Annotated in this window: 292 protein-coding genes, 4 tRNA genes, 1 other RNA gene and 3 pseudogenes (1 of these 300 only partly in view); 224 read left to right on the top strand and 76 right to left on the bottom strand. The window is 35.6% G+C overall.

Annotated elements, in window-relative coordinates; translation table 11 throughout:
• The 16 genes from K5R64_RS12355 to K5R64_RS12280 all read left to right on the top strand — a co-directional run.
• Positions 1 to 450: the final stretch of a sulfatase gene (locus K5R64_RS12355; RefSeq protein ID WP_220763831.1), read on the top strand. It extends 1,008 nt beyond the left edge of the window; the window shows 450 of its 1,458 coding nt (coding positions 1,009-1,458); its start codon lies beyond the left edge, outside the window; the stop codon is at positions 448 to 450.
• Between the two features lie 5 nt (positions 451 to 455).
• Positions 456 to 1,943 carry a sulfatase-like hydrolase/transferase gene (locus K5R64_RS12350; RefSeq protein ID WP_220763829.1) on the top strand — a complete coding sequence of 496 codons (1,488 nt, stop codon included), beginning with the start codon at positions 456 to 458 and terminating at the stop codon, positions 1,941 to 1,943.
• Positions 1,944 to 2,037: 94 nt separating this feature from the next.
• A complete protein-coding gene (locus tag K5R64_RS12345; RefSeq protein ID WP_220763827.1) occupies positions 2,038 to 3,576 on the top strand; it encodes an arylsulfatase in 1,539 nt (512 codons plus the stop codon).
• 26 nt (positions 3,577 to 3,602) lie between these two features.
• Positions 3,603 to 5,984, top strand: coding sequence for a PDZ domain-containing protein (locus tag K5R64_RS12340; protein ID WP_220763825.1), 2,382 nt, complete (start codon positions 3,603 to 3,605; stop codon positions 5,982 to 5,984).
• Positions 5,985 to 5,991: 7 nt separating this feature from the next.
• A complete protein-coding gene (locus tag K5R64_RS12335; protein ID WP_220763823.1) occupies positions 5,992 to 6,981 on the top strand; it encodes a family 43 glycosylhydrolase in 990 nt (329 codons plus the stop codon).
• A 51-nt stretch (positions 6,982 to 7,032) separates the two neighbouring features.
• Positions 7,033 to 8,322 (top strand): DUF6786 family protein, encoded by a 1,290-nt coding sequence (locus K5R64_RS12330; RefSeq protein ID WP_220763821.1) that lies wholly within the window; start codon positions 7,033 to 7,035, stop codon positions 8,320 to 8,322.
• A gap of 52 nt (positions 8,323 to 8,374) precedes the next feature.
• Complete coding sequence (locus K5R64_RS12325; protein WP_220763819.1) at positions 8,375 to 10,555, top strand: alpha-galactosidase; 2,181 nt, start codon at positions 8,375 to 8,377, stop codon at positions 10,553 to 10,555.
• Between the two features lie 15 nt (positions 10,556 to 10,570).
• Positions 10,571 to 12,118 carry an arylsulfatase gene (locus tag K5R64_RS12320; RefSeq protein ID WP_220763817.1) on the top strand — a complete coding sequence of 516 codons (1,548 nt, stop codon included), beginning with the start codon at positions 10,571 to 10,573 and terminating at the stop codon, positions 12,116 to 12,118.
• Positions 12,119 to 12,174: 56 nt separating this feature from the next.
• Complete coding sequence (locus K5R64_RS12315) at positions 12,175 to 13,668, top strand: sulfatase (RefSeq protein WP_220763815.1); 1,494 nt, start codon at positions 12,175 to 12,177, stop codon at positions 13,666 to 13,668.
• Between the two features lie 429 nt (positions 13,669 to 14,097).
• Positions 14,098 to 14,475, top strand: a complete 378-nt coding sequence (locus K5R64_RS12310; protein ID WP_220763813.1) for a c-type cytochrome — start codon at positions 14,098 to 14,100, stop codon at positions 14,473 to 14,475.
• A 17-nt stretch (positions 14,476 to 14,492) separates the two neighbouring features.
• Entirely contained in the window at positions 14,493 to 16,847 is a 2,355-nt protein-coding gene (locus tag K5R64_RS12305; RefSeq protein ID WP_220763812.1) for a TonB-dependent receptor, read from the top strand.
• An 11-nt stretch (positions 16,848 to 16,858) separates the two neighbouring features.
• Positions 16,859 to 17,614 carry a ThuA domain-containing protein gene (locus tag K5R64_RS12300; protein ID WP_255580372.1) on the top strand — a complete coding sequence of 252 codons (756 nt, stop codon included), beginning with the start codon at positions 16,859 to 16,861 and terminating at the stop codon, positions 17,612 to 17,614.
• Between the two features lie 10 nt (positions 17,615 to 17,624).
• A complete protein-coding gene (locus tag K5R64_RS12295) occupies positions 17,625 to 19,850 on the top strand; it encodes a c-type cytochrome (protein ID WP_220763810.1) in 2,226 nt (741 codons plus the stop codon).
• A gap of 76 nt (positions 19,851 to 19,926) precedes the next feature.
• Positions 19,927 to 21,084 carry a Gfo/Idh/MocA family protein gene (locus tag K5R64_RS12290; RefSeq protein WP_255580371.1) on the top strand — a complete coding sequence of 386 codons (1,158 nt, stop codon included), beginning with the start codon at positions 19,927 to 19,929 and terminating at the stop codon, positions 21,082 to 21,084.
• Between the two features lie 38 nt (positions 21,085 to 21,122).
• Positions 21,123 to 22,175, top strand: a complete 1,053-nt coding sequence (locus K5R64_RS12285; RefSeq protein WP_220763808.1) for a sugar phosphate isomerase/epimerase — start codon at positions 21,123 to 21,125, stop codon at positions 22,173 to 22,175.
• A 203-nt stretch (positions 22,176 to 22,378) separates the two neighbouring features.
• Entirely contained in the window at positions 22,379 to 23,629 is a 1,251-nt protein-coding gene (locus tag K5R64_RS12280; RefSeq protein ID WP_220763806.1) for a sugar MFS transporter, read from the top strand.
• Positions 23,630 to 24,034: 405 nt separating this feature from the next.
• Here the strand turns inward: K5R64_RS12280 and K5R64_RS12275 are convergent, their stop codons facing one another.
• The 3 genes from K5R64_RS12275 to K5R64_RS12265 are packed head-to-tail and all read right to left on the bottom strand — an operon-like array spanning position 24,035 to position 28,903.
• A complete protein-coding gene (locus K5R64_RS12275) occupies positions 24,035 to 24,913 on the bottom strand; it encodes a hypothetical protein (protein ID WP_220763804.1) in 879 nt (292 codons plus the stop codon).
• Positions 24,914 to 24,923: 10 nt separating this feature from the next.
• A complete protein-coding gene (locus tag K5R64_RS12270) occupies positions 24,924 to 26,339 on the bottom strand; it encodes a glycoside hydrolase family 30 beta sandwich domain-containing protein (protein ID WP_220763802.1) in 1,416 nt (471 codons plus the stop codon).
• Between the two features lie 5 nt (positions 26,340 to 26,344).
• The gene (locus K5R64_RS12265; protein ID WP_220763801.1) at positions 26,345 to 28,903 is read right to left on the bottom strand and encodes a glycoside hydrolase family 3 C-terminal domain-containing protein; all 2,559 of its coding nucleotides are present in this window, start codon (positions 28,901 to 28,903) and stop codon (positions 26,345 to 26,347) included.
• 388 nt (positions 28,904 to 29,291) lie between these two features.
• Between K5R64_RS12265 and K5R64_RS12260 the strand changes: the two genes are divergently transcribed.
• From K5R64_RS12260 to K5R64_RS12250, 3 genes are all read left to right on the top strand, one after another.
• The gene (locus K5R64_RS12260; protein ID WP_220763800.1) at positions 29,292 to 30,464 is read left to right on the top strand and encodes a helix-turn-helix domain-containing protein; all 1,173 of its coding nucleotides are present in this window, start codon (positions 29,292 to 29,294) and stop codon (positions 30,462 to 30,464) included.
• Positions 30,465 to 30,995: 531 nt separating this feature from the next.
• A complete protein-coding gene (locus tag K5R64_RS12255) occupies positions 30,996 to 31,697 on the top strand; it encodes a hypothetical protein (RefSeq protein ID WP_220763799.1) in 702 nt (233 codons plus the stop codon).
• A gap of 149 nt (positions 31,698 to 31,846) precedes the next feature.
• Positions 31,847 to 34,279: a T9SS type A sorting domain-containing protein gene (locus K5R64_RS12250; RefSeq protein WP_220763798.1), complete on the top strand. Its 2,433-nt coding sequence runs from the start codon at positions 31,847 to 31,849 to the stop codon at positions 34,277 to 34,279.
• A 115-nt stretch (positions 34,280 to 34,394) separates the two neighbouring features.
• Here the strand turns inward: K5R64_RS12250 and K5R64_RS12245 are convergent, their stop codons facing one another.
• The gene (locus K5R64_RS12245) at positions 34,395 to 35,408 is read right to left on the bottom strand and encodes a LacI family DNA-binding transcriptional regulator (RefSeq protein ID WP_220763797.1); all 1,014 of its coding nucleotides are present in this window, start codon (positions 35,406 to 35,408) and stop codon (positions 34,395 to 34,397) included.
• 284 nt (positions 35,409 to 35,692) lie between these two features.
• Between K5R64_RS12245 and K5R64_RS12240 the strand changes: the two genes are divergently transcribed.
• The 16 genes from K5R64_RS12240 to K5R64_RS12165 all read left to right on the top strand — a co-directional run bounded on the left by K5R64_RS12240 (position 35,693) and on the right by K5R64_RS12165 (position 61,531).
• Positions 35,693 to 37,339, top strand: a complete 1,647-nt coding sequence (locus K5R64_RS12240; RefSeq protein WP_220763796.1) for a sodium:solute symporter family protein — start codon at positions 35,693 to 35,695, stop codon at positions 37,337 to 37,339.
• Positions 37,340 to 37,365: 26 nt separating this feature from the next.
• Positions 37,366 to 39,645, top strand: a complete 2,280-nt coding sequence (locus K5R64_RS12235) for an FAD-dependent oxidoreductase (RefSeq protein ID WP_220763795.1) — start codon at positions 37,366 to 37,368, stop codon at positions 39,643 to 39,645.
• 10 nt (positions 39,646 to 39,655) lie between these two features.
• Positions 39,656 to 42,676 carry a glycoside hydrolase family 2 TIM barrel-domain containing protein gene (locus K5R64_RS12230; RefSeq protein WP_220763793.1) on the top strand — a complete coding sequence of 1,007 codons (3,021 nt, stop codon included), beginning with the start codon at positions 39,656 to 39,658 and terminating at the stop codon, positions 42,674 to 42,676.
• A 24-nt stretch (positions 42,677 to 42,700) separates the two neighbouring features.
• The gene (locus K5R64_RS12225) at positions 42,701 to 44,029 is read left to right on the top strand and encodes a family 16 glycosylhydrolase (protein ID WP_220763791.1); all 1,329 of its coding nucleotides are present in this window, start codon (positions 42,701 to 42,703) and stop codon (positions 44,027 to 44,029) included.
• A 7-nt stretch (positions 44,030 to 44,036) separates the two neighbouring features.
• Positions 44,037 to 44,906 (top strand): hypothetical protein, encoded by an 870-nt coding sequence (locus tag K5R64_RS12220; protein ID WP_220763789.1) that lies wholly within the window; start codon positions 44,037 to 44,039, stop codon positions 44,904 to 44,906.
• Between the two features lie 2 nt (positions 44,907 to 44,908).
• Positions 44,909 to 46,159 (top strand): family 16 glycosylhydrolase, encoded by a 1,251-nt coding sequence (locus K5R64_RS12215; protein ID WP_220763788.1) that lies wholly within the window; start codon positions 44,909 to 44,911, stop codon positions 46,157 to 46,159.
• Between the two features lie 3 nt (positions 46,160 to 46,162).
• Positions 46,163 to 47,860: a glycoside hydrolase family 2 protein gene (locus tag K5R64_RS12210; RefSeq protein WP_220763786.1), complete on the top strand. Its 1,698-nt coding sequence runs from the start codon at positions 46,163 to 46,165 to the stop codon at positions 47,858 to 47,860.
• Positions 47,861 to 47,925: 65 nt separating this feature from the next.
• A complete protein-coding gene (locus tag K5R64_RS12205; RefSeq protein ID WP_220763785.1) occupies positions 47,926 to 49,206 on the top strand; it encodes a family 43 glycosylhydrolase in 1,281 nt (426 codons plus the stop codon).
• 214 nt (positions 49,207 to 49,420) lie between these two features.
• Positions 49,421 to 50,665: a family 43 glycosylhydrolase gene (locus tag K5R64_RS12200; protein ID WP_220763784.1), complete on the top strand. Its 1,245-nt coding sequence runs from the start codon at positions 49,421 to 49,423 to the stop codon at positions 50,663 to 50,665.
• Positions 50,655 to 52,952, top strand: coding sequence for a hypothetical protein (locus K5R64_RS17225; protein ID WP_255580370.1), 2,298 nt, complete (start codon positions 50,655 to 50,657; stop codon positions 52,950 to 52,952). The genes K5R64_RS12200 and K5R64_RS17225 overlap by 11 nt, the downstream gene beginning before the upstream one ends.
• Positions 52,945 to 54,504 carry a sulfatase gene (locus K5R64_RS12190; protein WP_220763783.1) on the top strand — a complete coding sequence of 520 codons (1,560 nt, stop codon included), beginning with the start codon at positions 52,945 to 52,947 and terminating at the stop codon, positions 54,502 to 54,504. Before K5R64_RS17225 ends, K5R64_RS12190 begins: the two co-directional genes overlap by 8 nt.
• A 10-nt stretch (positions 54,505 to 54,514) precedes the next feature.
• Positions 54,515 to 55,792, top strand: coding sequence for a glycoside hydrolase (locus K5R64_RS12185; protein ID WP_220763782.1), 1,278 nt, complete (start codon positions 54,515 to 54,517; stop codon positions 55,790 to 55,792).
• Positions 55,793 to 55,850: 58 nt separating this feature from the next.
• A complete protein-coding gene (locus tag K5R64_RS12180) occupies positions 55,851 to 56,966 on the top strand; it encodes a glycoside hydrolase family protein (protein ID WP_220763781.1) in 1,116 nt (371 codons plus the stop codon).
• On the top strand, positions 56,966 to 58,414 hold the full coding sequence (locus K5R64_RS12175) for a sulfatase (RefSeq protein ID WP_255580369.1): 1,449 nt from the start codon (positions 56,966 to 56,968) through the stop codon (positions 58,412 to 58,414). Before K5R64_RS12180 ends, K5R64_RS12175 begins: the two co-directional genes overlap by 1 nt.
• 190 nt (positions 58,415 to 58,604) lie before the next feature.
• The gene (locus K5R64_RS12170) at positions 58,605 to 60,479 is read left to right on the top strand and encodes a sulfatase-like hydrolase/transferase (RefSeq protein WP_220763780.1); all 1,875 of its coding nucleotides are present in this window, start codon (positions 58,605 to 58,607) and stop codon (positions 60,477 to 60,479) included.
• 59 nt (positions 60,480 to 60,538) lie between these two features.
• Positions 60,539 to 61,531, top strand: a complete 993-nt coding sequence (locus K5R64_RS12165) for a glycoside hydrolase family protein (RefSeq protein WP_220763779.1) — start codon at positions 60,539 to 60,541, stop codon at positions 61,529 to 61,531.
• A 105-nt stretch (positions 61,532 to 61,636) separates the two neighbouring features.
• Here the strand turns inward: K5R64_RS12165 and K5R64_RS12160 are convergent, their stop codons facing one another.
• The gene (locus tag K5R64_RS12160; RefSeq protein ID WP_220763777.1) at positions 61,637 to 62,782 is read right to left on the bottom strand and encodes a hypothetical protein; all 1,146 of its coding nucleotides are present in this window, start codon (positions 62,780 to 62,782) and stop codon (positions 61,637 to 61,639) included.
• A 194-nt stretch (positions 62,783 to 62,976) separates the two neighbouring features.
• Here K5R64_RS12160 and K5R64_RS12155 point away from each other — a divergent pair, with 194 nt between their 5' ends.
• The 21 genes from K5R64_RS12155 (at position 62,977) to K5R64_RS12055 (ending at position 106,536) form a co-directional block, all read left to right on the top strand.
• Positions 62,977 to 65,829, top strand: a complete 2,853-nt coding sequence (locus K5R64_RS12155; RefSeq protein WP_220763775.1) for a glycoside hydrolase family 2 TIM barrel-domain containing protein — start codon at positions 62,977 to 62,979, stop codon at positions 65,827 to 65,829.
• A gap of 37 nt (positions 65,830 to 65,866) precedes the next feature.
• Entirely contained in the window at positions 65,867 to 67,852 is a 1,986-nt protein-coding gene (locus tag K5R64_RS12150; protein ID WP_220763773.1) for a right-handed parallel beta-helix repeat-containing protein, read from the top strand.
• An 8-nt stretch (positions 67,853 to 67,860) separates the two neighbouring features.
• A complete protein-coding gene (locus tag K5R64_RS12145) occupies positions 67,861 to 69,150 on the top strand; it encodes a family 43 glycosylhydrolase (protein ID WP_220763771.1) in 1,290 nt (429 codons plus the stop codon).
• Positions 69,151 to 69,179: 29 nt separating this feature from the next.
• Positions 69,180 to 71,684 carry a sugar-binding domain-containing protein gene (locus K5R64_RS12140; RefSeq protein ID WP_220763769.1) on the top strand — a complete coding sequence of 835 codons (2,505 nt, stop codon included), beginning with the start codon at positions 69,180 to 69,182 and terminating at the stop codon, positions 71,682 to 71,684.
• A 30-nt stretch (positions 71,685 to 71,714) separates the two neighbouring features.
• Positions 71,715 to 73,739 carry a hypothetical protein gene (locus tag K5R64_RS12135; protein ID WP_220763767.1) on the top strand — a complete coding sequence of 675 codons (2,025 nt, stop codon included), beginning with the start codon at positions 71,715 to 71,717 and terminating at the stop codon, positions 73,737 to 73,739.
• Positions 73,740 to 73,890: 151 nt separating this feature from the next.
• A complete protein-coding gene (locus tag K5R64_RS12130) occupies positions 73,891 to 75,411 on the top strand; it encodes an alpha-L-fucosidase (protein ID WP_220763765.1) in 1,521 nt (506 codons plus the stop codon).
• Between the two features lie 471 nt (positions 75,412 to 75,882).
• Positions 75,883 to 77,325, top strand: coding sequence for a sulfatase-like hydrolase/transferase (locus tag K5R64_RS12125; protein ID WP_255580368.1), 1,443 nt, complete (start codon positions 75,883 to 75,885; stop codon positions 77,323 to 77,325).
• Positions 77,326 to 77,354: 29 nt separating this feature from the next.
• Positions 77,355 to 80,576, top strand: coding sequence for a glycoside hydrolase family 2 TIM barrel-domain containing protein (locus K5R64_RS12120; protein ID WP_220763763.1), 3,222 nt, complete (start codon positions 77,355 to 77,357; stop codon positions 80,574 to 80,576).
• A 2-nt stretch (positions 80,577 to 80,578) separates the two neighbouring features.
• The gene (locus K5R64_RS12115; RefSeq protein ID WP_220763761.1) at positions 80,579 to 81,979 is read left to right on the top strand and encodes a sulfatase-like hydrolase/transferase; all 1,401 of its coding nucleotides are present in this window, start codon (positions 80,579 to 80,581) and stop codon (positions 81,977 to 81,979) included.
• A gap of 25 nt (positions 81,980 to 82,004) precedes the next feature.
• The gene (locus tag K5R64_RS12110) at positions 82,005 to 83,696 is read left to right on the top strand and encodes a hypothetical protein (RefSeq protein ID WP_255580367.1); all 1,692 of its coding nucleotides are present in this window, start codon (positions 82,005 to 82,007) and stop codon (positions 83,694 to 83,696) included.
• Between the two features lie 112 nt (positions 83,697 to 83,808).
• Complete coding sequence (locus K5R64_RS12105; protein ID WP_220763760.1) at positions 83,809 to 86,985, top strand: glycoside hydrolase family 2 TIM barrel-domain containing protein; 3,177 nt, start codon at positions 83,809 to 83,811, stop codon at positions 86,983 to 86,985.
• A 50-nt stretch (positions 86,986 to 87,035) separates the two neighbouring features.
• Entirely contained in the window at positions 87,036 to 88,874 is a 1,839-nt protein-coding gene (locus tag K5R64_RS12100) for a sulfatase-like hydrolase/transferase (protein WP_220763759.1), read from the top strand.
• A gap of 399 nt (positions 88,875 to 89,273) precedes the next feature.
• Positions 89,274 to 91,031 (top strand): arylsulfatase, encoded by a 1,758-nt coding sequence (locus tag K5R64_RS12095; protein WP_220763758.1) that lies wholly within the window; start codon positions 89,274 to 89,276, stop codon positions 91,029 to 91,031.
• Between the two features lie 218 nt (positions 91,032 to 91,249).
• A complete protein-coding gene (locus tag K5R64_RS12090) occupies positions 91,250 to 93,454 on the top strand; it encodes a glycoside hydrolase family 3 C-terminal domain-containing protein (RefSeq protein WP_255580366.1) in 2,205 nt (734 codons plus the stop codon).
• Positions 93,455 to 93,517: 63 nt separating this feature from the next.
• A complete protein-coding gene (locus K5R64_RS12085; protein WP_255580365.1) occupies positions 93,518 to 96,064 on the top strand; it encodes a glycoside hydrolase family 2 TIM barrel-domain containing protein in 2,547 nt (848 codons plus the stop codon).
• Positions 96,065 to 96,187: 123 nt separating this feature from the next.
• The gene (locus K5R64_RS12080) at positions 96,188 to 97,984 is read left to right on the top strand and encodes an alkaline phosphatase D family protein (RefSeq protein WP_220763757.1); all 1,797 of its coding nucleotides are present in this window, start codon (positions 96,188 to 96,190) and stop codon (positions 97,982 to 97,984) included.
• Between the two features lie 22 nt (positions 97,985 to 98,006).
• A complete protein-coding gene (locus tag K5R64_RS12075) occupies positions 98,007 to 99,293 on the top strand; it encodes a beta-porphyranase D (protein ID WP_220763756.1) in 1,287 nt (428 codons plus the stop codon).
• Between the two features lie 39 nt (positions 99,294 to 99,332).
• Positions 99,333 to 100,820 carry an arylsulfatase gene (locus tag K5R64_RS12070; protein WP_255580379.1) on the top strand — a complete coding sequence of 496 codons (1,488 nt, stop codon included), beginning with the start codon at positions 99,333 to 99,335 and terminating at the stop codon, positions 100,818 to 100,820.
• Positions 100,821 to 100,824: 4 nt separating this feature from the next.
• Positions 100,825 to 103,191: a glycoside hydrolase family 3 N-terminal domain-containing protein gene (locus K5R64_RS12065; RefSeq protein WP_220763754.1), complete on the top strand. Its 2,367-nt coding sequence runs from the start codon at positions 100,825 to 100,827 to the stop codon at positions 103,189 to 103,191.
• Positions 103,192 to 103,515: 324 nt separating this feature from the next.
• Positions 103,516 to 104,934, top strand: coding sequence for a sulfatase-like hydrolase/transferase (locus tag K5R64_RS12060; RefSeq protein ID WP_220763752.1), 1,419 nt, complete (start codon positions 103,516 to 103,518; stop codon positions 104,932 to 104,934).
• A 213-nt stretch (positions 104,935 to 105,147) separates the two neighbouring features.
• Positions 105,148 to 106,536, top strand: coding sequence for a family 43 glycosylhydrolase (locus K5R64_RS12055; RefSeq protein WP_220763750.1), 1,389 nt, complete (start codon positions 105,148 to 105,150; stop codon positions 106,534 to 106,536).
• 181 nt (positions 106,537 to 106,717) lie between these two features.
• Here K5R64_RS12055 and K5R64_RS12050 read toward each other — a convergent pair whose 3' ends face one another.
• Together K5R64_RS12050 and K5R64_RS12045 are read right to left on the bottom strand one after the other, a co-directional pair.
• On the bottom strand, positions 106,718 to 111,010 hold the full coding sequence (locus K5R64_RS12050) for a two-component regulator propeller domain-containing protein (RefSeq protein ID WP_220763748.1): 4,293 nt from the start codon (positions 111,008 to 111,010) through the stop codon (positions 106,718 to 106,720).
• A 24-nt stretch (positions 111,011 to 111,034) separates the two neighbouring features.
• Positions 111,035 to 112,069, bottom strand: coding sequence for a LacI family DNA-binding transcriptional regulator (locus tag K5R64_RS12045; RefSeq protein ID WP_220763746.1), 1,035 nt, complete (start codon positions 112,067 to 112,069; stop codon positions 111,035 to 111,037).
• A gap of 208 nt (positions 112,070 to 112,277) precedes the next feature.
• Between K5R64_RS12045 and K5R64_RS12040 the strand changes: the two genes are divergently transcribed.
• The 23 genes from K5R64_RS12040 to K5R64_RS11930 all read left to right on the top strand — a co-directional run bounded on the left by K5R64_RS12040 (position 112,278) and on the right by K5R64_RS11930 (position 150,084).
• Positions 112,278 to 113,291 (top strand): zinc-binding alcohol dehydrogenase family protein, encoded by a 1,014-nt coding sequence (locus tag K5R64_RS12040; protein ID WP_220763744.1) that lies wholly within the window; start codon positions 112,278 to 112,280, stop codon positions 113,289 to 113,291.
• 11 nt (positions 113,292 to 113,302) lie between these two features.
• Entirely contained in the window at positions 113,303 to 114,952 is a 1,650-nt protein-coding gene (locus K5R64_RS12035; RefSeq protein ID WP_220763742.1) for a UxaA family hydrolase, read from the top strand.
• An 84-nt stretch (positions 114,953 to 115,036) separates the two neighbouring features.
• The gene (locus K5R64_RS12030) at positions 115,037 to 116,512 is read left to right on the top strand and encodes a tagaturonate reductase (protein WP_220763740.1); all 1,476 of its coding nucleotides are present in this window, start codon (positions 115,037 to 115,039) and stop codon (positions 116,510 to 116,512) included.
• A complete protein-coding gene (locus tag K5R64_RS12025) occupies positions 116,503 to 117,330 on the top strand; it encodes an amidohydrolase (RefSeq protein WP_220763738.1) in 828 nt (275 codons plus the stop codon). Before K5R64_RS12030 ends, K5R64_RS12025 begins: the two co-directional genes overlap by 10 nt.
• A 5-nt stretch (positions 117,331 to 117,335) precedes the next feature.
• On the top strand, positions 117,336 to 118,286 hold the full coding sequence (locus K5R64_RS12020) for an aldo/keto reductase (protein WP_220763736.1): 951 nt from the start codon (positions 117,336 to 117,338) through the stop codon (positions 118,284 to 118,286).
• Positions 118,287 to 118,384: 98 nt separating this feature from the next.
• A complete protein-coding gene (gene fucP, locus K5R64_RS12015) occupies positions 118,385 to 119,707 on the top strand; it encodes an L-fucose:H+ symporter permease (protein WP_220763735.1) in 1,323 nt (440 codons plus the stop codon).
• A gap of 5 nt (positions 119,708 to 119,712) precedes the next feature.
• On the top strand, positions 119,713 to 120,057 hold the full coding sequence (locus K5R64_RS12010; RefSeq protein WP_220763733.1) for an L-rhamnose mutarotase: 345 nt from the start codon (positions 119,713 to 119,715) through the stop codon (positions 120,055 to 120,057).
• Positions 120,058 to 120,515: 458 nt separating this feature from the next.
• Complete coding sequence (locus tag K5R64_RS12005; RefSeq protein WP_255580364.1) at positions 120,516 to 123,560, top strand: TonB-dependent receptor; 3,045 nt, start codon at positions 120,516 to 120,518, stop codon at positions 123,558 to 123,560.
• A 37-nt stretch (positions 123,561 to 123,597) separates the two neighbouring features.
• The gene (locus K5R64_RS12000) at positions 123,598 to 125,388 is read left to right on the top strand and encodes a RagB/SusD family nutrient uptake outer membrane protein (RefSeq protein ID WP_220763730.1); all 1,791 of its coding nucleotides are present in this window, start codon (positions 123,598 to 123,600) and stop codon (positions 125,386 to 125,388) included.
• Positions 125,389 to 125,437: 49 nt separating this feature from the next.
• Positions 125,438 to 127,036, top strand: a complete 1,599-nt coding sequence (locus tag K5R64_RS11995) for a SwmB domain-containing protein (protein WP_220763729.1) — start codon at positions 125,438 to 125,440, stop codon at positions 127,034 to 127,036.
• 324 nt (positions 127,037 to 127,360) lie between these two features.
• Positions 127,361 to 130,507, top strand: a complete 3,147-nt coding sequence (locus tag K5R64_RS11990; RefSeq protein ID WP_220763728.1) for a TonB-dependent receptor — start codon at positions 127,361 to 127,363, stop codon at positions 130,505 to 130,507.
• Positions 130,508 to 130,554: 47 nt separating this feature from the next.
• On the top strand, positions 130,555 to 132,327 hold the full coding sequence (locus tag K5R64_RS11985; protein WP_220763727.1) for a RagB/SusD family nutrient uptake outer membrane protein: 1,773 nt from the start codon (positions 130,555 to 130,557) through the stop codon (positions 132,325 to 132,327).
• 32 nt (positions 132,328 to 132,359) lie between these two features.
• Positions 132,360 to 133,970, top strand: a complete 1,611-nt coding sequence (locus K5R64_RS11980) for a hypothetical protein (RefSeq protein ID WP_220763726.1) — start codon at positions 132,360 to 132,362, stop codon at positions 133,968 to 133,970.
• 217 nt (positions 133,971 to 134,187) lie between these two features.
• The gene (locus tag K5R64_RS11975; protein ID WP_220763725.1) at positions 134,188 to 134,862 is read left to right on the top strand and encodes a T9SS type A sorting domain-containing protein; all 675 of its coding nucleotides are present in this window, start codon (positions 134,188 to 134,190) and stop codon (positions 134,860 to 134,862) included.
• 146 nt (positions 134,863 to 135,008) lie between these two features.
• Positions 135,009 to 136,691: a sulfatase gene (locus K5R64_RS11970; protein ID WP_220763723.1), complete on the top strand. Its 1,683-nt coding sequence runs from the start codon at positions 135,009 to 135,011 to the stop codon at positions 136,689 to 136,691.
• Between the two features lie 171 nt (positions 136,692 to 136,862).
• On the top strand, positions 136,863 to 138,491 hold the full coding sequence (locus K5R64_RS11965) for a DUF5060 domain-containing protein (RefSeq protein WP_220763721.1): 1,629 nt from the start codon (positions 136,863 to 136,865) through the stop codon (positions 138,489 to 138,491).
• 112 nt (positions 138,492 to 138,603) lie between these two features.
• Positions 138,604 to 140,151 carry an alpha-L-fucosidase gene (locus K5R64_RS11960; protein WP_220763719.1) on the top strand — a complete coding sequence of 516 codons (1,548 nt, stop codon included), beginning with the start codon at positions 138,604 to 138,606 and terminating at the stop codon, positions 140,149 to 140,151.
• Positions 140,152 to 140,332: 181 nt separating this feature from the next.
• Positions 140,333 to 143,020, top strand: a complete 2,688-nt coding sequence (locus K5R64_RS11955; RefSeq protein ID WP_220763717.1) for a right-handed parallel beta-helix repeat-containing protein — start codon at positions 140,333 to 140,335, stop codon at positions 143,018 to 143,020.
• Positions 143,017 to 143,703 (top strand): fibronectin type III domain-containing protein, encoded by a 687-nt coding sequence (locus tag K5R64_RS11950; protein ID WP_220763715.1) that lies wholly within the window; start codon positions 143,017 to 143,019, stop codon positions 143,701 to 143,703. The genes K5R64_RS11955 and K5R64_RS11950 overlap by 4 nt, the downstream gene beginning before the upstream one ends.
• 64 nt (positions 143,704 to 143,767) lie before the next feature.
• The gene (locus tag K5R64_RS11945) at positions 143,768 to 146,326 is read left to right on the top strand and encodes a hypothetical protein (protein WP_220763713.1); all 2,559 of its coding nucleotides are present in this window, start codon (positions 143,768 to 143,770) and stop codon (positions 146,324 to 146,326) included.
• Between the two features lie 117 nt (positions 146,327 to 146,443).
• Complete coding sequence (locus K5R64_RS11940) at positions 146,444 to 147,955, top strand: arylsulfatase (protein WP_220763711.1); 1,512 nt, start codon at positions 146,444 to 146,446, stop codon at positions 147,953 to 147,955.
• A 247-nt stretch (positions 147,956 to 148,202) separates the two neighbouring features.
• On the top strand, positions 148,203 to 148,502 hold the full coding sequence (locus K5R64_RS11935; protein WP_220763709.1) for a hypothetical protein: 300 nt from the start codon (positions 148,203 to 148,205) through the stop codon (positions 148,500 to 148,502).
• Positions 148,503 to 148,812: 310 nt separating this feature from the next.
• A complete protein-coding gene (locus K5R64_RS11930) occupies positions 148,813 to 150,084 on the top strand; it encodes an Ig-like domain-containing protein (RefSeq protein ID WP_255580363.1) in 1,272 nt (423 codons plus the stop codon).
• A gap of 280 nt (positions 150,085 to 150,364) precedes the next feature.
• Here K5R64_RS11930 and K5R64_RS11925 read toward each other — a convergent pair whose 3' ends face one another.
• Positions 150,365 to 151,228, bottom strand: a complete 864-nt coding sequence (locus K5R64_RS11925; RefSeq protein ID WP_220763707.1) for a family 16 glycosylhydrolase — start codon at positions 151,226 to 151,228, stop codon at positions 150,365 to 150,367.
• A 360-nt stretch (positions 151,229 to 151,588) separates the two neighbouring features.
• On the opposite strand from K5R64_RS11925, the gene K5R64_RS11920 reads away from it, so the two are divergent.
• A complete protein-coding gene (locus K5R64_RS11920; RefSeq protein ID WP_220763706.1) occupies positions 151,589 to 153,076 on the top strand; it encodes an alpha-L-fucosidase in 1,488 nt (495 codons plus the stop codon).
• A 741-nt stretch (positions 153,077 to 153,817) separates the two neighbouring features.
• On the opposite strand, the gene K5R64_RS11915 is transcribed toward K5R64_RS11920, so the two are convergent.
• From K5R64_RS11915 to K5R64_RS11900, 4 genes are read right to left on the bottom strand one after another with little or no spacing between them, the layout of a single operon-like run.
• Positions 153,818 to 155,878 carry a glycoside hydrolase family 2 protein gene (locus tag K5R64_RS11915; RefSeq protein ID WP_220763704.1) on the bottom strand — a complete coding sequence of 687 codons (2,061 nt, stop codon included), beginning with the start codon at positions 155,876 to 155,878 and terminating at the stop codon, positions 153,818 to 153,820.
• A 25-nt stretch (positions 155,879 to 155,903) separates the two neighbouring features.
• Positions 155,904 to 157,112 (bottom strand): mannonate dehydratase, encoded by a 1,209-nt coding sequence (gene uxuA / locus K5R64_RS11910; protein ID WP_220763702.1) that lies wholly within the window; start codon positions 157,110 to 157,112, stop codon positions 155,904 to 155,906.
• A gap of 18 nt (positions 157,113 to 157,130) precedes the next feature.
• Positions 157,131 to 157,961, bottom strand: a complete 831-nt coding sequence (locus K5R64_RS11905) for an SDR family oxidoreductase (protein ID WP_220763700.1) — start codon at positions 157,959 to 157,961, stop codon at positions 157,131 to 157,133.
• Between the two features lie 6 nt (positions 157,962 to 157,967).
• Complete coding sequence (locus tag K5R64_RS11900; RefSeq protein WP_220763698.1) at positions 157,968 to 159,179, bottom strand: hypothetical protein; 1,212 nt, start codon at positions 159,177 to 159,179, stop codon at positions 157,968 to 157,970.
• A gap of 153 nt (positions 159,180 to 159,332) precedes the next feature.
• Between K5R64_RS11900 and K5R64_RS11895 the strand changes: the two genes are divergently transcribed.
• The 8 genes from K5R64_RS11895 to K5R64_RS11860 all read left to right on the top strand — a co-directional run bounded on the left by K5R64_RS11895 (position 159,333) and on the right by K5R64_RS11860 (position 173,003).
• Positions 159,333 to 160,628 carry a hypothetical protein gene (locus K5R64_RS11895; RefSeq protein WP_220763696.1) on the top strand — a complete coding sequence of 432 codons (1,296 nt, stop codon included), beginning with the start codon at positions 159,333 to 159,335 and terminating at the stop codon, positions 160,626 to 160,628.
• A gap of 348 nt (positions 160,629 to 160,976) precedes the next feature.
• Positions 160,977 to 163,406, top strand: a complete 2,430-nt coding sequence (gene galB / locus K5R64_RS11890) for a beta-galactosidase GalB (protein WP_220763694.1) — start codon at positions 160,977 to 160,979, stop codon at positions 163,404 to 163,406.
• A 136-nt stretch (positions 163,407 to 163,542) separates the two neighbouring features.
• On the top strand, positions 163,543 to 165,318 hold the full coding sequence (locus K5R64_RS11885) for a hypothetical protein (RefSeq protein ID WP_220763692.1): 1,776 nt from the start codon (positions 163,543 to 163,545) through the stop codon (positions 165,316 to 165,318).
• A gap of 53 nt (positions 165,319 to 165,371) precedes the next feature.
• Positions 165,372 to 166,583: a glycoside hydrolase family 117 protein gene (locus K5R64_RS11880; RefSeq protein ID WP_374758133.1), complete on the top strand. Its 1,212-nt coding sequence runs from the start codon at positions 165,372 to 165,374 to the stop codon at positions 166,581 to 166,583.
• Between the two features lie 1,070 nt (positions 166,584 to 167,653).
• Positions 167,654 to 168,772 carry a Zn-dependent alcohol dehydrogenase gene (locus K5R64_RS11875; RefSeq protein ID WP_220763690.1) on the top strand — a complete coding sequence of 373 codons (1,119 nt, stop codon included), beginning with the start codon at positions 167,654 to 167,656 and terminating at the stop codon, positions 168,770 to 168,772.
• A 24-nt stretch (positions 168,773 to 168,796) separates the two neighbouring features.
• A complete protein-coding gene (locus K5R64_RS11870; RefSeq protein ID WP_220763689.1) occupies positions 168,797 to 169,666 on the top strand; it encodes a family 16 glycosylhydrolase in 870 nt (289 codons plus the stop codon).
• 30 nt (positions 169,667 to 169,696) lie between these two features.
• Positions 169,697 to 172,198: a glycoside hydrolase family 2 TIM barrel-domain containing protein gene (locus K5R64_RS11865; RefSeq protein WP_220763688.1), complete on the top strand. Its 2,502-nt coding sequence runs from the start codon at positions 169,697 to 169,699 to the stop codon at positions 172,196 to 172,198.
• A gap of 7 nt (positions 172,199 to 172,205) precedes the next feature.
• Positions 172,206 to 173,003 (top strand): alpha/beta hydrolase family protein, encoded by a 798-nt coding sequence (locus K5R64_RS11860; protein WP_220763687.1) that lies wholly within the window; start codon positions 172,206 to 172,208, stop codon positions 173,001 to 173,003.
• 384 nt (positions 173,004 to 173,387) lie between these two features.
• On the opposite strand, the gene K5R64_RS11855 is transcribed toward K5R64_RS11860, so the two are convergent.
• Entirely contained in the window at positions 173,388 to 174,224 is an 837-nt protein-coding gene (locus tag K5R64_RS11855) for an AraC family transcriptional regulator (RefSeq protein WP_220763686.1), read from the bottom strand.
• Between the two features lie 500 nt (positions 174,225 to 174,724).
• Here K5R64_RS11855 and K5R64_RS11850 point away from each other — a divergent pair, with 500 nt between their 5' ends.
• The 4 genes from K5R64_RS11850 (at position 174,725) to K5R64_RS11835 (ending at position 180,096) form a co-directional block, all read left to right on the top strand.
• Positions 174,725 to 175,876 carry a cytochrome P450 gene (locus K5R64_RS11850; RefSeq protein WP_220763685.1) on the top strand — a complete coding sequence of 384 codons (1,152 nt, stop codon included), beginning with the start codon at positions 174,725 to 174,727 and terminating at the stop codon, positions 175,874 to 175,876.
• 13 nt (positions 175,877 to 175,889) lie between these two features.
• Positions 175,890 to 176,198 (top strand): 2Fe-2S iron-sulfur cluster-binding protein, encoded by a 309-nt coding sequence (locus K5R64_RS11845; RefSeq protein ID WP_220763684.1) that lies wholly within the window; start codon positions 175,890 to 175,892, stop codon positions 176,196 to 176,198.
• A 6-nt stretch (positions 176,199 to 176,204) separates the two neighbouring features.
• Entirely contained in the window at positions 176,205 to 177,455 is a 1,251-nt protein-coding gene (locus tag K5R64_RS11840; RefSeq protein WP_220763682.1) for an NAD(P)/FAD-dependent oxidoreductase, read from the top strand.
• A 508-nt stretch (positions 177,456 to 177,963) separates the two neighbouring features.
• The gene (locus tag K5R64_RS11835; protein ID WP_220763680.1) at positions 177,964 to 180,096 is read left to right on the top strand and encodes a T9SS type A sorting domain-containing protein; all 2,133 of its coding nucleotides are present in this window, start codon (positions 177,964 to 177,966) and stop codon (positions 180,094 to 180,096) included.
• Between the two features lie 170 nt (positions 180,097 to 180,266).
• Here K5R64_RS11835 and K5R64_RS11830 read toward each other — a convergent pair whose 3' ends face one another.
• The 10 genes from K5R64_RS11830 to K5R64_RS11785 form a co-directional block, all read right to left on the bottom strand.
• Positions 180,267 to 180,623 carry a type II toxin-antitoxin system HigA family antitoxin gene (locus K5R64_RS11830; protein WP_220763678.1) on the bottom strand — a complete coding sequence of 119 codons (357 nt, stop codon included), beginning with the start codon at positions 180,621 to 180,623 and terminating at the stop codon, positions 180,267 to 180,269.
• A 5-nt stretch (positions 180,624 to 180,628) separates the two neighbouring features.
• The gene (locus tag K5R64_RS11825) at positions 180,629 to 180,922 is read right to left on the bottom strand and encodes a type II toxin-antitoxin system HigB family toxin (protein ID WP_220763676.1); all 294 of its coding nucleotides are present in this window, start codon (positions 180,920 to 180,922) and stop codon (positions 180,629 to 180,631) included.
• 558 nt (positions 180,923 to 181,480) lie between these two features.
• On the bottom strand, positions 181,481 to 181,816 hold the full coding sequence (locus K5R64_RS11820; RefSeq protein WP_220763674.1) for a helix-turn-helix domain-containing protein: 336 nt from the start codon (positions 181,814 to 181,816) through the stop codon (positions 181,481 to 181,483).
• The gene (locus K5R64_RS11815) at positions 181,806 to 182,156 is read right to left on the bottom strand and encodes a type II toxin-antitoxin system RelE/ParE family toxin (protein ID WP_220763672.1); all 351 of its coding nucleotides are present in this window, start codon (positions 182,154 to 182,156) and stop codon (positions 181,806 to 181,808) included. The genes K5R64_RS11820 and K5R64_RS11815 overlap by 11 nt, the downstream gene beginning before the upstream one ends.
• A gap of 591 nt (positions 182,157 to 182,747) precedes the next feature.
• A complete protein-coding gene (locus K5R64_RS11810; protein WP_220763670.1) occupies positions 182,748 to 183,152 on the bottom strand; it encodes a type II toxin-antitoxin system VapC family toxin in 405 nt (134 codons plus the stop codon).
• A complete protein-coding gene (locus K5R64_RS11805) occupies positions 183,152 to 183,328 on the bottom strand; it encodes a hypothetical protein (protein ID WP_255580362.1) in 177 nt (58 codons plus the stop codon). Before K5R64_RS11805 ends, K5R64_RS11810 begins: the two co-directional genes overlap by 1 nt.
• Before the next feature lie 517 nt (positions 183,329 to 183,845).
• Entirely contained in the window at positions 183,846 to 184,622 is a 777-nt protein-coding gene (locus tag K5R64_RS11800) for a hypothetical protein (protein WP_220763667.1), read from the bottom strand.
• Between the two features lie 2 nt (positions 184,623 to 184,624).
• On the bottom strand, positions 184,625 to 185,266 hold the full coding sequence (locus tag K5R64_RS11795; RefSeq protein ID WP_220763665.1) for a hypothetical protein: 642 nt from the start codon (positions 185,264 to 185,266) through the stop codon (positions 184,625 to 184,627).
• A 4-nt stretch (positions 185,267 to 185,270) separates the two neighbouring features.
• On the bottom strand, positions 185,271 to 186,887 hold the full coding sequence (locus tag K5R64_RS11790) for a bifunctional DNA primase/polymerase (RefSeq protein WP_220763663.1): 1,617 nt from the start codon (positions 186,885 to 186,887) through the stop codon (positions 185,271 to 185,273).
• A gap of 489 nt (positions 186,888 to 187,376) precedes the next feature.
• Positions 187,377 to 188,147, bottom strand: coding sequence for an IclR family transcriptional regulator (locus tag K5R64_RS11785; protein ID WP_220763662.1), 771 nt, complete (start codon positions 188,145 to 188,147; stop codon positions 187,377 to 187,379).
• 115 nt (positions 188,148 to 188,262) lie between these two features.
• On the opposite strand from K5R64_RS11785, the gene K5R64_RS11780 reads away from it, so the two are divergent.
• The 20 genes from K5R64_RS11780 to K5R64_RS11685 all read left to right on the top strand — a co-directional run bounded on the left by K5R64_RS11780 (position 188,263) and on the right by K5R64_RS11685 (position 216,656).
• Positions 188,263 to 189,315: an L-rhamnose/proton symporter RhaT gene (locus tag K5R64_RS11780; RefSeq protein WP_220763661.1), complete on the top strand. Its 1,053-nt coding sequence runs from the start codon at positions 188,263 to 188,265 to the stop codon at positions 189,313 to 189,315.
• Between the two features lie 73 nt (positions 189,316 to 189,388).
• Positions 189,389 to 190,531: a CaiB/BaiF CoA-transferase family protein gene (locus K5R64_RS11775; RefSeq protein ID WP_220763660.1), complete on the top strand. Its 1,143-nt coding sequence runs from the start codon at positions 189,389 to 189,391 to the stop codon at positions 190,529 to 190,531.
• Between the two features lie 18 nt (positions 190,532 to 190,549).
• The gene (locus K5R64_RS11770) at positions 190,550 to 191,692 is read left to right on the top strand and encodes a CaiB/BaiF CoA-transferase family protein (RefSeq protein WP_220763659.1); all 1,143 of its coding nucleotides are present in this window, start codon (positions 190,550 to 190,552) and stop codon (positions 191,690 to 191,692) included.
• Entirely contained in the window at positions 191,692 to 192,924 is a 1,233-nt protein-coding gene (locus tag K5R64_RS11765) for a sugar ABC transporter substrate-binding protein (RefSeq protein ID WP_220763658.1), read from the top strand. Before K5R64_RS11770 ends, K5R64_RS11765 begins: the two co-directional genes overlap by 1 nt.
• Positions 192,925 to 193,373: 449 nt before the next feature.
• Positions 193,374 to 194,444 (top strand): Gfo/Idh/MocA family protein, encoded by a 1,071-nt coding sequence (locus tag K5R64_RS11760; protein ID WP_220763656.1) that lies wholly within the window; start codon positions 193,374 to 193,376, stop codon positions 194,442 to 194,444.
• Between the two features lie 10 nt (positions 194,445 to 194,454).
• On the top strand, positions 194,455 to 194,898 hold the full coding sequence (locus tag K5R64_RS11755) for a MaoC/PaaZ C-terminal domain-containing protein (RefSeq protein ID WP_220763654.1): 444 nt from the start codon (positions 194,455 to 194,457) through the stop codon (positions 194,896 to 194,898).
• 3 nt (positions 194,899 to 194,901) lie between these two features.
• Entirely contained in the window at positions 194,902 to 196,467 is a 1,566-nt protein-coding gene (locus K5R64_RS11750) for an alpha-L-fucosidase (RefSeq protein WP_220763652.1), read from the top strand.
• Positions 196,468 to 196,671: 204 nt separating this feature from the next.
• Positions 196,672 to 198,255, top strand: a complete 1,584-nt coding sequence (locus K5R64_RS11745; protein ID WP_220763651.1) for a sulfatase — start codon at positions 196,672 to 196,674, stop codon at positions 198,253 to 198,255.
• Positions 198,256 to 198,501: 246 nt separating this feature from the next.
• Positions 198,502 to 199,683: a beta-agarase gene (locus tag K5R64_RS11740; protein WP_220763649.1), complete on the top strand. Its 1,182-nt coding sequence runs from the start codon at positions 198,502 to 198,504 to the stop codon at positions 199,681 to 199,683.
• Between the two features lie 390 nt (positions 199,684 to 200,073).
• Positions 200,074 to 202,626: a sugar-binding domain-containing protein gene (locus tag K5R64_RS11735; RefSeq protein WP_220763647.1), complete on the top strand. Its 2,553-nt coding sequence runs from the start codon at positions 200,074 to 200,076 to the stop codon at positions 202,624 to 202,626.
• A gap of 44 nt (positions 202,627 to 202,670) precedes the next feature.
• Positions 202,671 to 203,828 (top strand): ABC transporter substrate-binding protein, encoded by a 1,158-nt coding sequence (locus K5R64_RS11730; RefSeq protein WP_220763646.1) that lies wholly within the window; start codon positions 202,671 to 202,673, stop codon positions 203,826 to 203,828.
• Between the two features lie 165 nt (positions 203,829 to 203,993).
• Entirely contained in the window at positions 203,994 to 204,776 is a 783-nt protein-coding gene (locus K5R64_RS11725) for an enoyl-CoA hydratase/isomerase family protein (protein ID WP_220763645.1), read from the top strand.
• Between the two features lie 24 nt (positions 204,777 to 204,800).
• Positions 204,801 to 206,252 carry an aldehyde dehydrogenase family protein gene (locus tag K5R64_RS11720; protein WP_220763644.1) on the top strand — a complete coding sequence of 484 codons (1,452 nt, stop codon included), beginning with the start codon at positions 204,801 to 204,803 and terminating at the stop codon, positions 206,250 to 206,252.
• Positions 206,253 to 206,269: 17 nt separating this feature from the next.
• Entirely contained in the window at positions 206,270 to 207,295 is a 1,026-nt protein-coding gene (locus K5R64_RS11715) for an L-rhamnose/proton symporter RhaT (RefSeq protein ID WP_220763643.1), read from the top strand.
• 556 nt (positions 207,296 to 207,851) lie between these two features.
• Positions 207,852 to 209,414: an alpha-L-fucosidase gene (locus K5R64_RS11710; RefSeq protein ID WP_220763642.1), complete on the top strand. Its 1,563-nt coding sequence runs from the start codon at positions 207,852 to 207,854 to the stop codon at positions 209,412 to 209,414.
• Between the two features lie 27 nt (positions 209,415 to 209,441).
• Positions 209,442 to 211,094, top strand: coding sequence for a sulfatase-like hydrolase/transferase (locus K5R64_RS11705; RefSeq protein WP_220763641.1), 1,653 nt, complete (start codon positions 209,442 to 209,444; stop codon positions 211,092 to 211,094).
• Positions 211,095 to 211,103: 9 nt separating this feature from the next.
• A complete protein-coding gene (locus K5R64_RS11700) occupies positions 211,104 to 212,483 on the top strand; it encodes a glycoside hydrolase family 28 protein (protein ID WP_220763640.1) in 1,380 nt (459 codons plus the stop codon).
• 3 nt (positions 212,484 to 212,486) lie between these two features.
• Positions 212,487 to 214,331, top strand: coding sequence for a sulfatase (locus tag K5R64_RS11695; RefSeq protein ID WP_220763638.1), 1,845 nt, complete (start codon positions 212,487 to 212,489; stop codon positions 214,329 to 214,331).
• A gap of 26 nt (positions 214,332 to 214,357) precedes the next feature.
• Positions 214,358 to 215,242: a family 16 glycosylhydrolase gene (locus tag K5R64_RS11690; RefSeq protein WP_220763636.1), complete on the top strand. Its 885-nt coding sequence runs from the start codon at positions 214,358 to 214,360 to the stop codon at positions 215,240 to 215,242.
• A gap of 208 nt (positions 215,243 to 215,450) precedes the next feature.
• Positions 215,451 to 216,656, top strand: coding sequence for a glycoside hydrolase family 117 protein (locus K5R64_RS11685; RefSeq protein ID WP_374758132.1), 1,206 nt, complete (start codon positions 215,451 to 215,453; stop codon positions 216,654 to 216,656).
• Positions 216,657 to 217,028: 372 nt separating this feature from the next.
• Here the strand turns inward: K5R64_RS11685 and K5R64_RS11680 are convergent, their stop codons facing one another.
• The 4 genes from K5R64_RS11680 to K5R64_RS11665 form a co-directional block, all read right to left on the bottom strand.
• Positions 217,029 to 218,615 carry a hypothetical protein gene (locus tag K5R64_RS11680; protein ID WP_220763634.1) on the bottom strand — a complete coding sequence of 529 codons (1,587 nt, stop codon included), beginning with the start codon at positions 218,613 to 218,615 and terminating at the stop codon, positions 217,029 to 217,031.
• Between the two features lie 81 nt (positions 218,616 to 218,696).
• Positions 218,697 to 220,427 (bottom strand): RagB/SusD family nutrient uptake outer membrane protein, encoded by a 1,731-nt coding sequence (locus K5R64_RS11675; protein WP_220763633.1) that lies wholly within the window; start codon positions 220,425 to 220,427, stop codon positions 218,697 to 218,699.
• Between the two features lie 22 nt (positions 220,428 to 220,449).
• The gene (locus tag K5R64_RS11670; RefSeq protein ID WP_220763632.1) at positions 220,450 to 223,545 is read right to left on the bottom strand and encodes a TonB-dependent receptor; all 3,096 of its coding nucleotides are present in this window, start codon (positions 223,543 to 223,545) and stop codon (positions 220,450 to 220,452) included.
• 386 nt (positions 223,546 to 223,931) lie between these two features.
• Complete coding sequence (locus K5R64_RS11665; RefSeq protein WP_220763631.1) at positions 223,932 to 225,617, bottom strand: tetratricopeptide repeat protein; 1,686 nt, start codon at positions 225,615 to 225,617, stop codon at positions 223,932 to 223,934.
• A 461-nt stretch (positions 225,618 to 226,078) separates the two neighbouring features.
• On the opposite strand from K5R64_RS11665, the gene K5R64_RS11660 reads away from it, so the two are divergent.
• From K5R64_RS11660 to tnpA, 16 genes and pseudogenes are all read left to right on the top strand, one after another.
• Positions 226,079 to 228,610: a glycoside hydrolase family 2 TIM barrel-domain containing protein gene (locus tag K5R64_RS11660; protein WP_255580361.1), complete on the top strand. Its 2,532-nt coding sequence runs from the start codon at positions 226,079 to 226,081 to the stop codon at positions 228,608 to 228,610.
• A gap of 144 nt (positions 228,611 to 228,754) precedes the next feature.
• Positions 228,755 to 229,867, top strand: coding sequence for a glycoside hydrolase family 117 protein (locus K5R64_RS11655; RefSeq protein WP_374758131.1), 1,113 nt, complete (start codon positions 228,755 to 228,757; stop codon positions 229,865 to 229,867).
• Between the two features lie 536 nt (positions 229,868 to 230,403).
• Entirely contained in the window at positions 230,404 to 231,195 is a 792-nt protein-coding gene (locus K5R64_RS11650) for an IclR family transcriptional regulator (RefSeq protein ID WP_220763630.1), read from the top strand.
• 200 nt (positions 231,196 to 231,395) lie between these two features.
• Positions 231,396 to 232,412: a zinc-binding dehydrogenase gene (locus tag K5R64_RS11645; RefSeq protein ID WP_220763629.1), complete on the top strand. Its 1,017-nt coding sequence runs from the start codon at positions 231,396 to 231,398 to the stop codon at positions 232,410 to 232,412.
• A gap of 25 nt (positions 232,413 to 232,437) precedes the next feature.
• Positions 232,438 to 233,208: an SDR family NAD(P)-dependent oxidoreductase gene (locus tag K5R64_RS11640; RefSeq protein WP_220763628.1), complete on the top strand. Its 771-nt coding sequence runs from the start codon at positions 232,438 to 232,440 to the stop codon at positions 233,206 to 233,208.
• Positions 233,209 to 233,235: 27 nt separating this feature from the next.
• Positions 233,236 to 234,690 carry an aldehyde dehydrogenase gene (gene aldA, locus K5R64_RS11635; RefSeq protein WP_305038839.1) on the top strand — a complete coding sequence of 485 codons (1,455 nt, stop codon included), beginning with the start codon at positions 233,236 to 233,238 and terminating at the stop codon, positions 234,688 to 234,690.
• 201 nt (positions 234,691 to 234,891) lie between these two features.
• The gene (locus K5R64_RS11630) at positions 234,892 to 235,986 is read left to right on the top strand and encodes a mandelate racemase/muconate lactonizing enzyme family protein (RefSeq protein WP_220763627.1); all 1,095 of its coding nucleotides are present in this window, start codon (positions 234,892 to 234,894) and stop codon (positions 235,984 to 235,986) included.
• A gap of 31 nt (positions 235,987 to 236,017) precedes the next feature.
• Complete coding sequence (locus K5R64_RS11625; protein WP_220763626.1) at positions 236,018 to 237,061, top strand: aldose epimerase family protein; 1,044 nt, start codon at positions 236,018 to 236,020, stop codon at positions 237,059 to 237,061.
• A 34-nt stretch (positions 237,062 to 237,095) separates the two neighbouring features.
• Entirely contained in the window at positions 237,096 to 238,106 is a 1,011-nt protein-coding gene (locus K5R64_RS11620; RefSeq protein WP_220763625.1) for an L-rhamnose/proton symporter RhaT, read from the top strand.
• 387 nt (positions 238,107 to 238,493) lie between these two features.
• Entirely contained in the window at positions 238,494 to 239,021 is a 528-nt protein-coding gene (locus tag K5R64_RS11615) for a sigma-70 family RNA polymerase sigma factor (RefSeq protein WP_220763624.1), read from the top strand.
• 188 nt (positions 239,022 to 239,209) lie between these two features.
• A complete protein-coding gene (locus K5R64_RS11610; RefSeq protein ID WP_220763623.1) occupies positions 239,210 to 240,364 on the top strand; it encodes a FecR family protein in 1,155 nt (384 codons plus the stop codon).
• A 78-nt stretch (positions 240,365 to 240,442) separates the two neighbouring features.
• A complete protein-coding gene (locus K5R64_RS11605) occupies positions 240,443 to 243,799 on the top strand; it encodes a TonB-dependent receptor (RefSeq protein WP_220763622.1) in 3,357 nt (1,118 codons plus the stop codon).
• 10 nt (positions 243,800 to 243,809) lie between these two features.
• A complete protein-coding gene (locus tag K5R64_RS11600) occupies positions 243,810 to 245,282 on the top strand; it encodes a RagB/SusD family nutrient uptake outer membrane protein (protein WP_220763621.1) in 1,473 nt (490 codons plus the stop codon).
• 570 nt (positions 245,283 to 245,852) lie between these two features.
• Positions 245,853 to 246,152 carry an HYR domain-containing protein gene (locus tag K5R64_RS11595; RefSeq protein ID WP_220763619.1) on the top strand — a complete coding sequence of 100 codons (300 nt, stop codon included), beginning with the start codon at positions 245,853 to 245,855 and terminating at the stop codon, positions 246,150 to 246,152.
• 63 nt (positions 246,153 to 246,215) lie between these two features.
• Positions 246,216 to 246,509 carry a hypothetical protein gene (locus tag K5R64_RS11590; RefSeq protein ID WP_220763617.1) on the top strand — a complete coding sequence of 98 codons (294 nt, stop codon included), beginning with the start codon at positions 246,216 to 246,218 and terminating at the stop codon, positions 246,507 to 246,509.
• A gap of 402 nt (positions 246,510 to 246,911) precedes the next feature.
• Positions 246,912 to 247,349, top strand: a pseudogene (tnpA, locus tag K5R64_RS11585) (IS200/IS605 family transposase).
• Positions 247,350 to 247,533: 184 nt separating this feature from the next.
• Here tnpA and K5R64_RS11580 read toward each other — a convergent pair.
• The 4 genes and pseudogenes from K5R64_RS11580 to K5R64_RS17315 all read right to left on the bottom strand — a co-directional run.
• Positions 247,534 to 248,142, bottom strand: coding sequence for a PP2C family serine/threonine-protein phosphatase (locus tag K5R64_RS11580; RefSeq protein ID WP_220763615.1), 609 nt, complete (start codon positions 248,140 to 248,142; stop codon positions 247,534 to 247,536).
• Between the two features lie 7 nt (positions 248,143 to 248,149).
• Positions 248,150 to 248,512 carry a hypothetical protein gene (locus K5R64_RS11575; RefSeq protein ID WP_220763613.1) on the bottom strand — a complete coding sequence of 121 codons (363 nt, stop codon included), beginning with the start codon at positions 248,510 to 248,512 and terminating at the stop codon, positions 248,150 to 248,152.
• 14 nt (positions 248,513 to 248,526) lie between these two features.
• Positions 248,527 to 248,859, bottom strand: coding sequence for a hypothetical protein (locus K5R64_RS11570; RefSeq protein ID WP_220763611.1), 333 nt, complete (start codon positions 248,857 to 248,859; stop codon positions 248,527 to 248,529).
• Positions 248,860 to 248,979: 120 nt separating this feature from the next.
• Positions 248,980 to 249,078, bottom strand: a pseudogene (locus K5R64_RS17315) (type IV toxin-antitoxin system AbiEi family antitoxin); the annotation flags it as partial.
• Positions 249,079 to 249,763: 685 nt separating this feature from the next.
• On the opposite strand from K5R64_RS17315, the gene K5R64_RS11560 reads away from it, so the two are divergent.
• The 22 genes from K5R64_RS11560 (at position 249,764) to K5R64_RS11455 (ending at position 300,369) form a co-directional block, all read left to right on the top strand.
• On the top strand, positions 249,764 to 251,509 hold the full coding sequence (locus K5R64_RS11560; RefSeq protein ID WP_255580360.1) for a sulfatase-like hydrolase/transferase: 1,746 nt from the start codon (positions 249,764 to 249,766) through the stop codon (positions 251,507 to 251,509).
• 51 nt (positions 251,510 to 251,560) lie between these two features.
• Positions 251,561 to 252,940 (top strand): cellulase family glycosylhydrolase, encoded by a 1,380-nt coding sequence (locus K5R64_RS11555; protein WP_255580359.1) that lies wholly within the window; start codon positions 251,561 to 251,563, stop codon positions 252,938 to 252,940.
• Positions 252,941 to 253,064: 124 nt separating this feature from the next.
• Positions 253,065 to 255,212, top strand: coding sequence for a glycoside hydrolase family 3 N-terminal domain-containing protein (locus K5R64_RS11550; protein WP_220763609.1), 2,148 nt, complete (start codon positions 253,065 to 253,067; stop codon positions 255,210 to 255,212).
• 283 nt (positions 255,213 to 255,495) lie between these two features.
• Positions 255,496 to 258,261, top strand: coding sequence for an alpha-L-rhamnosidase (locus K5R64_RS11545; protein WP_220763608.1), 2,766 nt, complete (start codon positions 255,496 to 255,498; stop codon positions 258,259 to 258,261).
• A gap of 93 nt (positions 258,262 to 258,354) precedes the next feature.
• Positions 258,355 to 260,442, top strand: coding sequence for a polysaccharide lyase family 8 super-sandwich domain-containing protein (locus tag K5R64_RS11540; protein ID WP_220763607.1), 2,088 nt, complete (start codon positions 258,355 to 258,357; stop codon positions 260,440 to 260,442).
• Between the two features lie 146 nt (positions 260,443 to 260,588).
• Positions 260,589 to 263,579: a sugar-binding domain-containing protein gene (locus tag K5R64_RS11535; RefSeq protein WP_220763606.1), complete on the top strand. Its 2,991-nt coding sequence runs from the start codon at positions 260,589 to 260,591 to the stop codon at positions 263,577 to 263,579.
• 360 nt (positions 263,580 to 263,939) lie between these two features.
• Positions 263,940 to 264,992: a GntR family transcriptional regulator gene (locus K5R64_RS11530; protein ID WP_220763605.1), complete on the top strand. Its 1,053-nt coding sequence runs from the start codon at positions 263,940 to 263,942 to the stop codon at positions 264,990 to 264,992.
• A gap of 138 nt (positions 264,993 to 265,130) precedes the next feature.
• Positions 265,131 to 269,171, top strand: coding sequence for a two-component regulator propeller domain-containing protein (locus tag K5R64_RS11525; protein ID WP_220763604.1), 4,041 nt, complete (start codon positions 265,131 to 265,133; stop codon positions 269,169 to 269,171).
• A 567-nt stretch (positions 269,172 to 269,738) separates the two neighbouring features.
• Positions 269,739 to 272,903, top strand: coding sequence for a SusC/RagA family TonB-linked outer membrane protein (locus K5R64_RS11520; protein WP_220763603.1), 3,165 nt, complete (start codon positions 269,739 to 269,741; stop codon positions 272,901 to 272,903).
• Between the two features lie 10 nt (positions 272,904 to 272,913).
• A complete protein-coding gene (locus K5R64_RS11515) occupies positions 272,914 to 274,473 on the top strand; it encodes a RagB/SusD family nutrient uptake outer membrane protein (RefSeq protein ID WP_220763602.1) in 1,560 nt (519 codons plus the stop codon).
• Positions 274,474 to 274,493: 20 nt separating this feature from the next.
• Positions 274,494 to 275,321, top strand: a complete 828-nt coding sequence (locus K5R64_RS11510; RefSeq protein ID WP_220763600.1) for a hypothetical protein — start codon at positions 274,494 to 274,496, stop codon at positions 275,319 to 275,321.
• A gap of 23 nt (positions 275,322 to 275,344) precedes the next feature.
• Positions 275,345 to 276,415 (top strand): fasciclin domain-containing protein, encoded by a 1,071-nt coding sequence (locus K5R64_RS11505; protein WP_220763598.1) that lies wholly within the window; start codon positions 275,345 to 275,347, stop codon positions 276,413 to 276,415.
• A gap of 210 nt (positions 276,416 to 276,625) precedes the next feature.
• On the top strand, positions 276,626 to 280,147 hold the full coding sequence (locus tag K5R64_RS11500) for a sulfatase-like hydrolase/transferase (protein WP_220763596.1): 3,522 nt from the start codon (positions 276,626 to 276,628) through the stop codon (positions 280,145 to 280,147).
• Position 280,148: 1 nt separating this feature from the next.
• Positions 280,149 to 282,710 carry a heparinase II/III family protein gene (locus K5R64_RS11495; RefSeq protein ID WP_220763595.1) on the top strand — a complete coding sequence of 854 codons (2,562 nt, stop codon included), beginning with the start codon at positions 280,149 to 280,151 and terminating at the stop codon, positions 282,708 to 282,710.
• A gap of 60 nt (positions 282,711 to 282,770) precedes the next feature.
• A complete protein-coding gene (locus K5R64_RS11490) occupies positions 282,771 to 285,038 on the top strand; it encodes a glycoside hydrolase family 3 N-terminal domain-containing protein (protein ID WP_220763593.1) in 2,268 nt (755 codons plus the stop codon).
• Positions 285,039 to 285,041: 3 nt separating this feature from the next.
• Positions 285,042 to 286,175 (top strand): glycoside hydrolase family 105 protein, encoded by a 1,134-nt coding sequence (locus tag K5R64_RS11485; RefSeq protein WP_255580358.1) that lies wholly within the window; start codon positions 285,042 to 285,044, stop codon positions 286,173 to 286,175.
• 413 nt (positions 286,176 to 286,588) lie between these two features.
• A complete protein-coding gene (locus K5R64_RS11480; protein WP_220763591.1) occupies positions 286,589 to 288,145 on the top strand; it encodes an RICIN domain-containing protein in 1,557 nt (518 codons plus the stop codon).
• Between the two features lie 257 nt (positions 288,146 to 288,402).
• Complete coding sequence (locus K5R64_RS11475; RefSeq protein WP_220763589.1) at positions 288,403 to 291,615, top strand: BNR-4 repeat-containing protein; 3,213 nt, start codon at positions 288,403 to 288,405, stop codon at positions 291,613 to 291,615.
• A gap of 403 nt (positions 291,616 to 292,018) precedes the next feature.
• Positions 292,019 to 293,347 carry a T9SS type A sorting domain-containing protein gene (locus K5R64_RS11470; protein WP_220763587.1) on the top strand — a complete coding sequence of 443 codons (1,329 nt, stop codon included), beginning with the start codon at positions 292,019 to 292,021 and terminating at the stop codon, positions 293,345 to 293,347.
• Positions 293,348 to 293,558: 211 nt separating this feature from the next.
• A complete protein-coding gene (locus tag K5R64_RS11465) occupies positions 293,559 to 296,423 on the top strand; it encodes a carbohydrate-binding protein (protein ID WP_220763585.1) in 2,865 nt (954 codons plus the stop codon).
• A 111-nt stretch (positions 296,424 to 296,534) separates the two neighbouring features.
• Positions 296,535 to 299,246 (top strand): reprolysin-like metallopeptidase, encoded by a 2,712-nt coding sequence (locus tag K5R64_RS11460; RefSeq protein ID WP_220763583.1) that lies wholly within the window; start codon positions 296,535 to 296,537, stop codon positions 299,244 to 299,246.
• Between the two features lie 190 nt (positions 299,247 to 299,436).
• The gene (locus tag K5R64_RS11455) at positions 299,437 to 300,369 is read left to right on the top strand and encodes a hypothetical protein (RefSeq protein ID WP_220763581.1); all 933 of its coding nucleotides are present in this window, start codon (positions 299,437 to 299,439) and stop codon (positions 300,367 to 300,369) included.
• Positions 300,370 to 300,500: 131 nt separating this feature from the next.
• On the opposite strand, the gene K5R64_RS11450 is transcribed toward K5R64_RS11455, so the two are convergent.
• Positions 300,501 to 301,376 carry an AraC family transcriptional regulator gene (locus K5R64_RS11450; protein WP_220763579.1) on the bottom strand — a complete coding sequence of 292 codons (876 nt, stop codon included), beginning with the start codon at positions 301,374 to 301,376 and terminating at the stop codon, positions 300,501 to 300,503.
• Between the two features lie 220 nt (positions 301,377 to 301,596).
• Between K5R64_RS11450 and K5R64_RS11445 the strand changes: the two genes are divergently transcribed.
• The 18 genes from K5R64_RS11445 to K5R64_RS11360 all read left to right on the top strand — a co-directional run bounded on the left by K5R64_RS11445 (position 301,597) and on the right by K5R64_RS11360 (position 346,681).
• The gene (locus K5R64_RS11445; protein WP_220763577.1) at positions 301,597 to 304,866 is read left to right on the top strand and encodes a family 78 glycoside hydrolase catalytic domain; all 3,270 of its coding nucleotides are present in this window, start codon (positions 301,597 to 301,599) and stop codon (positions 304,864 to 304,866) included.
• A gap of 449 nt (positions 304,867 to 305,315) precedes the next feature.
• Positions 305,316 to 306,728, top strand: a complete 1,413-nt coding sequence (locus tag K5R64_RS11440; protein ID WP_220763575.1) for an L-fucose/L-arabinose isomerase family protein — start codon at positions 305,316 to 305,318, stop codon at positions 306,726 to 306,728.
• 204 nt (positions 306,729 to 306,932) lie between these two features.
• Positions 306,933 to 310,412 (top strand): glycosyl hydrolase, encoded by a 3,480-nt coding sequence (locus tag K5R64_RS11435; RefSeq protein ID WP_255580357.1) that lies wholly within the window; start codon positions 306,933 to 306,935, stop codon positions 310,410 to 310,412.
• Positions 310,413 to 310,537: 125 nt separating this feature from the next.
• Positions 310,538 to 312,913 (top strand): alpha-L-rhamnosidase C-terminal domain-containing protein, encoded by a 2,376-nt coding sequence (locus K5R64_RS11430; protein WP_220763573.1) that lies wholly within the window; start codon positions 310,538 to 310,540, stop codon positions 312,911 to 312,913.
• A gap of 164 nt (positions 312,914 to 313,077) precedes the next feature.
• Positions 313,078 to 316,260, top strand: a complete 3,183-nt coding sequence (locus K5R64_RS11425) for a glycosyl hydrolase (RefSeq protein ID WP_255580356.1) — start codon at positions 313,078 to 313,080, stop codon at positions 316,258 to 316,260.
• A 124-nt stretch (positions 316,261 to 316,384) separates the two neighbouring features.
• Entirely contained in the window at positions 316,385 to 318,769 is a 2,385-nt protein-coding gene (locus K5R64_RS11420; RefSeq protein ID WP_220763571.1) for an alpha-L-rhamnosidase C-terminal domain-containing protein, read from the top strand.
• A gap of 107 nt (positions 318,770 to 318,876) precedes the next feature.
• Positions 318,877 to 321,186: a hypothetical protein gene (locus K5R64_RS11415; RefSeq protein ID WP_220763569.1), complete on the top strand. Its 2,310-nt coding sequence runs from the start codon at positions 318,877 to 318,879 to the stop codon at positions 321,184 to 321,186.
• A 94-nt stretch (positions 321,187 to 321,280) separates the two neighbouring features.
• Complete coding sequence (locus tag K5R64_RS11410; protein ID WP_220763567.1) at positions 321,281 to 324,799, top strand: glycosyl hydrolase; 3,519 nt, start codon at positions 321,281 to 321,283, stop codon at positions 324,797 to 324,799.
• Positions 324,800 to 324,968: 169 nt separating this feature from the next.
• Positions 324,969 to 326,375, top strand: a complete 1,407-nt coding sequence (locus K5R64_RS11405) for a sulfatase (RefSeq protein WP_220763565.1) — start codon at positions 324,969 to 324,971, stop codon at positions 326,373 to 326,375.
• Between the two features lie 89 nt (positions 326,376 to 326,464).
• Positions 326,465 to 328,099: a sulfatase-like hydrolase/transferase gene (locus tag K5R64_RS11400; protein ID WP_220763564.1), complete on the top strand. Its 1,635-nt coding sequence runs from the start codon at positions 326,465 to 326,467 to the stop codon at positions 328,097 to 328,099.
• A gap of 13 nt (positions 328,100 to 328,112) precedes the next feature.
• Positions 328,113 to 329,579 (top strand): sulfatase, encoded by a 1,467-nt coding sequence (locus K5R64_RS11395; RefSeq protein WP_220763563.1) that lies wholly within the window; start codon positions 328,113 to 328,115, stop codon positions 329,577 to 329,579.
• A gap of 261 nt (positions 329,580 to 329,840) precedes the next feature.
• Positions 329,841 to 332,681 (top strand): glycoside hydrolase family 2 protein, encoded by a 2,841-nt coding sequence (locus K5R64_RS11390; RefSeq protein WP_220763562.1) that lies wholly within the window; start codon positions 329,841 to 329,843, stop codon positions 332,679 to 332,681.
• A gap of 207 nt (positions 332,682 to 332,888) precedes the next feature.
• Entirely contained in the window at positions 332,889 to 335,750 is a 2,862-nt protein-coding gene (locus K5R64_RS11385; RefSeq protein ID WP_220763561.1) for an alpha-L-rhamnosidase, read from the top strand.
• Positions 335,751 to 336,235: 485 nt separating this feature from the next.
• Positions 336,236 to 339,286, top strand: a complete 3,051-nt coding sequence (locus tag K5R64_RS11380; protein ID WP_255580355.1) for a TonB-dependent receptor — start codon at positions 336,236 to 336,238, stop codon at positions 339,284 to 339,286.
• Positions 339,287 to 339,298: 12 nt separating this feature from the next.
• The gene (locus K5R64_RS11375; RefSeq protein WP_220763560.1) at positions 339,299 to 340,897 is read left to right on the top strand and encodes a RagB/SusD family nutrient uptake outer membrane protein; all 1,599 of its coding nucleotides are present in this window, start codon (positions 339,299 to 339,301) and stop codon (positions 340,895 to 340,897) included.
• A 560-nt stretch (positions 340,898 to 341,457) separates the two neighbouring features.
• A complete protein-coding gene (locus K5R64_RS11370) occupies positions 341,458 to 342,921 on the top strand; it encodes a sulfatase (RefSeq protein ID WP_220763559.1) in 1,464 nt (487 codons plus the stop codon).
• A gap of 126 nt (positions 342,922 to 343,047) precedes the next feature.
• The gene (locus K5R64_RS11365) at positions 343,048 to 344,817 is read left to right on the top strand and encodes a glycoside hydrolase 43 family protein (protein ID WP_220763558.1); all 1,770 of its coding nucleotides are present in this window, start codon (positions 343,048 to 343,050) and stop codon (positions 344,815 to 344,817) included.
• Between the two features lie 76 nt (positions 344,818 to 344,893).
• Positions 344,894 to 346,681: a sulfatase gene (locus K5R64_RS11360; protein WP_220763556.1), complete on the top strand. Its 1,788-nt coding sequence runs from the start codon at positions 344,894 to 344,896 to the stop codon at positions 346,679 to 346,681.
• Positions 346,682 to 346,779: 98 nt separating this feature from the next.
• On the opposite strand, the gene K5R64_RS11355 is transcribed toward K5R64_RS11360, so the two are convergent.
• The 4 genes from K5R64_RS11355 to K5R64_RS11340 form a co-directional block, all read right to left on the bottom strand.
• Complete coding sequence (locus tag K5R64_RS11355; protein WP_220763554.1) at positions 346,780 to 346,965, bottom strand: hypothetical protein; 186 nt, start codon at positions 346,963 to 346,965, stop codon at positions 346,780 to 346,782.
• Between the two features lie 77 nt (positions 346,966 to 347,042).
• Complete coding sequence (locus K5R64_RS11350; protein WP_220763552.1) at positions 347,043 to 347,591, bottom strand: hypothetical protein; 549 nt, start codon at positions 347,589 to 347,591, stop codon at positions 347,043 to 347,045.
• A gap of 180 nt (positions 347,592 to 347,771) precedes the next feature.
• The gene (locus K5R64_RS11345) at positions 347,772 to 348,281 is read right to left on the bottom strand and encodes a hypothetical protein (RefSeq protein ID WP_220763551.1); all 510 of its coding nucleotides are present in this window, start codon (positions 348,279 to 348,281) and stop codon (positions 347,772 to 347,774) included.
• 247 nt (positions 348,282 to 348,528) lie between these two features.
• Positions 348,529 to 349,110: a hypothetical protein gene (locus K5R64_RS11340; protein ID WP_220763550.1), complete on the bottom strand. Its 582-nt coding sequence runs from the start codon at positions 349,108 to 349,110 to the stop codon at positions 348,529 to 348,531.
• 674 nt (positions 349,111 to 349,784) lie between these two features.
• Here K5R64_RS11340 and K5R64_RS11335 point away from each other — a divergent pair.
• The 15 genes from K5R64_RS11335 (at position 349,785) to K5R64_RS11265 (ending at position 378,033) form a co-directional block, all read left to right on the top strand.
• On the top strand, positions 349,785 to 350,486 hold the full coding sequence (locus K5R64_RS11335; RefSeq protein ID WP_220763549.1) for a hypothetical protein: 702 nt from the start codon (positions 349,785 to 349,787) through the stop codon (positions 350,484 to 350,486).
• Positions 350,487 to 350,543: 57 nt separating this feature from the next.
• Entirely contained in the window at positions 350,544 to 351,395 is an 852-nt protein-coding gene (locus tag K5R64_RS11330; RefSeq protein ID WP_220763548.1) for a hypothetical protein, read from the top strand.
• Positions 351,396 to 351,399: 4 nt separating this feature from the next.
• Entirely contained in the window at positions 351,400 to 352,881 is a 1,482-nt protein-coding gene (locus K5R64_RS11325; RefSeq protein WP_220763547.1) for a sulfatase, read from the top strand.
• 569 nt (positions 352,882 to 353,450) lie between these two features.
• A complete protein-coding gene (locus K5R64_RS11320) occupies positions 353,451 to 356,186 on the top strand; it encodes a T9SS type A sorting domain-containing protein (protein ID WP_220763546.1) in 2,736 nt (911 codons plus the stop codon).
• 230 nt (positions 356,187 to 356,416) lie between these two features.
• Positions 356,417 to 357,040 (top strand): hypothetical protein, encoded by a 624-nt coding sequence (locus K5R64_RS11315; protein WP_220763545.1) that lies wholly within the window; start codon positions 356,417 to 356,419, stop codon positions 357,038 to 357,040.
• A 206-nt stretch (positions 357,041 to 357,246) separates the two neighbouring features.
• Positions 357,247 to 359,589 (top strand): hypothetical protein, encoded by a 2,343-nt coding sequence (locus K5R64_RS11310; RefSeq protein ID WP_220763544.1) that lies wholly within the window; start codon positions 357,247 to 357,249, stop codon positions 359,587 to 359,589.
• A 424-nt stretch (positions 359,590 to 360,013) separates the two neighbouring features.
• On the top strand, positions 360,014 to 361,234 hold the full coding sequence (locus tag K5R64_RS11305) for an alginate lyase family protein (protein ID WP_220763543.1): 1,221 nt from the start codon (positions 360,014 to 360,016) through the stop codon (positions 361,232 to 361,234).
• A 20-nt stretch (positions 361,235 to 361,254) separates the two neighbouring features.
• On the top strand, positions 361,255 to 361,569 hold the full coding sequence (gene rhaM, locus K5R64_RS11300) for an L-rhamnose mutarotase (protein ID WP_220763542.1): 315 nt from the start codon (positions 361,255 to 361,257) through the stop codon (positions 361,567 to 361,569).
• A gap of 201 nt (positions 361,570 to 361,770) precedes the next feature.
• A complete protein-coding gene (locus K5R64_RS11295) occupies positions 361,771 to 363,681 on the top strand; it encodes a glycoside hydrolase family 76 protein (RefSeq protein WP_220763541.1) in 1,911 nt (636 codons plus the stop codon).
• A 202-nt stretch (positions 363,682 to 363,883) separates the two neighbouring features.
• Positions 363,884 to 365,359, top strand: coding sequence for a sulfatase (locus K5R64_RS11290; RefSeq protein WP_220763540.1), 1,476 nt, complete (start codon positions 363,884 to 363,886; stop codon positions 365,357 to 365,359).
• Positions 365,360 to 365,454: 95 nt separating this feature from the next.
• Entirely contained in the window at positions 365,455 to 368,232 is a 2,778-nt protein-coding gene (locus tag K5R64_RS11285; protein ID WP_255580354.1) for a family 78 glycoside hydrolase catalytic domain, read from the top strand.
• Positions 368,233 to 368,241: 9 nt separating this feature from the next.
• Positions 368,242 to 370,923, top strand: a complete 2,682-nt coding sequence (locus K5R64_RS11280) for a glycoside hydrolase family 2 TIM barrel-domain containing protein (RefSeq protein WP_220763539.1) — start codon at positions 368,242 to 368,244, stop codon at positions 370,921 to 370,923.
• 21 nt (positions 370,924 to 370,944) lie between these two features.
• On the top strand, positions 370,945 to 373,986 hold the full coding sequence (locus K5R64_RS11275) for a sugar-binding domain-containing protein (RefSeq protein ID WP_220763538.1): 3,042 nt from the start codon (positions 370,945 to 370,947) through the stop codon (positions 373,984 to 373,986).
• A 13-nt stretch (positions 373,987 to 373,999) separates the two neighbouring features.
• Complete coding sequence (locus K5R64_RS11270) at positions 374,000 to 375,517, top strand: sulfatase (RefSeq protein ID WP_220763537.1); 1,518 nt, start codon at positions 374,000 to 374,002, stop codon at positions 375,515 to 375,517.
• Between the two features lie 53 nt (positions 375,518 to 375,570).
• Positions 375,571 to 378,033, top strand: a complete 2,463-nt coding sequence (locus tag K5R64_RS11265; RefSeq protein WP_220763536.1) for a hypothetical protein — start codon at positions 375,571 to 375,573, stop codon at positions 378,031 to 378,033.
• 60 nt (positions 378,034 to 378,093) lie between these two features.
• Here K5R64_RS11265 and K5R64_RS11260 read toward each other — a convergent pair.
• A tRNA-Met gene (locus K5R64_RS11260) sits at positions 378,094 to 378,167 on the bottom strand.
• Between the two features lie 151 nt (positions 378,168 to 378,318).
• On the opposite strand from K5R64_RS11260, the gene K5R64_RS11255 reads away from it, so the two are divergent.
• Positions 378,319 to 378,711 (top strand): START-like domain-containing protein, encoded by a 393-nt coding sequence (locus K5R64_RS11255; protein WP_220763535.1) that lies wholly within the window; start codon positions 378,319 to 378,321, stop codon positions 378,709 to 378,711.
• Between the two features lie 55 nt (positions 378,712 to 378,766).
• Positions 378,767 to 379,603 carry an aminotransferase class IV gene (locus tag K5R64_RS11250; protein WP_220763534.1) on the top strand — a complete coding sequence of 279 codons (837 nt, stop codon included), beginning with the start codon at positions 378,767 to 378,769 and terminating at the stop codon, positions 379,601 to 379,603.
• A gap of 154 nt (positions 379,604 to 379,757) precedes the next feature.
• Here the strand turns inward: K5R64_RS11250 and K5R64_RS11245 are convergent, their stop codons facing one another.
• The 5 genes from K5R64_RS11245 to K5R64_RS11225 all read right to left on the bottom strand — a co-directional run bounded on the left by K5R64_RS11245 (position 379,758) and on the right by K5R64_RS11225 (position 384,501).
• A complete protein-coding gene (locus tag K5R64_RS11245) occupies positions 379,758 to 380,318 on the bottom strand; it encodes a YqgE/AlgH family protein (protein ID WP_220763533.1) in 561 nt (186 codons plus the stop codon).
• Between the two features lie 124 nt (positions 380,319 to 380,442).
• Complete coding sequence (locus K5R64_RS11240) at positions 380,443 to 380,715, bottom strand: HU family DNA-binding protein (RefSeq protein ID WP_108740556.1); 273 nt, start codon at positions 380,713 to 380,715, stop codon at positions 380,443 to 380,445.
• A 175-nt stretch (positions 380,716 to 380,890) separates the two neighbouring features.
• The gene (fmt, locus tag K5R64_RS11235) at positions 380,891 to 381,838 is read right to left on the bottom strand and encodes a methionyl-tRNA formyltransferase (RefSeq protein ID WP_220763532.1); all 948 of its coding nucleotides are present in this window, start codon (positions 381,836 to 381,838) and stop codon (positions 380,891 to 380,893) included.
• A gap of 196 nt (positions 381,839 to 382,034) precedes the next feature.
• Entirely contained in the window at positions 382,035 to 383,939 is a 1,905-nt protein-coding gene (locus tag K5R64_RS11230) for an ATP-dependent DNA helicase RecQ (RefSeq protein WP_220763531.1), read from the bottom strand.
• A 16-nt stretch (positions 383,940 to 383,955) separates the two neighbouring features.
• Positions 383,956 to 384,501: an AAA family ATPase gene (locus K5R64_RS11225; RefSeq protein WP_220763529.1), complete on the bottom strand. Its 546-nt coding sequence runs from the start codon at positions 384,499 to 384,501 to the stop codon at positions 383,956 to 383,958.
• Positions 384,502 to 384,655: 154 nt separating this feature from the next.
• On the opposite strand from K5R64_RS11225, the gene K5R64_RS11220 reads away from it, so the two are divergent.
• The 4 genes from K5R64_RS11220 (at position 384,656) to K5R64_RS11205 (ending at position 388,088) form a co-directional block, all read left to right on the top strand.
• The gene (locus K5R64_RS11220) at positions 384,656 to 384,940 is read left to right on the top strand and encodes a DUF493 family protein (RefSeq protein WP_220763527.1); all 285 of its coding nucleotides are present in this window, start codon (positions 384,656 to 384,658) and stop codon (positions 384,938 to 384,940) included.
• 78 nt (positions 384,941 to 385,018) lie between these two features.
• On the top strand, positions 385,019 to 385,735 hold the full coding sequence (locus K5R64_RS11215) for a DUF4290 domain-containing protein (RefSeq protein WP_220763525.1): 717 nt from the start codon (positions 385,019 to 385,021) through the stop codon (positions 385,733 to 385,735).
• Between the two features lie 78 nt (positions 385,736 to 385,813).
• The gene (murA, locus tag K5R64_RS11210) at positions 385,814 to 387,127 is read left to right on the top strand and encodes a UDP-N-acetylglucosamine 1-carboxyvinyltransferase (RefSeq protein WP_220763523.1); all 1,314 of its coding nucleotides are present in this window, start codon (positions 385,814 to 385,816) and stop codon (positions 387,125 to 387,127) included.
• Between the two features lie 88 nt (positions 387,128 to 387,215).
• A complete protein-coding gene (locus K5R64_RS11205; protein ID WP_220764013.1) occupies positions 387,216 to 388,088 on the top strand; it encodes a cation diffusion facilitator family transporter in 873 nt (290 codons plus the stop codon).
• 67 nt (positions 388,089 to 388,155) lie between these two features.
• Here K5R64_RS11205 and K5R64_RS11200 read toward each other — a convergent pair whose 3' ends face one another.
• Together K5R64_RS11200 and K5R64_RS11195 are read right to left on the bottom strand one after the other, a co-directional pair.
• Positions 388,156 to 388,569 (bottom strand): type II 3-dehydroquinate dehydratase, encoded by a 414-nt coding sequence (locus K5R64_RS11200; protein ID WP_220763521.1) that lies wholly within the window; start codon positions 388,567 to 388,569, stop codon positions 388,156 to 388,158.
• Between the two features lie 76 nt (positions 388,570 to 388,645).
• Complete coding sequence (locus K5R64_RS11195) at positions 388,646 to 389,209, bottom strand: porin family protein (RefSeq protein ID WP_220763519.1); 564 nt, start codon at positions 389,207 to 389,209, stop codon at positions 388,646 to 388,648.
• Positions 389,210 to 389,523: 314 nt separating this feature from the next.
• On the opposite strand from K5R64_RS11195, the gene K5R64_RS11190 reads away from it, so the two are divergent.
• From K5R64_RS11190 to xerD, 4 genes are all read left to right on the top strand, one after another.
• The gene (locus K5R64_RS11190; RefSeq protein WP_220763518.1) at positions 389,524 to 390,141 is read left to right on the top strand and encodes an OmpW family outer membrane protein; all 618 of its coding nucleotides are present in this window, start codon (positions 389,524 to 389,526) and stop codon (positions 390,139 to 390,141) included.
• 163 nt (positions 390,142 to 390,304) lie between these two features.
• Positions 390,305 to 390,769, top strand: coding sequence for a hypothetical protein (locus tag K5R64_RS11185; RefSeq protein ID WP_220763517.1), 465 nt, complete (start codon positions 390,305 to 390,307; stop codon positions 390,767 to 390,769).
• Between the two features lie 128 nt (positions 390,770 to 390,897).
• On the top strand, positions 390,898 to 391,491 hold the full coding sequence (locus K5R64_RS11180; protein WP_220763516.1) for a porin family protein: 594 nt from the start codon (positions 390,898 to 390,900) through the stop codon (positions 391,489 to 391,491).
• 27 nt (positions 391,492 to 391,518) lie between these two features.
• Positions 391,519 to 392,421, top strand: a complete 903-nt coding sequence (gene xerD, locus K5R64_RS11175) for a site-specific tyrosine recombinase XerD (protein WP_220763515.1) — start codon at positions 391,519 to 391,521, stop codon at positions 392,419 to 392,421.
• Between the two features lie 111 nt (positions 392,422 to 392,532).
• On the opposite strand, the gene rny is transcribed toward xerD, so the two are convergent.
• The 4 genes from rny to K5R64_RS11155 form a co-directional block, all read right to left on the bottom strand.
• Entirely contained in the window at positions 392,533 to 394,095 is a 1,563-nt protein-coding gene (rny, locus tag K5R64_RS11170) for a ribonuclease Y (RefSeq protein WP_220763514.1), read from the bottom strand.
• 49 nt (positions 394,096 to 394,144) lie between these two features.
• Positions 394,145 to 394,253: non-coding RNA, 6S RNA (gene ssrS, locus K5R64_RS11165), on the bottom strand.
• A 51-nt stretch (positions 394,254 to 394,304) separates the two neighbouring features.
• Positions 394,305 to 394,598, bottom strand: a complete 294-nt coding sequence (locus K5R64_RS11160) for a cell division protein ZapA (protein ID WP_220763513.1) — start codon at positions 394,596 to 394,598, stop codon at positions 394,305 to 394,307.
• A 10-nt stretch (positions 394,599 to 394,608) separates the two neighbouring features.
• Positions 394,609 to 394,899 (bottom strand): hypothetical protein, encoded by a 291-nt coding sequence (locus K5R64_RS11155; RefSeq protein WP_220763511.1) that lies wholly within the window; start codon positions 394,897 to 394,899, stop codon positions 394,609 to 394,611.
• 580 nt (positions 394,900 to 395,479) lie between these two features.
• Between K5R64_RS11155 and K5R64_RS11150 the strand changes: the two genes are divergently transcribed.
• From K5R64_RS11150 to K5R64_RS11140, 3 genes are all read left to right on the top strand, one after another.
• Entirely contained in the window at positions 395,480 to 397,171 is a 1,692-nt protein-coding gene (locus K5R64_RS11150) for a M23 family metallopeptidase (protein ID WP_220763509.1), read from the top strand.
• A gap of 11 nt (positions 397,172 to 397,182) precedes the next feature.
• Positions 397,183 to 399,651 carry a carboxypeptidase-like regulatory domain-containing protein gene (locus K5R64_RS11145; protein ID WP_220763507.1) on the top strand — a complete coding sequence of 823 codons (2,469 nt, stop codon included), beginning with the start codon at positions 397,183 to 397,185 and terminating at the stop codon, positions 399,649 to 399,651.
• 150 nt (positions 399,652 to 399,801) lie between these two features.
• Positions 399,802 to 400,524, top strand: a complete 723-nt coding sequence (locus K5R64_RS11140) for a hypothetical protein (RefSeq protein ID WP_220763505.1) — start codon at positions 399,802 to 399,804, stop codon at positions 400,522 to 400,524.
• Here the strand turns inward: K5R64_RS11140 and K5R64_RS11135 are convergent.
• The 5 genes from K5R64_RS11135 to K5R64_RS11115 all read right to left on the bottom strand — a co-directional run bounded on the left by K5R64_RS11135 (position 400,521) and on the right by K5R64_RS11115 (position 406,453).
• Positions 400,521 to 401,222, bottom strand: coding sequence for a hypothetical protein (locus K5R64_RS11135; protein ID WP_220763503.1), 702 nt, complete (start codon positions 401,220 to 401,222; stop codon positions 400,521 to 400,523). The genes K5R64_RS11140 and K5R64_RS11135 overlap by 4 nt on opposite strands.
• 53 nt (positions 401,223 to 401,275) lie before the next feature.
• Complete coding sequence (locus K5R64_RS11130; protein WP_220763501.1) at positions 401,276 to 403,108, bottom strand: ABC transporter ATP-binding protein; 1,833 nt, start codon at positions 403,106 to 403,108, stop codon at positions 401,276 to 401,278.
• Complete coding sequence (locus K5R64_RS11125; RefSeq protein ID WP_220763499.1) at positions 403,108 to 404,835, bottom strand: phospho-sugar mutase; 1,728 nt, start codon at positions 404,833 to 404,835, stop codon at positions 403,108 to 403,110. The genes K5R64_RS11130 and K5R64_RS11125 overlap by 1 nt, the downstream gene beginning before the upstream one ends.
• Positions 404,836 to 404,963: 128 nt before the next feature.
• Positions 404,964 to 405,920 carry a glycosyltransferase family 2 protein gene (locus tag K5R64_RS11120; RefSeq protein WP_220763497.1) on the bottom strand — a complete coding sequence of 319 codons (957 nt, stop codon included), beginning with the start codon at positions 405,918 to 405,920 and terminating at the stop codon, positions 404,964 to 404,966.
• Positions 405,920 to 406,453: a DUF4199 domain-containing protein gene (locus K5R64_RS11115; protein WP_220763495.1), complete on the bottom strand. Its 534-nt coding sequence runs from the start codon at positions 406,451 to 406,453 to the stop codon at positions 405,920 to 405,922. Before K5R64_RS11115 ends, K5R64_RS11120 begins: the two co-directional genes overlap by 1 nt.
• 242 nt (positions 406,454 to 406,695) lie before the next feature.
• Here K5R64_RS11115 and K5R64_RS11110 point away from each other — a divergent pair, with 242 nt between their 5' ends.
• Complete coding sequence (locus K5R64_RS11110; protein WP_220763494.1) at positions 406,696 to 406,947, top strand: type B 50S ribosomal protein L31; 252 nt, start codon at positions 406,696 to 406,698, stop codon at positions 406,945 to 406,947.
• A 120-nt stretch (positions 406,948 to 407,067) separates the two neighbouring features.
• Here the strand turns inward: K5R64_RS11110 and K5R64_RS11105 are convergent, their stop codons facing one another.
• The 4 genes from K5R64_RS11105 to K5R64_RS11090 form a co-directional block, all read right to left on the bottom strand.
• A complete protein-coding gene (locus K5R64_RS11105) occupies positions 407,068 to 407,628 on the bottom strand; it encodes a DUF6642 family protein (protein WP_220763493.1) in 561 nt (186 codons plus the stop codon).
• Between the two features lie 205 nt (positions 407,629 to 407,833).
• A tRNA-Leu gene (locus tag K5R64_RS11100) sits at positions 407,834 to 407,916 on the bottom strand.
• Between the two features lie 41 nt (positions 407,917 to 407,957).
• A tRNA-Lys gene (locus tag K5R64_RS11095) sits at positions 407,958 to 408,030 on the bottom strand.
• Between the two features lie 37 nt (positions 408,031 to 408,067).
• Positions 408,068 to 408,140, bottom strand: a tRNA-Lys gene (locus K5R64_RS11090).
• Positions 408,141 to 408,266: 126 nt separating this feature from the next.
• Between K5R64_RS11090 and K5R64_RS11085 the strand changes: the two genes are divergently transcribed.
• A complete protein-coding gene (locus K5R64_RS11085) occupies positions 408,267 to 408,782 on the top strand; it encodes a shikimate kinase (RefSeq protein ID WP_220763492.1) in 516 nt (171 codons plus the stop codon).
• A 90-nt stretch (positions 408,783 to 408,872) separates the two neighbouring features.
• Here K5R64_RS11085 and K5R64_RS11080 read toward each other — a convergent pair whose 3' ends face one another.
• Together K5R64_RS11080 and K5R64_RS11075 are read right to left on the bottom strand one after the other, a co-directional pair.
• Positions 408,873 to 409,370: a phosphoribosyltransferase family protein gene (locus K5R64_RS11080; protein WP_220763491.1), complete on the bottom strand. Its 498-nt coding sequence runs from the start codon at positions 409,368 to 409,370 to the stop codon at positions 408,873 to 408,875.
• Between the two features lie 45 nt (positions 409,371 to 409,415).
• The gene (locus tag K5R64_RS11075; RefSeq protein WP_220763490.1) at positions 409,416 to 409,805 is read right to left on the bottom strand and encodes an RNA-binding S4 domain-containing protein; all 390 of its coding nucleotides are present in this window, start codon (positions 409,803 to 409,805) and stop codon (positions 409,416 to 409,418) included.
• A gap of 78 nt (positions 409,806 to 409,883) precedes the next feature.
• Between K5R64_RS11075 and K5R64_RS11070 the strand changes: the two genes are divergently transcribed.
• Positions 409,884 to 410,819, top strand: coding sequence for an FKBP-type peptidyl-prolyl cis-trans isomerase (locus K5R64_RS11070; protein WP_220763489.1), 936 nt, complete (start codon positions 409,884 to 409,886; stop codon positions 410,817 to 410,819).
• Between the two features lie 225 nt (positions 410,820 to 411,044).
• Here K5R64_RS11070 and K5R64_RS11065 read toward each other — a convergent pair whose 3' ends face one another.
• The 8 genes and pseudogenes from K5R64_RS11065 to K5R64_RS11030 form a co-directional block, all read right to left on the bottom strand.
• Positions 411,045 to 411,998, bottom strand: a complete 954-nt coding sequence (locus K5R64_RS11065; RefSeq protein WP_220763487.1) for a transketolase family protein — start codon at positions 411,996 to 411,998, stop codon at positions 411,045 to 411,047.
• An 82-nt stretch (positions 411,999 to 412,080) separates the two neighbouring features.
• Entirely contained in the window at positions 412,081 to 412,935 is an 855-nt protein-coding gene (locus K5R64_RS11060; RefSeq protein ID WP_220763485.1) for a transketolase, read from the bottom strand.
• A 152-nt stretch (positions 412,936 to 413,087) separates the two neighbouring features.
• Positions 413,088 to 414,608: pseudogene (locus tag K5R64_RS11055) on the bottom strand (flotillin family protein).
• Between the two features lie 14 nt (positions 414,609 to 414,622).
• A complete protein-coding gene (locus K5R64_RS11050; protein ID WP_220763483.1) occupies positions 414,623 to 415,189 on the bottom strand; it encodes an NfeD family protein in 567 nt (188 codons plus the stop codon).
• Positions 415,190 to 415,419: 230 nt separating this feature from the next.
• Positions 415,420 to 415,983 carry a ferritin-like domain-containing protein gene (locus K5R64_RS11045; protein WP_220763481.1) on the bottom strand — a complete coding sequence of 188 codons (564 nt, stop codon included), beginning with the start codon at positions 415,981 to 415,983 and terminating at the stop codon, positions 415,420 to 415,422.
• A 213-nt stretch (positions 415,984 to 416,196) separates the two neighbouring features.
• Positions 416,197 to 416,451 (bottom strand): hypothetical protein, encoded by a 255-nt coding sequence (locus K5R64_RS11040; protein ID WP_220763479.1) that lies wholly within the window; start codon positions 416,449 to 416,451, stop codon positions 416,197 to 416,199.
• A gap of 201 nt (positions 416,452 to 416,652) precedes the next feature.
• Positions 416,653 to 417,288 (bottom strand): HAD family phosphatase, encoded by a 636-nt coding sequence (locus K5R64_RS11035; RefSeq protein ID WP_220763478.1) that lies wholly within the window; start codon positions 417,286 to 417,288, stop codon positions 416,653 to 416,655.
• 108 nt (positions 417,289 to 417,396) lie between these two features.
• Complete coding sequence (locus tag K5R64_RS11030; RefSeq protein WP_220763477.1) at positions 417,397 to 418,959, bottom strand: YdiU family protein; 1,563 nt, start codon at positions 418,957 to 418,959, stop codon at positions 417,397 to 417,399.
• Between the two features lie 383 nt (positions 418,960 to 419,342).
• Between K5R64_RS11030 and tgt the strand changes: the two genes are divergently transcribed.
• The 6 genes from tgt (at position 419,343) to K5R64_RS11000 (ending at position 426,855) form a co-directional block, all read left to right on the top strand.
• A complete protein-coding gene (gene tgt / locus K5R64_RS11025) occupies positions 419,343 to 420,473 on the top strand; it encodes a tRNA guanosine(34) transglycosylase Tgt (RefSeq protein WP_220763476.1) in 1,131 nt (376 codons plus the stop codon).
• A gap of 77 nt (positions 420,474 to 420,550) precedes the next feature.
• On the top strand, positions 420,551 to 421,639 hold the full coding sequence (locus K5R64_RS11020; protein WP_220763475.1) for an LptF/LptG family permease: 1,089 nt from the start codon (positions 420,551 to 420,553) through the stop codon (positions 421,637 to 421,639).
• Complete coding sequence (locus tag K5R64_RS11015; protein WP_220763474.1) at positions 421,626 to 422,516, top strand: DMT family transporter; 891 nt, start codon at positions 421,626 to 421,628, stop codon at positions 422,514 to 422,516. Before K5R64_RS11020 ends, K5R64_RS11015 begins: the two co-directional genes overlap by 14 nt.
• 172 nt (positions 422,517 to 422,688) lie before the next feature.
• On the top strand, positions 422,689 to 423,642 hold the full coding sequence (locus tag K5R64_RS11010) for an acetyl-CoA carboxylase carboxyltransferase subunit alpha (protein ID WP_220763473.1): 954 nt from the start codon (positions 422,689 to 422,691) through the stop codon (positions 423,640 to 423,642).
• A gap of 140 nt (positions 423,643 to 423,782) precedes the next feature.
• The gene (dnaB, locus tag K5R64_RS11005) at positions 423,783 to 425,327 is read left to right on the top strand and encodes a replicative DNA helicase (RefSeq protein WP_220763472.1); all 1,545 of its coding nucleotides are present in this window, start codon (positions 423,783 to 423,785) and stop codon (positions 425,325 to 425,327) included.
• A gap of 265 nt (positions 425,328 to 425,592) precedes the next feature.
• Entirely contained in the window at positions 425,593 to 426,855 is a 1,263-nt protein-coding gene (locus K5R64_RS11000) for an asparagine synthetase B (protein WP_220763470.1), read from the top strand.
• Between the two features lie 123 nt (positions 426,856 to 426,978).
• On the opposite strand, the gene K5R64_RS10995 is transcribed toward K5R64_RS11000, so the two are convergent.
• The gene (locus K5R64_RS10995; RefSeq protein WP_220763468.1) at positions 426,979 to 428,049 is read right to left on the bottom strand and encodes a DUF3810 domain-containing protein; all 1,071 of its coding nucleotides are present in this window, start codon (positions 428,047 to 428,049) and stop codon (positions 426,979 to 426,981) included.
• 298 nt (positions 428,050 to 428,347) lie between these two features.
• Between K5R64_RS10995 and K5R64_RS10990 the strand changes: the two genes are divergently transcribed.
• Entirely contained in the window at positions 428,348 to 429,694 is a 1,347-nt protein-coding gene (locus K5R64_RS10990; RefSeq protein WP_220763466.1) for a DEAD/DEAH box helicase, read from the top strand.
• Positions 429,695 to 429,733: 39 nt separating this feature from the next.
• Here K5R64_RS10990 and K5R64_RS10985 read toward each other — a convergent pair whose 3' ends face one another.
• Together K5R64_RS10985 and K5R64_RS10980 are read right to left on the bottom strand one after the other, a co-directional pair.
• Positions 429,734 to 430,027, bottom strand: a complete 294-nt coding sequence (locus K5R64_RS10985) for a chaperone modulator CbpM (protein ID WP_220763464.1) — start codon at positions 430,025 to 430,027, stop codon at positions 429,734 to 429,736.
• 5 nt (positions 430,028 to 430,032) lie between these two features.
• Entirely contained in the window at positions 430,033 to 430,926 is an 894-nt protein-coding gene (locus K5R64_RS10980; protein ID WP_220763462.1) for a DnaJ C-terminal domain-containing protein, read from the bottom strand.
• Between the two features lie 185 nt (positions 430,927 to 431,111).
• Between K5R64_RS10980 and K5R64_RS10975 the strand changes: the two genes are divergently transcribed.
• The 3 genes from K5R64_RS10975 (at position 431,112) to K5R64_RS10965 (ending at position 434,050) form a co-directional block, all read left to right on the top strand.
• Positions 431,112 to 432,644, top strand: coding sequence for a SulP family inorganic anion transporter (locus K5R64_RS10975; protein ID WP_220763460.1), 1,533 nt, complete (start codon positions 431,112 to 431,114; stop codon positions 432,642 to 432,644).
• Between the two features lie 111 nt (positions 432,645 to 432,755).
• Complete coding sequence (locus K5R64_RS10970; RefSeq protein ID WP_220763459.1) at positions 432,756 to 433,184, top strand: hypothetical protein; 429 nt, start codon at positions 432,756 to 432,758, stop codon at positions 433,182 to 433,184.
• A 14-nt stretch (positions 433,185 to 433,198) separates the two neighbouring features.
• Positions 433,199 to 434,050: an IS3 family transposase gene (locus K5R64_RS10965; RefSeq protein WP_220763456.1), complete on the top strand. Its 852-nt coding sequence runs from the start codon at positions 433,199 to 433,201 to the stop codon at positions 434,048 to 434,050.
• 64 nt (positions 434,051 to 434,114) lie between these two features.
• Here K5R64_RS10965 and K5R64_RS10960 read toward each other — a convergent pair whose 3' ends face one another.
• Positions 434,115 to 434,630 (bottom strand): DUF2892 domain-containing protein, encoded by a 516-nt coding sequence (locus K5R64_RS10960; RefSeq protein ID WP_220763454.1) that lies wholly within the window; start codon positions 434,628 to 434,630, stop codon positions 434,115 to 434,117.
• Between the two features lie 300 nt (positions 434,631 to 434,930).
• On the opposite strand from K5R64_RS10960, the gene rpmH reads away from it, so the two are divergent.
• The 3 genes from rpmH (at position 434,931) to K5R64_RS10945 (ending at position 439,503) form a co-directional block, all read left to right on the top strand.
• The gene (gene rpmH / locus K5R64_RS10955; protein ID WP_026706823.1) at positions 434,931 to 435,092 is read left to right on the top strand and encodes a 50S ribosomal protein L34; all 162 of its coding nucleotides are present in this window, start codon (positions 434,931 to 434,933) and stop codon (positions 435,090 to 435,092) included.
• Positions 435,093 to 435,236: 144 nt separating this feature from the next.
• On the top strand, positions 435,237 to 438,089 hold the full coding sequence (gene carB, locus K5R64_RS10950) for a carbamoyl-phosphate synthase large subunit (RefSeq protein WP_220763452.1): 2,853 nt from the start codon (positions 435,237 to 435,239) through the stop codon (positions 438,087 to 438,089).
• 247 nt (positions 438,090 to 438,336) lie between these two features.
• Positions 438,337 to 439,503 carry an alginate lyase family protein gene (locus K5R64_RS10945; RefSeq protein ID WP_220763450.1) on the top strand — a complete coding sequence of 389 codons (1,167 nt, stop codon included), beginning with the start codon at positions 438,337 to 438,339 and terminating at the stop codon, positions 439,501 to 439,503.
• A 92-nt stretch (positions 439,504 to 439,595) separates the two neighbouring features.
• On the opposite strand, the gene K5R64_RS10940 is transcribed toward K5R64_RS10945, so the two are convergent.
• Positions 439,596 to 440,417 carry a hypothetical protein gene (locus tag K5R64_RS10940; RefSeq protein ID WP_220763448.1) on the bottom strand — a complete coding sequence of 274 codons (822 nt, stop codon included), beginning with the start codon at positions 440,415 to 440,417 and terminating at the stop codon, positions 439,596 to 439,598.
• 311 nt (positions 440,418 to 440,728) lie between these two features.
• Here K5R64_RS10940 and pgmB point away from each other — a divergent pair, with 311 nt between their 5' ends.
• The 3 genes from pgmB (at position 440,729) to K5R64_RS10925 (ending at position 445,741) form a co-directional block, all read left to right on the top strand.
• Entirely contained in the window at positions 440,729 to 441,397 is a 669-nt protein-coding gene (gene pgmB, locus K5R64_RS10935; RefSeq protein ID WP_220763446.1) for a beta-phosphoglucomutase, read from the top strand.
• Positions 441,398 to 441,453: 56 nt separating this feature from the next.
• On the top strand, positions 441,454 to 443,763 hold the full coding sequence (locus K5R64_RS10930; protein ID WP_220763444.1) for a glycoside hydrolase family 65 protein: 2,310 nt from the start codon (positions 441,454 to 441,456) through the stop codon (positions 443,761 to 443,763).
• A gap of 172 nt (positions 443,764 to 443,935) precedes the next feature.
• Positions 443,936 to 445,741, top strand: coding sequence for a hypothetical protein (locus tag K5R64_RS10925; RefSeq protein ID WP_255580352.1), 1,806 nt, complete (start codon positions 443,936 to 443,938; stop codon positions 445,739 to 445,741).
• A gap of 108 nt (positions 445,742 to 445,849) precedes the next feature.
• Here K5R64_RS10925 and K5R64_RS10920 read toward each other — a convergent pair whose 3' ends face one another.
• On the bottom strand, positions 445,850 to 446,530 hold the full coding sequence (locus tag K5R64_RS10920) for a Crp/Fnr family transcriptional regulator (RefSeq protein ID WP_220763441.1): 681 nt from the start codon (positions 446,528 to 446,530) through the stop codon (positions 445,850 to 445,852).
• A gap of 106 nt (positions 446,531 to 446,636) precedes the next feature.
• Between K5R64_RS10920 and K5R64_RS10915 the strand changes: the two genes are divergently transcribed.
• From K5R64_RS10915 to K5R64_RS10880, 8 genes are all read left to right on the top strand, one after another.
• Positions 446,637 to 449,081, top strand: a complete 2,445-nt coding sequence (locus K5R64_RS10915; RefSeq protein WP_220763439.1) for a heavy metal translocating P-type ATPase metal-binding domain-containing protein — start codon at positions 446,637 to 446,639, stop codon at positions 449,079 to 449,081.
• A gap of 58 nt (positions 449,082 to 449,139) precedes the next feature.
• A complete protein-coding gene (ccoS, locus tag K5R64_RS10910; protein ID WP_220763437.1) occupies positions 449,140 to 449,346 on the top strand; it encodes a cbb3-type cytochrome oxidase assembly protein CcoS in 207 nt (68 codons plus the stop codon).
• Between the two features lie 61 nt (positions 449,347 to 449,407).
• Entirely contained in the window at positions 449,408 to 451,585 is a 2,178-nt protein-coding gene (gene ccoN, locus K5R64_RS10905; protein WP_220763435.1) for a cytochrome-c oxidase, cbb3-type subunit I, read from the top strand.
• 144 nt (positions 451,586 to 451,729) lie between these two features.
• A complete protein-coding gene (locus K5R64_RS10900) occupies positions 451,730 to 451,903 on the top strand; it encodes a CcoQ/FixQ family Cbb3-type cytochrome c oxidase assembly chaperone (protein ID WP_220763433.1) in 174 nt (57 codons plus the stop codon).
• A gap of 18 nt (positions 451,904 to 451,921) precedes the next feature.
• Positions 451,922 to 452,821, top strand: coding sequence for a cbb3-type cytochrome c oxidase N-terminal domain-containing protein (locus tag K5R64_RS10895; protein WP_220763431.1), 900 nt, complete (start codon positions 451,922 to 451,924; stop codon positions 452,819 to 452,821).
• 98 nt (positions 452,822 to 452,919) lie between these two features.
• Positions 452,920 to 454,338, top strand: coding sequence for a cytochrome c oxidase accessory protein CcoG (gene ccoG, locus K5R64_RS10890; RefSeq protein ID WP_220763429.1), 1,419 nt, complete (start codon positions 452,920 to 452,922; stop codon positions 454,336 to 454,338).
• Positions 454,339 to 454,480: 142 nt separating this feature from the next.
• Entirely contained in the window at positions 454,481 to 454,936 is a 456-nt protein-coding gene (locus tag K5R64_RS10885; RefSeq protein WP_220764011.1) for a FixH family protein, read from the top strand.
• Positions 454,937 to 455,032: 96 nt separating this feature from the next.
• Positions 455,033 to 455,734: a sulfite exporter TauE/SafE family protein gene (locus tag K5R64_RS10880; RefSeq protein WP_220763427.1), complete on the top strand. Its 702-nt coding sequence runs from the start codon at positions 455,033 to 455,035 to the stop codon at positions 455,732 to 455,734.
• A 111-nt stretch (positions 455,735 to 455,845) separates the two neighbouring features.
• Here the strand turns inward: K5R64_RS10880 and K5R64_RS10875 are convergent, their stop codons facing one another.
• The 3 genes from K5R64_RS10875 to K5R64_RS10865 all read right to left on the bottom strand — a co-directional run bounded on the left by K5R64_RS10875 (position 455,846) and on the right by K5R64_RS10865 (position 459,768).
• On the bottom strand, positions 455,846 to 456,100 hold the full coding sequence (locus K5R64_RS10875) for a hypothetical protein (protein ID WP_220763425.1): 255 nt from the start codon (positions 456,098 to 456,100) through the stop codon (positions 455,846 to 455,848).
• Positions 456,101 to 456,323: 223 nt separating this feature from the next.
• The gene (hemN, locus tag K5R64_RS10870; protein WP_220763423.1) at positions 456,324 to 457,688 is read right to left on the bottom strand and encodes an oxygen-independent coproporphyrinogen III oxidase; all 1,365 of its coding nucleotides are present in this window, start codon (positions 457,686 to 457,688) and stop codon (positions 456,324 to 456,326) included.
• A gap of 145 nt (positions 457,689 to 457,833) precedes the next feature.
• Positions 457,834 to 459,768: a DUF349 domain-containing protein gene (locus tag K5R64_RS10865; protein ID WP_220763421.1), complete on the bottom strand. Its 1,935-nt coding sequence runs from the start codon at positions 459,766 to 459,768 to the stop codon at positions 457,834 to 457,836.
• A 349-nt stretch (positions 459,769 to 460,117) separates the two neighbouring features.
• Between K5R64_RS10865 and K5R64_RS10860 the strand changes: the two genes are divergently transcribed.
• Positions 460,118 to 461,260, top strand: coding sequence for a formylglycine-generating enzyme family protein (locus tag K5R64_RS10860; RefSeq protein ID WP_255580351.1), 1,143 nt, complete (start codon positions 460,118 to 460,120; stop codon positions 461,258 to 461,260).
• Positions 461,261 to 461,373: the final 113 nt, after the last annotated feature.

Raw genomic sequence — 461,373 nt, 5'->3', positions numbered from 1 at the left:
ACGGGTGCTAAATTGCCAAAAGATAGAGTGATTGATGGGAAAGATATTACCTCTATTTTAAAAACAGGAAAAGGAACTTCGCCGCATCAAGTGGTCTATTATTACAATGGAACCAATCTTCAGGCGGTTAGAAAAGGAAAGTGGAAATTGCATTTACCACGAACATCAGAAGACCAACCTTTTTGGTCTAAAGGGGAAAATGAAAAACCTTTTAATGGGACAAACCTAAAAAATATTTCATGCAGAGGATTGATCGTATTAAAGCGCCCGTTATTGTTTAATTTGGATAAAGACATGGGTGAGTTAACAGACATATCAAAAGAAAATCCGGAAGTGGTTAAGGACTTACTCCAAGAAGCCGAAAAAGCCAGAAAAGAATTGGGGGATGTTAATACCATTGGAACTGACCAAAGAGTACCTCCCTTTAAAAACATTCAAGAGAAAATTTGATGGTTATGATCTTAAAGAAAATCGATATTATAAAATTTGCATGGGCATTAGTGTTTTTCTTGCTTCTACATGTTAGTAGTAATGCTCAAAATACTAAACAACCTAATATTGTTGTGATTATGGCAGACGATTTGGGTTATGCTGATGTAGGTTACAACGGTTGTAAAGACATTCCAACCCCAAATATTGATAAGTTGGCTAAAAGTGGAGCTATACTTACTTCTGGCTATGTTTCAGGGCCTATGTGCGGTCCGTCGCGTGCTGGATTCATTACAGGTAGAATGCAGTCTTCCTTTGGTTGGTATGGCAATCCGGGTACTCCTTTAGATACTAAACAGGGACTTCCCGAAAACGTAAAAACCGTTGCACACTATATGCAGCAGCAAGGTTATGTAACAGGTGGTGTTGGAAAATGGCACATGGGAACCGCTCCTCATCAACACCCTAACAACATGGGATATGATGATTGGTACGGTTTTCTAAGTGGTGGTCACTTGTATTACCCTATGGATCATCCTTCTTATGATGGAAAATATACTAGCACACCAAAGCCATGGATTATGAGGGAAATGCATCATACATTACCAATTATCCATAACAATGAGCCTGTAGCATGGGATCAATATTTGACACATGAATTGACAGATCAAGGCGTCCAATTCATTGAAAAAAACAAGGAAAAGCCGTTTTTCTTATTCATGTCGTACAATGCACCTCATGAGTATTTGGAAGCCCCCGAAGAAACCGTAGCTAAATTTCCAGCCAATAAAATGACGCCAATTCCAGGAGTAAAACCTGAAAACCGTTCTGTTTATGCGGCCATGACTTACGAATTTGATAAAGGTGTAGGGAAATTGATGGAAACCTTAGACCGATTGAATCTTGCAGAAAACACCATCATCTGGTTTTTAAGTGATAATGGTGGTATGAAGCGTACCAGCGATAACAGACCTTTAAGAGGTGCAAAGTGGGATAGTTATGAAGGAGGGTTACGCGTGCCTTTTGTAGTAAATTGGAAAGGAAAAATAAAACCGGGTGGTATTTTAAACGCCCCAATTACTACATTGGATATTGGGGCGACTTCTGTAGCATTGGCTGGAGGAGATGTTTCAAAATCTGAATTAGATGGAAAAAATATAACCCAATATATAACAGGTGAAACAAATAAAGAGCCTCATGATGAATTGTTTTGGCGAATAGGAAGAAATTATAAAGAGAATAGCGGCGTACTTCGTGTTGGTGATTATAAATTGATTATTAATAACGATAAACTAGAGTTGTTTAACTTAAAAGAAGATCTTTCTGAAACTACAGATTTATCTGAAAAACATCCTACAATAGCTCAAAAAATGCTAACAAGGTGGAAAACATTGAATCAATCGAGTCAACCACCCCTATGGCAACCTCTTAGTGATAAAGAGGAATTGTCAGATGAATACCAATACAAAGATTACGAATGGTTGAAGGGAAGCCCACATTACAGAGTCAAGTAGAAATTCAAAATAGATTAAATTATAAGATATGACTATGAAAAACAATCTTTTTTTTACACTAAAACTAAGTGTCTTTTTAACGTTATTGTGCTCTATGGGTACATTAGACATTCAAGCGCAAACCAAACCCAATGTCGTTTATATTTTAGTAGATGATTTAGGCTATGGCGATATTGGTTGTTATGGTGCGACCAAAGTCAAAACACCCAATATCGATAAATTAGCAACTGAAGGAAAAATTTTTACTGACGCCCATTCGGCTTCGGCGGTTTGTACCCCTTCTCGTTATGCGACCATTACGGGGCAATATCCTTTTCGCGGAGACAATGGAAAAGGCATTTGGGGACCTGCACCTCCTACTTCAGAATTGTTGATTCAACCGAACCAATTAACCATTGCCGATGTGTTTAAAAACAGTGGTTATGCTACAGCTGCTTTAGGAAAATGGCATTTAGGTTTTGGTGTGGGGGAAAATCTTTTTAACAAACCGTTGCGCCCTGGTCCCAATGATTTAGGTTTTGACTACTACTATGGAGTGCCAGTGGTAAACAGTGCCCCACCTTATGTATATGTTGAGAATGACCGTGTAGTAGGAAGTGATCCAAAAGATCCTTTGGTGTATGTAGGAAAAGGCAAAGACAAAGAGGTGACTCCCATTACGCCTATTCCAGAGGAAGCTTCTCAACGAACACCTAATATGTTCAAAGGCGCTGTGGCTGCGCATAAATTGTACAATGATTATACGGTAGGAACGGTATTAGCTGGAAAAGCAGTAGATTGGATTACAGAAAAGACCACCAAAAAATCAAAGAATGACAAACTGAATCCCTTCTTTTTATACTTTGCTACAACCCATATTCACCATCCTTTTACACCAGGAAGCAATTTTCAAGGAAAAAGTGATGCAGAATTGTATGGTGATTTTATTCAGGAGTTGGATTGGATGGTGGGTCAAGTTATGACTACCTTAGAAAAACAAGGAGTTGCTGAAAATACCTTAGTGATTTTTACCAGCGATAATGGCGCGATGCTGAACTTAGGAGGGCGTAATGCCATCAAAGCTGGTCACAAAATCAATGGCGATTTGTTAGGATTTAAATTTGGCGTTTGGGAGGGCGGTCATCGTGTACCGTTTATCGCCAAATGGCCGGGTAAAATAAAAGCAGGAACCGTATCCAATCAATTGATTTGTAATGTAGATATGTTGGCTACTTTTATGGCGCTTACAGGACAAAACACCAAAAGTTTAGAAAATTCGGATAGTGTGAATGTGTTGCCCGCTTTGTTAGGAGATCCTAAAACACCTGTTCGTAACGAATTGGTTTTGGCAGCGCATAAATCCTCTCATTTGTCAGTTCGAAAAGGAAAATGGATGTACATTCCAGCACAAGGAAGTGGAGGTTTTACTGGTTCACAACCGAATCATCATGCTTGGGGTGGAGCACCAGCCACAGCTTTTGTAGGAAGTGTAAACAGTGACATAGAAAACGGAAAAATCAAAGCCGATGCGCCACCAGCACAGTTATACAATTTAGAAGATGATAAATACCAAACGATCAATGTTTACAAAAAATATCCTGAAATTGTAAAAGAGATGCAAGCCACTTTAGATAGTTATAGAACTAAAAAATAAATAGTTAACTGTAGAAAATTATTGGAATGAGTAAATATTTAAAATTTGTTATTTGTTATTTGTTTGTATGTCAGCTCAGTGAAGTTAAGGCACAGGAAATTTTTGTGAGTCCTAACGGTTCTGATAAGCAAACGGGGGACAAAGAACATCCCTTGGCAACTTTTAAAGCTGCTCAAACAAAGGCAAGAGCCTATGCGGCTAAAAAAGCAGTTACCGTTTACTTTGCAGATGGTATTTATTACCTTCCAGAAACCGTTGTGTTTACGGCAGATGATTCAGGCTCTGAAAAATACCCTATTGTGTATAAGGCTCAAAACGAAGGAGCGGCCGTTTTAAGTGGAGGTACTGAATTGAATTTGAAATGGGATTTATATCGTGATGGTATTTTTAAAGCCAAAACCCCCAAAGGTTTGGTGATTGACCAAGTTTTTATCAATGGTAAAAACCAACGAATGGCGCGCTATCCAAATTATGATGCTAGCAAAACAGCAGAACCCTATCAAGGTTATGCAGCAGATGCCTTTTCAAACGAACGCGTCTCTCATTGGGAAAACCCAGAAGGAGGCTATATTCATGCGATGCACCCTTCGAGATGGGGTGGGTATCATTATCGTATTACGGGAAAAGAAGGAGGCGAATTGCAATATGAAGGAGGCTGGCAAAATAATCGCCAAATGGGAATGCATAAGGAATACCGAATGGTAGAAAATATTTTTGAAGAATTAGATGCCGAAGGAGAATGGTATCATAATGCCAAAACCAATACACTTTATTACAAACCTAAATCGGGATTGGATGTAAATAAAGCCAAAGTTGAAGTGGTGCGTTTACGTCATTTGATTGAATTTAACGGCACTGAAAAAAATCCTGTAAAAAACATTAGTTTGCAAGGTTTTGTAGTCCGTCATGCCTCTCGTACGTTTATGGATACCAAAGAACCACTTTTGCGTTCCGATTGGGCTATGTATCGAGGTGGGGCTTTCTTTTTAACAGGTACAGAAAACATTAAAATTTTAGATACGGAGTTTGATCAAGTAGGAGGAAACGCCATTTTTGTAAATAATTATAACCGTAATACCTTAATCAAAGGATGTCATATTCATGATACAGGAGCCAGTGGTGTCTGTTTTGTGGGAGACCCCAATGCGGTACGAAATCCCTTGTTTGAATATCAGCAGACCAATGATTTGTCAAAAATCGATCGTACGCCAGGCCCTAAAACAAATAATTACCCTGCAGATGCTGTTGTTGAGGATTGTTTGATTCATGGTATTGGGCGCGTAGAGCGTCAGCCAGCAGGGGTGCAAATTTCGATGTCACAATCCATAACCGTTCGTGATGTTTCCATTTACGATTGTGCCCGAGCCGGAATAAATATTAGCGAAGGGACTTGGGGAGGACATATCATTGAAAGATGTGATGTTTTTGATACTGTTTTAGAAACCCACGATCATGGTTCTTTTAATTCTTGGGGTAGGGATCGTTTTTGGCACAAAGACCGTCAAATTTCTCAGGAATTTATTGATAAAGACCCTAATTTACCTTTCTTAGATGTGGTAAAAAAGAATATTATCCGTAACAGTCGCTGGCGTTGTGACCATGGATGGGATATTGACTTAGATGATGGTTCTAGCAATTACGATATTTATAACAATTTGATGTTGAATCATGGCTTGAAATTACGGGAAGGTTTCCGTCGTCATGCGTGGAATAACATCACGGTAAACAATGGTTTTCATCCTCATGTTTGGTACAATGGAAGCAAAGACCAAGTCTATAGTAACATATTCATGACTGCACACAAACCTGCGCGTATGAAAGAACCTTATACGACGGAAACCAGTGTCGATCGCAATTTTTTTGCAGCCGATAAAGCTCAGGTGATGAAAGTTTCTAATACCTTAGGTTGGGATCAAAATTCTGCCTTTGGTGACCCTATGTTTGTTAATCCTGAAAAAGGGGATTTTCGGGTTAAAGAAAACTCACCGGCTTTGAAAATAGGCTTCAAAAATTTCCCAATGGATCAATTTGGTGTAAAAAAGCCTTCTTTAAAAGCGATTGCTCGCACACCAGAAATACCTGTTTTAAAAGCTTTTGGAACAAAAACTGAAACGGAAGCCAGCCCAAAGGTTAAATGGCAAGGAGCTACTTTTAGTAATTTATCAGGCGAAGAATTTTCAGCCTTTGGAGTGAGTAAAAATGAAGGGGGTGTTGTGCTTTCAGATCTTCTAAATACGAGTCCTTTAGCAAAAGCTGGACTTTTAGAAGGGGATTTGATTCAGGCTGTAAACGGCATTCAAACGGCTGATGTTAATCAATTTACACAAGTTACGGCAAATGCCAAAGGAAAACTGAATTTAAAAGTAGTACGTAACCAGCAAGTACTCCATATGAATATAAAAATATAAACATACTATGCTTAAAAAGAGAAAAACATCAAATTACAGTTTAAGAATAGTATTTTTAATTTTCCTTCTTGTAGTTTTTAAAACTGAGGCTCAAAAAAATGAAAAAGTTACAATTACCTATTCAGCAGTTACAGGCATTGGAGAAGAAAAAGGGGTAATGCGCAGAGACCCTAGTGATGTTATTAAAGTAAACGATTTGTATTATGTGTGGTATTCCAAAGGACCTTTAAAAACGGGTTATGATGCCACGGTTTGGTATGCCACCTCTCCTGATGGACACGAATGGACGGAGCGAGGGATGGCATTGGCTAAAGGCAAACAAGGCTCTTGGGAAGCAGGAAGTGTTTTTACACCCAACATCATGTTGGCAGAAGGAAAATATTGGCTTTTTTATACGGGAACTTCTAAAAATCATGGAAAAGGATTTTATGGAGATTCAAAAATTGGATTAGCGGTTTCTGATTCCCCTAATGGACCTTGGGAGCGCCTTCCAACAAATCCTATACTTACGAATAGTACTAATCCAGAGGATTTTGATAGTCATCTGATTGATGATGCCTGTCTTATTGCGAGAAACAATCAATATTGGTTGTATTATAAAGGAAGAAAAGTAGGGGAAAGTCCGCATCAAACCAAAATGGGGGTAGCCATTGCTGAAAAACCAGAAGGCCCTTATGTAAAATACAAAGGAAATCCGGTTATTCAAGGAAATCATGCTGTATTGGCTTGGCCACAAGCTAAAGGCGTAGCTGCGATGATTGGAGTTACCGGGCCACCAGAATTAGTACGTTCGGTTTTGTATTCAGAAGATGGATACCATTTTAAAAAGACCCATGATGTTGAAAATGGCCCAGATGCAGGGGGTGCTTACAGAGCAAATAATTTTTTAGATGATGGAAAAGCTGAACGAATTAAATGGGGACTTGAAATAGAAAGTACAAAAACTTCTTTGCCGTTTTTACATCGTTACGATGTAAATTGGCCAAAAAAGGAATAAATTATAAAAGTAAAATAACAAGAAAAAAAACAACTATTAACACTATTAAAAATGCCAAAACAAACATTTACCACCCCAAAACTAGGAATTCTAATGCTATCCTTAGGATTGATGATTTCCTGTAATGATAAAAAGAAATCGGAACAAGAGAATACTGTTTCCGACACAGAGCAACATCAAACGGAAAATACCGCAGGCACTTACGGTGATGATGTGAATTTCATGAAAAAACACATCGAATTAATCGAACTTACCGATGATTCCAATCAATCTAAAGTAGCTGTTGCAGCTAGCTTGCAAGCTAGGGTAATGACCAGTAGCGCCCATGGTGACCAAGGAAGAAGCTATGGTTGGATTAACAAAGAATTATTTGAATCCAAAGAAACCCAAGAACACATTAATGTTTACGGTGGAGAAGAGCGTTTTTGGTTAGGACCAGAAGGTGGTCAATTTTCTATTTTCTTTAAAAAAGGGTCACGCTTTATTTTGGAAGATTGGTACACCCCAAAATTGATTGATTTAGAGCCTTTTGATGTAAAATCAGTTTCAAAAAATAAAGCGGTTTTTACCAAAAAAGCCTCTTTGGTTAATTATTCTGGTTTTCAATTTGACATGGGTATTGAGCGTGAAGTAGCGGTACTTTCGAAACAAGAAATCCAAAAAGAATTAGGCTTAGGTACAATTGCGGACGAAATTAAAACGGTGGCTTACCAAACGACCAATACGATTACCAATGTTGGAAAAACCAATTGGGAAAAAGAAACAGGCTTATTGTCTATTTGGTTGTTGGGTATGTTCAATCATTCTCCTACTACAACCATTGTACTTCCATATGTTCAAGGTAGTGAAGCAGAATTAGGAGCGGTTGTCAATGACGCTTATTTTGGAAAAGTACCAGCTGACCGTTTGAAAGTAGCGGATAAAGTAGTTTATTTCAAAGGAGATGGCGAATACCGCAGTAAAATAGGATTGTCACCAGCAAGAGCAAAAAATCTCGTGGGTTCTTATGATTCTAAAAAAGGAATTTTAACGCTAATTAAATACAAAAAACCAGCTAACGTTACCGATTATGTAAACTCGATGTGGGAAATTCAGAAAAATCCTTTTGGTGGCGATGTGGTCAATGCCTACAACGATGGCGCGCCTAAAGAAGGAGAAAAACCATTAGGACCTTTTTACGAATTGGAATCGTCATCACCTGCCTTGGCTTTAAAACCAGGTCAAAGCGGCACTCACGTTCAATTAACCTGCCATATCGAAGGCAACGAAGCGAGTTTAAATCCGATTGTTCAAAAATTATTTGGAGTGAGTATTGATGAAATCAAAAAGGCTTTTAATTAAAGTCATAAAAAAATCCTCAAATAATCTTAGTTGATAGACTAAACCAGAAAAAATGATTCAATCCAAAGCTGTTTTTATATTTCTGATGGCCTGCTTTTTTGCAAATAACAAGCTATTGGCACAACTCATTCATATAAAAACGCACCACAATTCCTTGATTTTTCAGGTGGATTCGAATAAAAAACTCTACCAAACACACTATGGGAAGTATTTAAAACAAACCCAAGGTCTTGAAAAAATGACTGTGGTGTTTAACGAAGCTTACCCTAGTTTTGGTAACGGAGCATCTGATGAGGTGGCTTTGCTGGCAACCCATGCTGATGGCACTATGGCAACGGATTTATTCTATGTTTCGCACGAGCAAAATAACCAAGGAAACTTACAATCGACCGTCATTCATTTGAAAGACGAGAAAAAAGATTTTTATGTGGATTTGCATTTTAATGCCTATACAGAAGAAGATGTCATAGAGCAATGGACCACGATTTCGCACCGAGAAAGCAAAGAGGTCGTTTTGTCGCAGTATGCTTCTTCAGCCATTGGATTTTTGGCTACCAACTATTATTTGTCCCATTTTTACGGAAGTCATTCGAAAGAAATGATGTTTGCCGAAGAGCGCTTAACCAATGGTGTTAAAACCATCGAAACCAAGCGTGGCGTGCGAACTACGGAATACGAGAATCCTTCGTTTATGCTTTCGCTCAACAGTAAAGCTCAGGAAAATGATGGAGAAGTGATAGCAGGAGCCTTGGCTTGGACGGGCAATTTCAAATTTGCCTTCCAATTAGATGACAAAAACCGTTGCCAGTTGATTTCAGGAATTAACCCATTTGCTTCAGCTTATCACTTGAAAGCCAAAGAAAAATTAGAAACCCCAAGAATGGTTTTGACATATAGCAGCGAAGGGAAAAACAAGGCATCGATCAATTTACACCGATGGATTAAAAAATACAATTTGAGAGCGGGTGACCAAGAGCGTTCGATTGTGCTGAATAGTTGGGAAGGTGCTTATTTTTCTTTTGATGCAACCCGATTAAAGGCGATGATGGATGGTGCTGCCGAGATGGGCGTGGAGACTTTTGTGTTGGATGACGGCTGGTTTGGGAATAAATACCCTCGCAATAATGCCCAAGCAGGTTTGGGTGACTGGCAGGTGAATCAGAAAAAATTACCCGCAGGAATTGAAGATTTGATTCAATATGCGGAGTCGAAGGGGATGCGTTTTGGTATTTGGGTAGAACCCGAAATGGTAAACCCTAAGAGTGAATTGGCCGAAAAACATCCCGAATGGATTATCCAACGCAAAAATGACAGAACCGCATTGTTAGAACGCAATCAGTTGTTATTGGATTTATCCAATCCTAAGGTACAGGAATTTGTGTTTACTGTAGTCGATGAGCTGTTAACGGCGCATCCTCGAATAGCCTATGTCAAATGGGATGCTAACCGTCATTTGCAGAATTTTGGTTCTACGTATTTGGAACAAGATAAGCAATCCCATCTTTTTGTGGATTATAATAAAGGACTCGAAAAAGTGCTGGAACGATTGGTTAAAAAATACCCTTCAACTATTTTCCAAGCCTGTGCTTCGGGGGGAGGCCGTGTTGATTTGGCTTCGATGCGCTATACACACGAGTTTTGGGCCAGCGACAACACCGACCCGTATGAGCGTTTGTTTACGCAATGGGGAACCAATCATTTTTACCCACCCATAGCAACAGCGGCACATGTAACCAAATCACCCAATCACCAAACAGGAAGACAAACCTCGTTGAAATTCCGTTTTGATGTGGCTATAGGTGGTCGTTTGGGAATGGAATTGCGCCCTGATGATTTGGACGAAAAAGAGCAGAAATTTGCCAAAGAAGCCATTGCGACCTACAAAAACATTCGTCCGATTATTCAGTTTGGAGATTTGTACCGTTTGTTATCGCCTTATGATGAAAATGGTTTTATAGCGCTGAATTATGTTTCAGAAAATAAAAAAGAAGCTATTTTGATGACTTACAGTTTGAATCACCATCGCCGTTACGAACGTTGTTTTGTGAAAATGGCGGGATTGAATCCTGATGCGGTTTATGAAATTAAAGAAATCAATAAAGAAGGAAATAAATCGGTGATTAGTTTTGACAAGCAATTGCTTTCAGGTGAAATATTGATGAATCGAGGGATATGGGTTGATTTAAGAAAACCACTCCAAAGTGCCGTTTTTCAATTAACAGAAACAAAATAATTAATAGAATACGAAATGAAAAATTGGATTAAAATATTGATGTTTAGTATGCTTTGTTTGGGAGCAACAGTTTCTTTTTCTCAACAAAAAAAGCCTAATATTATTTTTATTATGACAGACGATCAAGGGTATCCAGTTGTGGGTGCGCATGGACATCCTTGGATTAATACCCCAAATCTGGATAAAATGCATGCCCAGTCTGTTCGTTTTGACCGTTTTATGATGGGATCTACCTGTGCGCCAAGTCGTGCTGGAATTATGACAGGGGTTCATTCTATCAAAAACGGTGTAACCCATACCATATACGAAAGAGAACGGCTGAATTTGAAAGCAACGACCCTATCAGAAGTATTGAAACCTTCAGGTTATACATCTGGTTATTTTGGGAAATGGCATCTGGGAGATGAAGCAGCCTACCAACCCGAAAATAGAGGATTTGATGAAACCTTTATTCATGGTGCTGGAGGTATTGGACAAGCGTATCCAGGCTCTTGTGCGGATGTTCCTGAGAACACTTATTTCAACCCCGTTTTTAAACATAATGGTACGTTTGTTAAAACCCAAGGGTATTGTACTGATATTCTATTCAAGTCCACGCTGGGTTGGATTCAATCTGTGAAGGATTCAGGGAAACCTTTTTTTGCTTATTTGTCAACCAATGCGCCCCACAGTCCATTTGTATCGCCACCTGAATATCAGAAACATTTTGAAGATTTGGGTTTTGATAGTAAAGTTGCTGGTTTTTACGGAATGGTAGAACATATTGATGACTGTATGGGACAGTTGTTTGAACAGTTAGAGCAATGGGGGCTGATGGAAAATACCATCATTATTTTTACTTCTGATAACGGTATGACCACTGCTGGTTGTGGATTAAAAGGGAATGCGGGTCGTCCTCAGGTGCAACTTGGAACAGATAAAAATGGAAAACCGATGATGTCATACAATGCAGGTATGAAAGGTTTAAAAAGCACGGTAGATGAAGGCGGTGTTCGAGTTCCGTTTTTTGTACGCTGGGATGGGGTAATAAAAGAAGGAAAAACCGTGAAAACGGTAGCCAGCTATCTGGATATTTTACCAACACTCGCTGATTTTGCTGGTGCAAAGTTGCCCAATACGCAGGCGTTTGAAGGCCGAAGTTTAAAACCTTTGATGTTGGATAAAAACCCAAAATGGGAAGATCGTTACCTTTTTCAGCATCTAACACGCTGGAAACATAAGGCCAATCCTGATGATTTTAAATGGGGCGAATATTCCGTACGCAATCAACGCTTTAGATTAGTTAAAGGAGTACTTTATGATATGGAAAATGACCCAGAGCAGCATATTGATGTAACGGCAAAACATCCTGAACTTGTTGATTCGATGAAGAAGGCATATGAAAAATTCTGGGATGAAGCTCGTCCGTTGATGATTAACGAGGAAGTACCTCTGGCTGAGGAAAAACCTTTTCATGTTGATTATAAGGCTCAGATGCTCAGTAAAGGTATTCCTGATTGGAAAGCACCCAATATCAAATGGAAAGAATCCTATACAGGAGGACCAACTGGTCTTAATAAATAAGATTCTTATAAATTAATGATAATAAAACCTTAGAGGAACTAAGAAAATAAATGGAGATGAGCAACATTAAAAAAGTAATACGTGTATGTTTTTGCTGTTGGTTTATTAGTACTTGTGCTCAACAAAAAAAGCCCAACATCATTTTTATAATGGCTGACGATTTGGGTTGGCAGGATGTCGGTTTTATGGGAAGCCAATGGTTTGAAACGCCCAATTTAGACAAGCTGGCGGCCGAAAGCCTCGTGTTTACCAATGCCTATATGTATCCTACCTGTTCGCCTTCGAGAGCGGCTTTGATGACGGGGCAACAGTCCTTTAGAACAGGAATTTATACGGTGCCCGTTTTGGAAAAAGGCGATAGTCAACACAATATATTTTCACGCTGGACGGTAACTTCAGAGCATACCATGTACGCAGCTCCTTTAAAAGAGGCGGGATATAAGTCAACACATATTGGGAAATGGCATTTGGTAGGGCCTTTTCCAGAAGAAGAAGTCAATTATCCCTATAAAAAACCTTTGAAACAACCGGCTAACGGAAATTTGGATTGGCTAGAAAATCATTTGACTCCCGAAATTCAGAAATACTATCCTATAGCCAAAGGATTTGATGAGAATGTGGGAGGAACTTGGTGGGGCGATCCTTCGAGAGGGTATAAGGAAGGTTACAATTCGGAAAGTGGTGGTTACAAAGCCCCTTTCAAAAATCCGTTTATCAAGGACAAAGAAAATGACGAATGGCTAACCGACCGATTAACCGATGAGGCGATTGATTTTATAAAACGAAATAAAAGCGAGGCATTTTTTGTCAACCTGCATTTATACACGCCACACCGTCCTACCGTACCCAGAAATAAGGAATGGCTCGAAAAATTCAAAAAGAAAGCACCGGATGCTATCACTGGGCAAGGAACAAAAAATCTGGAAGAAATTGCAGGTTATGCCACGATGGTGGCTTCGATTGACGAAAATGTGAAGCGTATTTTTGATTATTTGGATCAAGAAGGATTGCGAGAAAATACCATCGTCATTTTTACCTCAGACAACGGATTTAACGGTTTGCAAAGCAATACCAACAGACTTCGTGGCGAGAAAGGTTCGATTTATGAAGGCGGTATTCGAGTGCCTGCTTTTGTCAATTGGAAAGGGAATATTACAGCTGGAAAATCGGATGCGCCTATTTGTGGGATGGATTACTTTCCTACTTTTTTAGAGTTGGCTCAAATCAAAAATTACAAAGGAATATTGGATGGGAACAGTTTGGTTCCTTTGTTTAAAAACAAGAAAACTAAAGAACAGGCTCTTTTTTGGCATGTTGCTAGTACGTACAAAGATCCGCCTTGTTCAGTGATTCGAAAAGGAAATTACAAACTAATCCAGTTTTTAAATGATGGCAAAATTGAATTGTACAATCTGGCAACTGACCTGAAAGAATCGCACAATTTAGTTAATAAAAACCCGAAAGTGGTGGCATCCTTACTCCAAGAACTGGTTCAGTGGCGAAAAAAGAATAAAGTACCCTTGCCACCAGAATCGAAATTGTCTTTTTAAAATTAAAATCAATCATGCTACGTTTGGGAATAGCAATGAAAATTTTAAAAGATGTATTGAGTTTCTTTTGGAAAGAAACGATAATAAGAATTTGAGTGTTTTATTCATAGATTTTAAATTAAAAGTAGCCTATGTAAATGGGACTCTTAAAGAGATTGCTTAAAAGAATAAGAATAAAAATGACGTTTTCTTTTTGATGGTATAGTAGGAGTATCAACCAAGGGAAAAGCCATACTATTGGTTAAAATTGATGCCAGTAGCACTATTTTAAGTTAAAAAGGGTGATATGTGGTAGTGTTTGAATCATTAGAACAAATGAAAACTAAATATTTTTGATATTTTTGGTTTATGCATTTTATAACATTAAACTATTAGACAAATAAAAAGTCTTATAACCTTAAAACAAAACCTTAAACTTGAATTAAAATTATGAAAAAAATCTTAGTTTCATTAGTAGTTGTTTGCATTTACCTAAATATGCCATCCACTAAAATGAATGCACAAACCGCTCCTAAAAAAAACACTGTAGCAGCTAAAGCGACACCAAAAGAAATAGAAGAGGGTAAAATGTTAATCACCAAATCAGATTGTTTGGCTTGTCATAAAGTAGATGCAAAACTAGTGGGCCCTAATTATAAAGAAGTAGCTAAAAAATATGTGGCTTCTGAAGCCAATTACAATTTATTAAGTCAAAAAATTATCAAAGGAGGTTCAGGATCTTGGGGGCCAGTTCCGATGTCGGCTCATTCAACATTGAAACCTGAAGATGCTAAAAAAATGGTTAAATATATTTTATCACTTAATTAAAAATTGAATTAGTTAAGATGAAAAAAAAAGTACTAGCATTACTAATGCTAACCTACAGTATATTAACAATTGCACAAAATAACATCACATTTAAAGGAAAGCTTTTGAACCCCGAACAACAAGGGGTTTCAAAAGCTTTTATCCAAATTTTAAATACCAATTTAAGTACCTTATCTAATAACGATGGGGATTTTAGTTTTGAAAATGCGCCATCTGGTGTGTTTGTGGTTAAAATTACTGCATCAGGTTATGCTACCATTTCTCAAAATATAAACCTATCAGCAACTTCTGGTTCAAAAGTTGTTTTCCAACTTAAAAAAGAAGGGAATGAATTAGATGAGGTGATTATTACCGCTCAAAAAAGGGAAGAAAACCAGCAAAAAACGCCTTTGAGTATTTCGACCTTATCAGACAAGCAAATAAAAAAATATAAAATTTGGGACACTAAAGATATCACAGCTATTGTCCCGAATTTATATGCTTCAAACCCAGGAGACAACCGAAACATCACTTCAATCCGAGGGATTACGAGTACCTCTTATGATCCAGCTGTCGCGACTTATATTGATGGTGTAAATCAATTTGGTTTGGATACTTACATCTCGCAATTGCAGGATGTAGAGCGTATCGAAGTATTGCGTGGCCCTCAGGGTACATTGTACGGACGAAATGCCATGGGGGGAGTAATTAATATCATTACCAAACAACCCAATAATTTCACCAGCGGTTTTGCCGAAATTGGTTTGGGTAACTACAATCAACAACGCTTGAGTGCGGGAGTGAAATTTCCATTAGTTAAGGACAAACTCTTTTTTGGTGCCTCTGGATTAGTATCAAAAAGAGACGGTTATTATACCAATACCTTCAATGATTCTAATTTTGATAAGCAAGAAAGCTATATGGGGAATTACTATCTAAAGTTTTTGCCCAATGCTAAATTAGCCATTACTTTAAATGCGAAACATATTAGTAATACTAACGATGGAGCCTTTCCTTTGGCCTCAAGCAGTAGTGCAGCATTAGAAAATCCGTTTCAATTGAACCAAAACAGTATCGCAACAATGCTTGACAAAACTTTCAATACAAGTTTGTCCGTAAATTATAATGCGAACCATTTTGATTTGGTTTCACAAACTGCTTATCAGTCTAATTACCGCTATTACAAAAGCCCCATCGATGGCGATTTTTCTCCGTTAGATGGTTATGCTATTGTAAACAATTATGGTAGAGATTGGAATAATGTAAAGGTTCTAAGCCAAGAAATTCGATTGAGTTCTAAAGCAAATTCCACTTCAAAGTTGAAATGGTTAGCAGGAACGTATTTGTTTCATCAGGACAATCCTGTCAAGCAAGGAACTCACATTGGTGACGATGGTAATTTGTTAGGAGCGCCTGAAAGCAATGTTACCTATATTAATACTAATGTTGGAAAAGGGAGCGGATTGGCTTTCTTTGGACAAGGAACTTATGCAATTACTGAGAAATTGGATATGATTTTTGGATTGCGCTATGATTTAGAAAATCGAAAATTAAAAGCCCAAGGCGAACGCCAACCAGATGGAGATGAGGTAGGAACTATTTTTCCAGAAACAGCAGCTTCGGCTACTTTTGATGCTTTTAGTCCAAAAGCGGGGTTGAATTATAAATTAAATCCAAATGCAACCTTATTCGCTACTTACAATAGAGGATTCAGAACAGGCGGCATTAGCCAGCTATCTGGTGATCCAAGAGAAGCCTTGTTGACCTATGAACCAGAAATGAGTTCTAACTTTGAAATAGGGTCGAAAAACAGATTTTTAAATAATCGTTTGCAACTTAACCTAGCGGCTTTTTATACCCTTGTCAATAACGCTCAAGTGCCTACTTTGCTTTTGCCTGATGCCATCACGGTGACTCAAAACGTAGGGGAATTGCATAGCAAAGGAATAGAATTTCAAACAGAATTTATTCCATTTAGAAATCTTGAATTCTCTTATAATTTTGGATTAACTGATGCCAAATACAGCGAATTGAATTTACCAGATGACGGAAGTACACAAACATTTAAGGATAATAAGCAATTATTTACGCCAAATGTTACGTCGATGTTGGCAACGCAATACAATCAGGATTTGACAGCGAATTCCAAAACTTTTGCTAGAATCGAATGGCGTTATTTGGGCCAACAATATTATGATTTAGCGAACCAAGTGGGACAAGGTTCTTTCCATACGCTGAATCTTAGAGCGGGATTCACTTATAAAAAAATTGAATTAACGCTTTGGGCTGAAAACATTACGAATAAAGAATATGTAGATTATGCCTATAGTTTTGGAGCAGCGCATTTAGGCACGCCCCGAACCTATGGTGTGCTATTAACCACCACTTTTTAAAACCAAAAAAAATGAAATTTAATATCAAATTCGGGCAAATTAAACCTTCTTATTGGCTTGTTATGGCGCTCTTTTTTGTGATGCCAATGGCCTTTGCAAAGAAGTCGGACAAAATTTTAATCTTTAGCAAAACAGCTAAATACCATCATCAATCAATTGCTGCGGGTATTCAGGCTATTATCAAATTAGCTGAAGAAAATGGTTTTGTTGCCGATACTACAACCAACAGTAAAAAATTCACCACCGAAAATTTAAAGCACTATAGCGCGGTTATTTTTTTGAGTACAACTGGCGATGTGCTTAATAACGAACAGCAACAAGTTTTTGAAAACTATATCAAAGCAGGCGGTGGTTTTGTGGGCGTTCATGCCGCTACCGATTGCGAATACGATTGGGCTTGGTACGGAAACTTAGTAGGGGCCTATTTTAGCAACCATCCCAAACAGCAAGAGGCGGTTTTAAAAGTTACCAATAAAAAACACCTTTCGACCAAGCACCTGCCTGAAGAATGGAAAAGAAAAGACGAATGGTACAATTATAAATGGATGGCACCTGATTTGAATGTGCTTATTACCATTGATGAAACTTCGTATGATGCTGGAAAAGGAAAAATGGGAGCGAATCACCCGATGGCATGGTACCATGATTTTGATGGTGGAAGAGCGTTTTATACAGCTTTAGGACATACAGATGAATCCTTTAAAGAAGAGGCATTTTTAAAGCATTTATTAGGTGGAATTAAATACGCAATGGGTAAAAAAAAATAAGATGAAAATCATGAAAAAAAGAATTAAGTATATTTTAGGTTTTAGCGTAATACTGACTTTGATAGTTACTTGTAAAACGTACATACCCACTTTTGAACGAGATGCAACGGGGAAAATAAAAGTGATTCCAAATCCATCTCCATTGCCTGTTTCTCCAGAAGAAAGCATGAAATTAATGGCTATGCAAAAGGGTTACCGTTTAGAATTAGTTGCTAGCGAACCTATGGTAAGTGAACCTGTAGCCATTGTTTGGGACGGTAATGGTAGAATGTATGTTGCCGAAATGAATACCTATATGCAAGATGTTGATGGTTCTGGGCAAAAAATGAATACATGTAAAATAAAATTATTAGAAGATACCAATGCCGACGGAAAAATGGATAAGGCTACGGTTTATTTAGATAGTTTGGTTTTGCCTCGAATGATATTGTGTTTAGACGATCGCTTGTTAGTAAATGAAACGTTTACGAATAACATCTACAGTTATAGAGATACTAATAATGATGGACATGCAGATGAAAAAGTAATTGTATACGAAAACAATGATGGTGATACCAAAAATCTTGAACATCAAAAAAGTGGTTTGATGTGGAATCTGGATAACCGAATTTATGTAACCGTTAATAAAGTAAGATATACATTCGAAAACGGAAAATTGATTCCTGAACAATTACATGGAAATCCACAAGGACAATGGGGACTAGGTATTGACGATTATGGACGTTTGTACCAATCTTCGGCAGGTGGAGAAAATCCTGCTTTTGGATTCCAACACAGTAATTTTTATGGAAATCTAGAATTCAAAGACCAATTGGTTGGAGATTTCAAGCAACCTTGGCCAATTATTGCTGCTGACGACGTGCAAGGTGGAGCTAAAAGGTTAAGACCTGATGGGACTTTGAATCATTTTACAGCTTCTACAGGGCAAACTATTTACAGAGGTGATGCATTGCCTGCAGAGTTGAAAAACAACTACTTTATTTGCGAACCTGTAGGACGCTTGATAAGAAGAGGTGTGGTAAAAAATACAGAAGGAAAATTAACCATGGAAAATGCCTATAATCAACAAGAATTTATAGCTTCTGCCGATATGAATTTTAGACCTGTTAACATGGCTACTGGTCCTGATGGTTGTTTGTATATTGTCGATATGTACCGTGGAATCATTCAAGAAAGTAACTGGACTAGAGAAGGTAGTTATCTAAGACCTAAAATTTTAAATAAAGGATTAGAGAAAAATGTAGGTCGTGGTCGTATCTATCGCGTGGTGTATGACAAAATAAAGCCTTCAAAAGTGAAGCCTGATATGTTAGATGCAAGTAGTGCCAAATTGGTGGGTTATTTAAATCATCCTAATGGTTGGTGGAGAGAAAATGCTCAAAAATTATTGGTTTTGCGCAATGATAAATCTGTAGTTCCACAATTGGAAAAAATGCTAAAAACTTCAACAAACCATTTAGCTCGAATTCATGCTTTATGGACGTTAAGCGGAATGCATTCTTTGTCAAAAGAATTATTAGTGGCTACTTTTAAAGATGCTGATCCTCAGGTGCGAAAAACAGCTGTTTGGGCCAGTGAAAATTTCATGAATGCTAAAACGAATGATTATATCATACAAAATTTAGATGCTCTTAAAACTGATTCTAGTGCTGATGTGCGATTGCAATTGGCTTTGTCATTGCGTTTTAATGAGAACCCAAAAGCGCAAGGGATTATCCAATTTATGTTGCAAAAATATCCTACGAATGAGGTGATGGTTGCTTCTGTTAAAGCCTATAAAGATGCGATTGAGGCAGAGAAAAAACGTATAGAAGCTGAAAAATTGATGAATTTGCAAGAGCAAAAACTCATTAGTGAAGGTGCCAATATATACAATACGTTGTGTGCAGCCTGTCATGGAAATGATGGGAAAGGTATTTTGTTAGGCGAAAGCGAATTATTAGCTCCTATGTTAGCCAAAAACAAAACGGTAAGCGAAAAAAATCCTAAAAACGTTATCAAAATATTGTTGCATGGTTTGACTGGGCCAATTGATGGTAAAAGTTATACGGCGAATTTAATGCCATCATTGATTGAAAATGATGATACTTATATCGCTTCGGTATTGAGTTATGTGAGAAATAACTTTGGTAACAAAGCCAAAATTATCACCCCTGAAGAGGTAGCAAAAATAAGAAAAGCTACTGCTAGCAGAACCCAACCTTACACTAAGGAAGAGTTAGCAAAAGAAAACTAACCCATATAAGTAACAATCGGCAGGAAAGCATTTTCTTGTCGATTGTTTTATTTACAACCATTTAAAAAAATAAATCATGTCTCAAAAATTAAGACTCGGAATGATAGGTGGGGGCAAAGGAGCTTTTATTGGCGCTATCCACCGCATCGCTGCTCAAATTGATAGTGAATACGAATTGGTTTGTGGGGCTTTCAGTTCTAATCCGGAGCTTTCTATCGAAAGTGGAAAAGACTTAGGACTGCATCCCAACCGATGCTATGCTTCGTATGTGGAACTTTTTGAAAAGGAAAAACAATTGCCTGAAGACCAACGCGTGCAAGTAATTAGCATCGTTACGCCCAATCACGTGCATTTTGAACCCGCTAAATTAGCGATGCAAAGCGGTTTTCATGTTATTTTAGACAAGCCCATCGCTTTTTCATTGGCGGAAGCCAAAACATTAAAAACTATAGCCGAAGAAACAGGCCAGCGTTTTTGTTTAACACATACCTATACTGGTTACCCGATGGTGAAAGAAGCCAAACAACAAATTGCAAATGGCAATTTAGGGGTTATCAAAAAAATTTATGTGGAATACCCACAAGGTTGGTTGAGTAAAAAAGAAGAAAGTGGTGATAATAAACAAGCCGCTTGGCGTACTGACCCTACCAAAAGTGGAAAAGGGGGCGCTTTAGGGGATATTGGAACGCATGCTTTTAATTTGGCCGAATACATCACAGGATTACAGGTGACAAAAATTAATGCCGATATTAATACAGTAGTCGAAGGAAGAAAATTAGATGACGATGCGAATGTTCTTTTAAAATTTGACAATGGTGCTTCGGGTATTTTATTTGCCACACAGGTTGCCGCTGGTGAAGAAAACAATATAAAGATTAGAGTGTACGGAGAAAAAGGCGGACTCGAATGGCAACAAAATGATGCCAATTCGCTGTACTTAAAATGGGCGGATCAACCCTACCAAATTTTAAGAACAGGAGCTTCTTATTTAGGGAGTTTTGCCAAACACAATACCCGTACTCCAGGTGGACATCCGGAAGGTTATTTAGAAGCGTTTGCTAATTTATATCGAAATTTTGCCTTAACGCTTAAAGCCGAGTTAAACCAAGAAACTCCAACTCCCGAAATGCTTGATTTTACAGGTATCGAAGAAGGAATCAGAGGGATGGCTTTTATTGAATTAGCGCTAGCTTCTGGAGAATCCAATCAAAAATGGACGGATTTTATTGTTTAAAAACTATTTTATACTATTAATATCAAACCCAAAAAACGATGACAAATATTAAAGGCCCTGCTATTTTTTTAGCACAATTTCTTGGTCCCAACGCACCATTTAATAGTTTAGCTTCTATTTGCCAATGGGCAAACGAATTAGGTTTCAAAGGCGTACAACTTCCTACTTGGGATAGCAATTATTTTGATTTACAAAAGGCAGCTGAAAGCAAAACCTATGCCGATGAAATCAAAGGAATCGTAAACGAAGCTGGTTTAGAAATCACCGAACTTTCTACGCATTTACAAGGACAATTGGTGGCTGTAAATCCAGCCTATAATCAATTGTTTGATGGATTTGCACCCAAAGAAGTACACAACAATCCAAAAGAACGTACGAAATGGGCAGTGCAACAATTAAAATACGCTGCTACCGCTTCTCAAAATTTGGGTTTAACAGCACATGCCACTTTTAGTGGCTCATTGTTATGGCATACGGTTTATCCTTGGCCACAACGCCCTGCGGGTTTGGTTGACGATGGTTTTACCGAATTGGCAAACCGCTGGTTGCCTATTTTGAATGCTTTTGATGAAGCAGGAGTCGATGTATGTTATGAAATTCATCCAGGTGAAGATTTGCATGATGGGGTTTCGTACGAACTATTTTTGGATAAGGTGAACCAACACCCAAGAGCGTGCTTGTTATACGATCCGTCGCATTTTGTTTTGCAATGCTTGGATTATATCAGCTACATCGATCATTACCACGAACGCATCAAAATGTTCCATGTAAAAGATGCCGAGTTCAACCCAACAGGCAAACAAGGAGTGTATGGCGGCTACCAAAACTGGGTAGATCGAGCAGGTAGATTTAGATCCTTAGGAGACGGACAAGTTGATTTTAAACAAATTTTTAGCCAATTAGCGACCTACGGTTTTGACGGTTGGGCGGTTATGGAATGGGAATGCGCTATCAAGCATCCTGAAGATGGTGCCAGAGAAGGAGCCAAATTTATCAGCGATAACATCATACGAGTGACTGAGAAAGCCTTTGATGATTTTGCGGCCTCTGGCGTGGACAGAGAGCTGAATCGAAAAATATTAGGTCTTTAGCTTAAAGCTAACTGATACGGTTATTTATTATGATGCTAATTACCCAATCTAATAAAATGAAAAGAAAATGTAATTTTTAATACCAAATCCGCATTCGAATTTGTAACGAAATCAATGCGGATTTTCTTGTTCTTAAAACTAGTGAAAATTCCAAACCACCTTGATTACACTAGAAACTATTAACCATTTAAACCAAAAAAAATATGCAATCATTTGAAAAAAACAAACTCTTTTGGGCTAGTTGTCTGGCCTTATTGGTAACCTCCCTTTCTTTCGGGATTCGGGCAGGTATTTTAGGAAAACTAGGAACTGATTTTCAACTCACCGCCAGCGAATTAGGAACAATAACGGCAACGGCCTTTTGGGGCTTTCCATTAGCGGTAGTAATTGGCGGATTTATTGTGGATGCTGTTGGGATGAAAAAACTGCTGGTCATGGCTTTTCTTTTTCATTTGTTAGGTATTGTACTAACAGTATTTGCTCAGGGCTATTGGACGCTTTTTATTTCGACACTTTTGGTTGGTATTGCAAATGGTACTGTGGAAGCCGCTTGTAATCCATTGGTTGCTACCTTATATCCTGACAATAAAACAACTAAATTAAACCATTTTCATTTATGGTTTCCCGGTGGAATTTTCATTGGAACGCTTGTAGTGCTGTTGTTTAATTATTTAGGTTTCAACTGGCAAATTCAAGTAGCCATCATGTTAGTCCCTACTTTTATCTATGGGTATTTATTCTCAAAATTAGATTTTCCAGTTACCGAGAGAGTTGCCTCAGGAGTTTCGGTAAGTACTATGTATAAATCGGTAGTGTCTCCGTTGTTTCTTTTTATGTTCGTATGTATGTTTGGTACCGCCATCACCGAATTATTCACAGGTCAATGGATCGATATTTTGCTTAAAAATGTAACAGACAATTCCATCCTTATTTTGACGCTAACCACTGGCGTAATGATTATAGGAAGAGGAGTTGCAGAGCCCATAGTACATCGTTTTTCGCCACAAGGAGTATTGTTTTTATCCTCGGTTTTTGCGGCTTTGGGACTTTATTTATTGGCTACCTTAAGCGGAAATTCTATTTTTATAGGTGCTTTTATTTTTGGACTAGGCGTTTGTTATTTTTGGCCAACCATGTTAGGTTTTGTTTCTGAAAATATTCCAGAATCAGGAGCCTTAGGGTTAAATTTAATGGGAGGTGCGGGTATGTTTGCTGTGTCGGTCTATACGATTTTTATGGGTAATTTTTATGACCAATTGATTGCTGCTAATTTAGCGGCTGATATCCAAAATAGACCCGCTGAAGAAATGGATAATTTACTTGAATTAGCCAAAAATGCTGCAGGACCCGAAGTTTTAAAAGTGACCATGTTGATACCTATTGCTTTAACCATTGCTTTTGCAGGTTTAACAATTTATATGAAAAGTAGAAAGAAAGTGCTACTAGTCGAATAATAGTAAGTTTTAATTTCAGCTCTAATCCGACTACTCTGTCGGCTAGTTAGGAGAATTGTTACGGGACTTTTCTATTAAATTCTTAAGTGTAATTTAATTTTAGGAATAGCACAGCGTTTAGAAGTAAAAAAAAGTCCGTTTTCGAAAGAAAACGGACTTTTTTGCTAGTAGCCTCAATCGAACAAATTTCGAATCATTTTATAGAGGATTTAGAGCGATTATCAGGAATTGGGATGTACATTTAATATAATCAGGTTAAATTTCATTTTCTAATAGAAGAAATTCTGGTATTCAATCCCAATTTGTTTAGCGAATTGTGTTACCGATATAAATGGTGGTTCTAGGATAGTGGTCATTTAGGATTCATAAAACCCTACCAAAACAATGTCCTTTCGAATAGACTAGTTATTTTTTATTTCTTTTTGTTGGAATACCATCCCCAATAAAAGCTTTAAACTTTTCAGGATTTCCTTTTTCGTCTCCTATAAGAAGGTAATACAACAAACCACAATCAGAGATATCAGCTACACCATGACTATGCGCTTGCATGCGGGTGTACAACCACTGAATGTTTGGGTCAGCATGATCACGCATCCAGTACCAAACCGAAAAATCTTTACCTGAATTCCATAAGTCATTGGGATTGTTTTTGTTGTTTTGATCTATGATTTTTTTGTATTGCAATTTATTCCCGGATAGTTTTTGAATGTCACTCCAAGTGTGGTGGTAGGGACGTCTTTTTTCGTTTTCATTAAAACCACTATGAGACAGTACATAGACATGCTTTAAAGCCGTTGAATCCTTTGATTTCGCTACAAGCTCAACTGCTTGGTACACAAATTCAGATAGCCCAGCGTGCATAAAATACAGCGGATCTTTAGCGGTTGATTTAGCCATTTCAGCCGCCAAATGTTTTTTGGCTTTTACTAATTGCGTAGTGACATCAAAGAGAACGGATTTATTAAAATTCCAACGCTCGGCTCCTCCTTCTAGGCTGATTTTGAGTTGGTTTTCACTATCTGGACCTGCGGGTGCATCAATGAAATTATTATACGAACAATGAACCAGTTGCTTTTGGAGGTTTAATTTGGCTAAAATAGCAAGACTTGCCGCCGAAGCACCCCAATCATCGGGGTCGCCTATAGGCCATTTATACTGATTGTCTGCCGCACTATTGCCATCGAAACTAATGGCAATACGATTCTTGTTGTACTGCCAATTTTGAGCAAATCCACAAAAGGAAATGAACAACAATACTAGTAGAGTAGGAGTGGTTTTCATCATAAAAATAGACTTAATAGTTAGTGATTTCAAGTGCTGTAATGGCATTGGCAGCTAATTTCAATTTGAACGGCTTTTTGTTGACAGTAACTTCAAAAGTTTTGTCTTGTGGATTCGTATTCTGAATCAATAACTTGATGGTTCCGTCAGGAGATTTTACGGTAATCATAGGATATTTTCCTTTATTCATAGAAGCAATTCTAATATCTCCTGGTTGAATAAATTTACTAATGATATACACGGCATTGTAATCAGGATTGTATTGTATTTCTGCTGTTTTCCTGTTAATATTGATAAGCGAATTTTGAGTCCAGTCCCAACCGCTTTTGGTGGTTTCGTTCAAAATCATATTCCAGTAAGTAAAAGTCGTACTACCGCTATTGATATAACTAGCTACTTCTTCCAAACGATTTTTAGCTTGTTCTATCGAATTTTCTCCGTTGTAGCAATTGCCCTCGGTATGAAATAGTTTAAGATTAGGCATAAAGGTTTTAGCGTCTGTCAATAAGCGGGAATCGGTGTATTGAATCCCTACACCTGCCAGTTTTTTGGTGTTTTTGCATTGTGTAAAATCCAATACATCCATTCCGAGAGCGGCTCTAAAAGTACCCGCATAAATGGCTGTTTTTACCCTGTTTTTTTTAAAAGCGGGAATTAAATAATCATTGGCAAATGCCACCATCTCTTTGGCGGGGAATACACAGCTAGGATATTTTGTATTGGCATCGTTTTCGTTCTGAATACAAATGCGGTCAATTTTCACACCGTTTTTTTCATATTCTTCTAAATATTTGACAAAATACAAGGCATAAGCTTTATATATTTTGGAGTCATCTATCAGTTGATTAGGCTTTTGTTTCAAACCTTCCATTTCGCCACTTAGTTTCATCCACCCTGGAGGACTCCAAGGAGAGGCGAATAAAGTTAGAGACGGATTTTCTTGTAAAGCACTTTTGAGGTAGGGTAAAACGTATTTTTGGTCTCTTTCGATAGAAAAATGCTCCATTTTAAAATCATTAGGAACCATGGAATAACTATAAGCATCAATACCAAAATCACTAGCTCCAATGGCAGTTCGACAAAAACTAAAGCCCGCTCGGTCAGCTGCAAATAAATTTCGCATGAGTTCCTGTTGTTGTTCTTTTTTTAAACTCAACAACGCTTCTCCACCTATTTCGTTAAAAGCACCTCCAATACCTTCCATTTTTTGAAAAGTAATTTCTGGCTGAATAAAAATTTGATTTTTCCATTCCACTTTTTCCTCACTGTATTGGGTTTTAATTTCCTTAAGAGGCATTGCTTGCCCTTGTGCAAGGGGAACTTCCCACAGTTTTACAGTGCTAGTTTGTTGGGCAAAAAGGGAGGCCGTAAACAAGAATGTGGCTATTATTTTTTTGTTGGATGAGCTAATCATCGTTTTCTTTGTCATGATTCTTATTGGTTTTTTGGGTATATAAGATAAGGTTTTACATTCCCCGGAGGTATGATTTTGATAGACTCAATAGCTATTTTTCCTTTTAACGGAATCGCTTTTAGAATCACCTCTTTACCATATTCAGGTGGAATAGGAATTTTTACTGATAAAGTTTGTACTTCATCATTTCCTTTACTGACTTTATAAGTATCAATTTCATTGTCAAGCATGGACAGTTTAAAAATAGCTTCGTCAGTTTTGAGTTTTAAATTAACTACAGCATCCCAAGTATTTACATAAAAACCAGGGTCAGTAAAAGTGGTTTTGAACTCGATTCCTTTTTCTTCTTTGGTTGTCGCTTCGTTGTTTCCTAAAAATGATTTGTCTTCATAAATTGCATCCCAATTTTTAGAACGATTCGGGTCGTTTGGATTAAAATAAGCCGATTTGTTTTTGACATTAATAACAGGAATTGTCCCTGATTTGAGTTGGATTGTTTCTTTTACCAGTAGGTTGTCTGAAGAATTACCAACCAAGATTTCAAAGCTACCATTTTTTACTTCAAAACGCTGATGCGCTACATTATAATAGCTAAAGGCTTGATAAGGAACGCTAAGTTGGACTGTTTTTGTTTCTCCCTTTTTTAAATGAATACGCTCAAATCCTTTTAAAGCTTTTGCAGGAGCCTCATTAGCTGTGTTTAAATCTCGTATGTACAATTGCACTACTTCGTCGCCATCCACTTTTCCGGTATTAGTCACTTGTACGGAAACAGATAGATTTTCGGCACTTTTTAAGGCTTTTTTATCTAATTTTAAATTTTTGAATTGGAAGCTAGTATAGCTCAAACCATAGCCAAAAGGATACAATGGTTTGCCTTTAAAATACATATAGGTTCGACCATTTTTGATATTGTAATCATGCATATCAGGTAAGTCATTGTCAGAGGCATACCAAGTAGAATTTAGTTTCCCACCTGGGTTGTATTCTCCCCAAAGTACGTGAGCAATAGCATTTCCTTGTTCTTGTCCGTTAGGCCAAGCACAAATAATTCCAGGTAGTTCTTTTTGTGCATTTCCAAGGGTAGTTGCACCGCTCGGAATCATAATTACTACCGTATTTTTGTTAACTTTTAAAACCTCTTCAATCAATTTTTGTTGTGCTCCAGGTAAACTTAACGATTGACGGTCTTTATTTTCAGTAGCTGTTTTTTCATCGTTTCCAACAAAAAGTAAGGCTACTTCTGATTTTTTGGCCGCTTCTACAGCTTCTTTGATTTTTTGTTCGTCCAAAGGCGCAATTACATCGCAACCTTCAGCATAGTTGACAGTTGCCTGAGTATATTTCTTGATTCCCTGTAACGGACTTACTTTACTCTGAGGGAAGCCTGAATAAATTCCCATCCAGCAACGATTAGCAAATGGTCCTAGAACTGCGATTGATTTTAAATCTTTTTTTAGCGGCAGAATACCCTCATTTTTTAATAATACAATGGATTGTTCAGCTGCTTTCAATGCTAGTTTTTTGTGGGCATCACTTTCAAGAACGGCTTGTGGTATTTTATGCCATGGATTGGCTTCGGGTTTATCAAAATCGCCTGTCAAGAAACGCAAACGTAACAATCGTGCCACAGACTGATCTAATTCGGCTTCCGTTAGTAATCCTTGCTCAATGGCTGGTTTAAGGTTTTTGACCATTGGCGAAGCTTTAGGACGGAAACATTCTTGGTCACAGGTCGCTTTGATGGCTAGTGCGGCCGCTTCAGGATACGATTTGGCATATTTTTGATTTTTATACATACCTGAGGCCGCATTCCAATCGGCTACTACATAACCTTCAAAGCCCCATTCTTTGCGTAAAACATCATTGAGTAGCCAGTTATGCCCTGAACTAGGAATCCCGTTTAATCCATTGAGTGCCGACATGATACCACCTGCTTCTTCATCAGCCACACAGGTGCGATACGCTGGCATATAATATTCGCGTAAATCTTTTTCGTTTATATTCGATTGGATGGATTCTCTACGATTTTCGACATTATTTGCAATATAATGCTTTACAGTACAAACAGTTTTTAGGTATTTTTTATCATTTCCTTGCATGCCTCGGACATACATTCGTGCCATTTCAGACATCATAAAAGGGTCCTCACTATAACATTCTTCGTTACGTCCCCAGCGTGGATCACGAGCCATATTAATCGTAGGGGAGAACATCATCACTTCTTTTTGACCACTATTTTTTAAAGCACGTGCCTCATTTGAAATGGCTGTTGCCACATCAAACATTAAGTTAGGATTCCAAGTAGCTCCCATGGCAATATTTTGTGGAAACGAGGTGCATTTCCAAGCTATAACACCGTGTAAGGCTTCGGCGTACCACATATAAGAAGGGATTCCTAAACGTTCTATGGCAGGAATATCTGAGCTACATTGACTAATTTTTTCTTCAAGAGTCATTTTTGACAATAAGTCTTTTACACGATCATTTACTGGCGCATTGGGATTTTTCCAAGTTTGCGCATTCAAACAATGAACGAACAGGAAGGCTGTAAGGGCAATTTTATTTAATTGTTTCATATTGCTTTATAAAAATTATTTAAGTTGTTGAGTTTTTAAGCTGTTGGAATAAGGGACTTTTCGATTTTAATCTATTTCAAAAGAAAAGCGATGCAGTCCATTTATTTTTTGGTACTAAAAAGGAAGCGGGTTGATTTACACGAATTGTGGTGTATCCCAAACAGAGAGAAGTTAGGCATATGTTTTTTTGGTTTATTTGGTTGGTTTTATTTTCACAGAACAAGTTTAGCGTTTTTAGTCGCCTTTAAGTGTCAAATTAGCCTAAAAACGGTTGCTATCACTGTAGCTTTAACGGTTAAAATAGGTATTAAGTTGTTGTTATTTAATCATTTGTATTTGTTATTTTGCTTTTCTTTGTTTTCTGTAAAAAAGCTTTAATTTTGGTTACATGAGTAAAGGTATAGATCCAATTGTAGTACAAGAAGCCCTTCAGCGAATGAGTAAACATCCATTGTTTATTAATTCGTCTGTGTATAGTAGATTGTTGGCCTACTTGGTTGAAAAGGCTTTAAAAAACGAAGAAGTTAAGGAGTTTACTATTGGTGCCGACCTTTTTCAAAAAAACTACAACTACGATAAAAATGATGGTACAGTACGTTCTCATATGTACAACTTGCGGAAAAAATTAGCCGAGTACTATCAAAAAGAAGGAGCCTCTGAACTTCTTATATTTACGATTAGTAAAGGACAGTATAATCTGGATTTTATTTGGAGAGAAACAGTCGCAAAAGAGCAGTTGTCTCGGGAGCGGGTGATTCGTGTTCCTATTTCATATATCCGTTGGGGCGTGTTGGTGACAATAATTCTTTTGGTAGTATTTTGGGGCGTAAAGCAATATTGTAATCAACCACCACCTTTTTGGGAAGTTTTTTTTAAACCAAATCAGAAGAATTTAGTAGTGATTTCAGACCAATATGTAGTTCACGAAAAACTTGCCGATGGTAACTGGCATACGGTTCTTTATGGCGACATCAACAATAATGAAGATTTGATTGATTATACTACTAAAACGGCTCGAGACCTAAAGATTACGGATTATACGTTAATGTCCAAAATGGCGCCTTATTGTGTTAAAAACATATCCGAATGGTTTTTAGAACATCAACAAACATTTGATTTAAAATTAGAGAGCAATCTTAATTACGAAGATATTCGTGATGTCAATCTTATATTTATTGGACAATTTAAAACAATGAATATATCAAAAAACTTTTTTTTAAAGGATAGCCGTGATTTTAGACTGTACCAAGATGGATTTCAACACACTAAAAATGGAATCCAAAAAATATATGATACCCAATTCAATCAGAGTAACAGAATAGAATATGCGATGGTTTCTTATACTTCATTAAGTCATGGAAAATCTGCTTTTTATTTTGTGTCTAACAATGATATTGGGGTGATGGCTACCTTGAGCAAATTCACCGATAAGGAATGGTTGAAAAACTTTCAAAAACAATTAAATAACCAAGAAGGGCATTTTAACGCATTGTTTGAAGTGAGTGGTTTACAGCGTACGGAAGTCAGTTGTAAGTTAGTTGCTTTAGAAGAGGTTAAGTAGTGAGAGCACTTGTACTCAAAACAAAAATATAGCCAGAAATAGGTGATGAGTTTTGATAATAGTACTTGACAGCATCGTACTTATTGTTTTTATAATCGCTACAATAGATAAAAGGAAAAGTCAAGGCTTTGGTTGTATAACCGAAGCCTTTTTTGATTTATAGCTAGCGAAGATGAGGTTGTTGCTTTTTTAAGTAAAACCAAAAAATGCGGTTTCTTTTTTTACTTCAAACAGTCTTCATATTTGATACTATTCAAAATAATAAGTTTTAGTATCTGTAACTTTTTAATAATCAATGTAGTATGTTTTATTGGGGAGACCTAAAGGAATAAAACTTAATAAGAATAGAAAGTTGTTTTCTTTATAAAGTAGAGGAAAAATCAAAAAAATCATATGGTGCTTCTTTTTAAACATATGCTTTACTAATAAAAATGGCAGGATTAGATTTACGGATTAAATTTACAAAAGTTAAAATGCATCCTAAGATGCAAGTTAATCAACCAAAAAATAACCAACCAAATTTTTAAAATTATGAAAATCAATTTTTATTTAATGGCAGCACTTTCAGTCTTGATGTTGTCGTGTAGCGATGCATCAAATGATGATTTACCAGAAGTAAAAGAAGTTGTAAAGGAAGACGAAGTAGTTGTTGTTCCTGAAAAAAAATGTCAAATAGTGAACAAGGATGGCCTTTTAATTATTGAAGGTGAGAGTTTTGCTTTAAAAGGGCAGTGGAGAATAAAAGAAGATGCAAAAGCTTCTGCTGGAAAATATATTGAGTATTACGGAAGCAACAGTTACAATGCACCTAATTCAGCTAGTGAAATTTCAGTGAAATTTTATGTGGATAAAGCGGCTACCTATTTGGTTCGTTGGTATATGAGACAACCCGATGAAGCGGCAGGGGATTTATCAAATGATGTTTGGATTTATTTTCCAGGAGATATTGGTTTAGCCAAAAGAGATGGAATTGATGTGACACTAACCAAATTTGAAAAATTTGTAAGTAGAGGAAAAGTTGATTTTACATATGGTGGAGCTTTAGATCTTCACAACCCCACAACAAGTTCTTGGATGAGAGTTAAGTTTCCTGCAGCTGGTGAATATACTCTTAAAATATCAGGAAGGTCTTCTTTGTTTCAACTTGATAAACTTGTTTTATCATCGGGTATTTCAGATACTGATGCACAAACAAATTCGAAAGAACGCACCGAAGCCCTTAAATGTGAATAATCCATTTTTCTTTCTGAATATTGAGTTTTATGTGTTAAATTTCTTAAGAAAATTAAGGAATTGTTTTGTGTCAAAATTCAAATGATGAACAACCCAAATAAATTATAAAAAGAGACATTTTATTTCTAACCTTAAAAACCAAACTTATTATGAGAAAAAAAATTACGCAAAAAAAACAATACTTATGTTGTTTTGCTTTATCCTTATTGTCCTTATTTACCTACGCAAAAGATATTCATGTGGCGAAAAATGGTGCAAATGCTTTAACAGGCAGAGGTACTTCATCAGCACCTTATTTAACCATTAGTTATTTATTCACAAACAATTTGGTTAGCCCTAATGATGTTATTATACTGCATGCAGGAGTGTATAGAGAAACAGTTGTTGTCAATGTTAGTGGTGTTACCATAAAAGCTAATGCAGGGGAGGATGTTACCATTTCGGGGGCCAATTGGTATGGCGATTCAAGTTGGTCGGATCCGGATGGTGATGGGATTTTTGAATTGGCCTTGAGTACTAGTCAGGTAGAAACCCCGTTTACACAATTATTTGTGAATGGTCAAGACATGCAAATAGCTCGTTTTCCAAACAATACGTCTCCGTATAAAAACTATATTTCGGGTTCCAATCGTGAAATGATGGAACCGAGAGAGCAACAAACGGGATTTGCAGTATTATTAAACGCAAGTAAACCAGCAGGTGCCAATCAAACGGGGAATGTAACTTTTTCATGGTTTGGAGGAACTCCTAAACTTCCCGAAGTTACTTTTACAAACGAAGCAATTGTACGTGGATTTATTGGTAAATTACGAAATAATATTTTCTCTTACTCCGGAGATTTAGGTGAGGTAACTCGAGCTGGCGATAGACTCGTAACCTTTAAGTCCGTCAATACACAAGGAAATATTTGGGGAGAAACCGATGCAGTAAGCCAGCCAGAAGGTTTTGGCTATATTATGGATTTTTCGGTTTTAGATTATGAAGGCGAATGGTTTTGGCGTAAAAATCTAAATAAAATATATTATAAGCCTGAAGGAGGTACTGTTACGGGGAAAAATTTTGAAATTCAAAGAAGAAAATTTACACTCAAAGTTCAAGCAAATAATGTAAAGGTAGAAAACATTGATTTTAAAGTTGGTGAAGTAGAGTTGACCAATGCCAATGGAACGAATTTTAACTTTTGTACTTTTACTTATTTGTCTCCTTATCAATATCGAAGAGAGTATGGTGTTTTTGAACAAGGAATTAAATTAACCAATGCTGATAATACCAGCTTTGAAAGTTGCTATATAGGTCATACTTGGGGAAGTGGAGTTATTATCGCACCAGGATCAGATAACACTATTATAAACAACTGTTATATTGAAGATATCGGTTGGATGGGACAGTTTACAGTGGCTGTTTTAAACAATGGTAACAATACGCAAATTACTAAAAACACCTTTGGTAAAGCCTCTCGTTTTCATATTAGAACCACCGAGTCGGTATTTATGAATGTTACCGATAATGATTTTTTTGGGGCTATGGCGATGGGAGAAGATGCTGGTTCTATTATGTTTACCAGTACAGGTAAAACAGCTGCTTTGGATATGAATGAAACAGTAATTGCATGGAATAAAATTCACGATCAGAAAGGGATTCCAGCTTTCGAACCCATAGAAAGTAGCCGAAAATATATGGTAGCTTTGTATTTAGAAGATGTTGAAAATTACACTGTGCATCATAATCTGATTTATAATATTGATGATGAATATACCAGTGTAAGATTAAAAAGTGATGGTACACCTGAAACCTTACAAAACATTAATTTGGTTGGGTATTTTGGGCCTAGAGACCGAAATATTACGAAGAAAATGGACCTTTTTAACAATACATGTTTTGGATATAATAAACTTATAAGTTTTTGGCACCGAACATCCACAGCCGATATTAACGATATGAATCTTAAAAACAATCTTTTTATGACGGGTAAAGAATGCTCAGTAGGCACTGTTAAAGATACTGATCTTTATAATTTTACTGTTAAAGCTGCAGCTACCTATGGCTATGATATTTCTCTTCAAACGAATGGTTTTGTTACCAATGCTGCTGATCATTATGTGGATGCGACCAACTGGAATTTAAGATTAAAACCTGCATCTAACTTTAATTCTGGAGGAACCATTATTCCAGGCATAACTACACAAACTAGCCCCGCAATTGGAGCTTGGGAGGGGTCGACAACAGCATTAAAAGAAAGGGTTTTTAATGCAGGCTCTACTCTTACGAATGCCACATTTTTGGGTACTAGTGTGCTTTCAAAGGCAGCTTTTAAATCTGTTATTAAAAATAATCAGGAAGTAGTACTTTACCCAAACCCATTTACAAATTATATTAAAGTTGTTTTAAGTCCTGAACTATTATTAAGTCAAAACATCTCAGTAAAAATAACCGACAGTTTGGGAAAAGTAGTTTCGAAATCAACCGAAAAGCTAGAAAAAAGCAATGAGTTAGTATTGAATACAGAGCACTTAAATGCGGGAGTTTACATTTTGGATATCAGTTATGACGGAGGTAGTATTGTTAAAAAAATAGTAAAATAAATTGTAAAAGCTTTTAATTCCTTTCAGCAGTCGATAAGTTGTTGAAAGTAAGGGTTCACAGTATTTATTTTATCTAATAGAAAAGCAGTTATTTTTGTAAAAGAAATAACTGCTTTTATTTTCTAACCGATGAAGATCTAATATTTAATTCCCCATTTAAGGTGATGGTTTTGGGTTTAAATTCTTCGGCGTTTTCAATTTGTTCCAAAAGAATTTTAGCGGCTTCAATCCCAATTTGTTTAGCAGGTTGTGCTACCGATGTTAATTGTGGTTCGATAATCGTAGCCATTTGGGATTCTGTAAAACCTACAAAGGCAATATCCTTTGGAATAGCATAACCATTTTTTTTGAAAATTTGCATCGCACCTATAGCTACTGGATCGTTCGCAGCAAAAATAGCATCAGGAATGTTTCCAGAGTCAATGATTTTTTGTGCGGCTTGTTGGCCATCTGCTAACGTAAATCCTGTTGGAATAATTTGATTTTTATCAAAATGTATTTTGTGCTTTTGATGCGCATCTATAAAACCTCTCATGCGTTCGTTGGTTAATGAAATACTTTCGTTTCCTTTTAAATGTACAATTCGGGTATAACCTTGTTGGATTAGATGTTCTGTAGCAAAAAGAGCCCATTTATAATCATTGAATACAATTTTAGAACAATTAAGTTGGTTATTCACTCGGTTAAATAAAACGATTGGAAAACCAGAATCGATTAAATTCTGATAATACTCCATGTTTTTGGTCTCACTAGAAATGGATACAATTAAACCATCGACCATGCTGTCTTCAAGCGTTTTACAATTTTTTAATTCGGTTTCATAGCATTCACTGGATTGGGTTATGAGCAACTGATAGCCTTTTTCAAATAAAATTTCTTGCACACCTATAATTACTTCTGGGAAAAAAGCATTGATAAACTCAGGAACAATGATGCCGATAGTAAAAGAACGTTGTTGCATTAACTTTTTAGCAATAGGATTAGGACGGTATCCTAATGCTTTGGCCGTTTTTAATACTAATGCTTTGGTTTCAGGATTAATATCGGCTTTGTCGTTGAAAGCTCTTGAAACCGTAGAAACTGAAGTGTTCAATTGTTTAGCAATGTCTTTGATGGTAATGTATTTCATGCGAATTAAACTAGTTGAAAAGATTATTTTACAAATGAAAATGATAAATAGGTTATAAAAATACAATAATTTTCGGTAACGTTCTCGAAAGATTTAATAAGCTTCGGTAACGTTCTCGGTAGGGTTTGTAAAAAATATAATTTAATCCCATTTATTCAATTCTTACTTTTAATAAAAATTAAAAAAAGGTTATGAAATCGCTTTTAAAGAAAGCTTTGCGTATGCAAATAAAATTGGTTAAAAAGCGATTCTATCAATGACCACTAAAAAACAAATTTACTTATATGAAAAACATTGATATTTGGGTGATTCTGATTTTTTCTGCACTCATTTTTGTTTGCGGTTTGGCGTTTTCTAAAACCGGAAAAAACATGAAATCCTATTTTGCTGCTGGAGGCGCCTTGCCTTGGTGGATGAGTGGTTTATCCTTATTCATGAGTTTTTTCTCGGCAGGAACCTTTGTGGTTTGGGGTTCTATAGCTTATAAAAGTGGTTGGGTCGCAGTGAGTATTCAATGGACTATGGCTATTGCAGGTATCCTAATTGGTTTTTTTATTGCTCCCAAATGGCGTAAAACAAATTCACTAACCGTAGCCGAATACATAACCAATCGTTATGGTTTTAAAATTCAAAAAACATATACCTATTTATTTCTACTGATTTCTTTATTTACCACAGGAGCATTTTTATACCCTGTGGCCAAGATTGTCGAGGTTTCTACAGGGATTCCTATTATATCTAGTATCATAGGTTTGGGTATTCTTATTTTGATTTATACCGCAGTTGGAGGACTTTGGGCAGTTATCGTTACCGATGTGTTGCAGTTTGTGGTTTTAACAGCTGTTGTTATACTCATAGTTCCATTGGCTTTTGATAAAATTGGAGGTGTTGACCAATTTATAAAACTTTCACCTGATACTTTTTTCAATTTGGTAAACGAAGAATATTCCATTGCTTTTATAATTGCTTTTGGACTTTATAATTTATTCTTTTTGGCGGGTAACTGGGCTTATGTACAACGTTACACCTCTGTGGCTACACCCAAAGATGCTCAAAAAGTGGGCTGGTTGTTTGGAGCTTTGTATGTGATAAGTCCGTTATTTTGGATGTTACCACCTATGATTTACCGCATTCTAAACCCAAATCTTGTTGGAGTAGAGTCAGAAGGTGCTTATTTATTAATGTGTAAAGAAGTATTGCCAGCAGGAATGCTTGGTTTAATGCTTGTTGGGATGATATTTGCCACTTCTAGTTCGGTAAATACTACATTAAATATTGCTGCAGGAGTTTTCACTAATGATCTTTTCAAACATTTCAAACCACAAGCAAGTGACGCTCAATTGATGCGAGTTGGAAAAATGGCCACCGTTGTTTTAGGCTTGATTACCATTGGGGTAGCTTTGGTTGTACCACTTTTAGGAGGTGTTGTCAATTTTGTTTTGAGTTTGGCAGCGGTAACTGGAGGAGCCATGTTTTTACCACCATTATGGACTATTTTTTCTAAAAAACAAACAGGAACTAGCATGTTATCGGTTACCTTAATCACCTTATTAATTACTGGTTTTTTCAAATTTTTAGCCCCACAATTACTAGATATAACCCTAAGTCGTAGTGCCGAAATGATTCTAGGTGTTGCTGTTCCGATGGTTTTAATGTTGGTGTCAGAATTGTATTTAATCCAAACCAATACATCCCAAAATACTTATGAAGCTTATGCACAAAAAACAGCTATTGGTGAAAATGTATATGAAGACGATTCGGACGGAAGTAATAAAAAAGGGGGAAGAGTCATTGGAATTGGAGTTGCCTTAACAGGAGCTTTAATACTTTCATTAGAATTTATTTCTACTAGTTTAATTCCTATCGTGGTAGGAGTGGGCGCAGCCGTTTGCTTATTAGGCATCTTCATAGTTTATAAAAATAAAGAATAAATACATACGATTTAATTAAGAAAAAAATGCAAGTAGAAAGCTTTAGTTCAAAAGTAAGATCCAATAAAATTACTACAATTCAATCTGATTTAGTCGTTGTTGGCGGAGGATTAGCAGGAGTTTGTGCAGCAATCGCAGCCGCTCGCGAAGGGGTAACTGTAACCCTAGTTCAGGATAGACCTGTTTTAGGTGGTAACGCTTCGAGTGAAGTTCGTTTGTGGACATTGGGCGCAACCTCACATATGGGAAACAACAACCGTTGGGCACGTGAGGGCGGAATCATCGATGAGATTTTAGTCGAAAATTTATATCGAAATAAAGAAGGAAATGCACTTATATTTGATACGGTTTTGTTAGAAAAAGTTTCGAATGAGAAAAATATAACGCTGTTATTAAACACCGCAGTTTATGAGGTAGAAAAAGCGGATACCAAAAACATTAGTCAAGTTACTGCCTTTTGTAGCCAAAATTCAACTACCTATATCCTTAAATCCAATTTATTTTGTGACGCTTCGGGAGATGGAATTGTAGGTTTTCAGGCAGGAGCTGCGTTTAGAATGGGTGCTGAAACGGTGGAAGAATTTGGAGAGAAATTTGCTCCTGACCAATCCTATGGTGAATTACTAGGGCATACCATTTATTTTTACAGTAAAGATACGGGAGCACCAGTAAAATATGTCGCTCCAGAATTTGCCTTAAAAGACATTACCGAAATTCCACGATATAAAAGCTTGAGTGATAAAGATTCGGGTTGTCGTCTATGGTGGTTAGAATACGGCGGACGAAAAGATACCATTCACGAATCCGAAGACATCAAATGGGAACTATGGAAAGTAGTTTATGGGGTTTGGGATTACATCAAAAACTCGGGCGAATTTCCAGATGCAGCCAATCTCACGTTGGAGTGGGTAGGAACAATTCCTGGTAAGCGTGAAAGCCGCCGTTTTGAGGGGCATTATATGATTAAACAACAAGATCTAATCGAACAAAATACGTTTGAGGATGCTGTGTCTTTTGGAGGCTGGGCAGTCGATTTACATCCTTCGGATGGGGTTTATGACAGCCGTCCGGGGTGTACCCAATACCATTCTAAAGGGGTGTATCAAATTCCGTTACGCACCATGATAAGTCAAAATATTGACAATTTATTCCTTGCCGGACGAATCATCAGTGCCACTCACGTAGCTTTTGGTTCGACTCGTGTCATGGCAACTTGTGCTCATGCCGCACAGGCTGTAGGGTACGGAGCCGCACAATGTGTGAAAAATAATTTGAAACCAGCCCAATTGTTAATTTCTGATAATTTAAAAGAATTACAACAAACCTTGAGCATCAACGGACAAAGTATTCCAGGAATAGCCATTGATAAAACTCAAAATTTATCGAACCAAGCAACTATCCAAGCTTCCTCTACTTTAAAATTAAACCAAATAGATTTTGATGGAGAATATACTTCTCTAGATGTAGCAGTTGCCCAATTATTGCCTTTCAAAGCCCATCAAAACTATGGCTTTAAAGTAAAAGTAAAAGCCCAAGAAACAACTACGCTAACAGTACAATTGCGTACTTCGGCCAAAGCCAAAAATTACACGCCCGATGTTATTCTAGAAATGATAGAAATAAAAATAAACCCAGGCGAACAAGAAGTGGCTTTTGAATTTAAAACAGCCACGACTGAAAATCAGTATGCTTTTGTTACTTTTTTGGCAAATGACAAACTGAGTATTCAAAGCAGTACAAAACGATATACAGGTGTTCTATCGGTCTTTAACGGACAAAATAAAGCGGTAAATAATAACGGAAAACAAACACCTCCTGACAACATCGGAATTGATGCTTTTGAATTTTGGATTCCGTTTCGCAGACCCAAAGGACAGAATATTGCCATGCAAATCGAACCAGCCATAGCGTGTTTTGGAACAGAAAATCTAACCAATGGTTTTGTACGTCCTTATGGCAGTGCTAATGCTTGGTTGGCTGATATTATTGATATCAAACCATCACTAAAAGTGGAATGGGAAACCGAAGTAGAGCTTTCTGAAATAAAACTATTCTTAGACCCTGATTACGATCACCCCATGGAATCGACCTTAATGGGACATCCCGAAGAAGTGGTTCCGTTTTGTGTGCAGGATTACACCATCAAAGACATGAGCGGAAAAGTTTTATTCGAAAAAAAGAACAATTGTCAAGCAATTAATACTTGGACTTTCGATTCAAAAATAAAAACTAAAGGATTTACCATCGAATTAGAACAAAGCCATCCAAATGTTCCTGTAGCTGTTTTTGAAATTTTTTGCCAATAAAATTGTTAAAATGAAATATATAGCCCTCTTAATTTTTTGTCTCTCCTGTTTCTTTTGTAATGCTCAAAAGCAAACGGATTATGTTATTTCTTTAAACGGAGATTGGAAATTTCATGTAATTGATGGTCAAGGCTCTAATCCTTTGAATGTAGTTGAGGAAAGTTCAGATATTATCATCGATAATAGGAATACCAATCAAGTTGAAATAAAAGGAAATTGGAAGCTGAAAACCGAGGGAGCAAGAGGGTCTGCAGTATATCAAAAGGATTTTATTGAACGTAATTTTTCGGGTAAGGAAACAGAAGCTAATTATGTTCGGTTTTTTCCAAAGTTTAAAAAATCAGGTTATTACGAAGCTTTTGTAATGATGCCTTTTGGCACACATTTAACGGCTCAAGTTAACGTAAAACAAGGAAATCTAAAGGAAACAGCTTACTTAAATCAGCGTGTCAGATGTGGGCAATGGATCAGTTTAGGGATTTTTAATTTTGATAGCACGCAAGAAAACTATGTAGAATTGACGGCTATTACCGAAGGTTCAGTAACGGCAGATGCAGTGCTTTTTAAATGTATTTCTGAGACAGCTTATTTGAAAGCCAAAAATGAACCCAAACAAGTTTTTTTAACGAATTATAATGATTCCAATTGGTTCAACTTAAAAGTGCCAGGACATTGGGGAATGCTTAATTCCTATTCTAATTATGTAGGCAAAGCATGGTACCGCAAAACATTTGATTTGCCTAAAGATTGGAAAAAGAACGCTAACGACAAAATCCGACTACAGTTTGCAGCTGTGTATCATCTTTCAAATGTATATGTCAACGGGCAGTTTGTAGGCAAAAACCAAGGAGGATTTACTCCTTTTGAATTTGATATTACTGATAAATTGTATTTTGATAAACCCAATCTCATTGCGGTTGAGGTAGATAATAACTTTTTGGTGGGTGCGACTTGGAACTGGGGCGGCATCATTCGGGAGGTACAATTGGTCAAAAATCAATCGGTTCGCATTCAAAATCAATACATGAATGCTAGTCCAGATTTAAAAACAGGCACAGCCGATTTGAATTTGAAAGTTTTTGTAGAAAACAACAGTTCCATATCAAAATCGGTTGCTATTCAGTCTGTTATTAGTTATAAAAAAAAATTGATTACCCTAACTGCAAAAGCAACTATTGCTCCAAATGTAACCCAAGAAGTTGTCTTAAACGGGAAACTAAATGCAAAACAAGTTCAACTATGGCATTTTGATAATCCTGTTTTGTACCATTTAAACACCAACTTGTCTATTGATAAAATGGTTGTGGATACCAAAACAAATCCATTTGGAATCCGAAAAATAGAAATCAATGCCTCACAAATGCTGTTGAATGGTGAGCCAGTACGTTTAGGCGGCTTTAATCGTGTCAGTGAACACCGCTATTGGGGAAGTTCTGAACCTATAGAATTATTAGTAAAAGACATTCATTTGATGAAAGAAGCGGGAGCCAATTTCATGCGCATCATGCACGGCACACAAAACGAAAAGTTAATCCAATTGTGTGATGAAAAAGGGATTTTGATTTTTGAAGAAGTAAATGTGCGTGATTTAACCAATCCTGAGTTTGATGCTCCAAAATATACCTTGCCTAGACAATGGATCAAAGGCATGATTGAGCGTGACTGGAACCATCCATCGATTATTGGTTGGAGTGTGGGGAACGAACTCTCAGACCACAATCAATACGCACGTGACATGATGAAACTAGTACGTGAATTAGACCCTAACAGATTGGTTACTTGCGTGAGTAATACGGGACAAAAAGCGAGTTATACACCCGAAAATGATCCAAATTCAGACGTGGACATGATTATGCACAATATGTATGCCTGGCAAGGCAAGCCCTTGGAAATATTGGCTACTTTGAGGAAAAAATGGCCCAACAAACCTATTTTTCTATCCGAATATGGTTTTGACCCTTTTCCAACCGCTTCCTTAGATAACGACAGAGCTGAAGTTACCGACTGGCACAACAATTTTAGAGGAAAAAATGATTTTGTTATTGGAGCTTCGTTATGGACATTTAACGATTATCGCAGTGGGTATGCCGCTACATCGGCTGAGGAAAATAGGGTTTGGGGTGTTGTTAATGTATGGCGACAAAAACGCCGACTTTTTGACCGTTTAAAACATGAAAATAGTCCGTTAAATACTATTGAAGTCACCGATATTGATTTTGATAAAAAATCAGCCCAAGTTAAATTGGTGGTTAAAGGCCCTAAAGACTATCCAAGTTTTAGTTTAAGAAACTATCAATTAGTCTGGCGTTTTAAAGACAATCTAGGAAGAATACTTTTCGAAAATAGAAAATCATTGCCATTAATTACACCTAGTCAAGGGGAATGGAAAGGAACAATTAAATGGAAAGGAAATCTAACTAACGCACAAAATGTTACGATAGAAGTGGTTAATTCATTAGGCTATTCTCGTGCCGATAAAGTATTTGATTTTACTGTTCCAAATAGTCCAGTAATAAAACAAATCATTTCAGGTGACGGGAAGGCTAGAATCCTTTTTGATAGTGTTTCTGGAGCTACAGAATATGGAGCTAGTTATGAAAACGAAAAAGGAGAAGTAGTGGTGCTTCCTACCAAAACCATTGCCAATTATATTGATTTGGAAGGTTTAGAAAACAACAAGTCGTATTTGGTTAGTGTTTTTTCTTTCAACCAAAAAGGCAAAAGTTTCGATTCTAAAAAAGAAAGAGTAACACCCAATGGCAAGTTACTACCTCCTGTAATTTGGGATGCTTTTATTAGAGATAAAAAAATAGTCATAGGTTATTCCTCAGAAAATGAAGATAATTTATATGAGGTACACTATGGAAGAACACCCACAAATCTCGACAAAAATTTCACAACGAATGTACGTGGCATGTTGTCAATTGAAATTGATGATAACTCAATTATGTATTTTAAAATAAGAAGAAAAACAAAGGATAGAGAAAGCAATTGGTCAGAACTGAAACTTGTAAATTCTAAAACCTATTAAAACTAGTCAAAAAACCAAAAAATTATGAAAAAGATTGTGACATATTCAAAAAACAGATTTGCTACCTTACTGGGAGTTGTTCTGATAAGTAGTTGTAGTGCTGGGGATCAAGCAGTTGTTGCACAGCCTAAAGCTGAAGAAAAAATAGTAGCTGACTGCCTTGCAGCCTATCAATACGAATTTGAAAAACCAACGGAATTACACGATAGTTCCAAATGGAAATTAATTTGGGAGGACGATTTTAATTATCCAGATTCTCAGTTAGAAACCAATTGGACTTCTCAAAATAGTTCAAGTAGTCATATACTTTGTAGCCGTTGGAGAGAAAATGCAGTGGTCAAAGACGGGGTTTTAGAATTACAAGCTCGTAAAGAACAACGTGGAAATCTAGATTGGACTTGTGGTAATATTTGGACCAAAAAAACTTTTGGATACGGTTATTATGAAGCTAGATATAAATATGCTGGTGCTAGTGGTACCAATAATTCGTTTTGGTTATTTAATAGCATCAAAGGTACAGGAAATAATAGTAGTGGTGTTACCTGTGAGTTAGATGTTAATGAAGGCCATTTTCCAAACGAGGTGAATACTAATAGACACCACTGGGAAGGAGGAAAAAGTATTGAGAATAACCAACAACCCTATGCTGAGGGATTATCTCCTGCTTATGCGCATTCTTTTAAAACAGCTGTAAAAACTAAAAGGATTCGGTTTTCTTCAAAAAATGCTTCCCATTTTCATATCAGAGAATTTCGTATTTATGAACCCAATTTAAAATGTTATCCTACGAATATCCTTTCTGCTTCAGCAGATGCGAGTATTTCAGGTTTGGTTAATATCGCTAAAGGGAGTGATACGTCGATAACAGCAAGTGGAGTTTATAATAGTGACTCAAAAGCTGCTGCTGTTGCAGATGGAACAACAACTACGAGTTGGGTATCTCAAAAAAGTGGCGAAAAATGGTTAGAATTTAATTGGCCTAGCGAAAAAAGCATTGGACATATTCAATTTATAAATGGATGGCAAAGTGGTACAACTTGGAATGCCTTAATTTCAGATTATAAAATAGAAGCTTATGTTAATGGAAAATGGGTTGAAATTGCAAGTTATGATGTGAAAACAAATTATAACTATTCACAAGACTATCATGTATATGGTATGGATTGGTCTGCAACTGCTATTAAATTTTACTACGATAACAAGCTCATCCGAACCATTCCAAACACGCTTTGTAATGAAGATTTAAATATTTATTTGAGTTTGGCTATTTTAGAACATGCTGGGGAGGTAACCGATGCTATTAATGGAACCAGTATGAAGATTGATTGGGTGAGGTATTATCAAAAAAATTAAAATAGAAATGAAAAAAGTAAAAATATTACTAGCAAGTTTAGTATTCATCGTTTCCTGTAGTTCTCAAAATTCTTTGAATGATGATTTAAAAAAATTGGAGAATTCAAGTAAAATAGCTCCTCCAAAGGAACTCTCAAAAGTATATGAAAATACAATTGATACTAATATATCCGATGATTTTTCAAGCCTAGACAAAACAAAATGGACGTATAGAAAGCCAGATAAATTGACAGGTGATAGTGAAAAATACGTGAGTATTGTTGATAATTCTTATCTATCCATAAAATGTGATGTCAAGGATAAAAAAGGAGGAGGAATTTCAGGATTGAATTATTGCCGTTTTGGTTTTTTTATAACCAAGTTCAGAATCCGAGGAATTCAGGAAAATGGTCCTAAATCCCATACTCATCCTGCAATTTGGGGCAACAGATACAATATGGGTGTTGATGGCCGAAGAGCACCTGTAGAGGGCAATGATTATATGGAGTTAGACTGGGTAGAATATTATGCATGGAGTAAAAAAAATTGTTGGGATATTGATGCTCCACCTGATTTAGATGGTGTTAGACATAAGGAGTTGATTAGTGTGATGCTGGAGCATGATGTGAAAACAAAGTTTGGGGATTGGGAAACAGTTGGTTTAGAATTTAATCCTGACTATATGCAAGCCTGGGAATATGTAAATGGACAATGGCAAAAATTAGGCAGAAAAGTTCCTGCAGGTGACGTACAAACAAGAGATACAATGAAACGTACTTGTTTTCAAAACATGCATTGGATACTTTCTAATGGGTATTTTGGGCACGCTAAAGGGAGCGATCAAGATTCATGGTTAGATGTGGATTATTTTTATTATTTCCCATTAAAAAATAAGTAAAAATGAATATTAAAAATGGGTTTGCATTAATGCTAGTAGGTATGAGTTTCTTTACGAGCTATTCCCAAAAAGAAATTAATAATTTCGATTTAAAAAATTGGAAGTTAGTATGGCAGGATGAATTTGAATATGAAAACAAAGACCTCGATACCGAATGGATTTCTGCGAATCATCCGAGTAAAAACCTGTACTGTAGTCGTTGGCGTGAAAATGCCGATGTGAAAAACGGTCTTTTATATTTGGAAAACAGAAAAGAAAATCGTGGCGGTCAAGAATGGACATCGGGGAGTATTTGGACCAAGAAAAAATTCAAATACGGATATTTTGAATGCAGATATAAATATGCTGCTGCCGAGGCTACTAACAATTCATTTTGGTTGATGACTCAAGGTCCTGAGCCTACTGAAGGAAAAAGATTTGAAATTGATATCAATGAAGGACATTTTCCTAACGAAGTGAACACCAATATTCACCAATGGTCGGATTTTACCATTGATGAAAAAGGAAATAAAAAGCATGCTACCAGCCACAAAGGATTTGCTTTTGGTGCAAAACCAGATTATATGATTCAATTAGAAACACCTATTGAAACGACTAAAATTCGATTTGTTTCTAACAATAAAGCAAAGTTCAATTTAGGTGAATTTAGAATTTATGGCGTGAACAAAGATGGGAATTATCCAACAGTACTATCCCAATCGGCTGATACGGATGTTCCAAATTTAGTAAATTATGCCCGAAGCAAAGAGGTTACCATTACTACTAGTGGTTCTTTTAACGGAAAGGATACTTCTCATTTCTTAACAGATGCTAACCCATTCACCTCTTGGACTACTCAAAATGAAGGGCAAAAATGGGTAGAATTTGAATGGAAGAACAAAATTACCGTGGGAGCTATTCAGTTTGTAAATGGGTGGAAAGATGCTAGAGGAAATTGGAGAAATTTAATTTCTGATTATAAAGTTCAGTATTTACATAAAGGTGAGTGGAAGGACATTTCGGTGTTAGATGTAGCTAAAAATTACAATTTTGCTGATGAATTTCATACCTACGGATTAGAATGGAATGAAAAAGAATTGATTTTTTATTTTGATGGAAAGGAAATCAGGAGAGAAGCAAATACTTTTTGCCATAGCGAAACCCCTATTTGGTTGAGTCTAGCCATCATAAAATGGCATGGTACAGTAACCGATGCTATTCACGGAACATCAATGAAAGTAGATTATGTACGATATTATCAACCTAAGAAATAAACGATGAGAAAACTGTTATTTACAATTTTATTATTCGCTGTTTTAATTTCTAATGCCCAAACGATTTCATTAAATGGAAAATGGAAGTTTAAGGCTTCGAATACTCTTTCTGAATCAGAATTGTTGCAATCGGATTCTTCAACTTGGGACCAAATGCAAGTGCCAGGGAATTGGGATAGCCACGAAAAATATGCAACTTATGTTGGCAAAGGCTATTATCAAAAAAACTTTACTGTTCCTCAAAAATGGCAAGGAAAACAAATTCGCATCCAGTTTGAAGCCGTTTATGAAACCGCTAAGGTTTGGGTGAACGGAAAATTAATGGGAGAACATGTTGGAGGCTATTTGCCTTTTGAATTTAACATTACCCAAGAGGTAAAATTAGGTGAAACCAATTCGATTGTTGTAATGGCTGATAATAGCTACAAACGTGGCGCTTGGTGGGCTTGGGGCGGTATTAGCCGTGAGGTGCGATTAGTCGCTAATAATGATTTGCGTTTGGTTTACCAACATATTGCATCCATACCTGATTTTGAAAAAGGAGAAATCAATTTTTCTATAAAATACAAGGTCGAAAACAATAGTGCTAATACAGCTACGGCTCAAATTTTTCCAAAAATTAAAGGAATTGATATAGCTCCAGTTTCGGTGAAAATAAACGGAAATACAACGAATATTTCTGAAATTGAATTTAAACACAAACTAGCTGATTTTAAATTGTGGCATTTTGATAATCCTAATTTGTATCAATTGACGAGTGAACTGCTAGTAGAGGGTAAAAAAATGGATGTTGCCGAAGATAATTTTGGAATTCGAAAATTTGAAGTTCGTGGCGAACAATTTTATTTGAACAATCAAGCCGTACGGATGAATGGAGTCAATCGCGTACATGACCATCCTAAATACGGGAATACCGAACCTGACTGCTTGATTAAAAAAGACATGAAAGACATTCAGTCTTTAGGCTGTACGTTCTCTAGATTGATGCATGCGCCCTTGTCTAAAAACCTTTTGGATTATTGTGATAAAAACGGTTTTTTATTAGTCGAAGAAATTCCAGTTTGGGGTGATGATGACCCTCAATCGTTTCCAAATAATCCAGTAGCTAAAAAATGGATGGCCGATATGATTGAAAGAGATTTTAATCATCCTTCTGTAGTGGCTTGGAGTGTGGGGAACGAATTGCGTGATGCCGTTGCACCTTGGGAAAACAAGGCGTTGACCAAAGACCAATACGGCTATGTGAATGAAATGTTAGATTATGTGGGTAGTTTAGATGCCACCCGCCTCAAAACCTATGTTACCATTACGTCTTATCGCAAGGGAGAAATTGGCACAGAACCTTATGAAAAAGTCGATTTTATTTCGATGAATAGTTACGGAAACGCTCCTGTATTAGCACAAAAAACACATCAAAAATTCCCAGGCAAACCCATTTTTGTTTCCGAGATAGGGCTAAGCCAAATAGGAGCAGGGTCAGACGCAGAGTTAAGTAAAGATTTGGTAGGATATATAAAAGAGTTGAAAAAATTTCCATGGATTTCGGGTGTATCTCTTTGGAGTTACAATGATTATAGAAGCAATTACAAAGGCACGCCCAAATCAGGTTATAGAGAATGGGGAATTGTAGATGCTTTTCGAAAAAAGAAAAAGAAAGCTTACCAACAATTGAAAACGCTTTATAAAGAATGTGAAGAATAATTTCTACAAAAAAACACATCCTAATACACTAATTGAGCAACCATAAAATAAACACACACGAAACGATGAAATTAGATATTTTAAAAAAGAACCGATTTACCACCACATTTTCTATCGGTTTAGCGGCCTTAATTTTAGCCACTTCTTGTGGAAGTTCGAAACAAAAAGAAATTGGCGGTTATCCATGGGATATTCCACAAACAAAACCTAACCGACCTTTGAGCGCGGCTATGGAGCGTTTGTATGACAATTATTTAACCCCAAGACCAGAGGATAACGAACTCTTTTCGAGTTTTAAATATACACAATTAAAGGGATTTGATTATCATAATGGAGACGGAACAATCTCAAGACGAGACCCTTCGAAAATTATTTTCGAAAATGGGAAATACTATGTTTGGTACACCAAACGAGATACTAAAGTACCCCCTATTGGTGCGCATAGAGCCAGTGAAAGTACAGATGTTATTCCGTCCACCGATTGGGATTTATGTGAAATATGGTACGCTACAAGCAAAGATGGATTGACTTGGGAAGAACAGGGTGTAGCGGTCAAAAGACCACCGATGCCAGAAGTGGGTTGGCGGTCTGTGGCTACTCCGGATATCTTAAAATGGAAAGGGAAATATTATTTGTATTACCAAGGTTTTATGGAAGCTAGTGGGAAAAAAGGAGATCATTGTCCAGTAGCGGCTTCTTATGCGGATTCGCCCGACGGTCCATGGACACCAGCCAATAAAGTTATTGTAGAAAATGGCCCAGCAGGAACTTGGGATCAATTTTCGATTCACGACCCGTATCCGTTAGTCTATAAAGGTAAAATCTATTTGTACTTCAAAGCGGCTTATGGTGACCGACCAGATTATTTGGTAGGCAACGGCTTGGCAATGGCAGATAATCCGCTGGGACCTTTTACCAAACATCCATTGAATCCTTTGTTTAATTCGGGACATGAAACGGCTTTATTTCCTTTTAAAGAAGGAATAGCTGCCTTAATTACCAGCAACGGAAACGAAAACAATACCATTCAGTATGCAAAAGATGGTATTAACTTTAATATAGCTTCAGTTTCGTCACTTTTTCCTGCTGCTGCAGGTGCTTATGTACCAGATGCATTTACCAGCAACGGAAACGGAAGAGGGATTAGTTGGGGATTGAGCCATTTTGTAAATGCAGGAACACCAAATAAAGGGTATAGTATTCTAGCCCGTTTTGATTGTGATTTGAGTTTGGATGTCAATGATCCAGAATTGAAAAAAACGCATTTATTTTTAAAACCAGAAGTGTACTTTTCACAAGGGCTTTCAGGAAAACAGTTGGAAAGAATAAAAAACGACAAAAAATAATCTATACTAAATTACCAATAACAACAAGTTGGTTAAACTAAGACACTATATAACTACCACCAAACTATTTATATGAAATCGCCATTAACTAGAAGTTTGCGTAAGCAAATGAAATTCGCTGAACACATATAAAAAATATTGTCTTAGTGAAGCAAACACCAATGAGTAAAAGGGCGATAACATATGTGACCACTTAAAATAAAAATTTACACATATGAAAACTAAAAAAACTAAAATTATAGCAATGCTTGGACTAGGGCTCGGATTGTCAGCAAATGCGCAAATTTTCCCGCATAAAATGCCAACCGAAAAACCGAAGTACCCCATGAGCGCGGCTACTGAACGTATGTTTGATTATCCAGCACCACGGGTGCAGGATAATGAGCTATATTCGATGTTTAAATACACGGAATTAAAAGGTTTTGATTATAATAATGGCGACGGAACGATTTCTAGAAGAGACCCTTCAAGACCTATTTTAGTGGATGGGAAGTTCTATATTTGGTACACCAAAAGACATACAAAAGTACCACCCATTGGTTCACATCGCGCCATGGAAGCTACAGATGAAATTCCTTCTACCGATTGGGATTTATGTGACCTTTGGTACGCTACAAGTAAAGACGGTTTTAGTTGGGAAGAACAAGGTGTAGCCGTTAAAAGACCTAAAAAAGGTGAGTTAGGCTGGCGTTCTGTTGCCACACCCGAAATATTGGTTTGGAAAGGAAAATATTATTTGTATTACCAAGCCTTTAATGAACCTAGTGGGTTAAAAGGAGACTGGTGTCCCATTTCGGTTTCCTATGCTGATTCCCCTAATGGACCTTGGAAAAACTTAGGTAAACCCGTGATTCCTTTTGGAAAAAAAGGAGAATGGGATCAAGATCAAAGTCAAGACCCACATTTGATAGTGCGTGACGGAAAAATTTATTTGTATTACAAAGCGGCTTTTAATAAATGGCCAGATAACAGAGAACATTATGCGGTAGCACATGGTTTGGCTATTGCCGAAGATCCGTTAGGCCCTTTTATAAAACACCCTTTGAATCCAGTGTTGAATTCGGGACATGAAACTACCTATTTCCCTTTTAAAGAAGGAATTGCAGCATTGGCCATTAAAGATGGAAACGAACGTGAATCCATGCAATATGCAGCTGATGGGGTAAATTTTAAGGTGGCGGCCAATGTTACGCTGACGCCTACCGCTGCGGGTGCTTACACACCAGATGCATTTACCAATACCAAATATGGAAGAGGGGTAACTTGGGGAATGTGTCATTTTACCAATGCAGGAACAGCTCCTAAAAGTTATTCGATTATGGCACGCTTTGACTGTGATTTGAGTTTAGATGTCAATGATCCAGAATTAAAGCATACTCATATGTTTTTAAAGCCTGATGTTTATTTTTTGCAAGGATTATCAAAAAAACAATTAGAAAGAATCAAAAATGAAAAATAATAATCTAAAGTTTTATTTAGTCCTTTTTGCTGTTTTAATTACAGGAATTTGTATGGCTCAATTCGTTCAAAATGATAGTCCTATCACCCTTCCTGAAAAATTTGATAAAGCCAATATTATTCAAGAAAAGGACTATAATGTTTGGGGGACCAATATTTTAAAAGGAAAAGACGGTAAATACCATGCTATTTATTCCCGTTGGCTAAAATCGAGAGGACATTTGGGATGGGTGACACATTCTGAAATTGCACATGCCGTTTCGGATAAGCTCACAGGTCCTTATGTCTTTAAAAACTTGGTACTTCCTCCAAGAGGAAACAAATATTGGGATGGTGATTGTACCCATAATCCTCATGTTTTGGAGTACAAAGGGAAATATTATTTATACCATATGGGAAACCGTGGAAGTGGATATTGGAATACAACTACCGATGGTGTAATGCCTAAATATACTGATGCTGAATGGTGGGTAAACCGTAATAACCAACGAATTGGTTTGGCTGTTACTGATGATTTGAATGGGCAGTGGACACGTTATGATAAACCTTTAATTGATGTCAAAGGCAATCAAATGATGACTTCAACCCCTACAGTTTCTATACGTCCTGATGGTAAATTTTTAATGGCTTATAAATATGTAGAACCCAATAATAACTTTAAAAATGGAAAAGTGGTACATGTTACTGCATTAGGAGATAGTCCCGAAGGTCCTTTTGTTGACACAGAAGTTCCTTTCATTACACACCCAACTGCAAGTTTTGCCCTTGACGATCATCTGGAATGGGTTTTTAATGGAAATTACTATTGTATAGCAAAAGATTCTCGTGGGGTATGGAGTGATTTTCCTGATGGCTCTACAATGCTATTTGAATCGGATGATTTGGGACTGGATTGGAAGCCTTCTAAAAACTTTTTAGTATTGAAAGCAGGTGAAATAAAATGGACGGATGGCACTATTACAAAAACAGAGCGTACGGCTGATATGCCTAAATTTTACATGGAAAATGGTTTGCCCAAAGCATTGATTGTAGCTGTTTTACCCAAAGATACTGAAATATCGTACTCTCTCGTTATTCCTTTAAAAACTCCTAAACCGCAAACTACGGCTTTTCCTTATCAAGTAACACAATATTCAAAAGAGCGAAAACTTAGTGCTGCTTTAGAAAGAAGTTTTAATCAATATCCGTCCTATGTAAATGCTGAAAATGAATTGTATAGTCAATTTAAGTACACAAAACTAACTGGTTTTGATTATCATGATGGCGATGGAACAATTACACGTAGAGACCCCTCTAAAATAATTAAGGAAAACGGAAAATATTATGTTTGGTACACTAAGCGTGATACAAAAGTCCCTCCAATAGGAGCAAACAGAGCCAACGAAAGTACGGATGTTATTCCATCAACAGATTGGGATTTGGCTGAGATATGGTATGCTACAAGTCAAGATGGCTTTCATTGGGAAGAACAAGGGGTTGCTGTTAAACGTCCAGCTTATCCTATTCCAGGATGGCGAGCCGTAGCTACCCCCGATATTTTAAAGTTTAAAGGAAAATATTATATTTATTACCAAGCTTTTATAGAAGCTAGCGGTAAACGAGGTGATTATTGTCCCGTAAGTGTAGCTTTTTCTAGCTCACCCGATGGACCGTGGACTCATGTGGATAAAGTTGTAATTCCAACAGGAGCCAAAGGAGAATGGGATCAATTTGCTATTCAAGCTCCGACACCTTTGGTTCACGATGGTAAAATATACGTGTACTATAAAGCTGCGTTTAATCGTCCACAAACTGTTTGGAGTGGTATAGGTTTAGCGATTGCTGATAATCCATTAGGACCATTTAAAAAGCATGAGTTGAACCCTGTTCAAAATTCAGGTCATGAAATTTGTTTTTTCCCATGGAAAGAAGGTTTAGCCTCAATGACTATCCGAGATGGATCGGAACATTTTACGATTCAATACGCTAAAGATTGGGTTAATTTTGAAGTAATGGCAATCACCGAAATGATGCCAGTTGGTCCCAACGCATATATTCCTGATGCTTTTTTAGATAATAAAAATGGTAGGGGAATCACATGGGGGATTGGTCATTTTATAAACTTTAAAGGTAAGAATAACAAATCACACTCTGAATTATACCGTTTTGATTGTGATTTAAGTTTGGATGTTAATGATCCTGAAATGAAACACCATAACAATTTATGGAATCCTGAAGATTATTTTAGATGGGGATTGAGTAAAAAACAACTGGAACGAATTAAAGAAGTTAAAAATAATAATGATTAACAGTGTATTAAAATACTCCTATTCTATTTTTTTTGGGACCATTTCTCTATTGAGTTTGGCACAAAATAAAACGCCCAAAAATATCATTCTAATACTTTCAGACGATCATGCCTATCAAGCTATTAGTGCATATAATGATAGATTAGCCACTATTGCCCCAACACCTAATATAGACAAATTAGCCAATGAAGGGATTCGTTTTGACCGTAGTTATGTTGGGAATTCTATTTGTGCACCCTCACGTGCCACAATTTTGACAGGTAAACACAGTCATAAGAATGGAGTACTTACACTCAAAGAAAGCTTTGATGGCAGCCAACCTACGATAGCGAGTATCTTGCAAAAAGCTGGCTATCAAACTTCAATTATTGGCAAATGGCATTTAAAAAGTGAGCCAGTTGGCTTTTCGTATTGGGATGTTTTAATCGATCAGGGAGATTATTATAATTCTGATTTTAAAACAGCCAAAGGGACTGAAATTCATAAAGGCTATGTTACTGATGTGATTACTGATAAAGCAATCAATTGGCTTGAAAAAGGAAGGGACAAAAAACAACCTTTTATGATGATTGTTGGGAATAAAGCACCTCATGCCAATTGGATTCCGCCTTTGCAATATTTGAACACTTTTGATAATGTAAGTATTCCTGAACCTAAAAATTTATTTGATACACATGATGGTCACATTAGCGAAGCCAAGCAAATCGATATGACTTTAGACGAAATGCCTATGGGATGGTACTGTCAAATTTGGTCAGAACCCAAAAATGTTCCTAATATCTACGAAGATTATGGCGGGAAATTATGGCAAAGAGCTTATGGAAGACTTTCAAAGGAAGAAAAACAAACTTTTGATAGTGCTTTTAAAGATAAAAATGAGGCTTTCGCCAAAGCAAATTTAAAAGGAAACGACCTAATCCGATGGAAGTACCAACGCATCATGCAAAATTATTTGGGTTGCATAAAATCAGTAGATGATAATGTGGGACGTTTGATGGCGTATTTGAAGGAAAATAAATTAGATGAAAACACCTTAGTGATTTATACTTCTGACCAAGGATTGTTTTTAGGCGAACATGGATTTTATGATAAAAGACTGATGTATGAAGAAGCGTTTAGAACGCCATTGATTGCTTATTGTCCATCAATAATAAAAGGTGGAAAAGTGAGTAATGATTTGGTTCAAAACATCGATTATGCTCCCACTATTTTAGACTATGCAGGAGTTCAAATTCCGAAAGAAATTCAAGGAAAAAGTTTGTTGCCCGTGATGACTCAAAAAAAAGTTAAAAATTGGAGAAAGAGTTTGTATTACCAATATTATGATTTTCCAGGTGGTCACAACATTGCTAAACACGAAGGAGTGCGCACAGAACGTTATAAACTAATTCATTACTATCATTTGAATAAATGGGAATTTTTTGATTTAAAAAAAGACCCTGCTGAAATGAAAAGTCAATACAACAGTCCAGAGTATGCTAAAGATATTGCTTTACTCAAAATAGAATTAGCTACACTGAGAAAACAATATCAAGTTCCATCATTAAAATAAAAATGAAGAAATGAAAAGTAAAATTATTATTGCATTAATAGGAAGTGTTTTAGTGTCCTGTTCTGCAAAACTAGATACTTCTTTCAAAAAGAAATCAATTAGTGTTTTTCCATTCAAAATGCCTACTGAGAAACCTAACATTCCATTAAGCACATCCTCTGAGCGTATGTTTGAATATTCAACCCCTAGGGTTCAGGATAATGAATTGTTTTCACAATTTAAGTACACCAGATTAAAAGGATTTGATTACAACAACGGGGATGGAACCATTTCTCGTCGTGACCCTTCAAGACCTATCTTGGTGAATGGTAAGTATTATATTTGGTACACAAAACGACATACAACTGTTCCTCCAATAGGTTGGGATCGTGCTGCTGAGGCTACGGATGTAATCCCATCAACAGACTGGGACTTATGTGATATTTGGTATGCAACAAGTACCGATGGTATTACTTGGGAAGAAAAAGGAGTTGCAGTGTCAAGACCTGCGAAACCACAATCGGGCTGGCGTTCTGTAGCTACTCCTGATATATTAGTTTGGAAAGGGAAGTATTATTTATACTACCAAGCCTTTGATGAACCTAGCGGACTTAGAGGTGATTTATGTCCTGTTTCCGTTTCTTACTCTGATTCGCCTGATGGACCATGGATACACGGAGGTGATAAAGTAATTCCTTTTGGAAAAGAAGGCGAGTGGGATCAAAACGCAACACATGATCCACATCCTATAGTTTACAAGGGTAAAATTTATATTTATTACAAAGCCGCTTATAACAAATGGCCAAACGATAGGTCACATTATGCCGTAGGTCATGGAGTAGTAATTGGAGAAGATCCTTTAGGTCCTTTCAAAAAACATCCATTAAATCCTGTTATGCAGTCAGGTCATGAAACTACCTATTTTCCATTTAAGGGAGGGGTTGCTGCTTTGGCAATTAAAGATGGTAACGAACGTGAAACGATGCAGTATTCAGAGGATGGAGTAAATTTCAAAATTGCAGCAGGATTGTCATTAACCCCTACTGCGGCAGCTCCTTTTTGTCCAGACGCTTTTACTAATTCAGGTAATGGAAGAGGATTTACTTGGGGATTGTGTCATTTTGTTAATGCTGGAACACCTCAAAAAAGTTATTCCATTATGGCTCGTTTCGATTGTGATTTAAGTTTGGACTATAATGAACCCGCCTTCAAAGACACTGGTGTTTGGCATAGGCCCGAAGTTTATTTTGCACAAGGTGTAGAATCTATGTATGAGCATCCAGAAGGCCGTGGCGTGAAAAAAAAGTAGTCTTTTTTATATTGGATTATTAAAGAAATAAATACCATCATTAATATAAAACAAAGGAATGAATAAATCAACTTTATGGTCACTTGTAATCACTTCAATGGTGTTGATTTCTTGTGGTAAAAAAAACACCAAAACCAGTTCGACTATCAGTCCCGATTTCAAAATAGAATTTGGAAAAGTGGCCTCAAAATCGGTTTTTAGCGAAAAAGGAATGAGCGTTTGGGGAGGTTCATTAATCAAAGGAGATGATAATTTGTATCATTTGTTTTATTCCCGATGGCCAGAAGCTCCAGGCTGGATTTGGGTTTCACATTCAGAGATTGCTCATGCGGTTTCTACTTCTCCTTTTGGTCCTTTTAAATTTAAAAATGTAGCGCTTCCCGCAAGAGGAGCACATTATTGGGACGGTTTAGTGACGCACAACCCTACAATTATAAAAGCCAAAGGCAAATATTATTTGTATTATATGGGAAATACAGGTGACGGCAAAATTCTAGGAGTTCCTGGTAAAGAAGAATTGAACTGGGTACATCGTAACAACCAACGGATTGGAGTTGCGGTAGCTGATGATCCCAATGGTACATTTAAAAGATTTGACAAACCCTTAATCGATATAAGCAGTGATGATAATGCTTCAGATGCATTGATGACTTCTAATCCTTCCATTTGTCAACGACCTGATGGCGGTTTTACTTTAATCTATAAAGGAGTGGGTAAAAAATTTCCGTTGCCTAGTGGAGGCCCTGTGGTACATATGGTTGCCACATCCGACAGCCCAACAGGCCCTTTTGTTAAATCAGAAAAATTAGTTTTTCATTTTGAAGGCGAACGATTTCCAGCCGAGGATCCTTATATCTGGTATCAAGACGGTAGGTACAGAGCCATCGTCAAACGAATTAAGGATACAGGTAAAAGTCGAATATTCTCACTGGTGCAATTTGATTCTGAAAACGGAATCGACTGGCAACCTTCTAAACATCACGAAATTTCGGAACGTGTTGTACAATGGGAAAACGGAAAGGTACAACAGTTTACTCACCTGGAACGTCCTCAAGTATATATCGAAAACGGAAAACCAATTGCCTTACTTTGCGCTGCAGATACCTTGGATGCGAATAAAGTAAGACACTCATTTAATATCCAAATTCCACTAATTATCAAAAAAGTTAAATAATGAAGTATTTTATAAGTAGTATTTTTTCAATGGTGTTCCTGTTGATGTTAGGAAGCAATGGTTTGGCTCAAAACCGCCCTAATGTTTTATGGATAAATGCCGATGATTTAGGGATAGAATTAGGTTGCTACGGCAATCCAGATGTAAAAACACCTAATATTGACCGCTTGGCCAAACAAGGAATTTTATATAAAAGAGCCTATGCCAATGCTCCCATTTGCTCGCCAAGTCGCTCTTCGATGATTACAGGTATGTATCCGCCAAGTGCAAACAGTCATGACCATAGAACCATAAACATGACTCGTTTGCCTCAGGGAATTGCACCCATAACCACTTATTTTAAAGCGCAAGGTTATTTTTGTACCAATGGGAATTCACATAATATGGCAAAGGGAGGAAAAGAGGATTTTAATTTTTTGTCAGAGAACCTTTTTGATGGAACCGATTGGAAACAACGAGCCAAAGACCAACCCTTTTTTGCTCAGGTTCAAATTCATGAACCCCACCGCGATTTTGTCCGTGACAAAGAAAATCCTGTGGCAGCTGATAAAGTGCATTTGCCCGAATGTTATCCTGATTACCCCATTATACGAGCCGACTGGGCTTTGTATCTAGAAAGTGTTCAAGAATGCGACAAACAAGTAGGGCTTATTTTAGATCGATTGGAAAAAGAAGGATTGGCGGATAATACCATTGTATTTTTCTTTGGCGACAATGGGCGTCCGCATTTGCGCGACAAACAGTTTTTGTATGAAGGCGGTTTGAGAGTCCCTCTGATAGTGCGTTACCCCAATCATTTTAAACCAAAAGTAGAGAAAGAAAAATTGGTTAGTTTAGTCGATGTCACCGCTACTTCTTTGTCATTAGCAGGAATAGCATCCCCAACTCATTTACAAGGAACCGTATTTTTAGGACAAAAAGCTCAACAAATAAAATACGTTTACGGTTTCAGAGACCGTGCTGGTGATGCAGTTGAAAATATGCGTAGCATTTGCAATGGACGATACAAACTCATCTGGAATCGAACAGCTGACCGTCCTTGGATGCAATTGAGTAGTTACAAAAAAGCCCAATATCCTGCTTTTTCTTTGTATAACGTATTGTATAAAAAAGGAGCCTTAGCAGCACCATTCAATCAGTTTATGGCAGCTACCAAGCCTGTGATTGAATTGTATGATCTTAAAAAAGATTCAATGGAGTTCAATAATCTAGCCGAGTTAAAAAAACATCAAAAGATAAAAGACCAATTGTTTCAGCAACTTTCGACCCAAATGGTAGCTTTCGAAAAAAATAGGATTCCAGAGGATGAAAAAACAATTGAAAAAGCCAAAGCCTCTTCTTTAAAATATTATGAGCAACAAATAAAGACACATAATCCTGCCTTTACAGCTGATACTTCAGATGAAAAATTGTTGCAAGATTGGGAAAATCGATTGTTGAAAAAATAAAATTAGGATGAGTCTAGCTGGGAAAAATATACTGATTTTTTTAAATCAAAAAGTGAAACTGAGATATAGTTGTGTCATTTTTTTAATAATTTTTCGCATCAGTTCAATTTTAATTAAAGTTTCGAATTGCTATCATAAATAAAAATCATTGTAAATAGCTGATCTTATGTACTAAAATAACAAATATAATATGTGTCAAAAAAATCAAGTTAATTATTTAAAAGCTATAGTATTTGTTTTATTCATTTTTGGTATCACATCGAATATACATGCACAAAAAACGCCCAATATATTGTGGATTATTACTGATGATCACAGGGCGGATGCTTTAGAATGTTTTAATGAAGCCACTACTGGAAAAACAGAAAGTTCATTAGGATTTGTACTGTCTCCTCATATAAACAAATTGGCAAAAGAAGGGGTTTTGTTTACCAAAGCTTTTTGTAATTCACCTATGTGTACACCATCAAGAGCATCGATGCAATCGGGGAGGTATCCTTTTCGTTCAGGGCATTACAAATTTAGTTCTCACCAACAAGCTGATTTTGTAAAACCAACTATTTCTCAAATATTGAAAACTAAGGGGTACAATACTGCCGTTTTTGGAAAATTAGGAATGAATATTCGAAAGAATTTTGATAATAAAATGAATTCCGCCACTGATTTTTATGACCTTGTTATTCAATTTGAAACAGATTTACAAAGAAATGGTTTAGGGGATATTTTTAACAGTAGTGGTAAGTATGAGTTTCCAGACGGAATTTTAAGTCCAATAAAAACAGAAGAAACTATTATCTATCCTAATGGAATCTCAAAAACATATATCACCCAATTGCGTGACGGTTCAATTCCAGCTGAAGACTTAAAGCAAAAACTTGCCGTTGAAAAAGAATTTGACATTTTGAGAGCTTATACACGCATCAATAAGGGATTGATTTTAGGAGGTGTAAATCCTTATCCTGCAGGTAAAACCGTAGATGGCAATATTGTAAAAGAATTTAGAAATTATCTCGAAAATAGTAACCAACAATATACGACTCTTTTTGGCAAAAAAGTGGATGGTGCTGATAGTCAAAAACCTGTTTTTATTAATCTAGGATTTCATTTACCCCATTCACCAGTACTCCCTCCTAAAGAATATAGAGACCTCTTTAAAAATAAAAAATACAAACTTCCTGAATTTTCAACTGATGAACTTTCTAATTTTCCACCGCAGTTAGTGACTTTGTATAATGAATGTAAAACCGATCAATTTACCGATAAAGAAAAACTACAAGCTATAAGAGACTACTATGCTTTTTGCGCTTACGGTGACGCTTTGATAGGAGAGTCTGTACAAGCGTTTAAAGATTATTGCAAAAAAAATGACCAAGAATATCTTATTGTATTTACTGTGGGTGATCACGGTTGGCATTTAGGGGAGCAAGGTATTATGGCTAAATTTGGTCCGTGGAAGCAATCCGTTCACAATGCAGCCATTGTAGTTTCAAGTGATAAAACAAAATATCCACAGGGGAAAGTAATTCATGATATTGTAGAGTTCGTTGATTTTGCCCCCACTATTTTAGCTGGTGCCAATATTGCACTTCATACTAAAGATTACGACTATCTTGATGGCTATAATTTGGCCGATGTAATTACAAATAAAACTGTAAAACGGGATTATGCTATTGGGGAGTTAAATGTTGTATGCGGTCACCGTGCCTATATACGCACGAATGATTTTGTTTTTTCAATGCGATCTAGAGACAAATGGGATGACTCTAAAGCGCCATTTCTAAATGATGATATTACTTGGGCATTAACTTGTGACCGTCCAAAAGCAGATATGGCATTATATGATTTGCGCAACGATCCTGATGAGAAAAATAATTTAGCCAATAGCCCACAATATATAAAACTCGCCGATTGGTTTCGAAATAAATTGGGTACTATTGTCCTAGGTGACGGAAGAGTAGAATGTGATTGGACGAAACCTAACAGTTATAATATTAGCAATTTTGCTAGTGGTTCCGATGACAAAAAACTTAATATACCCCCTACCATTATTCCTGAAATTAAATAGACTTGATTTAGATGGAGTATCGCCTAAAAATCGGAAAAGCTGTTTGTAAAAAAAAAGATATGAAAAAAATTAGTGTGTTTGTTCTACTAGTAATCTTTGGTTGTAAAACAACAAAAATAGACGATGATTTCAAACTAAATTTTAAAAAAGTACCAATATCTGCTAAGTTCGAAAACGAAAGTAAGAGTATATGGGGGGCTTCTATTGTTAAAGGAGACGATAAACTGTACCATATGTATTATTCTAGATGGGATAAAAAGTTAGGTTGGGCTTGGGTCACTCATTCTGAAATCGCCCATGCGGTTTCCAAAAGTCCGTTGGGGCCGTGGAAACATAAAGATGTAGCGTTATCCATTCGAGGGGCTAATTATTGGGATGGCTTATGTACTCACAATCCGACAGTTCACAAATACAATGGGAAATACTACTTGTATTATATGGGGAATACAGGAGATGGAAAAGCGATGGGGAACAAATTAAACCCCATTCATCGAAACAACCAACGCATTGGTGTAGCCATTGCCGATAATCCAAACGGACCTTGGCAACGATTAGACAACCCTATTATTGATGTGAGCCCAAACCCAGAAGCAATGGATGCTTTAATGGTAAGTAATCCTTCAATAACTCAAAAACCAGACGGAACTTACTTGATGGTTTATAAGGCTGTTGGAAAAAAGAAGCCAGGTATTATGGGTGGTCCCGTAGTGCATTGTGTAGCCACATCGAATAATCCATCAGGGCCATTCAAAAAGTATGATAAACCAGTTTTCTTGGCAGAAGGATATGATTTCCCTGCCGAAGATCCTTTTATATGGTACCAAAAAGGGAAATACAGAGCCATTCTGAAAGATATGCATGGTGCTTTTACCAAAGAAGGGAAAGCATTGGTATTATTTGAATCGAATGATGGTTATGATTGGAAATTATCCAAAAATGCTTTGGTTTCTAAATTAGAAATTCATTGGGCAGATGGGAATCTTCAAAAAGTAGAACATTTGGAAAGACCGCAATTGTATATTGAAAATGGTGTGCCAAAAGTATTGCTTTGAGCTTCAGATAGTCTTGACGAAAATGATGTTTTACAGTCTTTTAATGTTCAAATTCCGTTGAAATAAGGACTTTAAGAAAAAGCGGTTTTTAAATTTTATAAAAAATTAAAAACGAACAACCTTCTCTAGTTTTATATTCGTGTTGGTTCTACTTTGTCCTTTGACCTTGAAAATAGCGGTAAAATATTTTTTGTTCTTCAAATGTTGTTTGGTAAACTTTTCAATGCTATCCTGATTAGTAAAGAACTCCACAGTGGCACTAACCCCAATGTCATGCTGAGAAAAAAAGACAAAGTGTTCGGTGTCGTTGTTATTGGGGTATTTTGAGACAATAGCATATTCAAGAGTGTCTTTTGGAGAACTTAGATCAAAGGTTTCGTTTTTAAACTGCGGATGATTGGTTAAGTAAAGGACATTTTCTTTTAATTTAAAATAAGGATTCGCTTCGTTAAAGAAAGGAATGAATTGACTATTATTTTTACTAGGTCCCACATAAATAGCATTTCCTTCTTTGATTTCAACAATCGAACTTTGAGTTGAAAAACGAATGGTAAAATCGTGCTGGTAGTTTTGATAAAATCGTTCCAATTGCTGGGTAGCTAATATTCCCATTTTGGTGCTATATGAAAAATCAGAAGGTTTAATTTGTTTTTTAAGCTCTGGGTATTGGTCTAATAGTTTATAAAAGTCGGTATAGTTGTTAATACTAAAATCTCTGGTCCAGCCTTTTCCATGGGTTATTGTATTGCCGATGATTCCAAAATGATCACCTATAAACAAATTAGTGATTTTATCTTGGTTAAGAAAATTGCTCCATAGTTCTGGTTTTTGAGCTGGTATTTGGTTGAAAATAAGGATTATTATTGCGATGCCTAATCCTATATAAGGCACAGCAATTTTTTTGTCAATTTTCCTTTTAATCTTTTTTTCTTTTTTAAAAAAGCGAATGTGATATTGTCCTTTGTCAATGGTTAGTTGCCAAGGGTCATCTTGTCCTTCTTCTTCATAGTAAGAAGCAATTTTTTTTCTCAAATTATAAACATTCACACGAACTCTGGGATTGGTTTTGTCCGAGTTTTGAGAGCCTCCAAAAAAATCAATATCAATGGTAGCTTCCTTAATTGCGCTTTTGTTTTGAGTGGCCTCAAAAAGGTATTGAAGTAGCGCACTACTTGTAGGTGCATTCTTAAAAGTATTGCTTTTTTTTAGTTTTGATATGATTTCGAGCTTCTCACTTTCTGATAAAGTCATCTTGGTTATGTTGTTGGTTGGTAGTCGGTTAGGTTTTGGTTTAACCGTTATAAGTACAGTTAAAGCTGGGTTAAAGTTATAAAAAGATAATGAATTAGATAGCTTTGACTAATTGATTTTAAAAATCTACTGAAATCCTATTGGATGATAGTAGTTCTACTATACTTATTAATTTTTAATACTATTACAACTTTATGAAAAAGCTGGCTTTAGCACTGGTGTTTTTAGGAATGAGCTTTGTGTCATTAAAAGCACAATCTCTTAAAAATACCTCAAATAACAAAACCGAAATTCAGTATTTATCTGGAATCGATAAAGACCATATGGTGGACTGGGATTTCTTTTGTTCTGAAGGAAATAATAGCGGGAAATGGACCACAATTGGCGTGCCTTCTTGTTGGGAATTACAGGGATTTGGTGGTTATAACTACGGACACGATGGACGAGATAAGACCAAAAAAATACACAAAGAATATGGTTTGTACAAGCGTTCTTTTTTTGCTCCTTTACAATGGAAAAACAATGAAGTTAAGATTGTTTTTGAAGGCGTAATGACGGATGCCGAGGTAAAAATCAACGGAAAACTAGCAGGAGAAATTCACCAAGGCGCTTTTTATGAATTCAAATATACGATTAGCGAACTTTTAAAATACGGTAAAGAAAATTTACTAGAAGTAAAAGTAAATAAGGTGTCGTCCAATACTTCCATTAATTTTGCCGAGCGTGATGCTGATTTTTGGATTTTTGGCGGAATTTATCGTCCCGTTTATCTTGAAATTGTACCAAAAGACTTTATGGATCGTATAGCAGTTAATGCTAAAGCGGATGGTACTATTGAAATGGATGTTTTTTCTGCTTCTAAAAAAGCAACTGGAGTGCAACTGTTTTTATCCGACCTAAAAGGGAATAAAATTCAGGATTTACCGCTCGATAGCATGAATTTTAAAAATGGTAAATGGTCTATTGCTACTAAGGCAAAGAACGTAAAAACCTGGAATCCTGAAAAACCGAATCTTTACTTATTAAACGTAGCCCTTGTAGATAAAAGTAAAAAAGTATTGCACAGCCTTACCGAACGCATTGGTTTTAGAACGGTTGAAATCAAAGCTGGCGATGGCATCTATGTTAATGGACAGCGAATCAAATTCAAAGGAGTGAATCGTCATTCTTTTTATCCATCATCAGGAAGAACCACCTCTAAAGCATTAAGTATAGCTCATGTAAAAATGATGAAAGATATGAATATGAATGCAGTTCGTATGTCACATTATCCGCCTGATGTTCATTTTTTAGAAGTTTGTGATTCCTTAGGTTTATTTGTTATTGATGAAGTATGTACTTGGCATTCTCCTCATTTGGATACTAAAGTAGGCGAAAAAATTGTAAAAGAAACCGTTGTTAGAGATGTTAACCATCCTTCGATTTTATTATGGGCAAATGGAAATGAAACGGGTTGGAATACAGAATTGGATGATGATTATGCCATCTGGGATATTCAAAAAAGAGAGGTTTTGCATCCGTGGAATATTTTTAATAAAACCAATACCATGCATTATCCAAGTTATCATGTGTTTGCTTATGATGGGTACGCCAAAGACAAAATATATTTCCCAACTGAATTTCTGCACGGATTATACGATGGGGGGCATGGAGCAGGTTTAGAAGATTATTGGAAACAAATGTGGAATATGCCTTTATCGGCTGGAGGATTTTTATGGGATTTTGCAGATGAAGCGGTAGTTCGTACCGATAAAAACGGATTTTTGGATGCCGATGGAAACCACGCCGCTGATGGGATTGTAGGCCCTTATGGCGAGAAAGAAGCGAGTTATTTTACCATCAAACAGATTTGGTCTCCCATATACCTAGAAGATCGTTTTATTAAAAATGATTTCAATGGTGTTTTTAGGGTAGAAAATCGTTATCATTTTACAAATTTAGAGGAGTGCAAAATCACGGCTAAGTGGGTTCAATTTGAAGGACCTAAAGGTTCTAGTAAATTAAATGTTTTAGCACAATCGAACGTAGTTTTACCTAGTTTGAAACCGAGCGAAAAAGGAACATTCACTGTAGCCTTACCAACGAATTGGCAAACAGCTGATGCATTGTACTTAACAGCAATAGATGCCACTGGAATGGAAATTTTTACTTGGAGTTACCCAGTAAAGACACCACAACAACTGAATACAAGGATTATAGCTAAGTCTAACAATGGAGCTATTAAAATGGTTAAAGACAACGGTCAAATAATCGTAGAGGCTGCTGGCATACGCTATGTTTTTTCAGATAAAACAAGTTTGTTGCAAGAGGTGAAAAAAGAAGGGAAACTAATTCCGTTTCATAATGGGCCTATCATTTTAGGACATAAGGATAAAATCATTTCACTAACAACCAACACTCAAAAGGATAAGATTGAGATTCTTACGGTTTTCGAATTAAAAGACAAATCTCCTGATTGGGCTTCGCATAAAGAGTTGAGTTCTGATCAAATAAAATGGACAATTCATTCTAATGGTTTGTTGGATTTAGAAGTTCAAATAAAAGGAAAAAAGCAAGTAACCGATTATAAAGGAATTACATTTTCATTTCCTGAATCAGAAGTCAGCGGTATGAAATGGCTAGGTGATGGTCCGTACAGAGTGTGGCGAAATAGGATGAAAGGAACGCAGTTTAAAGTTTGGGAGAATGATTATAACAATACCGTGACTGGAGAGTCTGGATTTGTTTATCCTGAATTTAAAGGTTTTTTCTCAAGTTTGTATTGGGCGACTGTAAAAGGGAAAAACAATAATGGCTTTACCATTTATTGTCATTCACCACATACGTTCTTGCGAATGCTTACCCCACAAAACCCTACACCAAAAGAGGATCCTAAAGGACGATTGTCGCCTAAATTTCCTCAAGGAGATATTTCCTTTGTGAAAAACATACCTGCTATTGGAACTAAATTTCAAGAAGGGGACAAAATGGGGCCTCAAGGCAATTCTGAAAATTATTTTGGAAATGATGATGAGCCTATTGTCCTTCATTTAACATTTGAATTTTAACAACAATCTATTAACTAAACCAAAAAAAACAGAAATAATGAAAAAAAACAGTCTAGTATTTTTTCTATTCTTGATAGCTATAAATGCTTTCTCCAAAGAATATCATGTTGATGGACGTAATACATCAGCTGGTGATGGTTCGGTTGCAAATCCGTTCCAAACCATCACACAGGCGGCTAACATAATGGTCAAAGGAGATGTATGTTATATTCACCAAGGAACCTATCGTGAAAACATTGTTCCTAAAAATTCGGGTACGGCCTCAAAACCAATACTGTTTACTTGTTTTGAAAAGGATATTGTAATAATATCGGCTACTGAGCAAATGAAGGATTGGAAGAAATACTCGGGAAATATTTATAAAAAATCGGATGTGAATTTGGTTTTAGGAGATGGGAATAATGTGTATCACAATCAAAAAAAGATGCAAATTGCCCGTTGGCCTAATGACTCAGACCAGAATGAATACACACTCGATGCCAAATATATTGATATTACTAAGGGCAATTACTCGATGTCTTTTATTAGCAATAACGAAATCCCAAATATCGACTGGACAGGTGGAAGTATTCATTATTTAGGAGCGCATAGTGGGTGTAGTTGGGAACGTACTATTACTCAGTATGACAAGGATTCACACCGAGTTTATTTTGAGGAATTGCCTAACAATTGGCCTTTTGGAGAAACCCACAGTCCCAAACGTTTAGAAAACGGTCATCGAGGAATTTTCTATCTCATGAATAAATTAGAAGCGCTTGATGCACCACGGGAATGGTATTATGATGAAAAAAACAAAGCGCTTTATTTCTATGCTCCGGAGGGAAAAAATCCTAATGAAGACTTGGTTGAGGCTGCTGCTCGTGTTCATACCGCCATCCTTGACAAAGATTATATTCAGTTGAAAGGCCTTAATTTTTTTGGTGGAATGATTACCATTACGGGAAATCATAATAAAATCAGTAATTGTATGGTAAAACATGGGGCAGAACGTTTGATAACCAATTTAAAAGGGGCTGCTTTACCAGATGCCGCTATTCAAGTCTTAAAAGGAAGTCACAACCTAATCGAGAAATCAGTTTTAGAAAATGGAACTTTAAATGGCATTTACTTAGGTAGTCAAGCTGAAGATAGCAGGGTCGAAAATTGTATTGTTCAATATTTTAATACCATAGGCTTACACGCGCAATTGTTGAATAGTGGAGGAGCTCGCGCTAAGATTTTCAAAAATTCATTTTATGGTTCGGCAAGAGATGGTGTAAAAGTTACGGGTGATGATAGTGAGTTTGCTTACAATCACGTTCAAAAAAGTTTAATTTCAGGAGCCGATGGAGGCTTGTTTTATGTAACAGGTAACAGTATTCCCAAAAATATTAGTTTACATCACAACTGGTTTCATGATGCTTATGCTGCACCACATGCAGGGAAAAAAGCAACGGGTATTTACCTTGACAATAATGCGGCTGGCTATATCGTCCATCACAATGTCGTTTGGGATGTGGAATGGGGTGGTTTGCATTTTAACTGGACAGCAGTCAAAAATGAAATATACAACAATACTTTTTGGAATACTGGGGTTGCTGAACAATCGCTGATTGATAGCTGGGTACCTAAAAGAGATGGAGTTCAGACCAATGTTAAAGACAATACACTCTACAATAATATTTCAGATGTTCGCCCTTGGTGGCATTCTGGTGATGGGGGGAAATACAGAGTGGATGAAAAAGAATACGAAGGTCCTGAAGCCGACAATGATTTTAAAAACAACCAGCAATATGCAACGCTTCCTTTTAGTGTTGAAAAAGGTAAGATGTTTGCTCCTTTGGCCAATTCACCGCTAATTGATAAAGGACTTAAAATTAAAAAAGTAACCGATGGTTACAAAGGGAATGCCCCTGACATGGGTGCTTATGAGTATGGAGAAGCCATTTGGATTCCTGGAGTCGATTGGACACCTACTGGTTTTGCGTGGATTCCTGGAACCGATTACAAGAAAGTGGAATTTATAAATAAAGCTAAAAAATAAATTGAAAAATGAAAAAAGCCTATATACTATTGTTTGGATTGGTTCTTTTTACGGGTTTGATTAATGCTCAAAAGAAGGATAAATCTACTAAAAAAGCAGATACTGAAGCATTTCCTTTTTTTATAACAAAAACAAAGCCTAATCGTCCATTAAGTGCAGCTGTAGCACGTAATTATGATGCTTATGAAGCCGTTCGACCGGAGCAAAATGAGTTGTACACCCAATTCAAATATACCAAGCTCAAAGGATTTGATTACAACAATGGCGATGGAACCATTACACGACGTGATCCTTCCAAAGTGATATTCGAAAACGGAAAATACTATCTATGGTACACCTATAGAAATACGCCCGTGAAGCCCGTGGGGATGGCGAGAGCCAAAGAAGCTACGGAAACCATTCCGTCTTCTGATTGGGATTTGTCTGAAATTTGGTATGCAACTTCAGATGATGGTTTTACTTGGAAAGAAGAAGGAGTTGCAGTGCCGCGTCCTCCAAAACCACAACCCGGCTGGCGCTCTGTAACAACTACCGATATTTTGAAATGGAAAGGGAAATATTATTTGTATTATCAAGCGTTTATGGAAGCAAGCGGTTTACGTGGCGACTTTTGTCCTGTGGCGGTTTCCTATGCTGATTCTCCTGACGGACCATGGACAGCAGCTAACCAAGTGGTAATACCAAATGGACCTGAGGGAGCTTGGGATCAATATTCAATTCACGACCCCTACCCATTAGTACATGATGGAAAAATTTACCTCTATTACAAAGCTGATTTTGATAAACGCCCCGAGTTAAATCCTTCTAAAATAAGAATGCAAGGCGTGGCCATTGCAGACAATCCACTAGGACCCTTTATCAAACATCCATTGAACCCTGTGCTTAATTCGGGACATGAAACCACTTTGTTCCCTTTTAGAGAAGGTGTTGCGGCCATTGTTCAGCGTGATGGAATGGAGCATAATACCATTCAATATGCCAAAGATTGGATCAATTTTGAAATAGCATCAATAACAGAATTATTACCCGTTGCTGCAGGTCCTTTTGTGCCAGATGCTTTTACAGATACGAAAAACGGTCAAGGAATCACTTGGGGAATTTCGCATTTTATTAATGCCGGTGGAAACTGGAATCATACAGAGTTGGCGCGTTTTGATTGTGATTTAAGTCTTGAAGTGGATGACCAAGGAATGAAAGAGCATTATTACCAATACAGTCCTGAGTTTCACTACACGCACAAATTGAGTGCTAAACAATTGGAACGCATCAAACAACAAACTGAAAAATTAAAAAAATAATTATTCACTTAACTAACCAAACAACCAAAATGAATTTTTTACGTACCCTAACCATAATAGTATTGTTGCTGTTTACTAGTGTTTCTATAGCACAACAGCAAAATGCTCAACGATTGATTCATGATTTGAGTGGTCATTTATGGAAACTACAAGGAACCTTGCCAGGACGTGGTATGGAAGAAAAGTTTCCAGAGATAAGCTACGATCATATGGGAGATGCTTTAAACTGGGCACCTGCTCAGGTTCCTGGTGATGTTTTTACTGATTTATGGCGAATTGGTCGTATTGAAGATCCACATTTTGGTCGAAATAGTGTCAAAGCTAAATGGGTTAATGAATATGAATGGTGGTATTTGCGCATTTTCAATGTACCCAAAGAAATGGAAGGCAAAAATATTGAACTAAATTTCGAGGGAGTTGATTATGCTTGTGATGTGTATTTAAACGGTATTTTACTAGGCTCTCATGAAGGAATGTTTACGCCCTTTTCGTTTGATATTACAAAACTCATAAGTTTAGAACAATACAAAAGAGGTCGTAATGTTTTGGCGGTTCGTTTACATCCAGCACCCCGAAGATATAGTCAGGTAGCTGGTAAAAAACCAGCATGGCATGGAGATTATTGGGTGGACTTAGTACCTACAGGAATATGGAAACCCGTAAAGTTAATGGCTTATGATAAAGCAAAAATTGATCAGGTTTATGTAGAAACTAAGGTAAATCTAAAAAAGCAATCGGCTGATTTGGATATTCATCTAGAAATTGAACATTCCGGGACTGTGGCCTCCAATGTGGAGCTTGAGATTGAAGTACAGGGAGAGAATTTCAAATCCAAAGTGTACAAAACGACAAAAACCACTAGTTTAAAACCTGGTAAAAATGAACTTAAAATTCCCCTTACCATTGCTGATGCAAAACTTTGGTATCCATGGGATTTAGGAGATCAAAACCTATATATCGCAAAAATCACGGTCAAAAATGACAACAAAGTACTTGATGCGAATGATAAACTCTTTGGAATTAGAGAACTAAAAATGGAGATGAATCTAGGATTTACCAAACAAGAAGTTGAAAATCCTTGGACTGTAATGATTAATGGGAAACGTCATTTTATTCGTTCGGGTACTTGGGGCGGACCACCAGATATTTTCTTCGGTCGTGCTACTAAGGAAAAATACCAAGAATTTATTCGCTTGGCCAAATCGGCTAATTTTAATAATCTCAGAATATTTGGATGGCATCCTACTGAAATTGAATATTTCTATGAATTATGTAACCGCGAAGGAATCACTGTTTGGCAAGATATTTTGCCCATTGCAAGTTTGTCGTTACCCAAGGGAGAAGCCTATAAAAAATCGCTATTCGCTGATGCTATTTCAGTAGTAAAACAATTGCGTAACCATCCTTGTATGGTGATTATTGAGGGAGGAGAGGAAATCCTAATGACCGCCTCTGACCCTGTTTATAATCTTAATTTTATGAAAGAATTAGGAGAGGTTGTCAAACCGTATTCGAATCTTCATTATGTGCCCGTTTCTCCTTTGAGTGACCATGTAGGAATCAAATTAGGTTTTAAACCAAACGAAAGTGTACATGCTAATGGCTTGTTTTACAGCGAAGGTAGGATTAATACAGAGAAGTTTTTTAACAAACAAAATTTTGCTGTGGTACCAGAATTAGCTATTTCTTCGTGCCCAAATGTATCGAGTATTAAAAAATTTATTCCAGAAAATGAATTGTGGCCTCCTGGACCGAGTTGGGGGCACCATTGGACAGATTTTGATGTGTTTAGAACGCTTAATTTTGATGCTTTAAACACTGAAGCTACGGGAAGTATGCAAGAATTTGTAGATGCAACTCAAATTGCCCAAGGGGTTATTTTTCAGTATGGATTAGAATATTATAGACGAAGAAAACCAAAGTCTAGTGCCATCAGTATCTGTCATTTTATCACTTTTGCACCTGATATGAAATGGGGAATTGTTGATTATTACCAGCAACCTAAATTATCCTATGATTATGTAAAAAGAGCTTATCAGCCAGTCTTAGTTAGTTTAGAACACGAACGTAGAAGATGGTTGCCAGCGGAGCAGTTTGAAGGGAAAATATGGGTGGTTAATGATTTGTACCAAGATTTTAAAAACTGTAAAGCCGAAATCATTTTTATGGATAATAACCATAAAGAAGTGAAGCGAGAAACATTCAGTTTTGGTGACATTAAAGGGGATAGCGCAACTAAATTTGTTACTGTAAATTGTAAAGTTCCCGGGAAATTGGGTGATAAATTTTATGTTAATTTGAGTTTAAAAGACGTCACAGGTAAAGCTATTTCAGAAAATAAATACCTTCTATTAGTGGGAGACGAAAAAGTTGATTTGCCTAAGTTAAGAGCAATAGGACAAGAAGCTATTTCTAAAAAAGAAAAATATGGTTCTCATAATTATTTACGTTATTTCGAAAGCTTAAATGGGGCAGCAGGTGTCAAACAAGCCGATGAGAAACAGCCATTTGTGAAAGAATTTGATAATAAATAACGGACTGAAAACGTCTAAAAATTAGTTATGATGAAAAAAAACAAGATCCTTTTGAAGCAAATAACCCAAATCCAATTGTTGTTTTTACTACTTACTACCAGTATTTGTGTCGCACAAAAAACAATGGTTGATGTTAATATAGACACACGAAGAGAGGTAGAGGGTATCGATAGTTTTGACAGGCAAAAGTATATCACCATACATGCAAGTATTACCAATGACTGGGAAGGCGATCATGTAAGTCCTGATATACGAAAAGATTTTTTGGATAAATACGATGTGTATTTAGGGAGAGAAACGGGCGGACTGAAAGGAGCACTAAATGCGGTAAGACAAGATCCCGCTCGCCCAGGTTATGCTGATGTTTCCCAACTTAAAAAAATGGGAGAAAATAACCGCAATAGTTACAGTAAAAAATCACATTTGCATCCGTATGAAGACCGACTGAAAAACATGATTATTGGAGCACAGTTTGAGCCTTTTTGGCCACATGGTACCAAAACAAAGCAAGGATGGGCGCTATCCCAAAAAGATACTGCAGAGGAATCCTTTGGGACTGCTACAGGAGAATTTATGGCTCATTTTATTAAAGAATATTATGGCGGAAATGGCGAGCCAAGACCTCGATTCATTGAGGTGATTAATGAACCACTCTGGGAATTGATTCCCAAAAAAGAAGAGGGAAATCCTGAAAAAGAAAATAAAGCAGTACAGCAATTGGCCAAATTTCATTCCACAGTTGCTCGTGAAATTAAAAAATTGAACCCTGATGTGCTCGTGGGTGGTTACACCTGTGCGTTTCCTGATTTTGAATTATATGATTTTAAAAGATGGACGTACCGATGGAAACAGTTTATTGATTTAACGGGCAATGATATGGATTTTTGGTCTTTGCATTTTTATGATTTTCCTTGTAAACAAGATTACCGTACAGGTAAATTAGAATATGTAAAAAAGTACCGTAAAGGAAGCAATATTGAGGCCTCACTCGATATGTTAGAACAGTATAGTATGATGCGTTTTGGAAAATTAAAACCTATGGTTATTTCAGAGTATAGTGTACAAGCACATCAGTACCGTGATTTGCCATGGACTCCTTGGCGCGATTATTTGTATGTTAAAAGTGCCAATGCCTTGATGATGTCTTTTATGGATCATCCGCAGTCTATAGCTGTGGCGATTCCTTTTTTTATGCTCAAAAGCGAATGGGGGCGAACCAAAGAAGGATATCCTTATCGTAGCCGATTATTTAGACAACAATTTGAAAAAGAAGGAGAAACTGGCGATAAATGGGTTTTTACTGATTTGGTAAAGTTTTACCAACTTTGGTCTGATGTAAAAGGGAAACGAATAGATACCAAATCTAATTTGGTGGATATTCAAACAGATGCTTATGTTGATGGAAAAAAGGTTTATCTGATTGTAAATAATTTGAATGAAACAAAACAGGCTATTCAACTGAATGTTTTGGGTCAAAAAAACAATACACTAGAGAATATAAAAATGAAACACTATTATTCACCTTATAAGCCTGAAGAAGCCAAAAGAGAAGGGATAATTGAAGAGAAAAAACTAGCTGCCACGACCAAAGAAGTACTGCTAGAGAGTGAGGGAACAATGGTTTTAGAATACCATTTCAAACGTCCTGTTGTAATTGCCGAAACAGCCGAAGAAAAAAAGTATTATGCTACCGAAAACTACAAGCCAATTGAGGCTAACAAACCGATGGAGTTTATTTTTGAAAAGATTCAAAAAGCTCAAAATGGTGAAGTAGTTTTACGATTAGGACTAGGACGTGACCACGGCAGTGTTCTAAAACCTACCGTTTTTATCAATGATGTTCAGATTGAAGTCCCCGAAAATTATGCTGGCGATCCACAAACCATGCGTGACCGTTTTTATGGTGTCATCGAAATTCCTTTGGACTATAAATTACTATCCGAAAAAAATACAGTTAAAGTAAGTTTCCCTGATTCAGGCGGACATGTCGCTTCGGCTACTTTGAGAGTTTTTAATTTTAGTAAAGCAATAAAACGAACTTTTGTTCCCAATTAATTTATGACCAGTTCTATTACGAAGGTACAAGGGAAGTGTCTGATAAAATGGGACAGGCTTGGGAATATTTTCCAGCTAACTTTTTACCGATTTTAATGGTTTTTTAGAGGAAAACAAAAACACAAGATTAAAATTTTTAAACAAAAACAGGATGAAGTTTACTCAATTAATAATAGTGGTTGCATTGGTTTGTACGGGCTGTAAACAGTTACAACAATCACAATCAACTCAAGTACATCATTACGAACCCAATCATGAATCACTAGCCAAACATAAAGCAGCTCCCGAATGGCTAGCCGATGCAAAATTGGGAATGTATTTTCATTGGGGACCTTATAGTGTGCCCGCTTATGGAAGCGCTTGGTATCCTAGTCATATGTATATGAAAGGTGGTTCAATAAATAAATGGCATGAGGAACATTTTGGCCCTATAGAAGAATTTGGATATGAAAAGTTCATTCCGATGTTTACCGCAACTCATTTTGACCCTGAAGAATGGGCCGATTTATTTCAAAAAACAGGAGCCAAGTTTGCGGGACCTGTGGCGGAGCATCACGATGGTTTTGCTATGTGGGATAGTAAAATCAATCCTTGGAATGCCGCTAGTATGGGACCTAAACGCGATATTTTAGGTGAATTGTTTCAATCTTTAGAAAAAAGAAATATAAAAACATTGGCTACTTTTCACCATGCCCGCAACGGACAGCGTAATGCCAATACACCCGAACATTGGGGTAAAAATGGGTATAACAGTCATTATCCCTATCATCCAGACTTGCCTACTGCGACCAAAGACCCTATGTTGCGTAAATTATTTGGAAACTTTGAAACAATTGATGAGTTCAATACGTACTGGTTAGACCAAGTCAATGAAGTAGTCAAAAAGTACCATCCAGATTTAATTTGGTATGACTCGTGGTTGAATCTTATTCCAGAGAAAACCAGATTGGAAATGGTTTCGACTTATTTTAATAATGGAGTTAAAAACGGTCAGGAAGTGGTTATTTGCCGCAAACAAGATGATTTACCATTAGATTATAGTATTGAGGATATTGAACAAGGCGGACGCAAAGATATTTACCCCACTACTTGGATGACTGATATTACTCTAGGGGAAAGTAGATGGATGTATGTGGAAGGACATAAATACAAAAGTGCCGATTTAGTCATTCGAAACATGATTGATGTATGGAGTAAGAATGGCGTGGTGTTGTTAAATGTATCTCCTCGCGCTGATGGTGTTATCAATCAGGAACAGCGCGATGTTTTAAAACAAATTGGGAATTGGTTACAAATTAATGGCGAGGCGGTGTATGGTAGTCGTCCTCATACTATTTTTGGTTATGGACCAGCCCAATCAGAAGATGGATCTCATGGTGGTCAATCTTCCAAAATTCAGTACACCGCTGAGGATGTTCGTTTTACAGTCTCTAAAGATAAAAAAGCAATGTATGTTTTTTTCTTGGGGAAACCCAAAGCAGGAAAACGAATAGAAATGCGTGCTATAGGAGGTTATCACCGCAACATACCGCCTAGTCCTATCAAGAATGTGACACTGTTAGGTTCATCGGCTAAAGTTAAATGGGAGCACACCACCGAAAGTTTTTTCTTGACTATTCCAGACGTTCCGTTGGACGATTTAGCCAACGTTTTTAAGTTTGAATTGGAATAAACTACAAAGTATTTTTAAAATAATTTTTTTTGAATTTTTACTCCATCTTATTTACCGAGAAATAAAATGGAATCTCAGCTTTTAATCTTACCTATTAAGTGAGATGCTATTTTTTTTTCTGTCGCTATAGTTTATTATTTTAATTAAAGATGATTGTGATAATAATCAATTTTGATTTTTAAAATGTAATAATTAGCAATTGGCGATGCTTAATCACTGTATTTTAGATGAATTAACCATTTGTTTTAATTATAAAACCATTTGAAGCGCCTATTTTAAGGTAAAATAAGAACCTTTGTGAAGTTAGTTTTTAGTTAGTTTGTTTCAATAATTACTCGCTCTATGTTTTTTGGAGCGAGTATTATTTTTTTATCAACTATTATATTAGGTCTTATGATGATAAAAATAAATAGGTATTATTTTTTAGGTTTTTTTTTGATGGCATCGTTTCATGCTATCTTTTCTCAAAAAATGGAAAATAGAAAACCCAATATCGTTTTTATTTTTACTGATGATCAAACCTATACTTCCATTCATGCTTTAGGGAATAAAGAAATTCAAACACCCAATATGGATGCTTTGGTCAAAAACGGAACCACCTTTACTCATGCGTATAATATGGGCGCTTGGAATGGAGCTGTATGTGTAGCTTCACGTGCAATGTTGATTTCAGGGCGTTTTTTATGGAGAGCAAATGCCATTTCAGACGAATGGGCTCAAAAAGAAAAAACAGCACTCACTTGGGGGAAATTAATGGAACAGCAGGGCTATGATACCTATATTACGGGGAAATGGCATGTGGAGGCCGCTGTGGACAAGGTATTTCAACATACAAAGAATATTCGAGGTGGTATGGCAGCTGATGCTTGGAACCACGGCAAAATGGTTGCCACTTTTGAAGCTATTAAAAAAAATAATGGTTCTTTTGATAAGGTGCCAATGCCAAATGGCTACAACCGTCCGTTGAGTGAAGATGACAAATCTTGGTTGCCATATGATACTTCAAACGGTGGTTTCTGGCAAGGAGGAAAACATTGGAGTGTAGTTGTAAAAGATGACGCTATTGCGTATATCAATGAAGCAAAAACGAAAGAGAATCCTTTTTTCATGTATCTCGCTTTTAATGCTCCGCATGATCCTAGACAGGCGCCTAAAGAATATCAAGAAAAATATCCATTGCGTAAAATTTCGGTTCCCCAAAGTTTTTTACCGGAATATCCTTTTAGAAGAGATATGGGTAATAATAATAATTTAAGAGATGAGGCGTTGGCACCCTTCCCAAGAACAAAATACGCTGTAAAAGTACATACCCAAGAATATTATGCCAGTATTACCTATGCCGATGAGCAAATAGGTTTGATTCTAGACGCTTTGAAAAAATCAGGTAAAATGGATAATACTTATATCATTTTTACCGCTGATCATGGTTTAGCCATGGGGCGTCACGGTTTAATGGGGAAACAAAGTTTGTTTGATCATAGCATCCGTGCTCCCTTTGTCATAGTAGGTCCTGATATTCCTAAAAACAAAAAAGTTGATGCCGATATCTATTTGCAAGATGCCATGGCAACGGCTTTAGATTTAGCAGGTGCGCCCAAACCAAAATATGTAGAGTTCCATAGCTTGATGGATTTGGCCAAAGGTAAAACCACTAAGAGCAATTACAAAGGGATTTACGGAGCCTATTTGGATCTTCAACGAATGATTCGCAAAGACGGTTATAAGTTAATTGTTTTTCCTAAAATCCAGAAAGTATTGTTGTTTGATTTGAACAAAGACCCCGAAGAAATGCAGGATATAGCAGGTCTTTCAGCTAATAAAATCAAAGTGAAAGCACTATTCAAAGACCTACAACAACTCCAAAAAGAAATGGGTGATCCATTAGATATAAGCAATATATTTCAAACCTTATAAAACATAATTAAATTTTAAATTCCAATCCCTTGAAAACTAGTATACTTTTTTCAGTTCTTTTTTTATCCTTTAGTCTTTTTGCGCAACAAAATGATTGGGAAAATCCAGCGGTGAACCAAATCAACAGAATGGCAGCGAGAGCCACTTTTTATTCCTATGAAAATGAAATTTTGGCTAGAGAAAACCAAAGAGAAAAATCATCTTGGTTTCAATCCTTAAACGGGGATTGGAAATTCAGTTGGGTGGCTAAACCTGCTGATGCTTCGACTAGTTTTCAAAAAGCAGATTTTAATACATCGGCTTGGAAATCAATTGATGTTCCTTCTAACTGGGAAATGCGTGGGTATGGAATTCCTATTTACACCAATTCGACCTATCCTTTTTTTAGTGATTTTCCTTTTATCAACCACCATGACAATCCTGTTGGGCATTATGTAAGAACCTTTGATTTGAACGATTCTTGGAAAGACAAAGATGTGATTTTGCATTTTGGAGGTGTGTCATCGGCTTTTTACGTTTGGGTCAATGGCCAATTTGTTGGTTATAGTGAAGACACCCGTTTACCATCCGAATTTGATATCACCAAACACCTTACAAAAGGCAAAAACAAAATTGCCGTAAAAGTATATCGTTGGTCAGATGGAAGCTATCTCGAAGCCCAAGACCACTGGAGAATGAGCGGAATCGAAAGAGAAGTCTATTTGCAAGCCGTGCCGAAAGTACGTTTGTCTAATTTCACCGTTCGTACCGATTTAGATCAGAATTACGAAAATGCCTTATTGCAAATTCGTCCTGCTTTTGTAGCCAATATTACCGATAAATACATTGAAAAAGTGGGGCATTTTGGGGATAATCCATTGCATACAACGGTGGATAATTGGACTTTAACCACACAATTAGTAGATGCCAATGGTATAGCTGTAGGGGATAAAAATGTAATGAAATTACAAAAGTTTTTTGGCGAATATTATCCGCAACGTGATAATGTTGATTTTGCTATGATTGAAACCGAAATAAAATCACCAAAAAAATGGTCTGCCGAAAGTCCGTATTTATATACTCTTTTATTTACTGTTAAAGACGACAAAGGCAACCCTGTTCAATACACCAGTACCAAAGTGGGTTTTAGAGAAGTAGCAATTGACAACAAAGGACGTTTCTTGGTCAATGGAAATCCTGTAAAAATGATTGGGGTAAACCGCCATGACCACCATATGACTAACGGGAAAACGGTTTCAAGAGCCGATATGGAGCGTGATGTGCAATTGTTGAAGCAATTCAATTTCAATGCCGTACGTACTTGTCATTATCCAAACGACCCTTATTTTTATGATTTGTGTGACCAATACGGAATCTATGTGATGGACGAAGCCAATTTGGAAACCCACGGTATTAGAGGACGATTGGCAAATGAGCCAGAATGGGGTGCTGCATTTCTTGAAAGAGCCATTCGTATGGTCGAAAGAGATAAAAACCATCCGTCAGTGGTGATTTGGTCTTTAGGAAATGAATCAGGAAAAGGACCTAATCATGCTGCTATGTCGGCTTGGATTAAGGAATATGACCCTACAAGATACATTCATTATGAAGGTGCTCAAGGCGATGCGACGGATCCGAGATACCAAAAGAAATTCAATTCTAAAATGGCTAATCCTACCGACCCAAAATGGGTAGATATGTTGAGCCGTATGTATCCAACACCTCAGGAATTACAAGACTTGATTGACGAAACTAGTTTTGATACTCGTCCAGTAGTGATGTGTGAATATGCGCATTCTATGGGGAATTCTACTGGAAATATGAAAACCTATTGGGATGTGATTTACAAAAATGATCGTGCCTTAGGAGGTTATATTTGGGACTGGATTGACCAAGGATTGGTTAAAAAGGATCAAAACGGCAAAGAATTTTTTGCATACGGAGGTGATTTTGGCGACAAGCCCAATAGTGGAAGTTTTTGTTTAAACGGTATCATTACCGCCGACAGAAATCCAAAACCAGCGACCTACGAATGCAAGTATGTTAATCAGCCCGCAGTCATTACAGCAATTGATGCTGCCAAAGGAAATTTTGAAATTTTCAATCGCCATCATGCAGTGGATTTGGGACAGTATGATTTAGTGTGGAACCTGACGGAAAACGGTAAATCGATTCAATCAGAAACGCTAGGTGCATTGGCTACAAAACCTTTTCAAAAAGAAGCTTTGAATGTGAATTTGAAAAAGATAAATTTCAAAGCAGGACAGGAGTATTTTATTACTATCGAAGGGAAATTGAAAGACAATACCCTTTGGGCGAAAAAAGGATATGTGGTATTTGAAGAGCAATTTGAAATAGCAAACCCAAAACAAAAAGAGGTTTCGAATTCGAAAACCCCTAGTTTAGAAGTACAGGAATCAGCGCAAAACATTCGTGTTAGCAACAAAATGATTGAAGTGGAGGTTGATAAAAAATCAGGTTATGTACATCAACTGAAAACAAATGGGGTTGAGGTTTTAGCAAGTCCGCTGAAATTAAATTTTTGGAGAGCGGAAACAGAAAATGATGAAGCCTATCGTAATGCTAAAAAGCTTTCGGCTGAACTAGATTGGATGAAAGCAGGAGATCGTTTGGAAGTACAGTCGGTAAAAGTAAATGCAACCGATAAATCAAATGTTGCCGTAACTGTAAAAGGAATGATTGCTAAACCTAAAACTGAAATTACTTTAGTATATACAATCCAAGGAGACGGAAAACTGAAAGTAGATTATTTGGCATCAATTGATAAAAACGCACCGAATGTGCCTAAAATCGGGATGCAGTTTGATACCAATAACCAATACCGTAATCTAAGTTATTTTGGAAAAGGGCCTTTCGAAAATTATCAAGATAGAAATCTGGGGTCCAAAGTAGGTTTGTATAGCGGAGATGTTTTTGCTTTAGACCAAAGTTACATTTACCCTGAGGAATACGGAAACCGAATGGATACTCGTTGGTTCATTTTGAACAACAAATCGAATAAAGGATTTAAAGTTGCTCAAGAAGAAAAAAGACTCAATTTTAGTGTTGTTCCTTTTAGCACGATGAATTTACAACAAGCCAAGCACACAAATGAATTAGAAGACAGAAAGGTTTTGACTGTAAATGTTGATTTGATTCAAATGGGTATTGGTGGAGATGATACTTGGTCAAAAAGAGCAGAGCCTCACCCTCAATTTATAGTAAAACCAGGGACTTATTCCTATTCATTTTATATTCAGTCAAATAATTAAAGATGATTCAATCAAAAATTGCTGTAGCTTCAATATTGGTTTCAGGGATATTTTTATCCACTGTTATTCAAGCACAAAATAAACAACAAAAACCCAATATAATTGTCATTCTTACCGATGACCAAGGTTGGGGAGATGTAGGTTTTAATGGGGCTACGGACATCCCCACTCCCAATTTAGATCGGATAGCTAAAGAAGGGGTGATTTTCTCTAATGGGTACGTTTCGCATCCCTATTGCAGTCCGTCAAGAGCAGGGTTAATAACGGGGCGTTACCAAGCGCGTTTTGGTCACGATTGCAATATTGCGGATGATGGTTTGAACAACCCAACAGTAGGAACCCCACTTTCAGAAAAAATGATTCCAGAAGCTTTGAAAGAGCAAGGGTATCGAACCAGTGCCATCGGGAAATGGCATTTAGGAGATCATCCTGAATTGCGTCCCAATAATCAAGGATTTGACCATTGGTTTGGTTTTCCTGGTGGTGGAATGAATTATTGGGGAACTCCAACAGATGCGATTCACACGGTTTATCGCAACGGTATCCCTGTTCCAGAAAAAGAACTCAGCTATTTAACGGATAATTTTACGGAGGAAACGATTAAATTCATAACCAATAAAGATAAAAAACCATTCTTTATCTATCTAGCTTACAATGCTCCGCATGCCCCAGATCAAGCGACCAAACAATATTTGGAAAACACCAAACACATTGAATACGGTGGCAGAAGTGTTTATGCTGCGATGGTCAATGGAGTGGATGTAGGGGTGGGCAAAATCGATTCTACATTAGTGGCAAATGGTATGAAGGACAATACCATTATTGTCTTTTTAAGTGATAATGGCGGTCGTGCTGAACATGCAGACAACAGACCCAATCGGGGTCACAAAGGGATGATTTTTGAAGGAGGTATCAAAGTGCCTTTTTTCATGACTTGGAAAAACGGACTAAAAGGAAACCAAGTGTATCAAAATGTGGTTTCATCTTTGGATTTATTCCCCACTTTCTTAGACGCCGCTGGAGCCGATTTTCGTAAAGAAAAACAATTGGATGGAACCAGTTTGTTGCCTTATGTGAGAGGGGAAAACAAAGGCAAACCAAACGATTTATTGTTTTGGCGTTCCGTAGGAGGTTTTGAATACGCAGTTCGCAAAGGAGATTATAAATTGTATAAGAGTGCCTATAAAGGAAAAACCATGCTTTTTAATCTCAAAACCGATGCTTTAGAACGTTACGATATTGCTGATGAAAACCAATCAATAGTGTTGCAATTAGAAAAAGAATACAAACTTTGGGATGCTAAAAACTTAATTCCAGGATGGGTTGACCCACATCCAGAAAATGTTATCAAAGAGGAGAAGGCTTTGCAGGATACTCGTAAAAAATCTCTCCGTAAATTGTAATCAGTAAATAGGAGTAGTTATATTTATGAAAAAGACATTGTTTTTTTGTATCGCATTCGTTTTTCAGTTACAACTAGTATTTGCTCAAGTTAATGAAGTTTCTGAAAGATACCCAGTGCTTTACAATATGGTGCATCACAATCCTGGTGAACCTAGATTTAATACAAAATATACTGCTCCTGAAAGTATTAAACAATTGGGGTATAATGGACAGGTTCCTAAATTTGAAATCCAATGTGCCGTCACTTATGATGATTATGAAAACAACTTAGTGCCTGATAGAACCGCTGAAAAATTATGGATTGAACGGAAATCTGCAGATGTCAGGATACAATTAGATAAAGCTGTTAAAGCGGGAATGCCTTTTTATCCATTTATGGATGTATTGGTAGTACCACAATCAGTAATGAAGAAGTATGGGGAGGAAATGAAAATAGACGGAAAATTGTCTATTCAAAAAACAAGAACCCAAGAAATTTTAAAAGCACAAATAGCTGAAATTTTTTCAAAGTTTCCCGAATTAGGGGGACTTACTATACGTTTTGGAGAAACCTATTTGCACGACACTCCTTTTCACGAAGGAGATAGACCTGTGTATACGCCAGAAGACCATATTAAAATCATTAATATCTTAAGAAATGAAGTCTGTGTAAAAAGAAATAAAAAACTGATTTATAGAACTTGGGATTGGGGTAAAATTAAGAGAAAATTCCACTTGGTACCCGAGGTCTATCTAGATATTACAAATAATGTTGAGCCCGATGCTAACCTGTATTTTTCAATTAAGCATGTAAATGGAGATTTTTTAAGGGGATTACCTTTTAATAAAACAATTGGAATTGGTAAACACCAACAAATTGTTGAAGTTTCCATTAATCAGGCAGGAATGTATGGCAAAAATGCGCACCCTTATTACATTGGGAAAGGAGTTATTGAAGGTTGGCCAGAAATGGAACAAAAAAAAGGTATTCGTGACTTATACAATAACAAACAGGTAAAAGGATTTTATACTTGGACATGGGGCGATGGGTGGTTTGGCCCTTATTTTGGAAATGAATTTTGGATGGATCTAAACACTTATATCATTAAAGAATTTGCCAAAAACCCTTTGCAATCGGAAGAGCAAATTTTTAATGATTATACTAATAATGTATTAAAAATGACTCCAGAAAATAGTCGTAAACTAAGAGAATTATGCCTGCTGTCAGTGGATGCTGTTTTCAAAGGACAAGCAACAAGCATTCAAGACACCTCTCCATGGTGGATTCGAGATCATTTTTTTACTGCTCAAAATATGTCAGTTTTTGTGAAAAATGGTGTGGATAAACAAGTATTAGAGGAGAAAAAAGAAAACCTTAAAAGCTGGTATGCAATGGAAAAAATAGCTAGCAGCATCAAACTTCCAAATAAAGTGGATGAAGATTTTATAAAGGTATCAACTACTTACGGACGTATCAAATATGAGTTGATAGAGTTAATTTATCGTACTCAAATTATGTTTGCTAGAATGGAAATAAAAGGTGAAGTTTTAGATCGTAATGAAGCCCAACTAATTGTGAAAAATTACAAAGCAAAGTGGGATGAGTGGACCAAATTAAAAAAGGAGAATGCCAATTGCCCAACATTATCTGTTGATTATGAATCGATTCATTGTGAAGGAAACCTTCCCTTTATAAAATCTATTGAAAAATTAGAGGAGTTGTTGAAAACAAAATAAAAAGGAAATCTTAAAAACTTTTCTTAACCACTTAGTTTAAAGTTTTAAAAAAAAAATAAAAGCACAAGCAATCTAGTTACGTACGATTGATAGTGCGAAAAAATAATAGGAAATGAAAAATATAACTTTTTTAATTTTATTGATAGGACAGTTTTTTTCCTATGCGCAGGAATTTCACAAAGACAAGCAAGTCTATACTGTAGGAACTGAACCCCATGTGGCGACACATTATATACTTAAAGATAGCACTGTAGCTTTAGGTGGAGATTATAAAACGTCTCCTTATTTCAAAAGTTTAGATGGTAACTGGAAATTCCATTGGGCTGAAGATGAAACGAAAACTCCTGCTGATTTTTATAAAGTTGATTATGATGTTACTAGTTGGAAAACAATTCCTGTGCCTTCTTGCTGGGAAAGACAAGGTTATGGAGTACCCTCTCACCGTGGATTGGAAACTTTAATTAGAGGAGGAAAAATTAAGGTACCTAATTTACCAAAGGACAATCCTGTAGGTAGTTACCAAACGACTTTTGAAATTCCAGACAATTGGCAACAAAGACAAACTTTTTTACACTTTAATGGGGTAGGCAGTGCTTTTTATGTTTGGGTAAACGGAAAAAAAGTGGGCTACGATGAAGACTCTTTCACAAGTTCGGTTTTCAATATTACTCCCTATTTACAAAAAGGGAAAAACACTTTGGCTGTTCAGGTGTATCGATGGTCAACGGGTAGTTATTTAGAATGTGGTGACACTTGGACTTTTAGTGGGATTTTTAGGAGTGTGTTTTTACAAAGCCGACCTAATGTACAAATACGGGACTTTTTTTTAAGTTCAGATTTGGATTCTTTGTACCAAAATGCCGAATTCAAAGCTAAAATTAAAGTTTACAACAATACGGATCAAGTCATTCAAAAATACAAAGTACAGATTGGTATTTATGATGAAAAGAACAAATTAATTTCGGACCCTAAATTTGGCACCAAAGGAATTGGTTGGAAACAAGGTGGCCCAGGTACCGAAACGGTTTTCGATTGTTCCACCCTGATAAAGAAACCAAAACTGTGGTCAGCGGAGCATCCAAATTTATATACAGTAGTATTGACTTTAGTTGATCCAAAAGGCAAAACGGTTGAAGTAACCCGCAGTCGATTTGGTTTTAGAAAAGTTGAAATCAAAAATTTACAATTGCATGTAAATGGACAGCCTATTCTCATAAAAGGAGTCAATAGAGGAGAATCTGACCCTAAAAAAGGCAAGACTTTATACACTGAAACCATGATTCAGGATATAATTTTGATGAAACAGCACAACATCAATGCCGTTCGTTCTAGTCATCATCCTAATGATCCACGCTGGTATGCGCTATGTGATGAATACGGACTTTATGTGATGGATGAAGCGTTGGAATCAAGCGATCAATCCATTCGAACAAATGTATTGCCGGGGAGTGATATCTCTTGGTTACAAAGTTCTTTAGATAGAGTAATTGCTATGGTGGAGCGCTCTAAAAACCATCCTTCTATAATTATTTGGTCATTAGGAAATGAATCGGGTTACGGACAAAATTTTGCATTACTCAGTGATTATATCAGAAGATTTGATCCTACTCGTCCTATTTCTTATGATGGTAGAGAAACCGATTGTTGGGATGTAAAAGATTATTTTGACATGAACAGTTCTATGTATCCTTTTATCGAAGACGCTCCTAAACAAGACCATTGGAAATTGTTGAGTTTTTGGGCTAAACCCAAATACAACAAACCCTATATCATGATTGAATATGCACATGCTCAAGGGAATTCCTTAGGGAATTTTGGTGAATATTGGAGGGTGGTTGAAAAAACACCTAGTTTTATGGGAGGATATATTTGGGATTGGGTGAATCAAACCTATGATGAAAAAATGCCTGATGGAACTATACGCCAAAGCCATCGATTGGATTATCATCCCGTTGACAGCATAGCGGTAAATGGTGATTTTTCAAAAATTGATGATTTAGATAACGAATGTGCCAAAGGAATTGTATTTGCTGACCGAACACCAAAACCATCTTTATTAGAAGTAAAAAAAGCACATCAATTTATCGATACAAGATTGGATGCGGAACGAAATAGATTTGTAGTTAGAAATAAATACAGTTTTACTAATTTGAATGCATTTTCTGGAAATTGGACCATTTTAAAAAATGGTGTTGTGGTTAAGAAAGGGACTCTAACTAATCTAGATGTTGCGCCAAAAACCGAAAAAGACTATTTCATAAATCTACCAAAGTTTGAAAATAATGCCGAATATACCCTTAATTTTAGTTATCGATTGATTGAAGATACTTCTTGGGCAAAAGCGGGTTATGAAATAGCTAAAGAAGAAATTATTTTACAAAAGATACAACCCCAATTGACACAAGCATCAGGTACAGTAACTTTAGAGGAAACATCAACTGAAATCACTACAAAAAGTAGCAGTGCACAGGTTCGTTTTGATAAACAAAGCGGAAAAATTACCTCAATTAAAGTCCGTGAAAAAGAATTGATTGCACAAACGGGTGAAATAACGGGGCCTTCGCTAAATGTATATCGTGCTCCTTTAGAAAATGATAAACCTTATAGAAAAAATTGGAGACTAGCTCAATTGGATAATTTAAATCAAAAAGTACTTTCCATCAAAACAGCGCAGCTAAATAAATCATTGGTAAGAATTAGTATTGTAAAGGAATTTGCTGCTGATTCCCTTGTTTTGCAACATGAATGTGTGTATGATATTACAGGGCAAGGTCAAATTAGAATGAAAAACAAAGTTATTCCTCAAGGCGGAAAAAGTGTAGAAACTTTACCAAGGATAGGATTGAAATTAGGCCTTTCAGAAGGTCTTGAGCAAGCAAAATGGTACGGGAGAGGTCCACATGAAAATTACCCCGATCGCAAGGAATCAGCTTTTTTAGGTAATTACCAAGCAACGGTAAAAGAACTGTTTACACCTTATGTTGTTCCGCAAGAAAACGGAGCCAGATCAGATGTACGAAGTTTATCCCTTTCATTAAAAAATGAAAAGCGACCTGCCATGCAAATTACATCAGGTACACCTTTTATTTTCTCAGCGCTACATTATGATGCGAGTGATTTAATTAAAGCTTCTCGTCCAGAATTTTTAAAAAAGAGAAAAGAAACAATACTGTCATTAGATGCTGAAATGCTTGGGGTAGGAAACGCCAGTTGTGGACCAAAGCCATTACAACAGTATTTAGTTCCTGTTAAAATATATGAATTTGACTTTACACTTTATTTCAACTAATACTTAAGAAAATCAAAAACTATTAATATTATTCCTTTAATCTATTTTTTATGAAAATCAGAAGAATTTTAAATTGTTGCTTGCTAGCGTTATATGCTACTACAAATTTGGGTTTCGCTCAAAAAGTGCAACCCAATATATTATGGATATTGACAGACGATCATCGTTATGATGCTGTGCGTTCTTTTAATAAAATGCTCACCGGAAACGAAATGAGTGAACTGGGTTATGTTGAGTCACCTAATATTGATCGTTTGACAGCTATGGGAACTACTTTTGTTAATACCTATTGTCAGGCTCAGGGTTGTGCTCCTTCGCGAGCGTCTCTGCATCTAGGAAGGTATCCTTTTCGTTCAGGGGTTTATGAATTTGAATACTACAACAATAAAGCAGCACATTTTAAACCCACCTTACCAGAGCAATTAGCTAGTTTAGGGTATCAAACGTTTCGTATTGGGAAATTGGGTATGCGTATCAAAACACTTAAAAACGGTAGAGCAGTGCCTCATGAAATATACCAAAACAACTTTGATTTTAAACCCTTACACAAAGATGGTTATACTGATTGGGGTAAAGATTGGATGTATGAAATGGATGGGGTAAAACTAGATAAACCTATACAAGATGTACAGTTTTTTGTAACCCCTGAGGGAAAGTTTGAGTATGCTTCTAAAAACTTAGAAAATTATGATCCAAAATATAAAGGAACTGCTGCTGCGGCTATGAAAAAATATGATTTGTTGAGACATTACAACAAAAAAGAAACCGCTAACGACCCATTTGCATCTGAGATTTTGGCAGGGGTAAGTCCACGCAAAGCAGGTGAAACAAAGGATGGTTATTATGCTTCAATTTTTCAAGATTATCTTAAAAATCAAAAGCCAAAATTTACTGTGGGCTCTCAAACGGTTAACGGAATTGATGCGTCCAAACCTCAGTTTTTTTATATAGGATTTGATTTTCCGCATACTCCTGTCTTGCCTCCAGCAGATTATAGAGCGCGTTTCCAAAAGCATACCTATAAGGTACCTCAATTTGATGAAAGCGAACTAAAAACGATGGCGAAACAAATGAAAAAGCAAGTGGAAGCGGGATACAGTGATCATTTTTCTGAAGCCGATAAACATAAAATGATCCAAGATTATTTTGCCTTCTGTGCGTATGGGGACGATTTAATTGGAAAATCAGTTGATGCGTTTATCGCCTATAATGAACAACAAAAAAAGCCTTGGTTGATTGTTTATATAAACGGTGACCACGGTTGGAAACTGAATGACCATGGCGCGGTTGCTAAATTTACACCTTGGGACATAGATGCTCATAACCCTATAGTTGTCGTTTCTTCTGATAAAACTAAATTTCCAGCAGGAAAAGTGGTAAAGGATTATGCTGAGTTTGTAGATGTGGCGCCTACTATTTTAGCAGCGGCTGGTGCTGATATCAAATCAGAACCTTATAAGTATTTAGACGGTATGGATTTAGCTGCTGTTGTGGCCAATAAGGCTCCTAAAAGAGATTATGTGGTAGGTGAAAGTCATGCTGTGACTGGGCCTAGAGCTTTTATTAGAACAAAAGACTATGTGTTTTCGATGCAAACACGTCCAACCAAAGAACGAGGAAAAGACATGAACTGGGCTTTAAATGCCAGTTATGAAGCGTTGGATCCTGCCTTATATGATATGAAAAAGGATCCTCATGAGGTGAATAATCTAGCTTTTGATAAAAAATACCAAAAAATAGCTAATGAAATGAAAGAAAAGCTAATAAATATAGTATTGGGCGATAATAGAGTGGAAGTAGGATGGGGAAATAAAGCCGATGGAACTACAATTTATACCAGTAATTTTGCTCCTGGCTCGCATGATTATAAATTACAGCTAAAAAAATAAAACCTATTTATTTTAAACACAATCAACCATCATAGTGTTATTTTATGATGGTTTTTTTTATTGTTTGTTTTTTTAAGTTTTAACGTTTTTTGAATTCATTTTGGAATTTTGTTAAAAAAATATTTTTATTCAATAATGAATCTTGTTTCATATATAGAACTAATTAAAAAAATCATATCTTGCACTCTATTAACCATAGCTACTAATAGATTTAAAAAAAATCAAAGAAATTTACATGGTATTAGATTTTAAGTAAGTCTGTTGTGTGTAAAGTATTTGCTTATTACTATTTTTTAAAAATAGTATTTAAAAGAGGACTTTTATTGAGGCAAATTAACCCGTGTTTCAAAAAGTTTTCAGGTGCTTAAATACTCATTTTAAAACTATAAATTAATTTGAATGAAATATTTATATCATTTTTTAATATTGATTTCAGCAGTGATGCTTGCTCAAAAGCAACCCAATGTAATCTTGATTTTGACTGATGATCAAGGAATAGGAGATTTGGGATGTCAGGGCAATCCATGGCTAAAAACACCCCATTTGGATGCCTTTTATAAGCAATCTGTTCGAATGACTGATTTTCATGTGAGTCCTTATTGCGCGCCTACACGTAGCGCTATTATGACAGGTAAATATCCCATTAATAACGGCGTTTGGGCCACTTACAAAGGGCGTGATGCCTTATCGGGGAATCCTACTACTATGGCCGATGTTTTCAAACAAAATGGGTATAAAACAGCATTGATAGGAAAATGGCATTTAGGTGATAATTATCCGAGTCGCCCTACTGATAGCGGTTTTGACGTAGTCATTCAACACAAAGCAGGTGGAGTAGGTGAACTATCCGATTATTGGGGAAACACTTATTTTGATGACACTTATTTTGTAAACAACGAACCCAAACAGTTTAAAGGCTATTGCACCGATGTTTGGTTTGACGAAACAATGAAATTCATCGATACGAATAAAAACAAACCCTTCTTTATTTATTTACCAACCAATGCACCACACAGTCCTTGGAATGTGGAATCCAAGTATGCCGCACCTTATAAACACTTGGAAGGAAATACAATTGTTAATGCTGATTTTTACGGAATGATTGCCAATTTAGACGAAAATTTTGGCAGACTCAATCAATTTTTAATAGACAAAAATTTACTTGAAAATACCATAGTCATTTATATGACTGATAATGGTACTAGCGGTGGATATAGTCGCAATGGAAAATTAGGATATAACAAAAATTTTAGCGGTGTAAAAGGAGATAAAAATGAAGGAGGACATAGAGTTCCTTTCTTTATTCGTTGGCCTAATGGTAAAATTGAAGGAGGAAAAGATGTAGAAGCCTTAACAGCGCATGTTGACTTGATTCCTACTTTGGCTAGTTTATGTCAATTAAAATTGCCCAAACAAGCGGACTGGGACGGGATTGATTTTTCCGCTCTTTTAACGCAAAAAAAGGATAAAGTACAAGAGCGTACCGTTTTCGTGCATCATAGGCAAGATTGGCGTCCACCAATGGATATTGATGAGACCTGTGTAATGAAAGAACAGTGGCGTCTTATTAATGGAAAAGAGCTATACAATATTCATAACGACACAAAGCAACAGCACAACTTAGCCAGTCAGTACCCTGAAATAGTGGCTTTGCTATTAAGAGAGAACAAACAGTTTGTTGCTAATGCCAAAAGAAAATCGGAATACATTGAACTGCCTATGAGCACCATAGGAAGTAAAATTCAAGACGAAATAAAATTAACTATTCAACATGCCATTGGTGAAGATGCTGGAATTTGGAAATGTGAGCAAGTGGCGGAAGGAATCAAAAACAGAAACAATACTCATGCTCTCGAAGTTGAAAAAACAGGGGAATACCAAATAAGCTGCAGAAGATGGCCTAAAGAATGTCCGGGAACTATTTTAGGCATCCCAAAAGAGAACCCTAAAAATTTATTTGAATACAAAACAATTAAACCAACGAAAGTAAGGATTTCTATTGCAAACCAAATGTTGGAAAAAGAAATTTTACCTACAGATGAAGAGGTGAATTTTAGAGTTCATTTAGACAAAGGAAAAACGCTTTTGGTCAATGATTTTGTTGAGGGAAAAGAAACATACGGAGTATATTATACTTATATCCAAAAAATAAACTAAAACGATGAAACTTTCAATGAGTAACACCGCTATTATTATGCTCCTTTTTTAGGATGTATTTTGCTTTGTATAATCTGGAAAAGTTCAATGCTAACAAGTCAATGAATAGGAAACAAAGTTAAAAGTTTAATGATAAGCTGAGAAAACGTTTGAATAAAGAAACAGAAACAATAAAACTATAGTTAACAATCACATAAAACAAATTTTACCCATTACCCATGTACATCAACCGACAATCTATTTACAAAGGATTTACTGCTTTTATGGTAGTGACTGCCTCTTTTGCCCAAAACGTCGATTTTTCTTTTCAAAACAATCATTTACCCATTGAAAAAAGAGCTGAAATTCTTGTTTCACAAATGACCATAGAGGAGAAGATTAACCAATTGAAAAATGGAGCAGCCGCTATTCCAAGGTTGAAAGTGCCTGATTACGATTGGTGGAACGAAGCCCTCCACGGTATTGGTAGAAACGGTAAGGCTACCATCTTTCCACAAGCGATTGCTTTAGGAGCCACTTTCGACCCTCAATTAGCCGAAAGAGTAGCATCGGCCATATCGACTGAGGCTCGTGCAAAATATGCAATTTCGCAAAAAAACGGTAACCATAGCAAATATGCGGGATTGACATTTTGGACACCTAATATCAATATTTTTAGAGATCCACGTTGGGGTAGAGGACAAGAAACCTATGGAGAAGATCCGCTTTTAACATCCAGAATTGGAGTTGCTTTTGTAAAAGGACTGCAAGGGAATGACCCTAAATACTTAAAATCGGCGGCCTGTGCCAAACATTTTGCGGTACATTCAGGACCCGAAAATATTCGCCATGAGTTTAATGCCGAGCCTAATAAACAGGATTTGTACGAAACCTATTTGCCTGCTTTTGAAGCCTTAGTCAAAGAAGCAAAAGTAGAAGGAGTAATGGCAGCGTACAATGCTGTATATGGAAAACCTGCTTGTGCGAGTGATTTTTTACTGAAAGAAACCCTAAGAGATAAATGGAAATTTGATGGCTATGTCACTTCAGATTGTGGAGCGGTTAGTGGTGTTTATAACAAACTAAAATATGTAAAAACTGCTGCTGAAGCAGCCGCTGTAGCCTTAAATGCTGGAACGAATTTAGAATGCGGGACTACCTATAGTCAATTAAAAAAAGCCATTGACCAAGGTTTGATAACAGAGAAAATGATTCACGACCGTACGGTTCAACTGTTTAAAACACGTTTCAGACTAGGAATGTTTGACGAAACGGGTACGGATAATCCGTATTTGAATTATGGGATTGAAAAAATTCATAGTCCTGAACATATTGCGTTGTCTAAAGAAGTAGCTCTAAAATCAATCGTACTCTTAAAAAATAAAAATAATATTTTACCCTTGTCCAAGGACATCAAAATACCGTATGTAACAGGCCCTTTTGCTAATTCTAATGATATGTTGATGGGAAGTTATTATGGCGTAACATCAGGTATGGTAACTATTTTAGAAGGAGTTGCCGATGTGGTTTCGCCTAGCGCTTCGCTGAATTATCGAAGTGGGGTTTTGCCGTTTCATAAAAATATCAATCCAAAAAATTGGGCACCTTTTGAAGCAGGAGAATCAGATGTAACCATTTGTGTGGTAGGATTAACAGCCGATAGAGAAGGGGAAGAAGTAGATGCTATTGCCGCTGAAAATGTGGGTGATAAAGTTGATTTGAAATTACCTCAAAGCCAGATTGATTATGTCAAAGAAATTGCTAGCAAGATAAAAGGGAAACCCTTAGTTCTTGTAATTGCGAGTGGAAGTCCTGTTTCGCTAGAAGGAATTGAAGAGTTGTGTGATGCGATTGTTCAAATTTGGTATCCAGGTGAACAAGGCGGGAATGCCGTAGCTGATATTCTTTTTGGAAATAGCTCTCCTAGCGGACATTTGCCTATTACATTTCCTAAGAATGTGACACAATTACCAGCTTATGAGGATTATTCTATGAAAGGTCGTACTTATAAATATATGACTGAAGAGCCTATGTATCCTTTTGGTTTTGGGCTAACCTATTCTAAAACCGAATTTAGTAATCTGAAGTTGAGCACTAACAATTTAAAAGAAAAACAAACCTTGACAGTAACGGTTGAGGTAGCTAACACAGGAAATTACGATATTGATGAGGTAGTACAATTATATGTGAATCCAATGGAACTGAGTGGAGGAATTCCACTAAAGAGTTTAAAAGCGTTTGAACGTGTTAGTTTGAAAAAAGGAGAAAAGAAAAACATCAACTTCACGCTTACTCCCAATAATTTAAAAGTGATTAATGAGCAAGGACAAAGTGTTTGGAGAAAAGGAAGTTACCAGCTTGTTATAGGGAATGCATCACCAGGAGCATTAAGTACAAGGCTAGGAGCGGCAACACCACAGACGGCAACGTTGCAATTAAAATAGAATGAAATAAAAACAGTAATATTCAATTCGGATTAAAAGAAATCCTCAAAATGTAATTTAAGAATGATGCATAATATTAAAACAAAACGAATTGCCTTTTTGCTATTATTAGCCTTGTTTGCTAATGTGAAAATGGTAGCACAAGAACAAAGAGAACAAGACTTTAATTTCGATTGGAAGTTTCAATTGCAAAAAGATACTAAAATCGCAACAAAGCTTCCGTTAAATGATGCCGATTGGCGTGAGGTTCGTTTGCCACACGATTGGAGTGTCGAATTCTCTTTTGATAAAACCAAAGAAGGTGCAACGGGTTATTTAGATGGAGGAGTAGCTTGGTACCAAAAACATTTTTCGATTCCCAAATCCGACAGTGGTAAAAAAGTGTACATCCTTTTTGATGGGGTGTACAATAATGCCAAATTTTGGTTAAACGGAAAACTATTGGGTGAAAACCCTTATGGTTATTCGCCTACCTATTTTGATTTAACACCTTTTTTGACAAAAGATGGAAGTCCTAACGTAATTTCAGTACACGTAGATCACTCGCGTTATGCGGACAACCGCTGGTATTCAGGTAGCGGAATTTATAGAAATGTCAAATTGATTACGACAAATAAACTTCACATTCCTGTTTGGGGCACTTTTGTAACCACTCCAGAGGTTAGTAAAGAAAAAGCAAAAGTACAATTGAAAGTAAAGGTAGCAAACGACTTTTCGGCTTCGAATACTTTTGAATTAGCCACCAAAATCATCGACGAAAAAGGAGCGGTTGTAGCACAGCAAAACAATTCTTTAAAAATAAAAGGAAATACAAACACAGAGTTTACACAACTTTTTGCCGTTGCAAATCCAAAGCTTTGGGATATAGAAACGCCTACTCGATACAAAGCCATTACAACGATTTCTTCAAAAGGAAAAGTAGTGGATCAATATACAACACCATTCGGGATTCGTACAATTGAATTTAAGGCGGGTGAAGGTTTCTTTTTGAATGGAAAATCAACTTACATGAAAGGAATTTGTATTCATCATGACGGAGGTTTGGTAGGAGCAGCAGTGCCAGAAGGAGTGTGGCGCAGACGATTGACTTTGTTAAAAGAATGTGGCGTTAATGCCATTAGAACTTCGCACAATCCTTTTTCAGAAGAATTCTTGAACCTTTGTGACGAAATGGGATTTTTGGTTCAAAATGAATTGTTTGACGAATTTGATTTACCTAAGGACAAACGTTTAAATTACCATGACAGACACGATGATTATATCACTCGTGGCTATACAGAACATTTTCAAAAATGGGGAAAAAGTGATTTGACTCGTACCTTGTTGCGTGACCGCAATCACCCAAGTGTGGTGCAATGGAGTATCGGTAACGAAATAGAATGGACCTATTTAAACTACAGATACATTACTGGTTTTTGGAAAGATCCAAAAGACCCACAAAAGGCTGGTGATTTTTGGGGAAATGTCCCAATGTATTCCCCTCAAGAATTAAAGAAAAGATACGATGAATCGGATCATGGTAAATATAAATTATCTGAAACTGCTCAAAAATTAAGTTCATGGGTTAGAGATTTAGACCAAACTAGACCAACAACAGCCAACATGATTATACCACAAGTAAGCCATGTAAGTGGTTATGCCGATGCAGTTGATATTGCAGGGTATAGCTATAGAAATGTTGAAATTCCATGGGCACAAAAACATTTTCCTACCAAGCAAGTAACCATTAATGAGTGTCCAGGAACTTGGGATGATTGGAAACAAGTGTTAGAAAATCCGGGTGTCTTTAGTATGTTTATGTGGACCGGAATTGATTATTTAGGCGAAGCCAATGGCAAATGGCCACAAAAAGGTTGGGATGGTGATTTACTCGATTTTGCGGGTTTCAAAAAACAAGGATGGAATTATTTTAAAAGTATTTGGGTCAATACACCTAACATCGCTATTGGAACTACGCCAGTAAAAGACTCGGAGTTCAATGTGGATGAATTGAGTGGTAAACTCATTCAGACTTCAAAAAAAGAATTGAAATGGAACACTAGTAGAGCCAATTTTCATTGGAATTATTCCCCAGGTGAAATGGTAATTGTAGAGGTAAGTTCTAATCTCGCACAAGTAGAATTGTTCTTAAACGGACGTTCGTTAGGGGTAAGAAGCATGTCTGAATGTCCAGATCGTATTTTTCGTTGGGCAGTGCCTTACCAAGCGGGTACCTTGACAGCCAGAGCAGGATTTGATGGAGCTGAAGTAAAAGCCGAATTAAAAACGACTTCGGAGCCTGTTAAAATTCGATTGACGACTGACCAAACGCAGTTAAAAGCCGATGGTTATGATGTGGCTCATGTCATTGCGCAATTACTAGATAAAGACGGGAATGAAGTCACTACTTCTGAAGCGAAATTGACTTTTGATGTAAAAGGAGAGGTTAAAGTCTTAGGAGTAGATAATGGTTGGAATAAAAGTATTCAAGATTATCAAACGAATACGGTAGAGACACATAATGGTCATGCTTTACTCTTAATTCAGTCGTTACGAAATGGAGGTAATGTATCTGTAAATGTTACTGCCAAAGGTTTAAAAAGTAATGCTATTGCAATAGAAATAAAATAAGGTAGAACCATTTAGAAAAAGGAACTAAATGTTCTTATGACTATATTAGTGTAGCCAAAACGCAATGGGTTTTGGTTACACTTATTTTCGTTTTCAATATCAGTTGATAAAATCATTTTAGTTATGAAAAAAATTATTGTATTTGTTTTTATTATTCTCAGCTATTTTTCTTTCGCACAAAAAAAGAATGTACTGGAAATTACCAGAAATCAAACACCTAGTGACCGAATTTGTTTTGCACTTTATACGGTTCATAACAACATCGTAAAGTTGACGGCACAATTTTATCCTATCAAGGATTACGAACCCTTTAGGGCAATACTCCAAATAAAAAAAGGAGCAGATTGGGAAACTGTACAAGAATCAGAAATTGAATATCCTGGATATACGGCACATTTCAGAATCGAAAAATGGGATGATTCTCAGGAGGCAACTTACCGTGTTGTACACAATAACAAAGCTTTTTATGAAGGAACAATTCAAAAAAATCCAATCCATAAAAAGGAAATTACAATGGCTGCTTTTTCCTGTTGGTCATTGTATGAAAGACATGGCGGACAAATTCCTGCCACAGATATTGTAGATAATTTAAAAAAATTAAAACCAGATGTGCTATTCTTTTCAGGAGATCAGGCGTATGATCATAGCGAACATTATAAATATTGGTTGAAGTTTGGAGAATCTTTTGGAGACATCATTCGCAATACACCAACTATTTGTTTGGTGGATGATCATGACGTAGGACAAGGAAATTTATGGGGTAATGGAGGTAAAAAAATAAATAATAGAGATGGGGATGAAGGAGGCTATTATATGCCAGTTTCGTATATCAAAGAGGTTGAAAGAGCGCAAACCAGCCATTTACCAGACCCTTACGATCCAACACCTATTGAACAAGGAATAGGAGTTTATTATACGCAAATGACTTGGGGAGGTATAAGTTTTGCCATCATTGAAGACCGAAAATTCAAATCGGGACCCAAACGAGTTTTGGAGAAAAAAAGGTATGCCGATACCCGTGATATGAATGTTGAAGGAGCAAGTTTGTTGGGACAAAGACAACTAGATTTTCTGGAAGACTGGACCACTAAATGGCAAGATGCCGAGATGAAAGCGGTTTTATCACAAACCATCTTTACGAATTTAGCTACTCACTCGCCTACAATTGATAAAAAACAAGGATACAGTACCGATTCCAATGGCTGGCCACAAGCAGGCAGAAACAAAGCTTTGAGTGTAATTAGAAAAAGTTATTCCTGTATGATAGCAGGTGACCAACATTTAGGCTCCGTAGTACAACATGGTATTGAAGACTGGAATAATGCAGGTTATTCTTTTGCAGTACCAGCTGCTGCCAATTTTTGGATGCGTTGGTGGAATCCTGAAGAAAAAGGAAAGAATCATATCAAAGGAATGCCAGATTATACAGGGGAATACGAAGATGCTTTCCACAACAAAATGACAGTTCACGCCGTGGCAAATCCTACGCATAAGGACAATTCACCAAGAGAAGATTTGTTAAAAGGAAGAGCCGCTGGATACGGAATCATTAAATTCAATAAGGAAAAAAGAGAAACCACTTTTGAATGTTGGGAACGTAATGTGGATATGTTTGCACCAGGAAGTAAACCTTATAATGGCTGGCCAGTAACTTTTTCGCAGCTTGATAATTTTAAAATAAAAGACGGTTTTGAATTACCAATCATAAAAATAAATCAAGCCAATCAAGTGGTAACAGTACGAAATTATTATACCAGCGAAGTGATTTTATCTTTGAGAATTAAAGGAAATCAGTTTCAACCTAAGGTAATGCAATCGGGTAAATATACGATTGAGGTAGGAGAAGCAAAAAACATAAAACGTTTCTACGAAATAGATGCGGTAAAGAAAAATAAAGAAGTACTCCAAGTATCACTTTAACTATAAATAGAATAGAAAAAATATGATAAAGCTTGCAAAAATAATAGTGGGATTAGTTGCATTTGGTAATGTAGTGGCAGGATATTCTCAAACTGTGTCTTCAGGTCCCCCAGAGCCTCCTTTAGGGAAAAGATGGGTAGTAAATCCTGATTTCTCAGATGAATTCAATGGAACGCAATTGGATACCACCAAATGGTATGACCATCATCCTACTTGGAAAGGAAGAGAGCCTGGTATCTTTTTGTCTTCTCAAGTTTCGGTCAAAGACGGTTTTCTTCAAATTAAAGGGGAGAAACTGAAAAAAGACACCATAATTAAAGCCTATGGAAAAGAGTCGATTTACAACATAGCTGGCGGTGCTGTAGTGTCAAAAAAATCAGTGCTTTTTGGGTATTATGAAACTAAAGTGAAGGCGGCGGCAACATCTATGTCTACCACTTTTTGGTTTTCAACGAATGGTACTAAAAAAGGGGCTAAAGACTGTGATAATTATGGTTTAGAATGGGACATCCATGAGTCTATAGGTAGGGATGGTAATTTTAGTGGCAGTTATTTTGCCCATGGTATGCACTCCAATTCACATTATTGGTATACGGATTGCAACAAAGAAAAACACGATTACCGTGCAGCAGCTGTTAATTTTAATAATCCTGAAGTTTCTTCTGCTAGATTCCATGTGTATGGTGGTTGGTGGCGTGATGAGCAAAATGCTAGTTATTATTACAACAATAGCGAACCCAAACATCAAAAGTTTTATGATAAAATAAGCGACAAACCCTTTGACAGACCAATGCATATGCGTTTAGTATCCGAAACTTATCCTTTTCCGTGGATTGAATTGCCTACAGATGCGGAATTGGCTGACCCTACTAAAAATGTGGTTTATTATGATTGGGTACGTGGGTATAAATTAGTCGATGTGACTGATGCTAATAAAGATGCTATTCATGACCCGTCGGTGAAACTTTTTGATGAAACGATCATTTTTCACTCAGCTACTATTGATATACCAGCATCCAATGTTTTAAAAATTCCGTTGGCCTATAAAGCCCTCGAAGACCGTGAAATTTTTCTAAAATTATCGGATGCAGATGGAAATAAAATCACTGAAACCAAGTGGGTTGCTTATGCCGGTTATGCTCATTTAGAGTATGAATTGAAATTGGATAAGCCTATTGAAGTCAACAAAGGCTATTCGTTGATGGCAAAAATTCGTCCACTGAATGTAGCTAAGCCTAAAGATATTGATACGAGTACCTTGATTATTAATGTAACAGAGAATAAAACAACTAAGAATAAAAAGAAGTAAATGATGAAATTAAGAAAGCTAGCAATTTGTTTGTCGGTAATGGGAATGATTAGTTTTCCAATTTGGGCACAAAAAAAGAATACTAAAAAACCAAATATTGTGATTATCTATTTGGATGATTTAGGATACGGTGATTTGAGCTCGTATGGGGCAACAGAAATTATAACGCCTAATATGGATGTATTGGCCAAGGGAGGAATTAAATTCACCAATGGCTATGCTACCTCTGCTACTTGTACTCCTAGCCGTTATGGATTATTGACTGGAGTGTATCCGTGGCGCAATGATGATGCTAAGATTTTACCAGGCTCAGCCCCATTGATTATTTCAACCCAACAAGAAACCTTGCCAAAAATGTTGAAGCGAGCGGGCTATCAAACAGCCGTAGTAGGTAAATGGCATTTAGGATTAGGAGTGGGAGAAACCGATTGGAACAAAACCATTTCTCCTGGAGCGAATGAGGTAGGTTTTGATGAATCGTATATTTTGGCAGCCACTCAAGACCGTGTTCCTACTGTGTACATTGATAACGGTCGTGTAGATAATCTAGACCCTAAGGACCCTATTTTTGTAAGTTATAAAAAGAACTTTGAGGGACAACCAACAGGAGTTGACAATCCAGAATTAACTACGATGAAATGGAGTCACGGTCACAATCAAAGTATTGTAAACGGAATTCCGAGAATAGGGTATATGAAGGGTGGAGAAGCTGCAAAATGGACAGATACCGATATGGCAGACCATTTTTTAATCAAAGCTAAAAACTATGTTCGCGAGCACAAAAGCAAACCGTTTTTCTTGTACTATGCTTTGCAACAACCACATGTACCGCGCACACCACATCCTCGTTTTGTAGGTAAATCAGGAATGGGACCTCGTGGAGATGCTATTTTGGAAGCCGATTGGTGTATTGGTGAATTCATGAAAACTTTAAAAGAAGAAGGAATTTTAGAGAATACTTTAATTGTTTTTTCAAGTGATAACGGTCCTGTACTGGACGATGGTTACCATGATGAGGCTGTTGAAAAATTAGGAAAGCATACGCCAGCAGGTAAATTGCGTGGGGGTAAATATAGTTTGTTTGAAGCAGGAACTCGAGTGCCTTTTATAGTGTATTGGAAAGGAACTATCAAGCCTCAAGTATCAGATGCTTTGGTGTGTCAAATGGATTTATTGGCTTCTTTTGCTTCTATGTTGGGAGTAAAAGCGAGTATGGGTGATAGCCAGAACACAATTAATACTTTTTTAGGAAAAGATAAAAAAGGCCGTCAAAACTTGGTTACCGAAGCAGGCTCTAAAACCGCTTTCAGAACGGGAGACTGGATTATGATTCCACCTTATAAAGGAAAAGCGATGAACGAGCAAACGCACACTGAATTAGGGATTGATACCCAATTTCAGCTGTATAATTTGAAAACGGATATCGGTCAAAAAAACAACCAAGCGGCTGCTAATCCTAAATTGGTCAACAGTTTTTTTGAGCAATACAAAAAAATAGTAGGAGACAAATACACACCTATAAAATAAAGTGATGAATTTTAAAACGATGCTAATTGGATTCTCTTTCGGCTTTAGTGTTTTGCTAAATGCTCAGGCACGAAAGACAGTTCCCTATTCAACACCCGAAATAGATGCTAAAGTAGAAGCCCTCATGAGCAAAATGACCATGGAGGAAAAATTAGCACAAATTGTTGGAACTCGTTTGAAAGAAATTATGGTCGATGGAAAAGTTTCTTTACAAAAATGTAGAGAACAAATACCGTATGGAATAGGTCATTTTTGTCAATTTTCATCTGGTTTAACATTAGAGCCTGAAAAATTAAGGGATTTAGTTCGTGAAGTACAGCATTATTTAATGACAGAAACCAAGACTAAAATTCCCGCTATATTTCATGAAGAAGCCATAACGGGTTTTGCCACACAAGGAGCCACCACCTTTCCGCAACAGATAGGAGTGGGTTGTTCTTGGAATCCAGATATAGTTCAAAATAATTCAGCATCAACGGCTCGAACCATGCGTGCTGCGGGAGCGACTTTTGCATTATCGCCCATGTTAGATTTAAGTAGAACCGCCCATTGGAACCGATTAGAAGAAAGTTATGGTGAAGATGCCTATTTGACTTCAAAAATGGGGGTTGCCTTTGTAAAAGGTTTGCAAGGAGATGATTTTAAAACAGGTGTTGCGGCAACGGTCAAACATTTTGCGGGTTATGGTACTTTTAACAATAGTGAAAAAGAATTATATGAGGAATATTTAATGCCACATGAAGCCTGTATCAAAATAGCAGGTGCCAAAAGCGTTATGCCTTCGTATGGTAAATACAAAGCTTTGCCGGTAGTAGCAAGTCCGATTATGCTTGACCAAATGTTACGCAAAGAAATAGGTTTTGATGGATTAGTAGTGAGTGATTATTTTGCGGTTTCCAAAACGTATAAAGGATACAAGCAAGCACCATCTGAAATGGTGGCAGGAGCTATGGCTATTAATGCTGGAGTTGATATAGAACTTTCTTCTCCTATTGCTTATCCTTTATTACCTGAAGCGCTTAAAAACGGTGAAGTTTCAATAGAAACCATCAATCAAGCCGTAAAAAGAGCGCTTATTATGAAAGCCAAGCTAGGCTTATTAGATGAAAATCCCATCATTGGAACCGAAGGTACATTAGATTTTGATCCGCCTGCTAATAGAAAATTGGCTTATGAAACAGCGGCACAATCAATTGTATTGTTAAAAAACAATGGTGTTTTACCTTTAAAAAAAGAAGTCAAGAAAATTGCATTAGTAGGGCCTAATGCGGCTACTTATCAATGCTTGTTAGGAGATTATACCTATCAGTCTATGATTTCATTTTGGCACAGTACAGCGTTTGATCCTACCAATCCTAAGTTAATTACATTAAAAGAAGGGTTGGAGAATAAAGTAGCAAAGGACGTCCAAATATTTCATGAAAGAGGTTGTGATTGGAGTGCGGCATTAGAATCAAAAATTGATAATAGTGGTTTAGGCGATGATCGATTGAGTAAGTTAAAAATATTAAGTATCAAAGGGCTTCCGCAACCGGATTTACAAAATGCCTTAAAAATAGCGAATGAAAGTGATGTGATTATTGCTGCTATGGGCGAAAACTTGTATTTATGTGGTGAGGGAAGGGAACGAAAAGGAATTCGTTTACCAGGTGATCAGGAAGCTTTTGTTGAAAAATTAATTGCTACAGGCAAGCCTGTGATTTTGGTTATGTTTGGTGGGCGCCAACAATTGGTGAGCAAATTTGAAGACAAATGTGCTGCCATCGTTCAAGCATGGTTTCCTGGAGAAGAAGGCGGGAACGCATTGGCTGATATTTTGGTAGGAAATGTAAATCCATCAGCTAAATTATGTGTGACCTATCCTCGTACCGAATCTCGTGACGAAATTAATTATAAAAATGGGTACGAAGAGGCTTCTTTGGTACAATATCCATTTGGTTTCGGACTGTCATATACAAACTATGAATATTCGAAATTTAAAATAAAATCGGCTGTTAAGATTACCGATGATCGTTTTGCCATTGCAGTAAATGTTAAAAACACAGGAGAACGTGCTGGGGAAGAAATTGTTCAATTGTATGTTTCGCCAGTAGATAAAGCATCAACCCAAAAGCCGATACAATTAAAGGGTTTTGAGCGTGTGGCTTTAAAAGCAGGCGAAGAGAAAACTGTAATCTTTCATGTATCTCCACAACAATTGGTGCAGTATAAAAATGAAAAATGGATTGTTGAAGCAGGAAAATACGAATTCAAAATTGGCGCTTCCTCCACAGACATTCGTCAAAAAGGGATAATTGAATTCAAAGGAAAGGACTTGATTTTAGAGCATGGAAGGGAAGTGTTTTTCACGGAAAATGAAGTGAAAGATTAAAGCTTTTTGAAGATTGATTCAGTATTGTTATCAATTTATTGGTTCCAAAAACAGTTAAAACGATGCACTTTAGTGCATTTCGCTTTAGCTTCTAAAAATTTTTGCCACAGATTATAAAGATTCAAAGGATTAATCTGTGTTAATCTTTTTAATCTGTGGCTAACTATAACGTTTTTATATGCAGGCTTTTAGTCTGACAACCAAATCTATAAACTTTCAGTCCATAGTGGTTTAGTCGATTAGATGATTTTATTTGACTAAACGGGATTTGTCTAGTTTTTAAGAAGGGTCACGCCCAAATTAAATGATTAAAATTAACTAATAATGAAACAAACTAAGAACCTTTTTTTACTAATGATTGTTTTTTCATTGGCATTTTTACCAATGAAATTAACGGCACAAAAAACAGCACCTAAAACAAATATCATTTTCCTTTTTGCTGATGATGCGGGGTATAATGATTTTGGATTTCAAGGCAGTAAGTATTTTTCGACTCCTAATTTGGATAAGCTAGCTGCTGAAGGGATGGTTTTTAAAGAAGCTTATACAACCGATTCTGTTTGTGGACCTTCGAGAGCGGGATTGTTAACAGGGATGTACCAACAGCGTTTTGGTATTGAAGAAAACAATGTGCCTGGTTATATGAGCGAATCCTCACGATTGAATGATGACGAAATGGGGTTGCCGTTAAATATTAAAACCATCGCCGATTACTTGAATCCATTGGGGTATAAGTCGATTGTTCTAGGCAAATGGCATTTGGGGAATGCCGATAGATACCATCCTTTGAAAAGAGGTTTTGATGAATTTTACGGTTTTAGAGGAGGCGCTAGAAGTTTTTGGCCTTTGACCGAAAACGAAGCCAAACAAAGACCAGAAGATAGATTAGAGCAAGGTTTTGGGAATTATGCAGAACCACAAAAATATATCACCGATGATTTTGCAGACAAAGCCTGTGAGTTTATGGAACGCAACAAGAAAAATCCATTTTTTATGTACGTTTCTTTTAATGCCGTGCATTCGCCATTGCATACTACCGAGGAAGATATGGCTAAAATTAAACACCTAACAGGGAAACGGAAGCAATTGGCAGCTATGACACTTGCCTTAGACCGTGCTTGTGGGCAAATTCTAGACAAACTAAAAAAGCTAGGTTTAGAGAAAAATACGCTGATTGTTTTTGGGAATGATAATGGTGGGCCTGATGTTACCGAAACTTCTAATTACCCATTGAGTGGTTGTAAATCGACTTTATTAGAAGGGGGAATTCGAGTGCCATTTATCATGAAATTACCTTCGGTTATTAAAGCTGGAACTACTTATGATAAGTCGATAAGCATGTTGGATATGGCACCTACATTTATCAATCTGGCAGGAGGAAACGCTGCTCAAATTAAGGCATTAGACGGTGTTGATTTAATGCCATTTATAACCTATAAAAACACTGAAGCTCCACATCAAAGATTGTTTTGGAAAATAGCCAATAGAGGTGTAGTTCGTGAAGGCGATTGGAAATTGTTGCGTTACCCAGACAGACCGGCTGAGTTGTATAACATTACTCAAGACGTTGGAGAGAAAAACGATTTGGCTACTCAATATCCAGATAAAGTGAGAGCCTTGTATAAAACCTTGTTTGACTGGGAAGCAGGTTTAGAACGTCCTTTATGGATGTTAAAAACAATATATGAAGTGAATGCAGTAAAACGAACTGATGAGAAACGGGAACCAATTATAGATAAATAAAATAGAATTTTTAAAACTGAAATTCGCTAATCGAATTGTTATAATTACTCGATTAGCGATTTTTTGCTTTCAGACTTGATTTTAAATGATTGGTTTTTTAAATGAACCATTTGTGTAAAAGATTGATGCGTTTGTAAACCGTTTGTTAGAGCCAATATTTTAGAATTGTACTTTAAATAAAGATGTTAATTAATAACCAAAAAATAATTCGGAATGAGATTTTTAAATAATTATACACTAGTAGCACTAGGATTAATTACCCACAGTATTGTGGCACAAATAGGAGTGAAACACGGTAAAGATGATCATCGTAGCTTATGGGGAATCAATCCTAACGCACTTCATGTGGATGTCATTGCTCCTGAACACGGAATGGCCGACCCTCATGCTTGGGTACAAAACGATACCGTCTATGTGATTTGTGGGCATGATGAATCGTGGGAAGGCAAAGGTTCTTTTAGAATGGATCGTTGGGAGGTTTGGTCTTCGGGCGATTTAAAAAATTGGAAGCATCGTAGAAATATTTATCCTTCACAAACCTACATTGGCAATCAGCCGAATTGCTGGGCAGGAGATATAACGGAAAGGGATGGGAAATTTTATTGGTTTTTTTCCAACAGAAACAAAGATACAGGTGTCATGGTGGCTGATCATGCAACTGGGGAATACAAGGATTTGTTAGGCAAGCCTCTATTGCCTGAAGGGATTGTTCCAGTACATCCCTATGATCCTGAGGTTTTTGTGGAAAATGATGTTTATACCATTTGTTTTGGAGCAGGAACCTACTATATGGCTACTTTATCTAAGGATATGAAATCTTTGTCAACAGAACCCAAAGCAATTATTATTCAGGATGAAAAGGGACAAAGGATGAATGCAGAAGATAAGTCAACGTTATTCAAACGCAATGGCTGGTATTATTTAGTGTTTGGAAGCAGGTATGCGATGTCTAAGAATTTATATGGACCCTATGAATTTAAAGGCGCTTTCCTAAAAGGCGGACATACCAGTTTTTTTGAATGGAAAAATCAATTGTATGTGCTACAAGAAAACCATGATATTAGTGCATTTTATAGAGGAGCGAGTTTAAAACCTGTCTTTTTTAACAAAGACGAAACTATTATCATTCCTAAAGAAGATCGAATGTATCCTTCTCCTGGGAGGCCTTTTGAATTTAAAAACAGTACCATGGGGTGGAGTGCTCTAGGAGGTACAACAATTTCATTTAAGGATGGGAAATTAATTGGAAAAATTACAGCCAAAGAGGCAATTGTTCAAAGTGCACCATGGTTATACACTGAAACAGCATCATGTTCAAAAATAACCATTAAAATAAAAAACAACAGCAAAGCCAAGGAATTAAAACTAGCGCTTTATACCCGTAATCGTTCTGCTAATTTTTGGTCAACAGGAACAGGACAAGTAGATTGGAGTAAACAAGAATGGATTTCAGTTTCTATAACAGCTCAGGATACAAAGTTTAAAACCTACACGATTGACTTATCGAAATTCCATCAAATTAACGAAAGATTGATGCAAGTAGGTTTGCAATTGAGCGCTGAAAATGGAAATTGGGAAATTGAAGAAGTGTTGGTAGAATAAGTTTATTTTGCAAAAAAGGATTAATGCCGTGAAGCATTGAAAATAGAATATCCCTAATGCTTATTGAAATTTGTTTCAGTAAGCTTTAGGGATGTTTTTTGTCTGTAATGTTTTTGGCTGCTTTTAATGAACAAGAGCAAAGAAGAAGTTCTTGTCAAGATAGAAAACAAAACAAGATGATTTATTCAGTATCTTCCTCCTTTGAATCGATTTCGTTTGATTCATTTAAATCGGACTCATCCATTTCCTCTTCTCGTAAATATTTACTAGGAATCACTCCAAATTGTTTTTTGAAGCATTTTGAAAAGTAGGAAGCGGTATTAAAACCAGTCATATACATAATTTCTTTGACAGAAAGATCGCTTTGTTCTAGTAATTGCATTGCTCTTTTTAAACGAATGTTTCGAATAAATTCACTCGAAGATAAACCCGTAAGTTCTTTGATTTTTAAGTACAAATTGCTTCGACTTAATGCCATTTCTTTAACCATCAATTCCACGCTAAACTCGGTATTCATCATGTGTTTTTCAACCACTTCAATTGCTTTTTGTAAAAAGCGTTCGTCAGCTGAGGTTACTGTAACTTCATTAGGTTGTAAGGTTGTTTCTCTATTGAATTTTCGTCGCAAATCTTCTCTGTATTTGAGAATGTTTTTGAGTTTCAATTCTAATAATTCCATGTCAAATGGTTTACGGATATAACCATCAGCACCATTTTTTAAACCTTCTTTTTCCCATTCTGTAGATGTTTTTGCGGTAAGCATCACAATTGGGATATGACTGGTTTCAGAAGTGGTTTTGAGTTTGTCACACATTTCAATTCCATCCATAATAGGCATAAAGATGTCCGTCAAAATAATATTCGGCATTAATTTATGGGCTAATTCTATACCTCGTTGTCCATTTTCAGCTTCGTAGATATCGTATTTTTTTTCTAAACCATTTTTTATTAAAATGCGAATATCAGGATTGTCCTCAACAACAAGTAAAACGGGTAATTTAGACCTTGATTTGTGTTCGTTTTGATCCACAATTTCATCTAATATCTCGACTGCATGGGTTTCAGCATTCAATTCGGTAGTGAAAACATTATTTTCTGTTTCACCTCCAAAAGTAATTCCGTTGATATTTTCATAGGCTCCTTTGTTTTTAGGCAACCATATAAAGAAGGAAGCACCACGTTTTTTGTTATTAGTAACTTCGATGTGGCCTTGATGCAATTCGATTAATTTTTTTGTAAAATCCAAACCAATTCCAGTTCCTTGTGTATTTACTTTTCGATAATCTTTATCGACATAAAAACGTTCAAAAATAAAATTTAATCGGTGAGGAGGAATTCCTAAACCAGAATCTTTTACTTTGATGATGATGTAATCGGATGGATTTGCATTAATTTCCATATCAGAAACAATAGTATGGTCTTTTCCATCTAATATTTCCACGGTAATTTTTCCTCCTTCTGAAGTAAATTTGAATGCATTAGAAAGTAAATTATTCATAATTTTTTCTAGCGCATCCGTGTCAAACCATAGTATAGGGTTTTCAATTTTTGAATTGATTTTAAAGTCAATATTTTTTTTATGGCTCAAAAACTGAAAGGGTTCGCCAACTAATTTCAAGAATTCTAAAAGGTTGCTTTTCCAAACTATTAAATCCAGTTTCCCCTTGTCCATTTTGCGGAAATCTAACAATTGATTTACCAATCGCAAAAGGTAATCAATGTTTTTATGCATGATTCCATATTGTTCGTTGACTTTCTCTTTTGAAATTGTACCGCTATTTTTTTGTAAATATTCTAAAGGGCCTTTTATTAAAGTTAAAGGGGTTCTGAATTCATGAGAAATATTGGTAAAAAACTCTAATTTCAAACGATGCATTTCATCGTGTTTTTCTTTTTCAAATACTTCTAATTCCAATTGATGTTTTTTGGCAGAACGAATAATTTCAAACCTTCTAAGAGCCATTAAAAAACCTATAAATACTATAAAATAAATAAAATAGGCAAAATTTGTTCTCCAAAACGGAGGAACAACAGTAATTTTTATTGAGGCGGGAGTTTCATTCCAAATCCCATCATTGTTAGAGGATTTAACCAATAAAGTATAGGTTCCAGGTGCTAAATTGGTATATGTAGCCAGTCTGTTTTTGTAGGAAGTATAAATCCATTCGTCATTAAAACCTTCTAGTTTATAGGCATAACTATTTTTTCTAGGAGCAGTATAATTCAAGGATGAAAATTCCACAGAAAAGCTGTTTTCACTGTACAATAATTCTATTTCATCGATAGTATTAATGGATTGATTTAAAATAACTCTGCCGTTAAATTCTTCCCCTATTGCGATAGGTTTATTGAAAATGGAGAAGGAAGTGAAAACTGTTTTGGGTTTCACTAAGTTGTCTTTAATTTGATTAGGATAAAAAGTGTTAAAACCATTTATTCCACCAAAAAGTAATTCACCATTTGATCTCTTGAGATAGGCTAATTCACTAAATTCATTACTTTGTAAACCATCATTAACATCATAGTTTTTGAATTTTTCAGATTTGATCGTAAAGCGAGACAGTCCCTTATTAGTGGATAGCCAGAGATTACCATAACTATCTTCTAATATACCTTTGATTACATTGTTTGGAAGTCCGTCTTTCTCAGAATAAGATTTAAAACTTTCCTCTTTTCCAATTTTAGCAGGGATCAATTTGTTTAGTCCTCCTCCAAACGTTCCTATCCATAAATCACCATAGCGACTCTCATGAATGGCCAAAATATAATTATGACTTAAACTAGATGGATCATTAGTCTTGTTTTTGAAAATTTCAAAATTAGGATTGTTTTTCCTTATCTGGTGTGCAGGTAGTTTATTGAGTCCATCTGCTGTCCCAAACCAGATATTTCCTTTGCTATCTTCGTATATAGAACGTATGATGTTGTTCGAGATACTTGTTGGTCGATTGCTATTTTGGTATAGAATATCTTTTTTGTAAACTCCAGTTGTTTCCGTTGCCAACCATCGATGAACACCGCCGTTGTAGGTTCCTATCCAAACATTTTTCTTAGAATCTACTAAAATGGAAAAGACACTATGGTCTATTTGTTTTATATTTTTAATTTGAGCTTTTGATATTGAATTGGGATGGGTAATATCTAATTCGTATAATCCGTTAGTTCCTTCGGCACCAATAAGTAATTTTTTAGAATTGCCTTCTTTTACTTCTGCTAAGGCAAATATCTTAAGTGTGGAAAGTAAATTAGTAAAATCAACATATTTTTGTCCTTTTTTAATATAATTCAGACCTCCTCCTTCAGTACCAATCCACATATATTGATTACTATCTTCAAAAATACAACGTACTTTATCGTTAGAAAGACTTGATGGGTTAAGCGTTTTTTTGATATGTTTAAATCTTTTAACGTTGGGATTGAATTTGTTGACACCCCCACCATTTACACCAATCCAAAGTATGCCCCCTTTATCTAAAAACAATGATTTAACATCACTTTTACTTAAACCTAGTTCAGGATTTTTGGGATCATAACTATATTTTTTGATCAGATAAGGCAGTTTTAAAGTAGAAGCATTTTCAAAACGAGACAATCCATTTGAACTCCCCGCCCACAAATATCCTTTGGTAGAGAGTAAGCAGGTAAAAACTTCATTACTAATTACATCAACAGCTATCTTGTTGTTTTTTGAAGATATGATATGCAATCCGTTATGAGCTCCGATAATCAGTCTGCCAAATTCATCTTCAGTGATACTTCTGACAGAGATGTTAATTAGTCCTGTGTGCTCAAAATAGTTTTCTCCCTGTCTGTTTTTTACTAGTTTAAATAAACCAAACTTACTGCCAACCCAAATGTTATTTTTACTATCTTCAAATATACTATTGACGTTACTACCATCCCATGAATTTATATGTTGTTTTAGATTAATTTCATAATGATTAAAAACAGCGTTTTTTATGGGTTTGTTTAAATCAAGCATGTCAATTCCTTTGGGAGTACCTATCCATAATCTATTTTTTTTATCGATAAGTAAAGAACTAATAGTATTGCTTACAATACTCAAGTTATTACCAACTTCATTTTTAAAATGAGTAAATGTTTCTGTTTTTTTATCAAAAAAATTCAGTCCACCACCAGTAGTTCCAATCCATAAATTATTATGCTGGTCTTCAACAATTTTCCAGACTAAGTTACTACTGATACTTTTTTTATCATTTAAATCAGGTTTATAAACGGAAAAATTATAACCATCATATTTATTAAGACCATCATGAGTTCCAAACCACATAAAACCTTGTTTGTCTTGATAGATGGTATTGATATCGCTTTGAGACAAACCGTTATCGGTATTTAGATGTATGAAGCTGTTTTCTTCTTGTGCACTAAGCTGCATAGCAAAAAACAATAAAAAGAATGTTTTAAGTAGGGTGGAACAAGAGTAGGAGCGGGTTGGGTTAGTTAGTTTAGGCATTCTATAGTGGTATTAAATTGTTTTTTAGTACAATACTTTTTTACTAGAAGATTCTCTAATAATCAATTCAGGAGTTAAAATTATTTTATTCAAACTCGTTTTCTTTTTCGGATTTTTCATTCTTTCTAAAAATGCTTCAGCAGCTAATTTTCCTATTTGAGTACTATGTTGATTGATGGTAGAAATAGACGGTTTAGCCAATGAAGTGAAAGGTTCATCACTAAATCCTACCAATGCTATCTCTTCGGGAACTTTTATACCTTCTTCAAGAAGGACCTGTAAAGCTCCTAGTGCGGCATAATCCCCAGCGGCATAAACAGCATCTGGGCGTTCTGGTAAAGCTAATAATTCTTTCATTATTCTCCTACCATCTTCCACACGTAAATTGCTTTCAATAATCATTTCCTCTTGAATGGGCAGTCTTGCTTTTTCCATAGCATCTCTAAATCCTATAATCCTGTCTTTATAAATCCGAATATGGTTGAAACCAGCAATATGGGCTATTCGTTTGCAATTTTGACTTACTAAATGTTCTACAATCAAATGACTACTTTTATAATCATCAATCCCTACATAGTCCACATTAAGTTCGTCCTCACCTCTATCAAACAAAATTAAGGTGACTCCTTTGGATTTTATTTTCTCGTAATATTCTAAATTGATAGTCTCATTTGCCATCGAGGCAATAATGCCATCCACCTGAATTCCTAATAGAGAGTCAATGCTTTGACATTCTTTTTTATACAATTCGTTGGATTGTGTCATCACCATATTATAGCCATTTGCGTTCAAGACATCTTCCATCTCTTGAACCACTGACGAAAAGAAATTACTATTTACTCGCGGAATGATTACTCCCACTAAATTGCTTTTTCCTTTGCGTAAGGCACTCGATAAATAGTTGGGTTGATAATCCAATTCGATCGCCATTTGTCGCACCGCTTCTTTGGTTTTATCACTAATTCTAGGATGATCACTTAATGCTTTTGACACCGCTGAGGGAGTCAAGTCCAAAGCATTAGCAATATCTTTTATGGTTGATTTTTTTTTTATTTCCAATTTCTTTCTATATTTGTTCAATCGTTTGAACAAATATAGATTCTTTTTTATTAAAAACAAAATATCAGAATACAATAAGGAAACAACTGAAACCTAAACGAATACAGGATTTTACGAATAAATACTAATTTAAAGATTTCCAAAATCTTTTATTTTTCAAAAACTGTTCAAACGTTTGAACAGATAATAATAAAAACAAAAAAATAAAATGAAATACATTGTTTGCGAAAAGCCAGGAGAATTTTTACTGAAAGAAAAAGAAGCTCCTATCAGAAAAGAAAACGAAGCTTTATTACAAATCAATAAAGTTGGAATTTGCGGAACCGATTTGCACGCCTATAGTGGCAATCAAGCTTTTTTTACTTATCCAAGAATTTTAGGACACGAATTGGCTTCAACTGTTTTAGAAATTGGGGATAACCCAAGAGGAATCAAAGCAGGTGATAAAGTGGTGGTGATGCCTTATATCAGTTGTCAAGAATGTATTGCGTGTCGTAATGGAAAAACCAATTGTTGTACCAATATTAGAGTATTAGGAGTGCATACTGATGGCGGTATGCAAGAACAAATTACCGTTCCTGCTAACATTTTATTGCCAGCGAATCATTTGTCAAATGACCAAATGGCGATTGTTGAACCGCTTGCTATTGGTGCACATGCGGTACGTAGAGCTGGAATTGTTGCTGGTGAAACAGTAGCGGTTATTGGTTGTGGTCCTATTGGAATTGGGATTATGAAACTAGCCCAAATTGCAGGTGCGAAAGTAATCGCTATCGATATGAACGAACAGCGTTTGGCTTACGCCAAAGAAAAAATTGGAGTTGATTATACGGTTGTAGCAGGCGAAAATGCTGTTGAAGCGATTAAAGAAATTACCAATGGCGATTTATGTACAGCGGTTTTTGATGCTTCTGGACACAAAGGAGCATTAGAATCGGCACCTAATTATATGTCACACGGTGGTCGTTTTGTACTAGTGGGTTTATCCAAAGGGGAACTGACTTATACGCACCCTGCCATTCACGCCAAAGAAATGACTTTGATGTGCAGTCGTAATGCCACTACAGAGGATTTTGAACACGTAATCAATGTATTGGATCAATTCCCAACAGATTCTTTCATCACACATACAGTTCCTTTTACGGAGATGATTGCAAATTTTGATAGCTGGTTAAATCCTGCAACAGGTGTTATCAAAGCCACTGTCGAATTTAATTCCTAATACCGTTTATCATGTCAAAAACATTTGTACAAATACATCCCAAAGACAACATTATTGCGGCCTTAATTGATTTACCTAAGGGAACTGTTATTCCGCATAACGGAGACGAAATTACTTTGGTACAAAACATCAAACAAAAACATAAATTCACCACCGTTGATTTAGCTGTGGGTGACGAAATTTATATGTACGGTGTGCTGATTGGAAAAGCCATGTTGCCTATTCAAAAAGGAGAAGCGATAACCATAGAAAATACCAAACACGCTTCGGCAGATTTTAATGACTGCAATGAAAAATTTGTTTGGAACGCTCCTGACACTTCAAAATTTGAAGGACGTACTTTCAACGGTTTTCACAGGGAAGATGGCAGTGTAGGAACAAGAAACTACTGGTTAGTGATTCCACTTACTTTTTGTGAAAACAGAAATATTGATGTGCTGGAAGGGGCATTAGCAGAGAAATTAGGATACGAAACGGTCAAAGATTTTGCTGTGGATACCGATGCTTTGATCCAGCAATACAAAGCTGGAGCAAGTGCTGAAGATATCCTGAATACGCCCATTATTTCAACTAAAGAGGAAATCGCTAAAAACCGACTTTTCCCGAATGTGGACGGCATCAAATTCTTGAAACACGATGGTGGTTGTGGAGGCATCCGTCAAGATTCGGAAGCACTTTGTAATTTGTTGGCAGGCTATATTACGAATCCAAATGTGGCTGGAGCAACTATCTTTAGTTTAGGGTGTCAAAATGCCCAAATTCATATGCTTCAAAAAGCGATTGAAGACAGAGATCCAAACTGTAAAAAAACAATCCATTATTTAGAACAACAAAAAAGTGCGAGCGAGCGTCAATTGATTGAAGAGGCTGTAAAACATACTTTTTTAGGATTAATTGAAGCCAATAAAATCGTTCGCCAACCAGCTCCTATCAGCAAAATTGTTTTGGGATTAGAATGTGGTGGTTCCGATGGATTTTCTGGTATTTCAGCCAATCCTTCCCTTGGGTATGCTTCTGATTTACTAGCCGCTATTGGAGGTTCACCCGTACTTTCGGAATTTCCTGAATTAAACGGTGTCGAACAAGACATCATCAACAGATGTAAAACCGAAGAAGATGCTAAAAAGTTCTCTCAATTGATGAGAGCCTATTCTGCTGCTGCCGTTGCCGTAGGTTCCGGATTCGAAAACAACCCTTCGCCAGGAAATATCAAAGACGGATTAATTACCGATGCAATGAAATCAGCAGGTGCTGCCAAAAAAGGAGGAACTTCACCAGTCGCTCAAGTATTGGATTATACCGAAAAAATAAGAAAACCAGGTTTGAACTTGCTTTGTACGCCTGGAAATGATGTAGAAAGTACCACAGCCTTAGCGGGTTCTGGTTGTAATGTGGTGGTTTTTACCACTGGTTTAGGAACGCCTACAGGAAATCCTATTGCACCAGTGTTGAAATTATCGAGCAATACCACTCTTTTTAATAAAATGAACGACATCATTGATATCAATGCAGGAACGGTCATCACAGGTGAAGACACGATTGAAACCATGGGCGAAAACATCTTAGAACATATTATCAGAGTAGCAAATGGCGAAATTTCGAAAGCCGAAATCAAAGGGCAAAACGACTTTATTCCTTGGAAAAGAGGGATTTCTTTATAGGAGATACTAAGATGCTAAGGCACTAAGGTGCTGAGAATCTTAGAAACTCAGCACCTTAGTACCTCAGAACCTAAATTAAAAAAAATGCAAAAATTAAATAGAACAACAACAAACAAAACAAACACAGCTCCAGAAAGAGTAATGCAATTTGGTGGTGGAAACTTTCTACGTGCTTTTACGGATTGGATGTTTGATGTTTTGAACAAAGAAACCAACTTCAACGGAAGTATTGTCATCATCAAACCGACTAAAAGAGGGGATTATGACGAATTAAAAGAACAAGAGGGTTTGTTTCACGTGGCTTTGGACGGCATTAGAAATGGGGAATTAGTTTCCACTGTTAGCTTAGTCGAAAGCGTTAGCCGAGTGATTCAGCCTTATACCCAATGGGAGGAATATTTAAAATTGGCTGAAAGTACTGATTTAAGATTCATTGTATCCAATACAACTGAGTCTGGAATTAAATTTTCGGAATCAGATGCTTTCAATGATAATCCTCCACATGAATTTCCAGCAAAATTGATTGTCTGGTTGCACCATCGTTTTCAATTTTTCAACGGAGATAAGACCAAAGGTTGCATCATCATGCCTTGTGAATTGATTGAACAAAACGGAGACGCTTTACATGCCACACTTTTGCAATATGCTAAACATTTTAATTTGTCAGAGGCTTTTATCGAATGGTTGAATAACTCCAACTATTTCTGTAATACTTTGGTGGACCGAATTGTTTCGGGTTATCCTTCCGACAGAGCAAATGCTATTTTGAATCAAATAGGTTTTGATGATAAATTATTAGTTGCTGGTGAGGACTATCACAGTTGGATTATTCAAGGGCCAGCAATGGTTCAAGCCGAATTGCCTTTTGCAAAAACAAATTTGAATGTTCAGTTTGTAAATGATGCTCGTGCGTATCGCGAAATGAAAGTACGTATCTTAAACGGAGCGCATACTTCCCTAGTTCCAGTGGCGTATTTGTCAGGATTACGCACGGTTAAAGAGTCGATGGATACTCCTTTGATGCTGCAATTTGTAAACGAAGTTTTATCCGAAGAAATCACGAAAACCCTTCAAAATTTCTCTGAAAAAGAATTAAACTATTTTGTCAACGCCGTTTTGGACCGCTTCAAGAATCCTACACTCAAGCATTTCTTGATTAGTATTTCGTTGAATAGTACCTCTAAATTCATGGCGCGTTTGTTTCCCGCTTTAAGCGAATATACCGCTGCTTATAATGAGTTGCCTAAACGAATTGTGTTTTCATTATCCTGTTTAATCCGTTTTTACAAAGGAGAATTTAATGGCGAAGCAATTGCGGTTAATGATGCGCAACCCACTTTGGATTTTTTCAAGGAAACTTGGAAACAAAGAGAGGCGGGTGAAATTACTACTATTCAATTAGTGCAAACTATTCTTTCGAATACTGCTATTTGGGGACAAAACCTAGATGCAATGGCAGGTTTATCTTTGGCTGTAGCCAAAAATATAGAAGCTATTGAGAAAAACGGAATAGAGACTGAAATCAAAAACTTGTTAGAAATTCAAGAATTATGGCAATAGATTCACACCAACATTTTTGGCAATACGAACCCAATAAACACGATTGGATTGACGACGAAATGGCTGTTATCCGTCGCGATTTTATGCCTGATGACCTAGCTATTGTATACCAAGAAAACGGAATTGATGGTTGCGTAGCTGTTCAAGCTGATCAAACCCTAGCCGAAACAGATTTTTTATTAGAACTCGCCACTAAGAATGATTTTATCAAAGGAATTGTAGGCTGGGTGGATTTAAGAGCTGCTAATATTGATGAAGTACTGGCTTTATACAGCCAATATCCCAAAATCAAAGGGTTTAGACATGTGGTACAAGGAGAGCCAGATCACAACTTTTTACTAAGGCCCAACTTTTTACGAGGTATTGCTGCTTTGGAAAAATACAATTTCACTTATGATATTCTGATTTTTCCACACCAATTGGGAGCGGCTTTAGAATTAGTTAAAAGATTCCCCAATCAAAAATTTGTAATTGACCACATTGCGAAACCGTATATTAATGATGGTTTTTACGAAGGTTGGGCAACGTTGATGTTAGCCATTGGTAAACAAAAAAATGTGTATTGCAAATTATCAGGCATGACTACTGAGGCGGATTATAAATCTTGGACACCTGAACAAATTCATCCCTATATGCAACTGGTACTAGAGGCATTTGGAACAGACCGAATTTTATTTGGATCGGATTGGCCAGTATGTTTGGTAGCGGGAAATTATACCCAAACAAAAGAATTAGTAACCCAATTTATTGCATCCCTTTCTGTTGAAGAACAAGAAAATATCATGGGACAAAACGCAATTAATTTTTATAACTTATAATAAAGATGACAAATACAAAACCCACATATATCAAAGGCGATTATACAAAAAGTCCTTTTTTTAACAACCAAAGTCGTTTGGTTGTAGGCTGTTCAGGTCTTGGCGGCGTTTGGAGACCAATTGAAGAAAAAGTGGCTATTGACACACTATTGCATGCTTTAGAGGATGGAGTACGTGTTTTTGATACAGCCCCTTCCTATAACAAATCCCAACTTTTTTTGGGAAAAACACTAAAAGAATGGTCAGGTGAAAAACCATTTATCAGTACCAAAGTCGGGCGTCTTCGTTCTGAAAAGGCAGATGATTGCATCGTAGATTATTCACCAGAAACCATGAAAAAAAGTCTTTACGAAAGTCTAGAAGTGTTAGGTTTGGATAAAATTGATTTGTTGTTTTTGCATGAACCGCATTTGGTTCCTGTTGAAAAAATGGATGAAATCATGGATTGTTTGCATTCTTTTCAAAAAGAAGGAGTTGTAGGGCAGTTAGGTGTTGGTGGAAACCCTACGACTCCTTTTTACCCGCATATGATTAAAGAGAATTTTGATGTGGTTTCAGGATTTTTAAAATTAGACGCTTGTAATATCACTGCTTTTGACAAGGATATTCCACAAATCAAAAGAGAAGGGATGGGGTATTATGCCGCTTCGGCTCTGCATATGGGATTATTAGGTAGAAGATTAGAAACCTATGCCGAAGAGCGTCCAAATAATGAATGGATAACCAATACCGATGTTGATATCGCTTTAAAAGTAAATGAAATCGCTAAAAAACATGACATTCCATTATCACGTTTAGCACTTCGTTATGTCTTTTCTACTCAAGAAGCAGATAGAGTAGTGGTAGGTCCTACAACCAAAGACCAATTGATTGATTTATTGGATGCTTGGAAAGAAGGCAAACTAGAAGAGTCTGTTTTTGACGAAATTACAAATACAATCATTTCAAACCGATAAACCATAAGTGTTACTATTAAAGACAATCCTTATATCGAAGAAGAAGAATCTTTAATAATTTGCACCTAAAAATTAACTAACCTTAAAAAATATTTGCAATGGCGCAAACAGCTAAAATCTCAGTAGTTCGTAAAGACCTACTTTTTCCTTTTGTCATCATCACTTCCCTGTTTGCATTATGGGGAATTGCCAACGATTTGACCAATCCAATGGTATCAGCATTTAAAAAAGTAATGCCCGAATTGTCTAATATGCAGGCTTCATTAGTGCAATTTGCATTTTATTTTGGCTATTTCTTTATGGCCTTACCTGCAGCACTTTTTATTAGAAAGTACAGTTACAAGTCGGGAATAATAGTTGGTTTACTTTTATATGCAACAGGGGCATTTTTATTCTATCCTGCTGCGGCTTATCAAGATTATACCTATTTTCTACTTTCTTTATGGATTATCACTTGTGGACTGGCTTTTCTTGAAACCACATCCAATCCGTTAATTTTATTCTTAGGAGATCCCGAAACGGCTACCCAACGATTGAATTTAGCGCAAGCTTTCAACCCCATTGGTTCGTTATCAGGAATGATTATGGCACAAGTTTTTGTAATCAATGCCTTAAAGTCGGATGATTATTCAGAAGTAGCTTATAAAGCTTTGTCCTCAGATGAGGTAGCTGCGATTAGAGAAAATGACTTAAATGTTATCAGCGGACCTTACATTGGATTAGGAGTTTTGGTTTTGATTATTTTAGGGATTATTATTTTTACTAAAATGCCTAAAACTGCCGAAGAAGATAAAATGTCTTTATCAGAGTCGTTTGCCAAATTATTCGCTAATAAAAACTACAAATTAGGTGTGGTAGCGCAAGCTTTTTATGTTGGGGCACAAATTATGTGTTGGACATTTATTTTCCAGTATGTAGATAACATTAACCAAACTTTCGGACTGGAATTGACTGCTACTTATTTTAATGTGGCTGCAATGATTGTTTTCTTAATAGGAAGATGGATTGGTACTGCCTTAATGAAAACCGTTAATCCTTCTAAAATTTTAATGTTTTTTGGTATTGGTGGAGTGGTTTGTTGTGCAGGAGCCATCCTTTTACAAGGGACGCCAGGATTAATTTCATTGGTTGCTATTTCGGTATTTATGTCTATTATGTTCCCTACTATTTATGGTATTGCTTTAAAAAACATGGGAGAAGAAGCTAAAATTGGTTCGGCTGGTTTGGTGATGGCTATCGTTGGTGGTGCTTTGATGCCAGTATTACAAGGAAGTATTTTAGACTGGGGAGGACCTGGGTTTTCTGATGTGAAAATTTTAGGATTCATTCCTGAGGTTAATTTCTCCTTTATCTTGCCTTTAATCTGTTTATCAGTGGTTGCATTTTATGGTTATTCTACTTTTCAACAATCAAAAAAATAAAAAAAATGGGAATAACACGTCATTGTTTTTCATGTGATTTGAAAGACGATTCTAAATTAATAGCGGAGTATAAAGCATACCATGCCGAGGGTAAAGCATGGCCAGAAATAACTAAAAGTATTAAAGAAGCTGGAATTGTAGACATGCAAATTTACCTTACTGGAAATCGTATGTTTATGATTATGGAAGTAGATGGAACTTTTAATCCAGCTAAGAAAGCGGAGATGGATGCTACTAATCCTAAAGTACAAGAATGGGAAAACTTAATGTGGAATTACCAACAAGAATTACCATGGGCAAAAGAAGGAGAAAAATGGATTCCTTTAGAAAAAGTTTTTCAATTAATTTAACATTTTAAATGTTAAAATATGCAAATGGCTATCTGTAAAGATGGCCTTTTTTTGTTTTCTATGTTTGTTAAGTTCTAATCTTCTAGCGGATACATTAACTAGATAAAAACTAGACAAATCTTTTTTTTATAAAATTATTGGTGTTTTAAAGTTAAATTTATAGTTGCTTTTTTTTCGACTAAAGCCTTTGTATTGTTAGTGTTAATAGTTTTAGTCTAGTTTTTTTCAAGTTGAAAACGAATGAATTGATAGCTTTTAAGAATAATACCACATTAAGTTTAAATATAAATGTTATATTTACAAATGAATTATTTCGTGTCTAACATTTGTTTTAGGATTTAAAACATATGTTATACACCCCTAGGTAAAAAAGCCTGATATTTGTTAATTAAATCTAAAAACCAAACTAAATTATGAATTTAAAACTTCTCATTGATTCGAAGCTAAAAACTATTGTAATGACTTTATTACTATTTTTTGGCTATGGGTTGATTCACGCACAAAACAATGTTGTAAAAGGAAAAGTACTCGACAATCAAGGGGCACTACCAGGTGTTAGTGTCCTTGTTAAAGGAACTACAACAGGAACTATTACTGATTTTGATGGTAATTATACCATCAAGGCAAAACCCACAGATGTGTTGGTGTTCTCTTATTTAGGTTATGAAAATATGGAAACTAAAATAGCCAATAGGAACACCATTAACATTATATTAAAATCTAAGGTATCCTCATTAGATGAAGTGGTAATTGTAGGGTATGGTGTTCAGAAAAAGAAAGAAGTTACAGGAGCTGTAAGTCGTGTTAAAGAAGAGGATGTGGCTAAATCAGCTACGGCCGACTTAGGTTCGGCACTTCAAGGATTGATTGCTGGTGTAAATGTAACAGCTAGTTCAGGGGATCCGGGTGCTGAAGCGAATGTACAAATACGAGGGTTATCGTCGGTATTAGGAAATAACAGACCACTTTATGTTGTGGATGGAATTCCTTACGACAACAATCCGAATATCAGTATGAATGAAATTGAAACCATTGATGTTCTAAAAGACGGTGCTTCGGCAGCAATATATGGTACACGTGGTTCAGCAGGGGTAATCTTGATTACAACCAAAAAACCACAAGCTGGTGTTATGAAAATTAGAATGGATAGCTATTATGGTGTTCAAAAAAATTTCAGACACATTCCTGTGCCAACTGTTGAGGAAAAATTATATATCCAATTTTTAAATAAGTACAATCAAAGTGGTACTGTTTTTGGAAATTCATGGACTACTATTCAAGCTAATCCAACACAATTAACGAACAATAGTAATTTTTACGATGTGATTGAAAATGACTTAGCGCCTATCCAAAGTCATAACCTGAGTATCTCAGGAGGAAAAGACGGTTTGTCGTATAACATAAATGGAGGTTTTTTTGGTCAAGAAGGTTCTTTAATTAAATCTAATTATGAGCGTTACAATGTAAGAGCCAATACGCAGTACAATAAAGGAAAGTGGAAAATTGCTACGGGTATGTCGGCCAGAAACGAATACACACAGTACTCACCATGGGGATTGATACTAGATGCTATAAGATATAACCCTTATGGAGTACAAGTAACTGCTGATCAAACTTCAATTGAGGATACTGGTGGCGATAATTCTGAAGCCACTCGTCTGTCTTATTTGGGGTATAAATTACAAACATCGGACAAAGCTTTTAGAGACTATTTTGATGGTAACATTAGTGCTGAATATAGTTTTACTAAAAACTTTAAATATACAGCGCGCGGGGCTGTAAGTTATGATAACTCAACAAGATACACCATTAATCCTTCTTTTATTGCTTATGATAATAAAGGGGATTTAGTACCAAGTCAACAATCAAAAGTGAGAAACTCAAGTTCTAGAGCTACTAAGCGAACTTTAGAGCATATTTTAAATTATAACAAAACTTTTGGTAAACACAATTTAGGCTTGACTGCAGTGTATTCAGCGGAGCGCTACCAATACAGTGAATTTTTTGCAGAAAAATTTGATATTGTTGATAATGATATCACGGTTTTAAATGGTGCTAATGGATTAGCTAATGCGGGTTCAGGAAACAATCAATGGACGCAAAATAGAGTTACTAAATTCATAGGTACCTTAGGAAGACTACAATACAATTATAAAGGGAAATACCTGATGAGTTTAAGCGCTCGTCGTGACGGATCTTCTAAATTTAACGAACAACACTATGAATGGTTCCCTTCGGCTTCTTTAGGATGGAATGTTTCTGACGAAGATTTTTGGAAACCATTTAAAAGTACGGTATCTACTTTCAAAACTAGAATGAGTAGAGGTACAACAGGGAACTCAGGTGTTGGTGATTATTCATATAGTGCAGGTATTGTTTTAAACAATGATTATGTTTTGGGATCAGGAGCAACTGACCAAAATTATATTCAAGGGGCAACCCAAACTTCATTCGCAAACAAAAATGTAAAATGGGAAACTTCTGTATCGACTAACTTAGGTTTTGATTTTGGTTTTTTTAATAACAAATTAACCTTGACTTCTGACTTTTATGTAACGGAAAAGAGAGATATGCTATTCCCTGTTTTACTACCTCCTTCTGCTGGAGGTGGATCTGGATCTGATGTAGTTTTAAATGTAGGAGATATGAGGAATACAGGTATCGAATATTCCTTAAATTATCGTACGGGTAAGAAATTCAAACACAACTTGAATGTAAACTTTACTAAAAACACCAATACCGTTACTAAAATGAGTGGAACCAACAAATTATTATATTTTGATGATAGTACGGTTTCTGGACACAGTAATGATCAAGACAAGGTATCAGCATTAGCAGAGGGGTATATTGCAGGTGCTTATTTCTTAATGAAAACGGATGGTGTAATTCAAAACGAAGCTGAATTACTAGAATATCAAAAAATAGATCCTACGGCAAAATTAGGAGATTTGAGATACGTAGATGCTGATGGTGATGGCAAAATCACGAATGATGACCGTCGATTTGCGGGTAGTGGAACTCCTGATTTTGAATTAGGATTAAATTATTCAGCAGAATATAAAAACTTTGATTTCTCAATGCAATGGTATGGATCTTTTGGTGCTGAAGTCATTAACGGTGGAAAAGCATTAGGATATAAAGAATCGAATAACAAAGATTTAATTTACCAGTGGAGTCCCCAAAATCAAACATCAAATGTACCAGCTGATAGAGGTGCATTACATAATAATTACAGAGGATGGTCAGATTATTGGTTAGAGGACGGAACTTTTGTAAGACTTCGTAACATATCATTAGGTTATACGGTACCTAAGAAAGTAATTGATAAATTAACCTTATCTAAATTACGTTTTTTTGTAACAGCTCAAAATCCTTTAAGATTGACAAATTACACAGGGTATGACCCAGAGGTAGGTAATAATGGTTTAAGTACTCGTGGAATAGACAAAGGAACAGTACCTCAAAGTTCCAAAATTACAGCTGGTATGCAGTTAGAATTTTAATAAAGTAAACGAACCAACTTAAAAAAATAAAAAAACAATGAAAAAATATATATATCCCAAACTTTTAGTTGTTTTGGCAATAGTCCTAACAGTAACAAGTTGCCAAAAAGACTGGTTGACAGAGACCAATCCAAATTTGATTTCAACCGATAATTTTTGGAGAGATACTAAAGATTTGCAAACAGGCTTGACAGCAGTTTATAAAGCTTTTTCTTCTTCTCAAAATCATGCACTTATTCAAGAGTTAGCTCGTACGGATTTAGCTTGGGCAAATGGATTTCAGAGACCTAGTAACACAAATCCTTATTATTTGCAAATTTTTACTAATGCAGAAACACCTATTAATAATAAATGGGCTGCTAATTATACGACCATTTTTAGAGCCAATCAAGTGATTCTAGCTGCTGAAAGAATTATTCCTACTTTAACGGTAGCTGCGGATATAGAATTGGCTAACAAAATAGTAGCGCAAGCCCGTTTTTTAAGAGGTTTTCATTACTTTAATCTATATCATTCATTTAACGAAGGAAAATTGCCTATTTTTGAAAATGTACCAGTTAATGAAACCGATTTTTACAAACCCCTTGAAACAGCCGAAACAGTTAAAAATTTCTTTTTAGCAGATTTACAATTTGCAGCTAAAAATTTACCTCCTACATGGCCAGGAAAAGAAAAAGGTAGAGTAACGGCAGGAGCTGCAGAGGCTTTGATTGGTCAAACTTATTTATATGAAAATAATTTTGTAGAAGCGGCTCCTTATTTTAAGAGAGTTATTGAGAACTACGGATATAAGTTAATGCCTAATATTGGAAGTAACTTTACAACCATGGATGAATTGAACGATGAATCTATCCTTGAAATTTCATATGCAACAGGTTATACTGATAATTATAATAATTATGACTGGAGAGATGTTGCGAGTACTGCCGGATTACAATTACAATTTACAGGGGTTTCAGGAACTTATTTTGGTGCGGTTGCTGCCAACTGGTTGATTAAAGAATACCGTAATGACCCTATGGACACCCAGGATGAACGTAATTATACAATTGATAAAACAACTGGTAACAAACGTTTAAGAAAATTCAGTTTAAGAACTTCTTGGTCTGTGGCTCTAGTTGATGATATTGATATGCCTTACTATCTAAGAGCAGAAACGGGTCAAGCTGCCAATTTTAATGTTAATATGACTTGTTTTTGGAGAAAACATACTAATTGGGATATCACAAGAGGTGAAAATATTCTTTCACCAGGGAGAGTCCGTTCAGGAATAAATGAAAGGTTAATTCGTTTAGCAGGAATACATTTGCAATATGCGGAATGTTTGATTGAAATGGGGCAAGTAGATGAGGCATTAGTTCAAATAAACAAAGTAAGAAGACGTTCGGGCTTACAATTATTAGGACTCGTAGGTACAGGAGAATTCCCTACTAATGACCATGACAATATAACTTATACTGTTGAAACTTTAAGAAAACATTTAAGATATAAAGAATATCCATTGGAATTATCTGCTGAGGGTTACGGTTGTGAAAGAAATGTTGACTTGAGAAGATGGGGGATAAAAAAACAACGTTTTCAAGAATTAGCTGCTCGTAGGTATTATGCACAACATTATGTTGTAAAAGATGAAATTACTGGTAACAATGTAACAAGATGGCAATCAATTGTAACTGAAGTTGCCCCAACTGACCCATTAGCCAATCCGGCATGGAACGAATTTCAAGAGGCAGCCAAAAATTATAATGAAGCTGCACATGCTTATTTTCCTCTACCAAATGGTGAGATTATAACCAATCCTAGATTGTACGAAAATGTTATTAATTAATTTTCTAGGTGTAGTATTAAAACAAACTAGAATTAAAAATATAAATAAGATGAAAAATAAATTAATCATAATGGGACTAGTATTATCTGGTATCTTCTTTGGATGTCAAACTGAATACGAAGCACCAAACTCTTTAAGTGATGTTGGTTTTTATAATAGTGCTGGAACAGTAAATACACTCAATGTTGCCTTAAACAAATTTATGTCTTTTACTGATTTATCGCAAGGAACGATAGAGCATAGCTGGATAATTGAAAAAGACGTTAATTTTCTTAAAGGCCCGATTAAAACAAGTGATACAAATTATACTGTTATCAATAAAGGAGATACGATTACAAAGGATTTAACGGTCATCTTACAATTCAATAAAGCGGGATGGAGTAAGGTAAGACTTTACAATGTGTTCAAAGACTCTGTAACTTTTAGAGGAAACACCAATGGAGTAAATTATTTTAAGGGTTCTGTCAAAATAGCTCCAAACAGATGGGTAATTGATACGACATTTATGGTTAAAGTATATGATACCATTCACCCTCAATTTAAAGTGAAGCAAAATGATATAACGCTTAATCTTAATAATAAAGATACTATTTATGTAGAAGCAGGGGATAAGTTGCATTTTTCTGATTTAACTACCCAAGGAGAGCCATCAGGACGTACGTGGTCAATCAGAACTGTGACTGCTCCAGTAACTGTAGTGGCAACTAGCACTAGCGCTGAAGCTGAGATTATATTTAAAAAGTTAGGTGTTTTTACAGCTAGTTTAAATGTAACCCGTTCAGGTCAAGACATTCCAACTGCTTCAAAGACGGTAGTGATTAGTCGTCCCATAAAAGTTATTGCTTCAACTAAACCATTTGTACTTTCAGGTACTATTAAAGAATTGGAAAATGAAACGATTCAGATTCCTTTTGCAGGAGAATTTGCAGCTTTCTCAGATCCGAAAGCAAGTTTTACAGTAAAGTTAAATGGTTCAACAGCTGCCATAGGGTCAGTTACTTTGAATGCTACGGATAAAACGATTTTAGATCTTAAACTCACTCAAAAAATATATCGTCCTGATGTGATTACGATTTCATATAGTGGAACCACATTAAAATCAACAGACGACCGAGTATTACAGCCTTTTTCTGATATTAAAGTAGCAATGCACGATGTTAATTTACTAGGTACTCCAGGTCTTGCAGGATTTGAAGATGGTGGTGTTGCTTGGAAAAAATATTCATCAAGTGATGCACCTGCTGTAATATCTACTGAAAAACCTTTTGCTGGAAATTACAGTGCAAAATTATCATTAACAACAGGTCTTAAAGAATCATCAGTTTCTACATTACCCGCAGGAGGAACTAATTTTCCAGCTATTGTTAATAAAACAGGAGCCAATTATGTGGTTACTTGGAAAATGTTCATTACACCAGAATCTGATATTGTTGGGAAAAGTATGGGGTTATTTTACATCCCTGCATGGACACAAATTTTTGTGAATTTAGCCGATAAACCAAAAGGACAATGGTTTACTGTTACAGGTGAAATTCCAGCTCAAACTTTAACTGGATTATATTTACGTTTGTTAGATAACAATAAATCAACAAATGTAACTTTATTTATTGATGATTTAAAAATTGTTGAAAAAGAAGTAAGACCTTAATTATATAGTTTTAATTAATTTATAAAGAGCTCGATATTATATCGAGCTCTTTTTTTTTTAACATAAAATGATACAATTAACTAATAGTAAAATAATAACTCAGTAATTAGAAAAAAAATATATTATGATGCAATTTGTAAATAACCTTCAGAATCTTAACATTCATTAACATTCATTAACATTCATTAACATTCATTAACATTCATTAACATTCATTAACATTCATTAACATTTTATCCATATGTTGCAATGATAAAAACATATGTTACAAGTTATATATTCCTTTATTGAAACCTTTGTGTTCTAAATTTAAACAACCAAATTATGAAATTCAAACTATTAATTAATTGGAAACTCAAAGTTCATTTAATAACACTTCTGTTATTATCCTGTTTTGATGTAACACACGCACAAACGTCACAAATAATAACAGGGAAAGTATCTGATGAAGGAGGCGCTTTACCAGGGGTAAGTGTGCTTGTAAAAGGAACTAAAACAGGAACTATAACAAATTTTGACGGTATTTATCAAATAAAAGCTAAAGATACTGATGTCTTAGTTTTTAGTTTTTTAGGCTATGGAAAAAAAGAAATTAAAGTAGCAGGAAAAAAACAAATTAATGTTGTCTTGGATTCTGATGTAACTAATCTTAAAGACGTTGTCGTAATTGGTTATGGTACTCAGAAAAAGAAAGAAGTAACAGGCTCAGTAGGACAAATTCAGGCTGAGGATTTGATTAAGAACTCCACTTCTGATTTAGGACAGGCATTACAAGGGCAAATTACAGGAGTAAATGTAACAGCAAGTTCAGGAGAACCAGGAGCCGAATCTAATATTTCTATTAGAGGACTTAATTCGATTACAGGTTTTAATGGACCATTGTATATCGTAGATGGAATACCTCAAGATGGGAATCCTAATTTGAGTAATAACGAAATTGAAACTATTGATGTGTTAAAAGATGCCGCATCAGCAGCCATTTATGGAACTCGTGGTTCTGGAGGTGTTATTTTAATTACCACCAAAAAAGGAAAAGAAGGTAAAATGAAAATTAAATTAGATAGTTATTATGGAGTACAAAATATCTACTCTGAAATTCCTAAAGCTAATTTTGAAGAAGATTTGTATATCCGTTTTATGAAATTACAAACCGTAAACGGTTCTACTTTTAATAATTCATTTACTCCATTAGAGCAAAATGTTTCACAATTTACTAATAATACTGACTTATCTAAAAGGTTATTAATTGAAAATGCTCCTATTCAAAACCACTCTTTAAATGTTTCTGGAGGAGCTAAAGGAGCTACTTATAGCGTAGTAGGAACATTTTTTAATCAAGAAGGTTCAGTAATCAACTCGGGTTATGACCGTTTTAATATTAGAGCAAACTCACAATTAAGTAGCGGAAAATGGACCGTAACCACAGGATTTGGAGCTAGAGTAGATGATAGACAATTTTCTACTGGACAATTATTAACAAGCCTTTATACCTATCATCCTTATCAAGCCGATTTGATTCCAGGTGCTCCCGTAATTGACGAAGCAACGCAGCAAATATCAGATCAAAATACAACCTCGACTTTAAATGCATATATCAATAGGAAGGACAACAATAAAGGAACCAACTTTACTGGAAATATGACTATTGATTTTGAATTAACAAAAAATTTAAAATTAACCTCAAGAACAGGTATTGGATATACTAACAACAACAGAATTAGAATTAATCCAAGTTTTAAACTTTTTGATGTGGATGGAAATTCTATTCCTTCTCAAATACGTACAGGTGTTTATAACTATACCAGTAGTGCTAGTAATTACTCAATTGAAAACATTATTACTTACAAAAAATCATTTGGGAAACATAATTTCAATTTATTAGGGGTGTATTCAGCTGAACAATATAAATTTCAATCTTTTTCAGCTGAAAAGTTTGATTTATTTAATAATGACGTTACTGTACTTGATGGTGCAATTTCTGAAGATAGATTAATTAGTTCAGGCGCTAATGACAAGACTAACACACTGACTGGTGCATTAGCAAGATTGCAATACAATTACCAAGGAAAATACCTGTTAAGTGTAAGTGCTAGGCGAGATGGATCATCAAGATTTGGAAGTGCTAACAGATTTCAAACTTTTCCATCTGTATCAATGGGATGGAATATCTCTGATGAGGACTTTTGGAAGCCTTATAAAGACATAGCTAATAGCTTTAAAATGAGAGCGAGTTATGGTACCACTGGTAATCAAGGAATTGCAGATTATTCTTATGCTAACACCATTACACTTCAACAAGATTATGTATTAGGTGGTGGTTCGTCAAATGTGTTAGTAAATGGGGCAACACAAACAAGTTTTGGTAATCCAGATGTAAAATGGGAAACCTCTATTCAAAAAAATATTGGATTTGATCTTGCATTTCTGAAGAATAGACTTACGTTAACCACAGACCTTTATGAAACCAATAAAAAAGACTTGCTTTTACCCGTACTTTTGCCTAACTCAACAGGTGGAGCAGCAAATAATGGGGACAATGGGACTATTGTTCAAAACATTGGAGACATGAGAAATATTGGTATTGAGTATGCTTTAAATTATAAATCAAAAGGGAAAAACTTCAATTGGAACACGGCACTTACTTATTCTAAAAATCAAAACAGAATTACAAGGTTGAATGATGGAGTAACTATTTCCTATTTAGCTAATAGTGTTGTGGTACAAGGAGTTCCTAATGAAGATTTAGTTTCGGCCATTGCACTAGGTCATGAAGCAGGATCGTTTTTCTTAATTAAGACTAATGGAATTATAAAAACACAAGCAGAATTAGATGCTTACAATGCTGAATTTCCTGAGCTTGATGCTAAGTTGGGAGATTTAAGATTAGTTGATAATCTAACTGTAGATTCAAATGGAGATGGAATTCCAGACAAAGGCGATGGTGTAATTGATTCAAGAACGGACAGGCAATACGCAGGAAGTGGAACACCAGATTTTGAATTAGGTTGGAACTTTAATGCTTATTATAAAAATTTCGATTTTTCAATGCAATGGTATGGATCCTTTGGTGCTGAAGTGATCAATGGTAGTAAAGCAGCTGGATATAAATATGAAACTCATAAGGATTTAGTATTTGCTTGGAGTCCACAAAATCCTGACACTAATATTCCTGCAAATAGAGGACGTGATTATATCAACTTTAGAGGATATACCGATTATTGGTTAGAAGATGGCACATTTGCAAGATTAAAAAATATAGCTATTGGTTATAATTTTCCGAAGTCATTATTGAATAAATTGACCGTATCAAGATTAAGAGTCTATCTTGCCGCACAAAACATTATTACGTTGACTAAATACTCTGGATTTGACCCCGAAGTAGGTAATAATGGATTAAGTACTCGAGGAATCGATCGAGGAAATTATCCTATAACTTCTCAATTAAGAGCAGGTTTACAATTAGATTTTTAACTTATAAGTTAGTTTACAGAATGGTTTAACATTTAAACTTTGAAAAAATGAAAAAAATAATTAATACTAAAATAACGGTAATTTTAGCCCTAGCTATACTAATTGCTGGATGTAGCAATGATTTTTTGGATCAAAAAAATCCAAATGAAACGACTACCGATACTTTTTGGAGAGATGCCAATGATTTATCATTTGGACTTGTAGCAGTTTATAATGCGTTTAAAGATCAAGATATCATGTTACTTCGAGAAGAAACTTATCGTAGTGATATATCATGGCCTGGTTTTGGAAGGCCAACAACAGATAATGTTTATTATTTACAAACCTTTAATAATTCAGCAAGTGCACCTAACCTGAAGTGGGCTGCTTTGTACACTGGAATCTTTAGAGCTAATCAAGTAATAAAAGCTTATGAAAGAATAGCCCCAACCTTAACTAGAGAAGCTGATATTGCAAATGCGAAACTGTTTAACGCTGAAGCAAGAGCACTTAGAGGATTGTTTTATTTTTATTTATATACTTCCTTTAATAATGGTTCAGTACCGCTTTTTGATTTCGTTCCACTTGCAGGTAAAGACTTCCAACAACCTTTGAGCCCTGCAGAAACGATTAAAAATTTTTATATAAAGGATTTTGAGTTTTCTTTACCTCTTTTACCTAAAACATGGACTGCAACAAACAAAGGAAGAATGACGTCAGGGGCTGTGACGGCTTTGTTAGGACAAAGTTATCTTTATGAAAAAAATTATCCCAAAGCTGCCGAATTATTAAAAAAAGTAATTACCGATTTTGGATATACTTTAACTGCTGACATAGGAAGTAATTTTACAACAAGAGATGAGCACAACTCGGAGTCTATTTTAGAAATTAATTATTCAGTTGATTTTAAAAGCGGAATTGGAGTAAATGATGCACAACAAGTTTCTAATTCATTGGGTTCATTAATGACGCCTGCAACAGTAGGAGGATTTAGATCCTTATTACCATCATCTTGGTTGGTTATGGAATATAAAAATGAAAAACCAGATATTACTGACCCACGAAATGTTGCTGTAGCAGCTGATGGTACCACTAAAGTAAGAAAGTACAGTCTAAGAGCTTCGCAATCATTAGCCCTAGTTGATGACGAATTTACGCCTTATTATCAACGTTCTACAGCAGCTGAGGCTACGCCATTTAATGCTAATGAAACTGCTTATTTTAGAAAATATTCAAACTGGGATATTGTTTCTAATGAAAAACTAATAGCATCTTCATTTTACCGCTCTGGTATTAATTATCGAGTCCTTCGATTGGCTGATGTGTATCTAATGTATGCCGAAGCTTTAATTGCAGGAGGAACCAATAATGGAGGAGTAGAGGAAGCTTTATTATACATCAATAAAGTAAGAAGACGTTCAGCAGTTCAATTATTGGGACCTATTGGCTCTGGTGAATTTCCTTCAAATGACCATAATGATATCACTTATACTGCTCAAACTTTAATGAATCACTTAATGTATGTAGAAAGACCATTAGAATTAGCATTCGAAGGCCATGCGATAAGAACTATTGATATGAGACGTTGGGGGATTGCTAAAACACGTTTCCAAGAACTAGCTACTAGAAGATATTATGCTACTCATTATACCTTTAAAAGTTCCACAGGAGCAAATGTAACACGTTGGACTTCTGTTTTACATAATGCGAGTGAAAGTCCAACTACGCCAATTAACTCTAACTTCAGTGAATTTGGAAATACCGCCGTAAACTTTAATCCCGCAATTCATTCTTATTGGCCACTTCCTAATACAGAATTAGCTTCTAATAACAGCCTATAATTTTAAAAGGTTTAATTTAAAAAAAATATAAAATGAAAAATTTAATCAAAATATTTTGTTTACTAACAGTAGGCTTATTTGCTGGCTGTTCTAGTGATACTTACGAGGCTCCTGATACCATATCTGATGTGGGTTGGTACACTAGTGCGTTTAATTCAACAACAATGGTTGTAGGTAGGTTTAAATATATGTCTTTTTCTGATTTATCACAAGGTGAAACGAGTCATAAATGGACAATTGAAGAAGGGAATTTTTTCTTAAAAGGACCTATACCGTTAAAAGAAACAAGTTATAATAAATACATAACTAATCCTGGTACAACAGAAACCACAGACAAAACAATCCATGTACTATTTGCTAATCCTGGGGAGCAAAAAGTCCGACTTTATAATACGTTTAAAGATTCCGTTGCTTATAGATATGTGGTAAACACCTATTCAGGAGGTGTTACGATTCCTGTGAAAAAGACCTTTAGCTCAAAACGAGTAGGTAATGAATGGGTTATTGATACTACTTTTAATGTAAAAGTATATGATACTATTGTGCCTTTGATGCAAATAAAACAAAATGGAGTAGTGGTTTCTCACGAAAATCCTACAGATGTCATTACGGTTGAAGCAGGTGATAAATTGGAGTTTACGGATTTAACTACTCAAGGAGAACCTACAGCTCGTTCATGGAAAATTGGTACAGCTACAGGTTCATCAGTTGTCTCTACAATTACCTTTAATAAATTAGGTGATTTTAAAGGAACCTTTACTGTAAATAGATCTGGGAATAATATTCCTGCAGATAGTGACACTTATCAGATACCTGCAACTTTTAGAGTGATTCAATCTACAAAACCTTTTGAATTAACTGGAACAATCGCAGAACAAGAAAATGAAACAATTCGCATCCCTTTTAATGGAGAGTTTGAGCCTTTCATAACGGACCCTAAATCACATTTTACTGTAAAAGTTAATGGTATTGTATTTCCAATTAAATCAGTTAGCCTAGCTTCTACTGGAACGAGCTTAGATCTTGTATTAGTTGATAAAATCTACAGACCTGATGTTATTACTGTTTCCTATGATGGAACAAGTACTTTGAAGTCGGTAGATGAAAGAGTTCCAGGAGCATTTACAGATAAAACAGTTAAAATGCATGATGTAAACTTAATAGGCGATGAATTTGGTGGTTTTGAAAGTGGTACTGCTACATTTACGCCTACAGGAACAAGTGATGGTAGCTTCAGTTTTACAACTGAAAAGGCAGCTAGTGGTACTACTAGTTTAAAATTGGTTTTAACACCAGGTAAAGCAAAAGCAGAAATTTCAGCTCCTATAAATCCTGGAGTAGTTTTAAAACCTGGTAAAACCTATATTTTTAGATATAAATCGTACATCGTATCAGGGGCTACAGGTGTAGAAGCTCCTGCTCAAACAGGAATTGCTTTTAATAGTTATACCAATCAATTTTTTAGTACTGTAAGAGCTCCACGTCCAACAGATGTGTGGGAAACACAACAAAAAGACGCAACCTTTACAGATGTTTCGCTATCTACTTTATTCATAAGAATATTAGCCAATACTCCTCGAACAACTAATGTTACTGTATATATTGATGATATTTATATAGTTGAAAAAGAAGTTAGACCATAATGAGGTTTGTATTTTATAAGCGTCGTAAAATAGACTGAGAAGCTTTAGAGTAAATTAGTTAAAAACCAGTGGAATGTATTTCACTGGTTTTTTTATTAAAAGTATGTTTATTTCTTTATAAAACACATCTGTTTTATCTTATAACACATACCAACAAGTCTAAACTCTTATAGTCTTCTACTTTTGAAACCATTATCAACAATAAAATATCAATATGATGAAAAAATTACTTTTATTCAGTGCCTTAGTGGCAACGACATTGTCTTTTGCTCAGACTTTATCCGTAACAATCAATGGTAAAACTGTAGATGATTTTCTAGCCTCTACAGTTCCTGTAAATACGTTTCCAGCTAATACACCGTTGACTATTGGAGTTTCGTATACTAATTTACCTGTTGCACCAAGTAATACACAACCAGTGGGACAACAAGCTAGAATTGTATTTAGATTTTATGAACCAGCATCTACTCCCGGAGTTTTTAAAAATGCTTTGTATCTAAATGGCTTTAAAGAATCGGATCCAAATGTAAATACATCTACATTTCAATACACAGCAACTGAAGAGGTAGCGGGACATACCCTTCAAATTTTTGCAGCAGGTGCCCAAGGAGCTACACAAACTCAGAGATTTAACATTAATGTAAGCAATAGTGCTACTTTAAGTACTCCATCTGTTGAACTAAATGCAGTAGGGGTGTACCCAAACCCAACTACAGGTAACCTAACTCTTGATAGTAACGAACTAATCAATGGGATCGAAGTATATGATTTATTAGGTAAAAATGTGAAAACCTTTAAAAACACAAATGAAATCAATATTTCAGATCTAAATAATGGTACATACATTTTAAAAACCGATAATGGTAAAATTGCAAAAATTATAAAACAATAATAAACATTGTCTAGTTTAGCCTAAAAAGCAGTCTTAATAGACTGCTTTTTTTGATTACAATCATTTTATTACCTTAATAAAACCATTTGTGGTAATCCTTATGGTATAATTTCCCGAATTTTATTCCATTAAAAATTATAGATATAATGAATTTCAAAACAATTACTTCCTTTACCCTTGCTTTGATTGCATCTACGAGTTTAGTGGCTCAAAAAAGCAATAAAAAAACTCAAAAGCCTAATATTATTTACATTATGTCTGATGACCATACCTCACAGGCATTTGGTATTTACGGCAGTCGCTTGGCTAAATTGAATCCTACACCCACCTTAGATAAAATTGCAAAAGAAGGAATCATCTTTGATAATTGTTTTGTGAATAATTCGATTTGTACTCCTAGTCGTGCTTCAATCCTTTCAGGCCAATACAGTCAGGCTAATGGAGTACTTGACCTTGAGGGCGAATTACCGATGGAAAGACAATATTTGCCTATCGAATTGAAAAAATTAGGCTATCAAACGGCACTTATTGGAAAATGGCATTTGGAAGCACAACCTAATTTTGATTACTACAATGTTTTGACACAACATGGGGGCCAAGGTTCTTATTTTGATCCATATTTGACCGAAACAGGAATGCCTTACGCCAAACCGGATGCAGCCAAACAACTAGGCAAACAATACCAAGGTCATAGTACCGATGTCATTACCGATATTTCTATCAATTGGTTAAAAAACAAAAGAGATAAAAACAAGCCTTTCGTTTTATTTCATCATTACAAAGCGCCTCATGATAATTTTGAGTATGCTCCACGCTACAAAGATTATTTAGAGAATGTTGAAATTCCCGAACCTGCTAGTTTGTATGATAATAAAAACAATGGCTCCATAGGAACTCGTGGAGTAAACGATGCGTTGATTCATGACATTGGTTCCTCAGTGTCTAAAAGAAATACTATTCGTAGTCAAGGGATGATGCTGTGGGATAAAAACTCGGTAAAAAACTCAGACCCAAATTTTGATCCAGCCAAGAAAATTCGTGATGATATGTCTGGTAGAGACTATACGCATGCAACTTATCAAGAATATTTAAAGCGTTATTTGCGTTGTGTAAAAGGAGTGGATGACAATGTTGCTCGATTAGTCGCTTTTTTGAAAAAAGAAGGTTTGTATGATAATACGATAATCATTTACACAGGTGACCAAGGCTTTATGCTTGGAGAACATGATTATATCGACAAACGATGGATGTATGAAGAGTCTATGCGCATGCCATTTTTCGTTCGTTTTCCAGAGAAAATCAAAGCAGGTCTTCGTACGGATGCCATCATCAACAATACCGACTTTGCACCAACCATCATTGAGTTAGCAGGTGGAAAAGCCCCAAAACAAATGCAAGGACATAGTTTTAAACAAATACTAGAAACAGGAAAAGAACCAAAAGGATGGCAACAATCCACTTATTACAGATACTGGATGCATATGGCACATGCCCATGCAAACCCAGCACATTTTGGTATTCGAACAAAAAAATACAAACTGATCTTTTTCTATGGTAAATATTGGGTAGATACCCAAGACCCAAATGCCGATTGGAACAAAAAAAGTTGGGGGAATCGTTTTACTTTCGATACACCAGCGGCTTGGGAGTTTTATGATTTAAGCAAAGACCCTCAAGAGATGAACAATGCATATAGCGATCCTGCTTATAAAAATATCATTGCCGATTTGAAAAAACAACTCGTATCAAAAAGAAAAGAACTCAACGAAGAAGACGGAGCTAAATTTCCGCACATTCAAAAAGTAATTGATGCTCACTGGAACGATTAACATTTAATAGTTTTTGGGCGTGACCCTCCGTAAAAACTGCGGGTCGGGCTTTCCGTTCCCGCTTTTTTTTATCCCAAAAAAAGGGATAAAAAAAGAGCTCCACTTCAACCCCTCACGCAAGAAAAAACTAGAAGACCCAACATCAAAAAATGAAACATAATTACGGATCCTATGAAACCTATTTTAAAACTAGCATTATCTACCTTTTTATTAGTATCCCTAAAGTTTAATGCGCAAATTGCTCAAGAAAACTTCAAACAGAATAAAACCTATTCAGTTCCAAAATGGGAGGTAATTGATATCAATATCACTACAAAAACACAGCTAAAACAACCCTTTACGGCAGAATTTGGAGCTGTTTTTACTCATGAAAATGGGCAAAAACAACAAGTGCCTGGTTTTTTTAATGGAAATAACGAATGGGTTATTCGCTTTTCAAGTTCGCTTGAAGGAGAATGGAGTTACATAACTTTTGGCGACGATAAAGCATTAGCAAATAAAAAAGGAAAAGTTTTCATCACCAAGAACAAAGCTGACAACCATGGCGCTATTGTTATTCAAAAAGAAAAACCACAACACTTTTTTTATGAAGATGGCACGCCTTATTTTCTACTAGCTTTTGAGTGTGACTGGTTGTACGCTTTGGATTATCATAACGATAAAGGATTGCCTAAATCAGACCATTTGTTGAATTTAATCCAAGAAAATGGATTCAACCAAGTGGTGATGAATGTGTTTTCGTATGATGTGAGTTGGAAAAAAGATCCTAAACTAAAATTACATCCTGAACATGAATTTGGAGCGCCTCAAGATATTTTTCCTTTTTTAGGGAATAATAAAAAACCAGATTTTAGTGCATTAAATCCTGAATTTTTCAAAAAACTGGACCGCACCATTAGTTTAATGCACGACAAACGCATCGCCTCTCACCTGATGATTTATGTTTGGAACAAACTGGTTGCTTGGCCTGATATGAATACAGAGGCTGATAATATGTATTTTGATTATGTAATCAAACGTTACCAAGCCTTTCCAAATATTGTTTGGGATATTTCCAAAGAAGCCTTGTTTTATGGCAGAGCCGATGAAAAATACATCAACGACCGAATCGAAAGAGCTCGCAAAGCGGATCAATTTCATCGTTTGTTATCTGTTCATGATTTTAAATTTTGTACCAAATATCCAGAGAACGTTGATTTTATCTCCACTCAAGACTGGTCTGATAATATTTATAACAAAATGTTAGAAGCCAAAAACAAATTCAAAAAACCAGTTTTTAATATCGAACACGGAGGTTATGAAGAATCACCTTATGTGGTTTTTACAGGTGATTATGTCAATGCCGAACATTGTTTGCGTCGCAATTATATGTGCCTTTTTGCGGGTGTTTACACTACCTATTATTGGCAAGGAGCGTCTTGGAATGCGATTATTTACAATCCGTTTGAACAACCAGCTGATTTTATCAAACCTCATTTTGATTTTTTCAAGCACATGCAAAAATTATTCACCACCGTTGATTTTACCAAACTAAAACCAACTCCTAATAAAAATGGTAGTGGTTATTGCCTAACGGATGATGACGGAACTACTTTATTATATGTAAACAAAGAAAATTTCGGAATCAATACTTGGCATTTGAAACCAGAGCATGGAGCGAGAACTTTACAGTGGATGAATGTTATTACTGGGGAATTCACTCCTGAGGAAGCAGTAACGGGTAAAGAAAAACAAATTTCTCCGTGGGCAAATAAAGCAGATGCTATCCTGATTTCAAGATTAATCACTAAAAAAAACTGACAAAAACTAGACAATAATCATTTAAGATACCATTTTAGACATACGTAGCCCTCTAAAAAAACAGTTCTACCGAATTTTGTCAAGTAAAATAACATCATTAATACATTATACAATGAAATTGAAAAAATCAAACGTATTGATTCCATTTGTATGTTCGTTACTATTTTTGTCATGCAAATCACAAAATAGTGCTAAGACGTCAATAGCTGTATCAGGGAAACCAAAATTTGAAGCCAATTGGGAGTCCATAAAGGCAAATTACAAAGATCCAGCATGGTTTAACAAAACTAAATTTGGAATCTTTATTCACTGGGGGGCATACTCTGTACCTGAATTTGGTTCAGAATGGTATCCACGTAATATGTATATGGATTCCATTAAGTTTTCGGCTCAATTAAACCCCGAAACTAAAGGCCCTTCTAAAGAATACTTACATCATATTGAGAAGTATGGAGACTTAAAAAAGTTTGGTTACAAAGATTTTATCCCAATGTTCAAAGGAGAAAAATTCAATGCTAACGAATGGATTGATTTATTCAAAAAATCAGGAGCCAAATATGTGATTCCTGTTGCGGAACATCATGACGGATTTGCGATGTACAAATCGACTGTTACCAGATGGAATGCCGTTGACATGGGACCTAAAAGAGATATTTTAGGTGAGTTATTTAAAGCGGGTAGAGAAAAAGGAATGATTATGGGATGTTCTTCTCACTTTGCTTTCAACTGGTCGTATTATAATAAGAAAGACAAATTTGACACCACTGACCCTCAGTTTTCTGATTTGTACTCTAAAAAAGGGAAAAATATCAACGAACCTACATCGGCGGAATTCAAAGACCTTTGGTGGAGACGTACCAAAGAAATTATCGATGTGTACCAACCGGATATTTTATGGTTTGATTTTATGCTAGATATTCCAGATTTTGCTGACCAAAGACCAAAATTAGCGGCCTACTATTACAACAAAGGAATTGAATGGGGGAAAGAAGTAGTTTTACAAGATAAAAACTTTAGTCATGAAGCCTTTCCAGAAGGAACAGTAATCTATGATTTAGAAAGAGGGAAGTTACCTGGTATTCGAAAATTACCTTGGCAAACGGATACTTCTATTGGAAAAAACTCTTGGAGTTATGTTTCGAATTGGCAGTCAAAAACAGCTAATGAAATTGTAGATGATTTAGTAGATATCATCAGTAAAAACGGTTGTTTATTATTGAATGTAGGACCTAAATCAGACGGAACAATTCCACAAGATCAAAAGGATATTTTACTTCAAATAGGAAGTTGGTTAGAAATGAATGGTGAAGCAGTATATGACACTCACTACTGGAAAACTTTTGGAGAAGGACCAACAGAAGTTAAAAAAGGACACCATTCTGAAGGGAACAATAAAGGATTATCCTCCAAAGACATTCGTTTTACACAAAAAGGAAACAAATTATACGCCATTGTCCTAGACTGGCCAGCGGATGGAAATGTAAATATTGAAACATTGGCAAAAAACAATCCGTATGCTAAAGATTTAAAAATCAAAAAAATTAGTGTATTGGGTAGCAAAGAAAAAATCCAATGGAATCAAACAGACAAAGGATTACAAGTAAAAATGCCATCTTCTAAACCAGGAGATTTTGCTTATACGATTGCAATTACCTTATAATATTCAGAATTTTAATTCTTATGAAGAGGCTGCCTTTTTTCGGACAGCCTCTTCTCTTTTTAATAAAAACCATTCGTGTTATTCTCTAAATCATTTGTTCAAATATATCATTAGCTCTTGATTTAAATTTGTTTACCATTTAAACTAACAATAAACCAAATTATAAACAAATGCTATTGAGATGAATTTTACTTTAAAAAAAACGATAACCGTCTTCTATTTATTTTTGGTAATGACTACATCAGCTAAAAATATCTATGTTGCTAAAAACGGCAATGATTCTAATGCAGGAACTGAGGCAAGTCCGTATTTGACTATTTCTAAAGCAGCTACTGTGGCTGTTGCGGGTGATGTAGTTTATATAAAACAGGGAACTTATGAGGAAACGCTAACGCCAACCAATTCTGGAACAGCGGGAAATCCCATTGTGTTTCAGTCCTATCCTGGCGATAAAGTGATTATCAGTGCGATGGAGGCGCTTTCGGGTTGGACTTTAGATAGTGGAAATGTCTATAAAACAACGATACCATTTGCATCACTGGGTCAGGATAATTTTGTAATGAACGGAGCAACTGCTTGTGATTTAGCTCGCTGGCCTAACAAAACAGATAAAAATCCATTTGCACTCAATACCCTTAGAAATACAGGGGGAAGCGGGAGTGATGTAGCTACGGGTGCGTATTTACTTTCGAATCAAATACCAGCTATTGATTGGACAGGAGGTACACTTTATTTTTATGGAGACAAAGCAGGTTCGGGTTGGTTGGCTTGGAAAGAAACCATTACCAGTAGCTCATCGGGTAGAGTCAATTTTGAACTTAATAAAAATCCCACTTGGATTAGAACGGCACATGCCCCAGCAGATTTAGGGGACTTTTATCTTGAAGGAGTCAAAGGTGCTTTGGATTATCAAAATGAATGGTATTTTAATGAAACAACTAAGGAACTGTTTTTGCAATTTCCTGCGGGAGTAGTTCCTACAGATGGTGTGGTGAAAATGAAACGCCGTAATTTGACGGTAAATTTAAATGGTAAAAAATACATCGAAATTAAAAATCTAGCGGTCTTTGGCGGACGAATCGAGATAAAAGGAACCACTACTACAAATAATACACTCTATAGAGTAACGGCTTTGTATTGCAATCATACCTTAGGTGTTTTTTCAGGATTTTCGGCTAATAAACCTGCCGTTTTTATTGAAGGAACAAATAATTTGGTTGATAAATGCGATATTGGTTTTGGTGCCGCTTCAGGGATTCAAATTGCAGGTACTTATAACAAAGTGACTAACACTCGCATCCATGATTTTAACTATTTGGGGTCTTATGATGCGCCACTGATGGCTAGAGGAGGCAACTACAATACCTTCAAAAACAATTCGATTTTTAATGGAGGACGTGATGCGATTCAATATTTTGGTCAATATTGTGAATTTGCTTATAACGATGTTTCTAAAAGTAATCTTATTGCTGACGATTGTGGTTTGTTTTATACCGTGGGCAAACAATTAGGAACTGAAATTCATCATAACTGGTTTCATGATGCTGCTTCAACTGGCACAAAATATAAGGCAGCTGGAATTTACCTTGACAATGATGCCGAAAGTTTTTCAGTACACCACAATGTGGTATGGAATACTGAATGGTCAAGTATTCAAATTAACTGGAACGGAAAAGACATCAATATTTTTAATAATACCTTATGGAATGGCAGTACGGTCATGGGGGCTTGGCATAAAGAAGGAACCGCATTTTCGAATGTGAATGTTTGGAACAATTTAGGCAGTAGTGATACTTGGGAGCCACAATCGGATAAACAAAATAATTTGGTGGTAACAACAACCGTTTTTGAAAACAGTACGTTGGGAGATTTTAGATTAAAAGCGAATGCTTCGCCAATTGACAAAGGAAAAATAATACCAGGAATTACCGATGGCTACGCAGGTGCTAGTCCAGATGCAGGTGCTTATGAATTTGGTGATAATTGGGTAGCAGGTATCAATTGGAATCCTAAATACGGCCCTACAGGAATGGGATGCTACGGTGTACCAGGAGAAGATTGTATAAACGATGCAGACAATGACGGAATAGAAGATGCGCTTGATTTGTGTCCTAATACACCTGTAGGGACTAAAGTAAACAGTGCCGGATGTGCTTATTTTGTATTACCAAATGATAATTTTAAAATTCAAACAATAGGGGAAAGCTGTAGAAATAGTAACAATGGAAGTATCCTTATTACTGCCAAGGAAAACTTGAATTACACTGTAACATTAGAAGGTACAACGCAATTTAAAACGTTTTCAACTAGTACCCAATTTGATAATTTAGCTGCTGGAACTTATACGCTTTATATCACTACAACTGCCGATGCTAATTATAAACAATATTTTACGGTTGTCATTACAGAACCTAGTGACTTAGCGGTTTTGACCAAGAAAAATACAATTAACAACGAAATCACCTTAACGCTTTCAGGTTCTGATTCCTATAAAATTGATTTAAATGGCGAAAGTTATAAAACAAACCAATCTCAAATTACCTTAACATTAAAAGAAGGCCTTAACGATTTGAAAGTAAAAACCGAAGCGGATTGTCAAGGTATTTACGAGGATAAAATTTTAGTTTCCACGAGTCAAATTTATTTTACCAATCCAGTAACAAACGAGTTAAAAATAGAAGGTGATTTTATAGGTAAGCCAATTTCGTATAGTTTAGTTTCATTATCAGCTCAGCGTATTATCGAAAAGTCATTTCAAGCTACAGAAAATAGCATTGTAATTCCAATGACCAATTTATCCGAGGGAATTTACTTTTTTACGATTAACTATTCAGCCAAAACCGAACAATTAAAAATTATAAAGCAATGAACCATTTGTTAAAAATCATTATGTTATCAATGCTTTTCCTATCTATAAGTTGTAGTAAGGACACAGCTGAAACGAGTCCTAGTCCAGTTGCTGCTCTATTAACATCCCCTTTGAAAGATACGGAATGCAATACAGGAACCCTTGTTTCAACTACAGAGAACAAGGTGGATTTCCAGTGGAAAGCTTCAAACCATACCGATAAATACACTGTTGTGGTGACTAATTTGAATACCAAAGTTGTAACTGAGAAAGAAGTAGGTACTCCTACGGTGACATTTACTTTAGTAAGAGGTGTACCTTATTCTTGGAAAGTAATTTCAAAATCAAATACTACTACTTCAACAGCTAGCTCTGAAACTTGGAAATTTTACAATGCAGGGGAAGGGATTAGTAATTATGCCCCTTTTCCCGCAGATGTTGTAAGTCCACTAATGGGCAGTACTGTTTCATCAAATTCTGTAACGCTACAATGGAATACAACTGATATTGATAACGATATCTCAAAGTATGAGGTCTATTTTGGAACTACAAATCCTCCAACTCTTTTACATACTACAACAATCAATAAACAAATTACAAATCTAAATGTAGCGCCTAAAACAATTTATTATTGGAAAGTGGTAACCATTGATGCTAAAAACAATCGTTCTACTTCACCTATATTTGATTTTAAAACACAATAAATAAAAACCTGTTAAATGAACGCTGTTGCAATCTTGATGTAAACCCAAGAGAATGCCCCTTACCATGAAAAATACAATAATCCTTCTCTTTTTGGCTAGTTTTTCGTTTCAAGGATACGCGCAACTAGACAAAAAATATTTTAAAAAATTACAAACTGAAAAAGTCACCTCAACTGATGCTGTGGAGTGGCGTCAGTTTGGACCAGGAATGGCGGGTTATTGCGAACAATATTGGTGTCATCCCACAAATACCAATGTAATGTTCATGTCACCCGATATGTTCAATAGTTACGGTACTTGGGATAACGGAAAATCATGGCATACCATTAAAGATTATGATGGCAATGGTAGCGATATGCGTCGGGTGCAAGCCATTGAATTTTCTCGTCAAACCGCCTCTTTTGGTTTAGCCATTGATGTGAGAGGAGATTTATATCGAACGGATAATACAGGCAAAAACTGGAATAAAGTGCCTGATTTTATCGGTAAAGGCCGTTATGCGAGCTTGGCTGTGGATCCTTCAAATGACAACAATTGGTACGTGGGTAGTGGCGATTTTTGGAACGTAAAAGCCAATCACAGAAGCCTTAATAATCTTAAAGGGGTAGTTTATAAATACGCATCTTATGGCAATATTCTAAAAAGCTCCGACAAAGGTAAAACCTGGAAAAAAATCACCAACGGCTTGCCTGAAACGCTAGATGTAGGTCGGATTATTGTGGATCCAAACAATTCGAAAAACATCATCATGGCAACCAATTCGGGGGTGTATCGCAGTACGGATCAAGGCGAAAATTGGGAAATCAGCGCTACAGGTTTGCCGAACAATTTACCTCGTGATATGGCGTCCTATTACAATCCAAAAACAAAAGAGTTTGTACTTTATGTACTCGAACAAACGTTCTATATACCCGATGGCAAAACTCTAAAAACAAAAGGAGGTATTTATAAAAGTACGGATGGCGGTAGAAACTGGTCGTCTATTTCAGGAAATATAGCTTTGGATTACACTAAAATTACGACTTATGATGCTATAAGAGGCTATTGGAAAACGATGGCTTTTTGGTTTGGAAAGTCAGAGAATAGCATCAAGGAGCAATATCCTAATTTACCAACTGAAATGTTTACTACCTTTAATCGCTTGGTGGTAAATCCTTTGAACAAAGATGAAATTTACATTTCGTACAATGTAAAACACGATAAAGCTTTTGGACCTGGAGACGTTTGGAAAACTACCGATGGAGGAAAAAATTGGATAGCTACCGCGCGTACAGGTAAAGATTGGGCTGCTAATAAAGACAAAGCGTATTGGGAATCTCGAAACAATCCATTAGGTGAAAACACTAAATTTGCACACCTTCAAGCGGAAATTGATCATCGTCCTGAAATTTCAGGGAATCGTTTTATGCAAATCAATAACAAAGGCGAACTTTTTATTTGTATCGAACAACAAATTTTACGTTCCAATAACGGTGGTCAATCTTGGGAACAAGTAGATGATATCGAAACCAAATCGGGTAGCAAGCATTGGGTAGGTCGTGGCGGAAGCAACTTACCAGGTCGTTTTATGTTATTGGACACAGGTATCAAAGGACGAAAATTCTTTTGTAGTGGCGAACACGGTTTATGGGAAAATGCAAGTTTAGATGATTATCCAGATAAAAATGCGGTTGCGGTCAAGCAAATTGAAGGTCAGGTTAATGAAAAAGGAGCAACCTCGATTGCTTCAGTAGCCGTTCATCCTAAGGATCCCAATATAATTTACATTTTGATGTTCAGACAAGATCATCGCGGTGCTTTCAGACGCAGTACTGATGGCGGAAAAACATGGGAAGACCTTTCTGTTCCTTTGCCTTGGACGGGGAACACTTCTTCGGAGCATATTTTTCAATATTCTCTAAGTATCGATTATAAGAATCCCAAAAATATCTATTTTACGGTTATTGCCAATGCCATTTCGGAGGTTAGTGATAGTAAATTGTCGGACGAGTTTAATATTTTAGGTGTGATGAAAAGTAGCGATGGAGGATTAACTTGGAACTTGAGTAATACGGGTTTACCTGAAGGCGCTAGTGTGAACCGAATTGCGATGGATCCTGAAAATCCTTCGGTTTTATATGCTGCTTCAAATCAAGGTAAAAAAGGAGTTTTGGGTGGTTTGTATAGAACAACCAATGGCGCGAGTAATTGGGAGGCCGTAGCTATTCCGTCGGCAATTAAATCAGTAAACAACGTTTTTGTAGATAAAAAGACCAAGGATATTTACATTTCTTGTGGAACTAAAATGGGTACTTTTGACGAAGGTGGCGTGTGGAGAAGCAAAAACAATGGAAAAAGTTGGGAAAAAATATTCGATATGCCTTATGTATGGCAAACCGAAACTTCGCCATTAAATTCCAATTTGATTACTGTGGTAGTAGCGGCTCAAAACGAAGCCAAAGGCGCTACTAATGTCAATCCAGGAGCTTATCTCTCAAAGGATGCTGGAAAAACGTGGACCAAAATCAATAAAAATTTAGGACAACCCGATACCATTACCGACTTAAAACCAGACCCAGAGGATGAATCCATCTTGTGGTGTGCGCTCAAAGGAAGTGGATGGGCTAAGGCAATTATAAAATAAGCGAAAAAAGAACAGAAATTATCAATAAGTATAAAGACCTGTCTTTCGATAGGCAGGTTTGAGAAATTGGAGCAATCCTTACACTCTCTTGAAGAAAATAGAATTTAAATTAAAGAAATGAAAAAAAACATCCTTTTAGCACTTAGTCTAGCACTAGCTTTAAGTGCCACAGCTCAAAAAAAACCGAATGTAATTGTTGTTCTCGCCGATGATATAGGAACAGGAGATTTGTCGTATTATCGCAAATTACACTCGGATAAAATTATACTGGAAACACCTGCCTTAGATCAATTAGCGCGAGAAGGAATGATTTTTACAGATGCACATGCACCGGCCGCTTTGTGTGCTCCATCACGTTATGCCATTATGACGGGGAACAACTGTTACCGCAGTTATGCGCCTTGGGGTGTTTGGGGTTCTTATCAGCCTTCGCCTATCAAACCAGATCAATTGACCTTAGGGAAGTTGATGAAAAATGCGGGCTACAGTACGGCTTTCTTTGGGAAATGGGGATTTGGATCCGATTTTTACGAAAAGGATAACCCGAACAAAATTTACCAAGGTTCACGTCAGAAAATTGAAATGGATGTTGATATTCGCCAAATTGCGGGTAATGGTCCTAAACAAAACGGATTTGACTACAGTTTGATGTTTCCATCTGGAATTCAAAACGTGCCCTATGCCGTTTATGAAAATGAAAAATGGATGCCTCTGGAAAGTAATTCAAAAATCGGATTTATTTCGCAAGAAAACATGACGAAAATTGGCGTTACGCTCGACAAAGAGGAAGGTCTAGGAGACACTGCTTGGGATCCACACAATATGGGGCCCCTTTTAGTAAACAAAGCGGTTAATTTTATTGAAAAAACAGATAAAAAAAGTCCATTTTTTATGTATTACTGTTCGCTAGCGGTACATTTGCCTCATTCGCCTTCAAAGGAATTGAACGGCAAAAAAATTGCAGGTTCAACTCCTTCCGCTCATATGGACATGATTAAAGAGCTAGATGTGCAAATTGAAATGTTGATAGCGGCTTTAAAGAAAAAAGGGGAGTATGACAATACTATCTTCATTTTTACTTCGGATAATGGAGGATTACAAATTAAGGAAACGGGTCAATCTGGACATAAATCAAGTGATATTTATCGCGGAGGAAAAAACCAACCTTATGAAGGTGGACATCGTGTACCCTTTATCGTTTCATGGCCGGGACAAATCAAAGCCGAATCCATATCTGATACTCCTATTGTAGGATTGGATATTTTGGGCACACTTGCCGCAGTAACCAATCAAAAAATACCTGAAGGTCAGGCTATAGATTCCGCTAATTTATTGCCTATTTTATTAGGGAAAAGTAAATCGCCTGTGCATCCGTATATCATTTCACAATCTGGAACTTCAAAAGAAGCCATCATAACCCAAGACGGATGGAAATTAATAATTGCTTTTGACAAAAAAGATAAAAGTGACCAAATCAGAAAACCTTTTGCGCTTTACAATTTGAACGACAATCTAGAAGAGAAGGAAAACGAAAACCTGATTGACAATCCAAAATACCAATCCAAAGTAGCTAGTCTTTTTGAAACCTATAACCAAATCAGAGCAACAGAAAAAGCAACCAAATTGTAAAGCGACAAAGAATATTTTTTTACTGAAAATTGACTTGAAGCTTTTACTTGGAACTATTTTATAAGGATAATTACAAATTAGAGTAGTTGAAAAGATTACAAATAACAGGTGAATTATCTTAAAATTGCGATACCTATTGCAATAAATGATTCCGTTTATATAATAAATGTCTTTAATGTAACAGACATTTTATTGTGAAGCCTTGTGTTTTCTATATTTGTGTGATAACCAATAAATGAATATTATAATGAAAAAATTAATTGTATCAGCGTTTTTAGTAATGTTGACATTCAATGTTACTGCACAAGAAGTAAAAAATATTGAAGGAGCTATAAAAGAATTAAAATTAGAAGAAAGTCAAGCCAGTCAATTACGAACTTTTGTTAAAGAAAAAAATGAAAAAGTAAAAGAGGTTAAATCTCAAGGTTTATCTGCTGATGAAGAGAAAGAAAAAGTTAAAGCAATAAACCAAGCACATTTTGCAAGAGTAAATAAATTACTAGGTAAAGAAAAAATGGTTGAGTTTGAAAACTATTGGAAAAATTAACAACAGATTTCATTAAATGTTATAGTGATTAAGATAGGGCTTCGATTTACAATAGGAGCCTTAGTTAATTTAAGGAAAATAGATTGTTTTGGAATGTTTCAGTGACAAATTACAGATTTGCTAATTTGAACTTTCTTAAAGATTTTTACTATTTATGAATGACATTATTTACGAGTCAGTTAGTGATAAAAACAAAAAAATAAACCCGTGTTCAGTTATTGTCTAGTAATAAAATCATTAGGTTATTATTCTAAAAAATATATTTGCGAATAGCTATAATCTCTTTTCAAAAGAATTAATTTTAAAAACTATGCAAACAAAACAATTTATAAAAATCAAACATCAAATTAGTACTCTTTTTATAACAATGGTTATTTTATTCAGTTGTAGTAGTTCTCCTAATGAAGAACCTGCAACTGTAAATAGCAAACCTACAGCCCAAGACGATAATTTAACAGTAAATAGAAATAGTAGTTCAGGAGTGGCTAACCAAGTGACGGTTTCTTCCAATGATAACATAGGTAATGATGGTGGTAGTGGTGATAATTTTAAATTATTGTCAAATGCCACAAATGGTACGGTGACTGAAATTAGAGACGGGGTTTTTGAATACCTGCCTAAAACCAATTTTCATGGATCCGATAGTTTTACCTATACCATAACTGACAAAGATGGCGACAAAGCCACTGCAACTGTTCAAATTACAGTAAATTTTGTATTAGTCGCTTCAGATTTTAACAATATCGATCCTAATTTACCTTCTTTTGTATCCTTACAAAATACCACACCTGAGGGGAAAAAATGGGTGAAACAAGAAAACTTATCGGATGAATTTAACAGTTGGGATGCTAATAAATGGTTTAAATCGACTTGGAATTACGGTGTTCCTGTTTTTATGTCAACCTCTAATACGAACTCAGGAGTTGCTGATGGAAATTTATGGATAAAAGCTACGTTGAATGAAAGTAATCCGGAAGGGCGCTGGTTTCAGTCGGCTAGGATACACTCTAAGACTAAGATTAGTTACCCTATGTACACTGAGGCGAGAATTAAAGCAGCACATATTTCGGCCTACAATACTTATTGGCTAAATAACGGAAACTCCACAAATAGAGATGAGATTGATATTATTGAAAACAACTCAAAGCCTTCTTGTGGTTGTCAACCTAATTTTCCATTGCAAATGAACTCGCAATATTTTCATGCGGATTCAAATAAAACGCCAATTGAAATAAGAAATGAGGATAATTTTCATCAAAACAATTTATCAAGTGTGAATCCGCTTAAAGGAGTAAAGTGGAACGAAAACTACCACACTTTCGGGGTTTGGTGGAAAGATTCTAAAAACATTCAATTTTATCTTGATGGTGAGCCAGCGGGTAAGGTAGTGGTAGGACAAGACCGTTCAGGACAAACCTATATCAATCGTGAGTTTACAAGAGAATTAGAGATCATTTTTGACCTATGGACAGCCGATGCTAGTTGGCTAGGTGGTCTTGCATCCAAATCTGATTTAGGGGATAATTCAATCAATACAATGAAAGTGGACTGGGTAAGAACTTGGAAATTAGAAAATAAATAAGCTCAATTATTGGTCACAAAAAAGAGTTAAAACTATGAACTTTAGTGCATTTCGCTTTAGCTTCTAAAAATTTTAGCCACAGATTATAAAGATTTAAAGGATTAATCGGTGCTAATCTTTTTAATCTGACAACCAAATCTACGGGCTTTCAGTTCATAGTAGTTTAGTTATAGTGATTGAACAGCTTTGTAGCTATAAAGGTTATTCTGGAAAAACATCCTAATGGTTTTTCAGAATAACCTTTTTGATTTATAAAGTATGGAGATATTTTCTACAATTGTTATTTTTTCTGCCAAGCTCTAAAATATTTCACACGCATTTCTCCATTTAAGCGGTTGTCATCAGGTAAGGCGCCAAACCATTTGTTGGATTCACAATTGAAATTAATTTCTAGTGGCTGGTGCCAATGCGTATTTTTAGCTTCTCTAAACAAGATGCCGTCAATGTAAAACCGAATGTATTCAGGCGTCCATTCTAATCCCCAAACATGATAATCAGCTTGTAATTCTTTTGGGAAATAATATTTTTCGGTTCTGGAAAAATGAGCTTTTACATTGCCTTGATTTTCGGGTGATTTAAAAACGTGAATATTCGAATTCAAATCATGACGGTTTTGCAGTACTCCTGGGGCATTTTCGCAAATATCAATTTCTGTCCACCAGTCTTTGCTTACATTGGTCATCCAAAAACCTGATACCCAAGGAGCATCCATCAATTTGCATTCAGCTTCAAAATAACCGTATAAAAATTGTTTTTTGCTTTTAATAAATCCTGTTGAGTGTGTAAAACCCTCGGGTAATTTTTCATCTCCATGTTGGTTCACCTTAATCACTAATTCACCTTTGTTTAAACTGATATTTGAAGGGTGAAAATACGTGGGCTGACGGCCTTTCCATTTAGGGTTATTAGGAAACCATTTAGTTTCGTTCAAATTATTCGAATCAAATTCGTCTGAATACTCTTTTAGCAATACCCATTTTGAACTGTTTTTTTGGTCTGAAAGCGGAAACGTATTATTGAGTCTTTTAGGTGCTTTTTCTAACGTAATAGAATCAGCATATTTTTTGGGAGGTATAGTTAAATCTTGGGAGTAGGCATTTGTTAAAAAAGCCATAGTAAGTAGTAGGATGATTTTTGTTTTCATAATAATAGAGATTAGTAATATTTTATAGTTGGTTTTAGGTACTATATAATAGGAATTTAAAGTTTAAATATAATGAGTTCTATAGGGGAAGAAAAACGCATGCACTAGAGTGCTACTTAAAAAACCAAATGTGGTACTTTTTAATCAAATCTTATTATTTGCCCACCTATATTTCTTTTTCCAATAAAAAGACATACGAGATTTGAAAATGTATTTATGAGTAAATATTGATTGTAAAAACCATTTGTGGTGGGGATAAATACATTTGAAAAGCTTTTAATAAATGGATTGAAATATTTTTGGTTGATCAAAATGAGCTAAAAAAGATAAACTCAAAATATAGTAAGAATTGAAAGTAAGATGAAGAAAAAAATAAATATCACCTTAGTACTTTTTTGTGTAACGATTAACCTATTCTCGCAAGCTAAAAAGGAAGTTTTTAAACCTGACTGGGAATCCATTAGAGCAAATTATAAAGTTGCCGAATGGTTTAGAGATGCTAAATTTGGAATCTTTTTGCATTGGGGACCGTATGCTGTACCTGCTTATAGTAGTGAAAAATATCCAAAAGGCATTTATGACCAAAAATGGAGTAAGGGTGGAACAAAACCTTATACCTATCATAGAGAACATTACGGAGAGCCATCTCAATTTGGTTATAAAGATTTTATTCCTCAATTTAAAGCTGAGAATTTTGATGCCAATGAGTGGATTACGCTTTTCAAAGAAGCAGGAGCGCGTTATGTAGTTCCAGTTGCCGAGCACCATGATGGATATGCGATGTATAATTCTAAGTTTACAAGATGGAATGTGGTGCAAACAGGACCAAAGAAAGATGTAATGAAAATGCTTTCGGATGCATGTCACAAACAAGATATAAAGTTTGGAGTTTCTTCTCACTTTGCTTACAATCGTTTATACTACAAACGTGATGATCCAAGTTGGGATACTAATGACCCACAATATTTTGATTTATACGGAAAACCAGTAAAAGAAGGGGAAAAACCCACACAAGAATACCTTGATTTATGGTGGAATCGTACAACGGATATTATCGATAACTATAAACCTGATTTATTATGGTTTGATTATGGATTAGATGATGAAGGATTCAAATCGGTACACAAGAAAATTTTAGCATACTACTATAACAAAGGTGTCGAATGGAAAAAAGAAGTGGTTTTTCAAGATAAAAACATGAAGTACGAATCGTTTCCTGAAGACTTAATTGTGCTTGATTTAGAGCGTGGTCGCATGGACGGTATCAATAAGTATCCATGGCAAACGGATACTTCAATTGGTAAAATTTCCTGGGGTTATGTCACTACCGAGGAATACAAAACTTCGGATTACTTACTAGACGAATTGATTGATATTGTCAGTAAAAACGGTTGTTTGCTATTGAACGTTGGGCCTAAAGCTGACGGAACTATTCCTGCTGAAGCTCAGTCTATTTTAAAAGATATGGGGAAGTGGATTAAAATTAATGGTCAAGCAATCTTTGATACACGCCCTTGGAAAATTTATGGTGAAGGCCCTACCAAAGTGAGTAAAGGAAATCATACTGAAAAAGAAAACAAAGATGCTGTAGCCGAGGATATCCGTTTTACAGCCAAAGGAGATGTGTTGTACGCTACCGCCTTAGCTTGGTCTGAAAAAGGAAATTATACCATCAAATCATTGGCATTAAATAATCCATATGAAAAAAGAGCAGTAAAATCAGTTCAGTTTGTTAGTGGACCAAATAAAATAAACTGGAAACAAACGGCGGAAGGATTGGTTATTGATGTCCAAGGAAACAAACCTTGTGAGTCGGCTTATGTCTTTAAAATTGAATTTAAAAAATAAAATACCCATCGAAACTTGAACTGTTTTGGAAAAAAGTCTTTAGAATTTTAATCTAAAGTCTTTTTTTATGTTTACTACGCATACCCTATATCTATAGGGGGTAATTACGAACGAGCCTGCCAATGGGAATCGTTAATTAATAGCATAGCGGGGCGTGAAGAATCTAAAGGAAACTGTCATTTAACGAACAGAAACATAATATTAGGCTTCTCAGTGGGTTAGCAGACATTAGACAGCAAAGTCCAATTAGTTGGACGTAAACAGAGGTGGCAAATTATGTCAATTATTGTGAAAGAGATATGAGTTAACCGTAAGAGGTTTGTAATATAACTTAGGCAAAGAAGAGCAAATAGTTGAAGTAAAGTGTTATTCCAGAAGTGACACTGTCCCAAAAAGTGTGTAAGTTGAAAAGTTTAGGCTTCGGTTTTTATAATCGGAGCCTTTTTTTAAACTTAACTTTGTCTCCTACTTTAATAGCGGATTTGTATTAAAAATAATAGTTTTAACATAGGTTACTAATCATTTGTAATTATGTTTAGTTATCTCAATTCCATTAACATACTGTGATATAGGAATTATTTTAATTTAAATAGGTAGTAATTCACTGAACTTTCCTCAAAAAAGTGTCTAACATTTTATGGTAGTCTACAGTCGAACTACAGGTTTAATTTAATTCTTTGGTTTATTATTCTATTTCATTGGAAAAAAAGTATGAGTGTGTAAATTTAGTTTTGTATTCTTTTAATCCAAAATCCAGTTTACATCATCGGTTAATTTTCCAGCTTTTATTTCAATATGATTATTACCCTTAGCTAGTTTTATTTTTTTGAATTCGATGATTTTAATATCCGATGTTAGTTTTTGAGTGGCTATTTTTTTGCCATTTAACCAAAGGGTTGCTGTGGGTTGATTGGTATAAACTTTAACGGTTGTCTCTGTTTCTTTTCGAATGGTATTTCTTCTTTCAGCAATGTATAGAACCGCTTCTTTTGACCAATTGGTTTTGTAAAAATAAAAGGCATCTTTTTTTGTAGTACGATCATAGGTTACTAAGCCTTTGTGGTTTAGATTAGTCATACCACCGCGATTCCAACCCGCTACTGAGAAATCGAAAATATTCCACACAAAAGAACCCCATACAAAAGGGCGGTCTTTGATGATTTTCCAACTGATTTCATGACACAGGCTTTGGTCCATTTCTGGGAAATTTTGTCCAAAAGGTTTGTCTTGAATACTATTATTTTGGTTTGCTATATTGCCACCAGCGCCATATTCACTTATACCTAATGGAATAGTAGGATATTTTGAATGGGACTCATCTAGCCATTTTCCTAAATCTTCGTATTTGCCATAATACCAACCATAGTATTTATTCCAAGCTTGTAGGTTAGTTATGTTTTCCATGAAACCTTCGATTCCTCGATCGCTTGCAGAAGCTGTGGGACGAGTAGGGTCGAGTTGATGGGCTAGTTTGTTTAATTCTTCGGTTAATTGGACACAAGCCTCTGATTTACTGTTGTAGGCCCGAACCTCATTCCAAAGTCCCCAAGTAAAAATCGAAGGATGGTTGTAATTTTGTAGAATTAATTCCGTCAATTGCATTTTGGCATTTTCTTGTTCACGACCACTATAATCATGTACAAAAGGAATTTCCGTCCAAACCAAAATTCCTTTTTCATCAGCGAGTTGGTAGGTTAAGTCAGCATGCTGATAATGTGAAAGGCGTAGAGCAGTAGCGCCAATTTCATCGATGATAGCCATATCTTTATGGTGTTGTTCAGCAGATAGTGCGGGGCCTGTTTGTTTCCATTCTTGGTGCATCGCAACACCATATAAGCGGTAATCTTGATGGTTTAATTGGGTTCCTTTTTCGGCGGTAACTTCAAAAGTTTTCAGTCCAAACGTTTGATGAATTTGGTCTGTTTTGTTATTAGCTTCAAGGCTAATTTGGACAGTATATAAATGCGGATTTTTTCGACCGTTCCATAAAATAGGATTTTTGATTTCGAAAAGGGTAGCAACTAGGCTGTCTTTTTTGAAAGGAGGAAGTACTTGCTCTTTTTGTGCAACTATTTGATTTTTGGCATCGACTATTTTATATTTGATTTTTGAATTGGTTGCCGATTGGGTTGATAAATGGGTACGAATTTCGATCGTGGCGGCTTCTTTTTTTATTTCTTTTTGAGCTACAAAAACGCCAGATGAAGCATAAAAAGTGGGAGAAATGTTCGTTTTGGGTGTAGAAAAAATTTGAACAGGACGATACATTCCGCCATAATGATTGAATAGGTTATCATCAACAGGAATCATTTTGAAATTAGGAGCATTACTAACTTTGACTGCTATGTTTACTGGTGTGTTTTGAGTTATAAAATCGGTTATTTCATAACAAAAAGCGGCATAACCTCCTTTGTGTTCCCCAATATTTTTTTCATTGACATACACCTGAGCTTCTTTGCCTACGGCTTCAAAACGGATAAAAACGCGTTCGTTTACCATCGCTTCCGGAATGCTAACTTGGGTACGATACCAAGCTTCCCCTTGATAATAGCCCATGCCATTTATAGCATCCATGGAGTAGGTGTGAGGTACGCTTACTTTTTGCCAATCGGAGGTGTTGAAATTGATTTTTTGGGCATTATAATGAACTCCTTTTGCGAAAAGCCATTCAGTTAGATTAATATGGTTTCGTTCTTTAACAAAAGGAATTTGAGCTTGTAAAGTTAGAAAAGCGTGTAAAATAAAAAGAGTGAATAGCTTTTTTGCTTTCATTTGTGATAAGTCGTTATTTAATGGTTCCATACCATTTTTATTTAAAAATTAATTTTCAATTTTCTTTTAAGCTTCTTTCGATTGCGGTCATCATTCCCGAAAGTTCCGATAAGCCTTTTAGTCGACCAATCAAAGGATAGCCAGGATTTGACTTTCGATTAAAATCATCTCCAATTTTAATCCCATGATCGGGTCTAAAAGGAATTTTAAAATCCAATCGGCCTTCTTTTTTTCGTCGTTGTTGTTCTAGTAATAAATCTTTTATTAAGGAATACATATCGACACATCCTTCTAAATGATGTGCTTCATAAAAACTATAATTATCTTCCCGTTGTGTAGAGCGTAAATGCACAAAATGAATTCTATCTGCAATTGATTTTACGATATTTTTAAAATTATTTTCTTTTCTAACAGCTAGGGAACCAGAACAAAAAGTAATACCATTGTTGATAGAATCGTATTGTTTCAAAATCCATTCTACATCTTCCTGAGTGCTGACAATTCTGGGTAGACCTAAGACAGAAAAAGGAGGATCATCAGGATGGATACACATTTTTATACCATAAGAATCAGCAGTCGGCATGATGTCATTTAAAAAGGAAGTCAAATTTTTACGCAGTTGTGCGGCATTAATATTTTTATAATTATCTAAAAACGATAAAAACAATTCTTTATAATTAGCAGCATCAGATGATACGGCTCCATCAATAAATCCTTGGGTTAAGACAATAATGGAATGCGCAATTTTTTCTTGGTCTTCTGGACTTAATGAGTTAATGATGTTTTCTGCTTTTTTAATAATTTCAGCAGGATAGTCATTTGCCGCCCGAGGTCTTTTTAAAATATAGATATCAAAAGCTGCAAAAGTGGGATAATTAAAATACATAGTTTCCGCACCATCAGCAAATTTGTAATGAATATCTGTTCGAACCCAATCCAATACAGGCATAAAGTTATAACAAACGGTATTGATTCCGCATTTACCTAGGTTTTCTAACGAAATTTTGTAATGCTGTATTAGTCGTTCTCGATCATAGTTAGCGGTTTTTATCCCTTCTGAAACGGGTAAGCTTTCCACTACAGACCACTGCATGCCATAGGATTCTATTTCCGATTTTGTTTTTAAAATTTCTTCCATTGTCCAAATTTCTCCATTTGGAATATGGTGTAGAGCAGTAACAATGCCTTCTACACCAAATTGTTTAATTTCTTTTAGAGTGACAGTGTCTTTTGGACCAAACCAGCGCCATGTTTTTTGAAGCATTTTAAATAATTTATTATGTTAAACACCACTAAAAGCATTAAAACCACCATCTACAGGTATTACTACTCCCGTAACAAACGAAGATTGTTCAGAACACAACCACTCTACGGTACTGAGTAAATCCTCGGGTTTACCAAAGCGTTTCATAGGAGTTTGGCTTAGAATAGTGTTTCCTCTTTCTGTTAAACTGCCATCGGGATTGGTCAACAATGTTTTGTTTTGTGCGGTTAAAAAAAATCCGGGAGCAATAGCATTTACTCTAATTCCAGTTTCAGCAAAATAAACAGCCATCCATTGGGTAAAATTAGAAATACCCGCTTTTGCAGCACTATAGGCGAAGACTTTGGTCATGGGTGAATAGGCGCTCATTGATGAAATATTGATAATGCTACAACCTTTTTTGTCCAACATGTCTTTTCCGAAAATTTGTGAGGGAATAAAACTGCCCATAAAATTTAAATGAAGTACGTTTCCAACTGCTGTATCATCTAAATCAAAAAATCCACGTCCATCATTGAGACTGAAATCGAATTTTGATGTGGAAGTGGTCGCATCAGGATGATTTCCTCCTACGCCATTTATTAGAATATCACAAGAACCTAATTTTTTATTTACTATTTGATGCGCCTTTATTAAATCCTCTTTTTTTAAAACATCTGCCACAATTGCTATTGAAGTCCCACCGTTTGAATGAATTTGATGGGATATTTTTTCAAGTTGATCCATGGAGCGTCCTATAACCGCCACTTTGCAACCTAATTTTGCTAAGTGAAGAGCCATTTCGGAACATAATATTCCTGAACCTCCTGTTATAACAGCGACTTTATCTTTAAAATTGCTAATATCCATTCTGTTTTATTTTTCGTAACTGTAATCTTTTCGTTTTTTGTAATCCAATACTTTTTGATATTCTTTGTTGATGCTGTCTCCTTTTTGCAAACTCAAATCACAGTCAAAACGGCGCAAATAATTCCATTCACCCAAAACATGAGATAATCCCCAAGTAATTCCTGGTCCAGGTAGGGTGTCGGTATCCGTAAAACCACCTTCACGATACACGCCTCCGGCCTCGGGTTTTTCTAAACCATGTTTTACTGGATAAAAGTTGATGCCATCTTCCGAAAACTGTATGCTATTAGCTTCTGGACCTTCGCTCAAAAAGGCGCAAACTCCTTTTCTATAAGGCCAAACGATGCATTCGTGTCCACCTATTAATACGGGGTTGTAAGCTGATTTAATATAAGGACCTTCGGGTTTATTGGCAATAGCAACTCCAATAATAGCATTGGGCATATCGGCGAATTCTTTGGTGAATTCTCCCTTTGAAATATTGGGTTTCCATGGTACTCGACCAGCACTTTTGTAATACATAAAATATTTTCCTTCTCGAGCGACAAAAGTAGGGTCGTGTACTACTTCGCCATCCCAAGCGGTTTCTGAACCTACTTTCAAGATTGGGTTATCCAAGCGATGCCATGGTCCATTAGGAGAATCGGCCCATGACATTCCGATTACATTTTTATTAAAATCACCTGCTGTTACATAACTTCCTGCCCAACGCGCTTGTTTTAGACTTCCAGCCGCTTGGTAGGCCAAATAATATTTTCCATTGGCTACTAAAATATCAGCCGTAAAAACGGAACGGTGGTCGTAGGCTCCTTCGGGGCCACGATGTACTGCGATGCCTTGTTCTTCCCATTCATAGCCATCCTTGGAGGTAGCATACCAAATATCACATAAATCCCAATGAAAAGCTCTAGTGTCAGCTCCAGCTTTTTGCGGACCAACCAATTCCGTCTTGGCTTGAGGTTTGGTGTACCATACATAATATAATCCATCGGCTTTAATTATACTTGAAGGATCCCTGCGTGTAACCCCTTTTTCATACCCGATGCCTTTTACGGGAGTAAATTTAAACTGAGTATTGAATTCGTTGTATTTGTCAAAACGTATTTTACTTTCTCTAAAACGTTTATATGAAGCACTTATTTTTTCTTGTGCATTTAAATGAAAACAAAGACTAAAAGTGATTAAACTAATAAGTAGGAAAGGTGTTTTTTTAATCATAATTGAGAATAGTTTTTTATAAAATAAAAAGGTTAGTGTAAATAATAATTAAAATGCTAGTGAAATTAATCTGCTAGGTAAATTTAAGTTGTGTAATCAAAATATAACCTTTAATTTGCTATGCAAAACTTATACAAAATTTTGCATACTACTATGTCAGATAAGGAATGCCTAAAAATTGTACTATCAGAAATTGAAAAAAAGCTAAATTGGGAAGACGCTTCTTTATGGAAAGAATCCGACTATATCAAGTTAACCAAAATGATATCCGAAAGCGCTTCTATATCCATAAGTCCGCACACTTTGAAAAGGCTTTTTGGAAAAATTAAATATAAAGACCAATACAATCCGCAACAAGCAACAAAAGATGCCTTGTCTATTTTTTTAGGATATTCCAATTGGGATGATTTTGTAGCAGACCAAAAAAAGAATACACTGCATTCGGTTCCAGATGAAAAAAAGATAACTACTAAAGATAGAAAGAAGAAAATTAATTTTAATTTTTATTTAATAGTGATTTTGGTTGGGATTTTTTCTGTTGCGGGTTTTTATTGGTTTGGGAATCATACTATAACTAAAAGTAGTTATCAGTTTGTTATGAAAGATTCAGTAGGACAAGTTCCTTTTACTGTACCCATTCATTACGATTTAAGCAAAGTGAATTCAGATAGTTTGTATGTTGATTTTAATTTTGAGCATCCTTACTTAGGAAAACAAATTGTTAAATTGCCTAAAGCCGATTCTACTATCAATTTCACCTATCAAATACCTGGGTTTTATTATATCAAATTAAAAAACGGACGGGATACCTTATGCAAAAGAAAAGTTTTGGTCGAATCAAAAAATTGGAACAGCTATTTTGTACCCGAATCTAAACTGGGAAAATTTTGGTTAGATACAGAAATACCACAATTGCAAAAATCAGATGGGAATTTATATTTTTCGCCTCAGTATTTATCAACTAAAGGTTTTAATACGACTAAAGTCTATTACTTGATGCATAGACTGTTTAAAGAATTTAAAATTGACGGTGATAATTTTGAATTGGAAACCCGTTTTAAAAGCGGAAAGTCTTTGGGCGGAATCACTTGTTATGATTTTATTATCAGGCTAGTTTGTCAAAGTAATACACATTATCTGAACTTAATGGAGGAGGGATGTTCGCAATTTGCATCCCTAAAGTTTGGCGACTTTCTTAAAGACGGTGCAACAGAAAATATGTCTAAATTTAAAATGACACTTGATACTTGGAATACTTTAAAAATTACAGTAAAAAATAAAAATGTTCTGATTTTTCTCAATGGAGAAATAATAGGCCAAGGAAATTACCAACAACCCACAGGAGCCATTGTAGGTATCGTAAATTTATCAAAAGGAAGTGGAAGGGTTGATTATATTAGAATCAAAGATTTAAAAACGGCAGTTGAATTTAGAGAAGATTTTGATTAGTAGTAGTTGAAAATAATTTGGGACCAATTAATATTTCGGATTTAATTGCAACTTAAAATTTGAATTTAATAATGGAAGTTTAAAAGGGGTAAAAGGCTCAGTCGTTAAGTGATTGAGCTTTTTTTTATATAGGGATTTATTGAAAACGAAACATTTTAGGCTGTTTGGTATAGGTGATAAAACAGTGTAAATACAGTGGTTTTTCGAAGAAAAACTCATATCTGATACAAATAAAAACATTTGTAAATACCTAAGGTGGGTATTTGAATTAGATTTGTTTCTATTTAAACAACATAAATTTATTTGAAGCAATTCAAGATGAAACAATCCTTTTTTTCTGTCTGTATAATGGCACTACTTTGTTGTTGGACTTCGGTTCAAGCACAAGATTTGAACTTTAACGATTCATGGAAATTTTTTAATGCCGAAGCCAAAGGTGCCGAGCAAGTCAATTTCAATGATTCTAAATGGCGCAATCTGAATTTACCTCACGATTGGGCTATCGAAGGTCCTTTTGATGAAAAATACAATGCACGTTGTGGCGGTTTACCTTTTCACGGAACAGGCTGGTATCGTAAGGCATTCAAAATGGACAAAAACGCGAAAGGGAAAGTAGTGCGTATTGAGTTTGAAGGTGCCATGTATGATGCCTATGTTTGGGTTAACGGACAATTAGTTGGCAATCGTCCGAATGGATATATTGGGTTTGAATTTGATATCAGTACATTTTTAAAATACGATGGTTCAGATAATATCATTGCTGTCCGATTAAAACCTCAAGATTTGTCTTCTCGTTGGTATCCAGGGGCAGGGATTTACCGTTCGGTATGGTTGAAAATTGATGAGCCAATTCATGTGAAACAGTGGGGGACTTATATTACGACTCCCACGGTAACAAAAGAAAAAGCGACGATTCAAAATGAAACCACCGTTGAAAATAAAACAAATAAGGAAGTTCTCGTAAAGGTAAAACAAGAATATTTTGCACCTGATGGAAAATCAGTGGCTACGGTTGATGAAGATTTGAAAATTGCTGCTAATTCCAAAGCGATTTCAGCTTTATACACTGTGATAAAAAATCCAAAGCGTTGGGATACTAAAAATCCTCATTTATACCATGCTGTCACTACAATTTCTGAAAACGGAAAAGTAGTAGATAGCTATAAAACACGTTTTGGTTTGCGTTCTATTGCTTTTACAAAAGATGGTTTTTTCTTGAATAATGAAAAAGTTCGTTTCAATGGTGTGTGTTTGCATCATGATAATGGTGCTTTAGGTTCGGCGGTGTACAAGAGAGCCGATGAACGCAAATTGCAAATCATGAAGGATATGGGGACTAATGCTATTCGTACCAGTCATAATCCACCTTCAAGAGAGTTTTTGGATTTGTGTGATGAATTAGGTTTGTTAGTTTTGGACGAATCATTCGATGTTTGGAAGATGGCTAAAGTACCTAATGGCTATAATGTTTTTTTTGACCAATGGGCGGAAAGAGACATCAAAGACATGTTGTATAGAGACCGAAACCATCCATCGATTATCATGTGGAGTACTGGAAACGAAATTTTAGAACAAGGAGATAAAAAGAACGGTTGGAGAGTGGCTAAAATGCTTAATGATTATTGCAAAGAAGTCGATAGAACGCGACCAACCACTATGGGAATGAATAATTATTCGAATCCTTATGACAACAATTTTGCACAGCAAGTGGATATTGCTGGGGTCAATTACAAACCTAGTAACTATAAAGAAATTCGAACTAATTATCCAGAATTACCCTTTTATGGTTCTGAAACTTCTAGTTGCACTAGTAGCCGTGGCGTGTATCATTTGCCGATAGAGAAATACGATACACATCCTTCATTACATGTTACAAGTTATGATATAATAGGGCCATCTTGGGCTTATCCTCCAGATATTGAATTTCATTTTCAAGAACTGAATCCAAACGTTATGGGAGAGTTTATTTGGACAGGATTTGATTATTTAGGAGAACCAACACCTTACGGAGGGAAAGACAATTCGACTAATGGTTACTGGAACGGACATTGGCCTTCTAAGAGTTCCTATTTTGGAGCGGTTGATTTGTGTGGTTTCCCTAAAGACCGTTTCTTTTTGTACCAAAGTCATTGGACAACAAAACCGATGATTCACCTTTTGCCACATTGGAATTGGAAAGGAATGGAAGGAAAAGAAATTCCAGTTTATTGTTATACGAATGTGGATGAAGCCGAATTATTTTTGAATGGAAAATCACTAGGGCGAAAAGTAAAAGGCAAAGATTTGACTGAAATTAAAGTTGATTTTATTCGTTACGAACCAAAAACCTTTCAATCCAAATACCGATTGTCATGGACTGTTCCTTATGAGCCAGGTACTTTAAAAGTAGTAGGATACAAAAATGGTAAAGCTGTCAATGAAGAAGTCATCACTACAGCGGGCAAACCAGCTAAAATCAGCCTTTCTGTTGACAGAAGTAAAATTGATGCTGACGGACAAGATTTGGCTTATGTTACAGTAAAAATTCTTGATAAAGACGGGAATTTTTGTCCAATGGCTGATAATTTGGTAACTTTTGATGTAAAAGGAGAAGGTTCGATTATAGGTGTCGATAACGGAAACCAAATCAGTTTGGAATCTTTTCAAGGCAACCAAAGAAAAGCGTTTAATGGAATGTGTTTGGCGATTGTAAAATCATCTAAAAAAGCGGGTAAAATTACCTTAACTGCTCATTCAAAATCATTAAAAAGTACACAAATCGTTGTGGAAACGAAGTAAATTATAGCTTTATTTTAAATCTTGCAACCAATATTTGTAGTAACGACTCAAAATAATTGAAGGATATTCGAGAGTTTAATGTCGCAATTTTACTCTACAAATAAAGATTGGTAAATTGTATTAACATTAAAAAAACATGAAACAGCTTTTTTTGAAATTCCGTTTTTTTCTAATTTTTTCCTTATTGTTTTCTATTCAACATAAGGCCAGTAACACCATTGATTTTGATGCTCAATATGGTGCTGCCTCAGGGAACATTTTAGTAAAGAATATTACTGAAGCGATTCATCATGCGACTAAAGGAGATGTTATCTATTTTAAAAGTAAAACATATGATTTCGAAGGGAAATCATTTACAATTGACAAAGGGATTGTTTTATGTGGTATAGCCCCAAAAGTAAAACAGCCACATACCATTGGCGCTTATGAGGTAGTGACCACTTTTAAAAATTTAAAAGCAGTCCGAATCACAACGGATGATATGGGGCTTGAAAACCTAAGACTGCAATCCGATGGAAGTTCCGCTTATGTGTTTACTCGTTTTGCGCATCCTAGCTATGGTACTGGAAAGAATCTGGGTTTTTATGTAAATAATCATATCAAAAATGTGGTTTATGATGGGGGAGGCTCACAGGTGTATGCAGAAAATGGAGCAGAGGTGACTTTCGAGCAAGTCTCTTTTTTAAATTATTCTAATGGCGGTTTTAATACCAATAGAAAAGATCCTATTAGTACTTCTGCCAAAGCCGTTTTTAAAAAATGCACGTTTGTACCTAATAAAGATAAAGTGAATTATAATGTACGTGGCATATCTGCCGATGCAGGGAATGATGAATATGCTGAAATCTGGGACCAAAAAGGGATGGTGATTGATAGCTGTTTTTTTGACGGTCAAGGTGTCGCTTTTTCAAAATGCAAAAACGCTAGGATTACCAATAATCATTTTTTAGGATATCGAAAAGATGTGGATATGATTCATATTGAAGAATATTCGAATGCTATTTATGTTGCGAATAATACATTTGAGTTTATCAGTCCTTCAAGGTGTTTTTTTATTGATAGAGAAGGGCAGCCTAGCTATGATATTTCAATTGTGAATAATATTTTTAAAGGAAAATATTTCTGGATTTTTTGGTCTAACGGACCTACTAATTTGAAGTTTGAAAACAATGATTTATCTCAGGCTAGCGCGAGTAATCCAAATGATAAAACCTTTGATTTTAATTATCAAAGAACAGGAGATGAACTTCCTTTTCCATTACCTATTGAACAGCTAACTATTCGAAACAACAAAGGTTTAGATAATCCAGAAGTAGGGATTCTTTCCTATACTATGCTTAAAGGAGATAATACCAATCTAATTGAAGGTTTTGCAACTGCTAAAATCCAGAAAAAACTAGTCGATGAAAAACCTAAATCGTTACTTAATACAGAATTGGTTTATCAAATAAAAAATAAATATAGTGGTGAGTATCTCGTAGCACAAAAAAACGATTCAAAAGTTATTTTGACCTCAAATACAAAAAACGATCAAAGTGATTTATGGAAAATTAGTTTTAAATATCCTTACTCCTATACTTTTTTAAACCTAAAAACAAAACAATACCTTGAAATAGAAAAAGGCTACACCTTGGGAGAGTTGACTAACCCTAATTTGAAACCCGTTTTTATAGAACAAAAAAATGCATATTTGAATAAATCCTTAAAGCCACATTTTTATTTACACGAATTGGATGGTGAAAACAAACAGGCTTTTCAAATAGCGCCAGGAGGGAACGAAAGAAAAACTAGATTAGTTAAAAAAGACAATCAAGTAGGAATTGAAGTAGCTCTTGAAAAACTAAAATTTATACCCGCTACTAAGAATAGCGTATGGGATCTCGTTCCTGTATCAAATGGTTACAAAAAATAATAAATAATACTTTTACAATGAAAAAAATAATTACAAAGATTGCTTTAGGAGGTATGCTCTTAATGGCAAGCAATCATAATGTAAATTCTCAATCTCAAAAACAAGGAGGCTTTCCATTTATTTTACCAAAAGAGAAACCCAAACGTGAAATGAGCGCTGCCATGGAACGTATTTATACAAAATATGCTGCACCCAGACCTGAAGATAATGAACTCTTTTCACAATTTAAGTACACCAAACTAAAAGGTTTTGATTATCACAATCATGATGGAACAATTTCACGTCGTGACCCATCTAAAATTATTTTTGCTAATGGCAAATACTATGTGTGGTACACCTATCGCCATACGCCTACACCACCACAAGGTGCTCAAAAAAGTAATGATACGATTCCCTCTGCCGACTGGGATTTAGCAGAAATATGGTATGCCACCAGCAAAGACGGTTTTACATGGGACGAACAAGGTGTCGCTATTCCGCGTCCTCCAAAACCACAATTGGGCTGGAGATCCGTTACCACAGCTGATATTTTAGAATGGAAAGGAAAATATTATATGTATTATCAAGGCTTTATGGAAGCAAGTGGAACTCGTGGTGACGATTGTCCAGTTCTAGTTTCTTATGCTGATTCTCCTGACGGCCCTTGGAAGCCTTACAATAAAATAGTTATCCCAAATGGTGCCAAGGGTGAATGGGATCAATTTTCCATCCACGACCCCTATCCATTGGTTTACAACGGCAAAATTTATTTGTATTACAAATCCGATTTTGATGAAAAACCAAATCTAGTTCGAATGCAAGGACTAGCAACAGCCGATAATCCTTTGGGCCCTTTTACAAAAAATAAATTGAACCCTGTAATTACATCGGGACACGAAACCTCTCTTTTTCCTTTTAAAACAGGAATCGCTGCTTTAGTTTATAAAGACGGAAACGAACACAATACAATTCAGTATGCCAAAGACGGCGTTAATTTTGAAATTGCATCCATTACGGAATTGATGCCGTATGCAGCCGCTCCTTTTATCGCTGATGCATTTACAGATACCAAAGATGGTCGAGGAATCACTTGGGGATTGGCTCATTTTATCAATGTTTCTGGCTATGATAAATTCAATTCGATGTTGGTACGTTTTGATTGCGACCTAAGTCAAGACCTTCATGATCCCGAAATGAAGGAACATCGCGTCCAACATACTCCTGAAGAATATTTTAGACAAGGATTGAGTAAAAAACAACTTGAACGCCTTAAAAAAGGGAATTAATTAAAAGGAATTTAGGAAAAACCTCTTGTGTAGTGTATCGCTAGACATGAAGTTTTATGTGACATTTAGCTATCAAATTACTAATAACAATGCATCTGGGTAAATTATTTGTTAAAATTAAATTACCATCTATAAAGAGGTGCATCCACAAGTAATCTTACTTTTTTCCAAGAAATAAAAGATGGACCAAATTTGAGTTTAAAATTTGGTCCTTTTTATGTTTGCTACGCATACCCTATACCTATAGGGGGTAATTGCGAACGAGCCTGCCAATGGAAATCGTTAATTAATAGCAAAGGGGATTTTCGTGAGGAAGAATCTGAAGGAAGCTTGTGACAAAACTGTGATTTAAACAGAAACATAATATAAGTATTAGACAGTGGGTTAGCGGGTATTAGACAGTAAAATCCAATTAGTTGGACGTAAACAGAGCTGGAAAATTATGACAATTATAGTGAAGGAAATATGAGTTTACCGTGAGATTTGTAATATAACCTAAGACGAGCGAATAGTTGAAGTAAAGTGTTATTCCAGAAGTCAACCAGAGCCATAGTAGTGAAGATGTATTTGTAATGCATATGGAGCGAAGGGCTTAATCCTTAAAGCAGGGAAGTTTTTTTAGAATAGTAAAATTTTACATAAAGCTGAAAGTAGAAAAGGCTTTGTGTTGGCGAGTGGCATTTAGCGGAAAAGAATGGTGGAGTTTATATAGCAGCCTAGTACTATAGGGATGAATAATAAGTGGTTTTTAGAACAAGGTTTATATAGCATGACGCTGAACTACCAGAAGTTATTTTGTAATCCACTTTAGGGAAACGGCCATGTATGTAAATACATACGGAGGTGTGAGGGGAGACAAAGTTAAATTCTGTTTAAACTTAACTTTGGCTCCTACTTTAATTGAAAAAAGTAAAGGACGAGTGGTGATTGTATTCAATATTGTTGTTTTTATTGGTTTTGTTATAAAATATTGATGTAATAGTTTATTTTTTTGATGTAATAGACACTATTTACGCTGTGCTTAGTTTGTAATTTTATCATTTATAACAATTAATCATCACGTACAAAATATGAGTCTAAAATGTAAAGCAGCAATCGCTAAAGGAGACGGAACATTTTCAATAGAAACCATCACAGTAGAAAACCCAAAGGAAGATGAGGTTTTAGTAGCCATCAAAGCGGCAGGTTTGTGTCACACAGACCACGACTCTTTAAATTGGGGTAAACCCATTGTTATGGGACATGAGGGAGCTGGAATTGTAACCGCTATTGGTTCTAATGTCAAAAGCGTACAAGTAGGTGATGCTGTGATTTTAAATTGGGCTACCCCTTGCGGAAAATGCTTTCAATGCGAACATGAAAACGAACATATTTGTGAAAATAACTCCCCTGTAGTGGCAGGTGGAAATGGGTACACCCCCGGACATGCGCACTTGGAAGGAACCACTTGGAACGGAACTCCTATAATCCGTTCGTTTAATATTGGAACACTTGCAGAATATACTTTGGTAAAAGAATCGGCAGTAGTTAAAAATCCTATTCAAAATATGAGTTTTCCTGCGGCCAGTATTGTGAGTTGTGGCGTAATGACAGGATTTGGTTCTGCGGTGAATACAGCCAAAGTGGAGTCTGGTTCTTCAGCAGTCGTTCTAGGAACTGGTGGTGTAGGACTGAATGTAATCCAAGGAATTAAAGTGTCTAAAGCTTCCAAAATTATTGCGATTGACATTAACCAACAGCGTTTGGATATGGCAGTGGAGTTTGGTGCTACTCATACGATTTTGGCTGATAAAGACGATAAAGGTCTGCTAAAAGCAGCTCAAAAAGTTAAAGAAATGACAGACGGTCGTGGTGCTGATTACGCTTTTGAGTGTACTGCAATTCCGGCTTTGGGAGCAGCACCGTTGGCTATGGTTCGAAATGCGGGTACTGCCGTTCAAGTAAGCGGTATCGAACAAGAGGTTTTGATTGATATGGCTTTATTCGAATGGGATAAAAAATACATCAATCCGTTGTACGGAAAATGCAATCCGCAAAAAGATTTCCCAATAATTATCGAACACTATCGAAAAGGAGAAATCAAATTAGACGAGATGATTACGAATGCCTATCCGCTAGAAAATTTACAACAAGCATTGGATGATATGTTGTCAGGTAAAAATGCCAAGGGAGTGATTGTTTTCGAATAATTGGTACACTAATAAGTTATAAAAATGATACATAAAATCTGTTTTGCGTTATTCTTTGGTATCCTAATTTCAACACCCTCATGGGCACAAATTGAAGCGCCTGCAGGAAAAAAGTGGGTAAAAATAAATCATCTTTCGGATGAATTTGACGGGAAATTATTAGACACAAAAAAGTGGATAGCTGAGCCTGAAGGACATCCTGATTTTGGGTGGATTGGAAGGCCGCCAGCACTTTTTAAAGCATCGTCTGTGACGGTTGCTAACGGTTTTATGAACATCGAAGTAGGGAAATTAGACAGTCCATTTGTCAGTAATAAATACGCCCAACCCGCTACTTATGAATATTATGGCGGGATTATTCGCGCTAGTCAGTCGATATCGTACGGGAATTATTTTGAATCCCGATTCAAAATGAGTAAAACCGAAATGGGTGGTGGTTTTTGGTTAATGTCAAAAAACAATTGCGGTAAAAAACACGAAATTGATATCACCGAATCCATAGGAGTCGTTTCGCCATTGGCTGAAGAATGGGGCAAAAAATGGGATAAAATAATGCATTCTAATACCATTCATAGAGAAACACCATGCAACAAAGCAGTCAGAAGCCAAACGATGATGTATCCTGAAACTAAAAATTCGGATGAATTTCATACTTATGGTTGTTGGTGGAAAAGCCCGACCGAATTGTTGTTTTACCTTGATGGCAAATATGTGTACACGCTAAAACCACCTGTTGATTTTGATCAAGAATTATTTTTACATTTTTCTATCGAAAGTTACGATTGGAATCCCATTCCTAAAGAAGGAAGTAAGCTAACGAGTGCAACTAAGGAAGACCGAACCGCATTGATTGATTACATCCGAACGTATAAACTGGTTGAAGCAAAAAACTAAACCTTGACCCTTATAAAATAGTATAAAAACATGAAAAAAATAATATCCGCTTTATTCCTAATGGGTGTCATTAGCCTGACCCTCGCTCAAAATAGAAAGGTTGAACTGCTGAAACAATGGAAGTTTACCAATTATGATTCGGGTGCATCTTTTCAGGAAAATTTTGATGACAGTGATTGGGAGAAAGTTACGGTTCCTCATGATTGGGCTGTTAAAGGAGATTTTGATTTTGCTAACGATTTGCAACTTACCATGGTGATTCAAGATGGAGAGTCCAAACCCAAATACAGGGCGGGGCGAAGTGGAGCTTTGCCTTATGTAGGTGTGGGATGGTACCGTACCCAATACCAGATTGAAAAGGCAGATTTAAAAGGCAAAGTACAAGTATTGTTTGACGGTGCTATGAGTAATGCCAGAGTCTATGTCAACGGGCAGTATGTAGGGGAAAGACCTTTTGGGTACATCTCTTTTTATTTTGATATCACCCCTTATTTGAAAGAAGGAACGAACACCCTTGCCGTTCGATTAGAAAATTACAACAGCCAATCGCGTTGGTACCCTGGGGCTGGTTTGTATCGCAAAGTTTCGTTAATTAAAACGAATCCCACTCATATCAAAACTTGGGGAACATTTGTCACCACTCCTGAAATTTCTAAAAAAAGAGCGATTGTAAAACTGGATTTGGAACTAGAAGGAACAGGAAATTATACGCTGAAAAATGAAATTATTGATGCCAAAGGAAAAGTAGTAGCGTCCAAAAATAAGGAGATTGTAATTGATGCAAATACCAAATTTTCGGAAAACTTCGAACTGGCTAAGCCAAATTTATGGAGTCTTGAAACGCCAATTTTATACAAATTGAAAACAACACTTTACAAAGGAAAGCAACAAATTGACGAATACGAAACCAACTTCGGAATTCGTTCGCTTCGTTATGAAGTAGATGGTTTTTATTTGAATGATAAAAAAATACGTTTCAAAGGTGTGAACATGCACCACGATTTAGGACCTGTAGGAGCGGCTTTTCACAGAGAGTTGTTTGTGAGACAAATGACTAAAATGAAAGATATGGGAGTGAATGCGATTCGGTTTTCGCATAATCCACCCGCGCCAGAGGCTTTGGATGTGTGTGACGAAATGGGGATTTTGGCAATTGATGAAGCTTTTGACGAATGGCAAATAGGAAAAGTAATCAATGGTTACGGAATTCATTTTGACAAATGGGCCAAAACCGATTTGACCGATATGATATTACGTGATAGAAATCACCCTTCTATAATAATGTGGAGTATTGGGAACGAAATCATGGAACAATACAAGTACGACCCCAATAAAATTACAGCCTACTTAAACGGAATTGTAAAATCATTAGATACAACAAGAGCTACAACCGCAGGATTCAACTCGGCTAAAAATGCCATTGATAGCGGAATGGCAACTACGGTAGATGTGGCTGGTTTTAATTATAAACCGGGTGTTTATGGTGCTATTCGCAAACAAAATCCAAATTTGAAATTTTATGCCAGTGAAACAGGTGGTGCGGTAAGTGTGCGTAACAGTTATAAATTTCCAGTTGTTTTTGATACTATTCATGGTAAAAGAGGTGATTCTGCTCATACCATTGTATATCCTGACGGACATCCTGATAATTATGAAACTACAAATGTACCTTGGGGTTACCCTGCGTACAAAGAATTTGCTGCTCAAGAGAAAAATACTTCTGTTTATGGCGAATTTGTGTGGACGGGCTATGATTATTTAGGAGAGCCTTCACCGTATCATGATGCCAAATCCCGTAGTTCATATTTTGCACCAGTTGATTTTGTAGGTTTAGAAAAAGATAAATTCTACTTGTATCAATCTCAATGGAGGAAAGATAAAAACGTACTTCACTTTTTCCCACATTGGACTTGGAACAAAGCCGAAGTAAAATCATTTCCTGTTGTATGCTATACTTCATACGAGAAAGCAGAATTGTTTGTCAACGGAAAAAGCTATGGGGTGAAAACCAAACAACCTTTATCTAAATTAAGTTTCGAAGGAAATAATATTGCCCGAGAGGCTTCAGGTGGTGGAAATTGGGAGTTATTCAAAGCCTACGCTATTGTTTGGGATGAGGTGGTTTATGAGCCAGGCGAAGCTAAAATTGTAGCCTACGATAAAAACAACAAAAAAGTAGCGGAAACCAAGCGAGTGACTGCTGGCGCACCGCATCATATTAGCATTGAACCTGAAATCAAAACCATTCAAAACGGTGAAGTAGGAGTTTATGTCGTTTCGGTAGTAGATAAAGACGGAAATTTATGTCCGCATTTTAATGAAAATATGAGTATTGAAGTCAGTGGAGCGGGAACGTTTTTGGCAGCTGGTAATGGAGATCCTGTCAACATGCAAAACTTATCGAAACCTCAAAGGAAGTTCTTGAACGGACAAGCGGTTATTTTTGTTCAATCCACTCAAAAAGGGAAGGTGAGTCTCACTACTACAGCATCAAATTTAAAGGAAACGAATACAGTATTAGAGGTAAAATAATATAAACATGGCATCAAAATTTAGAACAACCGAAATATCCAACCCAGAATTTGAGAGTAACAACCTTAGATTCATAACCGTGAAGACGCCTAATTTGAACGGACGCGGGGATATTTGCGTATTCGTACCGCCTTTTCCAGAAGCACAAGATGTGCCTATTGTAACGCTTTTGCATGGAGTGTATGGAAGTGCTTGGATTTGGGCACACAAAGCAGGAGTACATTTTACAGCTTTGGAAATGATGCAACAAGGCTTGATCAAACCGATGGTAATTGCAATGCCATCGGATGGATTATGGGGAGACGGCTCTGCTTATTTGCCACACAACAATGCTCATTATGAAAAATGGATTGTCGAAGATGTGATTGATGCGGTGAGAGAAAACATCAACTGTACCAGTGAAAAATCCAAATTGTTTATCTCGGGACTTTCGATGGGCGGTTATGGTGCTTTGCGTTTGGGAGCCAAATTCCCAGAGCGTTACCAAGGTATTTCAGGGCATTCTTCGATTACCAATAAAAATCAAATGCATTTGTTTGTAGAAGAAGACGAAAGTAATTACAATCAATTCGACCCAATTAACGAGGACGTTTTAAGTTTGATTATAAAAAATAAAGGGCAATTGCCACCCTTGCGTTTTGATTGCGGGAAAGAGGATTTACTCATCGAATACAATCGGGAGTTGCATAGCGGTTTAACAGATGCGAATATAAAACATCAATACCAAGAATTTGAAGGCGCACACGAATGGCCGTACTGGCAAGAACACATCAAAGATAGTTTGCTGTTCTTTAATCAATTATAACACTAAAGCTGATTCGGTTAGGAATCAGCTTTTTTATTGATTCCAAAAATAGTTAAAACTAGATTACGGATTGGAGCATAGGCCTGTCTGCCGACAGGCAAGTTAAAAAGATTAAAAGAATTAATCTGTGCTAATCTTTTTTAGATCTATCTAACTTCTTTTTTTGAGTTGAATAAATAAAAGCCACGAATTCACGAATTAAATTTCTTAATTCGTGAATTCGTGGCTTTTCTAAATTAGATATTCTAATTGCTTTACTAAGTTAGCAATATTATCGTTAAAGTCCAAAAACCACTTTCTTCAAATCCGTGGCTAATTATAATATTTTCATATGCAGACTTTAAGTCTGCCAACCAAATTTATGGGTCAAAAGTCCCTAGAGGTTTATTTAAGATGCTTCTTTCGATATCGGGTAGGGGAGATTTGATAGATTTCATTAAACTTTTTGAAGAAAAAAGGAGGCGATTCAAACCCACAATCATAGCCTATTTGAGAAACCGATTTATCCGAATACAACAACATACGGCTGGCCATATTAATCCGGTATTCATTTAGGAAAGTAAAAAAAGAACGTCCCATCATTTTATTAAAAAAGCGAGAAAAAGACTGTTCCGACATATTGACTAAATCAGCGACCTCTTTCAGATAGACTTTTCGATTAAAGTTTTTTTCAATAAAATCATGTACTTTGGTAATGCGATTGTTGTGTTCGTATGGAATATCATCCACAAAACTTGATTCGGATAGGGTTTTATAGTGGCATTTTGATAAGCGAACGAGTACATGCAAAAAATGAATATAGAGTTCGTCACTAGCTAAATTTAACAAGTTTTGAATCGAAGGAAGGATGGGTTTTATTTCTTCAGTATCAAAAATAATTCCTTTGGAGGCAGTGGTAAGCATTTCAAATAATGCTTCGAGTTCAGGAACTTTTGCAAATACACCTTTGTTCCACTGAATCACAATGGAGCGAGAGGGAACGCCTTCTTGTTCTTGGTTTTTCCAACAATGGGGTAGGTTGGATCGTACCAAAACCAATTCACCTGGCTCATAAGGACCAACATAATCCCCAATAAACTTAGTTCCAAAACTGGATTCAATAAAAGTCAATTCATGTTGCGGATGAAAATGCCAAGGCGCATCAAAATTGTCTTTGATATAATTAAAAACAGTAATCGTTTTTTGTTCCCCTAAATGAATGGCTTCAAGAATAGGTTTCATATTAAGTTATTTGCATTGATAAATAAACGGTATTTTACGTTTCTTTGTTTTTAAACATATAAGTCATTTAAGCTTTTTTAATTATCACCTAAGTAAAAAATAAGTTCATTTAAGTTTTCTCATTCTCTATTACTGATTTTTCAAGAAAAAAAGATTTTTTTTAATTTCTCAAATTTCTCAAATCCGTGTTCCTTATTTTTTAAACATATAAGTCATATAAGTTTTTTTTAAAATTATCACCTAAGTAAAAAATAAGTTCATTTAAGTGTTTTTCATTCTCTATTCTTGATTTTTAATCCTGAAAGGAATTAATATTTCTCAAATTTCTCTAATCTGTGTTGCTACTAAATTCAATGGAAATTAGTATCTATATCATCATTAAAAAACAAAAATAAGATTTATATCTACAGAATAGTTTATTTATGTGATAAAAAACAATAGTCAAATCTTCACTTTTATAACAATCTTTGCATAGTACTAGCAATTAAACATTTTTTGATATGAAAAAAAGTGAATTTAACGACCCGTTTGAAGAAGCGAGAATCACCAAAGGTTTTGGCGAAATGGACGATCAAAATGATCCCGTGACCATGTTGTTGCGCCATAAGGACGTACGTAAAGCAGCGCATGATTGGAAAACCTTTCAATCAGGGTCGGTTCCTGGTCGTATTGTGATTCCGTCTGAAGTAAATATTAGAACGACACGTCAAATTCCTTTTGAAGTGGATCCTCCGCAACATAAAGACTATAGAGACTTGCTAGATGCTTGGTTCAAAAGACCTCTGGGAGAAGAATACCAAGCCCAATTAAAAGCGCAAATCAGTGCTTTGGTGGATGAGGTATTGGCAAAAGATTCGGTTGAGGTGATTAGTGAGTTTTCTTTAAAATTACAATCAAGAGCGTTGACTTTATTGTTAAACATCCCTTACGAAGAGTCTGATTTATGGATTTCATGGGGAACACATGTTTTTCGCTCCGAAGGCGAAGCTTTAGATGGAGACAAAGCTGCTATTTTATACGATTATATCGATGCCCAAATTGACAAAGCGATAGCAAATCCAGGCGAAGACCTGTATTCTGTACTATTAAATGCTGAGGTTGACGGCAAAAAGTTAACCAAAGAAGAGGTAAAAGGAGTGATGATTTTGACTTTTGCGGGCGGACGCGATACGGTTATTAATGCAGTATCCAACTCCATTGCTTATTTTGCTGAGCATCCCCAATCGTTAGACCGATTGCGTGTTGAACCTGAAATTAGAAACCGCGCTATTGAAGAACTAATTCGTTATTTTGCTCCTTTAACCCAAATGGGAAGAGTGGTCACAACGGATACCGCTGTTTGTGAACACGCCATCAAGGCGGATACTCGTGCAGGTTTGTGTTGGGCTTCAGCCAATAGAGATGCGAATGTTTTCGAAAATCCTAATGAAGTTGTATTAGACCGCAAAATGAATCCACATTTGAGTTTTGGATTTGGAACCCATAATTGTTTAGGCGCCACCCATGCCCGTACGATTATGAAAGTTTTAGTAGAGGTTTTGACCGAAAAAGTACAAAGCATGCAAATACTTAGTGCGGAAGAAAATATAGAAGAGTTAGGGGAATTCAAACGTAAAGTAGGTTTCCACAGTTTACAACTAAAGTTTAACTAAAAAAGAAATAGAAATGGCAAAAATAACTTTTATAACGAGCGATAACGAAAGCATCACTTTAGAAGCAACTTCGGGATCTGTGATGAATTTAGCCTTTGATAACGGTGTCAAAGGAATTGATGGCGATTGTGGTGGTGTGTGTTCTTGTGCTACTTGCCATGTGCATGTGTTGCCAGAGCATCTTTCTAAAACGGGTGAAGCCAGCGAAATCGAGACAGATATGTTAGAATTGGCAGATAATGCAACCGAATTCAGTCGTTTGTGTTGCCAGCTTGAAATCTCTGAAGCACTGGATGGATTGGTATTGCAAGTGGCTAAATAGTAGAGTATGATAGCAAAAGAACCTATTGATAGCGTTTGTGTAATTATTGGCGCCAGTCATGCGGGAGTCAACTGTGCTACGGCTTTGCGTCGCGAAGGTTGGGAAGGGCAAATCATCCTTTTTGATGCCGACCCTGTGATGCCGTACCACAAACCGCCTTTGTCTAAAGCCTATTTGACTAGTGATGACGGAATCGATAAAAACCTACTCAAGTCTGTAGAAAGTTATGAAAAGGAGAATATTCGCCTTTGTCTTGGCGTTTGGGTAAGTGCCATAAATCCTGAAAATCAAACCATCACTTTGGCCGATGGTAGTACACAAGCCTATGACAAATTGGTTCTTGCTACGGGTGCTCGTCCTATCATTCCTGCCATTCCGGGATTAGATACCGCTACGAATGTTTTTCCATTGCGTACGGCTCAAAATGTTACGGATATTCGCCATTTTATGCAAAACCAAACGCAAAAAAGAGTTGTCGTTATCGGTGGCGGTTATATCGGACTTGAAACGGCTGCTTCTCTTAAAAAGTTGGGGGCTGATGTCGTGGTTTTAGAACGAGAAACACGTATTCTGGCTCGGGTTACTGCACCTGAAATGTCCACTTTTTTTCATGATTTGCACCATAGTCATGGGGTTGAAGTTTTGACGAACAAAAATGTAACGGCAATCGAAAATAACGGTGAGAGCAATTCGGTTATTTGTGCCGATGGTTCTCGCTATGTTGCAGATATGATTATAGTGGGAGTAGGGATTTTTGTCAATAAAGAATTGGCCGAGAAAGCCCAACTGAAGATAGAAAACGGTATTGTAGTCGATGAAACCTCTCAAACCAGTCAGGCTAATGTTTATGCTATAGGCGATTGTACCTATCATTTTAACCCACATTACAACCGATACATCCGACTAGAATCGGTTCAAAATGCGGTGGATCAGTCCAAAGTGGCAGCGGCAGCCATTTGTGGCAAACAAACCGTTTACGACAGCATTCCTTGGTTTTGGTCGGATCAATACGATGTCAAATTGCAAATGGTGGGCTTGTCACAAGGCTATAACCAAATTGTAATCCGCAATGAAGAAAACCCGAATAGCTTTTCGGTTTGGTACTTTCAGGACGAACACTTATTGTCTGTAAATGCGGTCAATAATGCCAAGGCCTATGTCATGGGTACAAAGGCTCTCAAAGACTGTAAACTTATCGATAAAAAAAAATTAAAAGACACTTCTCTTCCGCTAAAACTGGAAAATATTCTAGTCTAAGCAAGAAATAAAACACAGCAGAAACCCATTTTGAATGCCTCAAAGTGGGTTTCTTTTTTTTTGGAGTAAGCAACTATAGGATTGAATGACGCATCCACCTGCTGTCCGCTATATCTTGTGGCGGCATAACGCCCGCCGCCACAAGGATGCCGCTACCATCAGGACTATTGATTAAGATTTCTTTACATAAGGATGATTTTTTTCTCGCAGATTAGGCAGATTTATGCTATAAAAACGATTAAAAGAATCTGTGTAAATCTGTGTAATCTGTGTAATCTGTGTTTGTTTAAGTATGCCTGTCGGTAGGTCTGTGTTCCAATGTGTAATATAGGTTGAAATCACACTTTATTCATTATTAAGTATTTAAAAAGGATTTGTTCAGTTTTTATAGGGGCAAATAGGAGTATTCCCTTGCAGTATTAACCATATGTGATAGTAGTTGTGATTTTTGTGATACCGTTTGGAAATTGGAGTATGTAATTTTGTTATAAACCAAAAACCTTATAAAATGAATAAACCATTACTCTTTTTTTTATCCTTAGTTTTTCTGTTGCCCACTTTTCTCGTGGCGCAGACTATTTACGTTTCCACTACAGGAAATGATTCCAATACGGGTACAATTAACAGTCCTTATAAAACTTTTAGCAAAGCCGTTTCGATGATGTCGGCGGGTAAAACCTGTATTATTAGAGGAGGAGTGTACGAAGAGGAATTGCTAATAAATAAAAGTGGAACTGCAGGAAACCCTCTCATTTTTAAGGCTGCTGATGGAGAGAAAGTTGCTATTCGTGCTACAAAAAAAGTGGATGGTTGGCAGTTGCATAGCGGTTCGATTTATAAAGCTACTGTTAGCACCGCAATTGAAAGCAGGTATCGTACGGTCTATTACAACACTGAAATTATGGATTTAGCCCGTTGGCCTAACAATACAGATAACAATCGCTGGACCTTAAACACTATTCCCGTTACTGGCGGTGATGGTTCTTCATTTACCGTGAGTGCTATTCCAAATATCGACTGGACAGGAGCATTAGTGTATTATCTCGGTGCCCATTCAGGAACGAGTTGGACTCGTACCATCACGAGTAATACCACAACTCAAATCAATCATACAGGAGTTGATATTACAAAATGGCCTTTCAATCCGCACAATCCTACTGTTTGGCGAGACTTGCCAGGAAACAATAGAGGACAATTGTACCTTTTTAATAAATTAGAAGCCTTAGATTATGCCAGAGAATGGTATTTTGACAGCAATACAAATACCCTTTATTTTCAAACTCCTGACGGAAGTATGCCCGCTTCAGGCACTGTCGAAATCGCTACCCGAAAATATGCTGCTCAATTAACAGGACAATATATTAGAGTAGAAGGTCTGGATTTCTTTGGCGGAAGCATCAAAATTAGTGGTGCTAATAATGAATTTCTGAATAGTAAAGTCATTCATGGCAGTGAAGGACATGATAATTTGAATAATACCGGAGCCAGTGTAGGGGAAGCCGCTATCGAAGTTTTGGGAGGGAATACCTTGGTAAAGGGATGTACCATCGATCATAGTGCTGTCAACGGAATCATTATTCAAAACTATTCAGGGGCACATAACACTATTATCGAAGGAAATTATATTAGTAATATTGATTATGTTGGGATTCACGCCACTCCTGTGAGAGCCACGGCAAATAATGTCAAAATCTGGAAAAATACTGTTTGGAATGCGGGTCGTGATGGGCTGTATGTAAATGGACTGAATTGTGAAACGTCTTATAATGATGTTTCCCATGCCGAATTGATCAACAGTGATTCGGGGGTGTTTTACACCGTTGGGAATACCGAATTAAAAGGAAGTGTCATACATCACAATTGGTTTCATGATTCGGCTTCTCCAACTTATTCTTCAGCAAAGGCTGCCGGAATATATTTAGACAATGACAGCAAAGGCTATTTGGTGCATCACAATGTAATTTGGAATGTTTCATGGTCGGGATTTCAGGTGAATTGGGCCAATTGGAATATTGATTTTTTTAACAATACGATTTGGAATGCTGGCGGCGCGATGGATTCTTGGGTTAATGGTAGGGAACAAAAAGACAATCGCATTTACAATAATTTTGCCTCTACTGGGGATTGGTTCAGAGGAACTGGGTTTGATATACAAAACAATAGTATTATCGCAACGTCTCCTTTTGAAGACGCAGCTAATTTAAACTTTATGCCCAAATCAGGAACAGCTCTCATTGATAGCGGACGGATTATAGCAGGTTTTGCAAATCCGTTCAAAGGCAACGCACCCGATATTGGAGCTTATGAACGTGGAGGCACAGCCTGGACCGCAGGCGTAAACGCCATTGAGGATACAGGACAACCGCTTAGTGTGAATGAATTTTTGAACGAAAAAATGACTCTTATGATTTCCCCCAATCCAGCGACTGAGGAACTAACTGTTTCTTTTGAAAAACCACTGCCTTCAGGGAATCTTAGCATCAAAATTTACAATATGCTGGGAAGTTTGGTGCAAACCCATTATGGGAAAGCAAATTCAGAAAGCATCAGTATTCCAGTTCAAAACCTGGCTAAAGGCAATTATCTGGTAAAAGTGGTTTCAAATAACAATACGTACAACGGGAAGTTTATTAAAAAATAAGGGTGTGAAATAGTTTTTTCTTGAAAGAATGAGGCTGTCCTAAAACAAAAATAAACCTCGTTTATCCCGAAGTTTCTGGAGCTTAAACGAGGTTGTTTTTAGGTTTGATTTTTGAACCTTAACTTTTTATAGGAGTTGTGCAACGACTATGTGTGTTGGTAGTCGTACCTTTAATACGTCTGAATTAAAACGTCAGTAGGTATATGAAGCTTTTCGTGTAATTTTCTAATCATTTCTAAAGAAAGCTTTCTTTTTCGATTTAAAATTTCACTTGCACGACTTTTTAAACCTACAATATTTGCTAAATCATTTTGATTGTAGCCCATTTGCGCCATTCTAAATTTAATTGCTTCAATGGGATCTGGTAAACTGATAGGGAAATTTTCATTTTCATATTTGTCAATTAAAATACCGAGCACCTCAAGTTCGTCTCCTTCAGGAGAGCCATTTTTTGCGTCAAAGATTACTTCAAGTCTTTGTAAAGCTTGATTGTAGTCGTTTTCTGTTTTTATAGGTTTAATTTCCATAATATTTAAATTTCATTTGCATTTATCTTGTCATATTCTGCATGCGTTCCAATAAATCGAATCCAAATCATTTGATATTCATAAGTTACCCTAACAATTAATCTATAATTATTTCCTTTAATATTGAAAACTATTCTATTATCATTTAAAATACTAGCACTAGGATAATCTAATTTTATTTCATTTGGGTTTTTCCATTCAGCTGTACTTGCTTCTTGAAACCATGATTTTAATTGTTGTTCACAATCACCATGTTTTTCCCAAAAATCTCGTAATATTTTTTTTGCTACTACTCTCAAATGGATTAATTTTTTTCAAAGATAATAAAAAAAGTTCCCAAAACGGGATTTTTTTGTTGCGAGTGCGTTGGACTACCAACGTCAGTCAATGAAAAAACTAACGTTTATTTCAATCAAATATTAAGTGAATAACTTATTATTGGTAAGGGGAGTTGTGTGTTTAAATATGCAACACATCCCGTTTTGCTAGTGCGAGCGTCACGCTCGTACCCGTTCCAATTGTTACATACCTGGTTATATGTTTTTTCTTTATGTGCACGAGTGTGGTGTTCGCGCCAGCCTTGGGGGAGTTTTTATTACTATTTTTTTAGAACCCTGCTAGAGTTTTAAACTCTAGCAGGGTTGAAATACGACCATTTTACTGATTGTAGTTTCTTGTTTTATTCAGTTTGCGGGGTGTGAAATAGTTTTTTCTTGATAGGAGGAGGCTGTTCGAAAACAAAAATAAACCTCATTTATCCCGAAGTTATGAGAGCTTAAACGAGGTTGTTTTTATGCTTACTTTTAGATTTTTTTAATGGGATTGGGTAACCGCTAGGTGTGTTGGTAGAAGTAGTTTTATCCAGCTACTTTTACGTTACTATTCAAAATTTCCACATTAAAATTTACTTTGGCTTTTAATGCGCTAAAAACTCTTAGAATTGTTTCAACAGTTACGTTAGTTGTATTATTTTCAAGTTTTGAAATTTGTGCTCTTTGAACACCGATTAATTTACCAAGTTCTTCTTGAGTCATATTTCTTTCAAGACGAACTTTTTTTATTAAGTCGCCTAATACTTCCATTTGAAGTTCTTGTTCGTAAAGCGTTCTTTTTACTGTTCCGGTTTCTCCAATAAATTCGTCTTTTATTTCGTCAAAAGAGAACATTTCTAATTCATTTTCTTTACTTTTCATTTCTCTTATTTTTAAGTTCAAAATATCTTAATCTTATGTTTTCTGCTTTTTCAATTTCTTTTTCAGGAGTTTTTCCTGTCTTTTTAATAATGCCGTGAGTTGCTAAAACTAAACTTTCTGTTTTCTCTGTTTTGTCCCAAAAAGCAAAAATTCTGAAATAGGTTTTATTATATAAAGTTCTAAATTCCCAAATTTCTCCTTTCAACTTTTTAAGGAGTTCATTATCGTTTTTAATTTTTGCTTTATCGATATTAAAAATAATTTTTAGACGACTTTTTTCATCTAAATCAAGAAGAAATTCTCTCGCTTCTGTTAAAAATATTACTTTAAATTTATCCATTCAAGCATTTTTGTTTCTATACAAAGATACAAACTTGTTTTGAGTAAGAATATAGATTTGATTTTTTTATGAAAAAAAGTGTTTTTTTCTATTCTGTGGGACTATTTCTACCAACGTCATTCTATGAAAAAACTAACATTTATTTCAATCAAATTTAAGTAAATAATTTTATTGATAGTAAGAAAAGTTTTTATTTAAATAGGTAAAACATCCCCCTTTTGCTAGTGCGAGCGTCACGAATGTACCCGTTCCAATTGTTACGTACGGGTTATATGTTTTTTCTTTTTGTGCATTAGCGTGACGTTCGCGCCAGCCTTGGGTGAGTTTTTATTATTGCTTTTTTTTAGAACCCTGCTAGAGTTTTGAACTCTAGCAGGGTTGAAATACGACCATTTTACTGATTGTAGTTTCTTGTTTTATTCAGTTTGCGGGGTGTGAAATAGTTTTTTCTTGATAGGAGGAGGCTGTCCGAAAACAAAACTAAACCTCGTTTATCCCGAAGCTTCGGGAGCTTAAACGAGCTTGTTTTTAGGTTTGATTTTAGAATTTTTTAATGGGGTTAGGCAACGGTTAGGTGTATATGCAAAAGTACTAATTACGCACAATCCAATTTTCAATTTTAATATCCTTCAACCTTTCAAAATCTTTGGTGTTTTCAGTTACTAAAATTAATTTATTTTCAATTGCTGTTACACCAATTAATAAGTCGAATTCGTCATTTTGAGGTTTCCCAAGTTTGTTCAAACGAACCTTTTCTTCAGCGTATTTTTTGATTGAACCGAAGATTGGAATTATTACAATACCTTTTAAAAAAAGATCAACCGCTTTATGTGATTTAGTTTTGTCAGCACTATTTTCTGCACCGAATCTTAATTCTAATACTGTTATTTCAGAAATGTAACAGTTTTCAAGACCTTTTGATTTAAGTATTTTATCTACTTCAAATTTTCCACGTAAAAAATGAATGCAGATATTCGTATCAAGTAAATACTTCATTAGAATTTAATTTCTTTATTTCTAAATTTTCTACTTGATTTTATCTCGGCATTTATTTCGTCAGATGTTTTTTCACTCGAAAACGCACCAAAAGATTTGTAAAAGTTGTTTTCTTTACTTTTAGTTTCCGCTTTTAATGATTTCGTCAACTTCTCAATTAGTTCAAGTTTGCTCATTGAGTTTAAGCTCTCGAATAATTCGAAATAATTTTCTATAATATTTTTGTCAGTAAAAGTCATTTTGGTGTTGTTTTATTCAAAGATATGATTTTTTCCGATTTCTGTCAAATATTTCTGCCAACGTCAGTCAATGAAAAAACTAACATTTATTTCAATCAAATATAAGTGAATAACTTGTTATTGGTAAGGGAAGTTGTGTGTTTAAATATGCAACACATCCCCTTTTGCTAGTGCGAGCGTCACGATCGTACCCGTTACTATTGTTATATGTTTTTTTTTTGTACACGAGTGTGGCGTTTGCGCCAGCCTTGGGGAAGTTTTTATTACTATTTTTTTTTAGAACCCTGCTAGAGTTCAAAACTCTAGCAGGGTTGAAATACGACCATTTTACTGATTGTAGTTTCTTGTTTTATTCAGTTTGCGGGAGCTTAAACGAGATCGTTTTTAAGTTTGATTTTTAATTCCTAAATTTTTATGGGGGGAACAACGGATACGTGTGTTGGCGGTTCTTTGTTTATTTATTCGGGTTCTTTAAGTCTTTGTCTGTCTTTCTAAAGTAGTTTACAAAGTCTATGGTATTATTCAATTTTGTTTTTACACTTTCAGGCATTTTATCAATGTCTGTTTTTGATGCATAACTAAAAAGACTCTTAATACCATTAGCTGTATTTCTAAAAGATACATCATTATGATTACCTTTTATCGGTCTAAATACGTGTTCGTAATTTTCGCCAGTTTTGAAAGGAACTTTATACATACAGATTTTTTGTTCGTAGATTAAATCATTAATTAGTTTGTCACTAACTTTATTAATCGCAAGTTTGTCTAATAAACAGCCAGCATATTCAATTGAATCAGCTTTTATGTACGAATCTACTAATCCTTTTCCAATTAAAGAATAGTTATAGAAATTCATTCCACCAATTGTTTTTATAGTATTTGGATTAAAATCAATTTCACCATACGTCAAGCAACCACGTAAAGGAAAAGTTGTTTGTAAACTACGCCAATAGAATGAATGACAAACAGCAACCAAATCTTTGAAATCATCTTCGGTTTGTCCGTTAGTCCAAAAGACAACGCTATCAGAAATGTGTAAGCAGTTTACCTTTTGATTAGCTAAATCAGGAACAATTGTGCTATTGTCTAGCTGTACAAATTTTTCTCCACTTAAAGCTGTTTGAGTATCTCTTAATAGATGTCCAAAAAGTCGTTTCATTTCAGTTAAATCATTATTGTTGATGATTTCTTTAAAGCCTAAAACATCAAAAAACGCAATAAATGTTTCCATAACTAATTTTTAAATTTTGTAAGTTCAATGATTTTGTCAATTAATTTTAAGTTTTCTTCAATAGTTAAAGTTGTTCTTTCAAAACTTGATAAAGAAGAAAGTTTTTTTGGTGAAAATACTCTAGCGGTTTTATCGTATGATTTAGTTATTTTTAACAATGTAATTGTTAAATTTTCATCATTTATAGATTCGTGAAATTCACTACTAATCATACTGTAAAACTCGCCACAATTAATCTTAACTGATTCAGTATGCTGAATATAGCAGTTGTCAGTATTTAAAATAAGTTTAGATTTTTCGTTTCTGAATTTAACATCATACACATAGCCCTTTGAAGTGCCAGAACTTATAATTTCATATTTATTGTTTATAATTGACCCACTGACAACAAAAGATTCAAAGTCAAAAGAATGATCGTGAATTTGTAAATCAACATCGTGCTTTTCATTCGTATTTATCCAAAAATGCAATCTAAATTCTATAAAATTTGATATATTTCCAAGTTTTAAATATTTAAATCCTAGAGGATGTTTTTGAAATAAAATTGTATTACGGTTATGTACAAAAAATGAGTTTAAATTGTCAATAACAATTTTTTTATTATTCGAATTAAATCCGAGATTTATTTTTTCTAAATGATTCACTATTTTAAATTTCACCTAAAGTTTTTAGTTTTTTGAAACACTTTAAAGTATGTAAAACATCAATCTCTGCATTGTGTGAGTTTTTGACTTGATATCCAAATAGTTTAAAATATAATTCTGATAATTTTGGATATTTATATCCATAGTTATTAGGTATTTTACAAAAATTAACAGTCGCTTTCATTGTGCAAATCATTTTCTTATTACTAAAAGGGTTTACTCCATAGGTTTTGATATAATAATGTCCTAAAATTTCTATATCAAATTCAATATTGTGTGCAACCACATAATCACATATTTTGATGTCTTCGGCAAGTTTTTTTAGTGCGTGAGTTAGTGCGAATTTGACTTTATTTGCTACATCAAAATCTATATTTAAAAACTCTGAGGTATTGTTAGTCCTTATAAATGGTGTATCAATAATGAATGTGTTTTTTTTCAGAATTACACCTTTCTTATTTGTAAGAACCCAAGAAATTTGAATTATTTCAGGATATTTAGTTTCTGACTGTAACTTTACTGGCAAACCTGAAGTTTCGATATCAATTATTAAATAGACTTCATCAAGGAAATGTTTAGTTAAATCCGCGTTCTCATTTATTTCATTTATAAAATCTGCTTTTGAAGAAAATGTTTTAATAATGCCACCATATTCGCCTCGACCTACAATTTCTTCAAAATCTAAAAATGTGTTTATAAAATTGTAGATAATTTTATCATCAATAAAAACGGGTTTCTTTTTTGGAAAATTAACATTTACAAAAGTGTACTTGTTACCTGCCCCGTGAACAGATGGAGGCAGAACAGAATGAGTTCTCCATAAAAATTCAATTTTGTCAACATATTTTTCAAATTCTTGTTTTGGAGGGAAGGTTGATACCACATCACCATCATCACATTCTTCAATGTATTGTCCTCTGTAATAAATATGAAACCCATTTTTACTGCCTGACTCAATAACCCATTCATAGTTTTCTGGCAGTCCAAGATTGTTTAAAACCTTCTTTATAAAGTTAATATCTGAACATCCGTCAATATCTAATACAACTAAATTTTTCCAGTTAGTAAATGTACCTATGCCAACAGCATTAGCCCAATCATAATTATCGAATTCAGAGGGTTTCTGCTCACTATTAAATAAGTGGTTCCATTTATGACTTGGTGTTTTAAAAAAATTCCTAGAATTTGAGTTAAATTCGTTTGTGTTTTTAGAAATACAAGATATATTAAATCCGAAGTCTTTATAAATCTCAGCTAATGTACTTATTTCACAATTGTCAGTACCGTTTAATTCTAAATTACATCGGTCTAACCAATATTTTGTGTCGTTTCTACCAAATTCAAAGCTTTTTTCAAAGTGCCTCAAAGCTTGCGCTTTATCGTTTTTATGATAAAAAGCGTAACCGATGACATAATTCCAATATGCATCTCCTTTTCCATCATAAATTTGAGATAATAATATTTTAATGGATTTGTCATATTCTGAAATGTTATTATATGCTCTTGCTAACTGATTATTTAAGTCAAAACTTAATTCATCCTTTGGTATTTTCTCAATTTCACTTATTATTTCTTTATGCATTCCTTTATCTGCCCATTCGTGTATTTTTTTTAAGTCCATTTTTGATTTCTTTATTATTATGGCTTTAATGATGTTAGTTTGATTTTTACAGGGTCTTTTAGAATGACAGCCAACTATTTTATAAGTCTGATAAAATCAGACCTATCACCCCCAGAAATGAGTGGCTAAGCCTAACAACCGTCAGATTGTATTTTTTCCCCAAACATACAATTTAATCCCCAAAAAAACACTTACAAGCAGTATTTCAGTTATCAACATTTTTCAAAGATAATTCCTTCTTTATCATGAATTTTACGGTAAACCACAATACGTGAATATTTATACCAAACGCCTAGCCCCGGTAGCAGTGAAAAGCGAATGCAGGTTGAAAACCATTTTTTTCTTGTGCTGGCAGAGCGACTGGAAGAAGCTCCTGCCAGTGCTTAGAAAAAGGGTTGAAACCAAATTCCTTGTAACGGATAACGGGAATAGCTCCTGAAAAAAAGAAAAGCCATGATTTCTCACGGCTTTGGATGGTTGTATTGTTTTTTAGCCACCTATTAATTTGTTGATTTCGGCTTGGGTGGTTTTGAGTGCTTTAAGTATTTGTTCCACGCTTATTTCTTCGTCTAAACTAGAGGTAAAGACGGATACCGCCAAAACTGCTTTTAGGTCTGAATCGTCTAGGCCTATGGGAACGGCAAAATCAGTGATGCCGCTGGTGATTTTACTTTTGGCATAACGATGTCCGTCCTGTTTTACCTTTTCGATGGATTGTATGAGTTCGTCCTTTTGTTTTTGGCTCCATTTGGAATAATGCACATCGCGGTTGAGGAGGTCGTTCCTTTTGTCTTCGGGAAACATCGATAGGAAAACCCTTCCCGAGGTGGTCAACGTCAACGGAAAATGAGTTCCTTCCTCGATGGAAAGCGATACGGCATTGGGGCTGCGGGTTTGTGCAATAATCAACAATTGGTCGTTGTTGATGATGCTCAAATGACAAGATTGACGGGTGCTTGCCGATAAATTGTGCATAGGGTAGTGGGCTACGCGCTTTAATTCGTCAAATGGTGTGTGACGATGCGAAAGGCTATACATTTTGAGTGACAAACGGTATTTACCTGCATTTGAACTACGGGTGATGTAGCCTCTTTCTTCCAGGCAAACCAGCATGCGGTAGATTTCACTAGGGGTTTTTTGGATGCCTTGGGCAATTTCTGCTTGCGATAACGGAACTCCTTCTTTAGAAAGGTATTCTAATATATCAAGACCTTTGTCTAAGGCTGGAGCATTGTATTTCGTGCTGTTTTCTTCCGTCATCTTTTAAAATTTTAAACAAATTTAATAAAACTTAATTTAATTCTTGCTTGTTTCATATATAAAATATAGATTTGTATATGAATTAACAAAATCAAAAAACCAAAACTATTAAATTATGTCAAATCCGCTATTGGGAACCTTTGTCCATGCCGTAGGTGGGGTCTCTGCTTCGACTTGTTATGTTCCTTTTCAAAAAGTAAAAAAATGGTCGTGGAATACGTACTGGCTGTTGCAAGCAGCTTTTGCTTGGTTTGTATTTCCGGTAATTATAGGTTTTTTGACTGTGCCTGATTTGGTGTCCGTTTTTAGAGATTCGCCTGTTTCGGTTATTGTTAATGCAACTTTACTGGGAGCGGTTTATGGTTTTGGCGGAATGTGTTTTGGTTTTGCCATCAGGCATATTGGCTATTCGTTGACTTATACTATTTCGATTGGGATTTCGGCGGTTTTAGGGACAATTGTCCCTTTATTAATGCACGGGAATTTGGTCGAAAAATACAAGGCTCCGGGAGGCGCTATTATTTTTATAGGAATGTTTATTGCCATTATAGGGATTGCCATTTGTGGAGTAGCAGGTTACCGCAAGGAAGCCGATTTGAAACGAAATGCTCAGCAAGGGGATGATATCATCAGTTTTGATATGAAAAAAGGCTTGATATTAACGCTTATTGCAGGGGTTTTATCGGCTGTTTTTGGGATTTCACTTGAAGTAGGAGCGCCTGTGGCTGAAATGGCGGGTAAATATGGCGCTGGCAATTTTGAAGGCAATGCTAGTTTGATTCTTTCCACTTTTGGGGCTTTTGCAACCAATTTGGTTTGGTTTGTAATGGCGGGTATCAAGAACAATACCTTAAAGGAATTTACGGATGTCAAAGGTATTGGAAAACGCAGTTTCGGAATCAATTTCGGCATGTCGGTGTTGAGTGGCGCGTTGTGGTACGGTCAGTTTTTCTTTTATGGAATTGCACACGTACAAATGGGAGCCTTCAAATTTGCGAGTTGGGTGATTCATATGTCGATGTTGATTTTCTTTAGTTATATCATTGGGATTATAATGAAAGAATGGCAAGCAGTTAGTAAACGAACTTATAACACACTGATTTTAGCCTTATTTGTATTAATAGCTTCGTTTTTTATCATGACTTATGGCAGTATGCAAGGTACTTAAAGCTGGTTTTTACATTGGCTAAAAAAAAAACAACTTTAAACTTTTAAACAAAAAAACTTTAAACTAAAAAGTAATGAAACCATTAGAAGGAATTGTAGTTCTTGAATTTGCCCAATTTATGGCAGGTCCCTCAGCGGGTTTGCGATTGGCTGATTTAGGAGCAAGAGTAATCAAGATAGAAAGACCCATTCACGGGGAGGCGGGAAGACAAATTGCACTTAAAAACTTGTTTTTGGATGGCAGTAGTTTGGTTTTTCATACCGTAAACAGAAATAAAGAATCCTATGCAGCCGATTTAAAAAATCCAGAAGATTTAGAATGTGTCAAAAAACTCATCGCTCAGGCGGATGTGATGACACATAATTTTCGCCCGGGTGTGATGGAGAAAATAGGTTTGGATTATGAAAAAGTGAAAGCGATTAATCCTAAAATGGTGTATGCTACCGTAACGGGATATGGCACGACAGGACCATGGGTTAAAAAACCGGGTCAGGATTTATTAGTACAATCCATGTCGGGTTTTGTGAATTTAACAGGAAATAAAAACGATGATCCAGTGCCTGTAGGTGCTGCGATTTCAGATCTTATAACAGGAACGCATTTGGCTCACGGTATTTTGGCTAGTATTCTAAAGCGTTTCAAAACGAACGAAGGTTCATGGGTGGAGGTCAGTTTGTTAGAATCAACTTTGGACTTACAGTTTGAGGTGATTACCACTTATTTGAATGATGGCAATCAAAAACCAGTTCGAGCAGCCAAAGGAGCAGCGCACGCTTATTTGTCGGCTCCTTATGGAGAATACCAAACCCAAGATGGTTATATCGCCCTGGCTATGGGGTCGTTATTGCGTTTAGGGGAGATTTTAGATTGTAAAGAATTAGCAGCCTATACCGATTCAAATTCGTGGTTTACCCAACGAGACGAAATCATGGCCATTTTAAGTTCTTTTTTGATTCAAAAAAAAACCCAAGAATGGTTGGATATTTTGGAACCAGCTGGGATTTGGTGCTCAGATGTGTTTGATTACAAAACCTTATTGAATCATGAAGGTTACAAAGTTTTGCAAATGGACCAAAAGCTACAATTGCTTTCAGGCGAAGAGGTACATACCTTACGTTGTCCTATTCGTGTGGATGATGAGCGCATTTTTGCAGCTAAACCAGCGCCTCGCGTAGGACAACACACAGATGCGATTAGAGCCGAATTTAATTTGTAAACCCTAAAACGAAAAGAAATGAAACCATTACAAGATATTTTAATTGTTGATTTGAGTCAGTTTTTATCGGCTCCATCCGCTACTTTGCGTTTGGCTGATTTAGGGGCGCGTGTCATCAAAGTAGAACGACCAGAAACCGGTGATATTTGCCGTCATTTATATGTTTCGAATGTGATTCTGAACGGGGAATCATCCACTTTTAGAGCGATTAATCGAAATAAAGAAAGCTTTCAAGCCGATTTAAAAATCGAAGCCGACAAGCAACAAGTTTTAAAATTAATTGCAAAAGCTGATGTTTTTGTCCATAACTTCAGACCTGGAGTAATCGAAAGATTGGGATTGGATTATGAAACCATCAAAAAAATCAATCCGTCTATTGTTTACGGAGACATTTCAGGTTATACTTCAGAAGGTCCTTGGAAAGGAAAACCAGGACAAGATTTATTAGTGCAATCGCTATCAGGACTAACAGGATTAAACGGTAAAAACGGTGACGGTCCTGTTCCTGTAGGTTTGTCTATTGTTGATATTTTATCAGGAGCACATTTGGCACAAGGGATTTTAGCTGCTTTGATTAAAAGAGCCAAAACGGGCGTGGGCTCTAAAGTTTCTATTAGTATGCTAGAAACGGCTATCGATTTTCAATTTGAATCGATTACTACTTTTTACCATGATGGAGGCCAACCTACAGTGCGTCCTGAGAGTAATAGTGCGCATGCGTATTTAGGTGCGCCTTACGGAATTTATCAAACACAATCAGGCTATATGTCACTAGCCATGGGAGCAATTCCAGTTATTGGGGAATTAATAGGCTGTGAAGCTTTATTGCATTATCCCGAAAGAGCCAGTTGGTTTACGGAGCGTGACGAAATCAAAAAGATTTTAGCCCAACATTTACTAACCCATACAACGGAGCATTGGTTGAGTTTGTTAGAACCCGCCGATATTTGGTGTGCGCAAGTGATGAGTTGGGACGAACTTTTTGCTCATGATGGATTCAAAATTTTAGAAATGATTCAAAAAGTGCGCATGGGAGATGGTTTTGAATACGAAACCACCCGTTGCCCGATTAAAATTGACGGACAATATTTTACTTCCGCTTTAGGCTCACCCGTATTAGGCGAGCATAATGAATCCATAAGTAATGAATTTAAGATATAATGAAAAAGCCAAAGTTTAAAATAGCGGTACGTAAATTTGATGCTTTCGAATCATCAATAGCTGCAATTTGGGATTCTTTTTGTCAAAAAACAAACTGTAATTTCGAGTTGGAGGCTGTCGCATTGGACCTTCATCCTTTATACGATACTATTTTAAAAAATAAGGGTTTGGCTAATGGCGATTGGGATGTTTCCTTAATCAATACCGATTGGATTACCGAAGCTTATGCCACCCAAGCCATCGAAGATTTAACTCCTTATATTGCTAAAAAAGCACCAGAAAATTTTCCAGAAGGCTGGTCAGAATCCTTGTTGTACAAACAACGTTTTAACGGTGGGACTTATGGATTGCCTTTTCATGATGGACCTGAATGTTTGATTTATCGAAAAGACCTATTTGAATCCATAGACGAAGGTGTCGCTTTTTACAGAGATTATGGAAAACCATTGCAAGTACCCCAAACATGGGATGACTTAATGGAAGTGGCCGAATTTTTCAACCGACCAGAAGAAAATTTATACGGAACTACTTTTGCTGCTTATCCTGATGGTCACAATACGGTTTTTGATTTTTGTTTGCAATTGTGGACTCGTGGAGGTGATTTATTTGATGCAAATAAAAAAATAAAAATCAATACAGCGGTTGCCGTTGAAGGAATGGAATTTTATCGCAAAGCATTACAAAATACGGATGCGATTCATCCTGATTCTAGAAACTTTGATTCGGTTAAGTCAGGTATGGCTTTCGCCAATGGGAATCTAGCGATGATGGTGAATTGGTTTGGATTTGCCTCATTCAGCGAAGTCTATGCGGATTCCAAAGTAAAAGGAAAAGTGGATGTAACCAATGTGCCAGCTGGACCTAATGGCGAAGGTGTTTCGTTGAATGCTTATTGGATGTACGTGATAGGAAAAGGCAGTAAAAACAAACAGTTAGCCTATGATTTTATCCAGTTTGCGGTCAATGCTCAAAATGATAAATTATTGACTTTAGAAGGCGGTATTGGTTGTCGAAAATCCACTTGGCATGATAATGAGGTGAACATAGTAGTTCCTTATTATTATAAACTGGAAGAATTACATCAAAATACCCGTTCGTTACCACGTAAAAGCAATTGGTCAGCCATTGCTGATGTGATTGATCAAGTCGTTCTCGATGTAATCAATAGTGAAAAGGATATCGAAACCATTCTCAACCAAGCACAACTAAAAATTGACCAAATAGAAAATTAGATTTTTAAGAGTAAATAAGGTGAAAGATATAGTGCCGTAATTATTAAAAAGAGTTTTTACCACAGGTTTCAAGAAAGTGGGGTGCTTTACTTCGTCCGTTCGATTTTGCTCGGGTGACAAAGCGTTGCTACCTTTAATATAGATTAAAATCTAAATTATTACCTGCGAAAATCTGCCAAATCTGCGTGCAATGTTTTATCACGCAGATTTACGCAGATTTGGCAGATTATCAAAAGAGTAAGCTAGAATTAGAATGATAAAAAAGATTTTCAGGTCAATTAACGAATTAATCTAAGCTAATCTGTGAAATCCGTGGCAAAAGAATTCATTTAAACACGACATTCAATTATAGCTATTATTTAGTACGAATTACGGATATGTGGTAGCTAATAAATCATATGTAACATACGAAATACAGCAATTTATAGAAATTAGCAAAAAGAATTAAAATGGATATTAACTACAAACCAGAATTGCCTTTAGAGAATCGCCCTATTTATATCATTGGTGCGGGAGGCATTGTGCGTGATGCTCATTTGCCAGCTTATAAAAGTGTAGGATTTACAATAGCCGGGATTACCAATAGAACCCGTCCAAGAGCCGAAGAATTAGCGACTCAGTTTGGGATTCCGATGGTTTATGATACAGTAGCTGAAATGGTTCAAGCGGCTCCTACTAATGCCATTTACGATTTAACATTAATGCCGAATCAATTTGTTCAAACGTTAGAGCAATTACCTGATGGGGCGGCAGTTTTGATTCAGAAACCAATGGGGGATGATTTTAAGCAAACCCTCGAAATTCTGAATGTTTGTAGAAGAAAAAAATTAAAAGCAGCCATCAATTGCCAGATGCGTTTTGCGCCTTATGTGATGGCAGCAAAAGATATAATTACCAAAGGACTGATTGGCGAATTGTATGATTTTGAAGTAAGACTTACGACTCATACACCATGGGAGTATTTTCCCAATGTAGTCCATCATCCAAGATTAGAAATTCAGCAACACAGCATTCATTACATTGATTTGATACGCTCGTTTTTAGGAAATCCAAAAGGAGTATATTCCAAAACCCTTCGCAATCCTGCCAAACCGATGTCGTCCACCCGAACGACCACCATCATGGATTATCAGGATTCGATTCGCGCTATTATCAATACCAATCACGACCATAATTTTGGCGAAAAAAACCAAGAAAGTTTTGTGAAATGGGAAGGAACCAAAGGAGCTATCAAAGCTAGAATTGGTTTATTACTAGATTATCCAAATGGAAAACCTGATTTGTTTCAATATTGTCTTCTCAAAGAAGGGGAAGCACCAAAATGGGTCGAAGTACCCTTAGAGGGTTCTTGGTTTCCCGATGCTTTTGTGGGAACCATGGCTTCGCTGATGCGCTTTGTAGAAGGTTCCACAACCGAATTGCCTACAAGTGTAGAAGATGTGGTGCATTCGATGGCAATTGTCGAAGCGGCTTATGAATCGAATGACAAAGGTGGAGTTAGTCCCAATTATAATATTTAAAAAAGAGAACATGCATATTGTATCACGATTTTATGAAGACTACGAGTTAGGTAGTACACGAGAAACTTTAGGGAGAACAATAACCGAAACCGATTTTGTTGTCCACGCAGGACATACAGGCGATTTTTTTCCGCATCATATGGATGCCGAATGGTGTAAAACACAGCCTTTCAAGCAACGTATTGCGCATGGTACCTTGACTTTTGCAGTAGGAATTGGCATGACTGCCACCGAAATTAATCCAGAGGCTTTTTCAAAAGGCTATGACCGTTTGCGTTTTGTAAAACCGGTTTATATTGGAGATACGATTCGAGTGGTGGTGACCATTAGTGAAAAGAAAGAATCCAACAAGCCAGACCTTGGACATATCACAGAACATGTAGAAATATTCAATCAAAACGACCAGTTGGTTTTGGTTTGTGACCATATTTTATTAGCAAAATATAAATCATAACAGATGAAAAATACCCTTTTAGGATTAGCCAGTTTAGCGTTAATCTCCTGTAACGCACAGCAACAAACAACAAAAAAGAAAGTTGCGACAAAGAAAATTGAATACAAAGCCGATTGGGAGTCATTAAAACAACACCAAACTCCAGAGTGGTTTTTGGATGCTAAATTTGGTATCTATTGCCATTGGGGGCCTTATTCGGTACCTGAGTATAAAAACGAATGGTATTCTCATTGGATGTATGTACACAAAGACAATCCTGAAGCCAGAAACGGAAAAGATAGTGAGTACTATACACATCACGTAAAAACCTATGGCCCATTGGATAAATTCGGCTACAAAGATTTTATTCCTATGTTCAAAGCCGAAAAATTTAATGCGGCAGAATGGGCTGATTTATTTGAGAAATCGGGAGCTAAATTTGCAGGACCAGTGTCGGAACATGCCGATGGTTTTGCGATGTGGGATAGTGATTTGACCAAATGGGATGCCAAAGATATGGGGCCTAAACGCGATGTTATGGGCGAATTATCCAAAGAAATTCGTAAAAGAAACATGAAGTTTATCGCTACTTTCCACCGCCAATGGTTGTATGCTTGGTTTCCTACTTGGGATGAAACCACTGATGCCTCAGATCCAAAATATGCTGGTTTGTATGGTCCAAAAGTGAAAAAAGGGGATTTCCTTTTCCCAGATAACCCAAACAGAAAAAAACTAGGAGCAGCATCTTATTATCCGTTGGCTGACGAACAATTTAACAAAGAATGGTTGGATCGTTTGAAGGAAATTATCAATAAATACAATCCTGATATGGTATGGTTTGATAATAAAATGGATATTATCGGTGAAAAATACCGCAAAGAATTTTTACAATATTATTACAATCATGCTGAGAAAAGAAACCAAGAAGTCGTTTCGACTTATAAGTTTAATGATTTTGTCAAAGGGACTGCCGTATTGGATTTAGAGCGTTCTCGTATGAAAGAGAAACAGCCTTTTCCTTGGTTAACAGATGATTCAATTGACTGGAAATCATGGTCGCATATTGCCGATCCGAATTATAAATCCACCAATCGTTTGATTGATTTCTTAGTAGATGTTGTCAGCAAAAATGGAGGCGTATTATTAAATATAACACCTAAGGCTAATGGTGAAATTCCTGAGCCAGTGAAAGAACGTTTATTGCAAATGGGCGATTGGCTTCGTACCAATGGGGAGGCCATTTATGGAACGCGTACTTTTGATATTTACGGAGAAGGCGATTTTGAAGTAAAAGAAGGGCATTTGAGTGAAGATAAAAATGCCGATAATACAGCCAAAGACATTCGCTTTACAACCAAAGGAGACATTGTTTATGCTACGGTCTTAGACTGGCCTGCTGGAGAAGAACTTGTTATTCATTCATTTAAGAAAGAGGGTTCTTATTTGAAAAAAGGCATTCAATCCATTGAATTTTTAGCCAATAAAAAAATGATGAACTATCGTATTGAAAACGATGGCTTGCATATTCAGTTACCAAAAGAAAAAGTAGGGGACTATGCATTTGTATTTAAAATCACGCCTAACAAATAGTTGGAAGATAGAATTTTTATTAGTGAATTGATTATTAAAAAAGCCATGAAACCATGGACTATAAGTAGTGAATTTCGTGAATTCAATCTAACAGAATTAAAATCTGCTAAATCTGTGAAATCTGCGTGAAAAAAATGGCACGCAGATAGGGCAGATTTTCGCAGATGGGAGCATATCTTATTTGTTTAAAAAAAGCACAAAAAAATGAAAAATTTGTATGTAAAAATCCCGTTGACTTTGCTGTTGTTTTGCCAAGTTATGCTGGGACAATCTTCAAAAAACAAACCGAATATTATTTACATCATGTCTGACGATCATACCTCCCAAGCCATTGGAGTGTATGGAGGACGATTGGCTCGATTGAATCCTACGCCAAATATTGATGCCTTGGCTAATGAGGGGCTTTTGTTTAAAAATGCTTTTACAACTAATTCCATTTGTACGCCTAGCCGTGCGAGTATTATTACTGGACAATATTCGCAAACCAATGGTGTATTGGATTTGGATGGCGAATTAGATCCAGCCAAAGAATACCTACCGATGGAGATGAAAAAGTTAGGCTATGTTACAGCCATGATTGGGAAATGGCATCTCAAAAATGAGCCCTCAGCTTTTGATTTTTACAAAGTATTAGATGGTCAAGGGAAATATTTTAATCCTTCCTTTCTTGAAAAAGGAAAAGGAACTTGGCCTAAAAACGAAGTAAAATCGGTTGGGCATTCTTCGGATGTGATTACGGATATCACCTTAGATTACTTGAAAAATAGAGACAAATCCAAGCCCTTTTTTATCATGCATCACTACAAAGCACCGCATGATATGTTTGAATTTGCACCACGATACAAAGACTATTTAGCCGATGTCGAAATTCCAGAGCCGGCTAGTTTGTACTACCAACCTAATTTTGGTTCCGCCGCTACCATGGGCGAAAACGGCAAAATGAGAGCGGTAGTAGGTTCCTCCGTTTCTGATAAACATTTGAGAAGAAACTATGTCAATATGTTGCTAAACGATACAGTTTCGGGGACTATTGGAACCCATCTGGCCTATCAAGAATACCTCAAAAGATATTTGCGTTGTGTAAAAGGAGTTGATGATAATTTAGGTCGCCTTTTTGATTATTTAAAAAAAGAAGGACTTTGGGAAAACACCGTGATTGTTTACACGGCCGATCAAGGAATGATGTTGGGCGAACACGATATGATAGACAAGCGCTGGATGTATGAAGAGTCGATGCGCATGCCATTTATCGTGCATTATCCTAAAATGATAAAATCAGCTAGAACTACTGATTTATTGATTAATAATACTGATTTTGCTCCAACTTTAATCGAATTGGCCAAGGGTAAAAAGCCAGATTATATGCAAGGCATGAGTTTCATCAATACCTTACAAGGCAAAGAAGAGAAAAACTGGCGTACTGCGACCTATTACCGCTATTGGATGCACAATATTCATCATTGGGTACCAGCACATTTTGGAGTACGAACTAATCAGTACAAATTGATTTTCTATTATTCTAAACATTATTTACCAGAAGCCGATTGGGACAAATTTTATTGGTCGAAAGAAATGAAAAGTATCGGATGGAATACTCCAGTGGCTTGGGAATTTTATGATTTAAAAAACGATCCTGAGGAGCTAAACAACCAATATAAAAATCCAAAATTCAAAACGATTATCGCTTCCTTGAAAGAAGAAATCTTACGTCAACGAAACCAATGGAATGAAACGGATACAAAATATCCTGAAATTCAAAAAGTGATTGAGAAACACTGGAATGATTAAGGAATAATTAGAAGAACACTAGTATTTTAAAAAGGTGTTTTGAATCATAAAGAATTTGATTTTAGCTACAAGCTTTTTGAATTATAAGAATATCGCTGTCTATTGGATTTTGAACTGCTTTTAATTAAAAAAAGCATAAAATAAAGGGGGGAATACGGAAATGTTGAGTTATTGTCTAGTTGTTTTGTACTGTAATTGCGAGGCTTAACTTTATTTTTGTTACAAATTAATTATTCCAAAAAAACAATGAATTATTGTAAACTATCACAAACCATTTTGCTGGGGCTTTTTTTTCTTTCATCAAATGCACAGCAACAGGCTAAAAGCCTAAATCAGAAAAGTAAGAATACTGAAGATATTCGAACGCTTGCTTTACCGAGCTACTTGCAAAAAGAAGGAGATTGGGAATTTCAAGCTAATGTCTCTGATGATTTTAATTATAAGTATTCTGAAACGAATGCTAAGACCAATTTTGGAAAAAATAAATGGGTTAATTTCTACCATAGCAATTGGGATGGGCCCGGAACAACCTATTGGAAATACAATCACGTGGCTGTAGATGGAAACGATTTGATTATTAAATCTTCCCGAAGAAATAAGGAAACCGAATTTAATCCGATTTTTTCAAAAGCGGACAAAATGAACAAACCTGACGGAGGTATCAATGCAGGTTGTATTAGTTCCATAGATAAAGTGTCGTTTCCAGTTTTTATTGAATCCAAGGTAAGTGTGGCAAATATAGCTTTGGCATCGGATGTGTGGTTGTTGAGCCCTGATGCGACTCAAGAAATTGATATCATTGAGTGTTATGGAGGGAAAGAATCTGGGAATGCTTTTTTTGCCAAATCCATTCATTTGAGTCATCATTCATTTATTAGAAAACCATTTACTGATTACCAGCCTAGAGATAAAGGTGCATGGTATGAAAGAAAGGGAGTTGAAGCTTGGGGTGACTATTGTTGGAATAATGGAGATAGAAAATATGTAAGAGTGGGTGTTTATTGGAAAAATGCATTTCATTTTGAATATTATATTGATGGGGAGCTAGTACGAGTATTATACGATAAAAGTTTAGCCACCAAACGCAATGGGAAATGGGAGTACGGTTATCCTACAATGACTGATGGTAAATTAGATGTTGAAGCCGGAAAACAAAAGATTATCAATTTTAGTACAACTGAAAACTATTCTTTTGAGGAACTCCAAAAAGCGAATGCTGTTTCAAAAGTGAGTATTATAGACCCTAATCACTATCAAAACGGAAATGGTTATACCAAAGAGTTAAACATTATCATCAATATGGAGTCTCAAGATTGGCATGTTGCGGCTGGTAGAACTCCATCAGATGCGGATTTGGCTGATGATACTAAAAACACGATGAAAGTGGATTGGATTCGCGTATTCAAACCTAAAAGTTCCAGTAAATAGAATAGGAAGGAAATAGGAACTTCCTAATTATTTCAAATTTTCAATGGCGATGATGATTTTATTAGAATCAAGCCATAAGTTGGAATCAGTACTTTTTTAGGATTCTTATATAGCTATACATAGAAAAAAGAGAGTAGCTAAATAAGTACTGATACGATTACTTCTTTGACGCACTGCTCATTATTCTTTTGGTCTTTTCTATTCTAAAATAGGATAGAAAAGACTAAAAAGTTATAAATTACTAGGTCTTTTTTAAGACACACTTAAGGTTTAATCACCTACAATCTTTTTTATTTCATTGTATTTTAATCGTACGATAAGGAAATAAAAAAATTTTGACTTATTTTTAATTATGAATGTTATATTTATATATAAATTAAATAGAGAATTATGAAAATCAAATTATCGAAAACAATTGTTTTCCTACTGTTATGTTGTATGGGTACGGCACTTATGCAAGCGCAACCCAACACAACCTTATCGCTAGAGGATTCAAGTCAGCAAATACTGGATTTGAGCGGGAAAAGATGGCGATTCAAAATGATGGCGCCAGGCGAGGGTGTGAAAAAAGGACTTCACAAATTACCATCCGAAGACATTGAAACGCTGGTTTGGAACAATGCCAAAGTTCCAGGCGATGTTTATACTGATTTATGGAAAGCAGGGGTAATTGACGACCCTCATTTTGGAAGAAACAGTGTAAAAGCCCAATGGGTACAACAATACGAATGGTGGTATGCCTTACAATTTAGTGTAACCGAAGGGGTAGAAAACCAAATGGTGGACCTCGTTTTTGAAGGGGTTGATTATAGCTGTGAAGTTTGGCTTAACGGTCATTATTTAGGCAAACATGGCGGTGTGTTTTCACCTTTTTCATTTAATGTCAATGAATATTTAAGAATTCATAAATGGGATTTCTTGAAAGGACGAAATATGTTGGTAGTCAAATTAGATACACCGCCTCAAGTCAATGCTTTTGTAGCAGGTAAAAAAACACCTTGGTTTGGTGATTATTGGAGAGATATTACCCCAATCGGTATTGTGGGACCAGTAAAACTAATTCGTACAGGTAAGGCTCGTTTTAAAGATGTGTACGCCAATAATACGATTAATAAAGATGGTTCAGCGGATGTTAATTTAGAAATAACAGTTGAAAATACGAATAAAGAACCAAAAGAATACACTTTTGAAACAGCACTTAATGGTAAAAACTTCAAAATGAAGGAGGAGAAAATGGTGTTTAAAAAGACCATTCAACCAGGAACTCATAAAGTAGTTCATAAAATTCATTTAAAAGAAGCAAAACTCTGGTGGCCTTGGGATTTAGGGGACCAAAATCTATATATCGCAAAAATTGCTATTAAAGACGGTAAGCTAAATCAAGATGTAAACGAAACTACTTTTGGTATTCGTGAAGTTACGTCAAAATGGAATCCTGGTTTTGTAAAAGATGTGGATGTTACCTTCCCACGTTCGACTTATATTAATGGTAAGTTTCATTTCATCCGTTCGGCTTGTTGGGGTGGTCCACCAAATATTTTTGTAGGTCGTACTGAAATTAGCGATTACAAAGAATTGATTCGTTTAGCCAAAGAAATGAATATGAATAATATTAGAATTTTTGGATGGCATCCTCCTGAAATTCCTGAGTTTTATCAATATTGTGACGAGATGGGAATGACGGTTTGGCAAGACATTATTCCGCTTGGAACAGGAAATATTCCTTATGATGAGGAAAATTTATCCCAAATTTTCAATGAAGGGGTAAAAGTAGTTGTGGCTCGTAGAAACCATCCTTCATTAATCATGATGGAAGGTGGAGAAGAAATGATGTTTCGTACCCGTGACCCTAAAATGGGTAGAAAATTTTTGGAGCGCTTAGGTGATTCTTTACAAGCACATGTAAAATTGCCTTATGTTCCAGATTCACCAATGACCGACCACGTAGGACAACAAGCTGGCTTTAAACCAAAAGAAGCAGTGCATGCCTTGCGTTATTTTTACGAAATGGGGCGTTGGTTACACGAAGATTGGTACCAAACGAATGCCAATGGTTTCCCAATTGTACCAGAATTTGCCATTACTTCTGTGCCTTCGGTAGAGAGTTTGAAAAAGTTCATTCCAGAAAATGAAATGTGGCCTCCCGGACTAAGTTGGGGACACCACTGGGCTGATTTAACGCATTTGCGTATGCAAAACTGGGATGTTTTTGGTAGTGAAATGAAAGGTTCTCTGGAGGAATTTGTCAATGCTACACAAGATGCACAGGGAATCATTTTCCAAAACGGTATTGAACATTTCCGTCGTGACAAACCGAGTTTGAGTGGAATTGCATTGTGCCACTACATCACTTATGGACCAGATATGAAATGGGCGATTGTGGATAATTACAGAAAGCCTAAAAACTCCTATTATTTTGTTCAAAAGGCATATCAGCCGTTGTTAGTGAATTTTGAATTCAAAAAACGCCGTTGGGATACTAATGAGCCGTTTGTGGGAAACATTTGGATTATCAATGATTTTTACAAAGAGTACAAAGATTGTAAAGTGAAATTCGAAATGAAAGATGACTCAGGAGCGGTTATTTCTAGCAAAAATTTTGAAGTATCAAAAATTGATGAAAACAGTGCCAAATCGTTCTTCCCTATAAACGAAAAAGTACTGAAAACAGTAAAATCAAAATTCTATGTTAATCTGGAATTGACGGATAAATCAGGAAAAGTAATCTCTAAAAACGATTATTTCTTCTTGATAGGAGACCAAAAAGAAGCTACTAAATATTTTAACGAGTGGAAAAAAATCCGTTTGAAAGAAGAAAATGAAAATGGCGGTTATGGTTCTTATTACCATTATTTCAAAGAATTTACAGGAGAAGATGGTATGAGATATGAGAGTCAAAATCAAAATCCTAGAGCGACAGGATTTGAACCAAACAAAAAATAATTTAAGTCAAAATACGATTGATAATTTAAAAAATACGACTAAAAATGTCACAAGAAAAGATACAATTAATAGGAATTACTTGGGACCACAGTAGAGGGTTCACATCAGCAGTTGCTACGGCACAACGTTTTCATGAATTACATCCTAATGTAGAAATTACATGGGAAAAAAGATCCTTGCAAGCCTTTGCTGATGAGCCTATCAACAAATTAGCGGAGCGTTATGATTTGCTCATTATTGACCATCCTTGGGCTGGTTTTGCAGCAAGAACCAAAGTGATTATTCCGTTAAACGAATATTTGCCAAAGGAATTTTTAGAGGATCAAGCCGCTAATTCAGTAGGGAAATCTCATGAAAGCTATTGTTTTGATGGATACCAAAGTGCTTTGGCTATCGATGCAGCCACTCCAGTAGCAGCTAGTCGCCCTGATTTATTAGAAAAATTAGGAAAAAAAGCTCCTGAAACTTGGGAAGATGTAATGGATTTGGCCAAAGCAGGTTTGGTTGCCATTCCAGGAATTCCGCAAGATACGTTGATGAGTTTTTATATGATTTGCTGTACTCTAGGGGAAGATGTAGCCTTAACAAAAGACTATTTTGTTTCTGAAACGATTGGTTTGAAAGCATTAGAAATTTTAAAGGAATTAGGAAAATATATCGATCCAGCTTGTTACGACATGAACCCAATTAAGGTATATGAAGCCATGACGCTTACGGATAAATATGCCTATTCTCCTTTTGCTTATGGCTATACAAACTATTCCAGACAAGGATATGCGAAGCATTTTTTAAAATTTCATGACGTTGTTAGTCTCGAAGGGAACAAACTAATTACGACTTTGGGAGGAACAGGTTTGGCTATTTCTGCCAATTCAAATCATAGAGAAATTGCGTTAGCGTATGCGCAGTATGTGGCTTCTCCAGAAACTCAAAAAGGGGTGTTTTTTGATAATGGCGGACAGCCAGGGCATAGAGGTGCTTGGTTAGACGAAAGAACCAATGCGGTTACGTCGAACTATTTTACAGATACTTTACCTACACTAGACCGTGCTTTTTTGAGACCGCGTTACCATGGACATATGTATTTTCAAGATCATGCAGGTGCCCCAATTAGGGAGTATATGATGAAGGGAGGAGATACTAAAAAAGTATTAGACGGCTTAAATCAATTGTATATTGAATCATTGAAAAAAACAATGTAAGCTAAGCTAGGTCGGCTACTAGCGATTGTTCAAACCTATGGCAGGACGACTTTTAAAGTGTTTCAATAAAGCACTTTTTGAGTACCTGCCATTTGATGTATTCCAATAGAAGTGGAATAAACAAGACGAGTCGATTATGAATGAGCACAATTAAACCAAATAATTATGAGTGATATTTCCACCTATTTAGTAGTACGAAAAGAAGCTGCTGTAGCCACAATTAGTTTGAATAGGCCTAAGGCGAATAGTTATTATCTCGATTTTTTACAATTAATAAGTCAAGCGATTCGTGAGGCGACTGCTGATAATGCGATAAAAGTTATTTTAATAAACAGTACTTCGGAAAAATTTTTCTGTGCGGGTGCCGATATTAAAATATTTAGTACCAATACCACAGAAGAAAATGCTGAAATGGTCAAAGCTGCTCGGGCTGTTTCTGAAGCTATTGTTTCTAGTTCCAAAATTGTGATTGCAGCCATTAGCGGTCATGTTTTAGGAGGAGGATTGGAAATGGCCATGGCCTGTGATATTCGCTTAGCTGCAAAAGGAGATTATTTGATTGGTTTGCCTGAGGTAAAACTAGGTTTGATGCCTGGAAATGGAGGAACGCCCCGAATGATTGATTTAATTGGGGCGAGTAGGGCTATGGAACTTTTAGTAACGGGAAATTCAATTACACCTGAATTAGCCTATCAGTATGGATTATTCAATCAGCTTTTTGAAGCCCATGAATTTGACGCTAAGGTTCAAGAATATGTAACTGAATTAGCACAAGGAGCTGGAGAAGCCATGACAGCTATAAAAAAATATGTACAACTGCATAAGGGAATGAGCTTACAAGAATCATTAGATTTTGAAACCCAATCGGTGGAGACTTTGTATGATACTCATGATGCAAAAGAAGGGTTTCAAGCTTTTGTCGAAAAGCGAAAACCTAAATTTAATTAACGAAACAACCAAAGATCAATTATTATGAATCAAGAAATCAAACATTACCGATGTTATATTAACGGTGAATGGTTAGATTCTACTACCAGAGATCGTATCAAAGTGGAATACCCTGCAACCAATGAAGTTTTTGCTACAGTCACCGCTTGTACCAAAGAGGATGTGCAATATGCCTTAGAAACATCTGAAAAAGCGCAATTTAGTTGGGGCTTACTAGCGGCTCAAACTCGGGCTAATTATATTTATGCGATCTGTGATCGTTTAAAGCTAGAACGAGAACATTTTGCCCAATTGCTAGTAATGGAACAAGGAAAAACCTATGCCGAAGCCTTAGGTGAAGTTGACGATACCATTCGTTATATGACTTATTCTGCTGAAGCAGGGCGTCGTATTCAAGGGGCTATTTTTCCGACTGAAAATCCTAATGAACGTTTAGAAATTCACAAAGTTCCTTATGGTGTCACGGTTGCCTTATGTGCATTCAACTATCCGTTGGCGTTAATTGGACGTAAATTAGGCCCAGCTTTGGTTACTGGAAATACGATTATTATAAAACCTCATGAGTTAACACCTGTAACTGCTTCAGAATTTTGCCGTTTGGTGGAAGATGCAGGTTTGCCAAAGGGTGTGGTAAATATGGTTTCTACCCAAAATGCAGCAGCGGCTTCTTTGTTAGTCGAAAGTCCCATTACGAAGTTAATCAGTTTGACAGGAAGTACAAATGCTGGTCGAGCGATGTATCGTGCTGCGGCTAATAATATCACGGGTTTAATCTTGGAATTGGGTGGTAAAGCGCCATTTATCGTACTAGAAGATGCAGATATTGACAAAGCGGTCGAAGCGGCTGTAATTTCGCGTTTTGCTAACTGTGGACAGGTTTGTATTTGTAACGAAATGGTCATGGTAGCGGATAAAATTGCCGATGAGTTTACCGATAAATTAATCCAGCGTGTTGCACAAATTAAGGTGGGAGATCCATTTGCTTCAGGCATCAATATGGGGCCAAATGTAAGTACTTCTGGTTTAGAACGCGTAAATCAATTGGTAAAAGATAATATCGCAGAAGGAGCTGAATTAGTTATGGGTGGTGGCCGTCCTGAAGGGGCTGTTTTTGAAAAAGGAAATTGGTATGCACCTACTGTTTTGACCCAAGTAAAAAATGGAGATGCAACGACTAAACATGAATTGTTTGCTCCTGTTTTACCCATCATGAAAGTTTCTGGATTTGATGAAGCAATGGCATATTCTAATGCTAGAGAAGAAGGTTTGTCGGCTTATTTGTTCACAAACGATTATAAAATTCACCAAAAAGCAATTGACCAACTACAGGTTGGAACCATTTTTATCAACAAACAGATTGTCGGATATATTCAGGGATACCACTCAGGACATAAAACATCAGGATTGGGAGGAGAAGACGGTATTTACGGTATTGAACATTATTTGCAAAAAAGAACCATTTACTTGGAATATTAATCACTAATTAAAGCAATATGATAATAGGATTTTTATGGGTACTGTTTGCAGCTATCCTGTTGGGTTTTTACGCCTTTCCGTCTAAGTATGTTAAAGGGTATGATGTCGAAAATACTTGGGGTGTTTTTTGGTTGTTAGCCATGTTTATAGTTCCCGTTTTGGCTTCAATTCTGTTAGTTAATGGCTTGATGGATACCTATGCACAAGTGCCTACTTCTATTTACGTAAGTATCTTTTTCCTAAGTTTATTATGGGGTATTGGAAACCTTTTATGGGGGATTAGTATTTCGAAAATTGGAATGGCTTTAGGCTTTTCGTTATTGATTGGTGTGGGGACTTTAGTGGGGTCTGTTTTACCTTTTTTTATGGGAAATATAGAGCAGTTAGCTACGCCAGGGGGAATGATTATTGTTTTTGGGATTTTGATTATCATGGTTGGAATTATTCTGAATGGTAAAGCAGGTTTGTTGCGTGAGGCCAATGAATCTTCGAGTAGTGGTACTACTAATAAAAACATGAAAATGGGCATTATCATGTGTGTTGTGGGCGGAATTTGCGCGGCAGGATTTAATCTTTCTTATCATGTGGCTGATAGCATAGGACATATAGGAGACATATCCCAAAATCAATACGCAAACTCGCCTTGGATTGCCCGCTTGGCTGTTATGTTGCCTTCTTTTATAGGAAGTGGAGTGATAACGGTTTTCTATTTTGCGTATCAGTTAAGCAAAGGAAAAACATGGGTAAAATTTGCCGTTCCATCAAGTCCTAAGAACATTGTATTAATTGGGCTAATGGCTATCGTCTATGTGACTTCATTAATCATTTATGGTTTAGGAGCATACAGTTTAGGCGCATTAGGAACCTCAGTGGGTTTTGCAGTTTTTCAAACAGGTTGTATTATGGTGGCCAATATATTAGGGTTGTTTTCAGGGGAATGGTCTCAAGCGGGTGATAAAAGTAAGCGATTTTTGTATTCAGGATTGTCAGTAATGAGCCTTGGAATTCTCGTGATTGCTTTTGGGAATTATATGATGAGTTGATTTTCGATTAGGAATAATATTCGTTGTTTAAATACCGTTTATCATTAGCAAATGTGGCTGAATAGCTATTTAAAACAAGGATAAGATTTCTTGTCAATTGAATTTAAATTGGAATTTCAGTAGCGTTCGAAGCCTGCATTTTAAGAGAAAGCTTTGGAGCACGAATTATTTATTGGAAAAAAAATTAGGAGCGCCCTAATAAACCGAATGTTTTATAATACATAACAAATGGTTTATTGGGGCTTTTTTAGTGTTTTAAGTTTTTGCAAGGCAACAGATTGCTTTAGTTTTACAATTAAAACTAAAATTGAATTGTAATAAAGATAAAATGGATGCATTGAAATTGTTTTCTAAAACGGTTTTTATCGTACTACTTTTTTTGTTTTCGATTCTTTTAGTCAACAAATAAAAAGGTATCTAAAATGGCAATCAAAATAGATTGTTTTGACAAGGGTACTTTAAAGTTTGACACAATAAAACAATTCAAGATTTAGTCAAAAAAGAGGGTGAGGCATTTTTTAAATTTCGTACCTCATTGGATTAAAAAAAAATCAAAATGAAAAAAGTAAAATTCGGTTTGTTAGGCCTTTTTGTTACAGTTGCTATTCATGCCCAAAAGGAAACTTCGCAAAAAAAAGGAAAATACAAGGAAAGTTGGGAATCAGTATCTACTGTAAACCAAGTTCCAGAATGGTTTCAAGATGCAAAACTTGGAATTTATGCGCATTGGGGGCCTGTGTCTGCTGCTTTTGAAGGAACGGAACCAAACCAGTTTTACAGTGGTTGGCACGGGATGCAAATGTACACTGATGGTAAAATAGTACCTACTAAAAATGGCAAACCATCCAGTAACTACCTCCATCACAAAAAAAAGTATGGAGATCCTAAAGAATTTGGTTATAAATACATCATCGAACAATTTAAACCTTCTGGTTTTGATGCCAAAAAATGGGCGGATTTATTCCAAAAATCGGGTGCTAAATTTGCAGGACCTGTGGCGATGCATCATGATAATTTTGCGATGTGGAATAGTAAAGCCACGCGTTGGAATTCGATGAACTATGGAGGAATTGACCCTTCGGCGGCTTTGAAAAAAGAAATTGAAGCCCGAGGAATGAAGTTTATGGCTTCTTTTCATCATGCTTTTACTTGGAAATATTTTGCTCCAGCCCATGCCCATGGCAATATAGATCCTAAGGATTATGATTTGTACACTTCTCCTCATTCGTTAGAATCGGATACGCCTGATGAGCGTTTTTATAAAGAATGGTGGGCTAAATTAAAGGAATATATCGATGTATATCAACCCGATTTGATTTGGTTTGACTGGTGGTTAGAAAATATGACCGAAGAATGCCGATTGAAATTTTTGGCCTACTATTATAACAAAGGTTTGGAGTGGAATAAAGAAGTAGGAGTGGCTTACAAAGAAAGTACTTTTACGCTAGATACCGCTATTAAAGATTATGAACGAGGAAGACCCAATCAACCTAAAAATCCAACTTGGTTAACTGATACTTCGCCAGGTGCTTGGTTTTACAGACCACATGCAAAATTCAAATCAGCTAACGAGTTGGTAGATATTTTGGTCGATATTGTTGCTAAAAACGGTGTGATGTTATTAAACGTACCACCTGATCCTGATGGCACCATTCCTGTGGTGATGGAAAATTTATTGGTAGATATGGGAAAATGGTTAGCGGTCAATGGAGAGGCAATTTATGGTACCAGACCTTGGACTATTTTTGGCGAAGGCCCTAATCGATTACCAGAGGGTGGACATAAGGTAGAAGAAAGTCATACCATTGTGTATTCTAATAAGGACATTCGATTTACAAAAAAATCAGACAAAGAATTTTATGCCATTGTGTTAGATAAACCTGAGGATAAAATAGTAATCAAATCCTTAAGTACGCAAATCGGGGTTTTGAATTCGAAAATCAATAAAATTGAATTGTTAGGGAGTGATGAAAAAATCGAATGGGAACGCAATGCCGAAGGTTTGATTATTAAAGCACCCAAATCCTATCCTTCAGACTATGCACATTCTTTCAAAATTTTGATGGAAGGATACAAAGAAAATAATATTGGAGGAGCTATTGAGGCTCACAAAGATTAACTTTTGAGGATTGAAATCAGTTAAAAAATGAAAAAAAAGATAACAACGTTTATTCTTGTTTTATTAAATAGTCTAGCGATTACGGCTCAAGTACGCCCTAATATTATCTTTGTCTTGACCGATGATCAATCCTATGAATTATTAGGCTGTACAGGGAATACGATTGTACAAACTCCAGCAATTGATAAAATGGCGGGCGAAGGAATTTTGTTTACCAATGCCCATGTCACTAGTGCGATTTGTACTCCAAGTCGAGTTTCTATTTTATTAGGACAATTCGAACGCAAACATGGAGTGAATTTTAATTCGGGAACCAGTGTTTCTGACAAAGCTTGGGAACAATCTTATCCGATGGTGATGCGTGCCAATGGTTATTATACGGGATGGATTGGTAAAAATCATGCGCCCATTGGAAAAGGAGGTTATGACAGTGGTGTGATGGAAAAAAGTTTCGATTATTGGTATGCGGGTCACGGCCATTTGAGTTTTTATCCTAAAGACAGACATTCTATTTTTAACGATGCTATTGCATTTACCCAACCTGAAATTATCAACGAAGGAGTCAATGATTTTTTAGACCCTAACGAAAGAAAACTTAAAGGAGCTATTAAATTTCTTGAAACAAGACCAGCGGACAAACCTTTTATGTTGTCAATCAATTTCAATTTGCCCCATGGAGCGAGTACAGAGACGATGAAAATGAAAGCCGAGGACGATGAAATTTATAAAACCCTGTATCGTGATAAGGATATTCCATTGCCACCAAATTATATTGCCAAAGCGGACATCAAAACGCCAAAATTACCAGCAGATTTATTACATGCCGAAGACCGTCAAGTGGGCTATAATTATGTAGATACACCAGCGGGAATTAAAGAACGATTAATTCGCGAGATGGAAGCCATGACAGGAATTGACAGAATGATTGGCAATCTTAGAAAAAAATTAAAAGATCTTAAAATAGACAAAAATACCGTGATTATTTTTACCTCAGACCATGGTTTATTTGGTGGAGAATATGGTTTGGGCGGAAAGGCGCTTTGTTACGAAAAAACAACCCATGTTCCCTTTATTGTCTATGACCCAAGAGCTCCCAAAAAAGCCAAAGGAATTACTAGCGATGCCTTAGTGCAAACTCTGGATATTGCCCCAACAATGTTAGCAATGGCTGGAATTCTGGCTCCTAAAACCTTTCAGGGAAAAGACATTTCAAACCTAATTAAAGGGGATAAAGAAGAAGTGCGCAACTACGTTTATACGGAGAATTTATGGTCAACTCATTTTGGTAATCCTCGCTGTGAAGCCGTTCAGGATAAGGAATGGAAATACATTCGCTATTATAAAAACAATAATTTTTCGGCTACTAAAGAAATTAAGTATGCCAAAGAAATAGGAATCAGTCAAAACGAAATGTTGTACAATATGCACGACCCTGAAATTGCTGTTTACCGTGACTATATCGATTCATCATTAAATGGAGAGCAAGCAGTTTATGAAGAATTGTACAACCTGAAAAAAGACCCACAAGAATTACATAATTTAGTCAATGATAATAAATATGCTGCTGTTTTAGAAACCTTAAAAAAGCAATGGAAAATAGAAATTAAGAACGCTAGAGGAGAAGGCAAAGCCGAAGTACTCCGTTATACCAATGATTTATATCCTAAATCAGGACATTAAGATTAATCAATGAAAAAGATACTATTCTTATTATTGCTGCTGTTTACGGTTGTTATCCAAGCCAAGGACTATAATGTCTTAGACTTTGGAGCAAAAGGGGATGGATTGACCAAAGATACCCAGGCCGTTCAAAAAGCAATAGACTTGTGTTCCAAAGAAGGCGGCGGGAAAGTTATCATTCCATCGGGTAAAAAAGTGCTTATAGGAACCATTTACTTGAAAGATTTTGTAACGCTCTATCTCGAAAACGGTTCAGTTTTATTAGGGAGTCCTGATTATTCGGATTATGCAACGGATACGCATAAAAACACCTATAAGAACGAACCTCATATGGATCGTTGCTTGATTTTTGCGAATGAGGCCAAATCTTTTTCAATTGAAGGAAAAGGCACTATTGATGCCAATGGTCATCCGAAGAATTTTACCAAAGAAAAAGGCGGTCGCCCGATGATGCTTCGGTTTTTAAATTGCAATGATATTCATTTAAGAGATGTTACGCTAATAAACCCTGCAGCTTGGACATCGGCTTGGTTGTATTGCAACGAAATTGTAGTAGATGGAATTAAAATTATCAGCAGAGTCAATCACAATGGAGATGGACTGGATTTTGATGGGTGTACCAATGTGAGAGTCTCTAATTCGTCTTTTGATACCAGCGACGATTCCATTTGTTTGCAAACTTCCAGACCTGATAAACCTTGTAAAGATATTGTAATAACCAATTGTGTGTTTACGAGTAAATGGGCAGCCATGCGTTTTGGTTTGGCTTCCAGAGGCGATTTTGAGTCGGTTACCGTGAATAATTGTACCTTTCATGATATATCAGATTCAGGTTTAAAAATCCAAATGAACGAAGGAGGCGAAATGAAAAATATGATTTTTTCGAATATTGTAATGAAAAACGTACCACGCCCTATTTTCATGACTTTTTGCCAGCAAAGAGCAGGGGTAGATGCACCCAAAGAAATGGCACCTATGAAAGCCATGCATGGTTTTATTTTCGAAAATATAATAGTTGACAATAGAGCGTTGGACAAAAATTCGGTCATTTTTATCACAGGAATGCCGAATCATTATATTACCGATATTCAGTTGAAAAACATCCAAATGACTGTTTCAGGTGGCGGAACAAAAGCAGATGCATTAAATAAAAATATAAAAGAATTTACCCTTGAAACCTTGGGCGATTGGTGGCCAGAATTTAGTAAAGTAGGCACTTTACCAGCATCTGGAATTTTTGCCCGCCATGTTGATGGTTTATCAATTGATAATTTCCATATCAATATTGTGAACAAGGACGAACGTAAACCGATAGTTTTTGATGATGTGTTGAATGGTTCAACACAAAACATTTTTGTAAACAGAAAAAAAGTAAAACATAATAATTGAGAAATGAATAATAAACTAGTAAAACTATTTTTAGTCAATCTAATCACAACGGTTGCCTCATATGCCCAACAACCCAATATTGTTTGGATTGTTTCTGAGGACAATTCGAAACATTATATGAAATTGTTTGATGAACACGGTATTGCCACGCCCAACATTGAGAATTTAGCTAAGGACGGAATTGTTTTTGACCGTGCTTTTTCGAATGCTGCGGTATGTAGTGCTGCTCGTTCTACTTTGATTACGTCAACGTATGGACCCAAATTAGCAACGCATTACCACCGTGCGGAAGGCAAAGTAACCTTGAATAATACGCAAGAAATGTTTCCCGCTTATTTGAGAAAAGCGGGTTATTATACAGCCAATAATGCTAAGGAAGATTATAATATTTATAAATCCAATGAGGTTTGGGACGAATCGTCTAAAAAAGCATCCTATAAAAACAGAAAGCCAGGGCAACCTTTCTTTTATGTTTTTAATATCGAAACCACTCACGAAAGCCGTATTCATTTTACTAAGGAAACGATGAATACAACCAAAACGTCAATGAATCCTGCTGAGGTTTTTGTACAACCGAATCACCCTCAAACCGATTTGTTTAGATATACAAACACCTATTACCGCGATAAAATAAAGGCAATGGACTCTGAAGTAGGCGCGGTTTTAGACCAATTGAAAAAAGATAATTTATTAGAGAATACTATTATTTTCTACTATGGAGATCATGGTGGCGTATTGCCTGATAGTAAAGGCTATTTAACCGAAACGGGATTACATATTCCACTGGTTGTTTATGTGCCAAAGAAATACCAGGATTTAGCAGCCTTTCAACCGGGTTCACGAACCAATTCTTTTGTGAGTTTTGTGGATTTTGGAGCGACTGTTTTGAAACTTGCAGGTGTTAGTGTCCCTAAAACAATGGATGGAAAACCTTTTTTAGGAAAAAATATTTCTAAAAATGAACTTGAAAAGAGAGATGAAACCATTGGTTATGCAGATCGTTTTGACGAAAAGTACGATATGGTAAGAAGTCTTCGCAAAGGAAACCTGAAGTACGTGCGCAATTTTGAACCTTTCAATGTAGATGGGTTAATGAATGAGTACCGTTACAAACAATTGGCGTATAAGGAATGGTTTGAGTTATTCAAGGCTGGAAAATTAAATGCAGTGCAATCGCAGTTTTTTGAGCCCAAAGCAGCCGAAGCCTTATATGATTTAGACAAAGACCCATTTGAAACTAAAAATTTGGCAAACGATCCTGCTTATCAGTCACAGTTAGTGAGTTTGCGCAAAAAGTTGCATTCTTGGATGGAAAAACAACCTGATTTGTCCTTGTATCCTGAATTTTATTTGTTGGATAATGCCATTCAGAATCCGTTGGAGTTTGGAAAAAAACATCAAAAAGACATCAAGAAGTACCTTAAAATTGCTGATTTAGAGGTGTTAAATTTTGACAAAGCAGCCCCTAAGATTGTAAAATGTTTGCAATCAAAAGACAAATGGGAGCGTTACTGGGGATTAATTGTAGCGACTTCTTTTGGAGAACAAGCAAAATCGTTGACATCACAAATTACAACTCTAATGAAATCGGATACTGAAATCATTAACAGAGTTAGAGCCGCTGAATTTTTGGCAATTGTCGCACATCAAAACACTAGCCAACCTATTCTGGAAGCACTTTATCAATCCAAAAAAGAAACGGAAGCCTTGTTGATTTTGAATAGCATAGTGCTATTAAAAGATTTCTATCAAAAATATCCATTCCAACTTGAGTTGGAAAAAATAGACAAAAAAGTGCGTGAAAATTATACAGTAGGTAGAAGATTAGAATATTTAGCAACCAAATAAGATTAGAATTAATTACACCAATAAAAATGAAAAAAGTTATCAAAACATTAAAACAAATTGCACCTTTTATTTTAGTATTAGCCGCAAATAGTATCGTGGCACAAAAAAGTCCCGTTTTTGAAAAAGGGCAAGATCCGAAACCAGATGGCAAAAAATGGGAATTGGTAAAAAACATGTCGGATGAATTTAACGGGAATAAAGTTGATGAAGATAAATGGCAAATTTCAGGGCAAGGTTGGATAGGTCGAGCTCCTGGATTGTTCATGGCCGAAAATATAACAGTATCTGATGGAAGTTTGAAAATCACAACGACCTTGCTACCGCAACCAGTGGTAAAACAAAATAAAACCTATACACACGGTGGTGGTTATGTAGGTTCTAGAAATGCAATGAAATATGGCTATTATGAATGTGAAATGAAAGCCAATAAAACCTTTATGTCTTCAACATTTTGGTTGATTAATGAAGGCAAAGGGGCGCAAGGTTGTGATAAAAGAACAACTGAATTGGATATTCAGGAATGTGTGGGGCAAATTGTAAACAAAGCCGAGTGGATGAAAAATTTTGATCAAAAAATGAATTCCAATACCCACAGTCGCAACATACCTGAGGGCTGTGATTATGCCAAAGGTTCTAACAAAGGTGGAGGCGATATTGGGGGGAAAGTATATGATGCTTTTCATGTGTATGGCGTTTGGTGGAAATCTAAAGACGAAATTTTATTCTTTTTAGACGGTAAATTTGTAACCAAAGTGAAACCACCTGCTGATTTTGATATCGAAATGTATTTAAGAATGGTAGTTGAAACCTATGATTGGAATCCAGTTCCTGCCGATGGTGGAATGACAGGTTCTGTTGCTGATAGAACTACAACCTATAATTGGGTAAGAACCTGGAAATTGAATGATTAAAATGTTGTTATTCAAAAGGGTTTGATGAATCAAGGAATCATTAAAGGAAAGAAACAAAATTTTTGAAACCTCAATTTTAAAAAAAATCTAAATTAAATTTTAAACTAAATGCAACTGACGAAAACTATCGTCAATATTACTAAAACATACTACTAATATGAAAACCAACAAAACCATTTTATGTCTGCTTGCCGTTGTAGGTTTGGGAATGACTTCGTGTAAAACAACCAAAGAAAGTTTTCCATTTGTTTTACCCAATGAAAAGCCCAATATGCCTTTGAGCAAAGCCATGCAACGTAATTATGATAATTATATGGCTCCGAGACCAGAGGCTAACGAATTATATACCCAATTTAAATATACGGAATTGAAAGGGCTTGATTACAGCAATCATGATGGAACGATTACGCGTAGAGATCCTTCGAAAGTAATTTTTGAAAATGGCAAATATTATGTGTGGTACACGCACCGTCAAACACCTACTTCGCCTAAAGGAGCTAAATTAGCAACGGAAACGATTCCATCCGCCGATTGGGATTTGGCTGAAATTTGGTACGCTACCAGTAAAGATGGTTTTACTTGGGAAGAGCAAGGAGTGGCTATTCCAAGACCTCCTAAGCCTAATTTGGGTCACCGTTCAGTAGCTACAGCTGATATTTTGAAATGGAAAGGGAAGTATTATATGTATTACCAAGGTTTTAGTGAAGCCAGCGGAACTCGTGGAGATGATTGTCCTGTTTTGATGTCGTATGCTGATTCACCTGACGGTCCTTGGACGGCTACGAATCAAATTGTAATTCCGAATGGCCCTAAAGATGCTTGGGATCAATATTCGATTCACGACCCTTATCCATTGGTTTACAAAGGAAAAATATACTTGTATTACAAATCGGATTTTGATGGAAAACCAAATTTAGTGCGTATGCAAGGTTTGGCAACTGCCGACAATCCATTTGGACCATTTACTAAAAATCCGTTGAATCCTGTTTTGGCGTCAGGACATGAAACAACGATGTTTCCTTTCAAAGAAGGAATCGCAGCTTTTACTATTCGAGATGGTAACGAGCATAATACCATTCAGTACGCTAAGGACGGAGTGAATTTTGACATTGCTTCTATCACCGAGTTAATGCCTGATGCAGCGGGGCCTTTTATTCCAGATGCCTTTACCGATACCAAAGATGGTAGAGGAATTACTTGGGGAATTAGCCATTTGACTACAGTAAACGGATGGGCGACTAATCATGCTATTTTAGTTCGTTTTGATTGCGATTTGAGTCAGGATGTAGATGATCCAGATATGAAAAGGTCTCATATTTATACCAAACCAGAGGATAATTTTAAACAAGGATTAAATCCAAAACAAAAAGCTAGAATTGCTGAAGAAAACCAAAAAGTATTAAATGGCAAATAATGTTTAGATAACCAATTGCTATCTGGATTTCTATCCTAATTAATATTTAAGGTTGCTCTTTGTTTCTTTTGTCCAAAAGGAATAAAGAGCAACCATTTGGGGTTATTTTCATTGTTGTATAGAGTTCTTTTCTTAGGAGGAAAAAAGCTTTTGTATCAGGCGAGAAATATGATTTTTGGGATTTTTATTGAAATATTTTCTTTTCATTATAATTTTTCAAAGGGGTGACAGTATGCATTATGCTATTTTTTTATTGATTACGGAATAAAAATACAATTGGGGGGGTATTATAAAAATCGATAATTTTCATAAAAAAAGAGCGGTTGACTTATATTTCAAAGTAACCGCTCTTCAAACTAACCAAAATAAAAACTAAGGTCTTAATACTGCTTCAGTAACAGTAATATCATCTAGGTAGAATTTTAAAGCTTGAGAATTAGCAGCATTATCACCTCGAATCATAAAGTTATAATTAGCCGTTGCATTTATCTTTACTAAAGTAGAGCTATAAACCCATTTTCCTACGGTAAAGGTCGGTGAGAATCCAGGATTAGGGCCAATTCCCCAATCAGTATTTGGACTTAGATAAAAACGTAAATCTGGAGTTGAAGTTTTACTACCTAAACTTTCAACATAAGTCCAACAACCCATTTCATATGTTTTTCCAGCAACTAAATTAAAAGTTACGAGAGTATTTGAATTGTTAAAATGTCCCATAATCATTCCGCCAGCAGGTTGTATTTCGATATAAGCACTTTTACTACCTGAATGCGCTTTAGCACCAGAAATATTTAAAGTGTATTTATCCCAAGGTGCTCCCCATCCTAAATATTTCCAATTAGCATTAGTTGATGTTTCGAAACCAGCATCATAAGTTGAAGGCGATTTTGAAAGTAAATTTTCACCAGCAAAACTTACTGGTAAGTTTGCAAATGAACTTGCAGCAACACCATCAGCCGTGGTCATCGAACCTTTAGTATATGATATTTTTACAACATCATCATTATACAAGTTTTGCCCTGAAAGGAATTTAATTACAACAATATTCCCTTCAGTAGGATCAACTGAAACTGATGAAATGGTATGTGAAGGAACAGATTTAGTAGGATGAGTAACACTTGCTGTAAAATCAGTAGTCTTTAAACTTGATTGGTCCATTTCTCTACTGAAATTTAATCGAATAGTGTTATTAGATACCTGAGCACCATCTAAAGTAACAGGATCAGTTGAAGGAATAACTTGTATTAATTCAGTAAATACCGTTGTACCAGAACCAGCAGGTCTTGCTGTTGAGCCATTAATACTAAAGCCATACGTACCAAGTTTTTTATATTTTACATCTAAAGTCTTAGAGGTTTCAACAGAGGTTTCAGGAGTTCCACCAGGTATTGTCCAAAGATACTTTTCAGGAGCGCCTTCTGTAGTTAAAGTATATCGGATGGTTCTACTTGCTATAACTTGATTTTTAGCTCCATCAGCCATATTTAAAGGTGCACCTAATGTTCCATCTGAATTTAAGTAGTTCGCAGTAACAGTTACTTTAATTTGTGGTAAAACTGTAATGACCAACGTAGTATCAACAACTTTTCCAATTTTATTAGTGTATTTGAAATCGTAAGCTTCCTCTTTGAACTCTTGATGTAACTTTACGTTATGAGTTCCTACGGTATTAAAAATTGCTTTCACATTAGCAGTTGTAGTTGTTACATCATTATCAGAGTCTACAATATCTGCAACACCTTCAGGAAAGGTCCATAATCTTGATTGGACACCTGAGGATAAGTCACCAAGAGTTATACTTGTACCCACTCTAATTGTATTATCAAAATTCATTTGGGAAGTTGCAATAATACGACTATTAGCTTCATCTAAATTGATCGCATCATAAATGTCATTACAGGAATGTAATCCAAATGTAGCAATACAAAGAGCTATAATTTTTTTAAATTTTGTTTTCATATCTTAATATTTTTTTCGTTGGAATGATGTTTTATCAAAAGCGCATAAACATCAATCCTTTTGAAATTTTTAAAAATTAGCTTAAAGGTTTTTATTACTTTGCAGTTCGGCAGCAGGTATTGGAAAATAATCATGTACTGCTGGGTTATAGTTTTGAATACCAAGTAAAGCTAGTAGATTAACAGAGCCTTCAATATATAATGGTGCTTTATTGAGTATTGTTGCGAAGTTATTTTTTCTCCAATTCAAATCATTTCCTAAATTAGTAAATACACTTTTTACAATTCCCCATCGAACCAAGTCATTCCATCTAAAGCCTTCAAAACAAAGTTCTAAAGGTCTTTCAACCATTTGAATATGTTTCAATACATTTTCTTTTGTAGGGGCTACTTTAGGTTGAATACCTCCATTTACCTGTTTACTTATGTGTAATTGTGGAAAGGTATTACTGTTCTCTGCTAAATATTGAGTTAAAGTTTTGACACCAGCACGAGAGCGTACCAAGTCAATATATTTGATAGCTTCGTTTACATCACCGGTTGCATTTAAAACAGCTTCAGCATACATTAAATAGACATCGGCTAAACGGATGTGTCTGAAATTTATTCCACTACGATTCAAAGGGATTTCTGAAGTTCCTTGATACCAATTAGTTCCTTTTTTTACTAATGCAGTCAATCCTAAACCTCTATAAGCGTGTACTTTATTTTCTGAATTTGTAACACCAAAATAAGTGCCTTCAAAATTCTTAGGGCAAATAGAAGCTGTTAATCTTCTCGATTGTGTATTAGTTGTATTGATTGGGTTTGAGGGGTCAATTTCATCATTAGTGAATAATTCATGTAAGTAATAATTAGCGACAACTGTATTAAAACCTCCATAACTAATAGAAGCATACTGTGGAGCAATTGCACTAGCTTCAGCACCTGAAGCGAAAGGTGTGTCATCAACATTTGCTCCATTAGCACCAGGATTAGCAGTTGAGCTATAAGCTACTTCTAAAATGGATTCAGAGTTAAATTCCTTTTGATCAGTGAAATTGTCTAAAATATTTGGAGTTAATGCATAAATTTTAGAATCAATTACATCTTTGAATTCTTTAGCTGCAGGCCCCCATTTTTGATCATATAAATATACTTTTCCAAGTAAAGAGGTTGCGCTACCCCATGTTACTCGACCTATATTAAGTCCAGTCCATGTTGTTGGTAAGTTTTCTTTTGCATACATTAAGTCAGGAATAATAATCTGATTGTTTACTTCTTGAATTGAACTTGCAGGCTTATCTAAGTCAGTTGTTGAAACTTCTGTTCTTATTACTGCCTTTCCATAAGAATGTACTAATTTAAAGTAAAAAAAGGCTCTTAAAAAACGAGCTTGTGCTAAAATTGACTCCTTTTCTTTTGGAGCAAAAATGGAAGCATCTACTTTATTAATTTGGTTAATCACTTGATTAGCTCTAAAGATTCCAATATACAATTGATTCCATTTATTAACTACCTGAGGAGAATTGTCAGTATAGGTTAATTGTCTGTATGCTAATGGGGAAAAAAAGGTATATGTGTCACCTATATCCGCTTTTAATTCTTCTTCGTGAATACCAACACCACTTATGGCTTGAAACTGCATGGCAGCATAAACAGTGGTTAAAGCACTATTAAATTGGGAAGGTGATTTCCAGAAGGTTGATTCGGTTACTGAGTTAGGATTATCAATTGATAGGAAATCTTTCTCATCACAACTAGATAGAGAAAGTAAAGAGCATGCCATAATTGTCAGGGACAATGCTTTTGTTTTTATATTGAATTGTTTCATTTTTTTTTTACTTTTTTGGTTATTAAAATTTAACTTGGGCACCTAGAACGAATCGTCTTGCTACTGGATAGTTTCCACTATCTACCCCTCTAGTACTGATTCCATTCCCTCCAACTTCGGGATCATAACCTGTATATTTAGTAAATGTAAATGGATTAAAACCTGTCACATATAGTCTTAGTTTTCCTATGCCGTATTTATCAAGAATTTCTTTTGGTAAAGAATATCCAAGAGTGATATTACGCAATCTGAAGTAAGTTCCATCTTCTAACCAATAATCAGATCTAGCTCTTACACTTTCGCTTAATGAACTTTTTCTAAAACTAGGAATATCTGAAGTTGGATTTTGTGGTGACCATTGACTAAATTGGTCTAGATGTCTTCCTTGCGCATAAGCAAAGAAGCGTGCGCCATTAAATAACTCTGCTCCATAAGACAAATACGATTGTACTGATAAATCCCAATTCTTATATTTTAAGTCGATATTTAATCCAGCCTCAAAGTCTGGTTGTCCTGAGCCTGAATATACACGGTCATTTTCGTCTATTTTTCCATTTTTATCTACATCCTCATACATGATATCTCCTTTTTGTGCATTCACATTTGGTACAAGCGCTTTGTAGGCCGCTAATTGTTCATCAGTTTTGATTACGCCTAAATTGTTAAGTAAAAAGAAAGAACCAGCCTCGTGTCCTACTGCAAAAAAGGTTGTTTGATCAATTGCATTACCCAAAGACAAAGTAGGACGGCCATTAGGATATCCTCTTTGAATACCGTTTAAATCTACTATTTCATTAACATTTTTTGTGAAAGTTGCTGAAATATCGTATTTCAAACCGTTTTTAAATTGATTTCTATAGGCGGTAGCTATTTCAATACCTTTATTGGTCATTTTTCCAGCATTCACATAAATAGGATTATAGGTAGTCTCTGCATTAGGCTGAGTAGTACCAGCTGATGGAGGTGTTTGGTATGGCAAAAGCATGTCTTGTTTATCATTGCTATACACATCAGCGTTCAGTGTAAACTTATTATTAAACATGGCTAAATCGATACCTATGTTTTTAGAAATACTTGTTTCCCATTTCAAGTCAGGATTAGCGTAGCGTCTTTGAATCAATCCAGAAGTAATTACTTCATTAGGTCCAAATAAATAATTTACACCTGTTTCTAATTGGGTTGAAGCAGAATAAGGAGGGATATCTTGATTTCCAATCTGTGCATAACTAGCTCTTAATTTTAAACTTTTAACAGCATTGTTTAAGCTTGAATTTTTAAAGAATTTTTCTTCAGTAATATTCCATCCGGCAGAAACTGAAGGGAAATTAGCATAGCGATTATTTACAAATTTTGAAGATCCGTCTCTACGAATACTGGCCGAGAACAAATAACGTTCGTCATAATTGTATTGAAATCTTCCTAACAATCCTGCCAAAGTGTACTCATTAACAAAGCTAGAGGGGGCTTTTGCTTCTTGTCCTTGACCTATTTCTTGTGTGTCATTAGTAGGGAAACCAATTGCTCCAATTGAAAATTGTTTAGCATAAAATTCTTCATAAGAAGAGACTACTGTGGTGGTAAATTTATGTTTTGCAATTTTTAAATTGTAATTCAACATATTTTCAATAACATTTCTTTCTGAGAAATTATAATCTTCTTGCAATTGCGCTTGTAAAGTTGAAGCAGTTGCATTAAGCGTTCCGTCCAAACCATAGATTAAATAAGTAGGGCTAAAAAACTTACGCTTATAATCGTATTTGTTTTTACTCAAACTGATTTTATAAGTTAAACCTTTTAGAATTTCATATTCTAAATTTAAAGCAATGTTTGATGTGGAACTTTTTCTATCATCGATATTTTGAAGCTGCTTTGCTAAATAACCAAAGTAAATTGTGTTATCAACGGGTATGTTTACCTCATTGGCACCACTAATATTCAAATCACCTAATGGAATTTGCCATGGTTTTTGACCAATACTATATTCATATAATCCCCAAGGCTCTTGTGAACGATTTTCATCCGTTAAACCAATAGTCGCAAAAGCCTTGAATTTACCTTTGGTAAATTGGGCTGTTAATCTTGAACTCAATCGATCAAAATCAGAATTCAATAACACACCATCTTGATTAAAATAACTCGTATTGAAATTAAGAGATAGATCTTTAGTTCCACCTGAGATACCTAAATTGTAATTTTTAATGATGGCATTGTTATTTTGAACATCTTTTACATAATTACTATTATAATCTAATAATTCAGGAGTAATAATAAAATATCCAGGTAAATTCCCAGAATTAAGTACAGGTTCAATCGAAAAATCAGCAAATAATTGTTGCTGTGTATTCATCAATGGTGTACCAGAAGTAATATTTTGAATACCTGTATAAGTTGATAAATCTACCGCTATATTACCTTGTTTTCCTCTTTTAGTAGTTATTAATATTACACCATTAGAAGCTCTAACTCCGTAAATAGCAGCTGCTGCTCCATCTTTTAAGATATCCATGGTTTCTACTTGATCTGGAGCTATATTGGGATTAGATTCATAAGGAACTCCATCAACCACATATAATGGCTCTAATTTACCTAGCAATGAACCTACTCCTCGTATTTGCACATTTGCAGCTTCTCCAGGACGTCCACTGGCTGCTTGAACATTTACACCAGCTACACGTCCTTGGATTGACTCACTGATATCAGAAACAGGAGCACGATCAATAATATCTGACTTTACTTGAACAACTGCACCCGTTACTTCTTTTACTTTTTGTTTTCCGTAACCAACATTAACAATTACTTCATCCAGTAATTTAGTATCTGTGATTAATGTTATATTGATTTGTTTTGAATTTCCAACGGTCTTTTTTTGACTTTTGAAACCAATAAATGAAAATAATAATACATCACTTTCCTTTGCTGAAATTGTATATTTTCCATCTATATCAGATACAGTTCCTGTTTGAGTTCCCGAAATTAATACTGAAACACCTGGTAATGGAAGGCCAACATCATCTTTAATTTGACCTGATACTTTTTTCTGCGCATTTGTCACAAAAAAACTTAGAAATAAAAACATTATTGGAAACGTTTTTTTCCAAAATCCATTCTTTTTTTTCATACAATAAATTTAATTAGTTAATTAATTTTTTAGTTTGTTGTTTATTATTCATTATCTATTATTAGTTTGTTTTTTTTATATATAATGAAATTTTAACAGTGCTAAATTATGTTATTAGTACTTTAAAGCTTAAAAAACAAACTTGATTAAAACTATACAGAAATGTTTTTTTTTGATGATTTGCTTTCATTTATAAGGTTATGGGCAAAAAACTAGACACAACTAATCACTGATAATATTTAAACTATCTGATTTTGGTAAAAATTGAAATTTCTTGTTTATTTTAATTTTACTGTATATCTTTTTATGGATATTATCGCAAAGTATCGGGTAAAAAAAAACATCGATGATGTTACAATCGATGTTATTAAAAGACGATGAAAGGATTAAATTTCTGCAATGAAATCATTCAAATTGTCATTTCTATCTAATTTGAATTTTTTACGTAAGCGATAACGTGAAGTATGAACGCTTTCAAATGAAATACCTAATAATGAAGCCATATCTTTACTCGAAAAATTCAACTTAATTAAAGCGCATATTTTTAAATCTGTTTGGCCTAAATCCGGATATTTTTCTTTTAAGTTGGTATAAAAACTTTGGTTCACAGCAGTGAATCGGGCTTCAAACTCTTTCCAATTACTAGTAGGTGTACCTTGAATGGTTTTAAGCATTTTATTAATTGTTCTTACATCAACATTTTCTTTGTTTTCTGTCAAATTAACCTTTAGTCGCTCTATAAATTCGTCTTTTTCGATTAATTGCAATGCCGAAGAAGTAAGTTCCTTGTTTTTTAGCTCTAAGATTTCTTTACTTTTTTGAAGTTCCATTTCTTGCTTTTCCGCTAGAGCTTGTTTTTCAGCTTGATGTTTTCTTCTAATATTTTTAATTAATAATCTACCGTATAATAGTAAAGAAATAACAATCAAAGAATATAATATAGTTTTTAAATTAGCAATATTTTCCTCATGCTCTAATTCTTTAATTCGTTGTAATCTTATGATTTCTTTTTCTTTCTCTTTTTGCATCCTATATCTGTCATTTATTTCAAAAAGATGTTGACTGTTTTTACTATTCTTTCCAAAAACTTGTGCATTAAAAACCATGGCTTGATTTGAATGTAAATACGCATTTTTATAATCTCCGATAGAGGCATAGGTTTTACCTAAAATTTCATGAGTCATCAGTCTATAATTAGAATGGCTTTTATATTTCTTTGAAAAAGCAAGAGACTTTTCAAAATAAACAATACTTTTATGAAGGTCTCCTTTTATTCTATGTACATCACCAATGAGATAATTAATTATAGTTAAATAGGAGGGATCTCTGACTTCAAAATAATCATTTGCTTCTTTTAATTTTGTTAATGCTAAATCATATTTTTTATCTACTGCATTGAGATAGGCGGCTTCAGCTTCAATGTATTGACTTTTTTTTCCGCTATTGATTTTGTTGTGAGCTATATAACAGCTATCTAAATAAATTTTTGCTTTTTTATAATTTCCATTAACGCGATAATGATTTAAAATCGAAAAATAATCTTGTGATAGATATTCATAATTTCTAACTTTATTTACGTTACTATTACGCTTAGTTATCTCTAATGAATTATTAAAATAGCGCAAAGCTTCTTCTTCTCGGTCATAATAACTATATAGCCAGCCTAAGGCTTGGTAAATTCTGGCTTTAGATGCATCGTCTTTTGATTTATCAGCTAATAATAAGGCTCTCCAATAACCATCATAGGATTTTCCGTAATCTACAATATGAGCGTATAAAAAAGACAATGCCATGATATTATTAATAATATTAACAGTGTCTTTTTCTGTTTCATAAAGTGAAATACTTTTTTTGTAATAAGAAATGGAGCTATCAGGGTTGATGTACTTTAATTGCTCCGCTTTTTCTAAATACGGATTAGATTTATAATCATATTGAGCATAAGAGCAAATGGAAAATAAAGTAAAATATACAAACAAGCTATTACTACAGAATAATTTTTGATTTAGACAGTAGTAGCTTTTTTTAAAACTTAGGTTCATTAAGGTTTTTAGAAAAGTAGATTCAATCATTTTTGGTTAGTTTATTTTGGTAAAAATACTTTAAAATTTAAACTCAACTTTAGAGTAATTAAAATTTGAGAGTACAATGTAGTTAATGTCTAGTTTAAAAAACAGAACAAATGGTCAAAAAAAACATTTGTTCAGTTCTTGTCTAGTTCTAATTTATTATGGTTGCCTATAATAGTAAGATATTTGCTTAGTTGGTAATTATGGATTTTTAAAGTGAATATTATTAAGAATCAATAACTTTTATTGGGTAAAAATTAGATATTGATAATATACATCTCTATAAGCAAATAAATATCCGATTAAGATATTAGACGTTAAAATCAATAATTCAATTTAAAAAATATAAAATAGGGATTCGAGGCAATTACTAAATCAAAGTGCCACAATAAAAAAAATCAGTCCTTTTTTAGTTTTTTGAAACAAAAACAAATTAAAAACTATATATACAAAATTATAAAAAAGTGGAACATAAAACGAAATTCTTATCCGTCAAAAAAATAATTGGATTGAGTGTTTTGAATTTAGTCATACTAAGTTCATCTGCTCAAAACGTCACTCAAAATAATACCGATTTTAATTTTAATTGGAATTTTAAACTAGAAAATAGTCAAAATTCAAATTGGAGAAAAGTCAATCTACCACATGATTGGAGTATTGAAGCTCCTTTTGATTCAATTAAAGGAGAAGGAGCAACGGGGTATTTGCCCGGAGGAATGGGTTGGTACAAGAAAAACTTTAATTTAAAGCCAAGTAAAAACCATACAACTTATCTTCTTTTTGATGGGATTTATAATAATAGTGAAGTTTGGCTCAATGATAAAAAATTAGGCACACATCCTTATGGGTATTCCCCTTTTTATTATGACTTAAGTGCTAACTTAAAAAGCAATGGTGCAAATGAAGTCAAAGTAAAAGTTGATCGAACAAGATATGCTGATAGTCGCTGGTACACGGGTTCAGGAATTTATAGAAATGTAAATTTAATCACGAAATACAATTTACATATCCCAATTTGGGGGACTTATATTACGACTCCAAAAGTGGACAGTCAAAAAAGCAACATTCATTTAGAAATCAAAGTCAAAAACAACTTTGACAAGTTGGAAAACTTTGAACTAAACACTGTTTTCTTAGATAATAAAGGTGTTAAAGTGGCTGAAAAATCCATCACAGGAAAAGTAAATGCTCATAAAGAAGAAAAATTCATCATTGAATCAGTGGTAAATAATCCTAAATTATGGGATATCAATAATCCAAATTTATACACTGCTGTGACGACCATCAAACAAAATGGGAAAGTCATTGATGAAAACAGCACTACTTTTGGAATAAGAACCATCAAGTTTGATGCTAATACTGGTTTTTATCTCAATGGTAAAAATATGAAAATCAAAGGTGTTTGTTTGCATCACGATGCTGGTTTAGTAGGAGCAGCAGTTCCTAAAGACGTTTGGAGAAGACGGTTTGAAAAATTAAAAGAAGCAGGTGTGAATGCTATTAGAATTTCACACAATCCTGGTTCAGATGAATTTATTTCGCTTTGTGATGAAATGGGCATCATGGTTCAGGATGAGTTTTTTGACGAATGGGATAACCCAAAAGACAAAAGGCTGAATATGAAGGAGAAGTCTGTTGATTACATTACCAGAGGATATACCGAACACTTTCAAGAATGGGCAGAGCGTGATTTGAAAAACACCATGTTAGCTCATAGAAATCATCCGAGTATCATTCAGTGGAGCATTGGTAATGAAATTGAATGGACTTATGATAGAAATGCACAGGCTACAGGTTTCTTTAACAATATGGATTGGAGTGGGAACTATTTTTGGTCACTTCCTCCTAATTCGATTGAAGTAATCAAAGAAAAACTCCAAACTTTACCTAAGGAAAAATACGATATTGGAGTTACTGCCCAAAAACTAGCCAAATGGACAAAAGAAATGGACACCACTCGCTATGTAATTGCCAATTGTATTTTGCCTTCTTCTAGTTACGAATCGGGTTACGCCGATGCTTTAGACATTATAGGCTATAGCTACCGAAGAGTTGTTTATGATTATGGCCATACAAATTACCCTAATTTACCGATTATGGGGACTGAAAACGTAGCGCAATGGCACGAATGGAAAGCCATCATGGAACGTCCTTTTATTTCAGGAACTTTTTTGTGGACAGGGATTGATTATATGGGAGAATCCAATAAAAAATGGCCTGAAAAAGGAACGCCAAGTGGTATTTTAGATTATGCCGGTTTCGAAAAACCATCTTACCATATGATGAAATCTTTATGGAATGAGGCTCCTGAATTGTATATCGCCACACAAACACTTGATAAGTCCACTTATAAAATAGATGATAAAACTGGTGAACCTGTTGAAAAAAAGAAAGGAGCTTGGGAAAAAGCATTGTGGGTTTGGCATGATGTTAATGAGCATTGGGAATACAATCAAGGAACTCAAACCATTGTTGAAGTGTATTCCAATTGTGATGAAGTGGAATTGTTTTTAAATGACCGTTCCTTAGGGAAGAAAAAATTAATTGATTTTGAAGACCGCATTTATAAATGGGCAGTTCCTTTTGAGGCTGGAAAATTAACTGCTAAAGGAACAAAATCGGGTCGTATAATTAGCTCTGAAAGAATTACGCCTAAGCAAGCACATCACATACAGCTGACAACTGATAAAACCGAATTAAGAGCTGACGGTTATGAAGTAGCGCACATTGTTGCTCAAATCATGGATGCAAAAAACAATCCTGTGAAAACAATAAATCCAGAAATTAGCTTTACAATTGACGGTAATTTGAAAGTGTTAGGTGTTGATAATGGAGCGGTAGATAACGTTCAAAAAATTCAATCAAATAAAATTATTCCTTCCCAAGGCAGGTGTTTATTAATTGTACAATCAAAGAAAGATGGTCCTGTTTCAGCTACAATTAAAGCTAACGCAAAAGAAATTAGAAGCAATACAATACAGTTAACTAATAAATAATTAAATTAAACCAAAATGAATCTAATTAAAAAGAGCCTTTTAGGCTTATTAACCACTGGAATGTTTTTTAATATGACAGCACAATCCAAAGAAGACAAAGAATTAAGAGCCAAAGCCATAAAGTATAAAGATAAATATGGTATTATGGATGTAGATCATTTAAGTGCAGCAACAAAACGCGCTTTACAATGGGATCAAGACTTAGGTAACGAATGGTTTATCGAGTTTAGTGATTTAAAACCTCTGAAAGGGGACTTAGCTTATGAAGAAGGTGTAGTACGAAGAGATCCAAGTGCAATCATCAAAGAAAATGGTAAATACTATGTTTGGTATTCAAAAAGCACAGGTCCTACACAAGGTTTTGGAGGGGATATGGAAAATAAAAAAGTATTTCCTTGGGACAGATGTGATATTTGGTATGCTACTTCTCAAGATGGATGGACATGGAAAGAAGAAGGTGTAGCAATCGCTAGAGGGAAAAAAGGTTCTTATGATGACCGTTCTGTTTTTACTGTTGAAATCATGAAATGGGATGGCAAATATTATTTGTGCTATCAAACAGTGGAAGGAATTTATAATGTGCGTGTAAAAGAAAAAGTAGGAATGGCTTGGTCAACTTCGCCAGACGGACCTTGGACTAAATTAGATGCACCAATTTTAGCTCCTGCTGAAAATGGAGTTTGGAAAGGTAAAGAAGACAACCGTTTCTTAGTGGAGAAAAAAGGTGACTTTGATAGTCATAAAACACACGATCCTTGTATCTTACCTTATAAAGGAAAGTTCTATTTGTATTACAAAGGAGAGCAAATGGGTGAAGAAATGACTTTTGGAGGTCGTCAAATCCGTCATGGTGTTGCCATTGCTGATAATCCATTAGGACCTTATGTGAAATCACCTTATAATCCTATCAGTAACAGTGGACATGAAATTTGTGTTTGGCCGTATAATGGAGGAATTGCCTCTTTAATTACTACAGATGGACCAGAAAAAAACACCTTACAATGGTCTCCTGATGGAATCAATTTCGAGATTAAAGCTTCTATTAAAGATGCTCCTCATGCTATTGGTTTAGATAGAACAGCAGATAATGAAAAAGAACCAACAGAAACTTTGCGTTGGGGATTGACTCATAAATACAACAACTGGAATTATCAAAGCATTATGCGTTTTTCATCTGAGAGAAAAACAACTCATGTGGCTGCTGGTGAAAAATCAGTTAACGGCAAAACTGAAAAAGCGGAAAGCATGCACAAATAATAGGATTTCTTTTCTTTAAGTCCCCTCTTTTCTTTCTTCGAAATTAAAAGAGGGGATTTTTTGTTTTAGCCCAAAATCCGCATTAGGATTTTATTATTTTTTTCACGCTGATTATAGGTAGATTTTCGCAGATTTTATGTTGTAAAAACTATTAAAAAAAACTGTGCAAATCCGTTTCATCTGTATTATCCGTGTTCCAACGCGTAATTTAGGTTTAAATAGTATCTAACCCGTTGGGTAAAATTAATTTAATGGGTTAATTTTATACCTATTGTCACATTGAGCTTGTCGAAATGTATCATATATGAAGTCTTCGACGGGCTCAGACTGACATGTTTGTTATAAATAATTTTAGATTTAAATTAGAATTACCATTTTTAAATGAATCTGATTAATTTCACCCAACGGGTTAGCACCTAATCAATTATTTAACTGCTATAATAATCTTTATCCTTTAGATTATTTACGCTGTAATTTATCTCATGAAATTTCATAAATAACAGTACTTTTGTCTCAAAATTAATATTACGAGTTATATGATTCCAGAAAAAGAAGACCTAAAATCGAATTATAATGTTCCCAACCTTGAGCGAGGATTGCAAATTATTGAGTTGCTTGCTACACATCCTAAAGGACTCACTTTGACTGAAATTATACAAACTTTAGATGTTACCAAGTCGAGTGCTTTTCGTATTACAAATACTTTGATATTTAAAAATTATTTGCAAAAAAACGAAACCACTAAAAAAATAACGCTTTCGCGAAAAATGCTCACCTTGGGAATTTCTTCGATGAATGAGCAGAGCATTGTAGAATTGTCAATAGATATCATGCGCGCTCTTAGAGATGAGTTGAAAGAATCTGTGATGCTTGGTGTGGTATTAGGGGAAACAGGAACTATTTTAGAACAAGTTTCTTCTTCTTTTCCTGTTAAACTTTTTGTGGAACAAGGAACTCGCTTTCATCTACATAGTTCAGTAGGAGGGAAATCCATTCTTGCTTTTATGCCTGAGGAAGATGCAAAACCTATAATAGATGGTATTAGTTTTACTAAACTAACAAACAATACTATCACTTCAAAAAAGGCTTTTAAAGAAGAATTACTTCAGGTAAAACAAAAAGGCTATGCTATTGATAATGGTGAAGATATACAAGGTATTCATTGTATAGGAGCTCCTATTTTTAATGAATACGGTTATCCTGTTGCTTGTTTGTGGATTACGGCTCCTCATGGTAGGTTGCCACATGAAGAATTTGAAGCTAAAGGAAAAATTATCCTTCGATATGCACTTGAAATATCTCTAAAATTAGGCTATATCGCACGATAAATCATTTGCTTTAATGTGTGATACATCTTACAAAAAGTGTTTTGAAAATTCAAAACACTTTTTTTATTCCTTATTTTATATATGAAACTAGTTTTTCTAATGAAAAAAAATTGGCTCTTAATTAATTATATATAAAATGTTATTATTATATTTGTTTCAAATAAGAAACAAGTTTATCATTTGAAACAAATAAATATATAATGAAAGCAACCATTTACGAAGGGAATAAAACCTTTACAGTTATTGAAAAAGAAGTAGCGCAACCTGCTGCTGGTGAAGTTAGAATTAAAGTGGCCTATGTGGGAGTTTGTGGAACTGATGTACACATCTATCACGGAATGATGGATAAACGAGTAAACATTCCTGAAACAATTGGTCACGAAATGTCAGGGGTTATTGATGCTGTTGGCGAAGGGGTTAGTGGATACGCAATTGGTGACAAAGTGGTAGTTCGTCCATTGGATGATCGCAAGGCAAAAGCTTCTGATAAAGGATTCAATCATATTTGCGAAGAATTAAAGTTTATTGGAATTGATAGTCCTGGTGCTATGCAACAGTATTGGAATGTACCTGCTTTTACCTTACATAAATTAAAAGAAACTACCGACTTAAAATTAGCAGCATTAATCGAACCTTTATCTGTAGCTACACATGATGTACGTAGAAGTGGATTGGTAAAAGGAGAAACAGCAGTCGTTTTAGGAGGAGGTCCTATTGGTTTGTTAGTAGCGATGGCTGCAAAAGAAGTAGGCGCACAAGTAATTATTTCAGAGGTTAATCCTAATCGTATTGCTAAAGCTAAAGAACTTGGTTTTGATGCGGTAAGCCCAATCGATGTGGACTTAGTGGAATATGTAAAATCAAAAACAGATAACCGTAGAGCGGATGTAGTTTTTGAAGTAGCTGGGGTGCAACCTGCCTTAGACATTATGTGTGAAGTAGCTGGAATTAGAGGAAGAATCTTGATGGTTGCCATTCACGGAGAGAAAAAACCAGTAGATTTATTTAAATTTTTCTGGAAAGAATTAAGCTTAATCGGTGCTCGTGTTTATGAAAAAGAAGACTACGAAAAAGCAATCGAATTGATTACGGCTAATGAGTTGCCATTCGAACAAATGATAACAGATGTACAGCCGTTGACGAATATCCAACAAGTATTTGAAAATATCGACAAAAATCCAGAAGGATTAAAAGTATTAATGGATTGCCAAGCATAAATAAATAACAATTAAACAAAAAAAGATGAGCGTTTTAGATACATTTAGTTTAAAAGGAAAAATTGCATTGGTAACAGGATGCAAAAGAGGAATTGGAAAAGCAATGGCTATTGGTTTGGCGCAAGCAGGTGCTGATATCATTGGTGTAAGTGCTTCATTAGAAACAGAAGGAAGTGCAGTTGAAAAAGAAGTAACAGCATTAGGTAGAAAATTCAAAGGATATACTTGTGACTTTGGTGACAGAAAATCATTGTATGCATTTATAGAAGCTGTAAAAGCTGATTTTCCACAAATCGATATTTTGGTCAATAATGCGGGTACTATCTTAAGAGCACCAGCCGCTGAGCATCCAGATGAAATGTGGGATAAAGTGGTTGAAGTAAACCAAAATGCACAATTCATTCTAACGAGAGAAATAGGAAAAGAAATGGTAGCTAGAGGGAACGGAAAAATCGTTTTCACTGCTTCATTATTAACTTTCCAAGGGGGAATTACAGTTCCAGGTTATGCTGCAAGTAAAGGAGCTATTGGTCAATTAACAATGGCTTTTGCTAACGAATGGGCAGGTAAAGGTGTAAATGTTAACGCCATTGCACCAGGGTATATAGATACAGATAACACAGAGGCATTGCGTAACGACCCTGTTCGTTCGGCTTCTATTTTAGGACGTATTCCTGCGGGACGTTGGGGTAAACCAGAAGATTTTGCTGGTCCAACAGTTTTCTTATGTTCAGAAGCAGCTTCTTACATGCACGGTACAACGATGCTTGTTGATGGTGGATGGATGGGACGATAAATTGTTTAAAATTTAATAAAAGTAAAGATGGCAGAAATTAAAGAATACCAATTATTTATTAATGGTGAGTGGAAAACTTCTACTTCTGGTGAAACAATTGATGTTTTAAGCCCAGCTACAGAAGAAGTGGTGGCAAGAGTACAAAATGGTACTGCTGAAGAAGCGCTAGAAACCTTAGCCTTTGCTGACAAAGCACAAAAAGAATGGAAAAAGAAACCTGCAAGAGAAAGAGCTGAATTATTATATAAGTTCTCGAATGAGATTAAAGCGAACTCAGAATATTTAGCGCAATTAATTGTAAAAGAGCAAGGAAAATTATTAAAAGTAGCTCGTTTTGAAGTTGCCGTTGCTTCGTCTTTCATTGAATATGCTTGCGAAGGAGCACGTCGCATTGAAGGAGATATTATTCCTTCTGATAATCCAAACGAGCAAATTTGGATTCAAAAAGTACCTCGTGGGGTTATTGTTGCTATTACTGCATGGAACTTTCCTTTTGCATTAGCAGCTCGTAAGTTGGGACCTGCTTTGATTGCAGGAAACAGTATTGTGATTAAACCAACATCTGAAACACCTTTATCAACCTTAGAGTTAGGAAATATTGCTAATAAAGTGGGGATTCCTGCGGGAGTAATTAACATTCTTACAGGACCTGGAAGAGCGATGGGGAATGCTTTGGTAAAAAGCCCAATCACTAAAATGGTTACCATGACAGGTTCTACGCCTGTAGGTCAAGATATTGCTCGTAATGCAGCAGAAAATTTAACACATGTACAATTAGAACTAGGAGGAAAAGCGCCTTTTATCGTTTTTGCTGATGCAGATATCGATGCGGCTGTAGATGCTGCTTTGCATTCTCGTTTTGACAACTGTGGTCAAGTGTGTACATGTAACGAACGTATGTATTTACACGAAGATATCTATGATGTTTTCATGGAAAAATTCATTCCAAAAGTAAAAGCACTTAAAGTTGGTGACCCAATGCTAGAAGAAACCGATATGGGACCTAAAGTAAATGCTGCCGAATTGAAAGCTATGGAGCACCTTGTTGCTGTAAGTATCAAAGAAGGAGCAACTGTTGCTACAGGAGGAAACAAACCAACTGGTGCCGGATTTGAAAAAGGATATTGGTTTGAACCAACTGTTTTAACTAATGTTACGCAAGAGATGACTATTGTTCACGAAGAGTCTTTTGGACCAATATTACCTGTACTTAAATTCAAGACTTTTGAAGAAGTAATCGGGTATGCTAATGATTGCGAATATGGTTTGGCAGCGATGGTTTTCACCAACGATATGAGCACCATTATGAAATGTAATGACGAACTAGAATACGGAGAAATTTATGTAAACCGTGGTCATGGTGAGCAACACCAAGGTTTCCACAACGGATATAAATTATCTGGTTCTGGTGGGGAAGACGGTAAATATGGTTTTGAACAATATTTAGAAAAGAAAACTTTCTATATTAGACATAAAGCTTAAGTTAATACCATTTGCTATTGATTTTTTTCAAAGAAATCGTTTTGTAAAAAGCACTCCAGTACAGGGTTTTACTGTTACTGGAGCTTTTTCGGTAAATAGCATGACAAAAAAATAAGTGCATGGATTTTCAAATAGAATAAGAACAAAGGTGTTGTTGATTTCTGTAGATAATCCAGATTAAATAAAAATACATAGACGAAGATGAATACAGCAATTAAAAATGTAAAAGTCCAATTGTTTAAAGTGCCATTGCCAGAGATTTTAAACGATGCAAAGCACGGAGATCATTCTCATTTCGAATTGGTAACAACTACCATAACCCTTGAAGATGGTTCTGAAGGAACAGGATATACGTATACTGGTGGTAAAGGGGGGTATGCGATAAAAGCGATGCTAGAACACGACTTTGCTTCGGTTTTAGTAGGTAAAGATGGAACTGATATTGATGGAATTTATGATTTCATGGAATGGCATGTACATTATGTAGGTCGTGGCGGAATTGCCTCGTTTGCTATTTCAACCATAGATATTGCGTTATGGGATATCAAATGTAAAAAAGCTGGACAGCCTTTATGGAAAATGGCTGGTGGACAAGGAAATACTTGTAAAGCGTATTGCGGAGGAATCGATTTGCAATTTCCTATCGAAAAACTTTTGCGCAACATGCAAGGCTATATGGATGCGGGTTTCAAAGCGGTGAAAATCAAAATTGGGCGTGAAAACCTAGAGGAAGATTTAGAGCGCATCAAAGCCGTTCGCGAATTTGTAGGTCCAGACGTGACTTTTATGGTGGATGCTAATTATTCGATGTCTAAAGAAAAAGCGATCCGTGCAATCGAAGGTTTCAAACAATACGATATTACTTGGTTTGAAGAGCCAATCATCCCAGACGATTATAAAGGTTATGGCGAAATTGTTGACCAAACAGGATTCCCATTAGCAATGGGTGAAAACTTACATACCAATCACGAATTTGAGTATGCTTTTGACCAAGCCAAATTATCATTTATTCAACCAGATGCCTCTAACTGTGGGGGAATTACAGGTTGGTTAGCTGCTGCTAGATTGGCAGACAAACATAACATACCCGCTTGTTCACACGGTATGCAAGAACTACACGTAAGTTTGGTTTCGGCACAGCCTAATTCGGGTTGGTTAGAAGTACATAGTTTCCCTATTGACCAATACACAACACGTCCATTGGTCGTAGAAAATCATAGAGCTGTTGCTCCGGATTATCCTGGAACAGGAGTTGTTTTTGACTGGGAAAAACTAGCTCCTTATGAGCAAAAATAAGATGTTAACTAACCAAAAAAAAAGAAACCCCATGAAGGCAACCCAATCCAATTTCGGCAAAATAGGCAATACAGACATTCATTTGTTTCGTTTGCAAAATGCCAATGGTACAGAAGTAACAGTAACAAATTATGGAGCTACCATTACTTCTATACTGATTCCTAATAAAGAAGGAAAACTAGAGAATATAGCTTGTGGATTTGATACTCTTGACGGGTATTTTTCTGAGGCTTATACGGCTAATGCCCCTTATTTTGGAGGAACCATCGGACGCTATTGTTCTCAAATTAAAGACGCTAGTTTTGAATTGAATGGAAAACAATACAATTTAGCTAAAAACTGCGGTGAGAACAATTTACACGGTGGTAAAGTAGGTTTTGATAAAAAAATATGGAATGCTGAAATCATAGATTCCAACGCTGTTGCTTCAGTAAAAATGACTTTGTTGAGTGAAAATTTAGAAGAAGGTTTTCCTGGCGATGTTAATACAACAGTTACATTTACCTTAACAGATGCTAACGAATTGCGTATCGATTATTCCGCAATACCTACAGAGGATACGCCTTTATCGTTAACGAATCACACCTATTTCAATTTGTCAAAATTTGCAGATACTGTCGAAAATCATTCGGTTCAGTTATTTTCTAACCAAAGATTACAATTAGATGAAACAGGAGCTGCCACTGGTGAAATTGTGAATGTAGAAGGGGCAGCTGATGATTTAAGAGAACCTAAAAGAATTGGCGATGTACACCAGGCAATGAATGATGGTTTTGAACATTTTTACCTTTTTGATAATCCTACAGCACAACTGAATCGTGTGGCTTTGATTGCCAATGAATCGAATGATCTTCAACTAGAAGTGTTCACCACCGAGCCTTGTATGTTATTATATACTGGAAAATATACTTCTAACGATATTCAAAGAGAAAATGGTGAACAATATGGAAAATATCGTGGGTTTTGTTGTGAAACACATCGTTATCCCAACGGTCCTAACATAAGCCATTCGCCAAACAGCATTACTAAAGCTGGTGAAGAGTTTACAAGTACAACAGTCTTTAAATTCAAATGATTAGCAATACATTAACAACCAAAAATACACAATTATGATTGAAGGAATCTTACTAGCGATATTCGCTGGATTAATGCTAGGACTCTATGCATTACCTGAAAAATTTACGAAGGATTTTAAATACGAGAACACTTGGAGTTTGTTCTTTTTATTGACCATGTTTGTAGTGCCTATAATTGCATCTATTACATTGATTAACGGGTTTTCGACTATTTTTAGCGACATGCCAACAGATATTTTAATCAAAATGGGATTAGCTAGTTTCCTATGGGGAATAGGAGTAATGATGTGGAGTAAAGCCATCAATTACATCGGACTTTCATTAGGTTTTTCATTATTCATTGGAACTGTAATTTTAGTAGGTTCTTTGCTTCCTTTTATTGTGGAAGGGTTACCGCCAACTAACAAATTAACCTTAATTCTAACGGGATTATTCATTGTACTTATTGGAATTTTTGCCAATGGTAAAGCAGGATACATCCGTGAAAGTTTTGAAAATAAAGATAAAGACAATACCGATAAAGCTTCAATGACAACTGGAATTTTAATCGCAGTAGTTGGAGGTTTATTGGCTACAGGATTTAGCTATGCCAATGCAGTTGGTCGTCCTTATTTACATGAAGCTTGTCAAGCTCAAGGAAACGCTGATTGGATTACAGCTGTAGCGGTAATGTTCCCTATTTTTATTAGTGGTGGAATCGTGATGACGGCTTATTTTGTTTGGCAATTATCGGCTAAGAAAGCTTGGGGCGATTTTACCACTCCCGCTTTTGGAAAAAACTTTTTCTTGATTTTGGTCATGGCAGTCTTTCATTATGCTGCATCGGCCTTGTTTGCTTTTGCTGCTTTCAAATTAGGAAACAGTGGAAACACAGTAGGTTATGCCATTTTCAATACCTCTTGTGTGGTTACTGCTATCATGAGTGGAATTGTTACTAAGGAATGGATTAACGCTTCGGCTAAGGCCAGAAACTTCCTTTATGCAGGATTAGCTTGTATGGTGGCAGGAATCATCTTTGTAGCATTCGGAAACGGAGCTATGTAAAAGGTAAACATTTTGTTTATTTATATATTTATTTTATTGAGACTGTCCGAAAAGTAATTTTCGGGCAGTTTTTTTAACAATGATGGTTTTATTTTTTTATAAACTAAAACCAAGTGGTATCTGAAATTCATTTGTTTGATTACAAATTATTCGATTCACAAATTTGGATGCTTTATAACCTCAAAAACCATGAGAATAAGCTTTTATTCTAACATTTTAAATACAAAAAAACATTTGTATCACAAGCAAAATCAAATGTTCAAATAAAGTTGTCAGTTAGGTATAATTTTATAATTACCCAATTATTGAGACCTAATACAACAATCTAAATGTAAATATAGAAAGGGACTACTTTGATCCTTTTTTTGATAAAAAGAATAATGTATAATGGAACACGCTATTCATAATGATTTAGAGAAACTTTTTTTATTACATTATAAAGAATGGTGTTTTTTATCGTTCTCTTTTTTGAAAGATAGAGATGAGGCAGAAGAAGTGGTTCAAGACGTATGTGCTAAAATTTTAGTACGAAATAAAACGGATGAAATCCTTAATTTAAAATCCTATATCATCATAGCGATTAAGAATAGTTGTTTAAAAAAAATAAAAAAACAACAAAAATTTGTTTCATTAAATGAAGCCGATTTAAATTATTTTTCAGCTGACGAAACAGCTGTTGTCGAAGATAAAACCTCATTACTACATAAAGCCTTAGAGCAGTTGCCACAACCTTCAAAAAGCATTTTTATTAGATGTGCCATCGAAGGAGAAAAATATCAGTTTGTAGCAGATTCCATGAATATTTCTATCAACACCGTTAAATACCATATTAAATCAGCCTATAAGAAAATGCGAATCGAAATGGTTGAGATAAGTATTTTGCTGTTGTTTCTTCTTAAAAATATCTGGGGGTAATCTATATCCTTAGGTGAAATATTATATTTTAAAAAATAGATGCACGATTTACATAGTGAAAAGTGTTGATTTTTAAAGGTTTATATTTTTTTTGCTAAAAAAATATTTTTTTTAAAAAAACGACTACCCGATATCGAAGTTTTGGGTCTTTATATTAAATACTAGTCATTAGATTTAAGATAGGACCTATGGAAATAATCGATGTAATTATAAAAAAACTACACCATCAAAACCTTTCTCCCGAGGAAACACGTTTCTTTGATACTTGGTTGCAAGAGTCTGAAAAGAATCTTGATTTCTTTACCAAGTTGGAACAGCTAAAAAACAAAAAAGAAGTTATAGCTGAAATTGCATCGGTAAACCCAGAGTTAGCTTGGCAAAAAGTAATCCGTAAATATGAGAAAGAAACCCGTCGCAATCAATTGCAATTATTCTCTAAACGTTTCTTAAGGTATGCTGCTGTATTTGTTGGAGTATTAGTTTTAGGTTATGTCGTAGATACTTTTGTTCTGACAAAACAATCAGTTATACTACCATCTAACGAAATTACCTTACAATCTGAAAACGGGGATGTTCAGGTTTTGTCTTCAAATATGATTTACGGGATTAAAGATGCTAATGGAAAGACATTGGGAGCTAAAAGTGAAACTAAATTAGATTTTAGAGGCATTAAATACGTTGATAAATTAATCTACAATACATTGACTATTCCTTATGGTAAAAAGTTTGAAATCACCCTTTCAGACGGTACCATAGTCCACCTTAATTCAGGTTCTGTTTTTAGATTTCCAATTAAATTCATCAATGGATATAAACGAAAAGTGAATCTTATTGGAGAAGGCTATTTTGAAGTCTCTAAAGACAAAAAACATCCTTTTATTGTTGAAACTGCACAGATGAATGTTACTGTTCTAGGTACGAAATTCAATGTCTCTGCCTATCCTGAAGATCCTTCCATTACGACAGTATTGGTAGAAGGTTCGGTTAGTCTTAGTTCTTCGTTAGATAATTCAAAAGAAGTGGCACGACTTTCTCCTGGAGATTGGGCTAACTGGTGGATTAAAACGGCAGGTATAAAAAGAAAACAGGTAGATACAGATATTTATACCAGCTGGATTGATGGGCGGATTGTTTTCAAAAATCAAAAATTTGGCAACATTATCAAAAAATTAGAACGTCATTATGATGTAAAAATCAAAAACAATTACCAAGAGCTTAATCAAGAGTTGTTTACTGCTTCATTTGATGTAGAAACGATTGAAGAAGCGCTCAATTCATTTGCAGAGAATAAATATTTCAAATTTGAAATAAAAGATAAATTAATCACTATTAACCAACCTTAAAAAAAGAATTGCCAATGAGAAATACCGATTGAAAATGATGAATCATTACTTACTATTATCAAATAAACCAAAAAATTTATGAAAAAAAATATTAGTCAAAGACACCGTTTGTCTTTTTTTATTCGATTTAATTTAGCTTTTAAACTAACAATTTTATTGCTACTTATTACCGTTTGTTCAACTAATGCAAAAACCTATTCTCAAAACATAAAACTGACTTATGACTTAAAAGATGTTACGATTGCCACTCTTTTAGAAAAAATTGAAAAAGATACTAAGTTTAAATTTTTATTTAACAATGAAGAAATCAATGGAGATAGAGTAGTATCTATTAATGTGAAAAATGAAGAACTTAAAGATATACTGGATAAAATATTTTTAAATTCAAATATCACATACAAAGTAAAAAACAAGCAAATTATTTTAAAAGAAAATAATGAAGTAAACAATGTTGCTAGTAATGATAACATCATACAGCAAATCACCATCAAGGGAACAGTGAAAGATGCTGATGGCATGCCAATTCCCGGCGCAAATGTACTAGTCAAAGGGACAACCATCGGAACTACAACAGATATCGATGGGAATTATGTTTTAGGAGTGCCTGAATCTGCTAAGATATTAGTGTTTTCTTATCTAGGGTTAAAATCTACCGAAGTTGCCATAGCAGGTAAAACGACTATAAATGTATCTCTGCAGAGTGATGCAGCAACCTTAGACGAAGTGGTTGTCATTGGGTATGGAACGATAAAAAAGTCGGATGTTACAGGTTCTGTATCTTCTGCAGATGTCAAAGAATTAAATAAAACTCAAAACACTTCTATTGCTCAAGCAATCCAAGGAAGAATGGCAGGTGTTACTGTTTCTAAAAGTTCTGGGGCACCAGGTTCTACTCCCACAGTTAGAGTTCGTGGTTTTGGGACAGTAAATAACGCTGACCCTTTGTATATTGTAGATGGTGTTCCTATTAGTGATATTTCTAGTATTAATATGGAGGATGCTAAATCTATTGAAGTACTTAAAGATGCTTCGGCTACCGCTATTTATGGTTCTAGAGGTGCGAATGGTGTCGTATTAATCACAACCAAAAGTGGTACAAAAGGAAAAACAACGATTTCCTATACTAATTATGCTGGAATAGAAGAACGTATTGATAATTTAAAAGTGATGAATGCTGAGCAATGGGCTACTTTATTTAATGAAGGATTGGCAAATGATGGTCGTCCATTGAATCCAGACTTAGTTAACCCTTCATCATTGCCATCTTATAATTGGAAAGATTTAGTATATAGATCAGCTAATATACAAAGTCACCAACTTTCAGCTTCAGGTGGTTCCGATAAATCAACTTTTTATGTTTCGTTTGGATACATCGATCAAGAGGGTATTGTTGTTAATTCTTCGTATAATAGAATTAATTTTAGAGTAAACAATACCTATCAAATTCTTCCAAAAGTTAAATTGGGGCATAATATTCAATATTCAAAAGCCAAAACTAGAAGTGTTGCCGAGTTTGGAAATTCAACTAGTAGAGTAGCATTTTTAGGATATTTGAATGATCCAGTATCTCCTATTTACAATCCTGATGGGACTTTTGGTATATCCAAATACAATTCCATTGTTGCAAATCCACTTGCTTTTGCTACTTATGTGAATACTCCTTCGATTAAAGAAAGCTTTTTAGGGGATGTTTCATTGGATGTTGATATTATTAATGGATTAAAATTTAAATCCAATTTGGGTTTACAAATCAACAATACCAAAGTAGATAATTTTGTTCCTGCTTATTTTGTATCCTCCATTATTAATTCGGCACTAAGTACTTATACTTTAAATAGAAGCGAAAATAGAGTTTATGTAATGTCTAATACGTTGAATTACAATGTAACTTTAGCAAAAAAACATAGCATAAGTGCTTTGTTAGGACAAGAGGTTCAAGAATTAAATTTCAATAATGTTAATACCACTCGAAATGATATTCCGCCGAGTGTTATCAATCCAACTTTAAGTGCTGGTTCTATCTCTTCAGCAACTAATAGCGGAGATATTTCTGAATCAAGATTGTTGTCTTTTTTTGGTAGATTCAATTATAATTATGATGATAGGTATTTACTAACAGGTACATTTAGAAAAGATGGTTCTTCTCGTTTTGGTTCTAATAACCGTTGGGCAAATTTCCCTTCTTTAGCATTGGCGTGGAATATTCACAAAGAAAAATTTTTCAATGTTGAAGCTATTAACCAATTCAAGTTTCGTTTAGGTTGGGGAAAAACGGGTAATCAAGATATCCCAAACTCAGCCATTTATAATACTTTAAATATTGGTACTAATTATCCTTTCGGACCCACAGAATCAACAACAGTTGGGGTAGCGCCTTTAACACCAGGAAATTCTAATTTGAAATGGGAAACTACCGTTACTAAAAATATCGGACTTGATTTAGCATTTTTAAATAACTCAATCACCTTCACGGCTGATTATTTTATTAAAAACACGACTGATATGTTAATGCCAACTCCAATTTTATCTTCTTCTGGCTATCGAAATACTCCTTTTACGAATGCGGGAAATATTCAAAATGATGGTTTTGAATTTACTGCAAATTATAAAAAAGTAATTAAAGATTTTTCATTTAATATAGGAGGTAATATTGCGATTATTAAAAATAAAGTGCTCCAACTTGCTACAGAGGGAACTGTTTTCCAAACAGGTAATGCACAAGGAGGTATTGCTAATGTAAGCCGTACCGAAGCAGGACATCCATTGGCTTCTTTCTATGGACTAGAAATGATTGGTCTTTTTCAAAATCAAAATGAAATTAGTACTTATCCAAATTTACCAGGTACAAAACCAGGAGATGTAAAATACAAAGATCAAAATGACGACGGAATTATTAATGATGCTGATAGAACGTTTATAGGTTCACCATTACCAAAGTTTACGTATGGTATCAATCTAAACATTGATTACAAGCAATTTGATTTATCTGCCTTTTTTCAAGGAAGTGAAGGAAATAAAATTTTTAATGCCAGTGATTATGATTTGATGGGGGACTTGTCTACAAACTTTAATGTTGATTATTTAGGAAGATGGACAGGTGAGGGAACTTCTAATTCTATTCCAAGGGCTTCTTTTGCTAGTCAAGCAAACAACTCAAGAACTTCGAGTCGATATGTGAAAGACGGTTCTTATTTGAGATTAAAAAATGTTCAATTAGGGTATACTTTACCCAAAGACATTAGTAATAAAATAGCTTTAGATCAGTTACGATTTTATGTTTCTGCTCAAAACTTGTTGACATTCACTAAATATAACGGTCTTGATCCAGAAGTAGGAATTGATAATTCTCAAAATAGTCCATTGGATATTGGAATTGATAGAGGAAGGTATCCTTCTGTGAGAACGGTTTCTTTGGGACTAAATATGAATTTTTAAATAGAAAATTATGAAAAATATAAATAATAAATTTATAAAAGCGATACGATACTTTTCAGTTGTTTTAGTAATAGGATTGGCATCTTGTAGTAAGGATTATTTAGAAATTGATGCTTTCGGTTCGCCAGTGGTTGAAAACTTTTATAAAACACCTGCTGATATGGAGCAAGCTTTAACAGCTGCTTATAACCCTATGCGTGAGCAATATACTTCTTTTGGACAAGTTTGGTCTTCTGATTTATTTATGGGAGACATCGGAACTGATGATATCGAAAAAGGTGGGTTAAGTTTAGCGGATATTCCTTTTTTATTACAAAAACAAGAATATACTTTGACGACAAATAATCCATATTTGAACTTTCGTTGGGATATTAATTTTAGAGGTGTTTTGTACGCCAACTTAGTTTTAGATAATATTGATAAAGTGACTTTTACGGATGCTAACAGAAAGAAAGAAATTGCTGCCGAAGCATATTTTTTACGCGCTTATTACAATTTTAGCTTAGTTACTTTTTTCGGAGGAGTTCCTTTGTACGATAAGCCATTGCCTTATGAACAAGCGAATATTCCTAGAGCTAGTAAAGCGGATACTTATACATTTATTGAGCAAGACTTGTTAAAAGCGATTCAAGATTTGCCTTCAAGATTTACTAAGCCATCCTCTTATCAGGGACATGCAGACAAAGGTGCTGCTCTAGGATTTATGATGCGAGTTTCTTTATATCAAAACAAGATGGATAAAGTAAAACAATACGGCGAGGAATTATTCAAGTTGCCTTATGAATTAGTTGCTTTAAATACCATTTTTCAACCGCTAGGGGAATGGAGTAAAGAGTCTGTTTTTGAAATTAATTATTCTTCAAATACGAGTGCTTTAGGGACAGCTGTTCCAAAACAAATGATGCCAAGAACGACAGATGGTCAAGGGTTTGGTTTCTCTCAAATTAAGCAGAATTTAGTTGATGAATATGAACCAAATGATCCTAGGTTAAGTGCATTCATTTTTGATGATACTAGAGTATATGGGACAGGACATTATAATAAAAAATATGCTTGGAAACCTTTTAGCGGATATTCTATTCCAACCGTTGGAGGGCAACTTAATAGTGATCAAAATGTTCGTTTAATCCGATTGGCTGATGCTTATTTGATGTATGCTGAAGCAATCTACAAAGACGATCCAGCTACAGCTGTACAATATGTTAATAAGGTAAGAACACGTGCCAGAGGAACTGCTCTCCCTACAGTTGTGCCTGATTTACCATTAACATTGAATGGTCAGCCATTATTAAATGCCATTTATCATGAAAGAAGAGTAGAATTGGCCGGTGAAGGTTTACGTTTTCAAGATTTGATTCGTACAGGAAGAGCTAAAACTATTTTAGCACCTCTTGGTTTTGTAGAAAATAAAAATGAAGTCATGCCAATTCCGCAAACTCAAATTGATTTGTCGAATAAAATTTTGACTCAAAATAATTATTAAATATTGGTTGTTTAGTTAGTTGGAAAAGGCTCGATCGTTTTGTGATTGAGCCTTTTTTTTTAAGTGGGTTTGTATTATAAATAATAGTTTTAACATAGGTTACTAATCATTTGTAAGTATAGTTATCTCAATTCCATCCTATTACTGAGATAGAGAAATTATTTTAATTTAAAAAGGTCGTGATTTGCTGAACTGCCCTCAAATAGTGTCTAACTTTATGGTGTAGTCTACACTCGAATTACGACCTCTTTTATTTCGCTTTAAATCATTTTCTTGAATTTGAAAAAATGATTTTAGAATTATAAATTTTGTTTGTGATGAGAATGTAATAATAGTAAGTCCCCTTTTCTTAAGTAAATTCAAGATTTTAGTACATAATTAATTTATTACTCATAACGTTAAATATTTTGCCCTACGTTATACAATCACTTAAACTTTATATTGGTTTGTTTATTAAAAAAAATAAAAAACATATGTTTTACTTTTCAAACTATCTGTTTCCTTTCCTACGCGTTAATAAGGCTATTTTTAACACCTAATAAATTGATTATTAACTAAAAAAAAAAGATTATGATACAAAAGAAATTAATTTTCATCTCAATTATATTCTTGATGCTCGTTAACACCTCTTGTGGTGGCACAGAAGACACTGTAGTGGATACTGAAAAACCGGTCATAAATTATCAGGGAAACATTACTGTTGCTATTGCCTCAACAGAGAGTGAAGTTAGAGTAGATTATCCTGTTCCAACTGCTACTGACAATGTCGCTGTAACGGTTACAAAAACTAGTGGATTGACCTCTGGTGCTATGTTTCCTATTGGAACAACAACCAATACGTTTCAAGCAAAAGATGGTCCGGTAACCTAGCGACTTGTAGCTTTGATGTTATTGTAACGCGAAATCCACCTGCTAACAATAAACCTTATTTTATTGGAATTGACCCAACTCCATCTGATAAAAAAATGGACTAAGGTTAGTGAATTGTCCGATGAATTTGATGGTACTACTTTCGATGATAATAAATGGCACAGAAACCCAGCAACAGATGGATTTAATTGCATTGGGAGAGCCCCTGGATTATTTGAATCTGAAAACGTTACAGTGAGCAATGGCAATTTGAACGTCACCGTTAAAAAATTCGCGTCTCCTAAAACAGTAAATAATACTGTATTTACTCATGGAGGTGCAATTATACGCTCAAAAGCACTTGCGAAACAAGGTTAGTACTATGAATGTAGAATGCAGGCAAATAAGACAATTATGTCTTCTACGTTTGGGATATTTTTTAAACAAAATTGTAATACAGGGCCTCTTAGAAAACTAGAATTGGACATTCAAGAGTGTGTTGGGCGTGTTCATAGCAAAACCGAATCGTGGGCAAAGAATTGGGATCAAATTTATGCATCAAACACATGGAGACACAAACAGAATTGTGATGTTGCTACATCTCTACAGTCCCCCGCTAAAACTATATTGACTGAGAAAAATAGTTCCAGTTTTTTTGTCTATGGCTGTTGATGGAAATCACCTACTGAAATTTTATTTTATTGGTCACAGTTTCGGATCTAAAACCCTGCAATTTATTGAAGTATTTTAGTAATGCGAAAAAATCTATATCTTTAGGTTATGGCTATAGATTTAAGAAAAGGTTCGCATAACATAAGCAGATTAACATGTCATGTTGTTTGGGTTACTAAATATAGGTATAAAGTATTGAAAGGCGATGTTCAAAAGCGTTGCCGTGAAATTTTGATACAAATTTGTGAAGCATAAGGAATTGAAATTTTAAAAGGAGTTGTAAGTTCTGATCATGTTCACATGCATATTGAATATGCCCCCAAACAGAATGTCAGTTCCATTTTAAAAAGTTTTAAAGGGAGAACGTCTCGAAAATTACAGATGGAATTTCCTGAATTGAAAGAACGATATTGGGGTCAACATTTTTGGGCAAGTGGATATGGAGTTTGGAGTACTGGGAATATAACTGACAAAATGGTAAATGAATATTTGGAGCATCACAGAAGAAAAGATAATGATGATAATTCAAATTTCATTCTCGAATGAAAGAAATGAGGGACTTTCAGTCCCTCGTCAAACAAACCTCTGCACTTTCAGTGCAGAGTGGTTTAGTTGAGATTCGTGTTTCATTTTTTAATTTTCAAAACTACTAGAATGTTATGGTAATAATTGAGTAATTATCTTGTGCTTCCTTAAGAATTTGATGTTCCAATTTTTGTAAACCGTTTTTTTAATTGATAAATATGAGAAGTTGCTCGATAGAAATTACATTGTGAAGACCATCGGAACATATGATGAATGATTGGGCTTTAGAAAATGTTTTGGATTGATAACCAATGTTCAGTTCAGATGATTTTCCAGAAATAGATTTGGTTACAATATGTCTATATTTATCTAAAGATTTATCTTCTTTTAAATTGTCTGATTCAAGTTGGCTATTTACTAGAGTATGGCTTTTTGTCTGAAACAAAACTTCGTTTTTGTTTATTTGATAAACCATAACGTCCCCAACCCAGAAAATATGAATAGTATCTTTTTCTATAATAACACCACCTATTGTAGCGCCAGATTTAATATTATTTTTGGTATTGAATTGTTTGATTTCCAAATTAGCTTTGTGAACAGCTTGTTGTATATTTTGTTCGTTTATATGTGTAATATGGTTAAGAAATGTGAAAATATTTTCAACAGCAATCTTTGCCGCTCCATCACCTTTTTCGTAACCTCCCATACCATCAGCAATCAGAAAAAAGGAAAAGCCAGATTCTAATTTGTTTACACAGATAAAATCTTGGTTACTTTCTATTTTTCCTTTCCCTGTTAACTGTTGTATTTGCATTAATCAATTACTTTATTTTTTGATTAAGGATTTGAAAACAATCCAGGATATCATCAAATTTAATGTGGTTTGTTTCGAGTATTTGGTTGAATAAAATACTGTTTTCTTTTAATTTTATCTCTGTTTCGATAATGGCTTTTAATTTAGCTTTATTGGTTTTGTTATCAGATAAGAGTATGTTGATATCTAAACCTAACAGAGCAGCACCAGCTTTAGTGATGGAGAAGTTTTCTAATTTATACACTTCTTCGTGGTACTCCATAACAGCTCTTTCTTGGTGGATATTGAGATAGTTCAATAGAATAAATCCCATATCATCGGCATCTTTATTGCCTATATGATGTCTGTCTTTCCAAGCAACCAATTTCAAAATGAAAATTCTGGCTAAAGAAACAACGTCAATTTTAATGTTTCATCTATTTTAACTCTTAACAAATCTTTTTCAGCTTCTTCAAAGCCAAGTACCGTCATTGCTAAGGATTGATCTGGTGGCCAGAAGATTTTGTCTTCGGCAGTTGCAATACCTTCATAAGGAACGATATCTAATTGAAAATCTTTCAGATATAAAAAACTTTGTTGTTGTTTGAGATCTTTATTAAAGTTAGGCAGTTGTATTATTTCTTTTTCAATAGTTGAAAATTGCTCCCATTTATCAATAGCTATAGCGATATCTATGTCTTGAGTTCTTCTGCCTGATCTTTCTCCATGAAGCTCCATAATGATATCTCTTGCTGTTGCTCCGATAACAGAAATTTGATTTCCAATTTTAGAAATACTTGAATTAGTTAGTCTAACAGTTTTTTTAATAATGGATTTTCCAGTTTTTCACTTGATGGTTTATAATCCATTTTCTAAAATGATTTTGGCAGATTCTATATTTCTGTTATTACTGGTACCTATTAAATCTGCATAGACAACTAACGGGGGAGCGGTATATTCATTTTTAAATGCAGATTATACGTCCAGAATTTATTATACAATTCTATATTTCCAGATTCATCAGGAACAAGCTTCAGTTGTTTTGCAACTTTGCTAATTTCTTCGTTAGTAATTTGTATTTATTAACTTGTTAAAAATGGTTAAAACAACATAAAAAAGTCCGTTTTCGAAAGAAAACGGACTTTTTTGCTAGTAGCCACAACCGAACAAATCTCGAACCATTTTATCGAAGATTTGAAAAAATTAGTACAAATAACAATATTTTAGAACACGTTTAAAATTTAAGAATTTTAAACTTTTATCTTCTGCTGTGTTTTAATAGAATAAAAACTTCAAATGGCTATTGAACATTCCTCGCTTTTTTTTAAAAATCATAGATGAAATTTGTAAACTTTTGATAATTAGTCTCTTTTAGGACTTGAAAAAATAAGAAACTATTCCTGTGATTGTTGCTAAAGGACGATTGTATCCCTTTTTGGTACTTTTAAAACCTGTTTACCCATTATTTTTGTCAATACCAAATACCGTTAGGAATTAACAACAAGAAAATGTTAAGCTAAACTTTGTTGTCTATTGCAGTATAGCTCAGGATAGATTTTTTTTAGTAGATGTTTTAATTTGTTCTTGGATAAAAAATAGCTACTAACTTCCTAATTTTTTCAAATTATAAATGAGTGATTTAATGACAAGAATACAGTTTTTTGCAGTCGTATTTTTAAAAATGTTTTTCGTTTTTACTACCACGACGGTTGTGGGGCAGCATAAGCATGCAGCGGAAAAAAAGCCCAATATTATTTTTATTCTTACAGATGACCAGCGTTTTGATGCTCTTGGTTATGCAGGAAATCCATTGGCCTACACGCCCGAAATGGATAAAATAGCTAAAGAAGGAGTTTATTTTAAAAATGCGATTTCCACCACACCAATTTGTGCTGCCAGTAGAGCGAGTATTTTTAGTGGACTGTATGAAAGAACGCATCGCTACTCTTTTACATCGAGTGAAATAAAGCAGGAATACATGCAAGAAGCTTTTCCTAAAGTGCTAAAAGAAGCAGGTTATTACACGGCACTTTTTGGGAAATTTGGTGTAAAGTACAAGCATTTAGATGAGTTATATAACGAATATGATGATTACGACCGCAAAGCATCTTTTCATGACAGACGTGGTTATTATTACAAGACAATCGGAAAAGACACGGTGCATCTAACGCGTTATACGGGGCAACAAGCTTTGGATTTTATAGACAAAGCTCCAAAGAACAGGCCTTTTTGCTTGCAATTGAGTTTTAGTGCGCCTCATGCTCATGATTCTGCCAAAGACCAATATTTTTGGGATAAAGAACAAGATTTTGTTCTTGCGAATACTACCGTTCCCGATGCTAAATTTTCGGACAAAACCTATTTTGATAAATTGCCTCAAATAGTCAAAGATGGTTATAACCGTTTGAGATGGACGTGGCGATATGATACTCCAGAAAAATACCAACACAGTGTAAAAGGCTATTTCCGAATGATTGCTGGAGTGGATATGGAAATTACCAAAATCCGAAAAGAATTAGAAAAGAAAGGTTTGGCTGACAATACCATTATTATTGTCATGGGCGATAATGGTTATTTTTTGGGCGAAAGACAATTGGCGGGTAAGTGGTTAATGTATGATAATTCGATTAGAGTGCCCTTGATGATTTACGATCCACGTATAAAAGAACATAAAGATGTGGAAGAAATGGCGTTGAATATTGATGTACCTGCTACTATTTTGGATATGGCAGGTGTAAAACAACCTGCTTCTTGGGATGGCAAAAGTTTAGTGCCGTTAATTAATTCGTCTTGTTCCAATTTAAAACGTGATGCTATTTTAATTGAACATTTATGGGAGTTTAAAAATATTCCGCCAAGTGAAGGTGTTCGTACGAATGAATGGAAATATTTCCGATACGTGAATGATAAATCAATAGAGGAATTGTATCATTTACAAAATGATCCTAATGAACTAACAAATCTTGCAAAAGATAAAAAGTATCAAAAAGTACTGAAGCAATTGCGTGCCCAATGTGATGCTTTAATTGCAAAAAATAACGACCCTTATTCTGGATTAGCCTCTGGATTAACAGTGACTTTTGGAGAAAATACAAAAGATAAAACAGCGAATGCGAACTTGGTTCAATTTAGCTGGACTGTACCGAAACAAATTGCCAAACAACAAGCGTATCAAATTCTAGTTTCAAGCTCTTTAGATAAACTCAACCAAAATATTGGAGACGTTTGGAACAGCGAAGAAGTGCGTAAAATACAAGCTACAAATATTGCCTACAATGGTTCATCATTAGAATCGGGAAAAACCTATTACTGGAAAGTACGTTTGTGGGATGAAGTTAATAGAACTGGAGATTATTCGGTTTCCAAATCTTTTCAAATTAAAAAATAACAATCAGCGATAAGCAAACCCGATTAAGGGTTAATTAAATAAAAAATAAACATGAAAAATACCCTTTTAATTTTGATGTTCAGCTTAGGAATGAGTTCGGCTTTTTCCCAAATCAAACACGGTTTGCGTGACGAACAAGGCAGGCATGTTATCCCTAGAGGGTATGTGGTGGTGACTAATGATGGTAATTTTACCGCTGATGATTATCTGCGAATGGTGCGAATGGGTGCTAATTCTCAAGTAATCCGACTGGAATTAGGGAAACTCAGTACATTTCAAGGAGCCAAAGTAGATAACAATTATTTACTCAAATTAGACACACTTGTCAATCTAGCCAAAGCACAAGGGATTAAAACGGTTTTTAAAATGACCGTTTATGGAGTGGAGCATTTTTCATGGGAGCAATTTTGGCTGAATAAAAAAAAGGAACATACAACCTATATAGATGCATGGAAGTTAATTTGGAACCGCTATAAAAACGAAAATTTTGTGCTTGGTTATGATGTGGTGAACGAACCGCGAAAACTTACGATGGATATTTCATACGATGATTTGACTGCAAAATACCTAGTGCCGTTGTACCAAAAAATCATAGATGAAAGTCAAAAAATAAATCCAAATAAAAAAGTGTTGATTCAGTCCATTTTTATGAATAAAGGAGAAGGGATGGACAACAATCAATATGCTGAAATTACGGCGCCTGTTAATCGGAAAAATGTGGTTTTTGCACCCCATATTTACCAGAGCAATATGGATTTGGTAAAACCTGTGATGGAACGTTTTGATCGCGAATCGACCATGCTAAATGCTCCCATTTTTATAGGAGAATGGGGTTTTCCTACTTTTGCCAAAACAGATACCCTTATTAGTGGAAAGGTTGGACAGCTTAAATATACCGAATTGTATATGCGTACCGCCGAAGTTTTTGATGAAATGGGGGTAGGAAGCATTAAAGCTTGGTTTTCTGGAAATCCAAAAATGCAAAATTTTTTATCAGAAGGACCTTCAACCTGGGCCATTTTTAGTGACAAAAATGCCGTCGGAACGGTAGAACGTAAGTACATTACTGATATCATTGCAAGACCTTATCCCCAAACGATTGCGGGAGATATTTTGAAATTCAAATTTGATTTTACCACCCGTACGCTACATGTTAATTTAAAATCAGATAATAACAAGGGAACTTCGGTTGTCTTTGTGGGAGCCAATAGGCATTATCCAGATGGATTTACCATTTTTTGTGATGATGCCATGATACTAACCTATGATCCTACTAAAAAAGAAGGACTTCAAGTAGTAAAAAACAATACAAAAGCGACCGGTTCGGACTTTGTTTGGGATGAAATGAGCCAACAGTTAACCATTAAAAAATGGCCTGAAGATCAAAAAAACATCCATTTCAAAATAGCTCCGGGGATAGTTAAAAAGTAATAATGAAAACCCATTTAGGTTTGTTAGATTTTCTATACCGATAAAGCAGGACAACTATTTGAACGACCTACACTAATTTTAGAAATTAGAATAGAGTGGACTAAAACTATTAATATTATTTACAATGATTAAATCACATTCGTTATTTGTTAAATTCTTTTTTGTGCTAGTAGTAGCCCATGTTCAAGCAGGATTTGCACAGCAATTGAATACTGAAATTGCTGCCAAGGTCAAAGTACTATTGGGAAAAATGACGCTGGACGAAAAAATAGAACAATTAACGCAAGATGCTCCTGAAAACACGCGCTTAGGTATTCCTATGATGAAATACAGTGAATGTTTGCACGGCCTGTGGCTAGACAATGCCACCGTGTATCCGCAAGCGATTGCTTTGGGTTCTACTTGGGAACCGAAATTGCTTCAGGAAATGACTACGCATATTGCTTTAGAAGCCAGAGCGGCTAATTTAACGCATTGTTATTCGCCTAATTTAGATGTAATTACGGGTGACCCTCGTTATGGACGTGTGGAAGAATCTTATGGCGAAGATCCTTTTTTAGTTTCCAAAATGGGTGTTGCCTTTGTAAACGGACTTCAAGGAACGGGTAAAGAACGTTTTGACAAAAATCATATTATGGCTACGGCCAAACATTTTGTAGGCTATCCTGAAAACCGTCGTGGTATCAATGGAGGTTTTAGTGATATGTCCGAAAGAAGATTGTATGAAATTCATTTGCCACCTTTTGAAGCTGTTGTAAAAGAAGCCAAAGTAGGTTCGCTAATGCCAGGACATCAAGATTTTAATGGTATTCCTATGCACATGAACAAACCGCTTTTACAAGGATTGTTGCGCGATAAATGGGGATTTGATGGTTTTATCGTTTCAGATAATAACGATGTGTTGCGATTAAATATCATGCATTCGATTGCTAAAGACAGAGTAGACGCTGCCATTTTAGGATTGAAAACAGGAGTCGATATGGACTTGGTAATTGGTAAAAGTTTGGAATGGTCCACTTATACAAATGCCGTTTTGAAAGAAGCGCTTAAAAGAGACCCTTCGATTATTAAAAATATTGACCAAAGTGTGAGCCGAGTTTTAACGGCTAAATACAGATTGGGTTTGTTTGAAACATTAGGAAAAACCTATCCAGATAAATTAGTTAGTAAGCCTGAAAGTCAAGCAGTATCCTTGAAAATTGCCAAAAAAGCAATCGTATTGTTGAAAAATGAAAACAACCTTTTGCCATTGGATAAAAACAAAATCAAAAGCATTGCGGTAATTGGGCCAAATGCTGATGAAAACAAATTGCCAAATGGAAAGTTTCCTTTGTTAGGAGGCTATACAGGTGCAGCTCCTTATTATGTTTCGGTTTTACAAGGGATTAAGGATAAAGTAGGGAAGGATATAAAAGTAAATTATGCCAAAGGTTGTGATTTATATACGGATTCTAAAGCTGGATTTGATGAGGCAATAAAAGCAGCTCAAAATTCAGATGTGGTTATTCTAGCCGTTGGTGGTTCTTCTCTTACTTGTGGCGAAGGAATCGATAGAGATAATTTAGATTTAATTGGGGTTCAAAACGAATTGGTAGAAGCAATTCATAAAACAGGAAAACCAATTGTAGCTGTTCTAATCAATGGTCGTCCACTTTCCATCAATTTTATAGCTGAAAAAATTCCATCGATTTTAGAAACTTGGTATTTAGGCATGAAATCAGGTGAGGCGATTGCTGAAACTATTTTTGGAGACAACAATCCAGGAGGGAAATTAACCGTTTCTTTTCCGCGTTCGGTAGGGCAAATTCCGGTTACTTATTTAGAGAAACCTGATTTTGTAGGTTCAGGAAAAGGGTTGTATAAGTTTGCTGATAAAACACCATTATTTGCTTTTGGACAAGGAATGAGTTATACCACTTTTGAATATAAAAATTTAAAATTGGCTCAGCCGACCATTGCTGTTAACGGAAAAACAACAGTTTCGGTAGAAGTGACCAACACTGGCAAACGAGATGGTGACGAGATTGTACAAATGTACATAAGGGATGATTTTGCTTCTGTTGGAAGATACAACAAAATGCTAAAAGGTTTTGAGCGTGTTCATCTCAAAGCAGGTGAAACCAAAACGGTTCAATTTGAATTGAATTTTGACAATCTATCGATTTACAATCAAGAAATGAAAAAAGTGGTCGAGCCAGGAGATTTTACCATTTCAGTTGGAGCTTCATCTTTAGCCAAAGATTTGACAACAATTAAACTAACCGTAAAGTAATTTTCTAAAAAAAATAAAAACTATTGAGAGATCGTTTTCAATGGTTTTTTATCTAAAAGCCTTGCCGATTTTTTTTAATTTTAAAGGCAGTAACAACCCAAAATAATCCATTAAATTTTAAAATAATAATTGCTTTTTAAGGATTGGTAGTTAAGTGTTTTTTAAATAAAAAAAAGGAATATTTTGAATCTAAGTACCTTTATTAGTATCGTTTAAATGACTCAATTCGGCAAAATTAGGAATTCAAATTGTTTGGCTTATAATAATTAATTATTCTATTAATATGAAAAAAAGTGTTAGATTAGATTTTAAAAGTTTTTTGTTTCTAATCATTCTTATACCGTTTTCGATAGTATCTTTTGCTAAAACAGGTGTAGCTAAATTAGTCTGTGAATACCATGTCAATCCTATTGGGATTGATGTTTTAAAACCAAGATTTAGCTGGCAGATGATTACAGATACACAAAATGCGAAGCAAGTAGCTTACGAAATCCGTGTGGCTAGTTCTGCTGAAAATTTGTCCAAAAAAAACAATCTACTTTGGACTTCTGGAAAAGTAGAAAGCGACCAATCCGTAAATGTGGCGTATCAAGGAACACCGTTGAAATCCATGCAAAGAGCTTATTGGCAAGTACGCATTTGGGATAATAAAAATAAAGTTTCAGAATGGAGCACACCAGCTTACTGGGAAATGGGAATTTTAGAAAAAGATAACTGGAAAGCGTCGTGGATTACCATGAAAGACGAAACCAAATCAACTACTTCGTTACCTGCTCAGTATTATCGAAAAGAGTTTGCAACTACCAAAAAAGTAAGCTCCGCCAGAGTGTATGTGACTTCTCTAGGATTGTATCAATTATTTTTGAACGGGAAAAAAGTGGGAGACCAACTTTTTACACCGGGTTTTACCAGTTATAAAAAACGCATTCAGTATCAAACCTATGATGTAACTTCAATGGTACAGCAAAAAAATGCCATAGGAGCCATAGTAGGCGATGGTTGGTACCGTGGCTATTTGGGTTGGGATGGATTGCGTGCCTATTATGGTGACCAATTAGGTTTATTGGTTCAATTAAGAATAAACTATACTGATGGAACTAGCGAAACCATTGTTACAGATGACAATTGGAAAACATCTTACGGCGCTATCTTGAAAGCCGATATTTATAATGGTGAAAAATACGATGCCCGACTAGAAATGGACGGCTGGGCTAAAGCCGACTTTAATGATGCTAAATGGAAGCCAGCTGGAATCCTGAATCATTCTAAAGATATTTTAGTAGCTTCAAATGGCTTGCCAGTGAAAGCCACCCAAGAAATCAAACCCATCAAAACGATTAAAACACCTTCTGGAGAATTGGTTTTTGATTTAGGACAAAACATCGTAGGATGGGCACGAATTAAGGTAAATGGAAAAAAAGGCGATGTAGTGACTTTGAAATTTGCTGAGGTATTGGATAAAGAAGGAAACTTTTTCACTAAAAACCTTCGTGCTGCCGAGGCTACGGATATCTATACTTTAAAAGGCGGAGCAGAAGAAGTTTTTGAACCTCATTTTACCTTTCATGGTTTTCGTTTTATAAAAGTCGAAGGGCCAATTGTGCCAACTGCAGCCCAAATTACAGGTATTGTAATTCATTCGGATATGAAGCAAACAGGTACTTTTACCTGTTCAGACCCTTTGATTAATCAACTGCAAAAAAACATACAGTGGGGACAAAGAGATAATTTCTTAGACATCCCAACAGACTGTCCGCAACGTGATGAGCGAGTAGGATGGACGGGCGATGCGCAAGTGTTTAGCATGACGGCTGGTTTCAATTTTGATGTGGCTTCGTTTTACACCAAATGGTTGAAAGATTTGGCTTTAGACCAACAACCTAATGGCGAAGTGCCGAACATTATTCCGGATATGTGGAATAACAAATTAGGAGGAGTTACGGCTTGGGGAGATGCTGCGGTGATTGTGCCTTGGACGGTTTATAAGACCTATGGTGACAAACGTATTTTAGAGGAACAATACGTGAGTATGAAAGGGTGGGTGGAATATATGGCTAAAAATGCTGGAGATGATTATTTATGGAATCAAAACCGTTGGCATTGGGGAGATTGGTTGGCTTTCCATTCGGATAAACCAGATTATGCTGGTGCTGTAACCGAAAAAGATTTGATTGCAACCGCTTATTTTAACTATTCTACTACTTTATTGAGTAAAATAGCGGCAATTTTAGGAAATACTGCTGATGCAACAAAGTATGAAAAATTAGCGGAGAATGTCAAAAAAGCATTCATTAAAGAGTTTATAACACCCAACGGTAGATTGGTGTCACATACGCAAACCGCTTATGCTTTGGCGCTTTCGTTTGATTTGATTCCAAAAGATTTGAGACAAAAATCGGCTCAATATTTTGCCGAGGATGTGAAGAAATTTGGGCATCTTACTACTGGTTTTGTGGGGACACCTTTGTTGTGCAGTACGCTTTCGGCTATTGGTCGTGATGATTTGGCTTTTATGTTATTAAACCGCAAGCAATATCCATCTTGGTTGTATCCTGTAACACAGGGAGCGACAACGATTTGGGAGCGTTGGGATACCCAAAAACCAGATGGAACTATCATTGACGGAATGAATAGTTTTAATCATTATGCCTATGGAGCCATTGGTGAATGGTTGTACACGCATGTGGCAGGTTTGAGTATCGACCCTCAAAATCCAGGGTACAAACATACTTTGTTTCACCCTCATCCTGGTGGAGGTTTGACCAATGCAAACGCTGAATTTATATCCTTATATGGTTTGGTACAATCCGCTTGGGAAATTAAAGGAGACGATTTAATTTATAAAGTGATTATACCAGCCAATACTACAGGAACGGTTACTTTGCCTAAAGCAACATTGAACCAAGTGCTTTTAAATGGCAGTGCTCTTAAAGGAGAACTGAAGAAAAACGCTAAAGAAGTTGATAATAATGTGGTTGTAGCATTGGGCTCTGGAACCTATGAATTTAGTTATGCAGCTGGAAAAGAGTTCAATAAAGTAGCTAAGTAAGTTTTGATTTAAGTAGCTAAAATAATTTGAGTTTAGTTTGAAAAAGGAATCCGTTTTAGATTCCTTTTTTACTTTTATAAAAAAAAGAAATAGATGAAAAAAAATTACTGGCTTCTAGTATTCCTGATATTCTCAATTACAAGTTTTTCTCAATCGAATAAAGCGTATCCGCACGAATTGCAACAACTGTTTAAAAACATCAAAGAGAAGTATTTAGAAGATGCTGTTCCCACTTCCGAAGTGGAACATTTACTTGCAAGCTTAGATGCAAAAGGAGCTTGGCCAGGCATTGATTACAGTAGCCAACAAAGAGGGCATTGGCCAGTTTTATTACACCTTTTGAATTTAAATCGTTTGTCTAAAGCTTATTTGAAAGAGGGTTCAAATTATTATCAAAAACCTGAAGTTTTGGATAAAATTCATCTTGCTTTAGATTATTGGTTGGCAAATGATTTTGTGAGTCCTAACTGGTGGTATCCTCAAATTGGAATTCCGCAACAATTGGCTCCTGTTTTGATTGTTATGGAAGATAAACTTTCAGACAAGCAGTTGCAAACTGGGGTAAAAATCTTGAATAAAGCCAAGATTGGAATGGGAGGACAAAACAAAGTTTGGTTGGCAGGTAATGTGTTGTACAAATCTTTGTTAGTTCGAAATATTGATAGCGTAAATATTGCATCAAAAGCTATTCAAGGTGAGTTAAAAGTTTCTACAGATTTAGGAATTCAGCCCGATAATAGTTTTCACGAGCATGGCGCCATGTTGCAACAAGGGAATTACGGTTTATCGTATTTAGGTGATATGATTAAATGGATTGCTGTTTTGCGCCATACGCCTTTTGCTTTTGATGAAGAAAAAGTAGCCATTATTCGGGAATTTGCTCTTGATGGAACCCAGTGGTTTTTATGGAAAAAAAACTTTGATATTGGTGGTAGTGGTAGGCAATTGTTCCAAGGCGAATTGGCTAAAAAGCAAAAGGCCATTCTGAAAAATTTCAAACAGTTAGAAAAATTAGATCCTGAGTTTGCATCCGTTTATAATAAAGCACAAGATTATAAAAGTTTGTCGGGAAATAAACATTTTTGGAATTCGGATTTTCATATTTCTCGAACTCCCAATTATTTGTTTACGCTCAAAATGTCTTCAAGCCGTGTGAATGGATATGAAACGGTGAATTTTGAAAATATGTTAGGCTATCATTTGGGAAGCGGAATGACTTTACTGTACCAATCAGACAATGAATACTTGGATGTTTTTCCTTTTTGGGATTGGAAAAAATTGCCCGGAACTACGATTATTCAAGATGATGCTCCTATTCCTGTATCCAATGCTTGGGGTTATAAAATTGAAGGTGATTTTGTAGGCGGCGTTACGGATGGAACCAACGGACTTGCGGTTTTGCAATACAATCGTGGCGGTTTGCAAGCCAACAAAGCATGGTTTATGTTGGACAACCAAATCGTTTGTTTAGGAAATGGTATAACAGCTGATACGCCTTTTAATGTGACTACAGGAATCAATCAGGTATATCGCAATGGAGCAATTGTAGTAAAAAACAAAAGCAAAATACAAAAAGCCACAGGAAAACAAGATTTTACCAATCCTAGCTGGATTTTACACGATAGAGTAGGCTATCTTTTCCCTTCGGGAGGGAAGGTTAGTTTGGTTGCTGATACCGTTTCAGGTTCGTGGTACAAGGTGGCGCAACGTTACAAAGACGAAACCATCAAAGCGGATATCTTTAATGTATATCTCAATCATGGAACCAAACCAAAAGAAGCAGACTACCAATATATTTTGGTTCCAAATGCGACGCAGCAACAATTAATTCAATTAGAGAAAAAGCCTTTATTTGAAATTAAGAATGCGAAAAGCCAACAAATCGTTAGTCGTAAAGATGGAAGTCTAGCAGGTATTGTTTTTTATGAAGCAGGTAAGGTGGATTTGTTCGGCGGAATTTCAGTGAGCGAGCCTTGTTTGTTATTGGTTGAAAAACAAGATAGCGGATTGAAAGTAACGGTCAGTGACCCAACGCATAAGTTGACAACTATTCGTGTGGCTTTCGATAAAAAATACAAAAACGAGCAATTGGTAATTGAAAATAATCAGTCTGTTCTCAATCTAAAGTTACCAGATGGTAACGAAGCAGGTAAGAGTGTGACTTTTATGTTGCAATTTTAATTAGTTGATTTTTAATTCTACTATTTAATTTCAGAAAAAAAAGTACTTTATTTAAAGGAATGCAGTACAACACAGGACAGGCTGATTTTTTCTCTTTTGTATTTTTAGCGTTTAGAAATAGCCATAGTTTTTTAAAAAATTAAATAATGAATATAAAAAGTTTAACTAGTTTAAGACACCCTTTTTTATGGATTTTTTCCGCTTTTATTTTGATAAGCCTTTCGGCGAATAGTCAAAATTTTAAAGAGGCTTCCAAAGGAAACCGTACAAAGTATAATTTTAATCCCGATTGGAAATTTATTAAAGAAAATCCCAAAAATGCGCAAGAGCTAAACTTTGATGATTCATCATGGAGTACTGTGAGTTGTCCGCATACTTTTAATGATGTGGATACTTTTGATGATTTGAGTTTAGGAGGTCATCATGGAGAGAAAAACCAATGGAGAGGGACGGTTTGGTATCGCAAGCATTTTAAATTACCTGTTGCCGATAAAGGGAAAAAAGTTTTTATCGAATTTGAAGGTGTACGCCAAATTGCAGATGTTTATATCAACGGAACTTACATTGGTACAAACCGTACTGGTTTTATTGCATTTGGTTATGATATTAGTCAATATATTAAATATGGAGGTGCGGATAATGTGATTGCTGTTAAAGTGAATAATGACCGTAAAAGCGATAATTTTAGAGACAACGATCCTTTAGTTTGGAACCACGAACACTGGCATCCAACACATGGCGGAATTTATCGCAATGTTTTTCTGCACACCACTGATTTGTTACATGTGACCCTTCCTTTGTACGACAACATGAAAACGGTAGGAACTTATGTGTATGCTGAAAATATAAGTGAAAAAAGTGCAGATGTTACCGTTACAGCCGAAGTGAAAAATGAATACAATACTGGAAAAGAAATTATTTGTGAAGCCAAAATTATTGATGCTAACGGCAAAGTAGTGAGTACTTCAGCCTCATCCAGAAACCTTAAAGCTGGAGAAAAGTTTGTTTTTTCTTCTACTGCTAAAGTGCTGAATCCTCAGTTATGGTACACTCGTAAACCGTATATGTACAAGGTGTTGACGGTTTTGAAAGAAGGAAAAAAAGTAATAGATACGTATGAAACTCCATTGGGAATCAGAAGTTTTGAATTTAATAAAGATTCGGGTTTTCATAACAATGGCGAATATGCAAAACTACACGGATGGGGTCAAAAACCAACCAATACTTGGGCGGGTTTAGGCGCTGCTCTGCCTGATTGGTTACGTGATTTTACCTATAAATTAATGGACGAAGCGGGTGGTAATTTCATTCGTTGGGGACATTGTGCTGCCTCTCCATCAGAGGTAGATATGGGAGATAAATATGGTTTTGTAACCTTGATGCCAGGAGTTTCAGGAGAATCACAAGATGAAGGTGAAACTTGGGATATTCGTATTGCCGCTTTTAGAGATATGATTGTTAAGTTCCGTAATAATCCTTCTATTTTTATTTGGGAAGGCGGTAACTGGGCCGAAACCGAAAAACATTACCAAGAAATTCTAGACATTATCAATACCTATGACCCTAAAGGCAAAAGGTTGGTAGGGAACAGACGTTCTGATTTAAAAATAGAATCCGAAAAATACTTGACTATCGAAGTCGGTACCGAAGGTTGGCAAAGAGAATTTGCTAGTTTACCCATTATCGAAAGTGAATACATGCGTGATGAAGCGCCTAGACGTATTTGGGACAAATATTCTCCCGACGATAATTTTTGGAACAATCCTAACTTATATAAAAACACTTACCAAATAGGTTCAGAAGAATTTGCGGTGCGTCAAGCGGACCATTGGTGGAACAAAATGGGAAAAAAAGTGTATCATTCTGGTGGTGCCAATTGGGTTTTTTCTGATGGGCCACATGGAGGGCGAAATCCTACTGAGGTAACCAGAGCTAGTGGAGAAGTGGATGGCGTCCGTTTGCCTAAAGAAGCATTTTATGCCTTAAAAGCCATGTGGAGACCAGAACCTCAAGTGCACCTAATTGGGCATTGGAATTATACCCAAGGAACAAAGAAAGATATGTATGTGATTTCCAATTGTGCTGCTGTTAAAATGTACATCAATGGTAAATTGATTGGAACGGATGATACAGCTGAAAATGGGTATGTGTACCAATTTCCTGCTGTGGCTTGGGAAGCGGGTGAAATTAAAGTTGAGGGTTATGTTGATAATAAAGTATTGGTAACACAAACTAAAAAGACAGTAGGTGAGCCAGTAGCCATCAAGTTAACTCCAATTACCGGTCCAGAAGGATGGAGAGCAGATGGTTCAGATATTGCTTTGGTGGATTTTGAAGTGGTTGACAAAGACGGAAACCGTTGTCCGCTAGATGCTGCTCGTGTTGATTTTACCATTTCGGGCCCTGCCATCTGGCGTGGTGGATACAATAGTGGCAAAGCTAATAGTACCAACAACCTATATTTAGATACAGAATGCGGTATAAATCGTGTAGCTGTTCGTTCCTTATTAAAAGCAGGTAAAGTAATTATTACTGCAACAAGACAAGGATTAAAACCAGCAACAATTGTTTTGAAGTCTCTTCCTGTGGAAATCAAGAATGGTTTGACATTGGAGATGCCTCAGGTATATAAAAATGTTCCAATAGAAGAGCCTATGCCCGTACATACACCCGCTATGCCAGCTTATGATCCAGCCGAAAACAATACAAGTAAGTTGTTTACTAAGTTTAGTTACACAGGGGATGCAAAAGCAATGTTGCGCACCACAATGGATTGGGGTAAAAAGGCCTATACCGATTTAGAATACAATTACACCGTAATCCCAAGTTATTTAAGAGGAGCAGAATATGTTAGAACCCCTGATTCCGACAAAAGATATTGGGCTCGTGATCAATTGCAATTTGTTGCAGGTGTGGATATGGAAATTTATGTAGGACATGATGACCGTGTGCCAAGACCTGAATTCCTGAAAAAAGAATATGTAGATACAGGTGACGATATTGATTTAGGTGGAGTGAAAATGTCCTTATTTAAACGTACCGCCAAAGCGGGAGAAAGCATCATTATGGCTGGAAATACTGAAGGTGATGCACCAAAAGATTGCCGTATGTATGTGGTGATTGGAAAGAAAAAGTAACAATGAATGGATAGAGAAAAGAAAGCTTCGGTGGTGTAACCGAAGCTTTTTTTATAACTACCATTTTGCCTCGAATCAAAGGCGGTGGGTTGATGGTTTTTTGTAATAACAAAAATAACAAAATCTTAATGTGGATTATTGGATAATAAGTTTTGGGGTTGAGTGGAAGAGATTGTGATTTTTTTAATAGGAATAAAGTAAAAAGTGGAGCTGGGTACTCAATGTGTTGTTTTTGTTGAAGTTAATGATGCTTGTCGGTATTTTTGAATACCCTTTTAGGTACTATTTAATACTTTGTACCCTTTAAATTGCACTCAGGTTTTTTAACCAACTATCTAACTAACTAAATTACTTGATGCTATGGAAATATTAAATTACATTGATATTAATAAAAATTCTAGGGTGCCAATGTATCAACAAATTGTTGATTCGATTATAAACAATATATCTACAGGTAACATTGAATTGAACCACAAATTACCATCCATTAATACGATTAGTGAAGATTTTAATTTGTCGCGTGATACTGTTGAAAAAGCCTATAACATATTGAAAGAACGCAATATCATTGTTTCAATTCCTAGAAGAGGGAATTATGTAGCAAACGTTGAAACCACTCATAAATTAAACATACTTTTTTTGGTTAGTAAAATGAGTTCTTATAAAATGAGCATTTATAATGCTTTTTTAAATAAAATAGGGATTAATTCAAAGATTGACTTGGTAATCTATCATTGTGATGAGTTTGTTTTTCTGAACACTTTGAAGAATGCTAAAATGGTATATGATTTTTATGTGGTAATGCCACATTTTAAAACTGAAAAATTGCAACATGCTAGTTTTACTGAGGAAGCATTAGCCGCTATACAAAATATTCCTAAAAATAAATTAATGGTTTTGGATAACATCATGCCGCCTTTACTGGATGATGATGATGTCAATGCCGTGTATCAAGAATACGATAAAGATATTTATGAAGCACTGAAAAAAGGAATGAATAAAATCAATAAGTATAAAAAAATCGCATTAATATATCCTGAAAAATCAGTCTATCCTTATCCAAGAAGGATTTTGCATGGCTTTAGAAAATTTTGTTTAGAATTTGATAAAGACTATGAAATCCTTAATGAAGTATGTGATGATATGGTTCTCAATAAAGGAGATTTGTTTATCACTATTCAGGAATCTGATTTGGTTAATTTGATTAATCAAGCTCGAAACAATGAATTACAATTAGGGGAAGATATTGGAGTGATTTCGTATAACGATACTCCTTTAAAAGAGTTATTAGGAATTGCCACGATGACTACTGATTTTAAAATTATGGGCGAAACAGCTGCTCAGATGCTGTTAAGTAAAGGAAATGGAAAGATTAAAGTGCCTTTTGATTTTATTGATAGAAAATCGGTATAAATACTAGTTTTTTTTGAATTATAATGCTTGATTTGTTACGAAAGGGGGCGGAATTACAAAGAATTTATTTTAAATTTTAAATTCTTTAGCTTACATTTACTTTAGTTATAAAAGTGACGAGCTCCTTATTTTTTTAAAATGAAAAAACTTTACGTTTTATTCTTTCTTTTTAGTGTTATATGGTTTGGATTTTCGCAAAATGAAATATATAAATTCAAGCATTTATCTACAGTTGACGGGCTTTCCCAAAATTCGGCTATAGCTATTATTCAAGATAATTTAGGTCAAGTATGGATTGGAACCAGAGATGGATTAAATAAATACGATGGTTCTAAATTTACCATTTACAGACACAATAGGGCTAATCCCTTATCAATTAGTAACAGTGATATTCTTTGTTTAAAACAAGATAGTGATGGCTTTATTTGGGTAGGAACAGCCATAGGCTTGAACAAGTACAACCCCCAGAATGATACGTTCAAGACGTATTTTACAAATAAAGAGAAAACGACCCTTAGGGACAATACTATTTGGGCTATAAAAGAATTGTCTAATAAAGAGTTGTGGATAGGAACCCCCTCAGGACTTTCCATTTATAATAAAGCACAGGATTCTTTTAAATCAGTATCTTCTGAAGGGTTGATATTGTCCATTTTTGAAAATAAAAAAGGTAAAGTTTTTATTGGTACTAAAAATGGTTTAAAGCAACTCGTTAGTAAATCCCGTACTGAATACCAGTTTAAAACAATTAAGGGAACTGAAAATTTTAATATTCTGGATATCATTGAGAGCCCTACTGGGAATTTGTTATTAGGAACAAGAACGCAAGGGGTTTTAGAATATGATACCGTTACCGGTGTAGTTTCTCCTTATTTAAAAGAACTGAAAAATACCCATAAAAATGTAAGACAAATGCTTTTTGATGATAAAGGCAAACTTTGGGTTGGTACTTACGGCGGACTTTTAGTAGTTGATCAAAATAAAAACATACGCCCCTTTAATAGCAATATCAACGATAATGAATCCATTAATGATGATTTTATTAAATTTTTATTTAAGGATAAAAAAGGATCTATTTGGATTGGGACTTATAATGGTGGTATTGGTATTTGGGATGAATCCAATGTGAATTTTATCAATATTACTCAAAAACCGGGAAACTTAGGCTTAGGTTTTAAAGTAGTGAGTTCCATAGTCAGTTACAAGGATTATTTTATTTTTGGTACAGAAGGTGGAGGAATTTCGATTGTCAATAAGAAAACCAAGTCCATCGAACATTTAAATACTAAAAATACACCTGCTTTTTTAAGCGACAATATAAAAACCTTGTTTGTTACGAAAGACAATAACCTTTGGATAGGGACTTTTGAAGATGCGTTTGTGGTATATAATTTGGAAACCAAAAAAATAACGACTTCGTTACACCGCCAATTATTTAATTATTTACAAGGTATTGGGGTGTATGTTATCAAGCAAGATACTAATGGAGACATGTTATTGGGGACAATTGGAAAAGGATTAGTTAGGTATAATTCATCTACTAAAGCGATAAAGACAATTAGCACTACTACCAACTCAAAAGGATTAATTGTTGGTATTGTAAGGTCGATAAAAATTGACTCCAAAGGGAATATTTGGATAAGTACCATTAAGGGATTGAATGTTATCGATCGCAAAGGGAATATTAAAGACTATTTTTTTGACAAAGAATCGCAAATTGGTTATAGTGTTACCTCTGTTTTTGAAGATTCTAAAGGGCAAATCTGGGCAACAACAGAAGGTGATGGGCTTTTTAAAATGGTCAATAATCAATTTAAAGCTGTTGATGTAAAAATAGGAAATGCAACTCCAGTGAATGGGGTTAGATGTATCATTGAAGATGCAAAAGGAAATTTTTGGATGAGTACAGTCAACCAGGGGATTCTTTATTTTAACCCCAATAACTACAAAGTGTTGGCTACTTATACCCGTAAAGAAGGTTTAGGAAGTAATCAATATAATAATAATTCTAGTTTACGGGTGGATGATTCCAAGTTCTTTTTTGGAGGTCCATCGGGGGCGGTTTATTTTGATGCTAATAAATTGGTCAAAAACACCTATTCACCACAAGTAATTATTACCGATTTTAAAGTAAAAAATAAGTCGATTGAGGTGAACGATGAAACTAAATTACTTGCTAAAACAATCACATTTACCGAAGAAATCGAACTTTCCTACGAACAAGGTAATTTTAATATCAGTTTTTCTATTCCCAATTTTATTAATTCAAGTAGCAACCATTATCAATATCGTTTGAAAGGTCTGGAAAAAGATTGGAACGAAACCACACAAAATTCCGTTTCCTATACCATTCAAAATCCTGGCGATTATACGTTTGAAGTCAAAGGGATCAATAATGATGGTGTTTCTAATAGTGAACCCACTCAATTGAAAATCAGAGTAAATCCAGCGCCTTGGCGTACTTGGTGGGCATTTATGATTTATGGGATTTTGATTTTTGGAGGCCTGTATTATTTGCTTGATATATTGAAATCCAAAGCCGAACTCAAGCATCAATTGGATTTAGAAAAATTAGAAGTCGAACAAACAAAAGAAGTAAATAAAGCCAAACTCGAATTTTTTACGAATATCTCTCACGAGTTTAGAACGCCGTTAACCCTAATATTAGGTCCCTTACATCAAATACTTGAAGATTATAGAGGTAGTAGTAAGATGTATAAAAAACTAAAAGTTGTCGAAAGTAGTGCCAATCATTTGTTACAACTGATTAATCGCTTGATGGATTTTAGAAAGCTGGAGAACAATTTAATGAAATTAGAAACGGCCGAAGGAAATATTGTGAAGTTTTTAAAGGAAATTTACCTTTCTTTTACGGAGTACGCAAAAGATGGTAATTACGATTATAGTTTTCATACTCCTTCTGACGAAATTCTTGTTTTTTACGACCGTTATAAATTGGAGCGTGTATTTTATAATTTGATTTCTAATGCTTTTAGATATACTCCCAAAAACGGTAAAATAACCGTGAGAATTATTCAACATGCAAATACTATTGCAATTCAAATTGAAGACACGGGAGTGGGGGTTGCTAAAGAATACCAAGATAAAATATTTGAGCGCTTTTTTGAAGTAGCACTCAATAATAAGCCTGATAACGATTATAATAAAGGGACGGGAATAGGATTGTCAATTGCAAAGAATATTGTTGATTTACATAAAGGAAGTTTAACGGTTCGTTCTAATGATGAGGTGGGTTCAATTTTTACCGTGTCACTTCTATTAGGTAGGGCGCATTTACTTGATGAAGAAGTGATTACTGATTTTAAATTCAGTGATGATGTGTCGCAGTATGTGGACCAATTAGAAGAGAAACCAGTAATTTTTGAAACTGATGTGGTTGATGCGGTAAGTTCTCAAGAGAAGCTTACCATACTTTTAGTAGAAGACAATAAGCAGTTGCGAAAATTTATGCGTGACCTATTACAAGAAACCTACAACGTTGTTGAGGCCGAAAATGGTAAAGTAGCTTATAAAATAGCACAAATTGAACCTATTGATTTAATTGTGAGTGATGTGGTGATGCCAGTTATGACGGGTACCGAATTGTGTTCGTTAATAAAAGAAGATATTCGTACAAGTCATATTCCATTTATTTTATTGACCTCTCGTTCTTCATTGATTTATAAATTAGAAGGACTTGAAAGTGGGGCTGATGATTATATTAGTAAACCTTTCAATATAGCTGAATTTAAACTGCGCATAAAAAATTTATTAACCTCAATTGACCGTTTGCGACAAAAACTTTCGTCCACTGAGCAACGTCAGGAGGATGTCGTTTTGTCTTCATTAGATGAAGAACTTTATAAAAAAGCCATCCAAATTGTTGAGAATAACATTGGTAACGAACAATTTGATATCCTTTACTTCTGTGAAGAACTAGGAGTAAGCAGAACGGTTTTATTCAAAAAAATTAAAGCTTGGACTGATTTTACACCTAATGAATTTGTGCAACACATTCGTTTGAAAAAAGGAGCTCAATATCTAGAACAAGGAAAAATCAATATTTCTCAAATTAGTTATAAATTAGGATTTAATAACCCTAAATACTTCAGTAAGTGTTTCCGTAAAAAGTACGGCATGACACCTTCGGAATACGCCAAGACTTTCTTGGATTCATAGCAATCCTTTTGAACGCTTTATTTTTTAGATGCTTTTGTTTTTTACAGAAGCACCTCCTTCTTTTTACTTAAACCCTTGTAAATAGTACTTCTGAAGACCTATTTGGTACTTCTGTGCACTTGTGTTGTGGTAATTTTACAATAAGGATTTAAGCAAATAGGTATGAAACAATTATTTGGCATTATTAAAATGAAAATCAACCAAACAAAAATTTTAGAACTGCTGTTGATATTTTTTATTGTGATTATGATACTAATTGTTTTTCATTTTCTCTAAAATTTCAATGAAGAAAACATTCGGAGAAACATTGAAAAATATTGTTAAAAAACACATTTTTTATTTCGACGAAGTGTTATTTAAAAATAAGTTTTGTTGGGTTAAATAGTTGCCAACAAAATAAGATATAAGAGTCAAGTTTAATCGTTTTCATTGCATTGCAGTACAATACAGGATAGAGTTAATGAACCTATACAGTAACATTGTAGCTGTATTAGAATCGAAACAGTTTTGTTGACGCTCTATTACATTAACCAATTAAATATTAATTTTATGTTAAAACTAAGACTAATGATGAGACCAAAAACGAAAAAGAAACCGGCGTTTTTGAGTTTAGGATTTTTGTTAATGATTATGTTTTGTGCATTTTCAACAACTAATTTGCAAGCTCAAAGTAAGATTACAGGTGTTGTAAAAGACGGTACTGGTTTTCCTTTGCCAGGAGTAAACGTACTTCAAAAAGGAGGGAAAAATGGTGTTGTAACTGATTTTGAAGGAAAGTTTGTGATTCCTGTTACACAAGGAGCAAAATCGCTATTGTTTTCTTATATTGGTTTTGAAGCAAAAGAAGTAGCTATTGGCAATGACAAAGTAATAAATGTTGTACTTAAAGAGTCAGCTGAAGCTTTGGAAGATGTTGTGATAATTGGATACCAAAAAGTACAAAGAGAAAAAGTTTTAGGTTCTATCACTAGTGTAAAAGCAGAATCTATTGAACAGTCCGCACCTATAGATGTACTACAAGGAGTGCAAGGTAAAGTAGCTGGGGTTCAAATTTTATCTAACAATGGTCCTGGTGAAGGATTTGATATCAGAATTAGAGGTATTGGTTCCATTAATGGTTCAACTAGTCCTTTGTATGTGGTAGATGGACAACAAACTTTTGATATTAATAACTTAAATCCAAGTGATATTGAAAGTTTTGAGATTTTAAAAGATGGTGCTACAACAGCCCCTTATGGAGCACAAGGAGCTAATGGTGTTGTGGTAATTACTACAAAATCAGGTAAAAAAGGAGATCTCAAAGTGGATGTTACGACCATCACAGGAGCGAATGCTTTAGTAGGAGCTGTACCAGTAGCTAATGCTAGACAAAGGGTTTTCATGGAAAGAGTTCTAGATGCAGGAAACACTTCTTTAACGAGATTGGATTCCTTAAACTTAGGTTACAGACAATCTCCGGATAACCAAAAACTTATTACAAGAACAGGTTTTAGACACCAAACGAATGTTTCATTGAGTGGTGGTGGTGATAAATCAAAATTCTATTGGAATACAGGTTACTTAAAACAAGATGGAGTAGTTTTAAATAGTGATTTTAAAAGAATAAGTACTCGTTTGAAATTGGATTTAACACCAACTAAAAAGTTTAGTGCAGGTACTGTAGTTAATATGACAGCTGAAGAAACTAATGGTATTAGTTCAGGTGCGGTATTAGGAAATTCATTAAATAGAATTCCTTATATTACTATTTATGAGCCAAATGGTGATTTGTCACCTACCCCTACAAGTTATAATGGCTCTGCCAATCCAGTACAACAATTGTTATTGCGCAAACAAAATAAAAGAGCTTACAAATTCAATATATTTAATTACGCGGAATACAAAATCTTACCTCAGTTAACGTTTAAATCTACTATAGGATTAAACATGAGTTATACTAAAGAGGAATTGTTTTCACCAAAGGCATTGTTAGTAGGGGGAGGAACATCGGTAGATTCTCGTTCTACTGCTGGCGAAAGACATGCACTTGAATACAACGTACAACAAGATAATTTCTTGAATTTTAATCAAAAATGGAACAAACACAGTTTGTCTGCTTTTGGAGGGATGCAGATACAGGCTTTGAGATATGAAATTTTAGGAGTTAGTACGGCTTTATCTAATGATTTGATTACCACATTAAATAATTCAAATTTAGATTTTTTAGTGGCAAATCAGTTCTCAAATGCACAAAGAGATCAAACGCAAAATTATGATCAAGGACAATTCTCATTATTTACAGGATTCAACTATGATTTTGATAACAAATACTTAGTAGGAGCTACGATGCGTCGTGATGGCTCTTCTAAATTTGGACCAAGTAATAAGTACGGTTATTTTCCTTCAGGGTCTTTAGGTTGGAGAGTGAGTAATGAAAATTTCTTGAAAAATATAGGGTCAATTAGTAATTTATTGATTAGAGCGAGTTATGGTGTAGTAGGGAATGACCGAATTAGAGATTTTCAATACGAAGATCAATTAACACCTAGTGGACTATACAATGGAATTTTAGGAGTTGTTCCAGATGTAGTGGGGAACAGTACTATCAAATGGGAATCAACTGCTTCGTCAAATATTGGTTTGGATTTAGGAATGTTCAAACGTAGATTGAATTTCTCAGTGGATGCATGGTTGAAAGATACCAAAGACTTGTTGATAGAAACACGATTGCCTGAGGAATCTGGTTTTTCAGTAATCCAAGAAAATCGAGGTACTATTAGAAATAAAGGATTAGATTTTACACTTAACGGAACTATTATTAAGTCCAAAACTTTTACATGGGATGCTAGCTTTAATATAGGGTTCCTTAATAACGAGGTAACACAATTAAACACTCCAATTATTAACGGTGTTTCAGTAATCCAGCAAGGACAACCTATTGGTAATTTTACCGGGTACAAGCAAAATGGTATTTACCAATACGATGAATCCAATGCTTATGACCCCACTTCAGGAGCTCGCTTGTATCCTAATTTTGATGCCAACGGTTTCTTTTTAGGGACTTACAATACTTCGGCTGGTCAAGCTTATAGTGGTCCAATCAGACAATTGGTACATGAAGCTTCAGGGAATGTGCTTAAAGGTGGTGATTATATCTGGGAAGATACCAACAACGATGGTAAAATCAATACTGCTGATACGCAAATCTTAGGAAACGGAATTGCTACTACATACGGAGGTTTGACACACGATATTAAATACAAAAACTTCACTTTGGGAGTGCTTTTTGACTATAGTTTTGGTAACGAAATTTACAGACGTTACGATCATGACAGAAACAGTTTTAGAGCGAATACCGTTACAGCGGCTCCGGATCGTATCGAACAAGCATGGACGAATCAAGGAGATATTGCTACTTATCCTATTATAGCAAGTGCAGCGAATAGACCTCAAAACAGATTTGATTTTGCTAACAACACTGCAAACAGTTTGTATATTGAAGACGGAAGTTTTATCAAATGGAGATATATCCGTATGGGGTATAACTTTTCTAAAAATACGATTGATTCATTTAATATTGGCTTAAAGGCTTTATCATTAAATCTACAAGTGAATAACATTATGACTTGGACTAATTATTCTGGTTACAACCCTGAATTTGGTAGTAGAGACAGTGTTTTACAACCAAGTGTGGATAACTTAAGATACCCAAGTGATAGAGAGATTATATTAAGTTTAAGAGTACAATTCTAATAAGAAAATTATGAAAATATTTAAAATAAAACAAGCTGCACTTTTATTCGCAGCGGCAGGGATGCTTTATTCTTGCGATGATTTTGTGAATGTAGAAGGAGAAAGTTTTATATCAACTAATACTTTTTATAAAAATCAATCAGAGTTGGATTTAGCTTTAGCAGGCGTATATGACGGATTACAAAATGCCTATTCTAATGCGAATTATGTATATGGGGAATTTAGAGCAGATAGTTTTTGGCCAGCACCAGCCAGTACCAATGTTTCGAGGACTTCTTTCCATAATAGTTCGATGGATGCTGCTGATGCTACTTTAAGATGGAATGATTTTTACAAAACCATTGATAGAGCTAACAGAGTGATTATAGGGGGAGAAGCCTTACAAGGTGCTGATCCAAATACGTTAGGACAAGCTTATGCAATTCGATCCAAAGTGTATTTTGATTTGATTCGTATCTGGAAAAATGTTCCTTTGTTTTTAGAACCTATCAAAACAACAGCGGATGCTTATAAACCAGTAACACCTTATGATGTGATTATGAATACCGTAGTAATTCCTGATTTACTTAAAGCGGAAGCATTAATCACAACTTCAGCTTCACCTTTTAATTTTTCAAAATCGAGCGTTTTAGCACATAAAGCAGAAGTGTATATGTGGTTAAAGCAAGAAGGTGTAGCAGAGAAAGCTATTGAAGATTTAATTAAATTGAATACCCACAGTTTAGTTACGACACCACAAGCTTGGCAAGATTTGTTTTACAACCAATTTCCAACAAATGCCTTTCCTACTGCACCAGGTAAGGTGCAAACAGGTACTGAGTTAATCTTCTCTATTCGTTATGATACTGCTGATTCTACGGTTTCAGGTTTATGGGTTACTTGGGTAGCGGGATCTTCTATCACTGTTATTTCACCATTAGTAGAAAATAAATGGATTGAAAGATTTCCTCAAGACGAAGTGGGATGGACTACTAAATATCCTACAACACCACCAGTGTTTACTAAAACCACCACAGTGGGTGGTGTTACTACTACGACTCCATTATACGGAGATTGGAGACAATTTGCCTCAAGGCAAGGTGGTGATTTCTTAATAGGAATGGGGTCTACAGCTATAGGCGAGGCTAGATTACACAAATGGACGAAAGATCGTTCTAATATGGTAAATAATTTGGATAGATCTGATGTAGTAATGTACCGTTATGCCGATATGATTTTATTATTAGCGGAAGCGAAAGTGAAATTGACTAAACCTACTGAAGCTCTTACTTTATTGAACCAAATCCGTACAGCTAGAAAATTACCGTTGGTTACTTTGGATGAATTTGGAGCGACAAAAGAGCAACAAATCAGCTATATCTTAGATGAACGTCAGTTTGAGTTGATGGGAGAAGGAAAACGTTGGTGGGATTTGATAAGAAACGACAGGGCTTTTGATTATATTAACCCACTTTTACAATCTAGAGGAGTTAATCCATTAACGCAAGACCGTTTGTATTTTCCAATTTATCAAAATCACATTATAGAGTCTTTGAATAGTTATACACAAAACTCAGGTTGGGGCTCTTAATTTTATAAAATAAAAAACAGATGAAAAAGTATATAAAAATAATACTGGCTACTTGTTTGGTAGCAGTTTTAAGTTCTTGTACGTTAGGGGTTCAAGACCAGTTTGATTTCAAGGGGGAAACCTATAGTACAGAAGATCCATTTACTGATATGACGGCATGGGAGTACATTCAGACTCGTAAGTCAAATGCGATTAGAGATGCTCAAGGCCGATTCAAATTAGTGAGTAATACGAATGTTTTAGGTGCTAGTGGTGATGAGCTGGATTTCATGATTGCTGCAATTAAAAAAGTAGGTTTTGAAAGCTTATACGATCAAACCGCTACAACAAAAAGAACCTATTTGTTATTGAACAACAATGCCTTTACGGGAAATAACGATCGTGATATTATTAGAGCTGTGACTGGGGCACAATTAGCAGATAATTCAACTGTCAATCCAGATACTTATTTTGATACTTGGACACCAGCACAATTAAACACACTTAAAGCTATTTTGAAATACCATATAGTAACGGATTATGTGGCGCAAACACCTACCATTCCTACGTATGATGTCTATGTTTTATTTAAAACCTTATTGCCTAAGGTAAATTTAGACAATACAGGTGTACCAGTTAGTTTGTCAACTGAAATGGCTGATATTTCTTTCTCAAGAGATGTTGATGCAAGAAGTACATTAAAAGTGAATGAACCAGGCTCTCCATTACCTGAAACCGCTAATACATTAGGATTTGAAGAGAATGTAAGAAGACATAATTATGTTTTTAAAAATGGTATTGGTCATTATGTGAACGAGTCTGTGAGATACCAACCTTACAGTTTATACACTAATTTGACTATCAATTAATTATTCATACTAATACTAGAATTATGAAAATAAAACACAATATAAAAACTTATTTTACATCGTTATTGGCTGCTGTGTTCATGGTGTCTTGTAATGTTCCAGATGATAATACAGATGTGATTCATTTTGTTCCAGGAGAAGTAGAAAATCCAGTGACTATCACGCAAGTAATTATCAAAGATCCTAATTTTAGCATCTTAGAAAAATTGATGAGACGTATTGAAGCTACAGCAACTACACCATCGGGTAGAATACTTTCAAATTTGAATCTTCCTGGTAACACCACAGTTTTTGCACCTACCGACGCTGCTTTCAATGCTTTTTTGACAGCTAATCAAATTGCAGATATTGATAAATTACCGATTGCGACAGTCACGAGTATGGTGTACAATCATTTATTGACTGGCAAATTTTTGGTAGCTGATTTTACTACCGGTTTTAGATCAACCCAAGCCACTAGAGATTCAGGAGCTAATTTGGTTAACTTGAGTATGTATGTAAATACGGCAAATGGAGTAGTTCTGAATGGCACTTCAAAAATTGTTTCTTCTAATTTGAATCTTAACAATGGAGTGATTCATACGGTTGATGCGGTAATTAAACTGCCTACTGTTAAAGATTTAATTGCGTTGAATCCTGCTACTAGTACTTTTGCTGCTGCAATTACTCATGCTGATACAGGGTTAGCCACTCCAGTTGTGGGTGATGCGCTGGCAAATACATCGAATTCAGTTACGGCTTTTGTTCCTACCAATGCTGCCTTTACTAGTTTGTTAACAGAGTTGGATCCATCAGGAAACACAACAACGATTCAAGGTTTGCCTTCTACGCAAGTAGCTAATATTGTAAAGATAAATGCTGTTAGCACGGCTTCAACTACAGTAGCAATTAGTTCTAAGTTTTTTACTTCAAGAACCAATACTAAATTACAAACCTTACTTACAGGTACTGCAGGACAGGTAAACTTTAATGGAACAACTAAGAAAATTGTTGATCCAAGGATGCGTACTGCAAATATTACCCCTTTGGATATTCAAGGTTCTAATGGTGTTATCCATACAGTTGACAAAGTAATGTTACCAGTTACCTTGTAATCTTTATTAGGATTAATTAGGAATGTTTTATCGAGATTTTTTTACTCTAAAGTAAAACTGTTTAATTAGTCAAAACTCTCCACTATAAGTGACACTTATAGTGGTGAGTTTTTTTATAAAATTTCTTTTTCAGAGAAATACTTCAAAAAAAAAAAGGCATGTTTCTTTTGAAAGATAGCATAATAAAAAATAAAATTTAGAATCATTTCTATGTGCAAAAAAAGTTTCTTATTTGTTCTATTAGGTACGATATGTAGTTTGAATAGCCTTAGAGCTCAACAGCAAAATACCAACAAAAAACCGAATATCATTTTTATCCTTACGGATGATCAACGGTTTGATGCTATTGGGTATGCTGGAAATAAGTACGTGAACACGCCTGAGATGGATCGTCTTGCGGCTACGGGTACTTATTTTAAATACGCTATTGCTACCACTCCTATATGCGCTGCCAGTAGAGCTTCATTATGGACAGGATTGCACGAACGTTCTCATAATTTCAATTTCCAAACAGGAAATCTGAGAGAAGAATACATTACAAATTCGTATCCAGCAGTATTAAAAAACAATGGCTATTACACAGGTTTTTTTGGGAAATATGGCGTTCGATACGATGATTTACACAAACAGTTTGATGTTTATGATTCGTATGACAGAGACACAAAATATAAAGATAAAAGAGGCTATTTCTATAAAACAATAGGAAAAGATACAGTACACCTTACGAGATACACTGGGCAACAAGCTTTGGATTTTTTGGATAAAACACCATCCAATAAACCGTTCTGTCTCTCACTAAGCTTTAGTGCTCCTCATGCACATGACCCTGCCGAACAACAATATTTTTGGCAAAAAGAGTCGGATAATTTATTAGCCAATACAACCATTCCAGGTCCGGATTTGGCCGAAGATAAGTATTTTAATATCCTTCCAAAATTCGTAAGAGACGGATTCAATAGATTGCGTTGGACTTGGCGTTATGACACGCCCGCAAAATACCAGCATAGCCTAAAAGGCTACTACCGAATGATTTCTGAAATTGACACAGAAATTGCAAAAATTAGAAAAAAACTACAAGAAAAAGGATTAGATCAAAATACCGTAATCATTGTGATGGGTGATAATGGGTATTTCTTAGGCGAAAGACAATTAGCAGGAAAATGGTTGATGTATGACAACTCCATTCGTGTTCCTTTAATTATCAATGACCCAAGAGTCAAACAACATCAAGATAGTAATGAGATGGCACTCAATATTGATATACCAGCTACTATAGCTGATATAGCAGGTATTAAAGCACCACAATCATGGCAAGGAAAAAGTTTGTTGCCAATAGTAAAACAAGAAATCAATAGCATTGATAGAGATACCATTCTAATCGAACACCTTTGGGATTTTTCAGAAATTCCACCGAGTGAAGGGGTTCGTACCAAAGATTGGAAATATTTTAGATATGTAAACGATAAAAGGGTGGAGGAATTATACCATCTTTCCAAAGATCCTAAAGAAATCAAAAATCTTATAAAGGATAAAAAATACCAAAAAATTGCTACTCAATTAAGAGCTAAGTTAGAGGAATTAATTAAAAAAAATAGCGACAAATTTCGCACACCACCTACTGATTTAACGGTAGAACTAATAAGAGATCCTAGCGGTAGCGTTAAGGTGCTGGATACAAAACCAGAATTTGGATGGACAGTTCCTGTGGAGTCTAAATACCAATCAGCGTATCAAATTCTAGTAGCTTCTTCCAAAGAAAATATTGATTTGAATGTTGGCGATGTTTGGGATAGCAAGCAAGTACGTTCTAATCAATCGACCAACATTGAATACAAAGGAAAGGCTCTGGAAATTGGAAAATCTTATTATTGGAAAGTGAGAATTTGGGATGAAGAAAACCGTTTAGTCGATTATTCGCAACCACAACAATTCACTACAGCCAAGAGTGATTCCTATATGCTTTCGACAGAAAACAAATATATAGTGGACAAAATCAAACCTGTGAAATTTGAAAATCGTGGCGATTTCTATTTTATTGATTTTGGAAAAGCGGCTTTTGCGACGATGGACTTTAATTACAAAGCTAAAAAAGCCCATACCTTAACCATCAGAATTGGAGAAATGGTAGAAGGGAATAGGGTAAACCAAATGCCTCCAGCCAAAAGTAGCATTCGCTACCAAGAAATAAAAGTGGAGGTAGTGCCAGGCAAAACCAAATACCAAATTGCGATAAAAGCAGATAAAAGAAACACCTTGCCAAACAAAGCCATCGCTTTGCCAAAAGGAGTACCTGTTTTAATGCCTTTTAGATATGCTGAAATTGAAGGCGCTCAAGAACCCATTTTGGCTGCTGATGTAGAACAATTGGCTTATCATACTTTTTGGGATGATAAAGCGAGTAGCTTTAAGAGCAACAACGATATTTTGAACCAAGTTTGGGATTTGTGTAAATATTCTATCAAAGCCACTACTTTCAATGGTTTGTATGTCGATGGGGAAAGAGAACGTATTCCGTATGAAGCCGATGCTTATTTGAATCAGTTAAGTCATTATACCACGGATAGAGAATATGCTATGGCAAGGCGTACCATAGAATATTTTATGGAAAATCCTACTTGGCCTACCGAATGGCAACAACACGTAGCCTTGTTGATTTATGCCGACTATATGTACACAGGGAATACCGAATTGATTGAACGTTATTATGAAAAGCTAAAACATAAAACGCTTTATGAATTATCAAATGAAGAAGGCTTGATTACTTCAACCAAAGTAACGCCTGAGTTTATGTACAAGCTGGGATTTAAAGAAGGTTATACCAAACCATTGACGGATATCGTAGATTGGCCGTTGGCTAATTTTAATGGAAGTAAAACCAAGGGGGAGCACGATGGTTTTGTGTTCAAACCGTATAGTACTGTGATTAATTCTTTCTTCTATGAGAACATGAAGATTATGGCGCAATTTGCCACACTTCTAGGAAAAGTAGAGGAAGCCTTGGATTTTGAATACCGTGCTGCCAAAGTGAAAAAAGCAGTAAACGAACAAATGTTTGATAAAAAACGTGGCGTTTATATAGATGGTATCGGGACTGACCATGCTTCTTTACATGCCAATATGATGCCTTTGGCCTTCGGACTCGTACCAGAGGAACATTTAAAAACGGTTGTGGAATTTGTAAAATCACGTGGTATGGCTTGTAGCGTGTATGGTTCACAGTTTTTAATGGACGGTCTCTATAATGCTGGTGAAGCGGATTATGCTTTGAAATTATTAGCCAGTACCGACCAAAGAAGTTGGTACAACATGATTCGTATTGGTTCGACAATTACTTTAGAAGCTTGGGATTTAGAATTCAAAAATAATTTAGATTGGAATCATGCTTGGGGAGCTGTGCCTGCCAATGCTATTCCGCGTGGACTGTGGGGAATCAAGCCTAAAACGGCTGGATTTGGTATTGCCACCATCAAACCTCAAATGAGCAATTTGAAATCTAGTGCAATTGAAGTACCAACGGTTTTAGGAACCATTAAAGGGAAATATACTTTCAACAGTCAAAGGTTACAAACCTATGAAATTGAAATCCCGGGCAATATGGTTGCCGAGTTCTCCTTGAATAATCTTGCAGGTAAAGATTTGATTCATAATGGTGAAAAAGTTCCTACTGCGTTTCAAACCATCCGATTGACTCCAGGGAAACACAAAATTGAATTAAAAATAAATTCTTTTTAAAATGAATACGTTAGCTAAATACATAATAGTACTACTATTGGTTTTAAATGGTGCAATGGCATTCGCCCAAAATCAGCAACGACCTTTTATTTGGGTGAAGCAGGAGGAGAAAGCTCCCCTTTTAGATAAAATCAAAAACCAAGCTTGGGCTAATGCTTTTTACAAAGAGTTTAAACAAAGAGTGGATAAAGATATTTTGTTGTATAAAAAATCGCCTGAGGATTTTTTGAAGCAAATTCCTTTTGATTGGTCCAAACAAAAAGCGGGTAATACACCGCCCTTAAAGCGTTTTGAGGATTCTGTGGATGAAAACAATACAGACCGTTCGCTCCAAAACAAATTTTTGCAAATTGGTATCGATTGTGGTGTGTTGTATTTTTTGACCGATGATAAAAACTATGCGCAATGTGCTGTAGATATTCTCAATGCCTATGTTGAAGGATTAATCCAAATCCAGCCGTCAACCGAAAAAGGAAATGGAGGATGGCTGTATCCTACAGACCATTTGAGAGAGGCTCGAATTATTGGCGCACAATTGCCTATTATTTATGATTTTGTAGCAACTTATATCGATAAAAACAAAAAAGTCTTTTCTATTGGCTCCAAAAAAAACACCAATTTTTCTGTTGAAAATGCGCAAAAAGTTTTTGAAACCTATGCGAAATTAGCCGTTGAACACGGTCATACAGGCTCTAATTGGTCAGTTTTAGAATCGTTTAGCTTGGTACAAAATGCGTTGGCATTGAACGATGAAAATCTGAGAAAAAAATATTTGGATTTTTATTTAGTAAAAGGAACAGAACAACAGGATGCTTTGCCTGATGTGGCTCATAAATATAAAAACGAAGGTGATGTATATCCCGAGACTTCACAGTATTCGAATGGAGTAGCCGAGTTCACTACCCGAATGTTGCTTCTTTTGGATCATTATAATCCTAATTTACATTTGGGTCAAAAATATTATAAGATTCCATTTTCGTTAGACCGTTGGAACAGCATTCGTTATCCCAATGGTGAAATCATCCGTTTTGGTGATGGGCATCGCGAATTTGAAGCGCCTTATGATGCTTATGATATGGCCTACTTATTAGGAAAAAAGGAAGGTATTGCCAAATTGACAACAAAATTTGGTCCCTTAGTAACAGAAGGAATCCAATCCAAAAAATACGATAGAGCCACAGTAGGCAAACGTTCTGGTGGTATTTCGCCTTATTTCACCCCCTTACAATTATTGTGGTTGGAGGATATAAAAGAAAATTATGATGTCAATCAAACGGCTTTACCAAGAACAGACCAATTTACGCATGCTGGTGTTTTTTTACAACGCAATCTAAGTACAACCAAAAATCCAGAAGATGGTCTAATGTGTTTTGTAGGAGGCGGACAAATGGAACATGGTCATGCCAGTGGTATGGACATGGAATTGTATGGATTGGGACAAGTATTAGGTGTGGATAATGGTCGTGGCGCATACCGCACCGATTTACACGAAAATTATTCCCGATTATTTGCAGCGCACAACACCGTTGTAGTTAATGGTGCAAGTCAAGGCGAAGGGGATTGGGTTAATCTAGGAATCAATAGAACCCAGTTGGTCGCAATGGAACCTAAGCCACTTGAAACAGCACTTTCTCCCAATTATTCTTTTATAAGAACGAATTTTTTAGACGATAGAGGAGACAAGGCCGAAGCGACTCAAGAGCGTACGTTGGTACTGGTAAGAACTTCACCTACCACGGGCTATTATGTAGATGTTTTTCGTTCTAAATCGGCTTTGCCAAATGAATACCACGATTATTTGTATCATAACATTGGGGATGAATTACAGTTTCTAAACAAAGACCTAACCCTTAAGCCCGATGAAAATCGTTTTCAAGGAAATGCCAATGTGAAATACGTTTACAATAAAAACTATAAAAATCCAGGATGGCATTTCTTTAAAAAGGTAGCATCATCTGAGGTTTATTCCAAAGATGTAAGTGCCACTTTTGAACTGAACAAATTACAGGATAAAAAGAACCGCTATATGCATCTTTTTATGCTGGGTAATACCAATAGGGAATATACCAAAGTGATGGCACCGCCTACATTTGAAGCTCCAAAACCCTATGATAAATTGCCTACGCCAACATTAGTTGTTCGTCAAAAAGGAGAAGCTTGGACGAATCCATTTGCGGTTATCTACGAACCTACTTTCGAGAAAAATACTAAAAATGGAATTCAGTCAGTAGAAAAACTGGAAACAGCTGGAGTTTTTAAGGGATTCAAAGTGATTAGTAGTATCAACGATAAAACCATTACACAATACATCATCAACCAAGCGCTTGATACGGTTTATGAGAACAAAGATTTAGGACTTGTTTTTGAAGGCGGTTTTGTGATTATTACGCTGAATCAAAACCAAAAATTGGAAAACATTTATATAGGGGATGGTAAAAAACTAACGATAGATAAGGCAACAATTACAGCTAAAGATAGCAAAAGTCTCGCTGCTTATATTGATTTGACCACACCAGAATACCAAATTAATGCGACGGAGAATGCAATCCTTAATTTGAAATAAGAAGATGCTTTTACCATTGAAATAGTTCCTAACGATTATATTTTAAATAATTTATACCTAATGAAAAAAATATTTTATGTACCCTTACTCAGTTTAACGGTTATTTTTCAGTCCTATGGGCAGACTAAGGACACGAAACGTTATAAAAATCCATCTTTATCCGTGGACGAACGCGTAGAGGCTTTGTTGCCTTTGTTGTCATTGGAAGAAAAAATAGCTCAGATGCGCATTTTTCACGCTAATATTGGAGTAGATGCTGATGCAAAAGGAAACTTAAAACTCTCTGATATTGTTGTCGAAAAATTAAAATTAGGTACAGCGGGTATTAAAAATCCAGCTGAACATCTAGATGCTTTGGCAGCAGCCAAATTCAATAATGCGCTTCAAAAATACATTATCGAGCACAACCGTTGGGGAATTCCAGCGCTATTTGTAACGGAATCTTACAATGGAGTGGATGCTGAAGGTTGTACTAAATTTGGAAGACCAATGACTTCAGCGGCTTCTTTTAACCCAAGTTTGGTCAATCGCGTTTGGGATGTAGTAGGGAAGGAAGCGCGTTTGCGTGGGATGCACATGTGTCATTCGCCTGAGGCTGATTTGGTTCGTGATCCGCGTTTTGGACGTATGTCTGAAGCATTTGGTGAAGATACTTATTTGACTACCCAAATGGTGACCAATGCCATCAAAGGAGTACAAGGGAATTATGAAGGACTTGGTAAAGGAACGCATATCGGTGCCGTAGCCAAACATTTTGCAGGATACGGACAAGTCTTGGGAGGTACTAATTTTGCTGCGATTGAAATTTCGGAGCGCACCTTGATTGACGAAATTTACCCTCCTTTTGAAGCGGCTGTAAAGGAGGCTAAAACATTGGGAATTATGGCTTCTCACGGTGATTTAAACGGAATTGCAAGTCATGGAAATCCTGAATTATTAACGGGTGTTTTACGTGACCAATGGGGGTTTAATGGTTATGTAGTTTCGGATGCCAATGACATCGGACGTTTGCATTATTTTATGAAAGTAGCCGAAACTCCTGAAGCGGCAGCCTTGATGGGATTAAAAGCAGGTGTAGATATCGATTTGTATGCCGAGGATGCCTATGCGTTACTTCCTAAAATGGTTAAAGAAAATCCTGAAATTGAAAAACTAATCGATAGAGCGGTAAGACGTGTTTTGAGAACGAAGTTTATTTTGGGTTTGTTTGATAATCCTTATGTTAATATTTCAAAAGTAGAAAAAGGGGTTCGTGCCAAATCTTCTTTAGAATTGGCTAAAGAAGCCGATTTAGAATCGATTATTTTGTTGAAAAACGAAGGGAACGCCTTGCCTTTGGATAAAAAGAAAAAATTGAAAATTGCACTTTTAGGCCCATTAGTAAAAGAGAATACCAAAGCCATGTTTGAATCGGTTGCGGGTTCGAATGTTTCGTTTGTAGCGGAGAAAGGCTTTAATTTAACCGATGGTAAAAAGGATGTGCCTAGCTTATTGCCTAGAAATCCTCAAGCAATCGACAAAATGATTGGGCTGGCTAAAGATGCCGATGTTTCTATTTTATTTTTAGGAGGTGACGAATTTACTTCGAAAGAAGCTTTTTTTAATGGTGCTATTGGAGATAGAGCAACCATAGACCCTGTGGGAGCACAAGATGAATTAGTCGAAAAAATCAAAGCAACAGGAAAACCTGTTATTGTAGTATTAAAACACCGCAGAACCTTATCCATCAATGTAATTTCTGAACAGGCAGATGCGATTTTAGATACTTGGGATTTAAGTGAATTTGGTGACGAATCTACTGCTAAAATAATCTTTGGTGAAGTTTCGCCATCGGGTAAATCTCCTGTGACTGTCCCTAGATCCATTGGACAGTTACCATTTCATTATAGTATGAAAGAGATTAATTATAAAAAAGGCTATTTGTTCCTTAAAGAAGGACCGCTTTATCCGTTTGGTTATGGGCTAAGTTTTGCTAAATTTGAGTTTTCCAATTTGAAATTATCAGCCAATGAAATCACTCCAACTTCTGAAATTGAAGTTAGCGTAACCATCAAAAATACCGGAGCTGTAAAGGCAAAAGAAGTGGTTCAAATGTACATCAAGGACGAAATCGGTTCTGTAACCAGACCCGATAAAGAATTAAAAGCATTTGATAAAATTGAATTAAACCCTGGCGAATCTAAAGTGGTTAAATTTAGAATCACCCCTAAAATGTTAGAATTTACAGGACTTAAAATGGATAAAATTTTAGAAGCTGGTGACTATACCCTGATGATTGGAACCTCTTCTCAAGACTATTTAAAAACAAACTTTAAACTTAAAAAATAAAAAATGGCAATCAAGTCGATAATCAAATCAATGACGCTAGCAGCGGTAGTTAGCTTTTCAGTTTGCGATAACGCAATAGCACAAAATGTCTTTGACAAATCTAAAGTCGAAGCTTCAATGGTTAAAGCCTTAGAATGGCAGGAAGCACATCCTATCATGGCAATAGCGCCGACAGATTGGACTGTGGGGGCTTATTATACAGGAGTGGCTAGAGCACATGCTGCGACTAAAAACCAAATTTTTGAAGCAGCTCTCAAAAACCAAGGATACAATAGTGATTGGCAAACTTATAAACGTGTTTTTCATGCTGATGATGTAGCTATCTCGTACAGTTATTTGTATATAGATATGACTTTCAAAAGAAAAGATTTTGTGAATTTAAAACCAACTGAAGATTTCTTAAAAGCGCATATCATAGAGCCAAATAAATGGTCAGATGGAACGTCGAAAAACAAAGACGAAAATATTTTGTGGTGGTGGTGTGATGCTTTGTTTATGGCTCCTCCCGTAATTAATTTATATGCCAAACACACTAATAAGGATTCTTATTTAGACTTGATGCACAAACATTATATGGATGCTTACAACAAGTTATATGACAAAGAAGAACGCTTATTTGCTAGAGACGGACGTTTTATTTGGACGGGTTCTGACAAGGATATGAAAGAGCCTAACGGCAAAAAAGTATTTTGGTCTAGAGGAAATGGTTGGGTACTTTCAGGCTTGGCTTTGATTTTGACTGATATGCCTGAAAATTATAAAAACCGCCCTTTTTATGTGAATTTGTACAAAGAAATGGCAGGAAGAATTCTGGAGTTACAAACCAAAAGTGGTTTGTGGCATACGAGTTTATTGTGTCCTGAAGCTTATAATCATGGAGAGGTAAGCGGTAGTGGTTTTTATACTTATGCTTTGGCTTGGGGAATTAATAATGGTATGTTAGATAAAGCCAAATATTTGCCTGCCGTTAAAAAAGCTTGGACAGCATTAACTAAATGCCAACATAAAGACGGAATGATTGGCTGGGTACAAAACATTGGTGCTTTTCCAGAACCAGCCTCTGAAGGAAGTTGGCAAAACTTTGGAACTGGAGCTTATTTATTAGCGGGTAGCGAAGTGATGAAATTGCAAAAATAACGGTTCCTTTAAATAGAACTTATTATAAGAATCTGCCGAAGTCTGTATGAGATTTCGGCAGATTTTTTTTTCATACCGCGCTTTCTATTGATAGTCAGGTTATGCGGATTTCTGCAGATTTTTTTGCTACAAAACATTTAAAAAATCTGTGTAAATCCGTTTTATCTGTGTTATCTGTGTTCCAATGCGTAACCTGGGGTTAATCACACAGCTTTAAAATTCTTAAACAGGCTAAACTGTTGATTATTAGTTTGTTCTATTTGTTTTTAAAAAAGAGCTGTTTTTCTTATTTTTTAGGTAATGTGGTCAAAAAAAGTTGTTTTTCTAGCAGGACAAAGCAGTACAGAAATTAGGCTTTATTTATAGAAATTGCATTCTAAATGCTAAACTAATAACCTATTTTAAAGTTAATTATGAAAAAAAATACGTTAAAGTCCTTTTTGTTTGCTAGTTTTTTACTCTTGTCATTTAGTTTGACAGCGCAAACAACAGCACCCGATGAAGATACCGGTCCTTATTCGACCTGTAACCCAGAAGGTGAAAATGCAGTCAGAGAAACAGATATCCCCAATCCAGTAAATACAGGAACTATCGACGATCGCAGTTGTTATGCAAATTACAAAGAAAGCAGTGTTTATGGGAAAACTTGGGGGATGTACAACATCACAGCAGGTTCGAATAAATTTGATACTAGCTTGCAACCTAGAATTGAGCGCTCTTTAAGTAGGTCTCAACAGACAGGTGTGGGAAGTTATGCAAGATTTACAGGAATCGTAAGGATTCTTGAAGTGGGTGATACAACAGGAACCAGCAATGATGGGACTTACATAGCACAAGCCAAAGGTAAACATACAGGTGGTGGTGGTTCTACTGATCCAGCTATTTGTTTGTATCTAGCAATGCCGGTATATGGTACGGGCCCCGACGTTGGTAAGCAAGTGTCGTTCGATATTTATGCCGAGCGTATCTTGGTTCGTGGTGGAGAAGGAAGTAGCGGTAGGGAAATTGTTTTCCTAAAGAACATACCAAAAAATGTGGAAACTACTTTTCAACTTGAGGTAGGTTTTAGACAAGACCCGAACAATGCCACTAAGAAAATTCATTATTGTGATGTGATAATTGGAGGGGATATTTTTAAATGGAACATACCCTCACCTGAAAGAGGAACAGAATCAGGTATTCGATATGGTGCGTATCGAGTAAAAGGCGGAAGAGCACAAATTAGATGGGCAAATACGACCTACCAAAAAGCAGAAGTTGTGGATACTAATCCTCCACCATCAACAGGAGACGTTTACCGATTGAAAAACGTAGCGACTGGGAAATTTTTAACTGATTCAGGAGTAAGTGCTACACCAGTGACGATGAGTGATTCAGGTGTAGAGGATAACAAACAATGGACTTTTGTTGATAGTGGAAGCTTTTATAATATAGATAGTAAAACCTATGGGGTATTGCGTGCCACGGGAGCTGGTTTTGCTGGGGGAGCTTATGCTGTTGTAAGTACAGGAACCAATCCACCATCAAGTGATGGTGACAAAGTTTGGACGATACATTATGACGAATTTGATGATACGTATAGATTTGAATCAGGTACTAGCGGCAGATTTTTGTATCATGAAGCCAATGGAAACGTAACACATGTTATTGTGCCTGATACAGATACTAGAAGTAAATGGAAAGCCATTCCAATATCAACCCCTCTTGGTGTGGAAGATTTTGCTAAAAGCAATTCGTTAATAAAACTCTATCCTAATCCAGCTAAAACTGAATTCACCCTCGAATTTAAAGAGCTAGGTAAAGTAGCTGTATCTATTTATGATATCTTAGGAAAGTTGGTTTATTCTACAACTACCAACGAAACTAACCTATTGGTACAGAATAATGGTGCTTTTCAATCTGGTATCTATCTTGTAAAAGTGAATACGGCTGATAGTAATGCTTATTTTACAAAGCTAGTTATAGAATAGGTTTTTAAATCCAATTTTTAGTAAAGCAGAGAAATTCTTTTTTCTGCTTTATTTTTCATTTTTATTTGTCAAGCTGCTTGTCGAAGCCTCCGTTTTATCATAACGTCATTTACTCGACTAACTTCCCAATAAAAAATTAACTATTAACCCAGAATTCGCATTAGGCTTTTGTTGATTTTTTTTGTCACGAAAACCTGCTTGCCTGCCAACAGGTCTGTGTTCCAATGTGTAATTCATAAGTAACCAACACCTATTTTATGAAAAAAACTACCCAACCAGATTCCGTAAAAAAATATGGAATCCTTTTAGTACTATTTCTCATTACGACAACATTTTCAAACCAGCTTTTAGCACAAGTCAAATTTTTAGATAGTACCGTAGTCACTAGAGATGCCTTTTATTTCTGGAAGGCCGATGATCCTCAACCCTATCATTATGGAGCCAGTATTAATCCTCACGGGAATTGTGTTAAGGTGTCCAATGGCTTTGTGTTTTATACTTGGTACCGTGGCGGATGGACGGATAGAACCTTGATGGTTTCTCGTAAAAAAATAGGGGAAGGCAATTGGGTTCATGTGGCTTTGCCAGCTAAATTAAGTTTGGTAGGAGGGAAAGGGGATACGCACCTCACTACTAATATTGGTATTTGTCCCATAGACGGTACTGTTCATTTGATGTTTGACCACCACAACGAAGATTTGAATTATATCCGCTCAAAAAAGAATATAGCCTTCGGTCCTGATAGTGAATTTATAGCTGCCAATTTTTTACCCCAACAAGATTATCTAATCCCAGGGAAGGTAGTAGATGGTGTTACCTATCCTGCTTTGTTCAATAACGACCAAGGGGAGATGTATTTTGAAAGAAGGCTAGGCTCGGCAGTTGGTGGAAATGTGGTCATGACCTATTACAATGGGGATACTTGGTCACCTGAAACGACCATTATTCAGGGCACTGGAACTCAGGTATCTCAAGGCGAACGAAATTTTGCCTATGGTAGTGCTGTTTTAATAAATGGTAAATTTTATTATACATATTCTGTACGTTGGGCTGAATCGCCAACAGAATTGAATGAGGGTGTTTATTTGATGGAGCTTGGCGCTAGAATGGATAATAAGGCAACGAATGTAGCGGGAAAAAGTTACGATTTACCAATTATCGACCACAAGCCCTTTTTGATTGCAGACCCTAGAAGTGTACCCGCTGACGCCGGTTGGGCAGGTGGACCACAAGTGGCTATTTCACCTAAAAATGATATTTATTTGTATCAAGCTCCAAAGAGTACAACACATTATAATTACCTAAAAAAAGCAGGTGAAACTGAATTTACCGAAGAACGAGGCAAAGGAACTTTAGGAAATTTTTACGGCAACCGCATGTATAAATTTATTGAAAGTGGAGAGGATTTGGTCATTAGTAGTTGTTTGGCAGGTACCTACACTTGGCGTGAGGACTTCAGGATGACAGTAGGTTCGCGTTTTAGAAAAAGTATTAAAATAATGGATAACGGAACGATTGTGGCCGTTTATAGTGGTACCGAAAATAGCGAAAAAGTATCTATTTATTGTTATGTATTCCAAATCGAGAAATCAGAATATACACCACAAACCATTACTTTTGATGCGATTGCTCAAAAAACTGAGGGCGATGCTGATTTTGCTTTGACTGCAACCGCAAGTTCTAATTTGCCTGTAAAATTTAGTTCGTCAAATACAAATATTGCACGAATAGTAGAGGGGAATAAAGTGAAAATTATGGGTGTAGGAACTTGTGAAATTACGGCACAACAAGCGGGTGATGGTACCTTTGATGCTGCGTCCGAAGTCAATCAAACCTTAGTGGTCAATGCCAATACCAATAAAACAAATCAAACTATTGAATTTACTTTAGCCAAATCAGTACATACTTGGGGGGACGCTGATCAAGTCTTATCTGCTACCGCTACTTCAGGCTTGCCAGTGTTATTTGAAAGTACGAATCCCGATGTGGCTGTTATTGTTGATGGAAAAGTGCAAGTTAAACGCGCTGGAAGCACTACGATCAATGCTTTACAAACTGGTGATGCCATCTTTAATGCTGCTCCAATTGTGAGTCAAAATTTTGAAGTACCTATTCGTCAGCAAACCATCTCTTTCAGTGCTATTCCTGAGGTGACTTCTGGAGACCCTGTATTTCAATTACAAGCTACAACTAACAATCCAAATGCTAAATTGCGTTTTGTACTTCCAAACAACCAAGTGGCCATTGTATGGGACAGTTTTGTGACAGACGTTTTAGGTCCAGGGAGTGCGACTATTACAGTAACCGAAGAAGGGGATGAGTATTTTACTCCCGCACAAGCTACAAGAACCATTACCGTTAAACCTAAAACACATGTTGTACCCGCTACTATTGAAGCAGAATATTTTACAACCAAAAGTGGTGTTAATATCACCCGTTGGAGTAATTCTGTTTTCTATTTGAATGATTGGGGTGTGAATGACTTTGCAGAATACACCATTGATGTTCCCTCGGACGGCACCTATGAAATTGAAGTTTTTGCGGCTTCTCCGAGTACTTCAAAAAAGTTAGAGGTAAAAAGTGGTGCTAATACTTTGGCAACGATAAACTTAGCCATAACCTCTAGTCTTACTGTATTCAAAGGAACTAAGGCTATGATTACTCTTCAAAAAGGAGTGCAAAAAATTAAGATAGTGGGAGTGATAGGAGGTTTTAATTTTGATAAAATGAAAATCAGTTTGGTTCAGGGTCCGACAGTCATAATCGATAAACCTACTTTACAAGGCGATTCGTTCCGATTGCAAAATGTGGCGACAGGAAAATTTTTACAATCGAATAGCTTGGAAACCACGACTAGCAATGGAGGAGAAGCGCAAGAAAACCTTTGGACTTTTGTAAAAACAAACTACAATGGTACAGATTTTTATAATATAGACAGTGAAGTTAGCGGTAGAGGAGTATTGCGTGCAACTGGTTCAGGATATACCGCCGACCCTTATGCGGTTATCAATACGAGTGTCGCAGCTCCTAAGCCAGATGTGGATAAAATTTGGACCATACATTATGATGAAACAGACGATTCCTATCGATTTGAAGTCAGAGACCAAAATCGATTTTTATACATTACTGAAAATGGAAAAGCCTATAACATGCCAGCTGATATTACCGATACTAGAAGTAAATGGAAAGCAATTGCCAAAAGCAGTTCACTAAGTAATTCTAAAAATGTATTTAATTCGTCGTCCATAGCAGTTTATCCTAATCCTGCTGAAAAAAAGTTTGTTGTAGAGTGTAATGATTTAGGAAAAGCAACAATTACCATCTATGATGTTTTAGGGAAGGTTATATATAGTAAAACAACTGCTGAAAATAAGGTAGAAATAGAACAGGATTTTAAACCTGGTGTTTATCTTATAAAGGTGGTAGGAGAAAATCAAAAAATGGATCATGCCAAAATTTTGATAAAATAACAGATTGTTCATTTGTAATAAAAAAGCAGAAAGAGTCATTTTTTCTGCTTTTTTTATGGGATTGGACAAGTTTTTTTTGAAAAAAAATAATAAGAAATCTTACAATAGAAACAAGGATGAAATCCAATTATCAATTTTGTAAAAATGTTCAATTAATTGACTTATTTTTTATAAAAAAATCAGATTTTTAAAAATTTTAGTATTGAATTTTTGTTGTTTTTGGTAAAAATATTGAAATATGTAATTTGAATCTTTTGTGTTGTTTTTTTTCGTTTGCTGGCAGGACAATGCAGGACATAGTTTTTTTTGTAAGCGGGTAAATTTGAATTAGTTATGAGGGAAGGTGAATCTACAAAAAGTAGCTTTTCTCATGAAAATGTTTAACTAATTTAAATTATTATTTATGAAAAGAAAATTACAATTTTTAAGTGTTGTTGCTATGACAGCATTTTTGGGGATGCAAACGGTTAATGCGCAAATTGCTTTGCCTGGTGTAATTGAGGCAGAAACAGGTGGAACTTACACTACAGGGATTTCAGCTAATGCTAATTTTACCGGTGGTACAGCAAATGGAATTAGTGGTTTCAACAATTCGGGAAGCCCTGTTGTTACAAGAACAGCAACATATACCGTTACCGTTGCCACAGCGGGTATTTATGATATATCTATGATTTACGGTTTTGCTAGTGGTTCAGCTGCAACGAATGCAGGACTAAGAGTATATATTCCAGCAGGAGAAACTACTTCTTTGCCATCTACAGATCAATACAATGTTTTTGGTGGTGCTGGTGTGCTTAGAGTTAATCCTACTACAGGCACCAATTACACAACTGCAGCTCCTGGTACTTTTGTGAAAAATGGATTCTATTTACCTTCAGGAACGTATAAATTATCGTTCGAAAATGTGGGCTCTGGAGGTTATAGTATTGATAAATGGGAAATACTTTCTAGTACGGCTCCTAGACCTTTTCCTAATGTAGGTACTGTGCCAAATATTACAACAACAGGAACAAACGAATTTGAAGCAGAAAATTATGATCAAGGAGGACAAGGGGTAACGTTTTTCGACACTACTTTAGCTAATACAGGTACAGCAACTGCTGTTGCTTATCGTATAGATAATGTGGATGTAAGCAATGCAGCTGGGGTTGGATCTCCAAGTAATGCCAATGTTGTTAACGCTATTGCTGATACTGAGTGGATGGAATACACAGTAAATATTGTTAATGACGGTAATTACAAACTAGCAACAACTTATGCTTCTGGTTCAGATACAGGCTTAAAGTTAACAGCTGCAATTTATAATAGTACAGGAACAAAAATTTCAGATTTAATTACAACTCCTTTAGAACTTACAACGACAACTTCAGCAACTACTTATGTTGCTTTAACATCTCCAGCTTTTCCTATTACAACTACAGGATCAAAAATAATTAGAATTTCATTTTCTGATGGAACTGGAAGTGGTGTTAACATAGATAAATTTAAATTAGTTTATGATAGCACATTAGGTGTAAATGATTTCGAATCAAATGTTTCAATTAATGTACATCCAAATCCAAGTGCTTCTGGTGTGTTCCAATTGGGGGAGTCAGTTAAATGGGAAGTATATTCTGCTTTAGGTTCTAAAGTAGCTCAAGGTGAAGGTACTGAAATCAATTTGTCATCTCAGGCAAAAGGGGTGTATTTAGTTAAGACCGCTAAAGGTGCTACTAAAGTAGTATTCCAATAGTCTTTTCTTTCTCAATACTGCTTTAGAAACTGTCTAAAATCTAAAAATACCAACTTGTTAATATTTCAGGATGCTGTTTTTAGTCTTTAGGCAGTTTTTTATAAAAAAAAAAGAATTAATATAATTTAGGACACCATCGAATGGCAATCGGAAGTGTTTCAAAGTTGTAGTGAATCTGTTTTTTAGAATGTAAATGAATAAAATATACAAAATGAAATTACCCAATTTAATAAGTTTGCTGCTTTTGAGTACTTTGAGTATCAATGCACAGGTGGTGTTATCTACTGATTTTACGAATAACAGCAATAACAAGGGGGAGTTAAAAGACATTTGGAATGTCGCCAACCGCATTTCGCCCACAACAGGTGCAGGAGTAAGAACTGGTTTTGAGGTGAATACCATCCGAATGGTTGGTGGGATTAATAAAAAAGTCAATGGGGTGAATGTTCCTGATTTAGATTTTGATCCCGTAAGTTATGATGCCAATACAGGTAGCTATGTCTATAACTGGACTGTGCTAAAAAACCGTATCAATGCCATTAGAAGAGATGGAGTTAAGATTTATCAATTTGTTCTTGACCAAGTGCCGTGGGCATTTCAGCAGGGCTATACTTTTATACCTACGGGAACAAGAGACAATATCAATTTTAGAGAAGACGAAAGAGTAACCATTTATGGAAATTCGTTACCGCCTAAAGACAAAGTGGCTTACTTTAATTTTATAAAAGCCATGATGACCGAATTAGTAGCAACTTATGGAGCCGATGAAGTATTGTCTTGGCGTTTAAGAATAGGTTCTGAAATCGAAACCCCTGAACATTGGAAAGGTACCGAGCAAGATTTTATTGATCATTTTGCTAATACTGTACGAGCCGTTCGTGAAGTATTGCCAACTGCTACAATAGGTTTGCACACTCGTGAACCTGACTTTATTTATAAAAATGGGACGGAACTGAATTATAAAGGAGAGCCAATTAAATCATTTGCCAACGGAATTTTGGATTATTGCTTCGCCAACAATATTCAATACGACTTTTGGGGAGCTTCGGAATATGTTTTGATTAATAATTCCACTGATAGAAATATTAGTCAAAAATACACTAAACTTTTTGCGCCATTAATCAATAACCCAAAGTGGAATCCTAATGCTAAATTTGATATGATGGAATATGCTATTGTTACTACCATGGATGGCGCGGATGGTTTAGGCTATATTAATTGCGCTACGCCACATACCGAAATTATTAATTTGGCCTATTCCAATGTGTTTTATAGAAATAGTAATAAGGGACTTCAAAATTTCTTTAGATGGGGACAAAGGCCTACTTCTATTGAAGTGCCTAGTATTGCGGTGCTGAAAACAATGACGGGTAAAAACAGATATGAATCCACTGTCACAGGCTCACCTTCTGTAACAGGAAATCAAATAGATGCTCTTTTTTCTAAGAGTGCTACCGAAAAGGATGTTGTGGATGTGTTAGTGTATAACCTCAATGCAAGTTCGCTTAATTATCAAAATGATGAATCAATAAGAATTTCATTTAATTGCGAATTACCAGTAGGTACAGTCTTAAAATACCGAAATCTAACCTATGGTAAGGATCAAAATGATTTGGAAAATTTCTTAAAAAACGAACCTACTTCAGGTTGGATAAAGTCAGGTTTTGATAGAAGAGGAGACCCTTCACGAACTTTAAATACTGCTGGAGCGGCTGCTTGGGCATCTTATACCAATCCTAATCCGTATGCATTTAATGACTGGAGTGAGGTCACTACAACAGCTCGCACCGATGGAGGTTCAGGGTCTTTGGTAACTATAAATACCAGCTTGTCTTCGTTTTCATTTAAAAAATATGAATTCCGAATCAAAGAAGTTTCCACCTTAGCAATTCCGGGAACTATTGAAGCAGAGTCGTACAATCCAGGAGGGCAAGGTGTAGGGTTTTCTGATTCGGATACTGTGGATACTTTAGGGGCTGGAAACGGTATCGATGGAGTTGATGTTGGAATTTATAATGGTTCAAGATACGTTGGGCATACCCAAAATGGAGAATGGTTGAAATATACCGTAAACGTAGTGAACAATGGAAATCATGATTTTCAATTTTTATACAGTGCTGCCAGTGCAGGCTCAGTAGTGAGTATTGATGTGGATGGAGTACCTCTTTTTAGTAATTTTTCATTACCTCAAACCTCGGGGATAAACGATTTTAAGACAGTTAGTAGGTTAAAAGTAGCATTAACTTCAGGTGTTCATGAATTAAGAATCAACGTCCAGTCGGGTGGGTTTAATTTGGATAAAATAATTGTTGAAACATCAGGTTTGAAGCCGTTTAAAACGATAGTGAATGTTCCAGGAACGGTACAAATCGAAGACTATGCCATAGGCGGGCAAGGGGTGGCTTACAATGATACTACACTTGGTAATGATACGAGTGGTTATAGAACAGAAAATGATGTCGATTTAGTCGCTGGAGGAACAGGTTTTGTGTCAACAGCACTGGCAGGTGGTGAATATACCAGATATCCTATTTATGTGACACAGTCAGGGATCTATCATATGGAGTTGAATTATAAAACATCTTCTACTACTTCTAAACCCATCGCTGCAGCGATATTAGCAGCTGATTTATCGTCATCAACTCCATTGTTTACGGATGCTGGTGGTTCTACAACTTCGGGAGTGATTAAAAAAGTTGATGGTGGTGGTGGTACTATTTACGCTGATTATATTTCGACCAGTTTTAATCTTTATGAGGGGAACTGGGTGATTGAATTACAAATACCATCAGGAGGAGCTGGACCTAATTACGATTATTTTACGCTTGTAAGGGATGGTGCAATTTTAGGGGTTAAAGATTTTAGTAAAAAAGATGAAGGTACTAAGGTCTTTCCTAATCCAAGTCGTGATGGGATTTTTAATTTAAGCCAATCAAATTCATGGAAAATTTATACTTTGACAGGTAGCGAAATTTTATCTGGCGAAGGTGCTGAGATTAATCTTGCAGCCTTTTCTAAAGGAATCTATTTGTTGAAGATAAAAGGAGAATCGGTTAAAAAGCTGTTGTATCAATAGATTTTTTAGCTGTTTCAAAATGAGAGGATTTTTTACTAACTGTGAATACTGATACTGGTGTTTTTAGTGTTTGCAGTTAGTAAATCATTACTGAAATAAAAGTAAAGAATTATGACTGTAAAAAGCGCTTTTAAGGAATTAGCAATAGTTGCGATGTTGCGGTTAAATTTCTTAATAGTTTTACTAAGAATGTTTTCTTTAAGATTAGTGGTGAGTCTTTTACTTTTTTATACAACGGGATATAGCCAAAACAATTTTTTTTCTAAAACAAAATTAGAGCACAAAATTCATGTGGGGGAAAATGATTCCCTATCAAATCGTTATCAATTTGATTATTCAAAACTAAGTGCTGCCTTAAAGCAAACCTTTAAAACCTCAAAAGGTACAAAAAACAAAGTAATAGTAGGCTTTCCTGATAAAAGAGGTGCTGTTATTGATTTTCTGATTTCGGAACGTGCTGTTTTGGATGAAGAACAACAACAAAATTATCCCGAAATACGGTCGTATTTTGGTTATAATATTCAAAATCCATCGCTAAAAATAAGTTTTAGTCTTTCTCCCTACAATGGGCTTAGCGGAATTATGATTACTAATGATGAGTTTGTGATATATCAACCCTTTGATAATGTTGAAGCTTTTAAGGTATTAGAAAAAAAGAATATTGAAAGTAGGATGGTTGCTAATTGCTTAGTTCCTAAAGATTTAAGTAGGCTAAAAGATGTTGAGTATCTTAAAAAACAGGCAGTGACAACTGTCAAAAAAAAATACAAAATTGCAATAGCGACCACAAACGAGTATTCTAGTTTTCACGGAAATACTCTAGCCAGTGTGAATGCTGCAATTGTGGCCACTTTGACAAACGTGAATGCCGTGTTTGAAAATGATTTGAATATTAGTTTTCAATTAGCCCCTAATAATGACAGCCTTTTATTTTTGGATGCAGATAGTGACCCATTTACAGAATCATCTGATTATGGGGAGTCATTGCAAAAACTTCTCGACACTAAGATAGGTGATGCTAATTATTCCATCGGACATTTATTTAGAAAAGGAGGTATTGCAGGCAACTCAAACTGTATTGGTTGTGTTTGTCAGTCAGGCTTGAAAGGGAGGGCATATTCGTCAAGCAATCATCCCGCGGGATATTTTTTTGACTACAATTTGGTTGCTCATGAAATAGGCCACCAATTTGGTGCGAATCACACTTGGTCCGCTAATGGAAATGAAGGAACTGGAGTTCAAGTGGAACCCGGTTCAGGTTCTACAATTATGGGATATGCGGGTATTTCTAATTCGGCAAATGTTGGGTTGAATAACGATCCTTATTTTCATGGAATTTCGATTACTCAAATTGAAGACTATTCAAGCCAAATATCATGTGGAGATTTCATAAGCACCACAAATACGAAACCAAATATTAAAGACTTTTCTACAATTATTTTGCCTATATCAACTCCTTTTAAATTAGAAGGGCAAGCATGGGATAATGACGGAGATGTGTTGACCTACTGTTGGGAGCAAATTGACAATAGTTTTGGAAGGTATGTTTTTCCTGACTCTCAGGTGACCAACTCCAACGCCGTTTTATGCAGGTCTTATTTGCCTTCGCAAAATAATACAAGATATATTCCAAATCTTGATGAGTTACGGTATGGTCTTAATGAAACAAAATGGGAAAAAGTTCCTAATGTGGCAAGAAAAGCTACTTTTAGACTGACTGTTAGGGATAATAATACACAGGGCGGTCTCACAGACTACAAAGATGTTGAAGTGGTATTTGATGCTAATTATGGGCCTTTTGAATTTAATTCATTTAATACTAAGTCCATTTTTTTAATACCTAATTCCTATCAAACGATTAGTTGGAACGTAAATAAGACGAACCAGCTTCAAGGGGGGAAATATCTAAAATTAGTACTCTCTACTGATGGAGGAGTAAAATATGATTATGTTATCGCGGATAATATACCTAATAATGGTGTCTTTCAATTTAAGGTACCTAACATCGTAGCAACTGAATGCCGTTTTTTGCTGGAAGCAAATGGAGGTCATTTTTTTACTATCAACAAAGAAAATTTCTCCATTGGTAAAGAAGTGGTGGATGTCTGTAAAAAATACGAATCCAGTTTAAACTTAGCATTGCCAATAAGTCATGATTTACCTGGTGCTAAACAAATAAACAGTATTGTTGTTGAGGATTCGGAAATGGTAAATGATGTTAATGTTGCTATTAATTTATCCCATGAGCAAATTAAGAATTTAGAAATTTTTATTGAAAGCCCACAGGGGACAAAAGTAGAATTAAAGAGCTATGGAAGTTGTGGAACTGAAAAGGGTATAGTAGGAGTATTTGATGATGAAGCGGTGCATTTTGATTGTTTAAAGAGTTTGAATAACTTCAAATTCCGTCCGCACAAAGATGCTTTATCACTGTATAAGGGAGAAAATAGCAAAGGAAAATGGAATATAATTATTAAAGATAATCTACCTTCATTTGGCGGTGTGTTGAATTCATGGGCCATAGAGTTTTGTAAAGATATACCCAAAGAAGTAGCGGTAAGAGAGGATTACTTTGATACTATTACGGTATTTCCCAACCCTAATAAAGGAAATTTTATTGTTAGCGCTCCAACTTTACATCACTTAACTACTATAACAATGGAATTGTTTGATTCATTAGGGAGACTTGTTTTTTATAAGCAAATTAAAGAAACCAATTACTTAAACGAATCTCTTACATTGAAAGAGTTCCAATCGGGCTTTTATATTTTGAAAATTACGGATGGAGATAAAATAATCTCACGGAAAATTCTTATGAAGTAAAATCGATTTCTTTTGATATGTAGGTATTGGATTGTGTTTAAATCGTATTTTTTTTAGTTATTATTTATGTAGTACATAAAAAAATCCTTAAAAACTTATATAATGTTAAATTTTAACCCTACAAAGCAGGATAGCTACTAGTTGTATCTAAATTAAATTTGAGATATTAATTAACCAAATTTATCTTTAAATGAAAACAAAATTTAAACAATTAGCCCTCGGTGGGTTTGGAGGATTACTCCAAATTGGACTCTTAATGTCTTGTACGAATGATGTTCAAGAATCAAAAAATGTAGCTGCGAACGATGAAGACATTACAGTGCCTACTAGTAATAATTTAACAGCAGTGTCGTGTTCTCAAGTTTTGTACACCTGGACAGGAGGAGGGACCGATCATAATGTGGGTGTAAATGCAACAATTGATGACAGAAGTTGTACATATGATTATACCCAAAGTACGTATGGTTCTAGTTATGACTGGGGAGTATATCGCCTTCTTGCAACAGATGATGTGGGTTCCCTTCAAACAAGAATTGAACGGGCTAGTAGTACAGTAAATAATATCAAAACAGGAAACTATGTACAAATAACAGGTTACTGTCGCGTTTTAGAAGCAGGTACTTTTACTGATAGTTATCCTGCAACTAGTATGAGTGATAAGGATGGGACTTATTTAATTCAGGCCAAAGGGACTCATACAGGGGGTGGAGGTTCAGCTGACCCAGCAATTGCATTATTTATAGCTAAACCTGTTAGGGATTCTAATGGAGATGTAATACTGAATGCTCAAGGTAAAACAGATTCATTTGATATTTATCGGGAAGAAATAGTATCGCGTGGTGGCTCGGGCACATCAGGAAGACAATTGGTTTTTATCACCAATGTTAAATATAATAAAGATTTTTGGGTTGATGTTTCCACAGGGTTTGATACTGTAAATGGTACTTTAAGACATTATGTGAAATCAACTATCAATGGTGTAAGTAGTACTTTTACTGTTCCAGAACCAGAAAGAGCTTTGCAGGCTAAATTACGCATGGGGGCTTACCGTTGTCATGGAGGGTCTGCTACGATTTTATGGAGAAAGGGTACTACACAAGCTAATTTTGTAAATAATCCATAAGACTTCCTAGTATTAAAATCTAAAGTAAACTAACTACCCGAAAACTCAATTTCGGGTAGTTTTTTTAAGGGTTTATTAGAACAATAATCCTTTTTTTTGAAGTTGATTTTAAAAACCATTTTACGACTGTCTTATTTTTGAAAATTTCTAAATTGCCCAGGAGTCAATCCTGTTTTTTGTTTAAAAAGGCGGTTAAAATAAAAATCCGATTCAAAGCCCAATTCATAAGCAATTTCTTTTTGGTTTTTATTGGAATTTAATAACAACTCTTTGGACTTTTCAATTTTAAGTAACAAATAATATTGCAATGGCGATACGCCTGTTTGGGTTTTAAAATCAATTCTAAATTTGGAATAGCTAACGCCAAGTTCCGTTGCCATTTTTTCTAAATCAATAGATTGATTAATGTTTTTATACATCAAACCTTTGGCTTTTGAAATCATAGAGTTGAGGTCTTCAATGTTGTTACCACCCTGTTTGATGTTGTGAAGTTCTGCCATTAGTTGGATGCAAATTCCAGAGGCTAGTCTTTGAAAACCAAAGGGTTCTTCATCAAATAATTTGAAAAGCGTATTGAAATGATTTAAAACCGACTCAGTATTGCATTTTGAAAGAAGTGGTTCTTCAGCCGTGAAAAAGCCGTTGGCCAAAAATTGATTGGCAATCTCGCCCGAAAAACCTACCCAACGTTCTGTCCAGCCTGTCTTTTTTGAGGGTTTGTACCGATGCCAAACTCCGGGAAATAATAAAAATACATCCCCATCCGAAATTCTTTTTTTACCTGTTTGCTCACTTTCAAATATTCCTTCTCCTTTGGTGATTAAAACCAAATGAAATTCGTCTAAAATGCGCCCTTTACTCCATTCGAATACATAATCGTCAGGATGGTCTTTTGAGGGATAGTCTTGATTGGGGCTAATTACAGTTCTGCCAAGGTTGTTGATAAAGAAACCCCATTTTTTATCTTGGTCAAAAACCATCAGGTATTTGCGGTATTTGTTTTTCATATCATTTTGTGCAATTAAAATATCAAATTGTCAATTTCAATTCCTGCATAAATTAGCGAATTTTACATTCCTGTTTGTTTGAAATAGTATAACAAATGTATTTAAATATAAGTTGTTAAGCTGTAAATATGAATTTATTTGTTCAAAAGGGTACTCTTTATTCTGAATATGCTTTTTTATTAAAAACCAAATCAAAAAATACAATTTTAAGTTTTGTAAAATGAAAAACCAATTTAAAAATCTTGTAATAAATAATGCTTTCCAATTGTTTCTGGCGGTATTATTAGTGTCTAGTAGTTGTTGTTTTGCCAATTCTACAGTGAAAGTCGTGGACTTGCGATGCGAGTATCGTGTCAATCCGTTAGGAATTGATAATACCTCACCGAGGTTGAGTTGGAAACTTCTAGCATCCCAACAGCTGAGAGGTCAAAAACAAACAGCCTATCAAATTATTGTTTCGACTAGTATTCAAAACCTACATAAAAATATCGGCGATTTATGGGATTCTGGAAAAGTGGAAAGCAATCAATCCGTTAATACCATTTATAACGGAAAGCGTTTAATTTCAGGTCAAGAATGTTTCTGGAAAGTCCGTATATGGGATGTGTCAGGCGAGCAGTCGGACTGGAGTGAAGATGCCAAATTCACGATGGGTTTGTTGAACAAAGAGGACTGGAAAGGCGAGTGGATTTTTAAAAAAAACCAAAAGAAAACCGACCACAATTGGTACCGCAAAAACATTAATTTATCAGAACAACCCAGTGAGGCCTATGTTTATTTGGGGTCTTTTGGGTATCATGAATTGTATGTGAATGGTCAAAAAGTTACTGATAATGTGATGAATCCGGTATCTTCTTATATGAAAAAAAGGATTCCGTATTTGACTTATGATATTAGTAAACATTTGAAAAAAGGGAAAAATGTCATTGGGGTTTGGCATGCCGCTGGTTGGGCTAGATGGGATCGCATTACTGAGTACAGAAATCCGCCTTTTGCATTCAAAGCTCAAGTAGAAATCCAACTGGGAGCTACTAAAATAGCCCTTGGTACTGATGAAACATGGAAATGTAAAGTAAGTAACAGTCAGTATTATGGGGATTGGGATATTTTGCGTTTTGGTGGAGAAACCATTGATGACAGAAAAAGAGAAGACAATTGGAATGCAGCAGATTATGATGATAGTAATTGGATGCAAGCCAGTATTTATAATGCCGATGAATTAAATAAGGGTATTACTGATGCCAATGAGAATGTAATTGTAAAAGAAGACAAAGCCATTGGTGAGTCACGATTTAAAAACAGAAAATTCACACCAATTACTGCCGAATTAAGTGCTCAAATGGTGGAACCTCAAGTCAAGTTTGAAGAGGTTAACCCCATTGCAATCCAGAAAAATGCTGACGGTACCTATCGCATTGATATGGGACGCAATTATACTGGTTTTTTTGAAATGAAATTGTACAAAGGCGCTGTTGGCGATTCGATTTTGTTTGAGATTAGCGACCAAACCGAAAAGGTGATGAACTGGGAGCAAAAGAGCAAATACATTTTCGGAAAATCGGGTGAAGGAAAATTTACCAACCGATTCAATGTCGCCGGTGGACGCTGGATTACCGTTTATGGTTTAAAGTATGAACCAAAATTAGCTGATATCAAAGGTTTTGTGATTACCAATGACCGCAAACGTATTAGTTCATTTGAAAGTTCGAGCAAATTACTAAACCAGATTTACAAAACAAATTTGGATACTTACCTAGCCAATACCCTTGACGGAATATTAATGGATTGCCCACACCGCGAGCGAAGAGGTTGGGGCGAAGTGACGGTAGCCGCCATGTACGGTGATGCGCTACCTAATTTTGAAAGTGGTGCTTACATGGATCAGTATTTACAATACACGCGCGATTCACAATTTCCAGATGGTCAAATTCGTGGTGTTATTAATGAAAACGATCGTCCTTTTTTAATGTGGAAAGCCAATAGCCCTTTAACGGTTTGGGAAACCTACAGAATGTTGGGGGACAAAAAAGTATTAGAAAATAACTATGAGTCGATGAAAAAATGGATGACTTGGATGTATCAAAATTCTAATTATGAGTCGGGAGGCGCATTGATTACAGGGCCACAAGGAGCTAGAGATTTTCCTGGTTTAGGCGATTGGTGTACACCAAAAGGAAATTTTTGGACCAGTAGCAACTCGCCAGAAGCGATTCATTTTAACAACTGTGTTTATGCCTTTATGCTAGATAATGCCGAGAAAATGGCTTTAGAATTGAACAAAACCGAAGAAGCAAAAATCTTTGGCAATCGTTTAAAAGTACAACGAGAAGCTACGCATAAAATGACGTATAATGCTGAAACAGGCCAATATGGCAATGGGCAACAAGTCAATCAAGCCTTTGCTTTGATTGCAGGCGTAACCCCCGAAGCCGAAAAGAAAAAAGTAACGGATGTTTTAGTAGATAATGTGTTGTACAAATTTCCGTATTACGACACGGGGAGTTCAGGACAAGGTATGTACACCCGTTATTTTACCGAGTATGGAGAGCGCATGGATTTGATTTATGAATTGCTACAAGACAAGCATCATCCTAGTTATGGCTATTTTATAGCACAGGGCGAAACCGTTTGGCCAGAACGTTGGTCTTCGGTTGGTGTTAGTAAAATCCATACTTGTTATACAGGAATTGGCGGTTATTTTATCAAAGGTTTTGGTGGTATTCGTCCTAATCCTAAAAGTTTAGGCATGCAAAATATGATCATAAAACCAGCAGTTGTGGGTGATTTAACTTTTGCCAATACAGCTTACGAATCCATGTATGGAAAAGTAATTGTCAATTGGACAAAGAAAAATAACACTGCCAATTTCCATATCGAAGTTCCTGTCAATTCTACCGCTCAGGTGTATGTACCCGCTGTTTCTAAAAATGGGGTGAAAGAAGGAAAAGTACTCGCAGAAAATGCCAAAGGAATTAGCTTTCTAGGTACCGAAAAAAGTGATGCTGTTGGGAATTATGTCATCTACAATGTGCCATCTGGAATCTATGATTTTCAGGTGAACGAATTGCCAAAAACCGTTTATCCAGAACCTATAGGGACTAATAAAAACCTGGCTTTAATAGGCAGAATGAACGCTTCATCGATGTTTATTGAAACAGAAAAGTTGCCTGGTTTTGAAGCTTTCAAAGCCAATGATGAAAACAACGAAACCAGCTGGCAGGCTAAAGACGCCAATAACCAATATTTAGAAGTCGAATGGGTAAAACCACAAACTTTTAGCAAAGTAATCATCGATGAGCTAGGTACTACTATTGAAGGCTACAAAATTCAGTATTGGAACGGAAAAGAATGGAAAGATGTAGCCGAAGGAAAAAACTGTGGACAAAATAAAGAACACAATTTTAAAACGGTAACAGCTACTAAGTGCAGAATTACAATTGAAAAGGGGCAAAAAGCGGTTTCAATAGCTGAGTTTAAAATTTATAAATAAAAAACACAAAGGTAAATGACCTAATTAATGAATCAGATCTAAATTATTATCTGCGAAAATCTGCCGAATCAGCGTGCTGATTTTTTGCACGCAGATTTACACAGATTTATGCAGATTTTTTTCAAAATATTTTGATAAACACGATTATAATGTGTAAGGTAGATTTACTACGGATTTAGGATATTAGATAATTAAAAATCCTTAAAATCTTTTTAATTCTATCTAATTACTCTTTTTGAGTTGGATAAATGAAAGCCACGAATTCACGAATTAAGTTTCGTAATTCGTGAATTCGTGGCTTTTCTAAATCATATATTCGAATCGCTTCACCAAGTTAGAACACTTTCGTTAATGTCCCAAAACCACTTTTCTTGAAATCTGTGGCTTAAAAATAAATTTAGTTCCCTTGAAAGCGGGTGGATGATTGCGTATTTAATAAAAATAATAAAATGATAAAAGTAGGATTGTTTGGTATCGGTTTGGATACCTATTGGCCACAGTTTGAGGGGTTGTTAGAACGATTAGAAGGCTACCAAAACCAAATTGCCAATAAAATGGAAACCTTCGGAGCCGAGGTAGTCAATGTAGGATTAATCGATTCGCCAGAAAGAGCAAGAGAAGCTGCTGAATTTTTGAAAAAAGAAGATGTGGGTATTGTATTTCTATATGTTTCGACCTACGCCTTGTCATCGACTGTTTTACCAGTGGTTCAAAAATTAAAATGCCCAATAGTAATTTTGAATATCCAGCCCGTTGCCGCTATTGATTACGAAAAGTTCAATAAAATGGGCGATCGTGGTTTAATGACAGGCGAATGGTTAGCGCATTGCCAAGCTTGCTCTGTTCCAGAAATTGCCAATGTTTTTAACCGTTCTGGTTTGGATTATGAGTTTGTAACGGGATATTTAGGAGAACAATCGGTTTGGGATGAAATTCAAAATTGGATTGAAGCTGCCAACGTAGCCGATGTGATGCACAACAACCGTCTCGGTGTTTTAGGACATTACTATTGCGGGATGCTTGATGTCTATTCTGATTTAACCAAACAAGCGGCCGCCTTTGGTACACATATCGAAATTGTTGAAATGTGCGAACTCAAAAAGCACAGAGACGAAGCAACAGAATTAGAAATTCAAAATAAATTAGCTGAGTTCCAAAATACATTTACAGTTGTTGATGAATGTGAAGAAGCAGAATTAATTCGTGCCGCCAAAACCTCGGTTGCCTTAGACAAATTGGTACAGAATCACAATTTAGGTTCTTTGGCGTATTATTACGAAGGCGAATCGGGGAATGAATATGAAAATATTGTAACCTCAGTAATCGCTGGAAATACGTTGCTAACAGGGAAAAATATTCCCGTTGCAGGTGAATACGAAATTAAAAATGCCCAAGCCATGAAAATCATGGATGCCTTTGGTGTGGGTGGGTCTTTCTCAGAGTTTTATGCGATGGATTTTAACGATGATATTGTGATGCTAGGGCATGATGGTCCTGCTCATTTTGCCATTGCCGAAGGGAACGTACAACTAGTGCCACTTCCTGTTTACCACGGAAAACCGGGTAAAGGCCTTTCGATACAAATGACAGTTAAACACGGCCCTGTAACCTTACTCTCGGTGGTAGAAGGTAAAGATGAAGTCTTTTTATTGGTCGCCGAAGGAGAATCAGTTGCAGGTCCTGTGCTCCAAATAGGAAATACCAACAGCCGATACCGTTTTTCAATTGGCGCACGTGCTTTTATGAACGAATGGTCTAAACAAGGGCCTTCGCATCATTGTGCCATTGGAGTTGGACATATTGCTAATAAAATTGACAAACTCGGTAATTTATTGAAATTAAAAGTGGTGCGAATTTGTTAATGTTTGCTTAGGGATGGATTTTTTTGGTTAATAACCAAGACAGTACAGGATAAAAATTATATAGCTAAGATTTAAGTTTATCAACAATAAAAATAAAGTGGTAAATGAATATTTGATGCCTCATTTTTAATGTTTTTTCAAAATCATACAAAACTATTGATGCAATAGTTTCTACTTTTTACACACTTTTTTAAAATAAAAATCATGAAAATTTCCTCTATTGTATGCTTTGTATTAAGTATTCAGCTGTTTTTTGTAGGTTGTAAACCTCAAAAAACAGCTGTTGTTTCAGGAAAAAACATACCTGAAATGAGTCTTGAAAAATTAAAAAAAGGGTTTTCATCACCAGAAATGCAATACCATCCCGAAACTTGGTTTCATTTTAACGGAAATAACATTAGCAAAGAAGGGATTACACTCGACTTAGAAGCAATAAAATATGCAGGTATTCAAGGAGTACATTTATTTAATAAAAACGGACAGGTATTTCCAGGGGTTAAACAAATCAAAGTATTATCACCAGAATGGGAAGATATGGTGCGCCATACAGCCGATGAATGCAAGCGTTTAGGATTAAAGTTTACGATGCAAAATTGCCCCGGCTGGTCCATGACGGGCGGCCCTTGGGTTCCTGCCCAAGAGGCGCAAAGAGAAATTGTAGAAACGGTTTACCGATTAAAGGGTGGAGCGAAATTTAATGAAGTTTTATTAATTGATTCTTTGTATAAAACTCCAGATTTTGATTATAAAGAGGTGCAGGTTCTGGCATTTCCAACTCCAGAAGGCGACGATACAGCTATACTCAATCCTTCAAAAGTAGAGACTAATAATACCATTGTACCTTGGGAAGATATTTTTAACCCTAATTCAAAAATTATTGTCACAGCCAAAACCACCATGCTTGACAAAGAATTGCCACAATACAGAGCCGAAGGGATTGCCAAAGTAGCTACAAAAAACAGTTGGGTAAAAACGATATTTAATAATCCCGTTACCCTTCGTTCTATAGAATTGCCTCCATTGCGTCACATTATAACGGATTCACAATACCCAAAAGTAGATGTTACCCTCAAAGTAGAAGCAGTTTTAGGAAATACTCTAACTCAGATTGCAGCGATTAAGATACCTGATGGTCACTGGAATGACAGACAAAAATATTTAACATTGGCTGTTCCTGAAACTACGGCAAAAGAATTTATTTTCACTTTTGAAGGGACTCATGTTATTCAACCAGAATTTATTCATTTAACTTCAAAACCAAGGCTTCATAATCACGAAGCCAAAGCAGCCAAAACCCTGCGTGGTATTAAAGAGGAAATGACCTATCATTATGCCCAAAACACGATTATTCCGGCGGATAAAATTTTGAATATTACAGATAAAATGTCCTCAGATGGAACATTAACTTGGGATGTTCCTAAGGGAAATTGGACAGTAGTACGTTTTGGTCATATCAATATGAGACTAACCAATAAACCTGCCATGCCAGAATCTACGGGTTGGGAATCGAGTAAATTAGATAAAATTGCCATTGAAAATCATTTGCGCAAGGGGATGATTGGCAAGATGATTCAACCTGGCGGTCCCATTGGTGACGGAAAACTAAAAGGTTTATTGATTGATAGTTGGGAAAGCCATGTACCCACTTGGACGATGAACTCCGAAGATATGTTTCAAGAGTTTGAAAAGCGTCGTGGCTATAGCATGAAAAAATATTTACCAGTCACCATGGGATATATTGTTGAAAGTCCTGAGCTAACCACCAAGTTTTTACGGGATATACGCCAAACCATGGATGATGTGTATGTAGATAATTTTTTCAGCCATTTTGCAAAAATCGCCCATGAAATGGGAACAGAAGTATATACAGAAGGAGCAGGTGGTGAAGTCTTACCCATTGACCCTATGCGTTATTATGGCGTAAGTGATATACCCATGACGGAGTTTTGGTATCCTACTGCACCTTCGAAGCAAAATGAAAACGATAAACTAGTATTTTCTGCCACCTCTGCCATGCATTTGTATAACAAACCAAAGTTAGCCGCAGAAGCCTGTACACAATTAGATGTTAAGTGGAACGAACACCCTTTTGATGTCAAATACTTGATAGATTATAATTTTACAAAAGGGATTAACCATTTGGTTTTTCATACTTTTTCACATACTCCACAAACCAATGTTACTCCTGGTTCAAGTTTTGGAGGAAATATAGGTTTTCCTTTGGTTCGAAAGCAAACTTGGTGGAAGCACATGCCAGATTGGATTACTTATTTGGCACGTGACCAATATATGCTACAACAAGGCGAATATATAGCAGATGTACTTTGGTATTATGGCGATGATTTTGTGCGTCCGCCTTCTGATTTGGATTATTTCCCGAAAGGCTATCGTTTTGATTATTTGAATGAAGAAATTTTACAAACTAAATTATCGGCAAAAGATGGAAAAATCAATGTAAAAGATGCAGGTGATTACCGAGTTATTTTATTGAGAAATTCTGATGAAATGTTACTTTCAACCCTTCAAAAGTTAAAAGAATTAGTGCTCCAAGGTGCGGTAATTGTTGGTGACAAACCAATGGGTTCTCCCAGTTTAATGGATGATGAAAACGATTTGAAAACACTTAAAACTATTTCAGATGAATTATGGGGAATTGAAAATAGAGGTGTTAAAAAAGTGGGCTTGGGTAAGGTGTATTGGGGGCAAACCCTTGATGAGGTTTTAAAAACCGAAACCATTGCGCCTGATGTTGTAGTACCTGATGGCTTGCCAATTCATTGGATTCACCGCCAAACCGCCGATGCGGATATTTATTTTGTGAGTACTACAAGCGATAAACCGGTAGATGTTTCGTTAAGTTTTAGAGTGACTAATACCCATCCTCAATTGTGGGATGCTTTTACTGGAGAACAACAAGACGCCTTGGTTTGGTCTAAGGATAAGGAAAGAATTAATGTGGCCTTATCTTTTAGTCCAAGTGGTAGTGCTATAGTGGTTTTTCCAAAAGGCGAAAAGAAATCGAGTTGTTCCAAAATTGTTTTTGAAAACCAAACGATTTTGAGTTCAGAAAAAGGATGGTATAGAATTCATAATAACAATAATTTAATAACTGTTTCAAAAACAGGAAATGACATACTAGCTTCAAAATCGGGTACTTATTCATTTTATGAAGGAGAAAAAGTCAATTCAATTCAATTAAAGGTTGAAGAAAAGGCACTTCAAAATAATTGGAAAGCTGCTTTTGAAAAAGGTTGGGATACTCCTGAAACCATTCAAATACCAAAATTAGAATCATTATCAAACCACGAGAATAATGCAGTAAAACATTATTCAGGAACGATAACCTATACCAAAGATTTCAAGCTCGAAACTATAGGTGAAAATTGTAGCATTGATTTAGGTGAAGTAGCTAACATTGCCGAACTATGGTGCAATGGAGAAAGAGTAGGTACACGCTGGGCGCCACCTTTTACATTTGATGTGAGTAAATATGTTAAAAATGGAAACAATACACTAGTAGTCAAAGTGACCAATACATGGAGAAATCAGTTGATTTTTGATAACACACGTTCAAAAGAAACTAAAAAAACTTGGACTACCAATCCTCCTAAAAAGGATGATACAAAATTGGATTCATCCGGTTTAATCGGACCTGTTACCTTAAAAACCTATTTTAATAAATGATTTTTTTTGAATAACAAACAGTCTTTTAAAATCTATTAAATCATAAAAATTTAAATCATTAAAAACCTCGAGAAATAAGAACTATTAATTAACAAAAGAACCCTAATACAAGAAAAAAAACACAAATGATTACAATAAGAAAAAAAATAAAATACTTCAGCACTTCGCTAGTTTTGGTTTTAATGGCGACATTTTCTTTTGCTCAAACACCAAACTGGCAAGGCGCACAATGGATTTGGCAACAAGAAGAGGGACCATCCAATACCTGGATGAGCTTCAGAAAAACAATAAATATAAATGAAGTACCGAATAAGGTAGAGGCGTTTATTTCAGTCGATAGTAAATTTTGGTTATGGATTAATGGCGAAATGGTACTCTTTGAAGGAGGTTTGTCAAGAGGTCCAAGTCAAGCAGGAAATTGGGATAGAAAAAACAAAATAACACCAGCAAATTCGTGGTATGAGACAGTCAATATTCAACCGTATTTGAAAAAAGGAGAGAATACCATTGCTATTTTAGTTTGGTATTGGGGACGCGAAACACACAAAGGAACTCATATTGATAGTAAAAAAGGAGGTCTTTTGTTTTCAGCGAATATTGGAAAACAGAAACTGGTTTCAGATGCTTCATGGAAAGCAAAACAGCATCCTGCTTATGATAACACCATTCCCCCTGCAAGTGATGCAGTGGTTCAGTATTGCGTTAAATTTGATGCACAAAAAGCCATGAATGATTGGTCGGATAAGGCGTGGTACACTGCTGGTTTTTCAGATAAAAACTGGCCTAAAGCCATTGAAAAAGGAATGGCTGGTACTGCACCTTGGTATAACTTAGAACCAAATATTGTCCCTCATTTAATCAATCACGGATTACAAGATTATGCGAATTCTGCAGACTTAAAATTACCCTATATCAGTAAAGGCGAAACTATTAAGTGTAAGCTTCCTTTCAATAAACAAATTACCCCTTATTTAGAAATTGAAGCCAAAGCAGGTGACACTATTTTTATCACTACAGATAACCGATTAAATAGAATCAATGCTACTTATATTACCAAAGAAGGAACGCAATCTTTCGAGAGCTTTTCTTGGATGAACGGACACGAACTGCGCTATACAATTCCTAAAGGAGTTAAAGTGAAAGCCTTAAAATACCGTTGGATGACTGTTGGTGAAATGGCAGGTACCTTTGAAGTTGATGACGCTTTTTATAACCGTTTATGGTCGATGGGAAACAACACCTTATTTGTTTGTGCCCGTGATAATTTCATGGATTGCCCAGATAGAGAGCGTGCTTTATGGATAGGTGATGTAGCCGACCAAACAGGCTATATTTTTTATTCGATGGACAATGCGGGTCGTCAGTTATTAAAAAAGGCTATTTTACAAACCTTGGCATTTAACGAAAATGGCGTTATTGGCGCATTAGGGCCACTTAGAGTGCGTGAGTTGGTTGCACAAAGTTTGCAGTTTATTGCACAGTGCGTTTGGCCCTATTATTTGAATACAGGAGATAAAGAAACCTTGGCAAAAGTGTATCCTTATATGTATAATTATCTAGCCTTATTCCCTATGAAAGAAAACGGACTGCCAGAATACCGCAAAGGCAAAAGTCCAGATGCTTGGGATTGGGTAGATTGGGGCGTAAAAAACACCATTGATAGCGAACCTATTCAAGCAGCTTTTTACTACCTAGCACTTGAAGAAGCTAAAAAAATGGCTGAAGTCTTAGGTAAACAGGATGATATTAAATGGTACATCAATAGAATGCAAACAATGAAGCCCGCTTTTGACAAAGCGTATTGGAAAAATGGTTTTTATAGCACCAATGCTGAAACTTTAAAAGATGATAGAGCTAATGCTATTGCCATTGTTTCGGGTATTGCAAAACCAGAATATTACAACCAGATTGTTGATAATGTATTAATTCCAAACAAATTTTCAAGTCCGCATTTTGAATGGATTGCAGAAGAGGCCATGTGTATTGCTGGCAGACATAAGGAGTCTTTACAAAGAATGAAAGACCAATATCAAAGTCAGGTTGATAAAAAGGAAATGACAACGTTGTACGAAATGTTTCCTAACGGCGGAAGTTACAACCATGCTTGGAATGCGCCAAATACTATTTTATCCAAATATATAGCAGGAGTTGTACCTACTAAAGTGGCATGGAGTGAATATGAAATTATGCCTAAACTAATGCATATAAAAAGTTTAAAGGAAACTATTCCAACCGTCAAAGGAGATGTTAAAGTTGATATTAAAGTAGAAGAAAGCAGTTTTTTTATGAGCCTAGTTTCTCCCGAAAATACTGTTGCCCATGTTGGAATTCCTAAGAATGCCAAAGAAATAAAAGAAGTATGGGTAAATGAACAATTAGTTTGGAAGAATGGAAAAACAATAAAGGATACTAAGAATTTTGAATATAATCAAGAATCAGTTGATTATTTGAAATTTAAAGTTCATTCAGGCAATTGGAATATTAGAGCGGTTTACAAATAATTTCAATTATTAAGAGACACAACAGTTTTGTGATTGTATTGCAAAACAGTTGTGTTTTTTTATAAAAAAATCATACAGAAATGAATTCAAAAAGAATAGTTAGCTGTTATTTAAGTGTTTTGTTTATGCTTGTTTTACTGAGTTCCTCTAAAACTTGGAGCCAAATGAGCAAACAAAACTTTCAACAACTAAAATCTAATTTTACCAAACCTGCCAATGACAATACTATTTGGTGTTATTGGTATTGGATTAATGATGATATTTCAAAAGGGGGTATTACCAAGGATTTGGAAGCCATGAAAAAAGCCGGAATTGGTGGTGCTTTAATTGGAAATATAAATCCAGCTCATAAAGACGGAAAAGTACCCATGCTTAGTGAAAATTGGTGGTCGCACATGGTACATGCTGTGGTTGAAGGCAAGCGTATTGGGGTAGATATTGGTGTTTTTAACTGTCCTGGATGGAGCCAAAGTGGTGGTCCTTGGGTCGATTATACCAAAGCCATGCGGTATCTTACCTATAGCGAAACAAAAGTTTCGGGTGGTAAAAAGCTTAGCATACAGCTCGAAAAACCAGAGGGTAAATTTCAAGATACACACACCTTTGCCTTCAAAACTTTGGAGGTTGAAAAAAGAAGTACCCAATTTATCCCTACCAAAGTAACTACCAATTGGAGCGATATTAACGTAAATATTTTAACCGATGGAAATATAGAAGAAGGTACCAACTTTGAACCCAAGAAAGGAGCTTCTTTAGAAATTAATTTTGAACTTTCCGAGTCAATAACGGCACGTTCTATAGCCATTACACCAAGCAAAGCTTTCAAATGTAATATGACGCTACTTGCTGTGGTTGATGGCAAGGAGAAAATTGTAAAAGAATTTACTTTTGACCGTTTTAAAATAGAACCCAATGTGGCATTCATTAAAACGGGCGCTTATGCTACTGATTTACCAGATGTAAAAGGACAAAAGTTTATATTAAAATGTACTGATTTCAGAACCAAAAGCGATGGATATGGTTTTGCTGAAATTACTATTTCTGAAGCACCTGTATTAGATAAATTCATAGAGAAACAATTGGGTAAAATGAACTCCACTCCCGGTATTCAATGGGATTCGTACATCTATGGACAACAAGAAGCACTAAAAGATAAAAGTTTAAGTATTAATCCCGATGCATTAATTACTCTAAACGATAAACTCGATAAAAATGGAGTGTTAAATTGGGATGCACCTGCAGGAGATTGGACTATTATGCGAATGGGAATGACACCTACAGGCACTAAAAACGCTCCAGCAGCGCCACAAGGTGTTGGTTACGAAATTGATAAAATGAGCAGCTCTTTAGCAGAGTACCATTTCGATAATTTTGTTGGCGAGTTGATAAAAAGAATTCCTAAAGAAAGCCAATCAGCTTTTAAATATGTAGTGGCAGATAGTTATGAACAAGGGGCTCAAAACTGGACAGACGGTTATGAACTTAAATTCAAAGAAAAATATGGCTACGATCCTGTGCCATTCTTACCTGTTCTTTCTGGTAGAATTGTGGGTAGTGTAGAGCTATCTGAACGTTTCTTGTGGGATTTGCGACGTTCTATTGCAGATGATGTTGCTTATGAATACGTGGGTGGATTACGCAAAGCCAGCAACAAGCACAACCTTAAAGTTTGGTTAGAAAACTACGGTCACTGGGGTTTTCCGGGCGAGTTTATGATGTATGGAGGTCAGTCGGATTTGATAGGGGGCGAATTTTGGAACGAAGGTACGCTAGGGAATATCGAATGTAAAGCTTCTTCTTCAACCTCACATACGTATGGAAAGCCTATAACTTCGGCAGAGGCTTTTACTTCCTCCCGAAAAGCCTTCCTACGTCATCCTGCCATGCTTAAAAAACGCGGTGATTGGGCACTTACAGAAGGGATTAATCATTTCGTATTGCACCTGTATATTCAACAACCTGATGATAATCGCAAACCTGGAATGAATGTCTGGTTTGGTACCGAGTTCAACCGTCATAATACTTGGTTTGGTCAGGCCGATACCTATTTTGACTATCTGCGTCGTTGCCAGCATTTATTACAACAAGGTAAATATGTAGCCGATGTTTGCTATTATATTGGTGAAGATGCTCCTGTAATGACTGGTGTTCGTAATCCAGAAATCCCTCAAGGGTATTCTTATGATTACATTAATGCAGAGGTGATTATGAATCGATTAACGGTTCAAGATGGCCGATTTGTATTACCCGATGGGATGTCATACAAAGTGATGGTGTTACCTCCATTCACCAACATGCGACCTGAATTATTGAAAAAAATCGAGGAGTTGGTACAACAAGGGGGCGTTGTTTTAGGTTCAAAACCTCAAAAATCTCCTAGCTTACAAAACTACCCAGCCTGTGATGAACAAGTAAAAGCATTGGCTAGCAAATTATGGAGCGGAACCTACAATCAAGGAAAAATGACCCTGCAATATGGAAAAGGAAAAGTGATGGATGGTTATAAATTGTCAGAAGTATTCGAGACTATTAATCTGTCAAAAGATTTCGAGCTTTCTGCTGATGCACCAGTTCTGTGGATTCATCGAACGATGCCTGATATGGATGTTTACTTCATCAGTAATCAAAGTGATAAAAACATTGAGCTGTCTCCTGTTTTTCGCGTGAATAAAAAACTAAAACCACAATTATGGGATGCCGTAAGCGGCGAAGTTAGGGCGTTAGCCAACTATGAATTAACACCAACAGGAATAAAAGTACCTTTAAAAATGGAAGCTACTCAAAGTTGGTTTGTAGTCTTTACAAAAGAGGATAAAAATGTTGACAAAAAACAGCTGTATTCAACCAATTTTCCAGCCTTTGCAAAAATAAGTACTGTTAATGGTCTTTTTGAAGTCGATTTCAAAAACAAAGATATTGCACCACAAAAGCCTGTTGCTTTTAATGAGCTAATAGATTGGGCAAATTCAACCGATGAACAAATTAAATATTATTCAGGAACAGCAAACTATACAACAACTTTTCAAATGGATAAACTGCCCAAAAATCAAGATGTGTACCTTAATTTAGGACAAGTTTCGGTAATGGCAAAAGTCAAATTGAACGGAAAAGATATGGGTGGTGTTTGGATGGCACCTTATCGACTAAATGTAACAAATGCTTTGAAAAAAGGAGAGAATAGTTTAGAGATTGAGGTGGTGAACTTGTGGCGAAATCAACTCATAAGAGACAAACAACGGTCTGATGATGAAAAATATACTTGGTTAGTTACTGATGATATTAAGCCTGATAGTGACATACAATCATCAGGTTTGTTGGGACCAGTAATTATTGAAAAAATTAAATAATAAGAATTAGTGATGATTTTTTTTCACTGATTAGCCTTTAAAAGTGAGACAGTGCAGGATAGTATAAATAAATCAATAAATTATATTTATCAGTCATAAAATTCAAAAAACATAATTTAAATAAATGAATACCATCTATCAAAATCAAATAAAACTTCGTTTTGTTATCCTACTAGTTTTTACAGTTTTTACAACTATTGGCTATGCCAAAATCCCCAATTGGGGTAACGCACAATGGATCTGGCAAGAAGAGGCAGGACCAGCCAATTCCTGGGTTGCTTTTCGTAAAACTTTTGACCTTAAAAATGTTCCTACTGAAGCTTTGGCACATTTAGCTGTAGATACCAAATATTGGCTGTGGGTAAATGGTAAAGCGGTTTTGTTTGAAGGTGGTTTGGCTCGTGGTGCAGCTCCCAACACCAATTATTATGATGAGGTTGACTTAAAACCCCATTTAAAAAAAGGGCAAAATACCATCGCTATTTTGGTTTGGTACTGGGGAAGAACACGAAAAGTTCATGATGATAGTGGCAAAGGCGGTCTCTTATTTTATGCCAATTTTGGAAGTCAGATTATAGAATCAAATACAGACTGGAAGCTAAAAGTACATCCAGCTTACGACCCCAATAGCGGTGGCGGTGGCGATTCTGCCAATCGTGTTAATGCTTACAATGTAAAATTTGATGCACGTTTGGCTATGGGAGACTGGTCTGATAAGGCTTGGTACACTCAAAATTATGATGATAGTAATTGGAGCCGTCCAACCCTAAAAGGATTGGCAAACAGTTTACCCTGGGGTAATTTAGTAAAAAGAGCTATTCCGCAATGGAACGACAGAGGCTTAGCTAATTATGAATCACTTAAAATTAGCTCTAAAACGGATAAGGTTAATATTAAATTACCTTATAAAAACAATACAGATGCTACAGTAATCATCCATGCTAAACTTCCTTTCAACAAACAAATTACACCTTATTTGAAAGTGAATAGCACTGCGGGTAAAACCATTATTGCAAATACCGACAATCCATTTAATATGTTAAGTGGAACTTATATTACTAAAGATGGAGAGCAAGCCTTTGAATCCTATTCTTGGATAAATGGCCATGTAGTAACCTACAGCATTCCGCCAGGTGTTGAGGTATTAGACTTAAAATACCGATGGACAGGCGTTGGAGAAATGACAGGTAATTTTGAATGTAATGATGATTATTTTACACGTCTTTGGTGGATGGCTCGTAATACCCTGTATATATGTGCCCGTGATGGTTATATGGATTGTCCTGATAGAGAACGTGGGTTATGGATAGGTGATGTAGCCGATCAAACGGGTGCCATTTTCTACACTTTGGATGATGCCGGACGTCAGCTGCTGAAAAAAGGAATTGACAATACGATTGCCTATCGCGCTGGTGATACGATTCAAGGGTTAGCACCCGGCTTTGGAGCTTACAGAGGAAAAAGTAGCGAACTTACCTGTCAAAGTTTACAATTTATCGATCAAGTAGTTTGGCAATACTACTACAATACAGGAGATAAAGAAACATTAGCAAATGCTTATCCTGCTATTTTTAACTATCTAAATCTTTGGAAAATGAAACCAAATGGTTTACCCGAACATCGCAAGGGCTATGCCAATTGGGTAGATTGGGGGGAAGATACAGATTCAACCCCAACGAATGTTTGTTGGTATTATATGGCGCTAAAAGCTGCCAAAAAAATGGCAATAGCATTGAAGCAAGATAAAGATATTGAATGGTATAGCAATCGAATAACAAGTATTGAAAAAAACTTCGCAAATGAGTATTGGCAAGAGACACATTATGGAACAAAAGGGAAACCAATAGAAGAGCGTACCACGTCTTTGGCTATTGTCAGTGGTTTGGCTGACAAAGCCCATTATGACAAATTAGTAGATTCTATTTTACTTCCTGTTCAAAAAGCAAGTCCTCACATGGAATGGATTGCACAAGAGGCTATTATGTTGACAGGTCAATATGATAAGGGCTTGTTGCGAATGAAACAGCGTTATGAATCTCAAGTAAATAATAAAGAACTAACAACGCTTTATGAAAAATTTGATGATAAAAAACCCGGTACACCTAACCATGCGTGGAATGCGCCTAATTATGTACTCTCTAGATATATTGCAGGAATAAAGGCAACTGATGTAGCTTGGAAATCTTTTGAAGTAAAACCAAATCTAGCGCATCTAACTTATGTAAAGCAAATTGTTCCTTCTGTAAAAGGCGATATTTCTGTCGAAGAAAATAAATCAAAAGATAGGTATTCTATTCATTTAATTTCTCCTAAAGAAACAACAGCAACCATTTATGTACCTAAATCAGGTAAAAAGATTAGCAAGATTTTAGTAAACAGAAAAAATGTTTGGAAGAGGGATAAGAAATTCAAACAATTGAAAGGTTTTGAATATGTAAGTCAAGATTCAAATGATATCATGTTTAAAGTTGCTCCTGGCAAATGGTCAGTGCTTGCTCAATACCAATAATAGAGTACCCTCTTTTGGAATAGATAATCCTAGAGGCCTTATTCTTTATTTTTCATTCAAAAAACCAGATTAGATAAACGTATTGTATAACTAAAAAAAGTCAATTTATGAGAATTTTTATTTTTTTTCTAATGAGTATCAGTACAATGGTACAGGCTATGGAAATCAAAAACCTAAAATGCGAAGGACAAACAAATCCTGTAGGAATTACCAAAACGCATCCCAGTTTTAGCTGGACATTTGTAGGCGATAAAACAAGTCCAGAACAAGGAGGTTTTCGGATTATGATGGCCACCAGTATTGAGAAATTAAAGTATCCTGATATTTGGGATACAGGGCCAACAAGCAATGCAGGTACAGGACCCTATAAATATTTGGGTGAACCTCTAAAATCAGGGCAAAAAGTTTATTGGATGGTGACTGTTTGGGGTAATAATCGCGGGGTGTTACACAGTGAACCTTCTTGGTTTGTGATGGGTGATATTAAAAACCCTGAAAAAACTTTTGTACCACCCGTTTTTGAACAAAAAAAAGGGGTAGTAAAAATCACTTTAAACCCAAAAGATAAGGGTCGGGTTTTTGAAGGAATTGGAGGCGTTAGTGCGGGTGCTTCTACTGATTTATTGTACGATTATAAAGATCCTTACCGAAGTCAAATTTTAGATTTGTTGTTTAAACCCAAGTTTGGGGCTGGTTTTCAGCATCTAAAAGTAGAAATGGGTGGTGGCGAAAATTCCACTTGTGGGTCTGAACCCTCGCATGCTATTACTAGAGAAGAATTAAAAAATCCAGTGTCCAGAGGATATGAATTTTGGCTGATGCGCGAAGCTAAAAACCGAAATCGAGACTTGATTTTAGAATACCTGCCTTGGAGTTTTCCAGGCTATCTGAAACCGAATATTTATACCAATGAATCTGCTGAATATTTCGTTTCATTTATGGATGTAGCAAAGCGTGATTGGAATTTGGATATGGACTGGGTAGCAGCGGCCGAAAATGAGAACTATACGGATCGCGATTGGTTGGTCAATGAAGTGCGCCCTCTATTGGATGCCAGAGGCTACAAAAAAGTGAAAATTCAAGGACCAGATGACAACAGTGGCGATTGGCAGATTTTTGAAGCTTTTGAAAAGGATTCGGAATTCGATAAGGTGGTAGAAGCCTCTGGTTATCACTATATAACGGGACGTGAGTTTAATGAAAATATGGTGGATGGTAGAGGTCGTCCTACAACTGCCAAGGCCAAAGCATCGGGCAAAACGCTTTGGGCTAGTGAAGATTGGAGCTGGACAGGTAAAGACTGGGGTGGAGCTGGTGCACTCAATCTAGCACGTTTATACAACAAGTTTTATATTCGAGATAAAATTACCAAAACACTCATTTGGGCTCCTATTGGCTCGATATATGAATCGGTTACTTGGGATAAGGCAGGTGCTATGAAGGCTAACAGTCCTTGGAGTGGTTATTACGAAGTATGGCCTACTATTTGGGCAACAGCGCACACCACACAATTTGCAGAACCTAACAAATGGCAGTATTTAGACAAAGCTTGTGGCTTGTTTGATGCTGCAACTTACAAAGGAAGTTGTGTTAGTTTAAAAGAAATAAACAGCGATAATTGGAGTATGATTATTTGTACTGAGAAGGCTGAGACCTTAGAAGTTAAGATTGAAAAAGGCTTGTCGGATAAAACGGTTACAGTTTGGAAATCAGATGAAAAGAATCAGTTTGTTCAGCAAAAAAGCATCAGTCCTAAAAATGGAAAGTTTGTAATAAATCTTGACGCTAAGAGCATCTATTCATTGACATCCACTACAGGTCAACAAAAAGGGCATTATACAATTCCTAATGAAACGGCTTTTCCTTTTCCTTATAGTGAAGATTATGAAGATAGAAAAGCAGGGGATTTACCTAAATACCATTCAGACCAGACAGGGAGTTTTGAAATTGCCAAAAAAGAAGATGGAACAAATTGTTTGAAACAAATTAATCCCGAACAAGGGTACGACTGGATGCGTGTGTATCGTCAGTCGAATATTAAACCCAATACTTTAGTGGGGGACATCAACTGGAAGGATTTTACCTGTAGCGTTGATGTATTCATCGATGGTGGTGATGTTGAATTAGGAGGAAGAGTACAAGGCAGTTATTTAAAAGGACATCGTTTGATGCTTGAAAAAACTGGAAACTGGAAACTGGTTTTCGATAAAACAATTTTGGCTTCGGGGACTATTAAGAATTTTGACGGAAGTATTTGGCACCATCTAAAACTTAGTTTTAAAGAAAAAGAGATTAAAGCATTTGTTGATGGGGTATTGTTAACCGAACTAACCCACAATACAGGCAATGGGTATGTTTTATTGGGAAGTTCCTATAACAATAATCTTTTTGACAATCTTAAAGTTTTCAATGAATAATTTTAAGGAGTAAAGTTTAAAAATTAAAGAACTATAACGGTTCTTGAAATTTAGGGTAGAAAAAACAAATCCTCTAATTAAAGTAGATAGTATAATGAATCAAAAAGGTTTTCTAAAAAAAAGAATAACAATTCAAAACAAAACCGTCTTGCTTAGCTTGTTATTGTGTTTGTTCTTCTCAAAAGGGATAGCGCAAAACACAACGCTGGAACAAAATTTCCAAAATCCTCCTGCCTCGGCAAAAGCCCGAACTATCTGGTTTTGGATTAATGGAAATGTAAGTAGAGCAGGTATCACCGCCGATTTGGAGGCGATGAAAAAGAATGGGATTCAAGGTGCTATTCTGTTTAATGTCAGTTTAGGAAATCCCAAAGGGGTGGTGTCTTATTTAAGTCCAGACTGGTTAGAACTCTTTCATTTCGCTGCTTTAGAAGCCAAACGATTGGGATTGGAATTGGGCTTTCACAATGGTGCTGGTTGGTCGTCTTCGGGCGGTCCTGCGATTACACCTGAATATGCCATGCAAAAACTGGTGTATTCTAAAACCATCCATCAAGGAAACAAAGTTTTCCAAGGGAAACTGCCCCAACCCGAAACCAAATTAGACTACTATAAAGACATCGCTATACTTGCTTTTCCAAATCCCAAAAGCAACCAACGCATCGATGAATTGGATATAAAAACCCTTTCGGACAAAGTGCGCAGTCATTTAGCTCCCGATGCTAAACCGATTTCGGATTTGGCCATCGTAAAAAAATCAGAAATAATAGATTTAACCTCTAAACTGGCAACTGATGGTTCGTTAAACTGGAGAGCACCCTCAGGAGATTGGGTAATTTTGCGTATTGGCCATACACCCACGGGCGAGATGAATCGTTTTGCCAGCGATGGCGGTCGTGGTTTAGAATGTGACAAAATGAGCACTGAGGCCGTTGATTTATTTTGGAATGGAAATATAATGCCCATCCTCAACAAATTGGACGGGCTAGTAGGAACAGTGGTAAACAGATGCCATATTGATAGTTATGAAGTAGGGACAACCAACTGGACTAAAAATTTTGCTGCCGAATTCCAAAGGCTGCGTTCGTATGATTGTCATTTGTATTTGCCTACGCTGGCGGGTTATTATGTAGAAAGTGGCGAAGAATCGGAACGTTTTCTTTGGGACTTTCGCCGTACCATTGGTGATTTAATAGCTAAAAAGTATTATGGACGCATAGCCGAACTTAGCCATCAACACGGCATGCTCATTTCAACCGAACCGTATTGGGGACCTTTTGATAATATGCAAGTGGGCGAAACGGCCGATTTGGTGATGTCTGAATTTTGGAGTGGCTATTTAGCTTTTTTCGATTCGCCTAAGTTTGTCGCTTCGATAGCCAAATTAAATGGCAACAATATTGCCGAAGCCGAAGCTTTTACTGATACAGGCGGTTGGCAAAGACATCCGGGCGTATTGAAAAAGATGGGCGACTTGGCTTGGGCGCAAGGCATCAATCGTTTTGTGATTCATTGTTATGTGCACCAACCTTGGAATCTGGGGCCGGGCTTGACTTTACAAAGTTTTGGAATTGATTTTAACAGATTAAATACTTGGTGGAACCAAGGGAAATCCTTTTTAGACTATATCGGTCGTGGCCAGTTTTTGCTGCAACAAGGCAAATCAGTAGCCGATGTGTTGGTGTTTACAGGAGAAGCCTCGCCTAATGACGCCTTATTGATGCCCGAAATAAAAGCTTTAGGCTATGATTATGATGTGATAGGTTCTAATAAAATAAGCAGTTTATCGGTAAAAGAGGGATTGATTTGTACCGCAGTTGGCGACACATACCAAGCGTTGGTACTTCCTGACACGCCTTGGATGACACCAGAAATACTGAAAAAATTAGAAGAATTGGCCAAAGGAGGTGCTGTTATTTTGGGTACAAAACCCAAAAAATCGCCTAGCCTTCAAAATTTTCCTAACTGCGATAATCAACTGACTCAAATAGCTGATGCCTTATGGGATAACGGACTCATACAAGATAGTTCAATCGTTAAAAGCTTACAAAAAAGGATGTTACCACCTGATTTTTCTGTTGTAAATGGAAGCAATAAAGCTTTAGAATACATCCACCGAAAAACAGCCGACACCGATATTTATTTTGTGGTCAATACGCTAAAGGAAAGTCAAACGATAAACTGTCGTTTTAGAGTATCGGGCAAACAACCTGAATTTTGGAATGCCGAAACGGGCGCCATTACCAAGGCGGCCGTTTGGCAGGATAATCAAGATGGGACGACTACTGTGGCTATTCCGTTTGCCTCAGAAGCAGCTGTTTTTGTTGTTTTTAGAGATTCAATGGATGCAGGAAATCATCTTTTAAGTGCCTCTGTAGAGGTTCAAAAAAACAGGAGCACGCCACTTTCCCACCTAAAAATCATCAAAGCCGAATATGGTACTTTCTTGCCTGATGGTGTGGTTGACGTAACAGCAGTAGTGGCCAAAAGTATTCAAAACAATCAACTGAAAGTACAGGCAACCAGAGACCTCTGCGGGGGTGACCCTGCTCCGGGCTACAAAAAAGAATTGCGCCTTCAATACAAAGTAGGAAATGCAATTCTCGAAAAAAATGCGATGGAAAGAGAATGGCTGGAAATTGCTGCGCCTGAGAATGGAAAATTAGAAATTCTAAAAGCAATTTTCGGGAAATTTGAACGAGGAATTGAAGGACTTCCTGCAAATAATCAGCTGCATGATGTTACGGAAAAAGTTAAAAAAATGGTGGACTCAGGAGTGTATGAAATTCCAGTAAATGAAAGCTTTCTTGAAGGAAATGAAATCCTGACAAAAAAATCCTTGCGCTTGGAGTATGCTACCAATGATGAGGTAAAAACCATAACGGTTTATGATGGAGGACTACTCAAATTGACCGAGGCAACAGCAGAACCCCAATTGATTTATAACCAAGAAAAATTAAATTGGGTCACCCCTTGGGCTGGGAAATTGAAGTACCAAACTACTACGGGTAAAACCAAAACACTAAAGGTAAAATCAGTTCCTGAGGCTATTGAATTATCAGGGGCTTGGGAGGTAAGTTTTCCGATGAAGAATGAAACGCTTTTAAAGGAAACCTTCAACAATTTAACATCTTGGACAACTTCAGTTAACGATGATATTCGTTATTTTTCGGGTACGGCCAGTTATAAAAAGCAGTTTGATATTCCAGCGCATTTGCTAAAAGAGGAGTATTCGTTACAATTAGATTTGGGAACTGTAAAGGAAATTGCTGAAGTATTTGTGAATGGCAAAAATCTGGGCGTTTATTGGAAAGCGCCGTTTAGCATTGATATCAATAAGTTTGTGGTAGCTGGAAATAATACATTAGAAATAAAAATTACCAACCTTTGGCCCAACCGTTTGATTGGCGATGAACAACTGCCTTTGGATTACGAACGAAAAGGACCTAATGTTTCCACTTGGCCCGATTGGCTTTTGAACAATAGCCCGCGTCCCACAGACCGTTCTACTTTTGCTGCTTTTAAACATTGGCATAAAGATTCAAAACTGCTGCCATCGGGTTTGCTGGGCCCTGTTAAAATTATAGTTTCAAAAGTGGCAGTGCTAAAATAGGCTCAGTTAAGAAGTAGATACTTTTTAACGGCATCCATACAGTACAGGACAGTATTTTTAAAAGTTTGAAATATATTTGATTCTTGACATTTTTTTTGGGTAGTGGTGTCGTTGCTACCCGAAAATTATGTTTCAAACAGAATTAAGATTTTAATGTAAAAACTTTTATATGAAGCATATCCTGTCTATAGCACTTTTGTCGATTGGTTTGTTTGCATTTGCGCAGCCCAAAAAGAAGATGCCCAATATTCTTTTCATTGCAGTCGATGATTTGCGTCCAGAACTGAATTGTTATGGGGCAAGCCAAATCAAATCGCCTAATCTGGATAAGTTGGCCGCTGATGGCTTGGTGTTTAACAGAGCCTATTGCAATATTCCCGTTTGTGGTGCTTCAAGAGCAAGTCTTTTGTCGGGTACCAGACCTACTCGTTACCGTTTTATTGATGCTTATACCGAAAAAGACAAAGACAATCCCGATGCGATGTCACTGCCTTTGTTGTTAAAGAATAATGGTTATACCACTATATCAAACGGAAAAATTTACCACCATCAAAAAGATGACAATAAAGCTTGGGACAGCCGATGGTTTCCAAAAGGAAATATTCGCAATTATCAATTAGCAGAAAATATTGAAAAAAATGCCCAAGCCAATCTTTCAGAAGCAGGAGGGGTTGCCTTTGAAAATGCAAATGTGAACGATACTGCTTATTTTGACGGCAAAATTGCTCAAAAAGGAATGGCAGATTTGCGCAAATTGAAAGGTCAAAATAAACCATTTTTTCTGGCACTTGGTTTTATGAAACCTCATTTACCGTTCAATGCACCTAAAAAATATTGGGATTTGTATGATAGAAATACAATTCAACTTCCAGCAAATTATATGCAACCTGAAACAACTCCAAAAGAAGCTTTTCATAATTATGGCGAATTGCGTCAATACGATGGCATTCCAAAGAAAGGAGACTTGCAAGATGAAATGGCCAAAGAATTGATTCACGGTTATTACGCTTGCGTAAGTTATGTCGATGCGCAAATTGGTTTGGTTCTAGACGAGTTGAAACGTTTGGATTTAGAAGAAGATACGATAGTGATTTTATGGGGAGACCACGGTTGGAATTTAGGCGAGCACAAATTGTGGTGCAAGCATTCTACTTTCGAAAAAGCACTTAAAACGCCCTTAATCATCAAAGTACCAGGAAAAACAAAAGGGACTGTAAGCAATGATATTGTAGAATATATAGATGTCTATCCCTCATTGGTAGAACTAGCAGGTTTGAAAATCCCAACTACTGTGGAAGGCAAAAGTTTTGTACCGATTATCAACGGAAAGAAAAGCGATAAAAATTGGGCGGTAAGTAAGTTTAAAGATGCGGTAACCTTGATAAAAGACGATTTGTTTTATACCGAATGGACAGATGACCAAGGTAAGGCGTATGCCCGCATGCTTTTTGACCACAAAACCGACCCCTTAGAACTGGATAATTTGGCTGAAAAGCCAGAATATCAAAAGACAGTAAAGGATTTAGCTGCTGAATTAAGAGCAAAATGGGGTAAGGATTTTTTAAAAAAGAATTAATTGCCATCTAAATGTCAGTCTGTCCCGAAGTTTCGGGAGTCGAAGACTTCAACAACCTCAATAAGCTAAAATTTTATAAATAGTTATAAATGAAAAAAACGAAACGTTTTGCTTTACTGCTAATTTCCCTGTTTACATTTTCAGGAAATGCTCAAAGTCAACAAAAATCAAAACCCAATATTGTATTGATTTTTGCAGATGATTTAGGTTGGACCGATGTAAGCACAGGTAATACGAATTTCAATAATGGTTCTAAAATCTATCAAACTCCTGAAATTGATAAATTAGCAAATCAAGGAATGTCTTTTACAAATGCCTACACCAATCAAAACTGTGCGCCTTCTCGTGCGGCCTTAATTAGTGGCCAGTATGCAACTGGGGTTGACAATGGAGTGTACAATGTTGGTTCGCTATATAGACCCGACAAGCGTACCAAAGGATTTCCTAATTTACCTATTAAGCCGCACGAACAACAAAATGTTATAGCTGATGTAGGTACTAGTATTTTTGATGTACTAAAAACTCAGGGCTATACTACTGCTTTAATAGGCAAAAGTCATGGTACACCACACCCGCTGAAAGCAGGTTACGGCATTGATTTACCAGCCGATATTCACCATGAAATTAAGGTGATGGTAAACGGAAAAAAAACAGAATCCTCTTATTTGGCTTTAAAATCAGATAAGAATGGATGGACGTTCGATTCAGAATTTGTAGATAAATATGCCAATCCGTATAATCAAGAATATATTGACAAAACTTTATCGCCCTACAAAAATAATAGTGAACAATCGGTTTTAATGGGTACCCCCAAACACCTGACCGATGCCATTGGTGATTATGCTGTAGATTATATCAAAGAGAAAGCAAGGGGCGAAAATCCATTTTTTCTGTACGTACCTTTTCATGCTGTGCATTCTGATGTGGTAGGTCGCAAAGATTTGACAGAGAAATATTTAAAAAAAGGATTAAGTCCTCGATTGGCCGAATATGGTTCGTTGATAGAACTTTTGGACCAAAACGTGGGTAAAATTAGTAATGCCTTAAAAGACCCTAACGGAGACGGCGATTTATCAGATGATATTACCAACAATACGATATTTATTTTTTATTCGGATAACGGAGGTTTGGTAGATAATGTTCCTCTTAAAGGAAAAAAAGGAAGTCTGGACGAAGGAGGAATTAGAGTGCCGCTTATTTTTAGGTATCCAGGGGTAATCAAACAAAATAGTATTTCCAATCAAGCGGTTCATTGTATCGACTTTTTACCTACACTAGCTGATATGGCAGGGGCTTCGCTTTCTTCTATGAAAAAAAATAATGGCGAAAAAGCCGTTTATGATGGTGCCTCTTTTGCGTCTATTTTAAAAGGAAACAAAAAATGTATAGACCGAGAAAACTTGTTTTGGCATCTCCCAGGTTATATGGACGAACGATTTAGACCCACCACACTCATTCAAAAACGCATTGGTAAAACCTACTATAAACTGTTTTATTTTTATGAAACAGAAGAGTTTACCCTATACAATTTGAATAAAGATTTAGAAGAAAAAAACAATCTTTTAAAAAATCCATCTGCAAAAGACATGAAGATTGCCTTGAAAATGAATGCGGATATGGTGACTTGGTTAAAAGCAAATAAAGCGCCTACGGGAACTTTTGTAAAAGATGGAACTACAGTACCTTACCCAAAAGCAGATGGAGTTAACAAATACAAACAATAATTAGTACAATAAAATGAGAAAAAATAGTCTGATATTCTTTGTTTTTGGATGTATCGCTTTAACAATGACTTCTTGTTCGGCTCAAAAGAAAAATCAGCAAGCAAATGTTAAAAACACACAGCCCAACATTATATTTTATTTGGCTGATGACCAAGATGTCTATGATTACGGTTGTTACGGAAACGAAAAAGTAAAAACTCCCGCTGTGGACCGAATTGCCCGAGAAGGGATTTTGTTCGAAAATGCTTTTACCGCTCAGGCCATTTGTGCGCCTAGTCGATCGCAATTATTCACAGGAAAATATCCTTTGAAAAACGGTTGTTTTGCCAATCATTCCAAAGTAAAACCCGATATCGTAAGTATTACCAAGCAGCTGCGAAAACTTGGGTATGAAGTGGTTTTGGCAGGAAAAAGCCATGTGAGTCCTGATGAGGTTTTTGATTGGGACAAAGAATGGCATGCGGTAGAAAGACCCGAAGGGCCAAGAGAATACATCCCTATTGACAGTATTCAGAGTTATTTTAAAAAAGCTAAGAAACCTTTTTGTATGCTGGTTACTTCCTATTATCCACATTCAGAGTATTTTAATGTAGATGGAGCTACTGTAAAGGATATTAAGTTTTATCCTTTTAATGAAAGTAAAAAGAACAATGCTGCTTTTGTAAAAGACAAAGCAGGTTATTACAGAAGTATTGAAGAAGATAACAAACAATTAGATCAAGTGCTTACAGCGGCCGACAACTATTTGGGAGATAATACGCTAGTTATTTACAGTGCAGACCACGGAGTTTCAGGGAAATTTACAGTAAAAGATATTGGGTTGAAAGTACCCTTTGTGGCTCGTTGGCCAAAGGTGATTAAACCGGGAATCAAATCCAAACAGCTCATTCATTATACCGATGTGTTGCCTACTTTTATGGAAATTGCTGGTGGCAAAGCGACTCCTGATATGGATGGTACTAGCTTTTTGCCCATTTTAAAAGGGACAGATTCTGCTATTCATCAATACGTTTATGGGGTGAGAACCAATCAAAACATTCTCAATTCGGAAGTTTTTCCGTCTCGAATGATTCGTGATAGCCGTTACAAATACATCCGAAACTTTAATTCTGTTGATGTGGTAGAGAAAAATCTAACAAATAAACCCAATGTTGATTTTTTCATTCGTAGAGGAGCTAATGCTTTTAAAAACGAACCCTTTGAAGAATTATATGATTTGCAAAATGACCCTTTTGAACAGCATAATTTAATAAACAAGCCCGAATTAAAAGAGATAAAGGAGCGATTAACAAAAGACTTGTTTAGCTGGATGAAAGCTCAAGGCGACTTTTTGAACGAGCAAGCAGGAACGATGCCTTTGATAAAAGGAAAGGGCAAAGCGGGTTTCAGACTAGACGAAGATACGCCGAGAAGAAAAATTCCGGATGCTATAAAAAACACCTTAAAAGAAGAGGATTATTTAATTATTAAGCATTGGTAGCTTAATTAATCTTTCGTTGAAAAACACAGTTTTAAAATTATTTTTAACTGTGTTTTTTTATAAAAACAACAACCGATTCGTGTCGTAATCAGTTAGTGTTTATCTTTTTTTAACGGTTAAGACTAATGTTGAAGTTGGTTAAAAGATATAGAAACAGTTTTTTATTACTTCGTTTGTTTGGGATTAATTCAATATCAAAAGGAAGAAATATAATCTTGTTTAATCTAAATAAGTCAAATTAATTTTAATACTTTATCAAGTATGTTTTTATTTAAAACGAATTTTTATATAGTCGTTGCCTCTATGTTTTTAGTGGTAAATTTAACCAATGCGCAACGAAAAATTTATTTGTCAGGCGAAGACGCTACAACTGCGATTGACTGGGGGTTTAAAATTTCCGAAGGGCGCAACAGCGGTTTTTGGACCACAATACCTGTTCCTTCTAATTGGGAGACCGAAGGTTTTGGCGATTATATGTACGGGATGGACAAATTAGAAAATAGAAAACTCCCTGTGGGGAATTATCAGCACGCATTCAATTTTTCTCCAAAAACAAACAAACGTTATTTTATCGTATTCCAAGGTTCTATGACCGATACCAAAATAAGCGTAAACGGAAAAAAGGTAGGCTTGCACCAAGGTGGTTTTACGGAGTTTAAATTTGAAATTACTGATTTTCTTAAAGAAGGAGAAAATAATCTAGAAGTAGAAGTAAACAGTAGTTCTACCAATGAATCCTTAGTAGCAGCCGAGCGTTTTGCTGATTATTGGATGTTTAGCGGTATTTTTCGCCCAGTGTTTATTGAGGAAGTAGCTGCCGAATTTATAGAGCATGTAGCTATTGATGCCAAGATGACGGGAGATTTTGATATGTGGGTATATACTCAAGGGGTAAAAAACGCAACTACCATTAGTGCGCAACTGTATGACAAAGAACATCATAAAATAGGTAAAACATTCACTTCAAAAATCACTAGCGAAAAGACATCACTAAGCGCAAATTTTAAAGACATAAAATTGTGGTCGCATGAATTTCCTAATTTGTATTCGGTAGAAATTGAATTAAAAAATAAGAAAGAAACACTACATACTTACAAAGAAACTTTTGGTTTTAGAACCTTTGAAGTACTTGACCATGATGGTTTTTATTTGAACGGGAAACGCCTTTTGTTAAAAGGTGCCAGCATGCATTGTTTTAGACCCGAAACAGGACGTACCCTTTCCAAAAAAGACATGATAGAAAATGTGCGTTTGATGCAAGACCTTAATTTTAACTGTGTTCGCGCATCACATTACCCTGCCGATGCTTATTTTTTAAGGGTTTGCGACTCCTTAGGATTGATGGCTATGGTAGAAACTACCGGTTGGTACCGCCCATTAGATACCGAAATTGGTTCTAAATTGGTCAAAGAAATGGTGGTAAGAGATGTCAATCATCCGTCGGTAGTGTTGTGGAGCAACGGAAACCACATGGCACACAACCCGCAATTAGACGCAGTATTTATGGAATGGGATATTCAAAAAAGACGTCCCTTAAAGAATGAAGCCAAAAACAATGATATTTTTGCCAATTACAAACCTGCTTGGGATATTGTAAATACAACCTATTATCCAAATTATGAGAGTATCAAGAAAAATCTTTTTGAAGAAAATCATATTTATATGCCTAATGAAACCTTGCATGCTTTGTATGATGGTGGTGGAGCGGCCAATTTAAAAACTTATTGGGATTTGTTTGAAAAATCAAAAGTAGGAGGTGGAATCATGATTTGGGCATTATTCGATGAAGGACTGATGCGTACCGATATGGGCTACACCATAGACAACCAACACAACAAAGCGGCTGATGGGATTGTAGGGCCTAATGGCGAAAAAGATGGAAGTTATTATGGTGTGCGCGAAATTTGGTCGCCTGTAGTGATTGACAAAGATAGTATCGATGCTAGTTTTAAGGGTGAAATTGCGGTACATAATAAGTTTAGTTTTGCCAATTTGAACCAATGTGAAATACGCTGGAAACTTATCAATTTTGCCAATCCTGATGGCACAGTCAATGGGCATCGTACAGTGGCTTTGGGCAAAGTGGTGGCCGATGTTTTGGCTGGAGCCAAAGGAATTTTGAACATAAATTTACCCGAATCTTTTGTGAATAACGATGCCCTGGCGATTGAAGTCTATGACCCAAAAGGACTGTTGGTTTATGATAAACGCATTGCTATAACTACCTCCCAAAGACCGGTTTTTAGAGCTAGTATGGAAGCCGATTTTATACAAAATAAAACAAATAATTTTAGCCTTCAACGAGACAATATCACTCTTAATTTTGATGAGAATAGCGGTCAATTATTGTCTGTTTTAGACCAAGGTAAAGAAAGTTCGATAAAAAAATTTCCGTTTCTAACTTTTGAAGCTGTTGATAAGAACTTGGTTAACAACATCTCAGAATCATCAAAAGCAACCATCAAAAAAGAAGGCAATCAATGGATTATTGAATCAAAAAACACCAAAGGTTTTGATTTTATTAAATGGACAGTTAAACCAACAGGCGAAATAATTTTAGATTACGCCTATACCTTAACCAAAGGAGCGTATAACTATGCCGGAATAGGGATGGAAGTAGCTGCTAGTGATGTGCTCCGCAAGCGATATCGAGGTGAAGGTCCTGCCAGAATCTGGAAAAACCGTACCGAAGGAGGAACTCTTGATGTCTATGCGGTAGATAAACTTGTAAATATTCCAGGAGAAGTATATAACCAACCCGAGTTTGAAGGTTGTTTTGCTCCTTGGAATTGGGCGGTATTTTATCTTAAAAATAATCTTAATCTAGGTTTTAAAAACAATACAAATGTGGTGCTGGGAGTACTCAACCCTATCAATGGCTACGATCCTAAATTTGCTAGCTGGAGTTATCCCCCACAAGAAGGTTTATTCTTTTTTGATTACATATCGGCCGTGGGTTCAAAATGGAAAGCACCAACAGAGTTTGGCCCTGATGGACAACCCAATCAGATAAACGAGCAAGTAAAGGGGTCGGTTTCTATGTTCATCAATTGGAATAAACCTTCTGGTAAATCAGAGCGAGTAAACTTAGAAATTGAGTAGATATCGACGTTCAAGGGGCTTAAGTAAACTTCTAAGCGTTTGATTTTTTTAATGACTAAGAATGTAATTTAAACAATTAATTTATAAACTACTTGTTTTTATTCCTAGCAGTTTTATTATCCTTAAAAAAAATACAGGACTATACAGGACAGCACTTATTGTTCTGTTAATTAACTTTGAATGGTAACCAAGACCTTAATAAAAAAAATGAAAAAAATAAAATTTTTAATACCACTTTTGGTAGTACTACTATTGAGTTTTTCTTTTGGCTTTATAGCTAAAGAGAGCGTAAACGAAGAACTTATATTTGAGTCATTGACTTGTGATGCCATCGCTAACCCAACTGCTATTGAGAACAAGCAACCATCTTTATCTTGGATAATAAAAACAAAAGGGTACAATAAATCACAATCGGCTTATCAGGTTTTGGTAGCTTCAACTGAGGCTAAATTGAACGAAAAAGAGGCCGATTTATGGAATTCCAATCAGGTAAAATCTTCGAAATCTGCCTATGTCAAATATACAGGTAAGGAGCTACAAGCTACTCAAAAATACTATTGGAAAGTTAAAATTTGGGACGATAAGGGAGAATCTTCTAATTGGTCTTCGGTACAGACTTTTCAAATGGGTTTGCTGGATAAAAACAATTGGGGCGAGTCGAAATGGATTAGTCTCAACAAAGACAACCGTACTTCGCCACATCGTTTTAGAGAATACCAAATTGGTAAAATGAAAGAACCAGAAATGGTGGCAGGGCAAGCTGCAGGGTATTTTAGAAATGAAATTTCGACCCAAAAAAAAATTAAAAATGCCCAAGCGTACATCTGTGGGTTAGGTTACTACGAATGGTATATCAACGGGAAAAAAGTGGGCGATCATGTATTAGATCCTGCGCCTTCTAACTATGATAAACAAGCTTACTATGTTCATTATGATGTGACCAATGCCTTTAAAAAGGGACAAAATGCCATCGGAATAGTATTAGGAAATGGTTTTTACGGTCAAGATATTTCGTGGAAAAGTGATAAGGAATCGGAGAAAAGTATTTCTTACGGTCCTCCAGCAGTGCGACTTTTAATTAAAGTTACTTATGAAGATGGTACTAAAGCTGATTTTTTTACCAACGAAAATTGGAAAGAAAACACAGGGCCTATCGTTTTTAATAATATTTATGGGGGTGATACTTACGATGCCCGTTTTGAATTAGGAAATTGGAACAAAACCAATTACAAAGACACAAACTGGGGTAAAGCCAAAGTGATTTCGCCAGAAGTAAAAAAAATCAGTGCGCAACAAATTCCGCCCATTCGAAAATTAAAAGAATTAACGCCACAAAAAATATTCAAAGGAACCAATGGCAACTGGATTGTTGATTTTGGGCAAAACATTGCAGGTTGGGTCAAAATAAAAGTAAAGGGAACAAAGGGACAATTGATAGAAATCACTACCACCGAAGCCTTGACACAAAATGGAAAAGATATTTTTCCGGGCTCTACGGATGGTGGTGCCAATGGCATGCGACAAGTTTACAAATACATTTGTAAAGGAGAAGGTCTTGAGACTTGGGAACCACAATTTAGCTACCACGGTTTTCGATATGCCGAATTAAAAGGAATCACAACAAAGCCAGATGCTGCCATGATTCAGGCGGTATTAGTAGCAACAGATATTCAGGAAAAAGGAAGTTTTAGTTGCTCTGAGCCTTTGTTTAACAAAATGCACAGCATTAGCAAATGGACAATTGTAGATAATATTCATGGAATCCCAGAGGATTGTCCGCATCGTGAAAAATGTGGTTGGTTGGGCGATGCGCATGCTTTTTGCGAATATGCGTTGTACAACTACGACATGGAAAATTTCTATAAAAAATACATGGAAGACATTCGTACTCAAATGATTCCAGTAAAAGCCAACAACAATCCCGAAATCAAGCATAAAGTGCCTACGATGATTGCGCCAGGAAAACGCACTTCTAGTATAGCTAAATTGGATTGGGGAGTCGCTACCATGTATTTGCCTTGGTACAATTACCTTTATTATGGCGATGATTCGATTGTGAAGGAGTATTACGAAGATATGAAAGATTTGACGAATTACTATTTATCCTTCAAAGATGAAAAAGGAATCATTCAAAACGGGATGGGAGATTGGTGTCCACCCAATTGGGATCGCTTGAAAAACCCTGGTGCTATGGAGTGTGACCCAATCGTATCGGCCAACGCTTATTTTTATGATGTGTTGGGTATTATGGAAAAATTTGCCAAAATGAATCAGGATACCGCTTTTGAACAAAAAGTGAAAAAAGAAAAAGAAGCGTTGTTTCAAGCTTTTAATAAGGAGTTTTTAGCAACTATTCCGTCAACGCAATTCAAATGGTACGGCAGCCAAACGGCTACAGTAATGGCTTTACAATTTGGAATGGTAGCGGAGTCTGAAATGACTGCTGTATTAAACGGATTAGAATATGATATAAATGTGGTCAAAGGTGGGCATCATTCCACGGGAATCCACGGGAATCGTTACATCTATACTGTACTAACAAAATATGGTAAAGCCGATTTGGCTCACCAAATTTTAACCACACCTAGCTTTCCAAGTCAAACTTATATTATGAATTACGGTTTTACTACTTGGCCTGAGCGTCAGTTTAATTGGGACAAAATGGAAGGATTGACCAATTCGTTAAACCACCCCATGCACAGTGGGTTTTCGGCTTATTTCTTCGAATCTCTCGGCGGAATTAAATCTACTTTTGAAGGAGCGGGTTACAAAACGTTTACTGTAAATCCTGTTTTTCCAAAAAACCTTACCAATACTACTGTTGCTGTTCCTACGCCTTATGGCATGATTCATAACAGTTGGAAATTAACTGGTTCTAATTTTTCAATGAATTTAGAAGTGCCTTTTAATACCAAAGCACAACTGGTTTTAACTCCAAAAGAATTACAAACCTTGAAAATTAATGGTGTTGCTTTTGAGGCTTTTCAAAAAGAAAATAAAGTCGTTTTGATTAATAAATCGACTGTAGTTTTGGGCTCAGGGAAGTATAGCATTTCATATGTGAAATAAGAAAATTAAAATCCTGAAATTATGGACACTCTTAATAGTGTCTTGATTTCAATAGTAATATGCATTTTTTTTTTAGCAATAGTAGGCACTGGCCTACTATTGTTTTTTATAAAGGTTTCATTACTTTGAAATGGTTAACAATCTACACTGTTTAAACTTCATAGAGTTAAAAAGCGATATTGGGATTTTTTAAAAATTAACTCATTGAAAATAAATGGATTGTTTTGGTTTTTAGCAAGTGTTTCTTCATTTTTTTTCTCATCTATTTTGAAGTAAATGTCATAAGATAGGAGTTAAGTTATTTGTTTTGCCCCACAGTCAGGGAAAAGGTTAAGTTGTTGGATTTGAATAGGATAGTTTTTTTGTTAAAAAAATAAATGTTAAAAATATTAACAATTAAGGCTAATTCAGGACAAAGCAGGATAGGCTTTTTAACATAACATTATAATTTGGGGATATTATTAACCAAATTAACTAGAGTATTTATGAAATTAACATTTAAAATGTTCCAAAGTTTTCGAGAAACTTGGAAATGCGTTTTTTTGATGCTATTCTCTGTAGCAATGTCAAATGCGCAAAGTATTTCAGGAACCGTTATGGCCGATGGTCAGCCTTTACCAGGGGCCACAGTTTTAATCAAAGGCACCACCCAGGCTACGAGCTCGGATATGGATGGTAAATTTTTAATTAATGCTACAGCACAAAATGTTCTTGTTTTTTCCTATATCGGGTATGCGTCCAAAGAAATTCCAGTAGGGAATAAAAAACAAATTAATGTTGTATTGGAGCAAGACAATAAACTCGATGAAGTGGTAATTATTGGGTATGGGACACAACGCAAATCCGATTTAACCGGTTCGGTTTCTTCTGTAAGTGCTAAGGATATAAGAGCCGTACCAGTATCTAGAGTGGACCAGGCGTTGCAAGGAAGAGCTTCAGGAGTTCAGGTAACTCAAAATAGTGGTGCACCTGGCGCGGCTACCTCAATTAGAGTAAGAGGAGGAAACTCAATTACAGGGAGCAATGAGCCACTGTGGGTAATTGATGGTATTATAGTAGGTAATAATTATGATTTGAATAATCTTAATTCTAATGATATAAAATCAATTGAAATATTGAAAGATGCTTCGTCTATTGCTATTTATGGTTCTCGAGGTGCGAATGGGGTTGTTTTGGTAACGACAAAAAATGGTTCAGGTAGTGGAAGTGGTAAGCCTCAAGTAAGTGCTGGGGTTTATACCAGTACACAATTGGTGCCTGAAAGACCTAACTTTTTATCTCAAGCAGAACAAATTAAATACACGAATGAAGATGCGCGTTTTAGAGGGGTAGCCGAACCTTTACCTGGAGATCCATCCAGTTATCCTGATAACGACTATTTTGATCTTTTGCTCAATCCTTCTCCTATATTTAATGCTGATGTATCTATTTCGGGAGCTTCTGAAAATGGTAATGTTAGTTATTATAATTCTCTTAATTTTTTCGATCAAGATGGATTGATAGAAAACTCGGGAATTGAAAAATACATTTTTAGATCCAATATTGATTTTAAGTTGGGTAAAAAATTAAAAGCAGGTTTTCGAGTTAATTATTCTAGGATAAAACAAGACAACGGTGTAGTAGGCTATGGAGGACTTTTAAATATTTTACCAACCCAACCAGTTTATAATGCTGATGGTTCTTTTAATGGTTTTGATGATGTGGTGGGAGCACCATTTAATAATCCAGTAGCTACGGCCAAACTAGATACAGATGAAACTATTTCCAGTAATCTTTTGGGAACAGTATATTTAGAATATTCCCCTATAAAAAATTTAATTATCCGTTCTACTTTTAATCCTGATATCACTAATTCTAAAAGAAACCAATTTAATTCAAGTCAACGACCCGACTTTTTGTCTGTTCAGGAAACAGGAAATGCTAAAATTTCAAGTCTTTCCACATTTGGATGGAATAATGAGAATACAATTCAATACGATACTAAGTCCGGTGACAATCATCGTTATACCTTTTTAGGAGGAGCTTCTTTTCAAAAATATACTTCTGAAGCCTTTTCAGCACAAGCTTTTGGTATCACTACAGATGCCGTAGGATTTAATAATCTTGGTTTAGGAACTGACCCGTCAAGAAATTTGGTGACGAGTAGTTATCCTAATCCATTTCAATTGGCCTCTTTTTTTGGTAGAGCAAACTATAATTATAAAGATAAATACCTTTTAACCTTAGTAGGAAGATATGATGGGACATCGGTTTTTGCCAAAGGTAATCAGTGGGGATTCTACCCATCGGTTGCAGCTGCTTGGAAAATAAGTGAAGAACCTTTCATGCAGAAACAAAATGTTTTTCATGATTTGAAATTAAGAACAAGTTTTGGACAAGCGGGAAATCAAGCCATTGGTGCTTATGCAACAAAAGCTATTTTAGTGGAAGCTAATACGACATTAAATGGGATACAACAGCCGGGTTTAACTTTAGGGAGACCCGAAAATTCAAATTTAAGTTGGGAAACTACGACTTCTTTCGATGTGGCATTGGAAGCCTCATTTTTAAAAGGAAGACTATTTACAGAGTTCAATTATTATTATAAAAAAACGACCGATTTATTACTAGATGTTACCATCCCAAGACAAACTGGTTTTACGAGTCAGTTACAAAATGTAGGGGCATTGCAGAATAAAGGATGGGAGTTTTTGGTAAAGTCAACGAATGTTCGAAATTCTAATTTTAACTGGAATTCTACTTTGACCTTGTCATCGAACAAGAATAAGGTACTCGACCTTGGAGGTAAAGAATATATTGATGTAGTGGTGGATCAAATTTTGGGCTCAGGAAATTTACGCATAATAAAAGGGGAAACTGTTCCAGTATTTACAGGAGTTCGTTATTTAGGTACTTGGAAAAGCCAACAAGAAATTGATGAATCAGGTTTGGCTTCTGGAACTCAAGTAGTAGGAGGGCCAAAATTTGAAGACTTAAATAAAGATGGGATTATATCTAATGCAGATAATGTGGTCTTAGGTAGTCCGTTTCCAGATTTGATTTTTGGTTTTGAAAATAATATATCGTACAAAAATTTTGATTTGAGTTTTTATTTTCAAGGTACAGTTGGGAATGAAGTGTATAATCTTAGAACTAAAGTAGGCTATTTTACTAGAGGTGAAGCTGCCAAATATGCCGAAGTGGTAAATAGATGGACACCAGATAATCCTACATCAAATATTCCCCGAGCAGGTTCAGATGGGGTAACGGCTATACCAAGTAATTCTATGGATGTTGAGGATGGATCTCACTTGCGTCTCAAAAATGTAAAATTAGCTTATAATTTTCCCGTGGAGAAAATGGGACTTAAAGATGTTAAAAACATGTCGGTTTATGTTTCAGGAACTAATTTACTATTACTGTCAAATTTTAGGTTGATTGACCCAGAGACTAGCAGATTTGGCAAAGATGGATTAGGAAATATTGCTCAAGGATTTTCTAATGGGGAATACCCTAATGCAAAAGTTTTAACACTTGGACTTAATGTAACTTTTTAAATTATAAAACGTATGAAAACAATAAATATATATGTAGTGCTTTTTCTCATGATTTGCTCTTGTTTTAGTTGTGAATCATTTTTGGAAGAGGTTCCCCGAGATATTATAGCACCAGAAAACTTTTTTGCTTCAGAATCAGATGCGCGTCAGGCAATAAATGGGGTGTACGCTATTTATAAAAACAACTCCTTATATGGACAAGTAGGTTTTGATCATTTTTATGATAATGGGGCAGATATTATTGAGCCTAATCGTGTGGCAGACTTTGTACAACCCATAGGGAATTATACCATGAATGAAGCCTTAGCCGATGTGTCTATTCAAAAAATGAGTGTGTCGGATACATGGAAAGATTTGTATAAAGTAGTTTTGAATACTAATATCATTATTGATAGAGTTGGAGGGAATAAAGCAATTGCAACAAATGTTCAAACCGAAGTGATAGCTGAAGCTCGTTTTTTACGAGGATTAGCCTATTGGCATATAACCAATTTATGGGGGGCGGCACCATATTACACGCAAAATCTTACCATAAATCAAATAAAAGTATTAGGGCGAACGCCTAAAGAAACTATTTTGACAGGCGTTTTAGATGATTTACAATTTGCACAAGACAATTTAAAACCCAATTATCCAGCATCACAAAGAGGCCGTGCGTCTAAATGGGCTGCTGCTGTAGTGATGGCTAAAATTTACATGCAACAAAAACAATGGCAAAAAGGATTGGATAAATGTATTGAGATCATCAACCAATCAGGACATGAAATTTTACCAACCTATGCTGCTGTTTTTGATCCTGCCAACGAGTATAATAAGGAGGTTATTTGGTCTCTAGATTTTGCAAAAGACATCAGAGGACAATTTGAAGAAGGGGTTGCAGACGCTGATGGGAATCTGAATCCAATTTTTGGGAATGGGAACTGGAGACCTAGTATGTTTAATCCTAGATTAAGGGATGAACCTAAAAACACTTCACAAAGAGCTGCACTTTCAGCTGCACTAACAGCTAAAGGTGAAGCATTTAATGGTACGGGCTTACAAATAGCATCTAAGGATTTTGCAGCTAAGTTTCCGGTGAATGATTTAAGAAGACCTTTGAATATAATGGATAATTATTTAGGTTTTGAACTGGCCTTCCCTTACATGGCTAAATTTATGAATCTTTCATTAAGTTCTTCCCCTCGTTTTAATCACTCTGACAATAGATTAGTATTTCGTTTAGCTGATGTTAAATTAATGGCTGCAGAATGTGAAAATGAGCGTCCAGGTGGAAATCCAACAGCAGCTTATGAATACATCAAAGAAATAAGAAATCGTGCTTATACAACACCACTAGAAGCCGAAGCGATAAAAGGACTTTCTCAAGAACAATTTAGAAAAGCTATTTATGACGAACGTAAGTGGGAACTAGCTGGAGAATGTATGCGAAGATACGATTTAATTAGATGGGGAATTTTATTAGATGTAGTGCAAAATCTAGAATATCGTTTTTGGAATCCAGGACAAAACATACGACCATGGCATGTATTGTTGCCTATTCCATTACAGGAATTGCAACAAAATCCAAATTTATTGAAGTCAGATCCAACAAATAATGGATATAGAAGTTAGTTAGTTTTAGTTTTGTTTTGAAAAGGTCGAGATATTTTATTTCGGCCTTTTTTTTTCGGTTTTAAAACCAGTACAGTACAGGATAAACCCTATGCTTAATTGATTTATTTTAGCTTTCTAGTTAAATTTTGATTTTTATGAATTCAAAATTAGTTGTTAGTTGTGTTTTTTTTATCCTTTACGGATTGGGTGTAATTATTTAAAACGTCAGTTCGAGTGTTTTTTGTGGAGAGAAACGGAACAAAACTTCTCGATAGGCTTTGCACTCGAAGTGACGTGTGTCGAGAACCGTTTTTGCTGCTATTTTTCATGTTCTCGATACAATTTTCTGAAAAAGCTATTCGCATTTTCTGAAAATTTACTCGAACTGACGAAGAAACATCATCAAAAACTAATTACAGCCAACGGGTTGTCCTTAATAAGTTTTAAAAAATAAATAGGATTTTAGAGGCGGTCAAACTAATAAATAATAGAATTGAAAGAAACCAAATAACAAATAGGTTTTGAATATAAAATGGTTTCCAGATATAAGTAATTGGATAAATGTTAAAAATAAACGTATGAAAAAATATTTAAGTATTAGTTGTTTTGCCCTAGCTGTATTTGGCTTTGTAGCCAATATAAGTCATGCACAAGTCGCTAAAAATAAGGTTGCTTCAGAAAATATTGGGCAAAAAAAACGTCCCAATATTATTTTTCTATTGACCGATGATCAGCGTTGGGATGCTATGGGGGCAATGGGGAACTCCATCATTCAAACTCCTAATATGGATAAGTTGGCCAATAAAGGGGTTTTGTTTCAAAACGCTTATGTTACCACATCCATTTGTTGTGTAAGTCGGGCCAGTTTACTCACAGGTCAATACGAATCGAAACACGGTATCCACGATTTTAATACAGATTTAAAACCCGAAACCTTTAAAAAATCATATCCCAATCTCTTAAAAGAAGCGGGTTATAAATTAGGATTTATTGGTAAATACGGTGTTGGGCATCATCCTCCATTTGCAACTTTTGATTACGTTTATGATACAGAAGAAGGCGGGAAAGCACAACCCGATTATATAACAATTGGTAAAAACGGAAAACCTATTCATGATACTGATACGATTAATTCCTCTATTCAGGAATTTTTAGGAAAGTTTGCTAACAAAGAACCCTTTTGTCTTTCGGTGAGTTTTAAAGCGCCTCACGAACAGGATGGTAATCCTCCTAAATATGTGATTCAGTCCAAATACAAAGACTATTATAAAGACGTGACTATTCCAGAACCTGTAACCGCAAATCCTAAATATTGGGAACTCTTGCCAGATGTTTTGAGAACCGAAACTAATTTTGGTAGAGCAAGATGGAAAGGGCTTTTTGGTACACCAGAATTGTATCAAGAAAATGTAAAGAACTACTATCGATTGATAACAGGTGTAGATGATGTTCTTGGTGATATGATGAAGAAGTTAGAAAAATTAGGCATTGCTGATAATACCATTATTATTTTAATGGGTGATAACGGGATGCTCCTAGGAGAACATGGCATGGAAGGAAAATGGTATGGACATGAAGAATCCATAAGAGTTCCTCTTGTAATTTATGATCCAAATTCACCAGACAAGGTGAAGCAATACCGCGCTCCGCAAATGGCACTGAATATTGATATTGCCCCTACGATACTTTCTATGGCAGGAGTTCCAGTTCCAAAAGAAATGGCAGGCGTTAATTTGATAGATGTAATTCAGAATAAAATACCCGCAAGAAAAGAATTTTTCTATCAACATTATTTTCTAGGAGGACCACAAATACCAAGAGTAGAGGCTGTGGTTACTCCCGATTTTAAATACATCAATTATGTGGAGACAGGTTTTGAAGAAATGTTTGATACCAAACACGATCCTCATGAAATAGAAGATTTAATTAAAAATCCTCAATACAAATTGAAGTTAGAGCAATTGCGCAGCAGATACAATGATTTGAAGAAAAAACATGGCGTTCCTTCTTCAGTTTGGCAAAAATCAAGTAAAGAATTTTAACCCGTTGGCTGAAAAAATGAACCGTTAACGTTATGCCTATTGTCACATTTAGCTTGTCGCATTGAGCTTGTCGCATTGAGCTTGTCGAAATGTATAACAGTTTTAAACACAATTAATTTCTTATAGATGAATATTTTAAAATCATTTACACTTTTCATAATTCTCATTTGTTTTGGATGTAAATCGGTCACAGACAAACCAGAATCCAATAGGTCAAATAAACTAGGTCAAGCCAAAATAGGTAGTTGGGGCGATCAAGGCGACGGAACCTACATCAATCCTATTTTGAATGCGGATTATCCAGATTCTGATATTGAGCAAGTGGGTGATACCTACTACATGATTACTTCCAAGCAACATATGTCACCTGGGATGCCTATATTAGAATCTAAAGACATGGTCAATTGGACGAATGTAGGGCATGTATTTAGCAGTTTGTCATGGGCTCCAGAATACAATTGGGATCGAATGAACGGCTATTCTTTTGGTGTTTGGGCTGGTGATTTAGCCTATCATGAAGGAACTTGGTATTGCTACCAAATTGATTACGAACATGGATTAATGGTTACCACCGCTAAAGATATTAAAGGGCCGTGGAGCAAGCCAATAATAATGCTACCTAAATCTGAAGTATTAGATGATCCGGGAGTGTTTTGGGATGAAGAAACACATAAAGCTTACGTTATTGTAAATACTGCTGGAAAGCAAAAGAAAGCAAGTAATATTATCGAAGGCAATGAGAATCGAATTTACGAAATGAGTTGGGATGGGACTAAAATTCTAGACAAAGGAAAATTAGTGTACACCGGAATGGGAGCCGAAGCGGCTAAAATCTATAAAATTGACGGTACCTGGTATATTTTTATAGCGCAATGGACTATGGGAGATACCAGTACAAAACCAGGAGTTAAAAACCCAAAAAACGACAGAAAACAAATTGTATTGCGTTCCAAAGAAAGCATTTACGGGCCTTATGAGGTGAAAACGGTTTTAGAAAAAGGAACAGCTTTTAATAATCGCAGCTGTAGTCAAGGAGGTTTAATGCAGGCCCCTGATAAATCTTGGTGGTTTATGCATCAGTTAATTCAAAATGATGACATTCCTTTTCAAGGGAGACCTCAATGTTTGGCTCCTGTTACTTGGATTGACGGTTGGCCTATAATTGGTATTGATGAAGATAAGGACGGTATAGGAGAACCTGTAAAACGTTTCAAAAAACCAATCAATGGCTATCCTGTTTCGGCACCAAGTTCTGATGACGATTTTTCATCGTCTAAACTAGGTTCACAATGGGAGTGGAATCATAACCCTAGAAACACCCATTGGTCATTAACCGAAAGAAAGGGTTGGTTGCGTTTGAAAGCAAGCAAAGTATTGCCCAATAAAAAAGGCTATGGGCCTAATCAAAACGAATGGACTAATAATGATAGTTCTGATTCTGATTTCTGGAGAGCTTGCAATACCCTAAGTCAACGTATTATGGGGATTACAACCGGTACTGCTGTTGCAAAATTCGATATTGCAGGCATGCAACCGCATCAACTAGCTGGTTTTGTTCGATATGGTGGTGTATATAATTTATTAGGTATTCAAGTTGATGAAAACGGGAAAAAGAACCTTTTTTATATGAATGCAATGGCAAAAAAAACAATGGGACCCGAAATAAAAGGGAAAGATTTGTATGTGAGAACCTCAAATAATAGCAATCAAGCTACCTATGAGTATAGTTTGGATGGTAAGAAATTCACATCCTTTGGGCCAACTTTTACCATTGAATTTGGAAAATGGACAGGCGATCGCCTAGGGTTCTTTAGTTGGAATGAAAAAGAAGATGCTGGATATATTGATGTCGATTGGTTCCAATATGATTATGATGGACCTAAAGCGAAGCGATAATATTTTTAGATAAGCTAAAGCTAATCTATAGATTTTTTAAATTAGTTCACTATAGATAGAGATAAATATAATACATATGAAAAAGAGATTTGAATTATTGAAAAACAGGACTTTTTATTTATTTCTATTAGTAGGATTGTTGTTGTTTTCGTGTCAAATTCTTAAGAAATCGGATAGGCTATCCCAAGGAGATGATGTGAATTTAAATTCTCCTAATCGTCCTAATATCTTATGGCTGGTTACAGAAGATATTGGTCCTTACTTGCCCTCTTTTGGAGACTCCACTATTGTAACCCCCAATTTAAGCCGATTGGCTAAAGAAGGAGTAGTTTATACTAATTTATATTCAACTTCGGGAGTATGTTCGCCAAGTAGAGCTGCAATCGCTACAGGAATGTATCCCTCAGGTATTGGTGCTAATAATATGCGAACCAATTCGAATATGAAAGAAACAGGATTGCCACCCTATGAAGCGGTACCACCACCACAAGTAAAAATGATAAGCGAATTGCTTAGAATGAAAGGGTATTATTGTTCGAATAATTATAAAGAAGATTATCAATTTAATCCACCTCAAACGGCTTGGGATGAAAGTAGCGACTATGCGCACTGGAGAAACAGAGGCGTAAACCAGCCTTTTTTTTCTGTTTTTAACTTTACAGAAACGCATGAATCGGGCTTGTTTGAACCTTATGGCTTTAGACAAATAGAGACTAGACATTATCACGAGGGGGACACCTCCTACGTTTGGAAGCAAAACGGACTTCCTGATGCTAAAAATAGAATGACCGAAGCCGAAACTCCAGTACATCTACCTAAACACACAAAATTTAAAATTCCGCCTTATTTGCCAGACAATGCGGTGGTACGTAGAGATATGTGGAAATTATACAACAACATTGCCGAAACAGACAAGCAAATAGGTGCTGTTTTAAAGCAATTGGAAGACGATGGTTTACTCGAAAAAACCATTATCGTTTTTTATAGTGACCACGGTGGGCCATTACCTAGAGGAAAACGTTTGATTTATGATTCGGGTTTAAATACACCTATGATTATTCGCTATCCCAACAAACAAAAAGCGGGTACAAAGGACAATCAATTAATTAGTTTTGTAGATTTTGCTCCTACTTTGCTTTCAATGATTGGCGATAAAGCACCTAGCTATATGCAAGGACAAGCTTTTGCAGGCAATAACAAAGTAAAAGTAGAACGCAAGTACATACACGCTGCAGCAGATCGTTTTGATGAAGTAACAGATGTTATTAGAGCGGTTCGTGATAAGCAATTCAAATACATTCGAAATTATAGACCAGAACAAGGGTATTATTTGCCATTAGCCTATAGAGAACAAATTCCAACAATGCAAGAATTATTGCGACTGCACAAAGAAGGAAAATTAAATGCAATTCAAGATCAATGGTTTAGAAAATCGAAACCAACGGAAGAATTATTTGATTGCAAAGCAGATCCTCATGAATTAGTTAATCTAGCGTCAAACCCTAAATACGCTTCAAAACTACAAGAGCTGCGAACAGAAATGAATCGTTGGCTCGAAGAAATCCATGACGACCCTAAATTGCCTGAGGCAGCACTCATCCGTAAATTGTGGAACGGAAAAGAGAACCAACCTCAAACGGCCAAACCAATTATTTCCTATAATCAGGGAAAATTAGTTATTAGTTGTGAAACGGCTGGAGCTTCAATTGGCTATAAAATCAAAAACAAAAATGGGTCTTGGCCTAAAAGTTGGACTATTTATCAAAAACCAGTTACTTTAGCTAAAGGGACTGAATTGAGCGTAATGGCTCATCGTATAGGATACAAAACAAGTAAGCCAATAGAATTGAATGGACTTAAATAACAATGCAAGTGTTTTGTTCAATTGAATTTAGTTTTAAAGGTTGAAAATAAAGGATTTAGTGCCCTAGTCAAGGCCTTATTTACAAATAGTATGCTGCATTAACTGAATTGTTCTAGGCTGGTTTTACGGTTTATGGCACGGTCTATTTTGGTGTCTTTGAACTGTATGGTTTTGTCATTAATCGTAGCCTTAAAGTTGATGGTGTCGGCTTGTTGCGATATAATAGTATTTTTTTTACGCAAAACCCTGCTAGAGTTCAAAACTCTAGCAGGGTTGTAAAACAAGAAAAACTACAACTTTTTAGGGTTGTAGTTTTGTTGATTAACTTATGGGTACTGATAAAATAACCGAGCGAATAGGGTTATGAATTGTTATAAATTCTTTTAGCTTTAAAAAATGTTACTATTATTAAAATAAAACCGAGTAGATTTTTAAATAATCTATATCTTTTTAAATAATTCAAATCTAAATTCAAATCTATGTACTTTAAATCGTTATGATCTAATGGCGCATATTTCATCTCTTCAATATTTATTTTAGGATGAAGGTCATTAGTAACTTCCTCGTATATTTTAAGAAAGCGTTGTTTGTTATCATTATCTTTAAATTTTACTATGATAAGTTTGTTGTTAAACCAGTATCCATCAAAATCTTTAATGAAAACCTTTTCTTTCTTATCAGTAATTTCAACTGATCGACCTTTAAAAAAAATCATTAGATTCATAAAGTTTTCTTCTATAATAACTCCAATATTACCAAGGTCAGATCCGCCGAAATGCATGGTAAATCTTTCTGGAACTTTAGAACTTAAAATCCCGTAACCGAAGCCATAATAATAAGATTTTGAGTCCATGTATAAAAACAAGCTCACAAGTGATAAATAAATAATAATTGCTCTATGCTTTATCATATCGTATGTGTTTTTAGATTAATTTTCGGGATAATTTGGGTTTTGATAGGTGATTTCAAAAGTCCAAGGGATGTAGTCATAAGGATGTGGTTCTAATGCATTCACTTGACCGTCTGGGGTTAAGTAGGGGTATGGAACCTCTATACCAATGTCCAGCGGGACATATCCTAGCCTGTTGAGTTATTTTTTCTTGTATTTGTCAAGATTATACTTTGTTGTAAGTACGTCGCCTACAATTTGGTTTTTAAAATAAGCCTCCTTTTCAGGTGTCCATTCTCCTCGTTTAGTACGATCAATTATTAATTTCTCTAACTCATCCGCAACTAATGGAGTTTGCCAAGCTATTATGATATTTACTGGAATCTCTCCTTTTTCTAATTTATTAGATGTTTCATAACCATTATAAATTTCAAAAATGGTCGAACTTACCCTTTTAATATTATTGAAATCTGGAGAATATAAGAAATGTTTTACTGGGATATTCAAATCACTCAGTAATACTTCGAATTTTTTACCAATGTAATGCTCTTTTCTATCTAAAATTTTAGTTTGCACATACAATAACGTATCTCTTTTAAAGTCTTTTAATGTTTGTTTATTTTCTAGTTTAATTTTTTCTAAGTTATCTCTTTTGTTACAAGCACAACCATAAATTAATATAATAAATAGTATAATAATTGTATTTCTCATTTCTTTAATATTTTTGGTTAATCCCCCGATGCCGCACGAATTCTTTCGTTTGGCTTTGTTATTATTAATAGTGGTTGTAACTGTTTTTAACAACCGTAAATATAGTAAGAAAAACCTTTTATGGAAAAATCTGATTAGTAAATAAATACTAACCAGATTTTTTAAAATTACCTAGATTTAAATTGTAAAATTATTACTCAAGTTTAACGTACCACACGAAAGGATTCGTGCGGTAGCGGTTCGTGATTCATAAATTCATATAAAACCGAGTAATAATTTTCCAATTCTTATTTTTGAGTTCCATTAAAACCATTTCTTCAGGGATACCTCCTGTGCAAAAAACGCCTGAATAAGTTAAAAACGCATATTTCTTATTTATACTCAATATAGGTTTTGATATTATATGTCCTATAGAACCAATGGGGATTTGTCCGTTTTTTGCTTTGTCTAATAGTTCTTTTTTTGTTATTATTGGAACTTCAAGAGATTTAAAATTTTTAGTTTTCCAATAATATCCTAAGCTGTCTTTTTTTATTTTATGTTTCAATACTTTGATTTCATCCAAATTTATCGGCCAATAATTATTTTTTTGAGGAACTGTTGAAAATTTTTGATCACCTATATCTAAACTCTTGTTTTCAAAAGCCTTTTCGTAATATTCCAATGGGTTTTTGTACGAACTAGCTTCATTGATTAAGAATGATTGATTTAAATGAGGAATGTTTCTTAATTTTTTTTCAATAAAAAAATCAGTTACTATTTGTTCTTCTATTTTAACTATTGAGCAAGACGTAAAGATTATACTTAGGAATATTATATATTTTTTCATATTTTTTATTTGTTACAAGGTTTGCCTTTAGGTTGGTTTCCTTCGCGTTCAGTGTTAGTAACTTCAGAATCTCTAATATATTTAATTCGGTTTTGTTCTGTTTGATTCAAATTAGAATCATAAACAGGTGTATTATGTAAACTTGGTCCAGTATCATGAACCCTTTCGTGTGTTTCGTTGTCATTAAACCTAAATTACTATTTCAAACAACTTTTAAAATTTAATAAGAACAAGTATTAATTTTATAATTTTTGCTCATAAAAGCTATTTTAGTTGCTGTAAATGTAGTAAGAAAAACCTTTTATAAAAAAATATGATTAGCATATAAATAACAACCAGATTTTTTAAATTAATTAGATTTATATTATAAAAACCCGTTGGGTGTAATGATTAAAAACGTCAGTTCGAGTATTTTTTATGCAGTAAAACGGAACAAAACTTCTCGATACGCTTCGCACTCGAAGTGACGTGTATCGAGAACCGTTTTTAATGAAATTTTTCTTGTTCTCGATACAATTTTCTATCGAAAATCACTCGAACTGACGAAAAATTATCATCAAAAACCAATTGCACCCAACGGATTGCGTTTCATTTTTAAGGCTGACAAAACAGGACAGCGTTTTCTATAAGAATCCTTATTTTTAGAAAATATTTTACAAAAAATAAATACTCCTGTGATTAATAACTCTTGCCTTAGATTAGTAGCTGTATTGTCCTTATTTGGGAGTATGTCCCATGCGCAAACAACTAAATTAAACGAACCAATTAAAAATCAAACAATTGTTTTTGAAGAAAAAAACGGACTTGTTGCTGTAGAAGCAGAAGCTTTTTACAAACAATCAAATACGGATGTGAGGCAATGGTATCGCACCTCGATAACCGAAACCCCTAAGGTTGGTCGTGATGATGACGACAAACATATTGAAAATGCAAGCCAAAAGGCTTATATTGAAATCTTGCCAGATGAAAGAGTCACTCACGATGATCCATTAGAACGAGATAAAAATTTTACCGATCAAGCGGGGAAAATGGCTGTGGTGCATTACAAGGTAAAAATAAATACTCCCGGTCGCTATTATGTATGGGCTAGAGCCTTCTCTACGGGTAGTGAAGACAACGGCGTGCATGTTGGAATCAACGGGCAATGGCCAGAGCATGGTAAAAGAATGCAATGGTGTGATGGAAAAGGAAAATGGACTTGGGAAAGCAAGCAACGTACTAAAGAAGTGCATTGCGGTCTTCCTCACGAAATTTATTTAGACATTGACCAAGTAGGGATTCACGACATACAATTCAGTATGCGTGAAGATGGTTTTGAAATGGACAAATTTATCCTGACCAATGATATTCATTACGTGCCTACTGACCAAAAGTAAAGGTTGAAATTCTCAAAAGAAAATAAATTTTTTTGTAACAATAAAAAAGTATTTCAAATGAACAAAATAATATTGCTCGTATTAGGTGTGCTAATGAGTTCGACTTTGGTGTCGGCACAATCTATAAAAGCTCCAAAGGGACGTATCGCTATTGTAGCCGATGGAAATTCACCTGACCCAGACGACCTTGGAGGAACAGCCATCACCTTGGCTTTATTGAAAGCGACAGCTTTGACAGATCGGTTAGTGCATTATTCTCATAGTTGTGATTTGGTACGAGTAGATCGAATTTCGGAAGCCGCAGAAAAAGAAAGACATGCCATGATGCAAACCGCTTGTGATGGAACTGCCAGACGTTGGGGTGGTTTTGAACATATCACTTTTTGGGACGCCAAATGGCAATTGGATCAAACAATCAAAGATTTAAGTAAAGCTATTAATGCTTCTACTGCTGATAATCCGTTATGGATAATTGAAGCCGGGGAACCTGATATCATCGGTTTTGCGTTGGATGCTACGCCAAAAGAAAAACACAAATTTGTTAAAGTGATTACCCATCATCCAGCGAACGATGATGCTGGGGATTTTTACAAATGGAAGCAAATTCTGGATTTTGGAGTAGAAGAAGTGCGTATTCCAGACCAAAATACCTATCTAAAAGTAACAGAATCACAATGGGATTGGGCTAAGAATCACCCTGATGACCGCATGCAATTTGTGTGGTTAATGGGAAAAATGGCTGAGATTGATAATGTGGTCAAATTTCAAAAAGGCTATTGGGATTGTTCAGATGCGGGGATGGTATTGTATTGGATTACAGGAGCAACCAATGGCGGTTTGAAAGAAGGAAAAGTAGAAGATGTGAAGGCATTATTGCATAATTATTTAGATAAAAAAGAAAAGAAATAACAGTATGATTAATAATATAAAAAAAAGAGTTTTGGTTGTCATGACCTATCTAGGTTGTACTTTGGGTATGATGGCTCAAGAAAAACCGAATGTTGTGGTTTTTTTAGTTGATGATTTGCGCACCGAATTAGGTTGTTATGGCAATCCAATAGTAAAAAGTCCTAATATTGACGCCTTGGCCAAAGAGGGGGTGTTGTTTCAAAAGGCCTATGCACAGCAAGCCCTATGTGCGCCTTCTCGAATGAGTTTGTTGTCAGGTTTGCGCCCTGAAACTTTCGGGATTTATTCGTTGTTTACTTCGTTTCGTTCTGTTCATAAAGAGGTGGTTACTTTGCCTCAATTTTTTAAAGCCAATGGGTACCAGACAGTCAGTGTAGGGAAGGTGTACCATCACGGTTTTGACGATAAAGATAGTTGGAGTATTTTGTTTCCGAAAGAAAGCAATTCTTGGGTAAAGCCCGAAAACCTAGCTTTAATTGAACGTTTAAAAAAATCTGGAAAAGGAAGTAATGGGCCAGCGTATGAATGTGAAGAGGTAGAAGATGAAGCTTATAAAGACGGTCGTGCGGTAAAAAATGCAATTGAAACACTTCAAAAGTTGAAAAACGATAAGTTTATGATGGTGGTAGGACTGACCAAACCCCATTTGCCTTTTAATGTGCCAAAAAAATATTGGGATTTATACAATAAAGAAGATTTTAAAGTCCCTTCAAAAGAAGAACCAAAGGATATGTATAAATTAGCATTGACCAATTGGGGCGAATTGCGTGGGTATTATGGCATACCACAGGAAGGCGTTTTGGATGATGAAATGACCAAAACATTGATACATGGCTACCATGCGAGCGTGAGTTACACCGATGCACAGGTAGGTAAGGTGATGAAGGCTTTGGAGCAACTAGACTTGCGCAAGAATACGATTGTCGTTTTTATGAGCGACCACGGCTGGAAACTAGGCGAATACGGTGCTTGGTGCAAACACAGTAATTTTGAACTCGATGTAAATGTACCTTTAATTATTAGCAGAGAAACTGGCTATAAAAACAGAGTGACCAATGCTAAATCTAATGCTTTAGTTGAAAATTTGGATTTATTCCCTACACTTGCCGACGCTTGTGGACTTAAAACGCATCCCTTAGAAGGAAAAAGCCTTTTACCATTGGTAAATAACCCTAATCTTAAGTGGAGTCAAGGAGCTTATAGCGTATTTCCTAGAGGTAAAAATATCATGGGTTTCACCTGTACCGATGGAACTTGGAGATACACGGAATGGTGGGACAACAAAGCACAAAAAACAATTGATAGTGAACTTTATACTTGTAAAGAAAATTATATGGTACGTGTCGAGAACCTTGCAAAGAATAATAAAAACGCTAAAGAGGTTAAGCGAATGAAATTGTTGTTAGAAAAACAATATCCATTACAACTTCGATCTTCGTATCCTCAAAATGACAAAGGGAGAAACGAAGCAGGAAGTGCTGAGTAAATTAGAGTATCAAAGCCTAGATAGGATTTAATTTTTTTTATATATAAACCGAACTTTCTTTAAAAAGGTTCGGTTTTTTTTGTTGTTAATCTGAAAATCCGCTTGAGGATTTTATTGGCTTTTTCAAGCAGATTCCGAAAGATTGGATATTATATGATAATAAAAAAAAAAACAATCTGTGTAAATTCATAAGATCTGTGATATCTGTGTTCCAATTTCTAGGTTAATTGTTTTTTTTACTGATTTTGATACGATTACAGGATAGAGCAGGATATAGGAATAATTGTTTGATGATAATTTTGGTTGGTTGAATTTAAAGGATGAAAAGTGTTGTTTTTTAGTTTGTTATGTGCTATAAACAAAATGCGTCGTCTATAAATCAACGGAAAGAATTAGTTTGTCCATTTGTAATTAAAAATTCATGGGCAAATGCTTTTTTTTAACCAAAAACTATCCAAAAACTAATTAGAATTATGAAATCGCCATTAACTAGAAGTTTGCGCAAGCAAACACCAATGAGTAAAAAGGCGATAACATATGTGACCGCTTAAAAATTAAAATTTACACATATGAATCCAAATGTCAAAATTAGAATAACTGTTTTTTTAATTGTTATTCTATCTCTACCGTCAATTGCACAGAGTTTACAGCATCCTACAATTTATGCAACAGCAGCAGAGCGTCCACAAATATTGAGTAAAATAAGTAACAACTCTTGGGCTAATAGTATGGTGAATTCAATGAAATCAAACGTTGATCCTAAAATTACCACACATACTACTAATCCCGCTGCAATCTTTAGTACGGTAGATTTTTTTCCTGCTAATGATGCAAATTCAGAAGCCTATGCTTCTCCTTACACTTCAGCTCACGGGAAAGTATTATCTACAGCGGCCTATTCGGCTATGCTGTATTATATTACTGAGGATGTCAAGTACGCCAGTTTTTCGGCTGATATTTTGAATTATTATTTTGATAATTTATCGACTCGTACACTCGCCACAACAACTATTAGTGGAAACTATTTTTACGATCCTCGTACTACTTATGCGCAATTGGCTGTCGCTTATGATTTTGTTTATAATTATCTAAAAACGCCAGGAATAACGGTTTATAACAAGGCTACAAACACCCGTGTTCCGTATGACCATGCCCGAGCGCAAACGGTGATTAGAAACATTGCTGGAAATACCTTAAAAGAATCAGGAGGCTTGGATACACAAGGAAGTGTTGTGTCAAATCATCCCGTATTGACAGCACCAGGTTCGTTATTTTCTATATTATGCGTTGAAGATGATACCGAAAGAGAACGTATGTTCACACTTTTTTGGGATCGTGGTACCAAGCGTCAAAATTCTTTTACCAAAACCATCCTAAAAATGTTCACGGAACAAGCGCTTTGGCCTGAATCGGTAAGTTATGGGTTTATGCCTAATGTTCAATTGATATTAAATTTGGTTGACAGAGTGAAACCGCAACTGAATGCAGGTGCCAATAATATAAAACTTTTTGAAAGTGCTTCTTTAATGGAAAATCTAAGGCTTCCTAATAGAACCTTTGTGCGTTACGGTGATTCACATAGAACCAGTGATGGTACGGACGAAATTAGTCGATACGCGTTGAATTTTGCAAAAAGACGCGGTTATGCTAATATACAATCACAGGCAGAAATAGCATTAAAACAAAGTTTTCCTACCACAAATGGGTATAATACAAGTGTTCCTGCTACAGGTTTTGAGAATTATGTTGCTTTGGATCTTTTTTGGGGTGAGCCACTACCTAATACTTCTGTTGTAGCATTTGATTATAAACCAACAGTTATAATTAATCACGCGGGGGTAGCCTTGCAACGTAACTATGTTACAGCGAATAATACGGAATATGGTTTGTGTGGCATCATTGGGGGTGCTCATTATGTGCATGCACATTGTGCCGGAATTTCGATGGAATTGTATGGAGCGGGTGACGTTATGGCTGCAAACGGCGGCTTGCCTCCTTCGTTAGCAGAAAGACAAACTTTGCCTTTTCAAGGGTATTTTAACAAATATGCTGGTAACAATACCGTTATTGTAAACGGTACTTCTCGTGGGACTTCTAAAACGGGTGCTTGGGGGAATGACAAATTTTTATACCAAGATCCTGTTATAAATATAGCGTCAGAACCGAAACATTTAGAGAATCCTTTGAGTACTAATTTTAGTTTTGCGACTCAGTTTATGGATGATAATGTTAACAATTGTGACCAACAACGTACCCTAAGTACGATTCGTACCAGTGCTACCTCAGGGTATTATTTTGATCTATTCCGTTCAAAATCATTAGGAACAAATAATTTTCATGATTATATCTACCATAATATTGGAGATGCAACCAGTCTTAAAGATGCTTCCAATAATACTCTTGTGGTTACACCGACTACAAAATACCAAGTTGTGGTGAACGATACGCAACAATCGCCAGGCTGGTTGCAATTTGAAAACACTCAGTCAACAACAGGAATTAGCGATGCCGTTAAAATTCGTTTTGACCTTACTACAACGAATAAATACATGCACATGCTAATGCCTGCTGGTGTAACAAGAGAATATACGAAAGCGCTAGGGCCAGCTACCTACGAGGCTAAAAATGGATATGTAAGTAAGAAAACGCAAATCATAGCCGTTCGACAAACAGGTGAGGCATGGAACAGGCCGTTTATCTCTGTATTCGAACCTTCTTCTAATGCCACTGCAACGGTACAATCAGTGGAGAATATTACGGTTAATAGTAAAGTTGTGGGAGCCATTGTAAAAAGTAAATTGGTCGATAGAGAAACCACAGATTATATTATATGTAATGAAACTAACACTGAAAATATTAGTCTTCCTCAATTCAATTTGAATTTTAACGGTCGTTTTGCTATTGTTCGTACAGAAGTAAAGACCGATAAAAAAGATGTTACGCTTTATATTGGTGAAGGAACACAACTTAATTTTGAAAACTACGCTCTTACAGGGGATACGGATAAAAAAGGACTTTTGGAAGTTAAGGATGTTAGTTTAGCGGTTTCTTCTTTTGATAAAAGTAATGGAATTGAAATCATTCCAAATCCTGCAAAAGGAGTATTTAAAATTCAAATAAATGAGACATCTTGGAAAAAACTAACGATTTATGATATGTTAGGTAAAAAAGTGTATCAAAACAACTCAGGTCAAGGGTCACTTTTGCTAAATACAGAAGCGCATAACATGAAAGCGGGAGTGTATATTGTGGAATTTGTTGACAACCAAAATAAAAGATTTAGTTCTAAATTAGTAGTAAAATAATCGAACTAATACGTTCGCTAACTAATTTATGAACTAAAAGTACACCTTCAAACAGCTGATTTGATATCTTAATTCAATAAGTTGTTTGAAGTTTTTTTTTAAAATATATGAATAAATACAAACTTTGTCTATTTGTTTTAGGAATCTACACCAGTAGTTTTGGGCAACATACCGTTATAAATGCTATCAATTGTAATTGATCGAATCAAGAAAAAGAATTGGTTGAACTAATGGCTCAATATCAAATCAATTTTTATAAAAGAGTATTTGATTTTGAACCTGCCATTGTAAACATTGACCTTATAGGAAAACATAAGGATTATCTAGCGCTATCACATCATACAAATGCAAAATATAAAACAGCTGGGTTTTATCAATCAACAACAAATAAGGCCTACGTTGATAAAACCAGAAGCAGTTACGTTAAAACCATCTATCATGAGATGCAACACGCATTGATACATCAAGTAGTACCGAATGTTCCAGCCTGGATAAACGAAGGTATGTCGGAACTTTTTGAGTGTTTTGAAGTCAGTAAAGAAGGAGTTACCCCAAGCATACAAGGCTATAAATTCCTAAAAATGAAAGAGTATATAAGTCAAAACAAATTGAATTTAAGAGCTTTTTTAGGATTAAATCATGGGGAATGGCATGCCGTTAATGGAACTGAGGAAGGGTATTCTTATACGGTTTCCTACTCTTTTGTGTGTTTTCTGTTTATGAAATACCCTAATGCTGTTGAAATGATTTTGCAAAAAATAAAACAAGGTAAAACTTCAATACAAGCAATTGAATATGCTACTAAAAAAGATTTTACAGTTATTGAAGAAGAATTTAAAAAACAGATGAAATAGCGTATGGAAATCTACTAATGAAAATTTAATTGATTGTTCTATGATGAGACTTTGGAAAAGCTAATTCGTTATTCCTAATAGGATGAAAAATGAAAGCAAATAAAACCTGACAGAACAGGACACTTTAATTGGTTTGTTAGGATATTTTTGGTAAGAAAAAACAAAAAGACTAACATAGTTACCAACAAATGCCTAAACCGAATACCATGAAAATCAATATTTATTTTTATTGTTTTTTGTATTGTGCTGTAGCTTTTTCACAAGCAAAAACTAATGTTACCAACTCTCAGAAAGTCGTAAACTTACTGGATACTTATTTTAAGTTAGATAGGGAAACTATTCATGTACAATTCAATAAAGAAGTTTATGTTACTAATGAAATAGTAGGATTTAAAGGGTATGTATGGAGTAAGAATAATGAGGCACCAAATACGAATACCACAAATGTTAATGTAGTTATTTATGATAGTAATAATCAAGTGGTAAAAAAGCAATTACTGTATGCTAGTAATGGTACTTTTTCAGGGGCCATTCAATTGAATGAGTCATTCAAATCAGGATTGTATCATTTTCAGTTTTATACTAATTGGATGAATAACTTTAATGAAGATTATTCTTTTATTCAAACAGTAGAAATTATAAATCGGGATGAGCCTTATGTAATAAAGTCAAAAACTCCAGTATGGAGTACTGCAAAAATTACTTTTACTCCCGAATCATCAGTTATTATTGATGGAATTTATAATACTGTGGGGGTCAAAATCACCGATTGTAATCAAAAAGGACTTCAAGTAAACGATGTTGTTATATGGGGTTCTAAATCAAAAGAGGTGGCGCGATTTAATACCAACAAAGTAGGGAATGGCTATTTTACCTTTATTGCTGATAAAAGTGAAACCTATTTTTTGAAAATCAAAAATGAAAACCTACAAATCAATGAACCTTTACCAGCTGTTAACGATACTGGAATAGCCATTAGCTGCAATAACAATCTGCCTAAAAACAAATTAGCCATTGTGGTTAAAACAAATGAGAAAGGACTGAAACTCTTTACAAACAAAAAATACACTTTATTGATCCATCAAAACGAAAAGATGGTTCTTAAAGAATTTACCTTTGCGAACAATGAATTAGAGCATACGTTGTTTTTTGACAAACAGAATATTTCCAATGGAGTCAATTCTATTCGTTTATTGGATGAAAACTTAAATCAAGTCACTCAAAAATTATTTTACCACTTTAGAAGTGAAAAAATCACAACTGCTATTCATTCTAAAAGAACGACAAAGGATAGCGTGGTTATTTATGGGAATTCGGATTTAAAAAAAGCGAATATAAGCATCAGTATTCTTCCAGAAAAAAGTCTTTGTAAAAATGAAGAGAAATCGATATTGGGTACTTTTTATCTAAATAATTTCTTGATAAAACCAGAAGTAAACAATTACTTTTATTTTGATCCAAGAAACGAAAATAGAAAACAAGATATAGAAGCTTTGATGCTTAATCAAAATCAAAATAAATTTTCATGGGATGATATAAAGTCAAAAACACCAAAAATTAGCTATCCTTTCAATAAAGGAGTAACTGTCAGCGGGAAAGTTGAGACAAACGCTAATTTAAAATCTAAAGGCAAACTAACGCTTATATCTACAAAAAAAGATGTATTTGAGGAAACAGTAATCAACGCCAACGGCAACTTTAAATACGAGAATTTTTTCGCCCAAGATTCTACTGTGTTTGTTTTTCAGGTAGCGAATGCTAATGGTAGTTCTAAATATTCTAGGATAGAAGCACGTGTAGAAAACAACGAGAGCAATTTTATATATCCCTTTAAATATGAAAAAGCAGTTTGTCCGACGGTTCAAAATCAACCAGAAGAGAAATTTGTATTTAATAAAAATGCTATAGAATTGACGGGTTTATCTATTGTTTTAGATACTAAGAAACTATTTATTAATAAAGATTTAGTTAGCAATACGGCAACGGGTTTTAAAATAGACGAGCAGTACGGTACGGTTTTCGATTTTTTAAATGAAAAAGGGTATAGTACAGGCGTTGATAATGAAACTGGAGATCCTTTTGTAAAAGACCGCTCAGGATTAAATAAAGGAGTCACCCCAGCTTTTCGAATCGATAACAATCGAATTTCCGATTTGAGTGAATTGTACTCTGTCTTTCTTTCAGATGTAGAGGAAATTTACATCGATAAACACAATGCACGATTTATGGGTACCAGCTCTGTAATTGATATTTTCTTAAAGAAAGGTGCTGTGCGCAGTGGGGGCTACAAAATCAAACACAATCTTTTTATGGTTACCAAAGGGTATGCTTATGCAATTCCTTTTAAAAATGCTTATTTCGATAATTTAAAAGAATACATACTTTTTGGAACCTTAAATTGGACTCCATCAGTTATCATAGACGAGACACCGAATTACCAAATTAAATTCCCAAGAGAAGAACAAAATGAAATTCAGGTAGTCATCGAAGGATTTTCCGAAGACGGTCAGTTGATATCCGAAATGCAAAAAATAAATTTTAGAGAATAATTCACTTTTAAAAGTATAATAATTACTCACAAAAGTTTGTATCAACGACAGAAGATAGGTTAATGATAACTGGTCAAAAAGTGTTAAGTATTGAATAAACGGTTTAATTAATGCTAATGTACTGAAAAAGGATAGGAGGTTTTGAGTGATCTTCTATGGTAATTTTCGATCACGGGATAATACAGGACAGAAAACAAAAAAATGATGGGTACTTTTGTTGATAGATGAATTTGTACTAATTCATTGAATAGTTAGTTTAAAATTAATTGTTAGAAAGTATTTTTTAATAATTGATAGTTTTTTAGTTTGTTTAGTTTTCAAAATCATCTTGTCTTTCTTCATAAAGACAGGATGATTTTTTTGAAAATAGCCACTACGAAGCTTTTTAATTCAGAAAATAAATAACCTTAAAAATTGTAGAAAGTTGAAAAAAGCAATTATATATGGGGTATTGGTCTTGTTTTTTAGCTCTAATTTAAAAGCTCAAAATAAAATTAAAACCATTGAGAAAAGTCAAATTTCAAGTTACTCGTTAGTAGATTATACGGCTTTTTTTAGAGTAAAAGAAAGACTCCAAAAGACTCCTTATAATGCTATATACAACAAGCTAATTGCAAATGCAGATAGTATTTGTAAACGCCCTCCTTATTCAGTTATGCAAAAAACACAAACCCCTGCCAGTGGCGATAAGCACGATTATTATTCGATTGGCCCATATTGGTGGCCTGATCCTGCAAAACCTGATGGCTTGCCATGGATACGAAAAGATGGAAAAGTCAACCCCTTAACTAGAGAAGGAAGTACTGATTTTGAAACCAAGCAAAAAATGTTCAACAGTACAGAATCTTTGGCCTTAGCCTATTTCTTTTCGAATAAAAAACAGTATGCTACTAAAGTGCTAGAATTAATTCAAGTGTGGTTTGTTAACGAAGATACCAAGATGAATCCTAACCTCAATTTTGCTCAAGGCGTACCAGGTGAAAATGCAGGTAGAGGAATTGGAATTATTGAATTTGCAGATGTTACTAAGGTGCTAACAGCAATTGAAATTTTAGAGTTAAACCAACAAATGGATGCGAATACCAGCCAAGCCTTGCGAAAATGGTTTACAGATTATGCGTATTGGTTGCAAACCAGTGAAAATGGCGTTTTTGAAAAAAACACTAAAAACAACCACGGAACGCATTACGACACGCAGTTAATTCAAATTTTGTTGTTTTTAAATAAAACAGCCGAAGCCAAACAAATTTTGGAAGCCGTAAAAACAGAGCGCATTGCCAAACAAATTCAACCCAATGGAGCTCAACCTTTGGAACTAGCCAGAACCAAAGCGCTATCTTATAGTACGATGAATTTGAGAGGATTTACAGAATTAGCCGTTTTAGGAAAAAAGCTGGGTGTTGATTTATGGAATTATAAGGCGGCTAATGGCGCTAGCATAATCAATGCCTTCGAATTTTTGAAACCCTACGCTAAGGGAGAAAAAAAATGGGACTATAAACAAATAGCAGATGAGGAAAAAGCTATAAAAAACTTGAAAGAACTATTTGCAACGGCGGGTAGTGAATTTAATAAGGAAGAGTATTGCCAAATAGGTAGTGATAAAAAAGTATCACTCCACTCTTTACTGCACGAATGTAATTAATTAACTTAAAATAAAAAATCATGCAAAGACTTGCCTTTAAAATGAAATTGAATCCAGGTCAAAAAGAGGCCTACACCAAGCGTCATAACGAACTATGGCCAGAACTTCATGCGCTTTTAAAAGAAAATGGAGTGAGTGAATATTCTATCTTCTTGGATGAAGAAACCCATACACTTTTTGCTTTTCAAAAAGTTTCGGGTGCTGGTGGTTCACAAGATTTAGCTTCTAGTGAAATTGTTAAAAAATGGTGGGACTTTATGGCTGATATTATGGAGACAAATCCTGATAACTCTCCAGTTTCAGTGCCTTTAGAAGAGGTGTTTTATATGCCTTAATAATGATAATGGTTGGTAGAAAAGGAGGTTAGCTTGATACGTTGACCTCCTTTTTTTGGATATAAACACAAGTACCTGTAGAGGTAAAAGGAATTTGCTTGAGTAAGTTAAGAGTAAACGCCCCTACAACACAGGATAGTTGAATTGATAAGTTTTAATAATTTTAGAAATATTTTCTAATTAACCAATCAACTATCTATAATGAAAAGAAGGTCATTTGTCCAATTATCCGCTTTGGGAAGTTTAGGCTTGATGCTACCCTTGTATGCTTGCAAGTCGGGCAGTATTTTTAATAGTCATCAAGAAGATGTAACGGCCTTTGAAACCAATGCTTTCCAATTGTTAACCACTTGGTGCGATGCGATAATTAGAGACCAAGTGAACAACCCAAATGATAAAGTGACCCATGGCGCTTTGTACTGTCACGCTTGCGAAAAAGTTCATGGTCGCTGTCAAGAAGCTGTTTATCCATTTTTGTACATGGCTGATAAAACGGGGGATAAAAAATACCTAGATGCCGCTATCAAAGTCATGGATTGGTCAGTGAACGTTGATTTACCTGATGGCAGTTGGACTAATATGATTGACCCAAAATCGTGGTATGGTACTACTGTTTTTGGTGTAATTGCCTTAGGCGAAGCCTTACATTATCACGGACATTTGTTGCCCAAAGAGACTAAAACAAAATGGGAGAACCGATTGAAAAGAGCAACCGATTTTGTATATAAAACATTTGACGATCATTTTAGTCATATCAATTACCGCTTTACCGCTATTTATGCCCTATCGCTTATGGGGGATTATTTTAACGAAGAAAAATATAAAACCAGAAGTAAAGAATTGGCCTTGCTAATTCCGAAATACCTAACAGAACCTAATAAATTATTATTTGGCGAAAATCATCCAGACGATAAAAAAAGTGCCAAAGGATTACTGCCTGTTGACATTGGTTACAATGTAGAAGAAAGTTTAAATGCAGTGGTGCAATATGCAGTACATACAAAAGATGAGGAGTTGTTAAAATTATTGACTCAATCTTTAAATAGTCATTTAGAATTTATGCTGCCTGATGGCGCTTGGGACAACAGTTTTGGGACACGCCAAAATAAATGGACCTACTGGGGTAGTAGAACTACAGATGGTTGCCAACCTGCTTTTTCATTGTTGGTGGATAGAAATCCTGCTTTTGGAACCGCCGCTGTTATGAGTACCGAATTATTGCAACGTTGTACCGTCAACGGACTTTTAGCAGGTGGTTTGCATTACCAAACGCAAGGCGTAAAACCCTGTATGCACCACACCTTTGCGCATGCTAAGAATTTAGCTTTTGTGATGGACAATGCCAAGAAACTAAAAAAGGTAAACAAAAAAACACCGCTTCCAAGAAGTTCAAATGATGGAGTAAAGCATTTCTCTGAACTTGATGTTTGGTTAGCAGCCAGAGGACCTTGGCGAAGCACCGTTTCATCCTATGATCAGATTTTTAAAAAAGAAAAATCAGTAGCGGCTACAGGAGGTTCGTTAGCCGTTTTATGGCATGAAAAAGTGGGACCTATATTCACCGCCAGTATGGTCGAATACTTGTTGGTAGAACCTTATAACCAACAAGAACAAGAAGGGGAAGATTTTTGCCTAACTCCTCGTGTAGAGCGATTTGTCAACGGAATTTGGTACACAAATCTACAGGATTTAAACGCCAAAGTGAACTTCAAAGACGAAAAAGGAATCATTGATTTTGCTATTGAAGCCGCCCTGACCAACAATAAAAAAGAAACCCTAGCATCAGGCGGTGATTTCAAACTGAATTATCTTTTTGATAAAAATCAAACGACCATCAAAGCCCAAAGAACTACTTCCGAAACAAATGGAGATACACTGGTATTGCCTGTTATTTCGCCTACTGGGGAGAAAGTAGTGCAAGTTTCGGCTACTAAAATCGAAATTCATAAAAAAGAAGGGATTGTTGTTGTTGAATCGAATGTGCCCCTTACGATTAAAAAAACAGCAAAAGAACGCATTTTTAATCAAGTACCCGGAATGGAAGTAGTACCTGTTTTAGTGTCTTTTCCTAAAAACACCAAAGAGGTGATTTGTACAATTTCTGTTGTTTAGAAAAAAATATCACGTTGTGTGAAATAATCAAATTCAATAAACTGATTTCAAATATGTTTCTAAAGCTATTGATGACCACAATGTCAGTCTGAGCTTGTCGAAGACCTCATATGACAAATATCGACTTCTGAAAATCTTTGATAATGTGATAATTGAGATTAAAATTAACTAAATAAAAAACTAATAGTAAAATATTTTAAAAATGAAAATTCATAAAATAACTGGTTTACTTGCGTGCTTTGTGATGATGCAAGTATATTGTCAACACACAAATAAAACTGTAAATAAAACCAAACCCAATATTGTTTTTATCCTCACCGACCAATGGAGAGGTTCGGCCACAGGTTACAATGGCGACCCTAATGTAAAAACGCCTAATTTGGATAAATTAGCCAAAGAAGCTGTCAATTTTACCAATGCAGTTTCAGTTACCCCTGTATGTACACCGCATCGAGCGGCTTTGCTCACAGGAAAATTCCCCACTACAACAGGGATGTTTTTGAATGATATTTATTTACCATCAGAAGAATTATGTATGGCTGAAATTTTCAAGGCCGAAGGCTACAGCACCGCCTATTGGGGCAAATGGCATTTAGACGGCCATGGTCGCGAAAATAATGTAGCACCCGAAAGACGTCAAGGATTTGATTATTGGAAGGGGACAGAATGTGACCACAATTACAATAAAGAACATTATTACGCTAATAATGACCCGAAAAAAAAATTCTGGGATGGCTATTCTCCATTTGCCATCACCAAGGATGCAAACCAATACTTGGCCGATCATGCCAAAGACAAAGAACCTTTTTTAATGCTTATTTCATTAGCAACTCCGCATTATCCACATGATAGTGCGCCTGAAAAGTATAAAAAAATGTATCCTCAGAAAAATTTGATATTAGCTCCAAATATCCCTGAAAATTTAAAAGATAAGGTTCGTGATGAATTACAAGGCTATTACGCACATTGTACCGCTACTGACGAGGCTATCGGAACGGTTTTGGAACAAATCAAAAAGCTTAATTTATTTGACAACACTATTATTGTGTTTACGGCTGACCATGGTGAAATGATGGGCGGACATGGCGTAAAACCATTTGTAAAACAATTGGCTTGGGATGAGTCTGTACGTGTTCCTTTTTTAATTTCTTATCCAAATATCAAAAATAACAAAGGCAAAACAGTTCAGGCGCCTATCACCACTCCTGATATTTTACCCTCCTTATTGGGTTTAACTGATATTGCTATCCCAAAAGGTATTGAAGGTGAAGATATCTCTTCATTAATTAAAAATCCAGATCCAAAAGCGGATAGAGCGGCTTTGGTAATGAATGTTAGTCCTTTTGGGTCTAATTTTAATGATTCAGAGTATCGTGCTATTAGAACCAAACAATATACATATATACGCACCCCTGAAGGAGCTTCTAATTTGTACGACAATTTAAAAGACCCTTATCAAATGACAAATTTGCTAGATAAATCAGATTATAAAAAGATTCAAATAGATTTAGATAAGCAACTCAACAATGAATTAAAAAGAATAGGTGACGATTTTAAACCAAGAGAATTTTATATGAAAAAATGGAATTATACTCTTGATTCATCTAAAAGAGCCATTGATTTTAGGAATTGGGATAAAGGCGAAGGCAAGGTGATTTCTCCAAAAAAACAAAATTAGTTCAAGAAAAAGGTTTAGTCGATAGTAATAATTAAATAGATGAAATCGCCATTACCTAGAAGTTTGCGCAAGCAAATGAAATTCGCAAAACAGATATGAAAAATACGTACAAGGGTTTGTTTTTATGTAAAATGCTGTTTCTTATTCTGACTTTGTATTCTTTTACGGTCAAAGATGGCATTACTGCTCCTATTCAGCTAACCATTAGCGAAGGATTAAGCAATCCCATCGGTTTTTATGATAGTAAGCCAAGCTTTTCTTGGAAACTTCCTGTGGGTGTTACATCACAATCGGCTTATACGATTGTAGTGGCTAGTTCTCCTAAATTATTGCCCAATAATCCTGACTTATGGAATAGTGGAAAAGTGAATGCAGACCAAAGCTTGTATGTAAATTATAATGGAAAAAAATTAGATTCCAGACAAAAAGTCTATTGGCAAGTAAAATATTGGGACGATAAAGGAGCTGAATCCAAATGGAGTGAAATGGCTCATTTTGAATTGGGACTGTTGCAAAATAGTGATTGGAAAGCAAACTGGATTTCGGTTCCTCCAACAGAGTTGAACGAAATTAGTGGTAAAAATTCAGTGCTTTTCAGACCGCAATACCTTCGGAAACAAATCAACATCCATTCAAATATCAAAAAAGCACGTTTGTATATCACAGCCAAAGGTGTTTTTGAAGCCTATATCAACGGTGCAAAAATAGGTACAGATGTAATGACTCCAGGTTGGACGCCTTTTGATAAAAGCATCAGTACCTTGACTTATGATGTGACAGATATGCTGATGAAAGGAGAGAATGTGCTAAGTGCGATTTTGGCCGAAGGCTGGCATTCAGGTCGCATTCATTTACGGAGAGAGGCTACCAAAGAAGATGTACCTTTTTTATTGTGCCAATTAGAAATAGAAACGAATAAAGGCAAACAGATTATTGTTACTGATAAAAGTTGGAAGGTTTCTTTAAAAGGACCTATACGTGAATCGAATATTTATGATGGCGAAATCTACGATGCTAATTTCAATTTAGGCAAATGGCAATTCAATGGTTATGATGATTCGAATTGGCTTCAGGTGGTGGAACAAAAACTAGCGGATACTGTTTTATTGTTGCCAAAGCGTTATCAAACGGTCAAAGATAAAGAAACGATTTCGGTTAAAACCTTGACCGAACCTGTAGCAGGGAAACCTATTTTTAATTTTGGACAAAATAATGTCGGCGTTCCTCTAATTAAAGTACCCATGAAAAAAGGGGATACCTTAACCGTTCGCTTTGCCGAAATGCTCAACACCGATGGCACTATGTACACTGGAAATTACAGAGGAGCCAAATCAACGGATTATTATATTGCCGCCAAAGACGGTTTGATAGAATGGCGACCACAATTTACTTTTCACGGCTATCAATACATTGAACTAAGTGGTTTTGACCCTAAAGCAAAACCTCAGAAAGATTGGGTTACTGCCATTGTACAATATTCTGATTTTAAGTTAAATGGTACTTTTGCTTCTTCGCACGAAAAATTAAATCAACTGCAAAGCAATATTTCATGGGGACTGAAAGGAAACTTTTTTGACATCCCAACAGATTGCCCGCAACGAGATGAACGCTTAGGCTGGACAGGTGATGCACAAGTGATTGCGCCTACCGCTATTTATAATGCGGATATGTATGCGTTTTGGGCTAATTATTTGCAAAGTATGCGTCAAGAACAAATGGACAATGGTGCCATTCCAAACGTGATTCCGAATAATCTAGGAAAAGGAAATTCTTCGGGTTGGGGTGACGCTTGTACCGTAATTCCATGGGAAATTTATTTTAGAACAGGAGACAAACGCATACTCGAAGACAATTACGAGATGATGAACCGTTGGCTGGGTTATTATGCTTCTAAAGCCAATGGAAATATTGTGAGTATGCAATCTTTTGGGGACTGGTTACAGCCTTTTTCTCAACCATTAGAAAGTAATAGAATGGGACGTCGTGGCGATACTCCCGCTGATTTTATCTCTACGGCTTACTATGCCAAATCGGTAGAATTGACCATGCGTACGGCTGCCGTTTTAGGGAAAACAGCTGAGGATCAAAAACTCCAAAAATTACATAATGAAATCAAAAAGGCTTTCGGAAATAAATTCTTTGACAATAATGGCCGTACCACCAGTAAAATGGAAACCCAAACCCAATATTTACTAGCACTTGATTTTGATTTACTTTCTAAAGAAAATATCCAAAAAGCAGGAGTACATTTAAAACGTGTGATTGCCGATTGTGACAATCATTTGCGTACAGGTTTTTTAGGAACGCCAATATTACCACTTGTTTTGGATAAAATAGGAGAAACGGATTTGATGTACAGCATTCTTTTTAAAGAGAGTTATCCTTCTTGGTTTTACTCCATCAATCAAGGTGCAACCACCATGTGGGAGCGTTGGGATAGTTATACGTTGAAAGACGGTTTCCATAAAGACGGCATGAACTCCTTTAATCATTATGCTTATGGTGCCATTGGTCGCTGGATGTACGAGCGTATTGGGGGAATCAAACCTATAGTTGCAGGCTATAAAGAAATCGAAATTGCACCCGTTCTTGGTGGGCCATTAACAGCTGCTAGTGCTAGTTATGATTCGCCTTACGGTAAAATAAATTCGTCTTGGAAATTGGATAACGGCACTTTAACTTTAGAAGTTACCATTCCTTCCAATACCACCGCCAAAATTGTGATACCAGCAGATACTAAGAAAGAATTACTAATGAATGGAAGCACTTTTAAAAATAATGTAGCCATACAATTAGACCTTAAAACAGATAAGACTTTTGTGCTAAAAGCTGCAGCAGGAACCTACCGCTTTACATCCAAAGTCAAAAAATAAAAACCAAAGATGAAAAATATTTTTTTAATCGTATTCGTTTTTCTATTGCAAACTTTTTGTTCGCAAGTAACAGCGCAAATAAAATATACGGTCAATGATGCATGGCAGTTTGTTCAAGATAAATCGATTACTGAAATTAACCAACTCAAAAATCATAAAGGTTTAAAAGTCGCTATTCCGCATACTTGGAATGACAAAGATGTGATGGATGAAGAAGAAGGTTTTTACCGTGGTGCCGGTTGGTACACTAAAACCATCAAAATCCCAACGGCTTACAAGGATAAGGAAGTTTTTCTGTTTTTTGAAGGCGTTGCCATGTGTTCTGAAGTGTATATCAATAATAAATTAGCCAATAAACACGTAGGAGGTTTTACTCGTTTTGTAGTGCCTATTTCAAAATTCATTGATTTTGATGCTTCCAAAAACACTACTTCATTTACGGTAGTAGTAAAAGCCGACAATTCCTATAATGAGGATGTGCCTCCCTTGCATGCCGATTTTACTTTTTTTGGCGGAATCTATCGCGATGTCAATCTGGTAGTAACTGATAAAGTGCATTTTAGTATCGAAGAAGATGCTGCCAATGGAGTGTTTATCACGACTCCAAAAGTATCTGCACAAAGAGGCGAGGTACAACTGAAAGTAAAAATCAAGAACGATGACAAAGCCAATCAGAATGTAAAATTGGTAACCAAATTAATAGGCCCAAATCAGCAATTGGTTTCAGAGAAAGTGCAAACGTTTAAGCTAAAATCAGGTATTGTCAATGAGTTTAATTTTGCGTTAAATTCGGTTACAAACCCCCAGTTATGGTCGCCAGATACGCCTAATTTGTACAAAGTAGTTTGTGAAATTTTCGATGCAAAAAACAACCAAAAAATTGATGAATCAACTAATTCCTTAGGTTTTCGTTGGTTTGCATTTGATGTTGACAAAGGTTTTTTCTTGAACGGAAAACATTTAAAATTGGTTGGAACCAACCGCCATCAAGATTTTAAAGACATCGGGAATGCCGTCCCAGACCACATTCATGTGGAAGATATTTTGCGAATGAAGGAAATGGGGAGCAATTTTTTGCGCATAGCCCATTACCCACAAGACCCCATTATCCTTGAAATGTGTGACCGATTGGGAATTTTAACTACGGTTGAAACGCCAATTGTGGATACCGTTACCGAGTCAGAGGCTTTTACTCAAAATTGTTTGAGCGCCCAATTGGAAATGATTCGTCAAAATTACAACCACCCCAGTTTGATTATTTGGGCGTATATGAACGAGGTAATTTTGCATCCACGATATGGTAATGATAAAGAACGTTACAAAAAATACACAAACTATATTGTGAAATTGGCTCAAAAAATCGAGAAGCTAACCCGTGCCGAAGACCCTTACCGCTATACGATGATTCCCAATCATAATGGACTAGAACGCTATCATGAAGCTGGATTGACCGAGGTGCCAATGATTGTAGGCTGGAATATTTATCTGGGTTGGTATGGTGGTTCTTATGACTTACTGCCTGAGAGAATTGAAAAATTTCATTCGACCATAAAAAAACCAATGATAATTACAGAGTACGGTGCAGGAGTGGACCCAAGGTTGCATACTCTAAATCCAATGCGTTTTGATTATTCACAGGAATACGGAACCGAATTTCATAAATACTATCTTGAATATTTTATGAAACAAGATTTTATAGCCGGTGTCAACGTATGGAATTATGCCGATTTTAACTCAGAAGACCGTATCGATGCGGTACAAAGTATCAATAATAAAGGTTTAGTTGGTCTGGACAGAAAACCCAAAGATGTGTTTTATTACTACCAAGCTTCTTTGTTGTCCAAACCATTTTTATCCATTGCTACCAAAACTTGGAACCAACGTTCGCAAGTAGAAGATAAAGAGGGGGCAGGAGTGGCAACAATGCAAGTGCAAGTTTTTTCGAATCAAAATGAAGTAACACTTTTTATAAATGGAAAAAGTTTAGGAGCCAAAAAAGTAGAAGATAAAATTGCAATTTTCAATGTCCCTTTTGTTGACGGAATCAATCAGTTAGTAGCAAAAAGTGGCGATATAGTAGAGGATTTTTCGACTGTTCGTATCAATATTATTCCAATTTCGTTAAAAAACTTTCCAGCCTCAGGTTTTTCTATAAATGTAGGAGACCAACGCTTTTTTTATGATGATAAAATAGACCAAGCTTGGTTGTTTGACAAAGAATACACCCCAGGAAGTTGGGGGCACATTGGCGGAAAGCCTTATGTGCGTCCTGAAAAAAATGTGCAACAACCTTATGGAGCGAAGCAAACCATTAAAGGAACTTTTAACGACCCTATTTACCAAACGCAGTTGGTAGGCATTGAGCAATACCGCTTTGATGTACCGCCTGGTCTGTATGAAATCAAATTGCATTTTGCCGAATTAGAAGGTTCAAAAGCCAAACATCTAGCTTTTGATTTAATTGAAGAATCGAAGGAGGTTACTAAAGTGACCAACCGTAAGTTTTCGATACTGATTAATGATAAAAAAGTAGTTGAAAATCTGGATTTATTGGGAGATTATGGCGAATACCAAGCGGTCAAAATTAAATCGGAAGTGAGTGTCAAAGAAGGCGAGCCATTGCTAGTGAATTTCAAAAAGATAGTAGGAGAGCCTGTTTTGAATGCGATTGAGATTTATAAAAAAATGTAAAACGAATACTAATAGCTAAAGATGAATCATAAACCAACCCAGAAATTTTTTCTAATCGTTCATTTATTCCTTTTGGGGTTTATCAACGCACAACGAATAGAAACGAATCTTAACTCAAACTGGCGTTTTATTTTAGAAGATAAAAACCTTTTTTCAGCCAAAGAATTTGATGATAGTTCATGGCAAAATCTAAACATTCCGCACGATTGGTCCTTTGAAAAAGGCGTTCGAAAAGGCGGTGACCAAGGACAAGGTGGTGGTTACCACGACGGGGGTATTGGTTGGTATCGAAAATATTTTACTGTAAATAAATCTAATTTAACTAAAACAATTTACATCGATTTTGACGGGGTCTATATGAATAGCGAAGTATGGATTAATGGTAACCATCTAGGAAAGAGACCCTATGGATACATCAGTTTTAGATATGATATTTCAAAATATTTGAAAGAAGGAAAAAACACGATTGCTGTTAGAGTCGATAATAGTTTAGAACCTTCGGCACGCTGGTACCATCCTTGTGGAATTTATGCGCCTGTAAAATTAATTTCGGTTAATAAAACGCATATTACTCCAAATAGCATCTTTATCACAACTCCAAAAATTGAAACAACAACGGCTACGGTAAATGTTAAAATCGATTACGAGAATCCTGTAAATAAATTGGAATGCAAACTGTCTATTGTTTCTCCAGCGGGTAAAACAATTAAAACCGCCATTAAAAAAATTGACGGTTCAAAAACTAATAATTCAATAGAAATACCTAATCCTGAATTATGGAGTCCAGAAACCCCAGTTTTATATCAATTGGTTACACAAATAATCAAAGACAAAAAAGTTATTGATGAGGTAAAGACAAACTTTGGTTTTAGAACCGTAGAATGGAAAAAAGAAACTGGTTTTTGGCTCAACGGAAAAAATGTAAAGCTAAAAGGCGTTTGCGAGCATTGGGAAGGTGGCCCCGTAGGTGGTGCTTGGACTAAACCAATGTTGCGTTGGAAATTACAATTGTTAAAAAATATGGGCATCAATGCCATTCGTCCTTCGCACAATCCCACACCTCCCATGTTTTATGATATTTGTGACGAAATAGGCTTGCTTGTTATGGACGAAATTTTTGATGGTTGGCATAAAAAAGCACCTCAAGACTATGGCAAACAAGCTTTTGAACAATGGTGGAAAGCCGATATGAAAGAATGGATTACCCGAGACCGCAACCATCCGAGTGTTTTTGTATATAGTTTAGGGAATGAAACCCATAGTACGATAGCACCCGAATTAGTGAAATTTGGTAAAAGTTTAGACGAAACTCGCTTGTTTTCATCAGGAGCAGGAAATCCTGAGGATATGGATATCACTGGAATAAACGGTGGTTCAGAAACCAAAACATTCTTAGAGTTAGCTAAATTTGATAAACCATTTGTATCAACTGAAGCACCACATACTTGGCAAACACGTGGATACTATAGAACCCAAACTTGGTGGCGCGATAATGAATTGCCAGGAACTTATCCGTTACCAAATTTAACCGAAAAGGAAATCTTTTTTTATGAAGGTTTAGACCCAAAAAAATGGAAAAACAGAAAACAACGTTATAACTCCTCTTATGACAATGCAACGGTTCGTATTTCTGCCCGTAAAAATTGGGAAGTCATGCGAGATATGCCTTGGCATAGCGGGCATTTCCGTTGGACAGGGTTTGATTATTATGGCGAAGCAGGTTTGGTTCACGGTGGTTTACCTTTCAATCTGTTTATGGGTGGTGCAGTTGATGTGGCGGGTTTTGAAAAAGATTTGTATTATTTCTACCAAAGCCAATGGACTAAGGAAACGATGGTACATATTTTGCCACATTGGACACATCCAAGAATGAAAAAAGGAACGGTAATTCCGGTTTGGGTCTATTCAAATGCTGATGAGGTAGAATTATTTTTAAACGGAAAATCATTAGGGAAAGACAAACCTGGAACTGTTTGGAACGAAATGCAATGCGACTGGATGGTGCCTTATGAAGAAGGAAAACTAGTAGCCGTAGCTTATAAAAACGGTAAAGAAGTAAAACGAGTATCAATTGCAACAAGTGGTGCACCTCAATCTTTAAAAAACAGTCTCAATAAGCTAAAAGCTGAGGACGGATTTTCGTCAAGTTATATTTTTACAAGTGAATCCATAGATTCGAAAGCTAATCTTTATCCTTATGGAGAAAACAAAGTCTATTATCATATTTCAGGCGATGTTGAAAAAGTGTCTATGGAAAATGGAAATCCGATCGATTCCATTAGTCGTACTAAGTCAGATTTTAGAACCTTATTTTTCGGAAAAGGACGTCTATTTTTAAGAGAAAAAGATAATGCTAAAAAAGCTTCGGTTATTACTGCTTCTATTTTGGGTGACAAGGCATTGTATCTTTCGAATCAAATAACCATCGATGTACAAGAAATGGGATTGATAGGAAAAACTTCCCAATCAAAATTTGAAATTTTATACACCACTAATGGTGCTGACCCTCTTAAAGAAGGAACTCTTTATACCAAGCCATTCGAAGTAAAAAACAATACTATAGTCAAAGCTGTTGTGAAACAAAATGGAAAATTGATTTTAGCGTTAGAAGAAACCTTTGGTGCTAACGAAGGATTGTTTTGGGGAGATGAAAAATCAGCTAATATTTGGAATGGTAGAGGAGTGAACATTGCAGCTGAAGAAGCTATTTTAAAAGGAGGTGTAAAAACGAGTAATGAAGCACAACATTTTAAAGGAACAGGTTTTGTGAAATTTGATAATAAAGAAGGGAGCATCACCTTTTACCAAGAAAATGATGGTGAAGCAGGCGATTTTAGTATTCGATTTAGATATATGCACAACGACAAGGACAAAAAATACCCAATGAAGTTATTTGTAAACGACACCTATATCAAAACCTTTGAATTTAATGCAACAGGAGGCTGGATTCAAAACTGGGAATTTGTAAACACTATTGTAAATTTTAAATCGGGTGCCAATAACATCCGACTGGAAACAACAGGTCAAAGCGGGCCTTATATTGACGAACTTTTTATTGATTAATGCAAAAAAACAAATGAAAAATAGAAGTAAAATAATAACAATACTGGTGTTCGGTTTAGTTGGAACAACAATTACGGCACAATCTAAAGTTGCCCAATCAGCCAAACCCAATGTGTTATTTATTGCGGTTGATGATTTGAATACCTGGTTGGGCTGTTTAAATAATTATTCGAATACCAAAACGCCAAACATTGACAGACTCGCAGCCAGAGGCGTATTGTTCTCTAATGCGCATTGTCAAGCGCCTTTGTGTGGGCCTTCTCGTGCTTCGATTATGTCGGGTTTGCGTCCGTCAACTACGGGGATTTATGGGATGATAGCAGATGAGAAAATACGTTCCGAAAATCCTGCTACAAAAGAGATAGTCTTTCTGCCAGAATATTTTAAAAATAATGGCTATCACACCATGGGAATAGGGAAACTATTTCACGATTTTGCTCCCAAAGGCGTTTTTGATGAAGAAGGCGGCAGAGTCAAAGGCTTTGGTCCTTTGCCAAAAAAACGTTTTGTTTGGGATGGTTTAGGCCCAGCAGACAAAACCAAATACGGACGCACCAGTACCGATTGGGGTGCTTTCCCTGAACAAGACGAACAAATGCCTGACCATCAGTCTGTCAATTGGGCTATCGAACGTCTGAATAAAAAATACGACCAACCTTTTTTCATGGGGGTTGGATTTTTGCGTCCTCATGTGCCGCTCTATGTACCTCAAAAATGGTTTGATATGCATCCGCTGGAAGGCATTCAGGTTGCTCCTTATTTGTCAGATGATTTAAAAGATGTGCCTCAAGTAGGATTGGATATCAATGATTTGCCTATGATGCCTTCTACCGAGTGGGCGATTCAAACGGGGGAGTGGAAGAAAATGATTCAAGCCTATTTGGCTTGTGTTAGTTTTGTTGATTATGAAATTGGTCGTGTATTGGATGCTTTGGATAAAAGCGAGCATGGCGCTAATACCATCATTGTTTTATGGTCAGACCACGGCTATCGTTTAGGCGAAAAAGGAACTTTTGCCAAACACGGTTTATGGGATTCAGCTACCAAAGCGCCTTTGCTATTTGTGTCACCCAATTTGCCTAAAGGAAAAGTAATCGACACTCCAGCCGAAATGCTTTCCATTTATCCAACACTTTTAGAGTTGTGTAACCTACCTGCTTACAACCGAAACGAAGGAATTAGTTTGGTTGCAACAATGAAAAGCGATAAAGTAGTAAATAAAGCCTTTGCGCTCACTACTTATGGTGAAAATAATCATTCGGTTAACCAAGGAAGATTCAGATTGACGCAATACGAAGACGGCTCACAGGAATTGTACGACCATAAAATTGACCCTAACGAATTTACCAATTTGGCTAAATTTACAGAGTATAAAAGCGAAATTAAAAAGTTAAAAAAATACTTCCCTAAAACCAATGAAAAATGGAACAAGAATTCATCTTATACCTTCCAACCTTATTTTGTGAAACAAAAAGCGCAAAGCAATGGAGAAGAAGTCAAACCAGTGAATGTAATTGGCGCCGACCAGTAATTTGTTTTTAGCAGTAACCCTAAAGTAATTTATAATTTTAAAAAAAAAGTACCTTGAAAAAGTTAATAGTCTTGTTTTTCCTCCCGATCTGTTGTCTTGTTAGCACTCATTTTAAAGCGCAATCCTTGCAACATCCAGCCATTTGGGTGACCAATGAAGAGCGTCCACAAATTTTAGAGAAAATAAAAAAATACGATTGGGCAAAAAGCATGCTCAATCAGTTGCATCAGCGTGTGGATGGAGCACTTCAAAAACACCAATCGGATCCTAATGCGGTTTTGAATACCATCCCAGCCTTTGCCAAACACGACCGTGAAAATTCAGAACAAAAAGCATCTCCCCTTGCGTCAGCGCACAATAAAGTGTTGGCACTTGCCTCGGATGCGGGCTATTTGTATTATTTAACCCAAGACGAGAAATACGCCCAATTTGCAGCAGATATTTTGGGCGTTTATATTGATCATATTGCGCCTTTAACACCTCAAACGACTACTATTTGTGGCTATGAGTTTTTTGACCCAAGGACTACTTATGGCCCTTTTGCCATAACTTATGATTTTATTTATCCATATTTAAAACAAGCCAATGCAACGGTCTATTCTAAAACGCAAAAAAAGCGCATTCCTTTTGACAATGCAAAAGCTCAAAAAGCAATGGCTAATGTAGCTGGTAATGTATTGCAAGAGTATGGCAAACCCGACAAGCATGGTAAAACCATTTCGAATCATCCTATCTTAACAGCCTCGGGAGCTTTGTTCAGTATTTTATGTATTGAAGATGATAAAGAACGTCAGCGCTTGTTTGATGTTTTTTGGGAAAAAGGAACGGCACACCAAAATTCATTTAAAAATACGATTCTACCCATGTTTGGAGAGCAAGGCGTCTGGCCGGAATCGTTGAGTTATAGTTTTATGCCCATTATTACGATGACTTTAAATATTGTAGATCGTATTTATCCAGAAATGAATGTAACTCAGGAGAATCAACACATTTTGAATGGCAATTTTTTGTTTGATTATCTAAGGCATCCAAACCGAACATTTGTACGTTTTGGTGACTCCAAACGAAATAATGATAGTACCGACGACCTTTATCGCTACACTTTGGATATTGCAGAAAGAAGAGGTTATGATGATATTAAACAAAAGGCACAATTGGCTTTAAAACAAACCAATGAAGCCAATGGAGGATACAAGCCTAAATTAGGTGATAATATTTTTAACAATTTTCAAATACTAGACTTGTTTTGGGGACATCCTATTCCTGAAAAAATTGATGGACATATTAATTTTAATAAACCTACGGTAATCGTAAAACATGCAGGTATAGCACTACAACGTAATTATGTTGCCAAAGAAAATGAAATTTATGGTTTGTGCGGTATCATTGGAGGTGCTTCGTATGTGCATTCGCATTTAACTGGGATTTCTATGGAATTGTATGGCGCTGGTTATGTAATGGCTACCAATGCTGGACTTCCTGCTACTGTTGCAGAACGAAAAATACCGCTTCATGAAAAATATTTCAGATTGTATGCCGGTAATAATTCGGTAATTGTGAACGGAAGTTCTCATGGTTTGGATGAAGGTTCCTGGAAAGGAGATGCTTATGTTTGGCAAAACAATACTGTAAATATAGCTGCTGAGCCGAAACATTTGGAAAACCCGATTGCTGAATATTTTAGCTTTGCTACTCAATTTTTGAAGGACGAGGTTAATAATTGTGTTCAGGAACGAACACTAAGTACGATTCGAACCAGTGAAAAAACAGCCTATTATTTGGATATTTTCCGTTCGAAATCAAATGGCGAAAATAAATTTCATGATTATATCTATCACAATATTGGCGATGAAACCATTATAAAAAATGAAAAAGGACAGCTTTTACCTTTGAAAGATACTGACCGTTATAATAATGATATAGGCGACCCTGTGCAATCACCAGGATGGCGCTATTTTGAGAAAACTAAAGTAACCGAGTCCATAAAAGACGGAGTGGATGTGACTTTTAAAATTGATTTTGATAAAAAATACATGCACATGATGGTACCAAAAGGAGTGGAACGTGAATATACCTCCGCCTTAGCGCCACCCACACGTGAGGCTGAAAATGGGTATCTAAAAAAGAAAACACAAGTCGTGGCTATCAGACAAAAAGGAGAGGCCTGGGACAAACCTTTTATGGCTGTTTTTGAACCCTCTTTAAATTCCGAATCTACCGTTCAAAGTGTTGAGCCTTTGATGGATGGGAATAAAGTAGTGGGAGCCAAAGTGATTTCTAAAATAAATAAAACGCTAATTACCGACTTTATTATTTGTCAGGACAAAGCAGATTCTGTTTATTCGAATAGAGACTTGAAATTAAATTTTGAAGGTCGTTTTGGAATTGTAAGGGTAGAAGAGGTAAAAGGAAAAAAGACCGTAAGTCTGTATATGGGTGAAGGTGAAAAGTTAGGTTTTGGTTCGTATGAGGTGAAAGGAGACGATTATAATCTTGCTTTTAAAGTTTTTGAATAGTGAAGGACTTAGAGCTATAAAAAAAGTCCGTTTTCGAAAGAAAACGGACTTTTTTGCTAGTAGCGAAGACGGGAGTTGAACCCGTGACCTCAGGGTTATGAATCCTGCGCTCTAACCAACTGAGCTACCTCGCCAAATGCAGTGAACAACTGTTCTTGATTGCGGGTGCAAATATAAAACTTTTATTAAAGCAAACAAGGATTTTTTGAAGAAAAAAAAATATTTTTAAAAACGTTTTTTTATCGGGTTTATATTCTATATATTCGAAAAAAATTAATTAGCCCCATGGATCAAAAAGTACGTTACGAAATAGAGTTCCCAATCACCTCTTCGCCTCAGTTATTGTATCAATATATTTCTACTCCTTCTGGTTTATCTGAATGGTTTGCTGATAATGTGAATTCACGTGGTGAATTTTTTACCTTTATCTGGAATGATTCAGAAGAGAAGGCGCGACTAGCTTCAAAAAAATCAGGTGAAAAAGTTAAGTTCAAATGGGTTGATGCTAATAATAAGGATACTGATTTGTTTTTTGAATTGCATATACTTGTCGATGAATTAACAAAAGACGTTTCATTAATGGTCGTTGATTTTGCTGATGCGGATGAAGTCGAGGAGGCTAAACAGTTGTGGGAAAATCAAATCTCAGATTTAAAACATCTACTAGGTTCTGTCTAGTATTATAGTATATTTAAACATATATTTGCCCTGAACAAAATTCAGGGCTTTTTTTATGATTAATTTTAACGGAACTATTGTGGCTGAACAAGCCAATATTTTGACGCAAAATAGAGGTTTTTTATATGGCGATGCTGTTTTTGAGACAGTGAGAGTGCGAAACGGAGTTGTACTTTTTTTAGAAGACCATTATTTTAGGCTGATGGCCTCTATGAGAGTAGTGCGAATGGAAATCCCGATGGATTTTACAATGGAATATTTTGAAGAACAACTTTTGGTAGTTGCTCAGGTGAATGAAGTTTCTAATTCAGCTAGGGTAAGAATTACAGTGTATCGGAATGATGGCGGGTATTATTTGCCAAAAAACAATACAATTTCTTTTTTGGTTCATGCGACAGCTTTAAAGGACGCGTATTATGTATTAGATGAGAATACCTATGAAGTTGACTTATTTAAGGATTTTTATATCACAAAGCAGTTGCTTTCCTCTATAAAGTCAACCAATAGGATGTTGAATACCACAGCTAGTATTTACGCATCAGAAAATGGTTTGGATAATTGTTTGTTGCTTAATGATAGTAAAAACGTAGTTGAAGCGATTCAAGGGAATGTATTTATGTTGTTGGGGAGTAAATTGATAACACCACCTGTAGCTGAAGGATGCTTAAACGGAGTGATGCGCAAGCAAATTTTAGTTTTAGCAAAAAAAATAGAAGGTATTGAGGTGATTGAAGAGGTTATTTCTCCATTTGATCTTCAAAAAGCAGACGAATTATTTGTTACCAATGTGGTAAAAGGTGTGCAACCAATAACTAAATACCGAAAGAAATCTTTTCAAACCAAAATCGCCGCACAGTTGGTTGCGTATTTGAACGAACAAATAGTTTCTTAATTTAATGAATGCTCAGTTTGGGCATAGAGTTTTTTTAATGAAACTGAGGTTCTAGAAATAGAATATTAATAAAAAAAGCAAACAAAAATTTGAAATGAATTTATGTTTGCTTTTTTTATTAAGTATAAAAGAGTGATCTCCGACTGTTTTGTAATTAATTTAAATAAGGGTTTTCAGGAGTGTTGGACCAGATGAGGTAATCTCCACCTAGTTCCTTAATTTGGTCTTTCCAAAAATGGGTAGGGGATGTTCCGATTATTTTATTTTTATACGTGTTGTTAGTGACAATCCAAGAATTGGCATTCATTTCGTTTTCAAGTTGGTTTTCGTGCCAACCCGAATATCCTAAGAAAAAGCGAATGTTGTTTTTGGTAATTGTTTTGTTATTGATGAGTTCCTTAGTAGATTCAAAATCGCCTCCCCAATAAATTCCATTTGATATCTCAACGCTATTAGGAATTAAATCCGGTACGTTGTGGATGAAATATAGGTTGTCTTGTTCGACAGGGCCACCATTATATACTCTAAAATTAGATTCAATTTCAGGAATTAAATCGTTAATGGTGTATTTTAATGGTTTGTTGATGATAAAACCTACAGAACCTTCTTTGTCATGGTCAGCCAATAAAATTACAGATCTATTAAATGATAAATCTCCAATTATAGAAGGCTCAGATATAAGCAGTTGTCCTTTTATTAATTTTTCTGAAATCATGATACTGTAATTTTTTTATTAAATTTAAGAAAAAAAATAAAAAAACACCAAATTTTATCGTTCAAATGTAAAAAAAAACCCTCCATAAGGAAGGTTTTGTTTCTTTGAGTTGTATAAAAAGAGATTAGTTTACAGCTCCTTCTAATTCAGCACCAGCTTTGAATTTTACAACATTTTTTGCAGCGATTTGGATAGTTTTTCCAGTTTGTGGATTTCTTCCGTCTCTTGCAGCTCTAGCTGATACTGACCAAGATCCAAAACCTACTAGAGATACTTTACCTCCTTTTTTCAAGGTGTCACCTACGTTTCCTAAAAATGATTCTAAAGCTAATTTAGCAGCTGCTTTAGTAATTCCTGCGTCTGCAGCGATAGCATCGATTAATTCTGATTTGTTCATAATAATATGTTATTAATTGTTGGTTAAAGAATTCTTACATACAAATTTAGCAGGAAATCCCTAGCGTGCAAGTGTTTTGGCTAATTTAGGGCTGTTTTGTTGATAACTTATTTTTTTTGTTCATAAAATCGCTATTTTTTCTTGGGTAACGTGTTTTCTTCAATGTTTTTGGGGGTTATAGCGCTTTTGCTTCTTCTGAAAATGATATACCATTTAATAGTTCGGCAGTAGTCATTCTTTTTTTACCTGGAAATTGTAAACTTAAGATTTCAAGGTACCCGTTGTGAACGGCAATTTTCATTTCTTTTTTGGTACAAATAATTGTTCCTATTTCACATTGATGGTCTTCCTGATGTATTTTGGATGCATATATTTTTACGTTCCAAGTTTCCGTTTTATCTGAAATGTTGGTCCAAGCAGCAGGATAAGGGCTTAACCCTCTTATATGGTCATGTATGGATTGAATGGATTTTGTCCAGTCAATTTTACAATTGTCTTTATTTAGTTTATACGCTGTCTTGATATCCGCTGAATCGGTTTGGAGTGTTGTGCTTACGGTACTTTGTTCAATTAATTGTAGCGTATCAATAACTGCGGAGCGACCTAAGTCCATTAAGCGGTCATGTAATTGTCCAGCATTCTCATCTGAATCAATAGCGGTTTCCCGATGCAATATCATTGCACCAGTGTCAATTTTGTCATCAATAAAAAAAGTGGTAACCCCCGTTTTCTTTTCTCCATTAATAATTGCCCAATTGATAGGGGCAGCACCACGATAATTAGGAAGGAGTGAGGCGTGAAGATTGAAAGTGCCTAATTCAGGCATTTCCCAAACTACTTTAGGAAGCATTCGAAAAGCAACCACTACTTGTAAGTTGGCCTGAAGTGCTTTTAGTTCTTCTAAAAACCCTTCGTCTTTGAGGTTAGTGGGTTGTAATAAAGGAAGGTTGTTAGCTAGGGCATATTCTTTAACAGCGGAATACTTGATTTTTTGTCCGCGACCTGCGGGTTTATCAGCTGCGGTGATTACACCCACCACGGTATAATTATTTTGGATAATAGCATCGAGAATCCCTACTGCAAATTCAGGAGTTCCCATAAAAACAATTCGTAATTTTTTCATTATGATTTTAAGTGTAAGACCAATACAACTTATTGGTACTGCGATTTCCTAATTTTATTGAAAGCAAACCCCTTTTAGCGGAATTAGCGCAAATTTAACCATCCTTAACTAATAAAATCGAGGTTTTAAAAAATAAATCTGAGATAAGCCTCTGAACGTTCGGACAAGAAAGAAATCCAATGTTGAATTTTGGTTTTTAAGTATTTGATCTTGTTAATTGATAAGTATTGTTGGGGCTTATGCTTATGATTCCGTTTTCTAATAGTTGTTGGAGTGTAATGATAAGTGTGTCTTGGGGTGTTTTTAGTTTGTTTTGTAATTCTCTTGAACTCAAATTTTCATTTTGAAGTAATTCGATAATCTTTTGAGTTAAATTTTCGGAGGGCTCTTTTTTTCTTTTTTTAGAAATACAATAAGAGCAAATACCACATTCTTCTGTGGTTTTTTCTCCAAAATAGTTGCGTATTAATTGGCTTTTACAAACGGTATTTTCTTCTATATAATGTAAAACCGATTGTAATTGCGACTTTTTAAGTTCATTTTGTTTTTCTAAATATTTAGCTACTCGATTGATGGTTTTTTCATCTTCTCTAATTTCATTAAAGGTCAACAAAGCATCATTGTTTTTAGAACGGTATGTGATAACGTGTTTTTCTTTTAGTTTTTCAAGTACAGCAAGTACTTCTTTTTCTGAACGATTGGATTTTTTAGCAACCAAAGTGCTATTGAGAGCGGTTTCCATTTCATAAACACCGGGATAGGTTCTTAAAATGGCTAGTATAATTTCTTCATCATTTGGGTTCAAACTCATATAACGCAATACTTCTTTTGACGAAATAATAAATTGCAGACTTATTTTTTCGGAAAATTCTTGTGATAAGGTAAGAATGCTTTGTCTGTCTAAAAATTGTAATGCATTGTAGGTTTTTAATACAGGTAATTGATATCGTTGACAAAAATGGTTGAGATTAAAACTAAACGTTTCATAAATTCCTTCGCCATAAGCAATTTGAAAATAATTGTTGAGTTTGTTGTACACCAAATTCAAGTATTTTTTATCAGCAAGACTGGTAATGAATTGGTTTTGTGCTTGTAAATAATCAGACGGACTCGTCAAAAGTACTGCAAATGCTTTTTCTTGGTTTCTTCCCGCTCTTCCCGCTTCTTGATAATAGTTTTCCATGTTTTCAGGTAATTGAGTATGGATAACGGTTTTTACGTTGGGTTTGTCAATTCCCATTCCAAAAGCATTTGTAGCTACAATTACCTGTGCTTTTTCTTCCATCCACAATTTCATGTTTTTGTCTTTCTCCTTTGCGGGTAAGCCTCCGTGATAGTAAGTAGCAGTAAAACCTAATGATTGCAATTGCGAAGCAATGTCATGGCATGATTTTCGGTTGCGCACATATATAATGGAAGGTTGGGGATTTTTCTTTAAGATTTGTTCAATTCGAAAAAGTTTGTCTTCGGCTTCAAAAACCATATAAGCAATGTTTTTTCGGGCAAAAGATTGTTGAAAAACCATGGGGCTTTCTAAAGCCAATTCCTTTATGATGTCTTCTTTGACTTGTGTTGTTGCTGATGCAGTAAGAGCTAAAAAAGGAGTGTTAGGAAAAAAAGGTTTTAATTGACTAATTTTTAAAAAAGCAGGTCGAAAATCATGGCCCCATTGCGATACACAGTGGGCTTCATCTATAGCAATAAGGTTAATGTTTAAGTTTTTAATTCGTTCCAAAATCCATTCTGATTGTAATCGTTCGGGGGATAGGTACAAGAATTTATAGTTTCCGTATTGGCAATTGTCTAATAAGTCAATCATTTCGTCTGACTTAATATTGCCTGTTAGGGCAATGGCTTTGATGTTTTTTCTTTGTAAATTGGCTACTTGGTCTTTCATTAAGGCTACTAGCGGGGATATGACAAGGCAAATTCCCTTTTGCATCATAGCAGGAACTTGAAAACAAATGGACTTACCACCTCCAGTAGGTAGCAAAGCAAAGGTGTCTTGGCCATTTAAAACCGAAGTGATAATTTCGCTTTGCAATGGTCTAAAACGGTCGTGATTCCAATATTTTTTTAGGATTTCTAAAGCTTCAAGCATAGGGTTAGGACTGGATTTAAAGGTCTTTCTCAAGTACGTTTCGAATGAATTCAATGCGATTTTCTACGGTGTCTTTAGGGATTTCAATAAGTGTGTAATCCAGGTCAGAGTAGGCTTTGGCTATGTGTTGATGAATTATTTCGGCTTGTTCGTAACTTTCATAGCGAGCTTGATCAGTAGTATGGATTTCTTTCCAAGGGGGTAAAATAAAGACTTGGGTATATCGATAGGTTAAGCAATCAATGCCAAATGAGTCAGGATAGTTTTGTTTGGCGTAATGTAAGTAACCTAAAACATCCGGAAGACCACGGTCAATAAATACCGTTGTGTGAGGATCTTTGAGAGCGTCTTCAAATTGTTTTTTTCGCCCTTTTAGAATTAATTCACTAAAAAGTAATGGATCTTCTAGAAAGAGTTGGTCAATCCCTTTTTTTTGAGCTTCCAAAATTATATCTCTGGAAATTTCAGGGTAACAACAAAATCCTTTGGAAACCAAACCATTAATAAGCGTTGTTTTTCCGGTACTAGGGCCTCCTACTATTGCTATAATTTTTTTTTGCACCTTGATCTTGAGTTAAATTTCAAACTTACTTAAACTTATTGGTAATTTAAAAAAAATGCCGCAGATTAATAAAATGATTTTGGCAAAAAATCACAATCGATAGTTCTTATTTTATATTGGAAAACGTATATTTGCTATTATTTTTAAAACAAAGATGGATAAGAAGACAGAAGAATTTTATGATAGGTTAAAAGGGGAGTTGGAAAAAAGTAATTCTTGGCCCGCTTTGTACTTATTTAAATTTATAGTTCCTACAGAAGCCGAAAAAATTGAACAAGTAGAAAAAGCGTTTGATTGTTTAGGCGCAGTTATTAAAACCACCCAATCTAAAACGGGAAAATTTACCAGCGTTTCTGTTGATGTTCAAATGAAAAATCCACAAGCAATTATAGATAAATACATCGAATTATCTACTATTGAAGGGATAGTGTCATTGTAATCATTAAGGGGCAATTGCCCGTTTGTACTGTTCTTATAGTCATGACATTTGCGCTTAGATTCAACAAATAATTCACTTATGAATTCAAAATACCAAAAAGAGAATGCCAATGATGTTGTACACCATTTAGAGTACAATGCCGAAAGATCGCATTTAATAATTCCAGAATACGGCCGCCATTTGCAAAAATTAATTGATCAAGCAACGGCAATTGAAAACGCCGAGGAGCGTAACAAAGCAGCTAAATATATTATCCAAGTGATGGGAACATTAAATCCCCATTTGCGTGATGTGCCTGATTTTCAGCATAAATTATGGGATCAGTTGTTTATCATGTCTGATTTTAAATTAGACGTTGATTCTCCTTATCCTATTCCTTCAAGAGAGGTGTTGCAATTAAAACCAGATGTGTTGCAATACCCTCAAAATTACCCCAAATACAGGTATTACGGTAATAATATCAAATACATGATTGATGTGGCTAATAAATGGGAAGAGGGGGAAATGAAAAGTGCTTTGGTAAAAGTAATTGCCAATCATATGAAAAAGTCTTATTTGAGTTGGAACAAAGACACCGTAAAAGACGATGTGATTTTTGAACATTTATATGAATTATCAGGTGGTAAGCTCAATTTATTGCAAAGCGATGAAGAGTTAATTAATACGAATGATTTGTTGCGTACCAATAAAAGAATGTCAAACAAGACTAATGGAGGAAATCAGCCTAAGATTCAAAAAAATCAAAAAAACAAAAAGACCTTTACAAAAAACAATAATAATAACAATCAGAAATAATTTTGAGAACTATTTTTTTCTGAAATGAAATTGAACTAAAAACTTAAAAAAATATCAAATAATTTAACTCGTACTACAATGGGAATATTTAAAATAGAGGGAGGAACTCGTCTGAAAGGAGAAATTACTCCACAAGGAGCAAAAAATGAAGCGTTACAAATTTTATGTGCGGTATTATTGACTCCTGAAAAAGTAACTATTAACAATATTCCAGACATTATTGATGTTAATAAATTGATTACGCTTTTAGGTCATTTGGGGGTGAAAATTACTAAAAATGGTCCAGGTGCTTATGATTTTCAAGCCGATGAAGTAAATGTGAATTATCTTGAAACTGAGGCCTTTAAAAAAGAAGGTGGTGCTTTAAGAGGTTCTATCATGATAGTTGGACCTTTGTTGGCTCGTTTTGGTAAAGGTTATATTCCAAAACCAGGGGGAGATAAAATTGGTCGAAGACGTTTGGATACACACTTTGAAGGCTTTATCAATCTAGGGGCTAAGTTTCGTTACAACAGAGAAGATCATTTTTATGGTGTTGAAGCTTCTGAAGGATTAGTAGGGACTAATATGTTATTAGATGAAGCTTCGGTAACTGGTACAGCAAATATTGTTATGGCAGCTGTATTAGCCAAAGGGACAACTACAATATACAATGCCGCTTGTGAGCCTTATTTGCAACAATTGTGTAAAATGTTGAACTCCATGGGGGCAAAAATAACTGGTGTGGGTTCGAATTTATTAACTATCGAAGGGGTAAAAAGCCTTGGTGGTTGTACACACAGAATTTTGCCTGATATGATTGAAATAGGTTCTTGGATAGGTTTAGCGGCTATGACAAGAAGCGAAATCACCATCAAAAATGTGAGTTGGGATAATTTAGGGTTAATTCCAAATACTTTCCGAAAACTAGGAATCACCATTGAGCGTAGAGATGATGATATTTATATTCCTTCACATGAAAATGGTTACGAGGTAAAAACAGATATTGATGGTTCTATTTTAACCATTGCTGATGCTCCTTGGCCTGGATTCACGCCTGATTTATTGAGTATTATTTTGGTTGTGGCGACACAAGCAAAAGGGGATGTGTTGATTCATCAAAAAATGTTTGAAAGCCGCTTGTTCTTTGTGGATAAATTAATTGATATGGGGGCCAAAATCATGTTGTGTGATCCGCATAGAGCCGTAGTTATGGGGCATGATTTTAAATCTACGCTGAAAGCTACTACTATGTCGTCGCCTGATATTCGTGCAGGTATTTCTTTATTGATTGCAGCGCTTTCAGCAAAAGGAACAAGCACCATTCAAAATATTGAGCAAATTGATCGTGGTTATGAAAACATAGACGACCGATTGAGAGCTCTTGGTGCTAAGATTGTTAGAGAAGAGTAAACAATAACTTTTTTATACTATCGTTTAAATAATCTTTCGGCTTAGCTATAAAAGATTATTTAAACGATTTTTTTATTTTTTGAGAAGAATGTCAAATCAAGATAAAGCGATAGCAACGACTTATTTTAGTATTATAGGAAACACCGTTTTGGCAGTAGTCAAAGGTCTGGCGGGAGTTTTTGGGAATTCCTATGCTTTGATTGCAGATGCTATTGAGTCCACAGCTGATATTTTTGCGTCGTTATTAGTTTGGTTTGGAATAAAATATTCTAGTCGCCCCGCTGACGAGAATCATCCATACGGACATGGTCGAGCCGAACCTTTAATTACTTTTTTGGTGGTGGTTTTTTTAATTACCTCGGCCACAATTATTGCTTATAAAAGCATTTTGAATATTGGTACACCTCATGATTTGCCGGCTCCATGGACTTTGATAGTATTGGGAGTGATTATAAGTTGGAAAGAGTATTCCTATCGGTTGGTATTGCAAAAAAGTGTAGAAGCTAATAGTACTTCTTTAAAAGCCGATGCTTGGCACCATAGAGCGGATGCAATTACTTCGGTGGCGGCTTTTATAGGTGTTAGTGTCGCATTGTTTTTAGGCAAAGGGTATGAGGCTGCTGATGATTGGGCAGCTTTGTTTGCGGCAGGTTTTATAATTTACAACAGTTATCTTATTTTCAGACCAGCCTTAGGCGAAATCATGGATGAGCATTTGTATGATGATGTTATTGAAAACATTCGCCTCGAAGCGGCAAAAGTGGAAGGTATTATGGGAACTGAAAAATGTTTTATCCGAAAATCAGGAATGAAATTTCATGTAGATTTACATGCGATTGTAGATGCAGATATATCTGTAAAAAAAGGACATCAGTTGGCTCATATTCTTAAAGATACCTTGCGGAAAGAAATACCACAGTTGGGGCATGTTTTAATACATATCGAACCAGATGATGAGTGAAGATAATGTAAAAAGCGAGTTAGATTAAGTTTCAAACTCGCTTTTTTTTGTTTTATCGGGTAAAGAATTATAGAAAGGATTGAATAGCTAAATCGTAACTTTTTAATCCAAAACCTAAGACAACTCCTTTTGCATTTCCTGAAATATAAGATTGATGTCTGAAACTTTCTCTTGAAAAAGTATTCGAAATATGAACCTCAATAACAGGTGTCGTTATGGCTTTTATAGCATCGCCTATACCTATTGATGTATGGGTATATGCCCCTGCATTCAGGATAATTCCGTCATAGGTGAATCCAAATTCTTGGATTTTATCAATTAATTCGCCCTCAATGTTGCTTTGATAGTAAGTAAAATCGATAGTAGGGTATTTTATTTGTAAGCTAGTGAAATATTCTTCAAAAGTGAGACTTCCATAAACTTCTGGTTCTCTTTTTCCTAATAAGTTGAGATTAGGTCCGTTGATGATGCAAATTTTCATATATGGTGTTTTGTGTAAAAATAAAAAAACCGTTCCAATTAAGGAACGGTTGATGATTAAATTTGTGTCGCTTTTTTTAGAAAAGAATCCCTGCTGAAATTTGAAAAGTTGAATTTTTAATATCGGCATTTTTTGATGCTTCAGTTAATCCAAGTCCGTAACGTGCCTGAATAAATAAGCTTTTGGTGATGTTTAATCCTAAACCACCAACGGCTGCAAATTCAAAAGTTTTAGAATCTTTAAAGTCAACATTTTTTCTTTGATTCATTAAAAAAGAAGCTTGAGGACCTAATTCAAGACTTAAACTTTTGCTTAAATAAATTTTCGCTATTACTGGTATAGATAAATAACCCAATTCATTTTTGAATTCTTCACCAGCGTATTTATAACTCGCTCCTTGAGTTGAATACAAAAGTTCGGGTTGTATAGCAAAGCCTTCAAGTAATTTAACTTCTGCTACTAGACCTGCATGATAACTTGTGATGGCTTCGGAATCATAATTATCGTTAGTTACCGTAATTTCAGTTCCGTTTTGATTGGCGTAGTTGATACCTCCTTTTACTCCAAGTCTGATGGATTGGGCTTGAGTAAGTCCCGAAAATCCAGCTAGTAATAAAGTTAATACAATTGTTTTTTTCATGGTTTTATTTTTTTTGTAGGTTATAATTCTTAAAACAGCAATTTTATTAAAATATTGTTTGATGCACAAATATAGTTGTATTAATTGATCCATTTGTTTTTTCGGTGTTATTGCTGTTTTATTTAATCATCATCTTTTTATGGAGTTATAATTGTGTTTTGTTCTGTTTTTTATCTGTAATGGTTTGAAAAATAATTGTTTATCTTGGGTGTGGTTGAGAGGTTGTATTTTCTTAATAATTTTTTGTTCTTAGAGGTGTTTTATTATTAAAGAAAAATAGTATGTTTGTGATTCAAACAAAAAAAAAATAAAACATGAAAAAAGTAATTTTATCTGCAGTTGCTTTATTAGCAATTTCATTTGCAAAGGCACAAGATGGTGCTAAAGATTTTAATTTCTCTAAAGGAAACATTCTAGTGGAAGGTAATTTAGGTTTTGCTTCAACCAATGATAAAAATACCGAAGAGAAAACAAATTCATTCATTTTTACTCCTCAAGCAGGATATTTTTTAACAGATAAATTTGCTGTAGGAGTTAAGTTAGGATTTGCTTCTTATAAAGAAGAGGAATCAGGTGTCGATACTGATAAGGGAAATGCTTTTAGTGCGGGAGTTTTTGGTCGTTATTATTTTCTTGATTTAGGACAAAGATTTAAAACGTATGTAAATGCAGGTGTTGATTTCGTTAACTCAAAAGAAGGTCTTGCTGAGATAAAGGAAAACGGTGTAAATGTAGGTGCAGGAATTGGAGTAAATTACTTTGTTACAGATTGTATTTTGTTAAATTTTGGTTTAACAAATATTTTGAGTTACCAAACTTCAAAAGTTGATTTAGCTGGTGCTAAAAGTGAATCTTCTTTCGGAGTTAATTTAAATGGAAATGTAGCAAATCCTTTTGCGACAGCAAGTTTTGGTGTAGCTTACAAGTTCTAATTAAAATTTATTATGTTTTAAAAAGGGGCTATCTGGAAAGGTAGCCTTTTTTTGTTGTGTTAAGTTAGTGTTAATAACTATGTTAATAATTGATTTTTTGTTATAAAAATACGAATTTCTTATTTTTTTACATTTGAATATATCAATCTTAAAAAAAATTAACATGAAAAAAATCATTTTGACAACAGCAGCGCTTTTTGCAATTAGTATTGCAAGTGCGCAATTTAGAGTTGGTGCTCATGTAGGGATACCTACAGGTGATATTAAAGATTTTAGTTCAGTGAACTTAGGTGCTGATGTGGCCTACACTTGGAGTGCTGCAGAAGGTTTAGATGTTGGTATAGCAACTGGATACACATCGTATCTGGGAAAAGATGGTGGAGATGCAATTGGATTTATTCCTGTTGCTGCAACTGCTCAAATTACCTTAACAAATAATTGGTTTATTGGTGCAGATTTAGGATATGGAATTGGTGTTAATCCGGATGGTGTGGATAGTGGCTTTATGTATCAACCAAAATTAGGTTACCAAATTGAGAAAACAGGGATTTATGTAGCCTATAAGGGAATTGCACTGGATGGATTTAATGTTTCTTCAGTTAATTTAGGTGTAAGTTTTAAATTATAAATAACATTTTTTAAAGGAAACCTCTTCTGAAAAGGAGAGGTTTTTTTGTTTACAGAATAAGGTAAATGAAAGGGGTTTTTGCTTTTGAAAAAATAAGTGTGTAAGTTTATAAACTAATAGTCATAATTATGAAAAAAATTACCTTAGTTGTCGTAGTGTTTTTTGTCACTCTATTTGTTCATAGCCAAGAGGCTGTTTTTGGTGTCAAAGGAGGAGCTAATGCTTCATTATTTGGAAGTAAAGTAGATACGAAAATTGGATTTCAGGCAGGGGTGTTTTCTAAAATAAAATTAGTAGATAATTGGTATTTACAACCTGAAGTCTTGTATTTGCAGCAGGCAGTAAAAAGAGATGATTTTTCCATTGGATTAGCAACTTTTGAAAACGGAGCAATCAAATTATCTTACATGTATGTTCCTGTCATGGTCAAATATTATCCTGTGGAAAAGTGGTTTCTTGAAGTTGGTCCCCAGCTAGGTTTTTTGTTGAATACGAAAGCAAGTGCTGAGTACGCTGGAGAAAGAGTGGAGCCTGATGTACATGATGAGTTTGAAAAAATGGATTTTGGGGTTAGTGGAGGTTCAGGATATGATTTTAATGATCATTTTTCTGTAGCTCTACGATATTATGTAGGAGTATCAAAGATGTCTAGCTCTGAGTATGTGAGTGATTTTTATAATCGTAATAGTATCTTGTCGTTATCTGTTGCCTATTCTTTTTAATTGGTTTTGTAAATTTTATCAAATGGTATGAATTGGGGTACTTATATTAAAAATTATCAATCATATCTCAAAATTGAACGTGGATTGTCTAAAAATACGGTGACTAATTACGTTTTTGATGTGGAGCGTTTGTGTCAATTTTTAGAAACGAATGGGATATCGGTTTCTCCTATAAAAATTACCGAAGAGACTTTACAGCAATTTATTTATGCTGTATCAAGTGAGGTCAATGCTCGTTCTCAGGCACGTATAATATCGGGTTTAAAAAGTTTTTTTAGTTATCTTATATTTGAAGATTATCGTGAGGATAATCCATTAGAATTAATAGAAAGCCCTAAAATTGGCCGAAAATTGCCAGATACTTTGTCCGTGGAAGAAATTGATGCTTTGATAGCAGCGATTGATTTATCATCTAATGAAGGAGAGCGCAATCGTGCAATGCTAGAACTTTTGTATGGTTGTGGTTTGCGAGTTTCGGAATTGGTAACATTAAAAATTTCCGATTTATTTTTTGAAGAAGGCTTTGTTAAAGTAACAGGGAAGGGAAATAAACAACGTTTTGTTCCTATTGGTGATTTGACTCAAAAGTATATTTTGTTTTATAAAGAGTATGTGCGTCCTCGTCAAACGATAAAAAAAGGTTTTGAGGATACTTTGTTTTTGAATAGGAGAGGAGGGCAATTGACGAGAGCTATGATTTTTACTATTATTAAAAACTTGGCTGTCGAAATTGGTTTGTATAAAAAAATTAGTCCACACACTTTTCGTCATTCTTTCGCAACTCATTTGCTTGAAAATGGTGCCGATTTGCGTTCTATTCAATTGATGTTAGGACATGAATCTATTACGACAACAGAAGTATATTTGCACTTAGATAGAAATTATTTGACAGCAGTAATGAATACTTTTCATCCGAGGAATGCAATGTAAAAAAGGCTAATTGTCAAATTTTAAGTGGAAGTTTAGGGGCTAAATTCAAAAAAAAATCCAAATTTCAATCAGTAATTGAAATTTGGATTTTAAATATGGTAATTTCTAAGCTTATTTTGCAATATTCACTGCTCTAGTTTCTCTAATTACAGTAACTTTTACCTGTCCAGGGTAGGTCATTTCAGTTTGAATTTTTTGTGAAATTTCGAATGAAAGCGTAGCGGCATTATCGTCAGATACTTTTTCGCTTTCAACAATTACACGGAGTTCTCTACCGGCTTGTATTGCATAAGCATTTTTCACACCGTTGAAGCCATAAGCGACTTCTTCAAGGTCTTTTAGACGTTGGATGTAAGAATCTAAAACTTGTCTTCTTGCCCCTGGTCTTGCCCCTGAAATAGCATCGCAAACTTGGATGATTGGAGACAATAGTGATTTCATTTCGATTTCATCGTGGTGAGCTCCAATGGCGTTGCATACTTCGTCTTTTTCGCCATATTTCTCTGCCCATTGCATACCTAATAAAGCGTGTGGTAAATCACTTTCGGTATCAGGTACTTTACCTATATCGTGTAATAAACCAGCTCTTTTAGCTAATTTTACATTAAGTCCTAATTCAGCAGCCATGATACCACAAAGTTTAGAAACTTCACGTGAGTGTTGTAATAGGTTTTGTCCGTAAGAAGAACGATATTTCATACGACCCACTACTTTGATTAATTCTGGATGTAATCCGTGAATTCCAAGGTCAATTACGGTACGCTTACCTACTTCGATAATTTCGTCGTCAATTTGTTTAGCAGTTTTAGCAACTACTTCTTCGATACGTGCAGGGTGAATACGGCCGTCAGTAACAAGTTTGTGTAAGGCCAAACGAGCGATTTCTCTACGTACAGGATCAAAACAAGAAAGGATGATCGCTTCAGGGGTGTCGTCAACAATAATTTCTACACCAGTTGCTGCTTCTAAAGCTCTAATGTTACGTCCTTCTCGACCAATAATTCTTCCTTTTACATCATCTGATTCAATGTTGAAAACAGAAACGCAGTTTTCTACCGCTTCTTCTGTTCCTACTCTTTGGATGGTGTTGATGATTATTTTTTTAGCTTCTTGCTGTGCGGTAAGCTTAGCCTCTTCAATAGTGTCTTGAATGTGAGACATGGCTTTTGATTTGGCCTCGGCTTTTAATCCTTCAACCAATTGTTCTTTGGCTTCTTCAGCTGAAAGCCCTGAAATAACTTCTAGTTGTTGTAGTTGGCTTTTGTGTAATTTGTCAACTTCGGCTTGTTTTTTCTCTAAAATTTCAATTTTGGAATTTAATTCAGCAGTTTTATTTTCAAATTCGTCGTTGATTTTTTTAGCTTTCGAAAGTTCGTTGGAGACTTGAGATTCTTTATCTCGTATTCTTTTTTCTACTTCGGCAACTTTTTTATCTCTAGCTAAAATTACTTGTTCGTGTTCTGATTTTAGTTCGATAAACTTTTCTTTGGCTTGAAGAATTTTGTCTTTTTTAATGTTTTCTGCCTCGAAATTAGCGTCTTTCAAAATGGAAGCGGCTTCTTTTTTTGCATTCTTAATTAAATTAGAGATGTTGCTCTTTTCTATAATTTTGGCGATGCTAAAACCTACTGCGATGCCTATGATTCCTGAGATGACGATTGTTACTATGTCCATGTTTGTTTAAAATTTATATATAAAAAAAGCCTACATTAATTGCTTGAATAAACTCGAAAAGACAAGTTTTGAGCTAACTCACTGTTCAAGTTTCCTCGCCAGAGCGTGGCATGCTTTAGTAGTGAAGATTCGCTCATTCTAATTTGTTAGTGTTGAGTTTACCAAATGTGAACTAATGTAGGCAGTATCTTAGTCTATGTAAAGAACGTCTATTTTTCGAGATAATGGTCTAGTAACGCATTGATTTTGTTAATTCTATCCATGGTTTCGTTGCCATTAATAGCATTGTCAATTTGTTTCTGTTCCACTTGTGAGGCAAACTGTAAAGCGCACATGGCTAATACATCTTGTTTGTCACGAACAGCATAATTTTCTTCAAATTGCTTAATCATCATATCAATTTTCTTAGAAGCACTTCTTAGTCCTTCTTCTTGCGAAGGGTCCACTGTTAAAGGGTAAACTCTATCGGCAATTGATATTTTAATTTTAAGCTTTTCGTCCATAAATTTCTTATTAGTCTGATAGCTGGGCTATGCAATAATCAATTTCACGAATTAATGAATTTATTTTAAGCTTTGTATCTCGTTTGTTTTCGTCACTGCCAAGTAATGAGTTGGCTATTTTAAGTGTTTCATATTGCGATTTTAACGCTTCAATTTCAGTTTGTTGAGATTGTATGATTTGTGCAGATTTGGCTAATTCGATATGTAATTCTTGGTTGTTTTTTTCTAAATTTTGTATTTTTAGAATCAGTTTTCCAACTTTATTTTCAAGAGTATCAATTATTTCTGCAATTACACTCATTCTGTTTCCTAATTCATTACTTAATATTACAAATTTAGTATTACTTTTTATTATTACAATATTTTATGGGTTTTTTTATTATAAAAATAGTAAGTAATTGTTATGTAGTGTGTTAAGTGATTGATTTCTTTTTTATAGTTTAAATGGGTAAATAATATAAGAAATGACGGATGATTTAGGTGAGCTTGAGAGTAGTATTATAAACTAAGAATTTTGGATTCATGATTTTGTTCTCAATATTTAGGAAGAATTGGGACTCAAGGGGCAACATTATTAAATTAAGCTTTCGTCAGTTCGAGTTGCGGTAAAATTTGCAACAGAAAATTTTATCTCAGTATCGAGAACTGTCGTTTAAGCAAAGCTATTCAATATCTAATTTACGGAAATCAGTCAATTTTTGAGAATAATGTCTTTCGTATTATTAAAAAAAATAAAATCTAAGGCGTGCTTCTTAGCTTAATGGCGGAACCAGAAGTTTCGGTATGATTTTTTTGATTTAGGAAGTAGAATTTGTGCTTTGAAATTTCATAATTATATAACAAGTACAAATTACTTTTTTATCTTAGCAAAAATGTAAAGAATGAGATTTTATAAAATTGCACTATTGTTTTCTGCTGTTGTTATAGGGCAAAACAATTACCCAAAAGACTATTTTGGGGTTCCATTGAATATTCCAATGCAGGTTTCTGGAAATTTTGGTGAACTGAGACCCAATCATTTTCATGCTGGTTTTGATCTTAAAACTTTAGGACGTGAAGGTATTAAGGTGCAGGCTGTCGCTGATGGCTTTGTGTCCCGAATAAAGGTTTCTCCCTATGGCAACGGTACAGCGTTGTATATTGACCACCCTAATGGTTATACTTCTGTTTATTGTCATTTGCAAAAAATTGAAGGAGCTCTTGGCGAGTACGTTCGTAAAATGCAATACCGTAATCAATCTTTTGAGATCGAGTTGTTTCCGCAAAAAAATGAATTAACGGTTAAAAAAGGTGAGGTTATTGCTTTAACAGGAAATACAGGTTCTTCTCAAGGGCCGCATTTGCATTTTGAATTTAGAGATACTAAAACCGAAAAAATTATCAATCCACTTCATTTTGGTTACGATCAATTTGTTTCTGATACAAGAAAACCAACTGTCTCTGCACTGTATGTATATCCTTTGGATGATAAAACGAGTGTGAATCAATCCAAAAGGCCCATCATGTTAAATTTGGCATTGCAAAAAGACGGTTCTTATTTGGCTACCAAGGTACAAGCTAATGGAAAAATTGGTTTTGGAATAACGGCTGATGATTATGATGCGGTTTCCAAAAGTAAAAATGGGGTGTATAAGATACAATCCAAATGCAATGGCAAACCTAGTTTTGGTTTTCAAATGGATACTTATGCTTTTGATGAAATGCGTTATATCAATGCCTTAGTAGATTATAGTAGGTATAAAAAAACGGGACAACGCGTACAAAAACTATTCATGACTACGCCTTATCCTTTGAGTATCATAACAACCGATGAATCCAATGGAATAGTGATCGTAAAGCCAAATTTGAGTTATGTTTATACTATTGAAGTAGCTGATTTTCATGGAAACACTACGACAATTAATGTCCCTATAAGTTATGATGCCTTGTCTCCAATAATTGAAAAAGAAACTGTGGTTTCAAATTATTTTGTAAAAGTCAATCGGGAAAATATTTTTTCTAAAAACAATTGGTCTGTGTTTTTTCCTGTAGGTGTTTTTTATGATGATTTTGATATGAACTTTGATGTGCGTGGTGATAATTTGTATCTACATGACGAATTTACTCCAGTGCATTCTTCTTTTACTATTTCGGTAGAAGATTCAAAATTCGCAGAGCCAGAAAAAGTGTATATAGCTGACGTGGATTCTAGAGGTAGAACAGGCTATAATACCACCACCCGAAAAGGGAATGTTTACAGTGCTAAAGTTAAATCTTTAGGCAAATATACTTTGCTAGCAGACACTACAAATCCATCAATTTCAATTGGGAAGGCAATTGAAGGCAAATGGTTGAGCGCCCAAAAAACATTGGAGTTGTCCATTAGCGATAGTGGTTCAGGTATTAAGTCGTATAACGGTTATTTGAACGGTGTTTGGGCTTTGTTTTCCTATGATTATAAAACTCGAAAAATCATTCACCAATTTAGTGACGGTATTGTGGCAGAGGGAGCCAATGATTTGAAGGTGATTGTAGTAGATAATGTAGGGAATTCCACTACCTTTGAAACGCGTTTTTACAGAAGTCAAAAATAAATCCAGCCAATTTGAATCCTTTTAAAAAATTATTTGTTTTTATCGCCTTAGTGTTAGGGAGTGTCACACACGCTCAGACAGCCTTAGTTAGAGGTGTTGTTTTGGATAAAAATCAACAGCCAGTAGCGAATGTGAATGTGTCTTGTACTGCCAATTACACTTTTTCAAATAAGGAAGGGAAATATGAATTGCAAGTGCCAGCTAACCAAAAAACAGTGGTGGTATTTACCCATGTTTCTTTGAAAAAAGCAATTCTTTCGTTATTGTTACGTCCATCAGAAGTATATGAGTTCAATGTGGTTATGAGTGAACAACAGGAACAAATAGGAGAGGTGGTAGTGACCGCCAATAATAGAAAACAAGTTCAAGGTATTGTGAGTATTGAACCTGAAATGATACGTAAAATGGTTGGTGCTAATGCAGGTATCGAAAATATTTTGAAAACTTTACCTGGAGTGAATTCCAATAATGAATTGAGTACTCAATATGCGGTGCGTGGCGGGAATTATGACGAAAATCTCGTGTATGTAAATGAAATTGAAGTGTATCGTCCTTTTTTAATTCGTTCTGGACAACAAGAAGGACTTAGTTTTACCAACACCGATTTGGTTCAGAATGTCGAATTTTCAGCTGGTGGTTTTCAAGCTAAATTTGGAGATAAACTTTCTTCAGTTTTGGATATTACGTATAGAAAACCTACTGCATTTGGAGGGACTTTTGAGGCTAGTTTTTTAGGTGGAAGTGTTTCTCTTGATGCTATTTCAAAAAACAAAAAATGGACAGCTGTAACGGGTGTGCGTTATAGAAACAATAGTTTATTAGTAAATAGTCAAGATACTGAAACCAATTACAAGCCTACTTTTGTCGATGTGCAAACCAATGTGAATTTTAATGCTTCCACCAAATGGAATTTTAACTTCTTGGGGAATATTTCGCAAAATAATTATAATTATCAGCCACTAACGAGACAAACTAAATTTGGTACCATTGATAAACCCATGGCGTTGGTGGTGTATTATGAAGGTCAAGAAAAAGATCAATACGCAACCTATTTTGGTGCATTTAAGTCAACATATAAAGCAAGCGAAAGTTTTACCTTAAAAAACATAACTTCTGTTTTTCATACTACCGAACAAGAGCATTTTGATATTTTGGCACAATACCGTTTAGGTGAAGTTGATGCTACAATCGGCTCAGATACTTATGGTAATGTAAGTTTTACAAGAGGGATTGGTTCTCAGTTGAATCATGCCCGAAATAATTTGGACGCCTTAATTGTTACAACCGAATTCAAAGGGATTCATGATTGGAAAAAAAACAGGGTTGAATGGGGAGCTAAATTTACACGCGAATCGATTCGTGATCGGGTAATTGAGTGGGAAGTTATAGATTCAGCTGGTTTTTCGATTAATCCTCCTGATAAATTTTTGCCTAAAAATGAGCAACCTTATGTGTCTTACACGGGACCTTTGTTGCCTTTTAGAACCATTAGAGCGACTAATTTTAATGATATTAATCGATTTTCGGGATATCTTCAATGGAGTAGAAGAGATGAAATTGGAGCTACTAGCGTGTGGTATAATGCTGGTGTGCGTATGCAAAATTGGTCAGTTTCAGGGACAAATGCGATAGGGAATTCTCAGACAGTTTTTAGTCCTAGAGCTCAATTTGCTATCAAACCGAATTGGGATAGTGATATGATTTTTAGAATCTCCGGTGGAGTCTATCATCAACCGCCCTTTTACAGAGAATTACGTGATGCCGAAGGAGTTGTACAGCCCGATGTAAAGGCTCAAAAATCTGTTCATTTAGTTCTTAGTAATGAATGTAGCTTTGAAATGTGGAAACGTCCTTTTAAATTGGTTTCGGAGTTGTATTATAAGTCCTTAACCAATGTGAATACATATACGGTGGATAATGTTCGAATTCGTTATGCAGCGACCAATGACGCTATAGCATACGCACAAGGAGTAGATGTTAGGCTAAATGGGGAATTTGTTCCAGGTACAGAATCTTGGGTTAGTTTTGGGTATTTAAAAACAGAAGAAAATAATGCTAATAAAGGATATATTGCCAGACCCACTGACCAAAGATTGAAATTTGCTCTCTTGTTTCAAGATTATATGCCTAATATTCCGTCAGTAAAGCTGTATTTGAATTTGGTTTATAACACAGGACTTCCAGGAGGTTCTCCTGCTTATGCTGATCCTTATTTGTACCAAAATAGACTCAACGATTACCGTAGGGCTGATGTTGGTTTTTTTAAAGTATTTATTGATCACACTAAACCTAGACCGCAAAAAGGATTGTTTAAAAATTGTAAAGAATTGGCCTTGGGGTTTGAGATATTTAATTTGTTTAATAATCAAAATGCCATTACCAATACTTGGGTGCGTGATGTATATACTAAATCAGAGTATGGAATTCCAAATTACATGACGACTCGTGTGTTTAATATAAAGTTGAGTGCTAAATTGTAATTTTTTAAAGTGTAAAAAAAGATAAGAAGAAATCGAAAACCATTTTTTAAATTGTTTACTTTTGATTCTATTACTAAAATTGTCTTGTAAATACGGTTGTGTTCCTTGTTTTAGTAAAGTGAGCCTAACCTTTGAATAAATACTATTGCTATGAAAAATATAAAACTTGCCTTGGCGCTTTTTTCCTTTACGCTATTAATCAGTTGTAAAGAAGAGGTTGAAAAACCTAAGGTGATTTACGACAACTCAAATAAAGAAAAGCCCTATACCAAGGTGGATTCCACTCAAATTGCCATTGCGGATTTACCCATCCAAATTGAAGGAACTAATTATTTGATTCATCCTGTAGGTGATTTACGAGTGTATGAGCGAGGGACAAAATCACGTTATGGTTCCTCAAGTGTTATTGATTTAAGTTTTACTATTTCTAATTATGGCGAAAATGAAATTACAGGTTATTTACAGAATCTAAAATTTCAACACATCAATTCCGATTCTATAAGAGCATTAAGTGACAAACCGGTATTGATACAAACAGCAACATATTTGAGTGGTATTGCTGAAAGAACCAAAAATAGAATTATGGTTTACACCCTATTTGATTTAGATACAAACAGAGATGGTAAGCTTGATACAAGTGATATTAAAAGTTTGTATTTAAGTGATGTTAGTGGTGAAAAATTTACCAAAATATCGGTTAATTTTCAAGAGCTAATTGATTGGAATTTAATAGAATCTCAAAACCGTTTGTATTTTAGAACTGTTGAAGACACAAATAAAAACGGTCAATTCGACAAAAATGATGTTGTTCATTACAATTACATCGATTTGTCTCACAACGATTGGGAGGTCAAAAGTTACGAACCCATTTAAATCAAAATGTCGCTTTCTAAATCTGATTTTTCAATCGTAAAATCAAATCCTAATTGCTTTACGAGTTGAATGACCAAATTCTTATACCAGTTTTCAGATTTTGGATGGATGTAAATTTTTTCAATGAGTTGATTAATATCTACCTGTATTTTTAATCCATCATTGAGTGTGATATTGTTAGCAGTAACATCAGTGATAATGCGAACCTCTCTTTCGTACTGAAAACTTTTTCTTTTGAATAGAAAAGGGAAAAACATATCGTCAAAGGGGATGTATTCTTTTTTGTAATCAATATAGTTGACTTCACCAATGTATTGTTGAAAGGTGTCTTCGGGTTTTAAAGCGTTTTGTAATCTCCCGATAGTGGATTGAATAGCTAATCCTTCACTGTTTTGAGTGAAAATTTGCCACATGGCAAAAGATTCGTATTCGTTGATATGCCAACTGCTTATGGCTACTTTTTCGCGATGTGTTTTGTAATATTTTAAAAAGTCGGGGTTGTTGGTCGATAGCTTTTTAATCTCCTCATAAGTGGGTTCGCTAAAAGTACCTTCGTATTGATCTTCAAATTTATCCGAACGCGACATGAATAATTTTCGAGAAAGCAATAACTCAAGAAATTTAGACAAATCCAGATACTTCCAAATGATGGTATCTGGATTTTCCGGCAGTTTTATATTTGGATTGTTATGATACATTTTTTAAGACTAAATAGGATTAAAATAGTACAATCAAATGTAGCAAACTTGTTTTACGATTCAAAAGATTGTAAAGTTACCAATTTGTTATAAGTTCCATTATGGCTGATGAGCTCTTCATGAGTACCATATTCCACAATTTTTCCTTTTTTCATCACTACAATGACATCTGCTTTTTGAATAGTAGATAAACGGTGTGCAATGACAATCGAAGTTCTGTTTTGCATCATGTTTTCCAAAGCAACTTGGACAAATTTTTCACTTTCTGTATCCAATGCAGAAGTGGCTTCGTCCAAAATCATAATAGGCGGGTTTTTCAATACGGCACGGGCAATTGAAAGCCTTTGTTTTTGTCCTCCTGAAAGTTTGTTTCCGCTATCACCTATGTTTGTATGAATACCAAGTGGTAATTCATTAACAAATTCGTATGCATTAGCAATTTTAAGCGCTGCAATAATCTCTTCATCGGTAGCGTCAAATTTTCCTAAAGCGATGTTGGCTTTGATAGTGTCATTAAACAAAATACTGTCCTGAGTTACTAATCCCATTAAACCTCGTAACGATTCTAGGTTCATGTCTTTGATGTTTATTCCATCTATGGTAATAGTGCCTTCGTTTACATCATAAAAACGAGTCAATAAGTTGGCAATGGTACTTTTTCCACTTCCAGATTGTCCCACTAAAGCAACAGTTTGTCCTTTATAAATAGTAAGCGAAAAATCTTTTAGTACATTTTCGTCTTCGTATTTGAAGTTAATGTTTTTAATGGTAATATCTGAATCGAAACTATTTTTTGTAAGTGCATTTGGTTTTGAGGTAATTTCGTTTTCTACTTCCAAGACTTCAAAAACACGTTCTGCGGCTGCCAAACCATTTTTTACTGCATAAGAAGCTTTAGAAATGGCTTTTGCAGGAGTAAGAATGTTGAACGCTAGCGTGAGGTAAACGATAAAAGCAGAGCCATCAAGGGTTTTGTCTATTAATACTAAATTACCACCATAAAAAAGTAAAATAGCGATGGTGGTTACGCCTAGAAACTCACTTAAAGGTGATGCTAGATTGTTTTTGGCACCAATGCTATTGGATAAATTCAATAGTCGCATTACTGAATCATTGAATCGGCTTTTGAAATTAGGTTCGGCATTGTAACTTTTAATGACTTTCAAGCCTCCCAATGTTTCGTCCACAATTGAAATGAGAAATCCACTTTCTTTTTGCGCTTCTAGCGATTTGGCTCTTAGGTTTTTAGCAACTTTAGAGATGATCCATCCTGATAATGGCATGAAAATCAATACAAACAAGGTTAATTTGGTACTGATAATAAACATGGTAATCAAAGTGAAAATAATAGTCAAAGGTTCTTTTACTACCAATTCCAAAATGGAGAAAAAAGAATTTTGTACCTCATTGACATCACCAAGCATACGAGCCATGATATCACCTTTGCGTTTTTCTGAATAATACGAAATGGGTAATTCAATAATTTTATCGTACATGGATTTTTTTAAATCCTTTAGTACCCCATTTTTGAGGTGCATAATGTGAAAGGAAGCAAGATAATTGAACAGGTTTTTGAGTAAAAAGGTCGTGATAACCATTAATACAACAAAAAGCAAGGCAACTTGTATGCTGTTGCCTTGAGTGAGTATTGAAATTTGATAGTATAAATAATCGGTCCCAAATTGTTTGATATTGCCAATGCCTGTGTATTCAGGTTTTGTGAAGATGGATTTGGTTTTGCCAAAGAGAACATCTAGTACGGGCAACAAGGTCAGCATCGAAATGGTACTGAATAAGGCGTATAAAATATTGTAAATCACATTCCAAATGATGTGATGTTTATAAGGCTTTAAATAGGGAAGTAATTTTAATAAACTTTTGTCCATTAGTTCAATTGCATTGCAATAATTATATTTTGTATTTTTTCGTTCAAATACGCTTCAGTCTCTTCAAATTTTGCAACTGATTCTAATTCCGTATTGACACTGATGTAAAATTTAATTTTAGGTTCGGTTCCACTAGGTCTAGCACAAATTTTTGAACCATCTTCAATATAGTAAATAAGTACATCTGCTTTGGGCATTGTAAGGGTTTCTTCTTCGCCTGTTAATAAGTTTTTAGCTTTTGAGGCTTTATAATCCTCTACCATTACCACGCGTTGACCATTGATTTCTTTGATAGGATTTTCACGTAAATTAACCATCATTTGATTGATTTCGGCTAAACCATCCAATCCTTTTTTAGTCAATGAAATTAAGTGCTCTTTGTAGAACCCAAAATCTACATAATGTTGTAGTAATTCTTGATATGCAGAGCTTCCTTTGGCTTTAGCTTGAGCAGCTACTTCGCAAATTAATAGTGTAGAAGCCACGGCATCTTTATCGCGAACAGCATCGCCTACCATGAAACCAAAACTTTCTTCTCCACCACCAATGAATTGTAGTTCAGGGAAATCTTTTACCATTTTGGCAATCCATTTAAAACCAGTCAAACCGCTTTTGTATTCCACACCATAAGCCGTTGCTAATTCCATAATCATTGGAGTTGAAACAATAGTAGAAGCTACGAATTGTTTGCCATTTAATTTTCCAGCTTTTTTCCATTTTTGTAATAAAAATGCAGTCATCAAAATCATCGTTTGATTTCCGTTCAACAAAGTCATTTTGCCTTCATTGTTACGTACTGCAACACCAAGACGGTCGCAATCAGGGTCAGTTCCAATAACAATATCAGCATTGGTTTTATCGGCCAATTCTAAAGCCATAGTCAGCGCTTCTGGTTCTTCTGGATTTGGTGATTTTACGGTTGGAAAATCGCCGTTTGGTATGGCTTGTTCTTCCACGATACTTACGTTTTTGTAACCCGCTTGTGCTAAAGTTGCTGGAGTAACCGTAATGGATGTTCCGTGTAAAGAAGTGAAAACAATTTTTAAATCGTCTTTGGCAACTGTAGGTGTATCAAAACTTGCGTTAGCTACAGTAGAGTCGATAAACGCTTGGTCAATATCTTTATCGATATAATGAATCAAATTTTCATTAGCATCAAATTTGATTTGGTTGTATTTTAAATTTTCAATCACAGTAATGATTTCGCCATCTTGTGGAGGAACAATTTGTCCACCATCTTCCCAATATACTTTGTAACCGTTGTATTCTGGTGGATTGTGAGATGCTGTCAATACAATTCCGCATTGGCACCCCAAATGTTTTACTGCAAATGACAACTCAGGAGTAGGGCGTAGTGACGAAAATAGATATACTTCGATTCCATTAGCTGAGAATACATCTGCTACCACTTTGGCTAGGGTATCACTATTGTGACGGCAATCATACGCAATTACTGCCATTAAAGGTTTGTTTGGGAAAGCTGTGTGCAAGTAGTTTGAAAGACCTTGTGTGCTTTTTCCAAGAGTGTATTTATTGATTCTGTTATCACCAGCTCCCATAGTTCCGCGCATTCCGCCTGTTCCAAATTCTAAACTCTTGTAAAAGCTTTCTTCTAATTCTTTTGGAGAATTGGCTATTAAAGCGCGTACTTCTTCTTGTGTTTTTGTGTCAAAAACTGGAGTCAACCATTCGTTGGCAGCGTCCAAAATGTTTTGTTTGATTTCCATTTTTAGTAAATTCTTTAGTTTTTAGTATTTTTCTAGGAGTTATTTGCTTTGTCAGTTTAATGCGCTCTTGTCTTGCAATCTCTTTTGTTTTATTTAAAAAAATATAACTTCTAGCATTTGTGCATCAGTTATAAATTTACGCTTGTGGCAACCTTGTATCTTTCTTCATTGTTTTTAGTCCTCAAAATGATTTCACCAAGGAAACCCGCCAAGAACAATTGCGTTCCTAAAACCATTGTAGTTAGTGCAATGTAAAACCAAGGGTTGTTAGTTACTAAGCTATATTTCATGTTATTGTACATATAATATAGTTTTGAAAAACCAATATAACCAGCTGCTACAAATCCGATAATGAACATCATAGAACCAATGGCTCCAAATAAATGCATAGGGCGTTTGCCAAATTTAGATAAAAACCAAATGGTAATCAAATCTAAAAAACCATTTATGAAACGTTCCATACCAAATTTAGTTTCACCATATTTGCGGGCTTGGTGAATTACTACTTTTTCGCCTATTTTTCCAAAACCAGCATTTTTTGCCAATACCGGGATGTAACGGTGCATTTCACCCGAAACTTCAATGTTTTTGACTACCACATTCTTGTACGCTTTCAAGCCACAGTTAAAATCATTTAATTGTACGCCAGAGGTTTTACGTGCGGCCCAATTGAATAATTTAGAGGGAATATTTTTGGCTACAACCGAATCATAGCGCTTTTTTTTCCATCCTGAAACTAAATCATAATTTTGTTGCGTAATCATCTCATACAAGTCTGGAATTTCATCTGGACTGTCTTGTAAATCGGCATCCATAGTGATTATGACATCGCCTTTGGCTTGTGCAAAACCAGCATGTAAGGCCTGTGATTTACCAAAGTTTTTCATGAAACGGATTCCCTTTATGTTTGGATTTTCTTTTGAAAAACCTTCAATCAGTGACCAAGAATTATCCGTACTACCATCGTCGAGGAAAATAACTTCATAGGTGTATTGGTGTGCTTGCATTACCTTGATAATCCATTGGTACAGCTCTTTTAGTGATTCTTCCTCATTCAAAAGAGGGATTAGAATAGATAAATTCATTAGTTATTTTGAGAAGGTTTAGATTTGAAAAACGCAGCCATAATTAATCCTAAAATACCACAGAAAAATAAATTGACAACAGCACCTTTTAATTGCTCAGTTATCGAAAAAGGGTCTGTTTTTTTTAGATTAGAAATCATTTCGTTCAAAGAAGTTTCTGGAACGCCAAATTTTCCAGAAGTACTCTTGATATAATTTATAGTTAATTCCAACAAGGAAACTTTAATAGATGGGTCAATGATATTGAATAAAATTGCTTTGAACGCTACGGAGATTAGTAAACCAATTAAGGCACATATAAAATAAGTCGTAAAAGCTTCTTTGAAACTAAGCGTGCCCTGAAGTGCCTTTTTGGTATCTATCAGTAATATAGATGGGATGATGATAAAAATGGAAAAACTTAATAGTGTTGTCCACCAAGCTATGAATAACTCAAGATTAACGGCATATATTATAGCGGTAATTAATGATAGGGTAGTACCTGTGATAATGCCATATTTGATACCGTTTCTTTTAATAATTTCTTGAACCATTAGCCTCTTAATTTTATTTGTCTGCAAATATAACAATTCCCTATTTATGAAGGTGCAAAATTCTATTTTTACAAATTATTAAAAAATTACTAAGCGATGATTTGTTTATTGAAAAATAATTGTACTTTTGCATCCTCAATTTAATATTAAAAAATAAAAAGTTATAAGGAGTTTATACCTTTTCTGTAAAAAGGAAAAGCCGCAAAATGAATTATAGCCAAACTAATAAAAAGATTTACAAGATGAAAAAAGGTGTACACCCAGAGAATTACAGATTAGTTGCTTTCAAAGACATGTCAAATGACGATGTTTTTATCACTAAATCAACAGCAGATACTAAAGAAACAATCATCCACGAAGGTGTTGAATATCCAGTTGTTAAAATGGAGATTTCTAGAACTTCTCACCCTTTTTACACAGGTAAAAGCAAACTTATTGATACTGCAGGACGTATTGATAAATTCAAAACTAAATACGCAAAACACATTAAATAATTTAATTTGTTTTTATTCTATACCAAGCCTCACAATTGTGAGGCTTTTTTTGTATCTGAATAAAGGGGGTTGGGATTTTTTGGGTTTGAATAAACTGCTTTACTTTGAGTTTTTTGTACATTAGTAATAGAGTCTAAAATCAAGAAGTTTGTACAGTGCGTAATGTTTTTTGTGTAATGATTCTACAATGTCAATAAGATTGTCACCGTCTTGACATAAACCAAAAAAAGCGTTGTCAAGAATTAAGCTGGAAAATTGACGGTTGATTGTTCCGTAGCCGGATACTGCTTTGGCTCCTGTAATATCAAGAAAGTATTGGGCTTCTTCTTCGGTAAGGTCAACAAGTTTTGTGTTGGCAAAATGGAGAATCTTGCCTTTCATTTTTCCTTCAAAAAGTTCGGCTATTTCATCGAAGCTGTAATAGTAGTTATTAAGACATATGCTATTGGCTTCTCCAGGCATAACTAAATAGATAATTTCGTAATCCTTAAAGTGGTGATCGTCGTAAAGTAAGGCTTGTAGGCTTTCTTCTAATCCTTCAATGGTATCGCAGGTTTTGTGGATACTAGTTATGCCTTCGTAAAAAGCGATTTTTTCAAGGTTTTGAAAGGTTGTTGTATCAGTGGTAGTATCTACATCAGCTACTGCTTCCAGACAAAAAATAAACTTATCTTGGTTCATCTTGATTCGTTCAAAAGGTTGACCTTGTAAAAATAAAGTTTTGTAAGTTGAATTTTTGAGTAGGGAAGAAAAAAAAACTCAAAATTTATAGGTTAACATGGGGTGCTGTAGCGATGTCGTGTTGATTGTCGGGTAATAAAAATGGGTTGAAAATTTAAAAACCCAGTGTTTACTGGGTTTAAAGGTTGTTTTTAGACTGTATTTGTGACCATGGAGGGATTTGAACCCTCACGCCCTTGCGAGCACCACCCCCTCAAGATGGCGAGTCTACCGTTTCTCCACATGGCCAAAAAGTAAAAAAGGTCATTCGAAATACGAATAACCTTTTGTGACCCGACTGGGGCTCGAACCCAGGACCCCATCATTAAAAGTGATGTGCTCTACCAACTGAGCTATCGAGTCAATGCGTAAGGAAAGAATGTTTTTAAATCACTGTTTGTGACCCGACTGGGGCTCGAACCCAGGACCCCATCATTAAAAGTGATGTGCTCTACCAACTGAGCTATCGAGTCATTTTCTTTCCTTGAATGCGGGTGCAAATATAAGGACTTTATTTAGAGTTTACCAAGAAAAAATGTCATAAATTTGTCTTTTTTTAATAAAATTTCTTAACCTCTTAGTTTGTAAGGTTTTAAAATATGAAGAAAATTATACTATTGGGCTATATGGGCTCGGGAAAGTCAACAATTGCAAAATCGTTATCCAAAATTCGACAAATTCCATTTGTGGATTTGGATGATTATATTGAAAAAAAATCGGGTATGTCTATAAAATCGATTTTTGAAACACGAGGGGAAATCCATTTTAGAAAATTGGAACACGAAGCTTTTTTGGAATTGTTAAATGATTCTTCCGACTATATTATAGGTTTAGGAGGTGGTACGCCTTGTTATGCTAATAATCATGAATTACTAATAGGGGAGGATAGGGTTTCTATTTACCTTAAAGCATCTATCGATACGTTGTTTAATAGATTGGTCTTAGAAAAAGAGAAAAGGCCTTTAATCGCTAATAAAACGGATGAGGAGATGAAAGAGTTTATAGCGATGCATCTCTTTGAACGTAGTTTTTATTATAATAAAGCACAATATACGGTTTCGGTTGACCAATCTGTTGATGAAATAGTAGCCGACATAGTTAAAGTGCTAGAGTAGTTTTTTTTGTTATCATAACTTTAAAGGCTCAAAGTTACACTTATTGCTAAAGTAACTTTGAGTCTTTATAGTATGTGAATAATTAGTGGATTAATTTAAGTAAGCATGGCTGTTGTTTTCGTCAAAAACCACATGTACGTGCTCAAGTAGAGAAGTTGAAAGCGAAATTCCTTTGAAATCAGCTTTTACAGGGTATTTTTTGTGATTTCGATCTACCAGAACGGCAGTTTTGAATTTTTTTAACGGCACGTCTAAAAAATGTCTCACAGCATAAATAAGAATAGTGCCCGAGTTAAGGACGTCATCAACTAAAATTAGGCCTTTGTCTTTATAGTTTTCTTTGGATAAAGAGGTTTGAATAGTATCTTCGGGTTTTTGTTTGTTAATTTTCACTTCGCATAGCGTTACTTTTAAGGGAGAAATAGCTTGTAATTCGGTGGCTATTTTTTCGGCAAATACATAGCCATTAGGAGCGATTCCAGCCAAAACCACTTCGTCATTATCCACAAAAGTTTCATAAATTTGGTAAGCGATACGTTTTATTTTATGGTTGATTTCTTGATGGGTAAGGATGATATTTTTGCTCATTTGTTTTACGTTTAAGGTGTTTGTTATTTGTTGTTTGTAGGATGTTTAGAGTTCTTCTTCGTCTTCATGAAAATCATTTCCAAAATCATCAATATCTCTACGATCTTTTTTGGTAGGTCTTCCTGTACCTGTTTTTCTATAATGGTCTTTTGAAAGTTTTAAAAGTTCCAAATGTTGGTACACTTCAGGTGGCGTATCATTACGTCTATAGATATCGACTAATTTTGCTCCAACACGGTTATCTGGAATGTCTAAAACGGTTATGGTTTGGGTAATTTGATCTTTCCTAAAGGTGATGATATCAGTAGGAAAAACTTCTTTTGAGGCCTTAGCTACTTGACCATTTACAGTTATGTGGTTTTTTTTGCAAGCTTCGGTAACCATGTTGCGAGTCTTGTAGTATCTTACACACCATAAATATTTATCTATTCGCATAATAATTGTAAAATCGGAGTTAAATAGTTTACAAAAATAAATCAATATTGTATCTTGCGCACTTAAAAATCAGTTATAATGAACAAATTTAAGTTTTATTTTATTTTATCAATTACAACCTTGTTACTATTTTCTTGTTCCAAAGATGATAATACGTTTGTTGAAGAGCCACCAAGAGATTATGGGGAACAATTTACACTTGATAACGAGATAATTGAAGCCTACTTAAATTCAAATTATATAAATATTACTGAGGCACCTGGAGAACAAGCCGATCAAGATGTTGAAATTACTTCTGTAGATAATGGTAAGGGAACCATTATGTCTTATTTGAATAGTTCTACGTTTCCAAAATTATTGACAAAAGAAGTTCCATTAAATGGTATTACTTATAAGGTGTATTATTTAGTGTTAAGGGAAGGAAAAGGAGAGAAGCCTACAAATGTAGATGATGTTTTGACTTCCTATAAAGGACATTATTTATATCAAACTACTACGAATGATGTAACGTCAACCTCGGCTATTTTCTTTGAAGAGGTAAAATACCCACAAAGCATGTTTAATTTGTATAGTGACGTTATTAGGGGTTGGGGAGAAATTTTTCATAATTTTAAAACAGGGGATTATGTTGAAGGTGTAGATGGTCATGTAAAATATAGTGATTTTGGTGCGGGTGTAATGTTTCTTCCATCTGGATTGGCATATTTCAGCGCTGGTTTTGGATCTATACCTACCTATTCGCCATTAGTATTTAGTTTTAAATTATATGCTTTAAAAAGAGCTGATCAAGATGGTGATGGGATTCTTTCTTATTTAGAGGATTTAAATGGTGATGGGTACATGAATGATTATCGAAATACAGTTACGTATCCTTCAACGATTGTAAATTTAGACGATACAGATGGCGATGGAATTCCTAATTATTTAGATATTGATGACGATGGTGATGGTTACACGACTAAATTAGAAATTTTGAAAGGAACGGATTATTTGGATAAAAATAGTCATCCTTAATATATTTTACAATTTTAAATAGAATCCCGTTTCATTACGGGATTTTTTTATTTCAGGTAATGTACTGAAAAATGGTTGGTAAAAATCATTGAAAGCCTTTTCTGTATGGTCTTACGAGAAGTTTTATGAAATTCGGTTTCATAAAATTTTTTTAGTAAATGAAAAAATCAAAAAAAAAGCCGCTAACTTCAAAAGTAGCGGCTTTTTTGGTATTGAAAAAAGCGGTTATTTTCTTGCGATTACTTTTTCAGCAGCAGCAAAAATAGCTTGATTGTTTAGTTTGTATTTTTCCATTAATTGCTCTGGAGTTCCTGATTCGCCAAAACTATCATTTACAGCTACAAATTCTTGTGGAGCAGGAGTGTTTAATGCTAAAACTCTAGAAACACTTTCTCCAAGACCTCCAAGGATGTTGTGTTCTTCCGCAGTAACTACACAACCCGTTTTTGCAACTGATTTTAAAATAGCTTCTTCGTCTAAAGGTTTAATGGTGTGGATATTGATTACTTCGGCAGAAATACCTTTTGCTTCTAATGCTTCAGCAGCAATTAATGCTTCCCAAACTAAGTGTCCTGTAGCAACTATTGTTACATCAGTTCCTTCGTTTAGCATAATTGCTTTTCCGATTACGAATTCTTCGTCAGCAGGTGTAAAGTTAGGAACAACAGGACGACCAAAACGCAAATAAGCAGGTCCTTGGTGTTTAGCTAATGCGATAGTAGCTGCTTTGGTTTGGTTGTAATCACAAGTATTGATTACGGTCATTCCTGGTAACATTTTCATCAAACCAATGTCTTCAAGGATTTGGTGAGTTGCTCCATCTTCTCCTAGTGTTAATCCAGCGTGAGAAGCACAGATTTTTACATTTTTTTCAGAGTAAGCTACAGATTGACGAATTTGGTCATAAACACGTCCAGTAGAGAAGTTAGCGAAAGTTCCCGTAAAAGGAATTTTTCCACCAATAGTCAAACCAGCAGCAATTCCAATCATATTGGCTTCAGCAATCCCGATTTGGAAAAAACGTTCCGGGTGATTTTTTTTGAAATCATCAAATTTTAATGATCCAATTAAGTCGGCGCAAAGTGCTACCACATTTTCGTTAGTTTGACCTAATTCGGTCATTCCCGCTCCAAAACCTGAGCGAGTATCTTTACTTCCTGTATTTGTATATTTTTTCATTTTTTCTTTTGAGTTACAGAGCCATTCAGGCTCTAAGGTCCTAAGTCCTAAAATCAGAAATCTTGAGTTTCTAATCTAAAATTTAATAATCTGAATTGCCTCCTGTGTTGTAATTTTGACCTAAAGCATTTTCAAGTTGAGCGTCATTTGGCGCTTTACCGTGCCATGCATGGCTGTACATCATGTAATCTACTCCATTACCCATTTCAGTATGTAGTAAAACACAAACTGGTTTTCCTTTTCCAGTTCTTGCTTTTGCTTCGTTCATTCCGCCAATGATGGCTTCTAAGTCGTTACCTTTAGTAATTTCAACTACCTCCCAGTCAAATGCTTCAAATTTAGCTCTAAGACTACCCATGCATAAAACATCATCCGTAGTTCCGTCAATTTGTTTTCCGTTTAAATCTACAGTAGCAATTAAATTATCAACTCCTTTAGCAGAAGCATACATAATAGCTTCCCAGTTTTGGCCTTCTTGCAACTCACCATCACCTGTTAAAACATATACAAGGTGGTTGTCTTTATTTAATTTTTTAGCTTGAGCCGCACCAATTGCAACCGATAATCCTTGTCCTAAAGAACCTGCCGCCATACGTACTCCTGGTAAATGGTCGTGAGTAGTAGGGTGTCCTTGTAATCTTGAATTAATCAAACGGAAAGTCGCTAATTCTGAAATAGGAAAATACCCGCTTCGAGCTAAAACACTATAAAATACAGGAGAAATATGTCCGTTTGAAAGGAAGAAAAGATCTTCTCCAATTCCGTCCATATCAAAACCTTCTTTGCGCTCCATGATATTTTGGTATAATGCTACTAAAAATTCTGTACAGCCAAGAGAACCACCTGGATGACCAGAGTTGACAGCATGTACCATTCGAAGAATATCTCTTCTTACTTGGATAGTTAAATCGGTTAATTGTTGTGTGTTAGGCTTCATTTTGTATGTAAAAGTTAAACTGGTGCAAATGTAAATTTTATTTTACCGTAAGACAAATGATTTTTTGATTTGTTGTCCAAATCATGAATTAAAACAAAAAAAGCTGTCGCACTTGACAGCTTTTATGTGTTTGAAGTAGGTGTAACGATGAATTATTTCAAAGATAAGTCACCTTCGTTGTCTATGGAAGGATTAGTGATTTCTTTTGGCGTTTCTCCTTTTAAATAATTAGGTAAATTTAATCCGGCCATATTGAATAAATCGTTCAAAGGTGGGACAGTTTTCATCATACCTGAAACAAAATTGGCTGTTGAGCCATTCCCATCAGTATTGTTTCCTGAATCCCAAACGGTGATTTTGTCAATTTTGATATTTTTAACCGCTTAAACTTGGGTTTTTACTAATTCAGGAAGTTTTTCAATTAATAATAATTGGAAAGCTTGTGTTGGGTCACCACCTGCAGCCGCAACAACTTGTTTGTATCCTTCGGCTTGTTTGGTCAAAATTTCATATAAACCATTTGCTTCTGCTTCCATTTTTGCAAAAATTGCGTCGGCTTCTCCTTTGGCATTTTCACGAATTCGTTCGGCATCTGCTTGCGCTTCGATGATAGCACGTTGTTTCGCAATTTCTGCAGGAACGACTACGTTAGCAATTTGGGTTGAACGTTCTCTTTCAGAACGAGCTAATTCTGCTTTTTGTTCTGCAACATACGATTCTTCTAATGCTTTTGCTTGTTGTACTTTTTCAGCCGAAATAGCAATACGAAGTGATTCGGCTTCTTTTTCTCTACGCAGGGCTTCTGAATTGGCAATGGCAATCTTGGCTTCGTTTTCTCCTTGAATCGCAATCGCATTCGCTTCAGAAGTTTTTACTCTGGTATCTCTTTCTGCTTCGGCTTTACCAATGGCTTCGTCTTTGTAAGCTGATGCAATACTAATTTCGCGGTCTTTTTGAGTAATCGCAATTTTAACATCTCGGTCTCTATGTGTTTCAGCAATCTGTGTATCTTTTTCTCTATCGGCTAATGCTTTTCCAGTTTCTCCTATTTTTTCTTGTTCAGCAACGCTAATTTTTGCTTCATTGATGGCTTTGGCAGCAGCTTCTTTTCCCAGTGCTTCAATATAACCTGATTCGTCTTTGATATCAGTAACGTTTACGTTGATTAGTTTTAAACCAATTTTACGCAATTCGCTATCCACATTTTTTGAAATATTATCTAAGAATTTATCACGGTCAGAGTTGATTTCTTCTATCGTCATGGTGGCAATAACCAAACGCAATTGACCAAAAAGAATGTCTTTGGCTAATTCTTGAATTTGTTCGTGCGAAAGTCCTAAAAGTCTTTCGGCTGCGGTATTCATACTATCTGTTTCAGTAGAAATAGCAATAGTAAAACGACAAGGAACATCGACACGTATGTTTTGACGACTCAAAGCATTGGTTAAGTTGGCTTCAATTGATAATGGTTTTAAATCCAAGTAAGCAAAATCTTGTATGACTGGCCAAATGAAAGCTCCGCCTCCATGAACACATTTAGCAGAGGTACCTCCTGTTCGTCCATAAATTACTAATATTTTGTCGGATGGACATCTTTTGTATCTAGAAACAAGTGCTGAGATACTGGCAAAAAATACAATTGCAGCAACTACAATAATTAAAATTGGTGTCATTTTTTGGTTAAAATTTATAAGGGTTTTACAAAAAGAATATTATTGTTTTCTATTTTAGTCACCACAACAGGAGTGCCTGAAGGAATGCTTTCATTTTCGGTCATAGCTTCCAGTTCGTGAAAAGCACCATTAATACTTATCATGATTTTTCCCTTCCCTGATTTATTTGCTGGTATGGTCAAATAAACTTCAGCAGTTTTATTTAAAGTATGAGTCATTTTGAACGAATTGTTCTCTTCTAATTTTTTTATTTGACGAATTATCAAAAAGAACAAATAAACAAACAGACAACCTACAAGCAATGAAAGGATGATTAGTAGTAAGGGGTTTGAAAACGTATTGTAAAACGAAATTCCAGTCCAACTAAAACCTAGTAAAAAGTGAATTAAGTTTCTAAATGAGAAGAGTTGAAAAGGGGTATCGGTGCTTTCTAAATTACTGTCAAAATCAGCATCTAAACCGTCAGTAGCATCAGTTCCCATAAAGGTTAAAACAGTTTGGATAATAAATATAAGACTCGATGGAATGGCAACGTACCAAAAAGTACGTAACAAGGGTTCTAAGTTGTCAATTAATTCCATTAAAAAAAAAGTATTTTTTAAAAATTAATAAATGGTAAATAAATCATCTTTACAGAAATGGTTTGTCAATATTACAAACATAATGAATTTACTTACCAAACAATACTTTTTGTTTTAAATATTTTAACGTTGTATTTAGTAAGAGGTTATTTCAATACAGTATTAAAAAAAACACAAAAAAAGCCTGAACAAACAGGCTTTTTGATTTACTGAATGTCTTGTTGTTGTTATTACATAAAGGCAGTGGTAATAGCATCAGCATAATAGGCATTCCTGTTGATTGAGCTCATCGCAATTCGGGATAAAGTTTTGTCGGCTTTTTTGTCCTCTGTAAGTGTTTTTTTAAGAAGTCCTGCTGCATTTTTTTCACCTAAGGTATTTGCAAAAGCGCATAAAGTCCCGTAAGTAGCAATTTCGTAGTGTTTCATTTTTTGTTCTGATGAAATAATACCAGCGTCGCGTACCGTTCCTATATCTGTAGTTTTTATGAGTTCGTTTGTTTCTTTCAATATCCCTTTCATTGCATCACATTTTTTTGTTGATGGTCGAATGCCTGTTGATTTGAAAATTTCTTCTAAACGAATAAGATGTTTTTTGTTGTCAGCAATGTGATTTTTTAGGGCTTCAATTAATTGAGGATGCGTAGCGTTTTTCATCATCATTGTGAGTGTTTTACTCAACGCTTTCTCAGCATGATAAATATCTTTTAATCCAACTTCAAATAAATCTCTGAGTCCATGGGCTGAATCGTGGCTAGCGAAATCAGTCCCGTTTTTTTTGCTTACATTTTCCATAATAAGTTGTTTTTTAAGTTAGTATTAAAAAAATCCAATTACAATGGAAATAGACCATTGATGGATTTAGTTTTGTTGTCTTATTGACATAGAGGTCGGGTTTAATGGTTTTTACAAAGTTAGTTAATTTATCTGTTTCATTTTGAGTAAGTTGTCGCTACAAAATGTTAATTAACAAAAAATAATAAGGGCTTTCTTGTAGAGAATGACGGATTAGGGTTCTTTTTGATAAATACTTAAAAAGCAATCGGTACATTCTTCATTGAGAAACAATTGGTTTTCTTTGATTTCAAACGATGTTTTGGAGTCATTTTCATAGACAATCATGGGTTTGATACCTCCAAAAATAGAAGCGCCTGTCTGAATCGAATAGTTGGTTTCTGAGGCTATTGCACCATTAACCATTTTTTTAATTGTCGAAGATGTGATTTGGAGTTGAATTGCATCTCCAGTTGACTTTGGTGTCAATGTTAGCCCTGCTATACCACCCGTAGATTCGACCCAATTCCAGTTTCCTAAAACAGGATTGTTGTTGGGTGAATTTTTTTCTGTGGAGCAGCTAATAAAAAAAAATAAAGAATAAAATGAATGTTAAGTTTTTCATTTCTATAGTTTTAGTGTTGTTTCTTTAAAAGTAACTAAAAAAATAGAATATAAAGAATAATTAGGTTAGACAAGCAATCGGTCAAGAATACTCATATCATCAAAAAGGGGGATGTTGATTTCTTTAAACAGGTCTTTGTTATGCGGGTTACGATACCCAAAAACGCTAAATCCACCCGCTAGTGCTGCTTGCACACCTGCTAAGCTATCTTCGATAACGACACAATCTTTGACGTCATATCCCATAGATTTCGCCGCATGTAAATATAGTTCTGGGTTGGGTTTCCAACTGTTGATGTCGTACGCACTAAATATGTTTCCCTCAAAACGGTCTATAAGATTTGTGGTTGTCAAGTTGAGTCTGATTTTTTCGGCTGGGCCATTGGAAGCAACTGCAACATCAATTTTTATTTTTGATAATAATTCGTGTACGCCAGGAATAGGCTGCATTTGGGTTCTAAAGGCTTCAAAGGTACGTTCTCTAAATTCTGTTTCAAATGTGTCAGGTAATTTTTGCGGTGCTAAGTGCTCAATATAGTCAAAACAATATTGCAATGATTTCCCTAAAAAATGGGTCATAACAAAATCATAATCAAGGGTAACACCGACTGTTTTAGCCATATCAACTAAGGTTTTGTTAGAGATGGTTTCGCTATCGACTAAAACGCCGTCACAGTCAAAAATGATGCATTTGTATTTCATTAATTTTATTTTTTTTGACTTAATCAGTCATTAATTATTTTTGGATTAATCCTAATAAAGTTAGCTAAACTAGGAATTTTAAAAAATTAAAAAGAATTAAGGTCAATTCTAGGAACTACACGACAACATGGAACAACCTACTTTATTTCGAGCCCATTCTGGACGTTTGGCAAACCATTTTTCGTTTTGATTTTGTTCGTCGTATGGTTTTTTTAAAAGGTTAAAAAGTTCGTCGATGAGTTGGTAATCTCCTTTGTCAGCAGCATCAATAGCGAGTTGTGCCATATAATTACGCAATACATATTTTGGATTTACGCGATTCATTTTTTTGGCTCGCTCTGCATTTGTTTCTTTTTCTACAAATAATCGTTCACTGTAGTTTGAGAACCATTGGTTCCAAGCATCAGAAATTTTTGCGGGTAATGCTTCGGTGTTATAAAAGGCTTCCTGAATGATGGCAATGCCTTGTTCCGGGTTTTCTTTGGGAAACTTACTTAGATTTCGATAAAAAATAGTCATATCGGTTTCGGTAAGGTGCAAGTTGTTTTCGAGTTCCTGAATAAGGGTTTGGTCTTTTTCATTTGGGCTAAAAAGTCCAATTTTAGAACGCATCATCTCCAAATATTTTGCCTCAAACGAAATTCCAAACTCAGCTAAGATTGTTTCTAATCCCTCTGCTTCTTCAATTAAAGGAAACAAGGCATTGGCTAATTGATATAAATTCCACAGTACGATATTGGGTTGGTTGCCATAACGGTAACGTTTGTTTTGTGCATCAGTAGTGTTGGGTGTCCAGCCGTACTCATATCCTTCCAACCAACCATAAGGACCATAATCGATGGTTAAGCCCAAGATAGACATGTTATCGGTATTCATTACTCCATGTACAAAACCAACACGTTGCCAGTGCAATACCATTTCGAGACTTTTCTCTGCTACTGTTTTAAAAAATTGTAGGTAGCTTTCTTTAGAAGGTGTTCCTATTTCAGGGTAAAAATGCTTGAGGGTGTAATCAACCAAAGTTTGTAAGTTTTTGATATCATTACGAGCAGCAAAGATTTGGTAGTTTCCAAAACGCAAAAAACTTGGTGCTACTCGGGTTACAATAGCGCCTTTTTCGTAAGCGGGATTTCCATTATAAAGCATGTCTCTCAAGACTTCTTCACCAGATAAAGCCAGTGTTAAAGCTCTTGTAGTAGGTATGCCTAGGTGAAACATGGCTTCGCTACACAAGTATTCCCTTATAGAGGAACGCAATACCGCTAGACCGTCGGCGGTGCGGGAATAAGGGGTCTTTCCAGCTCCTTTTAATTGGATAGCCCAACGCTGATTGTTGTGAACTATTTCGGTTAGGTTGATGGCGCGACCGTCACCTAGTTGTCCTGCCCAGTTTCCAAATTGATGTCCACCATAACACATCGCATAGGGATTGGTATGAGGTAAAACTTCGTTACCAGTAAAGACATTTTTGAAAGTTTCTGATAAGGTGTCTTCTTCTGTTAGACCTAAATGCTTGACCATTTCCGGGGAGACGTGGATGATTTGTGGGGCTTTGGTTTTTTTAGGCGTTACAAATGAAAAACAGGCTTGTTCTACTTGACGAACAAAATTAGCGTCATTGGGGTCAGCAGGTAATTCTTTGTTGAAGGTATCTTGAATATTAAGTTTCATATGGGTTGTTTTTTAGACACTGAGGCCACAAAAGAGGCAAATGACAAAGTTACAAACAACTAAGGCGATAAAGAAAAGATTGTAGTTTTTTGTTTTCTAACTTTAAAAAAGGGTAATTCGTTTGCGATAATTAAGTATGAAAATTTAATAATGGCTAACTTTCTATTGATTTTTCTTTATTTTACGCCGTTTACAACTGGAATTAAAGCAAATTTATAGGTTGCTAATGATAAAATGGAATGTTTAAAAGAAAAAAACAACAGAATTAACGATTGATTTATTTTACACTGTACTTTAGGAGTTAAAAAGAGTGATTTTTTCTAAATTAAACTATCTTTGCGCACCCGAATGGTCGGGAGAAAAATGGGAAGAAAAATCACAATATGAAGTTTGATTTATTACAAAAAGACCCTCAGTCTAAGGCTCGAGCAGGAAGTATTACTACAGATCACGGTGTCATTGAAACGCCAATTTTTATGCCCGTAGGTACGGTTGCCTCTGTAAAAGGAGTGCATCAAAGAGAATTGAAAGAGGATATTAATCCAGATATAATCCTTGGGAATACGTACCATTTGTATTTGCGTCCACAAACAAAAATCTTAGAGCAGGCAGGAGGTTTGCATAAATTTATGAATTGGGATCGTAATATTTTGACAGATTCGGGTGGTTATCAGGTGTATTCGCTATCGAATAGCCGAAAAATTAAAGAAGAAGGAGTAAAATTCAAATCTCATATTGATGGCTCCTATCATGTGTTTACTCCTGAGAATGTGATGGAAATTCAACGTACCATTGGGGCTGATATCATAATGGCTTTTGATGAGTGTACACCTTATCCTTGCGATTACAATTATGCCAAACGTTCGATGCACATGACCCATCGTTGGTTAGATCGATGCATTAAGCATTTGGATAAAGTGCCTGTAAAATATGGTTACGACCAAGCTTTTTTTCCAATTGTTCAAGGAAGTACTTATAAAGATTTACGTCGCCAATCGGCGGAATATATTGCCAATTCTAATCAAGTGGGAAATGCAATTGGTGGGTTGTCAGTAGGGGAACCAGCTGAGGAAATGTATGCTATGACTGAGGTAGTAACGGAGATTTTACCCGAAGACAAACCACGTTATTTGATGGGAGTGGGAACACCTATCAATATTTTGGAAAATATAGCGTTAGGAATTGATATGTTTGACTGTGTGATGCCTACCCGAAATGCTAGAAACGGTATGTTATTTACGGCAAACGGTACAATAAATATTAAAAATAAAAAGTGGGAAGATGATTTTTCACCGATTGACGAAATGGGAATTACTTTTGTAGATACAGAATATTCTAAAGCCTATTTGCGTCATCTTTTTGCTGCTAATGAATATTTAGGAAAACAAATTGCTACGATTCATAATCTTGGTTTTTATATGTGGTTGGTGCGTGAAGCAAGAAAACATATAATCGCAGGAGATTTTAGACCTTGGAAAGAAATGATGGTCAAAAACATGAGTCAGCGATTATAAAAAGGGATGTGTTAGGAGTTAAAAGTTGTGAGTCAAGCAACCTCTAATCTCTAACTACTAATTTCTAACTTTAAAGTATGCTAACAATATTAGACAAATACATTTTAAAAAGATATCTGGCAACATTTATTACAATGTTGTTGATGTTTGTTCCTATTGGAATTATTGTTGATGTGTCTGAAAAGATCAATTACATGATTGAGAACGAAGTGCCGTTGCTCAAGATTGCAATTTATTATTATCATTTTACGATTTATTTTGCCAATGCTTTATTTCCGATATTTTTATTTTTATCGATTATTTGGTTTACTTCTAAGTTAGCCAATAATACCGAAATCATTGCTATATTAAGTTCTGGGATATCATTTACTCGTTTTTTAAGACCTTATATTATAGGTGCTGCTTTGGTCTCTGTTTTTGTATTGATTATGGGATTTTTTGTGGTTCCTGTTTCAAGTGAAGGTTTTAATAATTTTAGATATACTTATTTGAAACGAGGAGGTAAAGAACAAATGCGTGGTCTTACTACAGATGTGTATCGCCAGATTAACGATCATGAGTTTTTGTATGTTAATAGTTTTAATTCGTATTCAAAAACGGCTTTTAATTTTGCTTTAGAAAAATTTGATAAAGAAAAATTGGTTTCTAAAATTACTGCTAGCAGAATACAATGGAATCCTACAGATAGTACTTATACGATGTATGATTATACCAAAAGAACTGTTGGGGAATTGGGAGACAAAATTGAGAGAGCACCTGAAAAGAAAACTGTTTTTAGTTTTGATTTAGAAGATTTAACACCAGTAGTTTATATTGCGGAAACATTAACTTTGGATAAATTAAATAGTTTTATTGAGAAAGAAAGAGCGAGAGGTTCATCAAACATCAATACTTATTTGGTGGTTTTGTACAAGAAATATAGTGTTCCTGTTTCGGCTTTTATTTTGACAATTATTGCCGTTTCGGTTTCAGCGATGAAACGAAGAGGAGGGATGGGGATGAATCTAACCATTGGAATTGCCATTGCATTTGGATATGTCTTTTTTGATAAAGTTTTTGGTGTCATTGCTGAAAAAACTACTTTCTCCCCGTTTGTAGCCGTATGGTTTCCTAATTTTATCTTTGGAATTCTAGCTATTTATTTGTTGCGAAATGCTAAAAGATAATTTAAGTAGTTACCTTCATTTGCATTTTATTGTTTTTATCTGGGGATTTACCGCAATCCTTGGGGCTTTGATAAGCATTCCTGCTGATGAGATTGTTTGGTATCGAATGTTGATGGCTACATTGTTTTTAGCTTTTTATCTTTTTGGTACCAAAAAATCGTTCCAAATAGGACGTTCTGCATTAGGTAAGTTGACTTTGGTGGGTTTGCTTATTGCGCTACATTGGATTTTTTTCTTTCATGCGATTCATATTGCCAATGTATCCACAACCTTGGCTATTTTTTCCTTGGGAGCTTTTTTAGCCTCCTTAATGGAGCCTCTTCTTTACGGACGCAAAGTACTATGGTACGAAGTCATTTTAGGATTAATTATAATCGGGGCTTTGTCACTTATAATGCAGATGGAATTGCGTTATTTTGAAGGGATGCTGTATGCCTTATTGGCTATTTTTTTAGGTGTTTTATTTACCTTATTGAATGGAAAATTGATTCAAAAACATGATTCGGCACTAATAACATTTTATGAATTTCTAGCAGGTTTTTTGTTTATTAGCTGTTATTTTGTTTGGCAAAATAAATTTTCCGCGCGTTTTTTTACAGTTTCAACGACCAATTGGGAGTTGCTTTTCCTACTTTCATCGGTTTGTACTGCTTACGCATTTACCGCTTCTGTCAAAGTGATGAAGGCATTAAGTCCTTATACTGTGATGTTAACGACTAATTTGGAACCAGTTTACGGCATTTTACTAGCCTATTTCATACTTGGGGATAAAGAAAAAATGAGTGCTTCGTTTTATATTGCAGCAGTGGTGATTATCGTAGTTGTGATTTTGAATGGGATTTTGAAACACCAAATGAAATTAAAAAATAAGTTGTAAAAGTTGAAAAGATTTGATTTGTAAGGAATTAGGTTTTTAGGGATTCTTTAGCCTTGAATACTATAATTGATTGTATCTTTGTTATATTAGACTAAAATAAAAAAATAAGAAGGTGTAAACCATATAAAATTTTATATTTGCAATCCAAAATAAATTAAAACGCACAAATCCTATGGAATATTTAGATTTTGAGCTTCCAATAAAAGAATTAGAAGAGCAGTTAGAGAAGTGTCAAGTTATTGGGAAAGAGTCAGATGTTGATGTTAGTAATACTTGCAAGCAAATCAACAAAAAGCTTTTGGATACCAAAAAAGAAATCTACAAGAATTTGACCGCTTGGCAAAGAGTACAATTGTCTAGACATCCTAACAGGCCTTATACTTTGGACCACATCAAGGCAATTTGTGGAAGTACTTTCTTAGAACTTCATGGAGACAGAAGTTTTAAAGATGACAAAGCAATGATTGGTGGTTTAGGAAAAATAGGAGGACAATCTTTTATGATTGTAGGACAACAAAAAGGATATAACACCAAAACACGTCAGTATCGTAACTTTGGAATGGCTAATCCTGAAGGGTATAGAAAAGCATTGCGTTTGATGAAAATGGCTGAAAAGTTTGGAATCCCAGTTTTGACATTAATAGATACTCCAGGAGCGTATCCAGGTTTAGAAGCTGAAGAACGAGGACAAGGAGAAGCAATTGCAAGAAATATTTTTGAAATGGTTCGTTTGAAGGTGCCAATCATCACAGTTATTGTAGGTGAAGGTGCTTCGGGAGGTGCTTTAGGAATTGGTGTAGGAGATCGCGTCTATATGTTGGAAAACACATGGTATTCAGTAATTTCACCAGAATCATGTTCTTCTATCCTATGGAAAAGCTGGGAATACAAAGAGAAAGCTGCAGAAGCTTTAAAATTGACATCGGCTGACATGAAAAAACAAAAATTGGTTGATGATATCATTCCAGAACCTTTAGGAGGAGCTCATTACGATAGAGAAACCACTTTTAAAACAGTAGAAGAATATATTTTAAAAGGATATAATGAATTAAAAGATTTATCAACAGAAGAGTTAATCGCTCAAAGAATGGATAAATACAGTAAAATGGGTGAGTTTAAAGAGTAAAAACTTACTTTTGTAAAATCAATCCGAAGCCTTACGTTTCGGATTTTTTTTTTGGTTATAAACAAAAAATGAGAAGTTGTAAACATTAATTTGTAATAACTAAATTCGATTAATTTTGTAATTTAAGTTACTTTCGTGTCATGGAAAATTTTAAAAATATAAACCCCGTTAAAGTCGATAAATCGACGATAATAAGTCTGGAAAAAGGGAAGTTACCACCGCAAGTAATAGAGCTTGAGGAGGCAGTATTGGGTGCTATGATGATTGATAAAAAGGGAGTAGATGATGTAATTGACATTTTACAACCTGATGCGTTTTATAAAGAAGCACACCGACATATTTTTGAAGCTATCGTTCAGTTGTTTACTGAAACACAACCTATCGATTTGTTGACTGTTTCGGCTCAATTGAAAAAAAACGGCAAATTAGATTTAGCTGGAGGTGACTTTTATTTGATTCAATTAACACAAAAAATTTCGTCTTCGGCACATATTGAATTCCACTCTCGAATTATCCTTCAAAAATACATCCAGCGTAGTCTGATTCGGATTTCCTCAGAAATAATTGAGGATTCTTATGACGAAACGACAGATGTATTTGAATTGTTGGACAAAGCCGAATCCAAGCTTTACGAAGTTACTCAAGGAAATATCAAACGTAGTTCCGAAACGGCACAAAGCTTAGTACTTCAAGCCAAAAAGAAAATTGAAGAAATCAGTAAGCAAGAAGGATTGAGTGGTGTGGAAACGGGTTTTACAAATTTAGACAAATTAACCTCAGGTTGGCAACCCTCTGATTTAATTATTATTGCTGCGAGACCTGCGATGGGAAAAACAGCTTTCGTCCTTTCGATGGCTCGAAATATGGCCATAGATTATGGACATCCAGTAGCACTTTTTTCATTAGAGATGGCATCCGTTCAGTTGATTACTCGTTTGATTTCCTCTGAAACAGGGTTGTCTTCAGAAAAATTACGTACAGGAAAATTGGAACCTCATGAATGGACGATGTTGAGTACAAAGGTGAAAAATCTCGAGAAAGCGCCGCTTTTTATTGATGATACTCCTTCATTATCCATTTTTGATTTACGTGCAAAAGCCAGACGTTTGGTATCCCAACACGGAATCAAAATTATTATTATCGATTATTTGCAGTTGATGACAGCAGGTGGGAATGCTAAAGGTGGTGGAAATCGAGAACAAGAGATTTCGACCATTTCCCGAAACTTAAAAGCCTTGGCAAAAGAACTTAACGTCCCTGTAATTGCCTTGTCTCAGTTATCGCGTGCGGTGGAAACCCGTGGCTCTAGTAAACGTCCTTTGCTTTCTGACCTTCGTGAATCTGGAGCAATTGAGCAAGATGCGGATATCGTATCATTTTTATATCGTCCTGAATATTATAAAATTGAGGAATGGGATGATGATGAGGCTTCGCCAACAGCAGGACAAGCGGAGATTATGATTGCCAAACATCGTAATGGTGGTATCGAAAACGTTCGTTTGAAATTCTTAGGTCACTTAGGTAAATTTGATAATTTAGATGATTTCAGTGGTAACTATGACGATTTGCCTTCATCCATGAATCAAGATGATAATCCGTTTATTACTAAAAATCTTCCTTCGGCTAATGAGGCTTTTGGTAGTACTTTTAATGATGACGATGATGATAGTGATATGCCTTTTTAATTTACCCCTTCGTTAGCATATATAAAGACACTATAGATTTGTGTTGGAACCAAAAATAACCGCAAATTCGCAATTTTTTGAATATAAATTCAACTAATTGGAATGTTTAGTTGCCCCTATTCTGTTTAAAGTGGGGTGTTAAATTCAATTTTTCAAAAAAATCTGTGAATCTGCGGTAAAAAGTATGTCTCCTTGAGAAGGATACTTCATTCCTAAAATTTATTACAATAGAAAAAACTGTTATCTTTGAGTAAAAAAGTTTACAATGGTTTTTAAAAAACTATTCCTTTTAGGATTTCTATTGATTACATTTTCGCTAAAAGCAGCTTTTATTTTGTTGCCAATGGATGAAAATACGCAAAAAAATCACCTCAAAGCCTATGGAATTACTTTTTGGTCTTTGGACAAAAAATACAAAGCCAGTTGGTTACTCAATTACCGTGGCGGTTCTTTTTTACTTCCTGACGCTCCTGAAATTCGCAAAGAATGTCAAATTCGAGGCGTGAGTTTTGAGGTGTTATCGGATGCTGAAACCAATAGTATTTTAAACGAAATTGCCAGCCCTTCTCAAAATATGGAAACGGTGGTGCTCGAAAAAGCGCCTAAAATTGCTGTTTATACTCCTAAAGGGAAACAACCTTGGGATGATGCGGTAACGCTGGTTTTAACCTATGCTGAAATTCCTTTTACTCCTATTTATGACGAAGAAGTGTTGAGTGACCAACTACTTTTGTACGATTGGTTGCACTTGCATCATGAAGATTTTACTGGGCAATATGGTAAATTTTATGGCGCTTATAAGAGTACACCTTGGTATATTGAACAAAAAAAATCGGCAGAAACATTAGCGAGCCAACTGGGTTATGCAAAGGTTTCCCAGGAAAAAGGAGCTGTAGCAAAAAAAATTAGAGATTTTGTAATTGGGGGTGGATTTATGTTTGCGATGTGTTCTGCAACGGATAGTTTTGATATTGCTTTGGCAGCTGATGGCTTGGATATCTGTGAGCCCATGTTTGATGGAGATCCTTCAGAAGCTAATTACCAATCTAAATTAAATTATTTGAATTCATTTGCATTTAAGGATTTTACATTAGAGAGAAGACCTGAACGATATGAGTTTTCAGATATTGATATGACTGAAAAACGAAGAATTCCTATGGATAAAGATTATTTTACGCTAATGGAATTTTCTGCCAAATGGGATCCTATTCCAAGTATGTTGTGTCAAAATCATACTCAATTAGTAAAAGGTTTTATGGGACAAACTACTTCTTTTGATTCGAGTTTAATTAAATCAAACGTATTGGTGATGGGAACCTGTGAATGGAATGGTGAAGCCCGTTACATTCATGGGGAAAAAGGTAAAGGAATGTTCACCTTCTTTGGAGGTCATGACCCTGAAGATTATCAGCATCAGGTAGGAGATGCGCCTACCGTTTTGGATTTGCATCCTCAATCTCCTGGATATCGATTGATTTTGAATAATGTATTGTTTCCTGCTGCAAGGAAAAAGAAATTAAAAACCTAAACATGTTTTTGTTGAAAAAAGGAATTGGTTCAATTTGAAAGATATTTTAATGGATTTAATATATTGATTTTTAGTACTTTGTAGTTTTTTATTAAAAGTTTTTACAGTAGTTGGTGGATGGTTTTACAAACGCAATAAATGGGTTTTATTTTCATAATCGAGTAACAAATTTAAGAACTTACTATAGCTGTTCATTCCTTCGGTTTGTTGGTTTGCTTTTAAAAATTGATCATAAAAAACATGAAAAGCAGTTTCAATAGGACTTTCGTACTTTTTCCAAAAATTCTCGCTCTCTTGATAATTCTGTAACACTCCTGGATGAATAGTTTTCAATAACGATTCCAATGTTTTTTTATCTCGCATTTGCCAGTTTCCAAGACAATAACGCAATGCAAAACTGTAACCTGAATATTGAAAATAAAGGTTGGGATGTTGCGTAGCAGCTAATACTCCTATGAAATTACATTCGCTTTCACTGGCGTACCCAATTTGATGTGCCATTTCGTGTACTGTAACAATGGGAAATTGATACATGGGGATAAGGTCATTGACTTGTGCTTCATTGGTAAACGGATTTAGGTATCCGCTAAATCCCATATAGGTCAAAGGCAAGCTGATTAACGATTTTTTGATGCTGAGGTGGTTATAAGTAAAAAAAGGATGCGTTTTAGCTAGTTGTTTGTATCCCTCTAAACTCATTTGGAAAACACGCTCTTGTGAATATGGAAAGGACACTTTTATGCTGTCGTTATGGGTGATTTGGTGCTGAATTGCATTGGTTTTTGTAATGAGTTTTTGAGTAAAAAGTAATAATTCTGAGTTTGTATAATCTCGCTGGAGTTGCATTTTTTCGAATAAAGGTTCTCTGTAATAATTGAATCCCCATAATACATGAAAAACAAAATAGAAAATAGATAAGAAGCGTACTATAGCTAATAGATTTTGTTTCTTGTGGGTTTTCCATGTTTTTCTTTGTTGCCAAAACCATCCGAAAATAAAAAAGAGTATTCCTCCATAAAGGCAATCGCCTAAAGAAATGGAGAGGTTTCCTAAATTTGTTCGGAGGATTTTTGAGCTAATGACATAAAAGGAATTGGAATAATATTTTTCGACCCACTCAGGATAAAACGACAATAGTTTTAAAAAAAGAATTTGGAGGATTAAAAAAATGAGATAAAAATATTTTGATTTCACGAAGCTAATATGATTTTGAAAAGGAATTAATATGGATTTTAAAACAGTATTGGTACAGTAGGTTGTCTATGTCAAGAATGAACGTTTGATGAGCAGTTGTTTTTGACTCAATTAAAAAGCATTATTTTTTTAACCTTCAAATATATTCAAATTTACACTTTTCTAAAGGATATGAAGTGATTTAACATTATGAATAACGGCTTTCTGTCTTGTTTCATGAACTAAGGAGCAAGGGCTTGTTTGTTTTAAACATCTTTAACTGCTAATAATTTTAGCTACCTTTGCCCAAATTAGAAAAATGAATCCAAAACATCTTCCTCAAAATATCTTAAAAAAATTAGGTATTTCTCAACTGAATCCTATGCAAGAAATGGCACAAGAAGTCATTTTAAATGATAGTAATACCTTGTTATTGTCCCCAACAGGTTCAGGAAAAACAATCGCTTTTTTATTGCCTTTGTTGGAATTGTTACAACCTGAAATACTCTCAGTACAATGTTTGATTCTTGTTCCGTCTCGTGAATTAGGACTGCAAATTGAACAAGTATGGAAAAAAATGGGTACAGATTACAAAGTCAATATCTGTTATGGAGGTCATGCTATTGATACCGAAATTAAAAATTTAAGTAATCCACCTGCCGTTTTGATAGGAACTCCAGGTAGAATTGCTGATCATATTGAAAGAGGGACTTTTAGACTAGATAAAATTCAGACATTGATTTTGGATGAGTTCGACAAGTCTTTACAATTAGGATTTCATGAGCAAATGGCCTATATTATTGGGAAGTTAAGTAAGTTAAATAAAAGGGTATTGGTTTCAGCTACTTCAGATATTGAAATTCCAAAATACACAAGGGTAGTTAATCCCACGATTTTAGATTTTATCCCTAGTAATGAGGAAACTCAAGATAATTTACAGCTGCGAATGGTGGTTTCGAAAGAAAGGGATAAGGTTGGTACTTTGTATCAATTAATTTGTTCTTTAAAATCAGAAGCAGCAATTGTTTTTTGTAATCATCGTGATGCAGCCGAGCGTATTAGTGATACCTTGAATGCAAAAGGAATATACGCTACGTATTACCATGGAGGTATGGATCAGGACGAGCGTGAGCGTGCTTTGATTCAGTTTCGCAATGGCAGCATGAGTTATTTGATTACAACCGATTTGGCAGCGCGTGGTTTGGATATACCGGAAATGAATCATGTCATTCATTACCATTTGCCATTAAAAGAAGATGAGTTCATTCATCGTAACGGACGTACGGCACGTATGTTGGCTAGTGGTACGGCTTACATTATTGTTCATGAAAATGAAAAAAAACTGGACTATCTCGATTATACAATTCCTGTACTAGAGCTTTCAGAGGCTAAAAGTGTTCCTAAACCACCACAGTTTCAAACTATTTATATTAGTGGAGGAAAGAAAAATAAATTAAACAAAATTGATATTGTAGGTTTCTTTTCTCAAAAAGGGAAACTGGAAAAAAATGATTTGGGGTTGATTGAAGTTAAAGATTTTATTTCATTTGCAGCGGTTAAATATGGAAAGGTGAAAGACTTATTGTACAATATCAAAGACGAGAAGATGAAAGGGAAAAAATATAAAATTGAAGTCGCTAGAAAGGTTGTCAAGAAAGAAGAATAAATACTCTTTACAGGTGTAATTACGATTTGCTACCGTATTTTAGTTTTCGTACAGTCTGAGACGGTTGCGTACGGCTTGTAATTCGGTTTTTAAAGCATCGATTTTTTGAAGTAAATTTAATACGACATCAATTCCTTCAATGTTTACCTCTAAATCCTGATGCATTCGGATGATTTTTTCAATTTCGTGTAATGAATCTTGATGAATGTATTGAGTGTGTTCGATTTCTTCGATATCAATCAAACCATTTTCATTCAAATTGTAGAAAAAGGACAAAGTTACTTTGTAATGTGTACATAAAGTATTAAGCGGAATGAAGTTTTCAGTACTCATGATGTTTAGGTTTTTGATAGCGCTGTGAATAATTCAATTTGTTTTTGGGTTAGGTTTTTAGGAATAATGATATGGTACGTTATGATTAAATCTCCAAATGCACCTTCTTTTTTATATTTAGGAAATCCTTTTCCTTTTAATTTGATTTGTGTTCCGTTTTGAGTACCTGGTGTTACTTTAATTTTGGCTTTACCATCAAATGTGGGAATAGTAATTTCGCCTCCCAAAACTGCGGTATATAAGTCTAAATCAATGGTGTGTAATAAATTTTCTTTGTCTCGTTTGAAAGTGGTGTTGTTTGTGATTTGAAATGTGATGTATAAATCACCTTTAGGACCGCCTTTGTATCCATCGCCGCCATGACCTGAAATTTTTATAACTTGTCCATCTTCGACCCCCGCTGGGATAGTCAGGCGGATGTTTTTCCCATTTACAGTAAGAGTTCTTTTGTGTGTTTTGTAAACATCATGTAGGTTCAATTGCAATTCGGCATTAAAATCTTGTCCTTTAAAAGCTGCTTGTCGACCTTGTTGTCGACTCGAAAATTGATTGCCAAAAACGGATTCAAAAAAATCTGAAAAATCTTGATTGCCCGATTGAAAATCTCCGTAGCTGCCAGCTTGATGTGTCTGCTGTTGTTTTTGTTGTTGTTGGTACTTTTCAAATTCTTCAGAATGTTGCCAGTTTTCCCCATATTGGTCGTATTTCTTTCGGTTATTTGGGTTTCCTAAAACTTCATTGGCCTCGTTGATTTCTTTGAATTTTCTTTCTGCTTCTTTGTCGTTTGGATTAAGATCAGGATGGTATTTTCGAGCTAATTTTCGATAGGCTTTTTTAATTTCAGCTTCAGTGGCATTTTTATCAACTTCTAATATTTTGTAATAATCTATAAATGGCATAGCTATTCTTTTTTGTGTTTAGAATTTGAATCAGGTGTCTCTCAAATTTACGAAAAAAAAAGTAAATCACGGAGGTTGTTCCTTAGTCTGATTTAGATTTAATTTTTATCCCAATTAAAAAAAAGTACCTTTGCGCTTCTTTTATAAATTAGGATTGAAATAAATTTTCAATTAAAAAATTATCCATGAAACAATATTTTAATTTATTTGATTTCACTCAAAAAGTGAATTACAAAACTGAAATTTTAGCTGGACTGACCGTGGCAATGACCATGATTCCAGAATCTTTATCATTTGCTATTTTAGCTGGTTTTCCTCCATTAGTGGGATTGTATGCCGCTTTTATTATGGGATTGGTAACAGCTATTTTTGGAGGACGTCCTGGGTTAATTTCAGGTGGAGCAGGAGCAACGGTGATTGTTTTGATTGCTTTGATGAAATCACATGGGTTAGAATATGTATTTGCGGCTGTTGCTTTGGCAGGAATACTACAAATTTTGGTAGGTGTATTTAAATTGGGGAAATTTATTCGATTAGTGCCACAGCCAGTAATGTATGGTTTTGTAAACGGATTGGCGATAATTATTTTTATGTCACAGCTAGAGCAGTTTAAAACGGTTGTCAATGGTGAAACGGTTTGGTTGTCAGGAACGCCCATGTATATCATGGCGGGATTAGTAGCATTGACTATAGGGATAGTTGTGCTTTTGCCAAGATTTACTAAAGCTATTCCAGCTTCATTAGTGGCTATTTTGGTTGTTTTTGGATTGGTACTAGGATTGGGAATAGAAACAAAAACAGTGGCTGATATTGCATCCGTTAGTGGGGGATTACCTCCATTTCACGTTCCTCAAATTGATTGGAGTTTAGAAACCTTGCAACTCATTTTTCCCTATGCTTTAATTATGGGGTCGGTGGGATTAACGGAAGGGTTGTTGACGTTGAATCTAGTTGATGAAATTACAGGAACAAAAGGAAGTGGAAACCGCGAATGTGTTGCTCAAGGGGGGGCAAATTTATTAAACGGATTTTTCTTTGGAATGGGTGGGTGTCCTATGATTGCCCAAACATTAGTGAATTTATCTGCTGGTTCTAGAGCAAGATTATCTGGGATTGTGGCTGCATTGACCATTTTGTTGATAGTATTAGTAGGTGCGCCAGTGATTGAGCAATTGCCTATGGCGGCTTTGGTGGGGGTAATGATTATGGTAGCAATTGGAACTTTTGAGTGGATAAGTTTCCGAATTATTAATAAAATGCCAAAGCAAGATATTTTTGTGGGGGTACTGGTGGCTGTCATTACGATTTTGCTTCATAATTTAGCTTTAGCGGTTTTAATAGGGGTGATTATTTCGGCTTTGGTTTTTGCTTGGGAAAGTGCAAAGCGCATTCGAGCTAGAAAGTTTATTGATGAAAATGGGGTAAAGCATTACGAGATTTATGGGCCGCTTTTCTTTGCTTCAACTACGGCATTTTTAGAAAAATTTGATATAGTTAATGATCCAAAAGAGGTTATCATTGATTTTAGAGATAGTAAAATTACCGATATGAGTGCAATTGATACACTTAATAAGTTAACAGAGCGTTACGCAAGAGTGGGGAAAAAAGTGCATTTGCGTCACCTTAGCGCTGATTGCTTGCAGTTATTGCATAATGCTAACGAAATTATTGATGTGAATATTATGGAAGACCCAACATACAAAGTGGTCGTAGATTAATCTCTTTCAAGTATAAAAATAAAAGAAGCCGTCTTAATATGGAAATTAAGACGGCTTCTTTTATTTAAAAAATGTCCCGTCCTGAAATAACGATACACAAAAACAATCGTTATGGAAGGAAAATCAAATTATGTAAAACGAAGTCAACGAGATTATAGTTTGTCGTTAAAACTTCAAATTGTTAGTGAAATCGAAAAAGGATTTACAACCGTTACTCAAGCCAGAAAACAGTACGGTATTCAAAGTCACGCAACTGTTCTAAATTGGTTAAGAAAATTTGGTAACTTTGATTGGGAAAACCAAACCCCTTCAACTATGCCAAAGTCACCAGAACAAAAGATATTGGAGCTTGAAGCCAAAGTAAAACTTCTAGAGAAGCAGAAATCATTTTTGGAACAACAAGCTTTTGTTTCCGATAAGAAGGCTATCATTTTCGACATGATGATAGATATTGCTGAAAAAGAATATCAAATCGATATACGAAAAAACTCCTCACCCGAACAATCGACCATTTTAGACAAAAAGAACAACAAACATTAATGTTTGCCTGTTATTTGTTCGGGGTAGACAGACAGGTTTATTATCGGAAAATTAAAAGAAAAACTAAAAAGCAAGCTAAAGCTACCGAGGTAATTTCCATGGTTCTTGAAGTCAGAAAATCAATGCCTAGGCTTGGAACTAAAAAGACCTATCATATTTTATTGAAAGAACTTCAATTGATGAAGATTGGAAGGGATAAGTTATTCGACATTCTCAGAGCTAATCATTTATTGATTCAACCAAAACGGTCTTATCACATAACAACTAATTCTCATCATCGATTTAGAAAACACCAAAACCATATCCTCGAATTAGAGATTAACAGACCAGAGCAAGTCTGGGTATCCGATATAACTTATATTGGAAAAAGAGAAAAACCATGCTATTTAAGTATTGTTACAGATGCTTATTCTAAAAAAGTTATGGGATATAATGTTTCTGATAATATGAATGTGCAAAGTAGTGTCGTTGCACTTAAAATGGCTGTTAATCAAAGGAAAAACAAGTCAATACCATTAATACATCACTCTGATAGAGGTTTGCAGTACTGTGCAAATGACTATCAAAGTATTTTGAATAAAAACGGAATACTTCCTAGTATGACGCAAAACTCTGATCCATATGAAAATGCAGTGGCTGAAAGAATAAACGGTATATTAAAACAAGAATTTATGATTGATAAATACAATCTGGATTTAAGCCTTATGAAACAAATTGTCAAAGAATCGATTAATATTTATAACACTCAACGCCCTCATTATTCCAATTATATGCTTACGCCTAAAAAAATGCATGAACAAAATCAAATTAAAATGAGAACTTATAAAACAAAAAACAGTAATAAACCGGAGCTTATTACTGTTTAGAAATTGTACTTTTATTTTTTTATTAATCCTGTATCACTTTTTCAGGACTAGACAAAAAAACGGATTATATTTTTTTCATTTGTTCTTTCATCATCGCAATTTGTTCTTTTAGCATGCCTTGTTTGTCTAGCTTTTTTACTTCATTGATGAGGTTAGTTGCTTCCAATTTTCTTCGTCTTGACATAGCAACACCTGCTAGATTTAATTTGGCTACCGCTAAATCCATATCCATCGAAAGGCCTAATTCAATGGCTTTTTTAAAATGTTTCTCGGCTTGAACTAAATTAGTTTGAGAAAGCATGATACCGTGTAAGTAATTAAAATAACCTTGTTGCTTTTTTACCAAAGCCCCTTCAGGGTTTTTTATGTAGGAAAGCCATTTTGTAGCACCAGCAAAGTCTTGTTTTCTAAGTTTTAAAAAGGCAAGTAAAATGAATTCATTTTTAAAATAAAGGAAAATTGGGATTAAACTTAATAAGATTAGGAATATTCCGTTACCAATATTATTTTCTGTAAATTGCCAAACGCTAGTGATTAAGATGGCACCAGCAAGGATTAGTTTGATATTTTTGTGAAACATAAATTTTGTTTGTTTTTAAGTTCGCAAAGATAGTAAAATGAATAGCATAGTCACAATACAAAAAGTCAAATCTGGAAATAGGTTGATTTTGAGTGATTTGTGTGTTTCTTGGGCTGGAGTTTAGCTTAGGAGCCAAGTCTAATTGAATGATTAAAAGAGTGAGTAGCAGCGGGTTTTAACATTATTGAAATATTTTTCTAAAACTACTTGCTAAAAAAAAAAGTCTTTGTATATTTGCACTCGGTTTCGAAAGAACATAGAGTTAAGATAAATAAATAAGATTTTTAAAGATACAAAGCAATGAGTAAAAGAACGTTTCAACCATCGAAAAGAAAAAGAAGAAATAAGCACGGATTTATGGACAGAATGGCTTCTGCGAATGGAAGAAAAGTTCTTGCACGTAGAAGAGCTAAAGGAAGACATAAATTGACTGTTTCTTGTGACCCAAGACACAAAAAATAATGTTTTAATAAACATAAATAAGGCGTTACTTTTTTTAGTATCGCCTTTTTTTATACCTAGTCGGATTATACTTAAAGAACTTGTTTATCTTTAAGGAATTAGCTTAAAAAATCACTTGTAGAATTACACCTTAATTATATAAAAATGCCGAAAGACACATCAATTAAATCAGTTTTAATAATAGGTTCAGGTCCAATCGTTATTGGTCAAGCTTGTGAATTTGATTATGCAGGATCGCAATCTGCACGATCTATTCGTGAAGAAGGGATAGAAGTTATTTTGATTAACTCGAATCCTGCGACAATTATGACCGACCCTTCTATGGCGGACCATATTTATTTGAAACCTTTGACAACAAAATCTATTATTGAAATTCTTAAAGAGCATCCTCAAATCGATGCTGTATTGCCTACCATGGGAGGACAAACAGCACTGAACTTGTGTTTGGAGGCTGATGAAAAAGGAATCTGGAATGATTTTGGAGTAAGAATGATTGGGGTTGATGTAAATGCCATTAACATTACTGAAGACAGAGACCAGTTTAAAGCACTTCTAAAAAAAATCAACGTACCTACAGCACCTGCTGAAATTTGTACATCTTATTTAAGAGGAAAAGAAATTGCTCAAGAATTTGGTTTTCCATTAGTAATTCGTCCTTCTTTTACCCTAGGAGGAACAGGAGCTTCTATCGTGTACAAACCAGAAGATTTTGACAGATTATTGACACAAGGTCTAGAAGCATCTCCTATCCACGAAGTATTGATTGACAAGGCTTTGATGGGATGGAAAGAATATGAGTTAGAACTTTTAAGAGATAAGAATGACAATGTGGTAATTATCTGTTCTATCGAAAATATGGACCCTATGGGAATTCATACTGGAGATTCGATTACCGTTGCGCCAGCAATGACATTGTCAGATACAACGTTCCAAAAATTACGTGATTATGCTATCTTGATGATGCGTAGTATTGGAAATTTTGCTGGAGGTTGTAACGTGCAATTCGCAGTATCACCAGACGAAAAAGAAGATATCGTAGCAATTGAAATCAATCCTCGTGTATCTCGTTCTTCTGCATTGGCTTCTAAAGCTACTGGATATCCAATTGCTAAAATTGCATCTAAATTAGCTTTAGGATATAACTTAGATGAATTGCAAAACCAAATTACAAAATCGACTTCGGCTTTATTCGAGCCTACGCTTGATTATGTAATCGTAAAAATCCCACGTTGGAACTTTGACAAATTTGAAGGTTCTGATAGAACTTTAGGACTTCAAATGAAATCAGTAGGTGAGGTAATGGGTATTGGACGTTCGTTCCAAGAAGCTTTACATAAAGCAACTCAATCCTTAGAAATCAAACGTAACGGTTTAGGTGCTGATGGAAAAGGATACACTAACTATGAGCAAATAATCGAAAAACTAACTTATGCAAGTTGGGATCGCGTATTTGTGATATACGATGCCATTGCTATGGGTATTCCATTGAGTCGTATTTATGAAATCACAAAAATTGACATGTGGTTCTTGAAACAATACGAACAGTTGTTTATTTTAGAAAAAGAAATTGCCAAATATACTGTTGATACTTTACCAAAGGAGTTGTTGTTAGAAGCGAAACAAAAAGGTTTTGCCGACAGACAAATCGCTCACATGATGAGTTGTTTGGAAAGTGAAGTGCATACTTTACGTATGAAGATGAACATCAATCGTGTGTTTAAATTGGTAGATACTTGTGCGGCTGAGTTTAAAGCAAAAACACCTTACTACTATTCTACTTTTGAAGCCGAAATTGAAAACGCCAACGGAGAACGTTATGTAGATAACGAAAGTGTTGTAACTGATAGAAAGAAAATCATTGTATTGGGTTCAGGACCTAACCGTATTGGTCAAGGAATTGAGTTTGATTACTCTTGTGTGCACGGAGTTTTGGCTGCTAAAGAGTGTGGATATGAAACCATCATGATCAACTGTAACCCTGAAACGGTATCAACCGACTTTGATACGGCAGATAAATTATACTTCGAACCAGTTTTCTGGGAACATATTTACGACATTATCCAACACGAAAAACCAGAAGGTGTAATCGTGCAATTAGGAGGACAAACAGCACTTAAATTGGCTGAAAAACTGTCTAAATATGGTGTGAAAATCATCGGAACCAGCTTTGATGCATTGGACTTAGCGGAAGATAGAGGACGTTTCTCAGACTTATTGACTGAGTTAAAAATTCCTTTCCCAAAATTTGGAATCGCAGAAAGCGCTGAAGAAGCTTCAATATTAGCAGATTCATTAGACTTTCCATTATTAGTACGTCCTTCGTATGTATTAGGTGGACAAGGAATGAAGATTGTAATTAACAAGCAAGAACTTGAAGAGCATGTAATTGATTTGTTAAAATCTATTCCGGGTAATAAATTACTATTAGACCACTATCTTGATGGTGCTATTGAAGCAGAAGCAGATGCAATTTGTGATGGTGAAAATGTGTACATCATCGGGATAATGGAGCATATCGAACCTTGTGGAGTACACTCTGGTGATAGTAATGCAACTTTGCCTCCTTTCAACTTAGGAGAATTTGTAATGCAACAAATAAAAGACCATACATTCAAAATTGCTAAAGCATTGAAAACAGTTGGTTTAATCAACATTCAGTTTGCAATCAAAGACGATACAGTATATATCATCGAAGCCAATCCAAGAGCTTCTCGTACTGTACCATTTATTGCTAAAGCGTATGGTGAGCCTTATGTAAACTATGCTACTAAAGTAATGCTAGGACATAATAAAGTAACTGATTTTGATTTCAACCCTCAATTAAATGGATATGCAATCAAACAACCAGTATTCTCTTTCAGTAAATTCCCGAATGTAAACAAAGCATTAGGACCTGAAATGAAATCAACTGGTGAAAGTATCTTGTTTATTGATGACTTAAAAGATGATGCTTTCTACGAATTGTACTCAAGAAGAAAAATGTATTTGAGTAAATAAATTCAAACGCTATAAAATGAGAATAGGCTGTCCGATAAAGACAGCCTATTTTTTTTTTTTTTGAAATTATTTTTTTTCAAGCAGTTATAATAGAATTGAAAAGTATTTTTTTGATTTAATAAGGTGTGTTTTACGAGCTGCTTAATTTTTGATGTTTATTTTTTTTATAACGAAAGAACCGTTACTTTTGGTAATTAAAATTGGTTTACCAGTTTTTAAAACATTATTTAATTAATCAAAAACCTCCATGAAAAAAGCAGTATTAATTTTTTTATTGATTTATATTAATTCACTTGTTGCCCAAGTTTGTGTTTGGAATGGTAATAGTTTAGAACAAGCAAAAACTACTAATCCAATTTCTGTAGCACTTATCTTAAAAGATGCAACAAAAGAATTAACCAAAACCATTCGTGCCGTTACAGATAAGGAAATGATACCTCCTAGTGGTGACAAACACGATTATATGAGTATGGGAAGGTATTGGTGGCCAGACCCTACAAAATCGGATGGCTTGCCTTATATTCGTAAAGACGGTGTTTCAAATCCTGAAATCGAAAAACTAGATCGTTATCCTTTAGGTGATTTTGCTAGAGGAGTCGAGACATTAGCCCTAGCTTATTCCATTACTTCTGATGAAAAATTTGCACAAAAAGCAGTTGAGAATTTGCGAATTTGGTTCATCAATAAAGAAACTAAGATGAATCCCAATATGAATTTTGGGCAAACTGTACCAGGATTCCGAAATGGTTTAGGAAGAGGTGAAGGGGTTTTAGATACTTATTCTTTTGTAGAAATGCTAGATGGAGTTGAATTGCTTAAAAAATCGAAATTATTTACTACTAATGACCAATTGGCTATAAAAGAATGGTTTGAGGCTTATGTGAATTGGTTGCAAACATCTCCTGTTGCAAAGGAAGAACAAGAAGGCAAAAACAACCACGGAACGGCCTTTGATGTTCAATTGGCACGTTACGCAATGTTTATTGGGAATCAGGATTTGGCTAGACGCTTAGTAACTGAATTTCCAGAGAAAAGATTGTATAAACAAATTGAACCGAATGGCGCTCAACCTTTAGAATTGGAGAGAACGACCGCTTTTGGCTATTCGGTTTTTAATTTGACGCATTTTCTCGATATGTGTAAAATTGGACAAGTTTTGAAGATAGATTTGTTAGCGGCTCAATCCTCAGATGGAAGGAGCATATTAAAAGCTTTTGATTTTTTAATTCCATTTTACGGCAAACCAGCAGCTGATTTTCCATACAAACAAATTAAAGATTGGGAAGGGGTACAGCAAAAACTTTCTTGGCAATTGTACCGAGTAGATCAAATGTTGCCTAAACCCCAATATCAAAAATACTATGATGAAATACTAAAAACGGACAAAAAAAAGTATGAATTGGTGGTGTATTAAAAGGGAATTTAAAATGTAAGAAGGGTTTCGTTTTTAAAAAAGTCTCCAAAAAAGGAATACGATTTTGGAGACTTTTTTGTAGGGTTATTTTTTTAGTTGACTACTAATGAACGAATTGTTTTGTTGTTATAATCATCTTCAGTATCAGCATAAAAATAAAAGTACAAACCAAAATTATTAAGGAGATAAAAATAACTTTTTAATGTTGTAGTAGTATAGGTGTTTTTTGAATTTGAATTTCCTAATTTGTTAACAACCTGCGTCATGGTGCTGTTAGCATCATCAATTTTCCAACCATTACCTATTTCATAAGGATATTTAGTGTAAAACACTCGGCTATTGTTGGGCATATTAATATAAAAATTGGAACTGTTTACTTTAGCCGAAGTAATGATTTTTGAGCTTTTAATAACTACAAAATTAACACCCTTAGAGGGATATTCCCATAATTCAGTTGGTGTAGTAGCACCTGTAATGTCAGTTTTGACTTCGGCTTCACCTAAAAGTTTTAAGAGTTTATCTGATGAATCTACATTAATTGCGATTCCTTCAACCATTTTGAAATCAATCACTCCATGTTTGTAAAAATTGATAGGAATGTTTTTAGTTTTGGAATAGGTGTTGTTTCTTAATTCAGCATAAACTCTACCGCTAGTAGCATCAATGCTCGAAACTTCGTAAGTAGTATTAGAAATTTTAGTAATCTTCATTTTGGTATTAGAACTCGTGAGATTCGATTCCGTAAAACCAGTACCATCTAAGGTGATTATGATAGATTCTTCTAGGTAAACATCGCTTTTGTTGGCAGTTATTGAATTAAAAATGACGTCAGGATCTTTATTGTCATCTGAAGAACAAGAGATGAAAAGTGTTAAAAGAAGACAAAGTAGAAATAATACATTTAATTTTTTCATTAATAGATTTTTTTGGTGGTTAGTTGAAGGCAAACATATTGCTTTAGGAAATGGTTTACAATACCCACTTTTAGTGATATTACTAGCAATAAATAGCGTAATGCGCTTTACTTAATGGGCAACATGCAAAAGCCAGAACAGAAAAAATTATGGATTTATAATGCTTAAATTATGAATTCTGTATTTACCAAAAGCATTATTTGTCAAACTCTTTATTTTAATTTTAAATTTTTTGTTTGAAAACTAATTTGTGAAATAAATTTTTATATTTACAACTACCACATTATCTAAAACTAGTAGTACCATCAAAAATGACAGCCAAAAAAGCATTTATATTCGACTTAGACGGAGTGATTGTAGATACAGCCAAATACCATTACTTAGCTTGGAAAAAATTAGCAGATCAATTAGGGATTAATTTTACCTTAGAACATAATGAATTACTAAAAGGGGTAAGTAGAGTTCGTTCGTTAGATATTATTCTTGATTTGGGGGCTGTTGAGGCCTCTCAAGAAGATAAAAACAAATGGTTGGTTCAAAAGAATGAGGAATATTTATCCTATTTGGTAGATATGGATGAAAGCGAAATTTTACCAGGCGTTTTTCCTGTTTTAAAATATTTAAAGGAAAAAGGACAACCTATTGCTTTGGGGTCAGCCAGTAAAAATGCCCGACCAATATTAGAAAAAACAGGGATTTTACCTTATTTTGATGCCATTGTGGATGGTAATGATGTAAGTAATGCCAAACCCGATCCTGAAGTTTTTCTTAGAGCGGCTCAGTTACTTGATACCGCTCCTGAATATGCAGTGGTTTTTGAAGATTCTATAGCAGGAATCCAAGCGGCAAATAGTGCCAAAATGTTAAGTGTAGGAATTGGAGACGAAACAACCCTACACGAGGCTAAATATGTTTTTCAAGATTTTACTCATATTGACACTCATTTTATGGAAACTATAATAAATAAGAGAGTTAACTAATAATTGAACAACATACAATAAGCAATCAACGATATTTAATTCTTAAAGCAAAGTAGATGAACCAAGATTATATAAAGCCAGACAATTGGTCAATCATAGAAGAAGGATTTGATGTAGAACGAGTAAAATCATCCGAAAGTCTTTTTAGTATTGGAAATGGAGCCATGGGCCAAAGAGCTAATTTTGAAGAAAATTATTCAGGGAAAACATTCCAAGGAAGTTACATAGCAGGGATTTATTATCCTGATAAAACCAAAGTAGGTTGGTGGAAAAATGGATATCCAGAATATTTTGCCAAAGTATTAAACGCTCCTAACTGGATTGGTATTGATATCGAAATTGACGGTGAAACGTTAGATTTAAATCAATGTAAAAAAGTACTTAATTTTCGTAGAGAATTGAATATGAAAGAAGGGTGGTACCTTCGAACTTTTACGGCTGAATTGCAAAACGGTGTTCAAATTGAAGTGGCAATTCGTCGTTTTTTGTCCTTAGATATCGATGAAGTAGGAGTGATTCACTATGAAATTACACCTTTAAACCAGGAAGTAACGGTCGTATATAAACCTTATGTGGATGCGGGTGTTACTAACGAGGATGCCAATTGGGATGAAAAATTTTGGGAACCACTAGGTATTAAATACGAGGAGCACAGGGGGTTTGTCACTGCACAAACGTTTAAAACACATTTTAAAGTGACTACTTTTATGCATAACAGTATAATGGCTGACGGAAAATCATTGGATATTGCGCCATCACTTTGGGAAGCAACCACTGATCGTGTACAAAGTACGTATAGTGTTCAAGTAGGTCTTGGAAAAAAATCGGCAATTCAAAAAATTGGAGGTTATACGGTTTCTTTAAACCATACTGATACCCTAGAAGCCGCAAATCAAGTGATTATAAAAGCATTGACTATAGGATATGACCAATTATTGGCTAATCAAGTAGAAGCCTGGGCAAAGATTTGGGAAATGTCGGACATTACTATTGATGGAGATGTAAAAGCGCAACAAGGGATTCGTTTTAATATTTTTCAACTGAACCAAACGTATTTAGGAAAAGACAGCCGTTTGAATATTGGCCCCAAAGGATTCACAGGTGAAAAATACGGAGGTTCTACTTATTGGGATACTGAGGCTTATTGTATTCCGTTTTACATGGCGACCAAAGATCAGCAAGTGGCTCGTAATTTATTGACTTATCGTTACAATCAATTGGACAAAGCCATTGAAAATGCGACAAAGAATTTAGGTTTCAAAGAAGGAGCAGGAGCTGCTTTGTACCCGATGGTTACTATGAATGGTGAGGAATGCCATAACGAATGGGAAATTACTCATGAAGAAATCCATCGTAATGGAGCCATTGCTTTTGCCATATTCAATTATTACCGATACACGGGGGATTACTCCTATATTCCTGAAAAAGGACTGGAAGTTTTGATTGCTATTGCTCGTTACTGGCACCAAAGAGCTAGTTTTTCAAAGGCTAAAAATCAATATGTTATCTTAGGTGTTACGGGACCAAATGAGTACGAAAACAATGTCAATAATAACTTTTATACCAATTATATAGCAAAATGGTGTATAGATTATACTCACGAACAAATTCTAAAAGTATCATTAGAGTACCCGTTAGACCACAAACGTATAATTGAAAAAGTAAAATTAGCCGATGCAGAATTACAGGATTGGAAGAAAGTGTCTGGCAATATGTATTTCCCAAAATCAGATGAATTGGGCATCTATTTACAGCAAGACGGATTTTTGGATAAGGAATTAATTCCTGTAAAAGATTTAGATAAATCCCAACGTCCTATTAATCAAAAATGGTCTTGGGATCGTGTGTTACGTTCGCCTTACATTAAGCAAGCCGATGTTTTACAAGGATTTTATTTTTTTGAGGATCATTTTACAAAAGAGGAATTGCAACGTAATTTTGAGTTTTATGAATCCTTTACCGTTCACGAAAGTTCCTTGTCTCCTTGTGTGCACTCTATTCAAGCAGCAGCATTAGATAAAATGGATATGGCTTATGCCTTTTACCTTCGTACTTCTAGATTAGATTTAGACGATTACAACAAAGAGGTGGAAGAAGGTTGTCATATTACTTCGATGGCGGGAACATGGATGAGTATAGTAGAAGGTTTTGGAGGAATGCGTGTTAGAGACAATCAATTGCATTTTACTCCTAAAATTCCAAAAGAATGGAAAGCGTATTCGTTCAAAATTAATTTCCGTAACCAAATTTTACAAGTGCACTGTAATCATGATGGTACATCATTTGTAGTGGATGATGACAACGATTTAGAATTGGTTGTCAATGGTCAACGAATCATCGCTACCAAAAGAATTTTAGCTTCATAATAAGGTACTAAATAAAGATAAAAAGGTTTCAATACAGTGCTTACTGAGTTGAAACCTTTTTTGTTTTCCATAGTGTAGAGGCTAAAATGAGCTGAGGATGATATTTATCATATTTTAAAAAGAAGGCTTACTCTAATTTTGTCAAAATTCAGTAGTAATAAATTTTAAACGAATGATAAAAGCAACATCTCCTCACTCTTTTCATATCCCAGTAATGGGATTGGGATATACTATTGACAGTCCGATTCGAGTGGCGCATTACGGAATTTCATCAGTGGTTTCAATCGTAGATGATGAATTGATTGAAAAAATGAACCGATTTTACAGTCAAAAATTCCAATTGAAATACCAAGAAATTACGCAAAAGGTACACGATTACAGAGCCAAAAGAATTACAGCCTATTTGAATGTAATGGATACTATTGTCAAACAAAAATGCATTGATTTTAAACAGGAATTAGCGGAAAGCAAACAAGCCTTGTCTAATTTCATGGCTCTGTTGCCACAAACATCCGAATTGAAACAAGGACTTTTAAACATAGTAGATGAAGGCAAAGAAGCCCTATTACACTATCTCGAAAATCATTTACCTCAGGGCGCAATTGATGTCAATATCATGACCAAAGTCGATAAAGACAATTTTGATAAAGACCAACAATTGCCAACTGAATTCAATGATGCTCATGCTTCTTTGCGTGGCTTTGCAAATAGCAATTTAACTTCATCGGTGGTGTTATCGGCAGGGATGAATCCAAGGTTGTACAGTTATTTTGAGAATTTTGACTGTTTTTTTCCTGATGCCAATAACCAATTGGAAAAGAAAATTATTCTCAAAGTCAGTGATTTTCGTTCGGCAATGATTCAAGGGAATTTTTTAGCGAAAAAAGGACTTTGGGTATCTGAATACCGTATCGAATCAGGGTTGAATTGTGGCGGTCATGCTTTTGCTACAGAAGGATTGTTGCTGGGGCCTATTTTGGAGGAATTTAAAGCAAAGAAAACCCAGTTGATTCAATCCGCCCATGAGTTGATGGTAAAGGCTTTACAAGCCAAAGGTAAAAACGTTCCAACTAGTCCGTTAGAATTGAAAATTACCGCTCAAGGTGGTGTTGGGACAGCGCAAGAACACGATTTTTTATTGAAAGAATATCAGCTGGATTCTATTGGCTGGGGTTCTCCTTTTTTATTAGTCCCCGAGGCTACATCGGTGGATTCAGAAACCCGACAATTGCTTGCCAAAGCCAAAGAAGATGATTTTTATTTAAGTACTATTTCGCCACTTGGAATTCCGTTTAATGCTGTAAAAGGAACTACCAACGAATTATTGAAACAACAACGCATTCAGGCTGAAGTTCCTGGTAGTTCGTGTCCTAAAAAGTTTTTGGCGCTAAGCAAAGAATATGGTGCGAAAGGGATGTGTTCCGCGTCTCAAAAATACCAAGATTTGAAATTAGGTGAATTAGAAGCTGAAAAGAACCAAATCTCTGAAACGATCTACGCGCAACGTAAGTTTGCCATAACAGACAAATCTTGTTTGTGTGTAGGTTTGGCCAATGCTTCGTATTTAGAGAACGGAATTGCCCTTAAAGGACAAAAACAAGGGGTAATCGTATGTCCTGGACCTAATTTGGCGTACTTTGACCATGAGGTTTCATTGGCAGAAATGGTACAACACATTTACGGAATGTCATCGGTTTTGAATGTGGCAAACCGTCCCAATTTGTTTGTAAATGAATTGAAAATGTATGTGGATTATTTGAACAAAGAAATAGCTTCGTTTTCCGAAAATCTTACTGAGGGACAGATTAAAAAGTGGAAAACATTTAAAGCTAATTTGTTAAGTGGCGTTAGGTATTACCAAGAATTGTTTCGCAATCCTACGGTTTTACCCGAAAATAATTCGATTACCAAAGAACAATTGGAATCGTATGTTTCAGAAATTGAAGCGATTTTTATTCCTGAATTGGTCGTGACTTAGTTTTTTAAACATATAAGTCATTTAAGTTTTTTGACTTTTTACAGTTATAAAAGTTGAAAACATTTAAAATTAAAAGTACAAAGTAAATGGTTGAATGATCTATTTCGATTATTCAGCCATTTTTTTTAAGCTGTTGTGGTCTTTGAGGATGATTTTTTTTCCTTCCAATTCAATAAAACCTTGTTTTTTAAAATCGGATAGCAAACGAATACAGCTCTCGGTGGCGGTACCTATCATACCTGAAAGTTCTTCTCTTGTGAGTTGGATATGAAGCGAACCGTCTTTGTTTTTGCCAAAACTTGTTTCCAAATTTAAAAGGGTTGCAGCAAGTCGGGATTTTACGTTTTTTTGCGCCATAGCTACCATTTGGTCATCGGCTTCTTTCAAATCGCCACAAATGGATTTCATTACATTCATCGAAAACTGATTGTTTTTGTCAAAAAAAGCTAAGATTTCAGTTTTAGGAATAAAGCACACTTGCATGTCTTCTAGAGCAACGGCGGTTAAATTAGCGGGTTCATCACTAATCATAGAACGTTGTCCTAATAGCTCTCCCGGTTTAATAAGTTTGACAATTTGGTCTTTACCATTTGCACTGAGTTTGGATAATTTACAAACACCCTCTTTTATACAGTAAATTCCGTTTACGGATTCTCCTTCGGCAAAAATAGGCTCTCCTTTTTTGACGGTATAGGAAGTTTTGCAGTTCGCAATTTGCAACAATTCTTCTTTGTTTAAAGCTTTTAGCGAGCTAAATTCTCTAACGATACATTGTTCACATTTGCTCATTGTCTTACTTTTTTAATGAATTATCAAAAATACTACTTTCTATGATATATATCATATTTTAACCCACATTCATTAAAGAAATTTGCACTAGGTAAATGAGTAAATTATGGATACATCAAACTGTTTCCATTGCGGATTAGCAATTGTAAAAGCGGACGAAATTATTTTTGATAACAAAAATTTTTGTTGCAATGGCTGTCAAACGGTCTATGAAATTTTTTCAAACAACGATTTGACTTCTTATTATGATTTCGAAAAATCCCCTGGAGCTTCCCCTTTAACGATTCAAGGAAAATACGATTTTTTAGAAAATGATTCAATAGTTGCAAAACTATTGGACTTTGATGAACCCCCAACAGCGATAGTTTCGTTGCGTATTCCTCATATTCATTGCAGTTCTTGTATTTGGATTTTGGAAAACCTACACAAACTCGAAAAAGGAATCAGTAATTCTCAAGTCAATTTTCATCAAAAGACAGTACGCATCGTGTATGACAAAACAGCTGTAAGTCTCTATTCGATTGTATTGTTGTTGTGTAAAATTGGCTATGAGCCTTACATTAGTTTGGAAAACTATTCTTCAGAAACTCAAAAAAAAGATAGAAGCTTGACCTATAAATTAGGAGTTGCTTTTTTCAGTTTTGGAAACATTATGTTGCTTTCTTTTCCAGAGTATTTTGAAGTGGGCGAATATTGGTTGGACACTTACAAACCTTTTTTTAGAGGACTGATTTTTGCCTTGTCTTTACCTGCTTTTTTGTATTCTGCAAGTGGGTATTATATTTCGGCTTATAAAAGTATCCAGTCTAGGATGTTGAATATCGATGTGCCTATTGCTTTGGGAATCATAATCATGTTTATACGCAGTGTTGTTGATATCGCTTTTGATTACGGTTCAGGTTTTTTTGATAGTTTGACAGGACTTGTTTTTTTCATGCTTTTGGGAAAAGCATTCCAGCTAAAAACCTATAATTTCTTAAGTTTTGAACGAGATTTTAAATCCTACTTTCCAATTGCCATCACCCGAATGGGTCAAGGCAATAAAGAAGAAAGTGTTCCTGTTTACGAAATTGAAAAAGGAGACCGACTGCTTATTCGTAACCAAGAATTGATTCCAACCGATGGTATTTTGATAAGTGAGAATGCTTCGATTGATTATAGTTTTGTGACTGGCGAAGCTGTTCCGGTTACCAAAAAATCAGGTGACAAGATTTTTGCAGGAGGAAAACAAGTTGGGAAATTAATTGAAATGGAAGTGTTGCATTCGGTTTCACAAAGTTATCTGACTCAATTATGGAGTAATGATGTGTTCCAAAAAGCAGTGGTGCAAAAACACAAGAGTATCACCGATACGATAAGCCGTTATTTTACACCATTATTATTGCTTATCGCTTTTATATCCTTCGGGTACTGGATTTTTATAGATGTGGCTACTGCTTTTAATGTGTTTACAGCGGTATTGATTGTTGCTTGTCCTTGTGCATTGGCTTTAACAGCACCATTTACTCTTGGGAATGTGTTGCGCCTTGTAGGGAAACAAAAACTCTATCTCAAAAATGCGATGGTTATTGAGCAATTAGCTGCAGTAGATACGATTGTATTTGATAAAACGGGTACCATCACCACCAATGCCAAAGCACTAATCCATTATAAAGGAAAAACTCTTTCAGAAACGGATTTGATGCTATTGAAAAATACCCTTAGAGCGTCCAATCATCCGTTGAGTAGGATGTTGTATGATTATTTGCCCGAAATGGCTCAGATTAAAATAGATGATTATGAGGAGTTTACAGGCAAAGGAATTCAGGCTACTAAGGAGGGGGTCACCCTTAAGGTGGGTTCTGGAATATTTTGTGGATGGAATCAAGCAGCAACTTCTACGGATGAACCTTTAAACACCTCCGTCCATATTAGTATCAATGATGAGTATGTAGGAGTGTATGAATTTAAAAATCAATACCGAGAAGGATTAGAGACCTTATTTCAAAACTTAAAAAAGCATTACAAATTAATCGTGTTATCTGGTGATAATGAGGGTGAAAGAACCACTTTGGAACGTATTTTACCTAAGGAAACAACCCTAGTTTTTAATCAAAAGCCAGATGAAAAACTTGAATACATCAAGCAATTGCAAGATGAAGGTAAAAATGTTATGATGGTAGGTGACGGATTGAACGATGCAGGAGCATTAGCACAAAGTAATGTAGGAATTTCGATTTCGGAAAATGTGAATGTGTTTTCTCCAGCCTGCGATGGAATTTTGGAAGCCAGTATGTTCTATAAAATCCAATATTTTTTACAGCTGTCGCAAAAGTCAATGCGCATTATCAAAATGAGTTTTGGTTTGTCATTGCTCTACAATGTTGTGGGCTTGTTATTTGCTGTTACAGGACATTTGTTGCCTTTAGTCGCTGCTATTTTGATGCCCTTGAGTACGATTACTATCGTGAGTTTTGTAACGATTATGAGTAATTATTATGCACAAAAATTGGAGGTGAAAGTTAGAAAAGAAACAGAAGGATTACCTCTTCAATTCTTTTCCAAAGCATGATAAATATCATATTTATTCCCAAAGTCAAGGTCTAATTTTGTTAACACAAATGTAAGGTATGAGTGTAATTTATTTATTAATCTCAATTAGTATAGTAGTTGCGATTGCTTTTTTTATCGCCTTTGTAATGGCGGTCAAAACAGGCCAATACGATGATGATTATACGCCATCAGTTCGGATGCTTTTTGACGACGAACTATCAAAAAAGAAAGACATAATCCCAGATTCAAAACAAGAAAGTGGTCATTCATTAACTAATGAGTAATTCACCATCCTAGGTGTCTTGGAACTAAAACCAAATTTTAAACTATTTTAATTCTTACTATATGGAAATGCAACAGTTTTATTACGATAACAAAATTGTTAAAAAATTCATCTACGCCACCATAGTCTTTGGGGTAGTAGGTATGGCAGTCGGGCTATTATTGGCAACACTGTTTTTATTCCCCAATCTTACCGATGGAATTTCGTGGTTAAGTTTTGGACGTTTACGTCCTTTACATACAAACGCAGTCATTTTTGCCTTTGTAGGGAATGCCATGTTTGCGGGAGTTTATTACTCATTGCAACGCTTATTGAAAGCCCGAATGTATAGTGATTTTTTAAGTAATCTTAACTTCTGGGGATGGCAATTCATTATTCTGGCTGCTGCGATTTCGCTACCCTTAGGGTATACAACCTCTAAAGAGTATGCGGAGTTAGAATGGCCTATTGATATTGCTATTGCTTTGATTTGGGTTGTTTTTGGTATCAATATGATTGGAACCATTTTAAAAAGAAGAGAACGCCATTTGTATGTGGCCATTTGGTTTTATATAGCCACTTTTGTTACGGTTGCCGTGTTGCATATTTTCAACAGTTTGGCTTTACCAGTATCAGCAATGAAGAGTTATTCGGTTTATGCTGGAGTTCAGGATGCTTTGGTACAATGGTGGTATGGACATAATGCTGTGGCTTTTTTCTTGACGACTCCTTTTTTAGGATTGATGTACTACTATATTCCTAAAGCGGCAAATCGTCCTGTATATTCTTATCGTTTGTCTATTGTGCATTTTTGGTCCTTAATATTTTTGTACATCTGGGCTGGACCGCACCACTTATTGTATTCTGCTTTGCCTAATTGGGCACAAAACTTAGGAGTTGTATTTTCAGTAATGTTGATTGCACCTTCTTGGGGTGGAATGATTAATGGTTTGCTTACCCTTCGTGGTGCTTGGGATAAAGTACGAACAGAACCCGTGTTGAAATTTTTTGTGGTAGCGATTACAGGTTACGGAATGGCAACTTTTGAAGGGCCAATGTTATCACTTAAAAATGTAAATGCCATAGCGCATTTTACAGATTGGATTGTTGCTCACGTACACGTAGGAGCTTTGGCTTGGAATGGTTTTATGGCTTTTGGATTGATTTATTGGTTGGTACCTCGAATGTCAAAAGGACCTTTGTACTCTTTAAAATTGGCCAACGCTCATTTCTGGTTGGGAACACTCGGAATCATTTTGTATGCTTTGCCAATGTACGTAGCTGGTTTTGTGCAAGCTTCGATGTGGAAACAATTCAACCCTGACGGAACGCTGACTTACGGGAATTTCTTAGAAACCGTTACTCAAATTATTCCAATGTATTGGATGCGAGCTATTGGTGGAACCATGTACATCATTGGAACATTCATTTTGGTTTACAACATTTACAAAACCATTGTTGCCAATAACGCAATCGAAGATGAATTGGCTGAAGCACCCGCATTGGAAAGAATCAGCACTGGTCGTTTGAGAGGAGAAAAATTCCATACTTGGCTAGAACGCAAACCAATTCAGTTAACTATTCTGGCTACGGTAGCTATTTTAATTGGAGGAATTATCCAAATTGTACCTACCATTATGGTCAAATCTAACATTCCAACCATTACAAGCGTTAAACCGTATTCACCATTAGAACTAGAAGGCCGTGATTTATACATTCGTGAGGGATGCGTGGGATGTCATTCGCAAATGGTGCGTCCGTTCCGTAGTGAAGTAGAACGTTATGGTCCACAATCTAAGGCTGGGGAATTTGTGTATGATCATCCGTTTTTGTGGGGTTCAAAACGCACAGGCCCCGATTTGTTACGAGTAGGTGAAAAGTACAACGACAATTGGCATTTCAACCACATGTGGAATCCTCAAAGTACTTCTTCTGGCTCTATTATGCCAGGGTACAAATGGCTGTTTGATAACAAAGCATTGGATATAACAGATATTGAAACCAAAATGAAAACCATGCAAGACCTGGGTGTTCCATATTCAAATGATGAGGTAGCTAATGCCAAAAAAGCAATTGAGGAACAATCTGCTAAAATTGAAGAAAATCTTAAATCAGATCCTGATTTTGTCAAAAGCTATGAAGAAAGCAAAAAACGTGCTGCTGCCAAAGGAGAAAAATTTGTCCCTATGAAAGACCGTGAAATTGTTGCCTTGATAGCCTACATACAGCGATTAGGAACGGATATTAAAGTGAAGAGATAGATTTATAAATTGTTTAAAAGTTTAAAGGTTTAAAAGTTTCAATGCTAGAAATAATAAAATCGTTATATAAAGCACTGATTGTTTAGCTAAAAAAACTTTAAACTCTTAAACACTTAAACCTTTAAACTAAAAAAAGTAAAAATTATGTTCGAACAAATCAAACACAATATGGAGACTATCGCAGGAGTGTCTATATATCCCATTCTTTCCTTGCTTATTTTCTTTTTCTTTTTTGTAGGATTAGCAATTTGGGTGGTTTCTTATAAAAAGGAAAAAATAGAGGAATTGAGTAATATTCCTTTGAACGATAAAATATAATTTGAAAAACTAATTGTAATGAAAAAAATAATTCCTAACTATCTAAGAGTACTGCTGATTTTCTTTTTGATTTTTGGCGCAATGGAATTTGTTATAGATTCGGGAGATCGTCCTGCATTTATCAAATATCCAATGGTCTCTGTGTTTTTATTTGTGTTTTTATTTCTCTTGATCGCTGTTGAAATCACCATAAGTGCTATTGACAATGTGATGTACAATTTGTTGTCTGATGAAGAAAAAGCAAAACAAGAAACCGAAGCTCACTTACCCTTAAAGGAAACAGACTGGTACAAAAATATAATGCAAAAATTGACTCGTACACAACCTATGGAAAACGAGCAAGAGATAATTCTGCACCATGATTATGATGGCATCAAGGAGCTAGATAACAATTTGCCGCCTTGGTGGGTGTATTTGTTTTATATCTGTATTATTTTTTCGGTGGTGTACTTAGTTCGCTATGAAATTATGGGAGCTGATAATCAAGAAATGGAGCTCCAAAAAGAATTGGCTCAAGCCAAAATTGAGGTAGAGGAATACATGAAAACAGCACCCGACTTAATGGATGAAAAAACGGTTACACTCTTGACGGAACCAGCCGATTTAGAAATTGGGAAATCATTATTTACCACCAATTGTGCGGCTTGTCATAGAGCTGATGGGGGCGGACAAATTGGGCCTAACCTAACTGACGAACATTGGATTTTGGGCGGCGGTATCAAAAATATTTTCCATACCATTACTAATGGGGGACGTGATGGTAAAGGAATGATTGCTTGGAAAGGAACTTTGAAACCAAAAGAAATCCAAAAAATAGCGAGTTATATCATTTCGCTTAAAGGCAGTAATCCTAAAGATGCTAAAGCCCCAGATGGTGATATTTGGGTAGAAGAAGCCGCTGCTCCAGTGGAAAAATAAAAATTATAACCATAGATTTCACAGTTTAGAAGGATTAAAGAAATCCTTTTAATCCGTGGCAATAAATAGATAATCTAGGGTAATAAATACCAAATAAAATGTCAAAAGTACCAAACGAAGCTTTTAGAGACAGTATCGGAACAATAGATGCCGAGGGAAAACGAAAGTTTATTTTTCCTAAAAAACCATCGGGTAAGTTTTATAATTACCGTAAATGGGTGAGTTACGTTTTATTGTTGATTTTAGTTGCCAATCCATTTATCAAAATCAATGGCAATCAATTCATGTTATTCAACATATTCGAACGCCGATTTAACATTTTTGGATTCCCTTTTTGGCCACAGGATTTCTACATCTTTGTCTTATTTATGATTGTAGGGGTGGTTTTTGTTATTCTATTTACGGTAATTTTTGGTAGAATATTTTGCGGCTGGATTTGTCCCCAAACTATTTTCCTCGAGATGGTATTCAGGCGAATCGAATACTGGATTGAAGGGGATAGGGGGGCGCAACTGCGATTGAGTAAACAAGAATGGAATGCCGAAAAAATTAGAAAAAAAGGGATAAAATGGTTTTTGTTCTTGTTGATTTCTTTTGGCATAGCCAATGTATTTTTGGCCTACATCATCGGTAGCGATACTTTGTTTCAAATGATGGAAGAAGGACCTGTGCAACACCTGAAAACCTTTATTTCGCTAGCACTATTTACAGGAGTGTTTTACTTCGTTTTTGTTTGGTTTAGAGAACAGGTTTGTATCATTGCTTGTCCCTATGGCCGATTGCAAGGGGTGTTACTAGACAATAAGTCCATTAATGTCGCTTATGATTTTGTTCGTGGAGAAAAAGAATTGGGCAGAGCCAAATTCAACAAACAAGAAAATAGAGCTCTAACAGGGAAGGGCGATTGTATCGATTGCCATCAATGTGTTCATGTGTGTCCTACGGGAATTGATATTCGCAATGGAACCCAATTAGAATGTGTGAATTGTACCGCTTGTATTGATGCTTGTGATGCCATTATGGAAAGTGTGAATTTGCCCAAAGGGTTAATTCGATACGCCTCAGAAGACGAGATTGAGAAAAAAGCCCCTTTTAAATTCACTGCCCGAATGAAAGGATACACGGCTATTTTAACCATTTTGATGGGAATATTACTGGGTCTATTGTTTTTGAGAAATGACGTCGAAGCTACCATTTTGCGATTGCCTGGACAATTATTCCAACACAAGGGCGAAAATATAAGCAACATTTACACTTTCAAAATTATTAATAAAACCAATAAGGAGTTCAAGGACATCCGCTTTGAATTAGTGGGCATCAAAGGGCAATTATCCATTGTAGGTAAATCGGGTTTCAAAGTACCTAAACAAGGCATGAGTAGTGGAACCTTGTTTATTGAAATCAACCAATACCTTTTAGAAAGTGATAAAACGAGGTTGGAAATTGAGGTTTATGAAGGGAACCAAAAAATCGAAACGACCACCACTACTTTTTTAAGTCCAAGGAGTTTTGATTGATTCACCTCGAAGGGAGAATTTGCAGTGGACGGATTTTAAAACTAAAAAAAAAAGACAATTCAGAATTCAATTAAAAAAAAAGACAATGATAAAAGACAGTTCAACGACAACAGATAGAGCACCCCTTTCGGGGTCTTGGGGGATTCACATCAATTGGGGAACAGGAATCGTCATTGCCATTGCTTTGTTCATGAGTTTTATATTGTATTTTGTTGTCAAAGTACAATCTAATTCTAAATATGATAACGAATTGGTTGTTGAGGAATATTACAAACAAGATGCTCATTATCAGGACGAAATCAATCAGTTGCAAAACGCTCATGATTTGTCCCATCAACCTACTTTTGATCAGACAGCAAAAGGCATCACAGTAACTTTTCCATCCGAATTTGACTTTACGAAACTAACGGGAGAATTGTCCCTTTACCGACCGTCAAACAAGAAATTAGATTTCGAAATGCCTATTTCGTTGACTAATTCTAATCCATCTTTACTCATACCTAAAACAAGATTGGTTGGCGGTCGTTGGGACATTACTTTGCATTGGCAATACGAAGGAAAAGAATACATGACTAAGGAAACCGTTTATATAAATTAAGGATTAAGGTGCTGAGATACTAAGTTTTTAAAGAAAATAAAGCAACGTATTTTAATCTCAGAACCTTAAATTCTCAGTATCTCAGTATCTAAAAAAATGCTCTACACCGCTTTCATATTTGGATTAATCAGTAGTTTTCATTGCGTGGGGATGTGCGGTCCTATTGCGATGATGCTCCCTGTTGACCAGTACAATCCTGTAAAAAAAACAACTCAAATCATTACCTACCATTTGGGGCGTTTAACCGCTTATGGGATGATTGGACTGTTGTTTGGATTGCTAGGGCGCGGACTTTTTATAGCTGGTTTTCAACAAAAGCTATCGGTGTTTATCGGGATTGCCATGATTTTGGTTGTTCTGCTCCCCGAAAGGAAACTAGCACAATACAATTTTTCAAAACCCATATTCAGAATGGTATCCCAAATTAAATCCAGGTTAGGGCAACAGTTCAAAAACAAGAGTTATCGTTCGTTATTTACTATTGGTCTTCTCAATGGTTTTTTGCCTTGCGGAATGGTTTATGTGGCTCTTTTTGGAGCGGTTGCCATGCAGAGTGCCAGTTTGGGAGTTGTGTATATGTTTTTATTTGGTTTAGGAACTGTGCCTTTGATGAGTATAGTAGTTTATATTCAGCGTTTTTTGACGGTTTCCGTTCGAAACAAAATTCAAAAAGTACTTCCGTATGTGGCAGTTCTTATTGGAATTCTTTTTATACTTAGAGGATTGGGATTAGGGATTCCTTATGTGTCGCCTTCTACCATGAGTTTGTTTGTGCAAGCTCAGGCGAATTGTCATTAGTTTATTATTCCATAAAGAATCTTTAGTGATAAAAAATACCCCTAAAGCATGTTGTACTTTTTAGGGGTATTCTACACGAACCCCTTTTGAGGGTTCCTATTTTTGAGATTCTTATTTGTTTATATTTACTTCGGTTTTATTATTTCCATCTTTGGATGAAAATTCTAGTCCGTTTTTATCGACGCTAACCGAAGTTCCGTCTGGATTTTCAGTTTTAACTACCGTATCAGTATCTTTCTCAACAATTACAGTATTTGTTTTTTCGATTACATGAGTGGATTCTTCTGCAGGTTCTTCGTTTTTATCTTTACAACTAAAAATGCTTAATAAGGCTACACTTGCAAGTACTAGGGTTATTTTTTTCATGATTTTGATTTTTAAATGTTAGTAACGGCTAAGTTAATACCTGTTTTGTACAACTATTTTACATGATTTTTTGTTAATGTTGTCTAATTCCCATGTTTTCATTTTTTAATCGATAACAATTGCTCTAGGGATGTTGATTGTTGATTTTAATTTTAAAATTCGAATTATAATGGGAAAAGATGGTAGTAGGCAAATGAAAATTTCAATTAAACCAGTATGACCATTAAATGGTGAGCGAGAATAATTGGTGCTGAGGTGATTTTAGTTTCAAGCGAACATCAAATGCCATACAAATGTTACGGACATAGGGTTTCCCTTTTTCGGTTACTACAATCTGTGTGGGGTATAACTTCAACAGACCATCTTTTTCCATTTCGTTTAATTGCGCGGTAATTTGAGGAATTTCACTAAAATAATCTTCATGGTTTACCCATGAAGTCTGGAATTGGCACATCAAATTTAAAATGTGTTTGCGAACAATTAAATCTTCATTTGTTAGGACATGACCTCTGTAAATAGGCAATTCGTTTCGCGCTATCAATTGGTAATAGTCTTCAATGGTTTTTACATTTTGTGCAAAACTATACCAACTATCACTTATGGATGAGACACCTAAACCAATCATTAATTGGGTTTTTGAGGAACTATATCCCATAAAGTTACGATGTAATCTTCCAGTTTGAAAGGATTGATGCAAGCTATCATCAGGTAGGGCAAAATGATCCATCCCAATTTCGTTATACCCATTTTTGGTTAACAAAATTTTGCCAATTTCATATAGTTTTCTTTTTTCGTCGTCTTGAGGCAAATCATCGTCTTTAAAACCACGTTGTCCGTTGCCTTTAATCCAAGGAACATGTGCATAACTGTAAAAAGCCAATCGGTCAGGTTGTAACGATTTTGTCTTTTCGATGGTGTCAACTACGTTTTCTATTGTTTGAAATGGCAAGCCAAAAATAATATCATGTCCAATGGAAGTATAACCAATTTCACGAGCCCACAAGGTTACTTTGGCAACATTATGAAAAGGCTGGTTGCGATTGATGGCTTGTTGTACTTTTTCGGAATAGTCTTGCACACCAAAACTAACTCTTCTGAAACCCAAATCAAATAGCGTTTGTAAGTGTTGACGTGTGGTGTTATTAGGGTGACCTTCAAAACTAAATTCGTGTTGAGGTGCTTTTATAGCTCTTTGGAATAGTCCTTCGATGAGGATTTGAAGTTGTGTTGTAGCAAAAAAAGTAGGGGTACCTCCGCCCAAATGAATTTCCTTGATTGTAGGTTTTTCAGGGAGTAAATCACAATACAAATTCCACTCTTTAAGCAAAGCCTGAATGTAAGGAGATTCAAGTTCATGGTTTTTGGTAATTCTTTTATTACAACCACAAAAAGTACATAAGCTTTCGCAAAAAGGCAAATGAATATAAAGACTAATCCCTTCGGAGTCATTACTTTCTATGAAAGATTTTTGCAGACTAGCTATCCAATCATTTTTAGTAAAATGAATTTCGTCCCAATAGGGAACAGTAGGGTAGCTAGTATATCTAGGGCCAGGAACATTGTATTTTTGTACCAGTGATTTTGTCATATCGAAGTTCTTTTTCAATAGTCAAAATTAGGTTTGAAGAAGGAGATTAAAAATGATAATTGTCATGGTTATCATTTTTTAGAAAACATAAAAAAACCTCAAACTAAATTTTAGCTTGAGGTTAGTGTTATTTTTAAATAATAAGTTACTCTTGGTTCAGATTACGTAATTGGGCTAATTTCTCTTTCCAAATTTCAAGATTTTCTTTGTGAATGGCAATGTTTTTACGAACTTCTAACACAATTGAATTTTCTTTTTTGGCGTTTTTAGTATTGGTAAAAAACTGAATGTTATTTTCTAATTGAAAGATTTCATTTTGCAATTCATCAATTTTACGAATGATAAAAATCTTTTCGTTTTCTATTTTTTGAACATCATTGTTTTCAGAAAGTGTGTCCAAACGATTTGCAAATCGCATCAAATCGCCTTCTTTTTTGCTCAAGCTCAATTTGTCAAAAAGAGCATCTAATATTTTATTGAATTTGCCTTCAATATGTCTTCTTTGAAAAGGAACTTTTCCAAAACTTTTCCAAGTTTCAATATGGGCTTTGATGGCATCTAAATCTGTTTTATGGTCACCAATTAATTGAAATTCTTTCAAATGCTCTAGATAAGCTTTCTTTTTGTCAAAAGCTTCAATTTCTTCACTGTTTTCTTCGTTTTTGAATTCTTTTAGCTTGTCAAAATAATGGTTGCAGGCTGTTTTAAATTCTTTCCAAATTTTATCAGAATATTTTCTGGGTACATGGCCTATTTGTTTCCACTCGTTCTGAATTTGTTTCATGATTGGAGTGGTAGCATCAAAATCGGTGCTGTCTTTTAGTTCTTGTGCTTTGGCCACTAGTTCATTCTTTTTAGCCAAATTTTCATTTTGCTCGCGTTTGATTTCTTTGTAAAATGAATTTTTGAAAGCATTAAAATTTCGAACAGCCGTTTTGAAAGCAGCCCAAGTTTCTTCATTAGCCTCAGCTGGAACTTTACCGGCATTAAAGAAAGCGGTTCGTAAAGCCTCTACTTTTTCTATTTGTATCAACCATTGCGAATGCGAATTAACTTTTATCGTTCCCAGAGTTTCAATCTCAGCGATAATGGCTTGTTTTGCTTTTAAATTCTCAACTTCGGTGCCTCTTTGTTTTTCAAAAAGTTGCTCTCTTTTGTCGTGTATTTGTTTGGTATAATCACTGAATTGATTCCAAATTTCATCGCGATGTTCTCTAGAAACAGGTCCAATATCTTCTTTCCAAATGCGATGAAGGTTTTGTAATTCTCGAAAAGCTTTGTTAATGTCCGGTTCATGAACGAGCGCAGCCACTCTTTCAATTATTTTTTGTTTTTGCTCTAGGTTGTGTTTAAAGTCTAAATCTCGAGCTTCTCTGTCAAGGTGTAGGTAATCATAAAAATTCTCAACATGAAAGTGGTAATTGTTCCAAACGTGATTGTATTTGTCTTTTGGAATAGGCCCCGCATTTTTCCATCTTTCTCTTAATTCATTGAAATGTTTTAAGGTGTTTTTGATGTTTTCTTGTGGATTGATTAACTCTTTCAATTCTTCCACAATGGCTAGTCGGGTTTCTAGATTGACTTTAAGATTGGTTTCTAGGCTCTTGAAATGAGCGTTTTTTTTATTTTTATATTCAGTGTAAAAATGATCAAATGTTGTTTTTAAAGGCAAATGATATTCAAATTCTTCTGTAGTATCTGGATTTTCGGCATGAAATTCTTCTTTTTTTTCTTCGATAAAGTGGGTGTACTTATTCAAAAAAGATTTTTTAATTTCATCAATATGTTCCTTAATCGACATCACTTTATTCGTAGCTACTAATTTTTGTAATTCATCTACGAGTGATTCCATGGATAAGGTATCATAGTCAAGCATGGGGATATCATGACGTTCTTTTAGCGATTCGTCTTCTCCTTCTTCGGCATTCGATGCTTCAATTGCATTTAATGCGTTTTGGTGGGCATCAGAGGTTTGTTCAGAAGAATTTTCCTTTTTGTTTGATTCTGTCGATGATTCTTGTGAATCAGTAATTAAGTTTCCATCTGCATCTTGCAGGTTATCGTGTTGTTCTTCTAACATTGGTTCAATGTTTTAAGGTTTGTAATATTTGAACACGAAAGATACTAAAGAGTGGTTGAAATACAAAAACAAATCTTTTTTTTAGTTGTTTTTGTGTGTAAAAACTTCTTAATAAGCTGTTTTTTCTAGAGATTTTGAGGTTTATTAAACCATTACAATCTTATTAAGTCTAATTTTTTACCGTAAAAAGAAGTTTTAAGAGGATTTTTTATCAAAATGAGCTAAAGAAAATGCTGAATGTTGCGTTAAAATTTTTCAAAAAAAGAAACAATCCGTAGCATATTCCATTCGAAAACAAGAACTTTGTTTGTTGGCAACTATGATAAACCAAAATAATTTAATAAATACTGTGAATAAAAAACAAAAAAGAATTGGTCTTTACGCATTGGTAGGACTAGGAGTGATTACAATAGGCTTTGGATATACAAAATATTTTAAAGCCCCAAAAGATAGTGTTGCTGAAGTATGTTTAGATGATAATTCAGTAGAAAGAAGTGCCTTGTACCAACCAACTATTGAAAATAAAAACAATAAACCAGCTACTCCTGCACCCGAAGGAATGGTTTGGATACCAGGAGGGGAATTTTCAATGGGTAGCGATGTAGCCGATGAAAGTTTATGTAGTATCAAAGGCATTACCAAAGATGCTTCACCTATTCATAGAGTATATGTAGACGGCTTTTGGATGGACGAATCAGAGGTGACAAATGATCAATTTGCTGCTTTTGTAAAGGCAACAGGTTATGTTACCGTAGCAGAGAAAAAGCCCACACCTGAAGAATTGCCTAATGTTCCTGTGGAATATTTGATTGCGGGTTCCGCTATTTTTAAACCTACGCCACATAAAGTTGATTTGAATAATTTCTTGCAATGGTGGGATTTTGTTGAAGGAACAAATTGGAAACATCCATTAGGACCTGGGAGTGATTTAAAAGGAAAGGGAAATTATCCCGTGGTACACGTAGCTTATGAAGATGCTGTTGCGTATGCAAAATGGGCTGGAAAACGTTTGCCTACAGAGGCCGAGTGGGAGTTTGCTGCTCGTGGTGGTAAAGCTGGTGAATTGTATGCTTGGGGAAATACCTTGAAAGTGGATGGCAAATTCCAAGCCAATATTTTTGAAGGAACTTTTCCGGTTGAAAAAGGAGATACGGGTGAAGATGGTTTTGTAGGGATTGCACCTGTAAAACAATACAAGCCTAATGCGTATGGTCTGTATGATGTAGGAGGAAACGTTTGGGAATGGGTACACGATTGGTATAGTGAAACCTATTATGCAGAAATTAGCCAAGAAGGAAAAGTAGTTCGCAATCCCAAAGGACCAGAGACTCCACCTTATGATACTACGGGTAATAATGAATTGAAAAGAGTGCACCGCGGAGGTTCGTTCTTATGTACTAGTGAATACTGTAGTCGTTATATGGTAGGAACAAGAGGTAATGGCGAAATTAAATCGGGTGCCAATCACTTAGGTTTTAGATGTGTAAAATAAAATAATAGTTTTTTTAATAAGGTAATGTGGTCAAAAATAGTTGGTGATTTTTGATTTTAGATTAATTAAATTTCACCATCAAATTGAAGAGGACATTGGCTCTGCTGAGGAGC

Source organism: Flavobacterium sp. UMI-01 (assembly GCF_019656315.1).
In the GTDB taxonomy this organism is placed as follows: Bacteria; Bacteroidota; Bacteroidia; order Flavobacteriales; family Flavobacteriaceae; genus Flavobacterium.
This window is presented reverse-complemented; position numbering and strand designations above follow the sequence as displayed.

Coding starts and splice junctions, on each gene's coding strand:
- K5R64_RS12285 (WP_220763808.1), top strand. CDS start 21,123: ATGACAAATATTAAAGGCCCTGCTATTTTTTTAGCACAATTTCTTGGT.
- K5R64_RS12075 (WP_220763756.1), top strand. CDS start 98,007: ATGATAAAGCTTGCAAAAATAATAGTGGGATTAGTTGCATTTGGTAAT.
- K5R64_RS12185 (WP_220763782.1), top strand. CDS start 54,515: ATGAAAAGTAAAATTATTATTGCATTAATAGGAAGTGTTTTAGTGTCC.
- K5R64_RS12335 (WP_220763823.1), top strand. CDS start 5,992: ATGCTTAAAAAGAGAAAAACATCAAATTACAGTTTAAGAATAGTATTT.
- K5R64_RS12250 (WP_220763798.1), top strand. CDS start 31,847: ATGAGAAAAAAAATTACGCAAAAAAAACAATACTTATGTTGTTTTGCT.
- K5R64_RS11500 (WP_220763596.1), top strand. CDS start 276,626: ATGTGCAAAAAAAGTTTCTTATTTGTTCTATTAGGTACGATATGTAGT.
- K5R64_RS11315 (WP_220763545.1), top strand. CDS start 356,417: ATGGCTCAATATCAAATCAATTTTTATAAAAGAGTATTTGATTTTGAA.
- K5R64_RS11075 (WP_220763490.1), bottom strand. CDS start 409,805: ATGCGAATAGATAAATATTTATGGTGTGTAAGATACTACAAGACTCGC.
- K5R64_RS11450 (WP_220763579.1), bottom strand. CDS start 301,376: ATGAAAAACAAATACCGCAAATACCTGATGGTTTTTGACCAAGATAAA.
- K5R64_RS11550 (WP_220763609.1), top strand. CDS start 253,065: ATGATTAAATCACATTCGTTATTTGTTAAATTCTTTTTTGTGCTAGTA.
- K5R64_RS11255 (WP_220763535.1), top strand. CDS start 378,319: ATGGATCAAAAAGTACGTTACGAAATAGAGTTCCCAATCACCTCTTCG.
- K5R64_RS11190 (WP_220763518.1), top strand. CDS start 389,524: ATGAAAAAAGTAATTTTATCTGCAGTTGCTTTATTAGCAATTTCATTT.
- K5R64_RS11955 (WP_220763717.1), top strand. CDS start 140,333: ATGAATTTTACTTTAAAAAAAACGATAACCGTCTTCTATTTATTTTTG.
- K5R64_RS11775 (WP_220763660.1), top strand. CDS start 189,389: ATGAAACCATTAGAAGGAATTGTAGTTCTTGAATTTGCCCAATTTATG.
- K5R64_RS12210 (WP_220763786.1), top strand. CDS start 46,163: ATGAGAAAACTGTTATTTACAATTTTATTATTCGCTGTTTTAATTTCT.
- K5R64_RS11410 (WP_220763567.1), top strand. CDS start 321,281: ATGAATCAAAAAGGTTTTCTAAAAAAAAGAATAACAATTCAAAACAAA.
- K5R64_RS11465 (WP_220763585.1), top strand. CDS start 293,559: ATGAAATTACCCAATTTAATAAGTTTGCTGCTTTTGAGTACTTTGAGT.
- K5R64_RS11155 (WP_220763511.1), bottom strand. CDS start 394,899: ATGAGTGTAATTGCAGAAATAATTGATACTCTTGAAAATAAAGTTGGA.
- K5R64_RS11835 (WP_220763680.1), top strand. CDS start 177,964: ATGAATAAACCATTACTCTTTTTTTTATCCTTAGTTTTTCTGTTGCCC.
- K5R64_RS11460 (WP_220763583.1), top strand. CDS start 296,535: ATGACTGTAAAAAGCGCTTTTAAGGAATTAGCAATAGTTGCGATGTTG.
- K5R64_RS11030 (WP_220763477.1), bottom strand. CDS start 418,959: ATGAAACTTAATATTCAAGATACCTTCAACAAAGAATTACCTGCTGAC.
- K5R64_RS11820 (WP_220763674.1), bottom strand. CDS start 181,816: ATGAAAAGTAAAGAAAATGAATTAGAAATGTTCTCTTTTGACGAAATA.
- K5R64_RS11390 (WP_220763562.1), top strand. CDS start 329,841: ATGTTTTTATTTAAAACGAATTTTTATATAGTCGTTGCCTCTATGTTT.
- K5R64_RS11970 (WP_220763723.1), top strand. CDS start 135,009: ATGAATTTCAAAACAATTACTTCCTTTACCCTTGCTTTGATTGCATCT.
- K5R64_RS12105 (WP_220763760.1), top strand. CDS start 83,809: ATGAAAAATATAACTTTTTTAATTTTATTGATAGGACAGTTTTTTTCC.
- K5R64_RS11230 (WP_220763531.1), bottom strand. CDS start 383,939: ATGCTTGAAGCTTTAGAAATCCTAAAAAAATATTGGAATCACGACCGT.
- K5R64_RS12060 (WP_220763752.1), top strand. CDS start 103,516: ATGAAACAAACTAAGAACCTTTTTTTACTAATGATTGTTTTTTCATTG.
- K5R64_RS12000 (WP_220763730.1), top strand. CDS start 123,598: ATGAAAAAATATATATATCCCAAACTTTTAGTTGTTTTGGCAATAGTC.
- K5R64_RS11140 (WP_220763505.1), top strand. CDS start 399,802: ATGAAAAATATAAAACTTGCCTTGGCGCTTTTTTCCTTTACGCTATTA.
- fucP (WP_220763735.1), top strand. CDS start 118,385: ATGGCGCAAACAGCTAAAATCTCAGTAGTTCGTAAAGACCTACTTTTT.
- K5R64_RS12175 (WP_255580369.1), top strand. CDS start 56,966: ATGAAGTATTTTATAAGTAGTATTTTTTCAATGGTGTTCCTGTTGATG.
- K5R64_RS11770 (WP_220763659.1), top strand. CDS start 190,550: ATGAAACCATTACAAGATATTTTAATTGTTGATTTGAGTCAGTTTTTA.
- K5R64_RS11720 (WP_220763644.1), top strand. CDS start 204,801: ATGAATCAAGAAATCAAACATTACCGATGTTATATTAACGGTGAATGG.
- K5R64_RS11475 (WP_220763589.1), top strand. CDS start 288,403: ATGAAAAAAACTACCCAACCAGATTCCGTAAAAAAATATGGAATCCTT.
- K5R64_RS11495 (WP_220763595.1), top strand. CDS start 280,149: ATGAATACGTTAGCTAAATACATAATAGTACTACTATTGGTTTTAAAT.
- K5R64_RS11345 (WP_220763551.1), bottom strand. CDS start 348,281: ATGAGAAATACAATTATTATACTATTTATTATATTAATTTATGGTTGT.
- K5R64_RS11080 (WP_220763491.1), bottom strand. CDS start 409,370: ATGAGCAAAAATATCATCCTTACCCATCAAGAAATCAACCATAAAATA.
- K5R64_RS12290 (WP_255580371.1), top strand. CDS start 19,927: ATGTCTCAAAAATTAAGACTCGGAATGATAGGTGGGGGCAAAGGAGCT.
- K5R64_RS11520 (WP_220763603.1), top strand. CDS start 269,739: ATGATGAGACCAAAAACGAAAAAGAAACCGGCGTTTTTGAGTTTAGGA.
- hemN (WP_220763423.1), bottom strand. CDS start 457,688: ATGACAAAATCACTGGTACAAAAATACAATGTTCCTGGCCCTAGATAT.
- K5R64_RS11370 (WP_220763559.1), top strand. CDS start 341,458: ATGAAAAAATATTTAAGTATTAGTTGTTTTGCCCTAGCTGTATTTGGC.
- K5R64_RS11035 (WP_220763478.1), bottom strand. CDS start 417,288: ATGAAATACAAATGCATCATTTTTGACTGTGACGGCGTTTTAGTCGAT.
- K5R64_RS11815 (WP_220763672.1), bottom strand. CDS start 182,156: ATGGATAAATTTAAAGTAATATTTTTAACAGAAGCGAGAGAATTTCTT.
- K5R64_RS11400 (WP_220763564.1), top strand. CDS start 326,465: ATGAAAAAAACGAAACGTTTTGCTTTACTGCTAATTTCCCTGTTTACA.
- K5R64_RS11845 (WP_220763684.1), top strand. CDS start 175,890: ATGGCAAAAATAACTTTTATAACGAGCGATAACGAAAGCATCACTTTA.
- K5R64_RS12085 (WP_255580365.1), top strand. CDS start 93,518: ATGATGCATAATATTAAAACAAAACGAATTGCCTTTTTGCTATTATTA.
- K5R64_RS11050 (WP_220763483.1), bottom strand. CDS start 415,189: ATGGAATTAATTGACAACTTAGAACCCTTGTTACGTACTTTTTGGTAC.
- K5R64_RS10975 (WP_220763460.1), top strand. CDS start 431,112: ATGAAACAATATTTTAATTTATTTGATTTCACTCAAAAAGTGAATTAC.
- K5R64_RS12055 (WP_220763750.1), top strand. CDS start 105,148: ATGAGATTTTTAAATAATTATACACTAGTAGCACTAGGATTAATTACC.
- K5R64_RS11395 (WP_220763563.1), top strand. CDS start 328,113: ATGAGAAAAAATAGTCTGATATTCTTTGTTTTTGGATGTATCGCTTTA.
- fmt (WP_220763532.1), bottom strand. CDS start 381,838: ATGAAAAAATTACGAATTGTTTTTATGGGAACTCCTGAATTTGCAGTA.
- K5R64_RS11625 (WP_220763626.1), top strand. CDS start 236,018: ATGAAGGCAACCCAATCCAATTTCGGCAAAATAGGCAATACAGACATT.
- ccoN (WP_220763435.1), top strand. CDS start 449,408: ATGGAAATGCAACAGTTTTATTACGATAACAAAATTGTTAAAAAATTC.
- K5R64_RS11990 (WP_220763728.1), top strand. CDS start 127,361: ATGAAATTCAAACTATTAATTAATTGGAAACTCAAAGTTCATTTAATA.
- K5R64_RS11320 (WP_220763546.1), top strand. CDS start 353,451: ATGAATCCAAATGTCAAAATTAGAATAACTGTTTTTTTAATTGTTATT.
- pgmB (WP_220763446.1), top strand. CDS start 440,729: ATGACAGCCAAAAAAGCATTTATATTCGACTTAGACGGAGTGATTGTA.
- K5R64_RS11545 (WP_220763608.1), top strand. CDS start 255,496: ATGAAAAAAAGTGTTAGATTAGATTTTAAAAGTTTTTTGTTTCTAATC.
- K5R64_RS11855 (WP_220763686.1), bottom strand. CDS start 174,224: ATGAAACCTATTCTTGAAGCCATTCATTTAGGGGAACAAAAAACGATT.
- K5R64_RS10985 (WP_220763464.1), bottom strand. CDS start 430,027: ATGAGTACTGAAAACTTCATTCCGCTTAATACTTTATGTACACATTAC.
- K5R64_RS11620 (WP_220763625.1), top strand. CDS start 237,096: ATGATTGAAGGAATCTTACTAGCGATATTCGCTGGATTAATGCTAGGA.
- K5R64_RS11440 (WP_220763575.1), top strand. CDS start 305,316: ATGATAAAAGTAGGATTGTTTGGTATCGGTTTGGATACCTATTGGCCA.
- K5R64_RS11675 (WP_220763633.1), bottom strand. CDS start 220,427: ATGAAACAATTCAATATAAAAACAAAAGCATTGTCCCTGACAATTATG.
- ccoG (WP_220763429.1), top strand. CDS start 452,920: ATGTCAAAAGTACCAAACGAAGCTTTTAGAGACAGTATCGGAACAATA.
- K5R64_RS11595 (WP_220763619.1), top strand. CDS start 245,853: ATGATACAAAAGAAATTAATTTTCATCTCAATTATATTCTTGATGCTC.
- K5R64_RS12165 (WP_220763779.1), top strand. CDS start 60,539: ATGAAAAAAATTAGTGTGTTTGTTCTACTAGTAATCTTTGGTTGTAAA.
- K5R64_RS11985 (WP_220763727.1), top strand. CDS start 130,555: ATGAAAAAAATAATTAATACTAAAATAACGGTAATTTTAGCCCTAGCT.
- K5R64_RS11480 (WP_220763591.1), top strand. CDS start 286,589: ATGAAAAAAAATACGTTAAAGTCCTTTTTGTTTGCTAGTTTTTTACTC.
- K5R64_RS12030 (WP_220763740.1), top strand. CDS start 115,037: ATGCAAAAATTAAATAGAACAACAACAAACAAAACAAACACAGCTCCA.
- K5R64_RS11960 (WP_220763719.1), top strand. CDS start 138,604: ATGAAATTGAAAAAATCAAACGTATTGATTCCATTTGTATGTTCGTTA.
- K5R64_RS11655 (WP_374758131.1), top strand. CDS start 228,755: ATGGATGTAGATCATTTAAGTGCAGCAACAAAACGCGCTTTACAATGG.
- K5R64_RS11420 (WP_220763571.1), top strand. CDS start 316,385: ATGAATACCATCTATCAAAATCAAATAAAACTTCGTTTTGTTATCCTA.
- K5R64_RS11530 (WP_220763605.1), top strand. CDS start 263,940: ATGGAAATATTAAATTACATTGATATTAATAAAAATTCTAGGGTGCCA.
- K5R64_RS11645 (WP_220763629.1), top strand. CDS start 231,396: ATGAAAGCAACCATTTACGAAGGGAATAAAACCTTTACAGTTATTGAA.
- K5R64_RS10900 (WP_220763433.1), top strand. CDS start 451,730: ATGTTCGAACAAATCAAACACAATATGGAGACTATCGCAGGAGTGTCT.
- K5R64_RS12265 (WP_220763801.1), bottom strand. CDS start 28,903: ATGAAACAATTAAATAAAATTGCCCTTACAGCCTTCCTGTTCGTTCAT.
- K5R64_RS11405 (WP_220763565.1), top strand. CDS start 324,969: ATGAAGCATATCCTGTCTATAGCACTTTTGTCGATTGGTTTGTTTGCA.
- K5R64_RS10895 (WP_220763431.1), top strand. CDS start 451,922: ATGAAAAAAATAATTCCTAACTATCTAAGAGTACTGCTGATTTTCTTT.
- K5R64_RS10915 (WP_220763439.1), top strand. CDS start 446,637: ATGGATACATCAAACTGTTTCCATTGCGGATTAGCAATTGTAAAAGCG.
- K5R64_RS11010 (WP_220763473.1), top strand. CDS start 422,689: ATGGAATATTTAGATTTTGAGCTTCCAATAAAAGAATTAGAAGAGCAG.
- K5R64_RS12255 (WP_220763799.1), top strand. CDS start 30,996: ATGAAAATCAATTTTTATTTAATGGCAGCACTTTCAGTCTTGATGTTG.
- K5R64_RS10875 (WP_220763425.1), bottom strand. CDS start 456,100: ATGAAAAAAATAACCCTAGTACTTGCAAGTGTAGCCTTATTAAGCATT.
- K5R64_RS11700 (WP_220763640.1), top strand. CDS start 211,104: ATGAAAAAGATACTATTCTTATTATTGCTGCTGTTTACGGTTGTTATC.
- K5R64_RS12305 (WP_220763812.1), top strand. CDS start 14,493: ATGAAAAAAAAAGTACTAGCATTACTAATGCTAACCTACAGTATATTA.
- K5R64_RS11710 (WP_220763642.1), top strand. CDS start 207,852: ATGAAAAAAGTAAAATTCGGTTTGTTAGGCCTTTTTGTTACAGTTGCT.
- K5R64_RS11430 (WP_220763573.1), top strand. CDS start 310,538: ATGATTACAATAAGAAAAAAAATAAAATACTTCAGCACTTCGCTAGTT.
- K5R64_RS11570 (WP_220763611.1), bottom strand. CDS start 248,859: ATGGAGCTTCATGGAGAAAGATCAGGCAGAAGAACTCAAGACATAGAT.
- K5R64_RS10865 (WP_220763421.1), bottom strand. CDS start 459,768: ATGTTAGAAGAACAACACGATAACCTGCAAGATGCAGATGGAAACTTA.
- K5R64_RS12315 (WP_220763815.1), top strand. CDS start 12,175: ATGAGCAACATTAAAAAAGTAATACGTGTATGTTTTTGCTGTTGGTTT.
- K5R64_RS10990 (WP_220763466.1), top strand. CDS start 428,348: ATGAATCCAAAACATCTTCCTCAAAATATCTTAAAAAAATTAGGTATT.
- K5R64_RS11975 (WP_220763725.1), top strand. CDS start 134,188: ATGAAAAAATTACTTTTATTCAGTGCCTTAGTGGCAACGACATTGTCT.
- K5R64_RS11515 (WP_220763602.1), top strand. CDS start 272,914: ATGAAAATATTTAAAATAAAACAAGCTGCACTTTTATTCGCAGCGGCA.
- K5R64_RS12340 (WP_220763825.1), top strand. CDS start 3,603: ATGAGTAAATATTTAAAATTTGTTATTTGTTATTTGTTTGTATGTCAG.
- K5R64_RS11065 (WP_220763487.1), bottom strand. CDS start 411,998: ATGAAAAAATATACAAATACAGGAAGTAAAGATACTCGCTCAGGTTTT.
- K5R64_RS11755 (WP_220763654.1), top strand. CDS start 194,455: ATGCATATTGTATCACGATTTTATGAAGACTACGAGTTAGGTAGTACA.
- K5R64_RS11740 (WP_220763649.1), top strand. CDS start 198,502: ATGAATTATTGTAAACTATCACAAACCATTTTGCTGGGGCTTTTTTTT.
- K5R64_RS12130 (WP_220763765.1), top strand. CDS start 73,891: ATGAAGTTTACTCAATTAATAATAGTGGTTGCATTGGTTTGTACGGGC.
- K5R64_RS12240 (WP_220763796.1), top strand. CDS start 35,693: ATGAAAAACATTGATATTTGGGTGATTCTGATTTTTTCTGCACTCATT.
- K5R64_RS12275 (WP_220763804.1), bottom strand. CDS start 24,913: ATGATGAAAACCACTCCTACTCTACTAGTATTGTTGTTCATTTCCTTT.
- K5R64_RS11610 (WP_220763623.1), top strand. CDS start 239,210: ATGGAAATAATCGATGTAATTATAAAAAAACTACACCATCAAAACCTT.
- galB (WP_220763694.1), top strand. CDS start 160,977: ATGGCACTACTTTGTTGTTGGACTTCGGTTCAAGCACAAGATTTGAAC.
- K5R64_RS11705 (WP_220763641.1), top strand. CDS start 209,442: ATGAAAAAAAAGATAACAACGTTTATTCTTGTTTTATTAAATAGTCTA.
- xerD (WP_220763515.1), top strand. CDS start 391,519: ATGAATTGGGGTACTTATATTAAAAATTATCAATCATATCTCAAAATT.
- K5R64_RS11105 (WP_220763493.1), bottom strand. CDS start 407,628: ATGAACCAAGATAAGTTTATTTTTTGTCTGGAAGCAGTAGCTGATGTA.
- K5R64_RS12160 (WP_220763777.1), bottom strand. CDS start 62,782: ATGACTTTATCAGAAAGTGAGAAGCTCGAAATCATATCAAAACTAAAA.
- carB (WP_220763452.1), top strand. CDS start 435,237: ATGCCGAAAGACACATCAATTAAATCAGTTTTAATAATAGGTTCAGGT.
- K5R64_RS11925 (WP_220763707.1), bottom strand. CDS start 151,228: ATGAAAACAAAAATCATCCTACTACTTACTATGGCTTTTTTAACAAAT.
- K5R64_RS12205 (WP_220763785.1), top strand. CDS start 47,926: ATGAAATTAGATATTTTAAAAAAGAACCGATTTACCACCACATTTTCT.
- K5R64_RS12140 (WP_220763769.1), top strand. CDS start 69,180: ATGAATTTTTTACGTACCCTAACCATAATAGTATTGTTGCTGTTTACT.
- K5R64_RS11490 (WP_220763593.1), top strand. CDS start 282,771: ATGAAAAAAATATTTTATGTACCCTTACTCAGTTTAACGGTTATTTTT.
- K5R64_RS11680 (WP_220763634.1), bottom strand. CDS start 218,615: ATGAAAACAAAATTTAAAAAAATTATAGCTCTTTGTATTGCTACATTT.
- K5R64_RS12150 (WP_220763773.1), top strand. CDS start 65,867: ATGAAAAAAAACAGTCTAGTATTTTTTCTATTCTTGATAGCTATAAAT.
- K5R64_RS12320 (WP_220763817.1), top strand. CDS start 10,571: ATGAAAAATTGGATTAAAATATTGATGTTTAGTATGCTTTGTTTGGGA.
- K5R64_RS11445 (WP_220763577.1), top strand. CDS start 301,597: ATGAAAAACCAATTTAAAAATCTTGTAATAAATAATGCTTTCCAATTG.
- K5R64_RS11505 (WP_220763598.1), top strand. CDS start 275,345: ATGAAAATAAAACACAATATAAAAACTTATTTTACATCGTTATTGGCT.
- K5R64_RS10970 (WP_220763459.1), top strand. CDS start 432,756: ATGGAAGGAAAATCAAATTATGTAAAACGAAGTCAACGAGATTATAGT.
- K5R64_RS11830 (WP_220763678.1), bottom strand. CDS start 180,623: ATGGAAATTAAACCTATAAAAACAGAAAACGACTACAATCAAGCTTTA.
- K5R64_RS12110 (WP_255580367.1), top strand. CDS start 82,005: ATGAAAAAGACATTGTTTTTTTGTATCGCATTCGTTTTTCAGTTACAA.
- K5R64_RS12065 (WP_220763754.1), top strand. CDS start 100,825: ATGAATTTTAAAACGATGCTAATTGGATTCTCTTTCGGCTTTAGTGTT.
- K5R64_RS10925 (WP_255580352.1), top strand. CDS start 443,936: ATGATAAAAGCAACATCTCCTCACTCTTTTCATATCCCAGTAATGGGA.
- K5R64_RS11295 (WP_220763541.1), top strand. CDS start 361,771: ATGAAAAGAAGGTCATTTGTCCAATTATCCGCTTTGGGAAGTTTAGGC.
- K5R64_RS11000 (WP_220763470.1), top strand. CDS start 425,593: ATGGTTTTTAAAAAACTATTCCTTTTAGGATTTCTATTGATTACATTT.
- K5R64_RS11605 (WP_220763622.1), top strand. CDS start 240,443: ATGAAAAAAAATATTAGTCAAAGACACCGTTTGTCTTTTTTTATTCGA.
- K5R64_RS10930 (WP_220763444.1), top strand. CDS start 441,454: ATGAACCAAGATTATATAAAGCCAGACAATTGGTCAATCATAGAAGAA.
- K5R64_RS11940 (WP_220763711.1), top strand. CDS start 146,444: ATGAAAAAAAACATCCTTTTAGCACTTAGTCTAGCACTAGCTTTAAGT.
- K5R64_RS11745 (WP_220763651.1), top strand. CDS start 196,672: ATGAAAAATTTGTATGTAAAAATCCCGTTGACTTTGCTGTTGTTTTGC.
- K5R64_RS12025 (WP_220763738.1), top strand. CDS start 116,503: ATGGCAATAGATTCACACCAACATTTTTGGCAATACGAACCCAATAAA.
- K5R64_RS11665 (WP_220763631.1), bottom strand. CDS start 225,617: ATGATTGAATCTACTTTTCTAAAAACCTTAATGAACCTAAGTTTTAAA.
- K5R64_RS11615 (WP_220763624.1), top strand. CDS start 238,494: ATGGAACACGCTATTCATAATGATTTAGAGAAACTTTTTTTATTACAT.
- K5R64_RS12300 (WP_255580372.1), top strand. CDS start 16,859: ATGAAATTTAATATCAAATTCGGGCAAATTAAACCTTCTTATTGGCTT.
- K5R64_RS11640 (WP_220763628.1), top strand. CDS start 232,438: ATGAGCGTTTTAGATACATTTAGTTTAAAAGGAAAAATTGCATTGGTA.
- K5R64_RS11310 (WP_220763544.1), top strand. CDS start 357,247: ATGAAAATCAATATTTATTTTTATTGTTTTTTGTATTGTGCTGTAGCT.
- K5R64_RS12040 (WP_220763744.1), top strand. CDS start 112,278: ATGAAATACATTGTTTGCGAAAAGCCAGGAGAATTTTTACTGAAAGAA.
- K5R64_RS11220 (WP_220763527.1), top strand. CDS start 384,656: ATGGATAAGAAGACAGAAGAATTTTATGATAGGTTAAAAGGGGAGTTG.
- K5R64_RS11920 (WP_220763706.1), top strand. CDS start 151,589: ATGAAGAAAAAAATAAATATCACCTTAGTACTTTTTTGTGTAACGATT.
- K5R64_RS12220 (WP_220763789.1), top strand. CDS start 44,037: ATGAAAAAAGTAAAAATATTACTAGCAAGTTTAGTATTCATCGTTTCC.
- K5R64_RS11135 (WP_220763503.1), bottom strand. CDS start 401,222: ATGTATCATAACAATCCAAATATAAAACTGCCGGAAAATCCAGATACC.
- K5R64_RS11980 (WP_220763726.1), top strand. CDS start 132,360: ATGAAAAATTTAATCAAAATATTTTGTTTACTAACAGTAGGCTTATTT.
- K5R64_RS11850 (WP_220763685.1), top strand. CDS start 174,725: ATGAAAAAAAGTGAATTTAACGACCCGTTTGAAGAAGCGAGAATCACC.
- K5R64_RS11115 (WP_220763495.1), bottom strand. CDS start 406,453: ATGGTTCAAGAAATTATTAAAAGAAACGGTATCAAATATGGCATTATC.
- K5R64_RS11810 (WP_220763670.1), bottom strand. CDS start 183,152: ATGAAGTATTTACTTGATACGAATATCTGCATTCATTTTTTACGTGGA.
- K5R64_RS12245 (WP_220763797.1), bottom strand. CDS start 35,408: ATGAAATACATTACCATCAAAGACATTGCTAAACAATTGAACACTTCA.
- K5R64_RS12215 (WP_220763788.1), top strand. CDS start 44,909: ATGAATATTAAAAATGGGTTTGCATTAATGCTAGTAGGTATGAGTTTC.
- K5R64_RS12330 (WP_220763821.1), top strand. CDS start 7,033: ATGCCAAAACAAACATTTACCACCCCAAAACTAGGAATTCTAATGCTA.
- K5R64_RS11790 (WP_220763663.1), bottom strand. CDS start 186,887: ATGGACTTAAAAAAAATACACGAATGGGCAGATAAAGGAATGCATAAA.
- K5R64_RS11125 (WP_220763499.1), bottom strand. CDS start 404,835: ATGGAAATCAAACAAAACATTTTGGACGCTGCCAACGAATGGTTGACT.
- K5R64_RS11070 (WP_220763489.1), top strand. CDS start 409,884: ATGAACAAATTTAAGTTTTATTTTATTTTATCAATTACAACCTTGTTA.
- K5R64_RS10880 (WP_220763427.1), top strand. CDS start 455,033: ATGCTCTACACCGCTTTCATATTTGGATTAATCAGTAGTTTTCATTGC.
- K5R64_RS11900 (WP_220763698.1), bottom strand. CDS start 159,179: ATGATTAAAAAAACACCTTTCCTACTTATTAGTTTAATCACTTTTAGT.
- K5R64_RS11865 (WP_220763688.1), top strand. CDS start 169,697: ATGAAAAAAATAATATCCGCTTTATTCCTAATGGGTGTCATTAGCCTG.
- K5R64_RS11150 (WP_220763509.1), top strand. CDS start 395,480: ATGAGATTTTATAAAATTGCACTATTGTTTTCTGCTGTTGTTATAGGG.
- K5R64_RS11650 (WP_220763630.1), top strand. CDS start 230,404: ATGATTCCAGAAAAAGAAGACCTAAAATCGAATTATAATGTTCCCAAC.
- K5R64_RS11360 (WP_220763556.1), top strand. CDS start 344,894: ATGAAAAAGAGATTTGAATTATTGAAAAACAGGACTTTTTATTTATTT.
- K5R64_RS11525 (WP_220763604.1), top strand. CDS start 265,131: ATGAAAAAACTTTACGTTTTATTCTTTCTTTTTAGTGTTATATGGTTT.
- K5R64_RS12170 (WP_220763780.1), top strand. CDS start 58,605: ATGTGTCAAAAAAATCAAGTTAATTATTTAAAAGCTATAGTATTTGTT.
- K5R64_RS11290 (WP_220763540.1), top strand. CDS start 363,884: ATGAAAATTCATAAAATAACTGGTTTACTTGCGTGCTTTGTGATGATG.
- K5R64_RS12095 (WP_220763758.1), top strand. CDS start 89,274: ATGAAATATTTATATCATTTTTTAATATTGATTTCAGCAGTGATGCTT.
- K5R64_RS11555 (WP_255580359.1), top strand. CDS start 251,561: ATGAAAAATACCCTTTTAATTTTGATGTTCAGCTTAGGAATGAGTTCG.
- K5R64_RS11760 (WP_220763656.1), top strand. CDS start 193,374: ATGGATATTAACTACAAACCAGAATTGCCTTTAGAGAATCGCCCTATT.
- K5R64_RS11470 (WP_220763587.1), top strand. CDS start 292,019: ATGAAAAGAAAATTACAATTTTTAAGTGTTGTTGCTATGACAGCATTT.
- K5R64_RS11560 (WP_255580360.1), top strand. CDS start 249,764: ATGACAAGAATACAGTTTTTTGCAGTCGTATTTTTAAAAATGTTTTTC.
- K5R64_RS12200 (WP_220763784.1), top strand. CDS start 49,421: ATGAAAACTAAAAAAACTAAAATTATAGCAATGCTTGGACTAGGGCTC.
- K5R64_RS11670 (WP_220763632.1), bottom strand. CDS start 223,545: ATGAAAAAAAAGAATGGATTTTGGAAAAAAACGTTTCCAATAATGTTT.
- K5R64_RS11350 (WP_220763552.1), bottom strand. CDS start 347,591: ATGATAAAGCATAGAGCAATTATTATTTATTTATCACTTGTGAGCTTG.
- K5R64_RS12010 (WP_220763733.1), top strand. CDS start 119,713: ATGGGAATAACACGTCATTGTTTTTCATGTGATTTGAAAGACGATTCT.
- K5R64_RS12135 (WP_220763767.1), top strand. CDS start 71,715: ATGAAAAAAAACAAGATCCTTTTGAAGCAAATAACCCAAATCCAATTG.
- K5R64_RS11205 (WP_220764013.1), top strand. CDS start 387,216: ATGTCAAATCAAGATAAAGCGATAGCAACGACTTATTTTAGTATTATA.
- K5R64_RS11715 (WP_220763643.1), top strand. CDS start 206,270: ATGATAATAGGATTTTTATGGGTACTGTTTGCAGCTATCCTGTTGGGT.
- K5R64_RS11840 (WP_220763682.1), top strand. CDS start 176,205: ATGATAGCAAAAGAACCTATTGATAGCGTTTGTGTAATTATTGGCGCC.
- K5R64_RS11965 (WP_220763721.1), top strand. CDS start 136,863: ATGAAACCTATTTTAAAACTAGCATTATCTACCTTTTTATTAGTATCC.
- K5R64_RS11630 (WP_220763627.1), top strand. CDS start 234,892: ATGAATACAGCAATTAAAAATGTAAAAGTCCAATTGTTTAAAGTGCCA.
- K5R64_RS12225 (WP_220763791.1), top strand. CDS start 42,701: ATGAAAAAGATTGTGACATATTCAAAAAACAGATTTGCTACCTTACTG.
- K5R64_RS11455 (WP_220763581.1), top strand. CDS start 299,437: ATGAAAACAAAATTTAAACAATTAGCCCTCGGTGGGTTTGGAGGATTA.
- K5R64_RS11885 (WP_220763692.1), top strand. CDS start 163,543: ATGAAACAGCTTTTTTTGAAATTCCGTTTTTTTCTAATTTTTTCCTTA.
- K5R64_RS11415 (WP_220763569.1), top strand. CDS start 318,877: ATGAGAATTTTTATTTTTTTTCTAATGAGTATCAGTACAATGGTACAG.
- K5R64_RS11270 (WP_220763537.1), top strand. CDS start 374,000: ATGAAAAATAGAAGTAAAATAATAACAATACTGGTGTTCGGTTTAGTT.
- K5R64_RS11860 (WP_220763687.1), top strand. CDS start 172,206: ATGGCATCAAAATTTAGAACAACCGAAATATCCAACCCAGAATTTGAG.
- K5R64_RS10920 (WP_220763441.1), bottom strand. CDS start 446,530: ATGAGCAAATGTGAACAATGTATCGTTAGAGAATTTAGCTCGCTAAAA.
- K5R64_RS11535 (WP_220763606.1), top strand. CDS start 260,589: ATGAATATAAAAAGTTTAACTAGTTTAAGACACCCTTTTTTATGGATT.
- K5R64_RS11805 (WP_255580362.1), bottom strand. CDS start 183,328: ATGAGCAAACTTGAACTAATTGAGAAGTTGACGAAATCATTAAAAGCG.
- K5R64_RS11600 (WP_220763621.1), top strand. CDS start 243,810: ATGAAAAATATAAATAATAAATTTATAAAAGCGATACGATACTTTTCA.
- K5R64_RS11240 (WP_108740556.1), bottom strand. CDS start 380,715: ATGAACAAATCAGAATTAATCGATGCTATCGCTGCAGACGCAGGAATT.
- K5R64_RS11195 (WP_220763519.1), bottom strand. CDS start 389,209: ATGAAAAAAACAATTGTATTAACTTTATTACTAGCTGGATTTTCGGGA.
- K5R64_RS11385 (WP_220763561.1), top strand. CDS start 332,889: ATGAAAAAAATAAAATTTTTAATACCACTTTTGGTAGTACTACTATTG.
- K5R64_RS11995 (WP_220763729.1), top strand. CDS start 125,438: ATGAAAAATAAATTAATCATAATGGGACTAGTATTATCTGGTATCTTC.
- rhaM (WP_220763542.1), top strand. CDS start 361,255: ATGCAAAGACTTGCCTTTAAAATGAAATTGAATCCAGGTCAAAAAGAG.
- K5R64_RS11045 (WP_220763481.1), bottom strand. CDS start 415,983: ATGGAAAATGTAAGCAAAAAAAACGGGACTGATTTCGCTAGCCACGAT.
- K5R64_RS11915 (WP_220763704.1), bottom strand. CDS start 155,878: ATGGAACCATTAAATAACGACTTATCACAAATGAAAGCAAAAAAGCTA.
- K5R64_RS12020 (WP_220763736.1), top strand. CDS start 117,336: ATGACAAATACAAAACCCACATATATCAAAGGCGATTATACAAAAAGT.
- K5R64_RS11365 (WP_220763558.1), top strand. CDS start 343,048: ATGAATATTTTAAAATCATTTACACTTTTCATAATTCTCATTTGTTTT.
- K5R64_RS11015 (WP_220763474.1), top strand. CDS start 421,626: ATGCTAAAAGATAATTTAAGTAGTTACCTTCATTTGCATTTTATTGTT.
- K5R64_RS11730 (WP_220763646.1), top strand. CDS start 202,671: ATGTCACAAGAAAAGATACAATTAATAGGAATTACTTGGGACCACAGT.
- tgt (WP_220763476.1), top strand. CDS start 419,343: ATGAAGTTTGATTTATTACAAAAAGACCCTCAGTCTAAGGCTCGAGCA.
- K5R64_RS11280 (WP_220763539.1), top strand. CDS start 368,242: ATGAAAAATATTTTTTTAATCGTATTCGTTTTTCTATTGCAAACTTTT.
- K5R64_RS11435 (WP_255580357.1), top strand. CDS start 306,933: ATGAAAATTTCCTCTATTGTATGCTTTGTATTAAGTATTCAGCTGTTT.
- K5R64_RS11580 (WP_220763615.1), bottom strand. CDS start 248,142: ATGCAAATACAACAGTTAACAGGGAAAGGAAAAATAGAAAGTAACCAA.
- K5R64_RS11120 (WP_220763497.1), bottom strand. CDS start 405,920: ATGAATTTATCTATTCTAATCCCTCTTTTGAATGAGGAAGAATCACTA.
- K5R64_RS11750 (WP_220763652.1), top strand. CDS start 194,902: ATGAAAAATACCCTTTTAGGATTAGCCAGTTTAGCGTTAATCTCCTGT.
- K5R64_RS11905 (WP_220763700.1), bottom strand. CDS start 157,961: ATGGATATTAGCAATTTTAAAGATAAAGTCGCTGTTATAACAGGAGGT.
- K5R64_RS11930 (WP_255580363.1), top strand. CDS start 148,813: ATGCAAACAAAACAATTTATAAAAATCAAACATCAAATTAGTACTCTT.
- K5R64_RS11325 (WP_220763547.1), top strand. CDS start 351,400: ATGATTAATAATATAAAAAAAAGAGTTTTGGTTGTCATGACCTATCTA.
- K5R64_RS10940 (WP_220763448.1), bottom strand. CDS start 440,417: ATGAAAAAATTAAATGTATTATTTCTACTTTGTCTTCTTTTAACACTT.
- K5R64_RS12005 (WP_255580364.1), top strand. CDS start 120,516: ATGACTTTATTACTATTTTTTGGCTATGGGTTGATTCACGCACAAAAC.
- K5R64_RS11800 (WP_220763667.1), bottom strand. CDS start 184,622: ATGGAAACATTTATTGCGTTTTTTGATGTTTTAGGCTTTAAAGAAATC.
- K5R64_RS11540 (WP_220763607.1), top strand. CDS start 258,355: ATGAAAAAAAATTACTGGCTTCTAGTATTCCTGATATTCTCAATTACA.
- K5R64_RS12325 (WP_220763819.1), top strand. CDS start 8,375: ATGATTCAATCCAAAGCTGTTTTTATATTTCTGATGGCCTGCTTTTTT.
- K5R64_RS12035 (WP_220763742.1), top strand. CDS start 113,303: ATGTCAAAAACATTTGTACAAATACATCCCAAAGACAACATTATTGCG.
- K5R64_RS12090 (WP_255580366.1), top strand. CDS start 91,250: ATGTACATCAACCGACAATCTATTTACAAAGGATTTACTGCTTTTATG.
- K5R64_RS11765 (WP_220763658.1), top strand. CDS start 191,692: ATGAAAAAGCCAAAGTTTAAAATAGCGGTACGTAAATTTGATGCTTTC.
- K5R64_RS12145 (WP_220763771.1), top strand. CDS start 67,861: ATGAAAAAAGCCTATATACTATTGTTTGGATTGGTTCTTTTTACGGGT.
- K5R64_RS11945 (WP_220763713.1), top strand. CDS start 143,768: ATGAAAAATACAATAATCCTTCTCTTTTTGGCTAGTTTTTCGTTTCAA.
- K5R64_RS12280 (WP_220763806.1), top strand. CDS start 22,379: ATGCAATCATTTGAAAAAAACAAACTCTTTTGGGCTAGTTGTCTGGCC.
- K5R64_RS11200 (WP_220763521.1), bottom strand. CDS start 388,569: ATGAAAATTTGCATCATCAACGGACCTAATCTCAACTTATTAGGAAAA.
- K5R64_RS12070 (WP_255580379.1), top strand. CDS start 99,333: ATGGGAATGATTAGTTTTCCAATTTGGGCACAAAAAAAGAATACTAAA.
- K5R64_RS10960 (WP_220763454.1), bottom strand. CDS start 434,630: ATGTTTCACAAAAATATCAAACTAATCCTTGCTGGTGCCATCTTAATC.
- uxuA (WP_220763702.1), bottom strand. CDS start 157,112: ATGCTTCAAAAAACATGGCGCTGGTTTGGTCCAAAAGACACTGTCACT.
- K5R64_RS11510 (WP_220763600.1), top strand. CDS start 274,494: ATGAAAAAGTATATAAAAATAATACTGGCTACTTGTTTGGTAGCAGTT.
- K5R64_RS12115 (WP_220763761.1), top strand. CDS start 80,579: ATGATTCAATCAAAAATTGCTGTAGCTTCAATATTGGTTTCAGGGATA.
- murA (WP_220763523.1), top strand. CDS start 385,814: ATGGGAATATTTAAAATAGAGGGAGGAACTCGTCTGAAAGGAGAAATT.
- K5R64_RS12180 (WP_220763781.1), top strand. CDS start 55,851: ATGAATAAATCAACTTTATGGTCACTTGTAATCACTTCAATGGTGTTG.
- K5R64_RS12295 (WP_220763810.1), top strand. CDS start 17,625: ATGAAAAAAAGAATTAAGTATATTTTAGGTTTTAGCGTAATACTGACT.
- rny (WP_220763514.1), bottom strand. CDS start 394,095: ATGGACATAGTAACAATCGTCATCTCAGGAATCATAGGCATCGCAGTA.
- K5R64_RS11875 (WP_220763690.1), top strand. CDS start 167,654: ATGAGTCTAAAATGTAAAGCAGCAATCGCTAAAGGAGACGGAACATTT.
- K5R64_RS12235 (WP_220763795.1), top strand. CDS start 37,366: ATGCAAGTAGAAAGCTTTAGTTCAAAAGTAAGATCCAATAAAATTACT.
- K5R64_RS11130 (WP_220763501.1), bottom strand. CDS start 403,108: ATGGACAAAAGTTTATTAAAATTACTTCCCTATTTAAAGCCTTATAAA.
- K5R64_RS10945 (WP_220763450.1), top strand. CDS start 438,337: ATGAAAAAAGCAGTATTAATTTTTTTATTGATTTATATTAATTCACTT.
- dnaB (WP_220763472.1), top strand. CDS start 423,783: ATGGAAAATTTTAAAAATATAAACCCCGTTAAAGTCGATAAATCGACG.
- K5R64_RS11085 (WP_220763492.1), top strand. CDS start 408,267: ATGAAGAAAATTATACTATTGGGCTATATGGGCTCGGGAAAGTCAACA.
- K5R64_RS11880 (WP_374758133.1), top strand. CDS start 165,372: ATGCTCTTAATGGCAAGCAATCATAATGTAAATTCTCAATCTCAAAAA.
- K5R64_RS11250 (WP_220763534.1), top strand. CDS start 378,767: ATGATTAATTTTAACGGAACTATTGTGGCTGAACAAGCCAATATTTTG.
- rpmH (WP_026706823.1), top strand. CDS start 434,931: ATGAGTAAAAGAACGTTTCAACCATCGAAAAGAAAAAGAAGAAATAAG.
- K5R64_RS11180 (WP_220763516.1), top strand. CDS start 390,898: ATGAAAAAAATTACCTTAGTTGTCGTAGTGTTTTTTGTCACTCTATTT.
- K5R64_RS11485 (WP_255580358.1), top strand. CDS start 285,042: ATGGCAATCAAGTCGATAATCAAATCAATGACGCTAGCAGCGGTAGTT.
- K5R64_RS11330 (WP_220763548.1), top strand. CDS start 350,544: ATGAACAAAATAATATTGCTCGTATTAGGTGTGCTAATGAGTTCGACT.
- K5R64_RS11685 (WP_374758132.1), top strand. CDS start 215,451: ATGACTTCGTGTAAAACAACCAAAGAAAGTTTTCCATTTGTTTTACCC.
- K5R64_RS11425 (WP_255580356.1), top strand. CDS start 313,078: ATGAGCAAACAAAACTTTCAACAACTAAAATCTAATTTTACCAAACCT.
- ccoS (WP_220763437.1), top strand. CDS start 449,140: ATGAGTGTAATTTATTTATTAATCTCAATTAGTATAGTAGTTGCGATT.
- K5R64_RS11785 (WP_220763662.1), bottom strand. CDS start 188,147: ATGACGGAAGAAAACAGCACGAAATACAATGCTCCAGCCTTAGACAAA.
- K5R64_RS11160 (WP_220763513.1), bottom strand. CDS start 394,598: ATGGACGAAAAGCTTAAAATTAAAATATCAATTGCCGATAGAGTTTAC.
- K5R64_RS11110 (WP_220763494.1), top strand. CDS start 406,696: ATGAAAAAAGGTGTACACCCAGAGAATTACAGATTAGTTGCTTTCAAA.
- K5R64_RS11725 (WP_220763645.1), top strand. CDS start 203,994: ATGAGTGATATTTCCACCTATTTAGTAGTACGAAAAGAAGCTGCTGTA.
- K5R64_RS12100 (WP_220763759.1), top strand. CDS start 87,036: ATGAAAATCAGAAGAATTTTAAATTGTTGCTTGCTAGCGTTATATGCT.
- K5R64_RS11020 (WP_220763475.1), top strand. CDS start 420,551: ATGCTAACAATATTAGACAAATACATTTTAAAAAGATATCTGGCAACA.
- K5R64_RS12310 (WP_220763813.1), top strand. CDS start 14,098: ATGAAAAAAATCTTAGTTTCATTAGTAGTTGTTTGCATTTACCTAAAT.
- aldA (WP_305038839.1), top strand. CDS start 233,236: ATGGCAGAAATTAAAGAATACCAATTATTTATTAATGGTGAGTGGAAA.
- K5R64_RS11275 (WP_220763538.1), top strand. CDS start 370,945: ATGAATCATAAACCAACCCAGAAATTTTTTCTAATCGTTCATTTATTC.
- K5R64_RS11690 (WP_220763636.1), top strand. CDS start 214,358: ATGAAAAAAGTTATCAAAACATTAAAACAAATTGCACCTTTTATTTTA.
- K5R64_RS11215 (WP_220763525.1), top strand. CDS start 385,019: ATGAATTCAAAATACCAAAAAGAGAATGCCAATGATGTTGTACACCAT.
- K5R64_RS11895 (WP_220763696.1), top strand. CDS start 159,333: ATGTCAGATAAGGAATGCCTAAAAATTGTACTATCAGAAATTGAAAAA.
- K5R64_RS10980 (WP_220763462.1), bottom strand. CDS start 430,926: ATGCCATTTATAGATTATTACAAAATATTAGAAGTTGATAAAAATGCC.
- K5R64_RS12230 (WP_220763793.1), top strand. CDS start 39,656: ATGAAATATATAGCCCTCTTAATTTTTTGTCTCTCCTGTTTCTTTTGT.
- K5R64_RS11780 (WP_220763661.1), top strand. CDS start 188,263: ATGTCAAATCCGCTATTGGGAACCTTTGTCCATGCCGTAGGTGGGGTC.
- K5R64_RS11950 (WP_220763715.1), top strand. CDS start 143,017: ATGAACCATTTGTTAAAAATCATTATGTTATCAATGCTTTTCCTATCT.
- K5R64_RS12260 (WP_220763800.1), top strand. CDS start 29,292: ATGAGTAAAGGTATAGATCCAATTGTAGTACAAGAAGCCCTTCAGCGA.
- K5R64_RS12270 (WP_220763802.1), bottom strand. CDS start 26,339: ATGACAAAGAAAACGATGATTAGCTCATCCAACAAAAAAATAATAGCC.
- K5R64_RS12350 (WP_220763829.1), top strand. CDS start 456: ATGATCTTAAAGAAAATCGATATTATAAAATTTGCATGGGCATTAGTG.
- K5R64_RS11735 (WP_220763647.1), top strand. CDS start 200,074: ATGAAAATCAAATTATCGAAAACAATTGTTTTCCTACTGTTATGTTGT.
- K5R64_RS12080 (WP_220763757.1), top strand. CDS start 96,188: ATGAAAAAAATTATTGTATTTGTTTTTATTATTCTCAGCTATTTTTCT.
- K5R64_RS11935 (WP_220763709.1), top strand. CDS start 148,203: ATGAAAAAATTAATTGTATCAGCGTTTTTAGTAATGTTGACATTCAAT.
- K5R64_RS11060 (WP_220763485.1), bottom strand. CDS start 412,935: ATGAAGCCTAACACACAACAATTAACCGATTTAACTATCCAAGTAAGA.
- K5R64_RS12125 (WP_255580368.1), top strand. CDS start 75,883: ATGGAAAATAGAAAACCCAATATCGTTTTTATTTTTACTGATGATCAA.
- K5R64_RS11695 (WP_220763638.1), top strand. CDS start 212,487: ATGAATAATAAACTAGTAAAACTATTTTTAGTCAATCTAATCACAACG.
- K5R64_RS11375 (WP_220763560.1), top strand. CDS start 339,299: ATGAAAACAATAAATATATATGTAGTGCTTTTTCTCATGATTTGCTCT.
- K5R64_RS12190 (WP_220763783.1), top strand. CDS start 52,945: ATGATTAACAGTGTATTAAAATACTCCTATTCTATTTTTTTTGGGACC.
- K5R64_RS11870 (WP_220763689.1), top strand. CDS start 168,797: ATGATACATAAAATCTGTTTTGCGTTATTCTTTGGTATCCTAATTTCA.
- K5R64_RS12050 (WP_220763748.1), bottom strand. CDS start 111,010: ATGCCTAAACTAACTAACCCAACCCGCTCCTACTCTTGTTCCACCCTA.
- K5R64_RS12155 (WP_220763775.1), top strand. CDS start 62,977: ATGAAAAAGCTGGCTTTAGCACTGGTGTTTTTAGGAATGAGCTTTGTG.
- K5R64_RS11245 (WP_220763533.1), bottom strand. CDS start 380,318: ATGATTTCAGAAAAATTAATAAAAGGACAACTGCTTATATCTGAGCCT.
- K5R64_RS12345 (WP_220763827.1), top strand. CDS start 2,038: ATGGGTACATTAGACATTCAAGCGCAAACCAAACCCAATGTCGTTTAT.
- K5R64_RS17225 (WP_255580370.1), top strand. CDS start 50,655: ATGAAAAATAATAATCTAAAGTTTTATTTAGTCCTTTTTGCTGTTTTA.
- K5R64_RS11340 (WP_220763550.1), bottom strand. CDS start 349,110: ATGAAAAAATATATAATATTCCTAAGTATAATCTTTACGTCTTGCTCA.
- K5R64_RS11185 (WP_220763517.1), top strand. CDS start 390,305: ATGAAAAAAATCATTTTGACAACAGCAGCGCTTTTTGCAATTAGTATT.
- K5R64_RS11285 (WP_255580354.1), top strand. CDS start 365,455: ATGAAAAATACGTACAAGGGTTTGTTTTTATGTAAAATGCTGTTTCTT.
- K5R64_RS11380 (WP_255580355.1), top strand. CDS start 336,236: ATGAAATTAACATTTAAAATGTTCCAAAGTTTTCGAGAAACTTGGAAA.